This window comes from Bradyrhizobium sp. SZCCHNR1002 (assembly GCF_032381435.1).
Lineage (GTDB): Bacteria > Pseudomonadota > Alphaproteobacteria > Rhizobiales > Xanthobacteraceae > Bradyrhizobium > Bradyrhizobium aeschynomenes.
The window spans coordinates 803,139-1,263,444 of the sequence record NZ_JAUHIS010000001.1 but is presented as its reverse complement, the minus strand read 5'-3'; the positions used below and the strand labels follow the sequence as shown (position 1 = coordinate 1,263,444).

The following is a 460,306-nucleotide window of genomic DNA, read 5'->3' as shown; positions in this document are numbered from 1 at the left end:
CTCGAGGGCGCGAACTATGTCGGAGTCTGGCACGGCACCGCGGAGGACGCCCGCAAGCGGCAGCAGGCGCTGGATGTCGTGCCGTTCGGGCAGTATCAGGCGATGGCGGTCAGCCCGCTGGCGAGCGGCCGGCTCGATCCGCCGGACATCTGCCTCGTCTACGCGACGCCGGGGCAGATGATCATCCTGATCAACGGCCTGCAATATGTCGGCTACAAGAAGTTCGAATGGGGCGTCGTCGGCGAGACCGCCTGCGCCGATTCCTGGGGCCGCGCGCTGAAGACCGGCGAGCCCAGCCTGTCGTTGCCGTGCTTCGCCGAGCGCCGCTACGGCGGCGTGCCCGATGAAGAAATGTTGATGGCGCTCAAGCCGGCCGATCTTGCCAAGGCGATCGCCGGCATGAAACAGCTGGCCAGGAACGGCCTGCGCTATCCGATCGCGCCCTACGGCATCCAGAACGACGTCCGCGCGGGAATGAATGTGTCTTACGGGAAGAAATGACATGCGCCGTCATTGCGACTGCAGCGAAGCAATCCAGGGCTGTGGACGGGACTCTGGATTGCTTCGTCGCGGCGCTCCTCGCAATGACGGGGCATTAAAATCGCAGCTGATCGCTAGGGAACAAGAATGACGTCATCCAAATTCGACCTCGTCGTCTACGGCGCCACCGGCTTCACGGGCAAGCTCGTCGCCGAATATCTCGCCACGCATTATCGCGGCGACAGCTCGCTGCGCTGGGCGATGGCCGGCCGCAGCCTGGACAAGCTCGCGGCCGTCCGCGACGAGATCAGCGCGCCCGGTGACACGCCGCTGATTGCGGCTGATGCGTCCGATCCGGAGTCGCTGAAAGCCATGGTGGCGCAGACCAAGCTGGTGCTGACCACCGTCGGTCCCTATCAGCTCTACGGCAACGAGCTGGTCGCCGCCTGCGCCGAGACCGGCACCGACTATGTCGACCTGTGCGGCGAGCCGGTGTGGATGCGGCAGATGATCGACAAGCATCAGGCCGCCGCGGAGAAGAGCGGCGCGCGCATCGTGTTCTCCTGCGGCTTCGATTCGGTGCCGTTCGAGCTCGGCGTCTACTTCGTGCAGCAGCAGGCCAAGAAGGTGCTCGGCGCAGCGGCGTCGCGCGTGAAGGGCCGCGTCCGCGGCATGAGCGGCACCTTGTCGGGCGGCACCGCCGCCAGCGCCAAGGCGACGTTCGATGCGGTGGCCAAGGATCTCAGCCTGGTTTCGGTCCTCAAGGATTCGTTCGCGCTGACGCCGGGCTTCAAGGGCCCGAAGCAGCCCTCCGGCAACAAGCCCGCCTATGAGGAGGATCTGCAGTCCTGGACGGCGCCGTTCATGATGGCCCTGATCAACACCCGCAACGTCCACCGCTCCAACATGCTGATGGGTTTTCCGTACGGCCAGGACTTCGTCTATGACGAGATGGTGCTGACGGGACCCGGCGAGAAGGGCGAGGCCAACGCCAAGAAGGTGATGGCGGCCAACGCCGAGAAGACAGGCCCGAACGCGCCGAAGCCGGGCGAGGGGCCATCGAAGGAGGAGCGCGACAACGGCTACTACAACCTGCTCTTCGTTGCGATTGGCCCCGACGGCCGCCAGGTCCGCGCCACCGTCAAGGGCGACCGCGACCCCGGCTACGGCTCGACCTCGAAGATGATCAGCGAATGCGCCGTCGGCCTGCTGCGCGACGGTGCCAGCGTGAAGGGCGGCTTCTGGACCCCGGGCGCGGCGCTCCGGGACAGCCTGATCAAGCGGCTGGTCGACAATGCCGGGCTGACGTTCACGGCGGAGGACTAAGAGCGGTGGAGCCCATCCGCATCGGTCCAGGGAGCTACGATGACGTCGGCTAAATTCGACATTGTCGTCTACGGGGCGACCGGCTTCACCGGCCAGCTTGTGGCCGAGTACCTCGCCACGCAATATCGCAGCGACACCAAGCTGACCTGGGCGATGGCCGGACGCAGCCTCGATAAGCTCGCGTCCGTGCGCGATGCGATTGGAGCGCCAGCCGACCTGCCGCTGATCGTCGCCGATTCCAGCGATCACGGCTCCATTCGCGCGATGGTCGATCAGGCCAGACTGGTGTTGACCACGGTCGGTCCCTATCAGCTCTACGGGACCGATCTGCTCGCCGCCTGCGTGGCCGCGGGGACCGACTATGTCGATCTCTGCGGCGAGCCGCTGTGGATGCACCAGATGATCGGGAAGTACCAAGCCGAGGCGGAGAACAATGGCGTAAGAGTCCTATTCTCGTGTGGCTTCGACTCGGTGCCATTCGAGCTCGCCGTGCTGTTCGTTCAGGAGCAGGCGAAGATGGTGCTCGGTGCCGTCCAGACACGCGTGAAGGGTCGCATTCGCGGCATGAGCGGTTCGCTGTCGGGCGGCACTGCGGCGAGCGCTAAGGCGACCGCGGCCGCATTGACTGCCGATCTGAGCCTCGTGGCGATCATGAAAGACCCGTTCGCGCTGACGCCGGGATTCAAGGGGCCGAAGCAGCCGCCGGCCAACCGACCGCTGTACGAGGAGGATTTCCAATCTTGGGCTGCGCCGTTTGCGATGGCGCTGGTCAACACGCGCAACATCCATCGTGCCAACATGCTGATGGGTTTTCCGTACGGCCAGGACTTCGTCTACGACGAGATGGTGCTGACGGGCGACGGCGAGCAGGGCGAGGCCAACGCCAAGTTGGTTGTGACGGCCAATGCTGAGAAGACCGGCCCGAATGCGCCCAAGGTCGGAGAGGGGCCATCGAAGGAGATACGCGACAACGGATATTTCGATCTGCTGTACGTCGCAATGTCTCCCGACGGACGGTGCGTTCGCGCGTCAGTGAAGGGGAAGGGTGATCCCGGCTATGGTCTGACGGCGAAGATGATCAGTGAATGCGCCGTCGGTCTGCTGCGCGATGGCGCTGGGGTGAATGGCGGGTTCTGGACCCCGGGCGCGGCACTCGGCGACAGCCTGATCAAGCGGCTGGTCGATCACGCCGGCCTGACGTTCACCGTGGAGGACTAAGAGGCTGCGAGGTGCGGACCCCTCCCTGCGGATCGGTTCGCCGCCACCTGATGGGCGCGGGTGGCGGCGATCATGCCCCACATCGTGCCGAGCATCAGGAAGAAATGCCGCCAATGGTCGGTGTCGATGATGAAGCTCTCGCCGACGGTTCCGAGAAAGGCCGCGAACACGGCGATGTAGGTGCGCTGCCAGGGCACGCGGACGAACAAATAGCGGAAGCCGAGAATGACGGTGGTGAAGACCAGAGCGGGATAGCAGATGCCGGATAGCCAGCCGCCCGACATGAAGGCGTTCAGATAGGAATTGTGGGTGTCCTCGGGGAAGTAGTTGTGGAACTGCAGCGGCCCGATCCCGAACGGCAGATCGAGCGCCATGTCGGCGCCGAGGATGTGGCGTCCGAAGCGTCCGAAGCGGCCCTCGTCATAGCTCTGGTCGAAGCTCGCCCGTTGCTTGAACATGTCGGCGATGGAGTCGATGGAGAGCAGCACGCCGATCAGGACGACGCCGGCGGCGGCCGCGGCGAGCGTCATGACAATGATGCGGGAGCGCTCTCGTGGCGATGTGCTGGTCAGCACCATCAGCACGAGCATGAAGGCGGCAGTCAGCACCAGGCCGCCCCAGGCTGCGCGCGAGAAGGCGAGCAGGATGCCGAGCGCGATGATGCCGAACGCGAAGCTGGCACGCAGCGTTGCGGCGAGGCGTGCCGTGACCACGTTCTGCAATGCGAGCAGCGCAGGCAGGATCAGAAACGCGCCGAGCACGTTGGGGTCCTTGAAGGTGCCGCGCGCGCGGCCGTAGAGAGTGAGCAGGTCGTAGCCGCCGGGCACCAGATGGAAATAGCCGGCGACGCCGGCGAGCGCCGCGATCGCGCCCCCCATGACGAGGCCGCGCCGGAGCATGTCCAGGCGCGCCGCGGTGTCATCAGAGGTCGCCAAGGCGAGGAACAGCGCCGTGAAGGCCATGTACCAGGAGGTCGCGATCCAGGTTGCGATCTTGGAGTCATCGAGCAGCGGAACGGCGCTGATCGTGTATCCCAGATTGACCAGGAACAGCAGCAGGAGAAGAGGCAGGAAGACCAGCCGCAGTCGCATCCCGGTCGCGATGAAGACCGCCGCGGAAGCAAGCGTCACGACCTCATAGGGGCTGGGCTCGATGAACACGATCGCGCCGGACGCGCCGGCCAGCCAGAGAAGCGCGCGCTGCAGAGCGACCACGCCCGGAGGGGCGATGGGTCTCGACGCAAAGTCTCCTTCAGCCGCCGTCATGGCCATCGCGAACTCACACTCATACGCAACGCGCGGCGGGACCGACCTGACACAAGAACGAAGCGGACTGGCCGCCGCTCCGCATCCCGGAATTCAGTAAGCGTTCTCGCTCTTGGTCATCAGCGCCAGCGGCGTCTTGAGCAGGATGTAGAGGTCGAACAGCACGGACCAGTTCTCGATGTAATAAAGGTCGAACTCGACGCGCTTCTGGATCTTCTCCTGGTTGTCGATCTCGCCCCGCCAGCCGTTGATCTGCGCCCAGCCGGTGATGCCCGGTTTGACGCGGTGGCGGGCGAAGTAGCCATCGACGGCCTCGTCGAACATCCGGTTCTGCAGTTTGCCCTGCACCGCATGCGGCCTGGGACCGACGAGCGAGAGGTTGCCCTTGAAGACCACGTTGAACAGCTGCGGAAGCTCGTCGAGGCTGGTCTTGCGGATGAAGCGGCCGACGCGGGTGACACGCGGGTCGTTCTTGGTGACGACCTTGGACGCCGTGGGGTCGGCCTGGTGGTGGTATAGCGAGCGGAACTTGAAGACGTCGATGCGTTCGTTGTTGAAGCCGAACCGCTTCTGCCGGAACAGCACCGGCCCCGGGCTGTCGAGCTTGATCGCAAGCGCGACGAGGGCCATCACCGGCAGCGCCAGCAGCAGGATCAGCCCGCCGACCAACCGGTCGAACAGCTGCTTCATCACCAGATCCCAGTCGGTGATGGGGGCCTCGAACACGTCGAGAGTAGGGACCGCGCCGAGATAGGAATAGGAGCGCGGCCGGAAGCGCAGCTTGTTGGTGTGGGCCGACAGCCGGATGTCGACCGGCAACACCCACAGCTTCTTCAGCATGTCGAGGATGCGGGTCTCCGCCGAGATCGGCAGTGCGAACAGCACGAGGTCCACGCGGGTGCGGCGGGCGAATTCGACGATGTCGTCGACCTTGCCGAGCTTCGGCGCGCCGGCGCAGGTCTCGAGCGACCGCGAGTCGTTGCGATCATCGAACACGCCGAGGATTTCGATCTCGGAATCGTCCTGCGCCTTCAGCGCGCGCACCAGGTCCTCGCCGCTCTGGTCGGCGCCGACGATGATGGTCCGGCGGTCGAGGCGGCCATGCTTGGCCCAACTGCGAATGAGATTGCGCAGCACGACGCGGCTCGCGATCAGCGCGCCGAGGCCGACGAAGAAGAAAGCGGCAAGCCAAAGCCGGGAGACCTCGCTGCCGATCTTGGCGAAGAAGGAGAGGCCGATGAACAGCAGGAAGACGAAGCAGTAGGAGGAGATCATCCGCGTCATCTGCCGCACCTGGGCGCGGAAGACCTGGATCTGGTAGATGTCCGCTGCCTGGAAGCAGACCACGGCGCTCACCGCGAGCCCGATGATGGCCGCGAGGTACTCCCAATGGAAGCCGCTGAGCGGAACGACGTAGCCGAAGTAAACGATGCTGCCGACGACGCTCAGCAGCACGAAATCGGTGATGCGGACGACGCCGGCGAGGACGATCGGAGAATACGCGCGGTGAACTTTCTCGTTGGCGACGGCCAGCGCAGCAGGCGACAGGCGTCGGCGCCGTTCAACGGCCGGCTGTCCGGCCCCTGCGGTCGATGCGGCCGTGGCCGCAGCAGCATCCAGCATCGAGCGAGCGTTGATCGGTTCCACAGTCGTACAAGCCCGGATTATGTTTGTTAGTATTTGTGGTCATGTAAGCGCTGATAGCGCCGGGGGAAATTCCCCACCGGCGGGATTAAAGGGCAAATCGGAAGAAACGGTTAGCGATGGTAAATGGGGTCAGGTCTTGGTAAATGCTTCGCGGTAGCTGTCGAGCACGCCCTCGACCATCGCCTTCTGCGAAAAGTGCTGGAATACGCGTTCGCGCAGAGCTTTTGCACGGAGCTGCGCGGTAGCGGGATCATCGAGCGCGGCCGCGATCGCGTCCGCAAGGGCGTGAACGTTGCTCGGCGTGAACAGCGCCTCGCTGTGCGGGCCGAAGATCTCCGGAATGCCGCCGATCCTGGCCGCGATCATCGGAACCCCGGCGGCGCCAGCTTCAATGACGACGTAAGGCATGGAATCGCCGCGCGAGGGGACGACGAGCAGACGTCCCTTGGAGAAGCCATCGCGGGCCCGGACATGTCCGATGAAGCGGACCGAGGACGTCAGACCAAGACGTTCCACCTGCGCCTTGAGGCGGGGCATCTCCTCGCCGTCGCCGCCCAGCGTGAGCGTCAGCGCCCGCCCGCCTGCGCGCAATTGGGCCACGGCGTCGACCAGGAGATCGGCCCCCTTGATGTGCCGGAACTCGCCGACATAAGCGAGGTCGGTTTGATCGGCGGCCGGCGTTACGGGATCGAATTCGCCGGCCGTCACGCCGTTGAAGACGCAATGAACGAGACCCTGGGGATGGCCGATCATGCGCTCATAGGTATCGCGAGCGAACACGCTCTCGAACAGGAACAGGTCGGTCCGGTTCATCAGCGCCCGTTCCAGGCGTCCGTACAGTGCGCCCTTGAGCGTGTTGCGCGGGTAATGCAGGGAGCCGCCATGCGGGGTGTAGATGCGGATCGTGCCGGGCCGATGCGGAAGCATGCGGACGAACGCACCCGCTTTCGCACCATGGCCGTGCAGGACGTCCGGGCCCAAGGTGCGCGCCAGCCGATAGAACCGGCTCAGTGCGATGACGTCGGTCGGCCAGGGCTCGCGATGAATCGGCACGCGATGGACGCCGAGCGTCAATCGGGGCGCAATCTGCGCCAGTGCCGCATCCGCGCGCTCTCCGCCCGTCAGGCTGTCCGCGACGATGCCGACATCGTGGCCGCGATCGACCTGGCCGTTGGCGAGGTCGAGGATGTGTCGAAAGATGCCGCCGACCGGAGCTCTCACCGCATGAAGGATCTTCAGGGGCCTGTCCAATGACGGCGCCGTGCCGCGCTGGTCCGTGCCGTCGGCCGGCACGTGCCTTGGCCAGGCGCCGCTGCGCGAGCTGATCGGACGGCTGGCGGATAGAGGAAGCACGGGCGCCTCTCGTCGCAATTTCCTGGGACGTGTCTCTAGTCTGAATAGATCGTTGATGGTTAACAAAGCCTCACTCGACATCAATCGAAGTTGGTCCGTTGCCATCGTTGTGACGATCTGGCGCAACGCTCTCTCAAGGATGATGTGACGTACGATGATGATTATCCTGCAATGGCCGGCCTACGCCGGTCCGATTAACCCGTCAGCAACCTTAATGGAGTGTAATCGTACCACGTAGGGTAGCAGCGTGGCGTAGGTCGCGGGAGTGGATGATGCGGTTGGCGTTCTGGCGTGCCGACAAGAAGGTTCGGGCTGACGAGGCGTCCGTTCCACCGCGGACGAACGAGCCTGCATCGGCGGAGCCCGTTTCATCCGGCGATCTCGACATCCGTCTGGTGGGCCGGGCGCTGGCGCGAAAGCGTGGCTTCATACTGGTGCCGACGCTGCTGGCATTGGCCTTGGCGGTCACCGCGGTCAACATGATCACGCCCCGCTACAAGTCGGAGGCGCGCATCCTGATCGACGGCCGCGAGAACGAGTTCCTGCGAACCCGAAGCGAGCGGCTCGAGGAGCGGACTGCTCTCGATGCCGAGGCGGTGACGAGCCAGGTGCAACTGGTGCTGTCGCGCGATCTGGCTCGTGACATCATCAAGCAGAACAAGCTCGGCGAGCTGCCGGAGTTCGATCCCGTGCTGCGCGGTGTCTCGCCGCTGAAGTCGATCGCCGCGATGATCGGGCTGGTCAAGGATCCGCTGGCGATGACGCCGGATGAGCGGGTCATGGATGCCTACTATGAACGCTTGACCGTCTATGCCGTGGACAAGTCGCGTGTGCTCGTCGTCGAGTTCCAGTCGCAGGATCCGGCGCTCGCGGCTCAGGTTGCCAACTCCATCGCCGACGGCTATCTGGTCGTTCAGCAGAACGCACGTCAGGCGCAGGCGAAGTCCGCGAGCCAATGGCTGGCCGGTGAGATCCAGGGCCTGCGCAAGAAGGTCGAGGACGCGGAAGCAAGGGTCGAGACGTTCCGCGCCAAGGGCAATTCGTTCACGGGCACCAACAACACATCGCTGTCCAACCAGCAGATGGGTGAGACCAACACCCAGCTCAACAACGCGCGCACGCGCAAGTCCGACGCCGAAGCCAAGGCGCGGCTGATCCGGGAGATGCTGCAGGGCGGCCAGCCGATCGAGGCCTCCGAGGTGCTCAACTCCGAAACGATGCGGGTGCTGCAGGACCGGCGCGTCGCCCTGCGGGCGCAGCTTGCCGAACAGTCCTCGACCTTGCTCGATGCCCATCCGCGCATCAAGGAGCTGAAGGCTCAGATTGCCGAGGTCGATCGTAACATCCGCGACGAGGCCGGCAAGATTTCCCGCTCGCTCGACAATGATGCGCGGCTCGCCGGCGCGCAGGTTGATTCGTTGAACGCGAGCCTGGAGCAGGCAAAGAAGCAGGCATCCTCGACCAATGACCAGGACGTCAAGCTGCGGGCGCTGGAGCGCGAGGCGAAGTCGCAACGCGATCTGCTGGAGGCCTACCTTGCCAAATACCGCGAGGCCGATACGCGCGTTTCGCTCGACACCCCGGCCGCCGAGGGGCGGATCATCTCGCGGGCGGTGGTCTCGAACACGCCGGCCTATCCGAAGAAGCTGCCGATCGTGCTGATCGCGACGCTGGCGACCTTGATGCTGACCTCGGGAGTCGTCATCACCGGTGAGCTGCTGCGTCTCACGGCGCCGCGCGCGTCGAGCCCCGCGCCGGCAATGGGCAACATGGCCGACGTCATGGTGCTTGCCGCGCGCGTCGAGCCGATGATCGCCACGCGGACGGTCGCCGCCCCTCTGGCCGTTTCGCCGCCTCCGACGCCGGCCGCGGTCGAGCTTGCGCGGCCGGCTCCGATCCCGTCTCCGGCACCGGCCGAGATGCCGGCGCCCGAACCGGCCGATGCGACGCCAAGGCCATCGAGCGAGCTCGAGCTGCTGGCATCGGATCTGCTCACGGCAGGCGAGAGCGCGCGCAAGATCACCGTGCTCGGCACCGCCGGCAGCCAGGCCGTGACCGCCACCGCGCTGTCGATCGCGCGCATGCTGGCGGTGCAGGCCCGCGTGGTGCTCGTCGACCTCGCAGGCAGTCCCCAGATGCTCGCCGGCCTTTCGGTCGACCCGGCCGCGCCCGGCCTGATCGAGCTGATGCTGGGCGAGGCGTCGTTCGCCTCGATCATCACCAAGGACCAGGCCTCGCGGTTGCACATCGTCAATGCCGGTCGGCCGGGCGCCGACCGTAACCAACTGCAGTCGCCTCGACTGGCGCTCGCCATCGACGCGCTGCTGCGAGTCTATGACCACGTGCTGCTCGACGCCGGCAACGCCTCCGACCTGCCGGCCGAGCTGCTGACCGCAGGCGCGCGCGCCGTCGTCGTGCCCGATCCCAACATGTCCGCCGAGGCGCGTAGCCAGATGACCGAGCAGCTGCGCGAGGTCGGCTTCGGCGCTGTCACCATGCTCAAGGCCCCGGCCTTGGACGCCAACCAGAGGCAGCCGGGACGGCGCGGCGTCGCCGCCTAGTCCTCGGCCTTGCCATCGCTCGCCGCCGCGGCCGTGCGCGGCTGCAGCGCACCACGCAGCCGCTGCGCCAGACGGAACAGAGCGGGGCTGTGCTTGACGGCGTGCTTGGCCCGCCCGACTGCGCCCATCGCCGCCGCAGCCGCGCGGCCGCGCGCCGTGAGCGGCACGAAGCTGTCGAAGATCGGCTCGTCGTCCTTGCAGAACATCCGCTTGTAGCTGTCCGAGCCGATGCCGAGGTCGAGCGCGCGAAAATCCGCTCGCGCGTAGTGATCGATGATCGAGCGCATCAGGATCAGCCCCGGACTCCAGCGCGCGTTCTCCGACAGCGTGTAGGTGTTGAACATCATCGAGAAGCGCGCTCCGTCGGCGACGCCGGCAAACAGCGCGATGATCTCGTCCGCGCAGCGCAGCGCGTGGATCTCGATGACCCGATGGCCGCAGCCGAGCTTCGCCATGCAGGCGTGCCGCACGAAGGCCTCGATCCCCGGTTCGGCAAACACGTTCGGCAGCTTCTGCTCGGCCATCCGGACCGGCTTTGTCAGGAAGAACCAGTCGAGCAATTCGGTGATCTCGTCGTCGCGGCTCGCGACCATGTAGCGATAGCCGGGCAGCGCCTGCAGCTTCTTTTCCTTGCTCTTCAGCCGCTTGCGGAACGAGTTCGACAGCAGCGCCGCCGGCGCGGCGCCCTGCGGCATCAGCAGCACCGGGCAGTCGTTCACTGAAGGCTGATGCGGCCATCGTGCGAAGGGATTGTCGAGGTCGCGCCAGCGTTTCGGCTGCTGGAACAGGGCGAGGACGTCGGCGCCGCCGTGGTCGCGCAATCCGGCGAGCAGGGCGTCGAGATCGCCGGCGCTGGCGCGCGTGGCGAAGTCACGGTCCATCAGCGGCATGTTGAAGGTGGTATGCTTGCCGCCCATGAACGTCGCGACGCGGACGCCGAAGGCCCGCCGCAAGGCCAGCGGCAGCAGCAGCAGCGGCCGCTGCTCGGCATCACGGGCGATCACGATGAACGGCGCCGCCTGATCGCGCGTGCCGACGTGGCGCTGCCAGGCGCCGAGCAGATCGAAGCGCTGATAGGGCGTCGAGACATGGTCGGGAGCTTCGAGCGCACGCCAGACCGGCTCGGCGGCGGCGAGGTCGGAGACGATGTCGATGCGTGCGATTCCGGACGGCAGCTGCCGCGCGGGCGCCTGCGCCGTCCGGCTCTCGATCACGGCGGCCATGGTCATCGCGCAACTCGCGTTGTGGGGTGTGGCGTCTTGGAATTTGGTTGCTGTGGGCCGGATGACCCTCGCAAAGAAGTCTCAACAAAAGGTAATGGCAATGACATCGTCCCAAAACGGGATCAACACGCAGAAAGACCTGTCGAAATCACCTCCGGCCACGCGATCTTAAGGCGGATTGATCTTAAACATCGCAAGGGCGGCCACGATGACGCGATCGCGCCATGGTCGGCTCCCATCAGGTGGGCGCGGGCAGCTTCGTTTCAAGTGGGATGTTTCGGAAAGGGCGCGGGAATTGTCGTCGGACAACATGTGGCTGCGGAGCGCCCGGCTCGAGCTGGCCTATTTCAGCGGGCGCACGCTGCTTGCCTCCCGCGTCACCGGTGGGGCCGGCGCGATCCTGCGCTTCGAGCGGGTGCAGCCGCGGCGCAAGGGGGCCTTCCAGCCGCTCAAGCGGTCCGAGATCACGCCCATCTTCCTCGACAAGGTGATCCGCGCGCTGAAGCGCTGGGGCTATGACATCGTCTCGCTCGACGAGGCCTGCGCCCGCGCCGTGCGGCTCGCCGGCCACGGCCGCTTCGCCTGCCTGACCTTCGACGGCGCCTCGAAAGACCTGATTGCGCACGCCTATCCGGTGCTCGCCCGTCATGGCGTGCCGTTCACGGTCTACGTCCCCAGCGCATTTCCCGATGGGCTGGGCGAAGCGTGGTGGCTTGGCCTGGAAGCCGTGATCGCGCGCGAGGCTCGCATCAGTCTGGTGATCGACCATCGAGAGCAGCGCTTCAGCGTGTTCACGCCGGCTGAAAAATACGAGCTGTTCGCGTATCTCTGGGGCTGGCTGCGCAAGCTGCCGCCGGCCGAGCTGTCGGTCGCGATCCGCGACCTCTGCTCGCGGCATTCCGTCGACCTTGCGGCCTTGAGCCGGCGAGCCGCGATGGACTGGACCGATATTGCGCGCCTTGCCGCGGATCCGAACGTCACCATCGGCAGCGCCACCGTTCATCATCATGTGCTCGCCAATCTCAGGGATGCCGACGCGCAGCGCGAGATCGCGATGGGCAAGGCGGTGCTGGAGACGGCGCTGCGCCGCCCAGTGCGGCACATGGCGTATCCGTTCGGCGACCGCGACAGCTTCCGCCGCAGCGATGTCGTGCTCGCGGAGCAGGCGGGCTTCGTCAGCGCGGCCTCGGCGATGTCAGGCGTCGTGCGGAGCGAGGGCCGCACCGATCTGCACATGCTGCCGCGCATCGCCTGGGACGGCCGCTCGCGCTCGCTGCGTGCCTTGAAGGTGCTGATGGCCGGGGTGACCCTGCCGCGTGAGAAAGCCGCGCAGCCGCCCACGCTCGACCTCGGCTGATCAGCCCTGCTGCCGCTCCCGGTCGGGACGCAGCATCCAGCTGACGATCGGCATCGCCGGCAGCACCCAGCCCATGCCGACGACGACGTAATACACCGCCTGCAGCCAGCCGGAATTGGCGATGAGGGGGAATTGCGCCACCACCATGCCCATCATCGACCAGGCGAAGGCGAGCAGCAGCAGGGCTATGGCCCCGATCAGTTTGCGGGTGCGGATGGTCATGACGGGAATGTCAGCCTGGGTTGGGGGCGGCGCGGCTTGCGCGCGATTTCCCCAGGATTATAAGGGCCTGTCAGCCCCGGTTCAATCGAGCGTTCAACGTCCATGACCACGGTTCCCCCGACCCGCGATCTCGCCGCGATCCGCATCTGGCTCCTCGTCGTGGCCGGCCTGATCGCGCTGATGGTGCTGGTCGGCGGCGCGACGCGGCTGACCGAATCCGGGCTGTCGATCGTCGAGTGGAAGCCGGTCACCGGGACATTGCCGCCGCTGTCGGAGCAGGCCTGGACCGAGGCGTTCGAGGCCTACAAGACGATCCCGCAGTACCGGCAGATGAACGCCGGCATGACTCTGCACGACTTCAAGACCATCTTCTGGTGGGAATGGAGCCACCGGCTGCTCGGCCGCGTCATCGGCATGGTCTATCTGCTGCCGTTCCTGTGGTTTCTGTGGCGCGGCGCCGTCTCCGGGCCGCTCGGCCGCAGGCTGTGGCTGATCTTCGGCCTCGGCGCGCTGCAGGGCGCGGTCGGCTGGTGGATGGTGGCCTCCGGCCTCACCGAGCGCACCGAGGTGGCGCCGGTCCGGCTGGCAACGCATCTGTCGCTGGCGCTTTTGATCTACGCGTCGATCGTCTGGACCTTGCGCCGGCTCGCGCCGCGCGAGGAGGTCGAGGCGCCGGCACGGCTCCGGCTGACGGCCTGGGTGCTCGTCGGCGTCACCTTCGTGCAGCTCTATCTCGGCGCGCTGGTCGCGGGCCTGCGTGCGGGGCTCGTCTACAACACCTGGCCTGAGATCGATGGCGGCCTGATTCCGAAAGCGGCCAATCTGTGGATCCAGTCGCCGTGGTGGATCAATCTGTTCGAGAACGACCTGACGGTGCAGTTCATGCATCGCATGACCGCCTACACGCTGCTGGCGCTGGCGGCGTGGCACGCCTTCGACGTGATGCGCGCGGGCGCCGGCCGCAACGTCGTGCGTGGCGCGCACCGGCTGTTGGCGGCGATCCTGGTGCAGGCGGTGCTTGGCATTCTCACCTTGCTCGCGCTGGTGCCGATCTCGCTGGCGCTGCTGCATCAGGGCACGGCCATCATCGTGCTGACCTTTGCCGTGCTGCAGGCGGAACGGATGTCGCCGCGGCGGGTGGCCGCCGTCGCCGTGCCGCAGGCGGCGGTGACCGCGGGGCAGGCGGGGTAGGGGCGCGGTCTCTCCTCCGCCATTGCGAGCGAAGCGACGTGTCCGCCGAAGCCCGTATGGCGAAGGTGGAAGCAATCCAGAGTCCTGCCCACGATTCTGGATTGCTTCGTCGCTGGGCTCCTCGCAATGACGCGGAGATTCCAGTGCACTTCACCTTCGCCCTCGTTCGCGCTCGTGCCACCATCTCCGCCGTCATCGCCCGGCTTGACCGGGCGATCCAGTATCCCAGAGACGGTCGTGAGTCCTCGATGGGCCGCGGCGTACTGGATCCCCGCTTTCGCGGGGATGACGACTGAGGATGGCGCGCGGTCATTCGCCCTCAACGAACATTTCTAAAAACAAACGCTCTCAATCTCGCGCGCCGATCACGCCGAGCTATGCCGATCGTCTCGCCCTCGAAAACGCGAGGGCGCAGGGAAGGCCGGATGCCTGGCCGGCACCCATGGCCCGCGTGCAACAAAAAAAGCACGCGGCGGTCACCACAGGTACGGCCTGGAAACACCCGGCCTTCCCCGCGCGATGGTTTTAACGCTTATACGCGATCTCCCCGGGGACCGGGCTGTCTTGCCCCCGTCATCTCGCGCGATGTGTGAGCACCGCTGCGAGACTTAGCGCCAGCGTCGGGGCGCCAGGACCACGCGATTTCGCCGTCCATGACCAGCCGCTCGTCCGCGCAGACTTTCGTCCACGCACGGCCCGCCACGTCCACCGCATTCCCAATCCTACGCAACTGGACGATCCGGAAGCGCCCCTCGGCTGGACAGGAACGAACGCAGAATATGCTGATTTGCCGAAATATGCAAGAGCAAAGCTGCGACCGCATGGGGGCGGCGAGCGACTAACGTGCAGTGAAGACTTTAAGGAGTCCAATTGACCACGAGCAGTCCCGGCACCCGCTCGAACGCGCGCGTGTTCTGCGTCACCAGCGCCGCATTTCGGCGGCGAGCCTGTGCCGCGATGAGATAGTCGAACGGTCCTATCTGGGCGCCGGCTTTTTCCAGACCTGCACGGATCTCGGCGGCATGGTCGGCATCCTCGGGCTCGAACGGCAGCACCTCGATTCCGAGCTCGAGAAAGCGGTCAAGCAGGCGCTCGCTCTCTGCGCGCCGGATGCTCTTGGCGATTCCGTAGCGCAGTTCAAACAGTGCCACGACCGATAGCCCGATGCGCGTGCCCGAACGGATCTGCTCGCCGAGTCGGTGCCGCAAGGCCGAGCTGCGGCCACTGACGATGCCGATCACGATGTTGGTGTCGAGGCAAATCATTCGTCGAAGAAGGTGCGCGGGTCCGGTTGGAGCGGCGGATCATCAGGGATGCCTTCGGGCAGAAAGTCGCGCGCGCCCAGCGCATCGAGTTCGGCCCAGAACTTGTCGAGGTCGAGGGGCGCTCTTGTCATCGGCTCCAGGATCACCTTTTCGCCAACCTTGCTAACCAGCACCTCTGTGCCCTCGAAGCGGAATTCTTTCGGCAGCCGCACGGCCTGGCTGCGGCCATGCATGAAGAGTTTGGCGGTCGAGGACATCGGATAACTCCTCTTGATGGTATATACCGATGATATATATCTGCCGTCTGGTCGGTCAATATCCCAGCGAGGCGATGTCAGGCGATCCTTCCAACCCCAATTCGATCCGCTGGAGGACGATCGCCGTGTTGGCCGTGACGTCGCTCGGCCTCGCCTATTGTGCGATGCCTGATCTTGATGGCCAAGAAGATCGCAGCGGATGGCGAGCGTCCGTTGGGATGTCTCTGGGTCGGTCGAGCCTGCAGACCGTCATTTGAAGTCGGCAAGAGGTCGGATGATCCGCTTCGATAGATCAGCTACTATCAGTTGAGCGTGGCCCACACGAGCCTTCGACATGCGAGCTTCTTTTCGGTCGTGACCCGGACGTCACTTCGCTCGTTCGAGCTAAAGTCATGCGAGCGACTTCGTGTGCTTCCCCTCAGCAATACCCCGTCACGCCGCACGCGTAAGGCAATCGGAACATGTAGTTCGTGTAGCCCTCGCCGCCGTAATACGGGCCCTGGTAGTCGTAGGAGAAGGCGCGGCCGTAATAGCCGGGGAGCTCCTGGCGGCCGAGCAGCAGCGGAGTCGAGGGCAGCATCGGGGAGATCAGCGAGTCCTGGTCCTTGACCACGACCACCGGCGGCGGGGCCTTGACGGCGCGGCGGGCCTTGTAGCGGATGACCTTGTCATGGATGCCAGGCAGGTCGGCAGCGAGCACGACGCCGTTCGCGGCGGTGGCTGCCAGCAGCATCATGATCACTAGGGCTCGCATTCTGCTCTCCTGCCGTCTGTCACATCGATCGCGCCGGATTCGGTCGCCGGCGCCAGCACGGCAACGTCGGGGCGCCGCGCGATTCCATGGACGGCAGGATGGGCCGCTTATGGTTAATGAAAACTTTCTCGCGGGCGAAGCCGGCCGCAATCGCCCGTAGAAGGACGGGCTTTTTCAGCTTTCGTTAAGCTCTGCTGGTGCACGCTTACGGCTGCCGGCGATTTTTAAGGCTGGCGGAACGACGGGCCGGAGGTCCGCGTTCGGGACAGAATCTCTGCTGCATTTCATCAGAGTCTCAGACCAGAAGGTTTCGAGCATGTCGGTGATCCCGTTTTGCGCGTCGGCGCGCCAGCATCTGCAATCACGGACAGGCGCATTCCACACTGATCTTGCTGCCGTCGACGAGGATGGTGCCTGCCTGCGCGCGCTGGCGGTGAGCCGGCTGATCGCAGCGACGGCGCTGCCGCTGGCGGGGCAGATGCATGCGCGGATGCTGCACCTGATGACATGACACGATGAGTTAACGAGGGCGCGGTTCGAGAAGCCGGCAACGGCCCGACCGTGGGACGAAGGAGAGCGCGGAAGCCCAGGGGGGCCGCCCGCGCTCTCTTTGTTTTTGGACCATGGTGCAGATGAGGCCGTAGAGCAAAGCTGCAGGTAACGACTAATCTCGCTTGATCTCTGTCTCTCGCAAAGTGCGGCAGGTCGATCCGATTTGCGGATCGTCGTGTTGTGCTCGTCTCTCTCCACGTCGTCATGGCCGGGCTCGTCCCGGCCATCCACGTCGTCCGGCCTGCGGAGAACGACGTGGATGCCCGGGACAAGCCCGGGCATGACGGAGCAGCTAATAGGCGGAATCGTCCGCCGCCACAGCCTTTCTTACGCGCTCAGCGCCTGCTCGAGATCAGCGATCAGATCTTCCTTGTCCTCGATGCCGACGGAGATGCGGACGATGTCGGGGCCGGCGCCGGCCTTGATCTTGGCGGCGTCGTCGAGCTGGCTGTGGGTGGTCGAGGCCGGGTGGATCACCAGCGAGCGGGTGTCGCCGACATTGGCGAGATGCGAGAACAGCTTCAAATTCGACACCAGCTTGACGCCGGCATCATAGCCGCCCTTCAGCGAGAAGGTGAACACGGCGCCGGCGCCCTTCGGGCAGTATTTGCGCGCGAGCGCGTGATACTTGTCCTCGGGCAGGCCGGCATAGTTCACCGAGGCCACGCCGGGATGCTTGCTGAGATAGTCCGCGACGGCCTTGGCATTGTCGCAGTGCTTCTGCATGCGCAGCGGCAAGGTTTCGATGCCGGTGAGGATCATGAAGGCGTTGAACGGCGACAAAGCGGGTCCGAGGTCGCGCAGGCCGAGCACGCGGCAGGCGATGGCGAAGGCGAAATTGCCGAACGTTTCGTGGATCCGGATGCCGTGATATTCGGGGCGGGGCTGCGTCAGCATCGGGTATTTGTCGCCGCTGCCGGCCCAGTCGAACGTGCCGGCATCGACGATGATGCCGCCGATCGAGTTGCCGTGGCCGCCGAGGAACTTGGTCAGCGAGTGCAGCACGATGTCGGCGCCGTGATCGATCGGGCGGATCAGATAGGGCGAGGCCAGGGTGTTGTCGACGATCAGCGGCACGCCGGCCTTGCGCGCCACCTGCGCGATCGCCTCGATGTCGGTGATGGTGCCGCCGGGATTGGCGATGGATTCGATGAAGATCGCCTTGGTGCGCGGGCTCACCGCGGCTTCGAAGCTCGCGACGTCATCGGTATCGGCCCACACCACGTTCCAGCCAAAGCTCTTGAACGAATGCGTGAACTGGTTGATCGAGCCGCCATAGAGTTTTCGCGCGGCGATGAACTCGTCGCCGGGCGACAGCAGCTGCTGCAAGGCCACGACCTGCGCGGCATGGCCGGAGGCGACGGCAAGCGCGGCGGTGCCGCCCTCGAGCGCGGCGACGCGCTCCTCGAGCACCGCATTGGTCGGGTTGCCGATACGGGTGTAGATGTTGCCGAACGCCTGCAGCCCGAACAGCGAGGCGGCGTGGTCGGCGTCGTTGAAGACGAACGACGTGGTCTGATAGATCGGCGTCGCCCGCGCGCCGGTGGTCGGGTCGGGCTGGGCGCCGGCGTGAATGGCGAGGGTGGCAAATCCGGGGGCACGTTCGGTCATGGTGTTTCCTCGTGGGCTTGGATCCCTCGCGCGGCGGCGCCGGCCGGCACGGGGATCGATGATGGGAGACGGTGTCGATAGCGCGCATTTGTGCGCCTCCGCGTCATCCCGGCGGAGGACATTTGCCACGGGGTCAGATGCCGTCAAGGCGGCAGGCGACAATCGATCGGATTTGAAATGCGTTGCTGTGTCGCGCCATGGTCGCGACACGTTCCTTTCGCAGATGCGTCAGGTCGGATCGCTTCTGTCCTTCGCCGCGCGATCCGCCGCCGCCGTGGCGCCGCCGCCGACGCTGGTGCGGTTGAGCGACAATCGCATGCCCTGGGTGGGGATCGGCGCGCGCTTGGCGCTGATGGTGCGGGAATTGACGCCCATCCAGGAGATTTCCGACGACAGCCGGCCATACTCGATCTTGGGGCAGCGGTTCATGACCACCTTCATGCCGGCGGCCTCGGCCTTGTCGGCCGCGGCATCGTCGCGTGCGCCGAGCTGCATCCAGATTACCTTCGGCAGCGGCGAGAGCTTCAGCGCCTCCTCAACGACGGGCATGATGTGCTGCGAGCTCCGGAAGATATCGACCATGTCGAGCGGGCGGCCGATGTCGGCGAGCGAGGCGACGAAGGGACGGCCCATCAGGCTCTTGCCGACATGGCCGGGGTTCACCGGGATCATGTCGTAGCCGCGCTGCACCAGATATTTGAAGGCGAAGAAGCTCGGCCGGATCTCGGACGGCGAGGCGCCGACCATCGCGATCACCTTCACGCCGTTGAGGATGCCGCGGATGTAGTCGTCGGGATAGGTGTCGTGATTCATGATGGACGCAATCTGTTAGTTGCTGTCATTCCGGGGCGCCCGTCGGGGCGAGCCCGGAATCCATAACCACGACCGGGAGTATGGATTCCGGGCTGGCGCTCCGCGCGCCCCGGAATGATGGAGGAGAGAATAGCGGCCGACGTCACTCATCCCGCCAATTCGGCATCCGCTTCTCGATGAAGGCGCCGATGCCTTCCTCCGCGTCGCGGGCGAGCATGTTCTCGGTCATCACCTCTGCCGCATAACGGTAGGCGTCCGCAAGGTTCATTTCGGCCTGGCGGTAGAACGCCTCCTTGCCGAGCTTGATCGTATGCGCCGATTTGCGCGCGACTTGTTGGGCCAGCGCGATCGCCGTGTCGCGTTCCGTGCCGGGCGTCACCACGCGATTGATCAGGCCCATCTCGCGGGCGCGCAGCGCTGGAACCGGCTCGCCGGTCAGCAGCATCTCCATCGCCTGCTTGCGCGTGACGTTGCGTGACAGCGCCACCATCGGCGTCGAGCAGAACAGGCCGATGTCGACGCCGGGCGTCGCGAACGAGGCGCGCTCGGAAGCCACCGCGAGATCGCAGGTCGCGACCAACTGGCAGCCGGCCGCGGTAGCGATGCCCTGCACGGACGCGACGACGGGTTTCGGCAGATGCACGATCGCCTGCATCATCGCGCTGCAGGCGTTCATCAGTTTGGCGAAGAAGGCGCGGCCGCGGTCGGCGTCGCCGCGATGCGCGGTGAGTTCCTTCAGGTCATGACCGGCGCAGAAGGCCGGGCCATTCGCCGCGATCACCACGGCGCGCACGGTCTTGTCGGCGCCGATCTCGGCCACCGCCCGATGCAGCTCCGCGATCAGCGGCTCCGACAGGCTGTTGCGCTGCGCCGGGCGGTTGAGCGTCAGCACGGCAACGGAGCCGGCCATCTCGCGCAACAGGATCGGCGTGTCGGCAGCATGGGCAAGGGCAGGGGCGGACATTGCGGTTTCCGTTCGGCGATTTCCGTGTGGGCGCATCGTTGCGGCTAATGTAACAGAAGGCAACGAGACAGAGCAGGGGGAGACATGGCGGCGAAGATGACGATCGCGGAGCTGGAAGCGTTCCTGCACGCGGAATTTCCGCAGGCGTTCCGCACCGGCGGCGACATTTCGATCGAGAGCGCCGATGGCAGGAGCTGCCGGATGCGGCAGCGCTTCAACGAGCGCATGCTGCGCCCCGGCGGCACGGTCTCAGGGCCGACCTTGATGGCGCTGGCCGATTTCGCGATGTATGTGGTGCTGCTGTCGGCGATCGGCCCGGTCGGGCTCGCGGTGACCACGAATCTCAACATCAACTTCCTGCGCAAGGGCGCGGCCGGGGCCGACGTGCTGGCTGAGGCGCGACTCCTGAAGCTCGGCAAGCGGCTGGCGGTTGGCGAAGTCACGCTGTTGTCAGGGGAATCGCCCGATCCGATCGCCCACGTCACGGCGACCTATTCCATTCCGAATGCGTGATGTTTTCGAGGGTATTATTACACCATATTTGCAACCAACTGTTTTTATTGAGATAATTTAACATCGACGGCGTTGACGAACGCGGGCGGCTTCTCTAGAAGCTGCGACCAGTTCGGCGCGTCGTCCGCGCCGCATTCTCCCTGTCACGGATATCTCTCATGAAAACCTTTTCGGCAAAGCCGGCCGAGGTCCAGAAAAAGTGGGTCGTGATCGACGCCAAGGGTCTGGTCGTCGGTCGTCTCGCCACGCTGGTCGCCATGCGGCTGCGCGGCAAGCACCTCCCGATCTACACGCCGCACGTCGATTGCGGCGACAACGTCATCATCGTCAATGCCGCGCACGCCGTCCTGACCGGCCGCAAGCGCGAGCAGAAGGTGTACTACAAGCACACCGGCTATGTCGGTCACGTCAAGGAGCGCACCGCGCGCCAGATCCTCGAGGGCCGCTTCCCCGAGCGCGTGATCGAGAAGGCCGTCGAGCGTATGATCCCGCGTGGCCCGCTCGGCCGCGTGCAGATGGGCAATCTGCGTGTCTATGGCGGACCCGATCATCCGCACGAGGCGCAGAGCCCCGAGAAGCTCGACATCGCGAAGTTGAACCGCAAGAACACGAGGGCCGCATAAGATGGCCGAAAGCATCCAGTCTCTCGATCAGCTGTCGCAGCTCAAGGGCGCCGTCACCGCGCCGGACGCTCCGAAGTATGAGAAGAAGGTCGACAAGTTCGGCCGCGCCTATGCCACCGGCAAGCGCAAGGACGCGGTCGCCCGCGTCTGGATCAAGCCGGGCTCCGGCAAGGTCACCGTCAATACCCGCGACATCGAAGTGTACTTCGCCCGTCCGGTGCTGCGCATGATGATCGAGCAGCCGATGGTCGTCGCCGCCCGCAAGGGCCAGTACGACGTGATCTGCACGGTCGCTGGCGGCGGTCTGTCCGGCCAGGCCGGCGCGGTGCGTCACGGCCTGTCCAAGGCGCTGACGAACTTCGAGCCGGAGCTGCGCGGCGTCCTCAAGAAGGGCGGCTTCCTGACCCGCGACTCGCGCGTCGTCGAGCGTAAGAAGTACGGCAAGGCCAAGGCCCGCCGCTCCTTCCAGTTCTCGAAGCGCTGATGTCCAGGCGATCCGGCTCTGGCCGGATCGCTCAGCCTCCCATACGAACGGGCGCCCTCGCGGGCGCCCGTTTTGCTTTCTGCGTTCGTTGATCAGGTGCTGGCGCGGCGCGCGGTCAGCCATTGGTCCGGCGCCAGCGGCTTCGACACCACGCGAACCTCGCCGATGCTGCCGATGAAGCCGTCCGCCGGCGCGCGGTCCCACCAGCCGCAGCCGAGCGCCCAGGGCTGGGACGCCGCGACGCTGGCGATGCCGTTGCCGCCGATCACGCTGCGCACGACCGGCGCGCCCTCGATGTAGAGCACGGTGGAATTGTCCGCAGGGCTGTTGACGATCGCGAGGTGGTACCAGGTGTCGAGCATGATCTCGCCGGACCAGTCCGTCTGGGCCTGCGCGGTCGCGCTCGACGGCACGATCTCCCACTGCACCTCGCGCAGGTTCGAGATCGCGAACAGGATCGGCGGCGACTCCGGATCACCGCCGGCAAAGCCCGGCAGCCAGCCGCGATTGCCGAAGCGGGTGAGGATGTTGCACCAGGCGTGATCGGCCGCCTTCCAGTTCGGGTCGATCTTGATGAAGGCCTCGACCGTGTAGCCCTTGGCGAAGGTCGCCGCGTTGATCGGCGCATTGGCCGCTGTCGTGAACCAGCTGAAGCGGCCGCCGCCCTGCTTGGTGGTGTTGAGGAACTGCACGCTGCCAGGCGCCGACGACAGGCGATGCTTGTCGGCGGTGAAGACGACGTCGGCGACCTGGGCGGCACCTGCGAGCGAGGCGCGCTGCATCGGATTGCCCGAGGTGAGGTCCGGCAGGGCGGTGCCGGCGGCGACGGCCTTGCCGATCGCAGACGACGCGATCCGCCAATGCGCCACCGTCTCGGCGATGAGAGGATAGTCCTGCTCGTTGGCCGGCGGCACCACCACCGGCTCCGGCTGTTCGGTGTAGTTGGTGTAGAGGTCCTGCTTGACCCGCGGCAGGATCGGCGTGCCGGCGAACGCCGGGAGATGGCAGAAGCGGGTGAAGCGCGAGAAGCGGCGCTGGAAGTCGATGTCGATGGTGAATTCGTGGTTGTCCTCGGACAGCCAGGCGCGATCGAACTGCCTGAGGCTGTCCTTCGGCTTCGCCACGACCCAGGGCGAGAACGAGGCAACGTCGATCCGGTTCTTCGTGAAGTCGAACTCGTACAGCCGCATCAGGCCGTTGCCGCCCTGATAGGCCATCTGATAGTCGACGACCATCTGGTGCACGGGATTGTGGAAGTCGTTGAACTTCGTCAGATGCGCGCCGCCGTGATAGTGGCCGTTGAGCGTCATGAAGATCTGGTCGTTGCTGCGGATCAGCTTCTCCCAAAGATACTGGCCGTAGGCGACCTCGAGCGGGCTCACGCCGTCATTGGCGATGTTGAGCAGCTGATGGTTGACCAGGATCACCGGCAGCATCGGGTGGCGCGCGATCATGCTGCGGGCCCAGCCGATCGCATCGTCCGAGGCGCGCCAGGACAGCGACAGCACCATGAAGCTGACGCCGCAGGCGTGGAACACATGCGCCTCGTGCCAGCCGCTCGGATGGCGCTCCAGGAAGGTGCGCTGCTTGGCGGCGCGGCTGGCCGGGAACCAGGACAAATACGGCTCGGACGGGGCGCGCTGCGCGTCGGTGCCCGAGCCCTGGCTCGCCGCGCTCTCGAACTCCAGCGCCTGCAGCACGTCGTGATTGCCGGCGAGCACGGAGTAGGGGCGGCCGGCGTTCTCCAGCAGCTTCATCGCGGCGTCGGCGACCGCCCATTGCTGCGGATGCTTGACTTGGTCAACGACGTCGCCGAGATGGATCGTGAACGGGATGTGATACTTCGCGGCGTTGTCGACGATGAACTGGGTCTGCGCCGGATAGGGCGTGCTGCCATACTGGCGCTGATAGGCCTGGCCTTCCTCGCTCGTCGCATAGCGCGAATAGAACTGCGTGTCCGGCAGCACCGCGAGCGCGAAGCTGGTGGTGACGTGGTGATGGTGGTGGTGCATGCGCCAGTGCCAGCGCGCTTGCGCCTGGCCCGGCAGCAGGCTGGCGCCGAGGCCGAGCGCCGAGACGCCCATGGCGTTGCGCAGCAGCGTGCGGCGATCGACGCCACCCGTCGGATGATCTGCTGTTGATTTCTTGTCGTTTGAATCGTCGTCGAAAGACATTCTCGTCCCCACCTCGTGCGGCCGCTCTGCCGCCGTCGAGCGTGTTAGGGAGAGATGATCTCAAATTTGAGAAGGTTTCTTATCGTTTCGATGAGTGTCGGCCCGGGGATGTGAAATGCTTCATATTTCTCGCGTCCGTTCGCAACTATCAATGAGAGACCATAGGCGACGCGCAATTACAGCGAGCGTCGGCCTCGGCGGCTGCCATCGTTTTTGAATCCTGTTTGCTGCATTTTTGCGCAGCAATTTACGGGCGAGTTGCGCCGAGCTTTTCGAGAAAACTTGGCATCCCAGGCAAACGTCTTTCGAACAGACCACCGGTTAGGTTGATCGCGATAAGGCGGCGCTAACCCTGAGTTCCCGCGCCGCCGCAGCAACCGAGGTGACGCATGGCGCTTGATAGCCTGACGCTCGACATCGTAGCGACGATGGTCGCGGCGCTGCTTGGCGCCATGTTGCTTCATTTTGGACGGCAGGAGAGCACGCCGGCGCTGCGCTGGTGGGGCGCCGCGTACGTTCTCGGTGCGGTCGCGATCGCGCTATGGACGCTGATCGGCGACCTCTATGGTGAGGTGGTCTCGCTGTTCCTCAGCTCGATCGGCCTGATTGCGACCGCGATGGTGTGGAACGCCGCCCGCGTCTTCCACGGCAAACGGCCGAGCGTGCCGGGCCTCGTTCTCGGCGCCATCGTCTGGATCGCGAGCGGCATGCTGCTCCATCCCTCGGCGCAATCGCTGCGGCTGACGATCGGAGCCGCCCTCGTCGTGCTCTATGCGACGCTCACCGCGGCCGAGCTGTGGCAGGAGCGGCGCCGCACCCTGCACAAGCGCTGGCCGGCGCTGCTGGTGCCCGCGATGCACGGCTTCGTCCTGATGCTGCCGATCCTGCTCGGCAACATGCTGCGCGACGCCGACGGCGCCTTCGCCGCCGCCTGGGTGACGATCTTCTCGATCGAGCTCGTGCTCTACGCGGTCGGCACGGTCTTCGTGATCTTCATGCTGGTGTCCGAGCGCATCGTCAGCGCCCACAAGCGCGCGGCGACCACCGACCCGCTGACCGGGCTGCTCAACCGGCGCGGCTTCGCCGAGTCCTGCGCGCAACTGATCGAGCGCGAGGCGCGCGAGCGACGGCCGGTCAGCGTGCTGATCTTCGACATCGATCATTTCAAGTCGATCAACGACCGCTTCGGCCATGCCGAGGGCGACGAGGTGCTGAAGCTGTTCGCGAACGTCGTCGTCAACAATCTGCGGCTGACCGATCTTTCGGGGCGGATCGGCGGCGAGGAGTTCGCAGCGCTTCTGCCCTGTTCCATCGAAGAGGCGATGGTCGCCGCCGAGCGCGTCCGCGAAGCCTTTGCCGCCTCCGGCGTCGTGTGCGACGACAAGCCGGTCGACACCACCGTCAGCATCGGCGTCGCCGGCGGTGCTGCCGGCACCGATCTCGACGTGCTGCTCGCGGCCGCCGATACCGCGCTCTACAAGGCCAAGCGCACCGGCCGCAACCGTGTCGAGGCGTCGGCGGAGCTGCCGTTGTCGCTCGATCGCTACCGCCGCCAGCGTGCCGCAGCCGCGACGGCGGCGACGCCGCCGGCCGGTCAGGCGGTCATCTCGGGCTGACGCGTCGCTTTCTCTCTTCCCTGGTCTGGGCTAGACAAACGGTCCAACAACCAGGGGAGGCCGCGAGACCATGATCACCGAAATCGCCCAGATCGACGTCAAGCCCGGCACGGAGAAGGATTTCGAGGCGGCAGTGGCCAAGGCGCGCGCCGCCTTCGGCCGCTCCAAGGGCTTTCACGGCTTCGAGCTGCACAAGTCGATCGAGAAGCCGCAGCGCTACCGGCTGATGGTGACGTGGGAGACGCTCGAGAACCACACGGTGGATTTCCGCGGCTCGGAGAACTTCACCGAATGGCGCGGCCTGGTCGGGCAGTATTTCGCGGCGCCGCCTGAGGTCGAGCACACCGAGACGGTGCTGACCTCGGCCGGCTGAGCGTCTTAGCCGCAGCTGCTACGGAGCGGAGCCGCGATGACCCGTGACGATCTGATCGCTGCGTATTCCGCGCCGGGACGGCACTACCATGATCTGCGCCATGTCGAGGACTGCCTCGCATGGCTCGATCGCGTCGCGGGCCTCGACGCCCGCGATCGCGAGATCCTGACGCTGGCGATCTGGTGGCACGACGTCGTTTATGATCCCAGGCGATCCGACAACGAGGAGCAGAGCGCCGTCCTTGCGGAGCGTCATGTCGCGCCTGACATGCGAGACGAGGTGGCGCGCCTGATCCGGCTGACCCGGACGCACGACGTCGCCGCCGGCGACCGGCGCGGCGCGCTGCTCGTCTCCATCGATCTCGCCATTCTCGGCGCCGATCAGGCCAGCTACGATGCCTATGCGGATGCCATCCGGCGCGAATATGCACACGTGCCGGACGACGCCTACCGCACCGGGCGCGCGGCCGTCCTGGAGCAGTTCGCAAACCGGCCGGTGATCTATCCCGATGCGGACTTTGCTGCCGCGCTCGACCAGAAGGCACGTGCCAATCTCTTGCGCGAGCTGCGCGCTCACGCCCTCCTGCGATAGACGGCCATGCCGAGCAGGCCGACCGTGGCAGCAAACATGATGTAGTAGACCGGCGCGGTCTTGTCGCCGGTGGCCTGCACCAGCCAGGTGTTGATGAAGGGCGCAAGGCCGCCGAACAGCATCACGCCGAAATTGTACATCAGCGATGCCCCCGTTGCGCGGACGCCGACGGGATAGATCTCCGTCATGAACGCCGGCACGGCACCGCCGAGCACGCCAAGCAGCAGCCCCACGGCCTGTAACTGCCACAAATGCGCGGTGGTCGGCTCCGCCACCAGCTGCCTGAACAGCACGACGTAGAGGATCGGATAGAGCAGCAGCGCGGGCACGATCACGCCCCGCCGGCCGATCCGGTCCGACAGCAGCCCCGACGCGAGACCGAGCGGCACATTGGCGAGGCTGACCGCAAGCAGCCCGAGTTGCGCATCGGCCAGCGGCAGCTTGAGCTCGCTGGCGGCAAAGGCCGGCAGGAACACGCCCCCGACATAGTAGATCGCGGTCCCCGCTGCGATCAGGCCGAATGACGCCAGCAGCTCGCGCGGATGCTCTGCGAGCAGCCGGCCGAGGGTGGTCCTTTTCCGGGCGGTCGCTCTGGCCGCTCGTTCGGCAAGATAGGCCTGGAATTCCGGCGATTCGTCGCATCGTCGGCGCAGATACCAGCCGACCGGTCCGATCAGGATTCCGAGGATGAACGGCACCCGCCAGCCCCAGCCGGCGAAGTCCGCAGGCGACAAAGTCTTGCCGAGCAGGACCGCGAGCATCGCGCCGAGCGCGAAGGCGAGCGCCTGCGACACCGTCTGAAAGGCGCCGTAGAGGCCCTTGCGGCCGGGAGGCGCGAACTCGATCAGCATGGCGCTCGCCGAGCCGAATTCACCGCCGGCGGAGAAGCCCTGGATCAGGCGCGCGAGCAGCAGGAGAGCCGGAGCGGCAATGCCGATCGACGCATAGGTCGGAAGAACGCCGATCAGGCCAGTGCCGAAAGCCATCATCGTGATCATCACCACGAGCGCCTTCTTGCGGCCGTATCTGTCGGCGTAGAGGCCGAACACCAGCCCGCCGAGCGGCCGCGCCGCAAAGGCGATGCCGAAGACCGCGAAGGTGGAGAGCAGCGACGCTCTCGGATCGTCGGCCGGAAAGAACAGCTTGCTGATGACGCCGGCAAACAGCCCGAACACCGTGAAGTCGAACCATTCGAGCGCATTGCCGATGGTCGAGGAGATCACGACACGACGGCGCATCGCGTCGCCGGAGACGTGTTGCATGACTGACCTGTCCGTCTGTTCGAGGACCTCGTTGACCAAGCGGCTGGGCTACGGCGCAGCGAGCGAGTCACGACGTCAGTCTACGATACCGAGAACCTCTGTCCAGCGCGGATGTCGGACCGCTGATGGCCCAACGCCGCCAGAGCCTGCCGGCGAGCTCCGCACGGGCGCAATCGCTGCGTCGTCGGCCTTTCGTTTCGTTGCCGGAATGCAGCGCGCGCAACCTCGCATGAGCAGATGTGGCTTGCCTTTTACCGGCGCGCAACGTGCAATGAGAGGCATTGCCGTTGCCCCACGACGGGATTGCGACGATTCCGCTGCCGGCGGCTCAACCAAATCTCCGAAGCGCAACACGCTTCCTCACCTGGAACATCTCATGCCGATCATCAATCGCGCCGCCGAGCTTGCCGAGGACGCCAAGGTCTGGCGCCGTGACTTCCACCAGCATCCCGAGCTGCAATATGAGGTGCACCGGACGGCTGCTCGCGTCGCCGAGTTGCTGACCTCGTTCGGCGTCGACGAGGTGGTCAGCGGAATCGGCCGGACCGGCGTCGTCGGCGTCATCCGCGGCCGCGCGCCGTCACAGCGCGTGATCGGCCTGCGCGCCGACATGGATGCCCTGCCTTTGCAGGAGATCACCGACGTCCCGCACAAATCGACCGTTCCCGGCAAGATGCACGCCTGCGGCCATGACGGTCACACCGCGATGCTGCTGGGTGCGGCACGCTATCTCGCCGAGACGCGCAATTTCGCCGGCAACGCGGTCGTGATCTTCCAGCCGGCAGAGGAGGGCGGAGCCGGCGGCCGCGCCATGGTCGATGACGGCATGATGGAGCGCTTCGGCATCGAGGAGGTCTACGGTTTGCACAATGCGCCGGGCCTGCCGCTCGGCACGGTGGCTACCCGCGCCGGGGCGGTGATGGCGGCCGCGGACACCTTCGAGGTGCGCCTGACAGGCCATGGCGGACACGCGGCGCGACCGAACAAATGCGTCGATCCGATCGTTGCCGGTGCTCAGATCGTGAGCGCGCTGCAGTCGATCGTGGCGCGCAACGTCGACCCAGTCGAGAGCGCGGTGCTGTCGATCACGCGCTTTCATTCCGGAACAACGGCCGACAACATCATTCCGCAGACGGCCGTCATCGGCGGTACGGTGCGCACGCTGAACGAGGAGATCCGCCGGCTGATGGACGAGCGGTTCAAGGCCGTCGTGAACGGGCTTGCCAGCGGCATGGGCGTCGACGTCGAGATCGACTACGAGTGGGGCTATCCTGTCGTCGTCAACCACGTTGAGCAGACCGCATTCGCCGCCGATGTCGCGCGCAGCGTGGTCGGGCCGGATCAGGTCACGACCGACATGCCGCCGAAGCTCGGCGGCGAGGATTTCGCCTACATGTTGCAGGCGCGGCCAGGCGCCTTCGTGTTCATGGGCATCGGCGAGACCGCGGGTGGACTGCATCACCCGGCCTACGACTTCAATGACGAAGTGATCCCGCATGGGATCAGCTATTGGGCCAAGCTGGTCGAGACGGCGATGCCGGTTGAATAGAGTCCAGAGTGAGCAAGTGTTCTGGATGAATGCTCCACCGTGAGGTGCCGTTCCCGGTGTGGCTTCGAAGGAGCGATCGTTCACCTGTTCGGTTCGCGCACGAACGGTCGATCTACGACTCTCCGAAAGCCGTTCGAGAGAGCTTGGTGCGCCGGAGTGCGGCGACGCGGTCACACCGCTCCGCGCGCGGCTCCGGCGATTGTTTCCAAATGTTGAGATTCGTTTCCCGACGTGTCACGGGTAACCCGGTAGGCCAGACTGGCCTCGTCGGTACGGGTTGTCAGAGTGAGCGTTGCAGTGCGTTTGGAGTATCGCCCGGACATCGATTGTCTGCGCGCGTTCGCCGTCATTTCGGTGATCGGGTTTCATTATGAGCTGCCGGGCTTCGGCGGCGGCTTCGTCGGCGTCGACGTTTTCTTTGTCATCTCCGGATACGTGATCTCGCGGCTGATCTGGGTGGGGCTTGCCACCGATTCGTTTTCCTTCCTGACATTCTATGAGCGCAGGGCAAGGCGCCTGCTGCCCGCGCTCTACCTGCTGATCCTCGTTACGGGAATCGCAGGGTATGTCCTGGTGCCGCCGAGCGACTACCGGATGTTCTTCGGCAGCGCGATCTCGACGCTCCTGTTCTCGTCGAACATCTTCTTCTGGATGGAGACCGGCTATTTCGACCTGCCCACGATGGGCAAGGTCCTGATTCATACCTGGTCACTGTCGGTCGAAGAGCAGTTTTACTTCTTGTTTCCGGTCATCACCTGGCTCTGGAGCAAGCTCTTTCGCGATCCCGCGTCGAGATCCTCACTCGCTCTGGTCATCGCCGGCACGATGGCGCTGTGCATTGTTGACGAGCTCCTGATCAAGAATTCAGCCTCCGCTGCGTTCTACCTTGCTCCCCTGCGGGCTTGGGAATTCCTGATCGGAAGCATCGCCTTCTTTCTTCATCGATGGTCGCCGGTCGGGTTCTCGGCGCGCTGTGCCCACGGGCTGATGGGGCTGGCGCTCATGTTGATTCCGGTAGTCATGTTCCGGCCGGAGACCCGCTTTCCAGGGCTGCATGCGCTGATCCCTTGTCTCGGCGCGGCCCTCTTCATCATCGCGTTCAATCAGGACGACGGCAGGCCCCGGCTGCCGTTCGAGAATGCGGGGGCGTTTGTCGGGCGCCTGTCCTACGCGCTCTATCTCTGGCATTGGCCGGTGTTCGTTCTCGGCAGAGCGGCGCTCCCGCTCGACGTCGCAAGCTCGAACGCCGGGACGATGGCGCTGCTGGTGTGCTCGGTGTTGCTGGCGTACCTGTCGCATATCGCCGTGGAACGTCCCATTCGTGCACGCATCGCCTGGAACGGCTTGCGCACCTCGGGACTGATCGCGGGCACGGCCGCTGTTCTGATGGCGGTCGGGGTCCACGGCTTTTCGCACGAGGGCTATGCAGGACGCTTTCCGGCGTCGCAGGAGCGGATGTTGCGCTACAATGCCCAGGCGGTGGCGCCGTTCTATCGAACACATAGCTGCTTTCTGCAGCCGGACGAGCCGTTGTCGCACTACGATTCCGGCGCGTGTCTCACGCCGGCGGCAGACAGGCGCAACATTCTGCTCGCCGGTGACAGCATCGCCGCCCACTATGGCTGGGGCCTGCGCGACTACCTGCCTGCGGCCTATCATTTGATGCAGCTGACATCGGCGGCCTGCGCCCCCTTCGTCGAGTTGCGGCAGGAGTTTTCGCAAAGCTGCAATGACGCCAATCGTCTCCTCCGCGAAGAGATCAGGGCGCGACGACCCGCGGCGGTGATCGTTTCAGGCAATTGGCGCGTGTACGTCGATGTCTATGGCCAATCGGCCGCTCCGGGTTTCGACGGCTATCTCGGTGCGTTGCTGAAGGAGGCGGAAGACGCGGGCATTCCGGTTCTGTTGCTTGGGCCTTCGCTGGAATTTCCGGCTCCACTGGCTCAGACCTTGTTCAACTACGAGCGGATGCATCTGCCGGTCGCCAATTCGCTCACGCCGGTGGAGGCATCGTTCAAGGCCGACGAGCGTCTCCAGGAGATCGCGCGTTCTCACCCCGGCGTTCAGTACGTTTCGGTCCTCGATGCGATCTGCAGCCTGCGTGCTTGTCCAACCAGGGCTGATCCGGAAACGCCGATCACCTGGGACATCATCCACCTCACGCCGGAAGGCTCCAAATTCGTCGTCTCCAAATTGAAGCCGCAACTGGATGCATTCCTGAGCAGACTCGCCCCGCCGTCGGAAGCCAAGCTGAAGGAGCTCGTGGCCGGGCGCTCGACGAGGCCTCGGGACGCTTCGTCTCAAGTGCAATAGCCGGGGCAGGGATCGCCGCTCAGATCGCGGCCGCGGCGTCCTCGGTGGTGCGGTCGCTCTTGAAATAGTCGATCATGACCTTGGCGATCGCCATCAGCGGCAGCGCCAGGGTCAGGCCCCAGACGCCGAACACGATGCCCAGCAGGATCTGGAACGCGAACAGCGTGGCCGGCGGAATGTCCAGCGCCTGCCGCTGGATCAACGGCGTCAGCACGTAGCTTTCCATCGCGTGCACGCCGAGGAACAGCACGAAGGCGGAGGCGGCCGCGACCCAGCCCGAGGCGAGGCTCGCCAGCACCACGATGACGCCGGCGATGATGGCACCGACGGTCGGGATGAAGGCCAGCAGGCCGGCCTGGATGCCCAGGATGAACGAGCTCTGCACGCCGATGATGGCGAGCCCGATCCAGGTGACGAGGAAGACCGCGAACATCGTGGTGATCTGGGCGATCAGCCAGCGCTCCAGCGTGTAGCTGATGCGGTCGACGATCACGGTGGCCTGGTCGCGGTACTTGGCCGGCGCCAGGAACAGCAAGCCGCTGCGATAGACCGCCGGCTGCGCCGCGAAGGCAAGCCCCAGGAACAGCACGATGAAGAAGTTGCCGACGGCGCTGACGGTGCCCAGCAGCAGCTTGAAGGTCTGGCTGACGATGGCGCCGCCGGAGGAGGCCAGCGCGCTCGGCGAGGGCAGTCCGCTCGGCAGACCGTGGGACGGCGTCTGAGTCGGCGTGGTCGACCCGCCATCGGGGGCGGACGTGGCCGGCGGCGCGGCGTTGAAGTCGAAGAAGCTGGTGTCGATGCCGTTACGGTCGAGGAAGCCCTTGATGTTGCCGAGCTGCGACTTGATGGTGTCGCTCAGCACCTTGGCCTGGTCGGCGATGGTGGTGCCGCCGAGGAAGACGATGCCGACGAGAACGGCTGCGAGCGCCACGCAGACGATGACGAGCCGCGCCGGGTGGGGCCAGGGCAGCACCCGGCCGAGCAGGCTGGTCATTGCGTTGAGCGCCACGCCGAGCAGCATGCCGGAGAACAGCAGGAACAGCGCCGCAGCGTAATACCAGCTGAAGGCGAGAGCGGCCATGAACAGGATCACCCCGATTCCGCCCACGGCAATGGCCCAGGCCAGGTCGCTGCGGGCCTGGAGGCGGGGGTCTGCGGGGGCGGTCATGAGGCGTCCTTTGTGCTGATCGGCGTCCCACATTGGCGAAAACCGCTGCCGGATCAAGCGGGGCATTGGAGATCGTTGACGGGCGGACGCTGCGGGGTTGTCCGGAATTGGCATTGGGGACCCGCGCGCGCATATGTTGATCCGTGGATGCGACGCAGGCATGATTTGTGCCTGCTGGCTGATCCGAAGATCGAGCCGGCACATCAGGGAGACAACGAGGGCAATGAAGCGTCCGGTCGTCGGCGTGATCGGCAACAGCCATCGCGTCGAGAACAGGTTCACCGTGCAGATGGTGGGCGAGCGCAATCTGAGCGCCGTGGCTGAGGTTGCGGGCGCGCTGCCGCTGATGTTTGCGGGCGTCCCGGAGATCACCGACATCGGCGCGCTGCTCGACGTGGTCGATGGCGTGGTGCTGACCGGCGCCCGCGCCAACGTGCATCCGACGCGCTTCAACACCGAGCCCAGCCTCAAGCACGAGCCCTACGACGTCCATCGGGACGAGGTCGCCCTGCAACTGACGGAAGCCTGCGTCGCCCGGGGCATTCCGCTGTTCGGCATCTGCCGCGGCCTGCAGGAGATGAACGTCGCCTTCGGCGGCTCGCTGCACCCCGAGATCCGCGAAATTCCCGGCCGCATGAACCACCGCATGCCCCGGCTGGAGAACGGCGAGATCCATCCCGATCCGACCGTCATCTTCGCCGACCGCCACGAGGTGCGGCTGACCCCGGGCGGCGCCTTCGCCGGGATCCTCGGCTGCGACAGCATCAAGGTCAATTCGCTGCACGGCCAGGGCATCCTCGAGCCTGGCGACCGCGTCGTCATCGAAGGCATCGCCGAGGACGGCACCATCGAGGCCATCCGCATCGCCGATGCGCCGAGCTTTGCATTGGGTGTGCAATGGCACGCCGAATATGACCCGCAGAAGAACCCGATCAACCGCAAGCTGTTCGAGGCGTTCGGTGAGGCGGTGAGGAAGCGGCAGATCGCGGCCTGAGGTCGGGCTGAACCCGATGTCCGGCGCAGCAGACCAATGATGCCGGCCGCGTTGTTTCGCAGTCTCACAAGGGGTCACTGATGCGCCATGTCTTGATCGCTGCCATTGCGCTGGCTGTTGCCAGTCCCGCTCTTGCTCAGACCGCGCCGCCGACGGAGGGCCCGATCACCTGCACGCTGCCCGTGGCCGCGACCGATACGGCGAAGAGCCTCAAGCAGCGCTATGGCAGTGAAGCCGTGATCGAGGATCTGCCGGGTGCGGAGGGGGAGACCTACAAAGGGCTCGTGCTGTTTCCGCGCGCCGCTGACCGCCGCATCGAGGTCGCCTTCATCGAAGACAAGACCGCCACGGTGTCTGGGCTGACCCTTCGCGACACCGCCAAGACCAGCCGCTGGAGCGTGGCCGGCATTTCGATCGGAGCGAGCCTCTCCGCCGTCCAGAAGGCCAACGGCAAGCCGTTCGCCGTGGCGGGCTTCGGCTGGGACTATGGCGGCTACGTCACCGATTTCAAGAACGGCGCGTTGGGGCGCATGCTGCCTGGCGGCTGCTCGGTGACGGTGCGCTTCGGCACCGACAAGGATACGCCGCGGGCACTCTCGGGGGACGGCGTGAAAGTGTCGTCGGACAATCTGGCGCTGCTGAAGCTGGCACCGGTCGTGACGGAAATCGGAGTCAATTTCGCCGCGAAGTAGTGGAGGTCGGCCGATAATATTTTGATCCTGGTCGGCCATAGCTCCGGAGCCCATACCTGTCTCGCTTATCGACGACACGATGTTTCCAAACAGCCCACAGCAGTCCCGCGGCGCATCCGCGCCCAGGTCATGCTGCCGACATCGCCCTCGATCATGAGAGGGCGCGGGGAAGACCGGACCTCGACTGAGGCCCGTGGCCCGCCTGCGTAAAAAAATGCAGGCGGCAGGTACCACGAGTCCAGCCGGACGACCCGGCCTTCCCCGCGCGCTGGTTTTAACGGCTGCTTCGCGATCTCCCTGGGGACCGGGCTGTCTTGCCCCCATCACCGGCGAGACGCCCTTGGGCACTATCGACCGGCTTGACCTCAGCGTCGGGAGGCCAGGACCACGCGACTTGACCGTACGTCCCAGGCTCATTCGCCGGACCGCTTGCGCAGATCCCCGAGCCCGACACGTCCACCGCTCCCCGCTGCTACGCTCCGTGACGATCGGCCGAAACGTCCCTCTTCATCGCGAACGGGATGCCCGAGAAGATCGTCTTGATTTGCCCGACGACACAAGCCGGACAGCATGCGACAAACTGGCTCGACGGGCAGTTTGCGCATGCAAGGGATGCGGGAATTGCCCGTCGGGTGTGACGGGCGGTGTCGAGGATATGTCCGCGGTTGCGCCGTTCAGACGTCCGTCATATATTTTCCGAGTTCGGTGCTCGCGAAGGACATTCTCATGTCGTGCACGATCTTGACTGTGCAGGTCGATGCGAGCGTGAACGAGCGCCTGGAACGACTGGCCAAGAGCACGGGGCGGACCCGGGACACTGTCGCGGCCGAGCTGATCAACGGATCTCTCGACGTTTACGAGTGGCAAGTTGAGGGCATTCAACAGGCCATCTCGTCCTTCGATCGCGGCGAGAGTATCTCCCACAACGAAGTCAGCGATTGGGTCGCCTCCCGGGGCAGTCCAACGGACAAACCCGTGCCGGGAAGCACACCCAGGACGGTTGCCGAAGGGGGCATGACCCCGATCTGGTCTCCCGAGGCGATTGCCGATCTCGTCGCCTTGATGGCCTGCAGTGATGTACACTGTTACAAAATTTGTCCGTGGGTCGAAATAGGACCTCGACGCAAGTCGATAGACTCAACCGCAAGAGTCTCAATAGAGGACTGAGGCCTGCGCCGAACTAAAGTCAGCTAGTTGCAACCGAACTACAAAGTACTTCAAGCTGTCGGATCGTAAGCTATGACTGCCTCCAGCTCGGTCTTCACCTCTTGAGGGCGCCCCTTCATTATATAAGTGACACCGATTTTCTCTGCGATTTGCGAAACCCCGGGGTCTCTGTGAACAGAGTAAAGAACCACCTGCCGATCTCGATATCCGAGGTTGCGGGCCCTTTCGGCAAAATATAGTCCAGGGTAAGCCTTATAGTGCCGACCAAGCTTCGCAACCACCTCCTCCAGCGGCTCCAATACAGGAATATTTAGGTCGACTATAAGAGCGCGATATATCTTTCCTTCAATTAGCTTAAGTGCCTCGTTCACGTTATCAGCGGTATGAACCTTAAAGCCTTTAGCCTCAAAATAATCGACGATCCACAAAACGTTGTGCATCTCATCGTCAACGAGAACAATTTCTTGGGGGTTTGTTGTCCTAGCCAAGGTGCTCTAGTCCTCAAAGAGATCCGCCCGGTATTTTTATGAGAAATTCCAAGTTGTTCGGTAGTCGCGCTTGCATAGTAAACGTTCCGCCATGCACATCTTCGATGATGCGCGAGCATATGGCAAGTCCGAGACCTGTGCCAGAAGCCACAGCCTTTTTCGCATTGGATCCGCGGAAGCCTAGCTTCGCAAAATAGGGAACCTCAGAAACATCGATTGGGTACCGTGATTGGCTGTTTATGGATATCATAGCATTATTCGTTCCCTTCTGAAGCCATTGGTTGACAACGACCTCAGTTCCTGGGGCCCCATATTTAATGCAATTGTCAAAGATATTCATCAGCACTTGGCGAATTAGCTCTGGATGTCCTACTACTCGATTTTGTGTATTTCGATCCTTCAAAGAGATCCTGATGTTTTTAAGTGCTCCATCTTCTTGGAAAAACATTGCTGATTCAATTATCGCCTGAGGTAGAACTGTAATTCTATTCTCTGAGGGATCTAGTCGCTTGAATCCAGTAGACAGAAAAGCCAAGTTTCTCATCAGTGTTATGCACTGCTCAACCTGAGCCCGCGCTGCGCGCAATCGTTGGAGTCTTCGGTGCTCCTCTATTGTATTATTCTGCAGGTTATCGAGTGTGCCAGCGACACCATTGAGCGGATTTACGACTTGATGAACGAAATTTGCGAGCAGCGCCAAGTCGACGAAGGGCGGCTGCTCAGTATGATCGTCGGATGAATCGCTCATCGTCTCTTACCTGTGCGGCGATTTGTTTCTACCTAGACCTAACCTTAAGGCACTGGTCGTCTCGGAGGTCAATCTCGATGTCAGCCCAAACCGCGACTAGCGTAAGCAACCTGTGGCTTGCCTCGGTCAGTCGAATTAATCGCGCCCCTTCGGCTTTGACGAGGTAGAAATCGCCGTCGATTTCAACTCGTAGCGAACGGGCGGCAGCGACAAACCGAAAGACAGCAACGCAAGCTCGGAGCGCCGTGTTGTTGATGTTGATGGCATGGCTTGTGTGAAGCCAAGGATAGAGTTCATTCACGTGGTCTTGCAACAGCGGCATGAACCGTCCATGCTGAGCAAGGTGTTCAGCCCTAGTCGAAAAAAGCTCGGATAGAGCGGATGCGGCTTCTACAGCGGGGAGAGAGTCGGTGCCGACGACCGCCGACGCGTATGCAGCCTGCGTAATCTTGCTAATCTCAAGACCTATATCGACAAACTCGCCGGCAGTTGGCTGCGGCGCTTGTCGTAACCCGTATTTCGCGGCGATCGCTGGAAATTGACTTGCAATAACATCCAGCTCGTAGCCTCTCCAAACGCGAATTAGTGGCGACTTACGTTCGTTATTCCATTTGCTAATTTGAGTTTCGCAAGCGGGGGAGGGGCTAGACGTAGTAACAATCAAGAGAAAGTCCGCGCCATTTGCGTCGGCATAAGCAACTTTTCCATAAACGAGAGGCCAATCAAGCGAGGTAGCGTATCGCTTGCACTCATAGTACCAGCGCTGCTTAGCAAAGTAGCCGCTAAGATCGCGAACATACACATCGCCCTCTATGTCCCTTCCGCCGTCGGCTCCAGGGGTGCGCCACGTGAGGTTTCTAGCTCCAGACGAGCTCAGTATGTCGTATAAGAAATTCTCAAATTCGGTTGGTGAAAGATCCAAGAATGACCGAAGCAAGCCCATTGTTGACATTGTCGAGTTCCGTAGAACGGAGAACTAGCCAAATAATATCATCGCTGACAAAGTTGCAATTGATAAATGCGGTTGACGCATAAAGTGGGGCAAACTCCCGGGCGAGTCTTGCCAAGGTGGCTCCTTGCGATCGCGATACGTAGTACGTCTTCGATTAGGATGAATGATCACCTCACTCCGCTGCAAACCCATACAGCCGCTGTGCGTTGTCGGCGAGGACACGGTTGCGTGCGGCGGTCTCGGGCACCCAATCGGCCAGCAGGTCGAGCAGGTCGCCGACGTTCATCATGTGGCCGCGATGCGCCACGTGCGGCCAGTCGGAGCCCCAGACGCAGCGGTCGGGCGCCGCCTCGTGCAGGCGGCGGACGAAGGCGACCGTATCGGCATAGGGCGGTCCTTCGACCGTGTTGCGGTAGGCGCCGGACAGCTTCACCCAGGCGCCGTCGCGAACCAAGGAGACCAGCGTCTTGAAGCCGGGGTCCGCGAGCCCGCGCGAGACCGGGAAGTGGCCCCAGTGATCGATGACGATCGGCACGGAGAGACCCTCCAGCCGCGGCGCCAGCGCCGGTAGATCGGCGGCGTCGATCAGGAATTGCAGATGCCAGCCGAGCTCACGGGCAAGCGCCGCGTAGGCGTGCAACTGATCGAAGCCGATGCCGCCGCCGTAGAGGACGTTGAGGCGCAGCCCGACCACGCCGGCCTGCTGCAGCGCCGCCAGCTCGCGATCCGGCAGGCCGAGCGGGATCACCGCGATGCCACGCAGCCGTTTGGGATTGGCGCGCAGCGTCTCGACCATGAGGCTGTTGTCGGTGCCGTGGACGCTGACCTGGACCAGCACGCCATAGGTCATGCCGGTGGCATCGAGCATCGCCAGATAGGATGCGGCAGTGGCTTCCGGCGGCGTGTAGCTGCGCTCGGCCACGAAGGGGTAGCGCGGCGGCACGCCGATGACGTGGGCGTGGGTGTCGACCGCGCCCGGCGGCACGACGAACCGGGTGGCCGTGTGCGGATTCGGGTCAGGTCCCGCGCAGGCGGGAGCCGAATTGGCTTCGGCCGCGATCTCACGCATCGGCATGCAGCACCTTGCCGCGCGTCTCCGGCAGCGCGTAGGCGGCGACGAAGAACAGCGCGTAGGCGAACAAAGCGAACAGGCAGATGGCGGTGGCGAGCGAGGTCATCTGCGAGAGATAGCCGACGAGGAACGGAAACAGCGCGCCGATGCCGCGGCCGAAATTGTAGCAGAAGCCCTGGCCGGAGCCGCGCAAGCGGGTGGGATAGAGCTCGGTCAGGAAGGCGCCCATGCCGGAGAAATAGCCCGAGGCGAAGAAGCCGAGCGGAAAGCCGAGCACCCACAGCAGCTCGTTCGACAGCGGCAACTGGGTGTAGGCCGCGACGACGACCATGGCGCCGAGCGAGAACACCAGGAACAGATTGCGGCGGCCGAAGCGGTCCGCATACCAGGCGCCGACGAGATAGCCGATGAACGAGCCGACGATGAGGGCGGCGAGATAGCCGGTCGAGCTCACGATCGAGAGCTTGCGCTCGGTGGTGAGAAAGCGCGGCACCCAGAAGGTGATGGCGTAGTAGCCGCCCTGGCAGCCGGTCGCCACCAGCGAGGCGAGAATGGTGGTCTTCAGGATCGGCCCCTGGAAGATCTCCAGGATCGATGGGCTGTCGCCCGCGGCCGCGACCTTGGCGCGTGCGGCGGCCGCGACCTCCGGCTCCTTCACAAAGGCGCGCAAATACAGCACCAGCAGCGCCGGCAGGGCGCCGATCGCGAACATCCACCGCCACGCCTGATCGGCCGGCAGCAGCGAGAACAAGGCGGCTTGCGCCAGCACTGCGAGGCCCCAGCCGACGGCCCAGCCGGACTGCACGCTGCCGACGGCGCGGCCACGATATTCCGCGCGAATGGTCTCGCCCATCAACACCGCGCCGGCCGCCCATTCGCCGCCGAAGCCGAGCCCGAGCAGGGCGCGGAGCACCAGCAATTGCTCGAAATTCTGCGCGAACGCGCACAGCAGTGAGAACAGCGAAAACCAGATGATCGTGAGCTGCAGCGTACGAACGCGGCCGATGCGGTCGGCGAGATAGCCCGCTGCCCAGCCGCCGATGGCCGAGGCGAGCAGCGTGACGGTTCCGGCGAGGCCTGCGGTGCCGGCGTCGACCTTCCACAGCGCGATGATCGTGCCGATCACCAGGGGGTAGATCATGAAGTCCATGCCGTCGAGCGCCCAGCCGGTGGCGCAGGCCCAGAAGGTGCGCCGCTCGGCGACGGTCATGCCATTGTAGAAGCCGGTGAGGCTCGTATCCTCGATCGGCACCACCGTGTCTGTAGCTGTCGACATCCTCGCCTCCCATGCGCCGCTCTTGTTGAACGGTCGAGCGGCGTCAGAGTTCGCTGAAAGATCCGACGGCGTCTGTCAGAAAATCGTCAGGATCGGCGCTGCTGCGTGCAGCCTTGTCAGGAAATCACCGGCCGCCGCGCTGCATGCGGCGATAGCGGGCCGGACTCTCGCCCGTCACCGCCCGAAAGACGGCGCCGAAATGCGATTGCGAGGAGAAGCCGAGCGACAGCGCGATCTCGACGATCGGCAGATCGGAGGTCGAAAGCAGCCGGCGTGCGGCCAGCACGCGCTGCTCGACGACGAACCGATGCGGTGTCGTTCCGGTCGCCTGCTTGAAGCTGCGGAGGAAGGAGGACGGGCTCATCCCCGCCACCTCCGCCATCGCTGCCAGGGTGAGCGGGGCGCCGGGATCGGCGCGCACGAACTCCGCGATGCGCGCCCGCACCCGGTCGTCCAGCGGCGGCGCCTGCTCCGGTCCGGTCGGGCGCTGCGTCGCGTAGCGGTCCGAGACGTGCAGCGCCAGCGTGTAGGCGAACTGCTCGGCGAGCAGACGGCTCGGCCTTCCGCCATCGCCGCAGCTCTCGACCAGCCGCTTCGCCGCGGCTTCCAGCATCGGATCCTCGGTGTCCCAGGCCTGGTGCGTCAGCGTGACCGGCGCTGCGCAGCCGCGGGAGGCCGCGACCTCCTTCAGCAGGGCATCGCCGAGATACAGAATGAGCAGCGGGCCCGAGCGGACCTCCGGCACGGCATCGACCACCACGCTGCAGCCGGGCTGTCCGATCCGGAAACGCCCCGCGCTGACCGGCGCATCGCGCCGGACCGTGCCATCCTCGATCAGGACGTGGCGGCGGACGTCGTAGAGCGTGATCGCCACCGTCGGGACCGGCAGCTCGCCATACTCGTAGAGATGCGGCCCGGTGACCTCGCTGACCGCAGCGGCAAAGCCGGCTGTCGACCACAGATCGATCAGCGCCGATTGCCGTCGTCCCGTGACGCGCTCAGCATGGCGGAGGGGATTGAGCTGCATGGGGAGGGACGTCTGGCTGAATGGCTGATGTAGATTTTAGCATTGTCTTGCCGGGCTGGCGACCTCCGGGCAGGCAGGGCGCGGCGTTCTCCAGCGTCGCGGGTCGACGTCGCCTCAAGGCCGCCTGATTATCGGCAAATATTATCCGGGTGATATTTGCTGTGCAGCGGTGGTAGCGTCGCACAGGAGTGAGGAGACGCCGTGCGCAATTCCATCGTTCTCTTGATGCTGCTTGCCGCGCCGGTATCGGCGCAGACGGCGCCTCCGGCCGACGGGCCGATCACCTGCACCTCCCCGGTGTCGGTCGGCGATTCCGCCAAGAGTCTGATGCAGCGCTATGGCGGGGAGGCGGTGGTCGCGGAGGATCTCTACACTGGCGTGGAGGACATCACGTATCGAGGCGTGGCCCTGTTGCCGCAATCTCCGGACTGGCGCATCGACGTGTTCTTCGCGGATGATGCGATGACCCGCGTTGCACGATTGACGGTGCGAGATGCCAAGACCAGTCACTGGAACGTGGCTGGGGTGACGATCGGTTCGACATTGGCACAGGTTCAGAAGATCAACGGCAAGCCCTTTCTCGTCACCGGGATCGACTCGGATTTCAGCGGTTTCGTCATCAACTGGAAGGGCGGCGTGCTAGGTCGTCCGCTGGCGGGCGGATGCGAAATCGTGGTGCGCTTCGGGCAGGGCAAGGACGTCAGAGGCGCGCCCGATGGCGATCCGGTTGCATCCGACAACGCCACGATGCGTAAATGGGGACCGGTGGTCGAGCAGATCGAGGTTCGCTTCCCCGAGAAATAGCAGCTGCTGCGTTAACGAGCGGGCCTCATGGTTCGAGACGGCGCGCATCTGCCAACAGCGCTTTCACCGGATGACCTGCGCGCGCCTCCTCACCATGAGGAGATGCATCTGACACCACGCGAGATCTCCCACCTTGCGTCTTCTGCGCGAGCTCCATCTCCTCATCCTGAGGAGCTTGGCGAAGCCAAGCGTCTCGAAGGACGAGGCCCCGCCGGTCTCGGAACGAGGAGGCCTGAGACGAGGCAAAACAAAAAGGCGCCCCGCGAGGGGGCGCCTTCGTGATCCGCCGATCTTATCGGGCGATCAGCCCGAGTAGTACATGTCGAACTCGACCGGGTGCGGGGTCATTTCGAAGCGCTCGACCTCGGTCATCTTCAGCGCGATGTAGCTGTCGATGAAGTCGTCGTCGAACACGCCGCCGGCCTTCAGGAAGGCGCGGTCCTTGTCGAGGTTCTCGAGCGCCTCGCGGAGCGAGCCGCAGACGGTCGGGATCTGCTTCAGCTCTTCCTTCGGCAGGTCGTAGAGGTCCTTGTCCATCGCCGGGCCCGGGTCCAGCTTGTTCTTCACGCCGTCGAGGCCGGCCATCAGCATCGCGGCGAAGCCGAGATACGGATTGGCGAGCGGATCGGGGAAGCGGACCTCGACGCGCTTGGCCTTCGGCGAGGAGGTGTAGGGGATGCGGCACGAGGCCGAGCGGTTGCGCGCGGAGTAGGCGAGCAGCACCGGCGCCTCATAGCCCGGGACCAGACGCTTGTAGGAGTTGGTCGACGGGTTGGTGAAGGCGTTGATCGCCTTGGCGTGCTTGATGATGCCGGCGATGTAGGACAGGCAGGTCTCCGACAGGTCGGAATACTTGTTGCCCGCGAACACCGGCTTGCCGTCCTTCCAGATCGACTGGTGGACGTGCATGCCCGAGCCGTTATCGCCGTAGACCGGCTTCGGCATGAAGGTGGCGGTCTTGCCGTAGATGTGCGCGACCTGATGGATGCAGTACTTGTAGATCTGCATCTGGTCGGCCATCAGGGTCAGCGTGTCGAACTTCATGCCGAGCTCGTGCTGGGCGGAGGCGACCTCGTGATGGTGCTTCTCGACCTTGACGCCCATGCGGGCCATCGCGCCGAGCATCTCCGAGCGCATGTCCTGCACCGAATCCTGCGGCGGCACCGGGAAGTAGCCGGCCTTGGTGCGGATGCGGTGGCCGAGATTGCCGCCCTCATACTCGGTGTCGGAGTTGGTCGGCAGCTCCGAGGAGTCGAGACGGAAGCCGGTGTTGTACGGCGAGGAGCTGTAGCGCACGTCGTCGAACACGAAGAACTCGGCCTCGGGGCCGACGAACACGGTGTCGCCCACGCCCATCGACTTCACCATGGCCTCGGCCTTCTTGGCGATGCCGCGGGGGTCGCGGTTGTACGGCTCGCCGGTGGTCGGCTCGAGCACGTCGCAGGTGATGATCATGGTGGTTTCGGCGAAGAACGGATCGATCGTCGCGGTCACCGGGTCGGGCATCAGGCACATGTCGGACTCGTTGATCGCCTTCCAGCCGGCGATCGAGGAGCCGTCGAACATGGTGCCTTCGGCGAAAATGTCTTCGTCGATCATGCTGACGTCGAAGGTGACGTGCTGCCACTTGCCCCGCGGATCGGTGAAGCGGAGGTCGACGTATTTGACGTCGTTGTCTTTGATTGCTTTCAAGACGTCCTTGGCGGTCTTCATGAATACCCCTCTTGGCTTATAACGTCACGGCCCGGCGCGGGACGGCGTCCGCGGGTCATGCTCCTTAGCCTCGCACGGGGGCCAAGACAATATCGGAAACGGCAAAATGGCCGCGGTCAGGCGTCCCGTGGAGAACGCCTGCGCTGCCGTCGTGGCTGCTTTCGCAGCAAATTTTCTCTATCCGAGGCCTGGGACGGGCGACCGTTCCCAAGCCTCGGGTCTGGCGCTAGATCGCGTCCAGCCCCGATTCACCGGTTCTGATGCGAATGGCTTCCTCGATGTTGGAGACGAAAATCTTGCCGTCGCCGATGCGGCCGGTCTGGGCGGCGCGGCGGATCGCCTCGATCGCGCGCTCGACCAGGTCGTCGCCGATCACGATCTCGATCTTCACCTTGGGCAGGAAGTCGACGATGTATTCGGCGCCGCGATAGAGTTCGGCATGACCCTTCTGTCGGCCGAAGCCCTTGGCCTCGGTCACGGTGATGCCCTGAAGTCCCACTTCCTGAAGCGCCTCCTTCACCTCGTCGAGCTTGAACGGCTTGATGATGGCTTCGATCTTCTTCACTGAGCGCCTCCCGGGCATTCCGCTATAAAAAAACAGTTGGGTCATCGTCAGGCTGCGCCGATGCGCAGGTCATTCGATCATTCGTTACCGGGCCCGACATTCTCCGGCGGAGGCCCGGTGATTGACAGCCCGTCTTGCCCCGTGCCGAAGTGGCTCCACAAAAGCAGGGTCTATGCCAAGTCGTTAACGAGGCTAAATCGAACAGATATCCGGGCCTTTGGCGCTGAGCCGACGATTCCCTCAGGGAGCGTCCAGAATACCGAAGCTCGCGAATTAGGCAAACAGGTCATAAGTTGTGCAGAAGTCGGAGTGGCGTCCGCAGCCCGGCCGAAATGCCCAGGGAAAAGGCGACGACCGATCACGAGATCGGCGGTGCGAGAGGAGGCAAGCGCTCTTGGAACTTGCCTGCGGCTCTTGGAACTTGCCTGCGGGCGCGGCAATAGGAGGTGACAGGATGCGGCTGACGCGCGGGGCACGGCGCGCATAGCGACCATCGAGCAGCGGGAATGATACCGCTGCGGGGGGACATGAGCAGCAATGGAAGTCTTGACCACGAGCGAAATGGAGCGTGCCGACCGGCTGACGATCGCGGCCGGCACGCCCGGATTCTCGTTGATGCTGAGCGCCGGCCAGGCTGTCGCTGCGGCCGCCATGGATCTGGTCGAGGAGGGGCCGATCCTGGTCGTTTGCGGGCCCGGCAACAATGGCGGCGACGGCTTCGTGGCGGCGGCGGAGCTGGCCGCACGGGGCCGCGACGTCTCGGTCATCCTGATGTGCGAGCGCGACGCGCTGCAGGGGGATGCGGCCTCGGCGGCCAAAGGCTGGAAGTTTCCGGTGCTGCCGTTCACACCGCAGGCGATCGGCAAGCCGGCGTTGATCGTCGATGCGCTGTTCGGCGCCGGCCTCAGCCGTCCCGTCGGCGGCGAGCCGCAGGACGTCATCGCGGCGATCAACGCCAACGGCGCGCCGGTGCTCGCGGTCGATCTGCCGAGCGGCATCAACGGTACGACCGGCGCGGTCATGGGCATCGCCGTCAGGGCGACCGAGACCGTGACCTTCTTCCGCAAGAAGCCGGCGCATTTGTTGCTGCCGGGACGCCAGCATTGCGGCCGCGTCCGGCTCGCCGACATCGGCATCGATCCGCAGGTGCTCGACGAAATCAAGCCGCAGGCGTTCGAGAACGATCCGGAGTTGTGGCACGGCCGCTTTCCCGTGCCTGTTATCGACGGCCACAAATACGCGCGCGGTCATGTGCTCGCGGTGTCCGGCGATCTCACCGCCACCGGCGCCTCGCGCATGGCTGCGCGGGCTGCGTTGCGGGCCGGCGCCGGCCTCGTGACCTTGGCCTCGCCGCGTGATGCGCTCGCCGTCAATGCGTCGGCGCTGACGGCTGTGATGGTGCGCGCCGCCGACAGCGCGATCGAGTTCGGCGAGCTGCTCGGCGACAAGCGCTACAACACCTGCATCATCGGTCCGGGGACGGGCGTCAGCGAGCGCACGCGCGATCTCGTTTTCACCGGGCTCACCGCGCAGCGTCATCTGGTGCTGGATGCAGATGCGCTGACGAGCTTCGCCGACGCGCCGGAGCGGCTGTTCGAGCAGATCAGGATGATGGCGGACGCGCAGATCGTGCTGACCCCGCATGAGGGCGAATTCCCACGGCTGTTCTCGGACCTCAGCAACAAGAATCCCGGCCGCTCCAAGCTCGAGCGGGTGCGCGCCGCGGCCGCCCGCTGCGGCGCCGTCGTGCTCCTGAAAGGCGCCGACACCACCGTCGCCGCGCCCGACGGCCGCGCTGCCATCGCCGCCAATGCGCCACCCTGGCTCGCCACAGCGGGCGCCGGCGACGTGCTCGCCGGCATCATCGCAGGGCTCCTGGCGCAAGGCGTGCCGGCGTTCGAGGCCGCCTGCATCGGCGTCTGGATGCACGGCGAGGCAGGCGCGGAGGCGGGGCCGGGACTGATCGCGGAGGACCTGACGGAGACGCTGCCGGCGGTGTTCCGGCGGCTCTATGACCGGTTCGGGGTCGAGTATTGAGGCGGCTGTTGCCCAGCAAAGACTGTCATGCCCGCGAAGGCGGGCATCCAGTACGCCGCGGCCCATCGGTTCAATCACGGACGTCTCGGCGTACTGGATCGCCCGGTCAAGCCGGGCGATGACAGTTGTGGGTGTGGTGACGCCTGCACGTCTCGCAGGCAGTCCGAGACGAGCTCACGTCACCTGATACTTCGCCACTGCGCTCTCGTTCCAGACGAGACCTAGGCCCGGGCCTCTTGCGGTCACCTTGCCGTCGATGACCTGCAGCGGCTGTTCGAGGATGGCGCCGGCGAAATCCAGCACCTCCAGGAAATGCGCCGTCGGCGTCACCGCCAGCACATGAGCGCTCGCCTCGGGCAGGATGTGGCTCGACATCGGGATCGAGGCGGCATCGGCCTGGCCTGCGACGTTGAGCCAGCCGGTGATGCCGCCGACCTTCATCAGGTCGGGCATGATGAAGTCGGAGGCGCCGGCGGCAATGGCCTCGGCGAAGCCGCGCGGAAACCACCAGTTCTCGCCGGCCTGGATCGGGATCTCCGAACGCTCGCGTACCCGGGCGTGACCGGAGAGATTCTCCTGCGGCACCGGCTCCTCGATCCAGGTCAGATCGTAATCGGCGAGACGCGTAATTCTGCGCGTGGCCTCAGCGGGATCGAGCGACTGGTTGAAGTCGAGCATCAGCGCGATGTCGGGACCGAGCAGAGCGCGCAGCCCCTTGATCATGGCCTCGTCGGTGGCGAGGTCGCCGTGGCCGCCCTTGGTCTTGATGGCGCGAAAGCCGTGCTCGTCGCAGGCGATGCGCAAGGTGCGCGCGTCGTCCTTGGCGTCGAGCACGCCGTAGCTGTCATAGGCGGGAATGGGGCGTGCGCAGCCGCCGAGCAGCTCGACGACCGGCTTGCCGGCGATCTGACCCAGCGCATCCCAGAACGCCATGTCGAGGCCGGAGACGGCCATGCCGACCAGCCCCTGCCAGCCGAGCAGGCGGAATTTGGCGTCCATGGCCTTCATCAGTTCGAACGGCACCAGCGCCTTGCCGGTGAGCTCGCGGCCGATCTCCTCGACCAATTGCACCAGCGGCTTCAAGGCGAGCCGGGTGTAAGCGAACAGATAGGAATGGCCGGTAACCCCCTGATCGGTCGTGACGTCGATCAGCACCAGTGGACCGGCATCGATGATGCCGAAGGCGTTGCGCAACGGGCGCTTCATCGGCGTGACGACGGCGCGCGCGGTGACGCCGGTGATCGCGGCAATGGTCATGGGAGTTCTCCCTGGTTCGTTTCCTCAATCGATTTCATACCACCGGACGAGGCGCGGCGCCGCCCAGTTCGCGGCCATGCTCTCGATCAGGGAACGGCCCTGTTGCTCGGCCAGGAACGCAATGCGCTGGGTCTGGCCGGCGTCCAGGGCGAGCGTGTCCAGCCAATAGGGCTTCCAGCCATCGTCGAGCCGGTCGAGCAGCCGGAACGGCTGGCCATGCAGGTGGACCACCATCGCTCCGGCGGTCTTGTTGGCCAGAGCCAGCACGACGACGCGTCCGGGCTTGGCCCGGAAGGCGGGCGCGCTGCCGGCATTGAACTGGGTCGGTGGGCGCCAGTCAGGTCCGTCGAGTGCCAGCTCGGCGCGAACCGCCGAGCGGAGGTCGAGCTTGTCGGGCAAGCCGTTCGCGGGCAGGGGCGCCGGAGGGGGCAGGGGCGCGGCGCGCAGCGGCGGCTCGTTTGCCTGCCTCAGGCGCGCCACCGCGCGCGCCGAGGTGCCGTCGTGCAGCAGCACTTGCAGCGGCGCCTTGGCGGCGGGCATGTCGATGAAGACGTCGGTGCGGCCGCCGGGCGGCAACACCACGGCGCCGTTGCGGGCGAGGAACGGCTCGGCGGGCTGGCTGTCGATGGCCATCACCCTGACGTCCCCGAGCTCGGCGATTTTGATCGCGATCACAGCACGGTGGCAGCCATTGATGAACCGAAGCCTGACCCGCGCCTGGGCGCGCAGCGCGATCTCCGGCTGCAGCTGTCCATTGACGGTGTAGAGCAGCTCGGACTCGTTCGGGTCGGTGCCCGGTGCGATCGCCGTGCCGTCGGGCTTGAGCCGGAAGTCCTCGACCAGGAAAACCTCATCGTGGTCAATGGTTACCGCTGTGGCCTCGTCAACGATGAGAGGCAGCGGCCGGATCGGCGCGGCGGCGGCATCAGCGAGCAGCCGCAGGTCGAGGAGACCGGTCCCGGCGCGCGGGCCCGCGGCCGCGATCGTGGCGCGTCCGCCCGGTCCGACCGGCGGCTGCTTCAGCAGCGGCGTCGGCATTGCAAGGCCGCGGACGGACATCGCCGCCGGTATCGTAAGCCCGTTGGCGAAAGCGAGATCGAGCGCGCTCCCGCGCGCCAGCCGGACCACCGGGCCGCCTCCCGCAAGCTGCCAGACCCGAGCGGGGCTCCGGCCGGGGGCCAGCGGCAGGGATTCGGCCCGCGCCTCCAAGGCGACGGCCATCCGTTCGGCAGCCGGCGAAAGCTGTGGGAACGAGGTCGCCCAGGCTGCGGCAAAGCCGCCGAGCACGGCGCGGCGGCTGACCCCCTCGACGGGCTGCGTCATGCGACAAAACATTGTGCGTTGAGGGGGATGCGGATCATGTCGTTTTCCCTTATGTGTGCCGCGAGCTTGGCCGATCGGCCGGCCGCGGGTGCTTGTTGGGCCCATTTTTTTGCTGCGGACGGTTTCGCGCGTGGTATAAGCCGCGCCGCCCGCGGCATCGCGGCCGGGCTATCGATGCAGTTCACGCGGGCGTGGCGGAACTGGTAGACGCGCTGGATTTAGGTTCCAGTGACGAAAGTTGTGGGGGTTCGAGTCCCTCCGCCCGCACCAAGCGCTTCTCCGGCGTTTGCCCCAAGTTTCACGGCGCATCCGTGCTCCTGCGACAGGAGAGCGGGGGCACCGATCCCACCGGCGCAAGGCTCGTTGCCGCGCGTCGTCCACAATTGAATCAGGTGTGTTCGGATCGCAAGGGTCCGGGCCGAAGCGGAAGAAGATTGACGCCATGCAGGTCACAGAAACCTTGTCGGAAGGCTTGAAGCACGAGTTCCAGATCAGCGTTCCCGCGGCCGATCTCGACGCCAAGGCGGATGCGCGGCTGGTGGACATGAAGGACAAGGTCCGCATCAACGGCTTCCGGCCCGGCAAGGTGCCGGTGGCGCATCTGAAGAAGATCTACGGCAAGTCGGTCATGGCCGAGACCATCGACCAGACCATCCGCGACACCAACACGCAGATCTTCACCGAGCGCGGCTTCCGTCTCGCCACCGAGCCGAAGGTGACGATGCCGACCGAGGAAGCCGAGATCGAGAAGATTCTCGCCGGCCAGACCGACCTGACCTACACCGTGGCGATCGAGGTCGTTCCCGCAATCGCGCTCGCCGACTTCAAGACCTTCGCCGTCGAGAAGCCGGTCGCCGACATCACCGATGCCGACGTCGACGAGGCGATCAAGCGCCTGGCCGATGCCAACCGCAGCTATGCCGCCAAGGCGGACGGCGCGAAGGCCGCGAGCGGTGACCGCGTGAAGATCAACTTCAAGGGCACGATCGACGGCGTCGCCTTCGACGGTGGGACGGGCGAGGGCATCGACGTCGTGATCGGCTCGAACACCTTCATTCCTGGCTTCGAGGATCAGCTGATCGGCATCGGCGCAGGCGAGACGCGCACGCTGAAGGTCTCGTTCCCGACCAACTATCTGAACAACGAGCTGGCCGGCAAAGCCGCGGAGTTCGAGACCACCGCGACCGCCATCGAGGCTCCGGAGGACAAGGTCGTCGACGACGAGTTCGCCAAGACGCTGGGCCTCGAATCGCTCGACAAGCTGAAGCAGCTGATGCGCGATCGTCTCGCCGGCGAGTTCAACCAGGCGACCCGTCAGCGCGTGAAGCGCGCGCTGCTCGATCGTCTCGACGAGACCCACAAGTTCGATGCGCCGCCGTCGCTGATCGACGAGGAGTTCAACCTGATGTGGAACTCGGTCAAGGCCGAGATGGACTCCAGCGGCAAGACCTTTGCCGACGAGAACACCACCGAGGACAAGGCGAAGGAGGAGTACCGCACCATCGCCGACCGCCGCGTGCGTCTCGGCCTGGTGCTGTCGGAGATCGGCGAGAAGAACAAGATCACCGTGACCGACGACGAGGTCAGCCGCGCCGTGATCGAGCGCGCGCGCTCGATGCCGGGCCGCGAGAAGGAGGTCTGGGACTTCTATCGCAGCAACCCGCAGGCGCTCGCGCAGCTGCGCGCGCCGATCTACGAGGACAAGGTCGTCGACTTCATCCTCGAACTCGCCAACGTGACCGAGAAGAAGGTCTCCAAGGACGAGCTGTTCAAGGACGACGACAGCGACAAGGCGGCCTGATCGGGCCACCGTCGGTCGGGTTTGCGACATCAGCGCATGATTAAGGTTGACCGGCGAAAGCGCCGGTCAGCTTTGTTCCGGCGCTGGCCGCCGCGGCGGGAATCAGCTTGAACAGGACAACGACCTCGCTTGCGGTTGGCCAGGATATCCGGTCTTGTCACCGGGAAATTGGTCCATATCTGTGGGCTCGGTCTTGAAGTTCTGCATCACGGGGCCACTGTCCGTCGCTGCTCGCTGAACGAGCCTCACCTGCGGCGGCCAGTCGTCTTCAACTGCTGGTCCAACCCTTGGGTGATTCATGCGCGATCCCGTCGAAACCTATATGAACCTTGTGCCCATGGTGGTCGAGCAGACCAACCGCGGTGAGCGCGCCTACGACATCTTCTCGCGCCTCCTGAAGGAGCGCATCATCTTCGTGACCGGTCCGGTCGAGGACGGCATGGCGACGTTGATCGTCGCGCAGCTGCTCTTCCTCGAGGCCGAGAACCCGAAGAAGGAGATCGCGATGTACATCAACTCGCCGGGCGGCGTGGTGACGTCGGGCCTCGCGATCTACGACACGATGCAGTTCATCCGCCCGGCCGTATCGACGTTGTGCACCGGCCAGGCGGCCTCGATGGGCTCGCTGCTGCTGTGCGCCGGCCACAAGGACATGCGCTTCTCGCTGCCGAACTCGCGCATCATGGTGCATCAGCCGTCCGGCGGCTTCCAGGGCCAGGCGACCGACATCATGCTGCATGCCCAGGAGATCCTGAGCCTGAAGAAGCGGCTCAACGAGATCTACGTCAAGCACACCGGCCAGCCCTACAAGGCGATCGAGGATGCGCTGGAACGCGACAAATTCCTCACGGCGGAAGCCGCCCAGGAGTTCGGCCTGATCGACAAGGTGCTCGACAAGCGGCCGGAAGATCCGGCGGCGATGGGCAAGTGAGCCAACAATAAGCGAGGCGGGGCCCGATGCGCGGGCCTCGGGATGCAACGGCGGCTCCTTTGCCGGCTTCGGCTGGGAAAGGTGCTGAGGTAGGGTCTCAAAAGGGCCGCAACCCTGCCGTGCAACCGGCAAACAGGCGTGGCAAACCCGCAACGTTCAGCCGATTTCGCGTGTTCTTACCGTGTCAAGCCCCAAAATCACGGTAATGTCACGGTCTAGGGTCTGTCCTCCGATTAGCGAATTCTTGATAGTCGGATGACAGCATGATTGGCTAGAGTGTCCAGTTATGGATCGTGGGGGATTCGCGTAGGCCGTGGGTGCACGGCGGGTGAAGAACAAGGTCTTAATTTTGGTACGAAATTTGCTCTTTCACCAATCTGGACCGGCCTTTGCCGGATCGGAGCGAACGAGCGGACAAGAGCGAACCGCGGACGGAGACAGGAATGAGTAAGGTCGGCCAGGGCGATGCCAAGAACACGCTATATTGCTCGTTCTGCGGTAAGAGCCAGCACGAAGTCCGCAAACTGATCGCAGGTCCAACCGTCTTCATTTGCGACGAGTGCGTCGAGCTCTGCATGGACATCATCCGCGAGGAGAACAAGTCCTCGCTGGTCAAGTCGCGCGACGGCATTCCGACCCCGAAGGAGATCTGCAAGGTTCTCGACGATTACGTGATCGGACAGAACCATGCCAAGAAGGTGCTGTCGGTCGCCGTGCACAACCACTACAAGCGGCTCAACCACCAGACCAAGCACTCCGACGTCGAGCTCGCGAAGTCGAACATCCTGCTGATCGGTCCGACCGGCTCGGGCAAGACGCTGCTCGCGCAGACGCTCGCCCGCATCCTGGACGTGCCGTTCACGATGGCGGATGCGACGACCCTGACCGAGGCCGGCTATGTCGGTGAGGACGTCGAGAACATCATCCTGAAGCTGCTGCAGGCCGCCGACTACAATGTCGAGCGTGCGCAGCGTGGCATTGTCTACATCGACGAGATCGACAAGATCAGTCGCAAGTCGGACAATCCTTCGATCACCCGCGACGTGTCGGGCGAGGGTGTCCAGCAGGCGCTGCTCAAGATCATGGAAGGCACGGTTGCGTCGGTTCCGCCGCAGGGTGGCCGCAAGCATCCGCAGCAGGAATTCCTGCAGGTCGACACCACCAACATCCTGTTCATCTGCGGTGGTGCGTTCTCCGGCCTCGAGAAGATCATCTCGGCGCGCGGCCGGTCGACCTCGATCGGCTTCGCCGCCCAGGTGCTGGCGCCGGAAGACCGCCGCACCGGCGAGATCTTCCGTCACGTCGAGCCCGAGGATCTGCTGAAGTACGGCCTGATCCCGGAGTTCGTCGGCCGTCTGCCGGTCGTGGCGACGCTCGAGGACCTCGACGAGAACTCGCTGAAGAAGATCCTGACCGAGCCGAAGAACGCGCTGGTGAAGCAGTATCAGCGGCTGTTCGAGATGGAGAACATCGAGCTGACCTTCGCCGACGAGGCGCTGGGCGCAGTGGCCCGCAAGGCCATCGAGCGCAAGACCGGTGCGCGCGGCCTGCGGTCGATCCTCGAGAGCATTCTGCTCGAGACGATGTTCGACCTGCCGGGTCTCGAAGGCGTCGAGGAAGTGGTCATCTCGCGCGAGGTGGTCGAGGGCACCGCCCGTCCGCTCTACATCTACGCCGATCGTTCCGATCGCGCGGTGGAAAGCAGCGCCAGCGCGTGACGCGCGCTGGTACGATAGACAGACGACCACGATTTGTTAGATCGGCGACAGCTGCGGACATCATGTCCGCGGCGTCGCAGCGTTTCAGTACCCCGCCGCGTAAAGCCATTTTTGGCGGGCGTTTACCGATACTTGACACCCCCCGGGTCGATAGCCACCTAATGTCGCGTGGCGATACAAATCTCAATCCCGGGATTCGCCTCATCAAACGATCCGAAACAAGCGGGCGATATCGACGCGTCGGTGAAGTCCGGATCAGATCGCACCTTGTGGCGGTTGCGCACGATGGCGGACTGCGTGCAAGGGGGCTAAACAAAAGGAACAGGCCATGACGACCCCCAAACCCCGGCCGACCATCGTTTACGGCGAGAGCCACGCCTATCCGGTGCTGCCGCTCCGCGACATCGTCGTCTTCCCGCACAACATCGTTCCGCTGTTCGTCGGCCGCGAGAAATCCATCCGCGCCCTCGAAGAGGTGATGAAGAACGACGCGTTGGTGATGCTGGCGACGCAGAAGAACGCGTCCGATGATGATCCAGCTCCGGATGCGATCTACGAGACCGGGACGCTCGCCAGCGTGCTGCAACTCCTGAAGCTGCCCGACGGCACCGTGAAGGTGCTGGTCGAGGGCCTGGAGCGCGCGCGCGTCGAGAAGTACACCGATCGTGCCGACTATTACGAGGCGACCGCCGTCGCACTGGCCGACACCGACGCCAAGTCGGTCGAGGCGGAAGCGCTGGGCCGCTCCGTCGTGTCGGACTTCGAGAGCTATGTGAAGCTGAACAAGAAGATCTCGGCCGAGGTGGTCGGCGTCGTTCAGTCGATCACCGATTTCGGCAAGCTCGCCGACACCGTCGCTTCGCATCTCGCCGTCAAGATCGCCGATCGCCAGGGCATCCTGGAGACGCTGTCCGTCACCACGCGCCTGGAGAAGGTGCTGGGCCTGATGGAGAGCGAGATCTCGGTGCTGCAGGTCGAGAAGCGCATCCGCTCGCGTGTCAAGCGCCAGATGGAGAAGACCCAGCGCGAGTACTACCTGAATGAGCAGATGAAGGCCATTCAGAAGGAGCTGGGTGACGAGGACGGCCGCGACGAGCTCGCCGATCTGGAAGAGCGCATCAACAAGACCAAGCTGTCCAAGGAAGCGCGCGAGAAGGCCCAGCACGAGTTGAAGAAGCTGCGCCAGATGTCGCCGATGTCCGCGGAAGCGACCGTCGTGCGCAATTACCTGGATTGGCTGCTGTCGATTCCGTGGAACAAGAAGTCCAAGGTGAAGAAGGATCTGGAGGCCGCGCAGGCGGTTCTGGATGCGGATCACTATGGTCTGGAGAAGGTCAAGGACCGCATCGTCGAGTACCTGGCGGTGCAGTCGCGCGCCAACAAGCTGACCGGCCCGATCCTGTGCCTGGTCGGACCTCCCGGCGTCGGCAAGACCTCGCTCGGCAAGTCGATCGCGAAGGCCACCGGCCGCGAATTCGTTCGCGTCTCGCTGGGCGGCGTGCGTGACGAGGCGGAGATCCGCGGTCATCGCCGGACCTATATCGGTTCGATGCCCGGCAAGATCATCCAGTCGATGCGCAAGGCCAAGACCTCGAATCCGCTGTTCCTGCTGGACGAGATCGACAAGATGGGCTCGGACTTCCGGGGTGACCCGTCGTCGGCGCTGCTGGAGGTCCTGGACCCCGAGCAGAACACGACGTTCAACGATCACTATCTGGAGGTCGATTACGACCTGTCGAACGTCATGTTCATCACGACCGCGAATACACTCAATATTCCCGGTCCGCTGATGGACCGCATGGAGATCATCCGCATCGCGGGCTACACTGAGACCGAGAAGGTCGAGATCGCCCGCAAGCACCTGATCCCCAGCGCGATCTCCAAGCACGGCCTGGACTCGAAGGAGTGGTCGATCGACGACGACGCGCTGCTGCTCGTGATCCGGCGCTACACCCGCGAGGCGGGCGTGCGTAATTTGGAGCGTGAGATTTCCACACTGGCCCGCAAGGCCGTGAAGGAGCTCATGATGTCCAAGAAGAAGTCGGTGAAGATCACCGAGAAGACCGTCGAGGAATTCTTGGGTGTTCCGAAGTACCGTTTCGGCGAGATCGAGAGCGACGATCAGGTCGGCATCGTGACGGGTCTGGCGTGGACGGATGTCGGCGGCGAGCTGCTGACGATCGAAGGCGTCATGATGCCCGGCAAGGGCAAGATGACGGTGACGGGCAATCTGCGCGACGTCATGAAGGAGTCGATCTCGGCAGCGGCCTCGTTCGTCCGCTCCAGGGCGATCAACTACGGCATCGAGCCGCCGTTGTTCGACCGTCGCGACATCCACGTCCACGTGCCGGAGGGGGCAACCCCGAAGGACGGCCCCTCGGCCGGCGTGGCCATGGCGACGACGATCATCTCGGTGATGACCGGCATTCCGGTCCGTCACGACGTCGCGATGACCGGCGAGATCACGCTGCGTGGTCGGGTGCTGCCGATCGGCGGTCTGAAGGAGAAGCTGCTGGCTGCCGCGCGCGGCGGCATCAAGACGGTGCTGATCCCCGAGGACAACGCCAAGGATCTCACGGAGATTTCCGATGCGATCAAGGGCGGCATGGAGATCATCCCGGTGGCTCGTCTCGACGACGTCGTGGCTCGGGCCCTGGTCCGCAAGCCGGTGCCGATCGTCTGGGAAGAGGACACCAAGGTGCCGGTGAAGGCCGACGGCGACGAAGCCGCCGGCGGCCTGACCGCCCACTGAGGTCAGAACTGATCCAAGGGAACGGCGCCCGCAAGGGCGCCGTTTTCGTTTGGGGGATCGAGCCATGCACCTTCGAGCGTGGGTGGTCCTTCCCCACCGTTCCAGCCGCGGCGGTTTCTCGCTGCCGCCGCGTGGTTCCGGCGTTGATTGCACGTCGGGCAGGGGGTAAAGAAGCGCGACGTGAGGGCGGCTAGCTCAGCTGGTTAGAGCATCTCGTTTACACCGAGAGGGTCGGGAGTTCGAATCTCTCGCCGCCTACCATTCGCAATAGTCGGATCGCGCGCCGAGCTGCTATCGCGGCGAACGCAGATTCTCCAGGCCCAAGGCAATCCTCTCCAGGAGCACGTTCGTGCGCTTGGTTTCATCGAGCTGCTGCTCGTGCAACCGAGCGACCATCGTCAATGAGCCGCCGCGGCCAAGCCAGAACCAAACCCCGATCAGAATGATGAAGGGGAGCCAGGAGACGATCAGCTCCATCAGCCATTGTTGCATCACACCCCATTCCACTATTCAGACAACCATTTCAGGTGGCGGCATAGCTATACCGCAGCCTCCTGGCGAGGCATAGTTGCGGGGCGATGTCCGCGTCAGACAGGGTTTAGATTCCTTTTCGGCAACTGGTGCGAACCAGGATGATTTTGCGTGGCGACCGGCTGTTGTTCGGTTAGCCTCGCGTGGTGAAACTTCGCGGACGAACCGATGACCGACTTCCTGCGCCACTGCACCGGCGGACACGAGCGCGCCATTGTCGCGGGCACCGAGCTGCTCCAGGAGGGCCACAGCACCGGGTATCTCTACATCCTGCTCGAAGGACGTCTGGAAGTGATCAAGGCCGGCGCCACGGTGGCGGTGGTCTCCGAGCCCGGCGCGCTGTTCGGCGAGATGTCGCTGCTGCTGGAGCAGCCGCACACGGCGACGGTGCGGGCGCTGGCCGAGTGCCGGATCTACGAGATCCCGGATGCGCCGCGCTTCCTCACTGAAAATCCCGAGGCGACGCTCGCCATCGCGCGCATGCTGGCGCAGCGGCTCAATGTCGCCAACACCTATCTCGCCGACCTCAAGCGGCAATATGCCGGCCACGGCACGCATCTCGCGATGGTCGGCGACGTTCTGCAGAGCATGATCAACCTGCCGCCGCAGCAGGTCGCGCCAGGAACGGATCTGGAATCCGATCCACGGCTCTGAGCCAGTCTGGCGCTGACGTCACCGGCTGCGCCGGGCGCTGCAGGGGCGCGGCGAGGTCGATCCATTCGGCTTGCCCCGCCGCGAGCCAGAAGGCGCGCTGCTCGTCGGTGTCGAGCACCATGTAGGTTGGCGGCCGTCCGGGCTGCCGCCCGGTGTTGAACACCCAGGTCTCCCCTAAGCGATCGAACCACGAGCCGTCCTTGATGAAGGGCGACTGATGGACGTGGCCGGAGATCACCATGGCCGGCCGATGCCGTGCGATGAAGCCTTCGAGCTCAGTGTCGCCGAAGAAGCGCTTGCCGCCCCAACTGACGGGAGAGTTGGCGGGCGGCGCGTGATGCACCCAGATCCAGCGATCGGGCCTGCGGGCGGCGGCGGCTTCGAGCTGGCGCGCGATCGCGGCCTTCACGCGCGGGCCGTCCCACCACGGGCAGACCGAGAACATGATGCCGCCGACCAGGAGATCGTCGCCATCGGAGGCGATGCCGAGCGCGCGAACGGTGCCGATCCAGGCCGCGATCTTCTCGCCGTCCGCGCTGCGCTCCTCCAGGTCGTGATTGCCGGAGCAGATCATCACGCGGGTCCTGGCGGCGAGCAGCCCGAGATACTTCTTCACGACGACGATCTGCGCGCGGATGTCGACGATCGAGGCGAGGTCGAGCGCATCGCCGGCGAACACCACCATGTCGAAATGCTCGGCCGCCGCGACCAGCCAGTCGAACTGCGGCAACGTGTAGTGAAGATCGGCAACGATGAGACAGCGCATGAGGCTCCTGACGCGCAGGATCGAAGCAAGAGCGGGACCATATTATGCCCCCGCTATTGCATCTCGATGCCGTGGACGCCAGCAAGACCAGGAGGTTTCCTGGTCTGTCGACGCCGGTGGTATGATGTTGGCGCGACATCGCGCGCGCGGGCCTTGACAGGCAAGACGCGCGCGTGCGGCGATGCCAGCTCTCACGATGACCTCAACCAGACAAGGCGCATCATGCAATTGCCTTCAGGAGACGACCGCAACGCCGACCAGATCGCCTACTGGAACGGGCCCGGCGGCCAGCGCTGGTCGGATCGTCAGGAGGCGCAGGACATCCTGCTCGCCCCGGTGTCGCAGATCCTGATCGAGCGCATTGCCGCAAAGCCGGGTGATCGCATCCTCGACATCGGCTGCGGCTGCGGTGGTCTTTCGATCACGCTCGCCCGGCAGGTGAACCCTGGCGGACATGTGCTCGGGGTCGACATCTCCGCGCCGATGCTGGAGCGGGCGCGCGCGGTGGTGCCGGCCGGGCTTGCCACCGAGTTCGTGCTGGCCGACGCCACCGTGCATCCGTTCCCGGCTGCGAGCTTCGATTTGCTCGTCTCGCGTTTCGGCGTGATGTTCTTCGCCGACCCCGTGGCATCCTTCGCTCACATGCGCCGGGCGCTGAAGCCGGGCGGGCGCGTCGTGTTCGCCTGCTGGCGCGAGCCGAAGGCCAATCCCTGGATGATCGCGCCGCTGCAGGCGGTGTATCGCCATGTCCCGAAGCTGCCGGAGATGGCGCCGGAGGATCCCGGCCCGTTCGCGTTCGCATCCGAGGCGCGGGTGACGCGGATCCTCGGCGAAGCCGGCTTCACCGATGTCGCGCTGCAGCCGCACGCTCTGTCGCTCGACATCGCGCGCGGGCAGGGGCTGGACGCCGCGGTGCAATCGGCGTTCGAGATCGGCCCCGCCAGCCGCGCGCTGGAGGGGCACCCGGCGGAGACGCGCGAGGCGGCGCGGCTCTCGGTGAGCGAACTGCTTGCGCAGCATCAGGATGGCGGCAGCGTCACGCTGCCGGGCTCGATCTGGCTGGTGACGGCGCGCGCCTGAGGCCGTACCGGGCGGTCCTCAGGAGCGCTCCTCCCAGATCATCGCCAGATGGACGATGGTCTGCACCGCCTTCTCCATGTCGCGGACGCTGACCCACTCCTGCCGGGAGTGGAAGGCGTGCTCGCCTGCGAAGATGTTGGGGCAGGGCAGCCCCATGAAGGACAGCCGCGAGCCGTCGGTGCCGCCACGGATCGAGGTGCGCACCGGCGTGAGCCCGGCACGCCGGATCGCGTCCTCGGCATAGGTCACGATCTCGGGATGTAGATCGATGACCTCCTTCATGTTGCGGTATTGCTGCCGGACCTCCATCCGGTAGCTGGAATGCGGATAGTTCGTCATGACGTCCTTGACGACATCCTCCAGCAGCGCCTCCTTCTGCCGCAATCCCTGCTCGCTGAAATCACGCACGATGAAATCGAGCCGTGCCTGCTCCAGCGTGCCGGAGATCCCGACCGGATGCAGAAAGCCTTCCTTGCCCTCGGTCGTTTCCGGCGAGCAGGTATCCTTCGGCAGGCGATCGACGATGGCCGATGCAATCTTGATGGCGTGCTCGATCTTGCCCTTGGCAAAGCCGGGATGCGCGCTGACGCCGTTGATGGTGATGGTTGCGCCGTCGGCGGAGAAGGTCTCATCCTCGATGTTCCCGGCGGTCTCGCCGTCCATCGTGTAGCCGAAATCGGCGCCGAGCTTCTTCAGGTCGACCCGGTCGACGCCGCGCCCGATCTCCTCATCGGGCGTGAACAGGATCTTGATCGTGCCGTGCTTGATCTGGGGATTGCTCAGCAGGAACTGCGCCGCGTCCATGATCTCGGCGATGCCGGCCTTGTTGTCGGCGCCGAGCAAGGTCGTGCCGTCCGAGGTGACGATGTCGTTGCCGATCTGGTCCTTCAGTGCCGGGTGCTCGCCCGGACGGATCACCTGGCTGGAGTCGCCCGGCAGGACGATCTCGCCGCCCTGATAGTTGCGGACGATCTGCGGCTTCACGTTGGCGCCCGAGCAGTCGGGCGAGGTGTCCATATGCGAGCAGAAGCAGATCACGGGCACCCGCTTGTCAGTCGTCGCCGGGATCGTCGCATAGACGTAGCCGTGCTCGTCGAGATGAGCATCGGACAGCCCCATCGCCTGCAACTCGGCCGCGAGCAGCCGGCCGAGATTCTTCTGCTTGATGGTGGAAGGGCATGTCGGCGAAGTCGGATCGGACTGGGTGTCGATCACGACATAGCGGAGGAATCGGTCGAGGACGGAGTGGGTGAAGCGGAGCGACGTGTCGGACATGAGCACCACGAAAGTCGAGAGGATTATGTTACCGTCATAGCAAACATACTAATATATCAACTTTGCGTATACCACATACCAGATCTGCGAAGCAGCCACTAATGTGTCACGCCGCGGGTAGAAAGTCTCGACGCACCAATGGCGATAATGGGGTCAGAACGGGACGAGACTTGGCGAGCTTCCTCGCGCTTCGGAGCGCCAGCGAGCGCCTTATCGAACATGGTCCGATTCGGAGATCCTTCCACCTGTCGCTCTGTCCCTCCGATGCCTGCGGACACATGCCTCGGCGGCGGCAGCCAAAGGTGACGATCGGAGCGTTCGGCCACGGCGCCAGGCCCGCGAACCCTGAGCTCGAGGGACACCGGCATGGCTGCCAGGGGCATGACTGGTTGGTCTGTTGGGGGCTCATCAACGACTTCTCACAAATCGGTTTCATTGTCCTTGACTTCGAAACATCGCCCCTTTAAGTCGCACTCCTCCGCGGATTTCGCGATCACGCGGGAGTAGCTCAGTTGGTTAGAGCGCCGGCCTGTCACGCCGGAGGTCGCGGGTTCGAGCCCCGTCTCTCGCGCCATTTCAGATGGCTCATCTCCCTCAGCCCGATCCTGCTTCCAGTGCGCACCGGCTCGTGCATCCGCGCCCGTCTGTCTTGGACAAGGCGGCCGCTGCGCAGCGGGGGCGGCGCGTGCGATGCGACCTCTGGCGGACTGCGCCCACGAAAAAGGCCGCCACGAGGGCGGCCCGACGGGCATCCGAAGCTGATCGGCGCGGCGCCTTCGATGCTCAACGCACCATCGAGCCGTTGGAACTGGTCACGACGACCGGCTTGCCGGCCTTGACCGGCGCATGCGAGGCCGTCTGGCTGTAGTCGGCATTGGTCCGGGCCGCGATCCCGAACGCGGTCACGGCGATGCCGGCGATGAGGGCCACGACCACGATCTTCAGATGGGTCGAGCGGTCTGCGGAATGGATCGAGTGGTTCATGTCAGCCTCCCGGCGTCTCAGAGCGCCACTTTGTTGCCGGGATGTGTACCTTCGCTTTGTTTCGATCCGGTTTCTTGGTTTCCTCAAAATGGTTTCATCGGTTGCAGCGCTCGCTGCGGCAATCGGGAGTAAGCGGCGCGGTGGGGCGGATCGACCGGCATTCGGTCTTTGCCCTTGGCCAGATCGAGCCGGGCCCATGGCTTGTCACGGCTCCGTGCTGTGGATGACCTTGATTCGGCGGCCGACGGCGGCCATCTAGCCGATGGCGGTTGCGTATCGGACGATCGCCCAATCGCGATCAGTCGCTCCCGCTCGGTCGCCGCGTCGCAGCCTGTTTCCGCCTATCTCTGGCCTGCGCACAACGCCGTGCGTGCTTGCGACCGCTGCCCGTCCGCGTTGGTCACGTGACATGCGACACCGTAATGCTGCGGGTCTGCGATGCCGGCCGCGCACGCGTCCTGGCCTTGCCACGGGCTGCTGTGTGTCCGGCACTCCGCAATGTGGGGAGGGATGACGGCGGCGAGACGGCTCGTCTTGCGCGGCTTGGTGCGCTGCGCTAAGGCTTCGACCAATTCCAATGCAGCGAGTCTGCGGTTTGCACCGAAACCGCAGAGGAAAGTGGCGCCGATGACCGGCATCCTTCAGAACTATCTCCCCCTCGTCGTTTTCATAGGTGTCGCGGCCATCATCGGGGTGGTGCTGCTGATCGCGCCCTTCGTGGTCGCCTACCAGCAGCCCGATCCCGAGAAGCTCTCGGCTTACGAGTGCGGCTTCAATGCGTTCGACGACGCCCGCATGAAGTTCGATGTCCGCTTCTATCTGGTTGCCATCCTTTTCATCATCTTCGACCTCGAAGTCGCCTTCCTGTTCCCCTGGGCAGTCGCATTCGGCAAGCTCGGCGCGGCCGGCTTCTGGTCGATGCTGGTGTTCCTGGCTGTGCTGACGGTCGGGTTTGCCTACGAATGGAAGAAAGGCGCGCTTGAATGGGATTGAGCCCGACCCCGTCCTCCGGTCCGGTGATCGCACCGGCCCCGAAGGGCATCCTCGATCCCGCGACCGGCAGGCCCGTTGGTGCCAACGACCCGTATTTCCTCGAGGTCAAGCACGAGCTGTCGGACAAGGGATTCTTCGTCGCCACAGCTGACGATCTCATCACCTGGGCCCGTACGGGCTCGCTGATGTGGATGACGTTCGGTCTGGCCTGCTGCGCCGTCGAGATGATGCAGGTCTCGATGCCGCGCTACGACGTCGAGCGCTTCGGCTTCGCGCCGCGCGCCTCGCCGCGCCAGTCGGACGTGATGATCGTCGCGGGCACCCTGACCAACAAGATGGCGCCGGCGCTGCGCAAAGTCTACGACCAGATGCCGGAGCCGCGCTACGTCATCTCGATGGGCTCCTGCGCCAATGGCGGCGGCTACTACCACTATTCCTATTCGGTGGTCCGCGGCTGCGACCGTATCGTTCCCATTGACATCTACGTGCCCGGCTGTCCGCCGACCGCGGAAGCGCTGCTGTACGGTGTTCTGTTGCTGCAGAAGAAGATCCGGCGCACCGGCACCATCGAACGCTGAAGGTTTTTCGTTATGGACGACGGCAGGCTCGACGCCCTTGGGCAGACGATCGTGAGCGCGCTTCCGGGCGCGGCGATCGGGCATTCGGTTGCTTTCAACCAACTCACGGTGACCGTGGAGCCCGCCCGGATCGTCGAGGTCGTGAAGTATCTGCGCGATGACCCCGGTTGCCGGTTCATCAACTTCACCGACATCACGGCGGTCGATTATCCCGAGCGCGCCAAGCGCTTCGAGGTCGTCTATCACTTCCTGTCGCCGACGATGAATACCCGCATCCGGCTCAAGGCCGAGGCCGACGAGACGACCCAGGTGCCCTCGATCATCGACGTCTTCCCGGGCGCCGACTGGTTCGAGCGCGAGGCCTACGACCTCTATGGCGTGATCTTCGTCGGCCATCCCGATATGCGCCGGCTGCTGACCGATTACGGCTTCGACGGCCACCCGCTGCGCAAGGACTTCCCGACAACCGGTTTCGTCGAGGTGCGCTACGACGACCAGGAGAAGCGGGTGATCTACGAGCCGGTCCGGCTCAACCAGGAATTCCGCAAGTTCGATTTTCTCTCGCCCTGGGAAGGCGCGGACTATCCGCTGCCGGGCGATGAGAAAGCGACGAAGTGAGTGGGAGCGCAGGCATGAACGAGCAGAGCCCGGCACTTCGCAATTTTACGATCAACTTCGGGCCGCAGCATCCGGCCGCGCACGGCGTGCTGCGTCTCGTGCTTGAACTGGACGGCGAGGTCGTGGAGCGCGTCGATCCGCATATCGGCCTGCTTCACCGCGGCACCGAGAAGCTGATCGAGACCAAGACCTATCTGCAGGCGATGCCGTACTTCGATCGGCTCGACTACGTCGCGCCGATGAACCAGGAGCATGCGTTCTGCCTTGCCGCCGAGCGTCTGCTCGGCATCGAGGTGCCGCGCCGCGGCCAGCTGATCCGCGTGCTCTATTCCGAGATCGGCCGGCTGCTGTCGCATCTGCTCAACGTCACCACGCAGGCCATGGACGTCGGTGCGCTGACCCCGCCGCTGTGGGGCTTCGAGGAGCGCGAGAAGCTCATGGTGTTCTATGAGCGCGCCTCCGGCTCGCGCATGCACGCCAACTACTTCCGCATCGGCGGCGTCCACCAGGACTTGCCGCCGAAGTTGATCGACGACATCGACGCGTTCTGCGATCCGTTCCTGAAGGTGGTCGACGATCTCGACCAGCTGCTCACCGGCAACCGCATCTTCAAGCAGCGCAATGTCGACATCGGCGTCGTCACCCTGAAGCAGGCCTGGGAGTGGGGCTTCTCCGGTGTGATGGTGCGCGGCTCCGGCGCCGCCTGGGACCTGCGCAAGTCGCAGCCCTACGACGTCTACGCCGAGATGGATTTCGACGTTCCGATCGGCAAGAATGGCGACTGCTACGACCGCTATCTGATCCGCATGGAAGAGATGCGCCAGTCCGTGCGCATCATGAAGCAGTGCATTGCCAAGCTGCGCGCGCCTGATGGACAGGGGCCGGTGCTGATCACCGACAACAAGATCTCGCCGCCGCGCCGTGGCGAGATGAAGCGTTCGATGGAAGCGCTGATCCATCACTTCAAGCTCTACACCGAGGGCTTTCACGTTCCGCCCGGCGAGATCTACGCCGCCGTCGAGGCGCCGAAGGGCGAGTTCGGCGTTTATCTGGTCTCCGACGGCACCAATAAGCCCTACAAGTGCAAGATCCGCGCGCCGGGCTTCGCCCATCTACAGGCGATGGACTTCCTGTGCCGCGGCCATCTGCTCGCCGACGTCTCGGCCATTCTCGGCTCGCTCGACATCGTGTTCGGGGAGGTGGATCGCTGATGGGCCATGCGCCGATCCAGTTCGATCGTGCTTCCGGGGCGCTCGAAGGAGCGAACCTCTGGGAGCGCACGGCTGCCTTGGCGCTGTCCACCGGCTCGAAGATCTCGTCGCACTTCTCGCATCGCGGCTACAATCGCTGCGCCAATCTGCTGCGCCTCGCGCTGCCGGAACGCAACCTCGCAGTGAAGCTCAACCCGGATGCGGTGTTCGAGTTTCCCTATGGGGACGGTTATTGGAGCAAGCTGCTCAACCGCGCCTATCATTATGAGGACGAGCTCGAGTTGCTGTTTCTCGGCAGCGTCGATGTCGACTACACCTTCATCGATGGCGGCGCCAATTACGGCTACTGGTCTGTGCTGGTGTCGAGCGTGCCGTATGGATCGCACAAGGCGATCGCGATCGAGCCGTCGTCGGCGAACTTCGCCAAGCTCGCCAACAATTCCGAGATCAATGGCGGCCGCTTCGAGGTCATGAAGTGCGCGATCGGCGAACGCCGCGGCGTTGCGCACCTGAGCGGGACCAAGCATGAGGCCTTCAGTATCGCCGGCGATGGCGCTGACGGTGAGCAGGTGCCGGTGATGGCGCTCGACGACCTCATCGACGACGGCAAGGTCGCTGCGTCCGGAAAGTACCTGATCAAGCTCGACGTCGAGGGCGTGGAGATCGAGGCGATCAAGGGCGGGGCCCGGCTGCTCGCGACCGACAGCATGATCCTGTGCGAGGAGCACGGGCAGGACCGCAATCACACGGTGTCGCGCTACATCCTCGACCAGACGCCGATGCAGCTGATGGTCTACGACCCCGCGAGCGGCCGATTCGAGACCGTGACCGAGCTGTCGATCCTCGACCGTATCAAGGTATCCACGCACGTCGGCTACAACGTGTTCGGAACTGCAAGTGCCTTCTGGCAGAATCGCGTCGCAGCGCTCAATGCAAGTGCCGCGCGCCGCATGCAATGAAAGACTAGAGAGCCATGTCCGTCCGCCGTCTTGCCCCGAAGGACCTCCAGCCCGCGAGCTTTGCGTTCACGGATGAAAACCTCGCCTTCGCCAAGGCCCAGATCGCCAAATACCCGGAAGGCCGCCAGGCCTCGGCCGTGATCGCGATCCTGTGGCGCGCGCAGGAGCAGAACGAGGGCTGGGTTTCGGAAGCGGCCATCCGCGTGGTCGCCGACATGCTGGGCATGCCCTATATCCGCGTGCTCGAGGTCGCGACCTTCTACACGATGTTCCAGCTGCAGCCGGTCGGCAAGAAGGCGCATGTCCAGGTCTGCGGCACCACGCCGTGCCGGCTGCGCGGCGCCGAGGAGCTGATCGAGGTCTGCAAGCACCGGATCCATCACGATCCCTTCCACCTCTCCAAGGACGGCGACTTCAGCTGGGAAGAAGTCGAGTGCCTGGGCGCCTGTGTGAATGCGCCGATGGTGCAGGTCTGGAAGGATACCTACGAGGACCTGACGCCGGAGAGCTTCGGCAAGGTGCTCGACGGCTTCGCGACCGGCAATCTGCCGACGCCGGGTCCGCAGAACGGGCGCCAGTTCTCGGCGCCGGCGGGCGGGCCGACCACGCTGAAGGAGAAGACATGAGCCGCAATCGCATCCGCGTTGCGGCCCTGACCCAAGAGGGCGCCGCGATGAAGAACTGGCGCTACGTGGCGCTGCATACGCTTGCTGCCGCCGCTTTCATTTTCGTACTGCAGCGGTTCGCGCTGAACGCGACGCTGGAGTCCAGTCTGCTGTGGGCCCTGGTGTTTGGCGGCTGCGCCGCCTTCATCGCCACCATGCAGTCGAACCGCTGATCTCAGAGGAAGCCGTCTGATGCTCGACGACAAGGACCGCATCTTCACCAACCTCTACGGCCTGCACGATTGGGGCCTTGAAGGCGCACGCCGTCGCGGCAGCTGGGACGGCACCAAGGGGCTGATCGACAAGGGCCGCGACTGGATCATCAACGAGATGAAGGCGTCCGGCCTGCGCGGCCGCGGCGGCGCCGGCTTTCCGACCGGCCTGAAATGGTCGTTCATGCCGAAGGAATCGACCGACGGCCGGCCGAGCTATCTCGTGGTCAACGCCGACGAGTCCGAGCCCGGCACCTGCAAGGATCGCGAGATCATGCGGCACGATCCGCATCATCTCGTCGAGGGCTGCCTGCTCGCCAGCTTCGCGATGAACGCGCATGCCTGCTACATCTATGTGCGCGGCGAGTTCATCCGCGAGCGCGAGCGACTGCAGGCGGCGATCGACCAGGCCTATGACGCGAAGCTGGTCGGCAAGGACAACATCCATGGCTGGCCGTTCGACATCTATGTCGCGCATGGCGCCGGCGCCTATATCTGCGGCGAGGAGACCGCGCTGCTCGAGAGCCTCGAGGGCAAGAAGGGCCAGCCGCGGCTGAAGCCGCCATTCCCGGCCAATGTCGGCCTCTATGGCTGCCCGACGACCGTCAACAACGTCGAGTCGATCGCGGTCGCGCCGACCATCCTGCGCCGCGGTGCGTCCTGGTTCGCCGGCATCGGACGTCCCAACAACGTCGGCACCAAGCTGTTCTGCATCTCCGGTCACGTCGAGCGGCCCTGCAACGTCGAAGAGGCGATGGGCATCCCGTTCCGCGAGCTGATCGAGAAGCATTGCGGCGGCATCCGCGGCGGCTGGGACAATCTGAAGGCCGTCATTCCCGGCGGCTCGTCGGTGCGCATGGTGCCGGCCGAGCAGATCATCGACACGCCGATGGATTTCGACAGCCTTTCGAAGCTGCGCTCGGGCTTGGGGACCGCGGCCGTCATCGTGATGGACAAGTCGACCGACCTGATCCGGGCGATCGCGCGCATCTCCTATTTCTACAAGCATGAGAGCTGCGGCCAGTGCACGCCGTGCCGCGAGGGCACCGGCTGGATGTGGCGCGTGCTGACCCGCATGGCCGAGGGCCGCGCCCACAAGCGCGAGATCGACATGCTGCTGGAGGTCACCAAGCAGATCGAGGGGCACACGATCTGCGCGCTGGGCGACGCCGCGGCCTGGCCGATCCAGGGCCTGATCACGCATTTCCGTCACGAGATCGAAGCGCGGATCGATCAGTATTCGCACAAGGCTGACGTCGATGACGTCGGCGTGCGCGATCCCGCGCACATGGTAGCGGCGGAGTAGGTGATGGCGGCCCGATCCGCCAGCAAGGTTTTCCCCCGCGCTTGCGCCCTCGCGGTGCGCAGTGCGGTGGTCCGTGATTTGAGAGAGATGTGAGGCAATGACCAAGATCATCATCGATGGCAAAGAGATCGATGTGCCGCCGGAGTACACGCTGCTGCAGGCGTGCGAGGCGGCGGGCGCCGAGATTCCGCGCTTCTGCTATCATGAGCGGCTGTCGATCGCCGGCAACTGCCGGATGTGCCTCGTCGAGGTGAAGGGCGGACCGAAGCCGGTCGCGAGCTGCGCCTGGGGCGTGCGCGACTGCCGGCCGGGCCCGAAGGGCGAGCCGCCGGAGATCTCCACCCGCTCGCCGATGGTCAAGAAGGCACGCGAAGGCGTGATGGAATTCCTTCTGATCAACCATCCCTTGGATTGCCCGATCTGCGACCAGGGCGGCGAGTGTGACCTGCAGGACCAGGCGATGGGCTATGGTGTCGACACCAGCCGCTACGCCGAGAACAAGCGCGCCGTCGAGGACAAATATCTCGGCGCGCTGGTCAAGACCTCGATGACCCGCTGCATCCAGTGCACGCGCTGCGTCCGCTTTTCGGCGGAGGTCTGCGGCGTGCCGGAAATGGGCGCGACCGGCCGCGGCGAGGACATGGAGATCACGACCTATCTCGAGCAGGCGCTGAGCTCGGAGCTGCAGGGCAATCTGGTCGACATCTGCCCGGTCGGCGCGCTGACCTCGAAGCCTTACGCGTTTGCCGCGCGTCCCTGGGAGCTCGGCAAGACGCAGTCGATCGACGTCATGGACGGCTTGGGTTCGGCAATCCGCGTCGATACCCGCGGCCGCGAGGTGATGCGGATCCTGCCGCGCATCAATGACGCCGTGAACGAGGAGTGGATCTCCGACAAGACCCGTCACGTCGTTGACGGCCTGCGGACGCAGCGGCTGGATCGTCCCTATGTCCGTGAGGACGGCAAGCTGCGCCCGGCCACTTGGCCCGAGGCGTTCAAGGCGATCGCTGCAAAACTGTCGCGCATCGACGGCAAGCGGATCGGCGCGATCGCCGGCGACCTCGCGGCCGTCGAGGAGATGTTTGCGCTCAAGGATCTGCTCGCCAAGCTCGGCTCGACCAACGTGGCGGTGCAGGGTGGTGACAGCTTCAATGCCAAGCTGGGCCGTGCGTCCTATCTGTTCAACCCGACCATCGCCGGCATCGAGCAGGCCGACGCGATCCTGATCATCGGCGCCAATCCGCGCAAGGAAGCGGCCGTGCTCAACGCCCGCATTCGCAAGCGTTGGCGCTCGGGCCAGCTCAAGGTCGGTCTGGTCGGCCCCAAGGCCGATCTGACCTATGCCTATGAGCACATCGGCGCGGGCACGGACTCGCTGAGCGACGTCGCCGCCGGCAAGCACTCCTTCGCAACCACCTTCCGCAACGCCAAGAACCCGATCGTGCTGGTCGGCGCCGGCGCGGCCGCGCGTCACGACGGCGGCGCGATCCTGGCGCTCGCCGCCAAGATCGCGATGGACGTCAACGCCGTGCGCGACGACTGGAACGGCTTTGCCGTGCTGCACGACACCGCGTCGCGCGTCGGCGCCCTGGACATCGGCTTCAACGGCACCGGCCTGACCGGCGCACAGATGACCACCTTCGGCACCATGGACGTGATGTTCCTGCTCGGCGCCGACGAGGTCGAGGTGCCCGAGGGCGTGTTCACGGTCTACATCGGTACCCATGGCGACCGCGGCGCGCATCGCGCCGACGTCATCCTTCCGGGCGCCGCCTACACCGAGAAGTCCGGCCTCTACGTCAACACCGAGGGCCGGGTGCAGATCGCGGCGCGCGCATCGTTCCCACCGGGCGAGGCCCGCGAGGACTGGGCGATCATCCGCGCGCTGTCAGACGTGCTCGGGCGCAAGCTCGGCTACGACTCGCTGGCCGCGCTGCGCGCCGAGATCATCAAGGCGGTACCGCATCTCGGCCGCATCGACCAGATCGAAGCCGGCAAGATCGCCGACATCAAGACCCTTGCAGGCAAGGGCGGTAGCCTCGAAAAGGCGCCGTTCAAGCCTGTCATCGACGACTTCTATCTCACCAATCCGATCGCGCGCGCATCGGCGGTCATGGCGGAATGCTCCCGCCTGGCCTCCGGGCAGATGCTGACGGCAGCGGAGTGAGCGTGACCTGATGGCTGATTTCTTCGCAAGCTCGTTCTGGACAGGCTTCCTCTGGCCGCTGATCATCATGATCGCGCAGAGCGTGCTGCTCCTCGTCGTCCTCCTGGTCGCGATCGCCTACATCCTGCTCGCCGACCGCAAGATCTGGGCGGCGGTGCAGATCCGCAGGGGTCCTAACGTGGTCGGGCCCTGGGGCCTATTCCAGTCGTTCGCGGACCTGCTGAAGTTCGTGCTCAAGGAGCCGATCATTCCGGCCGGCGCCAACAAGGGCGTGTTCCTGCTGGCGCCGCTGGTGTCCTGCGTGCTCGCGCTAGCGGCCTGGGCGGTGATCCCGACCAATCTCGGCTGGGCGATCGCCGACATCAATGTCGGCATCCTCTTCATCTTCGCGATCTCGTCGCTGTCGATCTACGGCATCATCATGGCCGGCTGGTCGTCGAACTCGAAATATCCATTCCTGGCGGCGCTGCGCTCCGCGGCGCAGATGGTGTCCTACGAGGTCTCGATCGGCTTCGTCATCATCACCGTGCTGCTGTGCGCCGGCACCCTGAACCTCTCGGCGGTGGTCGAGGCGCAGCATGCGCGCGGCCTCGCCAGCCTGATCGGCCTGCCGCAGCTGACGATCCTGAACTGGTACGTCTGGCCGCTGTTCCCGATGTTCGTGGTGTTCTACGTCTCGGCGCTGGCCGAGACCAACCGCCCGCCCTTCGACCTGGTCGAGGCGGAATCGGAGCTCGTCGCCGGCTTCATGGTCGAGTACGGCTCGACGCCGTATCTCCTGTTCATGCTCGGCGAGTACGTCGCGATCACCACGATGTGCGCGCTAGCGACCATCCTGTTCCTCGGCGGCTGGCTGCCGCCGATCGACCTGCCGCCGTTCAACTGGGTGCCGGGCGTCATCTGGTTCTCGCTGAAACTGTTCTTCATGTTCTTCCTGATCGCGATGGCGAAAGCGATCGTGCCGCGCTACCGCTACGACCAGTTGATGCGACTGGGTTGGAAGGTGTTCCTGCCGCTGTCGCTGGCCATGGTGGTCGTTGTCGCGGGCGTGCTGCACTTCGCCGGTATCGCGCCGAAATGAGGCTGTCATGAACATCTCCGCCACTGCACGGTCGCTGCTGCTGCAGGAGTTCGTCTCCGCGTTCTTCCTCGCGATGCGCTACTTCTTCCAGCCCAAGCCGACCTTGAACTATCCGTTCGAGAAGGGCCCGATCTCGCCGCGCTTCCGCGGCGAGCATGCGTTGCGCCGCTATCCCAACGGCGAAGAGCGCTGCATCGCCTGCAAGCTCTGTGAGGCCGTCTGCCCGGCGCAGGCGATCACCATCGAGGCCGGCCCGCGCCGCAATGACGGCACTCGCCGTACGGTGCGCTATGACATCGACATGGTGAAGTGCATCTATTGCGGCCTGTGCCAGGAAGCCTGTCCGGTGGATGCCATCGTCGAGGGCCCGAACTTCGAGTTCGCGACCGAGACCCGCGAGGAGCTGTACTATGACAAGGCCAAGCTACTCGCGAACGGCGACCGCTGGGAGCGCGAAATCTCCAAAGCCATCGCGCTCGACGCGCCGTACCGCTGAGGCCGTCCGATGATCCTTCCTGCGCTCTTCTTCTACCTGTTCGCGGCGGTCTGCGTGGCCTCCGCGGTGATGGTGATCGTCTCGAAGAACCCCGTTCACTCGGTGCTCTACCTGATCCTCGCCTTCGTCAACGCCTCCGGCCTGTTCGTGCTGATGGGCGCCGAGTTCCTGGCGATGATCCTGGTCGTCGTCTATGTCGGCGCGGTCGCGGTGCTGTTCTTGTTCGTGATCATGATGCTCGACGTCGACTTCACCGAGCTGCGCGAGGGCTTCCTGCAGTACATGCCGATCGGCCTCGTGATCGGCGGCATCTTCCTGTTCGAGCTGCTGCTGACCGTGTCCTACTGGGTCATCAACCCGTCGACGCCGAAGGCGATCACGGCGGCGATCCCGACCAACGTCACCAACACCGAGGCGCTCGGCCTCGTGCTCTATACGAAGTACGTCCATTACTTCCAGCTGTCGGGCATGATCCTGCTGGTGGCGATGATCGGTGCGATCGTGCTGACCTTGCGCCACAAGGCCAGCGTCAAGCGCCAGGACATCAACGTCCAGAACGCCCGCACGCCTGAGATGGCGATGGCCGTTCGCAAGGTCGCGGTCGGGCAGGGGCTGCAGGACACGGATGCCGCGGAGTGGGTGAAATGACCATCGGACTGGGGCACTACCTCGCGGTCGCCGCGATGCTGTTCACGCTGGGCATCCTCGGCATCTTCCTGAACCGCAAGAACATCATCGTCATCCTGATGTCGGTCGAGCTGATCCTGCTCGCGGTCAACATCAACCTGGTGGCGTTCTCCACCTTCCTCGGCGACATCGTCGGCCAGGTGTTCGCGCTGCTGGTGCTGACGGTCGCCGCGGCCGAGGCGGCGATCGGTCTGGCCGTGCTGGTGGTCTATTTCCGCAACCGCGGCTCGATCGCGGTTGAAGACGTCAATCTGATGAAGGGCTAAGGCGCATGATCCGCAACAGTGGGGGCCGGCTCGCCGGCAAGGTCATGCGTAAGGGAACGGGCGAATGATCCAGGCCATTGTCTTTCTGCCGCTGCTGGGCGCGATCCTGGCCGGCCTGATCGCGCTGCTCGGGGCGCATGGGCGCCATCCGAGCGGCGACGAGGTCGAGCATCACGACGACGGCCATGCTCATGGCGCCGCCGACGCGCATGCCCATGCGCATGACGACCACGGCCACGATGATCACGGTCATGGCCACGACGATCACCACGTCGCCGAGCCGCCGGCCTCCGGCACCTGGGCCGCGCAGGCGATCACCACCGCGCTGCTGTTCGTCTCGGCCGCGCTGTCCTGGGCGACCCTGGTCAGCGTCGGCTTCATGCACCACGAAGCGGGCGTGAAGGAGCTGCTGCCCTGGATCAATTCCGGCGAGCTGCAAGTGTCCTGGGCGCTGCGCGTCGACACGCTGACTGCGGTCATGCTTGTCGTGGTCACCAGCGTGTCCTCGCTCGTGCATCTCTACTCGATCGGCTACATGGACGAAGACCCGAACCGTCCGCGCTTCTTCGCCTATCTCTCGCTGTTCACCTTCGCGATGCTGATGCTGGTGACCGCCAACAACCTCGTGCAGCTGTTCTTCGGCTGGGAGGGCGTCGGTCTCGCCAGCTATCTGCTGATCGGGTTCTGGTTCCAGAAGCCGTCGGCCAACGCCGCCGCGATCAAGGCCTTCGTCGTCAACCGCGTCGGCGATTTCGGCTTCGCGCTCGGCATCTTCGCGATCTTCCTGCTGACGAAGTCGACCGACTTCGAGACCATCTTCGCCGCTGCGCCGAGCATCGCCGGCAAGACGACGATCAACTTCCTGGGCTGGCATGCGGATGCGCTCACGCTCACCTGTCTGCTGCTGTTCATGGGCGCGATGGGCAAGTCGGCGCAGTTCCTGCTGCACACCTGGCTGCCGGACGCGATGGAAGGTCCGACTCCGGTCTCGGCGCTGATCCACGCCGCGACCATGGTCACGGCCGGTGTCTTCATGGTGGCGCGCCTGTCGCCGCTGTTCGAGCTCGCGCCGAACGCGCAGGCCGTCGTGATGTTCTTCGGCGCCACCACCGCGTTCTTCGCGGCGACCGTCGGCCTCGTGCAGAACGACATCAAGCGCATCGTCGCCTATTCGACCTGCTCGCAGCTCGGCTACATGTTCGTGGCGATGGGGGCAGGGGCCTACTCGGTCGGCATGTTCCATCTGTTCACGCACGCCTTCTTCAAGGCCTTGCTGTTCCTGGGCGCCGGCTCGGTGATCTACGCGATGCACCACGAGCAGGACATCCGCAACATGGGCGGCCTGTGGCGCAAGATTCCGTACACCTTCGCAGTGATGACCGTCGGTACGCTCGCGCTGACCGGCTTCCCGGGCTTCGCCGGCTTCTTCTCCAAGGACGCGATCATCGAGGCCGCCTATGCCGCGCACAATCCGTTCGCGACCTATGCGTACTTCCTCACGATCGTCGCCGCCGGCCTGACTTCGTTCTACTCCTGGCGTCTGGTGTTCAAGACCTTCTTCGGCACGCCGCACGACCAGCATCACTACGACGCCGCCCATGAGAGCCCGATCTGGATGCTGATCCCGATCGGCGTGCTCGCGGCCGGCTCGATCCTGGCGGGCTTCCCGTTCAAGGGCCTGTTCGTCGATCCCCACGGTGTCGAGCACTTCTTCGGCGAGTCGCTGAAGATGAACCCGCACATCCTGGAGGACATGGAGCACATGCCGTTCTGGCTGGGTCAGCTGCCCTTCATCATGATGGTCGGCGGCTTCGCGGTGTCCTACTTCTTCTACGTCAAGCGTCCGGACATCCCGGAGGAGCTCGCCGCGCAGCAGCCGCTGCTTTACAACTTCCTGCTCAACAAGTGGTACTTCGACGAGCTCTATGACTTCATCTTCGTCCGTCCGGCGAAGTGGCTCGGCCGCTTCCTCTGGAAGAAGGGCGACGGGTTCGTCATCGACGGGTTCGGTCCGGATGGCGTGTCGGCGCGGGTGCTCGACGTCACGCGCAACGTCGTCAAGATCCAGACCGGTTATCTCTATCACTATGCCTTTGCCATGCTGATCGGCGTCGCCGGCCTGATCACCTGGTTCATGTTCATGGGGGGCCAGCAATGACCACCTGGCCAATTCTCTCCGTCGTTACCTTCCTGCCGCTCGTCGGCGCGCTGCTGATCTATCTGGTCCGCGGCGATGACGAAGCCGCCCAGCGCAATGCGCGCTGGATCGCATTGTGGACCACGCTGATCACCTTCGCGGTGTCGGTGATCCTGGTGCTGCGCTTCGACCCCGGCCAGACCGACTTCCAGTTCGTCGAGAAGTCGAACTGGCTGGCGGCCGGGATCAGCTATCACATGGGCGTCGACGGCATCTCGCTGCCGTTCGTGATCCTGACCACCGCTTTGATGCCGTTCTGCATCGTGGCGAGCTGGAAGTCGGTCAAGAACCGCCTGCGCGAATACATGATGGCGTTCCTGATCCTGGAAACGCTGATGGTCGGCACCTTCTCGGCGCTCGACCTCGTGCTGTTCTACCTGTTCTTCGAGGGCGGCCTGATCCCGATGTTCCTGATCATCGGCGTCTGGGGCGGGCCGCGCCGGGTCTACGCGTCGTTCAAGTTCTTCCTCTATACGCTGCTCGGCTCGGTGCTGATGCTGCTCGCCATCATGGCGCTGTACTGGAACGCCGGCACCACCGACATCCCGACCCTGATGCACACTGCGGTGCCGCGGTCGTTGCAGACCTGGGCCTGGCTCGCCTTCTTCGCCTCCTTTGCGGTGAAGATGCCGATGTGGCCGGTCCACACCTGGCTGCCGGACGCGCATGTCGAGGCGCCCACCGCCGGCTCGGTGATCCTGGCCGCGATCCTGCTGAAGATGGGCGGCTACGGCTTCCTGCGCTTCTCGCTGCCGATGTTCCCGCTGGCCTCGCACGACTTCGCGCCGCTGGTGTGGACGCTGTCGGCGATCGCGATCGTCTACACCTCGCTGGTCGCGCTGATGCAGGAGGACATCAAGAAGCTCATCGCCTACTCGTCGGTGGCGCATATGGGCTTCGTGACGATGGGCATCTTCGCCGGCACCATGCAGGGCGTCGCCGGCGGCGTGTTCCAGATGATCTCGCACGGCATCGTCTCGGGCGCGCTGTTCCTCTGCGTCGGCGTCGTCTACGACCGCATGCACACCCGCGAGATCGCGGCCTATGGCGGCCTCGTCAACCGTATGCCGATCTACGCGTTGGTGTTCATGGTGTTCACCATGGCCAATGTCGGCCTGCCCGGCACCTCCGGCTTCGTCGGCGAGTTCATGACCCTGCTCGGCACCTTCAAGGTGTCGATTCCGACCGCGTTCTTCGCGACCTTCGGCGTCATCCTGTCGGCCGGCTACGCGCTGTGGCTGTACCGCAAGGTGGTGTTCGGCGCGCTGACCAAGCCGGCGCTGGCGAGCATCAAGGATCTCACTCTGCGTGAAGGCGTGATCCTGTTTCCGCTGGTGGCGCTGACCATCCTGTTCGGCGTCTATCCGAAGCCGATCCTGGACATGTCGGCGGCCTCGGTGCAGCAGCTCGTCACCAACTACAATACCGCCGTGACGGCCGTGAAGGCCGCCGCGCTGCTTCAATGATGAGACCCTTGAGGTCGGGACAGAGACGATGATCGAGAATCTTGGGCCTCAGCTTTGGGTGGTGCTGCCGGAGCTGCTGCTGGCCTTGGGGGCCATGGCGCTGTTGATGCTGGGCGCGTTTCGCGGGCAGGGGACGACGGGGATCGTCACCGGCCTCGCGGTTGCGCTCCTGATCGTGGTGGGCATCGTGGTGCTCAGGCAGCAGGGCGGTCAGGCCTTCGGCGGCAGCTTCATCGCCGACAGCTATGCGCGCTTCCTGAAGATCCTGGCGATCATCGGCTCGGCCGCGACGCTGATCATGTCGGCGGAGTTCCTGTCGAAGCCGGACCGCCGCATCTTCGAATATGCGATCCTGGTGCTGCTCTCGACGCTCGGCATGCTCGTGCTGATCTCGGCCGGTGACCTGATTACGCTCTATCTCGGCCTCGAGCTGATGTCGCTGGCCCTCTATGTCGTTGCCGCCAGCCATCGCGACAACGTCAAGTCGACGGAAGCCGGCCTGAAGTACTTCGTGCTGGGCGCACTGTCGTCGGGCATGCTGCTCTACGGCGCCTCGCTGATCTACGGCTTCACCGGCACGGTGAGTTTTGCCGGCATCGCGGCGGCGACCAAGACCGGCGGCGTCGGCATCATCTTCGGCCTCGTCTTCCTGTTCGCCGGCATGTGTTTCAAGGTCTCGGCGGTGCCGTTCCACATGTGGACACCGGACGTCTATGAAGGCGCGCCGACCCCGGTCACGGCGTTCTTCGCCTCCGCGCCGAAGGTGGCGGCGATCGCCGTGTTCGTCCGCGTCGCGCTGACGGCATTCCCCGGCATCACCTTCCAGTGGCAGCAGATCATCGTGTTCGTCTCGATCGCCTCGATGGCGCTCGGTTCGTTCGCCGCGATCGGCCAGACCAACATCAAGCGCCTGATGGCCTATTCGTCGATCGGCCATATGGGCTTCGCTCTGGTCGGCCTCGCCGCCGGCACGGTGGAAGGCGCGCAGGGCGTGCTGACCTATATCGCGATCTATGTCGCGATGACGCTCGGCTCCTTCGCGGTGATCATGGCGATCAAGCGCAACGGCCAGTCATTCGAGAAGATCAGCGATTTCGCGGGTCTGTCGCGCACCAATCCGCTGCTCGCGTTCTTCTTTGCGATGCTGCTGTTCTCGCTGGCCGGCGTGCCGCCGCTGGCTGGCTTCTTCGCCAAGTGGTACGTGTTCGTCGCGGCGATCAAGGGCGGGCTGTTCACGCTGTCGGTGATCGGCGTGCTGACCAGCGTCGTGGGCGCCTACTATTACCTGCTGATCGTCAAGACGATGTATTTCGACGAGCCGTTGCCGAGCGTCGATCCGGTCCGGATCGAGCTGCGCACGGTGCTCGCGATCTCCGGCGTCTTCAACATCCTGTTCTTCGCCTATCCCGGCCCGCTGGTCAGCGCGGCCGCGGCCGCGGCGAAGTCGCTGTTCTAGATGACCTTTGCTCTTGGGGCCCGGGCCGCTGCCAGCGGTTACGGGCTCGTCGTCTTCGATCGGGCCGGCTCGACCAATATCGAGGCCCTCTCCGCTGCGCGGCAGGGCGCCAAGGCAAGCTGGTTCGTCACGACGGAGCAGACCGCCGGACGTGGCCGCCGCCAGCGGCCATGGATTGCGCCACGGGGCAATCTGGCCTCCTCCGTCCTCGAAGTGCTGAACGTCGCGCCCGCTGTTGCCGCCACGCTCGGCTTCGCCGCCTGCCTCTCCATATCGAGCGCCCTGCGGCAGGTCAGCCGCGAGGCCGTGCTGCGGTCCGGCGGCAGCTCCTCACTCGATTTCTCGGTGAAGTGGCCGAACGACGTGCTCGCCGGCGGCCGCAAGATCGTCGGCATGCTGCTCGAGGCCGAACGGGTGGCCGGCGGGCTGGCGGTGGTGGCCGGCATCGGGACCAACGTGGTGGCGGCGCCGACCGATACCCCGACACCGGCGGTCTCGCTCAGAGACCTTGGAGTCGAGGTGAGCGCCGAGGATCTGTTCACCGCTCTCTCCGATCGCTGGGTCGAATATTTCGGCATCTGGAACGGGGGCCGCGGCTTCGGCGACATCCGAAAGCTGTGGCTGGAGCGGGCCGCGGGCCTCGGCCAGCCCGTCGCCATCAGGTCCGGACATGCTATCATCGAGGGGATTTTCGACACGATCGATGAACAGGGTTGTATGCTGGTGCGGACCGCGGAGGGACGATTGGAGCCGATCACGGCCGGTGATGTTCATTTCGGCTCGGTCGCATCCAAGGGAGCGGTCTAGATGGCACGTCCGGACGAATTGACCTTTGCGCCGCTCGGCGGCGTCGGCGAGATCGGCATGAACCTGTCGATCTACGGTCTCGGCAATCGCCACCAGCGCTCCTGGCTCGCGATCGATCTCGGCGTCTCCTTCGGCGACGAGGAGCATCTGCCCGGCATTGACCTGATCATGCCGGACGTCAGCTTCCTGGAGAAGGAGGGCCGGAATCTCGTCGGCCTGGTGCTGACGCACGCGCATGAGGATCATTTCGGCGCCATCATCGATCTCTGGCCGCGGCTGAAATGTCCGATCTACGCGACCAAGTTCAGCGCCGCCTTGTTCGAGGCGAAATGCGAGGCTGAGCGCCTGCCGGCGAAGATCCCGGTCAAGGTCATTCCGTCAGGCGGCCGTGTCGACATCGGTCCGTTCAATGTCGAGTTCATTCCGGTCGCGCATTCGATTCCGGAATCGCACGCGCTCGCCATCCATACCGAGGTCGGCACGGTCCTGCACACCGGCGACTGGAAGATCGATCCGACGCCGGTGCTGGGCGCGCCGACCGACGAGAAGCGGCTGCGCGAGCTCGGCGATGCCGGGCTGCTCGCGCTGATCGGTGACTCCACCAACGCCGTACGCGAGGGGCGCTCGCCATCCGAGGCCGAGGTCGCCAAGACGATTACGGCGCTTGTCAAGGAAGCCAAGGGCCGCGTCGCCGTCACCACCTTTGCCTCCAACGTCGCGCGCATCCGCGCCGTGGCGGAAGCGGCGCGCGAGGCCGAGCGCGAGGTGGTCATCGTCGGCCGCGCCATGGAGCGCGTCGTCCAGGTCGCGCGCGAAACCGGCTATCTCGACGGCGTGCAGAACTTCCGCGGCATGGATCTCTACGGCCACTTCCCCGCCGACAAGGTGCTGGCGCTGTGCACCGGCAGCCAGGGTGAGCCGCGTGCGGCGCTGGCGCGCATCGCCAATGACGATCATCCGCTGGTCACCCTGAACAAGGGCGACACCGTCATCTTCTCTTCGCGCACCATTCCCGGCAACGAGAAGGCGGTCGGCGCGGTCATCAATGGTCTCGTGCAGCAGGGCATCGAGATCATCACCGACCGCAATCATCTGGTGCACGTCTCCGGCCATCCGCGCCGCGACGAGCTGCGCGACATGATCGCCTGGACCCGGCCGCAGCTCCTGATTCCTGTCCACGGCGAGGCGCTGCATCTGCACGAGCATGCGCGGCTGGCGCGTGCCTGCGGCGTGCCGAAGGTGATCACCTGCCGCAACGGCGATCTGGTCAAGCTCGGCCCCGGCGATCCCGGGATCATCGATCAGCTGCCGGCGGGCCGTCTCTACAAGGACGGCACCATCGTCGAAGATTCGAAGTCGCGAGCCGTGGTCGAGCGGCGCAAGATGTCCTTCGCCGGCTGCATCTTCGTGGCCATGGCCATTACGGAGAAGGGCGAACTGGCTGACGATCCCGAGGTCGACATGGTCGGCATCCCCGAGAAGACTGTGGCCGGCGAGCCGATGGACGACATCGTATTCGATGCCGTCGTCTCGACCTTCGAGGGCCTGCCGCGGGCGCGGCGGCGCGATCCCGACGCCGCGGCGGAATCGGTGCGGCGAGCGGTTCGCTCGGCTGTGAACGAGCAATGGGGCAAGAAGCCGATTTGCCTGGTGCACGTCCTGGAAGTCTGACGCGGGCGGATTGAACGACAACCAAACAGTGGAGGAACCGATGCTGGGCCGGCTCAATCACGTGGCGATCGCGGTCAAGGATGCCGAGAAGGCGGCGAAGATCTATGGCGCCGCTTTCGGTGCCGAGATCTCGGCGCCGCTGCCGTTGCCGGATCACGGCGTGATCACCGTATTCGTGACGTTGCCGAATACCAAGATCGAGTTCATCCAGCCGCTCGGCGAGTCCTCGCCGATCGCGAAGTTTCTCGAGCGCAATGCCGATGGCGGCATCCATCATGTCTGCTACGAGGTGCCCGACATCATCGCCTCGCGCGACACGCTGATCAAGGAAGGCGCCCGCGTGCTCGGCGACGGGCTGCCGCGCATCGGCGCCCACGGCAAGCCGGTGCTGTTCCTGCACCCGAAGGATTTTTCCGGCGCGCTCGTCGAGATCGAGCAGGCCTGAGGCAGCGGGGCGACCATGGCCTATACGATCTCCACCTGGCTCGCGATCTACTTCGTGCTGTGGTGGGTCATGCTGTTCGTGACCCTTCCGTTCGGGGTGCGCAGCCAGCACGAGACCGGCGGCGCCTCGCCGGGCACGGATCCAGGCGCGCCGACGATCAGCCTGATGGGACGACGCCTGCTCTGGACGACGTTTCTGTCGGCCGTCATCTTTGGGCTGGCCTTGCTGGCGTATCAGGCCGGCTATCTCAGCATCGAGAGGCTCTCGAAGCTGATGGGCCTGCCGTTCTAGCTCGCTCGCATCGCACAACATTCTGTCGGAGCCGATGCACGGACGTGCATCGGCTTTTTTGCTATAGGAGGTCAAAACAAGAGCGACAGGGAGGTTGCGCGTGACGACATCGGCCGAAGCCGGGCAGGGGACGCCATCGGGCTATCGCATTCTGAACGAGGCGGATCTTCGCAACCATCTCGCGAGGACGCCAGCGGTCGCGGCTCAACTTGGAGGACCGGCGGAGCACTGGTCGATCTCCGAGGTCGGCGATGGCAATCTCAACCTCGTTTTCATCGTCAAGGGATCGTCAGGCGGACTGGCGGTCAAGCAGGCGCTGCCTTACGTGCGGCTGGTCGGCGAGAGCTGGCCACTGCCGCTGTCGCGCGCGCACTTCGAGCATCTCGCGCTCACCCAACAGGGGCGGCTGGCGCCAGGCCTGGTCCCGGCGGTGATCCATCATGATCATGCGCTGGCGCTGACGGCGATGGAGCTGCTGGAGCCGCACATCATCATGCGCAAGGGCCTGGTCGCCGGCACGATCTATCCCGCCTTCGTCGATCACATCACGACCTTCATGGCGCGGACATTGTTCTTCTCGTCCGACCTCGCGCTGTCGGCCGCGGAGAAGAAGGAGGCGATTGCGAGCTTCGCCGGCAACCATGCGCTGTGCAAGATCACCGAGGACCTGATCTTCACTGATCCCTATCGGATCGCCGAGCAGAACCGCTGGACCACGCCATGGCTGGATGCGACGGCGGCGGACATCCGCGCCGATCTCGATCTGCATGTCGCGATCTCCCGACTGAAGCTGAAGTTTCTGTCGAGCGCCGAAGCCTTGATCCATGGCGATCTGCACACCGGTTCGATCATGGTCACGGACACGCAGACCAAGGTGATCGATCCCGAATTCGCGTTCTATGGACCGATGGGGTTCGACGTCGGCGCCGTTCTGGCCAACCTGCTGATGGCCTATTTCGCATCCGCAGGACATGAGCGGGAGCCGGGAGATCGGGAAGCCTTCGAGAGCTGGGTGCTCGCGACCGTCGATCGCGTGTGGACGGGATTTGCGGACAAATTCCAGGCGCTATGGCGCAGCGAGGCGCACGGCGATGCCTATTCGCCGTCACTGTTTCCGGGAGAGGCAGGAGCCGCGCGGCTGGAGACGGAGCGCCAGGCCTATATCGCCAGATTGCTCCAGGACGCCGTCGGCTTCACGGCCGCGAAGATCATCCGCCGCATCCTGGGTCTGGCGCACAACATCGATTTCGAACTGATCGAAGATGCGAAACAGCGCGCGGTGTGCGAGGCGAGGGCGCTGCGACTGGCGCGAAAGCTGATGACCGAGACAGCATCGTTCACGTCGATCGACGCGCTTACGAAGGCCGCCCACGAGCTGCGTCATTGGCAGCCAGCGTTTTGAATGACCTCTCGCGTCATTGCGAGGAGCGAAGCGACAAAGCAATCCAGTGTCCCCGCGCGGCCCTGGATTGTTAGTCCGCCGCTTTCGCTCGCAGCCGTTGTGCGTAGACGTTGATCACCAGGGCCGCCAGCAGGATCAGGCCGCGGATCAGGATCTTCAGGAAGCTGTCGATGTTGACGTGGTCGAGGCCGTTGTTCAGCACGCCGAGCACGAACAGACCGACGATGGTGTTGCCGATGCCGCCGCGGCCGCCGAACAGGCTGGTGCCGCCGACCACGACGGCGGCGATCGAGTCGAGCAGATAGGTGTCGAACTCGTTCTGCTGCGCGCTGCCGAAATGTGCGACGCCGAGCATGCCGCCGATCCCCGAGCAGACCGCGGAGATCACCATCACGCTGCCCAGGATCAGCTTGACGTTCAGGCCCGAGTACTCGGCAGCCTCGCGATTGCCGCCGACCATGTAGACGTAGCGGCCGAACCGCGTGTAGGTCAGAACGAGATGACCGAGCAGCAGCATCAGCGCGGCGACGATCACGATCCAGGGCACGCCTGCGATCGAGCCTGAACCCAGCGTGGTGATCAGGGGAGGCACCTTGTAGGCGATCTGGCCGCGCACCAGCATCGCCGAGATGCCGGCCGCGATCTGCATCATCGCCAGCGTCATGATGAAGGAGGGAATGCCGATCACCGTCAAGCCGAACGCATTGACGGCGCCGAGCAGCGCGCACAGGGCCAGCGCGAGCAGGATCGCGACAAAGCCCGGCATCGGCACGTTGGCGATGTTGACGTAGGAGTCCTGCAGCGTGAAATAGGCCACGGCAATGCCGGTCACGTTGGCGATGGCCGCGATCGACAGGTCGATCTCGGCGCAGAGAATGACGAATGTCAGACCGACCGCGATGATGCCGGTCACGGACACTTGCGTCAGGATGTTGCCGACATTGTCGAGCGTCGCGAAGGACGGACTTGCGATCGCAAAGAACGCCGTGAGGAAGATCAAAGTCAGGAACGGCGCGATGTTGCGCATCTGCGAGCGCAACACGGACGCGACGCCGCCGGTGCGTCGCGGCGGCGCCTCCGGCATCGGAACGGTCTTGCCATGCGCCATGGAAGTCTCCCTACGCCGCCTCGAGCAGACGGTCTTTGCTGATGGTCTCGCCGGCGAATTCGCGCACGACCTCGCCGCGCTTGAGAACGATGACGCGGTCGGCCAGCGACAGCACGGTTTCCGGCTCGGTCGAGAGCACGATCACGGCAATGCCCTGGTCGCGCAGTTGCCGCACGATTCCGATCACGTCGCTCTTGGCGCCGACATCCATGCCGCGGGTCGGCTCGCACAGCACGAGAAGTCGCGGCGGATGGCTGAGCCATTTCGCCAGTGCGACCTTCTGCTGGTTACCGCCGGAGAGCAGGCCGAGGTCGATCTCGACATCGGCCGGCCGGATCTGCAGCTGCTCGACCTGGCGCTTCGCCAGCGCGCGCTCGCGCGACGGCTTCAGCAGCACCGCGTTGATGCGGTCGAGGATGCTGATCGAGACGTTCTTGTAGACAGGCTCCTGCAGAAACAGCATGTCGCGTCGGCTCTCCGGCACGAAGGCGATGCCGGCGCGGCGGGCATCCGCCGTGCTCTTGAACCGGTTGCGCTCGCCCGAGATTCGCAGTTCGCCGGCATCGGGCGCGAGCTTGCCGAACAGGATCCGCGCCAGCTCGAGCTGGCCGCAGCCCATGAAGCCGTAGACGCCGAGCACCTCTCCGGCGCGCACCGCGAACGACACGCGCTTCAGATTGCGGGCCAGCGACAGGCCATCGGCTTCGACCACCACGGGCTTGTCGAGCGGCGGCGCGGGCAGGGTGATGTCGTGGGTGTAGCTGTCCTCGAGCGCGTCGCGCCCCTTGCCGATCATCGCCTCGATCAGCGCCGCCTTGCTGGTGTCGGCGGCCCGCGTCTCCATGATCTTGCGGCCGTTGCGGAACACCGTGACCTCATCGGAGATCAGCAGGATGTCCTCGATGAAATGCGAGATGAAGATGATCCCGGTGCCCTGCTCGCGCAGCTTGCGCAAGGCGGCGAACAGCCGCTCGACTTCGGGCGGCGACAGCGCCGAGGTCGGCTCGTCCAGGATGATGATGCGGGCGCCGGAGAACAGCACGCGCGCGATCTCGATCAACTGCTGCACGCCGATCGGCAGATCGCCGAGCCGGCTCATCGGATCGGCGTCGATGCCGAGCTTCTTGAGTTGTTCGGCAGCCTCGCGCGCCATGCGGCGCCACTGCACGATGCCCAGTGCATTGGTCGGCTGGTTGCCGAGAAACACGTTCTCGGCCACCGTGAGATCCGGCGCGACGCTCAGTTCCTGATGCACCATGGCGATGCCGGCGGCGCGAGCGTCGCGGGTGGAGTTGAAATGCACCTCGCGGCCGTCGAGCAGGAAACGGCCGGAGAATCCGGTGTGCACGCCGGCGATGATCTTCATCAGCGTGCTCTTGCCGGCGCCGTTCTCCCCGACGAGACCATGAATCTCGCCGGGACGAAGGGTGAAATCGACGCCGCGCAAGGCGGTGACGCCGCCGAACGACTTGGTGATGTCCTGCAATTCCAGCAGTGGTGGGCGGCTGTCCAGCATGGGAAGGGACTTCAGATCAGGAAGTGATCCTCCATCCATTGCATGCCCGGAGCATTGGCCTTGGTCACGACCGGACCGTCGGTGATCACATGCTTTGGAATGCCCTGGCCGCTCTTCTCGCCGGCCGTGACCGCGGCAACACCCGCGACGATCGCGCCGCCATGGATGCGGCAGGACGGATTGCGCACGGTCGCGAACATGCGGCCGTCGCTGACCGCCTGGATCGCCGGCGGCATGGCGTCGACGCCGCCGATCAGGATGTTGGTGCGGTTGCGGGCCTTCATGATGTTGTAGGCGGCCAGCGCCATGTCGTCATTGTGGAAGAACGCCGCATCGATCTGCGGATATTTCGTCAGATAGGTCTCCCACAGCCGCGCCGCCTTGGAGACGTCCCAGTCGGCCGGTTGCGTGTCGAGCACCTCGATGTTCGGGAATTGCTTGATCACCGAGTTGAAGCCCTTGGCGCGGCCCTGCGCGCCGGTGTGGCCGAGCGCACCCTGCGTCATGATGATCTTGCCCTTGCCGCCCATCGCTGTCGCCAGCGCCTGGGTGACGGAGGCGCCCATGAACTCGTTGTCGGGGGCCAGGAACGAATGGACGTTGATCTGATCGAGCGGGGCGATCAGCGTGTCCATGTCGATGACGGGGATGCCGGCGTCGATCATCTTCTGCACCGGCTGCGTCAGCGTACCGATGCCGAACGCCTGGATCGCGACGAAGTCCCACTTCTGCGAGGCCATGTTGTCGATCGCCGCGCGCTGCTTCACCGCATCGAGCTGGCCGTCGAACCAGGTCACCTCGACATTGAGCAGCTTGCCCCACCATTCCGCCGCCTGCTTGCCCTGGGCGCACCAGGTCGCCTGCAGGCCGGCATTGGAGAACGCCGCCTTGAGCGGCTTTTCGGAGCGGCCCATCTCGGCGGCGAGCGCCGGATTGATGCCGAAGCCGGCGAGCAGGGCCGCCGCCGAGCCCGCGGCCGTGGCCGCCTGGATAAGATCGCGCCTGGTCTTGACCGTTTTCTTGGACGTTTTGTCAGTGCCGGACATCCCGTGCTCCCTGTCCCATCGTTGTCTGGCGGCGTCATTGATTGCGCTACCAAGACCTGCACTGTTTCACAACCGAACTAATCACGCTACAGCCGGATGTTGTGCGCTGCATCGAGGGACTTCCGCGCTGCACGCGATGTCAGAAAACCGTGATGCGTTCGTGGTACGCGGCGCTGCGACGCCATCTTCGCGCAAGGCATTCTGGGAGATCAGCTTTGGCAACGACGCGCATTGCCGTCATCGGCGATATTCATCACGGCCAGGACACGCCGACGAAGCGCGGATCGATGGCGCTGCCGCTGCTCGAGCAATTTGTCGCAGAGGTCAACAGTGGGCGCTTCGATGCAGTCATCGATCTCGGCGACAGGATCTCGGACGAGGATCCGGAGCGGGATCGCCTGCTGCAGAGCGACGTCGCGATGTGCTTCGGAAAGCTCGTGCCGGTGCATCATCACGTCAGCGGCAATCACGATGTCGCCTTGCTCAGTCTCGCCGACAATGAAGCGATCCTGGATCGTCCGAGCGGATCGCGCGCTCTGACGGTTGGCGATATCAGGTGCGTGTTCTGGCAGCCCGACGTGGGGCTCACACGGGAGCGTGGATTTCGCCTGTCTGCGGGCGACCTCGAGGAGCTGGTTCGATTGCTTTGGCAGGATGATCGGCCGACCCTGCTCGTCAGTCACGTGCCGCTGTCTGGACATGCTCAGATCGGCAACTACTACTTCGAAGCCAATCCGGGACACGCCGCCTATGCCGAGACCGATGCAATCCGCGCGGCCATCGCGGAGGCGCCGTGCCCGATCGTTGCGCTCGCCGGACATGTTCACTGGAATACGCTGACGACGGTCGATGGCACGTCGCACCTGACCCTGCAGTCCCTGACTGAGACGTTCATCTCGGGCGCTCCGGCCGAGGCCGCCGGCATTCTGGACATCGAGGAGGGGCGGCTGCGCTGGACGGTGACCGGCCGCGAACCGCTGTCGGTGACACTGCCATGGCCGAAGACCAGGACACGGTGGCGTGCTCCGTTGGCGCGCTTCGCGGCGTCAGCGGTGGCCTGAGTTGGTCAGGATGTTCAGGCAGCGTTCATGCGGCCCGCGATACCGTCGGATGAGAAGGGAAGTTCGCGGCAGCTGCAAAAAAATAGAGCAGGGCAGCGGGCCCTGCTCGGAAATTGTGTCGACCCTTTAAATATCCCGCAAGTTCAGATTTGATCTTGTTAAGCGGGGTGACGCTGCTTGTTGCGCGCCAGGGCTCCTCCCGAGACTTGGACCACCAGACTTCCGCAAGCGTTAGCCTGAGGCCCAAATTCGTAGACGATCTTTTTGCGTTTGTCATCCTTTTCGGCAACGATTGTTCAAATTTCGCGCAGACCACGAAATGATCGATAAGTCATTGCAATTCGCGGGATTTGTTTTCGGCTTTTCCCGTCATTGGTTCTAAAATACCGCTCGGTCCGGCGGTTCGCGAACGCCCGCGGCGTTGTTCTTAATCAACGACCGCCGGCCGAATGTCCCCGACTGTGCTCAGAGCGTCCTCGACTCATGGCGTCGGCTGGGGCACAAGATTCGGGTTCATTTGGCGGGCATTCATGCGGCAGCGGCTGCAAGCGTTTCTTCCGATCGTGCTGATCGCACTGGTGGTGCAGATCCTGGCGCCGATCGGTGGCGCCTGGGCATCCGTATCGGCCGCCTCCGATCCGCTGCGTGGCGTCGAGATCTGCCATAGCCAGCCGGATTCCGCACCTGCCGATGACGATTCGTCCAAGCGGGGATGCTCTTCTTGTGCCCTCTGCTGCTTGGTGCAGCCGGTCGCCCTCGATGATCCGGACCTGTCCGTCGTCGATGTTCCCGAGCAGGCCTCGCATGTCGTGGTCTGGCGGGCAATGGCGCCGCTTCTCCGCGCGGCCCGGGCCTGGTCGCTCGCGCAGGCAAGAGCGCCACCCGCAGCCTAGTGCGTCGGCCGCTCTGCGGCTTGTCCCCTCTCATTCGCAAAACCGCCTTGCTTGGTCTGCCCGGTCAGCCGTTGCCGGGTCGACCCGCGACAAGGCTTCAATCGCGCACCGCGACGACCCTCACAAAGGAATCCCCCATGACGTTCATCGGACGCTCCCTGCTTGCACTCGCTCTCCTGCTGGCCGCCTCGCCCGCCACCTCCGCCGCAGACATCAAGGCCGGTGACCTCGTGATCTCCCAGCCGTGGAGCCGCGCCACGCCGGGCGGCGCCAAGACGGGCGCCGGATATCTCACGATCCAGAACAAGGGCAGCGCGCCGGACCGCCTGGTCGCCGTGTCCGGCGAGATCGCCGGTCACATCGAGATTCACGAGATGGCGGTCACCAACGGCGTGATGACGATGCGCCCGCTGGAGAAGGGGCTGGAGATCGAGCCCGGCAAGACCGTGGCACTGGCGCCCGGCGGCTATCACCTGATGCTGATGGAGCTGAAGAGCCCGCTGAAGCAGGGCGACAAGCTGCCGGTGACGCTGGAGTTCGAGAAAGCCGGCAAGGTGGCCGTCACGCTCGAGGTGCAGCCCGTCGGCGCCAAGGGGCCGGGCGGCGAGGGCGGCAGCATGATGAAGCACGAGCACAAGATGTGATGTAACGCGTCTGCCTGGCGACAGGGGACATTCGATGGATCGGTGCGTCTTCAACGGCTCTGTCCCGGCGGGCTCGCTTGCGGGCCTGCCACTGCCTGACGCGCAGGCCGGGCAGGCGTTGCGTGCCGCTGATGGAACGCTCGGCCTGTCATGACATCCGGCAGTACGATCACGCCCTGCCGATGCAACGGCCGCGCCCGCCGCATGACGCGGCGCCGTTGGATGGCGCGCCTTCTGCCGGTGGCTCTGCTGGCGCTGATCATCCAGGTGCTGGCGCCGGTGGCGGCGTCCGCCATGACCGCGGCGGCGATCGCGTCCTTTGATCCACTGAATGGCGCCGTCATCTGCCATGCCGAGGCGGACGCCGCACCCTCCGATCGCGATGCCGACCGCACAGTCTGCGGCCTCGATTGCGTGATGTGCTGCGTGCTCCACGCCGCCGCGGCGCTCGATGCGCCGCCGGCGCCGGCTCACGCGGCGCCGCTTCGGAGCATGGCACGCGTCGACTGGACCGCGCGGGAGCTCCGGCTTGTCCGTCTCACGGCCGGGTCCCAGGCGCAACCCAGAGGACCTCCCTTTCTGACCTGAGCACCGACGTCGTCACCGGCACCGCCCAGCGCGGGCCGGCCCGTTCAGTTCAGGAAGACCGGCCGCATAGCCGGCATTGGGGAAGTCAAACATGTTTCGTCGTCATGCCCTCGCAGGCGCGAGCGTGATCGCCATGGCGCTGGTGCTGTTGCAGCCGGCCACGATCGCGCACGCCCAGGCCGAGCGGGAATTGCCATCCGTCACTGTCGACGCGCCGCGCGCGGCGGCACAGCGGACGGCGCGCAAGCCGGCCGGACAGGCCGCAGCCGTCCGCACCCGCGCGCCGAAGCCGGCGGCGGCATCCGTCGCCAACACGTCCGGGCAGGGCGTCGCCGCCTCCGACCGGGCCGCCGGCGCCAGCGCCGCACGCGACCAGCTTGGCCAGTCGCCCTCCGGCCAGACCGCGACCACCATCGACCGCAGTCGCTATGACGACCGGCCGGCGTTCACCGTAGGCGACATCCTGCGCGAAAGTCCGGGCGTCTCGCTGAAGCAGGGCAATGGGCCGCGCGATCTCGGCATCTCGATCCGCGGCTCCAACGCCCGCAATGGATTCGGCATCCGCAACATCGCGCTGTTCGAGGACGGCTTTCCGGTCACCCAGCCAGACGGTCTGTCACGCAGCGACCTCATCGACCCCCACGCCTATGGCGCCGTCGACGTGATCCGCGGGCCGTCCTCGGCGCTCTACGGCAATTATGCGACCGGTGGCGCGATCAATTTCCGTACCCGTCCGGGCGGCAGCATCGACGGCGCGGAGATCGGCAGCGAGGGCGGCAGCTTCGGCTATCTCAGCAACTACATGACGTTCGGCAAGAAGGTCGGCAATTTCGAGGGCTCGCTGTTCACCAGCGACGTCCGCGGCAACGGCTATCTCGGCAACAGCTGGTTCAACACCCAGACCGTCAATTTCCTCGGCACCTACAGGGCGACGCCCGACGACCGGTTCACCGTCAAGATCATCAACAACGAGCTTTCAACCCGGTTGCCGCTCCGCTACACGCTGAGCAATTTTTATCAGAACCCCTATCAGCAGGGCTGCACCACTTGGTCGTCCAGGGCAGCCGGCTGTGCGTTGGTTGGGCTCAACAAGAACGGGTTGAATACGCTCGGCGGGGTTGATCAGGAGACCGCGTTGCAGGCGGGGCTCGGCCGCAACGATCGACGCACGATCGTCGGCGGCCGCTGGGAGCATGACTTCGACAACAACACGACCTGGCGCAATCAGTTTGTGTTCGACGACCGCAACATCAGCCAGCCGACCGGATCAACCAGTGCGATCGGCGACTATCCGTCCTACAACTACATGAGCGACATCACCAAGCGCAGTGAAATCTTCGGCCTGGAATCGATCGCTTTCTTCGGCGCGTTCTACAATACGCTCACCGCGTCCGGAGATACGCGCTTCGTCGTGCCCGGCGGCAACGCAGCGCTCGGAGGCCTCTCGGCCAACACCTGGAGCCAGACCACCAACTACGGCTTGCGGGCCCGCGAGGAGCTCAAGTTGACGTCGGCACTGACGGCGGTGGCCGGTCTCGGCTGGGAGCGCACACATCTGCGCGGGGTAAACACCGCCTATACCTACGCTGCGGCAACGACGACCACGATCACGACGGCGGACAGACAGTTCGACAATCTCGCTCCCGAGCTGGCGCTGCTCTACAGAGTCAACAGCGACTGGCTGCTGCGGGCCCGTGTCGCGACCGGCTATGGGACGCCGCAGGCGTCGAACCTGTTCGTGCTGCCGACCGGCGATTTCGGCAACAACACCCAGCTGAAGTCCCAGACCAATCTCGGCTACGACGTCGGTTTCGACTGGACTCCGAACCGGGCGCTGACCTTGAGCGCAACCGGGTTCTACGAATTCTTCCGCAACGAGATCGTCACCCAAGCGGTCACGGGTTCGCTCAACTCGTCCTACACTTTCAATGCACCGCGTTCTGAGCACAAGGGTGTCGAGCTGGCCGCGGACTGGAGGTTCCTGCCGGGCTGGAGATTCACCGCCGCCTACACCTACCTGGACCAAGTCTACACAGAATATACCGAAAATCTGGTGGGAAGCTCGAAGCTGTTCAGCTTCAACCGCGCCGGCAACAAGATCCCGGGCATCTCGCCCAACGAGCTGACGGCGCGGATCGGATACGATCACGATAGCGGGCGGTTGGCCGGGCTAGGGGCGTTCGTCGAGGTCCAATGGAAGGATTCTTTCTATATGGACAATGCGAACCTGCAGAAGGCCCCAGGCTATGAGCTGGTCAATCTGAACGTTCACTACAAGACGGATCTCGCTTCGGAGACGTTCAAGTCGATGAACGTGTTCTTCGAAGTCCGAAATGTGTTCGACCGCACTTATATCGCTTCGGCGAACAATCTGCAGAACACGGTGACGGGAGCGGGCGTGCAGGGGCTGGCGGGGACCGGAACGATCTACGCCGGTTCACCGCGCGCATTTCTGGCCGGCATGAAGGTAGCATTCCAATGAGGACCGACATGACAAGGACGTCGCGGCTTCGCAGCGCTCTCGCTGGACTTGCAATCGGCTTGCTCTGTCCACTCGCCGCCCAGGCCCAGATGGCGCATCAGCACGGCTCGGACGCGGCCTGCGAGGGCACCGAGCTCCGATGCGCCACCAAGGTAACGCCGTTCTTTGCTGCTAACGGCAAGCTCTGGCTTGCCTGGATGGCCGGAGGGCGGGTGTCGGTTGCCAGTTCGACTGACGCTGGGCAGACCTACTCCGCGGCGGTGCCGGTCAACGAGCAGGCTCTCAATCTCGACTGGGGTCCCGATGCCCGGCCGAAGCTGGTGGTCGATGGCAAGGGCATCATTGCGGTGGCCTTCTCGATCTTCCGCGACCAAGCGTTCAACGGGCAGGTGCTGTACACCCGCTCGGAGGATGGCGGCAAAAGCTTCGCCGAGATGCGCCCGATCACCTCGAGCAATGAAAGCCAGCGTTTCGAGGCGCTGGCGCTCGATCAGGACGGCATGATCTTCGTGGCGTGGATCGATAAGCGCAACCGGGCGCCGGCGAAGGCTGCCGGGCGCAGCTATGACGGAGCGGCGCTGTTCTTCTCGTCATCGCGCGACGGCGGCGCCACCTACGTCGAGGCGACGCTCGCTCAGGACAATACCTGCGAATGTTGCCGGCTGGGACTTGCCTTCGCGGGGCCGGGACGCCCGGTCGTGATGTTCCGCAACATCTTCGACGGCGGCGTGCGCGACCATGCCGTGGTCACGTTCAGCGATCTCGGCCCCCCCGGCGAGGTTGCGCGCGTCAGCACCGACGATTGGCAGATCAAGGCCTGTCCGCATCAGGGGCCGAGCCTCGCCGTTTCGCCGACTGGGGCCTATCACGTCGCCTGGTTCACCAACGGCAAGATCCGCAAGGGCCTGTTCTATGCGCATTCGCGCGACGGTGGCCGCACGTTCTCCGAGCCGATGGCCATCGGTCAGGCCGACCGCAATCCGACGCGCCCTTACGTGCTCGCGACGCCGGATGCCACGACGCTGGTCTGGAAGGAGTTCGACGGCGAGCGCACGACGGTGCTGATGATGCAGTCGCGCGACGATGGCGAGACCTGGTCGAAGCCGCGCGCCGTTGCCAGCACGAACGATGCGTCGGATCATCCGCTGCTGGTCGCCCGCGGCAAGCAGATCTTGCTGTCCTGGATGACCAAGGCGGACGGCTATCGGTTGCAGGCGATCGGAGACGAGTCATGAAGCGCGTATTGGCTGCCCTTGCGATCTCAAGCCTCGTCGCCTTGACCGCGTCGAGCACCGCGGCTCCCCAGTCCTTGAAACCGTTCGAGCGTGGCAGCTGGCGCGAGGTTCTCAGGGCCCATGCGGGCCGCCCGACGCTGATCCATTTCTGGGGCGTGACCTGCGGCCCCTGCAAGATCGAGCTGCCGCAACTCGGCAAGTTCATGGCGGATCATCCCGAGATCGACGTCGTCACCGTCAGCGCCGACCTGGTGCCTAACCTCCATGCTGCGACCGAGGCCATGCTGGACAAGGCCGGCCTTGCCGCCGCCGAGAACTTCATCTTCAGCGACGGCTTCGTCGAGCGGCTGCGGTACGAGATCGACCCCTCCTGGCAGGGCGACATTCCGCGCACGATGCTCGTGACCCGTGACGGCGTCGTGGAAACGATCGAGGGCAGCGCCGAGATCGGCGATCTCGACAAATGGTCTGCGGAACAGGCGCGGCGGCAATAGGGCGCTTGAGGTCGAGGACCCTGCCGGCCGCGGTCATCGCGGTCGGCAGGCGAGATGGCGCGGCGCGTGTTCATCCACCGCATCAGCGCAACCAGTAAAATGATTGGGAATCCGGTCGCTTAGCCGCTTTTTCTCAAACCCAGTCTTGTGTTTTGCCGTCCGATCCGCTTTGACTGCGCCAGCCCGAACCGAATCCCGAAGGCTTGGCCCATGCGTCTGTCGCGGTTTTTCCTGCCCATTCTGAAAGAAAATCCGAAGGAAGCCGAGATCGTCTCGCACCGTCTGATGCTGCGCGCCGGCATGCTGCGGCAGGAGGCGGCCGGCATCTATGCCTGGCTGCCGCTGGGCTTCAAGGTTCTGAAGAAGATCGAGCAGATCGTCCGTGAGGAGCAGAACCGGGCCGGCGCACTGGAGCTGCTGATGCCGACGCTGCAGCTCGCTGACCTCTGGCGCGAGAGCGGCCGCTACGATGCCTACGGCCCGGAGATGCTGCGCATCGCCGATCGCCACAAGCGTGAGTTGCTGTATGGGCCGACCAACGAGGAAATGATCACGGAGATCTTCCGGGCCTACGTGAAGTCCTACCGCAATCTGCCGCTCAATCTCTATCATATCCAATGGAAATTCCGCGACGAGCAGCGTCCGCGCTTCGGCGTGATGCGGGGGCGCGAATTCCTGATGAAGGATGCCTATTCGTTCGATCTGGACGAAGCCGGCGCGCGCCGCGCGTACAACAAGATGTTCGTCGCCTACCTGCGCACCTTCGCGCGGATGGGCCTGAAGGGCATCCCGATGCGCGCCGAGACCGGCCCGATCGGCGGTGATCTCAGCCACGAGTTCATCGTGCTCGCCGAGACCGGCGAATCCGGCGTCTATTGCGACCGCAACGTGCTCGATCTGCCGATCCCGCCCGCATCGGTCGACTACGACGGGGACCTGACGCCGATCATCAAGGAGTGGACCTCGCTCTATGCCGCGACCGAGGACGTCCACGACGGTGCTCGTTTCGAGGCAGAGGTGCCGGCGGACCGCCGCGTCCACACCCGCGGCATCGAGGTCGGGCAGATCTTCTATTTCGGCACCAAATATTCCGAGCCGATGAAGGCCCTGGTCGCCGGCCCCGATGGAGCCGAGGTCACCATCCATGGCGGCTCCTATGGCGTGGGCGTGTCGCGCCTCGCCGGAGCCATCATCGAGGCGTGTCACGACGATGCAGGCATCAAGTGGCCGGAGGAGGTGGCGCCGTTCCGGGCCGTCATCCTCAACCTGAAGCAGGGCGGCTCCGACACCGATGCCGCCTGCGAGCAGCTCTACCGCGATCTCCTCGCCAAGGGCGTCGACGTGCTCTATGACGACACCGAGCAGCGCGCCGGCGGCAAATTCGCGACCGCCGATCTGATCGGCATCCCCTGGCAGATCATGGTCGGCCCCAAGAGCCTCGCCGAGGGCAAGGTCGAGGTGAAGACCCGCAGCGACGGCGCGCGGCAGATGATGACGCCGGCCGACGTCGTCGCCCGGCTCGGCGCCGCGCCAAGCGTGGGCTGAGTGGCTCGTTCGATCAGCGGATTATCCACCGGAGCAGGCGGCCCGCTGACGGCCAATCCGGCCACAATCGGCCCGAATCATGGGATGATCGCGCAATGGATGAAGCCATGACCGAACCCGTGCAGACTGCGCCTTTCGCGCCCTTCGAGTGGATGCTGTCGGGACGCTATCTGCGTGCCCGGCGCCGGGAAGGTTTCATCTCCGTGATCGCCGGGTTCTCGTTCCTCGGCATCATGCTCGGCGTCGCGACCCTGATCATCGTGATGGCGGTCATGAACGGCTTCCGCAAGGAGCTGCTCGACAAGATCCTCGGTTTGAACGGCCACCTCCTGGTGCAGCCCCTGGAATCGCCGCTGACCGACTGGAAGGACGTCTCCGAGCGGATCTCGCAGGTGCAGGGCATTCGGCTCGCCGCTCCCGTGGTCGATGGCCAGGGTCTCGGCTCGTCCCCATTCAATGCGTCCGGCGTGTTCATCCGCGGCATCCGCTCACAGGACCTGACGAACCTGACGTCGATCGCCAAGAACATCAAGCAGGGCACGCTCGAAGGCTTCGACGAGGGACAGGGCGTGGCGATCGGTCGCCGGCTCGCGGACCTGTTGTCGCTGCATGCCGGCGACAGCATCACCCTGGTCGCGCCCAAGGGTGCCGTGACGCCGATGGGCACCACGCCGCGTATCAAGCCCTACAAGGTGGCGGCAGTATTCGAGATCGGCATGTCGGAGTACGATTCCAGCTTCGTGTTCATGCCGCTGGCGGAGGCGCAGGCCTATTTCAACCGCAACAACGACGTCACCGCGATCGAGATCTTCACCAGCAATCCCGACAAGGTGGAGCAGTTCCGCAAGACGGTGACCGAGGCGGCCGGCCGGCCGGTGTTCCTGGTCGACTGGCGCCAGCGCAACTCCACCTTCTTCAACGCGCTCCAGGTCGAGCGCAACGTGATGTTCCTGATCCTGACCCTCATCGTGCTGGTCGCCGCGCTCAACATCGTCTCCGGCCTGATCATGCTGGTGAAGGACAAGGGCCAGGACATCGCCGTGCTCAGGACGATGGGCGCCTCGCAAGGCGCGATCATGCGCATCTTCCTGATCACCGGCGCCTCGATCGGCGTGGTCGGCACGCTCACCGGCTTCATCGTCGGATTGCTGATCTGCATGAACATCGAGACCATCCGGCTGTTTCTGTCGTGGCTGACCAACACCGATCTGTTCGATCCGACGCTGTACTTCCTGTCCAAGCTGCCGGCCGAGATCGACGCCGGCGAGACCAGCGCGGTGGTCATCATGGCCCTGACCCTGTCGTTTCTGGCCACGCTCTATCCTTCCTGGCGCGCCGCCCGATTAGACCCGGTCGAAGCGCTTCGCTACGAGTGAGGCGCTGATGGAAGAGCAGGGGGCCGAGGACGTCCCGGTCGTTTATCTCCACGAGATCAAACGCCGGTATATGCAGGGCGAGAAGCAGCTGACCATTCTGGACGGCGCCAAGCTGGCGCTGTGGGCTGGGCAGTCGGTGGCGCTGGTGGCGCCGTCGGGCTCCGGCAAGTCGACATTGCTGCACATCGCCGGCCTTCTGGAGAGCCCGGACGAGGGCGAAGTCTATGTCGCGGGGACGCCGACCTCGCAACTGACCGACATCGAGCGCACCCAGATGCGTCGCACCGACATCGGTTTCGTCTACCAGTCGCATCGCCTGCTGCCGGAGTTCACGGCGCTGGAGAACGTGATGCTGCCGCAGATGATCCGCGGCCTCAAGCGTTCGGAGACGGTGAAGCGGGCGAGCGAGATCCTGGCCTATCTCGGGCTCGGCGAGCGCATCAAGCATCGTCCCTCCGAGCTGTCCGGTGGCGAGCAGCAGCGCGTCGCGATCGCGCGCGCGGTCGCCAACGCCCCGCGCGCGCTGCTGGCCGACGAGCCGACCGGCAACCTCGATCCTGCCACGGCCGATCACGTCTTCCACGCCCTGATGCAACTGGTGAAGGCGACACGGGTCGCGATGCTGATCGCGACCCACAACATGGAGCTGGCCGGCCGCATGGATCGACGCGTCTCCATCGTCGGCGGCAAGGTGGTCGAGCTCGATTGAGCCCGGCCGCAGTCACGGCCTGATCACCGTCATCTGGAATGGCTTGCGGTGTGCGGCGGCATGCGCGACGGCCTCGTTGGCGTGATCGAGGGCGAATGACGTCGGCTCGAACTGCGCGAGGTCGAGCAGCCCAGCCCTGATCAGACCGACCATTTTGCCCGTCGCGCTCGGCGGGTACATCCAGACGCCGTGGATCGTGATGCAGTCGCGCATGATCCAGGGGTAGGACAAGTCGAGCCCGGGACCGCCCAGCATCCCGACGCCTCCCATCAGCGCCACGCGTCCGTAGGGACGCACGGTCATCACGGCGGACCGCACGACGTCGGTCGTGACCGACGGCGGCATGATGTCGAGCACGCAGTCGATCGGGCCGGGTGCCGCGCGCTTCATGCTGATGGTGTCCTCGCTCTCGTGGCCCGACAGCTTGACCGGATGAACGCGGGATCCGAACCTGCGCCGGAGCTCGGCCAGCATCGCCTCGTTGCGGCCGGGCGCGACCACCGCAGCTGCGCCCATGGCGAGCGCCACCGCGACCGCGGCGCTGCCGAACCTGCCGGTCGCGCCGCTGATCAGCACGGTCTCGCCAGCCTGCAGATTGGCGGCGAGAAAGCCGCCATAGGGCACGAGCAGGGTGCCGAGCGCGCACCATTGCGCGGCGTCGCGTGCGTCGATGGCGCCGATCGGCTTGGCGTTCTCCGTCGGCACCCGCATGCGCTCGGCAAACGAGCCGTGCCGGAAATGCTGTTGCAGCTTCAAGCCGCCCGGTCCCCGCGCGCTCAGGCCCTGCAAGGTGATGTCGGGCGCGACGACGTCGTCACGCGAGCGCACGGTCGGATCGCAGTACACCCAGTCGCCGATCGCAAGATGCGTCGCGTCGGGGCCGATGGCGCTGACCCGTCCGATGCCTCCCGTCCCCGGGATGACCGGCAATTCCAGCAGGTACTTCCGCTCGCCGCTGAACACCTCGTTCGCGTAGGACAGCACGCCGGCTGCAACGATATCGACGATGACCTCGCCGGTGCCCAGCACGGGGTCATCGACCTGTTCGATCTCCAGCGGCGATCCAAAGCGTTTCAGCACGGCTGCCTTCATGATCATTCTCCATTCAAGAGTGGCGACAACCGAGCCTGCCTGTCTATGCTGCGCCCGGGAAGGCCTGGTATTATCCTAGGATTGTAGGACCTAGCCTGCGGCATCGCTTTCGGCGGGAACGAGACCATGAGTGATCCAAGACATGCGGAGCTCGGAAACTTTCTGCGCTCCCGGCGTGAGAAGCTGACACCGCAGGCGGTCGGGCTCGCGTCCGGGCGGCGGCGTCGCACCACAGGGCTGCGACGCGAGGAGGTGGCGGAGCTCGCCGGCATCGGCGTCGATTGGTACATCCGTATTGAGCAGGGCCGCGCGGTGAAGCCCTCATCGTCGACCATCGACGCGCTGGCGCGCGCGCTGCGCCTGTCACGCGCGGAGCATGCGCATCTCAGGGCGCTGGCGCGGGAGTCCGCGCGCAAGCCTTTCGTCCGCGAGGAGGTGCCGGTCCGCCTTCGCGAACTCGTGCACAGTCTGAACCAGCCGGCCTATATCTCGGGACGACGATGGGACGTGCTGGCCTGGAACGCTGCGGCGGACGAGATATTCGGCTTCTCACAGCTCGCTGACGAGGAGCGCAATACGCTGCTGCTGATGCTGTGCACGCCGGGCGTACGCCGCCTGTTCGGCGCGCAATGGAAGGACCTGGCAAGACGCATGGTCGCGCAGTTTCGCGCGACATATGATTTGTGGGCAGGCGATCCTGCCTTCCTGGATCTGATCGCGCGCCTGCGGCGCGGTAGCCGCGAGTTCGATGAGCTCTGGGCGGCTCACGACATCAATGCGCTTGCTGCGGGCGAGAAGCTGCTCGAGCATCCGAAGAAGGGGCGCGTGAGGCTGCGCTATGCGACGTTCCAGGCCAATGACGATCCCGCGCTGAAGCTTGCGATCTACTACACGTTTGCGTCACCGCCGCTGCGATGAACGTCGCGACCGGCGGTGCTTGCAACCCGTTGCAGGCGGATGACGATCATACAATCGTCCGTTTTGCGCATGATGATGCTAGGCATTCGCAAGATACGTCGTGACGCCCGAAAGAATTCACGACTGAGACGCGACAGGGTTCATTCCGTGACCGGGAGTTTCTCCGTCACGATTTTGACGCCGCTCTCATTGTGGCGGACCATGGACGTAGGTCACGACTCCTCCACATAGCTTATTAGTTGTTTGTTCATGAAGCGACCAAGCCATTGGAATGGCGGTGCTTGCGCCAAATCCCATAAAAGCCGGAAAGAAACATTCCAATCTGCCCAACAGATGATGTCGGCGGAGCGGATGCAGGGGCATGGGCGCTACGCCGCGCCGCATGTTTTGCGACGGAATAGAGGGCTTGGGGACCTTGGGACAGAAGCTACGGAGTTCGATGATGAAAACGCTTTTCGGCGCAATGGTGGGGCTCGGCGCAATCGCCGTGGCGACGTCTGCTTTCGCGGCTGATCTTCCAGTGAAGAAGGGTCCCTACACCAAGGCTCCACAGGCCGTCATGGCCACGGTGTATGATTGGAGCGGCTTCTACATCGGCTTCAACGCCGGCGGCGGCTCCAGCCGCGACTGCTGGAACCTCGTTTCGAACGCAGGTGTTGCGGTCAACCCGGCGGCGAATCGCGAAGGCTGCTCCGGCGGCGGCGGCGCGGCGGTCGGCGGCCAGGTCGGATATCGCTACCAGATGGCGAACTGGGTGTTCGGCGTCGAGGCGCAGGGCGATTGGGCGAACTTCAAGGGCACCAACCGCAACCTGATTCTTCCCAATGTCAGCGACCGTTCACGCACCAACGGCTTCGGCCTGTTCACCGGCCAGGTCGGCTACGCCTTCGACAACATTCTCGGCTACGTCAAAGGCGGCGCCGCGGTCGTCGGCGATCGCTACGACACCTTCACCACCGGCACCAACGTGATGCTCGATCGCGCCAATACGACGCGTTGGGGCGGCACGATCGGTGCGGGTATCGAATACGGCTTCGCGCCGAACTGGTCGGTCGGCGTCGAGTACGACCACATCTTTCTCGGCAACAAGAACCTGAACTTCGTTGCCGCCGCGGGCCAGCCCGCGATGACCCACCGCATCAAGCAGGACGTCGACATCGGCCTCGTGAAGCTGAACTACAAGTTCGGCCCGGGCTTCGGAATGATGCGCTGACGCAGGCGTCGGTCGCTGCCGAAAGCGGATCGCCGAGGCCACGGCCCCGGCGATCAAATCAACAGGAGAAGTCGGCCTGGTCGGCGCCGCGCGCCGACGATGCGCCGCTCAATCCTCTTCGAACACGAAGGGATTGGGGAAGGGGGCGTAGGGATTCGGCGCCGGCGGCCGCGGCTTGATGCGCTGCCGGTGCGGATAGGGATAGGGCGTCGCGCGCGGATCATTGCTGACGCCGGCGAAATAAGGATTGGCGATGCAGGTCAGCAGGCGGCCCGAGGCCGTCGCCTGACACTGCGCGTAAGTGTCGAAGGTGCAGTTGCTGAGTCCCGGGTGCTGGTCGCCCTGCAGGCAGAACGCATGCCTGACGCCGACGGCGTGCGCCGGCGCATGGGTCGCGACCACGAGGCCGGCTGCAGCCAGGGCTGCAAAGAACACGTCACGCATCAACGATCTCCCTTCATCTCGTGATGACAGCATTTGCGCAGCGTGGCGAGGCGGCGCGGATGTCGCTTCGTGTGTAGTCGGTCGGTCTCCGATTGCAAGTTGGAATGTTCCATCAACACACTGTGATTGCAGATTAATTTCCGGACATGTCCAGGGCTCGTTCAGAAGCGCGCTGTGACCACGACGCTACAGCAATTGTGGCCCGGATGGTTAAGACGTGCGGCTGGCCTGGGGGCCAAATGAGACGAGACTGGACCTGTGATGAAGAAACTTGTGTTGATGACGACGGCGATCGTGGTGCTGGCCTCGCCGGCGCTGGCCGCGGATCTCGCTGCGCGTCCCTACACGAAGGCACCGCCGCCGGTGATGGCCGCGATCTATGACTGGAGCGGCTTCTACATCGGTGTGAACGGCGGCGGCGGCTGGACCCACAACACCTGGGATCTGGTGGGTGGCGGCCGCGAAGGCTCGCACGATTCGTCCGGCGGCACCGTCGGTGGCCAGGTCGGCTATCGCTGGCAGATGGGCCAGCTGGTGTTCGGCGTGGAAGCGCAGGGCAACTGGGCCGATTTCTCCGGCGACAATGTGAGCGCGCTGTTCGGTACCCGCAACCGCACCAAGACCGATGCGTTCGGTCTGTTCACCGGCCAGGTCGGCTACGCCTGGAACAACGTGCTGCTCTACGCCAAGGGCGGTGCGGCTGTGACCAGCAACACCTACACGATCACGAATGCTGCCACGGGCGGGTTCCTCGCCTCCAACGACAACACGCGCTGGGGCGGCGTGGTCGGCGCCGGCCTGGAATACGGCTTTGCTCCGAACTGGTCGCTGGGTGTCGAGTACGACCATCTGTTCATGGATCGTCAGACCGTGAGCTTCGGTGCGCTCGGCTCCGACAGCATCAAGCAGGACGCCGACATCTTCACCGCCCGCCTGAACTATCGCTTCGGCGGCCCGGTGGCGACGCGGTACTGATTCGCTCCTGCAGCGATGGATCGAAGGCCCCGGCGTTATTCGCGCCGGGGCCTTTTTCGTAGCGTCAGCCGACAGATTAACCACGTGCCGCGGCGGCGGGGCGCGCACCTCGTCAGCGTGCTTGACCTGAGAACGAAAAAGGAACATTGTTCTTCATATGTTCTAGCTCAGGGAGGTCCCCATGCTGAAGGTTTTCGTTGAAGAAGCCGCCGCACTGGCGTCCATCACGCTGTTCGTCGGGATGATCGCGCTGTGGGCGCAAATCATTCCGCAGCTTTGATTTTTTGCGGGCGCGACTGGGGAAAAGCCGGACAGCGGTCCAGGTGGCCGGACTCCGCGGCGGCTGATCCGATATCATGAGCGGGCGAGTCGGTCGGGCTCTCGGGCGATGGCGATAGTCGTGTCTCTCTGCTGGCCGGTGACTCTGCTTTCGGAAGCCCCTAGGAAGTTGCAAGGCGAGCATGTCCAGCGCCGGATTCGTCCATCTTCACGTCCATTCCGCCTATTCGCTGCTGAAGGGCTCGATCAAGATCGCCAAGCTCGGCGAGCTCGCCAAGGCCGACCGCCAGCCCGCGCTGGCGCTGACCGACACTGACAACATGTTCGGTGGCCTCGAATTCTCCGACAAGATGGCGGGCTATGGCATCCAGCCGATCGTCGGCTGCGAGCTCGCGATCGACTTCGGCGACATGGACCCGAATGCGCGCAATGCGGCTGCGGTCGCACAGCCCGCGCGGATCGTCCTGCTGGCCGCGAAGGAGGAGGGCTATCGCCATCTGATGCGGCTGAACTCGCGCGCCTTCCTGGAGACGCCGACGCATCAGGCGCCGCACATCAAGTTCGACTGGCTGACCGAAGGCGTCGATGGGGTGATCGCGCTGACGGGTGGTCCCGATGGACCGATCTCGCTCGCGATCCAGCACGACATGGCCGCGCTGGCGGCGCAGCGCTGCGAGCGCCTGGCGACCATGTTCGGCGACCGTCTCTACATCGAGCTGCAGCGCCACGGTGTCGAGCGCGAGCGCCGCGTCGAGGGCGGGCTGATCGACATCGCCTATGAAAAAGGGCTGCCGCTGGTTGCGACCAACGAGCCGTATTTCGCGACCGCCGACGACTACGAGGCGCACGACGCGCTGCTGTGCATCGCCGGCGGCCATCTCATCGCCGACACCGAGCGCGTGCAGCTGACGCCCGACCACCGATTCAAGACCCGCGCCGAGATGGCGGTGCTGTTCGCCGACATTCCCGAGGCGCTCGCCTCGACGGTGGAGATCGCCGAGCGCTGCTCGTACCGGCCGCGCACGCGCAAGCCGATCCTGCCGTTTTTCACCGTCGGCGCCGGCTCGGGCGCCGATGCCGTGGACGCGGCCAGCGCCGAGGCCGCCGAGCTGAAGCGGCAGGCGGAGGAGGGCCTGGAGCGGCGTCTCAAGGTGCACGGCATGGCGCCGGGCATGACCGAGGAGGACTATCAGAAGCGGCTCGCCTTCGAGCTCGACGTCATCATGCGCATGAAGTACGCGGGCTACTTCCTGATCGTGTCGGACTTCATCAAATGGGCCAAGGCGCACGGCATCCCCGTCGGCCCGGGCCGCGGCTCCGGCGCCGGCTCGCTGGTCGCCTGGGTGCTGACCATCACCGACCTCGATCCGATGCGCTTCGCGCTGCTGTTCGAGCGCTTCCTCAATCCCGAGCGCGTGTCGATGCCGGACTTCGACATCGACTTCTGCCAGGACCGCCGCGGCGAGGTGATCTCCTACGTCCAGCAGCGCTACGGCCGCGACCAGGTGGCGCAGATCATCACCTTCGGTACGTTGCAGGCGCGCGGCGTGCTGCGCGACGTCGGCCGCGTGCTGCAGATGCCCTATGGCCAGGTCGACAAGCTGACCAAGCTGGTGCCGCAGAACCCGGCCGCGCCGGTCACGCTCGCCGCCGCCATCGAGGGCGAGCCGAAGCTGCAGGCGTTCCGCGACGAGGATCCCGTCGTGGCGCGCGCCTTCGACATCGCGATGCGCCTCGAAGGTTTGACGCGTCACGCCTCGACCCACGCGGCGGGCATCGTCATCGGCGACCGGCCGCTCAGCGAGCTGGTGCCGATGTATCGCGATCCGAAATCGGACATGCCGGTCACCCAGTTCAACATGAAATGGGTCGAGCCGGCCGGTCTCGTGAAGTTCGACTTCCTCGGCCTGAAGACGCTGACGGTGCTCGACGTCGCGGTGAAGCTGTTGAAGCAGCGCGACATTCATGTCGATCTCGCAACCCTGCCGATCGACGACGCGCCGAGCTACCAGATGCTGGCGCGCGGCGATGTGGTCGGCGTGTTCCAGGTTGAAAGCCAGGGCATGCGACGGGCGCTGATCGACATGCGCCCCGACCGGTTCGAGGACATCATCGCGCTGGTGGCGCTGTATCGCCCCGGTCCGATGGCCAACATCCCGACCTATTGCGCCCGCAAGCACGGCGAGGAGGAGCCGGAATATCTGCACCCGATCCTGGAGCCGATCCTGAAGGAGACCTTCGGCGTCATCATCTACCAGGAGCAGGTGATGCAGGTCGCGCAGCAGATGTCCGGCTATTCGCTCGGCGAAGCCGACCTGCTGCGCCGCGCCATGGGCAAGAAGATCCGCGCCGAGATGGACAAGCAGCGCGTCCGCTTCGTCGAGGGCGCCGTCAAGAACGGCGTGCCGAAGGACCAGGCCGACACCATCTTCGACCTGCTCGCCAAGTTCGCCGACTACGGCTTCAACAAGTCGCATGCCGCCGCCTACGCGCTGGTGTCCTACCACACCGCCTACATGAAGGCGCATTATCCGGTGGAGTTCATCGCGGCGTCGATGACGCTCGATCTGAACAACACCGACAAGCTGTCGGAATTCCGCGCCGAGGCGCAGCGCCTGGGGATCAAGGTCGAGCCGCCGTCGATCAACCGCTCGGGTCCCACCTTCGAGGTCAGCGGCAACACCATCTTCTACGCGCTCGCCGCCTTGAAGGGCGTCGGCCCGCAGGCGATCGAGATGATCGTCGAAGCCCGCAACAAGAGCGGCCCGTTCACGTCGCTCGCGGACTTCGCAAGCCGCGTCAGTCCGCGCGCGATCAACAAGCGCATCATCGAGACGCTGGCCGCCGCAGGTGCGTTCGACGGGCTCGACAAGAACCGCGCGCGCGTGTTCGCCGGCGCCGATGCGATCGTCGCCGCCTGTCAGCGTGCCAACGAGGCCGCGACATCGGGCCAGAACGACATGTTCGGCAATGCGGCCGATGCGCCCGCGATCATCCTGCCGAACATCGAGAACTGGCTGCCCGCCGAGCGCCTGCGGCGCGAGTACGACGCGATTGGTTTCTTCCTGTCGGGCCATCCGCTCGACGACTACGCGGCAGCATTGAAGCGGTTGCGGGTGCAGAGCTGGGCCGAGTTCTCCCGCGCGGTGAAGACCGGCGCGACCGCCGGCAAGGTCGCCGCCACCGTGGTGTCGCGCATGGAGCGGCGCACCAAGACCGGCAACAAGATGGGCATCATGGGCCTGTCGGACCCAACCGGTCATTTCGAGGCGGTGCTGTTCTCGGAAGGCCTTGCACAATATCGCGACGTGCTCGAGCCCGGCGCGGCGGTGCTGCTGCAGCTCGGCGCCGAGCTGCAGGGCGAGGATGTCCGCGCGCGCGTGCTGCATGCCGAGCCGCTCGACGATGCCGCCGCCAAGACGCAGCGCGGCCTGCGCATCTTCCTGCGCGACACCAAGCCGCTCGATTCCATCGTCAAGCGTCTGCAGGGGCCGGAAGGTGCCGCGGCGAATGGCAATGGAGGGCTTGCCAAGGGCGCTGCTGCGCCGCCGTTGGCGCCTCGGGCAGCCGCGGGCGAGGGCGAGGTCTCGCTGGTGATGATGCTCGACCTGGAGACCGAGGTGGAGATGAAGCTGCCCGGCCGCTTCAAGGTTTCGCCACAAATTGCTGGCGCCATCAAGGCGGTGACCGGCGTGGTGGACGTGCAGCAGCTGTGATCGTCAGCGGATGTTTCCGATGATGCGGCCCTGGCTCGGCTGCTGATCGGGCCGGAGCGACGGCGGGGGGAACAAAAAGCTGCGCGTCGGACTGTACGGACTCGCCTCCGTTCAACCGCGGTTCAGCCATCCTCGCGCTGAATCCAAAGCTGGTGCCTCGAAGGGGCTCGAACCGTCATGCGCTTGGCCAACATCGTTTTCAGTGTCACGTTCTGCCTGCTGGTGACTGCTGCCTTGCATCGCCCGGCGGAGGCGCAGCAGCCCGCGCCGGAGAAGCGCATCGCCCTGGTCGTCGGCAACGGCGCCTATGCCAAGGGCGCGCTGGCCACCGCGGCCAACGATGCCGGCCTGATCGCGCAGACCTTGCAGGCCGCGGGCTTCGACGTGGTCGGCGCCCGGGATCTCGATGCCGACACCCTGCGCAAGAGCTTTCGCGATTTCATTCACAAGGCGCAGTCGTCAGACGGCAACACCGTGGCGATGGTCTATCTCGCGGGTTACGGCATGCAGCTCGCCGGCGAGAACTATTTCCTTCCCGTCGATGCCAACGTCGCCAGCGATGTCGACATCCCGACCGAAGGTCTGCGCCTGAGCGACTATGTGCGTCAGCTCGCGGCGGTTCCCTTGAAGGCCGGCGTGGTCGTGCTCGACGCCGCGCGCCAGCAGCCGTTCATCACGGGCGGTTCGACCATTGCAGGCGGTCTGGCGCTGGTCGAGCCCGACAACAACATGCTGATCGCCTTCAACGCAGCTCCGGGCACGATCGCTCCGAACGAGACCGGCTCCTACGGCGTCTATGCGCGATCGCTGGCGGAGATGATCCGCGCCGGCGGACTGTCGTTGCCGGAGGTGTTCGACCGGTTGCGGCTGCGCGTCAACGAGGAGACCAAGGGCGCCCAGGTGCCGTGGGATGCACAGAAGGTCCAGGCCGCCTTCACCTTCTTCGAGCGCGCGCCGGATGCGCCGGCCACGCAGGCAAGCCCCGAGCAGACGGCGGCGCTGCGCGCCCGGCCGATCCGCGAGTTGCCGGTGCAGGAGGCCTACGCCGCGGCGCTGGAGCGTGACAGCTTGCAGGGCTATGAGGATTTCATCGCCGCCTATCCGAGCGACCCGCTCGCCCGGCGGGTGCGCGCCATCGTCGCCGCCCGCCGCGAGGCGCTGACCTGGCGGCGGACCTATCGCACCGACAGTCCTGAAGCCTATTGGTCGTATCTGAAACGTTATCCCTATGGCGCGCATGCTGCGGATGCCCGACGGCGCCTGGCGATGTTGTCGGCGCAAGCCGAGCCGCCGCCGAGCTTCGCGATGATCGAATACGACGTGCCGCCGCCGCCGCTCGACGAGGTCGTCTATATCGAAAGGCCGGTGCTGCTGTTCTCGGATCCAGAGTTCGGCTTCGTGCCGCCGCCTCCGCCGCCGGTCTACGTGCTGCCGCCGCCACCGCCCGAGTTCGTCGATCTGCCGCCGCCTTACGCGCCGGTCGGCCTGTTCATCCTGCCGCGGCCGGTGTTCGTGCCGATTCCGGTCTATGTCCGGCCGCCGGCCTTCGTCGCGCCACCGCCGAGCAACATCATCTACCAGAACATCCACAACACGACCGTCATCAACACCGTGATCAACCGTCCGGCACCGCCAGCCGCGCCGATGACCGCAGGTCCCGCGGCGGCGACATCGCCCGCCATGGCGGTGGCTCCGGCCCTGCCGCCGGCGGTGGTGCAGCGCGCGACGTTGATTCAGCAGGGCAAGGTCCCGCCGCCCGGACCGCTTGCCAATCCCGCCGGCAGGCCTGGCGCGCCCCCGGCGGTTCAGGCCAACGCGCCTTCAGGCGGAGCTTCGCCCGCTCCGGGGGGACCGGGGCAGGGGCCATCCCCCGTGAATGCGCTGCCAGTCCCGGGACGTGGCGGTCCGCCGGTTCCTCCCTCGGTTCAGGCTCCGAATCCGCATGTGCAGGCACCGGCGTCCCCTGGTCCGGGCCAGCCGCCGTCGGTACGGCCGGATCTTCGCGCGAACCGCGCGCCCGCCGGGGCCGTCGCGCCGCCGCCGGCGGGGCCGTCCGCGACGCCGGTCCGCCCAGCCATCCCATCAGTTTCTCCCCGCGGCCGCGTGCCCGAGGTGAGCCCGCGCATCCAGCAGGCGGCGCCGCCGATCCAGCGCCCCGTACCCCCACCGGCAACCGCACGGTTGGGCCCGCCGCCGGCGCCGCCACGACCGCCGGTTGCGCCGATGGTCCGGGCGGCACCGCCCCGGCCGGCGCCGCCGCCGCAAGTCATGCGCCCGGCCGCTCCGCCGCAGATGGCACGCCCAGCACCCCCACCGCCGATGGTGCGTTCCGCACCCCCGCCGCAGATGGCGCGTCCTGCGCCTCCACCACAGATGGCTCGTCCGAGCCCGCCGCCGATGGCCGCGGTGGCTCGGCCGGCGCCTCCGCCTCCGCCGCAGATGGCCCGCCCCGCGCCTCCGCCGCCGCGCCCGGCGCCGCCGCCGCAGGCGGCCGGCAAGAGGTGTCCGCCGAACGTTCCGCAATGCTGAGCCCCGCGCCGCCGCGGCGGCGCGGCGGTTGCAACGCGATCGTGTTTTCGATATTGGCCGAACCGCCGGACTGATCGATCGTGGGCGCAGGACGTCGGCGGCCGACGACGTGTTGCGGGGGCCACAGTGATCACAGCGTTTGTTCGGACCTTGCGGGCGTTGCTGTGGCGAAGCGCGTTCGTGGCCGTGCTTTGCAGTCTCGGCATGTCGAGCATCTCGTCACCGGTCGTGGCCCAGGGGCTGCCCGGCGCCGACACCGTCTACGCGTCAGCGCCGCCGCGCCTCCTGCAGATCCGGACCCTCGTGGCGGATGCGGGGCGGCAGACGTCGACCGGCTCGGGCTTCCTGGTGTCGGCCGACGGACTGGCGATCACGAACTATCACGTCGTCTCCGACGCGGCGCTCGAGCCGAAGACCTATCGGCTGGAATATACGGGCGCCGACGGCACGCAAGGCGCGGTGACGCTGCTCGCCGTCGATCTTCCCAATGATCTCGCGCTGGTTCGCGTCGACAAGCGGGACGCGCCGTTCTTTGCGTTTGACAAGGCCGCGCTCGACGGCAGCGTGCCCAAGGGCGAACGGCTGTACTCGCTCGGCAATCCGCTCGACCTCGGCTTCACCATCATCGAAGGCACTTATAACGGCCTGGTCGAGCACAGCTACAACGACCACATCCACTTCACCGGCGCGCTCAATCCGGGCATGAGCGGTGGCCCGGCGGTCAATGCGCAGGGGCAGGTGGTTGGCGTCAATGTCGCGACCCGCCGCGGCGGCCAGCTGATCAGCTTTCTGGTGCCGGCCCGGTTCGCCGCCGCGCTGCTCGCACGCGGCCGGGATGCCAAGCCCGCAGCGGGCGATCTGCGCAAGGACGTGAGCGCGCAGCTCGCGAACTGGCGCGGCGCGCTCTACAAATCGCTCGGCGACGAAGGCTTTCGCGATCGCGTGTTCGGCTCCTACCAGGCGCCGGAAACGCGGGCTGTGTGGTTCGAATGCTGGGCCAGCACCAACGCCAGCGCATCGCCGAAGCCGCGCGCCAGCATCAATGCGACCAGCTGCAAGGCGGAGGCGAGCGTTTATGTCGCCTCCGATCTCAACACCGGCGTGGTCGAAGTCAGTCATTCCTACGCGAAGTCGATCGACCTCAATCAATTCCAGTTCGCCACCGTGCTGACGCAGCTGGCGCAGCCGCGGCTGACGATGGGCGGCTCGTTCCGCAAGTGGTATACGCCGCAGCGTTGCCATGAGGATTTCGTCGGCCTCGCACCGGCGGCCGAGCATCCGCCCCTGCGCGTGATGTGGTGCGCGCAAGGCTATCGCGAGTTCGACGACCTCTATGACGTCGTGCTGGTCGCGGTGACGCAGGACCGCGCCGACGAGGCGCTCGTCTCGCGGCTCAATCTGCAGGCGGTCGCCTATGACGACGCGTTGCGGCTCGGCAAGAGCTTCCTCGAACGGCTGCAGGTCGCCCGATGATCTGGATCGAGATCCTGTCCAAGCATCGCGACGTCGCCGGCCGCTTCCGCGTCGACGCGGCCGAGATCAGCATCGGCCGCGGCTACGACAATCACGTCATTCTCGACGATCCCTATGTCGCCGCGCGCCACGTCCGCATCTTCCGTGACGAGGAGGGGCGCCTCGTCGCCGAAGATCTCGGCAGCGCCAACGGCCTCTATCTCGGCCGCAGCAAGAGCCGCAAGCCGCAGCTGGTGCTCGACGGCAGCGAGCCGATCCGGATCGGCCAGACCCTGTTGCGGGTGCGCGACGCCGGTCATGCCGTGGAGCCGGAGCGCCTTGCGGGATCCGAGCGTGGCGCGCTCCCGATCGTCGCCGCGATCGTGCTCGGTGCCGCTCTGGTTGCCCTCAATGCGATCCTGGTCTGGTTTGCGCAAACCTCGGAGCCGCATCTGTCCGACTATCTCGTGCCGACCCTGACCTTGATCGGCGTCGTCGTGGCGTGGGTCGGCGTCTGGGCGCTGCTGGCGCGGCTGTTTTCCGGGCGCTCGCATTTCCTCCGGCATCTGCTGATCGCACAGGCCGGCCTGGCAGCGTTCTTCCTCTACAGCGAGCTCGCGCAGATCGCCTCGTTCGCGCTGACCTGGACGACCGTCTTTACCTACGGCTACGTCGTGTCCTGGGTCGTCTTCGCGGCCATCTGCTTCCTTCATCTGCGTGAGGTCGGGCGCACCCACATGATCGCCAAGGGCATCGTCGTGGGCGTGCTGCTCGTGGTCGCAATCGCGGTGCAGAGCCTGCAGCGATCGGAGGCGTTCACGAACTCGGGCAGGCCCAATATCAGCCACGTGCTGATGCCGCCGTCGCTGCGCCTGGTCCCGCTCCGAACCGAGCAGACGTTCATGGATGACGTCGCCGGGCTGAAGTCCAGGCTCGATGCCGACCGCGCCGAGCTGAAACCGACCAGCGCGGAGCGCTGAGAACAGTTCCACCGTCTTCGCTGCCGGAGACTGGCAGTTCCCCAGCTCCCGTCATCGCCTCGTCTCCGATATTTACGGGGATTGGCTCTGGCGTAACTGGTATCAGGGTGTGTCATGAGCAGGGAAGGCACCGGAATGCGCGGTGGTCTCGCGCAAGATCGGGCCGCCCGCGGCGGGGACGCGCGCGCGTGGCCTTTCCTAGCGAGAAAGGCTCTGACCGGATCAGGGGCCTGCGAGCTGGCCATAGACGGGGCCGGTCGGCATCTATCCGCTGGACGAGTCCTGCGCCCGGGATTGCGGTCGCGGAGCTGCTCCAGACGGAATAGGGGCCCATTTTCCTTGCGTTGCGCCAGAATCCGGCTATATAGCGCGCCATCTCACACGGAAACTTGGCTCTCCTAGAGGGCGTCCGGTGGCAAGCCGGGCCATGACGGCCCGTTTTTGCTCACGCGTTTCCGGAGGAATCAACCGGAGAATATCCAATGGCGTTGCCTGAATTCACGATGCGCCAGCTGCTCGAAGCTGGCGTTCACTTTGGTCACCAGTCTCACCGCTGGAATCCGAAAATGGCCGATTTCATTTTCGGAGCCCGCAACAACATCCACATCATCGACCTCGCCCAGACCGTGCCGCTGCTGCACACGGCGCTGCAGGCGGTGAGCGACACGGTTGCCAAGGGCGGCCGCATCCTGTTCGTCGGCACCAAGCGCCAGGCGCAGGATAACGTCGCCGATGCGGCCAAGCGCTGCGCGCAGTACTTCGTCAATTCGCGCTGGCTCGGCGGCACGCTGACCAACTGGAAGACGATCTCGGCCTCGATCAAGCGCCTGCGTCACCTCGATGAGGTGCTGTCCTCGGGCGAGGCGAACTCCTACACCAAGAAGGAGCGCCTGACCCTGCAGCGCGAGCGCGACAAGCTCGACCGCTCGCTCGGCGGCATCAAGGACATGGGCGGCCTGCCCGACATGATCTTCGTGATCGACACCAACAAGGAAGACATCGCGATCCAGGAGGCCCAGCGCCTCAACATCCCGGTCGCCGCGATCGTCGACACCAATTGCGATCCGAAGGGCATCACCTATGTGGTCCCGGGCAATGACGACGCCGGCCGCGCCATCTCGCTGTATTGCGACCTGATCGCCCGCGCCGCCATCGACGGCATCTCGCGCGCCCAGGGCGAGCTCGGCATCGACGTCGGCGCATCCGCGGCTCCGCTGGAGGAAGACCTTCCGGCGGCGTCCACCTCGACGTTCCAGGGTCTGCCAGGTCCGCGTGGCACCGCCGACGATCTCAAGAAGCTCACCGGCGTGTCGGGTGCCATCGAGAAGAAGCTGAACGACCTCGGCATCTTCCACTACTGGCAGCTCGCCGAGCTCAACCACGACACGGCGCACCAGATCGGTGAAGAAGTCGGTCTGCCGAGCCGGGCCGACGCCTGGGTCGCCCAGGCCAAGTCGCTCGCCGACGCCTAAGACGACACGATCAAGAATCTGGCCGGCGTCGCACGCCGGCCATCGCGACTGAGATAGGTATATTTCCTGGCAGCGGACGGCGATGAGCCATCCGCTGCGTCGCGCTTTGGACAGGCAAAAGGACGTTCAACGATGGCTAATATCACCGCAGCGATGGTGAAGGACCTGCGCGAGTCGACCGGCGCGGGCATGATGGATTGCAAGGCCGCGCTCACCGAGAACGGCGGCGACATGCAGGCCGCGCAGGACTGGCTGCGCAAGAAGGGTCTGTCGAAGGCCGCCAAGAAGGCCGGCCGCGTCGCGGCCGAGGGTCTGATCGGCGCGCTGACCTCGGGCAAGAAGGGCGTGGTCGTCGAGGTCAACTCGGAGACCGACTTCGTCGCGCGCAACGAGCACTTCCAGGGCCTGGTCAAGATGATCGCCCAGGTCGCGCTCGACGTCGGCGCCGACGTCGAGAAGATCAAGGCCGCCAAGGTCGGCAGCATCACGGTCGAGGCCGCGATTGCCGATTCGATCGCGACCATCGGTGAGAACCAGACGCTGCGTCGTGCGGCTTCGCTCGAAGTGAGCCAAGGCGTCGTGTCGAGCTACGTGCATGGCGCCGTCATCGAGGGCGCCGGCAAGCTCGGCGTGATCGTGGCGCTGGAATCGCCCGGCAAGGCCGACGAGCTCGCCGTGCTCGGCCGTCAGCTCGCGATGCATGTCGCCGCGGCCAACCCGCAGGCGATCGATGCCGCCGGTCTCGATCCTGAGCTCGTCAAGCGCGAGAAGGACGTGCTCGCCGACAAGTATCGTCAGCAGGGCAAGCCGGAAAACGTGATCGAGAAGATCGTCGAGTCCGGTCTGAAGACCTACTACAAGGAAGTCACCCTGCTCGAGCAGGCCTTCATCCATGACAGCGGCAAGTCGGTCGCGCAGGCGCTGAAGGAGGCCGAAGGCAAGGTCGGCGGTCCGATCAAGGTGGCCGGTTTCGTCCGCTATGCTCTCGGTGAGGGCATCGAGAAGGAAGAGACCGACTTCGCCGCCGAAGTCGCCGCCGCCAGCGGTCAGAACAAGCCTCCGGCTGCGGGTGAGACCGTCGCCTGAACGAAAGGGCGATGGGTCCATGGCTGAGCCGCTCTATCGTCGCGTCGTCGTCAAGCTGTCCGGCGAGTATCTCGCCGGCAGCCATTCCTTCGGCATCGACCAGCCGACCGTCGACCGCATCGCGGACGACCTGATCGCAGCGCAAAAGCTCGGCGTCGAGATCGCCGTCGTTGTCGGCGGCGGCAACATGGTGCGCGGTGTCGAAGTGTCGGCGCAGGGCGTGTCGCGGTCGACCGGCGACACGATGGGCATGCTCGCGACCGTCATGAACAGCCTGGCCCTGGAAGCGGCCTTGCAGCGCAAGGGCGCGCCTTCGCTGGCGTTGTCGGCCTTCGTGATGCCTCAGGTCTGCGAGCTGTTCACGCGCGCCGCAGCGCACAATGCGCTGGCCGAGGGCCGCATCCTGGTGCTGGGCGGCGGCACCGGCAATCCCTACTTCACGACCGACACCACCGCCGTGCTGCGGGCCGCCGAGATCGGCGCCCAGGCCGTGCTGAAGGCCACCAATGTCGACGGCGTCTACAGTGCCGATCCGAAGAAGGATCCGACCGCCAAGCGCTTCGACCGGCTGACCCATTCCCAGGCCATCGAAGGCGGCTACAAGGTCATGGATGCGACGGCATTCGCGCTTGCCCGGGAAACGTCGCTGCCTATCATTGTGTTCTCCATTGCCGAACCCGGCGCGATCGGCGCGATGCTGCAGGGCAAAGGGCGCGGCACCATCGTCGCGGGGTGATCCGCTGCACCGTCGGCGGCCGGTGTTGGACCGGCTCCCTGCCTGCGGTAGAAGCGTAAGCGACACAGGAATTCGTCCGGGAGCAGTCGAGTCCAGCCGATGGCCTTTCAAGGCGCGGCCGAACCGGCTGAAGGGCCCGGGGTTGCAGGAAAGGAAAGCGTGATGACCACGGGCAATTTCGATCTCAACGACCTGAAGCGCCGCATGCAGGGCGCAACTCAGGCGCTGAAGCACGAGCTCGGCGGCCTGCGCACCGGCCGTGCCTCGGCCTCGATGGTCGAGCCGGTCCAGGTCGAGGCCTATGGCTCGCACATGCCGCTCAATCAGCTCGCGACCGTCTCGGTGCCCGAGCCGCGCCTGCTGTCGGTGCAGGTCTGGGACCGCTCCATGGTCAAGGCGGTCGAGAAGGCGATCGTCGATTCCAATCTCGGCCTGTCGCCGGCCACCGAGGGCCAGGTGATCCGGCTGCGCATTCCCGAGCTCAACCAGGAACGCCGCAAGGAGCTGGTCAAGGTCGCGCACAAATATGCGGAAGCTGCCCGCGTCGCCGTCCGCCACGTCCGCCGCGACGGTCTCGACACCCTCAAGAAGCTCGAGAAGAATCACGAAATGTCCGAGGACGACCAGGAGCGGCTCGCCGGCGACGTGCAGAAGGCGACCGACAGCGTGATCTCGGAGATCGATCAGCTGCTGGCGGCGAAGGAAAAGGAAATCCTCACCGTCTGAAGGATGCGCCTGATGTCCAAAGCCGCGGCCCCGGTGACGGAGGCGCCGGACCGGTCCGACGGACCGGCCCATGTTGCCATCATCATGGATGGCAACGGCCGCTGGGCTGCGGCGCGCGGCCTGCCGCGCGCGGAAGGGCATCGCCGCGGTGTCGAGGCGCTGCGCCGCGTGGTGCGGGCCTCGCATGAGCTCGGCATCCGCTATCTCACCATCTTCTCGTTCTCGTCGGAGAACTGGTCGCGGCCCGCCAGCGAGATCGGCGACCTGTTCGGCCTGTTGCGCCGCTTCATCCGCAACGATCTCGCCACCCTGCATCGCGACGGCGTTCGTGTCAGGGTGATCGGCGAGCGCGACGGGCTCGAGCCCGACATCTGCGCGCTCCTCAGCGAGGCCGAGGAGCTGACCCGGGGCAACACCAAACTGACGCTGGTGGTGGCCTTCAACTACGGCTCGCGCCAGGAGATCGCGCGCGCGGCGCAGCGTCTGGCGCGCGAGGTCGCCGAGGGCCGGCGCGATCCGGCCTCGATCGATGCCGACGCCATCGGCGCTCATCTCGATGCGCCCGACATTCCCGATCCCGATCTCATCATCCGCACCAGCGGCGAGCAGCGGCTGTCGAACTTCCTGATGTGGCAGGCGGCCTATAGCGAGCTGGTGTTCGTCGCCGTCCATTGGCCCGACTTCGACAAGGCCGCGCTGGAGGGCGCGATCGCCGAGTTCGGCCGGCGTGAACGCCGCTTCGGCGGCCTCGTGGCGAAAACCGCCTCGTGAGCAAACCGGACACCGCAGCCGTGGGAGATGCCGCCAGCGCCGCGCAACGCGACGCGGCCGCGCAGCCGAAAAAGTCTGCGCCCAGCAATCTCGTGATGCGGGTCGCGGCGGCGCTGGTGCTGGTGCCGCTGGCGCTCGGCGCGGCCTATGCCGGCGGCATGTTCTGGACCGCATTGGTCACGGTCGTCGCGGTCGGCCTGTATCTCGAATGGCTCATGGTGATCGGCGAGGTCCGCACGGTCTCCGTCGGCACGGCCGGCGCGCTCGCCATCGCGGCTGCCGGCATCTGCTGCGCGTTCGGCCTGATCGACGTCGCCGTGGTCGTGCTCGCGCTCGGGCTGGTTGCCGTCACGGTTCTGGCTGCGGGCCGTCGCGCCTGGGTCGCGGCCGGGTTCGTCTATGCCTGCGCTGCCGAGCTCGCTTCGGTGCTCGTGCGGTTCGATACCACCGAAGGCTGGCGTGCTCTGGTGTTGGTGTTTCTCGTCGTGTGGGCGAGCGACATCGGCGGCTATGTCGCCGGACGCAGCATCGGCGGCCCCAAGCTCGCGCCCCGCGTGAGCCCGAACAAGACCTGGGCCGGCGCGATCGGCGGCTTCGCGGCCAGCCTTGCTGCGGCCGCCGGCTGGTCGCTGGCCGGCGCCGGCGGACTGGTGGCGTTGCTGGCGATGGCCGCGGTGCTGTCGGTGGTGTCGCAGCTCGGCGATCTCGGCGAGTCCGCCGTGAAGCGCCGGTTCGGCGTCAAGGACTCCAGTCACATCATTCCCGGCCATGGCGGCCTACTGGACCGCCTGGACGGCTATGTCGCCGCGATCGTGTTCGCGGCATTCGTGGGTTTGCTGCGCGGCGGCCTCGACGGCGTCGGCCGCGGTCTTCTGGTTTGGTGACCGGCGCGACTCGCCGGTCGAGATTTTTGGTGGAAACATGAGCGCAGTGCCATTGCGGAACAACAAGGCCGGTGTGGCGGAGGTGCGCAGCATCACCGTGCTCGGCGCTACCGGCTCGATCGGCGATTCGACCATGGATCTCCTGCGCGGCGCACCGGAGCGCTACCGGGTCGAGGCGCTGACCGGCAACAGCAATGTCGAGGGTCTGGCCAAGCTCGCCCGCGAGTTCAATCCGCGCTTCGTGGCCGTCGCCGATCCCGCCCGGCTCGGCGAGCTGCGCGAGGCGCTGGCCGGCACCGGCATCGAATGCGGGGCAGGTGAGAGCGCCATCATCGAGGCCGGCGCGCGTCCCGCCGACTGGGTCATGGCCGCGGTGTCGGGTGCCGCCGGCCTCAAGCCGGCGCTCGCCGCGGTCGACCGCGGCGCGACGGTCGCCCTCGCCAACAAGGAATGCCTGGTCTGCGCCGGCGATTTCTTCATGCAGCGCGCCGCGCAGGCGAATGCCTGCATCCTGCCGGCCGATTCGGAGCACAATGCGCTGTTCCAGGCGCTGTCCTCGGGCAATCGCGAGGAGCTGGTGCGGGTCATCATCACCGCCTCGGGCGGACCGTTCCGCACCTGGGCGGCCACTGACATCGAGCAGGCGACCTTGGCGCAGGCGCTCAAGCATCCGAACTGGAGCATGGGCCAGAAAATCACGATCGATTCGGCGTCGATGATGAACAAGGGCCTCGAGGTGATCGAGGCGTCCTACCTGTTCGCGCTGGCGCCGGACGAGATCGACGTGCTGGTGCACCCGCAATCTATCGTTCACGGCATGGTCGAATTTTCCGACCGCTCGGTCGTGGCCCAGCTCGGTGCGCCCGACATGCGGATCCCGATCGCGCATTGCCTCGGCTGGCCGGAGCGCATCAAGGGGCCGTCGGCCCGGCTCGACCTCGCCAAGATCGGCACCTTGACGTTCGAAGCGCCGGACTTCGCCCGGTTCCCGGGGCTGCGGCTGGCCTACGATTCGCTGCGGACCGGCCGCGGCGCCACGACGGTGTTCAATGCCGCGAACGAGGTCGCGGTCGCGGCCTTCATCGCCGGGCAGATCCGATTCGGTGCGATTGCCCGGCTGGTGGAGGCGACGCTCGAGGATTGGACCCGGTCAGGTAATCAGGCACCTCTTGGTTCGGCGGACGATGCCATCGCCATTGACCATGATGCGCGAAAAAGGGCCGCGAGCCTCTTGCCTCAAATCGCCGCAAAAGCATCTTAAAGGGTTGGATGGGCCTTCGGGCCTGCGGGAAGGGAATCGGATGACCGAGTTTTTCCACCATATTTTCAATACGTTGAGCGGCGGCCTTCTCGCCTACATCATCCCGTTTTTGTTCGTGCTGACGATCGTGGTGTTCTTCCACGAGCTCGGCCATTTCCTGGTCGCGCGCTGGGCCGGCGTGAAGGTCCTAACGTTTTCGCTCGGATTTGGTCCTGAGTTGATCGGTTTCAACGACCGCCACAACACCCGCTGGAAGATCTCGGCGATCCCGCTCGGCGGCTATGTGAAGTTCTTCGGCGACGAATCGGAGGCCTCGACGCCTTCATCCGAGGCGATCGCGAAGATGAGCGCCGAGGAGCGCGCCGGCAGCTTCCACCACAAGACCGTCGGTCAGCGCGCCGCGATCGTCGCGGCCGGCCCGATCGCCAATTTCATCCTCGCCGTGATCATCTTTGCCTGCATGGCGCTCTATTACGGCAAGCCCAACACGACCCCGCGGGTCGATGCGGTGCAGCCGGATAGCGTCGCGGCGGCCGCCGGCTTCAAGACCGGTGACGTCATCGCCGCCATCGACGGCCGGGCGATCGAGACGTTCGGCGACATGCAGCGGATCGTGTCGGTGAATGCCGGAACCGAGCTGACCTTCCTGATCAAGCGCGATGGCTCCGAGATCACCCTAAAGGCCACGCCCGCCCTCCAGGAGCGCAAGGATTCGTTCGGGAACAGTCACCGAATCGGCGTGCTGGGCATCCAGTACAACGCCAAGCCGGATGAATCGCGGTCGGTCCCGGTCGGCTTCTTCGAATCGATCAAGTTCGGCGTCGAGCAGGTCTGGTTCATCATCGGCACAACCTTCAAGTTCATCGCATCGCTGCTCTCGGGAACCGGCAATGCCGGCGAGCTCGGCGGGACGATTCGGATCGCCCAGCTGTCCGGACAGGCGGCGAGCCTCGGATTCCAGGTTCTGGTGAACTGGTGCGCCATGATCTCCGTCTCCATCGGGCTCCTGAACCTGTTCCCGGTTCCGCTGCTCGATGGTGGACACCTGCTGTTTTACGGGGTGGAGGCGGTTCGCGGCCGCCCCTTGTCCGAGCGGGCGCAGGAGATGGGGTTCCGAATCGGCCTGGGCCTCATCCTCATGCTCCTGGTCTTCACGACCTATAACGATATCCTTCACATCGCGGGGTCCTGACGGCGTCTCTTTTCCGACGTGGCCGATAGGCAACGTTTTGAAACGAATTTGAAAATTCGGAGATATCCGGCGTTTGCCGTCGGGGCCAAATTGGCTACAAGCGAACGACAAATGGGAATCTGTCGGTTTGGTAGGGGTACCGAACCGGCCTCGGAATAAGGGCGCGTAGCGCATGAAGTTCGGATTGCGGGTGCGGGGGGGCTTGGCGGCCGCCTTTATCATGATCGCCGGATCGGCAGCTTTGCCGCTGGCGGGCGTGGTGGTTTCGTCGCCAGCTGCGGCTCAGACGGTCAACTCGATCGAAGTGGTGGGCAATCGCCGCGTTGAGCTGGAGACGATCCGCTCGTACTTCAAGCCGGGTCCTGGCGGCACGCTGGATGCGGGCCGGGTCGACGATGGCCTGAAGGCCCTGATCGAGACCGGCCTGTTCTCGGACGTGAGGATCAACCGCCAGGGTGGCCGGCTGATCGTGACCGTCGTCGAGAACCCGGTGATCGGACGCGTTGCCTTCGAGGGCAACAAGAAGGTCAAGGACGAGCAGCTCCAGGCCGAGGTCCAGTCGAAGCCGCGTGGTACCCTGTCGCGGCCGATGGTGCAGTCCGACGCTCAGCGCATCTCCGAAATCTACCGCCGCTCGGGCCGATATGACGTGCGCGTCACGCCGGAAATGATCGAGCAGCCGAACAACCGCGTCGACCTGATCTTCACGATCGAGGAGGGCGCGAAGACCGGCGTGAAGTCGATCGAGTTCGTCGGCAATAGCGCGTTCTCGTCCTATCGTCTCAAGGACGTCATCAAGACCCGCGAGACCAACCTGCTGAGCTTCCTCGGCTCGGGCGACGTCTACGATCCGGATCGCGTCGAGGCCGACCGCGACCTCATCCGCCGCTTCTACCTGAAGAACGGCTATGCCGACGTGCAGGTGGTGGCCGCGCTGAGCGAGTACGACCCTGAGCGCAAGGGCTTCATGGTGACCTTCAAGATCGAGGAAGGTCAGCAATATCGGGTCGGTTCGGTCGACTTCCAGTCGACGATCGCGACGCTCGACCCCAACTCGCTGCGCGGCTATTCGCGCGTCAGCGTTGGCTCGCTCTACAACGTCGAGAACATCGAGAAGTCGGTCGAGGAGATGCAGATCGAGGCCTCGCGGCGCGGCTACGCGTTCGCGGTGGTCCGTCCGCGCGGCGACCGCAACTTCGAGGCTCACACGGTGTCGGTGGTGTTCGCCGTCGACGAGGGCCCGCGCACCTATATCGAGCGCATCAACATCCGCGGCAACACCCGCACCCGCGACTACGTCATTCGCCGCGAGTTCGACATCTCCGAGGGCGACGCCTATAATCGCGCCCTGGTCGACCGTGCCGAGCGGCGCCTGAAGAATCTCGACTTCTTCAAGGACGTGAAGATCTCGACCGAGCCGGGCTCGTCGAGCGACCGCGTCATCCTGGTCGTGAACCTCGAAGAGAAGTCCACCGGCGACTTCTCGATCTCGGGCGGCTACTCGACCACCGACGGTGCGCTGGCCGAGGTCTCGATCTCCGAGCGCAACTTCCTCGGCCGCGGCCTGTTCGCCAAGGCCTCGGTGACCTACGGCCAGTTTGCCCGCGGCTACTCGCTGTCCTTCGTCGAGCCGTACCTGCTCGACTACCGGGTCGCGCTGGGTCTCGACCTCTATCAGCGCCAGCAGCTCGCCAACAACTTCATCTCCTACGGCACCAAGACGCTCGGCTTCAGCCCGCGCCTCGGCTTCCAGCTGCGTGAAGATCTGTCGCTGCAGCTGCGCTACTCGATCTACCGTCAGGAGATCACGCTGCCGACGACGCTGTCGGACTGTAACAACCTTGCCGCCGGCAGCATGATCGGCAACCGGTTCGTGCCGTTCAACCCGACCCCGGCCTTCATCAACGCCAATGGCGGCGTGGATCCGACCGGCAACAATGGTCTGGGCTGCTTTGCCAATGGCGAGGCCTCGCTGCCGGTCCGCCAGGAGCTGGCGAATGGCGCGACGCTGACCTCGGCGCTCGGCTACACGCTCAACTACAACACGCTCGACAACAACAAGAACCCGACTGAAGGCCTGCTGGTCGACTTCAAGCAGGACTTCGCAGGTGTCGGCGGCGACGTGTCCTATCTGAAGACCGCGTTCGATGCGAAGTACTTCACCCCGCTGGTGTCGGACATCGTCAGCATCGTCCATCTGCAGGGCGGTATCCTGAACAAGATCGGCAACACGCAGCTGCGCATGCTCGATCACTTCCAGATGGGTCCGAACCTGGTTCGCGGTTTTGCCCCGAACGGCATTGGTCCGCGTGACATCAATCCGTTCGGCACGCAGGACGCGCTGGGCGGCACCAAATACTGGGGCGCTTCGCTCGAACTGCAGATGCCGTTCTGGTTCCTGCCCAAGGAGACTGGTCTGAAGGGCGCCGTCTATGCTGACGCGGGTGGGCTTTGGGGTTACCAGGGACCGACGTCGTGGGCTCTGACGGGCGAAGTCAATACCCCCGGCTGCATCAGGCCGACCCGCAATCCGACCAATGCGGGCACCTGCCTCGGCCTGCAGTTCGACGACCAGAACACGGTCCGGACCTCGGTCGGTGTGGGTCTGGTGTGGGCGTCGCCGTTCGGCCCGCTGCGCTTCGACTACGCGATCCCGCTCACCAAGGGCCAGTTCGACCGGACGCAGGAGTTCCGGTTCGGTGGTGGCACCAGCTTCTAAGGCTGCCGCCAGGGCCAAATCCGGGTTGGCCTGAGCCCACCCGGACGGTGTAAGAGATAGGAGCTCGGTTCCGGGAGATCGGAGCCGGGCTCTGACTTTTTGCGAAGACGCTTTCCCCGAGAGTACAACGGAATGGCTCAGCCGACCTTCTTTCAATCCCCCCCGCGGACGACGCTGGCGGCGATCGCTACGGCCGCCAAGGCCACGCTGGTCGATCCGTCGCGCGGAGAGCAGGTGATCAAGGGATTGGCGTCGCTCGACGAAGCCGGTCCGATGCACTTGGCGTTCTTCGACAATCTCAAATACGCGGACCAGCTCGCCGCGACGAAGGCCGGGGCCTGCCTGGTCAGCCCGCGTTTCGAAGCGCGCGTGCCGCCGCATGTGGCTGTGCTCCGCGCCAATCAGCCATTCCGCGCCTTCGTGCAGCTCGCCCGCGAGATGCATGCCGACGCGCTGCGGCCACAGTCCTGGTTCGGCTGTGACGGCATCTCGCCCCAGGCGATCATCGATCCGACCGCGCGGCTGGAGGACGACGTCATCGTTGAGCCGCTGGCCGTGATTGGCGCTCATGCCGAGATCGGCTCGGGCACCATTGTCGGTGCGGGCGCCGTCATCGGCCCGCACGTCAAGATCGGCCGCGACTGCAACGTCGGCGCCCGGACCGTGATCCAGTGCGCGCTGATCGGCAACGACGTGCTGATTCACCCCGGCTGCAGCATCGGCCAGGACGGCTACGGCTTCATCTTCTTCGGAGCAGACGGGCACACCAAGGTGCCGCAGACCGGCCGGGTACTGATCCAGAATCACGTCGAGGTCGGCGCCGGCACTACCATCGATCGCGGCAGCCTGCGCGACACGGTGATCGGCGAGGGCACCAAAATCGACAACCAGGTTCAAATCGGCCACAATGTCACGATCGGCCGGCATTGCCTCCTGGCGGCCCAGATCGGGCTGGCAGGAAGCCTCACGATCGGCGACAACGTCGCGCTCGGGGCGAAGGTGGGCATCAACAATCACCTGACGATCGGCGATGGCGCACAGGTGACCGCGATGAGCGGCGTCAAGGACGACATCCCGCCGAACGGCCGGTGGGGGGGCTTCTTCGCCAAGCCGACCAAGCAGTGGTTCCGCGAGATCGTCGCCGTGGAACGGCTGGTGCGTGATCAGACCGCGACGAAAAAGGACGAAGGACAGGAGTGATGGAGGAGTCACCCATCAGGTTTGCGGACATCGATATCAACGAGATTCTGAAGACGCTGCCGCACCGTAACCCGTTTCTCCTGATCGACCGCGTGAAGAACATCCGCGCCGACTACAGCGGCATCGGCGTCAAGAACGTCTCTTTCAACGAGCCGTGCTTCCAGGGGCATTTCCCGGAGCGGCCGGTCTATCCGGGCGTGCTGATGATCGAGGGCATGGCGCAAACTGCGGGCGTGATCGGCATCAAATCGGTCGAAGGCACGGAAAAGCCGCGCGCGGTGTATTTCCTCACCATCGACAAGTGCAAATTCCGCAAGCCGGTGCTGCCGGGCCAGACCATCGAGTACCACATGCGCTCGATCGGCCGGCGCAAGACGATGTGGTGGTTCCACGGCGATGCCAAGGTCGATGGCACGGTCGTTGCCGAGGCCGATGTCGGCGCGATGCTGACTGACTGACCTGCGCCGAAAAGAGTTGGTTGCGTTGAAATGAGCAAGATTGATCCCACCGCGCGTGTCGAGGACGGCGCTGTCATCGGCGATGGCACCGTTATCGGGCCGTACTGCATCATCGGCCCCAACGTCGTGATCGGCGCCAATTGCAGGCTGATCAGCCACGTCCAGATCATGGGCCACACCACGCTCGGCGACGACAACGTGATCTCGCCGTTCGTCGTGCTCGGCGGCGCGCCGCAGGACCTCAGCTATCGCGGCGAGCCGCACCGGCTCGAGATCGGCTCCGGCAACACCTTCCGCGAAGGCGTGACGATGAACATCGGCACCACCAAGGGCGGTGGCCTGACCAGGATCGGCAATGCCGGGTTCTTCATGAACAATGCGCATGTCGCCCACGACTGCGTGGTCGGCAACAACGTGATCTTCGCGACCTCGGCGACGCTCGGCGGCCATGTCGAGGTCGGTGATGCCGTCTACATCGGCGGGCTCTCCGCCGTGCATCAGTTCACCCGCATCGGCCATGGCGTGATGGTCGGCGGCGTCTGCGGCGTGCGCGGCGATATCATCCCGTATGGTCTCGTCAACGGCCAGTACGCCGCGCTCGAAGGCCTCAACGTCATCGGCATGAAGCGCCGCAAGTTCACCCGCGAGCGCCTCGCTACCGTCCGCGCCTTCTATCAGAAGCTGTTCCATGGCCCCGGCGTGTTCGCCGATCGTCTGGCTGAAGTGCGGTCGATGGCCGGCGACGATCCGGCGATCGCCGAGATCCTCGCCTTCATCGAGGGCGGCCGCCACCGCGCGCTGTGTCTGCCGGAGATCGGCAGATCCGCGCCCGCGGAGATCTGACGGTCGTGGGCGGGCCGGCCAGCGAGACCACGGCGCCCGTCGGCCTGATTGCCGCCGGCGGCGTGCTGCCCTTCGCGGTCGCCGACGCCATCGTCGCGCGCGGCCAGACGCCGGTGCTGTTCGCCCTCAAGGGCATCTGCGATCCCAAGCCGCTGGCGCGCTTCCGCCACCACTGGATCGGCCTCGGCCAGCTCGGCAACGCCTTGAAGCTGCTGAAAGCGGAAGGCGTCCGCGAGCTGATGTTCATCGGCAATCTCGTGCGCCCCGCAGTGTCCGAGATCCGCTTCGACTGGGGCACCTTGCGCGAGCTGCCCTACATCTGGTCGGCGTTCCGTGGCGGTGACGATCATCTGCTGTCGGGCGTCGGCCGCATCTTCGAGCGCCATGGCTTCCACATGATCGGCGTCAAGGATGTCGCGCCGAACCTGCTGGTGCCCGAAGGGCCTCTGACGCGGAACCGGCCGAACGACCTGGTCACTGGCGACATCGCCAAGGGCCTCGCCGTGCTCAGGGCGATGGCACCGTTCGATGTCGGGCAGGCGGTGGTCGTCATCGACGGCCATGTCGTCGCGCTCGAAGACATCGAGGGGACCGACGGGCTGCTGGCCCGCGTGGCGCGGCTGCGTGCCGACCGTCGCATCCGCTCGGCGGTCGGGCGGGGCGTGCTGGTGAAGGCGCCGAAGGCCGGGCAGGATCTCCGCTACGACCTGCCGACCATCGGCCCGCGCACCGTCGAAGGTCTGTCGAACGCAGGCCTTGCCGGCGTCGCGGTCGCCAGCGCCCATACGCTGCTGGCCGATCCGCAGGAGACGGTCACGGCCGCCGATCGCGCCGGCGTGTTCATCACGGGTGTGATTGCGTGACGGCGCGGCCGCCGGCCGGGCCGGCCATCCGCAGGATCTGTCTCGTCGCCACCGAAGAGTCCGGCGATCGCCTCGGCGCCAGGCTGATGAAGGTGCTACGCCAGCGCCTCGGCGATGGCGTCGAATTCAGCGGCGTCGGCGGCCGCGACATGACGCGAGAGGGACTCGTCTCGCTGTTCCCGATCGAGGAGCTGTCGATCGTCGGCTTCACCGCCGTGCTGAAGCAGTTGCCGAAGATCCTGCGCCTGATCCGTGGCACGGTCGATGCGATCGTTGCAGCACAGCCGGACGTGCTCGTCATCATCGACAGCCCCGATTTCACCCAGCGCGTCGCCAAGCGGGTGCACGCCCGCGATGGCGCGATTCCGATCGTGAACTACGTCGCGCCCACGGTCTGGGCCTGGCGTCCCGGCCGTGCCAGGGCGATGCGCGGTTATGTCGATCATGTGCTGGGCCTGTTGCCGTTCGAGCCCGACGCGTTTCGCAGGCTCGGTGGGCCGCCCTGCACCTATGTCGGCCACCCTCTGATCGAGCAGTTGTCCACGCTGCGCCCGAGCACGGCAGAGCAGGCACGGCGCGATGCCAAGCCGCCGGTGCTGCTGGTGCTGCCCGGCAGCCGGCGCAGTGAAGTTGCGCGCCACATCGCCGTGTTCGGCGAGACGCTGGCACGGCTGCAGGCGCAGAACATTCCGTTCGAGGCGGTGGTGCCGACGACGCCGCATCTCGAAGCCGCCGTCAGGGCCGGGGTGGCGCACTGGCCGGTCGCGCCGGTCATCGTGACCGGCGAGGCGGAGAAGCGCAGCGCCTTCAGGCGCGCCCATGCAGCACTCGCGAAATCGGGAACGGTCACGCTGGAGCTCGCGCTCTCCGGCGTGCCCATGGTGACCGCCTATCGCGTTGGCGAGGTCGAAGCCTTCATCCTCAGACGTATCGTCAACGTGCAGTCCGTGATCCTTGCCAACCTCGTGATCGGCGAGAACGTGATTCCGGAATTCCTGCAGGAAGCCTGCACGGCGGATAATCTCGCGCCCGTGCTCATCGACCTTCTCGGCAATGGCCCGATCCGCGCGCGCCAGGTCGAAGCGTTCAATCGGCTCGACGGCATCATGTCGACCGGCGCTGCCTCGCCGAGCGTGCGCGCCGCCGACATCGTGCTGGCGACGATGCGTGGTGGACGGCAGGCGCCGTTCTGACAACAATCTCGGCTTCGCAGGGGGTGCAAAGTCGGCCGTTCATCGGCGCTACACCAACGGCTTCAGCAGCGCACGATCGAAGCCAGCCGGCATTCATCGCAAAGAATAAAGGCCCGTCCAGCGTACTGGACGGGCCTTCGAGAGATGAGTTCACGTGTCGCGATCAGCCGCGCTTGTCCATGTCGACGTAGTTCCGCGTCGCGACGCCGGTGTAGAGCTGGCGCGGACGGCCGATCTTCTGCTGCGGGTCCTCGATCATCTCGCTCCACTGGCTGATCCAGCCGACGGTGCGGGCGACCGCGAACAGCACGGTGAACATCGACACCGGGAAGCCCATCGCCTTCAGGGTGATGCCCGAATAGAAGTCGACGTTCGGGTACAGCTTGCGATCGATGAAGTACTGATCGCTGAGCGCGATCTTCTCGAGCTCGAGCGCGACCTTGAGCATCTGATCGTCGGCGTGGCCCGTCTCCTTGAGCACCGCGTGACACATCTTCTGCATGATCTTGGCGCGCGGGTCGTAGTTCTTGTAGACGCGATGGCCGAAGCCCATCAGGCGCACGTCGCTGTTCTTGTCCTTCACCTTGGCGATGAAGTCCGGAATCTTGTCGACGGTGCCGATCTCGGCCAGCATGTTCAGTGCCGCCTCGTTGGCGCCGCCATGCGCCGGGCCCCACAGGCAGGCGATGCCGGCGGCGATGCAGGCGAACGGGTTGGCGCCCGAGGAGCCGGCAATGCGCACCGTCGAGGTCGAGGCATTCTGCTCGTGGTCGGCGTGCAGGATGAAGATCTTGTCGAGCGCGTCGGCGAGCACCGGGTTCGGCTTGTAGTCCTCGCACGGCACGGCGAAGCACATGTGCAGGAAGTTCTCGGCGAAGGACAGCGAGTTCTTCGGATAAACGAAAGGCTGGCCGATGGTGTATTTGTAGGCCATCGCCGCGAGCGTCGGGATCTTCGCGATCATCCGCATCGACGCGATCATGCGCTGCTTCGGATCGTTGATGTCGGTGGAGTCGTGATAGAACGCGGCGAGCGCGCCGACCGAGGCCACCATGACGGCCATCGGATGCGCGTCACGGCGGAAGCCGTGGAAGAAGCGCGACATCTGCTCGTGCACCATCGTGTGATGGGTCACGCGATAGTCGAAATCCTTCTTCTGGGCGGCGGTCGGGAGCTCCCCGTACAGCAGCAGATAGCAGGTCTCCAGGAAGTCGCCCTTCTCGGCGAGCTGCTCGATCGGGTAGCCGCGGTATTCCAGGACGCCGGCGTCGCCGTCGATATAGGTGATCTTGGACTGGCAGCTGCCGGTCGAGGTGAAGCCGGGGTCATAGGTGAACATCCCGGTCTGGGCGTAGAGCTTGCCGATGTCGATGACGTCGGGACCCACGGTGCCGCTCAGGATCGGAAGATCGAAATTCTTGTTGCCGACGGTGAGCGTCGCGGTCTTGCTTGCGGATTTTGCGTCCATCGTTTGTCCCCGATGAGATCGTTAGGCTTGGCCCTTGTTCTTTGTGAGAGATGGCAGGGCGGGTGGACTTTATCTAGTGCGGGCTCTGACTTGCCGTCAGCGTCGTCCGCGGCACTGTTGCCGTGAACATGTTAAGCGATGGTCAAGTCCGAAACCGCACTGGAATCTTATACTTACTAGTGTCCTTCGGCTTTCACATTCGCAAACGCGCCGGTCGCAACGTGTTACAATCGTCAAAGCCCCGGATACCAATTTGTGCCGCACAACTGCGTATCGTATTGCCCTGTGCGCTGCAAGATGGGGGGAAATGAGACCTTATGCGGTGGCCTGGTCCTTGAGGCGGCCTAAGGATTCATCACGCCCGAGGATGGCCAGAACATCGAAGATGCCGGGCGAGGTGGTCCGTCCGGTGAGCGCCGCGCGGAGCGGCTGGGCCACGGCGCCCAGCTTGAGATTGTTTGTTTCGGCAAACGCACGCAGCGCGGCTTCCGTGGCCGGTCCGCTCCAGCTCTCGACGCCAGCCAGCGCCTCGTGCAGCCGGCCGATCAGCGCGCGGCTGTCCGGCGTCAGCAGGGCCGCGGCCTTGGCGTCGATCGGCAGCGGGCGGTCGGCGAAGATGAAGGCGGCGCCGTCGATCAGCTCCAGCAGCGTCTTGGCGCGCTCCTTCAAGCTCGGCATCGCCTGCGTCAGCTGCGCCCGCGTGGCGTCGTTGAGCTTGGCCTTCAGCGCCGCGCCGTTCGGCACGTAGTTCAGCACGTCCTCGAACTGGCGCACCAGTGCGGCGTCGTTAGAATGGCGGATGTAGTGGCCGTTGAGGTTTTCGAGCTTGGCGAAGTCGAAGCGCGCGGCGGAGCGGCCGATCGCCGGCAGGTCGAACGCCCCAATCATCTCCTCGGTCGAGAAGATCTCCTGGTCGCCATGGCTCCAGCCGAGCCGCACCAAATAATTGCGCAGCGCGGATGGCAGATATCCCATCGCGCGGTAGGCATCGACGCCGAGCGCGCCGTGGCGCTTTGAAAGCTTGGAGCCGTCGGGCCCGTGAATCAACGGGATGTGCGACATCGACGGCACCGTCCAGCCCAGCGCATCGTAGATCTGCTTCTGGCGCGCGGCGTTGATCAGATGGTCGTCGCCGCGGATCACGTGGGTGACGCCCATGTCGTGGTCGTCCACCACAACGGCCAGCATGTAGGTCGGATTGCCATCGCCTCGCAGCAGCACGAGATCGTCGAGGTTCTCGTTCTGCCAGACCACGCGGCCCTGCACCTGATCCTCGATCACCGTCTCGCCGGTCAGCGGCGCGCGCAGCCGGATGGTCGGCTTGACGCCTTCGGGGGCCTCCTTCGGATCGCGATCGCGCCACATCCCGTCGTAGAGCCTGGTGCGGCCTTCGGCGCGCGCCTTCTCGCGCATCGCGGTCAGCTCCTCGGCGGTGGCATAGCAGCGATACGCCATGCCGCTGGCGAGCAGCTGCTCGGCGACCTCGCGGTGCCTGGCGGCGCGGCTATATTGGTAGATGACCTCGCCGTCCCAATCGAGCTCGAGCCATTTCAGCCCGTCGAGGATCGCCGCGATCGCCGCATCGGTCGAGCGCTCGCGGTCGGTGTCCTCGATTCTGAGCAGCATCTTGCCGCCGCGGCCGCGCGCATACAGCCAGTTGAACAGGGCCGTCCGGGCGCCTCCGATGTGGAGAAAGCCGGTCGGGGAGGGGGCAAAGCGCGTGACGATCGGGGTGGTCATGGGTGGCAGCACGAAATCCAGGCAGGGGCTCAAGAGGGCGGGGGGTGTATAGCAGGCCTATCGCATAACTAAAGCCTTCCTTGGGGGAGGCGGATTTGGCACATAGGCTGCCAAATTCCGGAGCAGGACATTTCTTGATGACCACGACGACAGACACGGCAGCGACGGCAGAGGCAGGGCGCGACTTCATCCGCGACATCGTCCAGGCCGATCTCGACAGCGGCAAGCACAAGACCGTCGTCACCCGGTTCCCGCCGGAGCCGAACGGCTACCTGCATATCGGCCATGCCAAGTCGATCGGTCTCAACTTCGGCATCGCCCGGGAGTTCGGCGGCCGCTGCAATCTGCGCTTCGACGACACCAACCCGACCAAGGAAGAGCAGGAATATATCGATTCCATCCAGGCCGACGTGCGCTGGCTCGGCTACGACTGGGGCGACAACCTGTTCTATGCCTCGGACTATTTCGAGCGGCTGTATGAGTGGGCGGAAGGCCTGATCAAGGCCGGCCTCGCCTATGTCGACGACCAGACCCAGGAGGAGATCCGGCTGGCGCGCGGCACCTTGACCGAGCCCGGCAAGAACAGCCCGTTCCGCGACCGCACGGTCGAGGAGAATCTCGACCTGTTCCGGCGCATGAAGGCCGGCGAATTCCCGAACGGCGCGCGCGTGCTGCGCGCCAAGATCGACATGGCCGCCGGCAACATCAATCTGCGCGATCCCGTGCTGTACCGGATCCTGCACGCCCATCACCCGCGCACCGGCGACACCTGGAAGATCTATCCGAGCTACGACTACGCCCACGGCCAGTCTGACGCGATCGAGGGCGTGACGCATTCGATCTGCACGCTCGAATTCGAGGATCACCGGCCGCTGTACGAGTGGCTGCTCGACAAGCTGCCGGTGCCGTCGCATCCGCGGCAGTACGAGTTCGCGCGTCTCAACCTCACCTACACGCTGCTGTCGAAGCGCGTGCTCACGCGACTGGTGCAGGACGGCCATGTCTCCGGCTGGAACGACCCGCGCATGCCGACCATTGCCGGCTTGAAGCGCCGCGGCGTGCCGCCGGCAGCGGTGCGCGAGTTCACCAAGCGTATCGGCATTGCGAAAGCAAACAGCATCGTCGATGTCGGCATGCTCGAATTCTGCATCCGCGAGGAGCTGAACCGCACGGCGCAGCGCCGCATGGCAGTGCTGCGTCCCCTGAAGGTGGTGATCGAGAACTATCCGGAAGGCCAGGTCGAGGAGCTCGAGGCGATCAACCATCCCGACGATCCCTCCGCCGGCACCCGCAAGATCGCCTTCGGCCGCGAGCTCTATATCGAGCAGGACGACTTCATGGAGAACCCGCCGAAGAAGTTCTTCCGCCTGTCGCCGGGCAACGAGGTGCGGCTGCGCTACGCCTATTTCATCAAGTGCCGCGAGGTCATCAAGAACGACGCGGGCGAAATCGTCGAGCTGCGCTGCACCTATGATCCCCAGACCAAGGGCGGCAACGCGCCCGACGGACGCAAGGTCAAGGCGACCATGCACTGGCTGCCGGCCGCGCAGTCGCTGAAAGCCGAGATTCGCATCTACAACCAGCTGTTCGCCAATCCGAGCCCGAACGCGGCCGACTTCACCGCCGATCTCAATCCGAACTCGCTGGAGGTGCTGACCGACGCGCGGATCGAGCCGGCGATCGCCGAGAGCAATTCGGACGAACCGATGCAGTTCGAGCGCCAGGGCTATTTCGTCCGCGACCCGGACTCCACGCCCGACAAGCTCGTGTTCAATCGCACGATCGGCCTGCGCGACACCTTCGCGAAGGAAGTCGCGAAGGGGTGAGGCGGCCCGTGCCAACGGATGGGGTCAGTTGATCGCGTCCTGCCCGGCCTCGGTCAGCGTCGGCACGCCGTCGCTGACCTCGACGAGGCCGCGCTCGGTCAGCAGCGACAGGTCGTCGTCGGCGATGGGTGAGAGTGTGAGCCGGTGCGCCTTGATGTCCCGGAGGGTCCAGCGCAGATGGATGGCCTTCTCCAGATCCAGGTCGGAGAAGGGGTCGTCGATATCGTGGGCGTCCATACCCCGATAAGCGCGGGCGGTGCAAAAAGTTCCAGTGTACCGCGCATGTAGAAATCCAGGATTCTCGTTCCGTTCTGCTAGGCGCGCTCGCGCAGCTTCCAGTAGCCTTCCGGCCCGGTGTCGTAGCGGGTGGTGTGGCGATGGCGGGGCCGGTCAGGCCGCCGGGATGGCGTCGCGGGATCGCGGGCGTGATGGCCGACGTCTGGCCGCCGCGCGGCGCGCTGGCTGGCGGTTGGCCCGCGATCGGCTCGGTCGCATGGCCGTCCTTTGCCGCGCGCCTCAGGGGCTGGGCGCGCGAGGAGGCCGGCGCAGGGCGGCTGCTGCCATGGGTGCCCGTGGCCTTCGGCGCCGGCATCGCGCTGTATTTCTCCGCAGATCACGAGCCGGTGTTGTGGGTCAGCGCCATCGCCGCGGCACTGTTCTGTCTGGTCGCCATGCTGATGCGGCGCCATCCGCTGTTTCCGGCGGCGGTGATGATCGCGGCTGCCGCCTGCGGCTTCGCGGTGGCGACGGTGAAGACCGCGCGCGTGGCGCATCCGGTGCTGGCGCGACCGCTCTATTCGGTGTCGCTCGCGGGCTTCGTCGAGGCGCGCGACATTCGCGAGCGCAGCGACCGCATCGTGCTGCGCGTGACTGCGATGGAGAGCCCGCGCAATGCGATCACGCTGGCGCGGGTGCGGCTCGCGGTGCGCAAGGGCACCGCCCCGGACGTCGGCAGCTTCGTGCAACTCAAGGCACGGCTGTTGCCGCCGCTCGCGCCGGTGCGGCCGGGCGCCTACGATTTCGCGCGCGACATGTTCTTCCAGGGCATCGGCGCCTCCGGCTTCGTCATGGGAACGATCACGACCGTGACGCCGCCGCAGGCGGCAGGCTTCGGCCTGCGCTATGCGGCTGTGATGCAGGGTCTGCGCGATGCGATCGATGCCCGTATCCGCGCCCGGCTCGACGGCGATGAGCGCGCCATCGCCACGGCGCTGTTGACCGGGCGGCGCGACGCCATCACGCCCGATGTCAACGACGCGATGTTCGTCTCCGGCCTCGGCCACGTGCTGTCGATCTCCGGCTATCACATGGCAGTCGTCGCCGGCGTCGTGTTCTTCGCGGTGCGCGCGCTGCTGGCGCTGATACCGGGCCTCACCGTCAGCCATCCGATCAAGAAGTGGGCGGCGGTCGCGGCGCTGGTCGCGGCCGCGTTCTACCTCCTGCTCTCGGGCGCGGAGGTCGCGACCCAGAGATCCTTCTTCATGACGGCGGTCGTGCTGATCGCCGTGATGGTCGACCGTCGCGCCGTCACCTTCCGCACGCTCGCGGTCGCCGCGATGATCGTGCTGGTCGCAGCGCCCGAGGCGCTGGTGCATCCGAGCTTCCAGATGTCTTTCGCGGCGACGCTCGGCCTCGTCGCGCTGGTGCAGTTCGGCCTGCCGAGATTGTTCGCGACGCCGGACAGCTCCGCCTCGCAGCGCATCGCGTTGTGGGGCGGGCGCGAGCTTGCGATGCTGCTGCTGGCCTCGCTGATCGCGGGGCTCGCGACGACGCCCTACGCCGCCTTCCACTTCCATCGCGTCACGCCCTATGGCGTGCTGGCGAATCTCGCGGCGATGCCGGTGGTGTCCGTGCTGGTGATGCCTGCCGGCCTGATGGGACTGCTGGCGGTGCCGTTTGGCCTTGACGGCTTCTGGTGGTCGCTGATGGGCTTCGGAATCGACTGGATGATCGCGGTGACGCGCTGGGTGGCGGCGCTACCGGGCGCGGTCGGACGGATTCCGGCGTTCGGCATCGGCCCGCTGATCCTGGCCAGTCTCGGACTCATCCTGATCGGGCTGTTGCGGACGCCGCTGCGCTGGTCGGGCGCCGTCGTGCTCGCGGCGGCCACCCTGTGGGCCGCCACGACGCCGTTGCCCGACATTCTCATTGCCGGAGACGGACGCGCGGTGGCGGTGCGTGGCCGCGACGGGCGCCTGCATGTAATGCGCACCGGCAAGGACGTGTTCGTCACCAAGGAGTGGCTCGCCGCCGATGCCGATGCGCGCCTGCCCGCCGATGCTGCACTCGGTGACGGTGTGTCCTGCGACGAGGCGGGCTGTGTCGTGGCGATGGCCGATGGCCGTTTCGTCGCCATGACCTTGCGCGCCGACGCCATCGCCGATGATTGCGTCCGTGCCGCGCTGATCGTGACCGCGCGCGCCGCGCCGTCGTCGTGTGCGGCCGCCGTGATCGACCGCCCGCGTCTGCAGCAGCAGGGCGCCTTGATGCTGGTGCAGCGGGGCGCCGGCTTCGCGGTCACGCCGGTGCGCGCTGGTGGCACGGATCGCCCGTGGTGGCCGGCTTCGGCCGATGCCGGCGAATTCGACATGACCCTGACACCGCGCGCGCCTGCGTCGCGTGGCCAGGATGCGACTCCGCCGGAGACGGAGCAGGTGATCGAGGATTAGTTCGTCCGGCTTCCGCGCTGATGCTCGCGCCCTCGGCTTCGGCAGGTGCCGGCCGAGGGCTGCGGGCGAGCGATCCGAGACGACGAAATCGACTGACGCGTGTCAGGTGATGCTGATCCGGCGAATCCGCGTCGTCTGCGATGCCGGCGCCTCCTCCGCGCTATCCGGACGGTGCTCGCCCGGCTGCCTGGTGACGGGCAGCTGCAGCACGGTGACGCGCTGGCCTTCGCAGAGCTGCGTGACGAGCACGTGCCGGCCGTCGGCAAACTCGATGGCGTCGTGATGGCGATCGGGGATGTGCTTTTCGATCGTGTTGAACTTGGCGACGCGCTCGCGGATCGTCCGGGTCCAGAGCCAGCGGCTGTCGTAGCGGACGTCCTCGGCGAAGGCGAGCTCGGTGCCAGGCAGCATGCACACCGCAACGTTGGGCTCGGTCTCCACCGCGAAGCCGCGGGTCGCGGTGCCGCGGAAGGTCGTCGATATCAGCGTCTCGCCGACCTTGGCAGGACGGGAGGCAACGGCATGGAGGCTGTAGTCACACATCGGATCGCTCCTCGCTGAGAGATAGCCGACCCACGCTTCCCCCCGGACAGGCGCAGGCCTCTATCAGAGTGGACATCGAGGCGATGTTAGCGCGCGCTTCACGGCAATTCTGCGCTGATCTGCATGGCGTGTGGCCGCTGATGATCACAAGCGTTTGAGCGTGCCGCGCTGCACATCATGAGGTGCATTCGCGTGTGACTCGTTTTTGAGCTGCGGCGACGCTCCAAGCATCGCGCCGCCGCTCAACTGTGCATGTCGTCCGATACCAGCGCGTCGGTGCTCAGTACTTGCGATAGAGCCCGACCAGCTTGCCCTGGATCTTCACCCGGTTGGGCGGCAGGATGCGCACCTCATAGGCGGTATTGGCGGGCTCCAGCGCGATCGAGGCGCCGCGGCGACGGAAACGCTTCAACGTCGCTTCCTCATCGTCGATCAGCGCCACCACGATGTCCCCGGTGTCGGCGGTCTCGTTGCGCTGGATCAGCGCCATGTCGCCGTCGAGAATGCCGGCATCGACCATCGAGTCGCCGCGCACCTCGAGCGCGTAGTGATCGCCATTGCCGAGCATGTCGGCCGGCACGCTGATCGTGTGGCTGCGGGTCTGCAGCGCCTCGATCGGCGTACCCGCGGCGATGCGGCCCATGACAGGCACCGCGACCGGGCGCTCGCCATCATCGAGCGCGGGCGTCGAGGTCCGCACCTTGCCGAGATTGCCTTCGATCACCGACGGCGTGAAACCGCGGCGATTGTTGCCGGCCTGCGACAGCTCGGGCAGCTTGATCACCTCGATGGCGCGGGCACGGTTGGGCAGCCGGCGGATGAAGCCGCGCTCCTCCAGCGCCGTGATCAGGCGGTGGATGCCGGACTTCGAGCGCAGGTCGAGGGCATCCTTCATCTCGTCGAATGACGGCGGCACGCCGGCTTCCTTGAGCCGTTCATTGATGAACCGCAGAAGTTCGTACTGTTTGCGCGTCAGCATCTCGACCTGGTCCCCAGTTTGTGTCGTCCGAGTCCGCGCCCTGCGTCCAAGGGCGAATGGGAGTTGGACGTTCGTATTCGCGTCGCCCGCAACATACTAAAAACAAATCATGAACGGACACTATATGTTCGATGTGTGTTCCGCAATCCTAAAAATATGATGAACGATCCGGGCTTTGCCGGGGAAAACCGCTCAGTTCGGCAGGCGCAGGATCTCGCAGGGGCTGCCGGCCGGCGCCTTCGGCGCATAGGCCGGACGGATCACGAGCGCCTGGGAGAGCGCGAGATGGCCGAGCAGCGACGAATCCTGCTGCGTCACCGGTGTCGCGACCAGCGTGCCGTCGGCGCGTTCCTCCAGCCGGGCGCGCAGATAGTCCTCGCGCGAATCGTTGGCGGCGAGCTCGCGGCCGAGCAGGGCGGTCTCGCGCGGCATCAGCGCTTCGTCGCGGCCGAGCAGGCGTCGAATCAAGGGGACCAGGAACAGGATGGCGCAGACATAGGACGACACCGGATTGCCCGGCAGCCCGATCACCCTCATGCCGCCGAGCCGGCCATGCATCATCGGCTTGCCCGGTCGCATTGCGATCTTCCAGAACGCCATCTCGACGCCCTCGGCCTCGAGCGCCTGCTTGACCAGGTCGTGATCACCGACCGAGGCGCCTCCGGTGGTGACCAGGATGTCGGCCTCGGCCTCGCGCGCCCGGCGGATGCCGGCAACCGTGGCGTCGAGCGTATCGGCGGCAATGCCGAGATCGACCGGCTCGGCGCCTTCGCTGCGCACCAGCGCGCGCAGAGCATAGCCGTTGGAATAGACGATCTGGCCCGGACCCGGCGTCGCGCCGGGCATCACCAGCTCGTCGCCGGTGGCGAGCAGCGCTACCCTCGGGCGCCGCCGCACTGGCAGCGCCGGATGGTTCATGCTGGCGGCGAGCGACAGATCGCGGTCGCTGAGCCGGCGCCCGGCGCTCAGCAGCACCATGCCCTCGTGGAAGTCGACTCCTGCCGGCCGGATGTGGCGGCCCTTGATTGCGGCCTCGCTGAGCACGACGTGATCGCCGTCCGCGATCGTGTCCTCCTGGATCACGACGGCGTCGGCGCCGTCCGGCACCACGCCGCCGGTGAAGATGCGCGCCGCCTCGCCAGGCCCGAGGACGCGATCGAACGGCCGCCCGGCGGCGACCTCGCCGATCACCTTGAGCCGCGCCTGGGGCTTGTCGGCATCGGCCGCGCGCACCGCATAGCCGTCCATCGCCGACATCGCCTCCGGCGGCTGCGTCCGCAGCGCCGCGAGGTCACGTGCCAGCACCCGGTGAAACGCCTCGTCCAGCCCGACCATCTCCTCGGCCAGCGGTTCGGCGCCGGCGAGCACCGCAGACAACGCATCGGACACCGGCATCAAGGCCATGAGAGTTCCTTCGGATGGAGGCGGGACGACTCGCGGGAGTCGCGTTCTAACCGAACGTGCACGGCGCGGCCAAGTCCCCGGGGCAAGTCGCTTCCGTTGGATCGGGACCGGCTGGACCGAGAGAACCCATCAGACCGGATGTCCGATCCGCATATTCGGTTCGACTTAGACAGCAGCGTCGTCGTTCGTCGCTCTCCTCCGCGTGTCTGCCCGACGGGCAATTTCCGCATCTCCGCCATGCGCCAACTGCCCGTCGTGTTAGTCTGCCGCACTGTTTCCGCTTGCGCCGTCGGGCAGATCACCTGCATCTTCTCGCGCATCCCGCCTCGATGAAGAGGGACGGTTCGCGGTCGTCACGAGACGTGAGGTGGGGAGGCGGTGGCTGCAGTCTGTCGCAACGTGCTGATGGCGCGTGGACGAACGGCGAATTGCAGGCGGTCAAGTCGCGTGGTCTCGACACCCCGACGCTGGTGTCAAGCGCAAGGCGCTCGAAGCGCATTGTCGTCATGGTGGCCAACAAGCCCGGTGCACCAGGGAGAGCGCGAAGCAGCCGACAAGCCCACCGCGCAGGGAATGCCGGATGACCGGCTGAACCTGTGGTACCTGCCGCCTGCATTTTTGTTCGCAGGCGGGCCATGGGTTGCGGCCAGCACCCGGCATTCCCTGCGCCCTCTTCGCTAAGCGAGGGCCGAACGAACCGGATCAACTCGGGCATTTCAGCCGCGGGATCGTGGACGTGTGTGCTGACGGCGAGGTGCCAACGGTGCGTCTTGATCAGCGAGCGCGATCCCTCCGCGTGCAACGTTGCCGCCTGATGGCACGCTCTCTCCGCCCGTCATTCCGGGGCGCGCGCAGCGCGAGCCCGGAATCCATAACCACGACCGGTCGAGAGGATCGGGATGTCTGCTCGCTTGACCTCCTTCACCAATCACCGTCCCGGAGTATGGATTCCGGGCTCGCGCTACGCGCGCCCCGGAATGACGCGTGGAGAGAGACGTGGACTCACGTCCTGCTTCGGCGCGCTGCTCCGATCGGCGTCAGTCTCACGGCGCCGTCTGCGCCTCGATCTTGAACTGCGCCAGCGCGCTCGGCGGGTCGATCGCGATCAGCTGGGCGAGCTGCATGGCAGGCACCTTGGCGCGCGGCGAGAGCTTCAGCGTAAACGTCTGGCGCGGCTTCTCGACGAAGCGGCCGAGGGCGTCGACCGCGGCGGCGACATCGGCGTTGTCGGCGGCGAACTGTGCGCCGATCGCCTTGATGCTGTCGACCAGCGCCTTGCGCGCGGCGTCACGCGGGATCGCGTGCGTTCGCGCATAGTTGGCGACGAACACGTCGACGGCGCCGAGATCGCGCAACGCCAGTTCGATCCCGGACGCCTCGATCTGCGCCGCCGCCGCCGTCGCCTGCTGCAGATCGACCGTGAACACGTCGCGCGGCACGCGCGCCAGCGAGACGCTGGCGGAGGCACCGATCAGATTGCTGACCTCGAGCTTGAACGGCGACACCGCGAAGGTGCCGGCGCTCTCGGTCCAGCCAAGGCCGAGATCGGCATCGAGCGCGGCGGTGTCGATGCCGGCGACCAGCAGCGGCAGGAAGGCCGGGTTGGAGGGATCGAGCGGCCCGGCCATCTTGGCGACGAGGCGTGCCTGCGTCGGGATCGGGCCGACATACTGGCCCCAATCGAGGCTGATCGTGTCGATTTGCACCGGCTTGTCGCCGGACTTGTAGGGTGTCGACAGGGCCTTCAGCTCGATGCCGGCGAGCAGCTTGAGCATCTCGGCCGCCTCGGCCGGGGCGGGCTTGGCGCCGGCGGCGGAATATTTGGCGGCGAAATGCATCAGGCCGGCGAGATCGAAGCTCTTCAGCGCGAAGCGGCCGAGCTTGATCGGCCCGTTCGGCCCGCGGCCGTCAAACCCCTCGACGGCGATGTCGCCTTTGCCGTCCTGGAGGTCGAGGCGGAACGAGGCGAGCTTGGCGGGCCCTTGCGGCGTCTCGATCGACAGGCCGCGGAGCTCGGCATTCTTGATCGCCATGCCCTCATAGATGCCGGCGACCCTGTCCATCAGCTCGCGTGCCTGCTCGGGCGTCGGCTGGGCGGCCGGCGTTGCCGGAAGGACGGCGAAAAGAGCGGGCAGCTGCAGCCGGGAGGGCCGCACGCTGAACTCGTCCGCGCTGGCGCTGTCCATGCGCATCTTCAGGCCGGAGTCCGTGGTGATCTCGTAGGCGCCCATCGTGAACTTGCCGTTGATGCGATAGGTCTTGTCGTCCTTGGCGGCGTCGGGATCGAGCACGGCCAGGATCGCGTTGGCGTCCATGTCCTGATGGACGATGCCGGCCATGCGGCCCTGCATCTTGTCGGCCTTGCCGCCCGGCTGCTGCGGGGTCATCGTGAAGGTGACCTCGTCGAGCTTGTAGCTGGCGATGCGGCCGGCCTTGATGGTCTCGAACGTGAGCCCGGAATAGGCGAATTCGGCCGGGCCGGCGGAGGGGCCGCCGTCCATGGTGCCCGTGGTGCGCGGCACGGAGACCGACGATGCGCTGATTGTCACGAACTGCTGGGCGAGCGCCCGGTAGGTGTCGGGCATGCTGGCGCCGGAGGGGATCGCGGCAAACCGCGCCGGACCGGCATAGTCCTTCACCACCAGCTGCGGCAGCTTGTAGCTGAGCCGCATCGGCGCTGCGCCGGCCAGGCTGCCGGCCATCGTGACGTCATTGACCTCGATGCTGGACGCCGTGACATGCTCGCTGTCGGGCTGGTTCAGCCCGGTGGCGACGATGCTGCCGAAGGTCACGCTGGCCGGCGGTTGGCTGGTCGATGCCAGCTTGACGTCGGCGATCGTCAACTTGCGCGACCACAGGTCGAAGGCGACCTTGCCGTGGCTGGCCGTGGCGCCGTTCTGGCGGATCTGGGCGAAATTGGCCTCGACCTCGCGCTCGGCGCGCGCCTGGGCGTACCAGGGGACGCCGATGAAGCCGGCGGCGCCCAGGGCTACCGCTACGAGGACTGCGATGACGACACGTTTCATTTCGATATGCTCCGCCCAACGCTTAGGCAGCAGAGGGGTGATGGTCTCAGGGAAATCGATGGAGTAGGGATGTGCTTCTGCGAATTAGGGAATCGCTGGCCCGGGATGCCGACGAACATGGTTTCGGATGTTGCATGAAAGCCGTCCAACGTGCATCACATGCGCTTCCACCGGCCGGAAAAACCGACGTCTGAACGAAATTCAAGAGACCAAAAATCCGGGTCGGAAACGCTGGAGCACGTATGTCGTCGTCCTTTTCTGAAGATCTTCGTTCCGCAGCCCTGGCCTATCACCGCCTGCCGCGGCCCGGCAAGCTGGAGATCCAGGCCTCCAAGCCGCTCGCCAACCAGCGCGACCTCGCGCTCGCCTATTCTCCGGGCGTGGCCGCTGCGTGCACCGAGATCGCCAACAATCCGGCCGAGGCCGCCACGCTGACCGCGCGCGCCAATCTCGTCGCCGTGGTCTCCAACGGCACCGCGGTGCTCGGGCTCGGCAATATCGGCCCACTGGCCTCCAAGCCGGTCATGGAGGGCAAGGCGGTCCTGTTCAAGAAGTTCGCCGGCATCGACGTGTTCGACATCGAGATCGCCGCCGACACCATCGACCGCGTGGTCGAGACGGTGGCGGCGCTGGAGCCGACCTTCGGCGGCATCAACCTCGAGGACATCAAGGGACCGGAGTGCTTCGAGATCGAGGCGCGGCTCAAGGAGCGCATGAAGATCCCGGTCTTCCATGACGACCAGCACGGCACCGCGATCATCGTCGGCGCGGCGATCAAGAACGCGCTGTCGCTCGCCGGCAAGCAACTGTCCGAGGTCAAGATCGTGACCTCGGGCGCGGGCGCCGCCGCCATCGCCTGCCTCAATCTGCTGGTGTCGATGGGCGCGAAACGCGAGAACATCTGGGTCTGCGACATCGACGGCGTCGTGCATGAGGGCCGCAACACGCTGATGGATCCGTGGAAGGCGGTCTATGCGCAGAAGACCGACAAGCGGACCTTGGCCGACGTGATCGGCGGCGCCGACATCTTTCTCGGCCTCTCCGCCGGCGGCGTGCTGAAGCAGGAGCTCTTGAAGCAGATGGCCGAGAAGCCGCTGATCATGGCGCTCGCCAATCCCAACCCGGAGATCATGCCGGAGGAGGCGCGCGCGGCGCGGCCCGACGCGATGATCTGCACCGGGCGTTCGGACTTCCCGAACCAAGTCAACAACGTCCTCTGCTTCCCCTTCATCTTCCGCGGCGCGCTCGACGTCGGCGCCACCGCGATCAACGAGGCGATGAAGCAGGCGGCGGTCGATGCGATCGCGCAGCTTGCGCAAGACCCGCCGTCGGATGCGGTGAGCCGCGGCTTCGACACCGGCGAGACGCAAGGCTTCGGTCCGGGCTCGCTGATCCCCTCGCCTTTCGACCCGCGCCTGATCCTGCGCATCGCGCCGGCGGTGGCGAAGGCGGCGATGGAGTCCGGCGTCGCGACCCGGCCGATCACCAATTTCGACGAATACACCGCGCTGCTCGAGCGCTTCGCGTTCCGCTCCGGCCTCGTGATGAAGCCGGTGTTTGCGAAGGCCAAGGCGCAGCCGGTGCGCGTGATCTATGCCGAGGGTGAGGACGAGCGCGTGCTGCGCGCCACCCAGGTGGTGCTGGAGGAGAAGCTGGCGCGGCCGATCCTGGTCGGACGTCCGAGCGTCGTCGAGGCGCGCATCAAGCGCTTCGGCCTGTCGATCAAGGCCGGGCGGGACTTCGATCTCGTCAATCCGGAAGACGATCCGCGCTACCGCTCCTATGTGCAGAGCTACATCGAGATCGCCGGCCGCCGCGGCGTGACGCCGGATGCAGCGCGCACGGTGGTGCGTACCAATGCCACCGTCATCGCGGCGCTCGCGGTGGTCCGGGGCGAGGCGGACGCAATGATCTGCGGCGTCGAGGGCCGCTATATGAGCCATCTGCGCCACGTGCGCGAGATCATCGGCTTCATGCCGGGGGTCAGCGACTACGCGGCGCTGGCGCTGACCATCACCAGCAAGGGCGCCTATTTCATCGGCGACACCCAGGTGCGTCCCGACCCGACCGCCGAGGAGCTCGCCGAGATGGCGTCGCTCGCGGCCAATCACGTCACGCGCTTCAACATCAAGCCGAAGATCGCCTTCGTCTCGCACTCCGATTTCGGCGGCTACGACACCGACTCGTCACGCAAGATGCGGCAGGCGACCGCGCTGCTGAAGCAGCATCGTCCGGACCTCGAGGCCGACGGCGAAATGCAGGGCGACACCGCGCTGTCGGCGACCGCGCGCAAGGCGATCCTGCCGCATTCCGATCTCGAAGGCTCGGCCAACGTGCTGATCATGCCGAACCTCGACGCCGCCAATGTCGCCTATCAGATGATCAAGGTGCTGGCGGATGCGGTTCCGGTCGGTCCGATCCTGATCGGACCGGCGCGGCCGGCGCATATTCTGACACCGTCGGTGACGGCGCGCGGCATTCTCAACATGACGGCGGTGGCCGCCGTCGAGGCCCAGGAGCGGGCGGGGAGGGCGCAGCCGACGCTGTTCGCATGACCTTGTTGGCGTGATCGAAGTGTGGCGGAATTCGTCCGGTTTCGGTCGTATTCCGCCCGTCTTTATTGTTGAAAAGCGTTCGCGACGTCACATATCCGGCCTGACGGGCCGGCGACACATGGTTTGAAGTTGATCGTGAGGGCTGGAATGCCGGGTTTCATTACGTTCGGGCGCGTTCTGTTTGCCGTGATCTTCATCTACACGGGCGCGACCAAGCTGTTCGGCATTCAGGCGACCGCCGATCTCATCGCCGCCAAGGTCACGATCCCCACCGTGCTCGCGCCCTACGCGGCGCAGCTCGAGGCCGCCGCGAAGATGCCGATGCCGCAGATCCTTGCGATCGCGGCCGGCGCCTTTGAGGTCTTCGCGGGCGCCATGATCGCGATCAACTTTCTCGGGCGGTTCTTCGCCGCTCTGATGATCGTCTTCGTCGGATTGACGATCTTCTATTTCCACGATTTCTGGAATCAGGCCGCCCCGGACAACGCCAAGACCCTGATCGATGCGCTGAAGAATCTCTCGATCATCGGCGCATTGTTCATGATCTTCGGCTACGGCAAGGGGCCGAAGGCGCCCGAGCAGAGCGCCTATGGCGACATCTAGCAACTCGCCTCAGGCGGCGCGCTTCCAGGCGGTGACGCAGACGTCGTGGTCGGGATCGAGCATCAGCTGATTGGCGGGCGCAAAACCGTGGGCCGTCAGCACCTGCTGCGGCGAACGGCCTGGACCGACCTCCGTGAAGCAGGGGGCGCCGCCAGGCAGCGAGACGTGGGGTGCGAGCGACAGGAAGAAGGTGTCGTAGCGGTCCATGAACATGTCGAACACGACCGGCCCTCCGATGATGGCCGCGGTGCCCGTCGTGACCCCGGCAGCCGCGCAGGCGGCCTCGAACGAGGCGCCGGCCGGGTTCCACAGCGTCGACAGCGGCTTCTCGGTGTCCGGCGCAAGCCCCGCCACCGAGCGGGTCACGACCAGCCGCCGGCGCTTCGGCGAGTTCGGCTGGTCCTCATAGGAATTGCGGCCGTGCACGATCAGATCGGCACTGTCGAGCGCATCGGAGAAGAACATTGCGTCGCCGGGGAATTTGAGCGCTGCCGGCATCACATTGTGGGCGTCGGCCAACATTCCGTCGGCCGACACGATCACGTAACCTTCGAGACGAAGCTTGGTCACTGACGAAACGGATCCTCGATCATTCGGACACTGTCGTCACAACGCTCGAGACCGGCCTTTGGCTCACCGTCGGCAGCTTCGCGACCTTGCCGAGCTGCTCGTCATAGTTGGGAAGCGACTGCACCGGCGCCTTTGCCCGCATCGCGACCACCTTGTAGCCGCCGGCCTTCAGGCGGCGGAGCAGCTCGGGCAGAGCCTCGGCGGTGTGCTTGTGGAAGTCGTGCATCAGGATGATACCCTTGCCGAGCTTGTCGAGCTTCTTGAAGGTGACGTCGATCACCGCCTGCGCATTGCGCGCCTTGAAGTCGAACGAGTCGAGGTCGCAGGAGAAGATGCCGATGTTGCGGCTGCCGAGATAGGTCACCATCTCCGGCGGGTGCTGCAGCGCCGGAAAGCGGAAGAACGGTGCGGGCGAGTTGCCACCGAGCGCCCATTTCACGGCGCTGATGCCGAGCTCGATCTCTTCCTTGCGCTGGTCGTCGGTCAGCTTCTTGTTGGTCAGCGCGGCGTGCGACCAGGTGTGCGTGCCCACGGTATGGCCGGCATTGTAGACCTGCTTGAGGATCTCCGGATAATAGGTCGCGTGCTTGCCGATGATGAAGAAGATGCCGGTGGTGCACTGGTCGGCCAGCGCCTTGAGCACGCCGGGGGTGTTCTCCGGCCACGGGCCGTCGTCGAAGGTCAGGACGACCTCGTGATCCTTGAGGAAGTCGAGGTCCTTGAAGTGCTCGAAGCCGAAGCCCGGGCCGCCGGTGGTGTCGATCTCGACAGTGCGGCCGACGCCGAGCGCCTCCGGATTCATGCAAGGCGCGCGCGGCGGCTGGGTCTGAGCCGCCGCCGGCTGAGCCGCGGCCGGCGCGGGGGCGGCAGCCGCCGCCGTGCGCTGGGCCTGCGACCAGGCTGCGCCAGACGTCAACAGCGACGCTGCCAAAGAGCTTGCGAACACCAATCCAGCCGCAATCCGCATCTCGTGTTTCCTCGGGGTTGTTGCAACGGGAGCGCCAATGCCAGGAGTCGCTCCACCATCCGGGCGAGGATACTAGCCCAGCCGCCGGATCGGCGCCAAAAGGAAACGAGGCAAAAGCACGGGGAAGTTGTCAGCTTCCGCCGCATTCTTGCCAAGTGTTGCTCAGCCGTTGGCGAGCATCCGGGCCACCGCCGTCTTCACCCGGGTGTCGGTGGGCTCGACCGAGGACGCGAAGACGTCGGCGATATAGCCGTCGCGCCCGATCAGATACTTGTGGAAGTTCCAGCGCGGGGTGTCCTTGGGGCGCGCCTCCGCGGCCCAGCGGTAGAACGGGTGAGCATTGGAGCCGGTGACCACCGCTTTGGCGGTCATCGGGAAGGTAACGCCGTATTGCTTGTTGGCGAGATCGGCGATATCGCCAGCGATCCCGGGCTCCTGGTGGAAGTCGTTGGAGGGCACGGCGATGATCGACAGCCCGCGCTCGTGGAACTCGCCCCAGAGCTGCTGCAGGCCGGTGTATTGCGGGGTGTAGCCGCACTGCGAGGCCGTGTTCACGACCATGACCGGCTTGCCCGCGAAATCGGCCAGGCGAATCGGCTCGCCGGACAGCGCCGGGAAGGAGAAGCGGTAGGCTGTGGTCTTGCTCGCCGTGCCGTCGGCGCGGGCGCCGTGCGACGTCAGTGCCAAGCTCGACAATGACGCGCCGAGGCCGAGAACAACCATCCTGCGATCGATCATGTGAATCTCCCTGTGCAGATCCAGCCCCGGAAAGGACGCAAGCCCCCACGTTCGCCAGCCGGTACTGAAACGGCGACGGCTTTGCGTTGGATCAGACTGCGTTCCAGCAAGGGGATACCCTTAGGCTGGGGCGGAAAAAGGGACCTCGTCGGTCGTCAGCGCAGCGAAAGAATGAACTCCGTGCCCTCGCCGGTTTCGCCTTGGTTGATACCTTGATCCGAGACGATCAGCGAACTGCCGGTCGACAGGGCCTCGCCGAGCCAAGCCATGACATCCGCCGGGATCGTGATGCGATCCAGCGCCTCGGCCGGGCTGCTCAACTGAATGGCGGGCTTCGACTCGGCGTGGGTCTCCGCCGACTTCTTGCCGCGCCGGGCTACCTTATTGGTGGCCTCCGATGCTGCTGCGGCGCGTGCCGAAGCAGGAAGCGAGATGACCGACCAATGCAGGGTCGCCGGATCAGCCTTGTCGGCGGTTGCCGTGAACACGTGCGTGCCGAGCGGCTTGTCGCCCGGGGCGATGGTGACCTGGGTGTTGAACACCGGCGCGAAGTTCTGCCGGACGTACAGCTTGGAATCCTTGCGGCTGATGAAGATGGCGACCTGGCTGTTGCGCTTCAGCTCGGGCTTTGGAGCGATCGGCTTGTCCGGCGCGGCGACAACACGGGACGGATCCTTGGAGAGCTCCTGCGCGTCGAGCGGCTTGGCTGGCGCATCGGCGGTTGTCGTCGGCGGCACCGCAGGCTGGTCCGCGATCTCAGGGGCGGATGGCTTGGTGTCAGCAGCTTTGGTGCCAGCGGCCTGGGAGTCTGCAGGGTCGGAGTCTGCGGCTTTGGCATCGGCGGGCTTGAGATCGGTCGAGCCGGTCGCTTCCAGCTTGCCCGGCGCTTCCGTCGTCTTTTCAGGTGCCGCCGCCTCGGCGTTGTCGGCCGGCTGGCTCGCCAGTGCCGGCGCGGCATCGGCGGGCTTGGCCTCGGCGCTCGCTGCGTCGGCGGTGGTCGTTTCGGCGACGCTGGCCTTTACATCGGCCGAGTCAGGTCGCGCCGGATCGGCGCTCGGCGCGGCGTCAGAGGCCACGCTGGGCAGTCCGCTCGCGTTGCTGGCATCGGCGGTGCGCATCTGGCGGGGAACCGGTATCGCTTCAGCGGAGCGGCCGATCTCGCCATGGCCGATCGTGGCGCGAAGGTCGATCGTTGCGACCGTGATCGCCGGCGTCACCGCGGCGCCCTTGTCCGACTTGGTGGCAGCAGGTGCGTTGGCGTCGGGCTGGACCGAGGCGCTTGGCTGCGGCGCCTTCAGCGCGGCAAGCAGCGAATGCGAGAAGCTGGCCGGAGCCACTTCGCCCGGCGTCACCAGGACGCGCGATCCCATCCGCGTCCAGCCATAGATCCGGGGGGCGAAGCTCGCGGGCATGCGGATGCAGCCATGCGAGGCCGGATAGCCCGGAAGCACACCGGCATGGAGCGCGACACCCGACCAGGTGATCCTCTGCATGAACGGCATCGGTGCGCCGCTATAGATGTTCGACCGGTGAAATTTCTGCTTCTGGATCACGCTGAACACGCCCATCGGCGTGGAGTGCCCCTTCATGCCGGTGGAGACCGGCGCTTCCGCGAACAGGCCGTTGGCGTCGTAGACCTTGAGCTGCTGCTTGCTGATCGACACCGCGATCGTGATCGGCCCCTGCGGCTTGGCGGCCTCCTTCTCGATCGTCACCGGCTTCTGACCGTGGCGCACTTTGGGCTTGCGGGGCATGGCCGGGAGCGCGGGCGGAGCGATGGTGACCGGCTGCGAATCGTTCCAGTAGTAATAGGACGCTGCGTCAGCCTGAGATGTCGCTGCTAGAACAAGCGGGACTGAAACGATTGCTGCACAATAAAACCGCCCCCTGGCGGCTGCACGAACGCAGAGCATTCCGGCAAATCCTCAAGAACCATCTGGTCTTTAGTGTCGCAGACGGAGTCTGCGTTCACCAGCTTGGGGCTTCTGCCCGCCGTGAGTTTCGTTCCAATCGTAGCAGAAAAGCCTCACATCGCGTTAAACGCGCATTGGAGAGGCGGAGGCGTGGAGTGCCTTCCTTGCAGGCATTTGTGTTCCTACATGGGCGGTATGCCGAGCCATCGGCGGTATAACGGAGACCGACATGTCGTTCAGAGCCACCAACCGGTTTGACCTGTGGCTGAAAACCCTAGCTTTCCTACTGCTTATCGGACTGTCTTCGCCCGTGGTGTCAGCCTCCGCCGCGGATGAGCCGGATCTGATCTTCCGTCGGTCGACGGTGTTCAAGCTGCTGAGTCCGAATGACAAGCTCGCGACCTATGGTGTTGATGATCCTGAGGTCGAGGGCGTCGCCTGCCATTTTACTGTCCCGCAGAAGGGAGGCTATGCCGGCTGGCTCGGCCTGGCGGAGGAAGTCTCGGACATCTCGCTCGCCTGCCGGCAGATCGGTCCGATCCGCTTCAAGCGCAAGCTCGATCAGGCGGATGACATGTTCCGCCAGCGCCGGTCGCTGTTCTTCAAGAAGATGCAGATCGTGCGTGGCTGCGATGCCAAGCGCAATGTGCTCGTCTACATGGTCTATTCGGACAGGCTGATCGAGGGCTCGCCGAAGAACTCGACGTCGTCAGTCCCGGTCATGCCCTGGGGCAAGGCGGATGACGGCGAAGTCCAGAAGTGCGGTGACTTCATTCAATAAGCGACTTGCCGAGCAATGGTCGGTTGCCCGCGGGCTTGCCAGGCAATTTGCGCTTGGCAGGGTCGTGGCAGCCGATCAGCCGAAGCAGGCCCTGCGGCGTCGAGCCGGCGTTGTTTTCAGCGCGCTGTTGCGCCATCGGCACGGCAGTAGGGCTGCGCTTCGGTGCTGCCGGCGTGGGGGTGTACGTGCTGTTCTTGTCCATGCGGGTCCTGAGGGAGCAACGACGTCCCAACGCACCATGCGCCGCCGGGTTGCCGTGCGGAGCGGGCCTCCCTGGCGGCACGCTACCGGACAGGCCTTAAGAAGCTCTCCATCGGCGGGAATCGACCTCGGCCTCGCACGGCGCAGCCGGTCCGATGGGGAACGCTGAAATCATCCCGCTTTGCTTGATTTTGATATGGTTTCTCGTTTTGATTGTATTTTGTGTCGTCAGTCGGGCCGCATGAAACAATGCGGTGGGACCACGAAACCGTTTTCTGCTTGTGCCGCAGACGCGATGAAACGTGAAACGGTTATGAAATGGAGACGGGCAGAACTTGCCATCCAGGTGGTGTCATCCGGCCCGGTGCAGATGACATGACAACAACACGAGACCAGCGGTCCACCATGCTTCTTCGACTGGCTGCTGCGGCGCTTGCCGCTTTGTCCTGCCTCTCCTGGTCCTCCGCCGACGCGCGGCCCTCGGCACGACTGCCTGATGTGCGCGGCGAGTTCGTCCGCCAGTGTGCGCCTCGCATGCTCGGACGATGGGCGCACCCCGAAGCCGTCTGCTCCTGCCTGCATGACCATGCGGCCGCTGTCGTCGAGGATACCGACCTGCGCGAGGCACTGCTGCGCGGCATCAGTGAGACCGGCGTGCCGACGATCGAGGCCGATTGGGTGCCCGTGCCGAAGCAGTCCGAGATCGGACCGACCTTCACCAGGATCGCCAAGCCTGCCCTGCAGTGCATGTTCGATCCGGCTGGCTGATGCGCGCCGAGCTGTCCCTCGCCGGTATCCCGCAGCGCGCGGTCGTCACTCCAGGCCATATTGCGACATCAGCGCCTGCACCTCGGGCCGTCGCATGATGTGCGAGATCCGGTTGCCGATCGCCGCATCATCGTTGCGGAGCGACGATCTCGGCGACGATTTGTGGACGGTGCGAGAAGGGGCGGCGGCCTTCGACGCACGGCGCGCATCGGCGGGTCTCGCCGCTGATGATGACGAAGGCGCCACCGCCTGCACCTGCTGGGTCGGTGCGGCAATCGTGATTGGCAGGCTGGGCTGTGCCGTCGCTGCGGCGGGGCCAACCGCGGGGGCCGCTGCCGGAGAGGCCGCGGCTGCAACGGGCGGCGTAGTCGGGGCCACGCCGGGTGTGCCGGCCGTGGTCGCGACCGACGTCGTGGCGGGCGCGGCATCGACCGACGGTGCTGCGGCCGTGAGCGAGTTGGTGCGGGTCTGCGGCGACGCTGGCTCGGGCCTTGCGACCGGCACAGTCAGGGCGGAGAGCGTCGTCGGTTGCGGCGAGATCGGCGCCGGCGGTTCAATCACTGGAAGCGGGGGCGCGATGGCGCTGGCCCCCGAGGGCGCCACGACGGCTTCGCCGCTCTTCCTGTCGTTCCTGTTCGGCTCGGGCTTCTTGACTTCATCAGGGATATTCAGAGCCTGGCTCTGCGCGTGAGCCAGCATCTGACGTGCGGTCAGCGGTGATTCCGCGAAGGCTGTGGTCGGCATCAGGACGGCGGCTGCGAGCGTCAGCTGAATGATCCTGGAAGGCGATGTGCACTGGGTCATGGCTAACTCCTTGCGGGTGTGCGATCTGTCTGCGTTTGGTTCAAGCCGCGGCGCTGGCCGTCGCCCGGTCGTGGGCGACGACGACGCGCTGGCCGCGCATCTTGGCGATCACCTCGTCGCGCGGGCCGCATGCCAGCGTCTTGCCGAAGGCCATCACCATGATGCGGTCAACATGCGCCAGAAGCTGCGGACGGTGCGTGACGACGATCACGGTCCGGCCGGCGGCCTTCGCCTGGGCCATGGCATGAGCCAGCGCCCGCTCGCCGTCCTCGTCGAGGTTGGAGTTCGGCTCGTCGAGGATCAGCAGCCGCGGATTGCCATACAGCGCGCGGGCCAGGCCGACGCGCTGGCGCATGCCGCCCGACAGCGCCACGCCGCCTTCTCCGATCGGGGTGTCGTAGCCGTTGGGCAGGCGCAGGATCACCTCATGGGCGCCTGCGGCCTTGGCTGCGGCCACGACCGCGGCCTCGTCCACCCTGGCGAGACGGGCGATGTTGTCCGCCACCGTTCCCGAGAACAGCTCGATGTCCTGCGGCAGGTAACCGATATGCTTGCCGAGCCGGTTCTGGTCCCACTGGCTGTAGGCGGCGCCGTCGATGCGGATCACGCCTTCGCGGAGCGGCCAGACGCCGGCCATCGCGCGGGCCATGCTCGACTTGCCGCTGGCGGAGGCGCCGACGATCGCGAGGCTCTCGCCGGCCTTGAGCGAGAAGCTGACGCCCTTGACGGAGGGACGTCCCGCGGCCGGCGGCCACACCACGGCGTTCTCGACGTCGATGTCGCCGCGCGGCGTCGGCAGGGCCGTGGGCGCCGCGGTGACGGGGAGGGCATGGAACAGTTCCTCGAGGCGCCGATAGGCGGAGCGGAAGGCGATGATGCGCTTCCACTGGCCGACGACCTGCTCGACCGGCGCCAGCGCGCGGCCCATGATGATCGACGTCGCCATCATCGCGCCGGGCGAGATCTGCTGCTCGATGGCGAGCCAGGCACCGATGCACAGCAGCGAGGTCTGCACCGCCATGCGCGCGAATTTGGTCACGGAGTGCATCGCCGCGCCGCGCTCGACCAGCGTGCTGTGGGCATCGACCATCGCCGATTGCCGGCAGCTCCAGCGATCCATCACGATGTCGCCCATGCCGAGGCCGCGCACGACCTCGCCGTTGCGCAAGGCCGCCGCGACGAAGCGCGAGGCCTCGTTGGCCAGCGCATTGGTGCGCTCGACGCTGGCGCGCGTGTAGAATTCGGTGAACAGCGCCAGCGAGAACAGCACGATGGCGCCGAGCAGCGAAAGGATGCCGAGATAGGCGTGCTGCAGGAAGCATAACGCGACGAACACCGGCGTCCACGGCAGGTCGCAGGCGATCGCGGCGGTGCCGCTGGAGATGCAGTCGCGGATCGTCTCGGCGTCACGGATGATCTGCTGGCCGAAACGATGCCGTGGCGACAGCTCGGCCTTCATCATCGTTTCGAACAGCGGGTGGCGCAGCGTGCCTTCGAATTGCACGCCGGCGCGCGCCAAGACGCCGGAGCGGGCGAACTCGAGGATGCCGTACAGCACCAGGAAGACGCCGACGATCAGGGTCAGCATCACCAGCGTGCCGAGGTTGCGGCTGGTGAGCACGCGGTCATAGACCTGCATGGAGTAGAGCGGCGAGGCAAGCATGCTCGCATTGATGAAGAGGCTGAGCACGAAGGTCGCGGTGAGCGCGGGGAAGCAGGCGCGGAGCGCGGCTCCCAGCGGGCTTCGGGCGATGGTGTTCGTCATGGCAGATCCCCTCACGATGGCGCTCGGGGAGGTTCGTCCATTGCGGTATCAGCGACCGTGACTGACCTCACATAGGTCGAAACGGCTCCGCCGGTGCTTGAGTTGACCGGTCTCAGCCGCTACCGCAGTGACACGCCCGCTCGATCTCGAGCTCTGTCTTCTCGCCAGTCATGACATGCGCACTTTGACGACCCAAAACATTCGCCTCCTGTCGGGGCTCATTCTGTTCGCATTTGCCGCCACGCATTTTCTCAATCACGCGGTGGGTCTGTTCAGTCTCGAGGCGATGGACGAGGTGCAGGAGTGGCGGCTTGTGCTGACGCGGTCCTGGCCCGGAATGATCGTGCTGCTGGCAGCGTTGCTTGCGCATGCCGTGCTTGCGGTGGCAAAGACGATCCAGCGCAGCAGCTGGCGGCTGCCGGCGTGGGAGCTGATTGAGCTCGTTACAGGATTGGCGATCCCGCTGCTGCTGTTGCCGCACATCGTCGAGACGCATGTCGCCCATGCCCTGTTCGGTGTTCAGGACAACTACCTCTACGCGCTGGCGCTGATCTGGCCACGTGCGGCGTGGATCCAGACGATGCTGCTGCTGCTCGTGTGGGTCCATGGCTGTCTCGGTCTGCATCATTGGCTGAAATTCCGGCGCTGGTATCGCCTGGCGCAGCCGGCGCTGGTCGTGCTTGCCGTTGCCGTCCCGATGGCGGCGCTGATGGGCTTCGTGGTGTCGGGGCGGGCGGTCGCCGGGCTGTTGAGCGATCCTGCCATGGCAGAGCGGATGCGGCAGGTGACGCATTGGCCGAGCGAGCTCGATAGCAAGTGGATCGATCTGTTGCAGCTGTCGGCGCGGATCGCGGTTGCGGCGCTGCTCGTGGCCGGCGTGACGATCGTCGTCTTCCGCCACATTGCGCTGCTCGCGGCGCCGAAGGTTGCCATCACTTTTCCAAATGGTGCGACGGTGCAGGCCGCCATCGGCCCGACGCTGCTCGAGGTCATTAGGAGCAACCATCTCTCCGATCGATCCGAATGCGGCGGCCGGGCCCGTTGCGGCCTGTGCCGTGTTCGTGTGCTGGAAGGTGCAGAGACGCTGCCGCCGCCGGGTCATCAGGAGCGCGCCGTGCTCACGGGCTCGAGCGCCCCGGAGCATGTACGGCTGGCCTGCCAGATTCGTCCGGCGGCGCCGCTCACCATCGCGCCCCTGGTGGATGGCCCTGGAGCACTGACGCAGGTGAACGAACAGGCTGACGCTCAAGGCGAGCGCCGCGCCGTCTGTCTCGTCCAGATTCGCGTTCGCGCCTTCGCGGCCATCGTGGGCGATCGCCTCGCTTCCGATCTCGTCTTCATGATGAACGAGATCTTCGGCGCCGTGTCCGGAGCCATCGAAGCCAATGCCGGGCGGATCGATCGCTTCCTCGGTGACGGCGTGCTTGCCGTCTTCGGCGAGCAGCGCGGGCCGGATCACGGCTGCCGTGATGCGCTGCAGGCGATTGGCGCGATCGATCTCGCCATGGACCGGGTCAATGAAAAGATTGCGGCCGAGATCGGTCGTCCTGTCGAGCTCGCCATCGGCGTCGATGTCGGCGAGGTGGTCGTCGGACAATTGGCGTTGGGACGAATGACGCGCGTGGCGGTGCTGGGAACCGTGACCGACGTGCCGGCGCGTCTGGCCGCGTTGGCGCAGCGCAAAGGCTGGCAGCTGGCGCTGTCCGGGCACGCGGCAAGAGCTGCAGGCCTGCACGACGTGGCCGGGCTGGCCCACGAGACGCTCGCCGATGCCGAGCAGGGCGGGGACCTCGATGCCGTCGGCGTGCTCCGCGCGCGCGACGTCGCTCTCGTCGCGCGCGCGGCATCGGACGCGTCGGTCTAGGGGCCGCCGCATCATTTCTCGCGGAACGTCTTGGCAAGCGTGTTGAGCAGCGGTCCCACGAGATATTCGAGCACGGTGCGCTCGCCCGTGGAGATGATCACGTCGGCCTGCATGCCCGGCAGGATCTTGTCGGCGATGTCGGGCGGAATGGTCGAATAGTCGATCACGACGCGCGCCGAGTAGTAGCTCTGCTTGGTCGCCTCGTCGTTCATCGCGTCCGCCGAGACGCTCTGCACCTTGCCAAAGATCGCGGGCGTCGTGCGCGCGGAGAAATTGGGGAAGCGCACCTCGGCCTTCTGGCCTATGGCGACGCTCTCGATGTCGCGCGGAGAGACATGCGCCATCACGTCGACGCCTTCGCCGACCGGGACGATCTCGGCGAGCGTGTCGCCGGGTTTCACGACGGCGCCAACGGTGTGGACCTTCATGTTCATGACGATGCCGTCGCGCTCGGCGCGGATGTCGACACGGCGCAGCACGTCCTCGGCGATGACGAGCTTCTCGCGCAGGTCGGACAGCTTGGCGCGGGTGCCGTCGAGCTGCTGGCCGACCTCGGCAAGGTACTTCTGCATCGTCTGGTCGATCTGCAGGCGCGTTTGCGCCGCCGTCTGGGTCAGACGCGCCACGTCCGCCTGCGCCTGGCCGAGGTCGCCTTCGACGCGCGCACGTTCCCGTTCCAGCTCGAGGAACTTGTTGCGCGGATAGTAGCCGCCGGCGACCGCCGGCCGCACGTTGTTCATCTGGGTCTCGAAGCTCGCGCGTTGGGCGACGAGCGCGGCGCGCTGGCGGTCGCGTCCGGCGAGCTCCTGCTGCTGCTGGGCGATCTGCGAGTTCAGGATGTTGATCTGGCTGATCAGGCCGTTGCGCCGCTCGATGAAAAGGCGCTGCTGGTCGGCGATGACGAGCGCCGCTTCCGGCACGTGCTGCCGACGGAGCAGGCTGTCGGGGAAGGAGATCATCCGCGCATTGCCGCGCTCCGCCAGCAGGCGCGCCTCCTCGGCCAAGGCGGCGTCCATCTGCTTGCGCAGCAGGTCCGTGTTGGCCTGCGCCTCGGTCGGCTGCAGCCGGAACAGCAGGTCGCCGCGGTGCACGGCGTGGGTTTCCTTGGCCAGGATCTCCCTGACGATCCCGCCCTCACGGTGCTGGACGACCTTGTGATCGCCGGAGACCGACACCGTGCCCGGCGCGATCGCCGCGCGGTCGAGCGGTGCGTAGGCGGCCCACACGCCGAAGCCGCCGAACACCAGTGCGATCGACAAATAGCCGAGCAGGGCATAGCGGCTGAAATCGGCCCTGACCGGCTGCGGCCGGTCTGCCGGCTCGAAGAAGCCGTGATCCTCAACCAGTGACATCGACATGATCGGTCCCCCGCGATTGTGCACCGGCGGGAGCATGGGCGATGCGACGATGAGGCACTGTGCGTCAGGTCACGCCGGTCGTCTGGCGACGTCCGGCCGGAATGCGCTGCTACTTCTTCTTCGGCCCGAAGCGGGGCACGCATTTCGTGGTGCGGACAATGCCGGCTTCGGCCATCCGGGAGCCGGAGACCTCCTTGACCTGACCGGCGGGGCAGGTGCCGTCATCGACCAGCACGCGCTGGCCGAGCCGGAGGTCGATCACGTCCTGCTCCCGCCCGACATATTGCGCCTGCGCCGGCGCGGCGAGCAGCAGCACGAGGCCGAGGCCGGCAAGAGCCTGCGCGGCACGACGTCGCCGCGACATATGGACAAGACGCATCACTTTCCCTCGATCTTCACACCGTTCGGCCCGACATTGATCTGAAATCCGTCGGGCTGCTTCTTGGCCTGGTAGAAATTATAACCGAGCACGACGATGGCCGCGGTGAGAATGCCGAGCAGGAAATAAAGAATGTTGCGATGATCCGACATGTCAAATTCCAAAAAATGTCTTGTCGTCTTTCGTATGCGCCAGTGTACGGGGAGGCTTGCGATTCTGAAAGCAGTTGCAAATCCGGTGCAACAGCGCGGTGAATTGTGGTTTGCTGGGATCGTCAGCAATCTGGAACCTGAACGGGCATGATCACCAAGGACACTACGCAACGGATCGTCGACGCCGTCGATGCCGGCTTCGATCGGCAGCTCGCCACAACCAGCGACTTCGTCGCGATCCCCTCGACGCGCGGCGCCGAAGGGCCGTGTCAGGACATGTTCGGTGATCTCCTGCGCGCTCGCGGCTACGAGGTCGACGATTGGCACATCGATCTCGATGATCTGAAGGACATGCGGGGCTACGGCCCGATCGAGCATGATTTCTCGAAGGCGCGCAGCGTCGTCGGAACCTATCGGCCGGCGACCACGGCGGGGCGCTCGCTGATCCTACAGGGGCATTGCGACGTCGTGCCCGCCGGTCCGCTCGACATGTGGGAGACACCGCCATTCTCGCCGGTCATCCGCGACGGTCGGATGTATGGTCGCGGCGCCTGCGACATGAAGTCCGGAACGATCGGTGCGCTCTATGCGCTCGATGCCATCAACGCCGCAGGTTTCAGGCCGACTGCGCGCATTCACGTCCAATCCGTGATCGAGGAAGAGAGCACCGGGATCGGTGCGCTCTCGACTTTGCAGCGCGGCTACCGCGCCGACGCCTGCTTCATTCCGGAGCCGACCAGCGGCAAGATGGTGCGCTCGCAGGTCGGCGTGATCTGGTTCCGCCTGAAGGTGCGCGGCTTCCCCGCCCATGTGTTCGAGGCCGGCGTCGGCGCCAATGCGATCCAGGCGACCTATCACCTCATCCATTCGCTTGAGAAGCTCGAAGCGGAGTGGAACGAGCGCGCCAAGAGCGACCGTCACTTCAAGACGCTCACGCATCCGATCAACTTCAACCCGGGCATCATCAGAGGCGGCGACTGGGCCTCGAGCGTACCGGCCTGGTGCGACGTCGATTGCCGGATTGCGATCCTGCCCGGCTGGTCGGTCAAGGATTGCCAGAACGAGATCCTCGCCTGCGTCGCCGCAGCCTCGCGCGATCACCGCTTTCTCTCGAACAATCCGCCGGTGGTCGAATGGTCCGGCTTCCTGTCGGAAGGTTACGAACTGACCCATGCGGCCGAGCCCGAGGCGGCATTCGGCAAGGCATTCGCCGCCGTCTATGGCGGTGAGGTGCAGGATCTCGTCTTCACGGCGCTGACCGACACGCGCTTCTATGGGCTCAACTACAACATCCCGAGCCTCTGCTTCGGCGCCACCGGTGCGGCGATGCACGGCTTCAATGAATATGTCGAGATCGACTCGCTGCGTCAGGTGACCAAGGCCATGGCGCTGTTCATTGCCGAATGGTGCGGTGTCGAGAAGTCCTGACTTTGTGACTCGCGAAGGCAATGACCTCTCAGGTCATTGCCTTCGATTCGAAGCTCGATGCATTCAGATCAGGTGCAGGCACGCGAAAGACGTGTCGTCCGGTCGCGGGGAGGAAACGGCATGACGCCGCTCGAGAAGATCAATTCGCTGAAGATGCCGTTCGCCGAGTTGAAGGGCGTCATCTTCACCGAGGCCAGCGCTGAGCGCGTGGTGGCGCAGATGCAGGTCCGGCCGGATCTCTGCACGCTACATCACACCATCCATGGTGGCGCCATCATGGCTCTCGCCGATTCGGTCGGCGCCGCTGCGACCGTGATCAATCTGCCCGAGGATGCCAAGGGCACCACGACGATCGAGAGCAAGACCAACTTCATCGGCGGCGCCAAGGAGGGGAGCGTGGTGACCGCCATTGCGACGCCGGTGCATCGCGGCCGCCGCACCCAGGTCTGGCAGACCCGTATCGAGACCGACGACGGTAGGCTGGTGGCGATCGTCAGCCAGACTCAGCTGGTGCTGTGACCATTCGTATACGAACGAATCATTAACTCACGCGACCCGTGCATGGCCGCATGTTCTCTCCGTAGAGCACGGGGCTTGCAATGAATGTTGCGATGCACAATATAGCTGCTGTCTAGGGAAAGACGTCTGTACGCGGAGGGCTTCGGAGAGGAGTCTTTGGCAGTGACACAGGTAGATACTTTTCGTCCCCGGCCGGGCTTCGGCTATGTGCGGACGCTCAGCCAGCACGAGGAACTGCCGCTGCTGCGCGATCATCTGCTGCGGCTCGATCCTGAGAGCCGGCATGATCGGTTCAACGGTTTTCTCGATGACAGTTTCATCGAACGCTACGCGGCCCGCTGTGCGGCTGACGGCACGATCGTCGTCGCCTACATGGAAAACGGCATGGTGCGCGGCGCGGCCGAGTTACATCCGCCGGAGCAGTCCGAGGACGGGCTTCCGGAGATCGCGTTCAGCGTCGAATCCTGCGTGCGCCGCCGTGGCGTCGGCAGCCTGCTGTTCCAGCGTGTGATCTCGGAAGCGCGCTGGAAGGGCTATCGCAAGCTGCGGGTGACCACGGGTTCGCAGAACCACGCCATGCGCGCGCTCGCCTTCAAGTTCGGTGCGCATCTGGCGTTCCGGCATGGCGAGTCGACCGGCACGATTGATCTCTCCGAGCAGCCCCAGGATGAATTCGCCAAGCTCGTGATCGACGCGCCGATCGCAGCCGCACGTGCATTCTTCAATTTGAACCGGGCTTGCTGGAAGCTGGTGACCCGGATGTACGGGGACAAGCGCGCCGCTTGAGCAAGAGCGGCTCGTCAATGACAACGCTCGCAAATGACAAAAGCGCGACGGCGATTTCGCTGTCGCGCTTTTGTCATGGAAGTCGTTGCGGGCTCCGGCCGGCGGCTATCCGGTGGCGCGGCGCAACGGTCAGGTGCCGGTGCGCTTGTCGAAGTTGAAGCGGCGCACGGTGCGGCGCTCGACCACGACGGCGCGCTGCTGCGTGCCCTGATCAGCCGTGATGACCCGCGTATTGGTGCGCGCGGCAACCCGGACCGCCTTCTTGACCTCCGGCAGCACCTGCTCGAGCGGCAGCCCCATCAGGGCGGACGCGATCTCGGCCTGAGCCTGGACGTCGTCGGTGATGCCGGACGCTGCGAATATCGCCTCCTCAAGAGTCGGGGGATCACGCCTGACGCGACGCGGACCGTACTTGGTGTTCCAATCTTCGCTCATAAGAGGCCTCGTGAATCTTCGGGGATACCTAGAAGCAGCTTTGTTGCATTGCAATATGAAATCTGCGCGGCAGCCCAGCTATGCGTTCACCATGTCGCGATCGGGCAACGCTGCCGCCGTCATGTGGATATCCTGGGGCCAGCGGCGCAAGGCCGCGTGCCCGGCTTTGGTGAGGGCGTAGACGCCGCGTTCGGCGCGGTCGAACCAGCCATAGACATTGCGCTGAAGGATTTTCGGTGCATCAGGAATGTCCGCTCGCAGCTCGCGGACGCGTTTCGGGCCGTCCGAGAGCGCCGAGGCGCAGGCCAGCGCCTGCTGCCGGTAGGCCGTCATGAGGGGGGTCCGGGTCGAGCCGCCGCTGACAGGGTCGCCCTTGCGACGCTGATGCTCGATCACCAGGCGCGATCGCTTCTTGGGATTCTTGCGCGGCGCAGTGGTCGGCGGCGGGACCAGGACTTCGACCTGGCCGTTGGAGGTCACCGCCAGCATGCCGAAACCGAGCCGTCGGCACAGATTTCGATAGCGTGTGTCGCTCTCGCGGCCCTTGCCGCGCGCCGACAATCGAGCGGCAATCCACACCTCGTCACATGCGCCGGCGCGGTCGACCGCCTGCAGCAGCAGTTCCAGGTTGAAGGCCTGCTTGAGCTCACAGATGACCACGATCGGCGGGTCCTCACCCTTCAGCGCGACCACGTCACAGCCGCTGACTTCCCCCTTGGCCGTGAAGCCGAGGTTTTCGAGGAAGCGTTTGACGGGAAGGTAGAGCGCGGTTTCCAAGGGGCGTCCATCGTTGCGACTCAAGCGCCGCGAGTCTAGCCCGATGCGTCTCGTCGTGTCAGCGCGAACTGCGGCTCGGGCGCGGTCTGCTAAACGCGGCCGACTACCGGTATCAGTGCCCCGGTGACACCGCTTGCCGCATCGCTGGCCAGAAACAGGATCACCTCGGCAAGCTCCTGCGGCGTCACCCATTTGTCGAAATCGGCTTTCGGCATGCTGGCGCGGTTTGCCGGCGTGTCGATCGTCGAAGGCAGCACGGCGTTGACGGTGATCTTGCCCTTCCACTCCGCCGCCAGCGCTTCGGTCAGGCGATGCACGCCGGACTTGGAGGCGGCATAGGGGCCCATGCCGGCACCGGCCTGCAGTGCCCCCATGGCGCCGATATTGACGATCCGGCCGGTGCTGGAGCGCACCAGATGCGGGATCGCGGCGCGAGAGGCATGCAGCGCGGTCATGAGATTGCGGGCATGCATCTTCTCCCAGACGCTGTCGTCGCCGTCGGCGGCATTCTCGAAAGCAAATGCGCCGGCGATGTTGATCAGGGCATCCAGCGTGCCGAAATGGGCGGCGACCGAGTCAATTGCGACCTTGGCCTGGTCTGGATCGGACAGATCGACGCCTCCGAGCTCGATGCGGTCGTCACTGGCAGGGATTTCGGCCTGGGCGTGATCGATTCCAGCCACATGCGCGCCACGCGCCAGCGCGAGATCGGCCACGCTGCGCCCGAGCGCGCCCTGCGCCCCCGTGATGACAATCACTGCTCCGTTCATTCCGTCCCTGATCCCCGTTCACACGCCCCGCAGCGTCCCTTTTTATACTATTGCCCTGCGGACGAGTTGCAATGGCTGAGCGGCCGGTGCATTCAATTGCAATCTGAAGGCGTGGTTTGTCAGAGGTGACCATGACCGCGACAAGCTCTTGCAGATTTCCCGACGTTATCACTGCGTTTCGCTATCCGATCCGGCATTTCCACGAGAGTCTCGTGACCCGGCGCAAGACCCGCGTGGTGGCGCTCGGCTCGTCCTCGACCGCGGGCACCAACGATATCGTGGCGTTTCCGGCGCGGCTCGAGCAGAAGCTGCGTAAGGAGAAAGCCAATTTCGGCTGCGTGATCGACGTCCTCAATCGCGGCATCGGCGGACAGGAGGCTCCGGAAGAGCTCTCCCGCATCGAGAGCGACGTCATCGCGGAGCAGCCCTCGCTGGTGATCTGGCAGGTCGGCACCAACGCCGTCTATCGCTACCAGACCTCCAACCTCGATGAGGTCGAAGCGGCGCTCCGCAACGGCCTCGGCTGGCTGGCCAGGCTACCGATCGATGTCATCGTCATGGACCTGCAGTACACGGCCGCGATGGTCGATCCGCCAGAGCGGTTGAAGCAGGCACGGGACATGCAACGTCGCATCGAGGAGGTGACTTCGGCCGCGAGCGTCAACCTGTTCCGGCGCTGGGATCTCATGAAGGGCTGGTGTGATGCCGGCATTCCGTTGCGGGCCATGGATGACGGCCATGACGATGGCCTGCATATGAGCGAATGTGCAACCGCCACGGTCAGTGCGGTCCTTGCCAAGGCCATCATGGCGAGCCCCGCGCCGCCGGCCTGATCGATAAAATTTGCCGGAGTTTCGTAAGCAGATCGCCAGCGCGGCCGGCTAGCCTGCTTCCATGCCGCTTGAGGGGCGTTGGAGCTTTGTCATGATGAGACATCTGCCGGACCATGGTTTGCCGCTGGTGCAGCTGAAAGAGCAGCGGCGGGATCTCGTGGTCGCATTGCAGAACCGGTCGGGCCCGGTGAGCGGATGGGAGTTGATGCAGATCGCAGCGGTGCAGCAGGCGATCTCCGCGTTTGAGGAGGTCATTGCCGATCTCGACGCGCTCGAGGCGGCCGAGTCGGCCGACATCGAAGCGGCCTGATCTTCGCCAATCGCACGCGGCCGACCGTTCGAGGTCGGAGCGACGTGCGTCGCACGGCTGCTGCGGTTAGCATGGACTGCATGAACCGGGCTTTCATCGTCGTCACACTGAGCTTCCTTGCGCTGTCCTGTCTGGCAGGGTCGTCTGCCGTTGCCCTGGCGGCCTGTGTGCCGGACCAGCACCGAAGCTTCATTTGCGGCAATGGCAAGGATGCCATCCGCGTATTTCCCGAGACGGCCTCACCATCGGGGAGGTTCGCGTTCGGCTGGCGGACCTCAGATGGTTTGCCGACCGGACAGGCCGAGCCGCCCGGTGATGTCGACAACGTGCTGATCAGGTTGCCGGACGGCGCGGTGCTCGGCCGGCTTGGTGGTACCTATTGGGCTACCGGCGAGATGCGTGCCAATCGCTATGATCTGATTGCCGCCTGGTCGCCCGACAGCCGCGCCGTGGTCGAGGTCGCGAACAGCCGCTGGGACACGGATTCATTCCGCTTCTACGCAGTCGGCGATCCCGACGTCGTGACCCTGAACCTCCATGATCTGGTCGAGCAGGCGGTCCGCGCGAAGACTCCGCCGCGGGCTGGGAAGGGGCGGGTGTTTCGCGTACGCGAGGATCTGCCCGTCAAGCTCGATGCCGATGGCCGTCTCCGCTTTGCTGCCATTCTCTTCAAACCCAAGAGCGAGGAGCCGGCGCTCGGCTTTCGGCTCGAACTGATGATCAAAGCCGTCAAGTCATCTGCCGCGGCGCGCGTGATCTCAGTGCAGCCGGCCAAGCTGCCGGACTGAGCGCGGTTCTCAACTGGTGAGGTAGCGCTGTTGCAGAGCAGTGCGGGCGGGGCCATCGAGACCAAGGCCTTCGCGCAGATAGCTGTCGATATCTCCATACGACTCGCGCACGGCACCGAGAGCAGCAGCCAGGAACGAAGCCTGCACCGTGCCAATCGCCTCGAGCACGTCCTGCGGAAGCTCGGGATGGGCAGCCGTGTCGCGGCGAAAATGCTGGTTGGTGAGCAGATAGTCGTCGAGAATGATTTCGTCGGGCACATCGAGGGCAGAAAGCACCAGCGCGCAGGCCACGCCCGTGCGGTCCTTGCCGGCCGTGCAATGAATCACCAGCGGGGCGTGATCGCCGAGCAGATGGTCGAACAGAGCGCGGAAGCGCGGCGTGTGGCGCAGGATGTAGTTGCGATAGGACTCCCGCATCAGCTCCAGGGCGTCCTCCACCGTCAAACGTCCGGCCGACCAGCGGTCACGCAGGACAGGGACGACGCTGGGCTCGATCGGCAGCGTATGAACGGCGATCTCGGCGATCGCACAGAGGCCTGCGATCCGCTCTTCCTTGCCGCGGAAATCGAACGCCGAGCGGATGCCGAGCTGTCGCACGACCGCAGCGTCGGCTTCGGTCAGTCGACCGAGATGGTTGGAGCGAAAGAGATGTCGCCAACGCACATGGCGGCCGTCGCGGCTGGGATATCCGCCAAGATCCCTGAAATTGCTGGCCCCTTGCAGGCCGAGATGACGGGAGAGATGCGAAGGTGACGCAGCTGACATGAGTCGAGTGTACGTCATTCGCGATTCAGTTTGAAACCACCTGCCACCGCTCTTGTGCAGGAGGAGGCGAGGGTCTCGGAAAGCAAAAGGGCCGGAACCTTAGCGGTCCGACCCTTCAGCAAAGGCTCAGAAGATGCGTCACGGGGTTTGTCGACATCAGCGGTCCCATGCCGGCTTGGCTTCCTGAATCGCCTCGTCGTGATACCAGCTGCCGCTGTAAATGGCCGGCTGCAAAGACGGAGCGGCCTGACGCGCAGGCGTTTCTCCGAGTTGCCGAGGCGCGAGACCGGCCCGCCCCCCGCGCGGGAATTGATAGATCCTTGCGGACCCCTCGTTCACGTTTGTGTCCATTGAACAGGCTCCTCTCCATCGGACTGCCCATGATGGTGCGCCCGACTCGTTCTCTTGTGGTTACCTCTTCCGATATCGGCGGCTGCCCCGGGGAATGCAATATGATCAAAACGAAATCACAAATTGCGCGTTTTGAGGGCAAACACGGTTTTGCCCCCTGCGAAGCAACGGGCAGCTGATTAACGCTTGGGCCGGATCAAAGGTTGCGGCGTGGGCGGCGAAGCTTTGCGAAAATGTCCGGGAACTGCTGCTGTCTTGTTCTGCGCAATTTTCGCGTCGCCGCAAATGCCAATGAAACAAGCGGGTTTCTGGCGCGCTGGTCGCGCCGCCATGCGCTCCGTGCAAACCCGGCCGCGCTGGTTTGCCGCACCCCTGGCGAGCGCGGGCGAGGCTTCGCGGTCTCCGGGTGAGCACCGACGCATGCGGCGGGACGTCGCGGGACTTGGCACGTTCCATGCTTAAGAGTGCGCTGGCCGATCGTGGCCGGGTAAGCGCGGGGAGCCTTCGATTGCTGGGCTCCCACCTTTCGATAAGACAGAGAGGCTCAATGACGAAATACAAGCTCGAGTACATCTGGCTCGACGGCTACAAGCCGGTGCCGAATTTGCGCGGCAAGACACAGATCAAGGAATTTTCCTCTTTTCCGACCCTGGAACAGCTGCCTCTTTGGGGCTTCGACGGCTCGTCGACGATGCAGGCCGAAGGCCATAGCTCCGACTGCGTGCTGAAGCCGGTCGCCGTGTATCCCGATGCCGCCCGCACCAACGGCGTGCTGGTGATGTGCGAAGTCATGATGCCGGACGGCAAGACCCCGCATCCGTCGAACGCCCGCGCCACCATCCTGGACGATCCGGACGCGTGGTTCGGCTTCGAGCAGGAGTACTTCTTCTACAAGGACGGCCGTCCGCTCGGCTTCCCCGAGTATGGCTATCCGGCTCCGCAGGGTCCATACTACACCGGCGTCGGCTTCAAGAACGTCGGCGACGTCGCCCGCAAGATCGTCGAGGAGCATCTCGACCTCTGCCTCGCCGCCGGTATCAACCACGAAGGCATCAACGCCGAGGTGGCGAAGGGCCAGTGGGAATTCCAGGTGTTCGGCAAGGGCTCGCGTACGGCCGCCGACCAGATGTGGATGGCCCGCTACCTGATGCTGCGCCTGACCGAGAAGTACGGCATCGACATCGAATTCCACTGCAAGCCGCTCGGCGACACCGACTGGAACGGCTCGGGCATGCACTGCAACTTCTCGACCAAGCACATGCGCGAAGTCGGCGGCAAGGAGTACTTCGAGAAGCTGATGGACGCCTTCAAGGAGGCCCGCGCCGACCACATCGCCGTCTACGGCCCGGACAACCACATGCGCCTGACCGGCAAGCATGAGACCGCCTCGATCGACACCTTCAGCTGGGGTGTGGCCGACCGTGGCGCCTCGATCCGCGTGCCGCACTCGTTCGTGAACAACGCCTATAAGGGCTATCTGGAAGACCGCCGCCCGAACTCGCAGGGCGACCCCTACCAGATCGCGTCTCAGGTCCTGAAGACGATCGCGATGGTTCCGACCGGCGCGAAAGCCGCAGCCTAAGACGCCGAGCACAACACCCCGGGGCAGGGGCTGACATGATGATCCGCCGGAGCAGCCGCTTCGGCGGATCATTCGTTTTGAAGGCCGGCACTCGTCGCGCCCTCTCGATGAGTGGTCGGCCAAGTCCAGGCCGGAATGGCCGCTCTTGATCAATCGCAAGTCCCGCGCATATGGACAGCGGTATGTCCATCTTGGATGGCAGGGGTTCGGATCTGAGAAGCGGGGGATCGAATGACGTATCGCAAGTGGGTTGTCGGCGTTGCGCTGGCCTGTTCGGTCGTGTCGCTCGCGGCGACGCCCTCGCGCTCCAACGCAGACCAGTATCTGCCGCGGCTCGGCGACATCATGAATCTGATCCAGGTCAGGCACGCCAAGCTGTGGTTCGCCGGACAGGCCAAGAACTGGGACCTTGCCGGTTACGAGCTCGCGCAGCTCAAGCAGAGTCTGACCGACGCGGCGATCTTCTATTCGGGTCTGCCGGTGAACAACGTGACCACCCTCAGCCAGCCGATCCAGTCGATTTCCGATGCGATTGCCGCCAAGGATGGCAAGCGCTTCGCCTCCGCGGTGACCGAGCTGACGTCCGGCTGCAATGCCTGCCACGCGACGATGGATCGCGGCTACGTCGCCATTCGCATCCCGACCGACAAGCCGTTCGGCAACCAGGATTTCCGGCCACAGGGGCGGTGAGCGGGCGGGTTTCGGGCGTGAGTTGCGGTGCAAAATTGCGCCTTCCACCGGCGGCGCGCATCGACTAAGAGCGGCGGCAACCCGTCCACCGCCTGAGCCCTCATGATCCGCCTCGACAACATCAGCAAGCAAGTCGGCCACCAGATCCTGTTCATCGAAGCCTCCGCCGCCCTCCAGCGCGGCGAGAAGATCGGGCTCGTCGGCCCCAATGGGGCCGGCAAGTCGACGCTGTTCCGCATGATCTCGGGCCGTGACCAACCGGATGAGGGCCAGGTCTCGACCGATCGCGGCATTTCGATCGGCTATTTCAACCAGGACGTCGGCGAGATGTCGGGCCGCAGCGCCGTGGCAGAGGTCATGGACGGGGCAGGGCCGGTGTCGTCGGTCGCGGCCGAGCTCAAGGAGCTCGAGGCTGCCATGGCCGATCCCGATCGTGCCGACGAGATGGACGACATCATCGCCCGCTATGGCGAGGTGCTGGCGCGGTTCGAGGAGCTCGACGGCTACGCCCTCGACAGCCGCGCCCGCGAGGCGCTGGCCGGCCTCGGCTTCTCCGAGGAGATGATGGACAAGGACGTCGGCCTGCTCTCCGGCGGCTGGAAGATGCGCGTCGCGCTCGCCCGCATCCTGCTGATGCGCCCCGACGTCATGCTGCTCGACGAGCCGTCGAACCATCTCGACCTTGAGAGCCTGATCTGGCTGGAGCACTTCCTCAAGGGCTACGAGGGCGCGCTGTTGATGACGTCGCACGACCGCGAGTTCATCAACCGCATCATCAACAAGGTCATCGAGATCGACGCCGGCCAGCTCACGACCTATTCCGGCGACTACGACTTCTACGAGCAGCAGCGGGCGCTGAACGAGAAGCAGCAGCAGGCGCAATATGAGCGCCAGCAGGCGATGCTCGCCAAGGAGATCAAGTTCATCGAGCGTTTCAAGGCGCGGGCGTCGCATGCGGCGCAGGTGCAGAGCCGGGTCAAGAAGCTCGACAAGATCGAGCGCGTCGAGCCGCCGAAGCGCCGCCAGGCCGTGGCGTTCGACTTCCTGCCGGCGCCGCGCTCGGGTGAGGATGTCGTCGCGTTGAAGAACGTGTCGAAGAGCTATGGCAGCCGCCGCATCTATGAGGGGCTCGACTTCATGATCCGGCGCCGGGAGCGCTGGTGCGTGATGGGCGTCAATGGTGCCGGCAAGTCGACCTTGCTGAAGCTCGTCACCGGCACGGCCGAGCCCGACGACGGCTCGGTGACGATCGGCGGCAGCGTCAAGATGGGCTACTTCGCGCAGCATGCGATGGATCTGCTGGACGGCGACGAGACCGTGTTCGAGTCGCTGGAGCATTCCTTTCCGCAGGCAGGCCAGGGCTCCCTGCGCGCGCTGGCCGGCTGTTTCGGCTTCTCCGGTGACGACGTCGAGAAGCGCTGCCGGGTGCTGTCGGGCGGCGAGAAGGCGCGGCTGGTGATGGCCAAGATGCTCTACGATCCGCCGAACTTCCTGGTGCTGGACGAGCCGACCAACCATCTGGACATGGCGACCAAGGAGATGCTGATCGCGGCGCTGTCGAGCTTCGAGGGCACCATGCTGTTCGTCTCGCACGACCGGCACTTCCTGGCCGCGCTGTCGAACCGCGTGCTCGAGCTGACGCCGGACGGGCTGCACCAGTATGGCGGCGGCTATACCGAATACGTCGCCCGGAGTGGTCATGAGGCCCCGGGCCTGCGCAGCTGATCACGGATGCCGCCGCCGCGATCACGCGCTCAGCCCTCGATCATCTCTGACACGCGGCTGGCCAGCGCCTCGACGTCGAACGGCTTTGTCAGCACCTGCATGCCTGGCGCGAGCTGGCCGTTGCCCAGGATCGCGTTCTCGGCATAGCCGGTGATGAACAGCACCTTGAGATCGGCGCGGGTGGCGCGCGCCGCATCGGCGAGCTGGCGGCCATTCATGCCGCCAGGCAGGCCGACATCGGTCACGAGGAGGTCGATGCGCCCATTGGATTGCAGGGCGGCAAGGCCGGTCGGTCCGTCCTTGGCTTCGATGACGGCATAGCCGCGCTCGTCGAGCACCTCCATCACCAGCATGCGCACCGTCGGCTCGTCGTCGACAACGAGGATGGTCTTGCCCGTCGGAGCCGATGCCGCGATTGCCGCACGGGCAGGATCCGCGGCGGCAGCTTCGCCGACATAGTGGCGCGGGAAATAGAGGCACATCGTGGTGCCCTGGCCGATTTCCGAATAGATCCGCACCTGGCCGCCCGACTGGCGTGCGAAGCCGTAGACCATCGACAGGCCGAGTCCGGTGCCCTGGCCGATCGGCTTGGTGGTGAAGAACGGATCGAAGGCGTGCTCGATCACGTCGGGCGTCATTCCGGTGCCGGTATCGGTCACGCAGAGCGAGATGTATTGGCCCGCCGGCAGGTCGCGCTCGCGCGCGGCGCGGTCGTCGAGCCATTTGTTGGCCGTCTCGATCGTGATCCGGCCGCCCTCGGGCATCGCGTCGCGGGCATTGATGCAGAGATTGAGCAGGGCGCTCTCGAGCTGCGAGGAGTCGATCAGCGCCGGCCATAGCCCGGCGGCCGTCACGACCTCCAGATGGATCTGCGGCCCGACGGTGCGGCGGACCAGCTCCTCCATGCCCATCACCAGCCGGTTGACGTCGGTTGGCTTGGGATCGAGCGTCTGCCGGCGCGAGAAGGCGAGCAGGCGATGGGTCAGCGCTGCCGCGCGCTTCGAGGCGCCCTGGGCTGCGGCGACGTAGCGGTCGACCTCGGTGAAGCGGCCCTGGCGCAGGCGGGTCTGCAGCATCTCCAGCGAGCCCATGATGCCGGTCAGCAGATTGTTGAAGTCGTGGGCGATGCCGCCGGTCAGCTGTCCGACCGCCTCCATCTTCTGCGACTGTCGCAAAGCCTCCTCGGCTTCGCGCAGCCGCGCCTGCTCGCGCAGCCGTTCCGTCACGTCATAGGCGAACTGATAGGCGCCGATCTGCTCACCCCTCGCGTCGCGCAACACCGAAAAGCGCAATTCATAGAAGCGACGGTCACGGCTACCATCGCCGAATTCGCCGACCTCGACGAACTCCTCGCCTGCCAATGCGCGCGACCACACGGCGCGGACGGCGGCCTGGTGCTCGGGAAGATCCTTGAACAGCTCGAGCAGATGGTCGCCCACCTTGGGCTGGACGCCGAAGATGCGCTGGAATTCCTGGACGGCGGCGCCATTGATCGCGATCAGCCGGAACTGCATGTCCACCACCTGCACGAAGGCATTGGTGCCTTCGACGATGTCGGCGAGCAGCTTGCGCTCGGCGAGCGCCGCGACGACCCGCGCTTCCAGCGTATCGTTGATCTCCTGCAGCGCGGCTTCGGCGCGCTTGCGCGCGGTGATGTCCTGGAAGAGCACCGCGACCTGGCGCCTCGTCGCGGGCTCGACGCGAAACGCGGCCAGCTCCAGGTGGCGGCCGGTGGCGACGAGTTCGCGCTCGAAGCGGATCGGCTCGCCGGTGCGCAGCACGCCGCCATAGAGCTCGACCCAGCCGTCGGCTTCGCCCGGCACCATCTCCCGCACCTTCTGCCCGACCACGTTCGGGATGCCCGCATGCAGGGCATAGGCCGGATTGGCCTCGACGTGGACGTAGTCGCTCAGCGGCCCATGCGGGCCGTCGAAGAACTCGATGATGCAGAAGCCTTCATCGATCGAGTTGAACAGCGTCCGATAGCGTTCCTCGCTCTCGGCCAGCGCCGTCTCGGCCCGTGCGCGCTTGCCGGCATCGGCGGCAAACAGCGCCTTGAGCCGGGCATTCTCACTTTCGAGCTCCTGCAGTTGCCGGCGGAGCGCCTCGATCTCCGGGGAACTCACGCTGCAAGGGCCTCGGCACGTTTGAAGATCAGCAGGGGGGCAAGGGGCATGAGCAGCTCGATGTGGAGATCGACTGACAACATACCATGTCAACGCCGCCTGCGGTACGCTCCCCTTTGATGGAACTTGCGGGATGGTTGTCGAGCCCCGCCGGCGTCTTGGCGGGGCGCTCGTGTCGTCGCTCGCCCGTGGGTCAGCCGCCGGCCTCGCACTTCTTCATGAAGCTGGTCTTGGCGGCACCGGAGAGCTTCTTGCCGTCGGAGCCGACCGCCTTGGTCTCACAGCTCTCGGCCATGCACTTCTTCATGAACGAGGTCTTGGCCGCTCCGGCCAGCGCCTTGCCGTCCTTGCCGACGGCCTTGGTCTCGCAGCTGTCCTCGGCGAAGGCGGAACCGGCGGCGAAGGTCGCGAGCGCGGCAATCAGGAAAAACTTCTTCATGAGCGTGTCTCCTCAGGGGGAACAATGCGGCGGATGGGAGCCGTAAATCTTGGCGCGATCAAGTTTCCTGTTCGGCTATCACCCGAAATCCGGCTGCACGGCCTGTGAACTCATCAGCATGCTACCGGTGACGCCGGTGTGACGTGCTCGACGAGGCGCCCGCCTTCATCGCATCCCGCGCTGCAGAAAGGCCAATGTCTCGGGGTCTCGCGCGCCATCGCAAGAGCGGTCGAGCGCGGCCGCGAACTCCGCGTTCGGGGCGATCGAATCAAACAACGTCATGCAGGATCTGAACTTGATGTCGTCCGGCGAGCCGAGGATCGCGCGGAGCGATTTGTTGCTCACGGCCAGCACGAGGCGGGTGCATTCGCGCAGGCGCGGTCCGAGCACGGGATGATCGAGATAGGCCTCGGCCTCCGCGCGAGAGCGGATGGCATAGCGCTGCGCCATCGCGGAGTGGCCCAGCCCTTCGACCTGCGGAAAGATGAACCACATCCAGTGGGTTTGCTTCCGCCCCGCCGCAAGTTCGGCGGTCACGCGCGAATATATCGAATTCTGTGCGTCGACAAATCGGTTGAGGTCGTGACAATCGGCATTCATCATTTCCTCCAACTACCTGAATTATCTAAATAATCGATTGGCCTGCCGGTCCGGAGCGGTCGTGTATCCGCCCGACTCCGGCGGCGGCGCCGGAGCAATCCGGGCTGGTCTTTGTCTAGATTATGCCGCACTCTTGCCATCCTATGTCATGACGGGTCGAATCGTACCCCTTGGGGTCGGACACCTTCCACGGGTGCTCGAAAAGGGGGGTATATCGGGGACGTGATGGCTTCCAGTGAAGCAAGCGTAGACGTTCTGTTGTCGCAAGGCCGCTTCGGGCGCTCCGAAGCGATCGCACTCGTGCTTGCAGCACTGGCGATCGCGGCGGGCGCAGCGGCATGGATCGATGCGACCAGTGAGCAGCCGCCGGTCGCCACGGCCGCCCTTCCTGCGACCGCCGCGCCCGCCATGACCTTCGAGACCCGCTTCGCGCCGGCTTCCGCCTCGGCGACGGCCTATTCGGAAAAAGACGCTATCCGGGCGCTCGACCGTTTCGCCTTGCGCGGCATCGACCGCCAGCTGCTGGACGCCCGGGCGGCGCTGGTGAAAGGCATGGAGTCGCGCGATGCCGGCGCGCGTGACCTCAACGGCAGCGACTGGCGGCCGACCCTGACGGAAGGCAACACGGTCGCAATGCCCGCGCCGGGCGTGCCGCTGCCGCGGCCGCGCCCATCGGTGGCCAACCTGCCGACCAGCCTCGTGTCGGCCAGTGCGCCCGAAGCGGTCGGCCGCGTCGATGACCGCTCGATTCTGCAGAAGCTGTCGGACATGTTGCCGAGCCCGACCAAGTTCGCCTCGCTCGGGCCCGATAGCGGCATCGTGCGCTCCGGCGTCGATCTCGGCGCGCTCGGCTACGAAAAGACGGCCGTCTACGACATCAAGGCCAAGATGGTCTATCTGCCCTCGGGCATCGGCCTCGAGGCTCACTCCGGCATGGGCAACCTGCGCGACGACCCCGAGCACGTCAATCAGCGCATGGTTGGCGCGACCCCGCCGGCCACCTATGACCTGAAGCCGCGCGAGAAGCCGTTCCACGGCGTGCGCGCCCTGCGCATGAACGTCGTCGAGGGCACGACGCTCGGCCGCAGCGGATTGCTGACTCACCCCTATATGCTGGGTCCGGAGGGCGATTCGAACGGCTGCGTGTCGATCAAGAATTACGATCGCTTCCTGAAGGCGTATGATGACGGCGAGTTCAACCGACTCGTCGTCGTCGTCGGGCTCGAGGCTGGCACCCCGACGCGGACCGCGCAGAAGACCGAGTGACGCATCGTCACCGGGCGCGACCGCGGCGGCGCCGCCTGTCGCATCTTCCGGAAGGTCCTCATGATTGATCCCGCAAAGTCGGAAACGCGTCTGCGTACAACGTTCAACATCAAGGTGAACGGCAAGCCGGTCGTGATTTCGACGGTCGGGCAGGCGCATCAATTCCTCACCAGCCTCAACGCCGTCGAATGGATGGAGTTCAAGTCGCTGCACGACACGGCCATGGCGGCGCTGCAGGACGCGGCCGACAACGCCATCATGACGGTGCAGGCGACCAATGCGGTGCGGACCTTGTTCGTGAGTGCCAAGCTGTTGTGAGTGTGGGGGGATGGTGCCAGGGGCTGACATTGCTTGCTTCTGCCTGCGTTGACCCTCCGCTCCCGCTCCAAACTCACCGTCATCGCCCGGCTTGACCGGGCGATCCAGTATTCCAGAGGCGGCTGTGAGTCCTCGATGGGCCGCGGAGTACTGGATGCCCGCCTTCGCGGGCATGACGGCGGTAGGTGGAGTGCCATCTCGCCTCCTCTTGATGCCGGGGCGCGCGCGCAAGCGCGAGCTATGATGCGCAATTGCGCATCTGCGCATCCATAACCACGAGTGGCAGATTGAGGCGGGCGTATCGCTCCGTCGTGCTCCGCAAGTTCTGCTGCGGCGTATGGATTCCGGGCTCGCGCCCCGGAATGACAGGGAGTTTGTGGAAGCGTTGCTCCGCTCATGACCTCACCTCTCGCAGAACTTGCGACATGTGCGCATGCTCCCGCGTTCTCGCAACGCGCGGCGTCCGAGTGATCCGTTCGTTTTGCCCTCGTCATGAACAGAGGGCGCGGGGAATGCCGGGCTGCTGGCCGCAACCCATGGCCCGCCTGCAGAAAAAAAGCAGGCGGCAGTCACCACAGGTTCAGCCGACAACCGGCATTCCCCGCGCGATGGTCTTCACGGCTGCTTCGCGCGCTCCCCGGTGCGCCGGGCGTTCTGGTCACCGTGCACGATGACGCGCTTTGGGCGCGCCACCGCGGGGGCATCAGCGTCGGGATGCCAGGACCACGCGACTTGACCGTACGCGACGCCAGCGTTCGTCGGCGCAAGATGCGCTGCGCTGCCATCGCGTCCACCGCTCCTCCCGCTCCACGTCCGTGACGACCGCGAACCGCCCCTCCTGCGAGCGGGAGATGACGCGACAAGAGCATCGATTTGGAGTTAGGAAAAGCAGAATATTTTCAACGGCGGGACTGGACAGACCAAATCAGCTTGATCCGTATGGAGAAAATTGTGTTTGCGGGAATCCCGGATTCAGGGTCGCTCCCCCCGGGATGCGCGATGGTGGTGGGAGAATTCGCGCTGAGTCGCCCGACGGGCATCGGCCAGGCTGTGGGGCTGCCGCTCGATTCGTCTACGAAGCGCGACATCGCCGGGGGCGCTGCGGCGCGGCCATATTGCTAGTCGGCCATCGCCTCGGCCTCGATCACGATCTCGTCGCGCTCGACCTTCTCGGCGGGGGCGCCATTCGCTGTCTCGGCCGTCTCGAAATCGTCCTCGGCGATCTCCTGCACCTCGGCCTCATCGCCCCCGGCGGCCGCCGCTGTCTCGACCTGCTCGGCGGCAAGCTCGGCCGCCACCACGGCTTCCGGCTCGGCGGCGTCGGCAGCGGGCTCGCCGAACAGGTTCGGCCCCGGGATCGTGGTCGGGACCACCGGCCGCGACTTGGCCTTGTACCAGGACGAAAATTTCTGGGTGAGGGTGGCTTCGAAATCGGCGAGCGGCAGGGTGTTGCCGTCCTCGTCGGTGATGACGACCTGCCAGCCTTCGGCCTCCATCACCTGCGCATTGGCGATCACGATCAGCGCGCTTTCGCGCTGCTTGCGGATCTTCTGCGACTCCCGCTCGGCGATCATCGTGTACGCCATGACTCAACTCCCAACCATCGACTCTGGGGACGATGGCCCGAAGCACCATCGGTTCGTCGTCACTACGCCGCGAGAGTGTGAGCGCCGCTGGGCCGGATTGCGTTCGCCTAATGACAATTTGGCGGCGCCTCACAGGTTCCGGCGACGGCGTGGGAGTCGAAGATGCAACAGCCGGCAAAATAGTGGTGCAGCGAGACGCGCGCTTGTTGAAGGCGCGCAGCGACGTGTCATCATTCGATTCTGCGGCGGCAACTGCTTCGCGGCAATGCGAGAGCAGCGGGTGAACCGGACAAACAGCGGGCGAATTGGGGACACTGATGCGAACTCATCTGTTCAGGATGCGGAACTTGAATGTGGCAATGGCAGGGCTTGCGCTGGCCATGGTCGCCAGCCCGCGCGCGGGCCACGCCTTTACCGAGGACGACCAGCGGCGGCTGTGCACCGGTGACGTTTTTCGGCTGTGCTCGTCCGAGATTCCCGACCGCGACCGCATCATCGCCTGCATGATGAAGCAGCGCGCCAGCCTCAGCGACGGCTGCCGCAGCGTGTTCGGCCGCCCGTCCGAACGCTCGGCCTCGGCCACGGTGACGCGCTAGCGTCCCCGCCAGCTTCGACAACGACGCGCCGCCGGTTGGCTGGGGACCGACCCGCGGCGTCATGCCGATCTTCGATGATACCGATGCTTCGATGACAATGTGGGCGTGGTAGACTGGCACGGATCATCCGGCCAGGAGTTGACCGCCATGAGCACCCGCATCCTTGTCCTCTACGGCTCCTACCGCTCCGACCGGATGGGCATCCGGCTCGCGCAATTCCTCGTCGATGGGCTGCGCGACAAGGGACAGGACGTCGAGCTGATCGACGCCAAGGCGGTCGGCCTGCCGATGCTCGACCGCATGTACAAGGAATACGAGCGGGGCGAGGCGCCGGCGGCCATGACCGAACTCGCGGCCAAGATCCGCGCGGCCGACGGCTTCGTGTTCGTGACCGGCGAATACAATTGGGGCATGCAGCCGGGGCTCAAGAATCTCACCGATCACTTCCTCGAGGAATGGTTCTGGCGCCCGGCGGCGATCGCGAGCTACTCGGCTGGCCGGCTGTCCGGGGCGCGCGCCGCCACCGCCTGGCACGGCACGTTGTCGGAGATGGGCATGGTCGTGGTGTCGAGCACGCTCGCGGTGGGCCCGATCGGACAGGCGCTCTCGACCGACGGCAAGCCTACGGGCGATGCGGGTCAGTCGCTGGCGCGCGCGTTTCCGCGCTTTGCCGACGATCTGTTGTGGTGGGTCGAAGCCGGCCGGGAACAGCGGGCGCGCAAGGCGCCGCCTTATTGAGCGCTGCGATCTCGATGCAAGCCGGAGCGCGGGGCGCGCGCGCCGGCCAACTTGCGTCCAGCTAGCGCGCGGCGTTGCTCGGCGTGTTGGTCACCGACTGCTGGCGCCGCGGCGCGGCCGCCGTCTGCCCCTGGCAGGGCAGCTCCTTCCAGGTTCCATCAGGGTCTTGCTGGTAGGCGCGGCACGGCGTTGTCGAGGCGGATTGTTCGTCCGCCCTGGCCGTCTGGGAATTCTTCGCCAGTGCGGGAGCTGCCGTGGCGACGATGGCAGCCAGCGAACCGACGAAGATCACGGGGGTGATCCGCATGTGGGGTTCTCCTGCTCGAAGCACCGCCGATTCAAAGTTGGATTGTGGAAACATTTAGGCAAAATCTTCTGGTCCCAGTCCGACGGCTAACGATTGTTTGCCGAGGCTTCCTCGACGTTAACCCGCCTGCCTGGTTGGGCTGGTGGACCCCGGACTGTGGCATCATCTAGGCTGGCGCCGCCGCATTGCTGGGGCTAAGAGCGGAGCTGACGCGCGTGAGCGCCCTCATCGCCACGCAGCCCTCCGACCGGGGCGGCTGCGTTCGGTCAACGGACGTCGCCAAGGTGGCCGGCGCTCCGACATCAGCCGCGGCAACGACAGATCGTGGCGGTTCGCTGCAAGAGCGGGCGAGGGCGTGGATCGCGCAGGCTGACAATTGTGCGATCATGACGCGACCCCGACTGCCCTCTCTCATCGCGCTGCGTGCCTTCGAGGCCGTCGGCCGCAAGGGCAGCGTGCGCGCCGCCGGCGACGAGCTCGCCGTCAGCCACACCGTCGTGTCCCGCCATCTGCAGAACCTGCAGCGCAGCCTGGGTGTGGCGCTGGTGCGCGCCGAGGGCCGGGGCCTGGCGCTCACCGAGGCCGGACGCCAGTTCCATGCCGAGGTCACCCAGGCGTTCGACATCATCGCCCGGGCCACCACGCAAGTGCGGCCGGCGGCGCGACCGACCCTGAACATCTGGTGCATTCCCGGCCTCGCCAACCGGCGGCTGCTGGCGCGGCTGCCCGAGCTGAGCGGACCGCCGCGCAACTGGGACATCAACCTGCAGCCGACCTTGTCGCACCCGGACCTGCCGCGCGGCGAGGCCGACGCCGAGATCGTCTATGCCGAGGCGATCGAGCCGAACGGCAGCGTGATGGCCGAGGCGCTGGTGCGGCCGCGCGTGTTTCCCGTCGCAAGCCCGGCCTATCTGGCGCGCTTCCCGGCGATCGCGGCGCTCACGGGCCTCGCCAAGGCCTCGCTGATCCACGAGGAGTCCACCGCGCAATGGGAGCGCTGGTTCGAACTGGCGGGACTGGACCAGCCGATCAGCTTGCGCGGCCAGCGGCTGTGGCATGCGCATCTGGCGATCGAGGCGGCGCGCATCGGGCAGGGCGTCGCCCTCGCCAACGAGGTGCTGGTCGCGGAGGACATCCGCAGCGGCGCGCTGATCGAGGTGTTGCCGTCGACGGTTCACATGGGCGCCTATCAGCTCGTCGCGCTCAGGGAGCGCTGGGACGAGCCTGCCATCGTGGCGCTCCGCGCCTGGCTGAAGAAGGTGCTGGCTCCGTAGCGGCGCATCGGTGGCTGTCTGGTGCCTTGCTGTTTGGTGCCTTGAAGTCACCTGTCGGGCGGAACAAGCTGATTGATCACGCCGCTGCCTGGCCTAGCCTGCTGCTCAAATCCCGCACGAGAGGTGAGCCATGGTAGCGAAATTGGCTGCGAATGAAGAACTGCTGGCGCGACGACACGATGCCGTGGTCAGGGGCGTGAGCTACGCGACGCCGCTGTTTGCCGACCGCGCTCTCAACAGCGAGGTCTGGGACGTCGAAGGCAAGCGCTATGTCGACTTCGCCGGCGGCATCGCCGTGCTCAACACCGGCCATTGCCATCCGCACATCGTGGCCGCGATCCGCGCCCAGCTCGACCGCTTCACGCACACCTGCTTCCAGGTGCTGCAATACGAGCCTTATGTTCGCTTGAGCGAGCGGCTCAATGCGCTGGCGCCGATTTCGGGGCCGGCGAAGTCGATCCTGCTGACGACCGGCGCGGAGGCGACCGAGAACGCCATCAAGATCGCGCGCGCCGCCACGGGACGTAGCGGGATCATCGCCTTCACCGGCGCCTTCCACGGCCGCACCGCGCTCGCCAACGCCATGACCGGCAAGGTGATGCCCTACAAGAAGCCGTTCGGGCCGCCGCTGCCAGGCGTCTGGCACGCGCCGTTCCCGATCGCCGGCAGCAACGTCTCCGTCGAGGACACGCTGTCCTACATCAACTTCATCTTCAAGGCCGACATCGACGCCTCGCAGGTCGCGGCGATCATCATCGAGCCGGTGCAGGGCGAGGGCGGTTTCCACCAGGCGCCGCCGGAGCTGATGCGCGGCCTGCGCCGGATCTGCGACGCCCATGGCATCGTGCTGATCGCCGACGAGGTGCAGACCGGCTTCGGCCGCACCGGCAAGATGTTCGCGATGGAGCATTACGACGTGCAGCCGGACCTGATCTGCGTCGCCAAGAGCCTCGCCGGCGGCATGCCGCTGTCCGGCGTGATCGGCCGCGCCGCGATCATGGATGCCGCGGAGCCGGGCGGCCTCGGCGGCACCTATGGCGGCAATCCGCTGGCCTGCGCCGCGGCGCTCGCCGTGCTCGACGTGTTCGAGCAGGAGAAGCTGCTCGACCGCGCCAATGCGATCGGCGAGCGGCTGAGGGCGGCGATCGAGCGCTTCTCGCGCGCCAACAATCTGGTTCCGGTTTCCGGGCCGCGCGGTCCTGGCGCGATGGTTGCATTCGATATTCTCAAGCAGCGTGGCAGCGACGAGCCGGATGCCGAGATGACCAAGCGCGTGACCCGCGTGGCGCACGAGAACGGACTGATTCTGCTATCCTGCGGCGTGACTGCGAGCACCATCCGCATTCTCGTGCCGTTGACGGCGTCGGACGCGATCGTGGACGAAGGGCTGGCGATCCTGGAGAAATGCCTGGCCGCGTGACGCGGGCAGGGTGAGTTGGGAAGGCTGGAGGCTTTGCGTGACTGAAACTGCGGCGGCTGTGCCGAACGATGTGATGGAGCGGCTCGCCGCCGCTGTGGATGCCAACTTCAAGCAGCAGGTCGCCTTCCTGCAGCAACTGGTGCAGTTTCGCAGCCTGCGCGGCGAGGAAGCGCCGGTGCAGGACTGGCTGGCGAAGGAGTTCGAAGCGCGCGGCTACAAGGTCGACCGCTTCAACCTCGCCGACGTCGACCTGATGCGGCATCCGAAGGCCGCGCCGATGGACAGCATTGCGCTCGACGGCTCCAAGCAAGTGGTGGCGACGCTCGACGGCGAGGGCAAGGGCCGCAGCCTGATCTTGCAGGGCCACATCGACGTCGTGCCGGAGGGACCGACCGACCTCTGGAGCGACGCGCCCTATGAAGCCATCGTGCGCGACGGCTGGATGATCGGCCGCGGCGCGCAGGACATGAAGGCCGGCGTCTCCGCGATGATCTTCGCGCTCGATGCCATCAAGGCCGCCGGCTTCGTGCCGGACGGGCGCATTCACCTGGAGACCGTGACCGAGGAGGAGAGCACCGGCAACGGCGCGCTCTCGACCCTGATGCGCGGCTATACGGCTGATGCTTGCCTGATCCCGGAGCCGACCGGCCACACGCTGACCCGCGCCCAGGTCGGCGCGATCTGGTTTCGCCTGCGCGTGCGCGGCACGCCGGTGCACGTCGCCTATGCTGAGACCGGCACCAACGCCATTCTCTCGGCGATGCATCTGATCCGCGCCTTCCAGGAGCACACCAAGGAAATCAACGCGCGCGCCAAGTCGAACGCGTGGTTCTCAGGCGTGAAGGATCCGATCAAGTTCAACGTCGGCATCATCAAGGGCGGCGACTGGGCGAGCTCGACGCCGGCCTGGTGCGATCTCGATTGCCGCCTCGGCGTGCTGCCCGGCGAAACGCCGGCACAGGCCATGGCCGGCATCGAACAGTGCCTCGCCGAGGCGCAGGCGACGGATAGTTTCCTGTCGGAGAATCCGGTCGAGCTGGTGTGGAGCGGCTTCCAGGCCGATCCCGCCGTCTGCGAGCCCGGCAGCGCTGCCGAGGCCGCGCTCGCCGAGGTTCATGCGCGGGTGTTCGAAAAGCCATTGGACGTGCGGCTGTCCACGGCGGTCAACGACACGCGTTACTACACGGTCGACTACGGCATTCCGGCGCTGTGCTACGGCCCCTACGGCATCGGTCCGCACGCGTTCGACGAGCGCGTCGATCTCGACAGCGTGCGCAAGACGACGCTCTCCATTGCGATGTTCGTCGCGCAATGGTGCGGGCTACGGCCGGCATGATCAGCGTTGCACTTCTCAGCCGCCCGGGGCTGATGGATCCGATGAAGGCGGTGCTCGCGCGCGAGCTGCCGGGCGTGACCGTCGCATCCTGGCCGGAGCCCGCCGCACGCGACGCGGAGCTCGCGGTGTGCTGGAAGCCGGAGCCCGGCGCGCTCGCGGCGATGCCGAAGCTGCGGCTGATCCACTCGATCGCCGCCGGCGTCGACAACATCCTGTCCGACCCGGCCGTTCCCGATGTGCCGTTGTGCCGGATCGTCGATCCCGACATCACCTCGGCGATGACCGAGTTCGTGCTGTGGAGCACGCTGTATTTTCATCGCGATTTCGACCGCGTGATCGGCAATGCGCGTGACGGCCTCTGGCGCCGCTACGAGCAGCGTGCGGCCGGGGATTGCAGGGTCGGCATTCTCGGGCTCGGGGCGCTCGGCTCCGACGCCGCGCTCCGTCTCGTCGCGCTCGGCTACGCTGTCAGCGCGTGGTCGCGCTCGCCCAAGCAGCTCGACGGCGTGAGGACGTTCAGCGGTGCCGATGCGCTCGATGACTTCCTCAGCGAGGCCGATATCCTGGTCTCGCTGCTGCCGCTCACGCCGTCGACGGTCGGGCTGCTCGATGCGGCGCGTCTGAGCCGGTTGCCGAAGGGCGCCGCGCTGATCCTGTGCAGCCGCGGCGAGCACCTCGTGATGGACGACATGGTCGCGCTCATCCGCAGCGGTCATCTGCGCGGTGCCGTGCTCGACGTGTTCGAGCAGGAGCCGCTGCCCGCGGACCACCCGCTGTGGCGCGAGCCGGGCGTGCTGGTGACGCCGCACATGGCGGCGATCGCGTCCTGGGAGACGATTGCGCGGCAGGTCGCCGAGAACGCCCGGCGGCTGCTGCGCGGCGAGCCGCTGCTCAACGTCGTCGATCGCGCTCGCGGCTATTGAGCCGCCGCGCGGGGTCTATTCGAGCGTCTGCACCGGCGGTGCGACGGGGCCGCGCGGGGCCGGCGGCGCGGCGGCGGCTGTCCTCGGTTGCGACGGTGCGCTGCGCGGCGCCGCCTGCGGCGGCTGCGCGGAGTCAACCATTGCCGCCTGGCTGTCGCGGACCGGACGACGGACCTGCTGGGAGCGGGCTGCGCGCGAGCGTCGGAAGCCCCAGGAGCGGGCGATGGAAGGGCCGGCGGTGTAGCCGACCACGGCGCCTGCGACAGCGCCGACCGGACCGAACACGACGGCGCCCGACAAGGCGCCGAGCGCAGCATCACCGCCGCGATGCTCGTCGGCTCGCGCTGACGGCATCAAGGCAGATGTCATGAGTGTGATTGCAAGCGCCGTTGTGGCCAGCATTCTGGTCATGCGATGTCCCCTTCGTCTCACCGCCGCCGAAATGAAGGACAAATGTGGCGAGAAGAATGCGGTTGGGGACGACCCGCTGCGTGGGCGGCCGACGAGTGCGTCAGCTCTGCGTCACACGGCGGGTTCCGTACTTGGCGCGCCATTTCGGGCCGGGGCCGCGCATGTAGTAGCGCTCGGGACGGTAGGGATCGCTGACCAGCGCGAAGAAGCTCTTCCAGCGATCGCGCAACGCAGCCAGGCGGAGATTTCCAGACGCGAACATCACGGGCCTCGATCTCAATGCATACGGCCGAGGATGGATGAGAACGGCACCGCGAAGATCTCCTCGTCGAGGTCATCGGCGACGTGAAGCACCCAGTCGCGCCAGTCCTCCTCGCTCTCTGCCGAAATCAGTGCGTGCATCACGCGCGTCGCGTGGTCGCGCGCTTCGGAGAGATCGAGGACCGCGGTTCCACGCCGGTCGATCAGGATCTCATCGTCGTTGGAGCAATGAAAGAAGACCTGTGTCATGTCTCGCTCCTCAGCCACCATCGCTCGAATCTATCTCACAACTAGCAGCGCAGCGCGCTGCGCGAAATTACGATTGAGCACGTAAGGTAAATTACGGGCGCAGTGTTGCCTTTTGGAACCGCATCTGCCGTGACCGGAATCACACAATTGCGCGATTCTGGAACTCATCGCGCGCGTCGTGGTTAACGGCGAATTCCAGGGCGATAGGAGCACCGCGCATGATGTCCGAAACGAAGATTCATGCCGTCGCGCGCCAGATGCTGGAGATGCACGGGCCTGCCGCGATCGCGCAGGCCGCGCAACAGGCGCTAAGATGCGAGACGGGCGGCGAGGCGGAGGAGGCCAGAGAATGGCGCCACATCGCGGAAGCCATGAAGATGATGCGCGGGCCGCATCAGAGCTGACCTCATCGTTCTGATTTTAGTGAATCGTCGGCGGCGCGCTCGGGCGCATGCGCCGACTCTGCTGCGCGCATTCGTGGCAGGGGCTGCCCGTCAAGAGGGGGCGTCCGCATTCTCATCCTGGTTTCCGACCCAATTTGCCCGCAAGATTCAGGCAATGATTCGGCAGCGGATTCGCCGTTGACCAACGTCGTCGGCACGACCGCCGTCCAGGGATATTGCCATGGTCTTTTTCAAGCGTGAGCTGAGCCCGGTCGAGATCTTCGAGCGCGCGCTGAAGGACAAGCAGGCGGCGCGGCAGCGGCTGACCGAGCGGCTCGTCGTCGCCGAGCGGGCGCTGGAGGAGAAGCGCGTCGCCGCCGAGCGGCTCGCCAAGGCGAGCGCCAGCAACGGCCAGCTCGACCGCGCCGAAGCGAAGATGCAGGCGGTCGAGCACAAGGCCAAGGCGCTGCGCGCGTCCGTGGCCGAATGCGACGAGCAGATCGTCCTGGCCGAACGCGCCTTTGCCGATGCGGTGGCGCAGCGCGACCGCGACCGCGCCGCCAACGAGATCGAGGCGGTGGCGTCCGCGATCGAGCAGGCGGTTCCGCGCTTCGAGATCGGTGCGGCGGCCCTCGTGGACGCGGTCACGCGCGGCCGTGCCGCGTTGACCGAGGCCAGCCGCTTCGCCGCCGATGTCGACGATATCCGCCGCGAGGTGCTGTCGGCCGCCGAGCTGATCTGCTGGGAGCTGCGTACGGCGGCGACGCGCACGCGGGCGGGCAACATCAACGTCGCGCTGCTGGCGCCGCCCGAGGTCAGGCAATTGCCCGCGCCCGAGACCGACCGCCAGATGATCTACACGCTCAATCCGCTGACCTGGCGCGAGGGCGAGGAGGTGAAGCGCGTTCCCGCCTTCACCATGACGGCGCTGCCCAAGGCGCTGTTGCCGCTCGCACTGGCGCACCAGCACGTCGACTATCTCAATGCGCGGCGGGTGCAGACGCTGATGCATGTCCATGGCAGCGGGCCGCAGCAGAGCGAGCCGACGCCGGACGATCCTGCGCTCGTCGATCTCGACGCGCTCGCGGCGCAGCCCGAGGAAACCCCGCGGGCTGACGTCGCCTGAGCCTTGCGGCCGGGCAGCGGCATTCGCGTTGCCTGCGACGCGTGCGATCCGGCTCGCTGCCGGTTCGCTGCCCCGCCGCCAAACGAGATGGGACGGCGCCCGCAATTTCCCGGGCATCGTCATCCGGGTGTGGCCGACATCCGCAACCTGCGCTATGCTCCGCGTGCGAGGCGGACGGTTGCGCCCTGATGTGTTCGACCGCTCGCGTCCGACATCGAGCCGTGTCCTGAGCCGTGCCTTTGCGAGCTGCGTCCTGGCGATTTGCGTTTTGCCGAGTTGTGTCTTTAGCGTTGTGTTTTGAGCTGTCTGAGGCGGGGCGGCAGCGATGATGACCTTACCGGAGCTCGCGGCAGCGGCGTTGGAGCGGTTCCTCAGCTCCTATATGCGCCGGCGGTTCGGATCCTCCCACACTCAGCTGTCGGAGATGCTTCCGGCGGCCGCGCGCATCGCGCTGGAATGCATCGGCAACAGCGATGCGCTGTACCACAACGTCGAGCACACGCTGCTGGTCACGCTGGCTGGCCACGAAATCCTGCGCGGGCGCGCGCTCCACAGCCACATGACGGCGGAAGACTACGTCCATGTGATCATGGCCTGCCTGCTGCACGACATCGGCTATGTCCGGGGCCTGTTCAAGGAGGACGACAGCGACGGGTTCGTCGTCGATCGCGGCGGCCGCAAGATCTGCCTGCCGCGCGGCTCATCGGATGCCAGCCTGATGCCGTATCACGTCGACCGCTCCAAACTGTACGTGATCAATCGCATCGAAGGCATGGCGCCGCTCGACAAGGATCGCATCGCACGCGCCATCGAAGGCACGCGCTTTCCGCCGCTCGCCGGCCAGCTGTTCGACGAGGAGCAGTCGATCGTGCGCGCCGCCGATCTGATCGGCCAGCTCGGCGATCCCAACTACATCCGCAAGGCCAATGCGCTGTATCACGAATTCGAGGAGGTCGGCATCAACCGGCAGCTGGGCTACGGCTCGCCCGCCGATATCGTCAACCGCTATCCGCAGTTCTATTGGAACAGCGTCGCGCCCCATATCCAGACCGAGATCCGCTATCTCAATATGACCTCGACGGGGCGGCAGTGGATCGCCAATCTCTACGCCAACGTGTTCCGCGCCGAGCGCGACATCTCGCTGTCCGGCCCGCAGAGCTGAGGGCGGCTAGAGCATGATCCGGAAAAGTGGAAACCGGTTTTCCGAAAAGATCATGCTCAAACAAAGAGATAAGATCATGATGCGTTTCCGCCGAAACGCATCATGATCTAGCGCCGGCCGCCGACCTCGTCGATATGGCCGAGGAGATCGGCCGGATCCTCGTAGACGCGGATCGCTCCGGACTGGCGCAATTCCTCCGAGCCATAGCCGCCGCTGAGGAGGCCGACGCCGAGCGCACGGCAGCGCGTTGCGGCCAGCATGTCCCAGATGCTGTCACCGACCACCACGGCGCGCTCGATCGGTACGTCCAGGCGGGCGGCCGCCGCGAGGAACAGGTCGGGATCGGGCTTGGCGTAGCGAACCTCGTCGCGCGTGACGACCGGGCTCTGCCTGGGATCGACGCCCAGCGCTGCGAGGTTGACGGCGGCCGTCTCCATCCGGCCTGATGTCGCGATCGCCCAGGGGATGCCGGCATCGGTCAGGAAGGCCAGCAGCTCGCGGGCCCCGGGCAGGGGACGGACCCGACGTCCGAGCTCCTGGTAGGCTGCCGCATGCGCGCGCCTGAGCCGCTCGATCCGGTCCGGCTCCATCGCGAAGCCGGTCTCGCGCAGCAGCTGGTTGGTGAACAGCCCGCCGCTCATGCCGATCTTGCGATGAATGCGCCACACCGACAGCTCGATGTTCTCGGCATCGAGCGCCGTCTTCCACGCCAGCACATGCTGGTAGACGCTGTCGACCAGGGTGCCGTCGAGGTCGAACAGAAAGGCGGTCTCGATGCGCATGGCGTTGCTCCGCGGCGGCGATCAGACAGAGCCAAGCATCGGCGGCCGTTCGGGTTCCTTCGCAGGCGGCGAAGGTCATCCGGCCGTCCGATGCAGGCTGCCGCGGCGGTTCAGCGGACGCGCGAGCATCGGTGTTTGGAGACGCGCCCCATTGCGTGCCCCGCAGCCGGTGCATCGTCCAGCGTGCTCAGGCCATGCTCTCGGCTCGCGGTCTCAGCCCTCGGTCTCAGCCCTGGATCTCAGCTCTCGATCTCAGCTCTTGGGGCGGATGAAGCCGGCGAGGGTCTTCTTGTGCGCCTCGCACCAATTCGTCATGCCCAAGCGACGCTGATCCAGGTCGATGGTTTGCGTGGCGATGGCCACCTCCGCCATCAGATCGTCGTCCTGCTTCTCGCCCATCTTGCCGCCGGTGTGCATGTAGGCGATGGCCTTGCGGACCTTTTCGGTGGTGCCGTCAGGCATCTGCATGTCCTGCGCCTTTTTCACCAGATCCTGATAGGCGACGTCGATGCCGGGGCATTCGACCTTGGTGGCGAACGCCTCCAGCACCAAGGTCGTGTAGACATGGCGCGGCTCGGCGCTGGCCGGAGCCACGGCCGCGCTCATCAGCAGTGCCGCAATGGTCAATTTGGAACGCATACCGAGCAGACCTCCCGTTTATCTTCGGCAAGTATTTTCGGTAAGGCTAGCCTCGGACTGCGGCGCGATCAACAACGAGGGCAGTGCAGCAAGCGCGAATTGATCGCGCCGGCAGCGGCCTATTTGTTGAGGCGGCGCTCCTGCTCCTTGAGCAGGATCTCCAGCTCCTCGCTCTGCTGGGCCAGACGGTCGGCGTTGCGCTCCTCGTCGGCGGCGCCCGACTGCGAGGCGGCCTGCTCGGTGATCTGGCGAATGTTGTCGCGCAGGATCGCGATGCGGTCGGCGAGGTCGGAGGTGGAAAGAACGGTCGGATCGGTCAGGCTCATGAACCCCTCGCAGATAGGCTTTTCAGGCGCAGTTCCTTAGCTCGGAAAGCCTCGTGGCGACAAGTGCATCGGGCCGCTGCATCAACCCTGCTGCGGATGATGGTGGAGATGTCTGCGAGCGCTGCGCCCTGCGGCGTCAGCGCACCGGCATCGGCGGGCGCACGACCGGCTGATCTGGATCGGCCGGTGCTGACGGCAAGGCCATCGGCGCCGGGGGCGGCGGAACCATGTTGGCTGCCGACGACGGTGGCGTCCGCGGGCGGTGCGGCACCGCCGCTGCGGGCTGCCCCGGCGTCACGGCGGCGGTTACGGGCCGCGGGGCCGGGCGCGGCCGTATCGTCTGCTCGATGGCCCGCGCGTCGAACGGCCGCGCTTCCGCCGTCCGCTCGGACGACTTGTCGGACGCCTTGGCCTCCGCCACGCGCGCCATCTCGCGCGCCATCTGCTCCTGGCCGGACCTCAGCTGGGCGAGGCTCGTCTTCAGCTCGCCGATCTGTTGGGTCAGGGCCGCGAGGTCGTGAGCCATGGATTGCAGCAATTGCGCCTGCTCCTGCGACGCGCTCGCGCTGATCGCACCCGTCGCGGGTTCCTGCGTCTGCGATGGGGTGGCTGCGGCGCTCTCCTGCGCCGCTGGCGCTGCCGGCTGCGGAGCTGCATCCTTGTCGACATTCGAGGCCAGCGAGATCCGCGGCATCCAGTGTGCGATCATCTCCTGGGCTTGGTCACCATAGCTCTGCCAGGCGGCTGCTGCGACCGCGCTGCCCACGGCGAACAGCACGGCCAGAACGGTGCGCACGATCCAGGTGCCGACCGTGGTGCGCCGCTCGACCTCCGCAAGGCCGCTGGGCGGCTGAGTTCGGAACTCGGGATCGATCTTGGGCGAGGGAACCTCCGGCGGACGCTGCGCGCTCCGGCGATCGGCCTCGATGCCGGGCCGGTCGGCCCGCGCTGCCAGCACGATGTCGGGATCGATCACGGCATGGGGCTGCTGATCCGCATCTTTGGTGGTGGTCGTTGCAAGCATTGACGCTCCGTCCTCCGTTGTCGTCCGCCTCGGCGGCGGCGCTCGGCTCTGTCCCGACATGTCCTACCCGACATGTCCTACCAGCGTGTCGTCCTACCAACGCGTCGTCGTACTAACGTCGTCGTACCAACGTCTCGTGGCAGCAACGTCTCGTGGTAACAGCGCCGGATGACGAGGTCGTCTGACGATGACGACGTCACGAGACGCTCGGCCCGGAGGCCGCATCAGCACAGAACCTGGATACCGGTTGTCCCGTGTGCGCATGCTTCTGCATGTGCACGGTGTTGGTCGTGGCCTGAGCGGATGCCTCGGAACGCCCCATCATCGTTCCGCCGCGCCGACGCTCGGCCGATTCACTCGTGTCCTCCGCACTCCCTGCCATATCAGGCCAAACCAAGGCAAAGGCATGGCCGTCAGCGCATGGCAGCTAACGCATGACGATCAAGACACTGCAGTCCGGACTTGGCGGCCAGAGCCTTTGCGGCCAGAGCCTTTGCGGCCACAGTCTTTGCGGCCAGAGAGCAGGACGGTTGCGCACGTCGCTCGACACTGATCTGAGGTCGCAGGATGAGCATACCCCTAATGACCGACGAAGGCTACCCGATGGCACAAGGCTGCGCCGCGGCCAACCCCTGCACGCTCGGCGACCCCTGCCAACCGGTCAGCGCTTCAGGATATCGTCGGCCGGCAGCCTGATCTCGCACCGCAGGCCGCTCGGCTCGAAACGGCGCGTCACCTGCGCGCCGACATCATAGGGCAGCATCTGCTCGAGCAGCACCGTACCGAATCCCTGCCTGCCCGCCGTCATCCGGTGCCCGGACATGCCGGTCTCGGTCCAGTCGATCACGAGAGAACGGGCCGCGTCGCGCTCGTCGAGACGCCATTCGATGCTGATGAAGCCCCGCGGAACGGTCAGCGCGCCGTATTTCAGCGCATTGGTGGCGAGCTCGTGCATCGCAAGCCCGATGCTCTCGGCCGCCTTCGCCTTGATCCGGAGCGAGGGACCCGACAGCGAGAACTGCCGGTCCTCGCGCGCGGCGCCTGCGCGCAGCTCGTCGGCGATCAGCTCGGCAAGATCGAAGCCGGCGACCGGATCGCGCGTGATCACGGCCTGGATGCGCGACAGTGCGGAGATGCGGCCCTCGAGATGACCTGCGAAATCCTCGACGCTGTCGCTGCTGTCGCCGGTGCGCCTGATGATCGAGCGGATCACGGCGAGCAGGTTGCGCACCCGGTGCTGCAGCTCGGCCAGCAGGAACTTCTGATGCTCGTTGGCCGACACGACTGCGGTGATGTCCTGGGTGATGCCGCCGATGCGCTGGACGTGACCGGTCGCATCGACCATCGGGAAACTACGGATTCGCAGCCAGCGGATCGCGCCGTCGGTCTGTCGGATGATGCGGAAGTCGAAGCTGTCGCGCTCGCCCCGCCGCGCACGGTCGAGGCTCTCGACGGCGCGCGGTCGATCCTCGGCCAGCATCAGATCGGTCCATGGCGTGATATGATCGCCTTGGAGCACGGCCGCGCGCGGGGCGCCATAGATCGCCTCGAATGCGGGGCTGATATATTCCCAATGCAGGCTGTCTGCGTCCCGGATCCACAACACGTCGGAGGACGCCTCTCCGAACTGGCGGAAGCGTGTCTCGCTGTCGCGCAGCGCGGCTTCGGTCCGCTTGCGGTCGTCGATGTTCATCGCAAGCTCGACCAGGGTGCCGTCGCCAATGTCGCGGCCGGCGAACATCATCCAGGTGCGCTCGCCGTTCTTGCGGAAATATTCCTTCTCGTACGGACCAATCCGGCCGGTCTGCTGCAGCAGGTCGATCTGAGCAGCGGAGCTGACGCGCCATTCCGGCGGTGTCATGCGCTGCCACGTCAGCTGGCGGTTCGCGACCTCCTCGCGCGAATAGCCGGTCATGTTGAGGAAGGCGTCGTTCGCATCGATCAGCGTGCCCTCGACATGATCGAAGAACAACACGCCGACCGAGTCGATCTCGAGGATGCGCTGCAATCGATGCGCGCTGGCCTCGCTGCCGTTTGCAGCGGGCTTGGCAGACGCCGGCATGTCGTGGTGGCGCGGCTCACCGCAGGCCAGGCGAATGGCGAGATCCGGATCGGACCGTGTGACTGCCAGCACGTCGGGATCGAGCGAGAGCTCGGGATGGGCGTCGGCCCAGAAATGCGCCATGCGCAGATAGGCCATGAACGCCGTCAGGACTTCGAAGCGGGGCTCGCCGAACGCCTTGCGAAGCGCCAGCCTCGAGCGAGCGGCCGCCTGGCTCGAAACGAACATGGCCGAAGCCGCGTCGAGCAGGTCGGCCTCGCCGTCGCTGCCTGGCTCAGGAATGTCGATGGGGTCCTCGACCGCCTCCAGACGGGTCAGTGCCGCCGTGATGCGCGCGGGATCCGCGAGCGGAAACGAGAGCAGAGCGCGGGCCTGATCGAGCGTCTCCGGCTGAAATGCCGCATCTGCGGCGGGGGTGCCGAGCCCGATCAGGAAGCCGAAATGCCGGGTGAGGCAATAGGACGACCCGTTGAGGCGTGAGAGATGGACCGCAAGCCGCTCCTTGAACAGCGCCGGCAATGGCGCATCGAGATAGGCGCATTTCGCGAGCTGCCACAACTGCCGCACGGTCTCGGGCGCCGTGGGCGTCGGCCGGAACAGGTTCGGCATCAGCCCGAGGCGCTGCACGATCTCCTGCTCGAAGGGCCCGTCAGCCATGCGCTGTTCAACCATCGCCGTTTCCCAGGCAGAGTGCCCGAGCCGGCCAGCCTCGCGCAAGTCGGATGCGGCAGCGCCCGGAACGCCTCACTCATTCGCATCGAGCTGACGACCTTCTCGATCCAAATGCAAGTAATTCGCATTGAACAGGCCGGCGCTCATCAGGCGCTCGAGATCCGGCAGCACCAGCATCTTGCCCTTGAGCACGATCAGGTTGTTGGCCCGCAGCTCCTGAAGCGTGCGATTGACGTGGACCTTCGACAGCCCGGTTGCCTCGGCCAGATCCGCCTGGGTCAACGGGAAACTGCAGCTGTTGTCCTCGGCGAGGCCGGCGAGACGCAGCCGGAAGAACAGCTCGCACAGCAGATGTGCCATTCGTTCGGACGCGGTGCGCTGTCCGAGATTCATCGTCCACTCGCGCTGAATGGCGGCGTTGACCAGGGTTTCCCACCAGAATGCGGTGGCGATGCGCGGATAGCCGGTGCTGATCTCGTCGAAGAACTCGCGCGACAAATCGGCAATCGAGACTGGAGTGATGGTGCCGATCGAATGGTCCATCTCGCGCAGGATGAAGATGTTGAGGTCGCAGATGTCGCCGGGCAGGAAGAACGAGACGATCTGACGACGGCCATCCTCGAGTTGCTTGTAGCGGCAGGCCCAGCCGTTCAGGATGAGATGGACATCCTTCGGCTTCTCGCCTTCGCGGGCGATGTCGGTCCGTGGCGCAAAGGTCCTGACCCGCTGCACCGCTGCGCGGTTGAGCATCAGGCGGTCGGCCGCAGAGAGGCGGACGAAGTTCTCGAGCTTGCGTACAAGATGACTCAAAGAGCGGTTCCCCCGGGATCGCTTATAGGGGTTCCATGTGCTGCGACTACAATAACTTATGTTAGCATAATACCTCATCAGCTGCGCTTCTTTTTGCATGAGCGTTGGGACCGATGACAGCGTTGTTCCGGATGAGATCGCGTGGCCACACCCGCGAACGCGGAACGACGTTCGATCATCGCTGCAAGATCCCGTTGAACTACGGGGTCCGATGGAGTGCCGCGACAATCTGGCGATCGCCGACGTCCCGCGATTGATCCTGCCTCTAGGCTCCGCTGCCTAGTTTCCACACATCGTCAACTGGAAATGGATCATGCGAGTCGGTCGGCTCTCTGCGGTCAGCGCGATGCTGTTCACCGAGCGCTCGGACAGGCGCTTCCAATGCGTGATGAACTTGGAGGCCTTCCAGGCAAAGACGAGGTCCGGCCCGGACTGATCACGCCAGCTGCGAACGGCAGCTGATGCTGATCAGCAGGCCGGAGGGAAGAAGGCGCCGCGCCAGGAGGCGTAGTGCCATCCCGATGTGCCGACCACGATCCGCGCCATCATCATCCTCGCCGGGACGCCTGTCTTCGCCCAATCCAAGCGTTTGGATGCGGTCGAGCCTCGGCGTGGCACGGTCCAGCAGGCGAGGGGCATTGAGCGGCAACACGGTTCTCTGCCGCAGAGAGAGCGCTATCTGTCAGCAGCCTGCATGATCGGGGCGCTCAACAGCTCGTTGATGTGCGCGGCGGTCTCGGCCTGCAGCGCCTTCTTCAACAGGACGTCGCGTTCCAGTCCCGCAGGGAGCAGCTCAGCTGCATCGCGCGCGGCCGTGGCGGCCTGCTGCAGACGCTCCGCGAACGGGATGATCTGCTTGTGCCGGTTTCTCTTGAGGGTCATGGCCGAACTCCTGTCGTTCTGGACGGAAGAGTGCGGCATCGGCGCGTTCATGTCGCTAACACACGTTAGCGTGCAGTTCACGACGCGCGGAAGTCGGTTCCCGAAAGAACTGCCGCCGATCGAGCTGATTAGTTGTTTGACCTCTCCGGATCATTGCCGGGCACGCTCAGATGAACCTCGTGCCCTTGCTTGAGCGCCAGCGTCGCCGCCGCTGCCGCCGACTCGAATGCGGCTTCCTTGGTCGCATAGTCGCCGTGGACATTGCCGTCGTGCAGCACGCTCCAGTGATCTTCGACCGCGACGATTGCGTATTGAGCCAGTCCCATTCCCGTCCTCCATCCCACTGCGTGAGTGCGAATTCCCGCTGCCTGATGCGTTGCCGGCGTGCGAGCCCATGAGTGCGGCAGCCGCTGGGCGCCATGATCAGAGCGCGGTGCGCGACAGTCTCAACGGCTCTGGTTGAGCGGGCCACTGCCTCGCGCACTGTCGCTGGCCGTATCGTTGCCTGGGGCGGTCGGCGCGGCCGCCGCGGGGGCGCTCTGCTTCGAGGCCGCATTGCCGGTGGTCTGCTGGCTGGTCGCCTGCGCGTCCTGCCGTGGACCCTTGTCGCCGGCGAACGACCAGAACATCAGCGCGATGGCGGCGGCGACCACGACGATCGGGATCAGCAGGGCATAGGGCGTGTTGCTCTGCATTCCGGGGACGCGCGATCCGGCGCCGCTGGCGCGCTCGGCCTGATCGTGCGCCGCGATCGACGCACGCGTGTTCTCGTCGAGCCTGGCACGCTCGCCGGGACGCAACCGTCCGGACCGCGTCGCTGCATAAGCAAGGACGAGGCCGAGGATGACGATGCCGATCCCCCAACCCCAGAATGTTGCTGCTCCGCCGTCCATCGTTCGCCTCCCGCGCTGCTCGGCCCGACCGATCTCGTCGGCCGAGTGCACGACCAACGAGAGGGCGATGCATCCGTTCCAGATCGATGCGCCTCGCCGCCGCTTGACGGGCTGCTCAGGCCGGGCCCTCCGGAGGCGTCGCCGGGGGCCTGCTGGGGCCTACCGGGCAAGGCGATAGCCTGTTAAGCAACACCTGATTGCGGGACGAGGTCCCGAGCGACAGGAGAGAGGCATCGGCAATGATTCAGACGGTCGGCATCATCGGAGCAGGCACCATGGGCAACGGCATCGCGCAGGTGTGCGCGGCGGCCGGCCTGCCAATCGTCATGGTTGACATTTCCGAGCAGGCGGTGGCGCGTGGGCTCGCCACCGTCGGCTCGAGCCTCGATCGCCTGGTCAAGAAGGACAAGATGACGGTCGCCGACAAGGACAAGGCGCTGTCGCTCATCTCCGGCACCACGGACAAGGCCAAGCTGTCGAGCTGCGATCTGGTCATCGAGGCCGCGACCGAGAACGAGGAGCTCAAGCACAAGATCCTCAAGGACCTCTGCGCCGGCCTGAAGCCCGAGGCGCTGATCGCCACCAACACCTCGTCGATCTCGATCACCAAGCTCGCCACCGCGACCGACCGGCCTGACCGCTTCATCGGCATGCACTTCTTCAATCCCGTGCCGATGATGGCGCTGCTCGAGCTGATCCGCGGTCTGCAGACCTCCGACGCCACCCACGCTGCGGCGGCCGACTTCGCCAAGCGCATCGGCAAGGTGGCGATCACCGCCAAGAACAGTCCCGGCTTTGCCGTGAACCGCATCCTGTGCCCGATGATCAACGAGGCCATCTTCGCCTATTCGGAAGGGATTGCCACCGCTGCCGACATCGACGAAGGCATGAAGCTCGGCTGCAATCATCCGATCGGCCCGCTGGCGCTGGCGGACCTGATCGGACTCGATACGATGCTGTCGGTGATGGAGGTGTTCTACAACGGCTTCAACGATCCGAAATATCGCCCGGCGCCACTGCTGAAGGAAATGGTGGCCGCAGGGCAACTCGGACGTAAGACCGGCAAGGGCTTCTACGACTACAACAAGTAGTTGCTAGAACAAGTAGCTGCGGTACGCAGCCGAGAAGGAGTCGACGCGCGGCGGGTGTCGTTGGTCCGCCGTTGCTGCTCTAGCTCTACGCTTGAGGAAGAGCTCTACGCTTGAGGAAGCGTCTGCACGCCAGCTCGGTATGTCGCGTGCAATGTCGGGCATGGTGCAATGCCGGCTGTTGAGAGCGTGAGCGGATTTTGCTCCTTGCTTTGGCCATTGGCGCCATGAACGGCGCTATGTCCATTGGCGCTCTCGGCGGCTTTGCGCAATCACCACTCACGACTCGGTTACCCGGCGCCAGCGAGTCCGGTGGAGACTTCCGCATCGAAGATTCATCGCTCACGGCACAGCGCCGGGCCGGCAAGGGGCCATGCCTCGCTGATGCAGCCCTCTAAGCCGAGTCCCGGCGTGCCGTTCGTGAGTTGCCGCTATGCGATGGTCCGAAGCGATACCGTCGCATTCAGCGGTTCTGGTACGGAGGTGGAGTCATAGAGCCTCCTTGCAATCCGGTTTGCTTGCTGCCGTTGGCTCGCCGCTGCGATGCCGTGGATCGATCGTCGAGCAAACAAACGGCGCCGCGATGCTCCTCCTGCGCGCCGATGCTGTCAAGGCGCATCATGACGCAATGATGAATTCGACGTTACGCGGTTCCTGCGCCGTGATGGACCCATGCGTGTGATGACAAACGATCGAAAGTGACTAAATGAGACGGGCTGCCTGCAGAATGACTGAAGGCCGACCTGAGCATGGACGCGACAGAATGAGGCGCGCAGATGAGTTGCGGCGGCTCGAATGGCCGCGTTCATGTGTGATTGCAGTCGGGGCTGATAGGCTGGCAGCCGGAACCAAAAGAGCGGCGCAGCGTCTTGTCTGCCGCGATCAAGCAGGAGAACAGCGATGAAAGCAGCAACGATCACTCTGGCCGCGGTCGCGGCTCTCGTGTCGAGCCTGCCTGCGCTTGCCGCGGACCAAGGCGTTGCAGGCGTCGTGACGGGCATCAACCGTCTGAATGGAACCGTCGCCATCAAGCGCGTTCAGGCTGGAACAGTGGGGGCAAACGCCGCGGCGGAGGAGTTCAAGGTCAAGGACAATGCGATGATCGAGGAGGTTCATGCCGGTGATCGCGTCACGTTCTCGACCGCCGACGGCACCGGAGCGAAGACGATCATCAAGCTTGACCGACAGAAATAGCTTGGCCCCACCGAGGACGCGCGATGCGGCTGCGGGGACGTTTCGAGCGATGTTGCGCATGGTATCTTGCGCTGTGGCTGATCGTCGGTCTGTGTCCTGTCGCAAGGGCAGGGACCGATGATCTCTACCGGGCGCAAACCGTCGTCACCGGCCAGGGCGAGGACAATCGCCGGGCTGGCTTTGCGCTTTGCCTGGAGGATGTCCTCATCAAGGTGTCCGGCGCCTTTCAGCTCAGGGAGGATGAGAGGCTTGCGCCCCTCAAGTTGCGGGCGGGCGAATACGTCACGGGCTTCGACTATCACGACCAGATGTCGGGCAAGCCGAAGCGCGATGAGCAGGGGACACGCGACCGCCCCTATGACCTGACCGTGTCGTTCGATCGCGGCAAGGTCGACGATCTGCTGCGCTCATTCGACATCAATCCGTGGCTGGCGCCGCGGCCGTTGGTCGCGGCCGTGGTGGCAATGTCGTCGGGCAGCCGGACCTATCTCGTCACCTCCGACGATCGGCAGTCGGATCTGCAGCGCGATGCCTTGCGGGCCGCCGCGAGCAAGCGCGGCCTCACCATCCTCCTCCCTGCATCGCAGGCGGGCTCGATCGTGCTTGGCCGCGCCGAGCTGCCGCCTGCAACCCTCGCTGCGACGGTGCCGGGCGCCGAGGCGACGTTGCTGGGCCGGCTTACCTGGGACGATGCCGAGCTCGGCTGGGTCGTGCGATGGCAGCTTGATGCGGCAGGCGTGCAGCATCACTGGGAGTTTCGTGGTGTCACGTTCGATGAAGCGTTTCGCCGCGGATTGGGCGGTGTCGCGCAGATCCTTTCGCACAACGGCGCGCCGTGAGTCGCTGTCCGCCGAGCGCGGTCCTGACACGCTGACATACCGTTGCCTCCATGGGATTGCCGTGAGGTTGCCGCGATAGACTGCCACCATCCCTGTCATGTTCATGCCGGAGCGGCCGACGTCCCATGCGCGGGCGATGCGCCGCCGGAAGCGGACAGGAGGTGCTCGTGCTGAAGCTCACTACGTGTCTCGTCGCTGCGCTGATGCTCACGACGTCCGTATCGCTGGCTGCGGCTGCTCCGGGGCTGCTGCGCAAATCGGCCACGATGCGAGCAGGACCGGGCGCCGGCTTTCCGGTCGTCGAGCGCATTCCGGCGGGCACTCGTGTCACCATCCACGGCTGCATCCAGGGTGGGGCTTGGTGCGATGTCAGCGTCGATGGCGAACGCGGTTGGGTGGCGGCGAAGGCGCTCTCTTATCTATATCGTGAGCAGTACGTCTCTTTGCCCGAATATGTGGAATACGTGCCGGTGGCGCCGTTCGTATTGACCACGTATTGGAGCAGCTTCTACTTCGGACGGCCGTGGTTTCATCGCCATGCGTTCTGGAACCGCTACTGGCGTCACCATCCACCAGCGATGGCACACAATCCGCCGCAGCCCGGCACCAACATCGGCGGTGCAGGTCGCGGTCCTGCCGGGATGGGGCACCCCGTCGCCGGCACGCCTACCGGAACTGGCGGTCAGCCCATGCCGACGCCGCGCATGGCGACAGGATCGCCTGCACCACACCCGACAGGCCCCTCCGGACCGCGAATGCCGGGCGGCAATGCGCAGAGCGCGATGCCTGTCGGCATCGTGCAGCCTTCCATGGGGCGCATCAGCGGCCCGCCGCAGAGTGCACGTGCGCAAATGGGCGGCATGCGCGCCATCAGCGGGGGAGGAGCGCTCGCCGGCGCAGCCCCCCATTTCGGAAACTCGGGCATCAGTGGGCCGCGCATGGGCGCAAGCGTCGGCCGGGGCGGTGGTCGTTCCGGGCCCGGCGGTGGTTTCCGGCGACATTGACGCAGCCCGGGCTTGGCGGCGAGGCGCGGAAACGCCCGGCTCGTGGATGGCGACAAGCGAAGGCGATGACTACATGCGTGTGGTCGTCCTGCAATTGAACGCCATCCTCGGCTGCCGTGAAAAAGCTCGTGCTCCTGTTCCTGCTGCTCCTCGTCGCCCCGATCTCACTGTCCGCCGCAAACTATCTGCGCAGCGACCGCGGCAGCGGCTGGCAGGCGGCGGACCGGTCGAGCGCGGGATTGCTGCCGCCTCCCGAACAGAACGTCGATGCCGTCGTTCGCGTGTTCGCTGCACGGACGGTGCGCTGGCGCGGCATCTTCGCGGTCCACACCTGGATCGTCGTCAAGGACAAGGGCGCCCGGCGCTACACACGCTACGACTACACGGCGTGGGGCGAGCCGATCCGCATCGACGGTTTCGCGCCGGACGGGCGCTGGTTCGGTGCGCTGCCGGAAACCGTGCTGGCCGTTGATGGTGACGAAGCCGAGCGTGTGATTCCGAGGATTCGCAGCGTCATCGAGGGCTACCGCTTCCGCGCCTATGGCGACTACAATGCGTGGCCCGGACCGAACTCGAACACCTTCGTGCAGGCGGCTCTGAACGCCGTTCCTGAGCTGAACGCGGTGCTGCCTCCGACTGCGATCGGCAAGGACTTCCCCTATGACGGGTGGTGGGGACGTACGGCTTCCGGAACCGGTCTGTTCGTCTCACTGGGAGGCTATCTCGGTCTCACCGTGGGCTGGATCGAAGGGCTGGAGCTGAACGTCTTCGGCGGGGTCCTCGGCCTCGATGTGCGTCGGCCGGCTCTGAAGTTTCCCGGAATTGGCCGGCTCGGCCTGCCCCTGGCCTGAGACGGTCCTCGGCGGCCATCGATATTGCCTGGCACGGCCCTTGCTGCGATCCGTTCTGGCACCCCGCAATGTCGCGGATGCGCCATACGCCGGCGTCCTGGCGCGGACGCGCGTCGAGGTTCGCTTGGCGCGCATCGCGTGTGCCTGATTCGTTGCGCGGCGAGGGGAGACTGCTGATGAACACGCTGTTTGCGATCTGCGCGACCTACGAAGTCGATGACGGCAGCGCGCGCGGCTTCGTGCTGCAGCGGCGTGATCCGGATGGCAGCGCGAAGCCCTGGCCAATCCTGGTCACGCGCAAGGGCAACAACTTCTACGGATTCGAGAATGCCTGCCCGCATCAAGGCGCACGGCTCGACAAGCGTCCGGGGGAGTTCATGGATGAGGAGGGCAACTTCCTCGTCTGCAGCCAGCATGGGGCGCAATTCGATCTCGATACCGGACGGTGCTTCATTGGGCCTTGTCAGGGCAAGGCGCTGCAGCCGGTCCAACTCGTCATCGACGACGGCGACGTTTGTCTGTCTGGTGTGGATCTCGACGAGGAGGATGGGCTCGACATCGACGATCCCGAGGACGATGTCCCCGAGGTGCAGATCACCTCGGACTGACGTACCCCGCCGGCCGCCATCCGGGGATCAGCCCTTCTTGCGTTCGGCTCGACTGAAGTTGCTGAGATGTCCCTCACGGGCAGCCTGCGCGCGCGCTGCCTTGATCATGCCGGGGCTCCGCGCCGGCGGCGCCGGCAGCGAGGGCAGACGGGCGAGCTTGCGGCCGCCGCAGGTGGGGCACACCGGCTTTTCCGAAATCCCGATCAGCAACTCGACGTCCTGCGCGCAGGTGGCGCAATGGAAGCTGTAGAACGGCATGACACGCATCCCTTCGTTGACACGAGGGGGTGTTGCAGGAAGCGGGCCAGCGGTGAGCTGGCCTGAAAAACGCCGCTGCTGGGCTCATTTGCGCACAAGCAGCGCCGTTTTCCTTCCGCGCTTGTCCCGAACGCGACGTCGCGAGCGTCCAACGTTCGACAGTGCTGCACGCGACGGCGGATCCGGCGGCCGGTCCCGTGGATCCGGGCGCCAGCCGGCCGGGGACGCGATCAGGCGTGGGTCTTCGGCACGTACTTGCCGGCGACGCACTTGTAACTCTGCAGATGCCACTCGTGGTAAGGACCCTTCGACATCCAGTCTGCGATGCCAATCTGCGCACTGACTGCGCATGATGCCATCGTGATGCCGGACATCTCGCTGTTGGTAACGACCTTCTCCATGCAGAGCTGGCCGTTGCATAGCATTGCGACGAGAGTGACGAGCACGTTGATTCTGCCTCCAAAGAGTGGGACCCGGTGAGGATCGAGAAAGCAGAGTTCATGCCAAGTTATGAATCCAGGCCGTGCTGCTACGGGAAGGATTGATACGGGTGTCACTTCATGGCGACAGAAACGTGATGGATTCACTGCTTACGTCACGCATCGCTCCGACGGCCGATCTCCTGCGCTGCTGATCAGTTGGCTGTTTGGATGTAGCTGCGTCCACTCCGCTTCAATTTGAGCTACGATCCGTCGTTCGCCCAAGCCAAACTGCAGGCAGCGCCTGCGCAGTCCTGAGGCGTTCCGGGGCGGTTGTCCTGAAGGCCCCGGTTCGCCGCTGCATTCCGAATGCGGGCAGCGTTCGGATACCGTATTTCACACGGACGTGACGGGGGCGATAGGCGGCGGACTTGCGCCCTCGGGCGGCGGTTCCGTAGGAAGACGGACCATTCTGGGGGACGTGATGACAGTCGATTTCACCCGCCGCGCGCTTCTTGAGCTGGCCGGCGTTTCATCGATCACAATGGCCGCCGTCGCCGCCGCGCGCGCTGAGGGCGGCGGCGAGAGCACCGCGCCGGGCCCGACCTTCGCGAGCCGGACGCCGATTCGGATCGGCATGGTGACCTTGCGCGTGAACGATCCCGACAAGGTCGCCGGCTTCTACCGCGACGTCATCGGCCTCTCGGTGCTGCAGCGGACGGAGGCGTCGGTCCGGCTCGGCGCCGGCGGCGTGGCGCTGGTCGAGCTCGAGCCGCGCCCGGATGCGAACCGCGAATCGCCGCGCGCCGCCGGGTTGTTTCACACCGCCTTCCTGATGCCGACCCGCAAGGACCTCGCGCGCTGGCTGGTGCATGTCGCGCGCAACCGCACGCCGCTGACCGGCTTTGCCGACCACAATGTCAGCGAGGCCGTCTATCTCGACGATCCCGAAGGTAACGGCGTCGAGGTCTACGCCGACCGCGCCCCCGAGTTGTGGCAGTGGCGCGACGGCTCGGTTCGCATGGGCACGGAGCAGCTCGACGTCGACGATCTGGTCGCGCTCACCGATGCGCGCACCACGAACTACGCCGGAGCGCCGGAGGACTTGCGGATCGGTCATGTCCATCTGAAGGTCGGCGATATCGGTCAGGCGGCGGCGTTCTACACCGGGCTGATCGGCCTCAGCCCGACGCGCACGATCGACCGCGCCGCCTTCCTGTCGTCAGGCCGCTATCACCATCACATCGGCGCCAACACCTGGCGCAGCGCCGGCGCCGGCCGCCGTGACGATGGCACCACCGGCTTGTCCTGGTTCTCCTTCGAGGTTCGCGGCGAAGAGCTCCTCGCTGGACAGGAGGCGCGGCTGCGTCGGGCCGGTGCCGCGCTGACGACGCTCACGAATGGTTTGGAGACCGCGGATCCCTGGGGCACCAGGGTCCGTTTGATCCGGGCGTGATGGTCCAGGTGTCTGGCGGCCCATCGGCTGTCAAAACGCAAGCCGGCGGTGCGGGATCGTCCGCTCAGGCTTCGTTGAGGCCTGCGCCCCGATCCGTCAGCACCTTCTGGCCTTTCGCCGTCAGCTCGTAGATGTCACCATCCTTGGCGACGTAGCCCTCGCGGATCAGGCCGTCGATCTCGTCCTGACGCGCGGGGGAGAAGGCGATCGCCTGACCGATATCCGCAAGCGTTGCGATCTGGTCGTCCGTCAGCATGGTCATTCTCCCGTTGTTCAACCGAACGCCGCGGCGTCGCGAAATGTTCCGGGAGGAATGAAGGCTAGGCCTTGCGCACGAACTCCGATTTCAAGTTCATCTGGCCGATGCCGTCGATCTTGCAGGCGATGTTGTGGCCGTCGCTGGCTTCCTGCAGGCGGATGTTGCGCACCTTGGTGCCGCCCTTCACCACCGAGGAGGAGCCTTTCACTTTGAGGTCCTTGATGACGATGACGCTGTCGCCATCAGCAAGGACATTGCCGTTGGCGTCGCGGATGCTGGTGTCGTCATCGGCCGCAGCGGCACCGGTGGCGTCACCGCTCCATTCGTGACCGCATTCCGGACAGACCCACAAGGCGCCGTCCTGATAAGCGTGCTCGGAGCGGCATTGCGGGCAGGTCATCGCGTCGGTCATCTCATCCTCGGGCGCTGGCAGAAGCGTGGCGCAGCGTTAGAGGCTCGCATGGAACCGGGCAAGGAAAATCGCCTCGGGCCACAGTCGCAGCGCGCGTTGCAGAGACATCGCGCGCCGTCGTTGTCGAGATGTCGCTGGCCGAGCCAGCCTCGTCTCAGGCCGCCTTCTTCTCGGGGACCTTCGCGGTCTCCGTCTCGGCCGCTTCCATGGCCCGCATATAGGTGTCGAGCAGCGTCTCGTGCTCGTCGCGCTCGTCCTGGTCCTGCTTCCGCAGCTTGATGATCTCCTTCAGGATCTTGACGTCGAAGCCCTCGCCCTTGGCCTCGGCGAACACTTCCTTCTTCTGCTCGTTCAGTTCCGCCAACTCGCCGTCGAGGTGCTCGATCCGCTCGACGAAGGACCGGATGCGCGCGCCGGGAATGCCGATCTCTGACATGGTGACTCCTGTACTAATGGGATGGAGAAAATGCGCGGCAGTTCGTTGCCAATGTCTTAACGCCGGCGCCTTGCCCACAGCGGCACGTCCGACGTGCTTAACGGGGAACCGGCCGGGCTGCCGATGCTGCCGTGTGGAGACGATGCGTCAGCTCCGCTCCGATGCTGCGAGCTTCTGAAACTGCTTCTTCATCGCATTGACCTTGCGGAGATAGCCCGCCACCGAGTGGTCGCCGCAGCGCTCGCCATCGTCGGGCTTGAAGCCGCGGCGTGCGAAGCCGGCGCCAGGACCTGAGCCGCAGAGATGGATCACGGCGGCGAGATCCTGCCTCTGCTGTGCCGTCGGCTTTGCGGCAGGGTGCCGCGCGAGAACCGAAGCGACCTGACGGTCGAGCGAGATCACCGTGAGCGCCACCGCGTGTGCCGGCCAGGCGCGAACGTACAGGCTCGGCGATCCGCAGCCGTCGCTGACGACCTCATGATCGCGGATGCAGAAACGGGATGCGTCGGCAAACGCGCCATCCGTCATCTGGAACAAGCCCACGGCGCTCGAGGCCGGCTGATACAGCGCGAACGGATTCCACGCCAGGCGCCAGCGCCAATAGGTGCGCGCCACCGGATTGCCGGAGCTCTCGGTCTGCGCGAGAGCTGCCAGCAGCTCCGCCGTGATCGCGCGCGTCGCATGCTCGCGGAACAGCGCGCCGTATTGCCGCCACGTCTCGTCCGGCTCCTTGTCGAGCGAATGGCCGGTCACCACGAACAACTCGGTCGGCTTGCGGACGACGTGATAGGCCAGATTGACCAGCGCGAAGGTGCCGAGCGCCAGCACGGCTATGCAGCCCAGCTTGAGCCACCGCGGCGCTGCGTTCGCCGTCCGCCCCAGCCACCGCGCAGCGCGTGGTGCGATTCGCACCACGTCACGCCGCAGCCTGCGCCAACGGCGGCCCCTTTGCGGCTTGCGCGATTTTTGTTGGAGTGGAGCAGGGCTGTTCGGCAACTGATTACCTCGGCTGTCGGTGTGCCGGTCCATGGTTAAGGAAGAATTTGTGCAATTGCGCCATCCTGCCACTTTCTGGTGTGAGGCGGTGCGTGATGAAGAAGTCGGTCAGTACCCTGCTGATGGTGCTCCTGTCGGTCCTGGCGGCGGGCATCCTGGTGTCGACGGCAATCCTGATGAGCGGTGCTGCCGGCCGCTATCGCGAGAGCGTGGCGACCGAGCAGCTGACGGCGGCGGACAAGGCGATCTTCCAGAACGTCCTGGTGATGCGCGCCCATCGCGGCGACATCCAGAGCGTGCTGCTCAGCGAGGACGATCCGCGCGCCAAGCTCACCGACTATCAGGCCATCGAGGCCAAGGGCTATGACGGCATCGTCACGGCGCTCGCTGGCGTCGACATGCCCGAGCGGGATGATCTCACGGCCAGGCTGAAATCGAGCTGGGAGGCGACGGTTCCGCAGTTCAGGCTGCTGTTCGACGAGGCCGCCAAGCCGCGGCCCGAGCGGGTGCTCGCACGCACCCAGGCCTGGTACGACGCGATGACCAAGACGCTCGACGCCGCCAATGCGGCCTCGCTCGCGGTGTCCAACCGGGCCTGGATGACCGACCCGACCATCGCCAAGATGGTGCAGGCGCGGCGGCTGGCCTGGCAGGTCCGCGACCGCTACGGGCTGCAATGCTCGGCGATGCGACCCAACATCAACAGCTCCAAGCCGCTCGACGACGCGCAAAAGGGCACGATCGGCCAGTGGCGCGGCACCGTCGCGGCCGGCTGGGCCGGTCTCGACGACCTCCTGGCCGGCGCCGGCAGCGCCCAGCTCACCTCGGTCGTGAAGTCCTCGCGCGCCGAGGTCGATGCCGCGCATCAGCGCATGGACCAGCTCACCAAGGGCTTCGACGGCAGCGGCAAGCCGGCGATGCCGGCCCCCGAATGGAACGCGTTCTGCCAGGGCCCGTTCGCCGGCATCATCGCCATCGGCATGACCGCGCTCGACGGCGCGATCGCGCGTGCCGAGGCGATCAGGACCGCGGCGCTGAGCAGCCTGATCGTGCAGTCCATCGCCTTCCTCGCCGCGCTCGTGGTGGCCGGCCTGGCGCTGCGCGCGGTCCGCGTCCGCCTGGTGCGCCCGGTCGGCGCGCTGATGCAGGCGATCCAGCGCATCGGCCAGCGCGACTACCAGACTCCCGTGCCGCAATTCGCCCATGCCGACGAGTTCGGCGCGATGGCCGCCGCGCTCGAGGGCCTGCGCGAGAGCGCGGCCACCGCCGACCAGCTGTCGCGCGAGCGCGAGCTCGACCAGGGCCGCCGGCTGGAGCGCTCGCAGGCGATCGACAGCGCCTGCCGGAGCTTCGACGACACCGTGCAGGCGGTCATCGTCAGCATGAGCGGCTCCACTGGCCAGCTCGACACCTCCGCCACCGACGTGCGCCGGCTGGTGGACGATTCCACCGAGCAGACTGCCGCGGTGGCCAGCGCCGCGGAGACCGCGACCAGCAATCTCGAGACCATCGCCGCGGCCACCGAGGAGCTGACGGCCTCGGTCTCCGAGATCGCCGCCCAGGTGCAGGCCTCCGCGGCCGACGCCCGCCAGGCGGTCGAGAGGGCGGCGCAGACCAACGCCACCGTCGAGATGCTCGACCGCGCCGCCAACCGCATCGGCGAGGTGGTCAAGATGATCACCGCGATCGCCAGCCAGACCAACCTGCTGGCGCTCAACGCCACCATCGAGGCGGCGCGCGCCGGCGAGGCCGGCCGCGGCTTCGCGGTGGTCGCCGGCGAGGTCAAGAACTTGGCGGCGCAGACCGCGACCGCCACCGACGACATCACCCGGCAGATCGCCGAGATCCAGGCCGCCACCGGCGAGTCGGTCGAGGCGATCCGCGCCATCAGCCTCAACATCTCCGGCATCGACGAGAAGATGACCGCGATCGCCGCCGCCGTCGAGGAGCAGCGCGCCGCCACCACCGAGATCTCGCGCAACTTCCAGCAGGCCGCGCTGGGCACCCGCGCCGTGACCGACACGATCGGTTCGGTCGCCGCGCTCAACCGCCAGACCGGCAATGCGGGAACTGCGATGGTCGAGTCCGTGCGCCGCATGTCCGATGATGCCGATCGTTTTCGCGTGGCGGTCGAGGGCTTCCTCGGCACCGTGCGCAAGGCGTAGCACCGCCCGCGCGAGTGCGATCCCGCGGCGCAGATGGCGCCCGAGGCTTGCCGGTCGTCGGCCCTCCGAAGCGAGAGGGCGCGGGGAATGCCGGGCGCTGGCCGCACCCATGGCCCGCCTGCAGAAGATAAGCAGGCGGCAGTCACCACAGGTTCAGCCGAGAACACCCGGCATTCCCCGCGCGATGGTTTTCACGCTTATGTCGCGATCTCCCCGGGGACCGGCTTCTTGACCCCGTCGCCGGCGGATCATCACCACCGGCTTGGCCTCAGCACCGGGAGGCCAGGACCACGCGTCTTCACGTCCGCAAGCCTGCCGTTCGTCGGCGAGCCCGTGAGCCCGCTGCAGCACGCCTGCGGCCACCGCATCCCCAGACCCCACGTCTCGTGACGATCGCGAAGCGCCCCTCTCGGCGGGCCGGGATGAAGAGAGATGATCATAAGTTCGGATAAATGGCAATAGATTTATTTTTGTCGGAAGTGTGCGACGGGGGCAAGGCGGAAGCCCGATGGTGCGGACAGCCGTTCCGTCGTCATTGCGAGCCCGCTGGGCGACGGAACCCTTGGCTCATCAGCCGGTTGACGCAGCTCTCACATCAGCCGCAGAGGAGTTCGTCGTGCACGACATCAAGGAACATATGGAAGTCATCGGCGCCGACGGCGTGCATGTCGGCACCGTCGATCGCGTCGATGGCAATCGTATCAAGCTGACCAGGAAGGACAGCGGCGAGGGCAGCCACAAGGGCCATCATCATTTCATCGACAAGAGCCTCGTCGCCGACGTCGAAGGCGACAAGGTGCGGCTGTCGGCGGTCGGCGCGGTCGCGGTGACGATGGAGCAGGAGAAGTAGCACTCCGAACTCTGTCATTGCGAGCGCAGCGGGCCGGCTGAGCTGTCGCTAGGCCGTCGTCCGCACCACAAACTCAGTTGTCATCGCCCGGCTGGACCGGGCGATCCAGCACGTCGAGGCGATGCGGCTTGATCATTGCGGCCGCGGCGTACTGGATGCCCGCCTGCGCGGGCATGACGGCGGCGAATGCGGATGCTCTGCGAAAATCAGAGGCAGAGGCGATCTGCGCAATCGGAGGGTAGGCAAAACGGCGCGAGGGGTGGCGTGTGCCCACGATCGGCGCCGGTGGGTGCGGGCGATGGGCACGGCGCGCGAAAGAGCGAAACTCACACCACGGAAAGTGGCGCGCCTTTGCCCACCCCACGTTCGCGCTATTCGGCGGACGCCAAAATCGTCTTCAACAGCTTTGGGAACCGCGCGTTCAGGTCGGCCTCGCGCACGACGTTGCGATGCTCGACGCCTTTTTTCGTGGTCTGGATCAGGCCGGCCTCGCGGAGGATGCGGAAGTGGTTCGACAGCGTCGATTTGGGAATGTCCGGGCAGGGCGCGGCCGCGGTGCAGGACATGCAGTCGCTCTGTTCCATCAGGCCCTTGACGATGCGCAGCCGCATCGGGTCGGCGAGGGCTGAGAGCACGCCGGCCAGGGTGATGTCGTCCCGCGACGGGTGAAACAATGGCGCCATGAAAAAAGATATAGCGACGCCCTTGCGCCGGTTCAATAGTTCACTAGTTCTGAACTATTGAAGCATGTGCCATTGGCGCAGAGGAGAACAAGATGAGCAGACTCGCAGGCAAGGTGGCGCTGGTGACCGGCGCCTCGAAGGGCATTGGTGCTGCGATCGCGGCGCGGCTGGCGGCGGAAGGCGCCGCGGTGGCGGTCAATTACAGCGCCAGCAAGGACGGCGCCGAGCGCGTCGTCGCCGCCATCACCGCCAAGGGCGGCAAGGCGGTCGCCGTCGGCGGCAATCTCACCGACGCGGCGCAGGTGACATCCGTCGTCGCCGCCACCGTCAAGGCGCTCGGCCCGATCGACATCCTCGTCAACAATGCCGGCGTCTATGGGTTTGCGCCGCTCGACGGCATCACGCCGGAGCATTTCCATCAGCATTTCGACCTCAACGTGCTCGGCCTGCTGCTAGTGTCGCAGGAGGCGGTGCGGCATTTCAATCCCGCGGGCGGCAGCATCGTCAACATTTCCTCCGGAGTCTCGACGCTGACGCCGCCGAACACCGCCGTGTACACCGCGACCAAGGCGGCGGTGGATGCGATCTCCTCGGTGCTGTCGAAGGAGCTCGCGCCACGCAAGATCCGCGTCAACACCATCAATCCCGGCATGATCGTGACCGAAGGTGTCGTCGCCGCCGGCCTGCACGAAGGCGACATGCGCCAATGGATCGAGACCGCCACGCCGCTGGCCCGCGTCGGCAAGGCCGAGGAGATCGCGGCGGCGGTCGTGTTCTTCGCATCGGATGATGCGTCCTATGTCACCGGCGAGACGCTGCATGTGACGGGCGGCTTGCGCTGAGGGAGCGCGCCGATTGCATCGTACGGCGTAACGGCTGCTGAGCCGTCGTCAGAGAGGCCGGCGCCGGTGCTACAAACACCACCGTCATCGCCCGGCTCGACCGGGCGATCCAGTATGCCGGGGCGGTGCGGCTTGATCACTGCGGCCGCGGCGTACTGGATGCCCGCCTGCGCGGGCATGACAGCGGAGGATGTGGATGCCTTGGGAGACCATGGACGGAGATGATCACCAAATGACGCCGGGCGGAGGCTGGCAATCTCACCTCACCCCACCACAATCACCGCATCGCGCAGCTCATAGCCGCTGCTCACCGGGTTGATCGTCCTGGTCGGCTGCCGCTCCAGCCGCAAGCCGGGGACGCGCATCAGCTGATCGAGGAAGATCGTGGCCTCGTGCAGCGCAACGGCGGCGCCGGGGCAGCGGTGGGGGCCGTCGCCGAAGCTCATCAGGCTGGCGCTGCCCTTGGCCGGGCGCGCGCGGTCGGGGTCGAGCCGATGCGGGCAGGCGCCGGCGGCGGCTTCGTCGCGGTTGGCGGCGCCGATGTCGATCTCGACCAGGCTGCGTGCCGGGATCGTCGTCTCGCCGGCAGCGGTGTGCAGCGTCATGGGGCAGGCGGTGCGGCGTTTCAGCGTGGATACCACGGGCTCGAGCCGCAGCACCTCCTCGAGAATGGTCATCCGCTCCGGCTCGTCGGCATCGATGAAGCGCGCACGCAGCGCGTCGTCCTCGAACAGCCGCACGGCGGCCATCACGATGAACTCGCGCGTGGTCGCCATCCCCGCGGCGCCATAGGTGAGGCATTCGGTCAGGATCTCGCGGCTGGAATAGCCCTCCGCGATCAGATGCGAGATGACGTCCTCGCGCGGCTCGGCGCGGCGGGCGCGAATGGCCGGGCGCACGTCGAACCAGTAGAAGGCGAGGGTGCGGAGCTGGCCGAACACGGCGTTGCGCAGCGTCACGAGCGCGCTCTTGCCGACAGGCGCGCTGAAGAACCGGTTCAGCCGGGCCGCCATCGCATCGCGCGGGCTGTTGGTCAGGCCGATGATGTCGGCGGCGACCGCGACGGCGAGCGTCAGACTCAGATCATCCAGCCGGGCGCGCCGCGCCTGCCGAAACTGCGCCACGAGGTCGCGGCTGGTTGCCTCCATCAGCTGACAATAGCGCGTCGCCACCACGCGCGGCGTGAAGAACCGCGCGGTGGCGCTGCGCTGCTTCTGATGCGGCTCGCCGTCCTGGTACAGCACCGGCGCGTGGCGCGGGCCGATGAAGCGATGCACCAGCTCGGCATTGAAGCCGGCCTGCCGCACGTCGTCCGAGCGCAGCACCGCGCGCGCGGCGGCGAAGCTGTCGATGCGGATGACGGCCGCGCTCCCGCCGTCATCGGCGGCGTTGGTCGATGCGTGCGGCGAGGACTGAGCGCTCATGCTGAAACCCATGGGCCGGTTGGAACACATGATCCGCCAAAGGCGCTGGCGGGCGGCCCCTTCAGGTAGGGCGCTCGCGCGCGAGATCAATCACTGCTCGCGCGATGATGATGAACTCGGTCGATGGAACGCATGCGCCGTCGCTTCGCTCATCCGGGCTACACGCCCCGCGCGACGGCGCGCCGCGCTCTCCGCGTCGTTGCGAGCGAAGCGGTGTGAACCCAGCAAGCCGCCACAACCTCGGCTGTCATGCCCGCGCAGGCGGGCATCCAGTACGCCGCGGCTTTCAATGGACCCACAGGCGTCTCGGCGTACTGGATCGCCCAGTGAAGAAGCCGTGACGGCTGTGATGGCTGGCAACGACGGAGAGCAGGAGCGAGCGGGGAGATGCGAAGTCTCTTGACGAGCGATCCTGCCGATCAGTGACTCCGTCATGCCCGGGCTTGTCCCGCCTGCGCGGCCGAAGCCGCTTCGGCGCGGCGAAGGCCCGGGCATCCACGTCGTTCTCAGCTTGCCGGCCGACGTGGATGGCCGGGACAAGCCCGGCCATGACGACCTGGAAAGAGATGAGCACAAGACTGCGACCGTCACATGCGATTGCCCTGGGAGCGAGCGGAGCCGCCAGTAAGACAACTTTAGATTGATTCATCAGTTGATCTAGGATCAAATCCGGTGTGCCGAATCTCTGATGCATCACGGAGCTGCCGCCGGCTGTTGAGCTTTCGCCCTTTTGAACAAGGCGTTTTTCGGATTTCAAATCACCGAGGAGTTTTTCATGCGCACAGGCTTTGCCGTCTCGACCCTCTCCATCGTCATCGGATCAGCGGCGTTCGGCTGGGCGATCACCACGCCGCGCCCCGCGCAGGCGTTCCTGGAGGACATCTGCATCCCGCGCGTCAAGGACGGGCTGAAGAACTGCATCGCGCCGGCCAGCGCGTGCAAGGATCCGGCGGAGGCGCTCAACCGCAGCTGTCTGCTCGAGGCGGTGCAGTTCGCCGCCATCCCGCCCGGCCGCAGCATGATCCACGCGGATTCCACCTATTTCATCGCCCAGGCGCTCGGCTATCGCGCCGACGTGGCGTATTGGATCGCGGCGTACAATGAGAACGCCGACTACGCGCAATACAAGCCGATCGACCAGTGCGGCGGACAGGCGTCGTCGACCAATTCGGGCGCGAGCTACATCACCGCGAGCTTCAACGGCTTCCAGCGCACCAACGCTTCGACCGCCGGGCCGCTGTATCATTACCTGCTAAACTTCTCGCCGAACGGGCAGGGCACCGACGTGCACGGCGCCAGCGGCGTCCAGGCGGTGTATCCGTTCCACTATCCGCCGCCCGGCTATCCGATCACCATCGACAGCGTGTATCAGGGCACGCTGTACGATCTCCGGCAATGGGCGATGAAGGGCGACGAGGCACCGGGCCTGCTGTGCACCGTCGGATACACCGTGCCGAACGGCTCGTCGAACTTCAGCGGCCCGAAATGCCTGGCGGGCGCCACCATCAGCGGCACCGTGCCGCTGCTTGAGAACTACGCCATCGGGCCGGCCATCAACGTCGCCTCCGGCCCCAAGGTGCTCGACAACAGCAACACCAGCGACGTCGTCGACTACACCAAGCTGAAATCCTTTCTCGACGACAAGAGCAAGACCACCGGCGTGCTGTTCGACGACCCCAAAAAGCCGCCGGTGCCGGTGCAGATCGCCCGCATCGGGCTCTATCTGCACTCCCTCCAGGATGCCTCCTCGCACGGCACCTTCTGCGGCGACGACGCGCCGTCGCCCCCGGGCGGCTCGGATGCCGGCAGCTACATGTATCTGGACTCCGGCAACGTGAAGCTGGTGTTCGGCACCTATTGCGCGACGGGGCCGCATCTCGCCAGCCATGTCCAGGAGACCGGCACCGGCGACGTCAGCCTGCCGCTGCGCGACTACGTCGCGCTGAACAACACCGTCGACGAGCTGATCCTGTTCGGCAACAACGTCGCCAAGCCGCGCGGCTGGATCGTCAATCCGAGCCTCTTGCCGCCCAACGTCGTCGGCGGCAAGAGCGCCGCGGGTGACAGCGCCGCCGACCTGAAATCGCGCCTGGTCGGCCGCATCGTGCAGGGCGTGCAATGGTCGCGCGCCGAGGTCTACGCATCAGGCGTCATCACCGCGCCACTCCAGCGCACCGACGCGCAGGACCGGCTGAACACCATGAACGCCGCGCTGGGGGCCTATTCGAAGCGGCTGCTGGCGAGCAATCCCAAGCTGACCCCGCTGCGGCCGATGCCCGGGAATTCGTTCGACCCGAACGACAAGTCGGTGTGTTTCAAGTAGCGCCGCGGCTCGAGTCGGCAGAAGGGTTCGCGCTCTCACCCCACGTCATTCCGGGGCGCGCGCAGCGCGAGCCCGGAATCCATAACCACGATCGGGTATGGGTTGCCAGATGCAGGCCGCGATCATGCGCCTCCACCATAGCAGCCGGTGAATATGGATTCCGGGCTCGCGCTTTCGCGCGCCCCGGAATGACGGAGGAGAGAGCCTGCCCAGCCACGTGCGGGGTGCAGCGATGCGTCGCGTGCACCTCTTTGCCAACCGACGTCACGGCAGACCACCTTCAACGCGTTAACCTTCTGGAATCCAGGGTTGCCGCGCAGCATGGTGGATGTGGAGGATCTCGATTGTGTCGCCGGTGATGCGATAGAAGATTTTGTAGGGATAGCGGCCGAGCGACGCCGCGCGGACATCGGGACGGTCCGCAACGCGCCGCGCGCTTGAGGGCCAACGTGCAATGTGGGCCACGACGCGCTTGATGCGTCGCTCCACAGCCGGTGCTATAATTGGGTAATGATCAGCGAGCCAGACGGCTACATCTTCGAGATCCCTCAGGGCTTCGTCTGTATAGACGACCCTCATTGGGATCGGAATTTGGAAAACGCGGCTTCAACGTCATCCTCGCTGGCAAAACGTCGCTCGTTCGCAGCGCGCAGGCCCCTATCGATGCCCGCCAGTTCCTGATCGCTCGGTCGATACTCACCGCCTGTGACGCCGGCGTCGATCTCACGCGCCATCTCGGCCAGTTCATCCTGCAGGTCGGCCGGCCAAGTCTCGACCCGTTCGAGAATGTCTGCGAGCTTTTTGGTTTTCATGGCACCAGACTAGCGCAAAGCCGATCGAATGTCATCGGCACTCATAGGGTGACACCTCGACCACCAGCGCCGGATCGAAGGCCGGGTTCTCGCGGCCATAGCCGTGCGGGTTGCAGATCACGCGAGTGGCGCCGACGCGATAGTCCGAGGGCGTGTGGATGTGGCCGTGGATCCACAGCGCCGGCTGCTTCGCCAGGATCAGCGCCGAGAGGTCGGAGGCGTAGGCGGCGGTGACGCGGTCGTTCCGGTATTGCTCGGCGACCGAGCCCCAGCCGGGGGCGTGGTGGGTGACGACGACAGTCGGGCCGTCGAACGGCGTCTCCAGCAGGCCCGTGAGCCAGGTGCGCGATGTCAGGTGCAGGTCGAGCGCCTCCTGCGGCCGGAAGCGCAGCCAGGGGTCTTTGCGCCAGGTGATGCGGCGATGGTCGTTCATGCGGTCGCGGCAGACCGCCATGGTGTGGACCGCGGAGCCGGCGCCGAAGATCGCATAGTCGGTCCACAGCGTGCAGCCGGCAAAGCGCACGCCCGCGAGCACGACCGCGTCGTTCTCCAGCAGATGCACGCCGAACCGCGCCGCCTCGGCGCGCGCCAGCTTCAATTCCTCGGGAAAGGTGCGGTGATAATATTCATGGTTGCCCATCACCATGACGATCGGCACGTCCTCCGCCACGATCTCGCGCAGCCGCGCAAACCCGTTCACCGCCCCCTCGCAGACATCGCCGGCGACCACGACCACGTCGACCCCGGGCAGGGCCTCGATCGGCTTGGTGTCGGCCATGTCGGCGTGGAGATCGGAGAAGATGTGGAGGTGCATTTAGGTGTACGTCTGAGGAAGCCCAGGGCTTGCAAGATCGACGCCGAGCGAAGCGCAACACGCCGATCGGATCAGGCGGATGATGACGCTCAGCTCAGCCGTCCTACGCTTGCTAGAATGTGCATAACGCGGAAAAGCGGGAACCGCACTTGCGACTCATCTTAAAGTCGCGCCTCCTGCGCCTTTGCGAGGAGGAAATCAAGTTGGCTTCATATCCTTACACGTTAGTCACGGGAAAACTTAAGGATCTGCTCCATAAGGCGCGTACGACTGGCACGCCTGCCAAGCTGACGGCGGCACATCTCAAGACGTTGGGCTTTACGTCAAGCAACGACGTAGGAATGATCGGCGTCTTCAAATTCATCGGGTTGGTTGATCAATCGGGCATTCCAACTCCGCTTTGGACAGAATTCCGAGGAAAGGACCACAGAAAGGTACTAGCCAAGGCCATCCGCCAGGGATACGCGGAGCTCTTCACCGTCTATCCCGATGCGCATGCTCGATCTGTTTCAGACTTGACCCACGTTTTCAGTACTTCGACAACTGGTGGCGAAGCAGTCGTAAAGCAGACCGTGCAGACATTCAAATCACTGATCGAGGAAGCGGACTTTAACAGTAGCCCAGATGCAAGCACGACGGCGCTGTCGGCCGGTACATTGCACTTGCCCGCCGCACCTTCTGGAGCCCCAAATCTGTCAACTTCGGCTCTCGGGCAAGGCGCGCCCGAAGTGCATATCGATATCCAAATTCACATCTCACCAGAGTCGTCTGCGGAGCAAATCGAGAAGATATTCGAGAGCATGGCGAAGCATCTTTACGGAAAGCGTGCCGACGGAAGGACATAATGTCTCCCCAGAACTTACTCTCTGTAGCGAAGGCGATCCATGAAGACGTCGAGGCGGTCCTTGGCCCTCCGGAGGAGGGGCTGGTTCCTAATTCGCACCTCGTCATCATGAGTAGCCTCACACGCGGGTCGCGGAGTTACATCGTAGCAATCGCGAACCAGATAAACGGGACTTATGAAAAAGGATGGTATGATGCGTGCGCTGTGATGATAAGGCGCTTCATAGAAACATTGCTGATTGAGACGTTTGAGAAGCACGGAGCGGCACAAAACATCAAGCATCCTGCAACAAGTGATTACATGTTCCTTCGAGATATGATCAACGTCACCGTGAACGAGACGGCATGGAATCCGAGCAGGAATTTAAAATCGGCTCTACCGAAATTGAAAGATGTCGGGGACAAGTCAGCTCATAACCGATACTTCATCGCGAAGCGGGGTGATATCCAGCCGCTTATTGGCGATATCAGGACCGTTGTAGAAGAGCTTCTTCTACAAAGTGGCCTCAAGAACTGAAGGTAGTGCAGTATTTGGTGATTTTTATGGGTATTTTCGTGGAAATGGCTGGACTTAATAGGAAGAGCGCAGCGAAATTGCGCTTCGCGCAATCGCGCGGCGCTTGCTAGTCCCGCGGCACCTTTATTCGCCGGCTATTGTGGCGCAAAGGGAGGCCGAGTTGCGATGAGCAGAAGAATTTATTGATAGTGTGCTTACAGCTGAGAACTAACCGTCCTTCCACTTTGAAAGTTGCTTTTTCATTCCCTCATTTGGAAGATCTCCAAGAAAACGGTCGAGTCTAGCTGGGTCGGGCTCGTGACGAACGGCGTCCAAGATTATCTCCCAACTTTCCACCGCCTCGGGGCGTTCGGCCAAAACTATGCCAATTCCGTATTTCTGTGCGAGTTCTACTATTCGGTCGGCTTCAGAAACGACTTCGAATGTGGAGCGGGAAGTCGAGTAAAATACGTATGATCGGTGCGCCGCCTCTCTATGTGCTATTGCTTCGAGTACGGCCAGAATGTTTGTAGCCTCACTAAGCTTTACTTCGAATGTCACGATCTCCAGTCTCTTCGAAAGATATACATACCGCTTAATACCCGCGGCGGTGAGATCGGGTCGTGTAAACGTGCCGCCCGTATCCTTTGATCCTCTGGAATGGGTTTCGTCCACACGAACTTCGTCGAAGCCAAATCTATTTATCCACTTGGATTCGATTGATCCTCGAAGCGGAGCGTATAAATCTCTTTCGCGAGGAGGAGTGACTTGGCCCGGGATTTCCTTAATGAGCTGGGCATCGGTGAGTCTCACGGACCCGCCTCGGCCCCGACCCGGAACGATTTGGCCGCTCTCGATTAGGCGCCCTTGAACTTTCCAATAAAAATCTTCGTCCCATTCCAAAGTTTGTCGCAACGTTCCGTTGCCGGACGATCCGCCTGCCTCTTTGAGGGTGGCTATAAATTCATCGAGACGGTTCTTTGTTACGTTGTTAGCCACGTTCAATCCCCGAAGAACCTCGATCTTTTCAAGCGGACATCTATCTTAGGAATGGCAATTAGCGGTGAAAGTTAGGGGGCGCCGCGGCAATCTGGTCAACTGATTTGGTGATTAAAATCGCGCTCGCGTGGGTTGTAAAGTAAAAAGGCGACCTCGCGGTCGCCTTTTTCAAAGGAATGGGACATCTGTCTGGTAGCTCGGCCAACTCTTAGCTGCACCCCGTCGTGCTTCCGCACGTATCGCACTTCATGCACGTGCCATTCCGGACCAGGGTGAAGTTGCCGCACTCCGAGCACATCTCGCCTTCGTAGCCCTTGGCCTTGGCTTCGGCGCGGCGTTCGGCCTTGGAGGCGACCTGGGTGTTCGCCGTGCCGGCCTTGCTCCACTGCAGCGCCTCGAGCTTCTCGGTGGGCGAGAGGTCGTGCTGCGGCTCCTGCTTCAGGGCGACGGCGCCGTCGATGGCGTCGCCGGTGCGGGAGGAGGAGCGGGCGGTGGCGCCGCTGCCGACCGGCCCGGTCGACGAGGTGCCGCTGCCCTGGGAGCCGCCGCGCATCACGACGAGGTTGTCGGTGCGGGAGCGGGTCAGGCCGCGCGACACGTATTTCGCGGCCTGCTGGCTCGGGCCGTCCTCCGACGGCTTGCCTTCGTCGACGCCGCGGCCGAGCGCATCGAAATTGCTCTCGGACGGGTCGACATGGGCGAGGTCGAAGCGCGACATGTAGCTGACGGCGAGCTCGCGGAACACGTAGTCGAGGATCGACGTCGCATATTTGATCGAGTCGTTGCCCTGGACGGGACCGGCCGGCTCGAAGCGGGTGAAGGTGAAGGCGTCGACATACTCCTCTAGCGGCACGCCGTACTGGAGGCCCAGCGACACCGCGATGGCGAAGTTGTTGATGAAGGAGCGCAGCGCCGCGCCCTCCTTGTGCATGTCGATGAAGATCTCGCCGAGGCGGCCGTCATCATACTCGCCGGTGCGCAAATACACCTTGTGGCCGCCGACGACCGCCTTCTGGGTGTAGCCCTTGCGGCGATCCGGCATCTTCTCGCGCTCGCGCATCACGACGATGCGCTCGACCAGCTTCTCGACGATCTTCTCCGAGACCTGGGTGGCACGCGCCGCCATCGGCTTCTCGTAGAACGACTCGACCGCATCGTCCTCGTCCTCATCGTCGCTGATGAGCTGCGAGTTGAGCGGCTGCGACAGCTTCGAGCCGTCGCGGTAGAGCGCGTTGGCCTTCAGCGCGAGCTTCCAGGACAGCAGATACGCCGCCTTGCAGTCCTCGACCGTGGCGTCGTTCGGCATGTTGATGGTCTTGGAGATCGCGCCCGAGATGAACGGCTGCGCCGCCGCCATCATGCGGATGTGGCTCTCGACCGAGAGATAGCGCTTGCCGATCTTGCCGCAGGGATTGGCGCAGTCGAACACCGCGTAATGCTCGGCCTTGAGGTGCGGGGCACCCTCGACCGTCATCGCGCCGCAGATGTGCACGTTGGCGGCCTCGATCTCGCGCTTGGTGAAGCCGATCGCGGCGAGCAGCTCGAAGGTCGGCGACGCCAGCGCGTCCGCCGAGACGCCGAGCTGCTTGGTGATGAAGTCCTCGCCGAGCGTCCACTTGTTGAACACGAACTTGATGTCGAACGCGGTCGGCAAGGCCTTCTCGACCTTGGCGATGGCTTCATCCGTAAAACCCTTGGCCTTCAGGGTCGAGGCGTTGATGCCCGGCGCGTTGGACAGCGAGCCGTGACCGACGGCATAAGCCTCGATCTCGGCGATCTCGCTCTCGCGATAGCCGAGCGCGCGCAGCGCCTCGGGCACAGCGCGGTTGATGATCTTGAAGTAGCCGCCGCCGGCCAGCTTCTTGAACTTCACCAGCGCGAAGTCAGGCTCGATGCCGGTGGTGTCGCAATCCATGACGAGGCCGATGGTGCCGGTCGGGGCGACCACGGTGACCTGGGCGTTGCGATAGCCGTTGGTCTCGCCGAGCGCGAGCGCGTCGTCCCAGGCCTGGATGGCGTGGCTGACGAGCGAGACCTGCGGGCAGTGGGCGTGGTCGAGCGGCACCGGGTTGACCGAGAGGGCCTCATAGCCGGTGGCCTCGCCCTTCGCCGCGCGGCGATGGTTCTTGATGACGCGCAGCATGTGCGCGGCGTTCTTCTTGTAGCCGGGGAACGGGCCGAGCTCGCCGGCCATCTCGGCCGAGGTCTTGTAGGCGATGCCGGTCATGATCGCACTGAGCGCACCGCACAGCGCGCGGCCTTCCTTGCTGTCGTAGGACAGGCCCATGGTCATCAGCAGGCCGCCGATATTGGCGTAGCCGAGGCCGAGCGTGCGGAACTCGTAGGACAGCTCGGCGATCGCCTTGGACGGGAACTGCGCCATCAGCACGGAGATTTCGAGCACGATGGTCCAGAGCCGGCAGAGATGCTCGTAGGCGCCGACGTCGAAGTGCTTGGTGGACGTGTTGTAGAACGTCAGCAGATTGGCGGAGGCCAGGTTGCAGGCGGTGTCGTCCAGGAACATGTATTCCGAGCACGGATTGGACGCGCGGATGTCGCCGGACGCCTTGCAGGTGTGCCAGTCGTTCATCGTGGTGTTGAAGTGCAGGCCGGGATCGGCCGAGGCCCAGGCGGCGTGGCCGATCTTCTCCCAGAGGTCCCTGGCCTTGAGCGTCTTGACGACCTTCTTGTTGGTGCGGCCGATCAGGCTCCAGTCGCCGTCGGTCTCGACCGCGCGCAAAAAGTCGTCCTTCAGCGACACCGAGTTGTTGGAGTTCTGGCCGGAGACGGTCAGGTACGCTTCGGAATCCCAGTCGGTGTCGTAGATCGGGAAGTCGATGTCCTTGTAACCTTGCCTGGCGAACTGGATCACCCGCTTGATGTAGTTGTCGGGCACCAGCGCGCGGCGCGCGAGCTTGATCTCGCGGCGCAGCGCCGGGTTCTTCTCGGGATCGAAGCAGTCGTCGCCGGAGCCCTCGCAATTGACGCAGGCCTTCATCACGGCCTTCAAGTGCTTCTGGTTGATCTTGGAGCCGGTGACGAGGGCTGCGACCTTCTGCTCCTCCTTCACCTTCCAGTCGATATAGGCCTCGATGTCCGGATGGTCGGCGTCGACCACGACCATCTTGGCGGCGCGGCGGGTGGTGCCGCCCGACTTGATCGCGCCGGCAGCGCGGTCGCCGATCTTGAGGAAGCTCATCAGGCCGGACGAGCGGCCGCCGCCCGACAGGCGCTCGCCCTCGCCGCGCAGCCGCGAGAAGTTGGAGCCGGTGCCGGAGCCGTATTTGAACAGGCGCGCCTCGCGCACCCACAGGTCCATGATGCCGCCGTCATTGACGAGGTCGTCCTCGACGCCCTGGATGAAGCAGGCGTGCGGCTGCGGATGCTCGTAGGACGATTTCGACTTGGTCAGCTTGCCGGTCTTGTAGTCGACGTAATAGTGGCCCTGGCCGGGGCCGTCGATGCCATAGGCCCAGTGCAGTCCGGTGTTGAACCATTGCGGCGAGTTCGGCGCGACCATCTGCTTGGCCAGCATGAAGCGCAGCTCGTCGTAGAACGCGACGGCGTCCTCCTCGGAGGAGAAGTAGTTGCCCTTCCAGCCCCAATAGGTCCAGCAGCCGGCGAGGCGGTCGAACACCTGCTTGGCGGAGCGCTCGCTGCCGTAGCGCTCGTTTTCGGGGAGGGCGGCGAGCGCGTCGGTGTCGGGCACCGAGCGCCACAGCCAGGACGGCACGGTCTCTTCCTCGACCTTCTTCAGGCGCGCGGCGACGCCCGCTTTCCGGAAATACTTCTGCGCCAGCACGTCGGAGGCGACCTGCGACCAGAACTCGGGCACCTCGACATTCTCGAGCCGGAACACCACCGAGCCGTCCGGATTCTTGATCTCGGACGTGGTCAGGCGGAAGTCGATCCCTGCATAGGGAGACTGTCCTTCGGTGGTGTTGCGCCGTTCAATCCGCATCGCGAGCCCCAATTGTTCTTGCCGGACCGCGTTCGCGGCCGGGATCATTGCATCCAAAGGCGAGGGCTTGCGAGTCCCATCCGAAGGGATCTCGTCTGCCGCCGCAGTTCAACCGGTCGCCCGGTCCCGTCTCTCTTTAACGCCTCACGCGTGCCGTCCGGCTCCGTCGCCGCTGCAAGACAGCCCCCACATCTAGTGGGGGCCTTCGCAGCCCCGTCATCGCGACCACCCCGCCGCGGGACAGACGACGAGCCGCACGCCGGGCCTGTTGGCCTTCTGGCGCGGTCGTCCTCAAAAACCCTTCTGGGAGCGGCCGGCGAAACGAGAAACACGATCAAGCGCCGAACCGGGCCGGAAGCTAGGACGACTCCGCTTCCCCCGTCAAGCACTAGTGGGGGTTCCGTAACCAAACACTAAATATGGGGGAAAGTACGGGATAACCAGGGCGATTGCCGGTATCGTGATGGACGTAACTATCGGCGAGTCCACACGGATTCGAAACCAAAAAAATTTGCCCGGCGTCCTGTCCACAGGGCTTCGTCCCGCTGTTCACAGGGGCAAATTTATTCGCGTCACACGGGTGTGTTTTGCTTGCATCGGCGGGACTCACGGCGCCTTACGGGCAGGACGCGGGGCAGGCATGTCCCACAATCCCTGGTGTGCCCGGACAAACGCCGGCAAGCTGATCATCCCACAGACTGCGCCGGTTGATTCCATGACAGACAAGCCAACGGCCAGCGGGCGGATCACGCCCGCCGGGCTGATGTTCCTCGCCATCACCTCGCTCGGCTGGGGCTTCAACTGGCCGGTGACCAAGCACCTGGTCGGCGTGCTGCCGCCGCTGACCCTGCGGGGCACCACCGGCGTGGTCGGCGCGCTGCTGCTGGCGCTGCTCGCGGTCGTCAGAAGCCAGAGCCTCTACGTCCCGCGCGAAATCTGGCCGCGGCTGATCCTGGCGGGGATGCTCAACGTCACCGCCTGGATGGTGCTGATGGGGTTGGCGCTCTTATGGCTGCCGGCCGGCGAGGCGGCGCTGATCGCCTACACCATGCCGGTGTGGGCCTCGCTGCTGGCCTGGCCGATTCTCGGCGAGCGCCCGACGGTGCTGCGCGTGCTGGCGCTGGTGCTGGCCTTCGCGGGGCTGGCCGCGATCATGGGCAGCAACGGGCTCAACGCCAGCCGCGACAAGCTGCCGGGCATCCTGATGGTCCTCGGCGGCGCGTTCGGCTTCGCGCTCGGCACGGTGATGGCCAAGAAGCTGCCGATCAAGCTGCCGCCGCTGTCGGCCGCGGCCTGGCAGATCGGCATCGGCTGCGTGCCGATCGTGATCGTCGGATTCGCTGTGGAGACGTCGGACTGGACGAAGCTCGACCAGCTCGACTGGGCACTGATGTTCTATTCGACCGTGATCCAGTTCTGCGTCGCCTATGTCGCCTGGTTCGCGGCGCTGGCCCGGCTGCCGGCCTCGGTGGCGGCGATCGGCACCATGGCGGTGCCGGTGATCGGCGTCGTCGCCTCCGCGATCGCGCTGCGCGAGCCGCTCGGAGCAGGGCAGATCGCCGCGCTCGCCTTCACGCTCGGGGCGGTGGCGCTGGCGACGCGGGGCTAGCACCGCCGGCCGGCGCGCCGTCGAGGGCGCGGCGGACCATCTGGGCGAGCTCGGCGCGACGATAGGGCTTCGTCAGCAGCAGCGCGTCCGGCAGCAACTGGCGGTTCTCGATGATCGCATTGTCGGTATAGCCGGAGGTGTAGAGCACCCGAAGCCCGGGACGCGTCGTCCTGATCGTGTCCGCGAGCTCGCTGCCGCCGATGCCGCCGGGCATGATGACGTCGGTGAACAGCAGATCGAACGGCTGACCCTGCGCGACGATGGTCAGCGCTTCCGCCGCGTGTGAGGCGACGAGCGTGGTGTAGCCGAGGCCCTCGAGCTGGGTGAGCACGAAGTCGCGCACCAGCGGATCGTCCTCCACGACCAGGATGGTCTCCGTCCCGCGCGGCAGAATCTGCGCGCGCTCCGGCTCGGTCTGTTGCAGCATATGCGCCGCCGGCAGATAGAGCCGGATCGTGGTGCCGCGGTTCTCCTCGCTGTACAGCTTGATGTGGCCGCCCGACTGCTTGACGAAGCCATAGACCATGCTGAGCCCGAGGCCGGAGCCTTTGCCCGCGTCCTTGGTGGTGAAGAACGGCTCGAACGCGCGGTCCTTGACCTCCGCCGGCATGCCGGTGCCGGAGTCGCTGACGGCCACCATGACATAGGGGCCAGGCACAACACCGGGGTTGGCGGCGGCATAGGCCTCATCGAGCACGGTCTTCGTCGTTTCCAGCAGCAGCTTGCCGCCGTCCGGCATCGCATCGCGCGCGTTGATGGCCATGTTCACCAGCGAGTTCGCCAACTGCGCGGAATCGACGTGGGCGATGAGATCGCCTTCGGCGAGAATGGTCCTGACCTCGACCTGCTCGCCGAGCGTCGGGCGCAGCAGCTTGGCGATGTCCTCCACCGTGGCATTGACGTCGATGTCACGCGGCCGCAGCGGCTGCTTGCGCGCAAATGCGAGCAGATGACGGATCAGCTCGGTGCAGCGATCGGTGGCCCTGCTGATGAGGACGGCGAGCTCGGCCGCCGCCGGACGGTCGTGAACGGCGTCGATCAGCATTTCGATCGATCCGGTGATGATCGTCAGCATGTTGTTGAAATCATGCGCGACGCCGCCGGTGAGCTTGCCGATGGCATCCAGCTTCTGCGCCTGCTGCAGCAGGCGCTCGATCTCGTGCACCTCGGTCACGTCGTGATACACCAGCGCCGCGCCGCTGATCGCGTCCGCCGAATTGCGCAGCGGCCGCCCGCTGACCATCAGGCGGAATTGCGGCCGGCCGTCGGTCGGCTTGACGACGACCTCGCGGCGATCGAACGAGAGGCCGCGCAGCGCGCGCGCAATCGGCAGCTCCCGGTCGTCAACGAGCGTCATGCCGTCGCTCTCGTAGAAGCGGTTCGCGGCGAGCATTTCGGCGAAGGTCTTGCCGACATCGGTTCCGAGGAAATGGCCCGCCGCCTCGTTCGCCAGCATGATCGTGCCCTCGGGATCGACCACCAGCACGCCCTCGGCCATGCTGTTGAAGGTGTTCTCGAGAATGGCGGAGGAGCGGCGCAGCTCGTCATAGGCGGCGGCGAGATCGCCTCGCTGTTGCAGCGCCTGGGCCTCGAGCGAGGTTGCGGTGGCCTGCGAGCGGGTGAGGGACGTCCGCAGTGCCCTGTCCGACAGGTAGGCGCGCCGGACCAGATAGGCCGCAATCGCGAGCACGAGGGCGACGCCGGCGAGATCGATCGCCAGCAGCCAAGTGCCCGTCTGCCGCGAGGTCGCGCCACGCTCACCGAGCAGGCGGCGCTCCTGCTCGGTGAAGGCATCGAGTGTCTCGTTGATTTTCGTCATCGCCGCAGAACCTGGGGCGTTCGCCATCAGGGCCTGCAGGCCGTCGCGATCGTTCGCGGCATGAAGACGGATCAGTTCGCCGGCAAGCTCGATGCGCCGCTGCACCACGCCGTCGATCGACCGTAGCCGCTCGCTCTGCGCGGAGTTGTCACGGACGAGCTGTCGCAGATCCGCCCAGGCGCCCGGAACGAGGCCGCTGGTCTCCTGGAACTCCGTGGCGAAACGGTCGGCGCGCGACAAGGCAAAGCCGCGCGAGGCTGCTTCGGCCTGCCGCAGCAACAGGCGCAGCTCGGACGCTTTTTCGAGAACCTCCATCGTGTGCTCGACCAAGGCGGTGTCGCGGCGCGCCTTGAGGTCGAGCGCCGTGGACGCCGCACCGACTGCGAGCAGCGTTCCAAGGCCAAGCCCGATCGCCACACGCCGGCGAATCATTGCTGGTGTCCAGGAGCGCTGGAGGCGCGCGGTCGATCAAGCCGCATCGTGATTATGAGTTGCTCTCTATCGTGAACGGCGAACAATTCGGTCAGGGAATGTCATGAGTTGTAAGCAAGAGCGCGCGTCCTGCCAATCGTCTGTTTGAGTTCCATCTCAATTTGTCAGGCCGCTCGCGGTTCAGGTTCCGGGCGGCGGTCAGGATGAATGCGCGCGCCGTTGCGCCTCGGCGGTCGACGTGTCCTCCGCCGGGCCGACCAATGCGCGCCGCACCATCTGGGCCAGCTCCGACTTGCGATACGGCTTGGTGAGGAGCAACGCCGCCTGGTCGATGCGGCCGTGCTCGACCATGGCATTGTCCGTATAGCCGGACGTGTACAGCACCTTGGTGCCGGGACGTTGCCGCAGCGCCTCCTCGGCGAGCTCCTTGCCATTGACGCCGCCGGGCATGATGACGTCGGTGAACAGCAGATCGAAAGGCTGGCCGGCGTCGATCTTGGCCAGCGCCTCGACACCGGTCGACGCGGTGATGGTCTTGTAGCCGAGGCTCTGGAGTTGCGAGACGACGAAGTCCTGCACCAGCGGATCATCCTCGACGATGAAGATCGTCTCTTCGCCGCGTGGCGGCGGCGGCTCGGGCGGGGCAGGGATGGCCGGCAGGCCCTTGGGCACGGGGATGTAGAGGCGGATCGTGGTGCCCCGACCCTCTTCGCTGTAGATCTTGATGTGGCCACCGGACTGCTTGACGAAGCCGTAGACCATGCTCAGGCCGAGGCCCGAGCCCTTGCCGGCCCCCTTGGTGGTGAAGAACGGCTCGAAGGCGCGGTCGCGAACCTCTGGCGACATGCCGGTTCCGGTATCGCTCACCGCCACCATGACATAGGAGCCCGGGGTGACGCCGGCATTGGCTGCCGCATAGGCTTCGTCGAGCTCGACCCGGCGCGATTCCAGCAGCAGCTTGCCGCCATTGGGCATCGCGTCGCGGGCGTTGATGGCCATGTTGACCAGCGAGTTGGCGAGCTGCGCGGAGTCGATATGCGCGATCAGCGTTTCCTCCTCCAGTATCGAGTTGATCTCGATCTGCTCGCCCAGCGTCGGTCGCAGCAGCTTGGCGATGTCCAGGATCGTGCTGTTGACGTCGCTGTCGCGCGGATGCAGCGGCTGCTTGCGGGCGAAGGCCAGCAGATGCCGGATCAGCTCGGTGCAGCGGTCGGCAGCCTGGCCGATCAGCGCGGCCGTGGCGGCGGCTGCGGGGCGGTCCTTCACCTCGTCGGCCAGCGTTTCGATGGTGCCGGTGATGATCGTCAGCATGTTGTTGAAATCGTGCGCGACACCGCCAGTGAGCTTGCCGATCGCATCCAGCTTCTGCGCCTGCTGGAGCAGGCGCTCGGTCTCGTGCGCCGTCGTAATGTCGTGATAGACCATCGCCGCGCCGGTGATGCCTCCGGCCGAGTCGCGCAGCGGCCGGCCGCTGATCATCAGGCGAAGCGTTTCGTCCCGGTCGGGCTGGTGGACGATGACCTCGTGCCGGTCGAACGACTCGCCCCGCAAGGCGCGCGGCGTCGGCAGATCGTGTGCCGCAATCGGCGTCATGCCGTCGCTCTCGTAGACGCGAAGCCGCGACCTGACCTCGGACAGTTTGCGGCCGTGCCGATAGCCGAGCAGGTGCTCGACGGCAGGATTGGAGAACACGACGGTATCGGCGGCGTCGATCACGAGCACGCCTTCGGCCATGCTGTTGAACGTGCTCTGCAGGATCTCGGCGGAATGGCGCAGCTTCTCGTGGGCCTCGACCAGATCGAGATGCTGCTTCTCGGCCCTCTCGGCCAGCGAGACGGCTTCGGCCTCGGAGCGGACCAGCGAGGCCCGCAGCAGCTGATCGTCGTAATAGGCACGGCGGATCAGGTATCCGGCGATGATCAGCAGCAGCGCCAGGCCGCACAGGTCGATCGCCAGCAGCAGCGCTCCCGTGGCCTTGGACGTCGCCGAGCGCTGCGCCAGCAGCTTGCGCTGATCGGCGACGAAGCGATCGAGATTGGCGGTGATCGCGCTCATGGTCGCCGGCCCCTCGGCTCTGCTGCCCAGCGCCTCCAGCCCAGCGCGGTCCGATGCCGCGCGCAGACGGATCACGTCCGAGGCGATCTCGAGCCTGCGGCTGATGAGGGCTTCGGTCTGGTTCAGAAGCTGCGCCGGCATCGGGCTGTCGGCAACCGCGCGCTGCAGATCGGCGACGGCGGCAGGGATCTTGGCGTTGACCGCGTTGAACTCGGCGCGAAACGGCTCGGTCCCCGTCAGCGCGAACCCCCGCGAGGTGGCTTCGGCTTCGCTGAGCAACAGCCGCAGATCGGAGGTCCGCTGCAGGATGTTCAGCGACGAGGTCACCCAGGCCGCGTCCTGGCGCGACTTGATGTCGAGCGCCGTCGACGCAGCGCCGATCGCCAGCAGAGTTCCAAGCCCGAGCCCCAAAGCGAGGCGCTGATGAATCATCCGCGTGTCTCAGTCATCGACATGGATCGCATGCAGCTCGGGAATGGTCCCGGCCAGCCTGATGCACCCGAGTTCCGGTGCCGCTGCGTCGAAAGCGGTGATGATATGTCGGCAAGGCGCGCCTCCTTGTTCGAAAGTTTTTGGCGCGTTCGAGAGCGACATAACCGCTGGCGCACAGTGATCTGCACTGCGCTCGGGTCTGCGCGATCGAGGTTCCATCAGCAGTCGTCAACCGGGCCTGCGTTCAGCTCATCGAAGCAGAATCACGAGCTCAATCGATATTGGACCGGAACGAGCAATACATCTGCACGCCGCGGGGCACATTGTTGAAATTTCGTCGAATTTCAGTCTGCAACGTGGCGTATTGGACACAGAACAACAAACATTGAGGCGTTCTCGAAGCAAAGGCGGCGAGGTAATTACCTCGCCGCCCCCCGTGTCGTGTGATGCAATTGCGCTGCGTTTACGGGCAGGGATGACGCTGGCCATCATAGCCGAGATAGGTCCCGGAAGCGGGATCGTAGGACTTGAAGCGCCGGACGCAATACGCATCGTCGCGCTCCGGGCCGACCACGGCGACCGGGGCCGAGTCGTCATAGTAGGAGTAGTCGTTGTAGTAGCCGTTCCCGTAGTAGTACGGATCATTGTAGTAGGCATAGGAGCTGCCGAGGCCGATCCCGACGCCAACGCCCACGCCCGGCCAGAAGCCGCCGCCGCGGTGGCGCCAGCCGCCGTGATGACCGCCATGCCAGCCGCCGCCACTCCAATTGCCGCCACTCCAATTGCCGCGGCCGCCGCCATTGTTCACGGCGACATTGGCTCCGGCCGCCGGACCACGGCCCATCAATCCTGCGCCGCCAACGGCTGCACGTCCGGCGAAGCTGCCGCCGCCACCGGGGCCACCCGCGAAGCCGCCGCGCCCGCCGCCGCCGCCGATCGCAGCGCCGCCGCCCATCGCGCCGCCGCCACCACCGCCGATGGCTGCACCGCCACCGCCACCGCCGCCGATTGCCGCACCGCCGCCGCCAGGACCGCGACCGCCGCCGCCGGGACCTTGGGCGAAGCTCGTCGTCGCTGCCGCCAGCGGCAGAATCAGCGCCACGGCCGCGGCGGCGCTCAATGTCTTCAGTTTGGTCATCGATGTCGCTCCATCAGGGGAAAGTGACCTAACCGCAGGCAGCGGATGTCGTTCCCCGGTGCGAACCGTTGCGTCGTCGCGGGCGCCGGCGGGGCGACACTGGACAAGTCGCAAGCGCGGTGGCATCAGAGCCGGGACCTTCACAGAACCGGCCCCAGGCGCATGAAACAGTTCTTTCTCAAGCTCTTCACGTGGTGGAACGGCCAGACCTTCGGCACCCAGCTGTGGACCTGGCGTTTCGGCGAGCTGGTGGGACAGGACGCGCAGGGCAATCGCTATTATCGGACCGCCGGCGGCAAGATCGACCCGGTGCTGCATTTCGAGCGGCGCTGGGTGATCTATAACGGCCTTGCCGAAGCCAGCCGCATTCCGCCGGAATGGCACGCCTGGATGCATCACATGGTCGACGTGCCGCCGACGCAGGACGGCTACAAGTCGCGTGAATGGGAGAAGCCGCACCTGCCGAATCTGACGGGGACGCCGCTCGCCTACCGCCCGGCGGGATCGACCCTGGCCAGCGGCCGCCGCCCGAAGGCGACCGGCGATTATCAGCCCTGGACCCCCGGCAGCTGATTCGATTTTGCTGGGGATCATCTGCTCAACGGGCCGTCCGATGCTTCGGGCGGCCTTTTTGCTGTCCGGCAGCCCAGAGCCCGTGGGCTCGCCGCCGTCACCGTCGCGGCGGGCTGAGACCGGCTGCCGCGCGCTCCGCCGCGGCGATGCGTTGCTTCCGGAACGGTGCGATCCGCTCCAGCATGCCTGACAGCACCTCGGGCGGGGCGGTGTCCGGCGAACCGGCCGTAAAGGGCGGCGCCGGGTTGTATTCGAGCCGGAGTTGAATCGCTTCTGCGGTCCTTCGATCGACCAGCTGCGCCACCAGGGTCAGCGCGAAATCGATTCCGGCGGTCACGCCGCCGCCGGTGATGCGATTGCGATCGATGCAGACGCGCTCGGTGCTGACGGTTGCGCCGAACAGCGGCAGGCATTCGCGCGCGCTCCAATGGGTCGCAGCACGATAGCCGTCGAGCAGGCCCGCAGCGCCGAGCGCGAGCGAGCCGGTGCACACCGAGGTGATGTATTTCGCACCCGCCGCCTGACGTCGGATGAAGTCGATGACCTCGGCGTCGTTGAGGATGGCGTCGACGCCAAAGCCGCCGGGAATGCAGATCACGTCGGCTTGAGGACAGTCGGCGAAGGTCGTGGTCGGCAGCAAGGTCAGCACCGAGTCGGTCGGGACGGGCTCGAGGCTCTTCCACGCCAAATGAAGTGTGGCGCCGGGCACGCTCGAGAATACCTGCACGGGGCCGGTGAGATCGAGCTGGGTGACATGCGGGAACAGGACAAGAGCAATCGAAAGTGGTTCGGCCATGGTGCGCTCGTTCGGAACAGGGATTGACGCCCGCCATCCTGCATGATCCGCTGGCCGTCTCATATGTCGAAGTTCCCTCGATTTCGGACGCGCGCTCGCGGAGCCCATGCATGATCGGCGTGCTGATCTTCCCCGACTTCCAACTGCTCGACGCCGCGGGGCCGATCTCGGTGTTCGAAATCGCCGCGCGCTATGCGCGGGCTGCACCGTCGATCCGGGTGATTGCGGCGCAGCCGGGGCCGGTGCGATCGTCATCGGGGATCGAGATGGTGGCGCGGAAATTCGGTCCCGTCTCGGCGTTTTCGACCTTGCTGATTGCCGGCGGCGACGGGGTGGAGGCGGCCAGCCGCAATGCATGCACCCTCAACTTCGTCCAGAAGCTTGCGGGCCGCGGCACCCGCGTGGCCAGCATCTGCTCCGGCGCCTTCGTGCTGGCCGAAGCGGGCGTGCTGGACGGGCGGCGGGCGACCACGCACTGGCAGCGCACGCGGCAGTTCCTGCGCGCCTATCCGAACGTCAAGCTGGAGCCGGACAGCATCTATGTCCGCGACGGCCAGATCTGGAGCTCGGCCGGCATCACTGCAGGCATCGATCTCGCGCTGGCGATGATCGCCGAGGATCACGGCGAGGAGATCGCGCAGAAGACCGCGCGTCAGCTCGTGCTGTATCATCGCCGCAGCGGCGGGCAGTCGCAGTTCTCCTCGCTGCTGGAGCTGAAGGCGCCGAATGGCCGCTTTGCCGAGCTGCTCACTTGGGCGCGCGAGCATCTGGATGCGCCGCTGGCCGTGGACGATCTCGCCGAGCGCGTCGGCATGAGCACGCGCCATTTCACCCGCGCCTTCGTCGCCGAGACCGGCACCACGCCGTCCAAGGCGATCGAGCGCCTGCGGCTGGAGGTCGCGCGCGATCGCGTGCAGGCCTCGCACCAGCCGATCGAGCTGGTCGCCGCAGCGACCGGCTTTCGTGATCCCGAGCGGATGCGCCGCGCCTTCATCCGCGCCTTCGGCCAGCCGCCGCAGGCGCTGCGGCGGGCCGCGCGCACCGTGGCCGCTGGTTGATCTGAATCAGTGGGCAGGGGGCAGGGCGAGACTAGGCTCGTTCAATTGCGCGGCTCTCGAGGCAGGACAAATTGACGGCTGATGGCGCTGAACGCGCGGCGTGCCCGGGCGAGGGTCGTCCGCTCTCGCTCGCAAGGTTCGATCACTTTCCCGACGTGCTGCTCGACGTGTCGGCGCCGGAGCTGTGGCGGCATCTGCCCGGGCCGTCGCTGTTCGATCTGCCGGGCCGGCAGAGCAGCACGCTGTTTGTCAGCGTGCTGCTGCACGGCAATGAGGACACCGGCTGGCGTGCCATCCAGACCGTCCTGAAGCGCGCGAGGGGGAGGCCGCAGGCCCGTGCCATCAAGCTGCTCGTCGGCAACGTCGCTGCCGCAAGGGCTGGCGTGCGCACGCTGCCCGGCCAGCACGACTACAACCGCGCCTGGCCCGGCACCGCGGATGCCTCGTCGCCGGAAGCCGCAATCATGCGCGAGGTCGTGGCGAGCGCCGCGGGTGCGCAGCTGTTCGCCAGCATCGACATCCACAACAACACCGGCAACAACCCGCATTATGCCTGCGTCAATCGTTGCGACGACGACTCGTTGCAGCTGGCGCGGCTGTTCGGCCGCACCGTCGTGTATTTCGAGGAGCCTGTCGGCGTGCAATCGGCGGCCTTGTCGCGGCTGTGTCCGGCCATCACCGTCGAATGCGGCCAGCCGGGCGTCGAGGCGGGGGTCGCGCATGCCGTCGAGCTGATCGAGGCGGCCCTGACCTTGCAGCACTTTCCCGGCCATCCTGTCGGCGATGCCGACATCGATCTGATGCGGACCTTCGCGATCATCAAGGTTCCGGCGGCTGCGTCGTTCTCATTCGACGGCCGTGATGCGGATTTCCGCTTCCGCCCGGATCTCGATCAACTGAATTTCGCCGAACTCGAGGCCGGTGTGTCGTTCGGAACGCATGCCGGGACCTGCCGGCTCGAGGTCGTCGCCGCCGAAAACGGCGATGATTACTTCGACTATGGCGGCGGCGACATCCGTCTGGCGCAGGACGCCATCCCGGCGATGCTGACGCGCGATCCCGATGCCGTCAGGCTCGACTGCCTTGGCTATCTCATGCACCGCATCGGCCGCGACGGGCGGCGGCTCAACGATCCCCAGAGGTCGCGCAAATGACGTGCGCCGCGCTCCCTCCGCAGGACGGCATCGGCGCCGCCGAGCGCGCCCGGTTCGCCGCGCTGCAGGCGCAGTTCGCCGCCTCCTACACGGCGCTGTTCGACGATCCCGGCCTGCCGCGCACGGTGGTGATCGTGCCGAGCCTGAGCCTCGACCCCGAGGTGCTCGCCAAGGTCTCCGGCGTGCATCATTACGAGGAGCGCATGCTGTGCCTGCTTCTCCTGCTGCGCATGCCGCGCACCCGCGTGATCTATCTCACGAGTACGGCGATCTCCGAGACCATCATCGACTACTATCTGCACCTGCTGCCCGGCGTGCCGGGCGGGCACGCCCGCGCGAGATTGACGCTGCTGTCCTGCGATGATGCGTCCGCCGCCCCGCTGACACAGAAGATCCTCGCGCGTCCGCGTCTTCTTGGCCGCCTTCGCGCGGCGCTGGCGCAGGGCGGCCCTGGGCATCTGAGCTGCTTCACCGTGACCGAGCTGGAGCGCAGGCTGGCGCTCGAACTGGGTTTGCCGATCTATGGCTGCGATCCGGCGCTGTCATCATGGGGATCCAAGAGCGGCTCGCGCCGCATCTTCAAGGAGGTCGGCATCGATCTGCCCGACGGCTTCGAGGATCTCTCCGATGCCGGAGCGCTTACCGATGCGCTGACGGAGCTGAAGCGCCGCAGGCCGGAGCTGCGCAAGGCGGTGGTGAAGCTCAACGAAGGATTTTCCGGCGAGGGCAATGCCATCATCGATCTCAGCGCGGCTCCCGACGATCGCGGCCTGCCGCGATGGCTGCGTGATCGCCTGCCGGACATGGCGTTCGAAGCCCGCGGCATGAGCTGGGAGATCTTCGAAGCCAAGCTGCGCGGGATGGGCGGCATCGTCGAGGAGTTCATTCCGGGTCAGGTCAAGCAGTCGCCGTCTGCGCAGTTGCGCATCGACCCGCTCGGCCGGGTCGATGCGGTCTCGACCCACGATCAGGTGTTGGGCGGACCGAGCGGGCAGATCTTTCTCGGCTGCCGGTTTCCCGCTGATGGCGCCTATCGCCGTGACATCCAGGCCCGCGGCATGGCGGTCGCGGAAGCGCTCGCACGCAAGGGCGTGATCGGCCGGCTCGGGGTCGATTTCATCTCCGTTCGCGACGGGCCGGACTGGCGCCACGTCGCGATCGAGATCAATCTGCGCAAGGGCGGCACAACGCATCCGTTCCTGATGCTGCAGTTCCTCACCGATGGGCGCTATGATCCTGGGAGCGGCGAATTCCTCACGCCCGCAGGCCAACCGCGCTGCTACTACGCGTCGGACAATCTCGAAAGCCGCGCCTATCGCGGCTTGATGCCCGACGACCTCGTCGACATCGCCGTGGTCAACGGCCTCCACTTCCACGCCGCCGCGGGCGAGGGCGTCGCCTTCCACCTGATCGGGGCATTGTCGGAGTTCGGCAAGCTGGGTGTCGTCTGCATCGGCCAGACGCATGACCGCGCGGCCGAGTTCTACAGACGCGCGGTGGCGGTTCTCGACGCCGCCGATTGATTTCAATTGAAACAATTTCAAGTTGTATCACGGGTGAGAAGCGCGCATAGTATGTATATTGCCACTTGAGATGGAGGATATGATGCGTGCATTTCTGCTTCTGGTTTTGTTTGTTGCTGTTTCGGTCGGCGGTCACGACCTCGCCTTTGCCGCGAAGGCCGAGGTCACCGGGATGTGTGTCTGCAAGAAGGGCAGCAACGTTCTGAGCACCTACAGCGAGACGCTATGTGTGAAGAACGACCATGCGGGCTGCACCTCCGCGAAGGTGGCCTGCGTGAACGCCAACGCCGCCGCATGTCGCCTGGCCGGCGGCACGATCTCGCAATCGACCAAGACCTGCAGCGTCGGAGCCAAGTGCTGAGCCTGGGCTGGGTTCTCTGACGGCCGAAGGTGAGATGCAGTCCCGCGCGGCGGACATCGGCGCATGTCCGTCCGCGTGTTGGCATCGGCAGGCGTGAGACCTATAGTTCGCCCCGCGAAACTGAGGGGCGGATCAGGACGCGATGCGTGTCACCATCATCACCGGCAGCGGAGCCGGCATCGGCGCTGCCGTGGCGCGCCGCGTGGCCGCGCCTGGGCAGGGACTGATGCTGCACGGGCAGGGCGCCGACGACGCCGGGCTCGCGCGCCTGCGCGATGTCGCCGCGGCGTGCCGGCAGGCCGGTGCCGAGGTCGGCTTCCATTGCGGCGACCTGGCGAAGCCCGGTGTCGCGACCGAGCTGGCGATGGCGGCGCGGACCACGTTCGGTCGCATCGACGCGCTGGTGCATGCCGCCGGCTTTGCGGATCGCCGCAGCTTTCGCGACCTGCCGCGGGACGGGCTCGATCGGTCATTGGCGGTGATGCCGGCCGCCTTCCATGAACTGGCGAGCGCGGCGCTGCCGGACCTGCTGCAGAGCGGGGCGGCGCGGGTCGTCGCGATCTCCAGCTTCGTTGCGCATCGCTTCGTGCCGGGCGGCACCTTTCCGGCGTCGGCCGCCGCCAAGGCGGCGCTGGAGGCGCTGGTGAAGTGTCTCGCCATCGAGCTCGCCGCAACCGGCGGCTCCGCCAACGTCGTCGTGCCCGGTTATACCCGCAAGGACGAAGGCCGGCTCGGCTCGCTCGATCCGGCGGCCTGGCAGAAGGCCGCCGCGGCCAATCCGCAGGCGCGGCTCGCCGAGCCGGACGACATCGCGGCCGCGGTCGGCTTCCTGCTGTCGAAAGACGCCGGCCACATCACCGGCGCCGTGCTGCCGGTCGATGGCGGCCTGACCCTGATGTAGATGGATTTCAGATCAATGCAGAGTCCTCCGCAGGCCGCCGACGTCATCGTGCTGGGAGCCGGGATCGTCGGCGTCTCCGCGGCCTACGCCGTTCGCGAGCGCGGGCTGTCGGTGGTGCTGGTCGACCGCAAGGCGCCGGGCGAGGAGACCTCGTACGGCAACGCCGGCATTCTCTCCTCCGGCTCGATCCTGCCGCTCAACAAGCCCTCGCTGTTTCGGGCGCTGCCGTCCTATCTCGGCAACAACAGCGCGGCGCTGCGCTGGGATCCGGCATGGACGCTGCGCAACGTCGAATGGGTGCTGCGCTTCCTGGCCAATGCGGTGGAGTCCCGCGTCAGGCCGCGCGCGACCGCGCTGCACGGCCTGATCGGCGCATCGCTGAAGCTGCATCGCGACTGGATCGTCCGATCGGGCGAGCCGCAGCGCATCCGCGAGACCGGCTGGCTCAAGGCTTGGCGCAGCGAGGCGCTCGGCGCGGCCAAGGCCGAGCAGGATTTTCTGGCCGAGTACGGCATCAAGAGCGAGTTGCTGGACCGCCAGGCGATCTCGGCGCTCGAGCCGAACATGCTGCCGGTCTACAAAGTGGGCCTGCTGCACAGCCAGACGGCGTCGGTCGACTCGCCCGGCAACGTCACCAAGGCTTATGCGCGGATGTTCGAGGGCGCGGGCGGCGTGCTCAGGCAGTCCGAGATCCGGGCCTTGTCGTCGGACGGCGACGGCTGGCGCGTGGTGCTCGGCGACGGCGAGATCCGCGCCCGTCACGTCGTGGTCGCGCTCGGGCCGTGGTCGCCGGACATCCTGCGGCCGCTCGGCTATCGCGTGCCGATGGCGTTCGAGCGCGGCTATCACCAGGAGTTTGCGCCAAATGCGAACCGCAAGCTGCTGCGGCCGATCCATGACGCGGAAGGCAGCTTCCTGATGACGCCGATGGAGAACGGCGTGCGCGTGACCTCCGGCGTCGAGCTGACCGATCGCGATGCGCCGTCGAACTTTTCCCAGCTCGAGCAGGTGGTGCCGCTGGCGCGCGGCGTGGTCGAGTTCGGTGACGCGGTGGCGCAGCCCTGGCGCGGGTCGCGACCGAGCCTGCCGGATTCGCTGCCGATCATCGGGGCGGCACCGCGACATTCCGGCCTGTGGCTTGCATTCGGCAATCAGCACATCGGCTTCACCACGGGGCCGGCCACGGGCGCGGCGATCGCCGCGATGATCGCCGGCGAGGCGCCATCGTTCGATGCCTCGGCGTTTGCTCCGGGCCGGTATCTGTGATGGGCCGCGAGCGCGCCACCTCGGAGCTGCGATGAACTACACCTGGGATTTCGCCATCCTCGCCAAGTACAGCCATCTGTTCTGGGTGGGGCTCGGCTGGACCATGGCCTACACGCTCGGCACCATCCTGCTCGGCACGATCATCGGGCTCGTCGTCGGCATCGTCCGCCTCGGACGGCCCGTGGTCATCGACTGGCTGCTGATCGCCTATATCGAGCTGTTCCGCTGCACGCCGCTGCTGGTGCAGATCATCTGGTTCTACTACGCGTTTCCGGTGGTGATCGGCGTCAACATTCCCGCGCATGTCGCGGCCGTCACGGTGCTGTCGCTGTATGGCGGGGCGTTCTACGCCGAGATCATCCGCGGCAGCATCGAGAGCGTGCCGCGCGGCCAATGGGACGCCGCCCGCGCACTCGGCCTGCGGCCGTGGCGGATGATGCGGCTCGTGATCCTGCCGCAGGCGCTGAAGCCGATGCTCGCGCCTTACGTCAACCAGTCGGTCACGCAGCTGAAGAACACCTCGCTGGTGTCGGTGATCGCGGTGCCGGATCTCGTCTACAACGCGACGCTGATCAACGCCGACACCTACCGGCCGCTCGAGGTCTACACCATCATCGCGATCATCTACTTCGCGATCCTGTTTCCGGCGACGCTCGTGGGCCGGCGCTTCGAGCGCGGCATGAGCTACGACAAGGCGTGAGAGGCTCGGCGTAGCAACATCCTCACCGTCATTGCGAGCGCAGCGAAGCAATCCAGGGCGGCACGCGTAGCCCTGGATTGCTTCGTCGCTGCGCTCCTCGCCATGACGGCGGTGCGTGTGGCGATGGCGTCAGATATTCACTTCGACCGGGACGTCCTCGGCCTTGACCCCAGCAAGGCCGAGGCCCTTGACGAACCATTCACGCATCTGGCCGATGCCTCTGTTGTAGTCGATCCACACCGCCAGGAAGTCGCGCCAGCGCTTGTCGGCCTCGCGGCGGACGCCCATGCTGGAGGGGATGGCGACCGACGGCGATTGCAGGATCTTGTAGGTGCCGAGATTGGGGTTCTTGGCGATCGCGGTGAGCCCCAGGATCAGCGCGTTGACGACGACGTCGACGCGGCCCGACGCCATCTCCAGCATCACCTCGTCGCGCGACTTCAGCGACTTGATGGTCGCATTCGGCGCAAAGCGCCGGGCCACGGCCTCGTTGGCGGAGCCGACGTCGACCGCGATCTTGACCTCGGGCTTGTTGATGTCGGCCCAGGTCTTCGCCTCCATGCCCTTCTTCAGCATGGCGCCGAACGGATGCGGGAACACCGTGCCGCAGAAGTCGATCACGAGCGCACGCTGCGGCGTCGGGTTGAGCGCGAAGCCGAGATCGATCTTGCCGGCCTGCAGATCGAGCACCGAATTGCCATAGGTCGACTCGACATATTCCAGCTTCACGTCGAGCAGCTTGGCGATGTCGTTGGCCATCTCGATCGAGAAGCCGGACCAGGTGCCCGACGCGAGGTCCTTGTTGAAATAGGGCAGCTCGCCCGGCAGCACGGCGATGCGCAGCACCTTGTTGGCGCGCACGCGGTCGAGCGTGTTGTCAGTGGCGGCCTGCGCCGAGGCGGGCGTCGTCGTCATGGCCGACGCCAGCGCGGCGCCGGAGCCGATCGCGAGCGCGTAGCGCAACGCCTCGCGGCGGTCCTCTGAAATCTTCTGATCGTCTGATGTGGTCACATCAACCTCCTGCACGAATGCACGGAGCGTAGCGTTGACCGTGCGCGCCAGCAACAAGCATGTCGGACTTGATAGCAGCCTTCCTAATGACCGAGTGGCCGCGGCGCCGCGATGCTGCGCTGCCTCATTCGCGTGCAGGGCTGATCGCAACGTGATCAGTCCCGCCTGATGGAAGTGATGAGGATCGCAGGCGTTCGGCGAATGGGCGCAACAGCTGCGGCGCCAGGTGGATCGGAAACTGGCTCATCGCGAAATACAGCCAGGTGGTGCCCGGGATTGCGCCTTCGGTCGCGGCCAGCATCAGCCCCATGTTGCGCAGCGACACCATCATGCCCAGCGCCATCGCGCGCTCGCGGCCGGCGTTGCGGAAGAGCAGCATCGTGGTCCCCAGCAGCAGGAAGAACACCGCGAAGGCGAGCACCGCGAGTCCCAGCATGCGGAACGGGGCTGCCAGCAGATCTGCCAGAAAGTGCGCCATGATGGCGGAAGCGAACACGAACAGAATGCAGATGTTGAAGCCGTCGATCGGCGCGCGGTGGCGGCGGATCGTCTCAATGCCGAAGACGAGGCGGATCGCGGTGGCCGCAGCCAGCGCGCCGGCGAGAATGCCGGCGAGCTTCAGCCCGAGCGTCGCCGGGGATAGCGACAAGGTCTCGCCCATGAACACATAGGCGAACACCGGCGCCGTCAGCGGTACCAGCGCGGTCGAGGTCACCAGCGTGATCAGCACCAGCGTGGCGTCGAGTCCCATCAAGGCCGCGAGCGCCGGCGAGGCCATCATCGGCGAAGCCGTCGCCTGCAGCATCAGCGCGAGGGTGAGGTCGGGTGCGGCGGCATCGGCGCCGGTGAGGCGCGCGATGCTGCCGACGAGGCCGGGCACGGCGATGGTGGTCCAGGCGGTCGCCGCCACCACCAGCAGCGGGCGGCGCAGATGGGCGCGCAGCATCGCGACGTCGACGCGCATGAACGAGATGCAGAGCAGTAGAAAAATCGCTTCGGTGACGTAGGGCCGCGCCAGCTCGCCGAGCGGCGGCACCGCGATCGCCGCCAGCAGCACCGCGACGATCGCGCGCGTGCCCTGGTTGCCGAGCCAGCTCAGAGCCTGCAGGGGGAGAGCGAGAGGCCCGGAGGGCGGCATCTTCATTCCGAACGATGTGAATCAAAGAACGCGCGAACCATGCGATGGCCGCGCGTTCCTGCAAAGTCACATCTCGTTACGGACGATGTCGGCACCCGGCTTTGCGGGCGCCGACCGCAGCGCGTGCGTCACTGCGCGGTCGAGCCGCCCAGCACGATCTTCTCATTGAGCTTGAAATCGACGGTCTGCACCGTCTGGTCGATCTCGGCGCTGGGCATGCCGATCTGCTGCGCGATCAGCTTCACCAGCAGGTCGACGCGCTCGATGAAGGGGGCACCGGCGGCGACCGCGCGCGCCGCGGAGGACGGCTTGAGCAGGCTCTCGGCGGCCTTGGCGTATTTCTCGAACGGCACCTGGTCGCTCGGATCGGCGCCGAGCTTGCGCGCGATCGCGTCGACATGCTCGTAGATCGACTTCGACAGAGCGAGATTGCCATGCACGGCATCGCGGATCGCCTGCGGCTCGCCGCGCGTGATGCAGCGGTAGTTGCCGGTCAGCAGCATCGACCATTTCGCCAGCGGCACGAACAGCGAGTCGAACACCTTGAGCTTCACCGGCACGTCCTGGCCATCGAGCCTGACGGCATCGATGTCGCGCTCCAGCTCGCGCAGCAGTGCGTTGTGCTTCTCGTCCTCGAAGGCGGCAGCCTTGAAGTTCGTCGGCAGGCCGACATGCAGCACGTTGGCGCCTTCCTCCGGCGGACGGAACGCCTGCGGATCCGGCGAGCACAGTGTCACCAGACCAGGGGTGAAGCGCTCCCAGACCTGGGCGTTGGTGTAAGCCTCTTCGAGATCGCTGTCGGCCAGCGCCGGGATGCGCTTGAGGTAGGGGAGCGGCGGCATGTTCATGATCGAGAGGCACGGCAGCTTGGCCTCGGCGATCTTGACCATCAGCACGCGGATGGTGTGGTTGGTGTATTGCGGCTCCTGCATCGCCAGGCCGACGAGGTCATAGCGCGACAGGTCGACACTGTCGGGCGTGGCGGCGTCGAGCTTGCCGGGCAGATCGCGCGAGAAGATGGAACGGTGAGCCGGCTCGTCGCGCAGCTTGATGCGGACTTCCGTGCCTTCGCGGTTGATCAGCTCGGCGGTCTTCTTGCGGCAGACCAGCGTCACGTTGTGGCCGGCCATCAGCAGCTTGGTGCCGAGGAGGGAGCCATAGGAGGCTCCGAGAATCAGGATATTGCGTGCCATGCCTTGGTCTCCCCAGAGATTGGCTTGAGATTGTGCGTTTGCTTTTCTTATTGGTGATCCAGCCGCACCGAGAAGGCCGTCAGACGCCCCGGAGGGGCGGACGGAGGCGGTAACCCATTGCCTCGATTGCTGGCATACCAGAGCTTTCATCCCATGGAATGAGCCGTCTGGCAAGGTGCGGCGCGGCAGTGCGGCATCCGGCGCGGGTGGCCGTATGGGGCGCCTCAGCTCAGCGCCATGTAGCGCCCGGGCTTGTGGTTGATGGCGATGATGACATTGACGATCACGATGCCCAGGACCGACAGGGCCAGCCGGTCGACCGGAATCACGAAGAACGCGACGATCATGATGAGCGCATCCACCGCGAGCTGGAAGTAGCCGGCACGGATCTTCCAGTGCTCCTGCAGATAGAGCGCGAGGATGTTGATGCCGCCGAGCCCGGTGCGATGGCGGAACAGCATCAAGAGGCCGGTCCCGGTCAGGCCGGCGCCGATCACGGTCGCGTAGAGCGGGTCGATATGGCTGATGTCGACCCAAATCGTCGTCAGCCGCGAGAATACCGCAACCAGGGCGACGGCCACGAAGGTGCGGATCGTGAACGGCCAGCCCATGCGCCGGATCGCCAGCGCATAGAACGGCAGGTTGATCAGGAAGAAGCTGACCCCGAAACCGTAGCCGCTGACGTAGCTCAGCAGCAGCGACAGCCCGGCGGTGCTGCCGACCAGCAGCAATGTCTTGCTATAGATGAGCATGCCGAGCGACACGAACAGCGTGCCCAAGGTCAGCGCCATCGCGTCTTCGTAAAGCTTGTGACGCTCCTGCACCACCGCCTCGGTCACGCCGGTCATCTCGACGCTCGCCGCCTCAGAGCGACTTGAACAGGCCGGCGACCCGCGCGACGTCGGCGAGCTTGAGGCCTGCGATGTTGATGCGGCCGGAGGTCGGCATGTACACGCCGTGCTTCTCGCGCAAGGTCATCACCTCCGCCGGCGTCACCGGCAGCAGCGAGAACATGCCCTCCTGGACGCCGATGGCGACGGTGTTGGACCAGCGGCCGCCGAGCGCCTCGGCGAAGGCGTGGCGCAGCGCCGCCAGTCGCTGGCGCATCGTCTCGAGCTCGCTGCTCCAGTCGGCGTACAGCTCCGGCGTGCCGAGGATCGTCTTCACGATCGCCGAACCATGGTCGGGCGGCATGGAATAGCTGGTCCGGGCGAGCGCGACGAGATTGGACCGTGCCGTCTCGGCCGTGGCCTGCGCGGCGGCGACGGCGTACAGCGCGCCGGTCCGCTCGCGGTAGAGGCCGAAGGACTTCGAGCAGGACACCGCGAGCAGCGCCTCGGGGACGGCCGCGATCATTCCGCGCAGCCCGGCGGCGTCGCCGTCGAGACCGGCACCGAAGCCCTGATAGGCCGAGTCGATCAGCGGCACGAGACCACGGGTCGCGATCACGTCCGTGATGCGGGCCCAGTCCTGCGCGGCCAGCGGGGCGCCGGTGGGGTTGTGGCAGGAGGCGTGGATGAGGACGGCATCGCCGGGCGCCGCGCGCCGCAGCGCCTCCAGCATGCGATCGAGCTGAAGGGTCTGCGAGGCGACATCGAAATAGGGGTAGGTCTCGATCGCAAGGCCTGCGGCTTCGAAGATCCCGGCGTGGTTGGGCCAGCTCGGCAGGCCGAGCCAGATCTTGCCGGTGCCGGCCTGCCGGATCAGGTCGGCGGCGAGCCGCAGCGCGCCGGAGCCGCCGGGGGTCTGCACGCCGGCGGCGTGCACCGGTGAGGCCTTGCCGCCGACCATCGTCCACAGCAGGTCCAGGAAGGCCTGGTCGCCTTCCGGCGCCACATAGGCCTTGCTGCTCTGGCTCTCCCATATCAATCGCTCGGCAGCCTTCACCGCGCCGAAGATCGGCGAGTTGCCGGCCTCGTCGCGATAGACGCCGACGCCGAGATCGACCTTGTCGGCGCGCGGATCGGCCTTGAAGATGCCGATCAAAGCGAGCAGGGGATCATCGGGCTGGCGGGTCAGACGTTCGAACATTGGAGGCAATCCTATTCCGAGTGGGGCGCGCCAGCCGACCATGGGCCGTTGTCGCGACGCCGGGACACTATCTCGGTTGCGTTGCAAAAACAGCGGACATTTCGGCGGTGCTCCGCCTCGTTTCGTGCATGGACGGTCGTGGCGCAAGCCCGTCGCAATGCACAACAACGCGCTGGGCGACCAGCGTCAGCCGTGGTCACCTGCGTCAGACCTGGGCGCGAGGTCTGGTTCTGAAGGCTCGATGTCGGCCTTGCCGGCCCGCTTGGCGGTGAGCTGGGAGCGAACCTTGCCATCGACTTTTCGTCCGGTCGCACGCTGCCACTTCCGAAGCTCGGCCGCGGTCAGGATGACTTTCACGACCCGCTCGTTCGGGTGGCTCCCGATTGTATCGATGACCTCCTGAGCGCTGGCCTGCCATTCCTCTTAGGTGTCGTGCAGATCCGGGCAGATCCGCTTGATCTCGTCCCACTCTTCGGGCCTGAAGCAAGCCAGCGCAATCTCCAGAATTGTCTCCATGTCTGTCATGCTCGCCTGTTCCTGTGGATTGGATACTTCAAGCCCGAAGCTCTGACTTTTCCCGGCGCGTCAGATCCGCGGCTTTGGCGCGGGTTCGCGGTCGGCGTCGCCGGAATTCGGTTCGCCCTTGGGTTCGATCAGGAGCACCTTGACTTCCTTTGCCGCGCGCGGACGGTGAACGACGCCCTTGGGAACGACGAACAACTCGCCAGCCTTCACCGTCCGCGAGGGCTCCCCCTGGATGTCCATCTCCATCTCGCCTTCGAGAACGAGAAAGAAGTCATCCGTCGTGTCATGCTTGTGGAACGGGAATTCGCCGATGAATTTCACGACCATCACGTCATTGTCGTTGTAGTCCGCGACCACGTGCGGGTCCCAATGGCTCGCGAACTGGCTCAGCTTGTCGGCGAGGTTCACGGTCTTCATGCGAGGTCTCCTGCTGCGATCAACGAGATATGTTGGCCACGCTTGCCAGCAAGGCCGGCCAACGCGACGTCGGCTGCAGTGCGGGGGGAGCGCGATCTCAGACGCCGCTCGGACGATCGAGCTGCTTGAGCCAGCCGCCAATGTCGCGCGCCGCGACATTGGCCTGCTCGAGCAGCTTGCCCATGGTGAAGAAGCCGTGGAATTGACCCGGATGCGTCCGGTGCGTCACGGGCACGCCGGCTTCGCGCAGGCGGCGCGCATAGTCGTCGCCTTCGTCGCGAAGTGGATCGGCGCCCGCCGTCAGCACATAGGCGGGCGGCAGGCCGGCCAGCGTCTCCGCCTTGGCCGGCGAGGCGCGCCAGTCGTGAATGTCGGCCGCGCTATTGAGATAGTGATCACGAAACCAGCGGATCACCGAATGCGTCAGCAGCACGCTGGTCTCGGGCTCGCTGTGCGAGGGATGGCTCATCGCAAAGTCGGTGGCCGGATAGATCAGCACCTGGCCGGACAGCTTGGGCCCTTTGCCGTCACGTGCCGACAGCGCGACGACCGCGGCGAGGTTGCCGCCCGCGGAGTCGCCGCCGACGCTGAGCCTCGAGGCGTCGATGCCGAGCGAGGCCGCGTTATCAGCCACCCATCGTGTCGCCGCGAGGCAGTCGTCGACCGCAGCCGGGAACTTGTGCTCCGGTGCGAGGCGGTAGTCGATCGAGATCACGATCAGCTCGCCTTCATGGGCCAGCGCACGGCAGGCCACATCGTGGGAGTCCAGATTGCCGATCACCCAGCCGCCGCCGTGGAAGAACACCAGCCCTGGTGCAAGGCCATTGGTCTGGCGCACCGTCTTGGGCCGATAGAGCCGTGCCGGGATCGCGCCGTGCGGGGCAGGGATGGCGAGCTCCCGGACGTCCGCAAGCTCGGGCGGCTCAGGATTGCTCACGACGCGCGCAGCCAGATAGTAGTCTCGCGCCTCCTGTGGGGTCAGCGACTCATAAGCGGGCCTGCCGGCCTCCTGGAACGCCTTGTAGACGGCAGCGGCATCGGCATCGAGCTGAACGGGCATGGGCAACGGACCTCGAGTTGAGCAAGCGGGTGAGGTGAGGGGGGTGTCAGGCGGCAGTGCGGCCGCCATCGACGGTGTAGGCAGCGCCGGAGACGTAGCTCGCATCGTCGGAGGCGAGGAAGGCGACGATCGCCGCGACCTCCGCGCCCTGGCCGAGCCGTCGTGCCGGGACGCGGTCCACGACCTTCTCGATCGGAACGGCAGCGCCGCTGCGGCCTTCGATGATCGCGCTGAGCATGCGGCTGTCGATCAGGCCGGGGCAGACGCAGTTCACGCGGACATTGGTGCCGGTGCATTCCCACGCCGCGCTCTTGGTCAGTCCGATCACCGCGTGCTTGCTGGCGCTGTAGACCGCGATCTGCGGCGAGCCGATCAGGCCGGCGATCGAGGCGGTGTTGATGATCGAGCCGCGGTTCTGCTTCAGCATCACAGGCAGCACATGCTTGAGACCGAGGAACACGCCGACCACGTTGACGTCGAGCACGCGGCGGAATGTCTCGAGCGGATAGTCGGTGATCGACCTGATCTCGCCTTCGATGCCGGCATTGTTGAAGAACACGTCGATGGTCCCGAAGCGCTCGCAGGCGCTGCGCACATACGCTGCCACCTCGGCCTCGTCGGTGACATCTGCGGCAATGGCCATCGCCTCGGCGCTCGCGGGCAGATCGCCGATGGCGGCCTTCAGATCCTGCTCGCGGCGGTCGACTGCGACGATGCGGGCGCCGCGCGCCGCCAGCCGTTGCAGGGTCGCCGTGCCGATCACGCCGGCCGCGCCGGTGACGACGGCCACCCGGCCGTCGAGACGAATCGAATCAGGCATGTGCTTCCTTCCCTTGGCCCCGGCTTGCAGCGCCTGCGGCCTTGTTGCGTGTTGGTTTCACGCTATCTTCTGATCATGCAACTATCTCATTGGATGAACCAGATGACCACCTCGCGGTGCGCTGGTAAGTCGCCCTTCCCCCGCCGTATTCGGCATGTTAACGGGAGGGCTGATCGAGAGCGGCGGATGGGTCATGACGCGATTTGATTGTCCCGAACCCCGATTCGCCTGATAAAGCCGCGCGAGATGCACCGAACAATCGTCCTGACCGGTATTGCGGCGTTCCTGGCCGCCACATCCCTCGCGCTGGCCGTGCCCGCACGCGCGCAGATCGGTACTATTTTCTCCGATCCCGTGCCTCGCCCGCCGGGCAACATTCCGCGGCGCGGGGAACCGATCCCGCCGCCGGAGGAAGAGGAGGAGATCCCCGAACTGCCGCAGGGCCGCGTGCTGCCGGCGCCGACTCGCCCGCCGCCGGGGCAGGGCGCCGCCCTTCCGGGCCCGGTTCAGTCGCAGCCGCTGGCGCCGCCGCCTGGAATGACCGTCCTGCCGCAGAACAATCCGCCCGTCGCGGCCGCGCCGCCCGGCCAGCCCGGTCAGCGGCCTGCGCCGCCCCGTGGCGCGCCCCAGAACGCGGCGATCCCGCCGAACGGCGCGGTGCCGCAGACGCCGGCGACCATTCAGCCGGGGGACGAGGTCGTGACCGAGCCGCCCGCGCAGAAGATCGTGAACAAGAAGGCGAGCTTCTCCGGATTGGACAAGATCACCGGCCGCATCATCAACTTCGATGAGGAAGTCGGTGAGACCGTGCAGTTTGGCGCGCTCCGGGTGAAGACCGACGCCTGCTACACGCGCCCGGCGACCGAGGCTGCAAACACGGACGCCTTCGTAGAGGTGGATGAGATCACCCTGCAGGGCGAGGTGAAGCGGATCTTCTCGGGCTGGATGTTTGCGGCCAGCCCCGGTCTGCACGGCGTCGAGCACCCGATCTACGACATCTGGCTGGTCGACTGCAAAGAGCCGCAGACCACCGTGGTCAGTGCCGCGCCGGATCAGAAGCCTGCTGCGCCGCAGCCTGCCCAGAAGCGGCCGCCGCAGCAGAAGCAGGCGGCGCCGCGTCCGCCGGGACCGCCGCCGCAGTACCAGACCCAGCAGGTGCCGCCGCCACCTCCGCCGCCCCAGGCGGGTGGACCGTTCGGCGGCGTGTTCCGATAGCGGCCTCAGCCGCGCCCGGCGATGATCGCGAGCGCATCGGTTCCCGTGAGCGGCCGGTCGACGGGGAGCCGGAGGAAGTTGGCGGCTGGCCCCTGCAAGGCCTTTTCGAGCAGGACGGTGTAGCGTCGGCGCGGGATCTCGACCGCGCCGAACGTCTTGAGGTGCTCGGTGACATATTGGGTATCGAGCAGCTCGAAGCCGCCTGCGATCAGGCGTGCCACCAGGTGCACCAGCGCCACCTTCGACGCATCTCGGGCGCGGTGGAACATGCTCTCGCCGAAGAACGCGCGGCCGAGGCTGACGCCGTAGAGGCCGCCCACCAGCTCGCCGTCCTGCCAGCATTCGACGCTATGGCAATGGCCGAGCGCATACAGGCCGCTGTAGAGCTCGCGGATGCGCCGGTTGATCCAGGTGTCCTCGCGCCCTGGCTGCGGCTCGGCGCAGCCATCCATGACGGCCTTGAAGGCCTGGTTCACGGTCACGGTGAAGGCATCCGAGCGGACCGTGCGGGCGAGCCGTGACGCGACGCGGAAGCCGTTGAGCGGGATGACGCCGCGCAACTCCGGCTCGACCCAGAACAAGGTCGGGTCGTCGGCGCTTTCGGCCATCGGGAAGATGCCGCAGGCATAGGCACGCAGCAGGACCTCGGGCGTGATCTCGGACGCTGCGGAGTCGCGCGAATTCATCCCTTCAGTCTAGCAGGATGTCGAAGCCGGCGCGATGGTCCGTTGGCCGCAGCCGGCATTCCTGCCGTGGGGTCAGCCCATCGCGGCGGCGGCCGGCTTCGGCGCATCCTTGGTCAAGCGGAAGCGCACGACGATCTTGGTGCCGTGATGGCTCGGATCGGGCTCCACCGTCGCATCCAGCTTGGTCGCCATGGCGCTGACGATGCGCTGGCCCATGCCGGTCGAACGCGGGTCGCTGGTGGCGTTGAGGCCGACGCCATTGTCGGCGATCGACAGCACGATGTCGTCGCCGGCGAGCTTCAGCTCGACGTGAATCGGGCCAGGCCCGTCGGGATAGGCGTATTTGACGGCGTTCATCACCAGCTCGTTGACGACGATGCCGATCGCGACCGCGCGGTCCGGATCGATCTCGACCGGCTCCGCCTTCAGGGTGAGCCGCGACATCCGGTTGCCCTCGGCCGACCGGCGCAGATCGTCGAGCAGGGAGTCCAGGTACTGGTTCAGCAGCACGCTCTTGAGATCCTGCGACGTGTAGAGCCGGCGGTGCACCTGGGCCACCGCGGCGACGCGGCCCATGGCGTTGGTGAGGGCGGCCTTGACGTCGTCCTGCGTGCTCGAATTGGCCTGCAGATGCAGCAGCGAGGCGATGATCTGCAGCGAGTTGCCGACGCGATGGTTGACCTCGCGCAGCAGAACTTCGCGCTCGGCCGCCAAAGCGGCGTAGCGGTCGCGCGAGGCCCGCACTTCGGCTTCCGCCTCGTCACGCGCCTTCTGCAGCCGGGCCTGGCGCAGCGCGCCTTCGGCCGCGACCTGCAGCAGCGGGATGAACTCGCCCTGGACGTCCTTGACGAGATAGTCGGCTGCGCCGGCCTTCAGGGCCGTCACCGCGATCTTGGAATCCTGGGAGGCGGTGACGAACACCACCGGCGGCGCATCGGGCAGCGCCATGATGCGCTCCAGCGTCTCCAGCCCGTCGAGCCCCGGCATGTACTGGTCGAGCGCGACCACGTCGATGCCGCCTAGCGCGATGCGCTGCAGCCCGGCGCTGCCGTCCGGCGCATGCTCCACGGTGAAGCCGAGCCGCTTGAGCCCGCGCTCGACCAGCCGCGCCAGCGCCGCGTCGTCGTCGATGTAGAGCAGCGTGGGGGCGGCTGAGCTCATGCGGCGGGTGGAACCTGGATGACGGAGAAGAACAGGCCGAGCTGGCGAATGGCGTTGGCGAAGCTCTCGTAGTTGACCGGCTTGGTGATGTAGACGTTGCAGCCAAGCTCGTAGCAGCGCTTGATCTCCTGGCTGTCGTCCGTCGTGGTCAGGATGACGACGGGCGCGCTCTTCAGGAAGCTGTTCTGCTTGACCATCTTGAGGATGTCGATGCCGGTCATGTCCGGCAGGTTCAGGTCGAGCAGGATCAGCAATGCGTGCCCCTTGTGATCGAGGCCGGTGCCGTCAGCACCCAGCAGATACTTCACCGCATCTGTACCGTTGGTGAACGGCTTGATCTCGTTGTTGACGCCGGAGCGGCGGATGTTGCGCTCGATCAGGCGGGCGTGGCCTTCGTCATCCTCGATCATGATGATCGTCACGGGCATGGTCATCGGTCTGAGTTCCGGTTTGAGACGTTCCAGTTGATCGGGAGCGTGATGGTGAACGTGCTGCCCTGGTCGAGCTCCGACGCGACCGACATGGTCCCACCGAGCCGGCGCACGAGCGCGCGCACATGCGCCAATCCGATCCCCTGACCCGGACGGTCCTGGGTCCCGGCGCGGCGGAACAGATCAAAGATACGTTGGTGATCGCGGGGATCAATCCCCCGGCCGTTATCCGTGACCTCGAAGATCGCGAAACCCAGCTTGGTTCGGGCCCGGATGGCGATGTCGCCGGGAACGCCGGGCTTCATGTACTTGATGGCGTTGTCGATGAGATTTGAGAAGATCTGCTCCAGCGCGAGGCGGTCGCTGACGATGGCGGGCAGGGGCTCGACGCGGATGGTGGTCTGCGCCTCGTCGGCCTGATGAGCAAGGGTCGAGACGATCTGCTCGATCAGCTCGCTTGTGTCGATGCGCACGGGGACGAATTCACGGCGGCCTTCGCGGGTCAGGTTGAGGATCGCGGTGATCAGGCGGTCCATCTTGGCGATCGACGATTTGATGAAGCCGAGCGCCTCGGAGAAATCGTCCGACAGTTGCTTGTCGGCGCCCTCGAGCTCCGGCTCGGCGCCTTCAGCCGGCGGAGGCGATGCCGAGACGGCCCGCGCCAGCGTCGCGATGCGCCGGAAGATGTCGTTGCGCAACTCGTCGAGCTCGCTGGTGAAGCCCATGATGTTGACCAGCGGCGAGCGCAGGTCGTGGCTTACGATGTAGGCGAAGCGCTGGATCTCCTCGTTGGCCTCGCGCAGATCGGCGGTGCGCTCGTCGACGGTGGCCTCCAGATTGAGGTTGCTCTCGCGCAGCTGCGCCTCGGCGTCGTCGCGGGCGCGGGTCGAGCGGCGCACCAGCAGCACCGAGATGACGGCGAGCACGACGACCAGCGCCGACCCGGCGATCGTCACGATCGCCGCCAATTGCTGGCTCGCGTCCGCATTGGCGGTCCGCTGTGCCAGCAACCGCTCCTCCTCGCTGCGCATCGCCTCGGCTGTCCTGCGCATTTGGTTGCTGCTGTGGGTCGAGCCCGCGTCGCGCACCAGCGCGACGGCGCCGGCGAGGTCGCCCGAGGCGACGAGGGCCTTCTCACGATCGAACTGCGCCAGCCGGGTCTCGATGACCCGGCGCAGGCGGCCGAGATTCTCCACCTGCGTCTGGTTGTCGGCCACCAGTGTGGTCAGCTTGTCGAGCACGGGCCCGATCGCCGCGACCGCGGCCTCGTGATCCCCGCGGAACTCCTGCCCCTGGGTGAGCACATAGGCGCGCACCGCACTCTCGGCGCGCCGCACTTCCAGCAGCAGCGCATTGATCTGGTTCTCGGCCTCGATGGTATGCACCACCCAGCCGCTGTCGCTCCTGGCCTTGTTGACCAGCAGCACGGAGGCCGTGCTGACCACGACCAGCACCAGAAATCCCGCCGACAACAGCAGGACCTGACCCAGCGTGCGCCTTCGTCTCGCCTCAGGCGCCACCGCATACTCGCATGTCGTTGAAAATCACTGCCCCCTGGCGGAATTGCTCCGACCGAGCAGAACGCAGAGCCGGCCGGAAGGTTCCGGCTCGGCGGCCACTTTTCGAAACGGTGGCTCAGTCGGTCTTCTGACCCGCCAGATACTGCTCGAGCCAGTGGATGTGGTAGTCGCCATCGATGATGGCGGGCTCGCGCACCAGCGCGCGGAACAGCGGCAGCGTGGTCTCGATCCCGTCGACCACCATTTCGTCCAGCGCGCGCCGCAGCCGCATCAGGCACTCGACCCGGCTCTTGCCGTGGACGATCAACTTGCCGACCAGCGAGTCGTAGTATGGCGGGATGACGTAGCCCTGGTACACGGCGGAGTCGATACGGACGCCGAGGCCGCCGGGCGGGTGGTATTGCTGGATCTTGCCGGGCGAGGGGCGGAAGCTGACCGGGTTCTCGGCGTTGACGCGGCACTCGATCGAGTGGCCGTTGATGACGACCTGGTCCTGGGTCATCGGCAGGTCGCCCCCGGCAGCGATCCGGATCTGCTCCAGCACGAGGTCGATCCCGGTGATCATCTCGGTCACGGGATGCTCGACCTGGATGCGGGTGTTCATTTCGATGAAATAGAACTCGCCGTCCTCGTAGAGGAATTCGATGGTGCCGACGCCGATATATTTCAGCTCCTGCATCGCCTTGGCGACGGTGTTGCCGATTTTCGCACGCGCGGCCGCATCGAGCACGGGCGAGGGGCCTTCCTCCCAGACCTTCTGGTGGCGGCGCTGCAACGAGCAGTCGCGCTCGCCGAGATGGATGGCGCCGCCGCGGCCGTCGCCGAGCACCTGGATCTCGATGTGGCGCGGCTTCTGCAGGTACTTTTCGAGATAGACCGAGGCGTCGCCGAACGCCGACTTGGCCTCGTTGGCCGCGGTGGTCAGCGCCAGCTGCAGGTCGGCCTCGGTGTGCGCCACCTTCATGCCGCGGCCGCCACCGCCGGCTGCGGCCTTGACCAGCACCGGGAAGCCGATCCCCTTGGCGATCGCCATCGCGTCCTGGTCCGGGGTGACGGCGCCGTCGGAGCCCGGAACGACGGGAATGCCGAGCCGCTTCGCGGTCTTCTTGGCCTCGATCTTGTCGCCCATCAGGCGGATGTGCTCCGCCTTCGGCCCGATGAAATGCAGATTGTGGTCGGCGAGGATCTCGGCGAAGCGCGCGTTCTCCGACAGGAAGCCGTAGCCCGGATGCACCGCGTCGGCGCCGGTGATCTCGCAGGCGGCGAGCAGCGCGGGAATGTTGAGGTAGCTGTCCTTCGACGGCGGCGGCCCGATGCACACGCTCTCATCCGCAAGGCGGACATGCATGGCATCCGCGTCGGCGGTGGAGTGCACCGCGACGGTGGAGATGCCGAGCTCCTTGCAGGCCCTGAGGATGCGGAGGGCGATTTCGCCGCGGTTGGCGATGAGGATTTTGTCGAACATGGCGTCCTACGAAGCGAATGGCGAATAGCGAATGACGAGTAGGGAGCAGCACCTTTCGCTACTCGCCATTCGCGCCCTTACTCGATGATCACCAACGGCTCGCCGAACTCGACCGGCTGGCCGTCCTCGACCAGGATCTGCGTCACCGTGCCGGCGCGCGGCGACGGAATCTGGTTCATCGTCTTCATGGCTTCGATGATCATCAAGGTCTGGCCGACCGAGACCTTGGAGCCGACTTCGACGAACGGCTTCGCGCCGGGTTCCGGCGCCCAATAGGCGGTGCCGACCATCGGCGACGGCACGACGCCGGGATGCTTCGAGAGGTCGGCGCCGGCGGCGGCCGCCGTGGCCGCGGCGACCACCGGAACGGCCGCAGCTGCCGCCGAGATCGCGGACGGCACGGCGGCGGCGACCGTCACGTTGCGGGCGACGCGGATACGCAGGCCGGCCCGCTCGAGCTCGATCTCGGTCAGGCTGGTTTCATCCAGCAGCGCGGCCAACTCGCGGATGAGCTGGCTGTCTTCGGACTTGGCCGTGGTCTTGTCGTCGGGCTGGGGCGCCATGATCGTGATCCAGAAACGTTGTGTGACGTGGGGCGAAGGACGTCAGGCTTGCGCCATGATGTCGGTCTTCGGGGCGGACTTGGCGCCAATCTTTGCAGCGAGGCCAGTGATCGCGAGTCGGTAGCCGTCGATTCCAAAGCCGGAAATTGACGCAAACGCGGCCTTGGCCGTGAAAGAGTGGTGCCGGGAACGCTCGCGAGCGTGACTGTTGCCGATGTGCACCTCGATCGTGGGGATCTTCACCCCCATGAGCGCGTCGAAAAGCGCAGCCGAGGTGCCAGAGTGTGCGCCGGTATTCAGAACAATGCCTGCCACCCCCTTGGCCCGGGCTTCGTGGAGCGACTCCACCAGCACCGCGGCATGATCGGACTGGCGGCACTCAGCCGTCAGCCCGAACCGGGCAGCCGTTTCGATGGACAGACGCTCCACATGGGCCAGCGTGACGCGGCCGTCAATCTCCGGCTCGCAGGTGCCCAGCACGTCGAGGGTGGGTCCGTTGAGGACGTAGATCATCTTGTTCGCGTCTTCGGCCATTCCCATCCCGGCGGTGTGGCGGCAGTGGGCGGCGTTATAGGTAACAAAGCCGCCAAGGGGAAGCCTTTCGGCGCCGCCTGTGGGGATGGGGCGGCTTGCCCGTCACACGAAAAAAACCTGCCAAGTGCCCGAAATCGCTCGTTAACCACGCCCGGCTGCCCGGTGCACGCCTGGCGTGTGATCAGTCAGCATAAAGGGGTGGGCATTGCTGCCCACCCCTTTTCTCCACCACCTGCCTGGTCGGGGATCAGGTGTCGAGAACGGCCACGATCTCGTAGGAATGAGGATCGATGACGATGATCTGCTCACGAACCAGGATGAAGTCATATCCGCGCCATTGCGGGTAGATCGTCACGACCTCGGTCGGGAGCGGGTGGAAGCGAACGTCGCGCGGCACCCGGGTGCCGATCGAGATGTTGAAGTTGACGTTGGTCACCGGCTCGACGCGCTGGCTGCGGATCACGCTCGTGATCTTGGTGCGCTGCTCGGTCGAGAGCTTGGCGCCGGCGCCGGCCTGTCCGGTGGTGGTCTGCGAGCGATCGCCGCCGGTCTTGGTCTCCGCGTTGGTGCTGGTGCCGGTCTTGCTGTCGCGGCCCTCGGCCTTCATGTTGTTGTCGCGGCCTTCGCGACCTTCGGCCTTCATGTTCTTGGTGCCGCTCTTGTCATTCTCGGAGCTCATGCTCTTCGAATTCGGGCCCTTCATGCCGTCCTCGGCGCGCTGGCCCTTCGTCTCGGCACCCGATTTCTGACCCGACTGGCTCGAGCGCATGTCGGACGAGCCGCCGGCCGACGGCGAGGCGCTGTCGCGATTCATCGCCGCGCCGCCGGGCGCGTTCATGCCACCGCTCGAGGCTCCGCCAGAAGCGCCGCCGGTCGCACCGCCCTGCATCGCAGCGCCGCCGGACTGGCCTCCCGCGCCGCCTGCACCGCCCGCGCCCTGCGCATGAGCAAAGCCTGCACCCGCCAGTAGCGCGATTGCAGCAACTGATACCATCAAGCGATTAGTCATCCTCGATCCTCCTCTGTCGTGGCACTGCCCGCGCCGACAACGGCAGGACGTTGGAGTCGTTCCGCGTGCGCCCGATGGTTCCGAAAAAATGTCACCGGTCGCGACGAAATGAACGAACGCTCAGGCTGATGAACGCCGGATGACCAAACCGGATAGTTAGTGGCGCTCGCGGGCGTAGCGAACGAGCGCCAGAAATCGATAGAGGCCGTGCACGAACTTGCCATAAGGCAGGGTGACGAACAGCGCGAACACCGCACCAAGATGCAGCGCCAGCAGCACGCCCATTGCGCTGCTCTCGCGCAGCAGGAGAAGCGCGAGACCGGTTGCGCCGGTGAGCCCGAGCATGGCGAGGAATGCGACGTCCATGCTGCGGCTGCCCTCATCCATCATCGCAGGCTCCCGCTTGCGTTTCGCGGCATAAAGACCCAGCGGCCCGATCACGATGCCGATCCCGCCGAGCGTACCGAGGACGACCGGCAGATCCCATAGCGGGTAGGGCGCCTCTCGTTGCAGCAGATAGTGATAGAGCGTGGCGACGCTGGTCGATGCGAAGCACAGCAGGAAGCCCCAGAAGGTCAGGTGGTGATAGAAGCGCCTGTCATCCTTCGGCCGCTCGTCCTCATTGTAGCAGCCGACGCCGCCGCCATCGAGGTAGCGCAGGCTCGCGGCATCGCGAATCGCGCATAGCAACGGGCGTGGCTCTGCCAACACCGACGCCGGTTCTCCCATGTCGTGCCAGAACGCCCGCGCGCCCTGGATCAAGGCGACGATCGCCCACAGGAAGGCGGCGCCGAACAGCGCGGCCATCGTGGTGTGCGGCATCAGCGCGTAGAACGAGCCTGGACCATGCCGGCTCGCAAGCAGGGCACTGGGGTCGTTGAACGCGACGAAGCCGATGATGAAAAGGGCGATGCTGACGACGGTGATCAGGGACACCGCGAGGCCGTTGCGCCGGAACAGCGGCGCCAGCGCGCGCGGCCAGGCGTAATCGGCGTAGCTCTCGTGCCGCACACGCGCCAGAACGGAGGGGACGCGAACATCGAATTCGTGTGGCGGCGAGAATTGGCAATCGACATAGCAAGCCCCGCAGGAATGGCACAGATTGGCCAAGTAGTTGAGATCACCGCCGGAGAAGGAGCGCCGCAACTCCATCGCCGGAAACACCGCGCACAGGCCCTCGCAATAGCGGCAGGAGTTGCAGATCGTCATCAGGCGATCCGCCTCGGTCAACGCCTCACTGCGCTGCATGTCTTGCTGCTCCGCGGCCTGCAATACGTCCGAACACACTGCCGATGGTCATGCCGATGCCGGCGGCATAACCGCGGCCGAGCACGTTGCCGGCCATGATCTCGCCAGCGGCATACATGTTCTGAGCCGAGCCTCCGGCTTTCATCATCATCCTGGCGTCGTGGTCGACCCGGACGCCGAGATAGGTGAAGGTGATGCCGGGACGCACGGGATAAGCATAGTACGGACCGGTATCGATGCGCCGTGCCCAATGCGATTTCGGCGGCGTCAGGTTCTCGGTGCGGCAATCGTCGAGGATGTCGGGATTGAAGCTGCCGTCGCGCACCGCTGCGTTGAACGCGGCGACCGTGGCTGACAGTCCGTCGGGATCGAGGCCGAGCTTGCCGGCAAGTTCGGCGATGCTGGCGGCCTCGATCGCGGGATAGAGCGACGGCATGAACAGATTGGCGGATTTGGCGTCGAAGACGATGTAGGCGATCTGGTCCGGTTGAGCCGCGACCAGGCGTCCCCAGATGGCATAGCGCTTCGGCCAGACGTCCTCGCCCTCGTCGTAGAAGCGCATCGCGTGCTTGTTGACGACGATGCCGAACACGACGCAGTCCAGCCGGGTGATGATGCCGCCGTCATATTTCGGCGCCCGCGCGTCGATCGCCACCGCGTGACACTGGGTCGGGTCGCCGATGCTGTCCACGCCGGCGCCGAGCAGCATGTCCAGAACGGTGCCGCGGTTGTTCGGCGTGCCGCGGATCAGAAAGTTGCGCGCGATCTCGCCCCAGCCTTCCACCAGTCTGTCGATGTTGGATTCGAAACCGCCGGCTGCAGCCACCAGCGCCTTGCCGCGGATGCGCCTCCTGCCGTCGCGCTGCCGGATGATGGCGGCGCGGAAACGATCGGAGTCGATGTCGAGCCCCACCACCTCGGCCTCGTACAGCACGTCGACGCCGAGGCGCGCGGCGGTCAGATAGAGCGCATTGAGCATGGCCCGGCCGCCACCGAGGAAGAACGAGTTGGTACGGCCCAGGCTCAGCGTGCCGCCGAGCGAGGGCTGGAAACGCACGCCTTGCTCGACGATCCAGTCGAGCATTTCCTTGGACTCGCGGATCATCATGCGCGCGAGCTGCTCGTTGGTCTGGCCTTCGGTGACGCGCAGGAGATCGTCCCAGAACTCGTCCTCGGTGTAGGGGCCGCTCAACGTTGCCGTCGCCGTGTCGTGGGCACAGCGCATGTTGCGCGTGTGCCGCGTATTGCCGCCGCGATAGAACTTCGAGGCCGCTTCCAGCACGAGCACCGAGGCGCCGGCGTGCCGGGCCGCGATGGCCGCGCACAGCGCCGCATTGCCGCCGCCCGCGACGACGACGTCGTAAGCCACGGGATGCTCGGGAATATCGTTCTCAGCCGTCATGACTCCTCGTTCCCGACGCAGGGCTGATCGGGCGGCCGGCCCCTCCTGCTGTGCACGCTCGCTGTTCGGCTGCGACGCCCGTAGAGACCGCCGGAACGTCGTGCGCCGAGAGAATGACGAGCTCAGGTTCGTATACTATTGTATACAAAAATATGCAACAGCCGCTGTTGTTCAAAGCGAGGGTGTGAGACAGTGCGGTCATGTCCATCGAAACGCGCACGTTCACGATTGATCGCGACAACGTCTCGCTCGGCGAGGCGGTGTTCCGTGCGCTGTGCCAGGCCTTGGAGAATGGCGTCTATCGCGCGGGCGACCGGCTGCGTGAGGACGAGGTCGCCCAGCGGCTGAACGTCAGCCGGACGCCGGTCCGGGAGGCCTTCGGCAGGCTGATGGCGAAGGGCTGGGTGCAGCCGGCCGGCGGCCGCGGCTTGATCGTGCGCAGCCTCGACCAGAACGACATCCTCGAACTCTACGCGATGCGGGAGATCCTCGAAGGCGCGGCGGCACGACTCGCGGCGCAATATGCCGCGCCGGCCGAGATCGCGGCGCTGCGCGACATCCATGCGCGCTTTGCGAGCGGAGAGGACGCGGCCGAGTTGGCGCGGCTGAATCGTCTCATGCACGGGGCGATCCAGCGTGCCGCACGCAATCGCTATCTCGATTCCGCGCTGGCCGACATGCACGTCGCGATCTCGCTGCTCGGCACCACGACTTTCGCGGCAGAGGGACGCCCCGGCGCGGCGGCCACGGAGCATGCCGAGCTGATCGAGGCCATCGCAGCCCGCGATCCCGACCGCGCCGAGAAGATTGCGCGGGACCACATCCGCGAGGCGCTGCGGACGAGGCTGAGCATGAAGCTTTCTCCATAGAAGCGTGCGCGTCGCGCCGTTCAAAAGCGAAAGGCCGGCTGATCCAGCCGGCCTTTCGTCCTCGATCGCACAATCGCTTCGCTCAGCAGCTCGCCTTGCCGCAACGCGCGGTGCTGATCTTTTCGCGCAGGCCCTCGACGCCGACGGCGCCGATCACGACCTGCTTGCCGATCACGTAGCTCGGGGTGCCGTTCATGCCCATCTCCTCGGCGAGCTTGAAGTTCTCCTCGATCGTCGCCTTGGCCTCCGGGCTTGCCATGTCCTTCTCGACGCGGGCCATGTCGAGCCCGATCTCCTTGGCAACGGCGAGCGCGTGAGCCTTGTCGGCCTGACCGCGGCCCCCCAGAAGCTTCTGGTGGAAGTCGAGATATTTCTGCGGCGCCTGCATGCGCACGGCGACGGCGACCTGGGCCGCCTCGACCGAGCCCTGGCTCAGCACCGGAAATTCCTTGAGCACGACCTTCAGCTTCGGGTCGCTCTTCATCAGCTCCATCATGTCGAGCATCGCGCGCTTGCAGTAACCGCAATTGTAATCGAAGAACTCGACAAAGGTGACGTCGCCATCCTTGTTGCCGACGACGACGCCCCGCGGCGAGTTGAAGATCATCTCGGCGTTCTTGGCGATGCCGGCTGCGTGTTTGGCCGCCTCGGCTGCCGTCTGGCGCTTCTGCAGCTCGGCCATCGCCTCCTCGAGCACCTCGGGATGCGAGATGAGATAGTTCCTGACGATGGTCTCGATCTCGCTCCGCTGGCTGTCGGAGATGCTCTCTGCCGTCGCAACCTGCGGCAGGGCGCAGAGCGAGAGCGCAAGCAACGCCGCGGGAATGAGCGTGCGGAATGACGACATGAAGGAGGTCCTTTTGGTCAAAATGATCGGGTCCTTGGCGAGGGCTGGGGTGGTATCTCAGTATTCCGGCGTCGATGTTAGCAGCAATCTCTTCGTTCTACTGGCTCGAAAGTGGCTTTGATGCGACGATGTCGTCGGCCTTGACCCATCCCGGCGATCCCACGGCAAAGCGCGTCTTGGCGCGCGATGCGAGCTCGCGCGCGGTCTTGTTGTCGCCACGCAGGAAAGCCGCCTGGGCCGAGGCCAGATCGGCCTCCGCATAGTCGCCCTTGCGGCCATAGGCCATCGCGAGCTGGGAGTAGCCGAGCGGCGCCTCGGATTCGCGCGCGACCGCCGCGCGCAGGATCGAGATCGCCTCCTCAGTGTAGGCCTTGTTCTCGGACGCCACCAAGGCTTGGCCAAGTAACATGTTGATGAGCGGTGCGTTATTGGAGAGCTGCGCCGCCTTGCGCAGCGGCGCGATCGCCTCCGCCGGGCGGCCGCCTTCGAGCAGGGCCTGACCGCGGACCTCGTAGAAATAAGGATTGCTGGGCTGCACCTGGATCAGGGCGTCGATCTGGCCCAGCGCGCTGCGCAGGTCGCCGTGGAGATAGGTCGAGATCGCCCGTGCATAGCGCGCCGGAAGGCTGTTGTCGGAGGACGGATAGCGCCGGGCGACGGTGTCCGGCCGCTCCATGAAGGCGGAGATCTTGGCCCGGACCATGTCGTGACGCATTTGCAGCGCGGCATCGTCCTTCTTGTCCCAATAGGGCGACTGCCGCGCCAGCCCCTCCAGCGCCTCGACGCGGTCGGCGGGCATCGGATGGGATTGCAGATAGGGATCGGCGCCGCGGGCCGCGAACAGGCTCTCGTTGGTGAAGCGCTTGAAGGTCTCGTACATGCCTTTGGGCGACTGGCCGGTCGCGCTGAGGAATTTCACGCCGGCCCGATCGGCGTTCTCCTCCTGCTGACGCTGATAGGACAGCAGCGAGCGGCGGATGACCTCACCCGGCGCCGACAGCGTCGCTGCGCCGGCATTGGCCAGCCCGCTATTGCCGCCGCCGCGGGCACCGACCGCGAGCGCGCCGGCGCCGAGAATGGTGGCGATGATCATTTGCGTCTGCGCGGTGGCGAGCTGCTGGCGCAGCTTGGCGAGGTGACCGCCGGCGAGATGGCCGGTCTCGTGGGCGAGCACGCCGATCAATTGGTTCGGATTTTCCGACTGCATGATCGCGCCGTAGTTCACGAAGATGCGGCGGCCGTCGGCGACGAATGCGTTGAACGAGCCATCATTGATGATGACCATCTGGATGTTCTGCTTCTCGAGGCCGGCCGCGCGCAGGATCGGCCGCGTGTACTCACGCAGCAGCACTTCGGTCTCGGTGTCGCGCAGGATCGGCGGTCCCTTGCCCTGCTGCGCCGAAGCGGGCGCGAACGGTGCAAGCGCCACCGCTGCTGCGATGATCGCGGCGAGTCCGCCGGACAATTTCTTGCGAAGCACGATAGGGAGCAACATCAGGCGATCTTTGCAATTGGCGTGAGGCTCGATACGGGCTATTGCCCACCAAACGGCGGAATGCGGCTCATCTGCGGCGAACAAAGTCCCGAATGAGACCCATCGAGGGTCCGGCCGGTTCAGGGAGCGGGTCCGAACAGCCGGGGTGCATAGCAGATCTTGATGGTGGATGCGACAGTGATACCGACATTGGAACAGCGGATCGCCAGCCTCACGGCGCCGTCCGCGCGCAGCAATGTTCCGCCGTTCATGGTGATGGACGTGATGGCTGCGGCCGAGCGCATCGAGGCAGAGGGCGGCCACGTGATCCACATGGAGGTCGGCCAGCCCGCCGCGCCGGCCCCGCGGGCCGCGATCGCGGCCGCGCATGCTGCGCTCGATCGGGCGCGCATCGACTATACGTCCGCGCTCGGGCTCTCGTCGCTGCGACAACGAATCGCGCGTCATTATCGCGAGACGCACGCTTGCGAGATCGATCCGTCGCGCATCGTGATCACGACGGGATCTTCGGCCGGCTTCATCCTGGCGTTCCTCGCGATGTTCGAGCCGGGTGATCGCGTCGCCGTCACGGTGCCGGGATATCCGCCATATCGCCACATCCTGACCGCGCTCGGCTGCGAGCCGGTGCTGATCGAGACCACCGCCGAGAACCGCCATGCACTGACCGGCGAGGCGCTGCTCGCGGCCCATCGTAAGACGCCGCTGAAGGGCGTGCTGGTGGCGAGCCCCGCCAATCCGACGGGGACGATGATGTCGCGCGAGGCGCTGGGCGGCGTCATTGCGGCCGCGCGCGAGGCCGGCATTCGCTTCATCTCCGACGAGATTTATCACGGCCTCGACTATGCCTTTCCCGCGGTCACCGCGGCCGAGCTGTCGGCGGACGCCCTGATCATCAACTCGTTCTCGAAATACTTCTGCATGACCGGCTGGCGCATCGGCTGGATGGTGGTGCCGGATGCCCTGGTCCGCCCGATCGAGCGTCTCCAGCAGAATCTGGCGATCTCCGTGCCGACCCTGTCGCAGATCGCCGCGGAAGCAGCCTTCGATGGCCGCGCCGAGATGGAATCGATCAAGCACGGCTATCAGGAGAATCGCCGCATCCTGATCGAGGGTTTTCCGAAGGCGGGCCTGACCAGGTTCCTGCCGGCCGATGGTGCCTTCTACCTTTATGCCGACGTCTCCGACTTCACCTCCGACAGCTTCGAGTTCGCCAAGCGCATGCTGCAGGAAACCCACGTCGCGTCGACGCCCGGCGTCGACTTCGACCCGATCCACGGCCGCAGCTTCGTGCGCTTTTCCTATGCACGCTCGGCCGACGACATGCGCGAGGCGGTGGCCCGGATCGCGCGCTGGCTCGGTTAGATCATGATGCGTTTCGGCGGAAACGCATCATGATCTTATCTCTTTGTTTGAGCATGATCTTTTCGGAAAACCGGTTTCCACTTTTCCGGATCACGCTCTACGGCAGGGATCGCTACGTCAAGGAAGTGCTCCCGATCGTGTTCGGCACGAGCTTGTGCGAGAGCGTGTTGCCACAGCGGATGGAGAAGCTGGAGCGGCTCGGTCCATGCCGGGTGTTGGCCTGGTCGTCCCGACCGGGCTACGACGAGCGCCAGCGGCATCACTGGGCCGGCTTTGTCCCACTGACGGCCACCTTGCCGGTTGTCATCCGGCGCAGATGCCGCGTGCGTGATCGCATTCTCGATCCGTCTGACGTCGAGCCCGCGGTCGCGAGCGGCTGAGCCGACGTCGGCACGCCCGATCCCACACGCCAGCCCGACAAAAACGCCCGGCCATCTGGCCGGGCGTTTTGCGTCGGAAGGGTTCCACCGGTGGGCGGCGCTGGAGCCGTTGGCGATTACTGCCCGCCGAAGCGGCGTGACCACCAGCCCGCTCGGCGCGGAGCCGACGGTGTCGTCGAATCCGCCGGTTCGGTTGCGACCGGCTCAGGTGCCGCGCTGTCAGCCGCCGGCGCGGTCGGACTGCTCTCGGCAACGTTTACGGCCGAAACCGCGTTGTCCGGCTTGGGCTCGGTGGCGAAGCTGACCTTTTCGCGGACCGTGGAGCGGCGCGGGGCCTTTTCGGTCTCAGACTTGGGCGTCTCAGACTTGGGCGCCTCGGTCTCCTGCACCTGAACGTCGGCGGCAGGGGGCTGTGACGCAGCCGTTACGGCGGGGACGGTCGCCTGATCGACCTCGGCAGCGGCTGTGGCCAACTCCGACGTGGCCTGCTCTGCCGGCTCGTCGTGATGGGACACGCCGTTGCCGTCGAAATCGGCAACGGCGGCTTCCGCCTCCGAAGCCTGGGGCGGGGCCAGCTCATCGCCGATCGATGCCGCGAGACCATCATCTGCACCACCACGCCGACGGCGGCCGCCGCGGCGGCCGCGGCGGCGGGGCCGCCGCTCGCCGCCGGCCTGATCGGATGCCTCGCCCTGTGCGAAAGCAGGCTGTTCGTCAGCCTCATCGTCTTCCGCCTCGCCGTCCTCGGCCGGCTGATCGGCGGCGAGGGCGGGCTCGGCAGACGGTGATTCGGAAGCGCCTTCGGGCAGCGTGCCCTCGCGGGCCTCGCTGCCGCGGCCGCGCCGGCGCCGGCGCCGCTTGCGGCGGGTGCCTTCGCGCTCGCCGTCACCCGCAGCGCCATCCTGCCCATCTTCGGACAGGCCTTCGGTCTCCTCGGTCTCGACTTCGGACTCCGTCTCGATGTCGAACGGCTCCTCCTCGTCGTAGACGTCCTCGGCCACGAGGGAGGGGGCGGACGCTTGCGCCACGAGCAGCGCCTTGGCGGCCTCGAGCGTATGAACCTGCTCGCCCCGATCGATGATGAACGATTGCTGGCCGCTGACATTCGGATCGGCAATGACGGCGAGCGAGACCTTGAAGCCGTTCTCGAGGTCGCGCAGATGGCCGCGCTTGTGGTTGAGCACGTAGAGCGCCACCTCCGTGCGGGTGCGGACCACCAGATTGTGGGTCGCGCCCTTCATCAGCGTCTCTTCGAGGCTGCGCAGCAGCTGCAGCGCCACCGATGACACCGACCGCACATGTCCCGTTCCGCCGCAATGCGCGCATGGCTCGGTCGAGCTCTCCAGCACGCTGGCACGGATGCGCTGGCGCGACATCTCCAGCAGGCCGAAATGCGAGATGCGGCCAACCTGGATGCGCGCGCGATCCTGCCGCAGGCAGTCCGACAGCTTGCGTTCGACGGAGCGGTTGTTGCGCTTCTCGTCCATGTCGATGAAGTCGATGACGATCAGTCCGGCGAGATCGCGCAGCCGGAGCTGGCGCGCCACTTCCTCGGCGGCCTCCATGTTGGTCTTGAGGGCGGTGTCCTCGATGTGATGCTCGCGCGTGGCGCGGCCGGAGTTCACGTCGATCGAGACCAGCGCCTCGGTCTGGTTGAGCACGATATAGCCGCCCGAGCGCAGCTGAACGGTCGGCGAGAACATCGCGTCGAGCTGGCTCTCCACGCCCATCCGCGAGAACAGCGGCTGACCGTCACGATACTGCTTCACCGCCCGGACATTGGTCGGCATCAGCATCTTCATGAAGTCGTGCGCCTCGCGATAGCCGGCTTCGCCGGCCACCAGGATCTCGTCGATCTCCTTGTTGTAGAGGTCGCGCAGCGAGCGCTTGATCAGCGAGCCTTCCTCGTAGACCAGGGTCGGCGCCTGCGACTTCAAGGTCATGTCGCGGACGGTTTCCCACAGCCGCAGCAGATATTCGAAGTCGCGCTTGATCTCGGGCTTGGTACGGTTGGCGCCGGCGGTGCGCAGGATCACGCCCATGCCCTCGGGCACGTCGAGGTCCTGCACCACCTCCTTCAGGCGCGAGCGATCCTGCGCCGAGGTGATCTTGCGGCTGATGCCGCCACCGCGGGCGGTGTTGGGCATCAGCACGGCGTAGCGGCCGGCCAGCGACAGGTAGGTCGTCAGCGCTGCGCCCTTGTTGCCGCGCTCCTCCTTCACGACCTGCACCAGCATCACCTGGCGGCGCTTGATGACCTCCTGGATCTTGTACTGGCGGCGCGGACGGAAGGTGCGCTCCGGCACCTCCTCGAGCACGTCGTCACCGCCCACGGATTCGACGACCTCTTCCTCGATGTCGTCGCCGTCCTCGTCGTCATCCTCGTGGTCGCCGGCAACGGCCTCTGCATCATTGTCGTCGCCCGGGACGATCGTGACGCCATTGCCTTCATGCTCGGCGACCGGCGCGATGTCGGCGACGTCATCGTCGTGCTCGTGCCCATCGTGATCATGCTCATGCTCGTCATGATCATGCTCATCGCGGTCGTGGGTCTCGTGGTCATGCTGGTCGTCGTGATGCTCGTCCGCTGCGGCGGCACTGGCCGCCTCGACCGCGGCGGCGTCGCCGGCCGCAGCCTGCTGCTCTGCAGCCGCGCTGTGCTCGGCCTGGTCGCGGGTCGCGACGGCATCATGATGCGCGTCGGCATCGCCGCGCGGCTCCGTCGCCGGGCTCTGCTCAGTCTGGTCCGCGCCCTCGTGGCCGGAGGTCTCGACCGCAGCCTCGGAAAAGCCCGGGGCCTCGGCGTGATCGGCATGCGGCTGATCGGAATGATCGTCGTGCGCGTAGGCGTGCTGCGCGTAGGTGTCGTGTTCGTGAGTGTCCTGTTCGTGCGTGTCGTGTTCGTGCGTGTCGTGCCCGGCCTCATGGTCTTCGGCCGGGGCGGGATGACCCGCCTCGGCAGCCTCGACGATCTCGCTCTGCACGCGCTCGCCGCTGCCGCGGCGCCGGGAGCTGCGGTGACGGTTGCGTCGGCGGTTGGAGCGGTTCTCGCTCTCTTCCTCGGCTTCGCGGTGCGCGCGCTCCTCGGCCTCGATCAGCGCCTGCCGGTCGGCGACGGGGATCTGATAGTAGTCGGGATGGATTTCGCTGAAGGCCAGGAAGCCGTGGCGATTGCCGCCGTACTCGACAAAGGCGGCCTGCAGCGAAGGCTCAACGCGGGTGACCTTGGCCAGGTAGATGTTGCCCCGCAGTTGCTTGCGTTGGGCCGTCTCGAAATCAAATTCCTCGACGCGGTTGCCGCGGACGACAACGACCCGGGTCTCTTCCGGGTGGGTAGCATCGATCAACATCTTGTTGGGCATATTTGAACTCTTGGAGGCGACGGACGCGATTGGCCGCGAGCGCGTGGCGCGCTGTCGGACGACGCGACGGTCCACCTGATTCGGGGGTGAGGGGAAGGCCTAAACGCAGCTGGTCGCGCCGCGCCAACCGTGAGGCCGGCGGGGTGATCTGCCGGGCGGGGGTCGGGCCCCGCATCGGCGCGGATCGTCCGCTGGTCATGGTTGGCAACTCAGTCTGGCGCATCAAGCGTCGGCCCGTCTGGAATATGTGGGCGGCAGCGGGTGCCGCCTTGCTCTTTGCCGAAAGCCAGATCGCGCCGAGACGCTTGCCCTGGATCAACACCCATTCCGTTAGGAATGTGGTATCAGGCTACGCCGTGTCTGACCTTGGCCATATCTGACCTCGTGCCCGGATGGTCTCGGCCAGACGACGCCTGTGACGGCGCTACTCGGCTCGTGACCAGCTCTCCGTCGCAGCCGCGCGGGGGCGCGCAGGCTTCATGGAGCGTCGGAAAGGCGCAGGAATCTCCGCAACGATCGACGAACCAAGAGGAACCCGATCACGAAGCTTCCGGCGTTTCACCGGGAGGTTGAACGCGACACAACCGGCAGTAAGGAATAGCCTTCAGCCGTTCGTACATACGAGGAATGGACAGGCGGTGCAAGGGAAGCGTCGCGGAACCGCAACAATCGGTGGCCTTTAACGAAAATGACAAAATTAGGCGGTTAACCCCTGGGATTGGTTGCGGTAAGACGGTCCCGCGGAGGCACGGAATTGGCAGCTCGCCGGGCAAATTACCTTTCTTTGCTGGGATGTGCGGCGCTCTGCGTCACGCAAATGTTATGCGCGGCCTTCGCGCCCGCCCGCGCCCAGAGCGGACCGGTCGGTCAGGTGCCGCCTGCCGTGGTCGGTCCGGGGTTCCCGATCGCGACGGATGCGCGGCTGGCCGGCGATTCCCGCCAGACCCGGTTTGTGCTCGATCTCGACAAGACGGTGCCGTACCGGGCGTTCCTGCTCAGCGAACCCTATAGGGTGGTGGTCGATCTGCCGCAGGTGAGCTTTCATCTGCCGACGGGGGCGGGAACGGGCGGCCGCGGGCTGGTGAAGGCGTTTCGCTATGGCATGGTCATGCCCGGCGGCTCCCGAATCGTGTTCGACCTCACCGGCCCCGCCCGAATCGCGAACTCCACCGTCCTCGATGCCGCCAACGGCCAGCCGCCGCGGCTGGTGCTGGAACTCGAGGAGGTAGACGAGGCCACTTTCGCGCGTGCGATCGGCGTCGACGGCCGTACGCCGTCCAGGGGCGCCGATTCGGCGTCGCCCGTTACCGCAACGGGCGGCGTCGCGCCTCCCATCGTCAGGCCGCCGCCGACGACTGTCGCCGTCGCAGCCCCGCCCGCCGGCGGCCCGCCGGACAACCGGCCCGTGGTCGTGATCGACCCCGGCCATGGCGGCATCGATTACGGAACTCAGGGTGGCGAGGTGCCGGAGAAGAACCTGGTGCTCGCCTTCGGCCAGGCGCTGCGTGACCGGCTGGAACGATCCGGCAAGTTCCGCGTGGTCATGACCCGTGATGACGACACCTTCATCCCACTCGGAGACCGGGTGCGGATCGCCCAGAAGCAGTCGGCGGCGCTGTTCGTCTCAATCCATGCTGATGCGCTGCCGCGAGGCGAGGGCACCGCGCAGGGCGCCACCATCTATACGTTGGCCGATAAGGCCTCCGACGTCGAGGCCGAGCGGCTGGCGGAGGCGGAGAACCGCGCCGACCAGATCGGTGGCGTCAACCTCACCGAGGAGCCGGCCGACGTCGCCGACATCCTGTTCGATCTGGCAAGGAGGGAAACGCGCACGTTTTCCAATAGGTTTGCCCGACTATTGATGAACGACATGAAGACCGCGGTGCACATGCATAAGCGGCCGCTCAAATCGGCTGGTTTCCGGGTCCTCAAGGCTCCCGACGTTCCGTCGGTCCTGGTTGAGCTCGGCTATGTCTCCAACAAGGGCGACATGGGGAACCTGGTTTCCGAGGCGTGGCGGTCGCGCACAGCGGATGCGATGGCCAAGGCGATCGACGCCTTTCTGGCCAAGCGCGTCGCCAATGCGGGTGCCGAGAAGCCGGACAAGCCCGCTCCGCCACGTGCAAAGCCCTAGTTTGGCCACAGCAACATCCGTATAAACGTGCTGCGAGGCACCCGGAATCACGTGAGGATTCCTTCTCCGCAGAGTTGTGATAGGCTTGACCGCTGATAGGCTTGACCGCGCGTTGCTCTGGCATGGGTCACGTGGCATCGCAGCCGACCTCGTGATTTGGCGGCCGCGTCTTTTCCGGCGCGCCGCGTCCAAGCCAAGAGACGAACAAGAGTTGGAACGGATATTTGCCGATGCGCTTTCTCGTGCGGTTTTTGGGCTTCCTGTTCGCGGCCGGCACCGTTGTCTTCCTGGTCGGTGTGGCGGCGGCGGCAGGCCTGATCTGGCATTTTTCCAAGGACTTGCCTGATTATTCCCAGCTGCAGGATTACGAGCCGCCGGTGATGACGCGCGTGCACGCGGTCGACGGCTCGCTGGTGGGCGAATATGCCAGGGAGCGACGGCTCTATCTGCCGATCCAGGCGGTGCCGAAGCTCGTCATCAACGCGTTCCTCGCGGCCGAGGACAAGAATTTCTACGAGCATGGCGGCATCGACTTCACGGGCATGGCCCGCGCCGCCGTCGTTTATGCCCAGAACTTCGGCTCGAATCGCCGTCCGCAGGGCGCTTCCACGATCACCCAGCAGGTCGCCAAGAACTTCCTGCTGACCAACGAAGTGTCGTTCGCGCGCAAGATCAAGGAAGCGCTGCTGGCGATGCGCATCGAGCGCACCTATTCCAAGGACAAGATTCTCGAGCTCTATCTGAACGAGATCTATCTCGGCTCGGGCGCTTACGGTATCGCTGCGGCGTCGCTGGTCTATTTCGACAAGTCGGTCAACGAGCTCACGGTGGCCGAGGCGGCCTATCTGGCGGCCCTGCCGAAGATGCCGGGCAGCCTGCATCCGATCCGCAACCGCGACCGCGCCATCGAGCGGCGCAACTACGTGGTCGACCGTCTCCTGGAGAACGGCTGGATCAAGCAGGCCGACGCCGACAAGGCGCGCAAGGATCCGCTGACCATCGCGAGCCGCAACACCGGCGCGCACATCTTCGCCGGCGAATATTTCGCCGAGGAAGTCCGCCGCGACATCTTCGAACGCTACGGCGAGAAGAAGCTCTATGAGGGAGGGCTGTCGGTTCGCACCACGCTCGATCCGAAGATCCAGGTGATGGCGCGCAAGGCCATGGTCGCAGGCCTCGTGCGCTATGACCAGGAGCAGGGCTATCGCGGAGCCGTTTCCAAGCTCGACATCTCGGGTGATTGGGGCCTCAAGCTCGCTGAGATCAAGTCGCTGTCGGACATCTCGCCATGGCGGATGGCCGTGGTGCTGGAGACCAGCGATCAGTCGGCGCGTATCGGCTTTCAGCCGCCGCGCGAGCTGGGCGGCGCCGTCAGCAAGGAACGGCAGACCGGCCTGATCACGCTCGACGGCGTGAAGTGGGCGCGCGCGGCGACACCCAACGGCCGCGGCAAGGTGCCGACTTCGGTTGCTCAGGTTCTGCAGCCGGGTGACGTGATCTATGCTGACCCGCTGTTCAAGGAAGGCAATCCGGTCGAAGGCCAGTATCGCCTCGAGCAGCTGCCAGAAGTGTCCGGAGCGATGGTCGCGATGGATCCGAACACCGGGCGCGTGCTCGCGATGGTCGGCGGCTTCTCGTTCGACCAGAGCCAGTTCAACCGCGCGACGCAGGCCTACCGGCAGCCCGGATCGTCGTTCAAGCCGATCGTCTATTCGTCGGCGCTCGACAACGGCTACACGCCCTCGACCCAGGTCGTGGACGCGCCGATCGAGATCGACCAAGGGCAGGGCGGCCAGGTCTGGCGCCCGGACAACTTCTCCAACGGCAAGTATCTCGGACCCACGACCCTGCGCAACGCGTTGCGGCTGTCGCTCAACACGGTGACCGTGCGGCTCGCGCAGGACGTCGGCATGCCGCTGATCTCCGAATATGCGCGCCGCTTCGGCGTCTATGATGAGCTGCCGAACTATCTGTCCTACGCACTCGGCGCGGGCGAGACCACGGCGATGCGCATGGTCACGGCGTATTCGATGATCGCCAATGGCGGCCGCCGCGTGAAGCCCACCTTGATCGACCGAATCCAGGACCGCTACGGCCACACCATCTTCAAGCACGATGCCCGCGAGTGCCGCGGCTGCGACGCGCCGGATGGCTGGAAGAACCAGAGCGAGCCGCAGCTGGTCGATCGCCGCGAGCAGGTGCTGGATACGATGACGGCGTACCAGATCACCTCGATGCTCGAGGGCGTGGTGCAGGCCGGTACGGCGACCGTGCTCAGGGAGGTCGGCAAGCCGATCGCCGGCAAGACGGGCACCACCAACGAGGCCAAGGACGCCTGGTTCGTCGGCTTCTCGCCGGACCTCGCGGTCGCCATCTACATGGGCTACGACAAGCCGCGCCCGCTCGGCAAAGGCAATGCCGCGACCGGCGGCCATCTCGCCGCGCCGATCGCCAAGGACTTCATGAAGCTCGCGCTCGCGGACAAGCCTGCCACACCGTTCAAGATCCCGGCCGGCATCAAGCTGGTGCGCGTCGACTCCAAGACCGGCATGCGCGCGAGCCCCGGTGACGGCGGCCGCACGATCATGGAGGCGTTCAAGCCGGGCACGGCGCCGCCGGACAACTACTCCGTCATCGGCGTGGCCGATGCCGATGGGCGCATGATGCCGTCGCAGAGTGGCGGACAGCCCGACACCGGCGGCTTCATCATCCGTCCGGGAACGGGAAGCCTCTACTAGGGTCAGACGGGTGAAACTGGCGCTGGCGTGGTGCAGGGCGATTGCGCTTTGCGCTGCGCGCCGCTACATCCCCTGTCAGACGTGATTGCCGCGGCGTTGTCCGCTGCGGCCCGAAGAGAGCGACATGCGCGCCGAAATCGAAAAAATCGTAGAAGAGATCAAGCAGTCTGTCGGGCTGCTGAGGAGGCATCTTTGACGTCGAGACATCGACGGCAAGGCTGGCGGAGCTGAACAAGCTCGCCGAGGATCCCAATCTCTGGAACGACCCCCAGAAAGCTCAGAGGTTGATGCAGGAGCGGACCTCGCTCGAGGATTCGCTGACCGGCATCGGCAAGGTCGAGCGTGAACTCAGCGACAACATCGAGATGATCGAGCTCGGCGAGGCCGAGAACGATGCCGGCGTGGTCACGGAAGCCGAGAACGCGCTCAAGGAGCTGAAGAAGGACGTCGCGCGGCGCGAGCTCGAGGCTCTGCTGTCCGGCGAGGCCGACAAGTTCGACACCTATCTCGAGGTCCATGCGGGCGCCGGCGGCACCGAGAGCCAGGACTGGGCCTCGATGCTGCTGCGCATGTACACGCGCTGGGCCGAGACCCACGGCTTCAAGGTCGAGTATCTCGAAGAATCGCTCGGCGAAGAGGCCGGCATCAAGTCGGCGACCATCCAGATCTCCGGCCACAATGCCTATGGCTGGCTGAAGACGGAAGCCGGCGTGCATCGGCTGGTGCGGATCTCGCCGTTCGATTCGAATGCGCGGCGCCACACTTCGTTCTCGTCGGTGCAGATCTTCCCGGTGATCGACGACTCGATCAAGATCGACATCAAGGAGTCCGACGTGCGCGTCGACACGATGCGGTCGGGCGGTGCCGGCGGTCAGCACGTCAACAAGACCGAATCGGCGGTGCGGCTGACGCATATCCCGACCGGCGTTGCGGTGGTCTGCCAGGCCGGCCGCTCCCAGCACAAGAATCGCGCCCAGGCGTGGGACATGCTGCGCGCGCGTCTCTACGAGATCGAGCTGAAGAAGCGCGAGGAGAAGGCGGCAGCCGACCAGGCGGCCAAGACCGAGATCGGCTGGGGTCACCAGATCCGCTCCTACGTGCTGCAGCCCTATCAGATGGTGAAGGATCTGCGCACGGGCGTGCAGACCTCCGACACGTCCGGCGTGCTCGACGGCGATCTCGACGAGTTCATGGCGGCGACCCTGGCGCAGCGGGCGTTCGGCACGACGCCGGGTGCCGCAATCGAGGACGTCGATTGACCGCGGCCCGAATTGCCTTCATCGGGCTCGGACGCATGGGTCATGGCATGGCCGGGCGCTACCTCGATGCCGGCCATTCCGTTGCGGTTTGGAACCGCAGCAGGGCCAAGGCCGACGATCTGATCGCGCGCGGTGCGCGCTGGTCGACGTCGCCGGCCGACGCGGCGATCGATGCCGATGCCGTCGTGACGATGGTGGCCGATGACGACGCCTCGCGCACGGTCTGGCTCGGCCCCGATGGTGCTGCGGCCACCATGCGGGTGGGTACGATCGCCATCGAATGCTCGACCGTATCCCGCGACCACGCGCTGCGCCTCTCGCGCGAGCTGAATGCGCGCGGCGTGATCTATCTCGATTGTCCGGTCACGGGGCTGCCGGATGCGGCAGCCGGGGGCAAGCTAACCTTGCTGGTTGGCGCCGACGCTGCCGACCTCGAGCGCGCGCGGCCATATCTGGCACCGATCGGCTCGACCATCCGGCATTTCGGGCCGGTAGGGGCGGGCACGGTCTACAAGCTGATCAACAACCTGCTGGGCGCGATGCAGATCGCAGGCCTGGCCGAGGGGCTCGCGATCGCCGAGCAGGCCGGGCTCGACATGGACCTCGTGCTGGAGGCGATCCAGAGCGGCGTGGCGGCGAGCCCGCAGGTGCTGCGTCACGCCCCGCGCATGGTCGCCCGCAACTTCGCCGACGCCAGCTTCACCGCCGCGCTCCGCCACAAGGACGCGGCCTATGCCTTGCGGCTCGCCGAGGAGCTGCTCGGCGCGCGCCCCGTGATGGCGCAGGCCGCAGTCGAGGCCTATGCGCAGGCCAAGGCAGCGATGCCCGATGAAGACGAGGGCCGCATGATCGAGCTGGTCTCGCGGCCGAAGGCCTGACCTCGGCGGCGAGCCTCTGCACCGACGGAAAGCGGGTGGACAGTTCTTGGCGGCCGCTGCAACGATCGCCGACATTCGGACAGCGGCGGGCTTCGATGGTATTTCCCAATGACAGGATGGATCCACGGGACTGGTCGCTGCTCGGTCTGCTGTCCCTGCTGTGGAGCGGCTCGTTCATCTTCAATGGCCTGGCCCTGAAGGAGCTGCCGCCGCTGACGCTGGTGCTGTTGCGCATCGCCCTGGCGGCCGCGATCCTGCTGCCCATCCTGCGCCTGCGGGGGCTCGATCTCCCCAGGGGGATCGCCGGGTGGCGGCCCTATTTTGCGGTGGCGCTGTTCAACAATGTCGTGCCGTTCTGCCTGATCGTCATCGGCCAGACTTACATCACGTCCGGTCTTGCTGCGGTTCTCAACGCCACCACGCCGCTCTTCACGATCGCGGTGATGGCCGCGGCCGGAGAGGAAGGGCTCTCGGCGCGCCGGGTCGCCGGTCTCATCGTTGGCCTCGTCGGCGTCGTGGTCCTGAGGGGAGGGGCGTCAGTCGGTGGCGGCTACGGCATTCTGTTCGGTCTCGGTGCATCGTTCAGCTACGGCGTTGCCGCCTTGCTGGTGCGGCGTCACCTGGCCAACTCGCCGCCGCTTGCGACCGCCACCTTCCAGCTGTCGGCATCGAGCGCGATGATGCTCGTCGTCGCGGGGGTGGTCGACCAGCCCTGGCGTCTGCCGATGCCCGGGCTTCAGACCTGGCTCGCGATCATCGCCCTCGCGACGCTGTCGACGGCTTTCGCCTACATCGTGTTCTTTCAGGTCCTGCGCCGCTCCGGTGCAACCAATGTGACCTTGGTGACGCTGCTGATCCCGCTGACGACGATGCTGCTCGGATATCTGGTGCTCGGCGAGTCCGTTTCGTTGCGGGAGATCGTGGGCGCGCTGGTGATCGGAAGCGCGCTGCTGGTGATCGACGGACGCGTCTTCAATGTTCTACGTGCCGCGCCGCGCGCCTCCTGACGTTTCCTACTTCGTGCCGAACATCCGGTCGCCGGCGTCGCCGAGACCGGGGACGATATAGGCGTGGTCGTTCAGCTTCTCGTCGATCGCGGCGGTCCAGATCGGGATGTCCGGGTGCTCCCTTTCGAACTGCGCGATGCCTTCCGGCGCAGCGAGCAGGCAGACGAAGCGGATGTCGCGGGCACCGCGCGCCTTGAGCAGCTCGGCTGCCGCGCAGGCGGAATTGCCCGTTGCCAGCATCGGATCCATCAGGATCACGGTGCGATCGGACAGATCCTGCGGCGCCTTGAAATAATACTCGACGGCCTGCAGCGTGTTGGGATCGCGGTACAGCCCGATATGGGCGATGCGCGCCGACGGCATCAGGGCCAGCATGCCGTCGAGGAAGCCGACCCCGGCGCGCAGGATCGGCGCCAGCGTGAGCTTCTTGCCGGCAATCTTCGGCGCCTTCATCGGTGCGATCGGCGTGTCGATGTCGACCAGCTCGATCGGCAAATCGCGCGTGACCTCGTAGGCCAGCAGCATTCCGATCTCGTTGAGGAGCTCGCGAAACCCCTTGGTGGAGCGGTCGCGCTCGCGCATCAAGGTGAGCTTGTGCTGGACCAGCGGGTGATCGACGACATGGACGTGGCTGTTTGTCATGGCACGGGTCTACCGGGATCGGAGCGGATGTTCCAGATGGGCGCGTGGCTCATGGCAGCACCTCGCGGCGGTCGGCCAGCATGGTCTCCGCCTCGTGTCGGCGCTCGGACAGCAGGCCGGCGCTGGCGTCCTGGATCAGGTTGAGCAGCACTTGGGCATCGCTCAGCCGCGGCACGGTCACGTAGTCCGCGCCGGCATTGTAGAGGTCGTTGACGTCGGCGAGCAGGTCGGCCGTGGCGACGATCTTGGCGGTGGCGTTGATGCTGCGGACGTGCCGCACCAGCTTCTCGTTGTTGGCGCCCTTGAGCAGCGAGTCGGGGATGCTCAGGATGATCAGCTCGGCCTGGCCGACGCCGGCATGGACCAGCGTATCGACATTGCTGATGTCGCCATAGGTTACCTGGATGCCGCGATCGGACAGGGTGCGGAACACAACCGGATTGAAATCGACCACGCCGATCTGCTCCAGCAGGGCCGGCTGGTTGCGCTCGATCTCGCTGAGGAGCGCGCTGGCGGTACGGAAGAAGCCGAGCAGCACGATCGGTCGGCCCGCGCCATGGCCGCCGTCATGACCGGCCTCGCCGTCCTTGCCGGCGTCGAGGTCGCGCAGGCCGATCCGCTTGAGCAGCGGGATGCTCCGGCGCGCGATCGGATCGGAGCGCACGATGACGAAGGTCGAGAGCACTGCGAGCAGCACGAAGGCGAAGGAGGCGGCGGCCGACGTGCCGTTCTTCAGGTGCCCGGCGGCAGCGCCGGTCTGGATCACGACCAGCGAGAATTCGCTGATCTGGGCGAGGTTGAGCGCCGGCAGCAGGCTTGCCCGCAGGCCTTGCCGCATCATGTAGAGCGGCGTGAAAGTCGTGAGCAGCCGGCTCGCCACCGTGAACAGCGCGATCACCAGCGCCAGCCCGACCACGGACATCGTCGGGATCGGGATGGTCATGCCGAGCGCGACGAAGAACAGCGTGATGAAGAAGTCGCGCAAGGTGGTGATCTTGGCGGTCACGTCGAGCGCATAGGGGAATGTGGACAGCGACACGCCGGCGATCAGGGAGCCCATCTCGCGCGACAGGTGCAGCCGCTCGGCGATCTCGCCGATCAGGAAGCACCAGGCCAGCGCGCCCAGCAGGATCAGCTCGGGGGTCCGGGCGATACGGTGGAACAGCGCCGGCAGCACGTAGCGGCTGAGCAGCAGCGCGATCGCGACCAGCGCACCGGCGCGGGCGAAGGACAGCAGGATGACGCTGACATGAAGGTCGTCGAGGCTCGGCTGCACCGCCAGGAACAGGATCGCGAATACGTCCTGGAGCACCAGCACGCCGAGCGTGATCCGGCCGGGCAGGGTGTCGAGCTCGCGCTTCTCGTACAGCACCTTGACGATGATCACGGTCGAGGACAGCGCGCAGGCGACGCAGAGATACAGTGCGTCATAGCTCTCGGCGCCCATCCGCATGCCGATCGCGACGAAGAACAGGATGCCGAGCGCGGCGCCGCCGAGCAGCTGGACGCCGCCGGCGATCAGAATCACCGGGCCCGCGCGGATGATCTTCTTCAGGTCGATCTCCAGCCCGATCATGAACAGCATGAAGATCAGGCCGAGCTCGGAGATCACCGAGATGGATTCCTGGGACTTCACCCAGCCGGTGCCGAAGGGGCCGATGGCGAAGCCTGCGACCAGATAGGCGAGAATCGAGGGCTGGCGCCAGTAATGTGCCGCCAGTCCCAGCACCCACGCAAACAGGATGCAGAGCGTGATGTCGCCGATCAGTTCATGCATGAAGCAACCCCCGGGGCGGCAACTTATGTCGCGACGCCGCGCAAGGAAACCCGCAATCTGTCACATCGGGACCGCTGTTCTCGCGTTGTTGCGCGAAGGCGGCGCCGGCCATGATGCCTTCACCATGCGGGACCGCCCGATCCGGCTGACCGGGCGGTGGTCACGGGCGGACTAGGCCGCCCGCACGTTGCTGAGGAACTTGCCGACCTCCTGGCGCAACCGGTCGCTCTCATGCGACAGCGACTGCGCCGCCGAGAGCACGCCGCCCGAGGCGGAGCCGGTCTGCGAGGCCCCACGCTGGACGTCGACGATGGTGGTGTTGACCTCGGTCGTGCCGCGCGAGGCCTCCTGAATGTTGCGCGAGATTTCCTGCGTGGCCGCGCCCTGCTGCTCGACGGCTGCCGCAATGGTGGAGGAGATCTCCGACAGCCGCTCGATGGTGGTGCTGATCTCCCGGATCGACGTCACCGATTCCTGGGTGGCGGCCTGGATGCCCGAGATCTGCTGGGCGATCTCGCCGGTGGCCTTCGAGGTCTGCTCGGCCAGCGCCTTGACCTCGGACGCCACCACGGCGAAGCCGCGGCCGGCGTCGCCGGCGCGCGCCGCCTCGATGGTCGCGTTCAGCGCCAGCAGATTGGTCTGCCCGGCGATGGTGTTGATGAGCTCGACGACGTCGCCGATCCGTGCGGCCGCCTTCGACAGCTCGTTGACGCGGTCGTTGGTGGTACGCGCCTGGTCGACGGCGCCGGTGGCGATCCGCGCCGATTCCTGCACCTGCCGGCTGATCTCGGTGACCGACGAGGTCAGCTCCTCGGTGGCCGAGGCGACCGACTGCACGTTCGTGGAGGCCTGCTCTGAGGCCGCCGCCACGGTGGTGGCCAGCTCCTGCGAGCGCGTCGCGGTCGAGGACAGCGTGCCCGCCGAGCTCTCCAGCTCGGACGAGGCCGACGACACCGTCTGCACGATGCCGCCGATCGCGCCTTCGAACTCGCGGGCGAGCTTGTCCATCTCGGCCTTGCGCTTGACCTCGGCCGAGCGCTGAACCGCCTTCACCTCCTCGCTGTTGAAGCGGACGATCGACTGCACGGTCTGCAGGTTGCGCAGCGCCTCGCCGATCTCGTCGTCGCGCTCGACCGGGATGCGGTTGTCGAGCTTGCCGGCCGTGATGCTCTGCATCGAATCGTTGAGGACCTTGAGCGGCTTCAGCACCGCACGGATGGTCTGCACGCTGAACATCGCACCGAGACCGACACCGCCAAGGATCATCAGTGCCACCAGCGCGAGCACGACGTGATACTGATTTTCGGCGTCCTCGTAGAGCCCCTTGGCCTCCTTGACCTGGATCGCGACGAGCTTGTCGAGCTCATGCTTGGCGGCCTCGAACAGGTCATGTCCCTTGGTCGCGATATGCTGGCTCGCCTCGTCGAACTTGCGCTGCTGCAGCATGGCCAGCGCGGGCTTGATGCCCTCGTCGACATAGGTCTTGCGCTTGACCGCGTAGGCGTCAGCGACGACCTTCTCCTCCGGCGTCAGATAGCTCGCCATGTAGTCGGCCCAGAGCTTCGAGATCCGGACGCTGTTGTCCTCGATCAGGGGCGCGATGCCGTCGATGGATTTGCCCGCCTTGCCGTTGGCTGCCGCCGACTGTTGCGACGACATGTTCTGCAGGGTCCGGTCGTTGATTTCGAACAGCTGCGCGAGAGGAACCGTGCGGTCCTCGTACATCGATTTCAAGCCGGCGTTGCTCGCGCGGGTCGACAGGAGACCGGCCGCACCGATGATCAGCATAAAGGCGCTCAGCACCGCGGCGAAGGTCGTCAGCCTCGCCCGCAGCGTCCCCGTGAAGAACGACAGCCGGTCGAACACCGAACGGCGGCGGATGATGCCGGCGCTGATCGCATAGTCCTGCGCCTTGTTCTGGTTGAGCAGGCCATAGACCTTCTCGGCCTCGGCGCGCTGGTCGGCCGGCAGCTTGGTGCGGATCGACGTATAGCCGGTGATCTCGCCGTTCTCGCGAATGGCGGAGGCGCTCGCCAGCACCCAGTAGAAGTCGCCGTTCTTGCGGCGGTTCTTGACCGCACCGGCCCACGGCTTGCCCTGCTTCAGCGTGTCCCAGAGATTGGCGAAAGCCGCTTCCGGCATGTCGGGGTGGCGGACGATGTTGTGCGGCTGACCCATCAGTTCGTCGGGCGTAAAGCCGGCGGCATCGACGAACTGGTCGTTGAAATAGGTCAGCTTGCCCTTGAGATCGGTACGCGAGACGATCAGCGTCTCGTCGGTAATGGGGTATTCGGTTTGGGTGACGGGCAGGTTCTTGCGCAAGATACGGACTCCATTGTCCCCTGCATGCGGAAGTTGAATGCAGAGCATCAGATCAGCGCTAGAGGGCCGGGACTCCCTAAATGTTGCGTAAAATCTAAGCACCGTACGATTACGCATTGCACACAAAAGCTGCAATTTTAATAAAATGCACGCTTTCGTGCGTGGGCGAGGCGAGGCATCGAAAGACGTCCCGCCGCGCGCCCAGGCGCTCAGGTTCTTGAACAGAGAGCCCTCGGATACGAGGGCGCAGGGAATGCCGGGTGAAGGCCTCACCCATGGCCCGCCTGCGAAAAAAATGCAGGCGGCAGGAACCACAGGTTCAGCCGAGCACTCCGGCATTCCCTGCGCGATGGCTTTACGGATTATACGCGATCTCCCCGGGGACCGGGCTTTCTTGCCCCCGTCATCAGCGCGATGCATCTTGCACCGACGCCGACTTGGCCTCAGCTTCGGGAGGTCAGGACCACGCGACTTCACCGTACGCGCCAGCGCTGCCCGTCGTGCATCGCCACCGCGTCCACCGCATCCCGCCTCAACGTCCGTGACGACGCGTACGCCCCTCGCAACGAGGCGGGACGGGCGGATCATACATATTTTCTGGAAAAAAGAAATAGAAATCTTTGCCGTCGCTCTTGGCTCTCGGGATGTTTCTGCCGAGCAGGGCTCGTTGGTTGCGTGAATGTTTTAGCTCAGGCCTGGCTTGTCTCGTCCGTCTGGAAGCCCGCCGCGACGATGCCGGCGATCGCGCAAGCCTCATCATTGTCACCGAGGTCGCCCGAGATGCCGACCGCGCCGAGCACCTCACGGTGCCGGCCGCGCACGAGAACGCCGCCGGGCGATGCGACGAGACGGCCGCCGCTGGTCGCTGAGAGCATCGTGAAGAAGGTCGGCAGAGCGCCGGCGCGGTGGCTCAGCTCGCGTGAGCCGAAGCCCATGCCGAGCGAGCCCCAGGCCTTGCCGAAGGCGATGTCGAAGCGGATGATGCCCGCGCCATCCTCCCGCTGGTAGGCGATGAGGTGTCCGCCGGGATCAAGTACCGCCACTGCGAGCGGCGCAAGATTTCGCGCGCGCCCTTCGTGCAGCGCTGCATCGATGATGGTCACGGCGTCGTCGCGTTTCAGCATGAGTTCGGCATCCTTCAGGACAGGCGGGCGTAGCTCTCATACGAACATGGCGAGCATGCCGAGGTCAGTCTCCGGCCGCGGCACCCGAAAGCTGATCGTCTTCCAATCTGCGGCGGCGGGACGCTCCAGGCAGCTTCCGAGCCATTCGTCGAGACGGGGCCACTCCGACAGATCGAGGGAGCCGAGCCGCGCCAATGTCAAGACCGCAGCGACGTTCAGATCGGCAACCGTGAAGCGGTCGCCGAGCAGGTAGGCATGCTCGGACAGATGACGATCGAGAACGCTGAATGGACGGCTGAGCTTGGTCAGCGCCACCTTGAGCTCGCTCGGATTACGCTTGTCCGCATCGAACAGGATGCTGTTCGCCGCAGCGAGCAGAAGCGGCTTCTCGATCTCCGTCACGACCCAGAAACTCCATTGCGTGACGAGGGCCTCCTCCACGAGCGTGGCCGGCGAGAGGTCGCTCGGATGGCGACGCGCCAGATGCAGATTGATTGCAAGCGATTCGAACAGGCAGACCTCATCGGAGACGAAGGCAGGCACCCGCCCGTTGGGATTGATCTTCAGGAAGTCGGGCTTGTGGGTGCTGCCATCGGTGAAGTTGGTCGCCACATGTTCGAATGACAGATTCAATTCCTTGAGCATCCACGCACAGCGATGCGCGCGCGAGTGCAGTGAACCGTACAGGCGGCTCATGGGTGTCCTCCGGTTGTTGGCCTTATACGAGGCGTGATGGCGTCGGATGGGCGCTGGACTAAAGGACGTCCGCATTGACCCAGATGCCGTGGAAGCCCTCGTGGACACGGCACGGGAAGCGGATCGTGGCGACCGGTCCTGCAGACAGATTGCGGGCGTCGAGGATGACGAGATCGGTGCGGTTCTCGGCCCGTCGCCCGACGATGCTCAGCAGCCAGCCGTCGCCCTCGGGTGCATCGGCGGTGCGCGGCACGAAGCAGGGCTCCTCCGGCGAGCTGTCGGGGCCGGCGTAGTAGAAGTCGAGCTTGCCGGTCTCCTCGTCGAAATGTCCAAGGCAGGTGAAGGGCGGCCCCTTGGGTCCGAACGGCAGCATCGGGCCGAGCTTGGGATTGTTGGTGCCAAACCAGAAGTGCCTGACACGGCTCATGGCGAAGCGTTGGTCGATGACCGGCATTTCGCCGATGTGGCCGATGAAGCGCTTGATCTCGATCGCGGCGTCCGGGCTGGACAGATCGATCGTCCAGCGCTCGCCGAAGGGGGGCAGCTCCCGGGCCTCGGGATTGTGAATGTCGGGAAACTGGCTGAGCCAGCCGGATTCTGTGACGAACTGGTCGAGCACGAGGCGGTGGCCGTCCTCCCAGGCGTTGAAGGTGTGGGTCTGCATCGCGAGCTTCGGCGCGGTGAACCAGCGGATGCCCGCGACGCCCTGCCTGCGCGGGATCACAGCCACATGGGTCTGCTTGTGGCTGTCCCAATGCCAATAGGGCTCGCCATTCTTGACGCGGTCCCAATCGCAGACCATCGGGCAGATCACGAAGGCGATGAAGTTGCGCGACACCAGAAAGTCGTGGACCATCGAGCAATAGGGGGCGGTGAAACGCTCGTTGCGGGTGAACTCGCCGTCCGGGGCGATGGTGTAGAGCTCGATGTCGTTGCTGGCAGTGCCCTCGCAATTATAGGCGAAGGCGATGCACTCGCCGGTCAGCGGATCCATCTTCGGATGGGCGGTGAAGGTCCGGCTCGCGAGCTGGCCGCCGAAATCGGTCTCGCCGCGGGTCTCCAGCGTGACCGGATCGAGCTCATAGGGGCGGCCGGATTCCTTCAGCGCGTAGAGCTTGCCGTGATGCCACATCACCGAGGTGTTGGCGGTGTTGGCATCCTCGCCGGCGACCTCAGGAGAGTCGGTGAACGGATTGCGGTAGGCGCCGAACAATGCCTTGCGGGCCTGCCGCTCGACCGTGAACTTGCGGGTGCGGACGTAGCGCATCGAGAGATCGGCGTGGCCGTTCTGGATGCGGACCATGTGCACCATGCCATCGCCGTTGAGGAAGATGTCTTTGCCGAGCAAGGGCGGATAGGCGTGGTCGGCGCTGTTGCGATAGTAGGCGCCTTCGAGCCCGGGCGGGATGCGGCCGATCACCTCGAGATCGTGCACCTCGCCCTCGATCCGCACGGGAGCGGCGTAGCCCGAGAAGACGATGTCCTGCGGAAACTGCAGGCCGCCCGTGCTGGTCACATGTTTGTTCATTGGAAGCACTCTCCTCGACAATGGGACGTTGGCGCCAGGCTCACGCCGAGCGCAGGATTTGAGACGATGCAGCGGTACGCACCCTGAAGGTCAGCATCAGGACAATGGCGAGCCCGGAGATGATCACGGCCGTGTAGCTCAGGCCGCCATAGCCCGAGGTCTCCACGATTGCGCCGGCAACGGCGGGCCCGGCGGCCGAGCCGATCATCATCATCGCCGGAGTCGCCGCGACTGCGCGCCGGCTCGGGTCGATCTGCGACAGCAGGCCGAACAGGAAGGTGTGCGTGAAGATCACGACCGAGACGTAGGGGATCGCGAAGGCTGCGAAGGCCGCAAAGCCCGTGGCGTTGACGATGACCAGCGCCAGAACCGCCTGCACCAGGGGACCGGCGATGCCGACGGCGACGGGCGACAGCCGCCTCTGCGTCAGCGCGGCAAGCGCTCCCGGGACGAGGTTGACGAGACCCACGGCGACCAGGACCGTCGTGACATCGGCATGCGAGAAACCCTTGTGATCGCCGATGCGCTCCAGGAAGGAAAACACCAGCGACTGGTTGAACGCGAGGCAGATCACGGCGGCGATGATCAGCCACGCCGGTCTCGGGACGGCCTGCGACGCGGCGCTGCCGCTCGCGCCGGCGCCGAGGGCGCGCGGGAAGCTGGTCGACGCCGCCAGGGCCGCAAGGCTCATGCTGCCGGCGAACACGGCGAACAGCAGCCTCGGACTGACCGAATGGACCAGGGCCGGCACCACCGCGAAAAAGCCGACGCTGAACACGGCAAGGGCGACGTTGGCGAGGCCGAACAGGCGGTGCGGATTCTCCGTCCGGCCGATCGTGCCGTGCGTCATCGACAGGGCCGCTCCCGCCGCAAGCCCGGCAATGCCGTGAATGACCGGAAGCATCGCGAATGGCACCGCTTCGACGGGCCGGCTCGCGAGATAGCCGAACGCTGCTGCTGCCACGACGAAACCGGCGACGACGACCGTCCGCGGGTCGAGCCGGGTCAGCAGCCGCGCGGTCACGAGGCTCGCGAGCACGATGCCCGCCAGGAAGCTCGTGACGGTCGCACCGGCCTGGGCCGGCGACAGACCATAGAATGCGATGAAGGTTCCGATCCAGACCGGCAGTGCCACCAGGTCCAGCATTCCGGCCACGTGGCAGATGCCGAGCACGGCTCCGCCAGAGCTCCAACGGTCCATGTTTCCTTCCCCGTTTCCGGACCGGTCGCGGGCTCCATGGCCCAGGGCTTCTTGCCCTTGCCGACGCTGATCCGACGCCACGCTACGCCGGAGCGGTGTTTCGCCAAAATCGATTGTAATGTGTCTGGGCATCGATAGGATCGATACATGATGGGGAATGGGAGGATTTGCGCCGATGCGGCTGGACAGGTTCGACCTCAATCTGCTTGTCGCGCTCGATGTGTTGCTCGACGAGCGCAACGTCACGCGCGCCGCAGACCGCCTGCGTCTCGGCCAGTCGGCGACCAGCGCGGCGCTCGCGCGACTGCGCGAATTCTTCGCCGACGAGTTGCTCACGCCGGTGGGGCGCCAGTTCGAACTGACTCCGCTCGCCCAGGCGCTGGTCGAGCCGGTCAAGGACACGCTCATTCGCGCACGGGCCGCGATCAGCACGAAGCCGGATTTCGATCCCGCGAAGGTCAATCGCACCTTCAGGATCTGCGCCTCCGACTATGTGACGTATGTCCTGGTGTCCCGCGTCGCGATCGAGCTGGCGCGACGGGCCGCCGGCTTCCAGCTCGAGATCTCGCATCTGCCCAAGCATGTGGAGCAGGTGTTTCAGCTCGGCGACATCGATCTGATGATTCTGCCGGAGCTCTATGCGTCGCGCATTCCGCATCCGCAGATGCACCTGCTCTCGGACGACCACGTCTGCCTGATGGATCAGGCGCGAAAGCTGAGGCGCGGCAGGCTGACCGAAGACGACTACTTCGCAGCCGGCCACGTCAGCGTCCGTCTCGGCGAGCCTGGGACGCATTCCTTCGAAGAACTCTTCTTCCCGCGCGCGGGCCGGCAGCGCAACGTGGCCTCCACCGTCGACTCGTTCTGCGTGCTCCCCAAGATGCTGTGCGGAACCGACCGGATCGCGACGGTGCATCGGCTGCTCGCGCAGGACCTGGCGCGGCACTATGCGGTCAAGTACGTCGATTTCCCGTTCGAGATTCCGAAACTGAAGGAGTCGATGATCTGGCCCTCGTTTCGCGACCAGGATCCCAGCCACCGCTTCCTGCGCGGCGTGTTCGAAGAATGCGCGAGGCAGATCGCGGCTGATCGCTGATCTCGGCCCGCGGCGGCCCGCGATGGCTTTTTGGCCCGCATGATGGTATGAGGCGGATCGAGATTCCTGCCGACGGAGCCGTGGTCTCCGTGTTCGCCATGAACGGGGACCGATCGATCGATGAGCACCGCAAGCGGCCGGCGACTGATCTGGGCGGGAGGCGCCGTTGCGGCGCTCGCGCTTGCGGCATTTGGCGTCGTCGTTGCGCCGCGCTTCGGTCACGACCTCTCGATCTTTCCGCGTGAGTGGACGTTCGCTGGCGACAATGGCGCTGCGGCCCCGCGCGCGGCGCCGGTGCCGCAGCGTGCCGCGGCGCCGGAGCAGGGCGCAGCGACAGAGAAGGGTGCAGCGCCGGAGAAGGGCGGCGCGAGCCAGGCCGCCACGGCGCTCGCGACCGCGCAGCAGCAGGCGAGCGGGCTGGCTGCGCTGCTGGCGCCGGTCGCGCCGCCGGCGGCCGAGAGCGATGCGCCGTCATTCGACGTGGTCAGCGTGGAGCCTACAGGCGAGACTGTGGTCGCCGGCCGCGCCGCGCCGGGCGCCACCGTCGAGTTGTTGCGCAATGGCGAGCCGCATGCCCAGGCGGTCGCCGACCGCGCGGGGCAGTTCTCGATGGTGCCGCCACCGCTGCGCGCCGGGACATTCGAGCTGACGCTGCGGGCCAGGCTGCCCGATGGCAGGGAGATGTCGTCCAAGCAGAGCGTGGCCGTGGTGGTGGAGGCCGGCAAGCGGCCGCCCACGGTCGCGGTGGTCGCGCCGGACCAGCCGACGCGCGTGCTGTCGAAGCCGGCAGCCTCGGCGCCGCTCGCCGTGGCGGTCGAGGCCGTCGATTTCGAGCCGAACGGCAACCTGCGCGTCAGCGGCCTCGCCCGGCCCGGGGCGACCGTGCGGATCTATCTCAACGACCGCCTCGTCAGCACTGCGACGGCCACGGCCGACGGGCGTGTCGCCGCGGTGATCAAGGATGCCTCCAAGGATGCCTCCAAGGATGCCTCTTGGGCCGGCAAGGACCGGCTGCGGCTCGACGAGGTGGACGCCAAGACGGGCGCCGTTCAGGCGCGCGCGGAGGTGCCGTTGAACGTGCCGGAGACGCTGACCACGGCCGCGCTGCCTGCGGCCGCCGGCCAGGGGCAGGCAAACGGCGGCGCATCGGCCGCGCGCACGCAGCTTGCGGCGGCGTCGCCGGCCGACCTCAAGGACATGGCGTCCTCACCCGGCCGCGGCGGCGGCGCCAGGACGATCACCGTCTCGCGCGGCGACAGCCTGTGGCACATCAGCCGCCGTCTCCTCGGCGAGGGCACGCGCTACGCCGTCATCTACCGCGCCAACCGCGAGCAGATCCGCCGTCCGGATCTGATCTATCCGGGGCAGGTGTTCGTGCTGCCGGCCAAACGCTGACCGGCGAGTTGCCGCGCGCGGAGGCGCAGAGGGCTATGCGAGCATGTCGCCCGCCAGCTCCCCCAGCCGCTCGACGCTGCGCTCGATCCGCGCATCCCAGTCATGGCTGCAGCTCAGCCGCAGGCAGTTGCGATAACCATCGCTGGCGGTGAACAGCCCGCCCGGCACGAAGCAGATGCGCTCGCGGATGGCCAGCACGTAAAGTGCGTCGGCGTCGAAGCCAGCCGGCAGCTCCAGCCACAGCACGAAGCCGCCTTTGGGGTCGGTCATCCGCGTCGAGCGGCACAGGATGATGTCGGCCTTCGCACCGATGGCGGCGAACGGGCGTGGACGGTGCTCGCCAAAACTGATTTCGCCGTAGATGTCGTCCTCGATCAGCAGGGCCGATACCGGTCCGGTCCTGAGACGTTATGAGCGCGCCGCTCGCGCGGTTGCGCTACCATGGCCGCACGCGTTGTCACACGAGGTTTCCATGCACGATCTCACCCGCTGCGTTCAGCATCCCGCCGTGTCCCAGGACGGCTTCAAGTCGCTGGCGGTCCCGACCTATCGCGCCTCGACGATCGTCTATGATGATCCCCGGGATTTCGCGCGGCGCGCCGAGCGTGGACTCGACGGCTACACCTACGGCCTGCACGGCACGCCGACGACGCGCACTCTGGAGGTGCAGCTCACGGCGCTGCATGGCGGCGCGCGCACCATGCTGGTGCCGTCGGGGCAGGCCGCGGTCGCGATCACGATGCTCGCGGTGCTCAAGCCCGGCGACAAGGTGCTGATCCCCGATCACGTCTATCCTCCGGTGCGCAGCCTGTGCGCCGGCTATCTCGCGCAGCGCGGCATCGTGCATCAGGTCTACGATCCGCTCATCGGCGGCGGCATCGCCGATCTGATCGACGCCAGCACCAAGCTCATCTGGCTGGAGTCGCCGGGCTCGGGCACGATGGAGGTGCAGGACGTGCCGGCGATCGCGCGCGCGGCGCAGGCGAGGGGCGTGCTCACGGGGTGCGACAACACCTGGGCGAGCCCGCTGCTGTTCAAGCCGCTGGCGCATGGCGTCGACGTCGCGGTGGAGGCGCTGACGAAGTATGTCGGCGGCCATTCCGACCTCTTGCTCGGCTCGATCACGGTGAAGGACCTCGGCCTGCGCAAGGCGGTCAAGGACGTGCTCGGCGTGCTCGGCATCGGCGTGTCGCCGGACGAGGCGGCGCTGGCGCTGCGCGGCATCGAGACGATGGGCGTGCGCATGGCGCACAGCGGCCGTGTCGCGCGCGACTTCGCCGAGCGGCTGCAGGACGTGCCGGCGGTTGCGCGCGTGCTGCATCCGGCGCTGCCGTCCTGTCCCGGTCACGAGGTGTTTCTGCGCGACTTCAAGGGCGCGAGCGCGGTGTTCAGCCTCGTCATCAAGCCGGAGTTCACCGCGCGGATCTACCCCGCGCTCGGGCAGCTTCGCCTGTTCGCCATCGGCGCCTCCTGGGGCGGCACCCACAGCCTGATCGCGCCGATGGATGTCGCGGCGGATCGCACCATGCGGCCGTGGAATCCGGCGGAGGGCTTGGTGCGGCTGAGCATCGGCCTGGAAGAGCCGGGCGAGCTGTGGGAGGATCTGTCGCGCTTCCTGGATGCGCTGGTGGCGGGCTGATCAGCCCGCGCTCAGCCGGACACCCGCGCGCAAAAATTTCTGCGGGTCGACGGCTTCGCCGTCGATGCGGGTTTCGTAGTGCAGGTGCGGGCCGGTGGAGCGGCCGGTCGAGCCGACCTCGCCGATGATGTCGCCGATCTTCACCTGCTGGCCGATTTTGACGTTGATCTCGGAGAGATGCCCGTAGCGCGTGGACAGGCCGTTGCCGTGGTCGACCTCGACCATGCGGCCATAGCCGCCGGCCCAGCCGGCGTTGACCACCTTGCCGTTGGCGGTGACACGGACGGGATCGCCGGTCGCGGCGCGGAAGTCGAGGCCGGTGTGCATGGCGGGGCGGCCGAGGAACGGATCGGAGCGCACGCCGAAACCCGAGGTGAACTCGACCTCGCCGATGACCGGCTTGCGATACGGCACGAGCGCCAGCGTGCGGTTCATCTTCTCGACCTGCGCGCGGGTGATGCTGATGCGGTAGAGCTGGCGCTCGAACGGGCCGGACTCGGCGCCGAGCTTGACCGGCACGAACGGGCCGCCCATGCCGCCCTTCGGCGCGGCCGCCTCGAGATGGCCCATGTCGAGGCCGAGATCGGTGATCACGCCGCGCATCCGGCGAAGCTTCGATTCCAGCGTCTCCTCGGCGGAGGACAGCATCGCGATCTGGCGCGCTTCGACCTGGTCGAGCGAGCGGGTCAGCCGCGTCAGCACGTTGTCGACGCCGGCGAGCTTGGTGGCCTGGCTCGGCTGCACATTGGCCATCACCGGGCTGCGCGATTCCAGCCGCGCCTCGCGGTCCGGCGGCGCAGTGAAGATCACGGTGTCGCTGATCGGCGACGGTTTGGGCGTCGACGGCGCCGATGGCGGCTCGATCGCGACCGGCGCCCGCGCCGGCGCGCGGATCGAGCCGGTGATGTCGGGCATGCTGCCGAGCGCGGTGGCGCGGCCCTCCAGCGCGGTCTGGCGCTTGAGGATCTGGTCGAGCTTCTGGTCGAACTGCTCCTGGTCGAGCAACTGGCGGCTGGTGGCGCGGTCGACCTTCGCACGCAGCTCGGCAATGCGGTCCTCATAGGCGTATTGCATCTCGGCCTGGCGCGCGATCAGGCGCGTCAGCACGTCGTCGCGAAACGCGAAATAGGTGGCTGTTGCCGCCGACCACGCGCCGAGCAGGCTGACGGTGCCGACCACGATCCAGAATACGACCGGGCCGATGCGCACCTGCTTGCCGGCATGCACCAGCGTGTAGTCGCTCTGCGAGGCGGCCGATGCCGCAGCGGGTGCCGGATGGCTGGCCGCAGCGCGCCGATGGGAATGGGCGTGCCCGCGGTCATGAGGATGGTGCTGGGGATATTCGGCGTGATGGCCGGAACGATGCGACATCGGCACTCCCGCGCCGGCTGGAGCTCGTTACGTCCAGCGGCGTCATTTACGGGAGGGATTTGACCCCTGCATGGTTAATTTTCCCCCAACGCCCCATCGCGTGTTTCTACAGGTCGCGCACGGCTGCCAGCACCGCGTCGGCATGGCCATCGACCTTGACGTTGCGCCACACCTTGGCGACGCGGCCGTCGGCGCCGATCAGCACCGTGCTTCGGATGATGCCGAGAAACTTGCGGCCATACAGCGACTTCTCGCCCCAGGCGCCGTAGGCCTCGAGCATCGCGTGCGTCTCGTCCGAGATCAGCGGCACGGCGAGGTCGTGCTTGTCGCGGAAATTGTCCTGCGCCTTGACCGAATCGGCGGACACGCCGAGCACGGCGGTGCCGGCGGCGGCGAAATCCCTCGACAGTCGCGTGAAGTCGATCGCCTCCTTGGTGCAGCCGGGCGTGTTGGCCTTGGGATAGAAGAACAGCACGAGCTTCTTGCCGGCGTAGTCGGCGAGCGAAGCGGTTCCACCGCCGTCGCGGGGCAGCTTGAAGGCAGGGGCCTTGGCACCTTCGGCAAGCCCGGTTCCAGCCGAAGCGGGTGCGACGGGCTTGGCGGCTTTGGCCTTTACGGGAGCCGATTTGGCGGCCATGGACTTGCCGGCGGCGTTTCCGGCCTTCGCGGTGGTCTTCTTCGCGGCCTTGGTCGTTGCCGGCTTGGAGGTCTTTTTGGCGGCCGTTTTGGCGGCCGTCTTGGCGGCGGCGGCGGCCCGGTTCCCGGGCGTTGCCCCGTAGGACGCCGGGTTAGAGGATTTCTTCCGTGATTCCTTTGACATACGCCTTCCTTTCGTCGCTTTCGGCGGCTCAAGAATGAAACTATCTCGGTTCTTGTCCGGTGTCCCGGGATCGATCTTGCATCCGTGCTTCGGCGAACGGGGGGTGACGCCTCTTGCGACGCGCTGGACATCACGGGTACCAGCATGCGTGAGTACCAAAGCAATGACGACTCTCGTACCGTCCCCGGATCAGGCCTCCCCGCCACAAATTTCGCGTCGCCGTGGCGAGGCGCAGGCGGAGCGGCACGAGCGGGTGGGCAAACCTGACGGCGGCGGGTTATAGTGACGGGGATGTTGCGCTTCGTCCGGCCCGCGTGGCGGACGTGACGACAGCAGGCGACTCGGGAACGCCCGTTGAGCGTGACGGGGATCGACGGGAAGCGGCCATGCCGACGAGCGAGGGGCGCGCCCCGTGAACGGTCGGGGCACCATCGGCGACCAATCTGGCCGAAGCCAGATTGTCACCACCATATCGGACACCAGGGGCCAGCACCGAGAGGCAATGGCAAGACAGACATCACCCCACCGGCCCCATCTGCAAGCGGACACCCAGGGCCAACAGTGGGATGACGCCGACTGGGACGTGACCGACCAGTTCGAAGATGCAGCGGAGCACGACGAGGCCGCCGGGCAGCGGGCGCGCCGCCTGCTGTTGCGTGCCGATTCGGGCCGCTCGGACGAGTCCAGTCCGCGGCGCCGGCCCGGCGGCCGGCTGTTGCGGCGCTGCGTGGTCTCGCTGGTGGTCCTCGTCCTGATTCTGGGCGTCGGCTTCGGCGGGCTGTGGCTGCGGCTCGGTGTCGGGCCGATCAGCCTCGATCTGGCGACGCCATGGCTTGCAGCCGCGATCGAGGACAATATCGGCCACGGCAATACGGTCGAGGTCGGCGGCACGCAGATCGAGCGCGCCGGCCGGATCCGGATTGCAGTCCGGATCCGCGACATCGTCGTGCGCGATCAGGATCGCGCCGTCGTCGCCAGCGCGCCCAAGGCTGAAGTGCGGCTGTCGGGTGCGGCGCTCCTGATGGGCCAGCTGCGCGCCGAGAGCCTCAAGCTGGTCGACGCCGAGCTCGCGATCCGCATCACCCCTGACGGCACCGTGACCGTTTCGACCGGCGAGACCAGCAAGCCGCTGGCCACCGGCGTCGCCTCCAAGCGCGATGCCGGGCTGCCGCCGACCTTCCCGCGGCCGGGACAGTCCGCCGGACCGGCGTCCGGCACACCCCAAGCCTCCCAGCCGCAGGCAGCAAACCCGCCGGCTGCATCCGGGACGGCTGTGGCGCCGCCGCAGAACGGGCTGCTCGCCGGGCTCGACTGGCTCGACAGCCTGAGCCTGACCGGGCTCGACGGTCAGAACCTGAACGAGATTGGCCTGAAGAACGGCGTGCTGGTCGTCGACGACCAGCAGCGCGGCAATAAATGGACGTTCGAGAACATCAGTCTCAGCCTGCGCCGTCCCTCGGGCGGCGGCGTCGCGCTCAGCCTCGGCGAGGAGGGCGCCAAGCCCTGGCTGCTGCGCGTCCTGGTCGGGCCGCCGGCCAACGGCGTGCGCACCATCGACATCAAGGCCGACAAGGTCTCCACCAGCAACATCCTGCTGGCGCTCAGGCTGAAGGATCTGACCTATATGGCGGACCTGCCGCTCACCGGTGAGATCAAGGGCGAACTCGGCCGCGACGGATTGCCGACCTATATGCGCGGCAAGCTCAACATCGGCGCCGGCAACATCATCGACACCGACACGCCCGACTATCCGATGGCGATCGACTCCGCCGAGATCAACATGGAGTGGGACGCCAGCCGTCGCGCACTGGTGGCGCCGTTCAAGGTGATCTCGGGCGCCAACCGTATCACGCTCAACGCCCATCTGGAGCCGCCGAACGACGGCGTCAACGACTGGCGGCTCGGCCTCAGCGGCGGCACGATCCTGCTCGGAGCCATCGCCAACGATCCGCCGCTGATCTTCAACCGCATCTCGATCAACGTCCGCTTCGACACCGAAGGCAAGCGCGTGCTGCTGACGCAGGCCGAGATCTCCAATGGCGAGATCGGCGTCGCCGGCACCGGCAGCGTCGACTATGCCGGCGAGCCGCGGCTGAAGCTCGGCTTCGCGACCACGCCGATGCCGGTGCTCGCCATGAAGCGGATCTGGCCGGCTCTGATCGTGCCGGAGGTGCGCGCCTGGATCATCGAACGCATCGACCGCGGCTCGGTGCAGCGCATGGACATCGCGGTCAACTCGCCGACCCGCAACCTGCCTCGCAAGGGGCCGCCGATCCCCGATGACGGCCTCGACGTCAACATCGTGGCCAACAACGTGACGGTTCATCCCGTCGACGGCCTGCCGTCGGTGCGCGATGCCGACATGAAGGCGCATGTCACCGGGCGCACCGCGACGGTGACGTTGGGACAGGGCGTCGCCGATACGCCGGCAGGCCGCAAGCTCAACTTCTCCGACGTCGTGTTCGAGGTGCCGGACATGGCGCCGAAGCCGTCGCCGTCGCGGGTGCGGATGCGGGTCGACGGCCCGGTCGCCGCCGCCGCCGAGATTCTCGCCTCCGATCGGCTGAGCGACCTCTCCTCGATGCCGATCGACCCCAACCAGACCAAGGGCACGTTCCAGGCCAGCGTCAATCTCGCGATGCCGGTCAAGGGCGAGCTCACCAAGGCCGACACCAGCTACACGGTGACGGCCGATCTCAACGGTTTTGCCGCCGACAAACTGGTGATGAACCAGAAGCTCGAGGCCAATACGCTCAAGATCGTCGCCAACACGGCCGGCTATCAGGTCAAGGGCGACGTCAAGATCAACGGCCAGCCGGCGACCCTCGACTATCGCAAGCCGACCGAAGGCGATGCCGACATCAGGATGCAGGCGATCCTCGACGATGCCAGCCGGGCGCGACTCGGCATGGATCTGGGCACCGCGATCACCGGCAACGTCCCGCTGAAGCTCAACGGCAAGATCGCCGGCGCCAGCGATCGTGACAGCCGGATCGGCGTCGAAGCCGATCTGACGCAGCTGAAACTCGACAATCTGCTGCCGGGCTGGGTGAAGAACCCCGGCAAATCGGGCAAGGCGACCTTCCTCGTGGTGGCGAAGCCGCAATCGACTCGCTTCGAGGACATCAACATCGAAGGCGGCGGCGTCTCGATCAAGGGCTCGCTGGAGGTCGACCAGAACGGCGACCTGATGAATGCGAACTTCCCGACCTATTCGCCGTCGGAAGGCGACAAGACCCAGCTCAAGGCCGAGCGCGGCCAGGACGGCGTGCTGAAGCTGTCGATGCGGGGCGATGTGTTCGACGGCCGCGGCTTCCTGAAGTCGGCGATTTCGGGCACCAACAAGGACGCCGACAAGAACAAGGCGCGCTCCAATCTCGATTTCGACGCCGAGGTCAAGCTCGGCGCTGTCGCCGGCTTCAATGGCGAGGCGCTGCGCAGCGTCGACGTCAAGCTCTCCAGGCGCGGCGGCGCCTTCAAGAGCTTCAATCTGAGCGGCAAGGTCGGCCGCGATACGCCCGTGACCGCCGACATCCGCGTCGGTCGCGAGGCGCCCAGCGCCGATCCGCGCGCCCGCCGTCAGGGCCGCGAGGTGATCTATCTCGTGACCAACGATGCCGGCGCGCTGCTGCGCTTCGCCGATACCTATTCGAAGATGGCGGGCGGCGAATTGGAGCTGGCGATGGAGCCGCCGACCGCCGACACCAGCCCCAAGGAAGGGCTGGCGATCGTTCGCAACTTCACCGTCCGCGGCGAGCAGGCGTTGGATCGCGCCGCGTCCGGCGCCGCTCCGCAAGCCTCGCAAGGCATCGCCTTCACGATGCTGCGCGCCGAGTTCACCCGGCAGAACGGGCTGCTCTCGATCCGCGACGGCGTGGTCAAGGGGCCGACGCTCGGCCTGACCATCGAAGGCAGCATCGACTACAACGTCAACCAGGTCCGCGCATCGGGCACGATCGTGCCGCTCTATGGGCTGAACAACATGTTCAACCAGATCCCGATCGTCGGCCTGTTCCTCGGCGGCAGCAATGAAGGCCTGTTCGGCGTCACCTACGAGGTCGTGGGAACGCCGAGTCAGCCGGTGGTGCGCATCAACCCGATCTCGGCGATGCTGCCGGGCGTGACGCGCAAGATCATGGACTTCAACACCGGCAAGCAGCAGTACCCGCCGGGCGAGCTGCCGCCGAACAATTGAGGCGCGAAGGCCATCGGAGTTCGGCGACGCTCACGCGAGCGGATCGAAGCAATCAGGCCGCTCTGACGCCCGCAAGGAAGGTGTCGACCTCGCGGGAGAGTTGCTCGGCCTGCTTGGAGAGATTGCCGGCGGCGATCAGGACGTGGCCGGCGGCGCTCCCGGTCTCATGGGCCGCGGTCGAGACGCCGCCGATGTTGGCGGTGACGTCGCGGGTGGCCTGCGCCGTCTGGGTGACGTTGCGCGCGATCTCCGCGGTGGCCGTTCCCTGTTCCTCGATCGCCGATCCGATCGTGGCGGCGATCGCCGACACCTCCTCGATGGTCAGGGTGATGCCGTCGAGCGCACCGACCGCTTCCCGCGTCGCGTTCTGGATCTGGGCGATGCGGTCGCCGATCTCCTGCGTGGCCTGCGCCGTCTGGCTGGCCAGGCTCTTCACCTCCGCCGCGACCACGGCAAAGCCGCGTCCGGCTTCGCCGGCGCGGGCGGCCTCGATCGTGGCGTTGAGCGCCAGCAGGTTGGTCTGGCCGGCGATGCTCGAGATCAACTCGGCGACGTGCTCGATCTGCTTGGCGCCGTCGGCCAGGGCGCGGACGATCCCATCGGTATGGCGCGCGCTTTCGACGGCGCGTCCGGTGACCTCGGCGGATTGGGCAACCTGACGACTGATCTCCGTGATCGACGAGGTCAATTCCTCGGCGGCGGTGGCGACCGTCTGAACACGCGAGCTCGCTTCCGTCGCGGCGGAGTTCACGGCGGTGGCGCGCGCATTGGTGCTCTCGGCGGTGCCGGTCATCGACTTCGCCGTCGCCTCGAGCTCTCCGGCACCCGAGGCCATCAGCGCAACGAGCTGACCGACGGAGGCGTCGAAGCGGTCCGCCATCGCAACCAGCGCCGCGCGCTTTTCCGCTTCGCTGTGCTGCTTGGTGGCTGCCTGTTCCTGCTCCAGCGTGCGCGCGGTGATCGCCGTCCTGCGCAGCACCTCCAAGGTCTCGGCCATGCGACCGATCTCGTCGCCGCGCTCCGTCTCGGCCACCGGCTGCTCGAGCCGGCCGCCGGCGATGTCCTGCATCCGGTCCTTCAGCCGGTGCAGCCCGCCGACCACGTTGTGCGAGATCATGAAGGACAGGATGCCGAGCAGCACGAGCAGCGCCGCGCCGATCCCGGCGAGCCGGATCAGCAGGGCATAGACGTCCGCCTCGATGTCTTCGACATAGAGCCCGTAGCTCATGACGATGTTCCATGGCGCGAAGGCGCGGACGAAGACCACCTTCCGAAGCGGCTCGGTCTGGCCAGGCCGCGGATAGAGATAGGATGTCGTGCTGCCTTCAGGTTTCTGCTGCGCAGCCTTGATCTGCGCATCGGCGATCAGCACGCCATTGGCGTCCTTGGTGCCGAGAATCTTGCCCTCGAGCTTTTCATTGGCAGCGTTCAACAGCAGCGCCGAGTCGGCGGCGTTGTAGGCGATCGGATAGCCCTGGCCGTTGTTGAACGTCATTCGCCGCGCGAGGTAGCGGAACTTGTTCTTGGCCTCGTCAACCGATAGTTTTCCTGCCGCGACCTCGGTCTGCAGCGTCTCGGCGAGACCGTAGATGAGGTCCACCGCCGTGTGCATCTGGGTGATGCGGTCTTCCAGCATGCGCTCCCGGCTGAGCCAGCCTGCGACGGCGACGATGGCGATGACCGTCGCGATGGCCAGGATCACCATGCTTGCAAGCTTGGTGCGGAACTTCATGTGGCTGAGCAATGTCACGGCATCCTCATCGTTCTTGTTGTCCGAACAACTACCACCAAGCTGCTTACTAATCATGAATGCGTGATCGTTCGGCGATGTCCACTATGTGGACGGACAAGCTCGTGAGGTTCCTCCGGAACGCTGCCGATTGCAGCTACGTGCGAAGTGCGGGGACGACAAGGAACGGAATCATCCCGATCACGACGCTGATCAGCGCCAAGACAATGACCGCGTCATAACCGTGCGTGAGGTCGTGGATCACGCCGCCGCTCCATGAGCCGAGCGCGGAGCCGAGTCCGCTGCCGATCGTGATGGTGCCATAGATCGTCCCCAGCCGCTTGCCGCGGAAGATCTTCATCGCCGTGGCTGACAACAGCGGCCCGCGCGAGCCGATCATGCTGCCGAAGCAGACGACGAAGCCGGTGAGCAGAAAGATGTTTGGCCAGAATTGCAGCGCCCACAGCATCAGGATGCCCGCGATCGACACCGCGTAGGAGAACAGCACCGACGGCCTGCGTCCGATCAGGCCGTCGAGCGTGGAGACGCCGAGCATGCCGAACAGCAGCACGACGCCTGAGAAGCCCCAGGCGGTCGCGGCCTGCAGCGGCGCAAAGCCGGCATCGATCAGATAGGCAACGACCTGCGGCGCGATCGCATACATGCCGACGGCGGTGAAGAAGAAGGTTGCAAACAGAGCCCAGAAGGCGTGGTGACGCAGCGCGCGTGACAAGGTCCAGACATCATCAGCGAGCTCGTCGGCCACCGACCTCGTGATGTGAGGCGCGCCGGCAGCAAACAGCCGCCATGGTAGCAGCGCCAGCGGCACCAGCAGGATGAACACGACGGCGCCGAACAGTTGATAGGCGCTGCGCCAGCCGATGGCCTCGATCAGGAGCTGTGAGCCCGGCAGCAGGATCAGCACGCCGGCGCCGGTCGCCGAATAGATCACCGCCATCGCTGTCGGCAGCTTCTTGCCGAACCAGCGCCCCAGCAGGATCGAGTTGGGCACGTTGCCGATCAGCGCGATGCCGATGCCGACGCACAGGCCGATGCTGAGCTGGAACTGCCACAGCGCCTGCGCATGCGCGGCCGCCGTGAAGGCTGACCCCAGCAGCAGCAGGCCAAGCGCAAAGACGGCGCGTGGTCCGGAATGATCGAACAGCCGCCCGATCAACGGCGCCGCGAGGCCGCCGGCGAGCGCCGTCAGCGAATAGATCGAGACGATCTCAGAGCGGTCCCAGCCAAAACCGTCGGAGATCGGCTTGAGAAAGACGGTGAAGCTCTCGCCGAGCCCGCGCCCGAGCACGGACAGCGCAAAGCACAGGCCGAGCACGACGAACGCCATGCGCCCAGCCTTGGGCGGGGCAAGCGTTTCCTCGGACTGCGCAGGCTCTGGCGGCGCGCTGATGGTCATGCCCGCCAGGGAGCGCCTTTCGGCATTCCCTGACAAGCGGGCAAAACCGAATGCGGCTATGCAGGCTTGACCAGCACGTGCCGCTTCTTGCCGAGCGACAGCTTGATCACGCCCTCGCTGGTCAGCTCTGTCGCCGTCAGCGCCATCTTCTCGTCGGTGACGGCGACGTCGTTGACGCGCAGGCCGCCGCCCTTGATCTGGCGCCGCGCCTCGCCATTGGAGGCGACGAGGCCGGCCTTGACGAAGGCGTTGAGCACGCCGAGGCCGGCGTCGAGCTCGGCCTTGGTGACCTCGACGGTCGGCAGGTTCTCGGCGATCGCGCCTTCCTCGAAGGTGCGGCGCGCGGTCTCGGCCGCGGTGCGCGCGGCTTCCTCGCCGTGCAGCAGAGTGGTTGCCGCGTCGGCCAGCGCCTTCTTGGCCTCGTTGATCTCCGCGCCCTGCAGCGCGCCGAGCTTCTCGATCTCGGACAGCGGCAGCGTCGTGAACAGCTTGAGGAACTTGACGACGTCGGCGTCCTCGGTGTTGCGCCAGTACTGCCAGAAATCATACGGGCTGCACTGGTCGGCGTTGAGCCAGATCGCGCCCTGCGCGGTCTTGCCCATCTTGGCGCCGGAGGCGGTGGTGAGCAGCGGCGTGGTCAGCGCGAACAGCTGCTCGGTGCCCATGCGGCGGCCGAGTTCGACGCCGTTGACGATGTTGCCCCACTGGTCGGAGCCGCCCATCTGCAGCCGGCAGCCGGTGCGGCGCGACAGCTCGACGAAGTCGTAGGCCTGGCAGACCATGTAGTTGAACTCGATGAAGCTCATCTCCTGCTCGCGCTCGAGCCGGAGCTTCACCGAATCCATCGTCAGCATGCGGTTGACCGAGAAGTGCCGGCCGATGTCGCGCAGCATCTCGATCCACTTGAGCTGGGTCAGCCATTCGGCGTTGTCGAGCATGATGGCATCCGTCGCGCCGTCGCCGTAGCGCAGCACCTTGGCGAACACGCCGCGGATCGAGGCCTTGTTGGCCTCGATCTCCTCGACCGTGCGCATCGCCCGCGTCTCGTCCTTGCCGGAGGGGTCGCCGACCATCGTGGTGCCGCCGCCCATCAGGGTGATCGGCTTGTTCCCGGTCTGCTGCAGCCAGTACAGCATCATCATGGTCAGGAAGTTGCCGATGTGCAGCGAGCGTGCGGTGCAGTCATAGCCGACATAGGCGGTCGCCTGGCCCTTGGCGGCGAGGGCATCCAGGCCCTCGAAATCCGAGCACTGATGAATGAACCCGCGGCTCTGCAGCACGTTCAGGAAATCAGACTTGAAGCCAGTCATTGTCGGCGACTCTGAGCATTTGTTTACGGTATTGGCCGCTTGTCGCGGCCCGGCGCGGGACAGCGGCTGCCGCCGGTCCAGGCGTTGTGGCATTATAGGACGCGCCGGGCTTGTACAAGGTCATGTGCAAGGCGCCGGCGGGACCTCAAATCAGCCGCACTTCCAGGCGAGGCCAGGATTTTCGGGTTCGACTGCAATGATTCTGACCGCACTTGGCCTCATGAGTGGCACCTCGCTCGACGGGGTGGACGTGGCCATGATCGAGACCGACGGGCGGCAGATCAAGGCGCTCGGCCCGTCGGGGTACCGAGCCTACACGGCCGCCGAGCGGAGCCTGCTGCGCGAGGCGCTCGCGGATGCGGTGCAGATCGAGCGGCGCGAGGCGCGGCCCGGCCGGGTGCGTGACGCGGAGCAGGTGGTGACGGCTGCGCATGCCGAGGCGATCGCGGCCTTCCTCGCCCAGAACCGGCTCATGCCGGAGGACATCGACATCATCGGCTTTCATGGCCAGACCGTGCTGCACCGCCCCGAGCGCCGCCTGACCGTGCAGGTCGGCGACGCGGCTGCCCTCGCCAAGGCCGTCCACATCCCGGTGATGCATGATTTCCGCGCCGCGGACGTCGATTTCGGCGGGCAGGGCGCGCCGCTGGTGCCGGTCTATCACCGTGCCCTGGCGCAGTCGCTGTCCCGCCCGGGGCCGATCGCCGTCGTCAATATCGGCGGCGTCTCCAACATCACCTATATCGACGGCGACGACGTGCTGATCGCCTGCGACACCGGTCCGGGCAATGCGCTGCTCGACGACTTCATGCACCGCACGACCGGCCAGGCGTTCGACCAGGATGGCCGCGTGGCCGAGCAGGGCACCCCGGACGAGGCGTGGATTGCCAGCGCGCTGGCGCTGCCGTTCTTCGCGCTGCCGCCGCCGAAATCGCTCGATCGCAACGACTTCGCCGCCCTGCGGCTGGGCGACGCGTCGCCGGCCGATGGGGCGGCGACCTTGACCGCGTTCACAGCCGCGGCCATCGCCCGCATCGCTCCCCTCTTGCCGAAGCCGCCGGCGAGCTGGATCGTCTGTGGCGGCGGCGCCCGCAACCACACCATGATGCGGATGTTGCGCCAGCGCGTGGCGCCGGCGAGCGTCGAATCGGCGGATGCGCTCGGCTGGTCGGCGGACGCGATCGAGGCCCAGGCGTTCGGTTTCCTCGCCGTGCGCGGCATGAAGGGCCTGCCGCTGAGCTATCCCACCACCACGGGCGTGCCATTCCCGATGACCGGAGGGGTGATCGCGCGGCCCTGATCGATGCATCTGCATTCACCTTGACAGCTTCATGCGTCTGCATCTAGTTTAATGCATCTGCATTGAACTGCCGAGGATGTCATGGCGCCCGTCCTGAAGCTGATCAGCCACAAGCTCTGCCCCTATGTGCAACGCGCGGTGATCGCGCTGACCGAGAAGGGCACGGAATTCGAGCGGATCGACATCGATCTCGCCGACAAGCCCGACTGGTTCCTGAAGCTCTCGCCGCTCGGCAAGGTGCCGGTGCTGGTGGTGCCGACGCCGCAAGGCGAGGTGGCGCTGTTCGAGAGCAACGTGATCTGCGAGTACATCGAGGACACCCAGACCGGCGCCAGGCTGCATCCGGAGGACGCGCTCGCCCGCGCGCAGCACCGCGCCTGGATGGAGTTCGGATCGGCGATCCTTGGCGATCTCTGGGGCCTGGAGACGACGCAGGATGCCGCGGTGTTCGCCGCCAAGCGCGAGGCGCTGACGGCGAAGTTCGCCCGCGTCGAAGACGCGTTGGGCGAGGGGCCGTATTTCGCCGGCGCGCGCTTCAGCCTGGTCGACGCCGTGTTCGCACCGATCTTCCGCTACTTCGATGTGTTCGATGCCTATGGCGATCTCGGCATCTTTGCTTCGACGCCCAAGAGTCGTGCGTGGCGCGGTCAGCTCGCGCGGCGCCCCAGTGTGAGGACCGCGGTCAGCGCCGATTATCCGGATCTGCTTCGCGCGTTCCTTGCGCGGCATGATGCACATCTGTTGAAGCAGGCGGCGTAGCCGTTCCGCCGTGCGGCAAGGGCGCGACGCTCACAGCGTCCATCCCTCCGCCGGATAGGCCAGTGCTTCGCTTGCTCCGATCTCCGCACCCAGTCCGTTGCGGAAGCAGCTGGCGTAGAAGGCCAGCGGCAGGCCGTCCTGGTGCCGGCACCAGCGCACTTCGCCGATGAACAGCGTGTGGTCGGCGATCTCGACGGCATTGACCACCTCGCAGCCGAATTGCGCGATGGCCTGCGGCAGCAGGAAGAAACCGCCGCTTTCATCCAAGGCGGGCGCGCCTTGTGGCAGTGGCGCCCCTGCGAAATGCCGGCCTATCGCGACATCACTTGCCGCGAGCACGTTGACCGCGTAGCGGCCGGACGTGCTCACCGCCTGCCAGGTGCGGCCGCGCTTCAGCGACACCAGCACCGTCGGCGGCTGCATCGACACCGTGGTGAAGCTGTTGGCGGTCATGCCGACCGGCGCACCGTCGGGATCGCTGCTCGTCACGACGGTCACTCCGGTGGAGAACCGCGAGGCGGCTGCGCGAAAACTGGCGGGGTCGGCATGATGGCTCATGTCAGCTGCTCCGCTGCGATGTCACGCTGCGAGCGGCGTTCGCTCGTCGATCCAGGCATGAATGCGCCGGTCGCTCGCGAGCCGGTCCCATTGCCGTTCCGGATAGTTGAAATTGTCGGTGAACTCGTCGCAGAGCGCGCGGTTCTGCGCCATCGTGAAGATCAGCCGGCCCATCGCCTCCGACGGCGGCTGCAGCATCAGATTGGTCCAGCGCGCCGCCGCGAGCACCCGGTTCTCGCGGGCGCGATCGACCGTCTCGACGAAGCGGTCGTCGAACGCGACGGCGTCGACGATCGCCTTTCCGAGCTCGAACGCCGCATAGGAGGCCATGTTGGCGCCCTGGCCCATCATCGGATCGACCACCGAATGCACGTCGCCGAGCGCGAGCGCGATCTTGCCGTCGTCGAAGCTGACCGAGGAGCGCCGCACCGTCGGCACCACCGCGCCCTGCAGCAGGTCCAGCGGTTGCAGGTCGAAGCGGTGCGTATCGATCTTGTTGTAGGTGTGCGGATGGTGCTTCTCGAGCTTGTCCAGCATCGTCTGCCGGAACGCTGTGGGATCGGCATCGTAGTTGAGCGACACGAGATCGGCCATGTCGCCGCCGGGAATGTTCTCCATCAGCAGCGCCGTCTTCATGCCGCCGAATGTCAGCGTCGGAATCACGATCATCTCGCCATGCCCGGGCGAGACCGACAGCGTCACGCCGCGCGGATCGTCGCCGTCCGGGCTGCCGTGATCGACGCCATCATAGAGGCCGACGCAGAGCAGGCGCTGCGGCTGGTTGTAGGGCGACAGCTCCGGCCGGTGGCTGAACATCCGCCCGAGCGCACCCTTGCCGGTCGACACCACCAGCAGATCGAACCGTGCCACCAGCGCCGGAATGTCGTCGTCCTGGATGCTGGCATATTCGATGGAGCCGCCGCGATCCTCGAAATCCTTCATCAGCGCCGGCAAATAGATCCGGTAGTCGACCGCGCGGCTCGGCTGCTTGAACGCGCCGCGAAAGAGCAGGGGGCTGCCCGGGAAATTGAAGAAGTGATCGTGGTGGTGATAGACGAATTCGGGATCGTCCCAATGGTTGACGCCGAGCTCGGTCTCGCGCGCCACCGTGATGCCGTGGTGCGCCACGGTGTTCATCAGCCGCGTTGCAGCATACTGCTCCGGCTCGCGGTCGGTCAGGACGGTGGCCTGGATGCCGTGCTTCTGCAGATAGAGCGCGAGATGCAGTCCGCCGATGCCGGCGCCGACGATGCCAATCGACTTCTCCATGGGTCTCCCTCCGTTTGATTTTTTTGAGAGGCTAGACCAGTCCTCCCGATCACGTATACGGAATGGCAAGAATAAAACTCATTCCGGGGAGGAATGGATGGACCGTATCGACGCGTTGCAGACCTTCATCCGGGTCATGGAGGCCGGCAGCTTCACCCAGGCCGCGGCCGATCTCGGCCTGGGGCAGCCCGCGATCACCAAGCGCATCGCGCTCCTGGAGGAGCAGTTCGGCTGCCGGCTGTTCGTCCGCACCACGCGCAAGCTGCGTCCCACGCCCGAGGCCGATCGGGTGCTGAAGCTCGCCAAGGACATCGTCACCTTGTTCGAGAGCGCCGGCGTGCCGTCGCCGAAACGGGTCGGGGCGCCCTCCGGCACGTTGCGGATGACGGTGCCGACCTCGTTCGGCCGCTATTTCTTCGCCGACATCTTCGCCGAATACGGCCGCCGCTATCCCGAGGTGCGGCTCGACATCCGCTTCACCGAGCAGTTCGTCGACCTCGTCGAGACCGGCACCGAGCTCGCCATCCGCATCGGCGTGCTCTCATCCAGCTCGCTGGTGGCGCGCCGCGTCGGCACCGTGAAGCGGCTGCTGGTCGCGGCGCCATCGCTACTCTCACGTCATCGCGCGCCCAGGCTGCCGAACGATCTGCGCCAGCTGCCCTGCGTGACCTATTCGCGGCTGTCGCCGAAGAACGAATGGAGCTTCGAGTCCGAGACCGGCCGCCACGTTGTCGGAATCACGCCCTCGCTCACCTGCGACGACGCCGACATCATGACGCTGGCCGCGCTCGAAGGCCTCGGCGCCGCCGTGCTGCCCGACTGGTGCGCCGTCGGTTACATCGCTTCCGGCAAGCTGATCCATCTGCTGCCCGACTACGACGTCCCCTCGCTGCCGCTGCACGTCGTCTATCCCGACCCGCAATGGATGTCCCACCGGGCGCGATTGTTTCGCGATCTGATCATCGAGCGTGCCGATGTGTTCGCGATCGGCGCAATGCAGTGAGGGATTGACCCATCTATCAAGAAAGCAGCAATGACGAGGATGCTAAAGTTCGCTGCTGACGAACCGTTCAAACTGCGTGACGAAGGAGACGATCGATGCGGCTGGCTGTAATATCCGATGTGCACGGCAATCTGCCGGCGCTGGAGGCGGTGCTCGCGGATATCGGGACGCGCGGCGTCGATGCCACCGTCAATCTCGGCGACTGCGTCACCAGCCCGCTGTGGCCGCGCGAGACGTTCGAGCTGCTGCAGTCGCTGGCCCTTCCCACCGTGCGCGGCAATCACGACCGCTGGATCGAGGAATTTTCCGACCAGAAGCTGTCTCCCGCCGGCCGCTTCGCGCGCGCCGCGCTGACCGCCGAGCAGCGCCGTATGCTGCACGCGCTGCCGCCGCGGCTCGCGCTGGAGCAGGGCATCCTTGCAGTGCACGGCACACCCGACAATGACAGCGCGCTGCTGCTTGAGGAGGTGCTCGATGACGGCCGCTACGTCGCGGCACGCCGCGACGTGCTGGCCGCGCGCCTCGTCGACCTCGGCGGCGCCACGCTCGTGCTGTGCGGCCACAGCCACCGCCAGGCGATGGTGCAGGTGCCGCGCGGGCCTCTTGTCGTCAATCCCGGCAGCGTCGGCTGTCCCGTGTTCGGCGACATCCCGATCGCGGCGCAACTCGAATATCGCTCCCCGCATGCGCGCTACGCCGTGCTGACCGAGCGTCGCGGCCATTGGCAGGCCGAGCTGCTGGCGCTCGCCTATGACTGGGATCACGCCGCCGCGCGCGCTACGCAGAACGGCTTTCCGAACTGGGCCGGCGCCTACGCCTCCGGCGCGGTGATCTGATCGTCAATCGTTCTTCGCCGCGCCGGTCACCACGGCGCGAACGGCGCAGGCGATCAGGTCCGGCAGATGGACGTCCGGCTTGCCGCGGCTGCGGCCGGCCAGCCAGGCCCGGCAGAACAGCTGCGCCGGCCCGATGATCTGGCTGATCAGGACCTCCGGAGCCAGCGCGACCAGCGTGCCGCGCGCCAGGTTCGGCTCGTACCAGCGCGCAAGTCCTGCACGGAACCGCGCGTTGCTGGCGGCCTGGGCGTCACGGATCGCCGCCGCATGGGCGCCTGCCGCATGCACGAACATGAAGCGGGCCTGCGCGCGGTGGTCGATGACGAAGCGCAGATGCGCCGTCACCAGCGCGGCGACGCCGTCCCGGGCCGGGAGCTCGCCGGCCAGCGCCCCGACCAGCGCGTCATGATAGGCGTCGAGCGCCGCCAGGAACACCGCGCCGGCGACCGCCTCCTTCGAGGGAAAGGCGTGAAAGAAGCTGCCATTGGAGACACCGGCGCGCTCGCAGATCGCGGCGATGGTCGCGGCCTCGGTGCCGCTGTGGTCGAACTCCGCCAGCGCGGCGTCGATGATCCGCTCCCGGCTGGTCTTGCGCATCATCGGCTCACCGCTCCTCTTTCCGGGCGTCGATCCCCGGTTTGACAACATAACGCGCCACGCTCTAGAGTATTGCTCTAGAGTATAACTCTAACACTGCTTTGGGGAGGCCCGTCATGTCACGGATCATCGATGCCTGGATGCAGCATCCGACCGCGCGCCATTCGGCCGATCCGATGTTCGCCTCGCTGCGGCGCTGGACGGCGAAGACGCCGCGTCCGGAGGTCATCACGGAGGAGATGACGATCGCGGCGATGGACGAGGGCGGGGTGGCCGTCGGCCTCGCCTCGGCGTGGTGCGCGCCGCATGGCTGGATGATTTCCAACGACGAGGTCGCGTCTGTCACGGCGAGTCATCCCGGCCGCATCGTCGGCATCGCCAGCACCGATCTGGCCCGCCCGATGGAGGCGGTGCGCGAGCTCCGGCGCGCGGTCCGCACGCTCGGCTTCAAGGGCCTGCGCGTGCTGCCCTGGCTGTGGGGCGTGCCGCCGACCGACCGCCGGTTCTATCCGCTGTTCGCCGAATGCATCGAGCTTGGGATTCCGTTCTGCACCCAGGTCGGTCACACCGGGCCGCTGCGGCCGTCGGAGACCGGCCGGCCGATTCCCTATATCGACGAGGTGGCGCTGGATTTTCCCGAGCTCGTCATCGTCGCCGGGCACATCGGCTATCCCTGGACGCAGGAGATGATCGCGGTCGCCACCAAGCACGCGAACGTCTACATCGACACGTCCGCCTACACGGTGAAGCGCTATCCGCCGGAGATCGTGCAGTACATGAAGACGAACGGCCGGCGGAAGGTGCTGTTCGGTACGAACTATCCGATGATCACGCCGGCCAAGGCGCTCGAAGGGCTCGAGGAACTCGGGCTCGATGCCGAGGCGCGCGAGCTGTTTCTCGGCGGCAATGCCGCGCGGGTGTTCAAGCTCTGATCGTTGCCAAACTTGCGCGCCGCTCGCGGCCGTCGGGCAAATCAATGTGCGCGGTGAGGCTTGTTTGTTCGCGTCAAACCGTGGCGCGGGGGCAAAAATCCTCTGCGCGCAAGAACTAATTTTAGCAGTCCCGTCAAGCCGATCGGTCCGACCAGTGGCGCGGCTGAACATTTTGGTGTTTCTTTTTATCAGAAATCGTGCTTCATTCAGGCCGTCCCGCCCCGGCACGAGGGGCGTATCGCGATCGTCACGACACGCGAGGCGGGATGCGATGGGCGCTTGGAGCTGCAGCATGGCTGATGCCGTGCGGACGAACGGCTCCGGCGCACGCCGAAATCGCATGGTCCTGGTCTCCCGACGCTGAGGCCACGCCGGTGGTGACGATGATCCGCCGGTCACGGGGGCAAGACAGCCGGTCCCCGGGGAGAGTGCGTATAAGGCGTAACGCCATCGCGCAGGGAATGCCGGTTGACCGGCTGGACCTGTGGTGACTGCCGCCTGCTTTTTTTCTGCAGGCGGGCCATGGGTTGCGGCCAGCACCCGGCATTCCCTGCGCCCTCGTTTCCGAGAGGGTGAAAACCAGATGCAAGGCTCGGGCAGATCATGCCGCGAGAACGACGCGCCGCGTTCCAGAACTGCCAGCTCCGTCGAAAATGACCGGCGGACGATGCGATTTCACGGCGAATGTCATGGTTCCGTAATTCTACGGGCGGGACAATTAACGTGGCTGAAGCAGCCGATCAGGCATGGCAAGGGGATCACAAGGAAAGTACTGCGCCCTCATGAATTGGCCTGGGGATCTCACGAGCGCGAAGCGATCTGCCGGTGGCAGCCCGCTGGGTGCTTTCTTCCTTTGGATCGGCGGCTTCGGCGCCATCGAAGGTCTCGATGACGAAGCTCTCACGGAGCGCGATCGCCGTCGCATCCGGGCGCGGCAGATCGATGCCGTGGCGCGCCTCGTGCCGGTCACGATCGGCATCAATTTCGCCAATGCCGCGATCATTCTCGGCGTGTTCTGGAATACCGTCTCCAACCTCTTCCTCACCGCTTGGGGCGCGGCGATCGGCGTGGCCGGCGCCCTGGCGCTGCGCGGCTGGTGGCGTGCACGCAAGTCGCGCCCGCAGGAGGCATCGGAGCGCGCCATCAATCGGATGACCCTGCAGGCGTTCTTCCTCTCGGCCGTGTGGGGATCGCTGCCGCTGATCGTGATGCCGCAGGTCGAGCCACATCTGCAGATCATCGTCGGATCGCTGATGACCGGGATGATCTCGGGCGGTGCGTTTGCGATGTCGAGCGTGCCGCGGGCGGGCCTCGCCTACACCTGGACCCTGATGCTGTGCTCGGTCGCCTCGCTGCTCCTGTGCGGCGGTACGACCTTTCTCGTGCTCGTGGTGTTCCTGGGACTCTACACGTCTTTCATGGTGCGCCACCTGGTGTCGCACGGCAATGTGTTCCTGGAGAACCTGAAGGCGCAGATCCGCCACGAGCGGCAGAACGAGACGATCTCGCTGCTGCTGAAGGAATTCCAGGAGAATGCCGCGAGCTGGCTGTGGCAGACCGACGCCGAGGGGCGCCTGATCGATGCGCCGCAACGCTTTGCCGACGTCGCGCAACTGCCGCTCGACCAGCTCAAGGGCGAACGGCTGATCGATACGTTGAAATATCTGTGCCCGACCGATACCGCGACGCTCAAGACCTTCGCCGACCGCATGGCGCAGCGGCTCTCGATCCCGGAGATCCTGATCCATGTCGTGGTCGCTGGCGGCGAGCGCCGGCGCTGGGCGCTGACCGCACGCCCGGCGCGCGACTACGAAGGCAAGTTCGCCGGCTATCGCGGTTTCGGCCGCGACGTCACCGAGCGCTGGCGCGCCGAGCAGGCGGAGGCGGAGAGCAGGGCGAAATCCGACTTCCTGGCGATGATGAGTCACGAGATCCGCACCCCGATGAACGGCGTGCTCGGCCTTGCCTCGACCTTGCTGGAGACCAAGCTCGATGACGAGCAGCGCCATGCCGTGATGACCATCCGCGAATCCGGCGACAATCTGCAGCGCATCCTCAATGACATTCTCGATCTGTCGAAGCTCAACGCCGGCAAGCTGGAGTTCGAGACGGTCGATTTCTCGCCGTCGGTGCTGGTCGAGGCGGTCACCGCCATTATGGGGGTCAACGCGAAATCGAAGAGCCTGCTGGTCAATGCCGACATCGATCCGAAACTGCCGCCGGCGCTGAAGGGCGACGTCGCGCGCATTCGCCAGGTGCTGATCAACCTGGCCTCCAACGCCGTGAAGTTCACGGAGCGCGGCGGCGTCACCATCGCGGTCGCGTGCCGGTCGCGCGACGACCAGAAGGCGACGATCGAGTGGCGCGTCTCCGACACCGGCATCGGCATTCCCGCCGACCGGGTCGGCAAGCTGTTCACCGATTTCGCCCAGGCCGATGCCTCGATCAACCGCCGCTTCGGCGGCACCGGGCTGGGGCTTGCGATCTCCCGCCGCATCATCGAGCAGATGGGAGGGGCGATCGCGGTGTCGTCGGTGCAGGGCGAGGGCTCGACCTTCCGCTTCAGCCTGACCTTGCCGTGGAGCGACAAGCAGGTGTCGGATCAGCGCGGCGACCGGGTCGGCGCCGGCGATCTCAAGACGCGGATCGAGCAGCTCGGCCGGCCGCTGCGCGTGCTGATCGCCGAGGACGATGCCACCAACCGCATGGTGGTGTCGAAGATGCTGCAGGAGTTCGGCGTCGACAAATGCATCGTGCCGGATGGCCTGCAGGCGGTGAAGGCGGCCTCCGAGCAGGAGTTCGACCTGGTGCTGATGGACGTCCGCATGCCCGAGATGGACGGCATCACGGCGACGCGGACCATCCGCGCCAAGGGCGGCCGGCTCGCCGAGCTGCCGATCATCGCGCTCACTGCGAACGCCTTTCCCGACGACATCAAGCAGTGCCGCGAGGCGGGCATGACCGACTTCCTGGCCAAGCCGCTGCGCAAGCCGGCGATGGTGGCGGCGATGCTGAAGGCGATCGGCACGCCCGCGCCCAGCGTGGAGGCGCCGAGTCTTGCGCCGGCCGACGGTCCCGCGGCGACCGCGGAGGCCTGAGCCGCGAGGAGGGGAGTCAGACCGAGAAGCTGGTCCCGCAGCCGCAGGAGGCGGTGGCGTTGGGGTTGTTGATCCGGAACGAGGCGCCCATCAGATCGTCGACGAAGTCGACCTCGGAGCCGGCGAGGAACGGGACCGAGGCGGGATCGACCAGCACCACCGCGCGGTCGCGCGCGATGACCAGATCGTCGTCCGCCTTGGCGCGGTCGATGTCGAACTTGTACTGGAAGCCGGAGCAGCCGCCGCCTTCGACCGAGATGCGCAGCATCGCGCCGGCCGTCTCCTTGCCGAGAATCTCGCCGATGCGGCGGGCGGCGCGTTCGCTGATGGTGACGGGGCCGGTCAGGGCATCAGTCATGGCAAATGGTCTCCGGAATGCTCGTCATGCCCTATTCATTTGGTGCCGGGCACTCCCCATAGTTAAGTGGGCTCCGGCCTGGAATCAAATCGCAAAGGAAACAATCGCTCGTGTCGGTCGGAATGGCTGCCCCCCGCGCCCCTTATTCCTGCGATCCGGATCGCAGCCGGGGCCGGCTGTTCGCCGAGCCGCCCTCGCGCACCCGCAGCCCGTTCCGGCGGGATTGCGACCGGGTGATCCATTCGACCGCCTTCCGGAGGCTGAAGCACAAGACCCAGGTGTTCGTCTTCCACGAAGGCGACCATTACCGCACCCGTTTGACCCATTCCTTGGAAGTCGCCCAGATCGCCCGCGCGCTGGCCCGCCAGCTCGGCCTCGACGAGGATCTGACGGAGACGCTCGCCCTGGCGCACGATCTGGGACATCCGCCATTCGGCCATGCCGGGGAGCGGGCGCTCAACCGCTGCATGGCGGACCATGGCGGCTTCGACCACAATGCCCAGACTCTGCGCATCGTCACCTCGTTCGAGCAGCGCTACCCCGATTTCGATGGCCTCAATCTGAGCTGGGAATCGCTCGAAGGCATCGTCAAGCACAACGGGCCGTTGCAGGGACCGATCCCCGCGGGGATTGCCGAGTTCAACGCCGGCTTCGACCTGGAGCTGTGGAGCTACGCCTCGCTGGAGGCCCAGGTCGCAGCGCTCGCCGACGACATCGCCTATGATGCGCACGATATCGACGATGGCCTGCGTGCGGGCCTGTTCACGGTGAGCGACCTCAAGGAGGTCCCGCTGCTCGCGGCGATGATCGACGAGATCGACCGGCACTATCCTGGTCTCGACGACATCCGGCGCGGGGCCGAGCTGGTCCGCGAGCTGATCTCCTACCTGATTGCGGCCGCCGCGACTGAAGCCGAGCGCCGGATCGAGCAGGCGCAGCCGATGTCGCCGCTCGACGTGCGGAGGCATAGCGGACCGCTGGTGGCGTTTCCGGCCGATGTCGCCGCGCACGAGGCCACCATCAAGGCGTTTCTCTGGCAGCGGATGTACCGGCACGAGCGGGTCATGCGGGTGATGCGCGACGCCGAGCGCATCGTCGCCGACCTGTTCGGTCGCTACCAGGAGGACGGCGCGACGCTGCCCGCGGGATGGCTCGACGGCTGTGCGGGGGAGAGCGATCGCGCCCGCCGCATCAGCCACTTTATCGCCGGAATGACCGACCGTTTTGCCTTAACCGAGCACCACCGGCTTTTTGACTCGACCCCGGATTTGCGTTAGGCGGCGGCATGGTTGAACAAGCATCCACCCCTTACCTTTTTGCCGACATGCTCGCCCGCGTGCACGCCGTCTGCGCCGCGCTGGCCAAGGATGCCGGCTGGCCCGAAGGCATCGATTTCTCGCGCGTCGTCGTCGAGCCGCCGCGCGATCCGAGCCACGGCGACATGGCCACCAACGCCGCGATGGTGCTGGCCAAGGAGGCCAAGGCCAAGCCGCGCGATCTCGCCGAGCAGATTGCCGAGCGGTTGCGCGCCGATGAGCTGGTCGCCAAGGTCGACGTCGCCGGTCCCGGCTTCATCAATCTCACCTTGCAGCCCGTCGTCTGGGCGCAGGCGCTGGCCACCATCCTGCGCGAAGGCGCCGACTACGGCCGCCTGGCGCCTGTTCCGGGCGCGCCGAAGGTCAACGTCGAATACGTCTCGGCCAATCCGACCGGACCCATGCATGTCGGCCATTGCCGCGGCGCCGTGTTCGGCGATGCGCTGTGCAGCCTGCTGCAGTTCGCTGGGCGGGATGTCACGCGCGAGTACTACATCAACGATGCCGGCGCGCAGGTCGACGTGCTCGCGCGCTCCGCCTTCCTCCGCTATCGCGAGGCGCTCGGCGAGGAGATCGGCGCGATTCCAGACGGGCTCTATCCTGGCGACTACCTGAAGCCCGTCGGGCAGGCGCTCGCCGCCGAGCATGGCGACAAGCTGAAGGCGATGTCGGAAGCCGAGTGGCTGCCGATCGTGCGCGACAAGGCGATCGCGATGATGATGGCCGAGATCAAGGATGATCTTGCCGCGCTCAACATCCGTCACGACGTGTTCTTCTCGGAACGCTCGTTGATCACCGGCGGCACCAACAAAGTCGCCGAGACCATCGATTTCCTGCGCGAGCGGGGCGATATCTACGAGGGAAGTCTCCCGCCGCCCAAGGGTAAGCCCGTCGAAGACTACGAAGACAGAGTCCAGACGCTGTTCCGCGCCACAGCCTATGGCGATGATGTCGATCGTCCGCTCATCAAGTCAGACAACAGCTACACCTACTTCGCCTCCGATATTGCTAATCATCGCAACAAGTTCGAACGCGGGTTTGCGGATCTCATCGACGTCTTTGGCGAGGATCACAAAGGCTACATCAAGCGCATGCAAGCAGCCGTGAAGGCAGTAAGTGCCGGACAAGCGGTTCTTGATGTGAAGATCGTGAATCTGGTCAAGCTTTTGCGTGACGGCGAGCCGGTGAAGATGTCGAAGCGCTCCGGCGACTTCGTCACCTTGCGGGAAGTTGTTGATGAAGTGGGGCGCGATGCGGTCCGTTTCATGATGCTTTATCGCAAGAACGACGCCGTGCTCGATTTCGACCTTGCCAAGGTGATCGAGCAGTCGCGCGACAATCCGGTGTTCTATGTCCAGTACGGCCACGCTCGGGGCTACTCGGTGTTCCGCAATGCCCGGGAGATGTTCCCGGACCTGCCGGAAGAGGAGGGAGCTCGAATCGCGTTCCTGAGCAGCGCGAACCTGGAAAAACTGTCCCATCCGACCGAACACGGCCTCTTGAAACAGCTCGCGCTGTACCCACGTACGGTCGAGAGCGCGGCGCTGGCGCATGAGCCGCACCGGGTCGCCTTCTACCTCTATGAACTTGCAAGCGAATTTCACGCCCACTGGACGCGGGGGCGGGATTTGCCCTATTTACGCTTCATTATCGATGATGATGCAGAATTGACCAAGGCACGTTTGGCCATGGTTCAGGGCGTCGTCTCGGTTCTGGCGTCGGGACTTGCCATCTTGGGCGTTAATGCTCCTGATGCAATGCGCTGATTGGGGGAAACACGCGACTTCAGTTGGGGGCCTCAATCTGGCAGGGTCCGCCTTAGGACGCATATGCGGCTCACCCGCAGGGACGCTTCAAAACGATGGCTGATCGTTACCAGGACAGACCCTTTCCCGCTGATGGTTTTGGCCGCGGCGGAAACCAGTCGGCTGATGCTGATCCGCTCGCCGAACTCGCCCGTCTGATCGGGCAGAACGATCCTTTCGCAGCTTCCGGTCGGGCCACACCTCAGTCCCAGCCGCGTCCGATGGCCCGGCCTGCCGCGCCTGCTCCCGAGCAGCCGGCCGCCGGCATGCCTCCGGCCGGCGCTCCAGCCTGGATGCAGCGCGCTCAGCCCGCCGCGGCCAATCCGTTCGCCGACATGGGGCGCGAGCCGCAGCAGCCGGCGCCAGCGCCGCCGGCATTTCCCGCCGGCTATCAGGATCCACGCGGCCAGCCGCCGGGCTTCCCCGAGCAGGATTTTGCGCCCGCAGCCGCCGCTCCCCGGCAGCCGCAGGGTTATCCCAACGCCGAGTTCGCCGACCAGTTGTCCAAGCTGGATTACAGCGTCGGCGAGTCGCGCCACGGCTTTGCTGAGAATGACCGCGACTACGACCGCGGCAACGGCTTTGACGACAACGAGCAGGACTCGTCGCGCTACGACGACGCGCTGTTTGGCCAGATGGGATCCGGTCAACAGGGGTTTCAGGGCGACAACGACTTCCAGGACGGCCAGTACGGCTACCAGGACGGCTATGACGAGGGCGAGGAAGAGGAACGGCCCCGCCGCCGCAGCGGCATGAGCACGGTGCTCGCGGTGCTGACCCTTGCGGTGGTCGGAACCGGCGGCGCCTATGGCTACAAGACCTACATCTCGTCCGGCCGCACCGGCGAGCCGCCGATCATTCGCGCCGACAACAGCCCGACCAAGATCATGGCGCAGCAGGACCTGACGCCGAAGGTGCCGGATCGGCTGCTGGGCAATGACGGCGGCGAGAAGCTGGTGTCCCGCGAGGAGACGCCGATGGATCTGAATACCCGCGGCGGCGGCAACCCCCGGGTCGTTTTCCCGCAGATGAGCCAGAACGGAGCCCCGCCGCCCAGCGCCGGAGCGGCTCCGATGTCGCAAATGGCCAATGCCAACGGCATCCTGCCCAACTCTGATCCGCGTCCGATCAAGACGCTGTCCGTGACCGGCGGCAACCAGGCGGCGGCCGATCCCGGCGGCGCGGCGATGCCGGCGGCGCCTGCGACAAAGCCCCCGGCGACGCCGAAGGGCCGCAAGTCACCGGCCAATGCCAATGCGTCGGCGGCCGAGAGCCCGATGCCGCTGACGCCGCAACCGGCCACGCCGGCGCCCGCGCGCATCGCGGCGGCCGTGCCGGTCACCGAACAGACCCAGCCGGAGCGAACCGGTGGTTATCTCGTCTCGATCTCGTCGCAGGCCAGCGAGGCCGAGGCGATGACATCCTACAAGGCCGTGCAGGACAAGTACGGCGCCGTGCTCGGCAAATATGAGCCGATCATCAAGCGCATGGACCTCGGCGAGAAGGGCGGCGTCAAGTACCGCGCCGCCGTCGGCCCCTTCGCGACGAAGGAAGAGGCCAACAAGATGTGCGGAACGTTGAAAACTGCCGGCGGTCAGTGTTTCCCGTTTAGCAACAATTAAGGCTCGCTTGACCGCCCGGAAGGCGGGGTCTATGCGGCCCGCATGACCATGCGGGCTTTCATTACCGGCGTCGCCGGGCTGGACCTCACCGACGCCGAGCGCGCGTTCATCCGCGATGCGAAGCCTTGGGGCTTCATCCTGTTCAAACGCAACGTCCAGTCACCCGCTCAAGTGACTGCACTCGTTGAGGAATTAAGGAATTGCGCGGATCGCGCCGACGCCCCCGTGCTGATCGACCAGGAAGGCGGCCGGGTGCAGCGGCTTGGCCCGCCACACTGGCCGACCTATCCCGCCGGCGTCGTGTTCGATCGGCTCTACGACCTTGATTCGGCCCTGGGCCTTCGTGCCGCCTGGCTCAGCGCCCGCCTGATCGCCGACGATCTGAATCAGCTGGGGATTACCGTGGACTGCCTGCCGCTGGCCGACGTGCCGGTTGCCGGCGCCGATGCCGTCATTGGCGATCGCGCTTATGGCACGACACCGGCCAAGGTGGCGGCGATCGCCCGGGCGGTGACGGAGGGGCTGGAGCAGGGCGGCGTGCTGCCGGTGCTCAAGCACATCCCCGGCCATGGCCGGGCCACGGCCGATACCCATTTCCGGCTGCCGACGGTCGACACCCCCGAAGCGGAGCTCGACGCCACCGATTTCGCTGCCTTCCGACCGCTGTCGGACCTGCCGATGGCGATGACTGCACATGTTGTGTTTAGCGCAATCGACGCCGCCCATCCGGCCACGACTTCTGCGACAATGATTCAGCGGGTGATTCGCGAGCGGATCGGGTTCCAGGGTTTGTTGATGAGTGATGACGTTTCCATGAACGCACTGGCGGGATCGATCGCCGAGCGCACGCGCGCGATCGTCGCGGCGGGCTGCGACATGGTTCTGCATTGCAACGGCAGACTGGACGAGATGCAGGCCGTCGCCGCCGAAACACCTGAGCTTGCGGGACAGGCTCTGACACGGGCCGATCGCGCGCTCGCGGTGCGCAAGACACCCGCAAGCTTCGATCGCGGCGCGGCGCGCGCCGAGCTCGACGCCCTGATCAACCGGCTGGGACCAGCGAGCGCATGACCGCGGAAATTCTGTCGTTTGAAACCGGCCGGCCCACAACGGAGCTGGCCGAGGCCGAACCGGCGTTGGTCGTCGACGTCGAGGGCTATGAAGGCCCGCTCGACCTTCTGCTCGCGCTGGCGCGCCAGCAGAAGGTGGACCTCGCCAAGATCTCGATCCTGGCGCTGGCCGATCAGTATCTCCAGTTCATCGAGGCCGCGCGCAAGATCCGGCTCGAGCTCGCCGCCGACTATCTCGTGATGGCGGCCTGGCTCGCGTTTCTGAAGTCGCGCCTGCTGTTGCCGGAGCCGCCGGCGCAGGAAGGGCCGAGTGCCGAGGAGATGGCGACGGCGCTCGCCAACCGGCTGCGGCGGCTGGAGGCGATCCGCGAAGCTGCGAATCGTTTGATGAACCGGCCGCAGTTCCAGCGTGACGTGTTCCCGCGCGGCAATCCCGAACAGATCGCCGAAGTCCGGCACCCCAAGTTCACCGCGACCCTGTTCGACCTGCTGTCGGCCTACGCCATTCAACGGCAGTCGCGCGTCGTCACGTCGGTGCATATGGCCAAGCGAACCGTGTGGTCGCTGGCGGAGGCGCGTGCTTCGCTCGAGCGTCTGGTCGGCATGACCGAGGTCTCGGACGATTGGGGATGTCTCGACGACTACCTGCTGGACTACGTCGTCGAGCCCGCACAGAAGGCCACCGTCTTCGCATCGAGCTTTGCGGCCGTGCTCGAGCTGGTCCGCGAAGGCAAGCTCGAGCTGAACCAGAAGCAGGCGTTCGCGCCGCTGTATTTTCGTAAGCGTCCACCGAACCAGCCCGGCGCCATGGCTGCGCCGGACTTGACGGTTGAGTAACGAAGAAGGAGACCCTGCCATGGCAAGCTTGGCGGAACTGCGCATGGAAGAGCCCGACGAGATCGCGACGAGCGAGCCTGAGGTGCGCCCCGAAGAGCTGCGCATCCTCGAGGCACTGCTGTTCGCCGCGGCCGAGCCGCTGGAGCAGGCCACGCTCGCGAAGCGTATGCCCGAAGGTGTCGACATCAAGGCCGCACTGGCGCAACTGCAGGCGGAATACGCCACCCGCGGCGTCAACCTCGTGCGCGTCGCCAACAAATGGACCTTCCGCACCGCCGGCGATCTCGCCTGGCTGATGACGCGCGAGAGCACCGAGACGCGCAAATTGTCGCGTGCCGCGATCGAGGTGCTGGCCATCGTCGCCTATCATCAGCCGGTGACGCGGGCCGAGATCGAAGAGATCCGCGGCGTCGTCACCTCCAAGGGGACGCTGGACGTTCTGCTGGAGACCGGCTGGATCAAGCCGCGTGGCCGCCGCAAGACCCCGGGCCGGCCTCTGACGTTCGGCACCACCGACGCGTTCCTGGCGCAGTTCAGCCTGGAGACGCTCGGCGATCTGCCGGGCCTGGAAGAGTTGAAGGGCACGGGCCTGTTGGATTCGCGCCTGCCCACCGGCTTTACCGTTCCGACGCCATCCGATGATCCCACGCTCCGCGAGGACGAGGAGCCGCTGGACCCGGGCGATCTCGATCTGGCGCTCGCACCGGCGGTCGAGGCCGAGCCTGGCGACGCTGATGGCGCGGAAGCGGAATCGTCCGAGGCGGAAACGGCTGTTGCCGAAGCTGGCCTCGTCGAGACCGCTGTGATCGACACGCTGACCGAAACAGCAGAGGCGGGAGCGGCAGAGGCCGAGACGGCCGTTCTGGACGATGAGGCGACGTCGCAGCTCGCCGTCGGTGATCTGGAGATCTCGACTTCAGACGCCGAGGACAAGGCGGTCGAGACGAGCATCGAGATCCAGGAGTCTCTCGTCGAGGAGCTCGATGCCGAGGAACTCGTCGGCGAGCAGGATGATGAGCCCGTTGCCGAACTGGTCGATCTTTCGGCCGATACAGCGGATGAGACGGAAGCTCGGGGCGAGGAAGCACCCCAAGCCGAAGTCGATGCCGAACGCGATATCGACGCGGCGGATGACGAAGACGACCGCGATACCGACGAGGACGGTTCGTCACACCGGGAGTAGCGGAAAGGAACGGCTCCCTCGGCGCCGTTAACACTCGCGTTATTACGTAGGTCCGCCCCCGATTTGGCGGACCTTAAGCGCTTGTTTTTGGGGGCGCTGACGCCTACCTTCCGGCCAGATCGGGCTCTCCGCGCGCCGCTTTCGGCTGATTGCCGCCTTGGTTCAGGTTGCTGTTTCGCAATCGAATGCTAGAAGCGAAGTGTCGCGGGCAAGTCCATGGATATGGCGCGATTTCGGCGGTAGCGTCGACGGGCAGTCGGATGAAGGCTGCGCCGGTGTTTGGAGGGTTGCAGGATGGGTTCGCTTAGCATTTGGCACTGGATCGTGGTGATCGCGGTCGTCCTGCTCCTGTTCGGGCGCGGCAAGATCTCCGATCTGATGGGCGACGTCGCGCAAGGCATCAAGGCCTTCAAGAAGGGCATGCAGGACGACGACAAGGCGCCGGAGAAGACCGAGCCGGTCAAGTCGATCGACCATGGCACCACGCCTTCGGCCACCCGCACGGATGTCGGCAGCAAGGCCGTTTGATCTGCGCGTGAAAGGCGCGGGCGGCGCGCGCTCCCGCAAGGGGCGGACCTGCTCGAACGGGCAGGGCGGGAACAGAGGCGTCGTCGCGTAGGCGGAATGTTACATGTTCGATATCGGGTGGAGTGAGCTGCTCGTCATTGGGGTCGTCGCGCTGATTGCGATTGGCCCCAAGGAGCTTCCCGGCGTCCTGCGCATGGTCGGGCAGTGGATCGGCAAGGCCCGCCGGATGGCCTCGGAGTTCCAGGGGCAGTTCCAGGAGGCCATGCGCGAGGCCGAGATGGCCGACCTCAAGAAGAGTTTTGACGAGGTCAAGGAAGCCGCGAGCGGTTTCTCCCCCAGCGGCATGATGTCGTCGCTGCAACGCGACGTCGACAAGGCGCTGGACATCGAGGGCATCGACAAGCCGGCAGAGCCGGCGGCACCGGCATCGGACGCGGTTGCCGTTTTGACAGAGACGCCGGTGACCCCCACCACACCTGAGCCTCCAACCCCCGAGACCTTCGTGGAAGCCGAGGCCCATCAGGCCGTAGGCGAACCGTTGGCCATCGTGCGCGAGATCAAGCCCGAGCCGCAGCCGCACCCTGCCGACGTGGCTGCGCCGGCTGAGGCTGAACGTCTGAAGGACGCCAAAGCGTCATGACCGTCGAAGATATCGAGGCCAGCAAGGCCCCGTTGATGGATCACCTGATCGAGTTGCGGTCGCGGCTGATCAAGGCGCTGCTCGGCTTCGGCATTGCCTTCATCTTCTGCTTCTTCTTCGCCAAGCAGATCTACAACATCCTGGTGCTGCCGTTCGTGTGGGTCGCGGGCGCGGAGAACAGCAAGTTCATCTACACGCAGCTGCTCGAATATTTCATCACGCAGCTCAAGCTCGCGATGTTCGGCGCCGGCTTCATCTCGTTTCCGATCGTGGCGACCCAGATCTACAAATTCGTCGCGCCCGGTCTCTATCGGCACGAGCGCAACGCGTTCCTGCCCTATCTGGTGGCGACGCCCGTGTTCTTCGTGCTCGGCGCGGCGCTGGTGTATTTCATCGTGCTGCCGATGCTGGTCCGGTTCTCGCTCGGCATGCAGCAGCTGGGCGGTCCGGATACTGCACAGATCGCGCTGTTGCCGAAGGTCGGCGAATATCTGTCGCTGATGATGTCGCTGATCTTCGCGTTCGGCATCGCCTTCCAGCTGCCGGTCATCCTGACCCTGCTCGGCCGGATCGGCATCGTCACCTCGCAGATGCTGCGGGAGAAGCGGCGCTATTTCATCGTGATCGCCTTCATCATCGCGGCCGTGCTGACCCCGCCGGACGTACTCAGCCAGGCCTCGCTGGCGCTGCCGTTGCTGGCGCTCTACGAGGGCGCGATCATCGCGGTCAGCATCGTCGAGAAGCAGGCGGCTGCGGCCAAGTCCGGCTCGTCGTCAGGATCGGGCAATCTGCCAGCCAATCCGTCCGAATAGGCGGTCTGCCGCCCGGGCCTGCCCCGGGCTTGCCTGTTCCCATCCGCTGCCATTCGCGGTAGTGCAGGCCGGCCTGTGACCCAGGGCGACTCGCCGACATCCTTTCGTTCCAGGGACCGAACGACCATGCACGACATCAGATCGATCCGCGACAATCCGCAAGGTTTCGATGCGGCGCTGACGCGCCGGGGTCTGTCGCCCTTGTCGTCGCAGCTCCTGGCCATCGACGAGCGGCGTCGCGCGGCCATCCAGGCCTCCGAGCAGGCGCAGGCGCGGCGCAACGCGGCCTCCAAGGAGATCGGCGAGGCCAAGAAGGCCAAGGACGACGCGCGCGCATCCGCGCTGATGGAGGAGGTCGCCAAGCTCAAGACGACGATGCCGGAGCTCGAGGCCGCCGCCAAGCAGGCCGACGACGAGCTGGCGCGCGAGCTCTCGGCGATTCCCAACCTGCCGCTCGACGAGGTGCCCGACGGCAAGGACGAGCACGACAATATCGAGCGTCATGTGTTCGGCGCGAAGCGCAACTACGCCTTCGCGCCAAAGCCGCACGACGAGATCGGCGCGGCTCTTGGCATGGACTTCGAATCGGCGGCAAAGCTGTCCGGTGCGCGCTTCGTCGTGCTGAAGAAGGGGCTGGCGCGGCTGGAGCGCGCGATCGGGCAGTTCATGCTCGACCTGCACACCACCGAGCACGGCTACACCGAGATCAATCCGCCGCTGCTGGTGCGCAACGATGTCATGTTCGGCACCGGGCAGCTGCCGAAATTCGAGGACGATCAGTTCTGGGCGGTGCGGGGCGAACTGCTGATCGCGCCGGATGAGCGGCTCAAGACCGATCGCCTCGGCCTCATTCCGACGGCCGAGGTCGCTTTGACCAACCTGGTCCGCGAATCCATCGTGGACGAGAAGGAGCTCCCGATGCGGCTCACGGCGCTCACGCCGTGCTTCCGCGCCGAGGCCGGCGCTGCCGGACGCGACACCCGCGGCATGATCCGCCAGCACCAGTTCACCAAGGTCGAGCTGGTGTCGATCACGACGCCGGAGACGAGCAAGGACGAGCATGAGCGCATGCTCGCCTGTGCCGAGGAGGTGCTGCGCCGGCTCGATCTGCATTATCGCGTCATCACGCTGTGCACTGGCGACATGGGCTTCTCGTCGCAGAAGACCTACGACATCGAGGTCTGGATGCCCGGGCAGGGCGACGGCGGCGCCTTCCGCGAGATCTCCAGCTGCTCGGTGTGCGGCGACTTCCAGGCCCGCCGGATGGATGCGCGCTACCGCGCCGGCGACGGCAAGCCCCGCTTCGTGCACACCTTGAACGGCTCCGGCACCGCGGTCGGCCGCGCGCTGATCGCGGTCATGGAGACCTATCAGCAGGCCGACGGCTCGATCGCGGTCCCCGACGTGCTGCAGCCTTACATGGGCGGCCTCAAGGTGGTGGTGGCGGAGTAGGCGGGACGAGAACCGCGGCCGGGTGGACGGCGCTTGCGCAGCGTCCGCCAAATCGTATGCTCGATGTCGTTCAGCGACTGCTTTTCAGAACGGGCGCCATGGCCCTGCATCGGGACATTTTCTGGATCGGACGGCAATGGGCCGTCACTGGCTCCGGCATACAGGCGGTCGATCAGCGCCTCAAGGGCGCGTTCGACATCGACCGCGCGACGGTGTGGAACGAGGGCCTGATCGAGTCCCTGCGCGACCAGACTTGGTTCAACGCCGCCGATTTCGAGAAGGCGCTGGGTGTCGCGCGCAGCCGTTTTCCCGCCGAGCCGCCACCGGCGGTCGCTGCGCCGGCGCCGACCTCCGCGAAGGCGGTCGATGCCTCCGCCGTACCCATCGTCCCGCTCCGGCTGGACGCGCGAGGGAAGCTCGCCCGGTTCCTGCCGCAGTGGCGGATCCGGCGCTGAGCTACTGAGCGCGGGCACCGCGGCGGGTTTGCCTCGATGCTGCGCAGCAGATAAGACACCCTCGCAATCGGCTTGAACGGGGGAAGGGCGACATGCGGATTCTCTGCACCAATGACGACGGGATCCATGCGCCGGGTCTGAAGGTGGTCGAGGAGATCGCACGCGCTTTGTCCGACGACGTGTGGATCGTCGCGCCCGAACTCGACCAGAGCGGCGTTTCGCATTCGCTTTCGCTCAACGATCCCCTGCGGCTGCGCGAGGTCGGCCCGCGGCACTTCGCGGTGCGCGGTACGCCGACCGACTGCGTCATCATGGGCGCGCGGCACATTCTCGGGGAGAAGCTTCCCGACCTCGTGCTGTCCGGGGTAAACAAGGGCCGCAACGTCGCCGAGGATGTCGTCTATTCCGGCACCATCGCCGGCGCGCTCGAAGGCACCATCCTGGGACTGCCGTCGTTTGCGCTGTCGCAGGAGTTCAGCATCGCCACCCGCGACAAGCCGTCCTGGGACACCGCGCTCGAATTCGGCCCTCAGATCGTGCGCAAGGTGCTCGAGGCCGGCGTGCCGAAGAACACCGTGATCAACGTCAACTTTCCGTCCTGCGCGCCCGACGATGTCCGCGGCATCGTGGTGACCCGCCAGGGCAAGCGCAATCTCGGCTTCCTGAAGGTCGACGAGCGCCGCGATGGCCGCGGCAATCCCTATTTCTGGATCGGCTTCGACCGCGCTGCGGCGCTCGACGTGCCCGACGAGGGGACGGATCTTGCCGCGCTGGCGGCGCGTTACGTGTCGGTGACGCCGTTGCGGCTGGATCGCACCGATGAGGCGTTCTCCGGCAAGCTCAGCGACATTCTCGGCTGAGCCGTTCGCTAACCCTGCGACTCCGCTCCGCGCAGGGCCTGCTCGATCGCCTTGCTGAGCGTCTCGAGCTGAAACGGCTTCTGCAGCGCCGGTCGGTCGCGATACTCTTCCGGAAGGCCGGACGAGCCATAGCCGGTTGCGAAGATGAAGGGGCGATTGCGGGCCTTGATGAGATCGGCCACCGGCGAGATGACCTTGCCGTTGACGTTGACGTCGAGGATGGCAACGTCGAAATAAGTGCTCTCCGCGAGCCGCATCGCCTCGCCGATCTCGCCGGCCTCTGCCGCCACGGTGTAGCCGAGCTCTTCCAGCATGTCGGCGACCATCATTCTGATCATGACCTCGTCTTCAACCAGAAACACAGAGCCGCGTGGCGGCCGCGGTGCAGTCATGATGTCAGTCCTTGCCCATACCCGATGTGACGCTCGCAAATAACGGCTCGTGGCGCAACGTCAACCACGTCGTCAAACCGTGACCTTGCCGAGAGGGCAAGATCGCCCCGAAGGTGAACGAACTCGACCGCCGATGGTTCCCGCCGGGAGCCCACCGATGGGTCTGCGCAAGAATGAGCTTTGCGGGCGTGATGGCAGGGCGGTCGAATTCACTGCGCAACAGGCGGAGGATGCTCTAAATTGGAGCCAGGCGAACAACCCGAAACGGCGCGATGCCCCCGACCCCTCCGCCCGAAAAGATGATGTTTCAGCTGACCCTGCGCCGTCGCGGGATCAGCGACCAGGCTGTCTTGCGTGCGATGGAAGAGGTGCCGCGGGAGGAGTTCGTCCTACCGGCCGACCGTCCCGACGCCTATCGCGACAGCGCGATGGCGATCGCCTGCGGGCAGACGATCAGCCAGCCCTTCGTCGTTGCCTATATGACCGAGCAGTTGAAGCTGCAAAAGTCTCACCGCGTGCTCGAAATCGGCACCGGATCCGGATACCAGGCCGCGATCCTCTCCCGGCTGACCGCGAGCGTCCTGACTGTCGAACGATTCCGAACCCTGGCGGACAAGGCGCGGGAGCGGCTGGAGAAGCTGAACTGCTTCAATGTCGAGGTGATGCTGGGCGATGGCTACGCCCTGCCGTCGGGGGCTGGCCAGTTCGACCGCATCATCGTCACTGCGGCGATGGACGAGATTCCCCAGGCTCTGCTCGACCGGCTGGAGCCGGACGGTATCCTGATCGCGCCTGTCGGGCCCCAGCATGGCGTCCAGACCCTCGTCAGGGTCACGCGAGACGGCGATCGTTTCGATCGCAAAGAGCTCGTCGACGTCCGATTTGTGCCGGCAATTCCGGGGATTGCGCGCGAACTCTAAAGGAGCGGATCAGCAATCTGCACAACGCTTTATTCGCGGCTTAAGCGCTTATTTACCGCGGCTGTGTTTACTCGAATTCGTTGTTTGTTGCGTACGAGTGAGTAACCATGCCCGCTATCGTCGAGTTGCCTCGCTCGCGCCGCCTGCCGCAGGTTGCGGCGTTGGCGCTGATGTCGTTCGGCGTTGCCGGCTGCAGCGCCGATATGTCGACGCGGCTGTCGCAGACGCAAAACCCTTTTTCCAACCCCTTTGCTTCCGACTCCACCGGCTCGGTTCAGGCGCAGCCGGCCCGGCAGCACCAGCAATACACCCCGGCGCCCGCGCCGGTGCCGACCTATTCGTCTTCGGCGCTGCCGCCACCGGCCGTCGGGGCGCCGCAATCCTATCCGTCCGGCGGCAGCCCGGGAGGCGTCGCGTCCGGCGGTCGCGGCGTCGCGTCCTACGCGCCGCCTGCGTCGGTCCCGGCGCCTCAGGCCTATGCGCCGCCGGCCCATGCCTACGCCCCGCCGGCCCGCCCGCAGCTCGAGACCACCGGCACGGTGCCGCCGCGCTCGGTCGCTGCGGCACGTCCCCCGGCCGGCACGAAGATCATCGTCGGTACCAGCGATACGCTCGATATCCTTGCCCGGCGCTATCGCGTCACGCCGGCTGAGATCCTGGCTGCCAACGGCTACAAGGGGCCGCGTGCGTTGTCGCCGGGACAGCAGCTGATCATTCCGCATCCCGGCACGGTCGCGGCTGCGCCCGCGGTGCAGCCGGTCGCAACGCCGGTTGCTGCGGCTCCGATGGCGCCGCGGCAGATGGCGGTCGCGGCGCCCGCCACGCCGTCTACCGTCCACTTCGTCAATCGCGGCGACACGCTGGCCAGCATCGCGCGCCAGAATCACCTCTCGGCCGCGGAGCTCGCGCGCGCCAACAATCTCGATCAGGCTTCGCCCCTGAAGCTCGGTGCCAGGTTGACCGTCCCTGGCAAGGTCGCAGCGGTTGCTGCGCCCGTGGCTCCGGTCGCAACCGTTCCCCAGGCGGTTGCGACCGTGCCCGCCCCGGTCCCGACCACGCGTGTGGCGACGGCAGCGGGTCCAGTGCAGAGCGCCCGGCTGGCCCAGGCCAATCCGGCGCCCGAGAAAGAGGAGGAGCCGGCGCGCCCGGCCGAGACGACGAGCTCGCTGCCGACGTTCCGCTGGCCGGCGCGCGGCAAGGTGATCACGAGCTATGGCGCCAAGACCAATGGCAAATCCAATGACGGCATCAACATCGCCGTGCCCGAGGGCACCCCGGTGAAGGCCGCCGAGGATGGCGTCGTGGCCTATGCCGGCAATGAATTGAAAGGTTACGGCAACCTGGTTCTGGTGCGGCATTCCAACGGCTATGTCACCGCATATGCCCATGCGAGTGAGCTGATGGTGAAGCGCGGTGATCCGATCAAGCGCGGCCAGGTCATTGCCAAGTCGGGTCAATCGGGAGAAGTCGGATCGCCGCAGCTCCACTTCGAGATCCGCAAGGGTTCGTCCCCGGTTGACCCGCTGCAATTCCTCAATGGGGCATAGGCGAGAGCGCCTGCCGCCGTCCGGTGCTAGGGCTCGCCTTTCGGCGAGCCCTTCTAGTTCGGGCTAGTTTGGGGGCGGGGAGATCGCCGCAATCACGGTGGCTGAGGCTGGCTGAGTGCCACGCATCCAGACGTCGTCGCCCGCGAGGGCTGGCGAAGTTCGCCGTTACCTCGCGCTCAGCCGCACGCCGAGCCGGCCCGCGAGGTCCTGTGTGAACTGCCAGGCGACGCGGCCCGAGCGTGAGCCGCGCGTGGTGGCCCATTCCAGCGCCTCGCGCTCCAACTGATCCTCGGCGACCGCGATGTCGAAATGGCTGCAATAGCCCCGGACCATCGCGAGGTACTCGTCCTGGCTGCAGCGGTGGAAACCAAGCCACAGGCCGAAGCGGTCCGATAGCGAGACCTTCTCCTCGACCGCTTCGCCCGGATTGATCGCGGTCGAGCGCTCGTTCTCGATCATGTCGCGGGCAAGCAGGTGGCGGCGATTCGAGGTTGCGTAGAGAATGACGTTCTCGGGCCGGCCCTCGATGCCGCCTTCGAGCACTGCCTTCAGCGACTTGTAGGATGCATCATTGCCGTCGAACGACAGGTCGTCGCAGAACACGATGAAGTGGAACGGAGCCGCCCGCAGGATGTCCATCAGCGCCGGCAGGCTCTCGATGTCCTCGCGGTGGATCTCGATCAGCTTCAGGCGGTCGGCCGGCTTGCGCGCGACGTTGATGCTGGCATGGGCGGCCTTCACCAGCGACGACTTGCCCATGCCGCGCGCGCCCCACAACAGGGCGTTGTTGGCGGGCAGGCCGTTGGCGAAGCGCTCGGTGTTCTCGATCAGGATGTCGCGCATCCGGTCGATACCCTTGAGCAGATCGATCTCGACGCGGCTGACGCGCGGCACGGTCGAGAGCCGGCCGTCCGGATGCCAGACGAAGGCGTCGGCGGCATTCAGGTCGAGCGCAGGTGCGGCACCCGCATGAGTTGCGGCCAGATGCGCCGCGATCGCTTCCAGCGCGCGGGCGATCCGCTCCGGCGTGTCGTCGGCAGCCGCGCCGGCGGGACGTTTTGCCGCGACCTTCGACGGCTCTTTCACCGCGGACCGGGGAGGCTTGGCGACGGGTCTGGCGATCGTTTTGGCGGGGCTGCGGGGCGGGGCTTTGGCTGGTTTTTTCGACATGCTGCAAGTTCCTGATGAGGCAGCCATATCGGGCCTCGGGGGCGGCCGCAAGCGGAGGAAATCAAGGGACCGGGCGCCTTGCTATTGGGACCGCGGCCGTTATATTCCGCGCGAAATTCGCAAGAGGCCGGCCCGCGCCGAGAGCAGCGTGGTTCGCCGGCTATTTCCGTCTCACCGGGCACTGGCCCTCGAGGATCGACCACATGCTGATTACCCCTGCCTATGCCCAGGCCGCCGGCGCTGGCGATACCAACAGCATGCTGATGTCGCTGCTGCCGTTCGCGCTGATCTTCGTGATCATGTACTTCCTGATCCTGCGGCCGCAGCAGAAGAAGGTCAAAGAGCACGCCGATCTCGTCAAGAACGTCCGCCGCGGCGACACGATCGTGACCCAGGGCGGTCTGGTCGGCAAGGTCACCAAGGTCGTCGACGACGACCAGGTCGAGTTCGAGATTGCGGACGGCATCCGCGTGCGCCAGATGCGCCAGATGATCACGGGCGTCCGCACCAAGGGCGAGCCCGCCAAGGCGGATGCGAAGGACGACAAGAAGGACGAGAAGGCCGCGAGCTGATTTCGGCTTGGCCGGCGTCACGCCGGTCCTCCTCTGATGTTCTGATTTCCCGGGCCGCCTTTCGGCCCTTACGGACACCTCTCATGTTGTATTTCACGCGGTGGAAGGCGCTGGGCATCATCCTCACGGCGCTCGTGGTGTGCCTGTGCGCGGTGCCCAACTTTTTCCCCGAAGCGACGGTCAAGACCTGGCCGGCCTGGGCGCAGCGTCACATCGTCCTCGGTCTCGATCTGCAGGGCGGCTCCTATCTGCTGCTCGAAGTCGACTCCAACTACGTCAAGAAGGAGCGGCTCGATTCCGTGCGCGATGACGTGCGCCGGACGCTCCGCGATGCCAAGATCGGCTACACCGGATTGGCAAGCAAGGGTGACGGCGTCGAGGTCCGCATCACCAAGGATGCCGACGTCCCGACCGCGCTGTCCAAGCTGCGCGATCTCTCCCAGCCACTTGGCGGCCTGCTGGGATCGAGCGGCCAGCGCAGCCTCGAAGTCAGCGACGCCGGCGGCAGCGTGATCAGGCTGGTGATCCCGCAGGCTGCCATCACCGAGCGCGTCCGCCAGACGATCGAGCAGTCGATCCAGATCGTCGAGCGCCGCATCAACGAGCTCGGCACCGTCGAGCCGGTGATCCAGCGACAAGGCACCGACCGCATCCTGGTGCAGGTGCCCGGTCTGCAGGATCCGACCCAGCTGAAGAACCTGCTCGGCCGGACTGCGAAGATGGAATTCCGCATGGTCGACACCACGGTGTCGCCCGAGCAGGCGCTGCAAGGGCGGGTGCCGTCGGATTCCGAAGTGCTGCAGAGTGCCTCGCCGCCGAACCAGCCTTATGTCGTGAAGAAGCAGGTGCTGGTTTCCGGCGGCGATCTGTCCGACGCGCAGACCGGTTTCGACCAGCGCACCAACGAGCCGATCGTCTCGTTCCGCTTCAACTCGGCCGGCGCCCGCAAATTCGCGCAGGCGACGACCGAGAATGTCGGCCAGCCATTCGCGATCGTGCTCGACAACAAGGTGATCTCGGCGCCGGTCATTCGCGAGCCGATCACCGGCGGTTCGGGCCAGATCTCCGGCAATTTCACCGTGCAGTCGGCCAACGAGCTGGCGATCCTGCTGCGCGCCGGCGCGCTGCCGGCGCCGCTGACGGTCATCGAGGAGCGCACCGTCGGTCCCGGCCTCGGCGCCGACTCGATCGCCAAGGGAGAGCTCGCGTCTTATGTCGGCTCGATCCTGGTCATCGTGTTCATGCTGGTGACCTACCGGCTGTTCGGCGTGTTCGCCAACATTGCCGTGGTGGTCAACGTCGCGATGATCTTCGGCGTGCTGTCGCTGCTCAATGCCACGCTGACGCTGCCCGGCATCGCCGGCATCGTGCTCACCGTCGGCATCGCCGTCGACTCGAACGTGCTGATCTATGAGCGCATCCGCGAGGAGCTGCGCGGCGGCCGCAACGCGATCTCGGCGATCGACGCCGGCTTCAAGCGGGCGCTGGCGACGATTCTCGACTCCAACATCACCACCTTCATCGCTGCCGCCGTGCTGTTCTACATCGGCACCGGTCCCGTGCGCGGCTTTGCCGTGACTCTCGGCATCGGCATCCTCACCACGGTCTTCACCGCCTTCACGCTGACACGTCTGATCGTCGCGGCGTGGGTGCGGTGGAAGCGGCCGCAAAGCGTGCCAATCTAGGAGCTAAAGTGACACACTGGGTTCTCATCGGGCTTGGCATCCTGATCGCGGTGCTGACGGTGGTCAGCGCGCTCGGCCTGCTGCCGTCGCTGCGCATCGTTCCCGACGACACGCATTTCGATTTCACGCAGTTCCGGCGCATCAGCTTTCCGATCTCCGCGGCGCTCTCGATCCTCGCGATCGTGCTGTTCTTCACCCACGGTCTTAACCTCGGCATCGACTTTCGCGGCGGCAGCTTGCTGGAGGTGCGGTCCAAGTCGGGTCCCGCCGACATCGCGGGCATGCGCGCGACGCTGGCCAAGCTCGAGCTCGGCGAGGTGCAGCTGCAGCAGTTCGGCGGGCCGGAGGGCGTGCTGATCCGCGTGGCCGAGCAGCCCGGCGGCGACGCCGCGCAGCAGGAAGCCGCCAACAAGGTGAAGGCGGCGATCGGCGATTCCGTCGAGTATCGCCGGGTCGAGGTCGTCGGTCCGCGCGTCTCCGGTGAGTTCCTGGCCGTTGGCATGCTCGGCCTGATGCTCGCGATCGTCTCGATCCTGATCTATCTCTGGTTCCGCTTCGAGTGGCAGTTCGCGCTCGGCGCCATGATCGCCAACGTCCACGACATCGTGCTGACGATCGGCTTCATGTCGATCAGCCAGGTCGATTTCGACCTCACCAGCATCGCGGCGCTGCTGACCATCCTCGGCTATTCGCTCAACGACACCGTCGTCATCTACGACCGTATCCGCGAGATGCTCAGGCGCTACAAGAAGATGCCGATGCCGCAGCTGCTCAACGAGTCGATCAATTCGACGCTGTCGCGCTCGATCATCACCCACGTCACCGTCACCCTGGCGCTGCTCGCGCTGCTGCTGTTCGGCGGCCCGGCGATCCACAGCTTCACCGCTGTGATGATGTTCGGCGTCGTGCTGGTCGGCACCTACACCTCGATCTTCATCGCTGCACCGATCCTGATCTATCTCGGCGTTGGGACGATCCGGGGTGACCAGGTCGACGAGCCGAAGAAGAAGCCCTGATCAGCCATTGGACCCGGATCGGGGTTGAGAGGTTGGTCTCGCATGTCAGCTGACACGCCACATTTCCCGCGGTCCGCGCCGATCGACGGCTATGGCAAAGGCGGCTTCGCCTTTGCCGACATGTCGCATCGCGGCTCGCTGCTGTGCCTGCCGGATTCGATCTGGGCCTGGGACGTCACCCAGCCGAGTCAGATCGACCGCTATGCGCTGCAGCGCGTGTTCGATGCAGCGAACAAGATCGACACGCTGATCGTCGGGACCGGGACCGAGGTCTGGATCCCGCCGGCGCCGTTGCGCTCGGCGCTGCGCAACGTGAACGTCGTGCTCGATGCGATGCAGACCGGACCGGCCATCCGCACCTACAACGTCATGATCGGCGAGCGGCGCCGGGTTGCGGCGGCGCTCATTGCCGTCCCATGAGCCAGACCAGCGCTGACAGCGATGCCGCGTTCTGTGCCGGCCTCGTGCGGGAGCATGATTTCGACCGTTACGCCTCGACCTTGTTCGTCGGGCCGGAGATCCGACGGGCATTGCTGTCGCTCTATGCGTTCAACGTCGAGGTCACCCGGATTCGCGATCTGGTCTCGCAGCCGCTGCCGGGCGAGGTTCGCCAGCAATGGTGGCGCGACACCTTGACGGGCCTCGAGCATGGCGGCGTCGAAGGCAATCCCGTTGCCGCCGAACTTCTGTACACCGTACAGCGGTACGCTCTTCCGATCGAGCGGCTGACGCGTCTGGTCGACGAGCATCAGTTCGATCTCTACAACGATCCCATGCCGACCATGGCCGCGCTCGACGGCCATCTCGGTGATACGCGCGGGGCGCTGTTCGCGCTCGCCGCGCAAATCACCGCGCCTCCCTTCGCCGGCGCGGATCATCTGGCGCATCACGCGGGAATCGCACTCGGAATCATGCAGGTGATTGCATCGTTGCCTCGGGATGTCGCTCACCGGCAGCTCTATGTGCCGCTTGATCTCCTTTCCCAGCATGGTGTCGGCCAGGAAGAGATCTTCGCCGGCAAGCCGACGCGAGCGATCCGGGCCCTGCTGGCCGATCTGCGCGGGCAGGCCCGGCAGCATCTGGATCATACGATGGAGCTGGCGCGGGAGGCTCCGCCCGCCGTGCGGCCGGTTCTGTTGCCGCTGGCGTTGGTTCGTCGCGACCTGACGCGGGCTGAGCGCCGCAACGACGATCCGTTCCAGCCGCAGCCCCGCTCACGCCTCGCGACGCTGTGGACGCTGTGGCGCGCAGCGAGGACCGCAAGCTACCGCGGACGTTGACGCCTTTCGCGGGCTCACGCCGTCGGCATCGCATTCCAGAGAGGCGGGCTATGCAGCAGGCGCGGCATGTCGGGCGCCTCGTGGCGGTGGATCGTGCAGCGGGTATCCCAGACGACGAGATCACCAGGCCGACAGGTGTGGGCCCAGCTGAACTCGGGCCGCTCGGCAAGCTGCCAGAGATCATCGAGCAGGGCATCGGACTCGCACCCGGCGAGCCCGACGACGGAGGAATGCCGGCGCTGTCCGAGCGCCAGCATCGAGCGGCCCGTATCGGCATGAATGCCGACCAGCGGATGCACCGGACCTGCGGTGGTGGTGCGGCGCCCATCGTCGGAGGTGTCGGTGGTGAGATGGCGAATCTTCAGATGAGCGACCCGGCTGCGCAACGCGGGCGAGAGCGCGTCATAGGCGGCGTAGAGGCTGCAGAACGACAGCCGGTCGCCGAACGTGGTGCCGGGGGATGTGTAGATCAGATCGGCGTGGCCGAAGCGCCGGCTGAAGGCGGAGATGTCGCGCTCGCCGAGGCGCTGGCCGCGCACCAGCAGCACCTGGTGCTTGAGCAGCGCGCGCATGAACGAAGCGAACGCCCAGTCGTCGAAAGATCTGAGATCGACGTTGCAGACTTCGGCGCCGAGCGCCTTTCCCGTCGGGAGGACCTGGACGAGGCTGCTTTCAGCGCTTCGAGCAACGTTGCTTCTGAGACTCACGTGCGTCATCTCCCAAGTTTCACCAGCGCCTGGGAATCAACCATCGTAATTTGTCGGGGGTGTTTCGGCTCGGAGGCAATTCGCGGAAGGATCGCGGCACGATCTGCCGATTGTCGGCACACTCTGCCGCTCTGAGTCAGAAATTGGACGCTTCAAGGCGGCGCGCGAGGAAATATCAAGCAACCTGCAACTCATTCGCAGGCATCATGACGCTTCAGCGGGCGCGTCGGCCGCGCGAGCGAATCAGCGCGGCCGCTGCGTTCCCTTGATTTGGGTCCGATGCATGATTCGCCGCGCATGATCATCGAACGGATCGCGCCGATGCATCGTCGAGCGATTGTCCCAGATGACGAGATCGCCGACCTTCCACACATGTTCCCAAGCGAAGTCCGGGCGCGCGACGTAGGTCCACAATTCGTCGAGCAGCGTCTCCGACTCGGCAAGCTCGAGGCCGATCAGATACGCGTTGCGACGGCGTCCGAGATACAGCATCTGTCGACCGGACTCGGGATGCGTGCAGACCAGCGGATGAATGGCGCCGGGCGAGGTCCGCGGATCATCCGTCGGCGTGACACCCTGACGGACGAAGCCGCCGCTATTGTAGGTGCCGTCATGCTTGATCTCGAGATCCGCGATACGGCGCTTCAGCTCGGATGGAAGCGCGTCATAGACGGCGTACATGCTGCAGAACGAGGTGTTGCCGCCCACGGGCGGAATCTCCAGCGCATAGAGCGCACTCGCGATCGGTGGCGTGTCGAGATACGACATGTCAGTGTGCCACACCGCTTCGCCCGCGCCCAGGCTGCCGATGGCCTCGCCATTCACCTTCACATTCGAGACGATGTAGATCTCGGGCAGTCCGTCGACGAAGCGGCGTCCATTCTCCTGGACAGGCGCCCAGTCGAGATCGCCGAAGCGGCGGCTGAAGGCGATCAGATCCTGGTCGGACAGATCTTGGCCGCGCACCAGCAGCACGGAATGTTGGTGGAAGGCGCGGAGCAGGGCGCTGAACCCCGCGTCGTCCAGATGTTTGAGGTCGACGTGCCGGACCTCGGCACCGAGCTGCCTGCCCGTCGGAACGATCTCCATGCGGGATGACTGGGAGGCCGTGTCCGCGCGGGTCTCGACGTTCATGGTCCAATCCTCCCCAACGACATCGCAGCTTTGCAGGATACAGCCGGCGGCCTGCGAAGTCTCGTCCGCTCAGGCCGAGGGCAGCTTCAAGTCCGCCTCGAAATTGAACCGGTCGCGCAGGTTCTTTCGCGAGTCGAGGATGTCCTTCAGGAACGCGCGATCGCTGTCGCTGGTGAGCATCGGCTCGATCAGGTCGATCTGGTTCATCGCCACGAGTTGCAGCAGCTCGGTGCGGGGCCGGCCGCTGGCGTCGCGCGGCAGAGCGTGGACGACCTGGATGTGCTCCGGCGGCTTTGGGCCCCTGGCGGCCGCGAGCTCGTCCTGCAACTGAGTTTCAAGCGCAGGCTGCTCGGCCTCGACGAAGGCATAGAGGCCGACGCCGGTGCGGCGATCGGCGAAGGCGACGATCGCTGCGTCGCGCACCCCGGGATTCCTGCGAATCAGATCCATCAGCACCGGCGCGTCGTTCACCAGCCGCCGGCCACCGCCTTCGCGGTCGGTGAAGTTGAAGATGCCGCGAGTGATTGCGCGGTAGACCTTCTTGCCCGTCATCAGCCAGATGCGTGCGAACAGCGATTTCCGCGCCAGGATCTTGCGCTCTTTCGGCGTCAGCGCCTCGGGCGCGTAGGTGCGCTTGTGCTTGAGCAGGTGGCGCAGATCCTCATAGGCCGCGATCCGGAACAGCCGGCTGCGACGCGTGAAGCATGCGGCGAGCTGGAAGTCCGTCACGTAGCAACGGCCGTCATGGCCGACCAGCCAGTTCTGCTCTTTGGCAAGGTCGTTGTGCGTGATCCCGGCGCGATGCAGCCGGCGCATCATCTGCTTGGCCGAGCGGAAATAGGCGACGTTGCCGTGCGGCTTGGCCAGATGCAGCGCCACGCCATTGATGAAGCCGCGCACCAGCGCGCGATCTCCCGCCCACAACAGATCGGGCCCGGCGCTGAGCCCCTTGGCGAGTGCAAGCGCCTTGCGCTCGCGCGCGAACAGATGACGCGCCAGCACGAACGACCACCACGGCACCTCGTCGAGCCGGCGGAGCACCGCATCGACATCGCCGGCCCCGGTCTTGAAGCGGCCACGCTCCACGGTCGAGAACACATCGCGCTTGAGCAGCACGCCTTCGCTCCAGCGCGCCGCCAGCAAGGCAGAGTCGGTCTTCGGCAAGCTCATCGGACTCTCACGCAGCGGCCGCGACGCGCAGATGCTCGGCGATCCAGCGATCGAGATCCGCGAGCGCCCGGGCGCTCATCGCCTGCTTCTTTGCGACCGTCTTCTCGTTGCCCTTGAGCCTTGTTCCATCCGGCTTTCGCGTCGGAGCGGTCGCCAACGGCGGGAACAGGCCGAAATTGATGTTCATCGGCTGGAACGAGCGGGTCGGACCGTCGATCGTCTCGATATGGCCGCCGGTGATGTGCCCGAGCAGCGCGCCGAGCGCAGTGGTCGGGGGCGGCGGCAGGAGAGTCGCGCCGCGCACATCGGCTGCGGCGTATAGCCCTGCGATCAACCCGATGCTCGCCGACTCGACATAGCCTTCGCAGCCGGTCATCTGGCCGGCAAAGCGCAGCCTCGGCTGCACGCGCAGGCGCAACTGCTGGTCGAGCAGCTTCGGCGAGTTCAGAAACGTATTGCGGTGCAGGCCGCCGAGGCGGGCGAACTCCGCGTTTTCGAGGCCGGGAATGGTGCGGAAGATCTGCTGCTGCGGCCCGTATTTCAGTTTCGTCTGGAAGCCGACCATGTTGTAGAGCGTGCCGAGCTTGTTGTCCTGGCGCAACTGCACGATCGCGTACGGCTTGACCGTCGGGTCGTGCGGATTGGTCAACCCGACCGGCTTCATCGGGCCATGCCGCAGCGTCTCGTGGCCGCGCTCCGCCATGACCTCGATCGGCAGGCAGCCGTCGAAATAGGGCGTGTTGGTCTCCCACTCCTTGAAGTCGGTCTTTTCACCTGCGAGCAACGCGGCGACGAAGGCATCGTACTGCTCCCTCGTCATCGGGCAGTTGATGTAATCGGCACCGGTGCCGCCCGGACCAACCTTGTCGTAGCGCGACTGGAACCAGGCCTTCGACATGTCGATCGTGTCCTTGTGGACGATCGGCGCAATGGCATCGAAGAAGGCGAGCGCCGTCTCGTCGGTGAGGTCACGGATCGCTTCGGCCAGCGGTTGCGCGGTGAGGGGACCGGTCGCGATGATGACCCGGCTCCAATCGGCGGGCGGAACGCCGGAGATCTCGCCGCGGCGCAGCGCGATGCGGGGATGCCCTTCCAGAGCCGCAGCGACGGCCGCCGAGAAGCCATCACGGTCGACCGCCAGCGCACCACCGGCCGGGACCTGGTTGGCGTCGGCGGCGCGCATGATCAGCGAGCCGAGCCGGCGCATCTCCGCATGCAGCAGGCCGACGGCGTTGTTGGCGGCATCGTCGGAGCGGAACGAGTTGGAGCAGACGAGCTCCGCCGGCGTGGCGGTCCGATGTGCCTCGGTCATGCGGTCGGGCCGCATCTCGTGCAGCACCACGTCGACCCCGGCCTCAGCAAGCTGCCAGGCGGCTTCGGAGCCGGCGAGGCCGGCGCCGACAACGTGGACGGTATTGGAAGGTGATTTGGTGCCTGTCATGCGCGGGACAGGTAGCGCTTTTCCTCACCGCTGCAAATGCGCCAGTGCGGTTCAGTGCGAGAAACCGGGCGCGTGTGTTGCGTGTGGGAAGCCCTGGAAACGGCAACGCCCGCAGCGAGGCGGGCGATGTCCGGTCGATATCGGAAGAAGGCTTGATCAGCCGTTGTATTGGCCAGCGGCAACGCGCGGGATGTCCGAACGGTCGAGACCGATGTCGGCGAGTTCGCGATCGCTGAGCTGCGACAGCTCGGCAACGTTGCGCTGATACTCACGGAACGCCTGGACCATGCGGATGAGCGAGAGCAACATGAATATTCTCCTTTAGTTCGCGATTCAGTTCTTCGTGTGAACCTCATCGTTGAAATGAACATAGAAGAGATTGTTGCGATGCGGAAGCGCTGATGTTGCGATGCAGCTAAACCGTCGGCGCATAGCTTGGGTAACGCTTGAGTAAGAATCGGGCAGGGGCGCTCAGCGGGTAAGCGTCTATCGAAAACCTCCGTAATCATGCGGTTTTTCAATCGTTCGTCGAGTCGCTCAATCGATCGACCGGCCCTGCGACTGAGGAGCCATCAAGTGTCGATCGTCCCACGGGCCTCGTAGGAGTGCATGGGTCCTGGGTTGTGAATTTATATTCATTATTTGATGCCACGACCCCCGGGCCGATGGGCGCCATCACGTGCCGCTCGCAAGGATTTCATTTCGCTGGAATGTCCGGGAGGTGCGACAAAGTGTCGCGGTGGAGGGCAATGATGCCGACGCCATCGCACCAGCGAGGAAAAACAATGAACAGCAAACTGTTGGGGGCCGCGCTCGCCGTCGCGGCGATGACAATCTTCGGGCCGGCCCAGGCGGCGAGGATGCACGGCACCGGCTGCAGCGGGGCCAACTTGGAAAAAACGGAGACCGCGATCGAGGCGATGGCCGATGGCGATGCCAGATACACCGCGCAGCGGGAGATCGCGGCGGCCCAGGATGCGCTGCTGAGCGGCAAGATGGGCGCTTGCAGCGTTCATCTGACCAAGGCGATGCAGGCCGGGATGATCAAGTAGCGCGTCGTTCGTTCGCATCGTCGAACCCACGGCCGGTTGCCTCACCGCGATCGGCCTTTTCTGTGGCGCAGGCTACGGCGCCCGCGCCAGCTGGGTCGCAAACGTTGCGATCGTCCGCGCATAGACCTCGCTCTTGTTCCACTGCTGAATGATCGCGAAATTCGGGCTGCCGGGCTCCCAATCCTTGCCCTTCTGCCAGCCATAGCCCTTCAAATAGTTCGCGGTGGAGGCGAGCACGTCGGGCACGTTGCGGATCAGGTCACGGCGGCCGTTGCCGTCGAAATCGACCGCGTATTTCATCCAGGATGACGGCATGAATTGCGTCTGCCCGATCTCGCCGGCCCAGGCGCCGCGCATCTCGGCAGGCTGGAGATCGCCGCGGTCGACGATGCGCAGGGCGTCCATCAACTCGCCGCGGAACTGCTCGGCCCGCCGGCAATCATGAGCCAAGGTCGCCAGCGCCCGGATGGTCGGAAACTTGCCGACATTGACGCCGAAATCGGTCTCCAGCCCCCAGATCGCGACCAGCACCTCGCCCGGCACCCCGTAGCTCTGCTCGATCCGCGACAGCACCGAGCCGTATTGCTTGAGCATGTTGGAGCCGCGGGTCAGGCGCGGCGGCACCATGCGCCCGGAGAACTCCTCGAAGGTCTGGCTGAACACTTTCTGACCGCGGTCGCGATTGAGCACGCTCGGGTCGGGGGTGACGCCCGTCAGCGCGGCGTTGATCGCATTCTGCGAGATGCCCTTCGCCGCCGCCTCGGTCTTGAGTTCGGCAAGCCACGCATCGAAATTTCCGGTCCCGCAGGGAACGGCCGCCCTGGCCGGTGAGGTGAGGGCCAATAGGACAGCGAGACAGGCAAAGGCTGGGGCAGTGAGAACGCGAGCAATCATCGAAACACCTGAACGGCAATGGACTCAAAATAGGACGTGGGGACGTGCTCCATGTCGGGCGCAACCGCGGCAGCAACAAGGCCTGCCGATCACATTGATGTCGGTTTTCGCGACTGCGCCGCTATCGTCCATTACCGCCGGCCTGCAAGACGCCGCCGGCCCGTGGGCCGGCGGCAATGACAACTCATCGGTGCGCCCTCACATCGAGTCACGCGAGCGCCATGGGAAGAGGTTCGCGGGAAAATCCGCCGCCGGCTTCGACCCGCGCGGAGCCGGCCGCATGATCGGCGCGGCGTCGGGGTGGATCGCGATCGCCTCGCGATAGAGATGCCAGGTGGCGTGGCCGAGCACCGGGATCACCACCGCGAGGCCCAGGAAGAACGGGATCGTGCCGGCCACCAGCAGCACCGCGACGATCAGGCCCCAGGTGGCGACCGGGATCGGGTTCTGTGCCGCTACGCGCAGCGAGGTCACCACTGCCTCGAGTGCGCCGGCATGACGGTCGAGCATCAGGGGGAACGAGACGATGCTGAGGCACAGCGCCAGCAGTGCAAACAGGAAGCCCGCACCGCAGCCGACCGCGATCAGCCACCATCCTTGCGGCGTGGTGAACACGCGCTGAAGGAACTCGCTCGTACTGGCCGCGCCGCCATAGCCGAACACCGCGACGTAGATCGCCTGCGCCGTCGCCACCCAGGTGACGAACAGTGCGAGCAGCAATGTGCCGAGTCCCAGCATCGCACCGAACGAGGGCGAGCGCAGCACATCGAACGCATCCCATGCGCTGGCTTCCTCGCCGCGATCGCGGCGGCTGCTGAGCTCATAGAGTCCGAGCGCCGCGAACGGGCCGAGCAGGGCGAAACCGGCCGCCAGCGGGAACAGCAACGGCAGCACCGCATAGCCGAATACGGCGCGCGCCAGCACCAGACCGAGCACGGGATAGATCGCGCACAGCATCACGGCATGGCTGGGAACAGCCTTGAAATCATCCCAGCCGAGCCGCAGCGCGCGCGTCAGGCTCGAAAAGTCGATCGTGCGGATCGTGATCTCCGCTGCGACCTCGTCGGCGGGCCGCAGATGTGCCGCGGCATTGCTGTGATAGGTGGCCATCGTCGTTCGCTCCCTCATCTCGTGTGGGGCGCTTCCCAACCACGCAGGCCGGGCTGCGCTCGTCGTTGGACGGTTTCGCGGATGGCCAGACGCGACGAACCTCAGGGCGGCCATTCGCGAACGGAAGCGAAGAGCATAATGGTGATCGCGGCAGCGCCTACTCACGCCTCGGTGAGTGTTGTGAATGTCGCGGTGCATTAGAGCCACGTTCGCCATCCATGAAGCTGAGCATTCCCCGGACAAAGTCATTCCGCCGTCATTCCGCCTTCGGTAAGCTTCACAATCGTCGCCGTGTTCGCTTGGCAGGCGACCGGGGGCGAAGAGGCTGTGACGGGCAGCTCCGCAACGGAACACCGCCGGCCGAGTTCTTCATTCGATCACTATCCATTGGGAGCCATTGATGAGCGTTTTCGGAAAGATCATGGGCGCGATTTTCGGTCATCATGCCGAGGCCGCGCCGGCCGGTGGCAGTGCGCCTGCCACGGGCGGCAGCGCGCCAGCGGGCGGCACCGCAGCGGCTCCGACGGCGGCCCCTGCTGCTGCGCCGCAAAACGTCGACGTGGCTGCAATCGTCGACAAGGCCGCGGCGGCCAAGCATGAGAAGCTGGAGTGGCGCACCTCGATCGTCGACCTGATGAAGGCGCTCGACATCGATTCGAGCCTGGCCGCGCGCAAGGAGCTCGCCAAGGAGCTCGGCTACAGCGGCGACACCAACGACTCCGCCAGCATGAATGTCTGGCTGCACAAGCAGGTCATGAGCAAGCTCGCGGCCAATGGCGGCAAGCTGCCGCCGGAGATCAAGCACTGAGCGTGTGCCGCTCTCGTTCAAAAAGCGAAAGGCCCGCCATCGTGCGGGCCTTCGTCGTCTCTGATCGCGTGTTGGATGGCGGTGCGTGAGCGCCTCAGGCGCGCGCGAGCGCGGCGCGCTCCCATGCCTGCGCATACATCTGGTCGCGGTTGACCCCGATGTCGCGCAGCGTGCGATCGTCGAGCCGTTCGAGGCAGGCGAGCTGGGCGCGGTAGTGAACGTAGCGCTTGAGAACGTCGAAAATGGCGGTGATGAACATGAGCCTCTCCCCATTGGTCTGGTTGTCTGTTCGGCGGGGGATTGCTGATCCATCCGGGTAGCCATTGCGTTAATGTGGGTGCTGAGCTCGCTCCGTTCGGTAGTTCTACGGGTCGTCAGGCCATGATGTCGCGGTTCTCCGGGTGATCCCTGAGGTAATCGGCGACGAAGCTGCAGCCTGCGGCGACCTTGCGTCCCTCGCTGCGGATCAGCTCCAGCGCGCCCTTGACCAGCTCGGACGCGATGCCCCGCCCGCGGAGCGGACGCGGCGTCTCGGTGTGGGTGATGATCACCGCCTGCGGTGTCGCGCGATAATTGGCGAACGCGATGCTGCCTTCGATGTCGAGCTCGAAGCGGCTCTCGGCCTTGTTGTCGCGGACGGTGGTCATGATGCTCTACCTTCGTTTCGGTTTGTCGGTCAGCTTGATGAACTCGGCCAGCATGTCGCGGATCGACCACGGCTTGCCATCAATGGCGCCGCGGATGTCGTCGATCTTCCATTGGCCGGTATCGCGCACGAAGTCATAACGGATGACGTTGTCGGCCTGTTCCTTGCGATCGTCGCGGTGGCCGGCGATGGTGACGGCGATGGTCGCCTTGTCGGCGTCCTGCTTTTCGGGTGTCACCTTGAACGATGCGACGTCGGGATCCTGGGAATTGGTGATCGGATCGAAGTCGACCGCGCCAACCTCGCCCTTGGGCGTGCGGGCATCCATCGTCGCCCATTGGGCCGCCAGCGACTTCGACAGATATTTGGCCCGTGCTGCCTTGGTCTCGATGACGAAATTGCCGCCGTCCTCGCCCTTGCCCTTGGCGACGCGGGTGTAGATCGCGGTCATGATGCCCACCGGATCGTTGGCGGGGGCCTGCGCGTGAACAGGCGAGACGGCCAGCAAGCTGGCGAGGCTGAGCAGCAGGAGACGGCGATCGATCATGGTGTCCTCAAATCAGATTCGGTGCGCCGGGGATGCAGGAATTCGGGATGGACGACAGCGCGGCCGGCAGGGTTTTGTCGCACGGCGCCTGCATTCGTTCGAATGAGGCGGCTGCATGGGTGCGATGGCCCGGGTGATCTTGCGACGGCTTGCGGTACCACGATAAACAGGCACGGAGCAGGGCGGCCGAGATCGCCCCGGGATCGATCGAGGGGACGCCGCCAATGGTTTTGTTCATCAGCTGCAAGCAAGCGAGGGCCCCTCGATGACCACCGGATCCCTGCGCATGTCGCGGCGGGTGATGAACCTCGCGCATATCGTGACCCAGAACGGCCGTCGGCTCGCAGACCGCATCGGCTTCGTGTGGGGGGAACGTTCGTGGACCTGGCGCGAGATCGACGCGATGGTCTCGGCGCTGGCTGCGGGGCTCGCCGCGCAAGGGATCGCCAAGGGCGACCGCATCCTGGTGCATTCCAAGAATTGCGAGGAGATGTTCGTCTCGATGTTCGCCGCGTTCCGGCTCGGCGCGGTCTGGGTGCCCACCAATTTCCGCCTGATGCCAGACGAGGTCGCCTATCTCGCCACCGCCTCGGGCGCAAAGGCCTTCCTCTGCCATGGCGATTTTCCCGAGCATGCCGCGGCGGTGACGACGGCAGCATTCACCTGGCGCGTCGGCGAGAGTGGCGATCTCGGCACCCGCTCCGTTGGTGAGGTGATGAAGGCGCATGCGGGGGCGGATGTCGCGAACGCAGCGGTGGAGCACGACGATCCCTGCTGGTTCTTCTTCACCTCCGGCACGACGGGCCGCTCGAAAGCTGCAGTGCTCACCCATGGCCAGATGGCCTTCGTCATCACCAACCATCTCGCCGACCTGACGCCGGGCACGACCGAGCACGACGCGTCGCTGGTGGTTGCGCCGCTGTCGCATGGCGCGGGCGTGCACCAGCTGATGCAGAGCGCGCGCGGCGCCAAGACCGTGCTGCTGCCGAGCGAGAAGTTCGATATCGCCGAGGCCTTCCGGCTGATCGAGAGGCATCGCGTCAGCAATCTGTTCACCGTGCCGACGATCCTGAAGATGATGGTCGAGCATCCTGCGGTCGAGCAGTTCGATCATTCCTCGCTGCGCCACGTCATCTATGCCGGTGCACCGATGTACCGCGAGGACCAGAAGCGCGCGCTGGCGCGGCTCGGCAAGGTCATCGTGCAGTATTTCGGGCTCGGCGAGGTCACCGGCAACATCACCGTGCTGCCGGCCGCCGCGCATGAGGAGGAGGACGGACCCGACGCGCGGATCGGCAGCTGCGGCTATGAGCGCACGGGCATGCAGGTCTCGATCCAGGACGATCAAGGCCGCGAGCTGAACTCGGGCGAGACCGGCGAGATCTGCGTCATCGGGCCGGCGGTGTTCGCGGGCTACTACGACAATCCCGAAGCCAATGCGAAGGCATTCCGCGACGGCTGGTTCCGCACCGGCGATCTCGGTCACATGGACGCGCAGGGCTTCGTCTACATCACCGGCCGCGCGTCCGACATGTACATCTCCGGCGGCTCCAACATCTATCCGCGCGAGGTCGAGGAAAAGATCCTGACCCATCCGGATATCGGCGAGGTCGCCGTGCTCGGCGTGCCCGATCCGGTGTGGGGCGAGGTCGGCGTCGCCGTCTGCGTGGCGCGCGACGGCGCGGCGGCACCGAGCGAAAGCGCCATCGCCGGCTATCTCGCCACCAAGCTGCCGCGCTACAAGATGCCGAAGCGGTTCTTTTTCTGGGATGCCTTGCCGAAGTCGGGCTATGGCAAGATCCCGAAGCGCTTGGTGCGCGACGAGCTCGAGGCGCGCGGCCTGCTCGACCTCACCAAGCAGGGTTGAAAGTCGATGAGATCGATCACGCAACCCGGCTTGCCGGTCGCCGAGCGAATCCAATGGGTCGAGGCGCGCGGCCGCGCTTTCACGTTCACCATGGAGCAAGGGCAGCCGCTGCTGGAGGCTGCGCGCCGCGGCTTTGCGGCGCACGGATTTGCCGGTGGCGTGCTCGAGATCAAGCGCGGTGCACTCGGACCGTTCGCCTATGTGATGCCGGCGCTGTCGAAGACCGCGGATCACGCTGCGTTCTACAGCGAGACCTATCGTCCCGCCGGCGTGACGCGGCTCTCGACCGCCACGATGACGCTCGGCGTGCGCGACGGCGCGCCATTCTTCCATTGCCACGCGCTGTGGACCGAAGCGGGCGGCCGCGCGGGAGGCGGGCACATCCTGCCGGAGGAAACCGTCGTCGCCGAGCCGTTCGAGGTCACGGCGTTTGGCGTCGATGGGGCGATCTTCGCGGCCGAGCCTGATCCCGAGACCGGCTTCAAGCTGTTCGGACCGGTTCCTGCCGCACCGCGCGGCGCGACGACGGATCGCCGCGCCTTCGCGCTGCGGCTGCGGCCGAACCAGGATTTCGCCGGCTGCCTCGAAGCGTTCTGCAAGACGCAGGGCGTCCGTGAGGCCCGCATCCGCGGCGGCGTCGGTTCGACCATCGGCGCGCGCTTCGACGACGGCGGCGTCGTCGAGCCGTTCGCGACCGAGCTGACCATCACTTCGGGCGCGATCGCGCCCAGCGCCGACGGTCTCCAAGCCACGCTCGACGTCGCGCTGGTCGACTACACCGGAGCGCTGGCGCAGGGCCGTCTGGTGCGCGGTGACAATCCGGTGCTGATGACCATGGAGCTGGTGCTGGAGGTCGTGGCATAGATCGATGGCCGTGGTGGCGGGCGGCGCCTTGATGTGCGAGATTGCCCGTGAGGTCACTGAGGTTGTGTAGACGGCATGGCGAGGAAGCAGCGTGAGATCCGGCTGCGCGCACCCTATCTGAAGCGGCTGTGGCTCGATCCGGCAAAGGTCGATGACCGGACCGCCTATCCGTTCTGCCTGCCGTTTCTCCGCGACGACTTCGAGCTGAGCTTCACCAGCGCGATCACCATCATTGTCGGCGAGAACGGCACCGGGAAGTCGACGTTGCTCGAAGGCATCGCGGCGCTCGCAGGCTATGACGAGGCCGGCGGCGGCAAGGGATACATGCCGGTGAATCACGCCCGCGCGGTGGAGCGCATGGGTGGCGCGCTGGGCAAGGCCTTCCGCGCCGCCTGGCTGCCCAGGATCACGCAAGGCTGGTTCTTCCGCGCCGAAAGCTTCTTCTCGGTGGCGCGCTATCTCGACGAGGCTGCGCTGGACGATCCGCTCGGTGGGCCGCCGCCCGACTTCCTGTCGCATTCGCATGGCGAAGGCTTCCTGCGCTTCTTCGAGGAGCGCTGCCAGCGCCAGGGCATCTACATCTTCGACGAGCCGGAATCGGCGCTGTCGCCTGCGCGCCAGATCGAGTTCCTCAGGCTGATGCGGCGCATGGATGACTCCGGACATTGCCAGCTGCTGATGGCGACGCATTCGCCGGTGCTGATGGCCTATCCCGGCGCGAGCTTGCTGCGCCTGAGCAAGAATGGTCTTGAGCCCGTCCGGGTGCAGGACACCGATCATTTCAAGGCGCTGCGGGAGTTCTGCACCGATCCTGATGGGTTCGTGCAGGGCGTGCTCGCGGAGTGAGGGCACGAGCGCTCTGGTCATCTGCGTGGCTTTGCGCCGCTCGGGACGACAATCACAGCTGTCATCGCCCGGCTTGACCGGGCGATCCATTTCGCCGCGGCCCATCGATCAACAACGACCGCTTCTGGAATACTCGATCGCCCGGTCAAGCCGGGCGATGACAGGGGAGTGTGGGACTGTGGTGTTGCGCAATAAGTTGGCATGAAGCACCGTTCTCGCGATGCCTCTGCATCCGAGCTTTGCCATTCATGTCGCCCTCCGGAAGTGAGAGGGCGCAGGGAAGGCCGGGTGCAGGCCGCACCCATGGCCCGCCTGCGAAAAAAATGCAGGCGGCAGGAACCACAGGATTGGCCGGACAACCGGCCTTCCCTGCGCGACGGTTTACGGCTTATACGCGCTCTCCTCGGTGCACCGGGCTTTTTGGCCACCGTCATCGGCGTGACGCCCTGAAGACATCGACACCCACTTGACCTCAGCGTCGGGAGGTCAGGACCACACGATTTCGCCGTCCGCCCCGAAACCCGTCGTCTGCGCAAAAGCACCGGGTCCGTGACGTCCATCGCATCCCGCCCTCCACGCCCGTGACGACCGCGAAGCGCCCCTCTCGTGAGGGCAGGACGGCGACAGAAAAACCGAAATTCTGCAAAGACGAAAGCGGAATATTTTTCGCGGACCGACTGGACAGGGGTGATGCCGCTGATCCCTTGTCGAAATTTAGATTTTGCGCGCGGCCCTGTTTTGGTGTCAAACGGCAGTGTCGCGGCGTGGGCGTCGGGCAAATCAGGTCGCGACGCGGGCAGGGAAGAGCAGGGTTGCAGATGCCGGAGCGAGCCGATTCTCACGCCGAGCTCGAGCAGGCGCTGCTCGCGCTCGATGACCGGGCCATGGTGCTGGAGGAGCTCGACGGCTTCATCGCCGGTCTGCTGGTTCTGCCCGAGCAGGTCCCACCCGGCGAATGGTTCGCGGCGGCGTTCGGGTTCGGCAGGGGGAAGCGCTCGGTGTTCGCGAGCATCGACCATGCCAACGCGGTGCTCGATCTGGTGATGGCATATTACGACGAGATCGCACGGACGCTGACGCGCGAGCCGGAGCTGTATCAGCCGCGCTTTCCGGTCGATCCCGTGAACGGCGACGTGATGTGGGAGCTGTGGATCGACGGCTTTGCTGCGGCGGTGGACCTCCGTGGCGCGCGGTTCGCCGCCTATCGGCAGGTCGACGGCGACGTCGGCGAGGCGGCGCTGAGACTGATGGTGGCGATCGAGCTGGCGCTTGACGAAGACGGCGATCGTGTCGCCAATCCCGAGCTCGACCGCGCGGCGCCGGCTGACATCCGCGATGCCGTGCTGACCTTGAACCGTCATCGTCGGAGCGGCGCGACCGTGCCCGGCGCACCCGCCTTCACCGAGCAGCCCAATCCGTTCGCGTCATTCGGCAAGATCGGCCGCAACGATCCGTGTCCCTGCGGTTCCGGCCGGAAATACAAGCGCTGCTGCGGCGCGAATTGAGGCGGCCGCGACCGCCACGACACGGTCTTTTTTGTTGCAACAATCCGGTGCGGTGCAAATATGGTGCTGCCCGCGCCGGATGCGCGGGCCAATGAGACTGGTTGAGGAAACGACATGAGGATGGTGTTCGGCAAGGCGCCGGCCGTGACGGCGGCGCTCGCGATCGCAACGGCCCTGACAATCACGGCTCTGACCACGGCGGAAGCGCATGGTCCGACCCGGCGCAAGGTGCAGGAGCATGTCGAGATCAATGCCGCACCCGCCAAGGTGTGGGCCGTGATCGGCAACTTTCAGGACATGAGCTGGCTCGGTCCGGTCGAGAAGACCGCGGGCGACAAGGGCAACGAGATCGGCGCCACGCGCAAGCTGACCCTGAAGGGCGGCGCCACCGTCGATGAGGAGCTCTACAAATACGACGCCGAGAAGATGAGCTATTCGTACCGCATCACGAGTGTCGACGTGAAGGTGCTGCCGGTGACGAACTACTCGTCGACCATCGCGGTGACGCCGACCGCGGACGGCAAGGGCAGCGTGGTCGAATGGACCGGCGCCTTCTACCGCGGCTTCCCGAACAACGACCCGCCGCCGGAGCTGAGCGACGAGGCCGCGGTCGATGCGGTGACCGGGCTCTACAAGGGCGGACTGGAAGGCTTGAAGAAGAAGGTGGAGAGCGGGAGCTAAGGATTGCGGTTGAGGGATCGCTCATGTGGCTCAGCGCGCGCTGCGCTCCCTCTCCCCGTTCTTACGGGGAGAGGGTTGGGGTGAGGGGCAGCCGCACGGGGAGTGTACGTGGGGAGACCCGCATCCTTTCATCCGGATCGGATCTGACGGTGCAATCAGTGCGCGCGCAATTCGTCGCGCCCACGCAGCCGCGCAGAGATAAGGACCAGGGTCACTTCGGCAGCTTTCAAATTCGCGCGGTCTGGTATCGAGTTCTTTTAGTCGGTTCTTTCCTCGCCTGTATCGCCATCACCGCCCACGCCGAGGAAGCCTTCGTCACCAATCAGCTCAGCGATGATCTCACCATCGTCGACCTCGCCACCTCGAAGCCCGTCGCCACCATTCCGATCGGCGGCAAGCCGGCGGGCGTGGCCGTCGCCGCGGACGGGCGCTTCGCCTACGTGGCGAGCCCCGACGACAAATCCGTCAGCGTCCTCGACGCCGTCGCGCGCAAGGTGGTCGGACGTATCGATGTCGGTGGTGGGCCGCTCGGCATCGCCGTGACGCCGGATGGCGCGACGGTCTATGTTGCCGACTGGTACAATGCCGCGATCCGCGTGATCGATGCGAAAGCCCGCGCCGTGACCGGCAGCATCGCTGTCGGCGCATCGCCCTCGGGGCTCGCGGTGACACAAGACGGCAAGCTGCTGCTGTCGGCCGATCGTGACGACGACATGGTCTCGGTGATCGACACCGCGACCCGGCAGCGGCTCAAGACCATCAAGGTGGGCACGCGGCCGTTCGGCATCACCATCGATGCCGAGGGCCGGCGCGCCTACACCGCCAATGTCGGCTCCAACGACGTCTCGGTGATCGATCTCGCCGGCGGCCGTGAGATCGGCCGCATCAAGACCGGCCTGCGGCCCTATGCCGTCGCGCTGGCGCAGGGCAGGGGCTTCGTCACCGACCAGTATGACGGCACGGTGAGCGTGTTCGACATCGCCAGCCTGCAGCCGCTCGAGCGCATCAATGTCGGCGACTATCCCGAAGGCATCGAGGCGACCGCGGACGGCCAGCGGATCATCGTTGCCAATTGGGAGAGCAACATCCTGAGCGTCATCGACGTGGCCGCGTTGAAGGTGACAAGCGAGATCAAGGTCGGCAACGGCCCGCGCGCGTTCGGCGCGTTCCTGCGCCGGTGAGGCGCTTGCGCAGCCCGGATGAGCGCGAGCGACATCCGGGTTCTCCTCCGACATCAGCGATAATCCCCGATGTCGCTGCGCTCATGCGGGCGACGAGGCGGCGGCCTGGGTCACCACCAGCCGCTCCACGATCTCCTCCATCCGCGTGAACACCAGCTCCGGCTGCCGGTCGCGCAGCGCCTTCTCCGCGGCATAGCCCCACGTCACGGCGCCGAACGCGATGCCGGCGGTGCGCGCCGCCTCGATGTCGCGGGTCTCGTCGCCGATCGCGATCACCTCGGCCGGGGTTGCGCCGATGCACTTGACGACACGCTTGAACTTCTTCGCCTTGCCGTACAGCGAGGCGGAGCAGTCATAGACCGAGAACAGCTGCGCCGACGCTCCGAGCTTCTGCCGCGCATTGGCCTCGGTGTCCGACGACACCAGCGCCAGGCGGATGTCCGCCGCTGCCAGCGCCGCCAGCATGGCCTCGACGCCGGCGAACAGCGGAATGCTGGCGGCCTGCTCGGTCTTGAGGCGGCGGATGTGCCGCGCGATCAGCGGCAGCTTCCAGCGCGAGACGCCGAGATGGTTCAGCACCTCGGCGGTCGAGGAATGGCGCAGCAGCTCGACGTCCTCGTCGACGACGGGGCGAAAGCGATAGCGCGCGGCCACCGTATTCACGTTGCGACGAAACCAGGGCAGGCTGTCGGCCAGGGTGCCGTCGAGATCGAAGATGACGAGAGAATAGGGCATCGGACCTGAAGCGGTGGGCGGGACGACGGCAGCATGTTGGTACGACAGCATGCGCCATAGCAACGGCACGCGCACGGCGCAACGTGATCAGGCCGGCGGCCGGTCCGCGCCCGGCGGTCGACGAAGATAATCTGAGGTTGAACATGTTGTGATGTGCACGCCGGATGGGCCGCGGCTATGCTGATGGCAGGCAGGGCGCGCGTTCGCTCGGCCTGCACGATTTGAATCATTTTTTCATTTGCGAGCAGAGAGATTTCACATGGCCCTCAACAAGGTTGCTGCCGCCTATCTGTCCTACTTCGCCTATATCGACGATGCGCTGGACACCGTCCAGCCGAGCGATTTCACCAAGATGCTCAGCGCAGTGCCGTCGGGGGCCGCGAACGGTCCGTGGTCGCTGTGCTGGGGGCCGGCGGTCAACGACGGCGTGCTCGCCTACGTGGCGCAGGGCAATGACGGCAGCTACGCGCTGGCGTTCCGCGGCACCGATGTTGACGGCTCGGTCGCAGGCGCATTCGAGAACGTGCTGGCCGATGCCGATGCGGTCTTTCTGGTGCCCTGGCTGTATCCGCAGCAGACCGGAGCGCCGCAGCAGGTCAGCGCCGGCATCAACGATGCGCTGGCGCTGGCGATGGCGATGACCGACCCCACGACGGACCTGACGCTGCTGGACTATCTGCGCGGTCTTGCCGCCAACCAGAACCTGCAACTGATGGTGACCGGGCACAGCCTGGGCGGCGCGCTTGCCGTCGTCGCAACGGCGTGGCTGCAGGATCAGCTGCCGAAGCTGAATTCGTCGATGACCTTCACGCTGTGGCCGCACAGCTTCGCCGCACCGACGATGTGGAACGACGGCTTCGCGACCACGTTCGCCAAGTCCTACACCTACTACGCTGCCGTCAACAGCAACGACATCGTGCCGATGGGCTGGGCCAATCTGAAGGGCATTCTCGGCACCTATCCGGCGCCGGCCCCGGTGCTGAAGGACACCAACTATTTCTCGATCTACCTGCCGCTGAAGGGGCTCAGCAACACCATCCCGACCTATACGCCGATCACGCCGAGCAATCCGGATGCGTTCACGATTGCGCCGGTCGCGGAGCCGAACGATTCCTGGACTGCGGAGGCGGGGTATATGCATTCGATGCAGTTGCAGTACTTTCCGCACGCGACCGGCACTACGGCGCCGGTGCTGCCGGGAATCACCAAGACGGGCGTGGCGCGTCCGCGCGCGGCTGCCGCCGCGGCGTGAGCGACCGGGGAGCCCGGGCGAGCTCTGGTTCCGATGATTGCTGGACTGCGCCTCGCAAGTCTGCAAGGCGCTGCCCTCTCCGGCAGGATCACGATTGCATCACGGTCGATGTGAGCGTGCGTTGCAGGAACGGTGCTGCACTGCGGTGGTTGACTCCCGACAGGAGCAAGGGAGACCTCCATGCAACGCACGATCAAGATGGCTGCGCTGGCCGCAGCAACCCTGGTGATTGGCACCGCCGCCGCGTCGGCGCAGGGCTATGCCCGCTACGGCGACACGATGGCCTGGGTGCCGCCGGCACAAGGATACGACTCCGAGCCGGTCTATGGCGCGCAGGCCTATGCACCCGGTCCGGCGGCGGGTCCGGTGACCTGGAGCCGCGGCTACAACGGCACCAATCATCCGACCCCCGGCTCGACCCAGGGCGATGTCGGCCCGTCCGGCAACAACAACGGCACGCTGACCGGCGTCTATCGGCAGTGGTAATCGCCGTCACACGACAGTTTGAGTTCGTGTGAGTTCAGCAAGCCCGTCGCTCGACACGAGCGGCGGGTTTGTCGTTTGAGGCCGTCCGTCGGCCGCTGAGGCCAATTGCGGCTTGGATCATGTCATCGCGGGAACGTGAGCGCCGCGTTGTGTCGCACAAATCTTGTGAGCACCGGCGGAACCGCTGCCGCATCGATGGTGTTTGTTCCCCGATGAATTTGGAACAAGGGAGCAAGCTCATGACACGCACGTTTGGATTGGCCGCGCTGACCGCCGTCACGCTGGTGGCCGGCACCGTCGGCGCCTCGGCCGGCGAGTACGGCCCAGGCGGCTACGGCTATGGCGGCCAGATCACCAGCACCTATGCCTATCGCGACTCCTACGCCTGGGCGCCGGGCCCGGTCTATGAGGAAGGCTACGTCGCCGTCGCGCCGGGCCCGTATGCGGGCCCGGGCTGGGGCGCCGGCTACAACGGCACCAACCACCCGACCCCGAGCTCGACCCAAGGCGACGTCGGCCCGTGGGGCAACAACAACGGCACGCGGAGTGGGTATTATCGGTGGTGAGTTGAGTTCGAAGAACCACAATCGGGCCCGTCGCTCTTGGCTGAGCGGCGGGCTTTCGTTTTGAAACGACGCCGTCTCTGCGGGCCTCATTGCGAGGAGCGGAGCGACGAAGCAATTCAGGGTGGCGGGCGGGACTCTGGATTGCTTCGCTTCGCTCGCAATGACGGCGGCGCAGGCAGAGGTGTTGCGCTGTACCCCGGGCTACGGTGCTACTCGGCCGCCTCACTGGCCGCGCCACGCCCGCGCTTCTTCGGCTTGGCTGACTTCTCCAGCACCGGCTTCAGGAACTGCCCGGTATAGCTGCGCGGCGCTTTGACGATGTCCTCGGGCGGGCCCCAGGCGACGATCTCGCCGCCGCCGTCGCCGCCTTCGGGGCCTAAGTCGATCACCCAGTCGGCGGTCTTGATGACCTCGAGATTGTGCTCGATGACGACCACCGTGTTGCCCTGCGCGACAAGCTCGTGCAGCACTTCCAGGAGCTTCTTGACGTCGTGGAAGTGCAGGCCGGTGGTCGGCTCGTCGAGGATGTAGAGCGTGCGGCCGGTGGCGCGCTTCGACAGCTCCTTGGCGAGCTTGACGCGCTGGGCCTCGCCGCCGGACAGGGTGGTGGCCTGCTGCCCGACATGGATGTAGTCGAGGCCGACGCGGCGGAGGGTCTCGAACGTGTCGCGGACGCGCGGCACGGCCTTGAAGAACTCGGCGGCCTCCTCGACGGTCATGTCGAGCACGTCGGCGATCGACTTGCCCTTGAACAGCACGTCGAGCGTCTCGCGGTTGTAGCGCTTGCCCTTGCAGACGTCGCAGGTGACGTAGACGTCGGGCAGGAAGTGCATCTCGATCTTGATGACGCCGTCGCCCTGGCACGCCTCGCAGCGGCCGCCCTTGACGTTGAAGGAGAAGCGGCCGGGCTCGTAGCCGCGCGCCTTGGCCTCGGGCAGGCCGGCGAACCATTCGCGGATCGGCGTGAACGCACCGGTATAGGTCGCGGGGTTGGAGCGCGGGGTGCGGCCGATCGGCGACTGGTCGATGTCGATGATCTTGTCGATGTGCTCCAGGCCCTCGATGCGGTCGTGTGGCGCCGCTGCCTCGTTGGCGCCGTTGAGCTTGCGCGCGATCGCCTTGTAGAGCGTGTCGATGAGAAGCGTCGACTTGCCGCCGCCGGACACGCCGGTGATGGCCGTGAACAGGCCGAGCGGAATCTCGGCCGAGACGTTCTTGAGATTGTTGCCGCGCGCGTTGACGACCTTGATGGTGCGGCGATGGTTCGGCGGCCGCCGCTCGGGCACCTCGACCTCGAGCTCGCCGGTGAGATATTTGCCGGTCAGCGATTTCGGATTGCGCATGATCTCGGCCGGCGTGCCCTCGGCGACGATGTGGCCGCCATGGGTGCCGGCGCCCGGGCCGATGTCGAGCACGTAGTCGGCCAAGCGAATGGCGTCCTCGTCATGCTCGACGACGATCACGGTGTTGCCGAGGTCGCGCAGCCGCTTCAGGGTGTCGAGCAGCCGGGAATTGTCGCGCTGGTGCAGGCCGATCGAGGGTTCGTCGAGCACGTAGAGCACGCCGGTCAGGCCCGAGCCGATCTGAGAGGCCAGGCGGATGCGCTGGCTCTCGCCGCCGGACAGGGTGCCGGAGGAGCGGGCGAGGGTCAGGTAGTTCAGGCCGACGTCGAGCAGGAAGGTGAGGCGGTCGCGGATCTCCTTGAGGATGCGCGTGGCGATCTCGGTCTGCTGCGCGTTGAGCTGCGCCGGCACCTCGGCGAACCATTCGCCGGCCGCCTTGACGCTGAGATCCGAGATCTCGCCGATGTGCTTGCCGCCGACCTTGACGCACAGCGCCTCGGGCTTCAGCCGGAAACCCTTGCAGCCGGCGCAGGGCACGTCGTTGAAGTATTTGCCGAGCTCCTCGCGCGCCCATTCGCTCTCGGTCTCGCGGAAGCGGCGCTCGATATTGGTGATGACGCCCTCGAACGGCTTCTTGGTGTCGTAGGAGCGGACGCCGTCCTCATAGGTGAACTTGATCTCGTCGTCGCCGGAGCCGTGCAGCAGGGCGTTCTGCGTCTTCTTCGGCAGGTCCTTCCACTTGGTGTCGAGCGTGAACTTGTAGAACTTGCCGAGCGCGGTCAGCGTCTGCAAATAATACGGCGACGACGACTTGGCCCACGGCGCGATCGCGCCCTTGCGCAGGGTGACGTCCTTGTCGGGAATGACGAGGTCGGCATCGACATGCTGCTCGACGCCGAGGCCGCCGCATTCCGGGCAGGCGCCATAGGGATTGTTGAACGAGAACAGCCGCGGCTCGATCTCGGGAATCGTGAAGCCGGAGACCGGGCAGGCGAACTTCTCCGAGAACAGGATGCGCTCGGGCCCGCTCTTGTCGTGAATCTTGGCCACCTTCTTCTTCTCGTCATGGCCGGGCTTGACCCGGCCATCCATCTCCTTCGAAGAGGATGGATCACCGGGTCTCGCGCCTTCGGCGCGGCCCGGTGATGACGAGGAGGGGCTGGGATCGGCAAATTCGACCACGGCAAGGCCCTCGGCCAGCTTCAGCGCGGTCTCGAAGCTTTCCGCAAGGCGCTGGCCGATGTCCGGGCGCACGACGATGCGGTCGACGACGACGTCAATGTCGTGCGGGAATTTCTTGTCGAGAACCGGCGCCTCGGCGAGCTCGTGGAAGGTGCCGTCGATCTTGACGCGCTGAAAGCCCTTCTTGAGATATTCGGCGAGCTCCTTCTTGTACTCGCCCTTGCGTCCGCGCACGACCGGCGCCAACAGATACAGGCGGGTGCCCTCGGGTAGCGCCAGCACGCGGTCGACCATCTGCGACACGGTCTGGCTCTCGATCGGCAGGCCGGTCGCCGGCGAGTAGGGCACGCCGACGCGCGCCCACAGCAGGCGCATGTAGTCGTAGATCTCGGTGACGGTGCCGACGGTGGAGCGCGGGTTCTTCGAGGTCGTCTTCTGCTCGATCGAGATCGCCGGCGACAGGCCGTCGATCTGGTCGACGTCCGGCTTCTGCATCATCTCCAGGAACTGGCGCGCATAGGCCGACAGCGATTCGACGTAGCGGCGCTGGCCCTCGGCATAGATCGTGTCGAAGGCGAGCGACGACTTGCCGGAGCCGGAGAGGCCGGTGAACACGACGAGCTTGTCGCGCGGAATCTCGACGTCGATGTTCTTGAGATTGTGCTCGCGGGCGCCACGGATGGTGATCGCCCGCAGGCTCGACTGATTGGCTTGCGCGCGCTGCTTGGCCTTGAGCACTTCATCCATGACGATCGTCCCACGGCGCAAGGCTGCGCCATCGTTGCAGGCGCGTTCGCCGGAAGCCGGCCATCGGACGCCAAGGGAAAAGGTATCGTCGGAACGTAGGAAGAACGAGGCCGGATTTCCAGTGCCGCCAGCGAATCATCAACAATGCGCTCGAGGAATGGCAGCGAATGGCAGGAGCGGAACCGGTTCGGCAATCCAGCGGGCGGACTCGCGGCGAAGAATGCGCAATCAGCGGGACGAGCCGGCAAAGAAAAAGCCTCCGCTCTTGGGAAGCGGAGGCCTTGTGCGTTGGCCCGGAGGCCGAGATCCCGCCCGAAGGCGAAAATCTTAGAAGTGGTAGTTGATGCCGACCTGACCCGAGTGCACGTTGAGCGTGCCGGTGGCCAGAGTGCCCAGACCGGTGAAGGTGTAGCTCTCACCGCCGAAGCTCTTGTAGAGGTATTCGCCCTTGAGCGACCACTGCGGAGCGAACATCCATTCTGCGCCGGCACCGACCGTCCAGCCGGAGTGGATCTTGCTGTCCGACAGGCTGATGCCAGGAGCCGACAGGGTGATGCGGTTGTCGGCCCAGGCGTAACCGCCGGTGACGTACAGCAGGGTCGGGCCGAAGGCGTAGCCGAGACGGCCACGAACGGTGCCCCAATCACGGATCTTCGAGTTGGCGGTCACGCCGAGAGCGGTCGCCGACGCGGAGATGTCAGCCCAAGCAGCGTCAGCCTCGAGGCCGAACACGACAGCGCCCTGCTGCCAGTTGTAGCCGATGGTGCCACCGGCGAAGCCACCCTTCATCGCGGCGAAGTCGGCGTCCTCGTTGGCATAGCCACCCATCGCACCGATGTAGAAACCGGTCCAGGTCATGACCGGCGCGAGAACCGGGGCCTTGGTGTAGGTCGGGCGCGCAGCGAGATCAGCGGCGGCAGCGGGAGCGGCCAGGGCGGCCAGGGCCACGGTCGCGAGCAGGATCTTCTTCATTCTTGTCTCCAGTTTAGTCCGTGAAGTCCGCGTCGCATCGAAAGCCTTACGCACGAAACAGACTCACCCGTTCAAGTTGACGACCATCCTATAGCCGGGTTCCTAGCGGATTGCCGTCACCCAGAAGCCACACTCGGGACGAAACCGGACATTTACGGGACGGTTCCCAAAACATAAGGCCACACAATGGCTTGGTTCCATGTGTGACCGATGCGTCGGGGGTGTCGCACGGGCAACAAAAAAGCCGGCTTGCGCCGGCCTTTCAGAAAACACAACTTGATAACGGTCGATCAATACTTCGCGACGACCGGGCCGCCGAACCGGTAGTTCAACCGCGCCGTGAACAGGTCGACATCCTGCTTGATGTTGTCGGTCTGGGTGAAGACCGCGCCGCGGAACGGGACGTTCGTGTTGCCCATGAACAGGTGATCGTACTCGAAGCCCACCGACCAGCCCGGCGAGAAGGCGTATTCGACACCGGCGCCGACCGACGCTCCCCACTTGGTCACGGTCGTGGTGGCCAGCACGCTGTTGATCACGCCGGAGAAGATCTCGTACTTGGTGTCGGTGACGGCCGCGCCGCCCTTGGCGTAGAGCAGAACGTTGTCGAAGGAATAGCCGATCTGGCCGGTGAACAGGCCGAAGGCGTTGAGCTTGGTGCGGTTGCGGTCGGGCGCAAACACCGGGCTGACGTTGTTGCCGGTGAGGTCAGCCCAGTTGCCCTGTGCCTCGAGGCCGAACACGACAGAGCCCATCTGCCAGCGGTAGCCGAACTGGCCGCCGATCGTGCCGCCGGTGGCGTTGTGGCAGCCCTCGGCGGGGCCATTCACGAGCGTCCAGCAATTGCGGCTCGTGCCGTAGCCGCCGTTGATGCCAAGGTAGAAGCCGCTCCAGTCGTTGATGGCGACCGTCATCGGGGGCGCCTTGGTGTACGGGCGGGCTGCCATGTCGGCCGCCGAAGCGGACGTGGCGGTTGCGATGCCGACGAGGGCCGTCGTGATCACAAGCAACTTCTTCATCAAATTCTCCCCCGGGAGTTGGAATGACAAGCGATGGAAACGTTCATACACGGGGCATCCCGGAGATGCTGTAACGCGTGCGCCACAACGATGAAAAAGCGTTATAAATCAAATATTTAACACAAAACGGCCGTTTCGGTGCCGAGCTCTGGACACGAAAAAGGCCGGCGGGGTCGCCGGCCTTTTCCAAGCCCGTCGGATGAGACGTCTTCAGCGTCAGTAGCGCGTGACCGGAGCGCCGAATCGGTAGTTGACGCGGACCGTGGCCATGTCGATGTCCTGCTTGATGGTATCGACGCGTGAGTTCACGGTTGCCGTGGCCGGGAAGCTGATGTCACGCGAGCCCATGAAGAGGTGGTCGTACTCGACCGCGACCGACCAGTTCGGCGCAAAGCCGAACTCGACGCCGGTGCCGACGGTGCCGCCCCAGCGAGTCTCGCTGGCGGAGTCCAGCAGCGTGCCGACCGGGAAGGGAGCGGCGGCGTTGGCGGTGCCGGTGTATTTGTTGTGCGTGACCGCCGCACCGCCCTTCACGTACCAGAGCACGTTGCCCCAGGCGTAGCCGACCTGGCCGGTGAACAGGCCGATGGCGTCGGTCTTGGTGGTGTTGGTGATTCCGGCTGCCAGTGCGGCCGTGCTGGCGTTCGATGATTTGAGGTCGGTCCAGTTGCCCTGGGCTTCCAAGCCGAACACCCAGCTGGCGGCCTGCCAGCGGTAGCCGACCTGACCGCCGATCAGACCGCTGCTCGCATTGTGGCAGCCCTCAGACTGCGTCGGAGCGACGGGCACGCCGCCGATGTTGTTCAGCGTCCAGCAATTGCGGCTCCAATCGGCGCCGCCGTTGACGCCGAGATAGAACCCGGCCCAGCTCGGCAGCGGCGTGACATAGGCCGGCGGCGGCGCCTTGCCATAGGGGCGCGCAGCAAAGTCGGCGGCCGATGCCGGGGCCAGCCCCAGCAATGCGACGCCCGCAGTCGTGATCAGAGTGGTCTTGTCCATGTGTCTCTCCCCAGTCCCAGAATGGCTGTCGCCGGATCCCTCCGATCCGGCCCGCGTGTGGCCTGTCGCTGGTTGTAGGAGAGACTGATTTCTAAAAACTGAGACCGGCGGGCCGGGCAGGGCGAGATGTGTCGATCGTGCTTAAGCAGATGTAAATCACGCGGCGCCGACCAATCCATGGAGGCAGGAAGTCATGCCTGTTCGCGTGTCGCCGGCCTCCGAGCCTCGCGCCGAAGGCCACACCTGTGCGCCAAAGGAAATGCGCGCTCCCGAGCAACGATTCTGGAAGAGAGGACGAGATCGGCGATCGGAGGTCAGTGCTTGGAGACGACCGGGCCGCCCCAGCGGTAGTTGACGCGGACCGTGGCCATGTCGACGTCCTGGCCGACCGTATCGGTCCGGGTCGCCGCACCGGCGGGAACGCCTGAGAAGTTCAGGGCCTTATTGCCCATGAAGATGTGCTCATACTCGGCGCCGACCGACCAGTTCTTGCCAAAGCCGACTTCGACACCGGTGCCCACCGTGGCGCCCCACCTCGTGGCGCTCGATTGGTCGAATGTCGCTCCCGTCGCGGTCGTGAGACCGTTGTACTTTTCGTTTGCGACCGCGGCGCCGCCCTTCACGTACCAGAGCACGTTGTTCCAGGCATAGCCGATCTGGCCAGTGAGCAGGCCGACGCCATTGACCTTGGTCTGGTTGGTCACGGCCGGAGCCAGCTGGCTGGTGTTGCTGCCCTTGAGGTTGGCCCAGTTGCCCTGGCCTTCGACGCCGAACACCCAGCTGCCGGTCTGCCAGCGATATCCGATCTGGCCGCCGGCCAGTGCACCGGCCGCATCATGGCAGCCTTCGGCATTGGTCGCTGCGACGCCGCCGAACGCCACATTGTTGGTCCAGCAGGTGCGTGCCGAGCCGCCACCGGCGTTCAGGCCGAGATAAAAGCCGCTCCAATCATAGATCGTCGTGATCATCGCGGGCGCCTTGGTGAAGGTGCGCGCGGGCAAATCGGCAGCGATGGCCGGCGCAATCCCCAGCGCCAGCGAAGTTGTCGCCCCCAGCAACAGCCTTCTCATCGCATTCCCCAAACCAAGTCCGACGCCCGCACGCACGCTCTCACCAACGCCCACCCGCGCCGTCTTGATAGACCCTTCCGTGGTAAAAAGCCGTCACCCAAACGACACAGCGGCCCAGCAAGTGCCGGTTTCGGCACGCAAAAAAAGGCCGGCACGAGGCCGGCCTTTCGACATATTCGCGGTTCGCGTGCAATCAGTAGCGGGACACGCTCGGGCCACCGAAGTGGTAGGAGACGCCAGCCTTGACGGTGTGGATGGTGTCGTTCCACTCCGAGCGGTTGGTCGCGACCGGCGAGTACTGGATCGAGCTCTTGCCGAAGTCGAGGTAGTTGTACTCGACCTTAGCCGACCAGTTCTGAGCGAACATGTACTCGGCACCGGCGCCGATCGTCCAACCCCAACGCCAGTCGTTGGTCACGAACGAGTTGCCGGGAACGCCATCGTAGCGATGCTGCAGATCGCCGACGGCGGCACCGCCGCTGACGAAGAACAGCGCAGGACCGGCCGCCCAGCCGAGCCGGCCCTTGATGTCGCCGAAGCCGCGCAGCTTGGTGAAGTAGGTGTCACCGACGCCGGCGTTGATCACGGCCGAGCGGCCGTCGATGTCCGCCCAGTGGTAGTCACCTTCGAGACCGAACACGATGTTATCGACCTGCCAATTGTAGCCGATCACGCCGCCGGCGAAGCCGCCGGTGATGTCGTAACGCTGCGTGCCGGCGAAGATCGCTGTATTCGGCGCGCCGAAGAAGGTCTCATCGCTGCGGCCCCAGCCGCCGCCGCCCTGCAGACCGAGGTAGAAGCCGGCCCAGGTCGGAAGCGGAGCCGGCGCCATCACCGGGGCCTTCGTGTACGGGCGGGCGGCGAGATCGGCGGCTCCCGCCGGCGTCAGCGCCCCCAAAACCATCAAGCTGACAGCTCCAAGAAAAATTCTTTTCATCCCAACATTCATCCCAAGTCTCCCGCGTTGGGCGCCCCGACATTCGTCCCCGGAGGCGCACTTCTGTGAGGTGGCGCGACCGCCTTGGCGGCCTCAATCCATCCGAAAATATACGCGATTCAACCCTGGATACCGTCTCCCAAAAGCCACAGGCGCGGAGGATATGAGGCGAGCTAACTTAATGAAAGTTAATCGCTTTTTCGTGATTAAGGGAACTTTTAGCGGGTTCCATTTCGGGAACTTCCGGTTCCCTTGGGTTCCCTCGAGTTCCATGGAACTCGCTGTCTGGTTGTGTGCACAGTATCGCGAACAAAACTGGAACAATCGCACCCGGAGTGCTATATGTGGATAAGCAGCGAGAAAGCAGGTGGCTGGCGCGGCAACCGTATAGGGTCCGGCGCGAGAGGAAGGGTTAGCCACCTTGTGCCGACAGGCCGGTGGAGACGACCGGTCCGGTGATCTGAAAACCGCGGGAGAGTGTGATGGCGGGTAGCGTGAACAAGGTGATTCTGGTCGGCAATCTCGGGAAGGACCCGGAGATCCGGCGCACGCAGGATGGTCGGCCGATCGCCAATCTGAGCATCGCGACCTCCGAAACGTGGCGCGACAAGGGGACGGGCGAGCGCAAGGAGAAGACCGAGTGGCACCGCGTGGTGATCTTCAATGAAGGTCTGTGCAAGGTCGCCGAGCAGTATCTCAAGAAGGGCGCCAAGGTGTACATCGAGGGTGCATTGCAGACCCGGAAATGGACCGACCAGAGCGGCGTCGAGAAGTATTCGACCGAGGTGGTGCTGCAGGGTTTCAACTCGACGCTGACCATGCTCGATGGCCGTGGCGGCGGGGGCGGCGGCAGCTTCTCCGACGACATGGGAGGCGGCGATTTCGGCAGCAGCGGACCGTCGATGGCGCCGCCGCGCCGCGCGGTCGCCTCGGCCGGTGGTGGCGGACGCAGCAACAGCGACATGGACGACGACATTCCGTTCTGAGGCGCGCGAATTCTCTGCCTATGTGAGACGGCTTCCGTCCTGTCTGGAACGGCAGCCGGAGCGGTTTGAGCCCTGCACGCGATCACGTGAGGCCGATGCCTTGCCGGTCGTCGTGCGGGAGGCGTGAAACGGCAGGTCGCAGCGAAGAGCCGTGCTTGCTGGCGCGATCGACATCGACGTCAGCGAGCCCTTCGCGACGCCCGGCCCGCTGACCACGGGGGGTGATCATGAGCTTCGCACCGTTGCTCGCCGCCGAGCCTGCCGTCGTTCTGCATGCCTTTGCGGCGATGACGGCATTCGGGTTGGGAGTGGTTCAGTTCGCCGCGCCGAAGGGCACCGTGCCGCATCGAACGATGGGCTGGATCTGGGTCGCCCTGATGGCCGCGGTGGCGGTCAGCTCGTTCTGGATTCACACCATCCGGCTGGTCGGTCCATTCAGCCCGATCCACCTGCTGTCGCTCTACACGCTGGCCATGCTGCCGCTCGCGATATGGGCTGCACACCGCCATCGGGTGGCGGCGCATCGCCGGGCCATGATCATGCTGTTTTCCGGCGCCCTGGTGATCGCCGGACTGTTCACGCTGCTGCCGGGACGGATCATGCACAGGGTGGTCTTCGGGGTCTAGCAAGAGCGCTGCCGCCGCGTGCGCCGGGCGGCTGTGCCGTTCGGTTAAGTGACTGGAAAGGCGAGCAGAAAAAGCGCGCTCCTGACCCGCTTGGGGGTGGCCTGCGGGGCCGCCATGCGCTATATGATTCCAAGCGATTTTCGCGTGTCAAAACCGACCGGTATCCCCTTTGTCCGATAAAGAAGATGAGAAGCCCGGCGAGCCGGGCGGACCTTCCGACATTCGTCCCGTTTCCATCCTCGACGAGATGAAGCGCTCCTATCTCGATTACGCGATGAGCGTGATCGTGTCGCGAGCGCTGCCCGATGCGCGTGACGGCCTGAAGCCGGTGCACCGCCGCATCCTGTACTCGATGTACGAGCAGGGGCACACGCCGGACAAGAAGTACGTCAAGTCCGCGCGCGTGGTCGGTGACGTCATCGGTAAATACCATCCGCATGGCGACCAGTCGATCTACGACGCCATGGTGCGCATGGCGCAGGACTTCTCGATGCGCGTGCCGTTGATCGACGGCCAGGGCAATTTCGGCTCGGTCGACGGCGATCCGCCGGCCGCGTATCGATACACCGAGGCGAAGCTCGCCAAGTCCGCGATCCCGCTGCTCGACGACATCGACAAGGACACCGTCGACTTCCAGCCGAACTACGACAATTCGGACAAGGAGCCGTCGGTTCTTCCGGCCAAGTTCCCGAACCTGCTCGTCAACGGCGCCGGCGGCATCGCGGTCGGCATGGCCACCAACATCCCGCCGCACAATCTCGGCGAGGTGATCGATGCCTGCATCGCGCTGATCGACAATCCTGCGCTCACGATCGATGATCTCATCAACATCATCCCGGGGCCGGACTTTCCCACCGGCGGCATCATCCTGGGCCGCGCCGGCATCCGCTCGGCCTATCATCTCGGCCGCGGCTCGATCATGATGCGCGGCAAGGTGACGATCGACACGATCCGCCGGGATCGCGAGGCGATCATCATCTCCGAGATTCCCTACCAGGTGAACAAGGCCACCATGGTCGAGCGCATCGCCGAGCTGGTGCGCGAGAAGAAGATCGAAGGCGTCGCCGACCTGCGCGACGAGAGCGACCGCGAGGGCTACCGCGTCGTCGTCGAGCTGAAGCGCGACGCGGTGCCGGACGTCGTGCTCAACCAGCTCTACAAGTTCACGCCGCTGCAGACGAGCTTCGCGGCCAACATGCTGGCACTGGACGGCGGCCGCCCGCAGACGATGAACTTGAAGGACCTGCTGACGATCTTCGTCGCGTTCCGCGAGCGTGTCGTCACGCGCAGGACCAAGTATCTGCTGAACAAGGCGCGTGACCGCGCCCACATCCTGGTCGGCCTCGCGGTGGCCGTGGCCAATATCGACGAGGTCATCCGGGTGATCAGGACCTCGCCCGATCCCGCGACCGCGCGCGAGGCGCTGATGTCGCGCGACTGGCCGGCACGCGACGTCGAGGCCATCATCACGCTGATCGACGATCCGCGCCATCGTCTTTCCGAGGACGGCACCATCCGGCTGTCGTTCGAGCAGGCCAAGGCGATTCTCGACCTGCGGCTGCAGCGGCTGACCGCGCTCGGCCGCGAGGAGATCTCCGACGAGCTCGACAAGCTCAAGATCGAGATCAACGACTACCTCGACATCCTGCGCTCGCGGGCGCGGGTGCAGGGAATCATCAAGGACGAGCTGACCGCCATCAAGGCCGAGTTCGGCACGCCCCGCCGGACCCTGATCGCCGAGCAGGAAGGCGAGGTCGAGGACGAGGACCTGATCCAGCGCGAGGACATGGTCGTGACCGTGTCTCACGCCGGCTACACCAAGCGCGTGCCGCTGTCGGCCTATCGGGCGCAGCGCCGCGGCGGCAAGGGCCGCTCGGGCATGCAGACCCGCGAAGAGGATTTCGTCAGCCGGCTGTTCGTGGCCTCCACGCACACGCCGGTGCTGTTCTTCTCGTCGCGCGGCCAGGTCTACAAGGAGAAGGTCTGGCGGCTGCCGATGGCAGCTCCCAACGCGCGCGGCAAGGCGCTGATCAACATCCTGCCGCTGGAGCAGGGCGAGCGCATCACCACCATCATGCCGCTGCCGGAGGATGAATCCTCCTGGGCCAATCTCGACGTGATGTTCGCCACCACGGGCGGCAACGTCCGGCGCAACAAGCTGTCGGACTTCGTCGATGTCAGGCGCTCCGGCATCATCGCCATGAAGCTCGACGAGGGCGAGGAGATCGTCAACGTGCAGATCTGCACCGAGCGCGACGACGTGCTGCTCACGGCCTCCGGCGGCCAGTGCATCCGCTTCCCCGTGACCGATGTGCGGGTCTTTACCGGACGCACCTCGATGGGCGTGCGCGGCATCGCGCTGGCGGAGGCCGACAAGGTGATCTCGCTGTCGATCCTGCGCCATGTCGAGACCACTTCGGACGAGCGCACGGCGTATTTGAAGATGCGCCGCGCCATGGCAGGCGAGACGACGGCCGAGGAGCCGGTCGAGAGCGAAAGCGAGGAGGCGGCCGCCGGCTCGATCCAGCTGTCGCAGGAGCGCTACGTCGAGATGTCGGCGCAGGAGCAGGTGGTGCTGACCGTGTCCGTCAACGGCTACGGCAAGCGCACCTCGTCCTACGAGTACCGCACCACCGGCCGCGGCGGCAAAGGCATCGTCGCGATGTCGGTCAACAACCGCAACGGCAAGCTGGTCGCGTCATTCCCGGTCGAGGATGGCGACCAGATCATGCTCGTGACCGACAAGGGCCAGTTGATCCGTTGTCCGGTCGACGGCATCCGCATTGCCGGCCGCTCCACTCAGGGCGTCATCGTGTTCAACACCGCCGATGACGAGCACGTCGTCTCTGTCGAGCACATCGGTGAGGAGACGGAGAATGGCAATGGCGGGAATGGCGCCGAAGGGGCGAATGGCGAATAGGGAGTAGCGAAGTGAGACGAATCGGATCTCACCTACTCGCTACTCGCTACTCGCTACTCGCTACTCGCTACTCGCTACTCGCTACTCGCTACTCGCTATCTTTCATTGCGTCCGATCGACTCCGACGATACGGGCTTCCCGGATCGTGGTCTTCGTTCCGGCGCCGCGCAGGCAGGCGGCTTCGAAATTCGGCCAGGCCTGCTGCGAGCAGTCGCGGCCGATCGGGCGGAAGTCCAGGCGATCACCCTTGGCCAGCGGCTGCGGCACGCTGGCGTTCACTTCCGGGGCGAGGCCGGGCAGGACGGTGAGGGCGGCAGCCACGAAGCCGGCCGCTGCAACGGCAGAAAGCGCTTTGATCATGACGGTCCCCTGTGGTTGGGCCGTTCGGCCCGTCGTTCGTTAAGGATTTGATAACCATTTCCGGTTTCGAGACGCTTTCGCCGGGGCGACCAATTGGTTTCGTCGCGTCGCGGACGTGTTTCGTGGCCGATGTTCCGACGAAACAATCGCGGCAGCGGTTCGGTGGTTCCGGTAGCCTTTCGTCGCGGGAGCGGCCCTGTGGCGCCGGCCCGAGCCCATCACAGCCGCGCCAGGGCAGGCGAGGGCGGCTTGCCGGCCTGTTCCGGCCGGTATAGGACGGACGCATGCAACGCATTGCGCTCTATCCGGGCTCGTTCGATCCCGTCACCAACGGCCATCTCGACGTGGTCCGGCAGGCCGTTCACCTTTGCGACAAGCTCATCGTCGCGGTCGGCGTGCATCACGGCAAGAAGCCGCTGTTCTCGACCGAGGAGCGGCTGGCGATGGCCCATGAGGTGTTCGGCCCGATCGCGGCCGCCGCCGGCTGCGCCTTCGATGCTTCGACCTATGACAATTTGACGGTCACGGCCGCTGCGAAGGCCGGTGCGATCATGATGATCCGCGGCCTGCGCGACGGCACCGATCTCGACTACGAGATGCAATTGGCGGGCATGAACCAGACCATGGCACCGGCGATCCAGACGGTGTTCGTGCCGGCCTCCGTGCCGGTCCGCCCGATTACCGCGAGCCTCGTGCGGCAGATCGCTGCGATGGGGGGCGAGATCTCGCATTTCGTCCCGCCATCGGTGGTGGCTCCCCTGAAAGCCAAGTTTGCCTGACGTCCCGGCGTCCGGCAACTCCCGGCGCCAGACCGCCTTCTCGAGCGTTTCCTCTCATCCTGACTTCGGAGTTGCCATGATCCGCGCTCTCGCCTTCGTCTTTGCTCTCGTGTTCGCGCTGCCCGCGCTGGCGCAATCGCTTCCCGCCGGCCTCGACAAGCAGAATGCGCTGGTCATCGACACCACCAAGGGCCGCATCGTCATCAAGCTGCGCACGGACCTGGCGCCGCAGCACGCCGAACGGCTGAAGACGCTGGCGCGCGAAGGCTTTTACAACAACGTGCCGTTCCACCGCGTCATGGACGGCTTCATGGCGCAGACCGGCGACGGCCAGAACTTCAACGGCACCGGCGGCTCAAAATATCCGAACCTGAAGCAGGAGTTTTCTCAGACGCCGTTCAAGCGCGGCACCGTCGGCATGGCGCGGCGCGGCGACAGCGTCGATTCCGCCAACTCGCAGTTCTTCATCTGCTTCGGCGACGCATCCTTCCTCAACGGCCAGTACACGGTGATCGGCGAGGTCGTGCAGGGCATGGACGTGGTCGACAAGCTCAAGAAGGCGCCTCCGGGCTCGGCGGGCGGCGCCGTGACCGACCCGGACAAGATGGTCAAGGTCCAGGTCGCCTCCGATATCAAGTAAGCTCGGAGGGCAGGGTCACCCGGACTCACGTCCGGGTTCCCAAGGCCTTAAGGAACCTTTTGCCACGCATCGCCCGTTGCATCGACAGGACGGGCGGCTTCAGCTTTAAGCGCGTTGGGTCTAATCTGGACCCGCATCGCCCGGGCCCCGTTGTGCTCGGAGGGCCGTCAGGAGGGGTGGCGGCCGCACATGAGGAGGCGCCGCGACATTTCAGACCCCGAACTGTCCGTTGTCCTGCCCCTCATCAATTCCAACCAGAACCGAGAGACCAGCATGGCTGTGACCGAAAATACCTTGATCCTCGAGACCACCCAGGGCCCCGTCACCATCGAGATGCGTCCCGATCTCGCGCCGGGCCATGTCGCGCGCATCAAGGAGCTCGTCCGCGAGGGCTTCTATGACGGCATCGTCTTCCACCGCGTGATCGACGGCTTCATGGCGCAGACGGGCTGTCCGCAGGGCACCGGCACCGGCGGCTCCGGCAAGAAGCTGAAGGCCGAGTTCAACGCCGAGCCGCACGTCCGCGGCACCGCCTCGATGGCCCGCGCCGCCAACCCGGACTCCGGCGACAGCCAGTTCTTCATCTGCTTCGACGACGCCCGCTTCCTGGACAAGCAGTACACGGTCTGGGGCAAGGTCACCGACGGCATGGAGAACGTCGACAAGATCAAGCGCGGCGAGCCGGTGCAGAATCCCGACAAGATCGTGAAGGCCTACATGGCCGCCGACGCGGCGTAGCATCGCGGCAGGGCCGCGATGAGCGAGTAGGGAGTAGCGAATAGCGAGTAGAACTCTATTCCCTATTCGCCATTCCCTATTCGCCATTCGCTCTCATCATGCGCACCGATCTCTTCGACTTCCTTCTCCCGCCCGAGAACATCGCGCTGCGCCCCGCAAGCCCGCGGGAGTCGGCGCGCATGCTCGTGGTGCAGGGCGATGGGGTGCTGCGCGACCGCACCGTCGGCGATCTGCCGGACTGGCTCGAGCCCGGCGATCAGCTCGTCGTCAACGACACCAAGGTGATCGCGGCCCAGCTTTCCGGCCGCCGCATCAGCCGCGAGACAGAGGCCAAGATCGAGGCCACCTTGATCAAACGGCTCGACGGCTCGCGCTGGCAGGCGCTGGTGCGGCCGGCCAAGAAGCTCGCGCCGGGCGATACGGTCCGCTTCGGCAACGAGGGCAAGGTCTGCCTGCTCGGCCATCTCGACGCCCTCGTCGAGGCCAAGGGCGAGGAGGGCGAGGTGACGCTGGCCTTCGTGTTCCATGGCCCGGCGCTCGATCAGGCGATCGCCGATCTCGGCCGCCCGCCGCTGCCGCCCTACATCGCGGGCAAACGGCCCGCGGACGAGCAGGACGCGGCCGACTATCAGACCATGTTCGCGGCCAGGGAGGGCGCCGTGGCTGCGCCCACGGCCGGGCTGCATTTCACGCCGGCCTTGGAGGAACGGCTACGCGAGCGCGGGGTCGGGCTGCAGCGCGTGACGTTGCATGTCGGGGCCGGCACGTTTCTTCCGGTGAAGGTCGAGGACACCGAAGGCCACCGCATGCATGCGGAGTGGGGGAGCCTCACGCCGGACACCGCCGCTGCGCTGAACGAGGCCCGCGCCCAAGGCGGCCGCATCGTCGCCGTCGGCACCACGTCGCTGCGGCTCCTCGAGAGCGCGGCGCAGCCCGACGGCACCATCGCGCCGTTCGAGCAGGAGACCTCGATTTTCATCACGCCCGGCTATCGCTTCCGCGCGGTCGACATCCTGATGACCAACTTCCATCTGCCGCGCTCGACCCTGTTCATGCTGGTCTCGGCCTTCGCGGGGCTGGAGACGATGCAGGCGGCGTATGCACATGCGATCAGCAGCGGCTACCGGTTCTATTCGTATGGCGATGCGTGCTTGTTGTTCCGGCAGCAGGGCGAGCGGGTCGTCGAGCCCTAGGTCCATCGGCTTGTCATTCCGGGGCATCGCGAAGCGATGAGCCCGGAATCCATACCCACGAGCGTCCAATGTCTTGAAGACTGGCGCCACATCCATCTCGTGTCCCATGACCGCCTGTGGCTATGGATTCCGGGCTCGCGCTGCGCGCGCCCCGGAATGACTCCCTAGAAGGACGTAGGGTTGGTCTTGGTGAGCGCTGAGCCGTCACGGCACACCCCGCCGCCATTCCCCGCGAAGGCGGGGAATCCAGTACGCCGTTGCGGATCGGCTGATCACAGGTGCCGGTGGGTACTGGATCACCCGCTTTCGCGGGTGATGGCAGCTTGCGGTGTCGCGAGCGCGTGCCGCCTTACGCCATCGCGCGCTCCGGCAGCAGCTCGGCGATCTGCACCGCGTTCAGCGCGGCGCCCTTGAGCAGCTGGTCGGCGGCGACGAACATCGCGATCGAATGGCCGGACGGATCCGACAGGTCCTTCCTGATGCGCCCCACCAGAACGTCGTCCTGGCCGGAGGCGTCGACCGGCATCGGGAAGTAGTTCTTGGTGCGATCGTCGACCACGCGCACGCCCGGTGCGGTCGCGAGGATACGACGCACTTCGTCTTCCGTGATCGGCTTCTCGCACTCGAAGGTGATGGCTTCGCAATGCGCGCGCAGCACCGGCACGCGGACACAGGTGACGCCGATGGCGATGCCTTCGTCCTCGAAGATCTTGCGGGTCTCGTTGATGACCTTGGTCTCTTCGTCATTGTAGCCGGTGTCGGGATCGATGGCAGTGTTGTGGCTGAACAGGTTGAAGGCGAAGGGATGCGGCATCACCTTGGGCGCATAGACCTGGCCGTTGAGGCTCGCGCGGGTCGACTGCACCAGCTCGTCCATCGCCGCCGCACCGGCGCCGCTGGCGGCCTGGTAGGTCGAGATGACCACGCGCTTGATGCGGTTCTGCTGGTGGATCGGCCACAGCGGCACCAGGGCGGTGATCGCCGCGCAGTTCGGATTGGCGATGATGCCCTTGTGGTCGCGGATGCGGCGAGCGTTGATCTCGGGGATCACGAGAGGCACGTTCGGGTCCATGCGGAACGCCGAGGAATTGTCGACGACGACGGCGCCAGAGCGCACCGCAATCGGGGCGAACTTCTTGGAGATGCCGCTGCCCGCCGAGAACAGCGCGATGTCGACGCCCTCGAACGAGCGCTCATTGAGCTCCTCGATCACGATCGTCTGGCCGCGGAAGGTCAGGGTCTGGCCGGCCGAGCGGGCGCTCGCCAGCGCCTTCAGTCTGCCGACGCGGACGTTGCGGCGGTCCAGGGTGGCGATGAACTCGGCGCCGACCGCGCCGGTGACGCCGACGATGGCAATGGTGGGATCTTGGCGGGAATCTTGGGGCACGTCTCGAAGTCTCCGGTTGAAATTTGGGCATAAAAAAAGCCCCGGACCTTCATCAGGCGGGGCTTCGGTTCGAAGATGGTCGCGATCGAGGTCGATTACGCGCGCACGCCTCCCGAGTCCCCCTGGGGCTTGGTGGTTTTCGTCGTGCGTTTGGTCGAGGTCGTCATGGCGCGGGACCATAGGGGCGCGCGGAACCGCCGTCAACGGCCGTTAAGCGTCAAATACGGCCGATCGCGGTTGAAACGTCGCCCATCCTGACGCAATAAGCCGGCCATGAGTTCCTCGGCTAGCGACCTTCCCAACCATTTCGAACTGCTCGGCAATGACGGCGTGGCCCGTACCGGCCGGCTGACGACCCCGCATGGCGTGGTGCGCACCCCGGCCTTCATGCCGGTCGGCACTGCCGGCGCCATGAAGGGCATCCACTGGCGCGACGTCCGCGAGGCCGGCGCCGACATCGTGCTCGGCAACACCTACCACCTGATGTTGCGGCCTACCGCGGAGCGCATCGCCGCCCTTGGCGGCCTGCAGCGCTTCACCGGCTGGGGTGGGCCGATGCTGACGGATTCCGGCGGCTTCCAGGTGATGTCGCTGTCGGGCCTGCGCAAGGTGACCGAGCAGGCCGTGACGTTCCGCTCGCATATCGACGGCGCCAAGATCGAGCTGTCGCCGGAGCGCGCCATCGAGGTGCAGCGGCTGCTCAACTCCGACATCGCGATGCAGCTCGACGAATGCGTGCGGCTGCCGGCCGAGCCTGACGACATCGAGCGCGCGATGCGGCTGTCGCTGCGCTGGGCCGAGCGCTGCCGCCGGGCGTTCGAGAGCGCGCCCGCCGGCTACATGCTGTTCGGCATCGTGCAGGGCGGCGACGTGCCCGCGCTGCGCATCGCCAGCGCGCAGGCGCTGGTCGACATCGGCTTTCACGGCTATGCGATCGGCGGCCTGGCTGTCGGCGAGCCGCAGGCGGTCATGCTGGAGATGATCGAGGCGACCGCGCCGGCATTGCCGGCCGACCGTCCGCGCTATCTGATGGGTGTCGGCACGCCGGACGATCTCCTGGAGTCCGTCAGACGCGGCATCGACATGTTCGACTGCGTGCTGCCGACCCGCAACGGCCGCCACGGCGTCGCCTACACACGCTTCGGGCCAGTGAACCTGCGGAATGCGCGTCACGCCGACGATCCGCGTCCGCTGGATGAGGAGAGCCCGTGGCCGGCGGCGCGCAGTTATTCGCGCGCCTATCTGCATCATCTGATCAAGGCCGGCGAGGCGCTCGGCGCCACGCTGCTGTCGGAGATCAACATCGCCTATTTCCAGCAGCTGATGGCCGGGATGCGCGAGGCGATCGCATCACGGCGCTTCACGGAATTCTACGAGCGCACCAAGGCGGATTGGGCGCGCGGCGACATTCCCGCACGCGCCGGCTGACGGCTCCCTCACAGGGGCCGCTCAGTGCGCCTCTTGGCATCAGATGGCTGGATGGACCTGGCAGACCGCCTCGGGGATACATCATGGCGTGACGGCTGCGGCGTCACACCATGGAACGCTTTCGGCCGCGATACCGTTCAATTGCAGACGAAGCGGCTCTTCACGGAATGCTTGGTGACGAAGCCGTAGCCGCAGGTGTCGCAGGTCCAGAGATAGCTGATCGCATTGTCGGCCAGATACGCCGATGCCTCCGCAGCTATCATGGAGTCCGCGCAAACCGGACAGGTCGGTAGATCACAGCCGCGCGGATCCGGACGGGGGGATGCGGTCGACATGAGATCAGCGAGTGCTGACATAGGGACCTCCTGGGCGATCTCTTTGTTGGTGATCTCTGTTTGAACGACGTCAATTTCGAACTGTGCAATTTCGAACGAGTCTATTTCCGACGAGTCCAACTTTCGCGGATATCGAGTCCGTCACACAAAGAGTTTGTCTGGGTGGTCTGTTCTTATGTGGGCTGTTCTTACGTGGTTCATTCTGCGGCGGCGATGCCGATCGCTGGGAACATCCTGCTTGTATCATTCCGAAGATGACATTTTGCTGATGCCCGCTCGGCCGCGATCGACGCCGAACCGTGAATCTCCGTCCGAAGATACACTGGGTTTGTTGACCTTGTCGCAACACAAATGCGTTGGTTTTTCGCAATTTAGCGACGACTTGTTGTGCGCCGCGGTCATCTTGCGATCGCGTAAACGTGCTTGCGCAGCGCAATAGGCTCGCTGAAGATGGCGAGGACCATTGTCAACGTCGCGCCGGAAGCGCGCAAAGGAGTGATTTGATGGAGTCGTCAGCTGCAACACAGCGTCCCGGACGCGGACGCGTATTTGATTCAATTGTCGAGGCGTTCGGCAATACGCCGATTGTGCGACTGCGAAAGCTGCCGGAGCAGCACGGCGTGAAGGCGACCATCCTCGCCAAGCTGGAATATTTCAATCCTGCGGCGAGCGTGAAGGATCGCATCGGCGTGGGCATGATCCTGGCGATGGAGCAGGCCGGGGTGCTGAAGCCGGATACCGTGCTGATCGAGCCGACCTCCGGCAATACCGGCATTGCGCTGGCCTTCGTGGCGGCGGCGCGCGGCTACAAGCTGAAGCTGGTGATGCCGGAGTCGATGTCCGTCGAACGGCGCAAGATGCTCGCCTTCCTCGGCGCGGAGATCGTGCTGACGCCGGCGGCGCAGGGCATGAAGGGCGCGATCGCGACCGCCGAGGAGCTGTTGCGAACCACACCGAACTCCGTGATGCCTCAGCAGTTCAAGAACCTCGCCAATCCCGACATCCATCGCCGCACCACGGCAGAGGAGATCTGGAACGACACCGCCGGCAATATCGACGTGTTCGTCGCCGGCGTCGGCACCGGCGGCACGATCACAGGCGTCGGTCAGGTGCTGAAATCACGCAAGCCTGGTCTCAAGGTGGTTGCGGTGGAGCCGGAGGAGAGCCCGGTGCTGTCGGGCGGGCAGCACTCGCCGCACAAGATCCAGGGCATCGGCGCGGGCTTCGTGCCCGATATTCTCGACCGCTCGGTCATCGACGAGATCGTCAAGATCAACAGCACGACCGCGATCGAGACCTCGCGGGCGCTGGCGCGCAACGAGGGCATCCCCGGCGGCATCTCCTCGGGCGCTGCGATCGCGGCGGCGATCGAGCTCGGCAAGCGGCCGGAGAACGCCGGCAAGACGATCCTGGCCATCGTGCCGTCGTTCTCCGAGCGCTATTTGTCCACGGCGCTGTTCGAGGGAATCTGATCATGGCTGACCAGCCGCGGCGTCCCCGGACCCTGGCCGACGCCCGCACCGAGGCCGAGGCCGCCTTCAAGAAGGTGACCACCAAGCCGGTGGAGGCGCCGCCGAAGAAGGCGGCGGTCCCCGGCGTCCGCGAGCAGGTGACGTTGCGGATCGACCAGGACGTGCTCGAGCACTTTCAGTCCGAAGGGCCGGGTTGGCAGGAGCGAATGAACGCTGCCTTGCGCAAGGCCGCGGGGCTCTGAGCGAGATTGAAGCGAGGAAGCGGCGGACCGTGTCTCTGCCGCTTCGGGGGCCGCGCGGGACATCGCTACGGGCGCGCTGTCTCGGCAGCGCTCTCTCGGCAGCGACTGTCTTGCTGATCGTCGGGGCCGGGCCGCTCAGCGCCGGAACGCGCCGCCGAGCATGCCGCCCATCACGCCGCCGATGAAGGCCGCGCCGGCATCCGGGCCGCCGCTGCGGTGATAGCCGCCGCCACCGCCGCTGCTGCGCTGGGCCCGGCGCGCCGGACGTTCTTCATCAGTCGCGCTGGCCGTTGCAGCGGCCGGGACGATCTCGGCGAGCAGGGCCTTGTGCTGCAGCTTCGTGAGATAGCCGCTCGACGGATAGCCGCGCGCGGCCTGCCAGCGCTTGAGCACGGCGCGCGTCGGCTCGTCGAACTTGCCGGTGGCCTTGGTATCGAAGCCGAGACCCGTGAGGCGGCGCTGCACGTCGCGGCGCAGGCCCTTGTCGAGCCCGATCTGATCCTCGGTGACCTGCGTGCCCTGCTCGGTGAACGTGGCGGGGTCGATGCCGGTGGTCAGGTTGCGCGTTGTGGTCGAGGAGGGAGCATTCTCCAGCGAGGCCACCCGCGCCAGCGCCAGCGACCTGAACTGACCGTTCGGATAGTTGGTCAGATAGGCCTTGAGCTCCTCTGTCTTGTTGGTGTCCTTCACCGAACGCCAGAATTCGAGCTCGACGTCGTTCGCCGGCTGGGTGGCGACGGCCGCCGGGACGGTGCCCGCCGCAGCGACATTGCCGGCCGCGGGATTGAGATAGACGGCGCCGATCAGGTTGGTATGGCCCCAGGGCAGCTGGCCCTTGGCGGTCTCCTCGTTCACCTGGGCGCGGACCTGGGTCATCGCCTGCTGGATCTCGAGGCCCGGCTGGGTGATGTGTGCGATCAGGGCGCGGGTGAACGGGCTGTTGGTGCCGGCCTCGCCGTCGAGCGCGGTCTGGCCCGGACCGGTGGCGAACGCGATCAGGGTGCCTTCGCCGGATTTCATCTCGGCAAGGCCGGTCTGCACCGAGACGCTGCGCGTGGATGCAGCCGATCTGATCTTGGCCGCGAACGGGTTGTCGCGGCAGGCATCGAGGAATACCAGCTTGACCTTGGCATCGCCGAGCGTCTGGTCGAGCGTGACGTCGACATTGATCGCGGCGCCCAGCTTGGCGTCCATCTCGGACTTGATGTCGGCATCGACGGGTAGCAGGTAGTTTGTGCCGGAGATCGCGATGCCATGGCCGGCATAGTAGAACAGGGCGACGTCGGCGCCCTGGCTGCGGCGGCCGAACTCGAGCAGCTTCTCGGTCATCTGCTCGCGATTCAGATTGGTGCCCTCGACGACGTCGAAGCCGACATTGCGCAAGGTGACCGCCATGGCCTTGGCATCGACCGGCGGATTGGGCAGCTGGGCCACGTTTTTGTACGCGCCGTTGCCGACCACGAAGGCGACGCGCCGGTCGGCCCGGGCGGCGTCGACGCCGAGCGCTGACACGACGAGCGACAACACCCCCGCCGCAATGAGGCTGATCCCCCGCATCTGAAATCCCCCAGGCCAAAGCATGATGGACGACTGAAATCCGCCGTCATGTCTACACCAAAAAGCCGTGATTTGCCCAAGCCAAATCGATGGTTGCAGCGCAGGTGGTCGCGCCCACGAGACAGCAAAAAGCCCGTGCCGATCACGGCACGGGCTCGCGCATGTCAGGGATGCTGCAGCTTACCGGCGCAGGGCACTGCCGAGCACGCCGCCCATCATGCCGCCGATGAAGGCGGCGCCGGCAGCGTTGCCCGCGTTATCCTGCGGCGGCGGGTTGCGATAGACCGGCGCACCCTGGGGCGGCGGGCCGCCGGCGGCAACATTGCCGGCCGGCTTGGCGCGGCGGGGCTTGGCCTCGTCACCGACCGCGGCAGTCGCGGGCGCCGGCTGCGGCTCGGCGAGCAAAGCCTTGTGCTGCAGCTTGGTCAGGAAGCCGGTCGAGGGGTAGCCGCGCGCGGCCTGCCAGCGCTTCATCACGCCACGGGTCTCGTCGTCGAACACGCCGGTCATCTTGGTATCGAAGCCGAGACCGGTCAGGCGGCGCTGCACGTCGCGACGCTTGGTCTTGTCGAGGCCGATCTGATCCTCGCTGACCTGGGTGCCTTCCTCGGTGAAGGTCGCGGGGTCCACGCCCTTGGCGACGTTGCGGGTCGCGGTGTTGATGGCGCCGCTCTCGATCGAGGCGATACGCGCCATCGCCAGCGATTTGAACTGTCCGTTCGGATAGGTCGAGAGGTAGGCGTTGAGCTCCTCGGGCTTGTTGGAGTCCTTCACCGAGCGCCAGAACTCGAGCTCGGCCTCGGCAGCGGTCGGGCTCGCTGCGGCAGCAACCGGCGTGGTTCCGGCCGTGGCGGCCGTCGCAGCAGGTGCTGCGGCCGGATTGAGATAGACCGCGCCGATCAGGTTGGTGTGGCCCCAGGGCAGCTGGCCCTTGCTGGTCTCCTCGTTGACCTGCGCGCGTACCGAGGTCATGGCCTGCTGGATCTCGACGCCGGGCTGAGCGATGTGCGAGATCAGCGCGCGCGTGAACGGGCTGTTGCCGCCGGCGTCGCCGTCGAGCGCCGTCTGGCCGGGCCCCGTCGCGAACGCGATCAGCGTGCCTTCGCCCGATTTCATCTCGGCGAGACCCGTCTGCACCGACACGCTGCGCGTCGGTGAGTTCGACTTGATCTTGGCTGCGAACGGATTGTCACGGCAGGCGTCGAGGAACACCAGCTTGACCTTGGCATCGCCCATGGTCTGGTCGAGCGTCACGTCGATGTTGATCGCCGAGCCGAGCTTGACGTCCATCTCCGATTTCAGGTCGGCATCGACCGGCAGCAGATAGTTGGTGCCGGCGATCGCGATACCGTGGCCGGCGTAATAGAACACCGCAATGTCGGCGCCCTGCGCCTTGCGACCGAAGTCGAGCAGCTTCTCGGTCATCCTGTCGCGTGTGAGGTTGGTGCCTTCGACGACGTCGAAGCCGACATTGCGCAGGGTGGCCGCCATGGCCTTGGCGTCGACCGGCGGGTTTGGCAATTGAGCCACGCTCTTGTAGGCGCCGTTGCCGACGACGAAGGCGACGCGACGGTCCGCCTTGGCGGCCCCGGCCGTCAGCGCCATGCAGAGCAGCGACAAGGTGATGGTGAGAAAGCGCATCAGGAGATCCCCTAACGATCCAGCGAAGCGATCACTGCAGCATTTGTCGCCGTTCGAGCCGAAAAGTCTTGTTCCCAAACAAAAAATCTCGCTTTCGCCACAAAGCAGTTCGCGAGTGTTGCGCGCAGCCAACGCCGAACACGTGTATCTCACCGGTTCCGTGAGAGACATCACAGACATTCAGCCGTGCACGACGCTGAAGACCCTGGATCAGCTTTGCGTCGAGGAGTTGACCGGCACGGGTTGAGGCTGCGGTGGCCGGAGGTTCAACAGATTCCCGGCCAGAATCAGCGCGGCGCCCAGCACCGTGAAACCGTCGAGGCGCTCCGAATACACCAACCAGCCGACCGTCGCCGTCAGCGGCACGCGCAGGAAGTCCATCGGTATCACGATCGTGGCGTCGGCGTAGAGCATCGCGCGCGCCATGCAGAAGTGCGAGAAGGTACCGCAGAGCGCGACCAGGACGATCCAGCCCCAGCCGGTCGCCGATGGCCAGCTCCACCATACCACCGTGGGAATGAGGCCGGCGACCGACTGCACCGCCAGCATCCAGAAGATGATCGACACGGTCGGCTCGGTGCGGGTCAGGAACTTGACCAGCGCGATCGAGATGCCGAAGCCGACGGCGGCGGCCAGCGCAATCAGCTGGCCCGGATTGATCGCACCGGTATCGGGGCGCACGATCACCACCACGCCAACCAGTCCAAGCACGATCGCCGCCAGCTTGAACAGGGTGATCCGCTCGCCGAGGAAGGTCGCGGCGAGCAGGGCGGTCCAGATCGGCATCGTGAACTCGATCGCCACGACCTGACCGATCGGAATCAGGGTGAGCGCGAAGAACCAGCCGAGCTGCGCGCCGTAGTGGATCAGATTGCGGGCGGCATGTTGCTTCAGCCGCGTCGTGCGCAGGGTCGCAAAGCCGCCGCTGAGGGCGATGACGGGCGACAGCATCACCAGGCCGATGAGACAGCGCAGCTCCATCAGCTCGAAGACGTTGAGCTCGCGCATGGCTTCGCGCCCGGCCACCGCCATCACCAACATGAGGCTGAGCCATCCGGTCATCCACAGCGCGGCCATCAGTTTCGAAGCGGGGCGATGCATGAGGCCGAATGGGGGGCGGGCAGGAGGCGAGAGCGGCTGTATCACCTCGCGTGCACAGCAATGCAAATGAAATCAACGGTGCAGTGCATCAACGCCGCCACGGAAGGCCGCGGACGATGTGCCGAGAAAAACATGGAGTGTGGCGGCGTTTCGTCCTAAAGCGACCGCCGCGAAACAGCCAAGGGCAGCTTTCACACATGACCGACCGTGCCGCCTCAGCCGACTTCCTGACCGCCTTCGCCACCGGCTGGCCGGAGCGCGAGCCTCACCTCATGGTGCTGTCGCTGACCACCCAAAAGGGCGTGCAGGATTTTGCCATGACCCGCGAGCAGGCGCTGCTGGTTGCCAAGACCATCAAGCGAACCGCGGCCCAACTGGCTCCGGCTCCGAGCGGCGGTCCGGTCCCCGGCGTCAAGCGCGCCTGAACGCCATTACCGCGACAGCGAGATGTTGGCTGCGCGGAACTGGCTGTCGGCACGGATCGACACCGATTGCCGGTTGCCGCGGGTCGCGAGCGCGATGTTGGCGTTGAAGCCGGCCGTGGTCGCGACGAGCTGGAAGCTGCCGTTGCCGCCGCGCCCCTGCAGCACCCCGCTGATGCCGCGGCTGGTCTCGGTCCAGCTGCCTGAAATGGTCCCGCCCTCGGCGATGACGTCGGCCTGCAGACCGAATTTGTAGGCGTCGCTCGCACAGGTCAGGACCAGGTTCATCCTTGGTCCGGACACGCTGTAGCTTGCCCGGCAGCGGATGCGCTCGGTCGACCCGTCCTCGAGGGCTACGGTGCCGCTGCCGCCCCAGGTTCCAGCCATGCCGGTGAAAGGGCCCGGATCGGCCTGCCCGGGCGACGCTGTCAGGAGCGTCGACATCAAAACGGCGGCTACCGAGAGCCGCCGCTTGGACACGTTCAGACCGGGCCGGTCATTACATGCGTGATGCCTGCCAGCGTCCGCTGCAAGGAATACCTGCCGACGCGCCGTTCCATTTTCCCGAGCCGGAATTGCCGTTGAGCTGACCATTCGCGAATGCGCCATTGATGGAGACCTTAACCAGGCCTTCGCGCCCAATCGAACCTGTGACATTGGCGCCGGCCGCAGAAACCTTACCGTCTGCGACGATCAGGGTCGAGCTGGCCGTAGGCTCGCAGCTGCCGCTGCTGGTGACGATGGTGACCTGCCACTGGCCGTCATAGGGCGACTGGGCGAAAGCCGGGGCGGTTGCGGTGCCGGCCAGGATCGACGCGACGAAAGCCATTCCAATGCGGTCGAGACGCATGAATCGTTGTCCCTCAATGTCTTTGATGACGAACCTTATTTGGAGAAATTGTGACGAAAGTTTGCCGCATCGCCGCAACCAGATTTTATTCAGCAATTTCAGCCCGTTAAGGATTAACGCGGAACCCGCTTTTCAGCCAACGGGGCGGCATTGTGGGCAAACTGCGCCCTCGCGCACCGCATGAGCAGATCAGCGCCACAGCCTTGCGTTGACTGCACGATTGTTCGCAGCGGAGCAGGAGCCCTCAGGGGCATGAGGATGGGCTTGCAGCGACCGGGGCGTGGTCTGTCGCTCAATGCGGGATGATGCTGGGAGCCTTGGTGGCGAACTGCTCGTCCTGCGGCTTGGCCGGAATGGTGCCGGTCGCCTTGGCTGATTCGACGACATCACCGAGCAGCTTGAGGCCGAGCGGCGCCAGCGCGCGCTCCCACAATTCGCGGGCCGTCTCCCCCTTGCGGACGAAGCACCAATCCTGGGCGGCGATGGCGCCCGCGTCCATGCGCTCGGCCAGGTGATAGATGGTGCCGCCTGCGACCGGATCGCCTTCCTTGATCGTCCACTCCACGGCGGCGATACCCCGATGCCGCGGCAGCAGCGAGGGATGGTAGCCGATGCCGCCGAGCCTGGCGGCGGCGACCGCCTCCTGCGTGACGCGGGCGTGGCTGTGCGCCGTGACGATCAGATCCGTGCCGGGGGCGATTTCGCTGGCCGGAACCACCTTCGGATCGGCCTGGACCACGACCTCGATCCCGGCCGCGCGTGCCGCCGCCGCAAGCCGGTCCTCGCCGTCGTGCACGACCACGCGCGCGATCTCGATTCCTCTCTCGCGCAACATGTTCAGCGTGGCGACACCGAAATGGCGGGAGCCGACGAGGGTGATACGCATGATCAGGGATCTTCCACGGTTGGGGCGGGCGGACGAAATCGGGTCAAACCAAGCCTTGGCGTCCAGGTCAAGCGCCGGCTGATCGTTCCTCACAACCCGGGGCGGCCCCGAATCGCCGCCAGAATGCGCGCCCGAGCGGGTTTCGCGCTCGCAAGACAGCAGATCTCGCCTTCGATGTCGGCGGGAGTTCGGCGAAAGCATCCCGGCCGGCCGCGGCTGGTCGGCGGAAGTTGCTCGGCCGGTCGCGACGGCGCACCTGTTTCGGTTGCCGGTCGATCGCGTTGATGTCGGGCCGTGACATCTCGCGCCCTCAACTCGCCGGGGCCGCTCGAACTAATGAGCCGAACTACCAGTCTCATCTCTCGCGCGGATCAATCGCAGGCGCCGTAGTGCAATCTGACCGGTCTGCGAACGCAACTCGCGTGAACCTGAGTTGCTGAGAGCAGACGCAACTTTCGATTGTGTAATTAGCTGTTCCACGTGCGTAGTAAAACTGACGCCTTGGCATATGACGAATATAATTTCTTAAAGCCGATCGCGCACAATGTGCATGCCGCTCCGCCGCGCGGCCGGATAGCCGGGTGCCGCGCCTGTCACCGATCCCTGGGCAACAGCACCCGGTTATTTGCCGGCGGTCAGGTCGCTTCCGCCGGCGGCGGAACCTCGATCCCGAGCGCATCGCACAACGGCCCGAGATGCTTCTCGTAGCGCCGCCAGCTTCCGATCGAGCGGCGGTAGATCGGCTCGCGCACCTGCATCAGGCTGGCGGTGCGCACCGTGCGCTCGGTGCGATGGAAGTCGAGGCAGGCATCCTCCCAGTCGAGGCCGCAATGCTCGAGCACCCGGCGTGAGACGCCTTCGAGATCATCGACCAGATCCTCGTACTGGACGTCCATCAGGATGCCGGGCGGCAGCACCTTGTGCCAATGCTCCATCACGCCCTCATAGCCGCGGTAATACTGGCCGAGCTCGGTGAGGTCGTAGGCGAAGGGCTGGGCTCCGGTGAACAGCAACTGATAGCAGGACACGCAATTGTCGAGCGGGTCGCGCCTGGTATTGATGATCCTGGCGCGCGGGAACGCGGCGTGGATCAGTCCGACGAACAGGAAGTTCAGAGGCATCTTGTCGACGATGCGCTCGGCCGCCGGCGCCAGGGGCCGCACGCGGGTGGTGTAGTCCTGTCCGAGCTTCGTCATCTCCTCGGGCGGCAGCAGCGCAACCAGATCGGGATAGGCGGGAACGAGCTTCTGCCGGCTGGCGGATTCTCCGACCAGCTCCTTGAACGTCTCGAGCTCGCCCGCGCCGAAGACCTTGGAATGGCTGGCCAGCACCTGCTCCATCAGCGTAGTTCCCGAGCGCGGCATGCCGACGATGAAGATCGGAGCCCAGGACTCGTCGCCTTGGCCCGCCACCGAGCGGAAGAACTCCGGCGTGAAACGGCTGGCGACGTTGCGCATCATGCCGAGCCGCTGCTCATGGTCGTAGTCCATGCTCTTGCGCTTGAGCGTGTTGGCCTTTTGCAGATGCGAGAAGGATCCGTCGTAGTCCTTCAGATCGGACAGCGCCTTGCCCATCGCGAAATGCGCGGCGATCTGCTTCTCCTGGTCGAGCTGATCGGCGCGTTCGAGCAGCCGCTGCAGGCTCGGCAGCCGGCTGTCGTCCGGCTTGAACTTCGACATGTTCGCGAGATTGAGGTGGATCGACGCGTCGTCGGGAGCCAGCTCCAGCGCCTTCTGGAAGGCTGCGGTCGCCTCCTCGAAACGGCCGAGCGCCTGATAGGCGACGCCGAGATTGTTGTAGGAGCCGAAGCGCTCCGGCTTGATCTTGATGGCCAGGAGGTTCTGCTCGATCGATTCCGCGAGCCTGTTGAGCTCGAGATAGGCATTGCCGAGGTTGCCGTAGGCGTCGGCATAATCGGGCCGGCTCGCGATCGCCCGCTTGTAGTGCTCGATGGCGCGCTCGCGGTGGCCTTGGCGCAGCAGCACGTTGGCGATGTTGTTGTGGGTCTCGGCGTGCTCCGGGCTGAAGTCGAGGACCTTCAAGTAGCAGCGCGCCGCCTCGATGTCCTTGCCGGCTGTATACAGCAGGTTGCCGAGCGCAAAATGCGCGTCGAGATGCTGCGGCTTGTTGTCGATCGCCCGCCTGAGGAGAGCTATCGCCTCGTCGATTAGCCCCTGGTTCTGCCGGACCATGGCGAAGGCGTAGAGGATACCGGGATGGCTCGGCGCCAGCGCGAGCGCGGCCTCGTAATGCTGCACTGCGATCTCATAGCGGCCTGCCGAGGCCTCGACGGCGCCGATGCTGCCACGGGCCTCGGCGGATTTGTCGTTCACCGCCACCGCGCGCTCGAAGTAGTCCTTGGCCTCATCGAGCCGGTTGGCGGTGGTCGAGATCATTCCGAGGCCGACGAGGGCGTCAAAATTGGTCGGCTGGCCGGCCAGGATGAGCTTGAAGATCTGCTCGGCGTCGCCGAGTTCGCCGCGGCTCTGCAGCTTCTTGGCGACGGTGACCACGCCGTCGGCCAGCGTCTGAAGTGAGGCGAGCCGCGTGGCGTCGAAGGGGCGCGAATCCGTCGTCGGCGTGACCACCGGCGGGGCGACGTTGACGGGCTGCGGCTGCTTGATGCCGGCGATGGCCTCGGCGATCGTCGGCCGCAGCGCCTCGGTTCCGAGCGCATCGAGCAGCGGCTTCAGCCGGTCGCCATACATCCGCCAGCGGCCGACCGAGCCGGAGAACAGCGGCTTGCGGACCTGGACGAGGCTTGCGGTGTTCACCGGGCGTCCGTTCTCGTGAAACGACAGGCAGGAGTCATCCCAATCGAGCCTGCAATGCGCGACGATCTTGCGGGCATGTGCATCGAAGTCGCGCACCATGTCCTCATACGCCACCTCCAGCATGACGCCGTCCGGCAGCACCGCGCGCCAATGGCTCATCAGCGCGTCGTAGGCCCGGTAGTAGCGCCCGAGCTCGCCGAGATCGTAGGCGAAGGGCTGCGGCTCGGCGAACAGCTGAGTATAGCAGGACAGGCAGGTGTCGATCGGATTGCGCCGGACGTGAATGATGCGTGCATTCGGCAGCGTCAGATGGATGAGCCCTGCGAACAGGAAGTTCGACGGCATCTTGTCGACCACACGCCGGACGCTGGCCGGCAGGCCCGTGAACCGCTCGCGATAAGCGCGTGCGAGGCTCGCGATATCGGCATCGGACAGTTTGGCGAGCATCTCCGGGTAGTCGCCGCGGGCACGGTCGGTGAACAGCCCGGCAGCCGCCGCGAAGTAGTTGACCTCGCCTGCGCCATGCACGGCCGGATGGCTGGCCAGGAGCTGCTCGACCAGGCTGGTGCCGGAACGCGGCATGCCGATCACGAACACGGGCGCGTCCGACGGATCGCCGTGACCGGCACGCGCCTGCAGCATGGCCTTGGAGAATACGGTGCGAACGCGCTCGATCTGGCGTAGCGCCTGGTTCTCGTCATAGTTGATGCGGCGGCGCTCGAGGCTGTTGCCGGCATTGAGATGCAGCAGCGACCGTTCACCGTCCTTGACGTCGGCATAGGCGCGCCCCAGCGTGAAATGCAGGGCGATGCGAGCGTCCTCGGTGAGCGTCTCCGCGCTTGCGGCCAGCTCCTGCAGCGGCGCCCAGCGGGCATCGTCGACCGCGAACGGCTTGACCACGCTGTAGTTGAGGTGAGTGCCGATGCTGCGCGGGTTGACTGCCAGGGCAGATTCATAGGCGCGTCCCGCTTCATCGAGCCTGCCCACGATCGTCAGGACGCCCGCGAGATGGTTCATGGTCGTGGTGTCGCGGGGATCGTGCGCAAGAGCCGCCTGATACCCGACGATCGCCTCGTCATATCGCTGCACGTTCCGCAGCGAGTCGGCGCGATTGCGGTGGGCGATGGCGTAGTCGGGCCGCAGCCGCAGCGCCTCGTCGTAATGGGAGAGGGCCTCTTCGTGCCGGCCCGACGATTCCAGCGCATTGGCGAGATTGTTATGCGCTTCCGGAAAGTCCGGCCGCTCGGCGAGGGCGCGCTCGTAGTGGAAGATCGCGCCCGGCCAGCTCTTCATGTCGAGATGGATATTGCCGAGATTATAGTGCGCCTCGGCAAGATGAGGACTCAATGCAAGTGCCTGCTGCAGGCTGCGAATGGCAGCGCTCGTTTCGCCCATCGCCTGATGACAGCCGCCGAGATTGAGCAGCACCGTCGGCACGTTGGGCTCGATGGCGAGCGCGCGAGTATAGTGTGCGATCGCTTCGGAATGGCGGCCGAGCTGCCGGCAGGCATCACCGAGGCTGCCGGCTGCTGCGGCAAATTGCGGCCTCGCCGCAAGTGCCGCCTCATGATGAGAGATCGCCCTTTCGAACTGGCCGAGCCGTTGCAGGGCGAGGCCGAGCGCCTGGTGGAGATCCGGGTTCGTGCCGTCGATGGCAAGCGCGGCTTCGAGGTGCCGGACGGCTGCTGCGGGATCTCCGAGGCCGTACAATGCGCCGCCCAGCAGCAGGCGGGGTTCGATCGAGGACTCATCGAGCGCGGCGGCACGCGCGAAATGCGAGGTCGCCTTGGCCAGATCGCCCAGGCCGGCGAACGCCTTTCCGAGCATCACGTGCAGGTCTGCCGAGTCGCCCGCGGCGTCGGCGGCTCGGTCCAGCAGGGTTCGTGCCTCCTGCGCGTCACCGAGTTGCAGGCGGACGGTCGCAAGGCTGCACAGGGTGCGGAAATGCTTGGGCTGAAGAGCAAGCACCTTGCGATAGGCCTCCTCGGCAACCTGCAGAGCGCGACCATCGATCGGGGACGGCAGTGGTGCGCCGGAGTTGGTCGATGCGGAGACGAGTCGGGGACGGAAGGCGAGTGCTGGCTCGTTCATGATCACAACTTACTGATTGTTCGACGGAAGCAGTTGTCGTGGCGGAATGAAGCGAAACGGAGGCTTGGTGGGGCGTCGGTCCCGATCGATCGGAGCTCTTTCGCGATCACGTGACGCCTGGAGTTGCGAGGGTCTTTCGCGCAATCGCCGGCTCCCGCCGGGAAACAACGAAGCCGGCGCAGACCGAAGGGTCTGCACCGGCTTTGATTGCTCGTGGTGTTGGAGCGTCAGCCCCACATATGATGCATCGCGTGGTGATGCGACATGTCGGGAAGCGTGGTGGCCGCGGCCGCCGTGCCCGCCGCTGCAGCAGCAGCCGTGCCTGCCGTCGCCGCGGTCGCCGTGTGGTGGCTGTTGTGGCAGTGGTGGTGATGCGTCGTGTTGGTGTTCGTTCCACCCCCGGTGGTCGGGGCCGGCGTGGTGGGTGCCGGCGTCGTCGGGGCAGGGGTGGTTGGGGCAGGGGTGGTTGGGGCAGGGGTGGTCGGGGCGGGTGTCGTCGGCGCCGGCGTGGTCGGGGCGGCGGCCGCTCCGCCGGTGCCGTTGGCGATGTTCGGATTGGCGCCGGCGGGCATACCGGTGCCCTGGGCGATGCCATTGACCGCAGTCGCCGTCACGAAGCTCGTCGCTGACGTCACGTAGTCCGAGCCGCCGATCGCGATGTTGTTGCCCGCAATGTCTCCGGCATTGCCGATGTAGTTCGCGGCCGCAGCCTTCAACATCGCCTGATCCGTCGCCAGGGCCGCGCCCGTGTCGCCGTTCATGATTCCCATCAGCGCCTTCGTGGCCATGGTGGTGTCGGACTGCAGAGCGCCGGCGACGAGCTCGTCGTCGAACCGTCCCTTGAACACCGCCCCCTGCGCCATGTCGAACGCGGCGCCGAAGTTCTGATAGTTTGTGATCTGGTCGATCAGGGCCTGCGACGCCGTCATCGTTCCGTTGGCGACCGCAACCAGCTTCGCACCAAGCGTGTTGCCCTCGGCGAGGAAGTTGGCCCAGAAATTGGTCTGCGCCTGATTGTCCTGGAACCTCGTAACTGTTCCGGTCAGGCCGCCCGGCATTTCGGAGAACCCGCCAATGTGACCGGGCGCGCCGGTGCCGCCCGCCGCCTTGTTGAGCGCCTCGTCGTTCTGAAACACGTCGATCATGTCGACGATGTTGTCGGCCGAACCGCGCAGCGCCGTCGGATTGGCCATCGTCTCGGCGACGTTGTAGTTGTTCAGCTGCAGGTTGGCCTGGCTGAGGATCGTCATCAGATGGAGCGTCGTCGTCTGCGCAGCGACGGAGGTTTCGCCCGCTTCAATCGCGGCCAGCTTCGCCGGGTCATTCAGGATGTTTTGCAGGCCCTGCGTGATGGCCGTGAAGTCCGCCTGGATCTGATTGATGTTGTTGGCGCTCATGCCGCCCAGCGAAAGGTCGGCGGCGGCATTGAACACCGTTCCGATGGCGGTCAGGTCGCCGGCTGCCGCTGCAGCGAGATTGGTGGCGCTGTCGTTGCCGGCGGGCATGCTCTGGAACGCCACGTCCATGGCGCCGGTGTTGGCCAGGAAGGGAACGTTGTTGAGCGCGGCCGAAAGATGCGCGTCGCCCTGGATCTGCGCCAGGATCTGCATCTGAACGTTGTGGATGGTCTGGTCGGCCTCGGCGAGCGTCGCAGGATTGGTCGTCAGCGGCGCCGCGTTGATCAGCGTCGTGATTTCGTTCGAAACCTGGGTGAGCACCGCGGTGTCGGTTGCGTTGAGCGTGAACGCCTGACCGCCGATCGTGACCTGGCCGGGATTGGCCAGCATCGCGTTGATGTCGTTCTGCACGGCATGCAGGTCGGTGGTGTAGCTGCCGAGGAATGGGTTGGAGTTGCCGCTGTTCTGTGGCGTCGACCACAGGCCGGTCGAGATGCGAACGGCATCGTTGAACACGACGCCGGCCTGCACGAGGTCGGTCGACAGATTGAGCGCCGAGGCGCGAACCAGTAGGTTGGACGTGCCATTCGCCAGCGCCGTCGGGTTGAAGGTATTGGCTGCCATTAGATCATCTCCCCAAGTTTCAACCCGGCGTCTGCTGCTTGGCGGTTCGGCAGCACGCGGGCGTTGATCGGGCTGCGATGTCTCGTTCACCCCTTCGCGGAGCGGGCGAAATGTCGCAGCCTCAGAGCACCTGGGAATTATTTGCTCCAATGGGGCCAAAAGAAGCGCCGCAGAGTCCCCAAATATGATGTTGTTCGGGCACGCGCTCAGTGTCGCAGGCGTGTCACGGCAACGCTTGGAAACATTCTAACTCCTTGATTTCCGTCGTGGCATCTCTGCAACGTTCTCATCGGGCGACGCTTCGACGCACCGTCCAGACAAGAAGTTGCCCCGATCTTGCGACTGTCGTCCGGGCTCTCCTTAGAAAAGTTCCAACGTGACGTGCGCACTTGGCGCGGAATGGAACATGCATCTTCGCGAATCTTGCGGGCTCTCCCTCGGACATTTGCGGTCGTACTTCCTCTGAGCGTTGACGCTCGCTTGTCCACGGAGAGCACCAGCGAGTGACAGGCTCGGTCTGGTGCTTCCAGGGATGTCGTTGCCGCTGCGGGTGCGGTTGATCCATCCGGCTGCGTCAGGCCCACATGTGATGCATCGCGTGGAGATGCGACATGTCGGGACCGACAGCTGCGGCCTGGCTCGTATGCGTGGCCTGGCTGAGGTGGTCGTGATGGTGATGATGATCGCCGTGGTGCGCGTTGTTGCTGCCGTTGTTTGCCGCGGTGGTGCCCGTCGATGTGCCGCCGGTCTGCCCCGCAGTGGCGCCGGCAGACGTACCGCCGTTCGCCGCCGTTCCACCGGCAGCAGCGCCGCCCGCCGCGGTCGTTCCTGCCGCCGCCGTGCCCCCGGTGCCGTTGGCGAGGTTCGGTGTGGCCGTGACCGGGATGGTGCCGTGCGCGGTGCCCTTGATCGAGGTTGCTGCCGAGACGGTCGTTGCGGTCCCCACATAGGTGCCGCCATTGACAGGGATGTTGTTGCCTGACACGTCCATCGCGTCGGCCGCGAAGCCCTGGCCGGCTGCGGCGAGCATCGCCTTGTCGGCGGCGAGCGCAGCGCCGGTATCACCGTTGAGGATGCCCTGCAGGCCCTTCACTGCGGCGGACGTATCGGCCTCCAGCGTGCCGCTGAGCAGCTCGTTGTCGAAGCGGCCCTGGAACACGGCGCCCTGGGCGGCGTCGAAATTGGCGCCGAACTGCTGATAGTTCTGGATCTGCGTGATGAGAGCCGCGCTGGCCTGCGCTCCGCCGGTCGAGATCTTCTGCAGGGTCGCGTTGATCGTGTTGGCCTCGGCCAGGAATGCGGCCCAGAAATTGGTCTGCGCCTGATTGTCCTGGAACCTGGTGACGGTGCCGGTCAGCCCGCCCGGATCCTCGGCGAAGCCGCCGGAGTGACCCGCATTGCCGTTGCCGCCCGCGGCCATGTTGAGGTTGGTGTCGCCCTGAACGATGTCGATGATGTCGAGCAGATTGTCGGCCGTGCCGCGTAGCGCAGCCTGGTTGCCCGTGGTCGCGGCCGCATCATATTTGTTGAGCTGCAGGTTGATCTGGCCGAGCGCGGTCTGCAGGTGGATGGTGGTGAGCGCTGCGGCATTTGCGGTCTCGCCGGCTTCGATCTGCGCGAGCTGCGTCTTGTTGTTGAGGATCGCCGTGAGGCCTTGAGAAACGGCGGTGAGATCGGTGTTGATCTCCTGCAGATGGGCGGCATCGATGCCGCCGGATGCGAGCTCGACGACCTTGTTGAAGACGAGGCCGACGTCCTTCAGGCTGTTGCCTGCGGTGGCTGCCGCGAGGCTTGCCGGATCGTCGGCACCCGCCGGTGACGTCTGGAAGGCGATGTCCTGACCGCCGGTATTGGCGAGGAAGGGCACGTTGTTCAATGCGTTCGCCAGATGCGCATCGTTGTGGATCTCCCCCAGGATCTCCTGCTGCAGCGCATGGATCGTCTGGCTCGCTGCGGCCTGGGTCGTCGCGTTGGCAAACTGCCCGGCTGCCTGCAGCAGCGTGCCGAGTTGAGCCTCGACATTGGTGAGGACCGCGGTGTCGGTCGCATTCAGCGCGAACGTCTGTCCGCCGAGCGTGACCTGGCCCGGATTGGCGAGCATCGCCGCGATGTCGGTCTGCACCGCCGTGATGTCCGCCTGATAGCTGCTGAGGAAGGTCGGCGAGTTGCCGCTGTTGGCGAGGCTGAACAGGCCGAGCGAGGCTCGTACTGCATCGTTGAATACGACGCCAGCCTGCACGAGGTCGGTCGAATGCTGAATGGCCGTGGCGCGGGTCAGGAGGTTCGAGGTGCCGTTGGCCAGCGCCGTCGGGCTGAAATTGACGGGAGTCGTATGCATTCCGCCGGTGCCCGTCCCGCCGCCGGTGGAGGGCGGCGTCGTGCTCGTGCCGCCGGTGCCGTTGGCGAGGTTGGGAGTTGCGGTGACCGGGATCGTGCCCTGGGCGAGGCCGTGAACCGAGGTGGCCGTCGACACCGTGGTCGCCGAGCCGACATAGGTGGCGCCGCCGATCGCGATGTTGTTGCCCGACACGTCCATGGCGTCGGCGGCAAAGCCCTGGCCGGCCGCGGCGAGCATCGCCTTGTCGGCAGCCAGCGCCGCGCCGGTGTCGCCGTTGAGAATGCCCTGCAAGCCCTTCACTGCAGCCGCCGAGTCGGCTTCCAGCGTGCCGCTGAGCAGTTCATTGTCGAAGCGTCCGCGAAAGACGTTGCCCTGGGCCGCATCGAAATTGGCACCGAACTGCTGATAGTTCTGAATCTGCGTGACGAGAGCCGCGCTGGCCTGCGCGCCGCCGGTCGAAATCTTCTGCAGCGTGGCGTTGATCGTGTTGGCCTCGGCCAGGAATGCGGCCCAGAAATTGGTCTGCGCCTGATTGTCCTGAAATTTGGTCACGGTGCCGGTCAATCCGCCCGGATCCTCGGCGAAGCCGCCGGCATGGCCCGGCATGCCGTTGCCCCCGGCGGCCATGTTCAGATTGGCATCGCCCTGGATGATGTCGATGCTGTCGAGCAGATTGTCGGCCGTGCCGCGCAGCGCCGCCTGATTGCCGGTCGTCTCGGCCTTGGCATACTGATTGAGCTCGAGGTTGATCTGTCCGAGCACGGTCTGCAGATGAATCGTGGTCAGCGCAGCCGCGTTGGCCGTCTCGCCATTTTCGATCTGCGCGAGCTGGGTCTTGTTGTTCAGGATGTTGGTCAGGCCCTGCGAGATCGCGGTCAGGTCGGTCGTGACCTCCTGCAGGTTGCCGGTGTGGATGCCGCCGGACGCCAGTTCGACCACCTTGTTGAAGACGAGGCCGACGTCCTTGAGCGTGTTGCCTGCCGTCGCGGCGGCCAGGGTCGCCGCATCGTCGGCGCCGGCCGGCGAATTCTGGAAGGCGACGTCCTGGCCGCCGGTGTTGGCGAGGAAGTTCACCTTGTTCAGCGCGCCGGAGAGATGCGCGTCGCCATTGATCTCCTGCAGGATCTCTTTCTGGACCGCGTGCAGCGTCTGGTCTGCCGCGGAGATCGTCGCGGCGTTCGTGGTCTGCTGGGCGGCCGTGAGCAATGTCGAGATCTGAGCCTGCACGTTGGTGAGAACGGCGGTGTCGGTGGCGTTCAGCGTGAAGGCTTGGCCGCCGAGCGTCACCTGTCCGGCATTGGCGAGCATCGCCGCGATGTCGTTCTGCACCGCGTGCAGATCGGTTGTATAGCTGCCAAGGAATGGATTGGAGTTGCCACTGCCGGCCTGCGTGAACAGGCCGAGTGATGCGCGAACCGCATCGTTGAACACCACACCGGCCTGGACCAGGTCGGTCGACATGTTGAGCGCTGAGGCGCGCACCAGCAGGTTCGACGTTCCGTTGGCCAGCGCCGTCGGATTGAAGGTGTTATTCGCCATGGATCATCTCTCCAAATTCATCCGACGCTCGATGGCCCCGATACGAGACTGGCTCGACGATACGGTCGGCATCGTCGTTGCTGAGGCCGTATGCCGCGCGTCGTCATGGACGCGAGGCGTGCGCCGTTATGTCGCACTGTGCTATTTGGTCGCAGCAATCAGGCCAAAAGAGGCGTGTGGCCGTCCGCAAATCTGGTGATGTTGTGGCAAGGCACGTGTGTTGCCGTGCAGCCCGGACCAGCCGCCAAGTCCTTGAAGCATTGGGTCAAGGGCAAATGCTGGGTGCGTCAATCTGACGCCTTTTGCATCTTCCAGTCAAGATGTCGCCTGTATCTTGCCGGCGATGCCCCGGTTCTGAAGCCGTCAGGAAAGCGAGTGCGGCAGCGGCCGTCGCGTCGCGCTCACGTCCTGTTCGACGCGAAAGCGCGTTGCCTGTGCGACCGCACGAGCAGGTGGGGATGATGTCTATCGGGGATACGATGCCGTCTCACGACGGCGTGGTGGTCTTCCGCTGCGCCAGCAACGCGGTCCGGATCTTCTGCAGCAGAATGTTGTAGAGCTGATTCCAGGCCGGATCCTGCCCGTTCGCGTCGAGCCCGCGCTTGGTCAGGCCCAGGCTGACCCGATAGACGGTCAGCGCGCCATCGATGTTGCCGAGGGGAACGAAGGCATCGCCCAGGCTCTGGTAGGACGTGGCGAGCGATTGCTGCAAAGACGAATCGTCTGGAGCGGTGTTGGCGAGTTGGGTGATCAGCGCCGCGTTGGAGCGGCGATGCTCGAAGGCCTCGGCATGGCGGCCCTGGGCGGCGAGCACGTCTGCGAGCAGCGCGTGGCACCAGGCGAGATCGCGCTGAAAGCCAAGATGGCCGCGATGCGCGGCGGTCAGCTTCTGGATGATTGCAAGGCCCGCAGAATAGGCGGCATAGGCACCCGGAAGATTTCGCTGAACGAACAGCACGGCGCCGATCCGGTTCAACGCGACCGAGAGGTTGCGCTGAAAGCCGCCGTTGTCGGGTTCGGCCTGGGTTAGGTGCCTGACGATCTCGATGCTCTGCCTGTAGTTCTGCATCGCGCTGATCAGATCGCCGGCCGTTGCGCTGCGATCACCTTCTGCGATCTGAGCTGCGGCCTGGTCCAGCAGCCGTCCCGCGGCGACCGTCACGCCAATGGCGAGGCCGCCACGGACAACGTCACCGCGCGGCCGAGCCAACAGCGCCGCGAGCGCGATCGGCTCGTCACCGCCGGCTGAAGCCGCCTGAGAGCCTGCTGCAAAAGCCGGATCGTCCGGCCGGGCCGGTGCGGCCTGCTGCGCGGCCGAGGCTTGCGGGCGCGTTTGCTGGCTCAATCCTTGTCCGAAGCCGGGGATGCTGCGCAAGATCGCCTCGACGTGCTCGGCCTTGATCAGGCGGGTGCATTCGAACTGCCGCGGCGTGCCCTTCCATCGCGGGCACCAGAGCGCGTCTTCATGATCGAAGCGATGACGCGCGTCATTCCAGCAGCTGTTGCAGGCGTGACGGTTGATGATGCGATAGGGCGTCGCGAATTCGTTGGAAGGATCGGTGAAGCCGCTGATCAGCACGACCGGCGTGCCGACGGCCCAGGCGAGCCACGACAGGCCGGAGGAGAGACCGATGAAGCACGCAGCGTGCCTCAGCCAGCGGGCGCGCTCCGTAAGCGGACGGTCACCGGTCTGATCCTCAGCCTCCTCGGGAATTCGGGTCCGGTAGGCGCCACGACTGCTTTCCGCTTTCTGGTCAATGCAGATGACGCGGTAGCCGGCGGTCCTGAGGAAGGCGACGATGCTGTCCCAGCCATCCGGATTGTTCCAGTGCTTGCATTGAGTCGTCGCTTGTACCGCGATGCAGACATAGGGCTCCGCGATCGGACGGCTGTCCTCGCTGAGCGCGACGCGCGGCGGCCGTTCGGTGGGATCGACGCCGAGAATATGGGCTGCGACGCGATGCAGGCCGACGTTGCGGAAGTCGCAGGGATGATAGACCAGGTCGGCATCGTCGAAGAACAGGCCGACGGAGTAGGTGGCGTAGTAGCGTTCCGCCTGGATCATTTCGTGGGTGACGAAGGTGATGTCAGGGGAGGCGTTGCGGAACAGCGGGATCAACGCCTCGCCCATCGCGCAAGTGAGACGGCACTGATGCAGCGCCTTGAACTTCTCTGCGTAGCTCATCCAGCCGATGACGTCGCCGATCGTGCCGACGGGAAGCTGGATCAGGACGTCGCGCCCGCTGGCGTCGTAGTCATGGCGCAGCAGAAGCTCGTCCTCCGACCAGACCTCGAGCCTGAACGGAATGAAATAGCGCTTGCTGCTGTTGACGTGCCCCGAACGCAGATCGATGTCGAACAGGACGTTGGCGGTTTCGAGATCGCTCAGGCGGACGCGCCAGGCCGGCCCGTTGTCGGGCAGCATGACGCGGCAGCCGTCGTTGAAATCGAATCGAAGTCCCTGCGGTCCCTCTTGGGTCGGCACCGTCGATGGCGGCGGCAGCCGAGGCCGGTCCAGACGAGCGGCCGCGTCTGTTCGTACGCCCGGTCGGGCGTCGGCTGACGGCATCGCAATCGTCGGCACCATCGTCGGATCCGAGGTGCGGGAAAAATTTGCAACGTTCATTTTGACTGGCCGACGCGGTTTGCAGGCCTCGAAGGAGGTCGCAGACCGCGCCTGTTCGGCCTTATTACTCCACGAAGGCGCGGCGCCACTGATCGAGAACCGGCTTCATCAGATAGCTGAGCATCGTCCGGCTGCCGGTCTGGACGTAGACTTCGGCCTGCATGCCGGGCATCAGATTGACGCCGCCGAGTCGCTTCCGCTCCTCGTCCGACAGCGTGATCCTGACCGTGTAGAAGGTCGAGCCCGTCCGCGGGTCGTTGGTGATGTCGGGCGACACGAACGAGACCTGGCCGCTCACCTGCGGTGTGGTGCGCTGGTTGAAGGCATTGAAGTGCACCATCGCATCCTGTCCGGTGTGCACGTGATCGATGTCCTTGGGCTGCACATGCCCCTCGACCTGCAGCTCGTCGGAGTCCGGAACCAGCTCCATGATCGTCTCGCCCGGCTTGATCACGCCGCCGATGGTGTGAACGGCGAGCTGATGGATGGTGCCGGAGTTCGGTGCGCGCATCTCGATGCGGTCCAGCTGGTCGCGCGCGGCGACGCCCTTCTCGACCAGATCGCCTTCCTTGGCCTGCGCCTCGCTGAGATCCTTGACCACCTCGCTGCGGAAATCCTGGTCGATCTTGACTGTCTGCAGCTCGGCTTCGCTGATCTTTGACCTGGTCTCCGCGACGCTGGACACGAGCTGGCCGCGCTCGCCATCGATCCGGGCGGCTTCCCGCTGCAGCGTCGTCAGTCGCGTCAGCGGAACGAGGCGCTTGTCATAGAGATCCTGCACGCCGGCGAGCTCGCCCTTGATCAGGTCGATCTGCTTGCTCTTCGAATCGAGCTGGGCTTCCATGCCGCTGATCTCGTTGTTGAGCTGGACGATGCGTCCCTGCAGCAGCTCCTTCTGGCTCCTGCGCGTGACCGCGCGGGCCTTGAACAGCGCGTTCTCCGAGGCGATCACCGCACGAACGTGAGGATCGTCCGGGCGCGACGTCAGCGTGGTCGGGTAGTCCGGCTGATCGAGACCGTCGCGTTCGGCGGAGAGGCGGGCAATCTTGGCGCGCTGCTCGTTCAGCTGCTTGGTGATCGACTGCAACTGCGCCTGGCTCTGAGTCGCGTCGAGCCGCACGAGCAGATCGCCGGCAGCCACGCGCTTGCCATTGTCGACCTTGATCTCCGCGACGATGCCGCCGGTGGGATGCTGGATCGCCTTGACGTTGGATTGCACCACGAGATTGCCGGGCACCACGATCGCGCCGGCCAGCGGCACCAAAGTGAGCCAGCCTCCGCCGAGAACCCCCGCCACGAGCAGCACACGCAGGCCGAGCCGCAATTCGTTCTCGAACATGCGGCCGACGCGCGGGACGAGCGATTCGTCCGAGCCGTCGTCGAGATCCGCCGCCGTTCCCTGCGTGGCGATGAAGGTCATGCCGGTCGTCAAGGCCGTGCCGGCGGTGCCGACGAGGCGGCGGACGCCGGTTTGCGGAACGGCAGGCGCATGCGCGAGACGGGCAGGCAGATTCTGCTGTCCCATCGTGCGCGGAGCAACGCCGAAGTCGTCGTCGCGCCGCGCATTCCTGAGATCGACGAGGGCGGCGGAATTGTTGTTGCCCGGCATCCGCGCGGGCGCATGGCGTGGCGGCGGAGACAGCTCCGGCTCGTAGCCGCGCGTCGGTACCGGCTGCTGCCAGTCCATCTCGCGGATGCCTTCACCCCGGCGTGCTCTCGGCGCTTGGCCGCCGAGACCGAACAGCGACAACGACGCACCGATGGCGCGGCCCATCGTGCTGCCTTTCTTCTTGCGCGGCTTGGGCCTGACTTGCGATGGCGGCGGACGCCGACGCTTCTTCCCGTCGCGCGAGCCGCGGCGCTGCCGCGGGTCTTCGTCCGAGCCGTCGTCGAACGCGCCTTGCAGCCGTTGCAGCTCGAGGATCAGAGCGTCGCCCTGCGGACCGACGGCGCGGGTCTTGGGACGCACATAGTCTTCGTCGTCAAAGGGCCTGAAGTCGTTGATGTGTTTCATGGATCAAGCGCTTTCTGCTGGGGCGGCGCGACGAAGCGTTCGGGCGTTCGGATTTGGCGCTGCGACCGGAGCGGCAACCCTGGGTGCAGCGGTGGCGTGCGTGACCGCTGGTCCAGCAGGAGCCTTGGCGCCGGCGACGCGGGCAAAGATCTCCTGACAGGGACCGAATGCGATCGCCTTGCCCTCGAAGAGCACCAGCGCCATGTTGAGCGCATTCAGAGCGCTCGGGCGATGCGAGATGACGATGACGATGCTCTGGTTCTGCTGTCGCATGATCTGAATGGCGCGGCTGAGCGCATTCTCGCCGTCGGTGTCCAGATTCGCATTCGGCTCGTCGAGGACGATCAGGAACGGATCGCCATACACCGCGCGGGCAAGACCGACGCGCTGGCGCTGGCCAGCCGATAGCGACATGCCGCCCTGGCCGATTCGCGTCGAGTAGCCTTCCGGCAGCCGCAGGATGATGTCGTGCACGCCGGCGATCTGCGCCGCCTTCAGGATGGCATCCGAGCTCGCATTCTCGTCGAAGCGGCAGATGTTGTCGGCAATGCTGCCGTCGAACAGGGCGACGTCCTGCGGCAGATAGCCGATGTGGCGACCGAGATCCTCGTTGCTCCACTGGTCCAGCGCGGCACCATCAAGCCGGACCGTTCCCTGCACGGCGGGCCAGATGCCGACCAGCGCCTTCGACAGCGAGGTTTTCCCGGAGGCGCTCGCGCCGAGCAGCGCGAGGCCCGTGCCCGCCTTGATGGAGAACGACACGTTGTGAACGATCGGGCGGTCCGTGCCCGGTGCTGCAACGGTCAGCTCCTGGACGGCCAGCTCGCGGAACGGGCGTGGCAGCGCCACCGGCGGCGCTTCCGGCCTGGCGGTCGCTCTGCAGATGTCGCGCAGGCGCACGATGCCCTGGCGCGCGGCGACCAGCTGCTTCCAGCTGCCGAGCGCGATCTCCACCGGCGCGAGCGCGCGGCCCATGAGGATCGACGACGCCATCATGACGCCGCCGGACGCCTGCTCGGAGACGACGAGCGCGGCGCCGATCCCGAGCATGCCCGACTGCAACATGAAACGCAGCACCTTCGCGGCCGCGCCGAGATTGGCGTAGACGTCGCTCGCGCGAATATTGTCCTTGAGATAGCGCTCGTTGACGGCGTTCCAGCGCGCCGAAAAGCGATCCAGCATTCCGAGCGCGCGAATCACCTCGGCATTGCGCTGAGTGGCATCGGCGAGAACCTGGCGCGCAGCGCTGGTGTCGCTGGCGGATTTGCTCGCCTGCCGCGACAATCGTTCCGTCACGAGCGTCATCGAGACGATCGCCACCGTGCCGAGAACGGCAGTGATGCCGATCAGTGGATGAAACAGGAACATGCCGATCAGGAAGATCGGAATCCAGGGCATGTCGAGAAAGGCGGTCGGTCCCATGCTCGACATGAAGGCGCGGAGCTGGTCGAGATCGCGCAGCGGCTGCTGCATCAGCATCGGCTTGGTGCCGCGCAGGGGCAGCGTGGCCAGCGCGTGGTGAATGGCGTCCTGCAAGCTTGCGTCGAACACGGTTGCGACACGACACAGCATGCGCGTGCGCAACGCGTCGAAATAGCCCTGGATGACGTAGACGGCCAGAATCATGACCGAGAGGCCGATCAGCGTCGCCAGGTTCTTGCTGGGAACCACGCGGTCGTTGACCTGCATCATATAGACGGAGCCGGAAAGCATCAGGACGTTGATGACGCCGCTGAACACGCCGATGCCGGCCATGCGCTTGACAGCCTGCCGCAATCCGCGCGTCACTGGATCGTCGCTTCCCGAGAGAAGGTCAGTGAGGGCAGCCGCAGCTTTCGTTCGCGGGCGGTCTTGAGCCAGACTCATCCAGGCGCGTCTCCCAAAGGCTAGTGCTTCAATCAGCGCTCTTGACAGTCGATGCCGACGATTTTCCGGCAACAATTAGACATGCAGCCCTTTCTGTCGCAGCCGTGGGGGACGAATTCTCCGGGGCACGGCAAGTCGCCGTGCCGGCCGCAGTCCGACGAAATCGTTCGCGGCGATCACGACGATCCGGAATCCGCTTACGATCTTCGATGGTTGCGGTGTGATGACAACCAACACGCAAGGCGTGCGTCACACATTCGTCGGCCTATCACCTTGCTTCTGCACTCATTGGCCGTGGTCCGGGCCGATTGACGCCACGAAGGCGAATAAATCTTCCTGCGGTGCAACGCACATGCGTTGTCATTCGACGGCGGTGCGGAGAACTGACCATGGCGACGGCGGCAACACATGGACACTTCGGTTTCGCGCATCGGCCTAAAATCCACGACCAACACTGTCGGCCGTCGTAGTTGGTAGTACGTTCTGTCAGCGAACGCGCTATCGCGATGGGTCCGGCAATCGGTCGCATGACGACAGTCAGAACAGATCAGGGGAGGACGAAGCGGGCCAGTTCCCATGCGATCCGAGCAACCCGTCACCGGCTCGGTCCGCAACAACTGACCAACCACAGACGTGATCCACGCGGTCGCGTTGAAACGTAACGTGGCAACGATCGGCATGGAGGGCGGCGCGGTTTCGCCGAAATCAGACGAAGCAGTTGCTCACTGAGAGTATCCGGGGGACGACAAGTTGGACTACATCACCATCATCGGGACGCGTGATGCGGGAATGGATTTGAGCCAAGAACGGGCCATGCCTGCACATCAGGCCATCCCGCGCCAGATCCATCCGCCGAAACGAAATTCGGTCACCGGATCGGCGGTGAGTCGCGCCGATCGCGTGCGCGCAGGTCGGGAGGCGCACGCATGAAGATTCGCAAGACCGATTACGGAACGATCATTCTGCACTGGACCCTCGTCGGGGCCACCGTGATCGCATTCCTGACGGGGCTTCGCATGGCGACCGAAGCGCCGGGACATGCCTGGATCGCAAACAATCTCGACTGGTTGCTGCCACGGCACCGGACCTGGACCTGGCACATGCCGGCCGGAGTCGTGCTGGCGAGCGTCGCCGTCGCCTACATGATCTATATCGCGAAGTCCGGGCTCGGCCGTCGCGTCACCGTCGACAAGATGCGGTTCAAGGGCCTGCTCGGAAAACGGCCGGCGCGGCTCGGTTCGATCAGCGTGCTGCTGCACTGGACGCTCTTCATCTCCATGGCGACGCTGATCGTCACCGGCGGAATGCTGTTCTTCGGCGTGGCGTCCGGTTACGTGACCATGATGATCCACTGGTACGCGACCTGGGTCATTCCGGCGTTCGTGGTGCTGCACGTCCTGGTTCACTTCAGCATCGGCGGAAAGATGCAGCTCTATCGCGTGTTCCGGCCGGCGCCCTTGCCGCCGCCGCCGCCGAAACTCGACCCCGTTGAACTCCTCACAATGCTGGTGGAGCAGTCGGAGAAGCTGGAGGAGGCCGAAGCGCCGCCGAGGAAACCCGCGCCGGCTGCGCGACCCGCCGCGCGTGACCCGATGCCGGCGCCGCGCCGCATGGAGGAGCCGATGCGCGGCCGCGCCGAGCAGCGCATGCCGCCGGGACGGATGCGCCCACCGCCGGCGCCCGCGAAGGGCAACTCGCGTCGCCGCAACCCGAGCTTCCAGGCCAACCCGTTCATGGTCGCAACGGCCGCAGCCATCGTGATCGGCTCGGCGATGTTTGCAGCCGACTACTACGCCGAGGACAGCGTCACGGTGTACCGCATCGCGTCCTCCGATGCGCCGACGCTCGACGGTGATTCATCCGATCGTGTCTGGCGCAATATCCAGCCGCACATGGTGACGACCAACCAGGGTGACAATTTCGACGGCACCGGCGAATCACGCGTGTGGATCAAGGCCGCGCATGACGGCACATGGGTCTACTTCCTCGTCATCTGGGAGGATCCGACCCGTTCGCTGAAGCAACTGCCGATGATCAAGAAGGCCGATGGCTGGCATCTGCTGCACAACGGCTTCGAGAAGGGCGACGAAAACGACTTCAACGAGGACAAGTTCTCGCTGCTGTTCACGACGCTGCCGATCACGCTGGCCGCAGACCGAACGTTCCACATGAGCTCGCAGCCGATGCCCGACAAGCCTGCGACGCTGTCGGGACGCGGCATTCACTACACGCCGGCGCCGAATCTCTATGCCGACGCGTGGCTGTGGAAAGCGACCAGCGGCGGCCCGACCGGCTGGATGGACGACGATCATTTCGGACCCCCGGCCGAGGCGACGCCGGATCAGGTCAAGGGCCTCGCCCCCTATAAAGGCGGCTTCGCCGCCGATCCGGGCACCGCGAACTATTCGGACAATTTCGTGATCGACAGGGAGGCTGCAAGGCTTGGAAATCGGGGCGTGAGACCGAAGCGCCTTCCGAAGGACGTCGCGGCCATGACCGCCGCGATGGGCGAGATCAATCTCGATCCCAACATCGGCGAGAGCGAAGGCGCGCGCTGGTTCATGACGGAGGCCGAATCGGTGCCGTATTCGGCCGAAGCCGACGCGCAGACGCCGATCGGGACGGTCGTGCCCGGCGTTCTCGTCAGCGGCGAGTTCACCGGCGACCGCGCCGACATCCGTTGTGCCGCACGTTGGGCCGCGGGCCACTGGACGCTCGAAATCGCCCGCAAAATAGACACGAAAAGCAAATACGACGTTGCCATCAAGAATGGCGTGTTCATGCGTGTCGCAGCGTTCGACCATACCCAGATCAGACATACGAGGCAGATCCGGCCGATGCGACTTGAGGTGCAGTGATGGGTAAGATTTGCAAAATCCAGTACAACAGGGAAACGTTCTACGCGAATGTGGGCGATATCCTGCTCGACGGCGCCATCAACAGCGGCGTGGATTTGCCCCATGACTGCCGCAGCGGAATCTGCGGTTCGTGCAAGGTGACGGTCGTCGACGGCAAGCTGTTCGGCGGCATGGAAGGCGACATGGCGCATGCGTGCCAGGCGCGCGTCGTATCCGACCTCAAGATCATCACCGAGCCCGTGCCCGATACGGTGACGATGAATTGCGAGGTGGGTGATCTGGTGCGGCTCGCACCCGACGTCGTCGGCGTGACCATCGAGATGCCGAAGCCGCTGCGATTCTTCCCCGGACAATATGCCAAGGTCCAGTACCGCGGTTTTCCGACGCGCTGCTACAGCCCGACCTATCCGATGGTCGGCGCGCCCGACAGCCATCTATTGTATCTGCACATCCGCATCCTGAAGGATGGCTTGGTGTCGTCGGCGCTCGGCCGCGACATCCAGGTCGGCCATCGCGTCAAGCTGACGGCTCCGCTCGGCACCGCGTTCTTCCGTCAGAAGCATCGCGGCCGGATCATCCTGGTGGCGAGCGGCACCGGCTTCGCGCCGATGTGGGCGATTGCGGTGGCGGCCATCACCGAGAATCCGAAGCGCGAGATCGTCTTCATCGTCGTGTCGCGCACGCTGCAATCGTTCTACATGCATCAGGCGCTGTGCCGGCTGGCGCGCTTTCCGAACGTCAAGATCATTCCGATCGTGTCGGAGCCGCAGAACGTCTCGCCGGCGATTCGCAGCGGCCGCCCGACCGAGCACATGCCGGAGCTCACGCCGAATGACGTCGTCTACACCTGCGGCGCGCCGGCGATGACCGATGCGGTCGCCAAGATGTCACGCGCGGCCGGCGCGAAGTGTCACTGTGATCCGTTCGTGTCGTCGGCGCAGCCGTCCGAGTCGAGCGGCGGACTGATGGACCGGCTCGTGGGCTGGCTCGACAGCCAGCGGGGCCGTCCGGCCATGTTCCAGCCGGCGGAGTAAGCTCGCAGCGGCCGCGGAACAGCGGCCGCCGCGTCGTCCCGATCAGCCGGCGATGAAGGCGAGCAGCGTCCCCGTCGCCGATGTCGGGGCCACCACGAGGCTGGCGCCGCTGCGGACAGCCTGCGTCCCCAGCGCCTTCTCGGTGGCGGCCAGATCATGCGAGGCCAGCACCAGGCCGGCGCCGCCGCGCTCGGGCAATCCCGCGAGTGAAACGGCGGGATAGCGCGCCGCCAGCTGGTCCCGGGTCAGGAACACGAAATCGGCACGGTCGCCGCCCGAGGCCACGGTCACGGCGCCATCCGCTTCACTGCGGCCGTCACGGTCGATCAGGCGCGACATGTGCGCGGCATCCTTGGCCGGATCGGGCGTGACGATCAGCGCCTGCTTCAGCTGCCTGGCGCCGTTGGCATGGGTCATCAATTCCGGAATCCACACCGTCTCACGCGTCTTGTGCTGGCAGGCGAAGATGCGCAGGCCGCCCGGCGCCTCGGCAACAGGCCATTGGAAGACACGGAATTTCGCGGCCGAGATGGTGCCGTCGGGCAGCGGCACGGGGCGCTCGAAGTCGATGGGTCCGATCGGCTCGAAGCCATGGCTGCGGATTTCCTCGGCGCCAGCTGCGGAATCGATCGCCGTGAAGGCGATGCGCTCGATGCCTTCGCCGCGTTGCGCGAGGAAATTGCGGGTCGGAACGTTGTGATCGGTCTCGGCGAGAATGCCAAGCAGCTCGATGTAGTCGGGATCGAGCATGATGGTGTAGTTGCCCGACCCCATCTTGGCACTGTGGGTCCCGCGCGGCGACAATGTGAAGCCGAGCTGCTTCCAGGTCTGGGCCGCTGCGTCCAGATCCTTCACCACGACAACCGCGTGATCGATACCGATGACATTCTTGAGGGCCACGCGTTTGTCTCCTTGCAGCGAACTTGGCATATTGGCGGCCGAACTATGCCCAATCGACCCATGCGCCGCAACCGGCGCAGCCGGGCGCTGGGTGCAAGGCAAGATCGATCTCCGGCAGGGCGGTCGACCAGCAAGGATGAGCTGTCCACGATGAGCACCACGACGAATTCCGTTCAATGGCCGCCGTCCCTGTGGGCGGCGCAGACCCCGCCCGGACCTGAGCTGCCCGAGCTCCAGGGCAGTGTGCAGGCCGATGTGGTCATCATCGGCGGCGGTTTCACCGGACTGTCGACGGCGCTGCATCTGCGCGAGGCGGGGACGGACGTCGCCATCGTCGAGGCGATGGAGCCAGGCTGGGGTGCGTCCGGCCGGAACAACGGTCAGGTCATTCCGACGCTGTCACGTCCCGATCCGGACGACCTCGTCGCGCGACATGGCGCCGCTGGCGAGCGCTTCGTGGCAATGTTGCGCGACAGCGCGTCCAATCTGTTCGACACCGTGAGACGGTACAACATCGACGCCGAGCACGAGCAGGCCGGCTGGGTCCAGCCGGTGCATACGCCCGGCCGCATCAAGATCGCCGAGCGCAGGTTCAAGCAGTGGTCGAAGTTCGGCGCGCCTGTCGAGCTGCTGTCGCGCGATGAGGCGCGCGACATGCTCGGCTCGGACGCCTGGCATGGCGGCTTCTGGAACAAGACCGGCGGCCACATCAATCCGCTTGCGCTGGCGCGCGGCCTGGCGCGGACGGTGTTGAGCCTGGGCGGCCGGATCTATGCGCGCTCGCCCGTGATCGATTTTGCCCGGCGGGGGGATCGCTGGATCGTGCGCACGGCGCGGGGGGAGCTGTCGGCCCGCGCGCTGGTGCTCGCGAGCAATGCCTATAGCGGCGAGTTCTCCAAGGCGCTCGCACCCGATATCGCGCACGAGGTGATGCCGGTGCTGTCGTGGCAGATGGCCACGCAGCCGCTGTCGGACAATATCCGCAAGACCATCATCCCGGCGCGGCAGGCCATGTCGGACACCCATGGCGAGCTCTATTTCGTCCGATACGATGCCCGCAACCGTCTGGTCACCGGCGGCGCCGTGATCGGGCCCGGCAACAAGGCCGAGCGGCTGAAGGCGCGGGTCGCCGAACGCCTGCAGCGGCTGTGGCCGCAGATCGGCGAGGTCAGGTTCGACTACGTCTGGAACGGCTATGTCGGCATGACCACGGATTACATGCCGCGCATTCATCGCCTCGGCCCGGATGCCTACGGCTGGACCGGCTGCAACGGTCGCGCGGTCGCGCTCACGATCCCACTCGGTGCGGAGCTTGCCAAGGCGGTGCGCGGCGTGCCCGCAAACCAACTGGCCTTGCCGTTCACGGAGCCGGTCACCATTCCGGCGCACGCGCTGCTGCGTCCGTTCGCGCCGCTGATGCTGCTGCTGTATCGCTATCGCGACGCTCGCGAGATTGCCTAAAGCGCGATGAGATCAGGATGAATAGTCATCGCGCTTTAGGTTGTTGTTTGCGCATGATCTTTTCGGAAAACCGCTGCGCACTTTTCCGGATCATGCTTTAGCGTTCAGCCATGCGCCGTCCGGGCGAAGTCACCGCCCGGAATCGCCTCGAGCAGCGCCTGGGTGTAGGGGTGCTGCGGGCTGCCGAACACATCGCGGGTGAGGCCGTGCTCGACCACCACGCCGTCCTTCATGACGGCGACGAGATCGCAGATCTGGGCGGCGACGCGCAGATCGTGCGTGATGAAGATGATCGACAGACCGAGCCGCTCGCGCAAATCGCTGAGCAGCTTCAGCACCTGCGCCTGTACCGAGACGTCGAGCGCCGACACCGGCTCGTCGGCCACAAGCACGGCAGGCCTCAGCGCGAGTGCCCGCGCAAGTCCGATGCGCTGCCGCTGGCCGCCCGAGAATTCATGCGGAAAGCGATCGGCCGCTGACGGATCGAGCCCTACCAGGTCGAACAGCTCACGTGCTTCGGCGAGCGCCTGGTTCCGCGGCGTGCCGTGCACGATCGGGCCCTGCGCCACCAGCTCGACGGCCTTGCGGCGCGGGTTCAGCGAGGCGAACGGATCCTGAAACACCATCTGCATCTGCTGTGTCCGCTCACGGATGTCGCGGCGTGACAGCCGGGCCCAGTCTTGACCGTTGAGCAGGATCGATCCCGCATCTGGATCGATCAGACGGATGATGCAACGCGCGAGGGTGGATTTGCCGGAGCCGGATTCGCCGACGATGCCGAGCGTCGCCCCCTTGGGCAGTGTGAGCGAGACATCCTTCACCGCATGCGTCACACGCTCGCCGCGACCGAGAAAGCCGCCGGTACGATAGGTCTTGACCACGCCGGAGAGCGTGAGAATGGCGTCGTCCGACAGCGGACGCGGTGGTGGCGCCGCAACCGGCGGCACCGCGGCGATCAGCTGCTTGGTGTAGGCGTGCTGCGGATGACGTAGCACATCCATGGCGGGACCGTGCTCGACCACGACGCCATGCTGCATCACCACCACGCGGTCGGCGATCTCGGCGACGACGCCGAAGTCGTGGGTGATGAAAAGCACGGCGGTCTTGCGGCGCTGTTGCAGCTCACGGATCAGCTTGAGGATCTGGGCCTGTGTCGTCACGTCGAGTGCCGTGGTCGGCTCGTCGGCGATCAGCATCTTCGGATCGAGCGCCAGGGCCATTGCGATCATTGCGCGCTGGCGCTGGCCGCCGGACAGCTCATGGGGATAGGCCTTCGCCGCGCGCGGCGGATCGGGAATGTTGACGTCCGACAGCAGCGACAGCACGCGCGATCGGATCTCGGCTTTCGACAGATCGGTATGGATGTCCAGGACCTCGCCGATCTGGTCGCCGATCGTACGCAATGGATTGAGCGCCGTCATCGGTTCCTGGAACACCATCGCGATGTCGGCGCCGCGGATGCGGCGCATCTCGGCCGCCGTCGCGGTGCAGAGATCGTGGCCGGCGAACAGGATGCGGCCGCCGTCGGTGGTCACGCCGTCCGGCAGCAGCCGCATGATCGTGTTGGCCATCATCGACTTGCCGGAGCCGGACTCGCCGACGATGCAGACGATCTCGTTTTCGGCGATCGAAAGCGAGACCTCCGAGATGGCGTGAGACCGGTCGGCCCCCTTCGGCAAGCGGACGCTGAGGCGGTCGACGGTGAGAATCGTAGCTGTCGCGCTCATCGTTGCTTCAGCCGCGGGTTCAGGGCGTCGTTGAGACCCTGGCCGACCAGCGACACCGCCAGCACGGTGGTCAGGATGGCGACGCCGGGAATGGCCGAGACGTACCATTGCACGCGTAGCACGTCGCGCCCGAGGCCGATCAGATTGCCCCAGGAGGCGACATTAGCGTCGGACAGCCGCAGGAAGGCGAGCGCGCTTTCCAGGAGGATCGCAACCGCCATCACGACGCCCGCGTAGACGATGACGGGCGGCAGTGCATTGGGCAGGATCTCGCGCAGGATCAGTTGCGTGTCGCGCATGCCGAGGGTGCGGCCGGCCTGGACGAATTCGCGGCTGCGCAACGAGAGGAACTCCGCCCGTGTGAGCCGCGCCGGCGCGGGCCAGGACACGATGCCGACTGCGATCGTCACCGTCGTCAATGTCGAACCGAACACGGCCACCAGCACCAGAAGCAGAACGAAATTCGGCAGCGTCTGAAAGGCCTCGGTGATCCGCATCAGGATGTTGTCGATCCAGCCGCCATAGTAGCCGGCGAGCGCGCCGACCATGATTCCGATCGTCACGGCAATCAGCGTCGCAACGCCGCCGATCAACAGCGAGATGCGAGCGCCGTGGAAGATCTGGGCCGCAATATCACGGCCGGAATTATCGGTGCCGAGCAGGAAGCGCGGATTGGCGAACGGCCAGATCAGCGGCCGGCCGGCGAGCGCGAGCGGATCGCGCGGGTACAGATAGCCGGCGCTGATCGCCATGCCCACGACGATCAGCAGCAGAATCAGGCCCAGCACCGCGGCCGGACTGCGAAAGTAGCGCTTCGCTGCGTCCATGTTCAGCTCTCCGCCGTGATGCGCGGATCAAGCCGCGCGTAGAGCAGATCGGTGACGAAGTTGACCAGGATCACGAGCAATGCGGACACGAAGACGATGCCGAGCAGCGTGTTCAGATCGCGCTGGACCACCGACTCGTAGGCAAGGCGCCCGAGACCGGGCAGCGAGAACACGGTTTCGACGACCACCGATCCGCCGAGCATCGTTCCAGCCTGCAGTCCGATCAGTGTCACCATCGGCAGCAGGGCGTTGCGCAGCACGTGGCGGGTGACGATGCGGGTCTCGTCGAGGCCCTTGGCGCGTGCGGTGCGGACGAAGTCGAGGTTCAGGACCTCGAGCATCGAGGCCCGCATGATGCGCAGATAGATCGCCAGGAAGATCAGGCCGAGCGTCAGCGACGGCAGCACGAGATGACTCGCAATGTCGAGCACGCGCCAGACTCCGGTGCTGACGGCGCCGATGTCCTCGAAGCCGCCCGCGGGCAGCCATTGCAGATAGATCGAGAACACCACGATAGCCATCAGGCCGAACCAGAACGAAGGCGTGGCGTAGAAGATCAGGCCGACCGTCGAGATCAGCGTATCCGGCCAGCGGTTGACGCTGCGTGCCGCGATGACGCCGAACACCAAGCCGAAGAAGAACGCAAAGGAGAGAGCGGAGGTCATCAGCAGCAGGGTCGGCGGCAGGCGCTCCAGGATCACGGCGGCGACCGGCTTGCCGTAGATCGCGGAGAAGCCGAGATCGAGCCGCACCAGCCGCCATAGATAGTTGGCGAGCTGCACCGGGACCGAAACGTCAAGGCCATAGAAGCGGCGCAGCTCGCGTGCGGTGGCCGCATCGCCGCCGCCCATCTGCGCCATCATGGCGTCTACCGTGTCGCCTGGCGCGAGCTGCAGCAGCAGAAAGACGCCGATCAGGATCAGGAACAAAGTGGGGATCGAGGCGGCGAGACGCCGCCCCGCAAGGCTCAAGATGCGCATGGCCTATCCTGACGGATTCCGGCTCAGGCGGAAAGCCAGAGATCGTGCCAGCTCGACGATCCCCAGCGCGGCGTGTTGGAATGGTTGCGCGCCTTCGCGGTGATCACGGTGACGAAGATCTGCTCGATCGGCATCCAGACCGGCAGCTCGGTGTTGGCCTCGCGCACGAAATCGGCATAGAGCGCCTTGCGCTTGGCCGGATCGACCTCGGTGGCGGCATCGTCGATGATCTTGTCGATCTTGGCGTCGTCCCAGCCCCACTGGTTGGTCCAGGGTGCGCCCTTCGGCTGGCCGGAGCGGTACCAGACCGTGGTCGAGACGGCCGGGTCGTTGCGATACTGGTGCCAGCCGGTCGCGAGATCGAACGCATGCTCGTCGTAGACCTGCTTCAGGAAGCCGCCGCCGTCGTTGCGTACGATCTCGATCGCGATGCCGACCTCGCCGAGCGACTGCTGGATGAAGGTCGACCACAGCGAGATGTCCTCGCCCCACGGCGCGGGCAGCAGCTTCAGCGCGAAGCGCGTGCCGCCGGCGCCGGGCTTGTAGCCGGCCTCGTCGAGCAGCGCTGCCGCCTTGGCCTTGTCGTAGGGGTATTGCGGCGTGTTCGCGCCGGGATAGAAGTCCGTCGAGGTCGACGGGATCGGACCGGTGCCGAGCTTGGCGAAATCGCCGAGGAAGTTCTCGATGAAGAAAGGCACGTTGATCGCATGCGCGATGGCGCGGCGGACCTTGACGTCCGACAGCTCCTTGCGCCGGACGTTGAACTCGAGCGTATTGGTGCGGGCGTTGCCTTCGTTGCCCTTGGTCGAGACGATGAAGCGCTTGTCCTTGCCGAGCCGCGCCATGTCGGAGATCGTCAGCCCCGAGAACGGGCTGTAATGCAGCTCACCCGCCTCGAGCTGTGCCGCCGCGGCGGCGCGATCGGTGATGACCTTCCAGACGATGCGATCGAGATAGGGGGCGTTGGCGCGCCAGTAGTCGGCATTGCGCTCGGCAATGACGTATTGACCGCGCTCGTATTTGACGAACTTGAACGGGCCGGTGCCGACAGGGGCGAGGTTGGCCGGATTCTGGCGGATGTCACCGGTCTCATAGATGTGCTTGGCGGAGACGTAGCCGAGATCGGGCAGGGCGCGCAGCAGAAGATTGAGCGGCATCGGACGCTCATAGCGGAAGATCGCGGTCTGCGGATCCGGCGTATCCACCGCCGTCAGGAACAGTTGCAGGGTCGATCCGTAGTTGAGGATCTTCTTCCACATGTTCATGGCGGTGAAGGCCACATCCGCGGACGTGAACGGCTTGCCGTCGTGCCAGCTGATACCTTTGCGCAGCTTGAAGGTAATGGTCTTGCCGTCGGGGGCCGCCTCCCAGCTCTCGGCGAGCACTCCGACCGGCTGGCCGTTGGCGTCGAGGTCGACGAGGTTCTCCTGGATCTTTCCACCGATGATGTAGACGCCGGTCGAGGCCTGCAGGCTCGGATTCAGCTGCCGCTGCTCGGCGCCATAATGCACGTTGAACACGCCGCCCTTGCGCGGCGTCTCCTGGGCAAAGGCACGAAACGGATTGACGACGTTGGCGGCAATCGCAGCGGAGGTCAGAAGGGCGGTGCGGCGATTGATTTCGAAACGGCTCGAATTCATCAAGGTCTCCCGAAGGACGCAGCAACAAGGCTGGCCGATGGTGCAATAGCCCTTGAGCTTACGCGGATCGCGCGGCCAAGTCATTCCCAATTGCGCGGCCGAACCGTCGCAGCTGCGATGGCCCGGGATCGCCGACGCAAGATGGATTGCTCGTATACGAACGTTCGGCAGGATGGCCAGGCTTTGGCGGCGAGGGGCAGGGAAATGGTGTGCTGCCGCTGGCGACGGCGCACGGGTCCCCAGCCGCCCGGCGCCCTCCACAGACAGATTTGCACCCGGTCGGCAACCTCCGAGAAGGGGAGAGGTATATTGCTATTTCAGATGGGTTTGTCGTGGTTCTCCCCGGGCCGGCAGACGCAGCTCGAAACGGACGTCGTGCTCAGCCGGCAGAAGATTGATCTCTCCGCCATGGCTCATCATGATAGCGCGCACGATGGCCAGTCCCATTCCGGTGCCGCCGCTGTCGCGCCGGGTGGTGAAGAATGCGTCGAAGATCCGCTCGCGGTTCGCAGGCGAGATCGGAGTGCCGTCGTTGCCGACCGTCAGGACCAGCTGGTCGGCATGGTCCTCCGCCTCCAGGCTGATGGTCCGGGCTTCGTGGCGCGCGGCGTTGTCGGCGAGGTGGGTGAGGACGATCAGAAGCGTCTCGCTCGATAGTCCGACTTGTCGCTCCAGCACGCCGCGCGTCTCGATCTGGAGCGTGGGAAACCGCTCGCGCAGCTGGGGAATGACATCGATCAGGCTGCTTGTCTCGCTCTGCTGAACGGCTTCGGCGCGGGCGAGCTCGCGCAGGCGCTGCGCCATCCGATCGAGCCGCTCCGCATCGCCCAGGATGTTGCTGAGAAACCTTTCCTGCTCCGCGGGGGTGAGACGAGCTGAAGATGTCTGGAGCGAGTCCAGCATCAGCTCGGCGGCGCCCTTGATCGAGGTCAGCGGCGATTTGAGCTCATGCGTCAGATGAGCGGAAAAATTTCTGATGTAGTTCGAGCGCCGCGCGAGCTGTGCGGCCATGGCGAAGAAGTGCTCGGCCAGCTCGGCGAAGTCGCGCGTGCCGTAATGGGCGAGGGGCCGGAAGCCCTGGGGATCGTTGCGGCCGATCCTGCCGGCGCGGTCGACCAGCTCGCGCATCGGCCGGGTGATCGTGCGCGAGACGATGAGGCCGACCAGCAACGTGGTGAGAATGATGGCGGATCCCGCGGCGATGAACTTGCCGCGTTCGACATAGAGATGCTCGAAGATGTTGCGGGGCGTTCGCGACGTGTAGATGACGCCGGCGACGTGATCGTCGACGACCACCGGCATGGCCGAAAACACATGGACGCCGACGCCGCGGCTGATCGAGTAGATCGGCGGCGGCGCCTTGTCGGGAATGCGGATGCGGAGCGCGGCGCTGTATCTTCCCTTCAGCGCTGCGGCGACCTCTTCGATATGGGCGAGCGATCTGCCCATCTCGTCGCGGCCGGCGATGACCACACCCTGCGGATCGAGCACGCGAAACCCGGCCAGCGTCACCTTCTGCGTCTCGCGGATGACCGGCAGGAGACGGGCGCCGATCGCGACATAAGCGGGGTCCGCAGGCCGGACGGCCTCGCGGGCATCGGGACGGCGGACGAAGAGATCGTTGGCCAGCAGATCGAGCAGGGGACGGATCGGCGTCACCTCGTCGGAGGCGTCGGGCCGGGCTTCCGGCGGGATCTCGGCGCCCAGCGCAATGCCGGAGGCGAGGCGCGCCGTGACCTCCTCGGCATAGACCGCCGCCAGCACCCGGCTCTGTGCGATCAGCTCGGCCTGGGTCTGGCGGATCAGCTGGTTATCGTAGATGCGGAAGAAGAACAGCCCGACCAGCGGCAGGGTCGCGACCAGCGCCAGGACGCCGAACACGATCTGTCCAAGCGACGGCCGCCATTTCTTCTTCGGCTTCGGCGCGATCATGCGGCCCCGCAGCGGCCGAGCCTGAAGCCGACGCCGTGCACCGTCTCGATGGCGTCCTCGCAGCGCGCAGCGGCGAGCTTGGCGCGGATGTTGCGGATATGGCTGTCGATCGTGCGGTCGGAGACCTGGATGTTGAGCTGATAGGCGGCGCTCATGATCTGGTCGCGGCTGAACACGACCGTCGGGCGCGTCATCAGCGTGCGCAGGATGCTGAACTCGAGCGCGGTCAGGGTCAGCGGCGTGTCGCCGTAACGGGCGAGATGCTGCTGCGGGTCGAGCCGGAGCCGGCCATGGACGAGCTCCTCCGGCTCGGCCGAGCGATCACCCCCGCCGTTCGTGACTCGCCTGAGGATGACATTGACGCGGGCGACGAGCTCGCGCGGGCTGAACGGCTTGGTCACGTAGTCATCGCCGCCGATTTCCAATCCGAGAATGCGATCGATCTCCTCGTCGCGGGCCGACAGGAACAGGATCGGCACCTGCGAGGTGCGGCGGATGCGCCGGCAGACCTCGAGGCCGTCGAACTCCGGCATGCCGACGTCGAGCACGATCAGATCCGGCCGGTCCTCGGCGGACCTGGCGAGGGCGGCGCGGCCGTCGGCCGCCTCCGTCACCGTCATGCCCGCTTTGCTCAACGCGACGCGCAGCACCTCGCGGATGTGCGGATCGTCGTCGACGATGAGAATTCGAGGGGACAAAATGGAGCCTCCGCGGCGGGACATCAGTTTGGCTTCTGCGCCAGGGGATGTGTATCGAGATAGCGCTGCAAGCGCCAGCCGCGGAAGGTCCAGGAGCGCCAGTTCGCCATGTCGCTTGCCTGCTGCTCCATGAGCCGGTCGTGCACCCGGGACAGTCCGGCCTCTCCAGGCGACAGCAGCAAGCTCCGCCGCACCGCTGGCAGGGCCTGCGGACCGAGGATCGAGAGATGCTGCACGTCGATGGCGGCCCCGCTCCGTCCTGCCTCACGGCTGTGGGCGACGTTGTAGTCGGCGATCAGCCCAGAGAAGTTGACGAGCGTGCAGGCATAGAGGGTCGCGGCGAGCGTCATCAGGTTCATGCGGACGAGCCACGCAGTCGGGCGGTTCAGAACGATCCGGATTACGATCAGGACCAGACCGATGGCAACCAGCCCCATCCAGATCAGTGCCGCGATGCGCCAGTGCGTCAGGAGGTAGGTTTCGATGTAGATGTGGACCCGCTGGATCGAGGAGAGCACCAGCAGAAGGTTCTGGCCGACCCAGAGGTAGACCAGGGGACGGATCAGCCGCGGCTCATCTTCCTGCCCGGAGCGGACCGCGGCGAGGACGAAGACCGCGGCCAGCAGCGCCGTGACGATCAGCGGATAGGCGCCGCGATGGGCATAGGTAGCGTAAGTCACCCCGTCCGGAAGGGCCGCATGTCCCCACAGATACGCACCATCCAACGCAGTCTGAATCGCAAACAACAGGTTGAACAGGAGCAAGGAGCGCACGACGGTCTGCGGGCTGAGCAGGGGCACCACGGCCGGCGGCATCTGGTTGGCCTCGGGTTCGACCGGCTGGCTCGGCGGCGTCGTCCGCTGCCTCCAACGCAAATTGATGAACGGCCATATCAGAGACAGCATCAGCAGCCAGAAGAGGGGACGCCCGAAGCTCAGGCTGGACACGAGGCGCTGGGGGCGGAGTTGATCGAGCCACTGCTCGATCACCGGGTTGGCGGCGGCGAACAACAGGCTGAAGACGAGTCCGAGCGCGAGCGGGATGCTCCAGGTCAAGAGCAGCCGCGTCAGATCATGGCTGCGGAACGTTGTGATCATGTCGGGTATCAGCCGGAACGGCCCGATCAGCAGCAACTGCCTTGCGGCGGTGAGCGGCAGGCGAAGTCCCTTGACGGCCGGATTGGTCGACAGGGCGACGGCCGAGATCGCCGTGACGACGACGATCGACAGCGACGGCAGGGTGAAATCCTCGACCGCCGGCAGTAGGCCAACGACGAGGACGATGGCCGCAAGGATCGCGCGCCGGCGGTCGATGCCGGCATGATTCACCAGCATGCTGGCCGCGACCAGTGCCGCGGCAAAGATCGGAAAAGAGAGCCCAACAGTCTGGTCATAGAACAGCACGTCGGCAAGCCCGAGAAGGCCGAAGGCGACGGCGAATTTGTGCCACATGGGGAAAGAGACGGCCGGAGCGGCCGTCAGCTCTGCGGAGCTGGTCATTGCGGGATCCTCGAACGAGTCGCGATGCGGCCGGCGCTTGCCAGCCGATGAGCCAACATGACGCGGCCGCGTGCAGGGGCTCACGAAGAGGTCTGCAGCATTTCAGGATTTGTTTGCAGATATCGTGCAGATGCGATTCCGCGGCTGGCGCCGGCGGATCGTCATTGTTACGGAAGGGTCGTTGTCTCCTTGCAATGATCGGCCTCGCACATGCTCGGGCGTATCAGGACGCTGGTCCTCTGGACCCTTGCTCTGCTCTTCATCTTCATCACGTTCAACAGCAACGAGCCGTATCTGGTCCGCCTGCGCGGAACCGGCCACGCAGCCTTGCTCGTCATCGGCCTGGCAGCTCCGCTGCTGCTCTTGCTCAGCGGCAGTTGGGGACGAGGTCCCGCGGGGCGGCTGTTGGTGCTGATATGGTGCATCCCGCTGTTCGCGTTGACATCAACGCAGTTCATGTTCGGCTGGCGCAAGTACGAGACGTTTCGCACAGACCCGGACGTGGCCCATCTGCTCGGGCGGCACTTCATGGTCGGCTACACGGTCCCGGAGGATGCCGCGGCGCTGGCACGGCGGGGCTTGATTGCCGGCGTCTATGTGACCCACCGCAACGTGCGCGGACGGACAATGGCTCAGCTGCGCGCCGAGATCGCGCGATTGCAGGCCGAGCGCCTGAATGCCGGGCTGGCACCGCTGCTGGTGTCGGCAGATCAGGAAGGAGGCCGCGTCGCGCACCTGTCCCCGACAGTGCCGAACATGCCCGGGCTTGCGACGTTGGCCGATCTGCCCGCGCCGCGTCGCGCGCATGACGCCTTCGAGATGGGGCGCGCTCAAGGACAGGCGCTGGCCGCAGCTGGTATCACCTTCAACCTGGCGCCGGTCGTCGATCTACGTCCGCGCTGGAAGCGCAACCGCTTGGACTTCCACACGCTGATAGGACAGCGCGCGATTTCCGACGATCCGGCTGCGGTGGGCGATATCGCGCTCGGTTATGTCCGCGGCCTGGAGGCAAGCGGTGTCCGCGCCGCGGTCAAGCACTTTCCCGGCCTTGGCCGCGTCGCGGCCGATACCCATCACTTCTCGGCGCAGCTCGACACGCCAGCCGATGTGTTGGAGCAGTCGGATTGGCGACCGTTCCGTCAGGTGTTGGACAATTCACACGCGGCGATGATGGTGGGTCACGTCGTCGTCGACGCGATCGATGCAGAGCGGCCAGCCTCGCATTCCAAGGCCGTGCTTCAAGGCCTCATCCGCGACCGCTGGAAGTACAACGGCGTGATCGTGACCGATGATCTCGTGATGGGAGCGATCTACGGCCGCGACCTCTGCAGAGCCGTCGTGGAGGCCCTCAATGGCGGCGCCGACCTCTTGCTCGTCGCGTATGACGGCACGCAGTTCCATCGGGTGCTGGGCTGTGCCAAGCGGGCGCTGGCGCAGGGACGGATCGACCTGAATGCGCTTCGAAGAAGCGACGAGCGGCTCGCGCGCTGGCAGCAAGGGGACGATAGATCTCTGGCCGCCAACGTTTCGGAAAGCTCTGCCTCCCGGAGGCACCTCGACTGAGACGAGAGCGAACCGATGAGGATAGCTCGTTCGTCAGCGCGGACCGTTGCCGGTCCAGTTGCGCCAGGCGACGTTGGAGAGGCTGCGCAGATCCGTTCCCAATGGTCGTCGGCTCTGCCTGTCGTGTTGACCGACGACCTGTTCCGACTCGCGGATCTTGAGCAAAAGCTCCGCGACCTGCCGTTTGCTCCGCTCGATCGCCCTGGCATCGGCACTCTCGCCGATGGTGAACCGCGCCGTTTCGATCTGCTTGAGTGTCGCGCGGTTCTTCTTGAGTTGAGCGCGATGCCAGGCGACCTTGCTGTCACTGTCCGCAACCATGGTGCACTCCCGAGGAATACCGCAAAGATTAGACAACCGGCTCTTGATTCGCGACCGCTCCGGCCTTGGTTCCGAAGCACTCAGATACCAATCCGTGTCGGCTCGTCCCTGGATCGCGGCTCACTCCAACTCTGCGGCCCGTCTCAACTCATCGATGAGTTCCGAAGCCTGCGCCTTGGTCCGTACGTGCTGTGTCGGATCAGGCCGACCTGTCTGCTCGCCAAGCGTCTTCAGGTAAGAGGCTTGCGCGTCCGTCATCGGATCGTCTCCCGAAGTCCAGTTCCTCGGATCTTTTTCGATCTTCCCGGTCATGATCGACCTCCGTTGATGCCCTGACTTACAAGCCCGAACATTTCTGGCTTGCAATTCGTTCCTGATTTGTTCTAAAATGATTCACGGCCATGGCATGGTGGATCGATGCGCGACCTCAGTTTCATTCGAGCGGAAATCGACCGGATGCGTGTTCAGGTCGGCCGGCAGCGACGTGAAATCGTGCAATTGCAGCGCGCCGGAGTTGCCACAGAAGCGGCGCAGGCGTTGCTCGAACGCATGCTGACGACGCTCGACGACCTGCGCGAGCAACGTGAGCGGCTCAAGCTGGAAAACTCTGATGGGGTCCCCCGTCGCAGGGCGGCCAGACACGGCTGAGGTGTCCGCATCGCAGGCCGAGAGCGGTGCCGAGATGTGAGGACCTGGCTCGCCTGACACGTAATGGTCAGTCTGCTTGGCTCATGACGACCTCTGCGTCGTATTCGTCCGATGCGACGGTGACAGCTGTGAGCTGGTCTCGCGTGAGGTGTCGGCACCGCGTGCGCGCGGGATCACGATGTCCTGTCCGGAACCTACCAGTTCGTCGGGGGCCGCGTCGCACGGCTTGATCTCGAAACTGTTGTCGAGAACCTTCTCACCATGCGCGTCCAACGTAACCAGGTCAGCCTGTTCGGCGGCCTCCCAGACCTCGCGCTCGGTTCGAAACGGACGCGTCAATCGTTCGTCGTTCTCAAATAATGCGTAAGGCACGAGGGGACTCCAGATCGCATCCGTCGGCAGAGCTGCCAGGCCTCCGCGTCGCGCGGGGACGGCCAAGTTTGCTTCCTCTCTACAAACAGCGTCCGCCGTCGGCTGTTCCACGGAGGAGTCTAGGCCGCTGATCGACCAGTTGTGACGATCGGTCGAGGCTTGCATCGGGAACGATGGTCCCGTGCGCAAGGTTGCCCGCGGTGTCAATTCAAACCGGAGAAGATGATGGACATCAAAGGAAAGAGGATCGCGATCCTTGCGACCAACGGGTTCGAGCAATCCGAGCTCGAAGTACCGCGTGATCGCCTGATACAGGCTGGCGCCACCGTCGAGATCGTCTCGCTGGCGTCAGGCGAGATCAAGGGCTGGGATCAGAAGGATTGGGGGCGGCCCGTGAAGGTCGACAAGACGCTCGACCAAGCCACCGCGTCCGACTATGACGCGATCGTGCTGCCCGGTGGCCAAATCAATCCCGATCTGCTGCGGGTGGAGCCCAAAGCGTTGAAGTTCATCAAGGATGTGTTCGACGCCAAGAAGGTCGTGGCAGCGGTGTGCCACGCGCCCTGGCTCCTGATCGAGACGGGCATTGCAAAAGGGCGCAAGATGACGTCCTACAAATCGATCAAGACCGACGTCGCCAATGCCGGAGCCCAGTGGCAGGACGCCGAGGTCGTCGTCGATCAGGGCGTCATCACCTCGCGCAATCCCGGCGACCTCGAAGCCTTCAGCGCCAAGATCATCGAAGAGGTCAGGGAAGGCCGCCATCTCCAACGCAGTGCCGCCTGAGACGAGCGGGCGAGGGAGCCGGGTCCGCATGCCCGGCTTCCCCGGAGGGACGGGCCCAGCGCCCGAGGGGTCGAACGCTGGGCCGCAGTCCACACGGAGTGCCTCCAGCGAGATGGGGGAACGCCGCCGGAGACCCAGGGAAGACGTTTGGCACGTCGCGTCGTTCCTAACGCCGTCTGACATGCAGCGCACGCCTCGCTCTCTTTCGCATCTCTTGTCGTTGCCGCTGCCGGCGCACCCGGTCGCAAGCTCCCGTGAACGGTGGGAACTTGCACCTCGATCACGGGTTGGCGGGTTTTCGGGCCGCGGAGATGTGCCGTGAGTGAGAAGGCGAAGATTCAAGACTACAAGGCACCTGCGGGCGGGTGGGGCTCGGTTCATGCTGTCGCCAGCATCCTGACGCAGGAGGAGGTCACGCTGCTCGGCAGCGAGATTCTTCTCAAGCAGAACAAGCCGGGCGGCTTCATGTGCGTCAGCTGCTCCTGGGCCAAACCGGCAAAGCCGCATCCCTTCGAATTCTGTGAGAACGGCGCCAAGGCGACCGCGTGGGAAATCACCGGCAAGACGGTCGGACCGGAGTTCTTCTCGCGGCATACGCTCGCCGAATTGCGGACGTGGTCGGACCACCAGCTGGAAGAGCAGGGGCGTTTGACGCATCCGATGCGCTACGACGCGGCAACTGATCGATATGTGGCCGTGAGCTGGCACGACGCGTTTCGCGACATCGGCGCTCAGCTGAACGGTCTCGATCCCCGCGCCGTGGTGATGTACACGTCCGGCCGGGCATCGCTCGAGACGAGCTACATGTACCAGCTGTTCGGCCGGATGTACGGCACGAACAATTTTCCAGACAGCTCCAACATGTGCCATGAGTCGACCTCGGTCGCGCTGCCGGAGGTCATCGGCGTGCCGGTGGGCACGGTACTCCTGGAGGATTTCGACAAGTCCGACTGCATTCTCTTCTTTGGCCAGAACACGACGACGAACTCGCCGCGCATGCTGCATCCGCTGCAGCGTGCCGCGCAGCGCGGTGTCCCCATCATCACGTTCAATCCGTTGCGCGAGCGCGGATTGGAGCGCTTCACGAATCCGCAGGATCCCATCCAGATGGTGCTGACCGGCGGCACGCGGATCAGCACGCAATACCATCAGCTCAGGGTCGGCGGCGACGGCGCCGCGCTACTCGGCATGTGCAAGGCCGTGATCGAGGCGGATGACGCAGCGGTCGCAACGAGAAGCCCGCGGGTTCTGGATGTGGCCTTCATCGAGCAGCATACGTCCGGGTTCGAGCAGTTTGCGAACTATTGCCGTCAAGCGTCGTGGAGCGATATCGAACGCGCATCCGGTCTAGGCAGCGCCGACATTCTCGAGGCAGCCAAGGTCTATGCGTCGGCGCACGCCGTGATCGCCAACTACGGAATGGGAATCACACAGCATCGTCATGGCGTCGAGACCGCCAAAATGATCGTGAACCTGCTCCTGCTGCGCGGCAACATCGGCAAGCCGGGTGCAGGCATTTCCCCCGTTCGCGGACATTCGAACGTGCAGGGGCAGCGTACCGTCGGGATTTCCGAGAAGACCAAGCTGGTGCCGCTCGACAGGCTGGCTGAACTCTACGCGTTCGAGCCGCCGCGCTGGGACGGACTCAGCACGGTCGATGCCTGCGAGGCGATCATCAAGGGCGACGTGAAGGGGTTCGTCAGTCTCGGCGGCAACTTCCTGCGCGCGGTGCCGGAGCGGTCCCTCATGGAGCCCGCCTGGTCAGGATTACGGCTCTCGGTGCAGATCGCGACCAAGCTCAATCGAAGCCATCTCGTTCCCGGTGCGGTCACCTACCTGCTGCCGTGCCTGGGTCGGATCGAGATCGATCGGCAGGCCGGCGGAGAGCAGGCGGTGTCGATGGAGGACTCCACCACCTGCATTCATGGCTCGCGGGGACAGCGCCAGCCCGTCGCGGATGGATTGCTATCGGAGCCGGCCATCGTTGCCAGTCTTGCAAAGGCAACCCTGGCGCCGAATCCGCACGTCGACTGGGACGCATGGGTTGGCAACTACGCGCTGGTCAGGGACGCGATCGAGCGCACCTATCCCGATCAGTTCAAGGAGTTCAACAAGCGACTGTTTCAGCCCGGTGGGTTTCCGCGGCCGCTCGGCGCCCGCGAGCGTAAATGGAAGACGCCGACCGGCAAGGCGAACTTCACGGTCCCGAAGGCGGCCTTGAATCCGCCCGAGGAGGGCAACGGCGTGTTCCAGTTGATGACACTGCGCGCGGACGGCCAATTCAACACGACGATCTACAACGAGGACGACCGCTTCCGTGGCGTCACGGGCGGCCGTCAAGTCATCTTCATGAATGCAAGCGACATGGCCGATCTTGGCATCATGCAGGGCGATCTTGTCCGTCTGTCGACGGTTGCCCATGACGGGATCGAGCGCTCGCTCGGAGGCTTGCAGAGCGTTGCGTTCGACATTCCGAGATGCAGCGTCGCGGCCTACTATCCGGAGTGCAACGGATTGATCCCGCTCTGGCACTATGCCGAGGGCAGCAAGGTACCCGCCGCCAAATCGGTGCCGGTGCGGATCACCAGGGACAGATCCGGCTGAGCCCGCGCCGAAGCCGTCAGCCGGTGGCGCGCTGTCGCGCACCATCGGCCACGGGCACCGCGAAAGCGTTGGTTGCTTCCGGCGGGGTCACTCCCGGGCGAAGCGGAACGAGCAGACGGCAGACCAGCCCTTCGGGACGCCAGTCGAACAACGCGCGTCCGCCCAGTTGGCTCTCGACGCTGGCCATCAGGCTGCGGGTGCCGAAGCCGCGGGAGGTCGGGACGTGGACCAGGGGCCCGCCGGTCTCGATCCAGACCAGATCAAGGCGATCATGCTCGATCGTCCACTTCACCGACAGTTGCCCCGACCGGACCGACAGAGCGCCGTACTTGGCGGAGTTCGTCACCAATTCGTGCAACGCCAACGCCAGCGTCTGCGCCGTCGCGGGCTGCAGCTGCAGTTCGGCGCCGCCGAACTCCACTTGTCCGCCGGTCGCATAGGGCGCGAGCTCCTCGGCCACGAGCCGGCTCATCTCTGCGCCCTGCCAGCTCGACAGAGAGAGGATGGTGTGAACGCGTGCGAGCGCGCTGATGCGGCCCTCGACGGCGCTGACATACGTCCCGACGCTGTCGGCCTTGGTCAATCGAACGATCGACTGGGCCAAGGTCAGCGCGTTCTTGGCACGGTGATCGACCTCGCGGGTCAACAGGTTCTGGCGCTCCTCCGCGCGCTTGCGTTCGGTGATGTCGATGGTGACGCCGCTGACGCGGATCACCCGACCGGTCCTGTCCGTGGTCGCGGCCGCCGTTCCGACGCACCAGCGCTCCTCGCCATCCGGTCGGATTATGCGGAACTCCGTCTCGTAGGATGTCGTGCCGAGCCCAAACTCCGCGATCACCTGGCTAGCGCGGGCCGCATCCTCAGGATGCAGCAGGCCCATGATGTTCACGCTGTTGAGCTCGAAGCCCTGCGGTGTCACTCCGAAGATGCGATATTGCCCCTCGTCCCACATCCAGTCGCCATTCACCCCATCCCAGTCCCAGGAGCCCATCCTGCCGGCGGCGATGGCCATGCTGCGGCGCTGCTCGCTTTCGATCAGCTGAGCCGTGGATCTCTCAAGCTCGGCCGTGCGCGCGCGAACACGGTTTTCCAGCTCGCGATTCAAGTGCTCCAGCTCGCGTGTCTTGCGATAGAGCTCGGCGAACACCTTGATCTTCGCGCGCAGCACCTCCGGGACCACGGGGACCGGCACGTAGTCGACGGCCCCCATCTCGTAGCCGCGCAACCGATCGAAGTCGCTGACCTGAATCGCCGAGATGAAGATGATGGCGATCTTCTGAAACCGCGGATGCTCGCGGATCATCTGCGCCAGCTCGAAGCCGTCGAGCTCGGGCATGCAGACGTCGACGAGGATCACCGCGATCTCGTTCTTCAGCAGGATCTCGAGCGCTTCCCGGCCGGAAGTGGCCACCACCAGATGCTCGCCGAGCTCCTTCAGGATGACTTCGTAGGCGAGCAGCTTCGCCGGCTGATCGTCAACCAGAAGAATATTGACCTTCTCATGTTCCATCATGATCAACCGTTCAGCGGTGCAGCCACATGCGGATCGCAAGAAGCAGCTGCTCGGTGTTGACGGGTTTCGCCAGGTAATCGGACGCGCCTGCTTCGAGGCACTTTTCGCGATCTCCCTTCATGGCTTTCGCGGTCAACGCGATGATCGGCAGCCGGGCGAAGGCTGGAGTCTGCCTGATGACCCCGATGGTCTGGTAACCGTCCATCTGGGGCATCATGATGTCCATCAGAACGATCGCGATCTCGGGACTTCGTTGGACGAGCTCGATCGCCTCCCGGCCGGTGGTTGCGGTGAGCACGCGCATGCCGCGGCGTTCCAGCACGCTCGACAAGGCGAAGATGTTGCGTGCGTCATCGTCGACCAGCAGCACCGTCTTCCCGATCAGATCATCGTCGGAGCTGTTCAGCTTCTCCAGCATGCGTTGCTTCTGGACCGGCAGTTCCGTGATCACACGATGGAGGAACAGCGAGGTCTCGTCGAGCAGCCGCTCGGGGGACTCCACGCCCTTCACGACGATGCTGCGGGCCATCGTGTGCAGCTCGGCGTCCTCCTCGGCCGACAATTCGCGTCCGGTGAACACGACGACGGGAACGCCGGAGAGCGTATCGTCGGAGCGCAACTGGTCGAGCACGTCGAAGCCACTCATGTCGGGGAGACGAAGGTCCAGCACGACGCAGTCGCAAGGCGCGTTGCGGAGCTCATCGAGCGCGGCTGCGCCAGTCTCCGCCGCGACGATCTCAATGTCGTCGTGATCGAGCAGTTGGCGAATGCTCATCTGCTCTGCGGCATTGTCCTCCACGATCAGCAATCGCTTGCGCCGCGGCTTGGCGTATTCCTTGATCTGAGACAGCGCCGCGCTGACGCCTTCCGTCGTGGTGGGCTTGTTCACGAAGGAGAAGGCGCCGCGCGCCAGAGCGTGCTGACGGTCCTCGTCGAGCGTGATGATCTGCACCGGGATGTGCCGCGTCAACGGATTGTGCTTGAGCTGGCTGAGAACGGTCCATCCGAGCATGTCCGGAAGGAACACGTCGAGCGAGATCGCGGCCGGCTGATATTGCTTGGCCAGATCCAGCGCTTCCGCGCCGCGGCCGGCGACCAGAACCTTGAAGCCCTTGTCGCGCGCGAGATCGATCAGGACGCGGGCATAGTGCGGATCGTCTTCGACGACCAGCAGGATTGTGTCTCCCGGCTCGAGGTGCAGCCGATCATCCGCCAACTGCTCGATGGCGCGCTCGGGCACCGGAGCCTGCAGGGCAGGGGTCTGGAGATAGGGAACGGGCGCGGCGGGGCTGACGCGCGGGGCCGTCGCGGGCCCCGAATATTTCAGGGGCAGATACAGCGTGAAGGTGCTGCCCTTGCTCGGCGCGCTCTTGAGATGGATCTCGCCGCCCAGAAGGTTGGCGAGCTCCCGGCTGATCGCAAGTCCAAGTCCGGTGCCGCCATATTTGCGGCTCGTGCCCGCGTCGGCCTGCTGGAACGCCTCGAAGATCAGCTTCTGCTTGTCCTGAGGAATGCCGATGCCGGTGTCCGACACTTCGAAGGCGATCACGGCTGGCGCATTGTTGAGCACCGGGTGTTCGGTGCTCCAGCCCCCCAGCGCTGCGAATACTTTCAAGCGGACGCCGCCTTCGGCGGTGAATTTGAAGGCATTCGAGAGCAGGTTCTTCAGCACCTGCTGCAGGCGCTTGGAGTCCGTGACGATGCTGCGCGCCAGCGTCGGATCGACATCGATGTTGAAGGAGAGGAGGCGGTTTTCGGCCTCGTGCCGGAACGGACGTCCGACTGATTCCAGCAGATTCGCAGTGAGAATCTCCTCGGCATCGACGGTCACGGTTCCGGACTCGATCTTGGAGAGATCGAGAATGTCGCTGATGAGATTCAGCAGGTCCGTGCCGGCACCATGGATGGTGCGGGCAAACTCGACCTGCTTGAGGGTGAGGTTGCCATCGGGATTTTCGGTGAGCTGCTGGCCGAGGATCAGGATGCTGTTGAGCGGCGTGCGCAGCTCGTGCGACATGTTGGCCAGGAACTCGGACTTGTACTTGGAGGTCAAGGCGAGCTCGGTCGCCTTCTCCTCGAGCGCGCGGCGGGCCTGTTCGATTTCCTGGTTCTTGCGCTCCACCTCGACGTTGCGCTCGGCGAGCTGCTGCGCCTTCTGCTCGAGCTGCTCATTGGTCTGCTGCAGCTCGCGCTGCTGTGCCTGCAGCTCGGCGGCGAGCTGTTGCGACTGCTTCAACAGCCCCTCGGTCTGCATCGTGGCCTCGATCGAGTTGAGCACGATGCCGATGGAGTCGGTCAGCTGTTCGAGGAACGTCATCTGCGAGGTCGTGAACGGACTGAGCGAGGCCAGTTCTATCACGGCCTTGACCTGGTTTTCGAACAACACCGGCAGCACGACCAGGTTCTTCGGGACGGCCCGGAGCAGGGCGGAGCCCACGGGAATGACGTCGGACGGAATCTCCGAGACCAGCCGTTGGCGCTTGTCGAAGACGCACTGTCCAATCAGGCCTTCGCCGAACTGGACGTGCTGCCGGTGCGGATAGACGCCGTCGTCGGCATAGGAGGCGAGCAGGCGCAGCTGCGGTGTCGACTCGGTTTCGACCTGATAGATCACGCCACGGTGGGCGTTCACCAGCGGCGTCAGCTCGGTCAGCAGCAGGCGGCCGACGGTGGTCAGGTCGCGCTGGCCCTGCAGCATGTTGGTGAACTTGGCGAGGTTCGTCTTGAGCCAGTCCTGTTCGGTGTTGAGGTCGGTTGTGAGCCTCAGATTTGTAATCATCGTATTGATGTTGTCTTTGAGCTCGGCGACCTCGCCGCGCGCATCGACCTGAATCGAACGGGTCAGGTCGCCCTTGGTCACGGCGGTCGCGACCTCGGCGATGGCGCGAACCTGTGAGGTCAGGTTGGCCGCGAGCAGGTTGACGTTGCCGGTCAGGTCCTTCCAGGTGCCGGCGGCGCCGGGCACGTTCGCCTGGCCGCCCAGGCGGCCCTCGACGCCTACCTCGCGGGCGACGCTGGTGACCTGATCGGCGAAGGTGGCCAGCGTCTCCGTCATGTTGTTGATGGTGTCGGCGAGCGCAGCAACCTCGCCCTTCGATTTCACCGTCAGGTTCTGCTTGAGATCTCCGTTGGCCACCGCGGTGACCACCTTCACGATGCCGCGCACCTGCTCGGTGAGGTTGGCGGCCATGAAGTTCACGGTATCGGTGAGGTCCTTCCAGGTGCCGGCGACGCCCGGCACCTGGGCCTGACCACCCAGCTTGCCTTCGGTACCCACTTCGCGCGCGACGCGCGTGACCTCGCCGGCGAAGGCGTTGAGCTGGTCGACCATGGTGTTGATCGTGTTCTTCAGCTCCAGGATCTCTCCCTTCACGTCCACCGTGATCTTGCGCGAGAGATCGCCGCGCGCCACCGCCGTGGTCACCTCGGCGATGTTGCGTACCTGCGTCGTCAGATTGGCCGCGAGCAGGTTGACGTTATCGGTCAGGTCCTTCCAGGTGCCGCCGACGCCCGGCACCACGGCCTGTCCGCCAAGCCGGCCTTCGGTGCCGACCTCGCGCGCGACGCGCGTCACTTCGGCAGCAAACGAGCGCAGCTGCTCGACCATCGTGTTGAGGGTGTCTTTGAGCAGCAGGATCTCGCCGCGCACGTCGACGGTGATCTTCTTCGACAGGTCGCCGCCGGCAATCGCCGTCGCGACCTCGGCGATGTTGCGCACCTGCGCCGTCAGGTTCGACGCCATGAAGTTGACGCTGTCGGTCAGATCCTTCCAGGTGCCGGCGACTTCGGGCACCTCGGCCTGGCCGCCGAGCTTGCCTTCGGTGCCGACCTCGCGTGCGACGCGCGTGACCTCGGAGGCGAAGGCGTTGAGCTGGTCGACCATCGTGTTGATGGTGTTCTTCAACTCCAGGATCTCGCCCTTCACGTCGACGGTGATCTTGCGCGACAGGTCGCCGCGCGCCACCGCGGTGGTCACCTCGGCGATGTTGCGGACCTGGGCGGTGAGATTACCGGCCATCGAGTTGACGCTGTCGGTGAGGTCCTTCCAGGTTCCGGCGACGCCTGGAACGTTGGCCTGACCGCCCAGCCGGCCTTCGGTGCCGACCTCGCGTGCGACGCGCGTCACCTCGCCCGCGAAGCGGTTGAGCTGATCGACCATCGTGTTCAGCGTTTCCTTCAGGCTGAGGATCTCGCCGCGAACGTCCACCGTGATCTTGCGCGACAGGTCGCCGCCGGCGATGGCCGTAGCCACTTCGGCGATGTTGCGGACCTGGGCGGTGAGATTGCCGGCCATCGAGTTGACGCTGTCGGTGAGGTCCTTCCAGGTTCCGGCCACGCCGGGAACCTCGGCCTGGCCGCCGAGCTTGCCGTCGGTGCCGACCTCGCGCGCGACGCGCGTCACCTCTCCTGCGAAGGCATTGAGCTGATCGACCATCGTGTTCAGCGTTTCCTTCAACTGAAGGATCTCGCCGGAGACGTTGACCGTGATCTTCTTGGAGAGGTCGCCCTTGGCGACGGCGGTCGCGACCTCCGCGATGTTGCGGACTTGTCCCGTCAGGTTGGAGGCCATCGAGTTGACGCTGTCGGTGAGATCCTTCCAAGTGCCGGCGACGCCGCGCACCATGGCCTGGCCGCCGAGCTTGCCTTCGGTGCCGACCTCGCGCGCGACGCGCGTCACCTCGCCGGCAAAGGCGTTGAGCTGGTCGACCATCGTGTTGATGGTGTCCTTCAGCTCGAGGATCTCGCCACGAACATCGACCGTGATCTTCTTCGACAGGTCACCATTCGCCACCGCCGTCGTCACCTCGGCGATGTTACGCACCTGTGCCGTCAGGTTCGACGCCATCGAGTTGACGCTCTCGGTCAGGTCCTTCCAGGTGCCGGCGACGCCGAGCACATTGGCCTGGCCGCCCAGCCGTCCGTCGGTGCCGACCTCGCGCGCGACGCGCGTCACCTCGCCGGCGAAGGCATTGAGCTGGTCGACCATGGTGTTCAGCGTCTCCTTCAGCTGAAGGATCTCGCCGGAGACGTTGACCGTGATCTTCTTCGACAGGTCGCCGCTCGCGATCGCCGTCGCGACGTCGGCGATGTTGCGGACCTGGGCGGTGAGGTTGGAGGCCATGAAGTTGACGTTGTCGGTCAGGTCCTTCCAGGTGCCGGCGACGCCTGGCACCTGCGCCTGACCGCCGAGCTTGCCTTCGGTGCCGACCTCGCGCGCAACGCGCGTCACTTCCGAGGCGAAGGCATTGAGCTGATCGACCATCGTATTGATGGTGTCCTTCAGCTCCAGGATTTCGCCGCGCACGTCGACGGTGATCTTGCGCGAGAGATCGCCGCGCGCCACCGCCGTGGTCACGTTGGCGATGTTGCGGACCTGCGCGGTCAGGTTGCCGCACATGGCGTTGACGGAGTCGGTGAGGTCCTTCCAGGTGCCGGCCACACCCGGCACGATCGCCTGGCCGCCGAGCTTGCCGTCGGTGCCGACCTCACGGGCCACGCGCGTCACTTCGGAGGCGAACGAGCGCAACTGATCGACCATCGTGTTGATGGCCTCCTTCAGCTGCAGAATCTCACCGCGCACGTCGACCGTGATCTTCTTGGACAGGTCGCCATTGGCGACCGCGATGGTCACCTCGGCGATGTTGCGGACCTGGCCGGTCAGATTGTTGGCCATCGAGTTGACGCTCTCGGTCAGATCCTTCCACACGCCGGTGACTTCCGGAACCTGGGCCTGGCCGCCGAGCTTGCCCTCGGTACCGACCTCGCGGGCGACGCGCGTCACCTCCGAAGTAAAGACGCTGAGCTGCTTGATCATCGTGTTGACGATGGTGGCCGATTGCAGGAACTCGCCTCCCAGCGGCCGGCCGTCCACGTCCAGCTTCACGGTCTGGAGCAGATCGCCCTGGGCCACCGCGGCGACGGCGCGCGTGACCTCGCGGGTCGGCCATAGCAGATCGTCGATCAGGGTGTTGATCGAACTCTCCATGTCGGCCCAGGAGCCGCTGGCGATGCCGAACCTCACCCGCTGCCGGGTCTTGCCCTCGCGACCGACGACCTGGCCGACACGTTCGAGCTGCTGCGCCATGCGCTCGTTGGCGGCAATGATGTCGTTGAACGTATCCGCAATCTTGCCGTCGATGCCGAGATAGTCGCCGCTCATGCGGACGGAGAAGTCGCCTGAACGCATCGCCTGGAGCGCGCGAAGCAGATCCTGGCTCGCATCTGGCCCCTCCGCGCCATTTCCCTGACGACTGAAGCCTTGCCGGCCCGGCAACGGACTATCAGCAGGATCGAGATCGCTCATCAAGTTCCCCCGAGGCAGCATGCGTGCCGGCAAGAATCCGAGTCTCATTTGCGGGCGGCATACAAGCCGCGGCAACATCTCAAATCAAGCCGGATGCCGTTTCTCGCAACAATTGGAACCCGTCGGAGATGGCACAAGCGGCTCAACCCACTCCATCGTCAATCGTTCCAAATAAATTTCAGTCCGTGGGACGCTGCGCCAGATCTCTTGGAACGGGGGAACTCAATGGCTTTGGTTGAGGCGAGGAGAAGCTGATGAGAACACGATTTCGTTGAGTCCTGCCGTCGCCCTGGCGCTCGCTCAATTGGGAGGGCCAAGCGGACCTGGTTCCGTGACGGGCGACCCCGCCGCAAGCTCCGAAGATCCGCGGTCTGCGCCAACCTCCGAGGCTGCCAGAGACAATCCCAGCGGAAGCGAGTCGTCGTCCTCGGGCGGCCGCGACGACAATGGAGATCAGGGCCGGGAGAAGATGCCGGAGAGCAATGGCAGCGTCAGGCCGCCCGCCCAGCAGAACCAAAGCCGGCGCTGAGCGCGGGTTGGCTATTTTTCCGCGAGTGCGCTCTTGATGTCGTTCAGCTCGATCTGCAGATCTGTGAGTTCCACAATCGCGAAGCGCCTGACCTCCTGATTGTCAGGCGCGGTGAGATAGCTTTGCAGAACCGCGATCGTGGTCTCGTACTCCGCAATTTCTGCTGCATAGAACTGGCGGACGAAATCCGTCCCATCCGTGGGACTCACGTCGGCCAGCATGGTTTCCCTTCCGAGCGACTGCTTTGACGCCGGGTAAGCGCTCACTCCGGTGCTGATCTCGAGCGCGGCAAGCGCACGGGCACGTCGTGCCGCAGCTTCCGCCCGCACCGAGGCGGCACTTGTGAGATCCGATCGGTCGAGCGACGCAGTACGGTCATACGCGTTCTTCTGAAATGCGTTGAACTCGTTCAATTTTGCAATCAGCTGCGAGGCTGTGGGAGCTGCAGCGGCCGAGGAGCCATGCGAAGCCGTCTCTGGCTGGGCCGCACAAGGCGACAGGCACGCAAGAACTACGGTGGCGGTGAGGACGACAGAGTAACGCATCCTCCGACAATGACCGCGGCGCCTGCAAGTTCCGCTCAACATTAATATCACGTAACGCGGTTGCGTCAGATCGGCGGGGCTCCCAGGTAGTTCAAATGAAACAGTCAGATCTCTTCAGAGAAAACGCGGACAACTGCCTTAACCTCGCCGAGCGAGCCGAGAGTGATCCGGCATTTCGTCGCTATACGCGCATGGCCCAGGGCTGGCACGCATTGGCGAACGAACAGGATTGGCTCGACGGCGAGGTCGCTCCGGTATTGCCGCGGAGGGGCGAGCCGCTCCACGAATAGACTTGGAAGATCGGATCGGGAATGGAGGACTTCACGATGGCCCCCCGTATCGTTCTCATCGCACTGCTCACTGCCTTCAGCGTAGCCTCCGCGGCCGCGGCGCTGACCACAATCCGCCAGGTCCATACGGAAGCCTATTCGCTTCCGCAACCCGTGACCCACATCTGAGGTGAGGGGACAGACTCACGGTTGTCCCGCCCCTCCGGATGATCCGTAGACCTGGCCATTGGCGTAGCTCGCGTCTGCTGCAGCCAGCTGAACATGGATCGATCCCAGCTCCGCGGGCTGTCCTGGCCGACCAAGCGGCGTCTGCCCGCCGAACTCTCCAGCTTCTCCGTCGTCGCCCCGCCCGAGACTTGCAGGGGCGTCCAGATCGGGCCCGGTGCAACGGCATTGACCCGAATGCCTTGGGTCCAAGCTGCTTGGCGAGCGATTTCACGTAGTTCATCGTCGCGGCCTTGGTCTGCGCATAGTCGTAGAGATCTGGAGACGGATCATAGGCCTGTTCGGACGAGGTGCCGATGATCGCCGAGCCGGGCTTGAGGTGGGGCAGGGCGGCCTTGATGATCCAGAACGGGCGTAGATGTTGGTCTTCATCGTCGCGTCAAGATCCTCGGATGACAGGTCGAGGATCGACTGGCGTGTCTGCTGACGCGCCGCGTTGTTGACGATGATGTCGAGACCGCCGAGCGCCTCGAGGGCTTGTGCGACCAGCTGCTGACAGAAGCATTCATCGCGCAGATCGCCGGGAATGGCGACCGCCTGTCGTCCTTCGGCCCTGATGAGCGCAACCACCTCCTGCGCAGCGGGCTCTCCGGTCGGATAGTAGTTGATGGCGACATCGGCGCCCTCACGCGCATAGGCGATCGCTGCCGCGCGGCCCATTCCGGAGTCACCTCCGGTGCTGATGTCAATGAGGCGGCTGCGAGTGTCGCACTGCCTCCGACCATTTGACGGCGCGACATCGAATGTCTGCGTTGGTCTGCCATTCGGGTTCTCCTCATGATGGTGATCACCAACCGGCGACCGCTGTGAACGTTCGTTCACGAGGTCGAAGATGCACGCCGTCGCAATCGATCCTGCGCCCTGATGGTGCTGAGACGTATTGGCTCAGCAGGGAACGAATGCCGCCAGCACGCGTCGTGTCAGGGAAATCTCGATTGCGGATCGTCGCGCGGTTGGAGCGTCGCGATGCAAGGCTCGGATGGGATCATGCCGTTCTATCACTTTGATTTGACGAACAGCGAATCGATCGCTGGTGATCGTTACGTCGAGTTGCCCGGCGACGTCGAGGCAATGGACTCGGCCGACGTGATCGCGCGACAGCTGGTTTCGGATCATCCCGAGCTGCGCAATCAAAACTACGCGGTTCTGGTCACCAATGAGGAGGGCGACGAGATCTGCCGCGTTCCGCTGGATGTGCTGCATTGACAGGAAAATGAAGGAGGTCTGGGATGGATCGGACGAGCCAAGGCATCATCAAAACAGGTCGTGGCGAGGAGCAGCCTGCCGACAAGGATCGGGCGCAACTCGCACATCAGACGACGTCGCCCGACGCGCCGAGCCGTGAGGCGACGGGGCGTCCTGAGGACAAGGACCGCAAGGCGCCAGGATCCCGCTGAACCCGCGCGAATGGGAACATCCGGCGCGGGCTGACGTTTTTCTTTGCAGGAGTGGAGGCCGAAATGACATCCATGGTCGATACATCGATGCTCGAGCAGCGTGAATATGGCAATCTGATCGGAAGCGACAAGGTCGAGGGGACGTCAGTCTATGGCGCCGACGACAACAAGATCGGCACCATCGAGCGCGTGATGATCGACAAGTTGAGCGGTCGCGTGTCCTATGTCGTGCTCGCGTTCGGCGGCTTTCTCGGTCTCGGCAACGACCACTATCCGCTGCCGTGGCAATCGCTGAAATACGACACGCGGCTCGGCGGCTACGTCACGGGAGTCACCGAGGACCAGCTCCGAGGAGCGCCGCGATATTCCGACGAGCGCGAGTGGGACTGGGGTGATCTCGCGACCGGCCGCAAGGTCGACGACTATTACGGGGTCCGGCTCGCCTGACCCCCGCGTCCCGGCTGCGCTCCGCGCTCAGGCCGCCGGCGTCTGCACGCTGCCGTCGGCGGCTGATCCGGCCATCATGCTCCGCCGGCTCGACAGCCAGATCGGAATCTCACGATAGCAGGTGCCCTTCTCGTTCATCTCGGCAATGGTCCACCGGCTCGGGTGGCGTTCCTTGCCGACGAACACCCAATCATCCGCCGAGGCCGGTGGCTCGTTCGGCCGCGTTCTCAGCCAAGCCGAACGGGCTCCCTTCGGCAATCGGTCCTGCTTCATCTGATACAGATCATATACTGGCGAACGCATGACGCTACTCGTCCTCAAGCAACCGCAAGTCTCGACACCCTCAGCGTGTCCCGTGGTCAAGGCGGAATTGTGGGAGCGGCGCGTCCAGCCTGTGCAAAATTGCGATCAGCCTGGGGTGGCGGGCCTCTGCCAACATTCTCGCGTGACACGCGTCGCGCTTCGACAAAACGACGCGCGGGGCTGATTCCAGAACCCCGCGAGCCGGGACGGACGACGATCGCGTCCGGAACGAAAAGCCCGCCAGCCGCGGCCGGAAGGCTGATCCAATCAGAAGAAGGCGTAGCTGAGATCGAGGCCGTAGGTGGCGTGAAGAATGAAGCCGAACGCCGTTGCGCCGCAAAGCATCAGAATCGTCCGCAGCTTCTCGGAGTCGATGCGCGTCTCTTCGAGATGGGTCGGGAGAGCCTTGGTCAGTGTCGTCATGGTTGGACCTCTGTACGCGAAACGAAGACGGAGAGTGAGTGATGAAAGAATATTCGAGGCTTGTTAGAACCCGTTCTGGGGCGGTGTTTTTGTAGGGCTCCAGAAGAGTTCTAATTGTGAAAGAGGAACCCAGCATCGTGCAGTTTTTGGGGCAAAGTTGAGGAAAGTAAATGTTCAGTAAATTAAATCTCAGGTTGATATTAGTTGCGCATAGTATTGTTGCACGTCTCGGCTGCTGAATGAAGTTGCCAGGTTGCCGAGGCGCAGCCGCGCACGTTGGTAAGCTTAATTCTTGTCGGGAAAGCATTCCGAGCGATCCTGGCCTGCCCGGCCGGATCGTTGCGAACGGCCAGTGAGCCCGTCCGTCGCGCGGGTTGCAAAAGCAACTCGAAGTATAGGGCCGGCATGTCGCGCGCTCGGCCAATATGTGGCGAGGCATTAACCCCTGTGGCGTTGTCGCCACGAGGTCGCCAGCATCTGTGGCATGACTGGTATCATGTGAGTGACGTCGACGGAAGGTCGCTTCGGAATTCTCTCTGTGGATGTGCTCATCCAACAACAGCCGCATATTCATCGAGGTCGTATCCCACGCGCGTCTCGCGTTGAGCCCAGGTGAGGCGTCGGCATGGCGGGGAGGTTGCGCCGGCCGAGCGTTGGCGCTCTCGCGGCACCTTATGCCCGAGTCATGGCAGTCGCTTTGCCCTCGTTCGAAGAGGAGGGCGCAGGGAAGGCCGGGCATCCACTGACACCCGCGGCCCCCGTGCGGAAAGATTGCACGGGGCAGGAACCACAGGCGCAGCCGGACATTCCCGGCCTCCCCTGCACAATGGCTTTAACGGCTGCTTCGCGTTCTCCCTGGTGCGCCGGCTTCTGGCCACCATCGGTCGGAGCCCTCGTCGAGCTCACAACCTTGATATCAGCGTCGGGATATCAGGACCGCGCGACTTGACCGTGCGCAATGAACTGTTCGTCCGCATGACCAGCATGCTGCAGTCCGCTGCGCCCATCGTATCCCGCACCCAACGCTCGTGACGATCGCGATGCGCCCCTCTGCTGCGAGGCGGGACGAAGACAGTCAACACGAATTCCGAAAAAAGGAAACAACGATATTTTTCCGCGGACGACTGGACAGCCCAAATCACCTTGAGCGCACTCGTGAAATGACGTTCCGCGCGCAGGCATCAATGGTCCGCGTTGCATTGAAATCGGCGGGGAATGGCGCGCGCGATGGAGGGCGATTTGGCCGACGGGCAGGGCCGGGCGGACACCGCGTTTGGCCGCGCCGAGCGGCGAGTCCGCTGGATGTTCGGGGCGCGCCATGAACCTTGGGCGTTGCCGTGCGTTCGTCCGGCGAGACTGTAGCGGTGCCTTCGCAGGGCCGCGAAGCTGAGCTAACGTCGCGGCTTTCCCAGGCTGTTCGGAACGACAGACATGACATCGATCATCAAGGCTCTTTCCGCGCTCGCATGCGCCGTCTGCTGGAGCGCCGGCGCACAGGCCGAGCCGGTACGCTGGAGCACCTATCGCATCCCGGAGACCGGCACCTCGGTCGACATTCCCGTCTCGGTCTTCAGCGACATGGCCGGTCGACCCGACGGCTACGGCCAACGCTTCCAGACCGCCGACGGCCGCGCCAATCTCACGGTGCAGTCGATGGCGAACGACACCGGGGATTCGCCGGCGCGGTTCCTCGCCAGGAAGAACCCTCCACCGAACATCCAGTACAAGCGCATCACCGCACGCTTCTTCGCCGTGTCGAGCTACAAGGGCGATTACGTCTGGTACAACCGCTGCAACTTCGTCGACCGTTACGTGCACTGCGTTCTCATCAACTATCCCCGGGCCTGGGAGCGCGATTGGGACGGCCTGGTGACCCGGATCAGCCTGTCGCTCAGCCGAGGCTGAGGACGGCGCGGCCACCATCGCCCGCGCGGTTTGATCCAGCTCAATGAGGCCGTCGGGTCCCGTTGCATAAGCTCCGGCTTCCTTTCAGCCGCCGCTGGCAAACGGGCTTCTCCTTCATGGCTGCTGCCTCCTTCACCGTCCGGGCCGAGAGTGTCAGCGCGATCGCCACCATCAGGTGCCGCAGCGCGCAGGATGCGCTGCTCACGGCCAACACCTATCTGCGCCTGGGCGCCGCCTGCGTCAGCATCGAGACGCCCGGCGGCCAGAGCATCAGTCCGGACCGGCTGGACGCGTTGCTCAGCGATTCCGGAGGCCGCGTCGGCCTGTGATGCCAGCCCAGTGCGGGCGCTTGGGCATGACGGTGTCGAGCCTGCTCACAGGTCCGGTCCCCATCATCAGATCACCTGGAGATCACCTGGCTCAGGACGATGCCCCGATGCTGTCGTCAGGTCGAGCCGGAGGCCAGGAGACGTCCTCGATATAAGGTCCATAAAGGACGTCCTGCCGCCGCTGGTAGATCGTGACGAGGGCAACGGCGGCAATCAAACAAAATGCGCTGAAAATGGCCAGTTCGAACATGTCAAAAGCTCCACCAGTGACGACGTGGCGGATGCAGCCGCAGGCGTCAAACGGAAGCCGCCGTTAAGCTGAAGCGGAAAGCTTAACACCATGTCCGGATGGTTCGGCGGGTCCCGCGCAGGCTGGCCGCGCGGCGTTCACCGCGGTCTGCAGGGGGCTTCTCGGACGTTCCGGCGTGGCAGGCAGGGCGATTGGCCCCCCGATGGCCGCGGGAGCCCGATGCCGGACCGGCTACCGTTCACGCTACCTTAGGCAATGAGCCGTAGTCATGGGATTGAACGTTGCGTGGGGTGGATGGCGCGCTGACGCGAGCGAGGACGGCTTGGCCGGGGTCCGGCCCGATGGCCGTCGAGCGCGACCTGATCGCCACGAACCTTGCGCGGACCATCGCCACAGGTGCCGCCAACGAGGGGCACGTCGGTCGTCATCGCCTCGCAGATTGATGGGCTCCGCATGTCAGATCTCGTTTCAGCTTCGAGCCTTGTTCCAAAGGAGCGGCGAAGGTGGAGCGCCGGCCTCGTGGTCGCAGTGCTCGGACTTGCGGCCGCGTTCGCGATCAAGGTGCTCTGGATCAAGACCGGCGTGCTGGATGCCATGTCGACCGACGACGCCATGCGACTGGTCGAGGTTCGCGATCTGATCAATGGCCAGGCCTGGTCCGACCTCCACCAATATCGGCTGGATCCGCCCGGCCTCCTGATGCACTGGTCGCGGCTGATCGATCTGCCGCTGGCCCTCTCGATCCTGCTGCTGAAACCTCTGCTGGGAACGCACCAGGCCGAGCTGGTGACGCTGACCCTATGGCCGCTGTTGCTGTTTGCGGTCGCGCTCGCGCTGGTTGCTGCAATCGCCCGGCAGATGAGCGGCGGTGCGCCGACGGCGATGCTGGGAGCCCTGGTGCTGGCAATGCTGGCAATGCCGGCCCTGGCGCATTTTCGGCCGGGCAGCATCGATCATCACAACGCGCAGATCGTCCTGGTGCTGGCCATGATGTTGTTCGCGCTGCAGATCGAGCGCAGCGCGTTCAAGGCCGCATGTGCCGGCGTTGCGGCGTCGGCATCGCTGGCCGTCGGCGTTGAGATGCTGCCGGCGATCGCGACGGTCAGCGTTGCCGTGGCCGGTCTCTTCATCTGGCGGGGCGCGCCGGTCGCGCGACAGGTCTCGGCGTTCGCCTGCGCACTCGCCGCGTCATCCCTGGGCTTCGCGTTGCTTCTGCTCCCGCTGTCCACGTTGGCGGCGCCGGTCATGGACGCGCTCGGCGGGCCGCTGCTGCTGTTGACGGTCGGCGGCGGGGCCGGCTTGATCCTCATGGTCGGGCTCGATCGTGTTCGCTCGAGCCCGCCGCTGCGCCTCGTCGCTGCAATGGGAGTTGCGGCCGCTCTGCTGGCGGCATCCTATCTGCTGTTCGGAAAGTCCCTGATGTTTCCGTACGCGCAGCTCGATCCGCTGGTCGTCTCGTTATGGCTCGACAACGTGCAGGAGACGATCTCGTTGCCGAAGATGCTCCGGCTCGGTCCGGAAGAGGCGCTCGGCTTCTATGCCTGTCCCGTGATTGCGCTGGGGGTCGCCGTTGGGGCGTTGCTGCGCTCCGATCCGTCGGATCGGTTCCGCTGGGTGATCGTGATCCTGACGCTCGCCTCGCTGCTCGGAGTGAGCCTGTGGGAGATGCGCGGGGCGGCCGGGGCTGCGATGGTCGCTGCGCCGGTGTTCGCGGCAGGGGTCGCGGTGCTCTGGCCATCGCTCGCGATCGGAGGCAATCTGGTGCTGTTGGCCTTCGTCGTCTCGCCGGCGATGTTTGCGACGCTGTCCGGCACGGCCAAGCCGCTGATTGCCGCTGTCTTCAAGTGGGAGCCGTTGGTGTTCGACGACCCGGCGACGATGTGCCGGAGCGTTTCGGATGCCACGCCGATGCGGCGACTTCCCAAGGGACGCGTGATGGCGCCGACCGATATCGGCCCCGCCATTCTCGTCGAGACCGACCACGAGGTCTTTGCCGCCCCGTATCATCGCAACAATGACGGCAATCTTGCATTCTTCCAGCTGATGCTCGCGCCAGGTCTGCTGGCGCATCAGATCCTGTTGGACCGGCAGGTCGACTACGTCGTCACCTGCCGGACCGCGCCGAACCGGCTGGTGATGGGGCGCGCTCCCAACGGCCTGGAGGCAATGCTGTTTCGAGGCGAGACGCCCGGATTTCTCGAGCCGGTGGATGTCGGCCCGTCCGCCAAGATCGCGGTGTGGCGCGTGCGCAGGTGATGTCCCGGCGATCCGAGGCCGCGACTCTCAGTCCGTAACGGCCGGACGATCGGCATCCAGCTCCGGGAACATCGCCCGGCAGCTCAGGCAGTAGGATTCGAAGATGAAATTCAGCACTGCGGACATCGGTCGCCCCACCGGTTGATCACGTGGGAGGAGGATGCCGGCCTTCTGTTTCCGGACGTTGTCGTGGGGCAGGGGAAACGGTTTCGTTCGGCCGCGGGTCGGTTTCGCGCCATCCCGCTATGGCGCCCGCGCCTCCGCGTTCCTGAAGATGAAGTTGTTGCAATAGTCCTTTCGCTTCCAGAACCATTCACCGTCAGCGCGCTGGTGAATCTCCGGATCGAACGCAGACAAGGGCAGCAGCCGGCCCTTGCTGAGAAACTCCCCGGCATAGCCGAGGCCGCGCAGCAGCGAGAAGGTGTCCTTCACCCGGTCCAGCGTGGCGAGACGGCGATCGCACTCGACAACGATCAGCGGCCGACAACGGCGCAAGGTGCGCTCGGCGCCGCGCAGCACGTCGAGCTCGGCGCCCTCGACGTCGATCTTGAGCGCGGAGACGTTGCCGGTTTCTGGAAGGTAATCGTCCAGCGACGTCGTTTGCACCTCGATCGCCGTCGAGGTCTCGGCAGGCTCCAGCAGCGAAGCGCCGGGCTGATGCCCCTCGGGCACGAACAGCGTCTTCCTGCTCGACGACGAATAAACGGCCCGTGGTTCGACGACGACGTTGTCGAGCGAAAACCTGCGGCAGAGCCGGGACAATCCGGCGGCGAGCTCCGGCTGCGGCTCGAAGGCGATGACACGCCCCGGCGCGGACCATTGCGCGAGCCAATAAAGAAAGCTGCCCTTGTTGGCGCCGATGTCGCAGACGATGTCGCCGGGCCTGATGTTTCGCCGCAGCTCGGCCAGCTCGGTCCGGTGGTCGCGATACCTGGATCGCAAGACCCTCACCAGGAACCGAAGTGCTTCATGCGTTGCCAATCAACCCTCCGACCACGAGTCGGTCCCGCCAATGATTCTTGGGCCGCATGCCTAGGCCTTCCCCGCCGTTCCCGCAACATTCAGACATGAAGGCCGGCCGCGGCGGCAGCATGGCGTTACGGTGACGACGGCTGGCGTTGCGGGAGACGGCGATGGAATGTCCCGGTTGGATGTTGGCTGCGCACGGGTTTGTGGGCTCGTCGGCCGGTGGTCTTGGGTCCGGCGATCGCGCGGTACTGTCCTATCTTTGCCCTTTCGGAAGCTACCGCAGGTCGTCGGAGTTGCGGCAGATGCCAGGGAGTGATCCACTCTCCCTTGAGGAGGCGCAACGCGATGAAACTGATTGTGACGATCCTGATGGGCGAGCCGGTGTCCGGTGACGACGCCGTTCTGCTCGGCAAGCTCAGCCACGCAGGGGTCACGGTCGATCGCGTCCTGCCCCGGCTGGCGATCGTGACCGGTTCGATTGATCCGTCCCAGCTGTCGACCTTGCGGTCCGTCCCCGGCGTGAAGCGCGTGGAGGAGGCGGGTGCGTTTCAGCTGGCGCCCGACACCTGAACGAGGGGCGTGCGACGAATCGGCCGGACGATCCCGCCGGGCTTTCGTATCTCGCGGCCCGAGCTGGTGAAGCCGGCGTTCGATCCAAATGATGATGCCGCCGGCGAGGGCTCGCCGCACAGTCCGAGATCAGCGGCCCGGTGTCTAATTGAGGGACTCATCGGCACGATGCCCGCGTGGCGATCCCAGCAGGCCTCGAACCTGCCCGCGAGTAGAATTCGTCCTGCGTGAGCGGCATCCATAAATAATATCAGATCGTTAGCGTGATCTAAGGAGCTCCTTGGCCGATCATTCCGGGGCAACTCTTCTTCAGTCGACGCCTTTGCGCGAAGCAATCTTCACCCACGCGACAACCGATCGCATAAATTGCCAGACGTCACCCTCCGACGGTCGAACGTAGGTTGAGTCGGTTGGGTTCCCCCCTAACCGATCTAACATCTCAACCGTCCAGTTGGACTTCTTAGAGCGAATTCCGAGTTCCGCGAGCCAAGACTCGAGTTCGCCATTGCGAACTACAAAAAGTCCATACTGTTGAAGCTGATCGAACAACTCATGAGCTGCTGCCTGGTCGCGTCTATCAAGCTGATCTACACCCCCTTCCTTCATATCCATCCCATGGCTTTTATAGATGTTGTGAAGCGAAGCTCGAAGGTGGGCTAGGCCGACATGCATCGCGTTTGGGATACGCACGGCCTTTAGCCATTGAATCCAGTCGCTGCCTCCGTCCTTGAGAATATCAATATCAACTACCGCAGCGGCGGGCACGCCAAATTCGCGAAGTGGTCGTACAAGGTCTCGAATTGTCTGCTTATTTTGAGCATTTACGAAGAGCAGAGAAGGGAGTCCTTTTTCCTGTTCTGATAGTCGATAGTAGATCTCAGCGTAAAATGCTCGGTCGTTGTCTGATTCCGTCACGACGACACCATCGTGAAATAGTGCGGAGATTACGTTAGTGCTTCGAAATAGCGGGGTTTTGAACATCTTAGATAAGGTAGCGGAATCGACGATGCGCCCCCTTGATTCTCCGTCGGAATATTCCAGTCTGACTACGCGGACATTTGTTGATGCCTGGAGGCAGCCAACGAGGAAGTCCGAGCTGTGCGTTGCTGCGAGCAGGCTTCCACCTTCCTTCAAATTGCGAGAAAGTTCATAGCCGAGCCGACGTGCAAGAGGGGGGTGTAGGAACGCTTCTGGCTCATCTATCAATATAGCTTTATAGTCTCCCGATAGAGTAGCGCATACGATGCCCACGAAGGCCTGTACCCCATCGCTTGCAGTCTTTATGTATTGAGCGCGTGAATGAAATTCGCGAGCTTCAGCGTTGAGACTTTGTTCAACGTCTGGCGGTGGTGTTGGTGACAATCGGATGCGAAGTTGGTCGGAAGAGAGTGCGTCAATTGTAAAGTGGACACCTAGCGCATCGTGTATGATCTCTCTGACTCTCGCCCGTAACGGATCATCTTTGAAGAGATGGGCGAGCATATTTCGAGCAGGCAAGAGAAGGTCGCCTCGCGGAAGGTCATCTGTGAGTTCGAAGCGAGTGCGGCCATCGAGGCTAACTAGAAAATTGCGAAAGAAAGTCGAGGCGACAAAATGTTTGTTTACCTGGGCGCCGACTTGTTCGCGAAGATGGCGGACGTCAACATTTGTAGTAACAAGTTCTCCGCGTCTTTCGTAGCGAGTAAGCACCGCTGCGCCCTCAGCAACTCGTATCTCTTGAGGGGCTCGGGCTTTGAAGCCTTCGAGCGCAATGTCGAATTCTTCCAAGGTCGGCCATTTCGGTTCGAAATCTTTGACAAGACACGTTGAGCTAGAACGGGAGCCTGATAGTTGCATCTCAATTTCGCGAAGAGCGAGGCTCTTCCCAGAGTTGTTGGCTCCCACAAGGATGGTGACGCCTTGTGTGCAAATTTGCAGTTTTTCAGAATTTCCGGTGAAGTATAGAGTAATTGAATCGATCATCAGTTTAGGCCTATTTGTGTAGCTTATGGCTCGATTTCGGCCGGGTGCTAATTCTCATGAGATTGACAATCAGGTTAACATAGGTCGTGATCTCCTGTAGCCAGACACGGCGCGGGGCCCTATTGGAGCAGCCTTGTATCCCGTTGGCTGTGCGCCTTCCGCTCGAGGGCCATCGTGATCTGTTCGATGTAGATCCTGTTCGCGCGCTGGCGTAATGTCGGCCGGTGATCCGGAGCAGCTTTCGGGCAGTGTGAGGCGGAGCAGCGAAGCTCCCCAAAGTCTCTGTTTTCACAGCGCTTTTGCAAAAGTTAGGTGGCGATCCCAGCAGGACTCGAACCTGCAACCCGCGGAGTAGAAATCCGCTACTCTATCCAGTTGAGCTATGGGACCGTCGTCACGGCGTGAACGGCCGGTTCGTGAACGACCTGCCGGACGGTTCACGGGATCGGTGCCGGCGGGCGATGCCGGCCGGCGCGGAATCCATAGCACGGGTCATATGAAAAATCTTTGGTTTCGCCAAGTCCGGCCGAACCGGAACGGGGCGCGGCGCGACCAAGCGGAGGCGGAGGAGGGCGCTCGCCCTCGTTTCCGTGTCGTGGCGCCGGTTGACGGCCGCCGCGGGCCTTGCCGGTATGCCATGTCCTGTGAATTGCCGTTGATGAACAGATTTTTCCGGCCGGACCGCCCGCCGATGGCCGCCCCCCACGGCGGGGCGCTAGTCTGGCGCTGCAACCGCTGCCATCAGTCCGTCACCATTTCGCGTCCATTCTCGCCACGAATCGGCCAAACACGCACGGCCTTCCGCTCGTGCCGAAGAGCCGCCCAAAGATCCGTCCAAAGATCCTTGCAAGGAGCTGTCCCATGATCGGTCTGGTTCGCGCCGCCGTCCTCTGCGCCGCTATGGCGCTCGGCCTCGTCCTTGCCGCCGGTTCGGCCGACGCGGCCGACAAGGCGTTCAAGCGCGACGATCTGGCGGACGCCGCCATCAAGCTGGAGGCGCAGATCAAGAGCGAGGCGGGGGCGGTCAACAAGCCGCTGGCGACCTTGCGGACCGATGCCGACGCGGCGCTGCGGCGGAACGACCTGCGGACCGGCTTGCAGATCCTCGGCCAGATCGCGACCGCGGCGCCGGATGATTCCGGCAACTGGCTGCGGCTGGCGCGCACCGTGCTCAACCAGATCAAGCCGATCAACACGTCCGAGCAGACCTTCCTGCTGGAGCGCGCCTCGACGGCGGCCTACATCGCCTATCAGCGCGCCGGCAATGCCGGCGAGGAGGCGGATGCGCTCGCGGTGCTCGGCAAGACCATGGCCGAGCGCAAGCTGTGGCGGCCGGCGCTGGATACGCTGCGCATGTCGCTCGAGCTGCGCGAGGTCGCGGATGTCCGTGGACATTATGAGCGGATGCGCGACGAGCACGGCTTCAAGCTGCTCGACTACACCGTGGATTCGGACTCGGCGAGCCCGCGCGCCTGCTTCCAGTTCTCCGAGGATCTCGCCAAGCGCACCGACTTCTCGCCCTTCGTGGCGCAGGCCGGCAATGACAAGCCGGCGCTGACCTCGGAGGAAAAGCAGCTCTGCGTCGAGGGACTCAAGCACGGCGAGCGCTACAACATCAATCTGCGTGCCGGCCTGCCCTCTGGCGTCAAGGAGAGCCTGCCGAAATCGGCCGAGTTCAACATCTATGTCCGCGACCGCAAGCCGTTCGTGCGCTTCACCGGCAAGGCCTATGTGCTGCCGCGCACCGGGCAGAAGGGCATTCCGCTGGTCAGCGTCAACACGCCGGCGGTGAACGTCAGCGTGTTCCGGATCGGCGACCGCAACCTGATCAACACGGTCATCGACAGCGATTTCCAGCGGCCGCTGTCGAGCTACCAGCTCAGCGAGCTCGGCGACCAGCGCGGCATGAAGGTGTGGAGCGGCGAGCTCTCGACCGCGATGACCTTGAACCAGGACGTCACCACCGCGTTCCCGGTCGACCAGGCGATCAGCGACATGCAGCCCGGCGTCTATGTGATGACGGCGGCGCCGAAGGGCCCGGCCAGCGGCAACAGCGACGAGGACAGCGGCCAGCTCGCCACGCAATGGTTCATCGTCTCCGACCTCGGCGTCGCCGCGTTCTCCGGCAATGACGGCATCCACGTGTTCGTGAACTCGCTGGCGTCGACCGATCCGGTGGCGCGTGCCGAGGTGCGGCTGGTGGCGCGCAACAACGAGATCCTGGCGACGCGCAAGACCGACGAGGCCGGCCACGTGCTGTTCGAGACGGGGCTGGCGCGCGGCGAGGGCGGTCTGTCGCCGGCGATGCTGACGGTGTCCGGCGAGAAGGCCGACTACGCCTTCCTGAGCCTGAAGACGACGGCGTTCGACCTGTCGGATCGCGGCGTCGCCGGGCGCGAGGCGCCGGCCGGGCCGGATGCCTTCGTCTATTCCGAGCGCGGCGTCTATCGCTCCAGCGAGACCGTCTACCTGACAGCCCTGCTGCGCGACGGCAAGGGCAACGCCATGACCGGCACGCCGCTGACCCTGGTCGTCGAGCGTCCCGACGGCGTCGAGTTCCGCCGCGCCGTGCTGCCCGACCAGGGCGCCGGCGGGCGCTCGCTCAGCGTGGCGCTGAACTCGGCGGTGCCGACCGGGACCTATCGCGTGCGCGCCTTCACCGATCCCAAGGGAACGGCGGTCGGCGAGACCACCTTCATGGTCGAGGATTACGTTCCCGAACGGCTGGAATTTGATTTGTCGTCCAAGGACAAGCAGATCAAGGCGGATGTTCCGGTGGAGGTGAAGGTCGACGGCCATTTCCTCTATGGCGCGCCGGCATCGAGCCTCCAGCTCGAGGGCGACCTGCTGGTGACGACCGCCGCCGAGCGGCCGGGTTTTCCGGGCTATCAGTTCGGCGTCGCCGACGAGGAGAGCGCTTCCAACGAGCGCACGCCGATCGAGGGCATGCCCGAGACCGACGACAAGGGCGCGGCGACCTTCCCGGTCAGCCTGCCGAAGCCGCCATCCTCCAGCCGGCCGCAGGAGGCGCAGATCTATGTGCGCATGGCCGAGACCGGCGGCCGCGCCGTCGAGCGCAAGCTGACCCTGCCGGTGGCGCCGAAGGCGGCGCAGATCGGCATCAAGCCGTCCTTCTCGGGCAGGAGCGTCGGCGAGGGCGACAAGGCCGAGTTCGACGTCGTGTTCGTCTCGCCCGAGGGCAAGACGCTGGCGCGCAATGGCCTGCGCTATGAGCTGCTCAAGATCGAGTCGCGTTATCAATGGTATCGGCAGAATTCCTATTGGGCCTATGAGCCGGTGAAGTCGACCAAGCGCGTCGGCGATGGCGACGTCACGATCGCGGCGAACAAGCCGGCGCGGTTGAGCTTCCAGCCGGAGGCCGGGCGCTACCGGCTCGACGTCAAGTCGGCCGATGCCGATGGTCCGGTGACCTCGCTGCAGTTCGACGTCGGCTGGTACACCGAGGGTAGCGCCGATACGCCGGATCTCTTGGAGACCTCGCTCGACAAGCCGCAATACCAGTCGGGCGACACGATGGTCGTCACGGTGAATGCGCGCACCGCCGGCAAGCTGACGGTCAACGTGCTCGGCGACCGGCTGCTGACGACGCAGACCACCGAGATCAAGGAAGGCACCAACCAGGTCAAGCTCGCCGTCGGCAAGGACTGGGGCACGGGCGCCTATGTCGTGACGACGCTCCGCCGTCCGCTCGATGCGGCCGCGCAGCGCATGCCGGGGCGGGCGCTGGGGCTGGCGTGGTTCGGTATCGACAAGTCAGTGCGTACGTTGAACGTCGCCTTGAGCCCGCCGGCGCTGGTGCGGCCGGGCTCGGCGCTGAAGATCCCGGTCAAGATCGGCGGGCTCAATCCTGGCGAGGACGCCAAGATCGTGATCGCGGCGGTCGATGTCGGCATCCTCAATCTCACCAACTACAAGCCGCCGGCGCCGGACGACTATTATCTCGGCCAGCGCCAGCTCTCGGCCGAGATCCGCGACCTCTATGGCCAGCTGATCGACGGCATGCAGGGCTCGCGCGGCCAGATCCGCTCCGGCGGTGACAGCGGTGGTGCCGAGCTGCAGGGCTCGCCGCCGACGCAGAAGCCGCTGGCGCTGTATTCGGGCATCGTCACGGTCGGGTCTGATGGGACGGCGGAGGTGAGCTTCGACATTCCGGAGTTCGCCGGCACGGCGCGCGTGATGGCGGTGGCGTGGAGCGCGACCAAGGTCGGCCACGCCAATGTCGACGTCACCGTGCGCGATCCCGTGGTGCTGACCGCGACCCTGCCCCGCTTCCTGCTCTCCGGCGACCGTGGCACGCTGTCGTTCGACGTCGACAATGTCGAGGGCGCGCCCGGCGACTATGTCGTGGCCGTCAAGGCGAGCGGGCCGGTCAAGGTCTCCGGCAATGCCAATGTGACGCTCAAGCTCGCGGCCAAGCAGCGGGGGTCCTCGACCTTGCCGCTCGATGCGAGCGGCACCGGCACGGCGCAGCTCGATGTCGACATCAAGGGGCCGAATGGATTGTCGCTGGCGCGGCACTATCAGCTCGATGTCAAGCCGGCGACGCAGGTGCTGGCGCGGCGCTCGATCCGCACGCTGGCCAAGGGCGAGAGCCTGACGCTGACGTCGGACATGTTCAGTGATCTCGTGGCGGGCACCGGCACGGTGTCGCTGTCGGCGGGGCTGTCGACCGCGCTCGACGCGGCGACGATTCTCAAGGCGCTCGACCGCTATCCGCATGGCTGCTCCGAGCAGATCACCAGCCGCGCGATGCCGCTGCTCTATGTCAACGAGCTCGCCGCCGGTGCCCATCTCGCGATGGACACCGAGGTCGACCAGCGCATCCGCGACTCCATCGATCGCCTGCTGGCGCGGCAGGGCTCGAACGGTTCGTTCGGCCTGTGGTCGGCCGGCGGTGACGATCCCTGGCTCGATGCCTATGTGACGGACTTCCTGACCCGCGCCCGCGAGAAGGGCTTTGCGGTGCCGGACGTGCTGTTCAAGAGCGCGCTCGACCGCGTCAGGAATTCGGTGGTCAATGCCGAAGAGCCGGAGAAGACCGGCGGCCGCGATCTCGCCTATGGCCTCTACGTGCTCGCGCGTAACGGCGCGGCGCCGATCGGCGACCTGCGCTATCTCGCCGACACCAAGCTCGGCAACCTGGCAACTCCAATTGCCAAGGCGCAGCTCGCCGCCGCGCTGGCGCTGGTCGGCGACCGCGCCCGCGCCGAGCGGGTCTATGGCGCCGCCGCCGACAGCCTCGCGCCGAAGCCGGTGCTGGTGTTCGGCCGCACCGACTACGGTTCGGACCTGCGCGATGCCGCGGCGCTGGTGTCGCTGGCGGGCGAGGGCAACGCACCGCGCGCGACGCTCACGCAGGCGGTGGCCCGCGTCGAAGCGGCGCGCGGGCTGACGCCGTACACCTCGACGCAGGAGAATGCGTGGATGGTGCTGGCGGCGCGCGCACTCGCCAAGGAGACGCTGGTGCTCGACGTCAACGGCCAGGCGGTGAAGCAGGCGCTGTACCGCAGCTACAAGGCGGCCGAGCTGTCAGGCCAGCCGCTCAAAATCACCAACACTGGCGAGGCGCCGGTGCAGGCGGTGGTCTCGGTGTCCGGCTCGCCGCTGACGCCGGAGCCGGCCGCCTCCAACGGCTTCAAGATCGAGCGCAGCTACTACACGCTCGACGGCAAGCCGGCCGACATCAAGATCGCGAAGCAGAACGACCGTTTTGCGGTGGTACTGAAGGTCACCGAGGCCAAGCCGGAATATGGGCACATCATGGTGTCAGACTATCTGCCGGCCGGGCTCGAGATCGACAATCCGCGCCTGGTGTCGTCGGGTGACAGCGGCACGCTGGACTGGATCGAGGACGGCCAGGAGCCGGTCAATACCGAGTTCCGCGACGACCGCTTCACCGCCGCGCTCGACCGCGCCGCGGACTCAAAGGCGGTGTTCACGGTCGCCTACATCGTCCGTGCGGTGTCGCCCGGCAAATACGTGCTGCCGCAGGCCTATGTCGAGGACATGTACAATCCCTCGCGCTATGGTCGCACCGGGACGGGCTCGGTGGAGGTCCGCGCGGCGAAATGAGCGAGGGTGGAACCAGCGGTGATGGACGCACGACGGAGCTCCACTCTCCGTCGTCATGGCCGGGCTTGACCCGGCCATCCACGGCCGCGCGCGAGGACGGCGTGGATGCCCGGGTCAAGCCCGGGCATGACAAGAGGAGAGGGCGCGTCGCAAAACGTCTAGTGGCACTTGCGCTCCTGCTGATCTTGGTCATAACGACGGCCCTCACCGTCTACACCATCTCCCTAGGCCCGCTGCCGCTGCGCGAGGCAAAAGCCGTCTCCACCACGGTCGTCGATCGTCACGGCAAGCTGCTGCGCGCCTATGCGATGGCGGATGGGCGGTGGCGGCTGCCGGTCAGCGCCAAGAAGGATGTCGACCCGACCTATCTGAAGCTGCTGTTCGCCTATGAGGACCAGCGCTTCTTCGCCCATCACGGCGTCGACCCGCGCGCGCTGGCGCGTGCCGCGATCCAGCTTGGCTCGCATGGCCATATCGTCTCCGGCGGCTCGACCATCACCATGCAGCTGGCGCGGCTGCTCGAGCCCAGGCGGCAGCGCTCGCTGCATGCCAAGCTCAGGCAGATCGTGCGCGCGCTCGAGCTCGAGCGGAAGCTGAGCAAGGACGAGATCCTCGATCTCTATCTCACGCTCGCGCCTTACGGCGGCAATCTCGAAGGCATCCGCGCAGCCTCGATCGCCTATTTCGGCAAGGAGCCGAAGCGGCTGTCGCTGGCGGAAGCTGCGCTGCTGGTCGCGCTGCCGCAGTCGCCGGAGACGCGCCGGCTCGACCGCCATCCGGAGGCCGCGCGGCGCGGCCGCGACCGCGTGCTCGACCGCATGGTCTCGGAGAACGTGATCTCCGCGGAGGACGCCGCGCAGGCCAAGGCGCAGCCGGTGCCGGCGTTCCGCAAACCCATGCCGATCCTGGCGCCGCACGCCGCGGACCAAGCGTCGGCCGCCATCAAGGACCAGCCGGTCATCCGGCTGACGCTGGATGCCTCGTTGCAGAAGGTGCTGGAGCCGCTGGCGCGCGACCGCGCCATCGCATTGGGACCGAGCGTCTCGGTCGGCATGATCGTCATCGACAATGACAGCGGCGACGTGCTCGCGCATGTCGGCTCGGCGGATTATTTCGACGAGAAGCGGGCAGGGCAGGTCGACATGACCCGCGCGGTGCGCTCGCCGGGCTCGACCTTGAAGCCGTTCATCTACGGCCTCGCCTTCGAGGACGGCTTTGTGCATCCGGAGAGCCTGATCGAGGACCGCCCGGTGCGCTTCGGCTCCTATGCGCCGGAGAATTTCGACATGACGTTCCAGGGCACGGTGCCGGTGCGCAAGGCGCTGCAACTGTCGCTGAACGTACCGGCGATCGTGCTGCTCGACCGCGTCGGCGCCAGCCGGCTGTCGTCGCGGCTGAAACAGGCCGGCGGCAATCTGGTGCTGCCGAAGGACGAGGCCCCGGGTCTGGCCATGGGCCTCGGCGGCGTCGGCGTGACCCTGCAGGACCTCGCCCAGCTGTATGCGGGTTTCCCGCGGCTCGGCACCACCCGGCCGCTGCGCGAGATCATGACCGCCGACGACAAGGACGACGCGCGCGAGCCGATGCGGCTGATGGATCCGGCAGCCGCCTGGCAGGTCGGCAACGTTCTGCTGGGAACGCCGCCGCCGGAGAATGCCGCGCGCAACCGCATCGCGTTCAAGACCGGCACCAGCTACGGCTATCGCGATGCCTGGTCGGTCGGCTTCGACGGCCGCGTCACGATCGGCGTCTGGGTCGGCCGTCCCGATGGCGCGCCGGTGCCCGGCCTGATCGGCCGCGTGGCAGCGGCGCCGATCCTGTTCGACGCTTTCGCACGCTCGGGCAAGCTGACGGCGGCGCTGCCGAAGCCGCCCAAGGGCGCGCTGGTCGCCAGCAATTCAAAGTTGCCGCTGCCGCTGCGTCGGTTCCGGCCGGTCGGTGAACTCGTGCGCACGGGCGCGGAGCAGGCGCCGCACATCCAGTTCCCACTGAACGGCTCGCGCATTGACGTCGACCGTTCCGCAGGGCCCGAAGCGTCGGTGATGCCCGTGAAGGTCTCGGGCGGCGTGCTGCCGCTGACGATGCTGGTGAACGGCCTGCCGGTCGGCGAGATCGACAGCCGGCGCCAGCGCCTGATCGACCCGCCTGGGCCGGGCTTTGCCCGCCTCACCGTCATCGACGCCACGGGCGCGGCGGACACAGTTGTGGTCAGAATCCAGTGACCGTTCGCTAAGCGGTTGTCGGCATGGTGGTTTCAGCGTATTCGGAACCCCATGGTCGAGACCTATGCCCGCCCCCGTTTTGGAGAGCCGCGCGAGCCGAAGAACCTGGTGAACCCAGGCAATCGGCTGCTGCGGATGATCGATGCCGTCACCGTGAGCCACCCCAGGGCGGTCGCGTTCCTGCTCGTCTGCGGCTTGCTGCTGTTTCTGCCCGGCTTCTTCACGATCCCGCCGATCGATCGCGACGAGGCGCGCTTCGCGCAAGCGACCAAGCAGATGGTCGAGAGCGGCGACTACGTCGACATCCGCTTCCAGGACGACGTGCGCTACAAGAAGCCGGTCGGCATCTACTGGTTGCAATCGGCTGCCGTTGAGACCGCGTCCGCGATCGGGCTGCCGCGTGCGCAGCTGCGCATCTGGGTCTATCGCATTCCCTCGCTGATCGGCGCCATCGGCGCGGTGCTGCTGACGTACTGGACCGCGCTCGCCTTCGTCACGCGGCGCGGCGCCGTATTCGCGGCGCTCCTGATGTGCTGCTCGGTGCTGCTCGGCGTCGAGGCGCGGCTTGCCAAGACCGACGCCATGCTGCTGTTCACCGTCGTGGCCGCGATGGGGGCGCTGGCGCGAGTCTATCTGTCCTGGCAGCGCGGCGAGGATCCGGAGCATCCGCCGTGGGGCCCGCCGGCGATCTTCTGGACGGCTCTGGCCGGCGGCATCCTGATCAAGGGTCCGCTGATCCTGATGTTCGCTGGCCTCACGATCGTTGCGCTCGCGATCATGGATCGCGGCGCGGCGTGGCTGTGGCGTCTACGGCCGGTCTGGGGACTGATGTGGATGCTCGTGCTGGTGCTGCCATGGTTCGTGCTGATCTTCCTGCGCGCTGGCGACACCTTCTTTGCGGACTCCGTCGGCGGCGACATGCTGAGCAAGATCGGTGCACAGGAGTCGCATGGCGCGCCGCCCGGGCTTTATCTGCTCCTCTTGTTCATCACCTTCTGGCCCGGCGCGCCGCTGGCCGCGATGGCTGCGCCCGCGGTGTGGCGGGCGCGGCGCGAGCCGGGCGCGCAGTTCCTGCTGGCCTGGCTGCTGCCGTCGTGGATCGTATTCGAGGCCGTGCTCACCAAGCTGCCGCATTACGTGCTGCCGCTGTATCCGGCGATCGCCATCCTCACCGCGGGCGCGCTGGAGCGGCGCGTGCTGTCACGCTCCTGGCTGCGGCGCGGCGCGGCCTGGTGGTTCGCAATTCCGGCCATCACCTCGGTGGTCGCGGTGATCGGCGCCATCATCGTGACGCATCAGCCGGTGTTCCTGGCATGGCCGTTCGTGGCTGCGTCGCTGATCTTCGGCCTGTTCGCGTGGTGGCTCTATGACGACGGCCGCGCCGAGCGCTCCCTGCTGAATGCCGGCGTGGCGGCGATGTTCCTGGCGTTCGTGGTCTACGGCGCGGTGCTGCCGGCACTGACGCCGCTGTTCCCGAGCGCCGAGATTGCGCGCGCGCTGCGCAACGTCGTCTGCGTCGGGCCCAAGGCGGCCGCTGCAGGCTTCCACGAACCGAGCCTCGTCTTCATGACGGGGACGTCGACGCAGCTGACGGATGGCTCCGGCGCCGCCGACTTCCTGAGCCAGGGCACCTGCCGTTTTGCCCTGATCGAGCAGCGCACCGAGCGCGCCTTCGTGCAGCGCGCCGAGGCGATCGGTCTGCGCTACAACGTGGCCAAGCGCATCGACGGCTACAACATCTCGCAGGGCCGCCCGGTGTCGATCGCGATCTACCGTTCGGAAGGCACCGAATAGATGCTCGCCCCCGACAATCCGCCGACCTCGTCAGGCTATTTCGCCCAGCTCGCACTGGTCGGGAAATTCCTGCTCGGCCGGCTGGTGCGGCGTCCGCAGACGGCGCCGGATGCGGCGAGCCGGCAGCGCTTGTGGCGCGAGCTCCTCCTGCTCGGCGCCATCGGCCTTGGCACGATCCTGGTGCTGATGGTTGCCTTCGACGCCTATGAGATCGGCTTGATGCCGCCGCGCGGCACGCCAAGCCTGTGGCCGGTGCGGATCATCACCGAATTCGGCCAGGATGACTACGTGCTGAGTGTGCTGGCGGCCGGCGTGGTCGTGACCATCCTGATCGCGCCATTGTGGCCCGAAGCCACGCGCAGCCGGCTGCTCAACTTCGCGACCCATGTGCAGTATGTCTTCTTCGCACTGCTGACTTCGCTGCTGGCTGCCCAGGCGCTGAAATACATCATCGGACGCGGCCGTCCGTTCGTCGGCGGCAAGGCGAATGCCTTCAATTTCGATCCGTTCAACGGCACTCCGGCCTATTTCAGCATGCCCTCGGCACATGCGGTGACGGCGTTCGCGCTGGCCTTCGCCGTCGCCGCCATCTGGCCGCGGCTGCGGATCGCGATGTTCATCTACGCCGTCATCATCGCGCTCAGCCGGCTCGTTCTGCTCGCCCACCATCCGAGTGACGTCGTGGCCGGCGCCGTGGTGGGCCTCGCCTGTGCCATGCTGGTCCGCTACTGGTTCGCAGCCCGGCGGCTCGGTTTTCGCCTGGCCAAGGACGGCCAAATCGTACCGCGCTAAGGGGGTTGATAGCCGGCTCCAAGCCCCATAATAAGCCTCCGCCGCAGCGCCCGGGGCAGGAACCGGTCCGATCAAGCCATCACGAGTCTCATTTTGTCGACCGAACCCCCCGTTGCCGTCTCCATCGTCGTTCCCGTGCGCAACGAGGCCGGCAACATCACGCCTCTGATCACCGAGATCGCGGCTGCGCTCGACGGCCTGTGGCCGTACGAGATCATCTACGTCAATGACGGCTCCACCGACGACACCGCGCAGCGGCTCTCCGAGGAGATGGCACGCCGGCCGAATCTGCGCGTCTTGCGCCATGAGAAGTCGTCGGGGCAATCGGCCGCCGTCCGCAGCGGCATCCGCGCCGCACATGGCGGCATGGTTGCGACGCTCGATGGCGACGGACAGAACAATCCGGCCTTTCTTCCCGAGCTGATCGCGGCCCTGGAAAAGGGCGGCGCGCGCGTCGGTCTCGTCGCCGGCCAGCGCGTCGGCCGCAAGGACACCGGCTTCAAGAAGCTGCAGTCGCGGATCGCCAACAAGATTCGCAACGCGGTGCTCAAGGACGGCACCCGGGACACCGGCTGCGGCCTCAAGGCGGTTCGCCGCGACGTGTTCCTGATGATGCCGTATTTCGATGGTCTGCACCGCTTTCTGCCGGCTTTGGTGCGGCGCGAGGGCTATGACATCGCCTATATCGACGTGATCGATCGTCCCCGGCATTCGGGCGTATCGAACTACGGATTCTTCGACCGGCTGTGGATCGGGATCATGGATCTCGCCGGCGTGTGGTGGCTGATCCGCCGCAAGAAGCCGACGCCGGTCGCGATCGAGGTGACATGATGCTGATTCAATTCGGGCAGGCTTTCAGCAACTATCTCTACGACATCTTCATCGCCAAGTTTGATTTCTGGCTGGTGTTCGGCCTCGCCGCGCAGCTCGCCTTTGCGGCGCGCTTCCTGGTGCAGTGGATCGCGAGCGAGCGCGCGGGCAAGAGCGTCGTGCCGCTCGCGTTCTGGTTCTTCTCGATCGGTGGCGGGTTGATGACGCTGATCTACGGCCTCGTGAAGCGCGAGCCGGTGATCATCTTCGGCCAGCTGCTGTCGAACATCATCTACGTCCGCAACGTGATGCTGATCTTCAAGAACCGCCAGCGGGAATCGCAGACGCGGAGCAATTGAGCGGGAGCGGGCGCTCAGCGGCACGGCCGTTTGAGCGTTACGGGTAGGCGGACTACAATCGCACCATACCCACCGTCATTCCGGGGCAAGGCCGCAGGCCTTGAACCCGGAATCTCGAGATTGGCTTACGTTCATTTCCAACAACATCGAGATTCCGGGTTCAATCGCCGAAGCGCAGCCGCGATGCGGCTGCACTTTGACGATTGCCCCGGAATGACGGTCAATGTGGCGAGACAGCTTGCATCAATGGGCAGAGCGCGGGGGACTCAGCGCGACAGCGGTTGAACGCCCGATGCAGGCAGGGCAGTGACGGTCCTCACGCTGTCCGCCACCTCACTCCGGCGCGTCGCCACTTCGCCGGCCGCATCCAGCACCGGATAGGCGACCGAGCAGATGTGCGAGTGGATGCGTCGGAGATCGCGCAGCACGTCGAGATGCAGCGACGTGGTCTCCAGCGTTTCCGAGCGGCCCTCGCGCAGGCGCTCGAGATGCCGCTCGGTGGCGGCGAGCTCGGCATTGCGGAGCTCGGCCTTCTGGTCGAGCAATTGATGCGCCTGCTGGGCATCGCCCGACATGAAGATGCCGAACGCGATGCGCAGCGATTCCATGATCTGGCGGTGGAACGCCTGCAACTCATCGGCGCCTTCGATCGAGAACTGGAATCGGCGCTTGATTTTCTTCGTCGCGAGCTCGCTGAGGTTCTTGTCGATGATGTCGCCGATATGCTCGAGGTTGATCGCGAAGGAGATGATCTCCATCGCGCGCTTGCCCTCGCGCTCGTCCAGGCTGCCGCGGGTCAGCTTGGTGATGTAGAGCTTGATCGCCTCGTCGAGCCGATCGACGATGTTGTCCGTGCGAGAGACCTGATCGACGAGGCCGCGATCATTGGTCATCATCGCGGTCATCACGTTGCGCAACATGGTCTCGACCAGGTCGCCCATGCGCAACGCCTCGCGCGCCGCATCGGCGAGCGCCAGCGACGGGGTTTCCAGCGCGGTCTCGTCCAGATAGCGGGGCTTGGCCGGATCGATTTCCGCCGGACGGTCCGGAAACAGTTTGACGAGCAACTTCTCCATGCCGCCGAGCAGGCCGATGAAGACCACCGCCGTCCCGAGGTTGAAGGCCATGTGGAACTGTGCGGTCAGCTTCGACAGATCCGGCTGCCAGAGCTGCAGTTGTGCGGCCAGCGGATGCAGGAAAGGCGCAATCAGCGCCACGCCGATGATGCGGTTGAGGAGATTGCCGACGGGCAGACGATAGCTCGCCGGATTGTCGCGGCGCGCCCCCTCGAACACGGGATTGACCGCGCTGCCGAGATTGGCGCCGAGCACCAGCGCCAGGGCCGCATCGGACGTGATGAAATGCGCATAGGCCAGCGACATGACCAGCAGCACGCTGGCGACGCTCGAATGCACGATCCAGGTCACGACCGCACCGAAGATGATGCATAGCGTCACGTCGGCGGTGATGGCCTGCATGAACACGCGCATGGCCGGCGCTTCCTCGGCCGGCGCCAGCGTGTCGATCAGGATGTGAAGCGAGAGCAGCATCAGGCCGAGGCCGATCGACACCCGGCCGATGTCCTTGATTCGTGACCTGGGTCCGCTGCGGAACGCCACCAGCCCGATTACGAACAGGATCGGTGCGACCGCCGCCACGTTGAAGGACAGCACCTGGACGATCAGCGTGGTGCCGATATTGGCGCCGAGCATGATGGCCAGCGCCGGGACCAGCCCGACCAGACCTTCCGCTGCGAAGGACGTGGTGATCAGCGCGGTCGCCGTGCTGCTCTGCAGCAGCGCGGTGAGGCCAAGCCCGGCGGCGAGTGCGCTGAACCGGTTTCGGAGCGCGCGTGACAGCAGCAGCCGTAGATCCGGGCCAAAGGCGCGCAGAATGCCGCTGTGGACCATATGCAGGCCCCACAGCAGCAGCGCTACGCCGCCCATCAGATCGAGCAGAACCATGATTCGCGTTCATTCCCACGTGTGTTCAGGCGAAGGCTACGCCCAATTGGTGGGGGATCAACGCCAATTTGTCGGCCACGGTTGCTCGAACCGGCGGCGCTCTGTTCCTGCAGGCGGTATGGTCAGGCCGCGTTGAACGCGGCAAAGCCGCGATCGAGATCGGCCTTGAGGTCGTCGGTATTCTCGAGGCCGATGTGCAGACGCAGCGTCGGACCGCCGGGGGACCAGGTCGTCGCGGTGCGGTAACCGGCACAGTCGAACGGGATCGCCAGGCTCTCGAAGCCGCCCCAGGAGTAGCCCATGCCGAACAGGGTCAGCGAATCGAGCATGGCATCAACGGCCGCCTGCGGCTTCGGTTGCAGCACGATGCTGAACAGGCCGGAGGCGCCGGTGAAGTCGCGTTTCCAGATCGCGTGGCCGGGATGGCTCTCGAGCGCCGGGTGCAGCACCGCGATCACTTCGGGGCGCGCGGCAAGCCAGCGCGCCATCTCGAGGCCGGACCGGTGATGCTGGGCCAGGCGCACCCCGAGCGTCCGCACGCCGCGCAACGCGAGGAACACGTCGTCCGGGCCGGCGCAGACACCGAGCAGGCGGATGCCCTCGGAGATCAGAGGCCAGGCCTTCGCATTGGCCGAAATCGTGCCGAACATGATGTCGGAATGGCCGCCGATATATTTGGTGGCCGCCTGCATGCTGATGTCGACGCCCTGGTCGAGCGAGCGGTGGTACAGCGGCGTGGCCCAGGTGTTGTCGTCGATGACGAGCGCGCCATGGGCGTGGGCGACCGCCGCAATGGCCGGGACGTCCGGCATTTCGAACGACTGCGAGCCGGGCGCCTCGACAACCACCGCGCGTGTATTCGGTTTGAGCAGTTGCTCAATTCCTGTGCCGATCAATGGATCGAAATAGGTCGTCTCGACGCCGTACCGCGCCAGCATGCCGTTGCAGAAATTGCGGGTCGGGCGGTAGATGCTGTCGCAGACGAGCACGTGGTCGCCGGCCTTGAGCACCGACAACAGGGTGGTCGAAATGGCTCCCAGGCCCGACGGCGCGATGCCGACGCCGGCGCATTGCGGCCCCTCCAGCGCCATCAGCGCCTGCTGCAGCGCCTTCGTCGTCGGCGTGCCGTGACGGCCATATTGGAATTCGCCGCGGTGCGCGTGCAGGTCCTCTGCGGTCGGATACAGAACGGTCGAGCCATGAACGACCGGGGGATTCACGAATCCGTGCTGCGCCTTCGTGTCCCGTCCCGCCGTCACCAGCCGAGTCTCGACGTTTTGTCGCACCGCCGCAGCGGGGTCGTTCGATGATGCCATTCGCGTGTCTTTTCTCTTTTCGGTCTGCCGGGATAGCTGAAAATAGCTGAATTCGGGCAGGACTGCGGTGGTTAATAACAGAATGCAGAAGAGGGCCGTCAACCCCTTGACCCGGACCGCCAGTCGTTCTGTGATGCCGGCGCAATTCGATCGCTGCACGTTGAGGGGCTTGCCGCGATTTCCGCTCGATCAAGCATGCACGGCTTCGTTGTGCATGGCGAACGCCATATTGTTGGTACGGCGTTTGCAGACGCGGATTCAGGTCGGCCCATCCACGCGCTGAGATTTCATCGCTCCCCAAGGACGACTTGCGAAAGGCTGTATTTATGAAACGCGTCACTCTGGCTCTCACTCTTGCTCTCGCCCCGATGCTGGCGAGCGTCGGCGCTCAGGCCGAAACGCTCAAGACCGTCAAGGATCGCGGCATGCTCGCCTGCGGCGTCAGCCAGGGCCTCCCGGGCTTCTCGTCGCCCGACGACAAGGGCAACTGGACCGGGCTCGACGTCGACGTCTGCCGCGCCATCGCCGCGGCGATTTTCAACGATCCGACCAAGGTCAAGTTCGTTCCGCTCTCCGCCAAGGACCGCTTTACCGCGCTGCAGTCGGGTGAAGTCGACGTGCTGTCGCGCAACACCACCTGGACCCTGTCGCGCGACACCTCGCTGGGCGCCAATTTCGCCGGCGTGACCTACTATGACGGCCAGGGCTTCATGGTGAAGAAGGCCCTCAAGGTCAATTCGGCGCTCGAGCTCAACAGCGCCTCGGTCTGCGTGCAGACCGGCACCACGACCGAGCAGAACCTCGCCGACTACTTCAAGGCCAACAAGATGAAGTACGAGGTGATCGCGTTCGCCGGCGCCGACGAGACCGTGAAGGCCTATGAGTCCGGCCGCTGCGACGTGTTCACCACCGACGTCTCGGGCCTGTACGCCGAGCGCCTGAAGCTCTCCAATCCGGCCGATCACGTCGTGCTGCCCGAGGTGATCTCGAAGGAGCCGCTGGGCCCGATGGTCCGCCACGGCGACGACCAGTGGTTCGATATCGTCAAGTGGACGCTGTTCGGGCTGATCACGGCCGAGGAGCTCGGCGTCACCCAGGCGAATGCCGACGAGATGGCCAAGTCCGACAAGCCCGAGTTCAAGCGCGCCTTCGGCACCGACGGCAATCTCGGCGAGCAGCTCGGCCTCACCAAGGACTGGTTCTCGCGGATCGTCAAGGCGGTCGGCAATTACGGCGAGATGTATGACCGCAACGTCGGCGCCGGCTCCAAGCTGCAGATCGCGCGCGGTCTGAACCAGCTCTGGAACAAGGGCGGCCTGCAATACGCACCGCCGATCCGCTAAGACCTGCACGATATCGGGGCTGCGGCGAATGAGTATCGAAGCGAGGCTACCGCCTCCGCAATATGGGCTTCGTCTGAAGCGCATGCTCGGGGGCAAGGCAGGATGGAACGGCATCATCCTGCAGATCCTGTTCGTCGCAGTCCTGGTGTGGGTTGGCTATGAGATCGTCGCCAACGCACGCAGCAACCTCGCAGCCCAGCGCATCACGTCGGGCTTCGGGTTCCTCAACAACACGGCCGGTTTCGACGTCAACCAGACCCTGATCGGCTATTCCGGATCCGACACCTATAGCCGCGTGCTGATCGTCGGTGTCCTGAACACGCTGCTGGTCTCGGTCATCGGCATCGTGCTGGCGACCATCCTGGGCTTCCTGGTTGCACTCGGCCGCCTGTCGCCGAACGCGCTGCTGTCGCGTGTCTCCGGCGCCTATGTCGAGCTGATCCGCAACCTGCCGCTGCTGTTCCAAATCCTGTTCTGGTACCTTGCGGTGCTGGCGGCGCTGCCCGGACCGCGCCAGAGCATCTCGCTGTTCTCGACCTTCTTCCTCAACAACCGCGGCTTCATCGTTCCGCGCCCTGTCGAGGAGCCCGGCCTGATGCCGTTCCTGATCGCGCTCTGTGTCGCGATCGTCGGCTCCATTGGTCTGCACTACTATGCGCGGCGCGAGCTGTTCGTGCGCGGCCATGCGATGCGAATCTGGCCCTATGTGCTGGGGCTCTTGATCGGATTGCCGGTCGTTGCGATCGTCGTGTTCGGCGCGCCCATCGCGTTCGAAGTGCCGGCGCTCAAGGGCTTCAACTTCGCCGGCGGCTCCCGGATCATTCCCGAGCTCGTCGCGCTGACATTGGCGCTCACCATGTACACGGCCTCGTTCATCGCCGAGGTCGTGCGCGCCGGCATTCTTTCGGTCCACAAGGGACAGATGGAAGCGGGACTTTCGCTGGGGCTGAGCCGCGGCACCGTGCTGCGCCTGATCGTCGTGCCGCAGGCGCTTCGCGTGATCCTGCCGCCGCTGACCAACCAGTATCTGAACCTGACCAAGAACTCGTCGCTCGCGGTCGCCATCGGCTATCCCGACCTCGTCTCGGTATTCGCCGGCACGACCATGAGCCAGACCGGACAGGCCATCGAGATCATCGGCATCACCATGGGCGTCTATCTGGCACTGTCGCTGATCACGAGCGCGATGATGAGCTTCTACAGCTGGCGCCTCGGCAAGAGGCTTGGTGCATGAACGCTCGGCGCATGAAGATTTGTCGCACGAAGATTTGGCGCATGACGAGAATGGGCGCATGACCGATATCACCGCTTCGACCTTCATTCGTCAGGACTTGGCCGGGGAGCGGCCGGCGCCGGTCAAGACGACGGGCTTCGTCGGTTTCGTCCGCACCCGGCTTCTGAACTCGCCGACCAACATCCTGCTCACGCTGGTGAGCGCGCTGCTGATCTGGTTCACCGTCATCCCCGCCTTGAAGTTCATGCTGGTGGATGCGGTCTGGGTCGGCAAGGATCGCGATGCCTGTCTCGCGGAGAACGCCGGCCGTGCGGTCGGCGCCTGCTGGCCTTACGTCACGGCGAAGTTCGGCCAGTTCATGTACGGCTTCTATCCGGACGCCGAGCGCTGGCGGGTCAATCTGACCTACGCGCTCGCGGTGGTGCTGCTGGTGCCGCTGCTGATCCCTCGTCTGCCGGCCAAGGGCCTGAATGCGGGTCTGTTCTTTTTCGCGCTGCCGGTGGTCGCATTCTTCCTGCTGTATGGCGGCGGCCTGTCGGGCTTCGGCGTGAGCTGGACGACCAGCACGCTGCAGCTGTTCGTGGAGAGCATCGATACCGCCGGCAACGCGCTCATCCGCGCCGGCGCCAACGTGCCGGTCATCGGCATGCTGTTGTGGCTGCTCGGCAAGCTCGTCGTGCTGCTCGGAACCCTCGCGTCCCTGGTGATCTGGCCGCTGGTCTGGATCCGCCATGAGCTGCAGCAATCCCACCAGCCGGTGTGGAATGATCTCGCGCTCACGGCCATCGTGGTGACCGCGCTCGTATTCGTGGTCGGCGGCGGGAGCAGGGCACTGCGCAGCGTGATTGCGACGGCCGCGGCCTTCGTGGGCATCGCGATCGTCATTGCCGTCATGGGTCTTGATCGCGGCGGCCTTCCGATCGTCGACACCCGGCTGTGGGGCGGCATGCTGGTGACGCTGGTCGTCTCGGTGATCGGCATCGTCGCCTCGATGCCCATCGGTATCGCGCTGGCGCTCGGCCGGCGCTCGACGATTCCGCTGATCCGGATCTTCTCGATCGCCTTCATCGAGCTGGTGCGCGGCGTGCCGCTGATCACGGTGCTGTTCTTCGCCACCTACATGCTGCCGCTGTTCCTCCCCGGCAACGTGCGCGTCGACGGCCTGGTGCGGGCACTGATCGGCGTCGCGCTGTTCTCCGGCGCCTACATGGCCGAGGTGATCCGCGGCGGCCTGCAGGCCATTCCACGCGGCCAGGCCGAGGCGGCGAGCGCGCTCGGCCTGTCCTGGTGGAAGACCACGAGCTTCATCGTGCTGCCGCAGGCGCTGCGCCATGTCATTCCCGGCATCGTCAACAGCTTCATCTCGCTGTTCAAGGACACCTCGCTGGTGTCGATCGTGGCGCTGTTCGACCTGCTCGGCAGCCTCAAGGCCTCGTTCGCCGATCCGGTGTGGGCGACCCCGACGACGGCCTTCACCGGCTTTGCCTTCACCGGACTGATCTACTTCGCCTTCTGCTTCGGCATGTCACGCTACTCCCTGTCGGTCGAGCGCCGCCTCAACGCGCACCGGCGCAATTGAACAGAGATCATCGAGTAACAGATCAATGGCTGCAAATTCGATCGTCAGCATTTCCGCCCTCAACAAATGGTATGGTGAGTTCCATGTCCTGCGGGACATCAACATGTCCGTCGCCAAGGGGGAGCGCATCGTGATCTGCGGGCCCTCGGGCTCGGGCAAGTCGACCTTGATCCGCTGCATCAATGCGCTGGAGGAATTCCAGGAGGGCGAGATCAATGTCGACGGCATCGATCTCGGTCCCAACCTCAAGCGGGTCGACGAGGTCCGCCGCGAGGTCGGCATGGTGTTCCAGAGCTTCAATTTGTTCCCGCATCTGACCGTGCTAGAGAACTGCACGCTGGCGCCGATCTGGGTGCGCAACATCCCGCAGAAGGAAGCCGAGGCGACCGCGATGAAGTTCCTGGAGCGGGTCAAGATCCCGCACCAGGCGCAGAAATATCCAGGACAGATGTCAGGCGGTCAGCAGCAGCGCGTCGCCATCGCCCGCGCGCTGACGATGAACCCGAAGGTCATGCTGTTCGACGAGCCGACCTCGGCGCTGGATCCCGAGATGGTCAAGGAGGTGCTCGACACCATGGTCGACCTCGCCAAGGAGGGCATGACCATGCTGGTCGTCACCCACGAGATGGGCTTCGCCCGCGAGGTCGCCAACCGCGTCGTGTTCATGGACGCCGGCCAGATCATCGAATCCAACACGCCGCAGGAGTTCTTCGCCAATCCGCAGCATGCGCGCAGCAAGCTGTTCCTGAGCCAGATCCTGCGGCATTGACGAGGGGCGAATAGCGAATGGGAAATAGCGAAGAGGGATTGCGAGCCTCGATTCGAGGAACGATCCGTTCGCTACTCGCTATCACACGAATGGCGGCTTGATCCCGCTGCGCCGCTCGAGCCAGGCCGGCACCGGCAGGTCCTTCGATCGCATGAAGGCCGGATTGTACAGTTTCGACTGATAGCGGTTGCCGGAGTCGCACAGGATGGTCACGATGGTGTGGCCCGGGCCGAGATGCTTGGCCAGCTCCACCGCGCCGGCGACATTGACGCCGCTCGACCCGCCCAGGCACAGGCCCTCGTGCTGCACGAGGTCGTAGATCGTGTTGATGGCGACCTCGTCCGAGATCAGGAAGGCCGTGTCGACCTTCGCGGTCTCGATCACCGGCGTCACCCGGCCAATGCCGATGCCTTCGGTGATGGAGTCGCCCGGCGTGGATTTGACGACGCCGTTCTTGAACCATTCGTACATCGCAAAGCCATGCGGGTCGGCGCAGGCGATCACGATATCCTTGCTCTTTTCCTTCAGATACCGGCTCGTTCCGGCGATGGTGCCGCCGGTCCCGAGCGCGCAGACGAAGCCGTCGACCTTGCCGCCGGTCTGCTCCCAGATCTCCGGACCCGTCGACTCGTAGTGAGCCTTGGCGTTGTCGAGGTTATTCCACTGGTCGGCGAACAGGACGCCATTCGGCTCGGTCTTGCGCAACTCGTCGGCGAGCCTGCGGCCGACATGCTGGTAGTTGTTGGGATTGCTGAACGGCAACGCCGGCACCTCGACCAGCTCCGCGCCGCACAGCCGCAGCGTGTCCTTCTTCTCCTGGCTCTGCGTCTCCGGAATCACGATCAGGGTGCGATAGCCGCGTGCGCTGGCGACCACTGCGAGCCCGATGCCGGTGTTGCCGGCCGTGGCTTCCACCACGAGGCCGCCCGGCTTGAGGTCGCCGCGCTTCTCGGCCTCCAGGATCATCCACTTGCCCGCGCGGTCCTTGACCGACTGGCCGGGATTCATGAATTCGGCCTTGCCGAGAATGGTGCAGCCGGTCGCTTCCGAGGCGCGCTGGAGCTTGATCAGGGGCGTGTTGCCGATCGCCGCGACGACGTCGTTATGAATGGTCATTTTGCAGATACCGTAGGAGTTTCCTCGATCACACTTAAGAGGACCCTAGCCCGATATCCAGAGCAGCGTAAGCCGCCGCGTCAGGACCCCGACTTGGCAAAAACGACCTGCCTGACGTCGATGTTGCCGGAGAGGAAACCTGCTTCGCAATAGGACAGATAGTACTCCCACAGCCGGCGGAAGCGCTCGTCGAATCCCGCAGGCGTCAGGTCCGGCCAGGCCGCGCGGAAATTGCTTCGCCAGATCGCGAGCGTCTTGGCATAATCTTCCCCGAAGATGCGCTCGCGGATAACGGGTATTCCAAAGCGTTCGCCGAGCGACTTCAGGATCTGCGGCGTCGGCAGCATGCCGCCGGGGAACACATAGCGCTGGATGAAGTCGACCTCGCGCCGATAGTGCTGGAACAGGCTGTCCTGGATGGTGATCGCCTGGACACCCGCCAGTCCGCCCGGCAGCAGCCGGTCTCGCAGCTGCGAAAAATATTTCGGCCAGAACTGCTCGCCGACGGCCTCGATCATCTCGATCGACGCGATGCGGTCGTAGCGGTCGCGTTCGTCACGATAGTCCTGCAAACGGATCTCGACCTTTTCGGCCAGCCCGGCCTCCTGGATGCGGCGCTGGGCGAAGTCGCGCTGCTGCTCGCTGATCGTCAGCCCGACGACCTTGGCGCCGTACGTCTTGGCAGCATATTCGGCAAAGCCGCCCCAGCCGCAGCCGATCTCGAGCAGCGTCTGGCCCGGCTTCAGATCGATCGCTTCGGCGAGCCGCTTGTACTTGTTGGTCTGCGCCGCAGTGAGGTCGGTCGTGTGCTCCTCGAACAGGGCCGAGGAATAGGTCATGCTGGGATCGAGCCAGCGCGAATAGAACGCGTTGCCGATGTCGTAATGGGCATAGATGTTGCGCTTCGCCTGGCGCTTGGTGTTGCGGTTGAACCAGTGCCGCACCAACTGGGCAAACCGGATCAGCGGCTTGTCCTCCAGCATCGACTGCAGCAGATGCTGGTTCACGCAGAACAGATAAAGAAACTGCGTCAGATCGGGGGTATCCCAGTCCCCGTTCAAATAGGCCTCGGCAATGCCGATATCGCCGCCGTTGATGATGCCGGAGGCGAAGCCGTAATTGGCCAGGATCATCTCCGCCGCCGGCCCCGGCTCGGCGCCGCCGAGCCGGACGATGCGGCCGTCGGGCAGCGTGACGTCGAGCGTTCCCTTGCGCAACCGCGAGCCGAAGCCGAGCGCCAGCCTGGGCAGGCGGGGCAGGTCGGCGAGCACCTCGTCGATGTTGTCAGGAGTGACGGCAATGACGTCCGGCATGGCAGGTCCATTCACGCAAACAGCTCGGCGTCCCAGTCTCCCGGACGGCGCGCGATGGACACCTGGTCGGGCTCGACTGATCGGACGAGAGCGCGCTGGCCGCTGATGGTCAGCGCCGAGATATATAAGCGTGGCTGCCGTTTCCCGCCAAGCCAGTATTGGTTCCTGGGCTTGCGGCGGGTTCGCCCCGCGGGACGAGGCGGACGCCCTTGGCCCAGAGCCGTAGCGCCTCCCAATGAATGGCACCAAAGATCTTGAGGGTCACGAGGGGGAGGGATGCGAACGCCGCCAGCAGGGATCGCGAGGAGAGCGCACGGCGGCGGCCGAAGAAGGTGGCGGCGAGCAGGGGGCCGTCGCCACCGGTTTCGAGAATCCGCAACTTCACATTGTCGCCGGGCGGCGTGACCCGGAAATGGTAGCGCATCGCCATGTCGATGAAGGGCGAGACGTAGAATGTCTTGTCCTGCTCCTGGCGCAGTCCGGCGTCCGTGAACTCCCCCGGCCTGACCGGCAGCACATAGGGCTTGATCTCGCCGAAAGTGTTGCGGACCTCGTAGATCATCAGCGCCAGGGTGCCGTCGCTGCGATAACAGAAATACACCGAGAGCGGATTGAAGACGTAGCCGAGCAGCCGCGGATAGCACAGCAGCAGGACGCGGCCTCCGGCGAGATCGATGCCGTGCTCGGCGGCACAGTCCTGCGCATAGGCCAGCAGCGAGGAGCCGTCACGTCGGCCATGGTCGCGCTCGTGAAAGCTGTAGAGCGCGCGGCGGTTGACGCCGAACAGCACCGACTGCCTGTCCGCCTCGTCGAGTCGGCCGAGATCGACCAGCAGGCTCATCACGCGATACTGGAAGCGGTGCGTTGTCGGCCGCATGCGGGCATGCATGACCTCGCCGACATAGAGCGCAGCCGCTTCTCGCTGGTGCTGTGCGCTTGGGTCTGTATCCATCTCGCGTCTATTCCGCCGCCTCGGCGAGCCCGGCAGGAAGCCCGCGCCACGGCACACCGGCGCCGAGCGCCTCCGCCACAGCGAGGCCCGAGCGCAGCCCGTCCTCGTGAAAACCATAGCCGGTCCAGGCCCCGCAGAACCAAGTATGGCGCTGCCCCTGAATCGTTGCCAGACGCTTCTGCGCCGCAAAGGCGGCAGCGGTGTATTGTGGGTGCTCACAGACATATTTGCCGAAGGTCAGCTCCGGAGCCGGAGCGAAGGGTGGGTTGAGGCTGACGAACAGCGGCCTGTGATGGTCGATGCCCTGCAGATTGTTCATCCAATAGGTCACGGCAACGTCGTTCATCGGAACGCCCTCGCGCTGCCAGCGCAGAAAATTCCAGGACGCCCAGGCGCGTCGCCGCTTCGGCATCAGCCTGGTGTCACGGTGCAGGTAGATCGTATTGGGCGAGTATTTGATCGCGCCGAGCACGCTGCGCTCATGCTCGTCCGCATCGCCGAGCATCGCGAGCGCCTGATCGCTATGGGCGGCGATCACCACATGATCATAGCAGTCCCGATGGCCGCTGCTGTCCTCGATCACAACCCCTTGGGGCGTGCGCTCGATATTGGTCACCGCACTGCCAAGCCTGACATGGTTGCGGAAGCTGGACGTCAGCTTCTCGACATAGCGGCGGCTGCCGCCTTTCACGGTGCGCCAGATCGGGCGGTCATACTGCAGCAGCCGATGGTTGCTGAAGAACGCCACGAAGTTCTCGGCCGGAAATTCCAGCATCTCGGACGCCGGGGCGGACCAGATCGCGGCGCCCATCGGGGCCAGATAGTCGGTCAGGAGCCTTGGCGCGAAATGGTTGCGCCGGAAATAGTCCCCGAGCGTCAGCCCCCCCAGCCGGCCGGCCTTGAAATCGGCGACGCTCTGCTCGTTGAAGGTGAGGATGTCCCTGAGCATCCAGAGATAGGATGTCGACAGCAGGTTGCTTGGCTGAGCAAACAATCCTCTGGCGGTGTCGAGCCAGTTGTCACCGCCGCCTTTCCACTCGAAGCGGCCGGCATCCGCCGTTACTGCGAAGCTCATGCTGCTCTCGACCGTCTCGACCCCGAGATGATCGAACAATGCAGTCAGATCCGGATAGTTCAGCTCATTGTAGACGATGAAGCCGATATCGACCGAGACTGGGGCGCCGTCATAGTCGATGGTCACGGTGTGGCTGTGGCCGCCCGGACGGATATCGCGCTCATAGACGGTGATCGGATAACGCTTCGCCAGGGACCAGGCTGCGGCATTTCCCGCAATACCCGTTCCGACCACCGCAACTCGCATGCATTCCCCCCTGAAGTTCACGTGCAAGTTACGGCTCCCCCGGCAAAGGGTTTCAGAGCGCGTTCCCCGCGTCACACCACGCCCAAAATGGCCGTCGACAGATGAAATCTTGGTAAGGCTATGGTGGGAGACCTGTGGCCTTTGTGGCTCGAAAACCCGCTGAATTACGGGAGATTCGTTGATTCTCGGTCCCGCGATGGCGGTCTCGCCCACCGGGGACAGCACGGCTGCAGGGCTGTCCGCCGCCTTGGGCTGCGGCTAGAATGATTCCCAAGACGACAGGGAAGCATCACGCCAGTGTCACCAGTGGGAATCGCCGTCGACGAGCCTTGCCGCGCGTCCGCTGACACGCGGACCGTCGCGGGAAACCGCGAGAGCCGCAACCGGGCGGGCCTGCGGCATTTCGCCCGCTGGATCGCTGCGGTCGGACTGGCGGCCAGCTCGGCCGGCTGCCTCCTGACGCAGGACATCCCCGATCCGGCCCTGGACCTCCCAAGGCGCTACAAGTCTGCTTCGGGCGCCGACCTAGCGGCACCGCCGCCCCTAGACTGGTGGCGCGGCTTCGGTTCGCGCGAGCTGACGCAGCTGATGGAGGAGGCGCAGAGCGTGAACCTCGATATCGCCGCTGCCGTGGCAAGGTTCAGGCAGGCCGATGCGCTGGCCCGCCAGGCCGGTGCCGCGCTGCTGCCGAGCCTGTCGACGACGGGGCAGGAGACATACTCGCGCACGTCCGGCTCGAGCTCGAGCGGGCTCACCAATGGCGGCCGCGAGGTCGTCAATTACCAGGCCTCGCTCTCGGCCAGCTATCAGCTCGACTTCTTTGGCCAGAATCGCGATGCGCTGCAGGCGGCCGAGGAGACCGCGGTCGCCAACCGCTTCGACCGCGACGTTACCCAGCTGACGACGCTCGCGACCGTTGCGAACGCCTATTTCCAGGTGCTGGCGGCGCAGGATCGCATTCGCACCGCCGAGCGCAACATCGCAAGCGCCACGCGCGTGCTCGATGCGATCCGCGAGCGGCAGAAGGCGGGCACCGGCAACGATCTCGACGTCGCCCAACAGGAGAGCGTGCTCGCCAACCAGAAGGCCGCGGTGCCGCCGCTTCGCCAGACGCTCGATCAGAACGTCAACGCGCTCGCTGTGCTGGTGGCGCGCTCGCCCGAGGGCATCCGCATTTCAGGCGGATCGCTGGATCAGATCAGGACGCCTCGCGTCACGCCAGGGCTGCCGTCGGAGCTCCTGACGCAGCGGCCGGACATCCGCCGCCAGGAGGCACAGCTCGCATCGGCCACCGCCAACGTCGGCAGCGCGCGCGCGCAGTTCTTCCCGAGCATCCAACTGACGGGCAACGGCGGCTATCAGAGTGCTGCGCTCGTCTCGCTGTTTCAGCCGCATGCGGCGTTCTTCAGCCTGGCCGGCAGCCTCACCCAGCCGATCTTCGACGGCGGCCGGATCCTGGGCAATTTCGAGAATGCGAGGGCGCGTCAGGACGAGCTGTTGCAGACCTATCGCAAGACCGTCATCCAGGCCTTCACCGACGTCAACAATGCGCTGTTCTCGATCAAGCAGACCACGCTGAGGCTGCAATTGCAGCGCCAGGTCGTGGCCGCCTCGCGCCGCGCGTTCGAGCTTTCGGAGCAGCAATTGCGCGCTGGAACTGCCGACATCGTGACGGTCTTGAATACCCAATTGACACTGTTCCAGGCCGAGGACGCGCTATGGCAGGCGCAGCTGGCCCGCCTGCAGGCGTTCGTGAGCCTCTATCAGGCGCTCGGCGGCGGCTGGGAGCCGCGCATGGAGAAGTCGGCCGATGCTCTTTAAACCGGACGAAAGAGGGGCAGGCGCGGTGAAGCGGGCGCGGTCGAGCGTCGCCCGGCGGCTGGTGTCGATCACGATCACGCTGCTGATCGTCGGCGGCCTCGGCTATATCGGCTGGATGGCGATGCAGCAGAAGCAGCAGGCCAACAACCGCTTCGCCCGGCCCGACCTTCCCGTACCCGTCCTGGCGGCGTCGCCGGCGATCAAGGATGTGCCGGTCTATCTGGACGGCGTCGGCTCGGTGCGCGCGCTCAACACGGTGACGGTCCGCTCGCAGGTCGACGGCAAGCTCATCGCGGTCAATTTCGTCGAAGGGCAGGACGTCAAGCAGGGCGACGTGCTCGCCGAGATCGATCCGGCGATTTATCAGGCCCAGTACGACCAGGCCGTCGCCAAGAAGGCGCAGGACGAGGCGCAGCTCGCCAACCAGAAGCTCGACCTCGCCCGCTATGAGCAGCTCGCCGCCAGCAGTGCCGGCTCCAAGCAGCAGGCCGACACGCAGCGCGCCGTCGTGGCGCAGCAGCAGGCGCTGATCAAGGCCGATCAGGCCGCGATCGACAATGCCGCGGCGACACTGAGCTACACCAAGATCGTGGCGCCGATCTCGGGCCGCGCGGGTCTGCGCCAGGTCGACCAGGGCAACATCATCCGCTCGTCGGATGCGACCGGGCTCGTCGTGATCACGCAGTTGCAGCCGATCGCGGTGCAGTTCAGCCTGCCGCAGCAGCAGATCACGCGGGTCAACGCGGCCTCGGCGAAAGGACCGCTCGCCGTCGATGTGTTCGGCAATGACGGCGCGACCGTCATCGACACCGGGACGTTGAAGGGCATCGACAATCAGGTCGATCAGACCACCGGCACGCTGAAGCTGAAGGCGGAATTTCCCAATGCCAAGTTTCAGCTCTGGCCCGGCCAGTTCGTCAATGTCCGCCTGAAGGTGGAGACCTTGTCCCAGGCCATCACGGTGCCGACGTCGGCGGTGCAGCGCGGGCCCGCCGGTACCTTCAGCTACGTGATCGGGGACGGTGACATCGCCTCGGCGCATCCGGTGACCGTGGTGCAGCAGAACGAGAGCGAGGCGGTGATCGCGAGCGGGTTGAGCCCCTCGGATCGGGTTGTCACGACGGGCTTCGCCAATCTCGCCGATGGTGTGAAGGTCGTGGTCGGACGCGCCGAGCAGACGCCGCAGGCCGATCTCGCGCCGCGCAAGCGTGGCCGCAACCCGCAGGGCAAGGATCAGGCGAAGGAGGGCGCTCCGCCCGAAGGCGCGCCGAAGGATGGCGAGCGCCGTCGCAGACCGCAAGCCGACGGCCAGACCGACACCGGCGGTGCGCCATCCCAGGGAGGCGGTGAGCAGGGGCGCGGCACGAGGGCGCAGCCATGACCCGAATGAGAGGTTGACGAGCAGGTCGCGATGAGCGTCTCAGAACCCTTCATCCGCCGTCCGATCGCAACGTCGCTGCTCGGCGTCGCGCTTCTGATCGGCGGCCTGCTCGGCTATCTCGCGCTGCCGGTCTCGGCGCTGCCGCAGGTCGACTTCCCGACGGTGCAGGTGACGACGCAGCTGCCGGGCGCCAGCCCCGACGTGATCGCCTCGCTGATTACGGCGCCGCTGGAGCGTCAGCTCGGTCAGATCCCCTCGCTCTCGGCGATGAACTCG

General features: G+C 65.5%; 405 protein-coding genes, 4 tRNA genes and 2 pseudogenes (2 of these 411 only partly in view). 219 read left to right on the top strand and 192 right to left on the bottom strand.

Features of this window, described 5'->3' with window-relative positions; genetic code table 11:
- From QX108_RS05640 to QX108_RS05630, 3 genes are all read left to right on the top strand, one after another.
- Positions 1-501, top strand: partial view of a DUF169 domain-containing protein gene (locus QX108_RS05640; protein WP_315720481.1) — the 3' portion only. 285 nt of this gene lie to the left of the window's left edge; the window shows 501 of its 786 coding nt (coding positions 286-786); the start codon falls outside the window, past its left edge; its stop codon occupies positions 499-501.
- Positions 502-627: 126 nt separating this feature from the next.
- Positions 628-1,806 (top strand): saccharopine dehydrogenase family protein, encoded by a 1,179-nt coding sequence (locus QX108_RS05635; RefSeq protein WP_315779472.1) that lies wholly within the window; start codon positions 628-630, stop codon positions 1,804-1,806.
- Between the two features lie 39 nt (positions 1,807-1,845).
- Positions 1,846-3,024 (top strand): saccharopine dehydrogenase family protein, encoded by a 1,179-nt coding sequence (locus QX108_RS05630; protein ID WP_315779470.1) that lies wholly within the window; start codon positions 1,846-1,848, stop codon positions 3,022-3,024.
- On the opposite strand, the gene QX108_RS05625 is transcribed toward QX108_RS05630, so the two are convergent.
- The 3 genes from QX108_RS05625 to QX108_RS05615 all read right to left on the bottom strand — a co-directional run bounded on the left by QX108_RS05625 (position 3,021) and on the right by QX108_RS05615 (position 7,229).
- Positions 3,021-4,295: an O-antigen ligase family protein gene (locus QX108_RS05625; protein ID WP_315779468.1), complete on the bottom strand. Its 1,275-nt coding sequence runs from the start codon at positions 4,293-4,295 to the stop codon at positions 3,021-3,023. The two genes, QX108_RS05630 and QX108_RS05625, sit on opposite strands and share 4 nt — an antisense overlap.
- Positions 4,296-4,382: 87 nt before the next feature.
- Positions 4,383-5,912, bottom strand: a complete 1,530-nt coding sequence (locus QX108_RS05620) for an undecaprenyl-phosphate glucose phosphotransferase (protein WP_315720478.1) — start codon at positions 5,910-5,912, stop codon at positions 4,383-4,385.
- Positions 5,913-6,065: 153 nt separating this feature from the next.
- Complete coding sequence (locus QX108_RS05615; protein WP_315779515.1) at positions 6,066-7,229, bottom strand: glycosyltransferase family 4 protein; 1,164 nt, start codon at positions 7,227-7,229, stop codon at positions 6,066-6,068.
- A 332-nt stretch (positions 7,230-7,561) separates the two neighbouring features.
- On the opposite strand from QX108_RS05615, the gene QX108_RS05610 reads away from it, so the two are divergent.
- Positions 7,562-9,850: an exopolysaccharide transport family protein gene (locus QX108_RS05610; RefSeq protein ID WP_315779465.1), complete on the top strand. Its 2,289-nt coding sequence runs from the start codon at positions 7,562-7,564 to the stop codon at positions 9,848-9,850.
- On the opposite strand, the gene QX108_RS05605 is transcribed toward QX108_RS05610, so the two are convergent.
- A complete protein-coding gene (locus tag QX108_RS05605; RefSeq protein ID WP_315779463.1) occupies positions 9,847-11,079 on the bottom strand; it encodes a GNAT family N-acetyltransferase in 1,233 nt (410 codons plus the stop codon). The two genes, QX108_RS05610 and QX108_RS05605, sit on opposite strands and share 4 nt — an antisense overlap.
- 289 nt (positions 11,080-11,368) lie before the next feature.
- On the opposite strand from QX108_RS05605, the gene QX108_RS05600 reads away from it, so the two are divergent.
- Positions 11,369-12,430 carry a polysaccharide deacetylase family protein gene (locus tag QX108_RS05600; RefSeq protein WP_315779460.1) on the top strand — a complete coding sequence of 354 codons (1,062 nt, stop codon included), beginning with the start codon at positions 11,369-11,371 and terminating at the stop codon, positions 12,428-12,430.
- Here the strand turns inward: QX108_RS05600 and QX108_RS05595 are convergent, their stop codons facing one another.
- A complete protein-coding gene (locus QX108_RS05595; RefSeq protein WP_172132682.1) occupies positions 12,431-12,652 on the bottom strand; it encodes a DUF2842 domain-containing protein in 222 nt (73 codons plus the stop codon). It lies immediately after the preceding gene.
- A gap of 102 nt (positions 12,653-12,754) precedes the next feature.
- Between QX108_RS05595 and QX108_RS05590 the strand changes: the two genes are divergently transcribed.
- Positions 12,755-13,843, top strand: coding sequence for a COX15/CtaA family protein (locus QX108_RS05590; protein WP_315779457.1), 1,089 nt, complete (start codon positions 12,755-12,757; stop codon positions 13,841-13,843).
- An 857-nt stretch (positions 13,844-14,700) separates the two neighbouring features.
- Here QX108_RS05590 and QX108_RS05585 read toward each other — a convergent pair.
- From QX108_RS05585 to QX108_RS05575, 3 genes are all read right to left on the bottom strand, one after another.
- A complete protein-coding gene (locus QX108_RS05585) occupies positions 14,701-15,108 on the bottom strand; it encodes a PIN domain-containing protein (protein WP_315720471.1) in 408 nt (135 codons plus the stop codon).
- Complete coding sequence (locus QX108_RS05580; RefSeq protein ID WP_315720470.1) at positions 15,105-15,365, bottom strand: antitoxin; 261 nt, start codon at positions 15,363-15,365, stop codon at positions 15,105-15,107. The genes QX108_RS05585 and QX108_RS05580 overlap by 4 nt, the downstream gene beginning before the upstream one ends.
- 418 nt (positions 15,366-15,783) lie before the next feature.
- Complete coding sequence (locus QX108_RS05575) at positions 15,784-16,119, bottom strand: hypothetical protein (protein ID WP_315720469.1); 336 nt, start codon at positions 16,117-16,119, stop codon at positions 15,784-15,786.
- A gap of 316 nt (positions 16,120-16,435) precedes the next feature.
- Here QX108_RS05575 and QX108_RS05570 point away from each other — a divergent pair, with 316 nt between their 5' ends.
- The gene (locus QX108_RS05570; protein ID WP_315779454.1) at positions 16,436-16,630 is read left to right on the top strand and encodes a hypothetical protein; all 195 of its coding nucleotides are present in this window, start codon (positions 16,436-16,438) and stop codon (positions 16,628-16,630) included.
- A gap of 368 nt (positions 16,631-16,998) precedes the next feature.
- Here the strand turns inward: QX108_RS05570 and QX108_RS05565 are convergent, their stop codons facing one another.
- The 3 genes from QX108_RS05565 to QX108_RS05555 all read right to left on the bottom strand — a co-directional run bounded on the left by QX108_RS05565 (position 16,999) and on the right by QX108_RS05555 (position 20,059).
- A complete protein-coding gene (locus QX108_RS05565; RefSeq protein ID WP_315720467.1) occupies positions 16,999-18,282 on the bottom strand; it encodes an O-acetylhomoserine aminocarboxypropyltransferase in 1,284 nt (427 codons plus the stop codon).
- 228 nt (positions 18,283-18,510) lie between these two features.
- A complete protein-coding gene (locus tag QX108_RS05560; RefSeq protein WP_315779452.1) occupies positions 18,511-19,095 on the bottom strand; it encodes a CoA-binding protein in 585 nt (194 codons plus the stop codon).
- 142 nt (positions 19,096-19,237) lie between these two features.
- Positions 19,238-20,059, bottom strand: a complete 822-nt coding sequence (locus tag QX108_RS05555) for an enoyl-CoA hydratase (protein WP_315779449.1) — start codon at positions 20,057-20,059, stop codon at positions 19,238-19,240.
- Positions 20,060-20,143: 84 nt separating this feature from the next.
- On the opposite strand from QX108_RS05555, the gene QX108_RS05550 reads away from it, so the two are divergent.
- The 3 genes from QX108_RS05550 to rpsI all read left to right on the top strand — a co-directional run bounded on the left by QX108_RS05550 (position 20,144) and on the right by rpsI (position 21,679).
- Entirely contained in the window at positions 20,144-20,572 is a 429-nt protein-coding gene (locus QX108_RS05550) for a PaaI family thioesterase (protein WP_172109673.1), read from the top strand.
- Between the two features lie 158 nt (positions 20,573-20,730).
- The gene (gene rplM / locus QX108_RS05545; protein ID WP_172109672.1) at positions 20,731-21,195 is read left to right on the top strand and encodes a 50S ribosomal protein L13; all 465 of its coding nucleotides are present in this window, start codon (positions 20,731-20,733) and stop codon (positions 21,193-21,195) included.
- Position 21,196: 1 nt separating this feature from the next.
- The gene (gene rpsI, locus QX108_RS05540; RefSeq protein WP_172109671.1) at positions 21,197-21,679 is read left to right on the top strand and encodes a 30S ribosomal protein S9; all 483 of its coding nucleotides are present in this window, start codon (positions 21,197-21,199) and stop codon (positions 21,677-21,679) included.
- A gap of 92 nt (positions 21,680-21,771) precedes the next feature.
- Here rpsI and QX108_RS05535 read toward each other — a convergent pair whose 3' ends face one another.
- Positions 21,772-23,853 (bottom strand): LamG-like jellyroll fold domain-containing protein, encoded by a 2,082-nt coding sequence (locus tag QX108_RS05535; RefSeq protein ID WP_315779446.1) that lies wholly within the window; start codon positions 23,851-23,853, stop codon positions 21,772-21,774.
- A gap of 389 nt (positions 23,854-24,242) precedes the next feature.
- On the opposite strand from QX108_RS05535, the gene QX108_RS05530 reads away from it, so the two are divergent.
- The 3 genes from QX108_RS05530 to QX108_RS05520 all read left to right on the top strand — a co-directional run bounded on the left by QX108_RS05530 (position 24,243) and on the right by QX108_RS05520 (position 26,433).
- Positions 24,243-25,469: a GGDEF domain-containing protein gene (locus QX108_RS05530; RefSeq protein WP_315779444.1), complete on the top strand. Its 1,227-nt coding sequence runs from the start codon at positions 24,243-24,245 to the stop codon at positions 25,467-25,469.
- A 70-nt stretch (positions 25,470-25,539) separates the two neighbouring features.
- The gene (locus QX108_RS05525) at positions 25,540-25,842 is read left to right on the top strand and encodes an antibiotic biosynthesis monooxygenase family protein (protein WP_315720462.1); all 303 of its coding nucleotides are present in this window, start codon (positions 25,540-25,542) and stop codon (positions 25,840-25,842) included.
- A gap of 36 nt (positions 25,843-25,878) precedes the next feature.
- Complete coding sequence (locus QX108_RS05520) at positions 25,879-26,433, top strand: phosphohydrolase (protein ID WP_315779442.1); 555 nt, start codon at positions 25,879-25,881, stop codon at positions 26,431-26,433.
- Here the strand turns inward: QX108_RS05520 and QX108_RS05515 are convergent.
- On the bottom strand, positions 26,415-27,695 hold the full coding sequence (locus QX108_RS05515; RefSeq protein WP_315720460.1) for an MFS transporter: 1,281 nt from the start codon (positions 27,693-27,695) through the stop codon (positions 26,415-26,417). The two genes, QX108_RS05520 and QX108_RS05515, sit on opposite strands and share 19 nt — an antisense overlap.
- Positions 27,696-28,071: 376 nt before the next feature.
- On the opposite strand from QX108_RS05515, the gene QX108_RS05510 reads away from it, so the two are divergent.
- Together QX108_RS05510 and QX108_RS05505 are read left to right on the top strand one after the other, a co-directional pair.
- Positions 28,072-29,244 carry a M20 aminoacylase family protein gene (locus tag QX108_RS05510; protein ID WP_315720459.1) on the top strand — a complete coding sequence of 391 codons (1,173 nt, stop codon included), beginning with the start codon at positions 28,072-28,074 and terminating at the stop codon, positions 29,242-29,244.
- Positions 29,245-29,529: 285 nt separating this feature from the next.
- The gene (locus QX108_RS05505) at positions 29,530-31,557 is read left to right on the top strand and encodes an acyltransferase family protein (RefSeq protein WP_315779439.1); all 2,028 of its coding nucleotides are present in this window, start codon (positions 29,530-29,532) and stop codon (positions 31,555-31,557) included.
- A gap of 19 nt (positions 31,558-31,576) precedes the next feature.
- On the opposite strand, the gene QX108_RS05500 is transcribed toward QX108_RS05505, so the two are convergent.
- Entirely contained in the window at positions 31,577-32,725 is a 1,149-nt protein-coding gene (locus QX108_RS05500; protein WP_315720457.1) for an AI-2E family transporter, read from the bottom strand.
- A gap of 223 nt (positions 32,726-32,948) precedes the next feature.
- On the opposite strand from QX108_RS05500, the gene QX108_RS05495 reads away from it, so the two are divergent.
- The 3 genes from QX108_RS05495 to QX108_RS05485 all read left to right on the top strand — a co-directional run bounded on the left by QX108_RS05495 (position 32,949) and on the right by QX108_RS05485 (position 35,578).
- Positions 32,949-33,719: a gamma-glutamyl-gamma-aminobutyrate hydrolase family protein gene (locus tag QX108_RS05495; protein ID WP_315779436.1), complete on the top strand. Its 771-nt coding sequence runs from the start codon at positions 32,949-32,951 to the stop codon at positions 33,717-33,719.
- An 80-nt stretch (positions 33,720-33,799) separates the two neighbouring features.
- Positions 33,800-34,411 carry a hypothetical protein gene (locus tag QX108_RS05490; protein ID WP_315779434.1) on the top strand — a complete coding sequence of 204 codons (612 nt, stop codon included), beginning with the start codon at positions 33,800-33,802 and terminating at the stop codon, positions 34,409-34,411.
- A 726-nt stretch (positions 34,412-35,137) separates the two neighbouring features.
- The gene (locus QX108_RS05485; protein WP_315779432.1) at positions 35,138-35,578 is read left to right on the top strand and encodes a hypothetical protein; all 441 of its coding nucleotides are present in this window, start codon (positions 35,138-35,140) and stop codon (positions 35,576-35,578) included.
- 50 nt (positions 35,579-35,628) lie between these two features.
- Here the strand turns inward: QX108_RS05485 and QX108_RS05480 are convergent, their stop codons facing one another.
- The 6 genes from QX108_RS05480 to QX108_RS05455 all read right to left on the bottom strand — a co-directional run bounded on the left by QX108_RS05480 (position 35,629) and on the right by QX108_RS05455 (position 41,141).
- Positions 35,629-36,066, bottom strand: coding sequence for a response regulator (locus QX108_RS05480; protein ID WP_315779430.1), 438 nt, complete (start codon positions 36,064-36,066; stop codon positions 35,629-35,631).
- Positions 36,067-36,079: 13 nt separating this feature from the next.
- Positions 36,080-36,814: a HAMP domain-containing sensor histidine kinase gene (locus QX108_RS05475; RefSeq protein WP_315779428.1), complete on the bottom strand. Its 735-nt coding sequence runs from the start codon at positions 36,812-36,814 to the stop codon at positions 36,080-36,082.
- Positions 36,815-36,842: 28 nt separating this feature from the next.
- Entirely contained in the window at positions 36,843-37,766 is a 924-nt protein-coding gene (locus tag QX108_RS05470; protein WP_315779427.1) for a restriction endonuclease, read from the bottom strand.
- 172 nt (positions 37,767-37,938) lie between these two features.
- Entirely contained in the window at positions 37,939-38,835 is an 897-nt protein-coding gene (locus QX108_RS05465; protein ID WP_315779425.1) for an amidohydrolase family protein, read from the bottom strand.
- Positions 38,828-40,114 (bottom strand): MFS transporter, encoded by a 1,287-nt coding sequence (locus QX108_RS05460; protein WP_315779422.1) that lies wholly within the window; start codon positions 40,112-40,114, stop codon positions 38,828-38,830. The genes QX108_RS05465 and QX108_RS05460 overlap by 8 nt, the downstream gene beginning before the upstream one ends.
- 124 nt (positions 40,115-40,238) lie before the next feature.
- Positions 40,239-41,141 (bottom strand): AraC family transcriptional regulator, encoded by a 903-nt coding sequence (locus QX108_RS05455; protein ID WP_315779420.1) that lies wholly within the window; start codon positions 41,139-41,141, stop codon positions 40,239-40,241.
- A gap of 201 nt (positions 41,142-41,342) precedes the next feature.
- Here QX108_RS05455 and QX108_RS05450 point away from each other — a divergent pair, with 201 nt between their 5' ends.
- Complete coding sequence (locus QX108_RS05450) at positions 41,343-41,945, top strand: hypothetical protein (RefSeq protein ID WP_315779418.1); 603 nt, start codon at positions 41,343-41,345, stop codon at positions 41,943-41,945.
- 303 nt (positions 41,946-42,248) lie between these two features.
- On the opposite strand, the gene glnA is transcribed toward QX108_RS05450, so the two are convergent.
- Entirely contained in the window at positions 42,249-43,658 is a 1,410-nt protein-coding gene (gene glnA, locus QX108_RS05445; RefSeq protein WP_006611030.1) for a type I glutamate--ammonia ligase, read from the bottom strand.
- A gap of 226 nt (positions 43,659-43,884) precedes the next feature.
- Complete coding sequence (locus QX108_RS05440; RefSeq protein ID WP_009027873.1) at positions 43,885-44,223, bottom strand: P-II family nitrogen regulator; 339 nt, start codon at positions 44,221-44,223, stop codon at positions 43,885-43,887.
- A 537-nt stretch (positions 44,224-44,760) separates the two neighbouring features.
- Here QX108_RS05440 and QX108_RS05435 point away from each other — a divergent pair.
- The gene (locus QX108_RS05435) at positions 44,761-46,260 is read left to right on the top strand and encodes an NAD(P)H-hydrate dehydratase (RefSeq protein WP_315779416.1); all 1,500 of its coding nucleotides are present in this window, start codon (positions 44,761-44,763) and stop codon (positions 46,258-46,260) included.
- Positions 46,261-46,434: 174 nt separating this feature from the next.
- On the opposite strand, the gene QX108_RS05430 is transcribed toward QX108_RS05435, so the two are convergent.
- Complete coding sequence (locus QX108_RS05430; RefSeq protein ID WP_315779414.1) at positions 46,435-47,517, bottom strand: enolase C-terminal domain-like protein; 1,083 nt, start codon at positions 47,515-47,517, stop codon at positions 46,435-46,437.
- 24 nt (positions 47,518-47,541) lie between these two features.
- The gene (locus QX108_RS05425; protein WP_315799388.1) at positions 47,542-48,852 is read right to left on the bottom strand and encodes a multicopper oxidase domain-containing protein; all 1,311 of its coding nucleotides are present in this window, start codon (positions 48,850-48,852) and stop codon (positions 47,542-47,544) included.
- A gap of 173 nt (positions 48,853-49,025) precedes the next feature.
- On the opposite strand from QX108_RS05425, the gene QX108_RS05420 reads away from it, so the two are divergent.
- The 6 genes from QX108_RS05420 (at position 49,026) to QX108_RS05395 (ending at position 56,303) form a co-directional block, all read left to right on the top strand.
- Positions 49,026-49,110: transfer RNA gene (locus tag QX108_RS05420), tRNA-Leu, on the top strand.
- A gap of 172 nt (positions 49,111-49,282) precedes the next feature.
- Complete coding sequence (gene tig / locus QX108_RS05415) at positions 49,283-50,641, top strand: trigger factor (RefSeq protein ID WP_315720450.1); 1,359 nt, start codon at positions 49,283-49,285, stop codon at positions 50,639-50,641.
- A 298-nt stretch (positions 50,642-50,939) separates the two neighbouring features.
- Positions 50,940-51,572, top strand: coding sequence for an ATP-dependent Clp protease proteolytic subunit (locus QX108_RS05410; RefSeq protein ID WP_006611023.1), 633 nt, complete (start codon positions 50,940-50,942; stop codon positions 51,570-51,572).
- A gap of 443 nt (positions 51,573-52,015) precedes the next feature.
- Entirely contained in the window at positions 52,016-53,290 is a 1,275-nt protein-coding gene (clpX, locus tag QX108_RS05405) for an ATP-dependent Clp protease ATP-binding subunit ClpX (RefSeq protein ID WP_172109611.1), read from the top strand.
- A 328-nt stretch (positions 53,291-53,618) separates the two neighbouring features.
- Positions 53,619-56,042: an endopeptidase La gene (gene lon / locus QX108_RS05400; RefSeq protein WP_315779409.1), complete on the top strand. Its 2,424-nt coding sequence runs from the start codon at positions 53,619-53,621 to the stop codon at positions 56,040-56,042.
- A gap of 184 nt (positions 56,043-56,226) precedes the next feature.
- Positions 56,227-56,303: transfer RNA gene (locus QX108_RS05395), tRNA-Val, on the top strand.
- 30 nt (positions 56,304-56,333) lie between these two features.
- On the opposite strand, the gene QX108_RS05390 is transcribed toward QX108_RS05395, so the two are convergent.
- A complete protein-coding gene (locus tag QX108_RS05390) occupies positions 56,334-56,534 on the bottom strand; it encodes a hypothetical protein (RefSeq protein ID WP_315720449.1) in 201 nt (66 codons plus the stop codon).
- 207 nt (positions 56,535-56,741) lie between these two features.
- Between QX108_RS05390 and QX108_RS05385 the strand changes: the two genes are divergently transcribed.
- Complete coding sequence (locus QX108_RS05385; protein WP_315779408.1) at positions 56,742-57,227, top strand: Crp/Fnr family transcriptional regulator; 486 nt, start codon at positions 56,742-56,744, stop codon at positions 57,225-57,227.
- Here QX108_RS05385 and QX108_RS05380 read toward each other — a convergent pair.
- Positions 57,166-57,993 carry a metallophosphoesterase family protein gene (locus QX108_RS05380; protein WP_315720447.1) on the bottom strand — a complete coding sequence of 276 codons (828 nt, stop codon included), beginning with the start codon at positions 57,991-57,993 and terminating at the stop codon, positions 57,166-57,168. The genes QX108_RS05385 and QX108_RS05380 overlap by 62 nt on opposite strands.
- A 222-nt stretch (positions 57,994-58,215) precedes the next feature.
- Here QX108_RS05380 and QX108_RS05375 point away from each other — a divergent pair, with 222 nt between their 5' ends.
- Entirely contained in the window at positions 58,216-59,073 is an 858-nt protein-coding gene (locus QX108_RS05375) for a class I SAM-dependent methyltransferase (RefSeq protein ID WP_315779407.1), read from the top strand.
- Between the two features lie 18 nt (positions 59,074-59,091).
- On the opposite strand, the gene pepT is transcribed toward QX108_RS05375, so the two are convergent.
- The gene (pepT, locus tag QX108_RS05370; protein WP_315779406.1) at positions 59,092-60,348 is read right to left on the bottom strand and encodes a peptidase T; all 1,257 of its coding nucleotides are present in this window, start codon (positions 60,346-60,348) and stop codon (positions 59,092-59,094) included.
- Between the two features lie 497 nt (positions 60,349-60,845).
- Between pepT and QX108_RS05365 the strand changes: the two genes are divergently transcribed.
- Positions 60,846-60,922: transfer RNA gene (locus QX108_RS05365), tRNA-Asp, on the top strand.
- A 209-nt stretch (positions 60,923-61,131) separates the two neighbouring features.
- Here the strand turns inward: QX108_RS05365 and QX108_RS05360 are convergent.
- Positions 61,132-61,332 carry a hypothetical protein gene (locus QX108_RS05360; RefSeq protein WP_172109606.1) on the bottom strand — a complete coding sequence of 67 codons (201 nt, stop codon included), beginning with the start codon at positions 61,330-61,332 and terminating at the stop codon, positions 61,132-61,134.
- 627 nt (positions 61,333-61,959) lie between these two features.
- Here QX108_RS05360 and QX108_RS05355 point away from each other — a divergent pair.
- From QX108_RS05355 to mtnK, 21 genes are all read left to right on the top strand, one after another.
- Entirely contained in the window at positions 61,960-62,325 is a 366-nt protein-coding gene (locus QX108_RS05355; protein ID WP_006611013.1) for an NADH-quinone oxidoreductase subunit A, read from the top strand.
- Positions 62,322-62,903, top strand: a complete 582-nt coding sequence (locus tag QX108_RS05350; RefSeq protein ID WP_006611012.1) for a NuoB/complex I 20 kDa subunit family protein — start codon at positions 62,322-62,324, stop codon at positions 62,901-62,903. The genes QX108_RS05355 and QX108_RS05350 overlap by 4 nt, the downstream gene beginning before the upstream one ends.
- 12 nt (positions 62,904-62,915) lie before the next feature.
- The gene (locus QX108_RS05345; RefSeq protein WP_315720445.1) at positions 62,916-63,521 is read left to right on the top strand and encodes an NADH-quinone oxidoreductase subunit C; all 606 of its coding nucleotides are present in this window, start codon (positions 62,916-62,918) and stop codon (positions 63,519-63,521) included.
- Positions 63,522-63,535: 14 nt separating this feature from the next.
- Positions 63,536-64,732, top strand: coding sequence for an NADH-quinone oxidoreductase subunit D (locus QX108_RS05340; RefSeq protein WP_315720444.1), 1,197 nt, complete (start codon positions 63,536-63,538; stop codon positions 64,730-64,732).
- Positions 64,732-65,691 (top strand): FkbM family methyltransferase, encoded by a 960-nt coding sequence (locus QX108_RS05335; RefSeq protein ID WP_315779405.1) that lies wholly within the window; start codon positions 64,732-64,734, stop codon positions 65,689-65,691. Before QX108_RS05340 ends, QX108_RS05335 begins: the two co-directional genes overlap by 1 nt.
- 14 nt (positions 65,692-65,705) lie before the next feature.
- Positions 65,706-66,317, top strand: a complete 612-nt coding sequence (nuoE, locus tag QX108_RS05330; protein ID WP_315720442.1) for an NADH-quinone oxidoreductase subunit NuoE — start codon at positions 65,706-65,708, stop codon at positions 66,315-66,317.
- A complete protein-coding gene (locus QX108_RS05325; RefSeq protein WP_315779404.1) occupies positions 66,314-66,529 on the top strand; it encodes a hypothetical protein in 216 nt (71 codons plus the stop codon). The genes nuoE and QX108_RS05325 overlap by 4 nt, the downstream gene beginning before the upstream one ends.
- A gap of 19 nt (positions 66,530-66,548) precedes the next feature.
- The gene (gene nuoF / locus QX108_RS05320) at positions 66,549-67,874 is read left to right on the top strand and encodes an NADH-quinone oxidoreductase subunit NuoF (protein ID WP_315779403.1); all 1,326 of its coding nucleotides are present in this window, start codon (positions 66,549-66,551) and stop codon (positions 67,872-67,874) included.
- 97 nt (positions 67,875-67,971) lie between these two features.
- Entirely contained in the window at positions 67,972-70,041 is a 2,070-nt protein-coding gene (gene nuoG / locus QX108_RS05315) for an NADH-quinone oxidoreductase subunit NuoG (RefSeq protein WP_315779402.1), read from the top strand.
- Between the two features lie 10 nt (positions 70,042-70,051).
- Positions 70,052-71,122, top strand: a complete 1,071-nt coding sequence (gene nuoH / locus QX108_RS05310) for an NADH-quinone oxidoreductase subunit NuoH (protein ID WP_315779401.1) — start codon at positions 70,052-70,054, stop codon at positions 71,120-71,122.
- A 7-nt stretch (positions 71,123-71,129) separates the two neighbouring features.
- Positions 71,130-71,618 carry an NADH-quinone oxidoreductase subunit NuoI gene (gene nuoI / locus QX108_RS05305; protein ID WP_006611003.1) on the top strand — a complete coding sequence of 163 codons (489 nt, stop codon included), beginning with the start codon at positions 71,130-71,132 and terminating at the stop codon, positions 71,616-71,618.
- Between the two features lie 9 nt (positions 71,619-71,627).
- The gene (locus QX108_RS05300; RefSeq protein WP_315779400.1) at positions 71,628-72,266 is read left to right on the top strand and encodes an NADH-quinone oxidoreductase subunit J; all 639 of its coding nucleotides are present in this window, start codon (positions 71,628-71,630) and stop codon (positions 72,264-72,266) included.
- Positions 72,263-72,571 (top strand): NADH-quinone oxidoreductase subunit NuoK, encoded by a 309-nt coding sequence (gene nuoK, locus QX108_RS05295; RefSeq protein WP_006611001.1) that lies wholly within the window; start codon positions 72,263-72,265, stop codon positions 72,569-72,571. Before QX108_RS05300 ends, nuoK begins: the two co-directional genes overlap by 4 nt.
- A gap of 64 nt (positions 72,572-72,635) precedes the next feature.
- Positions 72,636-74,729 carry an NADH-quinone oxidoreductase subunit L gene (nuoL, locus tag QX108_RS05290; RefSeq protein ID WP_315720436.1) on the top strand — a complete coding sequence of 698 codons (2,094 nt, stop codon included), beginning with the start codon at positions 72,636-72,638 and terminating at the stop codon, positions 74,727-74,729.
- The gene (locus tag QX108_RS05285; protein WP_315779398.1) at positions 74,726-76,234 is read left to right on the top strand and encodes an NADH-quinone oxidoreductase subunit M; all 1,509 of its coding nucleotides are present in this window, start codon (positions 74,726-74,728) and stop codon (positions 76,232-76,234) included. Before nuoL ends, QX108_RS05285 begins: the two co-directional genes overlap by 4 nt.
- 28 nt (positions 76,235-76,262) lie before the next feature.
- Positions 76,263-77,690 carry an NADH-quinone oxidoreductase subunit NuoN gene (nuoN, locus tag QX108_RS05280; protein WP_315779396.1) on the top strand — a complete coding sequence of 476 codons (1,428 nt, stop codon included), beginning with the start codon at positions 76,263-76,265 and terminating at the stop codon, positions 77,688-77,690.
- Positions 77,691-78,497, top strand: coding sequence for a biotin--[acetyl-CoA-carboxylase] ligase (locus QX108_RS05275; RefSeq protein WP_315779394.1), 807 nt, complete (start codon positions 77,691-77,693; stop codon positions 78,495-78,497). It begins immediately after the preceding gene.
- Complete coding sequence (locus QX108_RS05270) at positions 78,498-80,168, top strand: ribonuclease J (protein ID WP_315779392.1); 1,671 nt, start codon at positions 78,498-78,500, stop codon at positions 80,166-80,168.
- A gap of 40 nt (positions 80,169-80,208) precedes the next feature.
- Positions 80,209-80,613 (top strand): methylmalonyl-CoA epimerase, encoded by a 405-nt coding sequence (gene mce / locus QX108_RS05265; protein WP_172109591.1) that lies wholly within the window; start codon positions 80,209-80,211, stop codon positions 80,611-80,613.
- A 15-nt stretch (positions 80,614-80,628) separates the two neighbouring features.
- Positions 80,629-80,904: a DUF1467 family protein gene (locus QX108_RS05260; protein ID WP_172109590.1), complete on the top strand. Its 276-nt coding sequence runs from the start codon at positions 80,629-80,631 to the stop codon at positions 80,902-80,904.
- A gap of 100 nt (positions 80,905-81,004) precedes the next feature.
- Positions 81,005-82,306 (top strand): S-methyl-5-thioribose kinase, encoded by a 1,302-nt coding sequence (gene mtnK / locus QX108_RS05255; protein ID WP_315779390.1) that lies wholly within the window; start codon positions 81,005-81,007, stop codon positions 82,304-82,306.
- A gap of 70 nt (positions 82,307-82,376) precedes the next feature.
- Here the strand turns inward: mtnK and QX108_RS05250 are convergent, their stop codons facing one another.
- The 3 genes from QX108_RS05250 to QX108_RS05240 are packed head-to-tail and all read right to left on the bottom strand — an operon-like array spanning position 82,377 to position 85,976.
- Positions 82,377-83,414, bottom strand: coding sequence for an ABC transporter permease (locus tag QX108_RS05250; protein ID WP_315779388.1), 1,038 nt, complete (start codon positions 83,412-83,414; stop codon positions 82,377-82,379).
- A gap of 10 nt (positions 83,415-83,424) precedes the next feature.
- A complete protein-coding gene (locus tag QX108_RS05245) occupies positions 83,425-84,930 on the bottom strand; it encodes a sugar ABC transporter ATP-binding protein (RefSeq protein WP_315720429.1) in 1,506 nt (501 codons plus the stop codon).
- A gap of 11 nt (positions 84,931-84,941) precedes the next feature.
- Positions 84,942-85,976 carry a sugar ABC transporter substrate-binding protein gene (locus QX108_RS05240; RefSeq protein WP_315779386.1) on the bottom strand — a complete coding sequence of 345 codons (1,035 nt, stop codon included), beginning with the start codon at positions 85,974-85,976 and terminating at the stop codon, positions 84,942-84,944.
- A 215-nt stretch (positions 85,977-86,191) separates the two neighbouring features.
- Between QX108_RS05240 and QX108_RS05235 the strand changes: the two genes are divergently transcribed.
- From QX108_RS05235 to QX108_RS05190, 10 genes are all read left to right on the top strand, one after another.
- Positions 86,192-87,037 carry a metallophosphoesterase family protein gene (locus QX108_RS05235; protein WP_315779384.1) on the top strand — a complete coding sequence of 282 codons (846 nt, stop codon included), beginning with the start codon at positions 86,192-86,194 and terminating at the stop codon, positions 87,035-87,037.
- A gap of 530 nt (positions 87,038-87,567) precedes the next feature.
- Positions 87,568-87,930 (top strand): DUF2946 family protein, encoded by a 363-nt coding sequence (locus QX108_RS05230; protein ID WP_315720427.1) that lies wholly within the window; start codon positions 87,568-87,570, stop codon positions 87,928-87,930.
- A 137-nt stretch (positions 87,931-88,067) separates the two neighbouring features.
- Positions 88,068-88,574 carry a copper chaperone PCu(A)C gene (locus tag QX108_RS05225; RefSeq protein ID WP_315779382.1) on the top strand — a complete coding sequence of 169 codons (507 nt, stop codon included), beginning with the start codon at positions 88,068-88,070 and terminating at the stop codon, positions 88,572-88,574.
- Positions 88,575-88,796: 222 nt separating this feature from the next.
- Positions 88,797-89,162 (top strand): DUF2946 family protein, encoded by a 366-nt coding sequence (locus tag QX108_RS05220; protein ID WP_315779381.1) that lies wholly within the window; start codon positions 88,797-88,799, stop codon positions 89,160-89,162.
- A 91-nt stretch (positions 89,163-89,253) separates the two neighbouring features.
- Positions 89,254-91,644 carry a TonB-dependent receptor family protein gene (locus QX108_RS05215; protein ID WP_315779379.1) on the top strand — a complete coding sequence of 797 codons (2,391 nt, stop codon included), beginning with the start codon at positions 89,254-89,256 and terminating at the stop codon, positions 91,642-91,644.
- Positions 91,645-91,652: 8 nt separating this feature from the next.
- On the top strand, positions 91,653-92,879 hold the full coding sequence (locus tag QX108_RS05210) for a sialidase family protein (RefSeq protein ID WP_315779377.1): 1,227 nt from the start codon (positions 91,653-91,655) through the stop codon (positions 92,877-92,879).
- A complete protein-coding gene (locus QX108_RS05205) occupies positions 92,876-93,373 on the top strand; it encodes a TlpA disulfide reductase family protein (RefSeq protein ID WP_315779375.1) in 498 nt (165 codons plus the stop codon). The genes QX108_RS05210 and QX108_RS05205 overlap by 4 nt, the downstream gene beginning before the upstream one ends.
- 210 nt (positions 93,374-93,583) lie before the next feature.
- The gene (gene proS / locus QX108_RS05200) at positions 93,584-94,918 is read left to right on the top strand and encodes a proline--tRNA ligase (protein ID WP_315779373.1); all 1,335 of its coding nucleotides are present in this window, start codon (positions 93,584-93,586) and stop codon (positions 94,916-94,918) included.
- Positions 94,919-95,013: 95 nt separating this feature from the next.
- Positions 95,014-96,294: a lipoprotein-releasing ABC transporter permease subunit gene (locus QX108_RS05195; protein ID WP_172109576.1), complete on the top strand. Its 1,281-nt coding sequence runs from the start codon at positions 95,014-95,016 to the stop codon at positions 96,292-96,294.
- A 7-nt stretch (positions 96,295-96,301) separates the two neighbouring features.
- Positions 96,302-97,003: an ABC transporter ATP-binding protein gene (locus QX108_RS05190; protein ID WP_172109575.1), complete on the top strand. Its 702-nt coding sequence runs from the start codon at positions 96,302-96,304 to the stop codon at positions 97,001-97,003.
- Positions 97,004-97,015: 12 nt separating this feature from the next.
- On the opposite strand, the gene QX108_RS05185 is transcribed toward QX108_RS05190, so the two are convergent.
- Positions 97,016-98,095 carry a zinc-binding alcohol dehydrogenase family protein gene (locus QX108_RS05185; RefSeq protein ID WP_315779371.1) on the bottom strand — a complete coding sequence of 360 codons (1,080 nt, stop codon included), beginning with the start codon at positions 98,093-98,095 and terminating at the stop codon, positions 97,016-97,018.
- Between the two features lie 126 nt (positions 98,096-98,221).
- Between QX108_RS05185 and QX108_RS05180 the strand changes: the two genes are divergently transcribed.
- Positions 98,222-99,013: a helix-turn-helix transcriptional regulator gene (locus QX108_RS05180; protein WP_315779369.1), complete on the top strand. Its 792-nt coding sequence runs from the start codon at positions 98,222-98,224 to the stop codon at positions 99,011-99,013.
- Positions 99,014-99,452: 439 nt separating this feature from the next.
- On the top strand, positions 99,453-100,226 hold the full coding sequence (locus tag QX108_RS05175; RefSeq protein WP_172132651.1) for an outer membrane protein: 774 nt from the start codon (positions 99,453-99,455) through the stop codon (positions 100,224-100,226).
- Positions 100,227-100,334: 108 nt separating this feature from the next.
- Here the strand turns inward: QX108_RS05175 and QX108_RS05170 are convergent, their stop codons facing one another.
- Complete coding sequence (locus QX108_RS05170; protein WP_172109571.1) at positions 100,335-100,670, bottom strand: DUF3551 domain-containing protein; 336 nt, start codon at positions 100,668-100,670, stop codon at positions 100,335-100,337.
- A gap of 261 nt (positions 100,671-100,931) precedes the next feature.
- Here QX108_RS05170 and QX108_RS05165 point away from each other — a divergent pair, with 261 nt between their 5' ends.
- The 19 genes from QX108_RS05165 (at position 100,932) to lpxB (ending at position 126,005) form a co-directional block, all read left to right on the top strand.
- Complete coding sequence (locus QX108_RS05165) at positions 100,932-101,645, top strand: outer membrane protein (protein WP_172185660.1); 714 nt, start codon at positions 100,932-100,934, stop codon at positions 101,643-101,645.
- A gap of 461 nt (positions 101,646-102,106) precedes the next feature.
- Positions 102,107-105,640: a DNA polymerase III subunit alpha gene (dnaE, locus tag QX108_RS05160; protein WP_315779366.1), complete on the top strand. Its 3,534-nt coding sequence runs from the start codon at positions 102,107-102,109 to the stop codon at positions 105,638-105,640.
- Positions 105,641-105,817: 177 nt separating this feature from the next.
- Positions 105,818-108,169, top strand: coding sequence for a caspase domain-containing protein (locus QX108_RS05155; protein ID WP_315779364.1), 2,352 nt, complete (start codon positions 105,818-105,820; stop codon positions 108,167-108,169).
- A 126-nt stretch (positions 108,170-108,295) separates the two neighbouring features.
- Positions 108,296-109,642, top strand: a complete 1,347-nt coding sequence (locus QX108_RS05150; RefSeq protein WP_315720416.1) for a serine protease — start codon at positions 108,296-108,298, stop codon at positions 109,640-109,642.
- The gene (locus QX108_RS05145; RefSeq protein ID WP_315779362.1) at positions 109,639-110,601 is read left to right on the top strand and encodes an FHA domain-containing protein; all 963 of its coding nucleotides are present in this window, start codon (positions 109,639-109,641) and stop codon (positions 110,599-110,601) included. Before QX108_RS05150 ends, QX108_RS05145 begins: the two co-directional genes overlap by 4 nt.
- Positions 110,602-111,083: 482 nt before the next feature.
- Complete coding sequence (locus QX108_RS05140) at positions 111,084-112,073, top strand: 30S ribosomal protein S2 (protein WP_172109565.1); 990 nt, start codon at positions 111,084-111,086, stop codon at positions 112,071-112,073.
- A gap of 132 nt (positions 112,074-112,205) precedes the next feature.
- Positions 112,206-113,159: a translation elongation factor Ts gene (gene tsf, locus QX108_RS05135; RefSeq protein WP_315779359.1), complete on the top strand. Its 954-nt coding sequence runs from the start codon at positions 112,206-112,208 to the stop codon at positions 113,157-113,159.
- A 19-nt stretch (positions 113,160-113,178) separates the two neighbouring features.
- Positions 113,179-113,895 (top strand): UMP kinase, encoded by a 717-nt coding sequence (gene pyrH / locus QX108_RS05130; protein WP_315779357.1) that lies wholly within the window; start codon positions 113,179-113,181, stop codon positions 113,893-113,895.
- Between the two features lie 162 nt (positions 113,896-114,057).
- Positions 114,058-114,621, top strand: coding sequence for a ribosome recycling factor (gene frr, locus QX108_RS05125; protein WP_172109562.1), 564 nt, complete (start codon positions 114,058-114,060; stop codon positions 114,619-114,621).
- 12 nt (positions 114,622-114,633) lie between these two features.
- Positions 114,634-115,392, top strand: coding sequence for an isoprenyl transferase (locus QX108_RS05120; protein WP_172132644.1), 759 nt, complete (start codon positions 114,634-114,636; stop codon positions 115,390-115,392).
- The gene (locus tag QX108_RS05115; protein ID WP_315779355.1) at positions 115,389-116,276 is read left to right on the top strand and encodes a phosphatidate cytidylyltransferase; all 888 of its coding nucleotides are present in this window, start codon (positions 115,389-115,391) and stop codon (positions 116,274-116,276) included. The genes QX108_RS05120 and QX108_RS05115 overlap by 4 nt, the downstream gene beginning before the upstream one ends.
- Positions 116,277-116,313: 37 nt before the next feature.
- On the top strand, positions 116,314-117,537 hold the full coding sequence (gene dxr / locus QX108_RS05110; protein ID WP_315720411.1) for a 1-deoxy-D-xylulose-5-phosphate reductoisomerase: 1,224 nt from the start codon (positions 116,314-116,316) through the stop codon (positions 117,535-117,537).
- A 40-nt stretch (positions 117,538-117,577) separates the two neighbouring features.
- Positions 117,578-118,729, top strand: a complete 1,152-nt coding sequence (rseP, locus tag QX108_RS05105) for an RIP metalloprotease RseP (RefSeq protein WP_315779513.1) — start codon at positions 117,578-117,580, stop codon at positions 118,727-118,729.
- Between the two features lie 172 nt (positions 118,730-118,901).
- Complete coding sequence (gene bamA / locus QX108_RS05100; RefSeq protein WP_315779353.1) at positions 118,902-121,448, top strand: outer membrane protein assembly factor BamA; 2,547 nt, start codon at positions 118,902-118,904, stop codon at positions 121,446-121,448.
- Positions 121,449-121,580: 132 nt separating this feature from the next.
- Positions 121,581-122,648 (top strand): UDP-3-O-(3-hydroxymyristoyl)glucosamine N-acyltransferase, encoded by a 1,068-nt coding sequence (gene lpxD / locus QX108_RS05095; protein ID WP_315720409.1) that lies wholly within the window; start codon positions 121,581-121,583, stop codon positions 122,646-122,648.
- Positions 122,648-123,106 carry a 3-hydroxyacyl-ACP dehydratase FabZ gene (gene fabZ, locus QX108_RS05090; protein WP_172184774.1) on the top strand — a complete coding sequence of 153 codons (459 nt, stop codon included), beginning with the start codon at positions 122,648-122,650 and terminating at the stop codon, positions 123,104-123,106. The genes lpxD and fabZ overlap by 1 nt, the downstream gene beginning before the upstream one ends.
- Before the next feature lie 30 nt (positions 123,107-123,136).
- On the top strand, positions 123,137-123,949 hold the full coding sequence (gene lpxA / locus QX108_RS05085; RefSeq protein WP_315779351.1) for an acyl-ACP--UDP-N-acetylglucosamine O-acyltransferase: 813 nt from the start codon (positions 123,137-123,139) through the stop codon (positions 123,947-123,949).
- A gap of 5 nt (positions 123,950-123,954) precedes the next feature.
- Positions 123,955-124,812, top strand: coding sequence for an LpxI family protein (locus QX108_RS05080; protein WP_315779349.1), 858 nt, complete (start codon positions 123,955-123,957; stop codon positions 124,810-124,812).
- Positions 124,809-126,005, top strand: coding sequence for a lipid-A-disaccharide synthase (gene lpxB / locus QX108_RS05075; RefSeq protein WP_315779347.1), 1,197 nt, complete (start codon positions 124,809-124,811; stop codon positions 126,003-126,005). The genes QX108_RS05080 and lpxB overlap by 4 nt, the downstream gene beginning before the upstream one ends.
- Positions 126,006-126,168: 163 nt before the next feature.
- Here the strand turns inward: lpxB and gltA are convergent, their stop codons facing one another.
- Together gltA and gltX are read right to left on the bottom strand one after the other, a co-directional pair.
- The gene (gene gltA, locus QX108_RS05070) at positions 126,169-127,473 is read right to left on the bottom strand and encodes a citrate synthase (RefSeq protein WP_315720405.1); all 1,305 of its coding nucleotides are present in this window, start codon (positions 127,471-127,473) and stop codon (positions 126,169-126,171) included.
- A 315-nt stretch (positions 127,474-127,788) separates the two neighbouring features.
- The gene (gene gltX, locus QX108_RS05065) at positions 127,789-129,213 is read right to left on the bottom strand and encodes a glutamate--tRNA ligase (protein WP_315779345.1); all 1,425 of its coding nucleotides are present in this window, start codon (positions 129,211-129,213) and stop codon (positions 127,789-127,791) included.
- Between the two features lie 137 nt (positions 129,214-129,350).
- Here gltX and QX108_RS05060 point away from each other — a divergent pair, with 137 nt between their 5' ends.
- Positions 129,351-131,039: a glutamine--tRNA ligase/YqeY domain fusion protein gene (locus tag QX108_RS05060; RefSeq protein WP_315779343.1), complete on the top strand. Its 1,689-nt coding sequence runs from the start codon at positions 129,351-129,353 to the stop codon at positions 131,037-131,039.
- Between the two features lie 24 nt (positions 131,040-131,063).
- On the opposite strand, the gene QX108_RS05055 is transcribed toward QX108_RS05060, so the two are convergent.
- On the bottom strand, positions 131,064-131,276 hold the full coding sequence (locus QX108_RS05055; protein WP_172109548.1) for a hypothetical protein: 213 nt from the start codon (positions 131,274-131,276) through the stop codon (positions 131,064-131,066).
- Between the two features lie 140 nt (positions 131,277-131,416).
- Between QX108_RS05055 and QX108_RS05050 the strand changes: the two genes are divergently transcribed.
- On the top strand, positions 131,417-133,708 hold the full coding sequence (locus QX108_RS05050; RefSeq protein ID WP_315779342.1) for a ComEC/Rec2 family competence protein: 2,292 nt from the start codon (positions 131,417-131,419) through the stop codon (positions 133,706-133,708).
- A gap of 102 nt (positions 133,709-133,810) precedes the next feature.
- On the opposite strand, the gene QX108_RS05045 is transcribed toward QX108_RS05050, so the two are convergent.
- The 4 genes from QX108_RS05045 to QX108_RS05030 form a co-directional block, all read right to left on the bottom strand.
- The gene (locus QX108_RS05045) at positions 133,811-134,251 is read right to left on the bottom strand and encodes a hypothetical protein (protein ID WP_315720401.1); all 441 of its coding nucleotides are present in this window, start codon (positions 134,249-134,251) and stop codon (positions 133,811-133,813) included.
- 280 nt (positions 134,252-134,531) lie between these two features.
- Positions 134,532-135,230, bottom strand: coding sequence for a transcriptional repressor LexA (gene lexA / locus QX108_RS05040; protein WP_315720400.1), 699 nt, complete (start codon positions 135,228-135,230; stop codon positions 134,532-134,534).
- A gap of 192 nt (positions 135,231-135,422) precedes the next feature.
- The gene (glp, locus tag QX108_RS05035; RefSeq protein ID WP_315779339.1) at positions 135,423-136,634 is read right to left on the bottom strand and encodes a gephyrin-like molybdotransferase Glp; all 1,212 of its coding nucleotides are present in this window, start codon (positions 136,632-136,634) and stop codon (positions 135,423-135,425) included.
- A 1,043-nt stretch (positions 136,635-137,677) separates the two neighbouring features.
- Entirely contained in the window at positions 137,678-139,660 is a 1,983-nt protein-coding gene (locus tag QX108_RS05030) for a hypothetical protein (protein ID WP_315779337.1), read from the bottom strand.
- A 242-nt stretch (positions 139,661-139,902) separates the two neighbouring features.
- Between QX108_RS05030 and QX108_RS05025 the strand changes: the two genes are divergently transcribed.
- Positions 139,903-142,215: an NADP-dependent malic enzyme gene (locus tag QX108_RS05025; RefSeq protein ID WP_315720397.1), complete on the top strand. Its 2,313-nt coding sequence runs from the start codon at positions 139,903-139,905 to the stop codon at positions 142,213-142,215.
- Positions 142,216-142,362: 147 nt separating this feature from the next.
- On the top strand, positions 142,363-142,818 hold the full coding sequence (locus QX108_RS05020; RefSeq protein ID WP_315720396.1) for a DoxX family protein: 456 nt from the start codon (positions 142,363-142,365) through the stop codon (positions 142,816-142,818).
- A gap of 9 nt (positions 142,819-142,827) precedes the next feature.
- On the opposite strand, the gene QX108_RS05015 is transcribed toward QX108_RS05020, so the two are convergent.
- The 4 genes from QX108_RS05015 to QX108_RS05000 all read right to left on the bottom strand — a co-directional run bounded on the left by QX108_RS05015 (position 142,828) and on the right by QX108_RS05000 (position 147,006).
- A complete protein-coding gene (locus QX108_RS05015) occupies positions 142,828-143,388 on the bottom strand; it encodes a dihydrofolate reductase (RefSeq protein WP_315779335.1) in 561 nt (186 codons plus the stop codon).
- Positions 143,389-143,407: 19 nt separating this feature from the next.
- Complete coding sequence (locus QX108_RS05010) at positions 143,408-144,355, bottom strand: polysaccharide deacetylase family protein (RefSeq protein ID WP_172132102.1); 948 nt, start codon at positions 144,353-144,355, stop codon at positions 143,408-143,410.
- Positions 144,356-144,517: 162 nt separating this feature from the next.
- Entirely contained in the window at positions 144,518-145,093 is a 576-nt protein-coding gene (locus tag QX108_RS05005; protein WP_315720394.1) for a glutathione peroxidase, read from the bottom strand.
- Between the two features lie 155 nt (positions 145,094-145,248).
- Entirely contained in the window at positions 145,249-147,006 is a 1,758-nt protein-coding gene (locus tag QX108_RS05000) for a L,D-transpeptidase (protein WP_315779332.1), read from the bottom strand.
- Between the two features lie 229 nt (positions 147,007-147,235).
- Between QX108_RS05000 and QX108_RS04995 the strand changes: the two genes are divergently transcribed.
- Positions 147,236-147,787, top strand: coding sequence for a CreA family protein (locus QX108_RS04995; protein WP_315720392.1), 552 nt, complete (start codon positions 147,236-147,238; stop codon positions 147,785-147,787).
- Here the strand turns inward: QX108_RS04995 and QX108_RS04990 are convergent.
- Positions 147,777-147,989: a hypothetical protein gene (locus QX108_RS04990; RefSeq protein ID WP_315720391.1), complete on the bottom strand. Its 213-nt coding sequence runs from the start codon at positions 147,987-147,989 to the stop codon at positions 147,777-147,779. The genes QX108_RS04995 and QX108_RS04990 overlap by 11 nt on opposite strands.
- Positions 147,990-148,393: 404 nt before the next feature.
- On the opposite strand from QX108_RS04990, the gene QX108_RS04985 reads away from it, so the two are divergent.
- Positions 148,394-148,756 (top strand): hypothetical protein, encoded by a 363-nt coding sequence (locus QX108_RS04985; protein WP_315720390.1) that lies wholly within the window; start codon positions 148,394-148,396, stop codon positions 148,754-148,756.
- A gap of 45 nt (positions 148,757-148,801) precedes the next feature.
- On the opposite strand, the gene QX108_RS04980 is transcribed toward QX108_RS04985, so the two are convergent.
- Complete coding sequence (locus tag QX108_RS04980) at positions 148,802-149,560, bottom strand: hypothetical protein (protein ID WP_315779329.1); 759 nt, start codon at positions 149,558-149,560, stop codon at positions 148,802-148,804.
- A gap of 40 nt (positions 149,561-149,600) precedes the next feature.
- The gene (locus tag QX108_RS04975; protein WP_315779327.1) at positions 149,601-151,325 is read right to left on the bottom strand and encodes a type I secretion system permease/ATPase; all 1,725 of its coding nucleotides are present in this window, start codon (positions 151,323-151,325) and stop codon (positions 149,601-149,603) included.
- Between the two features lie 175 nt (positions 151,326-151,500).
- Between QX108_RS04975 and QX108_RS04970 the strand changes: the two genes are divergently transcribed.
- The gene (locus QX108_RS04970) at positions 151,501-153,189 is read left to right on the top strand and encodes a 2Fe-2S iron-sulfur cluster-binding protein (protein WP_315779325.1); all 1,689 of its coding nucleotides are present in this window, start codon (positions 151,501-151,503) and stop codon (positions 153,187-153,189) included.
- An 11-nt stretch (positions 153,190-153,200) separates the two neighbouring features.
- Here QX108_RS04970 and QX108_RS04965 read toward each other — a convergent pair whose 3' ends face one another.
- The 3 genes from QX108_RS04965 to QX108_RS04955 all read right to left on the bottom strand — a co-directional run bounded on the left by QX108_RS04965 (position 153,201) and on the right by QX108_RS04955 (position 155,078).
- Positions 153,201-154,547, bottom strand: coding sequence for an HlyD family type I secretion periplasmic adaptor subunit (locus QX108_RS04965; protein WP_315779323.1), 1,347 nt, complete (start codon positions 154,545-154,547; stop codon positions 153,201-153,203).
- Between the two features lie 109 nt (positions 154,548-154,656).
- Positions 154,657-154,911, bottom strand: a complete 255-nt coding sequence (locus QX108_RS04960) for a DUF6719 family protein (protein ID WP_172132127.1) — start codon at positions 154,909-154,911, stop codon at positions 154,657-154,659.
- 14 nt (positions 154,912-154,925) lie between these two features.
- Positions 154,926-155,078, bottom strand: a complete 153-nt coding sequence (locus QX108_RS04955) for a hypothetical protein (protein ID WP_172109530.1) — start codon at positions 155,076-155,078, stop codon at positions 154,926-154,928.
- 147 nt (positions 155,079-155,225) lie between these two features.
- Between QX108_RS04955 and QX108_RS04950 the strand changes: the two genes are divergently transcribed.
- The 3 genes from QX108_RS04950 to QX108_RS04940 all read left to right on the top strand — a co-directional run bounded on the left by QX108_RS04950 (position 155,226) and on the right by QX108_RS04940 (position 157,811).
- Positions 155,226-156,506, top strand: a complete 1,281-nt coding sequence (locus QX108_RS04950) for an ArgE/DapE family deacylase (RefSeq protein WP_315779321.1) — start codon at positions 155,226-155,228, stop codon at positions 156,504-156,506.
- Positions 156,507-156,626: 120 nt separating this feature from the next.
- On the top strand, positions 156,627-157,025 hold the full coding sequence (locus QX108_RS04945) for a PaaI family thioesterase (RefSeq protein ID WP_315779319.1): 399 nt from the start codon (positions 156,627-156,629) through the stop codon (positions 157,023-157,025).
- 162 nt (positions 157,026-157,187) lie between these two features.
- Entirely contained in the window at positions 157,188-157,811 is a 624-nt protein-coding gene (locus tag QX108_RS04940) for a GNAT family N-acetyltransferase (protein ID WP_315720382.1), read from the top strand.
- A gap of 129 nt (positions 157,812-157,940) precedes the next feature.
- Here QX108_RS04940 and QX108_RS04935 read toward each other — a convergent pair whose 3' ends face one another.
- From QX108_RS04935 to QX108_RS04925, 3 genes are all read right to left on the bottom strand, one after another.
- On the bottom strand, positions 157,941-158,246 hold the full coding sequence (locus QX108_RS04935) for a hypothetical protein (RefSeq protein ID WP_172109527.1): 306 nt from the start codon (positions 158,244-158,246) through the stop codon (positions 157,941-157,943).
- 78 nt (positions 158,247-158,324) lie between these two features.
- Positions 158,325-159,023: a DUF2161 domain-containing phosphodiesterase gene (locus QX108_RS04930; RefSeq protein ID WP_315779317.1), complete on the bottom strand. Its 699-nt coding sequence runs from the start codon at positions 159,021-159,023 to the stop codon at positions 158,325-158,327.
- Positions 159,024-159,112: 89 nt separating this feature from the next.
- Entirely contained in the window at positions 159,113-159,793 is a 681-nt protein-coding gene (locus QX108_RS04925; RefSeq protein WP_172109525.1) for an SDR family oxidoreductase, read from the bottom strand.
- A gap of 212 nt (positions 159,794-160,005) precedes the next feature.
- On the opposite strand from QX108_RS04925, the gene QX108_RS04920 reads away from it, so the two are divergent.
- From QX108_RS04920 to QX108_RS04910, 3 genes are all read left to right on the top strand, one after another.
- A complete protein-coding gene (locus QX108_RS04920; protein WP_315720380.1) occupies positions 160,006-160,626 on the top strand; it encodes an SGNH/GDSL hydrolase family protein in 621 nt (206 codons plus the stop codon).
- A gap of 91 nt (positions 160,627-160,717) precedes the next feature.
- Positions 160,718-160,936: a hypothetical protein gene (locus QX108_RS04915; RefSeq protein WP_009027809.1), complete on the top strand. Its 219-nt coding sequence runs from the start codon at positions 160,718-160,720 to the stop codon at positions 160,934-160,936.
- Between the two features lie 80 nt (positions 160,937-161,016).
- A complete protein-coding gene (locus QX108_RS04910; protein WP_315779314.1) occupies positions 161,017-161,724 on the top strand; it encodes a hypothetical protein in 708 nt (235 codons plus the stop codon).
- Positions 161,725-161,733: 9 nt separating this feature from the next.
- Here the strand turns inward: QX108_RS04910 and QX108_RS04905 are convergent, their stop codons facing one another.
- Both QX108_RS04905 and QX108_RS04900 read right to left on the bottom strand, forming a co-directional pair.
- Positions 161,734-162,507 carry a tyrosine-protein phosphatase gene (locus QX108_RS04905; protein ID WP_315779312.1) on the bottom strand — a complete coding sequence of 258 codons (774 nt, stop codon included), beginning with the start codon at positions 162,505-162,507 and terminating at the stop codon, positions 161,734-161,736.
- 138 nt (positions 162,508-162,645) lie between these two features.
- Positions 162,646-162,840 carry a DUF2735 domain-containing protein gene (locus tag QX108_RS04900; protein ID WP_315720377.1) on the bottom strand — a complete coding sequence of 65 codons (195 nt, stop codon included), beginning with the start codon at positions 162,838-162,840 and terminating at the stop codon, positions 162,646-162,648.
- A 547-nt stretch (positions 162,841-163,387) separates the two neighbouring features.
- Here QX108_RS04900 and QX108_RS04895 point away from each other — a divergent pair.
- From QX108_RS04895 to abc-f, 3 genes are all read left to right on the top strand, one after another.
- Positions 163,388-164,422, top strand: coding sequence for a glutamine synthetase beta-grasp domain-containing protein (locus tag QX108_RS04895; RefSeq protein WP_172109520.1), 1,035 nt, complete (start codon positions 163,388-163,390; stop codon positions 164,420-164,422).
- Positions 164,423-164,653: 231 nt separating this feature from the next.
- The gene (locus tag QX108_RS04890; protein ID WP_172132090.1) at positions 164,654-165,112 is read left to right on the top strand and encodes a hypothetical protein; all 459 of its coding nucleotides are present in this window, start codon (positions 164,654-164,656) and stop codon (positions 165,110-165,112) included.
- Positions 165,113-165,214: 102 nt separating this feature from the next.
- The gene (abc-f, locus tag QX108_RS04885; protein WP_315720376.1) at positions 165,215-166,837 is read left to right on the top strand and encodes a ribosomal protection-like ABC-F family protein; all 1,623 of its coding nucleotides are present in this window, start codon (positions 165,215-165,217) and stop codon (positions 166,835-166,837) included.
- Between the two features lie 29 nt (positions 166,838-166,866).
- Here abc-f and QX108_RS04880 read toward each other — a convergent pair whose 3' ends face one another.
- The 3 genes from QX108_RS04880 to QX108_RS04870 form a co-directional block, all read right to left on the bottom strand.
- Entirely contained in the window at positions 166,867-168,963 is a 2,097-nt protein-coding gene (locus QX108_RS04880; protein WP_315779309.1) for a PAS domain-containing sensor histidine kinase, read from the bottom strand.
- 193 nt (positions 168,964-169,156) lie between these two features.
- Positions 169,157-169,402 (bottom strand): hypothetical protein, encoded by a 246-nt coding sequence (locus QX108_RS04875; protein ID WP_172109516.1) that lies wholly within the window; start codon positions 169,400-169,402, stop codon positions 169,157-169,159.
- 165 nt (positions 169,403-169,567) lie between these two features.
- Positions 169,568-170,002, bottom strand: a complete 435-nt coding sequence (locus QX108_RS04870) for a DUF1810 domain-containing protein (protein WP_315779307.1) — start codon at positions 170,000-170,002, stop codon at positions 169,568-169,570.
- A 225-nt stretch (positions 170,003-170,227) separates the two neighbouring features.
- Between QX108_RS04870 and QX108_RS04865 the strand changes: the two genes are divergently transcribed.
- Together QX108_RS04865 and QX108_RS04860 are read left to right on the top strand one after the other, a co-directional pair.
- Entirely contained in the window at positions 170,228-171,268 is a 1,041-nt protein-coding gene (locus tag QX108_RS04865; RefSeq protein ID WP_315720374.1) for a DUF2778 domain-containing protein, read from the top strand.
- Positions 171,269-171,328: 60 nt separating this feature from the next.
- Entirely contained in the window at positions 171,329-171,586 is a 258-nt protein-coding gene (locus QX108_RS04860) for a hypothetical protein (protein WP_315720373.1), read from the top strand.
- A 1,118-nt stretch (positions 171,587-172,704) separates the two neighbouring features.
- On the opposite strand, the gene QX108_RS04855 is transcribed toward QX108_RS04860, so the two are convergent.
- Positions 172,705-173,172 (bottom strand): hypothetical protein, encoded by a 468-nt coding sequence (locus QX108_RS04855; protein ID WP_315720372.1) that lies wholly within the window; start codon positions 173,170-173,172, stop codon positions 172,705-172,707.
- A gap of 338 nt (positions 173,173-173,510) precedes the next feature.
- On the opposite strand from QX108_RS04855, the gene QX108_RS04850 reads away from it, so the two are divergent.
- Both QX108_RS04850 and QX108_RS04845 read left to right on the top strand, forming a co-directional pair.
- Complete coding sequence (locus QX108_RS04850; protein ID WP_246739045.1) at positions 173,511-173,768, top strand: hypothetical protein; 258 nt, start codon at positions 173,511-173,513, stop codon at positions 173,766-173,768.
- 147 nt (positions 173,769-173,915) lie between these two features.
- Positions 173,916-174,506 carry an NAD(P)H-dependent oxidoreductase gene (locus tag QX108_RS04845; protein ID WP_315779304.1) on the top strand — a complete coding sequence of 197 codons (591 nt, stop codon included), beginning with the start codon at positions 173,916-173,918 and terminating at the stop codon, positions 174,504-174,506.
- A gap of 61 nt (positions 174,507-174,567) precedes the next feature.
- On the opposite strand, the gene QX108_RS04840 is transcribed toward QX108_RS04845, so the two are convergent.
- Positions 174,568-174,813 carry a hypothetical protein gene (locus QX108_RS04840; RefSeq protein ID WP_315720370.1) on the bottom strand — a complete coding sequence of 82 codons (246 nt, stop codon included), beginning with the start codon at positions 174,811-174,813 and terminating at the stop codon, positions 174,568-174,570.
- A 386-nt stretch (positions 174,814-175,199) separates the two neighbouring features.
- Here QX108_RS04840 and QX108_RS04835 point away from each other — a divergent pair, with 386 nt between their 5' ends.
- The 4 genes from QX108_RS04835 to QX108_RS04820 all read left to right on the top strand — a co-directional run bounded on the left by QX108_RS04835 (position 175,200) and on the right by QX108_RS04820 (position 179,766).
- Positions 175,200-176,087 carry a LysR substrate-binding domain-containing protein gene (locus QX108_RS04835; protein WP_315779302.1) on the top strand — a complete coding sequence of 296 codons (888 nt, stop codon included), beginning with the start codon at positions 175,200-175,202 and terminating at the stop codon, positions 176,085-176,087.
- Between the two features lie 130 nt (positions 176,088-176,217).
- Complete coding sequence (gene gabT, locus QX108_RS04830; RefSeq protein WP_315779301.1) at positions 176,218-177,507, top strand: 4-aminobutyrate--2-oxoglutarate transaminase; 1,290 nt, start codon at positions 176,218-176,220, stop codon at positions 177,505-177,507.
- A gap of 37 nt (positions 177,508-177,544) precedes the next feature.
- Positions 177,545-178,843 carry an ArgE/DapE family deacylase gene (locus tag QX108_RS04825; protein WP_315779299.1) on the top strand — a complete coding sequence of 433 codons (1,299 nt, stop codon included), beginning with the start codon at positions 177,545-177,547 and terminating at the stop codon, positions 178,841-178,843.
- On the top strand, positions 178,840-179,766 hold the full coding sequence (locus QX108_RS04820; protein ID WP_315779297.1) for a glyoxylate/hydroxypyruvate reductase A: 927 nt from the start codon (positions 178,840-178,842) through the stop codon (positions 179,764-179,766). The genes QX108_RS04825 and QX108_RS04820 overlap by 4 nt, the downstream gene beginning before the upstream one ends.
- A gap of 15 nt (positions 179,767-179,781) precedes the next feature.
- Here the strand turns inward: QX108_RS04820 and QX108_RS04815 are convergent, their stop codons facing one another.
- The 3 genes from QX108_RS04815 to QX108_RS04805 form a co-directional block, all read right to left on the bottom strand.
- Complete coding sequence (locus tag QX108_RS04815; RefSeq protein WP_315720365.1) at positions 179,782-180,177, bottom strand: hypothetical protein; 396 nt, start codon at positions 180,175-180,177, stop codon at positions 179,782-179,784.
- Positions 180,178-180,277: 100 nt separating this feature from the next.
- A complete protein-coding gene (locus QX108_RS04810) occupies positions 180,278-180,439 on the bottom strand; it encodes a hypothetical protein (RefSeq protein ID WP_172184744.1) in 162 nt (53 codons plus the stop codon).
- Between the two features lie 14 nt (positions 180,440-180,453).
- Positions 180,454-180,687, bottom strand: coding sequence for a DUF6894 family protein (locus tag QX108_RS04805; protein WP_172109503.1), 234 nt, complete (start codon positions 180,685-180,687; stop codon positions 180,454-180,456).
- 221 nt (positions 180,688-180,908) lie between these two features.
- Between QX108_RS04805 and QX108_RS04800 the strand changes: the two genes are divergently transcribed.
- The 3 genes from QX108_RS04800 (at position 180,909) to QX108_RS04790 (ending at position 183,358) form a co-directional block, all read left to right on the top strand.
- Positions 180,909-181,091, top strand: coding sequence for a hypothetical protein (locus tag QX108_RS04800; RefSeq protein WP_315726198.1), 183 nt, complete (start codon positions 180,909-180,911; stop codon positions 181,089-181,091).
- Between the two features lie 220 nt (positions 181,092-181,311).
- On the top strand, positions 181,312-182,196 hold the full coding sequence (locus tag QX108_RS04795; RefSeq protein ID WP_315779294.1) for a hypothetical protein: 885 nt from the start codon (positions 181,312-181,314) through the stop codon (positions 182,194-182,196).
- Between the two features lie 325 nt (positions 182,197-182,521).
- Complete coding sequence (locus QX108_RS04790) at positions 182,522-183,358, top strand: HD domain-containing protein (RefSeq protein WP_172109501.1); 837 nt, start codon at positions 182,522-182,524, stop codon at positions 183,356-183,358.
- A gap of 107 nt (positions 183,359-183,465) precedes the next feature.
- Here the strand turns inward: QX108_RS04790 and QX108_RS04785 are convergent, their stop codons facing one another.
- The 10 genes and pseudogenes from QX108_RS04785 to QX108_RS04740 form a co-directional block, all read right to left on the bottom strand.
- Positions 183,466-184,140: an HAD family hydrolase gene (locus tag QX108_RS04785; RefSeq protein WP_315720363.1), complete on the bottom strand. Its 675-nt coding sequence runs from the start codon at positions 184,138-184,140 to the stop codon at positions 183,466-183,468.
- A gap of 252 nt (positions 184,141-184,392) precedes the next feature.
- Complete coding sequence (locus QX108_RS04780) at positions 184,393-184,779, bottom strand: hypothetical protein (protein ID WP_315720362.1); 387 nt, start codon at positions 184,777-184,779, stop codon at positions 184,393-184,395.
- A gap of 119 nt (positions 184,780-184,898) precedes the next feature.
- The gene (locus QX108_RS04775; RefSeq protein ID WP_172109498.1) at positions 184,899-185,105 is read right to left on the bottom strand and encodes a hypothetical protein; all 207 of its coding nucleotides are present in this window, start codon (positions 185,103-185,105) and stop codon (positions 184,899-184,901) included.
- Positions 185,106-185,241: 136 nt separating this feature from the next.
- The gene (locus QX108_RS04770; RefSeq protein ID WP_315779291.1) at positions 185,242-186,129 is read right to left on the bottom strand and encodes a hypothetical protein; all 888 of its coding nucleotides are present in this window, start codon (positions 186,127-186,129) and stop codon (positions 185,242-185,244) included.
- A gap of 661 nt (positions 186,130-186,790) precedes the next feature.
- The gene (locus tag QX108_RS04765) at positions 186,791-188,863 is read right to left on the bottom strand and encodes a PAS domain S-box protein (protein ID WP_315720360.1); all 2,073 of its coding nucleotides are present in this window, start codon (positions 188,861-188,863) and stop codon (positions 186,791-186,793) included.
- A 72-nt stretch (positions 188,864-188,935) separates the two neighbouring features.
- Positions 188,936-189,673: a Crp/Fnr family transcriptional regulator gene (locus tag QX108_RS04760; protein ID WP_315726196.1), complete on the bottom strand. Its 738-nt coding sequence runs from the start codon at positions 189,671-189,673 to the stop codon at positions 188,936-188,938.
- 324 nt (positions 189,674-189,997) lie between these two features.
- A pseudogene (locus tag QX108_RS33485) lies at positions 189,998-190,132 on the bottom strand (DUF72 domain-containing protein); the annotation flags it as partial.
- A 216-nt stretch (positions 190,133-190,348) separates the two neighbouring features.
- Positions 190,349-190,555: a hypothetical protein gene (locus QX108_RS04750; RefSeq protein WP_315779288.1), complete on the bottom strand. Its 207-nt coding sequence runs from the start codon at positions 190,553-190,555 to the stop codon at positions 190,349-190,351.
- Between the two features lie 128 nt (positions 190,556-190,683).
- Positions 190,684-190,881 carry a hypothetical protein gene (locus tag QX108_RS04745; RefSeq protein WP_042340824.1) on the bottom strand — a complete coding sequence of 66 codons (198 nt, stop codon included), beginning with the start codon at positions 190,879-190,881 and terminating at the stop codon, positions 190,684-190,686.
- Between the two features lie 120 nt (positions 190,882-191,001).
- Positions 191,002-191,448, bottom strand: a complete 447-nt coding sequence (locus QX108_RS04740; RefSeq protein WP_315720358.1) for a hypothetical protein — start codon at positions 191,446-191,448, stop codon at positions 191,002-191,004.
- Between the two features lie 239 nt (positions 191,449-191,687).
- Here QX108_RS04740 and QX108_RS04735 point away from each other — a divergent pair, with 239 nt between their 5' ends.
- The 6 genes from QX108_RS04735 to QX108_RS04710 all read left to right on the top strand — a co-directional run bounded on the left by QX108_RS04735 (position 191,688) and on the right by QX108_RS04710 (position 197,032).
- A complete protein-coding gene (locus QX108_RS04735) occupies positions 191,688-192,539 on the top strand; it encodes a 3-hydroxybutyryl-CoA dehydrogenase (RefSeq protein ID WP_315720357.1) in 852 nt (283 codons plus the stop codon).
- Between the two features lie 897 nt (positions 192,540-193,436).
- A complete protein-coding gene (locus QX108_RS04730; RefSeq protein WP_172109489.1) occupies positions 193,437-193,730 on the top strand; it encodes a copper-binding protein in 294 nt (97 codons plus the stop codon).
- Positions 193,731-193,753: 23 nt separating this feature from the next.
- Positions 193,754-194,569 carry a DUF2066 domain-containing protein gene (locus QX108_RS04725; RefSeq protein ID WP_315779285.1) on the top strand — a complete coding sequence of 272 codons (816 nt, stop codon included), beginning with the start codon at positions 193,754-193,756 and terminating at the stop codon, positions 194,567-194,569.
- Positions 194,570-194,736: 167 nt separating this feature from the next.
- Positions 194,737-195,573: an SH3 domain-containing protein gene (locus QX108_RS04720; RefSeq protein WP_315779283.1), complete on the top strand. Its 837-nt coding sequence runs from the start codon at positions 194,737-194,739 to the stop codon at positions 195,571-195,573.
- A gap of 128 nt (positions 195,574-195,701) precedes the next feature.
- Complete coding sequence (locus QX108_RS04715) at positions 195,702-196,424, top strand: DUF3750 domain-containing protein (RefSeq protein ID WP_315726194.1); 723 nt, start codon at positions 195,702-195,704, stop codon at positions 196,422-196,424.
- Positions 196,425-196,600: 176 nt separating this feature from the next.
- The gene (locus QX108_RS04710) at positions 196,601-197,032 is read left to right on the top strand and encodes a Rieske (2Fe-2S) protein (RefSeq protein WP_172109486.1); all 432 of its coding nucleotides are present in this window, start codon (positions 196,601-196,603) and stop codon (positions 197,030-197,032) included.
- Between the two features lie 27 nt (positions 197,033-197,059).
- Here the strand turns inward: QX108_RS04710 and QX108_RS04705 are convergent, their stop codons facing one another.
- Both QX108_RS04705 and QX108_RS04700 read right to left on the bottom strand, forming a co-directional pair.
- A complete protein-coding gene (locus QX108_RS04705) occupies positions 197,060-197,290 on the bottom strand; it encodes an FmdB family zinc ribbon protein (RefSeq protein WP_172109485.1) in 231 nt (76 codons plus the stop codon).
- 230 nt (positions 197,291-197,520) lie between these two features.
- Positions 197,521-197,736, bottom strand: coding sequence for a hypothetical protein (locus QX108_RS04700; RefSeq protein ID WP_172109484.1), 216 nt, complete (start codon positions 197,734-197,736; stop codon positions 197,521-197,523).
- A 457-nt stretch (positions 197,737-198,193) separates the two neighbouring features.
- On the opposite strand from QX108_RS04700, the gene QX108_RS04695 reads away from it, so the two are divergent.
- A complete protein-coding gene (locus tag QX108_RS04695; RefSeq protein WP_315779280.1) occupies positions 198,194-199,165 on the top strand; it encodes a VOC family protein in 972 nt (323 codons plus the stop codon).
- Between the two features lie 64 nt (positions 199,166-199,229).
- Here QX108_RS04695 and QX108_RS04690 read toward each other — a convergent pair whose 3' ends face one another.
- From QX108_RS04690 to QX108_RS04675, 4 genes are all read right to left on the bottom strand, one after another.
- Positions 199,230-199,421, bottom strand: coding sequence for a hypothetical protein (locus tag QX108_RS04690; protein ID WP_172132070.1), 192 nt, complete (start codon positions 199,419-199,421; stop codon positions 199,230-199,232).
- 64 nt (positions 199,422-199,485) lie between these two features.
- Positions 199,486-199,836 carry a zinc ribbon domain-containing protein YjdM gene (locus QX108_RS04685; protein ID WP_172109481.1) on the bottom strand — a complete coding sequence of 117 codons (351 nt, stop codon included), beginning with the start codon at positions 199,834-199,836 and terminating at the stop codon, positions 199,486-199,488.
- Positions 199,837-199,990: 154 nt separating this feature from the next.
- Complete coding sequence (locus QX108_RS04680) at positions 199,991-200,272, bottom strand: DUF2312 domain-containing protein (protein WP_172109480.1); 282 nt, start codon at positions 200,270-200,272, stop codon at positions 199,991-199,993.
- A 147-nt stretch (positions 200,273-200,419) separates the two neighbouring features.
- On the bottom strand, positions 200,420-201,199 hold the full coding sequence (locus tag QX108_RS04675) for a transglycosylase SLT domain-containing protein (RefSeq protein ID WP_315779510.1): 780 nt from the start codon (positions 201,197-201,199) through the stop codon (positions 200,420-200,422).
- A gap of 164 nt (positions 201,200-201,363) precedes the next feature.
- On the opposite strand from QX108_RS04675, the gene QX108_RS04670 reads away from it, so the two are divergent.
- Together QX108_RS04670 and QX108_RS04665 are read left to right on the top strand one after the other, a co-directional pair.
- Positions 201,364-203,433, top strand: a complete 2,070-nt coding sequence (locus QX108_RS04670; RefSeq protein ID WP_315779277.1) for a methyl-accepting chemotaxis protein — start codon at positions 201,364-201,366, stop codon at positions 203,431-203,433.
- A gap of 616 nt (positions 203,434-204,049) precedes the next feature.
- Positions 204,050-204,283: a DUF2171 domain-containing protein gene (locus tag QX108_RS04665; protein ID WP_315720350.1), complete on the top strand. Its 234-nt coding sequence runs from the start codon at positions 204,050-204,052 to the stop codon at positions 204,281-204,283.
- Positions 204,284-204,356: 73 nt separating this feature from the next.
- On the opposite strand, the gene QX108_RS04660 is transcribed toward QX108_RS04665, so the two are convergent.
- Both QX108_RS04660 and QX108_RS04655 read right to left on the bottom strand, forming a co-directional pair.
- Positions 204,357-204,557, bottom strand: coding sequence for a hypothetical protein (locus QX108_RS04660; RefSeq protein WP_315787716.1), 201 nt, complete (start codon positions 204,555-204,557; stop codon positions 204,357-204,359).
- 97 nt (positions 204,558-204,654) lie between these two features.
- Positions 204,655-204,966 carry an ArsR/SmtB family transcription factor gene (locus QX108_RS04655; RefSeq protein WP_172109477.1) on the bottom strand — a complete coding sequence of 104 codons (312 nt, stop codon included), beginning with the start codon at positions 204,964-204,966 and terminating at the stop codon, positions 204,655-204,657.
- Between the two features lie 92 nt (positions 204,967-205,058).
- On the opposite strand from QX108_RS04655, the gene QX108_RS04650 reads away from it, so the two are divergent.
- A complete protein-coding gene (locus QX108_RS04650) occupies positions 205,059-205,808 on the top strand; it encodes a glucose 1-dehydrogenase (protein WP_315787719.1) in 750 nt (249 codons plus the stop codon).
- Positions 205,809-206,071: 263 nt separating this feature from the next.
- On the opposite strand, the gene QX108_RS04645 is transcribed toward QX108_RS04650, so the two are convergent.
- Positions 206,072-207,232 (bottom strand): cytochrome P450, encoded by a 1,161-nt coding sequence (locus QX108_RS04645; RefSeq protein WP_315787722.1) that lies wholly within the window; start codon positions 207,230-207,232, stop codon positions 206,072-206,074.
- Positions 207,233-208,007: 775 nt separating this feature from the next.
- Here QX108_RS04645 and QX108_RS04640 point away from each other — a divergent pair.
- A complete protein-coding gene (locus QX108_RS04640) occupies positions 208,008-209,555 on the top strand; it encodes a hypothetical protein (protein WP_315778525.1) in 1,548 nt (515 codons plus the stop codon).
- 288 nt (positions 209,556-209,843) lie between these two features.
- Here the strand turns inward: QX108_RS04640 and QX108_RS04635 are convergent, their stop codons facing one another.
- Genes QX108_RS04635 through QX108_RS04625 form a run of 3 tightly spaced genes read right to left on the bottom strand, consistent with a single transcriptional unit; the run spans position 209,844 to position 211,181 of the window.
- Positions 209,844-210,134, bottom strand: a complete 291-nt coding sequence (locus QX108_RS04635; RefSeq protein WP_315778526.1) for a type II toxin-antitoxin system RelE/ParE family toxin — start codon at positions 210,132-210,134, stop codon at positions 209,844-209,846.
- Positions 210,131-210,367, bottom strand: a complete 237-nt coding sequence (locus QX108_RS04630; protein WP_315778527.1) for a hypothetical protein — start codon at positions 210,365-210,367, stop codon at positions 210,131-210,133. The genes QX108_RS04635 and QX108_RS04630 overlap by 4 nt, the downstream gene beginning before the upstream one ends.
- A gap of 31 nt (positions 210,368-210,398) precedes the next feature.
- Positions 210,399-211,181, bottom strand: a complete 783-nt coding sequence (locus QX108_RS04625; protein ID WP_315778528.1) for a metallophosphoesterase — start codon at positions 211,179-211,181, stop codon at positions 210,399-210,401.
- A 149-nt stretch (positions 211,182-211,330) separates the two neighbouring features.
- Between QX108_RS04625 and QX108_RS04620 the strand changes: the two genes are divergently transcribed.
- Both QX108_RS04620 and QX108_RS04615 read left to right on the top strand, forming a co-directional pair.
- Complete coding sequence (locus QX108_RS04620; protein WP_315778529.1) at positions 211,331-212,026, top strand: DUF5343 domain-containing protein; 696 nt, start codon at positions 211,331-211,333, stop codon at positions 212,024-212,026.
- Positions 212,026-212,541, top strand: coding sequence for a hypothetical protein (locus QX108_RS04615; RefSeq protein ID WP_315778530.1), 516 nt, complete (start codon positions 212,026-212,028; stop codon positions 212,539-212,541). The genes QX108_RS04620 and QX108_RS04615 overlap by 1 nt, the downstream gene beginning before the upstream one ends.
- A gap of 207 nt (positions 212,542-212,748) precedes the next feature.
- Here QX108_RS04615 and QX108_RS04610 read toward each other — a convergent pair whose 3' ends face one another.
- The gene (locus QX108_RS04610; RefSeq protein WP_315778531.1) at positions 212,749-213,333 is read right to left on the bottom strand and encodes a hypothetical protein; all 585 of its coding nucleotides are present in this window, start codon (positions 213,331-213,333) and stop codon (positions 212,749-212,751) included.
- Between the two features lie 394 nt (positions 213,334-213,727).
- A complete protein-coding gene (locus QX108_RS04605; protein WP_315778532.1) occupies positions 213,728-217,480 on the bottom strand; it encodes a vitamin B12-dependent ribonucleotide reductase in 3,753 nt (1,250 codons plus the stop codon).
- A gap of 715 nt (positions 217,481-218,195) precedes the next feature.
- On the opposite strand from QX108_RS04605, the gene QX108_RS04600 reads away from it, so the two are divergent.
- A complete protein-coding gene (locus QX108_RS04600; RefSeq protein WP_315778533.1) occupies positions 218,196-219,089 on the top strand; it encodes a DMT family transporter in 894 nt (297 codons plus the stop codon).
- Here the strand turns inward: QX108_RS04600 and QX108_RS04595 are convergent.
- The 3 genes from QX108_RS04595 to QX108_RS04585 all read right to left on the bottom strand — a co-directional run bounded on the left by QX108_RS04595 (position 219,052) and on the right by QX108_RS04585 (position 224,965).
- A complete protein-coding gene (locus tag QX108_RS04595) occupies positions 219,052-221,340 on the bottom strand; it encodes a CHASE3 domain-containing protein (protein WP_315778534.1) in 2,289 nt (762 codons plus the stop codon). The two genes, QX108_RS04600 and QX108_RS04595, sit on opposite strands and share 38 nt — an antisense overlap.
- A 198-nt stretch (positions 221,341-221,538) precedes the next feature.
- Complete coding sequence (locus tag QX108_RS04590) at positions 221,539-223,827, bottom strand: CHASE3 domain-containing protein (protein ID WP_315778535.1); 2,289 nt, start codon at positions 223,825-223,827, stop codon at positions 221,539-221,541.
- 463 nt (positions 223,828-224,290) lie between these two features.
- Positions 224,291-224,965: a BA14K family protein gene (locus tag QX108_RS04585; RefSeq protein ID WP_315778536.1), complete on the bottom strand. Its 675-nt coding sequence runs from the start codon at positions 224,963-224,965 to the stop codon at positions 224,291-224,293.
- 162 nt (positions 224,966-225,127) lie between these two features.
- Between QX108_RS04585 and QX108_RS04580 the strand changes: the two genes are divergently transcribed.
- Complete coding sequence (locus tag QX108_RS04580; protein WP_315720337.1) at positions 225,128-225,538, top strand: NADH:ubiquinone oxidoreductase subunit NDUFA12; 411 nt, start codon at positions 225,128-225,130, stop codon at positions 225,536-225,538.
- A 97-nt stretch (positions 225,539-225,635) separates the two neighbouring features.
- Here the strand turns inward: QX108_RS04580 and QX108_RS04575 are convergent, their stop codons facing one another.
- The gene (locus tag QX108_RS04575; RefSeq protein ID WP_315720336.1) at positions 225,636-226,334 is read right to left on the bottom strand and encodes a DJ-1/PfpI family protein; all 699 of its coding nucleotides are present in this window, start codon (positions 226,332-226,334) and stop codon (positions 225,636-225,638) included.
- A 110-nt stretch (positions 226,335-226,444) separates the two neighbouring features.
- Between QX108_RS04575 and QX108_RS04570 the strand changes: the two genes are divergently transcribed.
- From QX108_RS04570 to QX108_RS04540, 7 genes are all read left to right on the top strand, one after another.
- Positions 226,445-227,392: a GlxA family transcriptional regulator gene (locus tag QX108_RS04570; protein WP_315778537.1), complete on the top strand. Its 948-nt coding sequence runs from the start codon at positions 226,445-226,447 to the stop codon at positions 227,390-227,392.
- 71 nt (positions 227,393-227,463) lie between these two features.
- Entirely contained in the window at positions 227,464-228,546 is a 1,083-nt protein-coding gene (locus QX108_RS04565) for a M14 family metallopeptidase (RefSeq protein ID WP_315778538.1), read from the top strand.
- The gene (locus tag QX108_RS04560) at positions 228,543-230,069 is read left to right on the top strand and encodes a peptide ligase PGM1-related protein (RefSeq protein WP_315778539.1); all 1,527 of its coding nucleotides are present in this window, start codon (positions 228,543-228,545) and stop codon (positions 230,067-230,069) included. The genes QX108_RS04565 and QX108_RS04560 overlap by 4 nt, the downstream gene beginning before the upstream one ends.
- A gap of 82 nt (positions 230,070-230,151) precedes the next feature.
- A complete protein-coding gene (locus QX108_RS04555) occupies positions 230,152-230,430 on the top strand; it encodes a hypothetical protein (RefSeq protein WP_315778540.1) in 279 nt (92 codons plus the stop codon).
- Positions 230,431-230,572: 142 nt separating this feature from the next.
- Positions 230,573-231,331 carry an SDR family NAD(P)-dependent oxidoreductase gene (locus tag QX108_RS04550; RefSeq protein WP_315720331.1) on the top strand — a complete coding sequence of 253 codons (759 nt, stop codon included), beginning with the start codon at positions 230,573-230,575 and terminating at the stop codon, positions 231,329-231,331.
- Positions 231,332-231,346: 15 nt separating this feature from the next.
- Positions 231,347-232,597, top strand: coding sequence for an FAD-dependent oxidoreductase (locus QX108_RS04545; RefSeq protein ID WP_315778541.1), 1,251 nt, complete (start codon positions 231,347-231,349; stop codon positions 232,595-232,597).
- 31 nt (positions 232,598-232,628) lie between these two features.
- Positions 232,629-233,297: an amino acid ABC transporter permease gene (locus QX108_RS04540; protein ID WP_172109456.1), complete on the top strand. Its 669-nt coding sequence runs from the start codon at positions 232,629-232,631 to the stop codon at positions 233,295-233,297.
- A gap of 129 nt (positions 233,298-233,426) precedes the next feature.
- Here QX108_RS04540 and QX108_RS04535 read toward each other — a convergent pair whose 3' ends face one another.
- The 9 genes from QX108_RS04535 to QX108_RS04495 all read right to left on the bottom strand — a co-directional run bounded on the left by QX108_RS04535 (position 233,427) and on the right by QX108_RS04495 (position 241,492).
- Positions 233,427-234,308, bottom strand: a complete 882-nt coding sequence (locus tag QX108_RS04535) for a transporter substrate-binding domain-containing protein (RefSeq protein ID WP_315778542.1) — start codon at positions 234,306-234,308, stop codon at positions 233,427-233,429.
- Between the two features lie 124 nt (positions 234,309-234,432).
- Complete coding sequence (locus QX108_RS04530; protein ID WP_315778543.1) at positions 234,433-235,446, bottom strand: Na+-dependent transporter; 1,014 nt, start codon at positions 235,444-235,446, stop codon at positions 234,433-234,435.
- 128 nt (positions 235,447-235,574) lie between these two features.
- Positions 235,575-236,639 carry a ketopantoate reductase family protein gene (locus QX108_RS04525; RefSeq protein WP_315720327.1) on the bottom strand — a complete coding sequence of 355 codons (1,065 nt, stop codon included), beginning with the start codon at positions 236,637-236,639 and terminating at the stop codon, positions 235,575-235,577.
- A gap of 224 nt (positions 236,640-236,863) precedes the next feature.
- Positions 236,864-237,487 carry a YitT family protein gene (locus QX108_RS04520; protein WP_315720326.1) on the bottom strand — a complete coding sequence of 208 codons (624 nt, stop codon included), beginning with the start codon at positions 237,485-237,487 and terminating at the stop codon, positions 236,864-236,866.
- Between the two features lie 16 nt (positions 237,488-237,503).
- The gene (locus QX108_RS04515) at positions 237,504-238,670 is read right to left on the bottom strand and encodes an amino acid aminotransferase (RefSeq protein ID WP_315778544.1); all 1,167 of its coding nucleotides are present in this window, start codon (positions 238,668-238,670) and stop codon (positions 237,504-237,506) included.
- Between the two features lie 186 nt (positions 238,671-238,856).
- Positions 238,857-239,027, bottom strand: a complete 171-nt coding sequence (locus tag QX108_RS04510; protein ID WP_315720324.1) for a hypothetical protein — start codon at positions 239,025-239,027, stop codon at positions 238,857-238,859.
- A 228-nt stretch (positions 239,028-239,255) separates the two neighbouring features.
- The gene (locus QX108_RS04505) at positions 239,256-239,612 is read right to left on the bottom strand and encodes a cupin domain-containing protein (RefSeq protein WP_172109449.1); all 357 of its coding nucleotides are present in this window, start codon (positions 239,610-239,612) and stop codon (positions 239,256-239,258) included.
- A 97-nt stretch (positions 239,613-239,709) separates the two neighbouring features.
- On the bottom strand, positions 239,710-240,672 hold the full coding sequence (locus QX108_RS04500) for an alpha/beta hydrolase (RefSeq protein WP_315778545.1): 963 nt from the start codon (positions 240,670-240,672) through the stop codon (positions 239,710-239,712).
- 46 nt (positions 240,673-240,718) lie between these two features.
- The gene (locus tag QX108_RS04495; RefSeq protein ID WP_315778546.1) at positions 240,719-241,492 is read right to left on the bottom strand and encodes an SDR family oxidoreductase; all 774 of its coding nucleotides are present in this window, start codon (positions 241,490-241,492) and stop codon (positions 240,719-240,721) included.
- Between the two features lie 246 nt (positions 241,493-241,738).
- Between QX108_RS04495 and QX108_RS04490 the strand changes: the two genes are divergently transcribed.
- Entirely contained in the window at positions 241,739-242,707 is a 969-nt protein-coding gene (locus QX108_RS04490; protein ID WP_315778547.1) for a DUF2155 domain-containing protein, read from the top strand.
- 5 nt (positions 242,708-242,712) lie between these two features.
- Here the strand turns inward: QX108_RS04490 and aat are convergent, their stop codons facing one another.
- The 10 genes from aat to tcuA form a co-directional block, all read right to left on the bottom strand.
- Positions 242,713-243,393 carry a leucyl/phenylalanyl-tRNA--protein transferase gene (gene aat / locus QX108_RS04485; protein ID WP_315778548.1) on the bottom strand — a complete coding sequence of 227 codons (681 nt, stop codon included), beginning with the start codon at positions 243,391-243,393 and terminating at the stop codon, positions 242,713-242,715.
- 72 nt (positions 243,394-243,465) lie between these two features.
- A complete protein-coding gene (locus tag QX108_RS04480) occupies positions 243,466-244,554 on the bottom strand; it encodes a sensor histidine kinase (protein WP_315778549.1) in 1,089 nt (362 codons plus the stop codon).
- Positions 244,551-244,988, bottom strand: coding sequence for a response regulator (locus QX108_RS04475; protein WP_172109443.1), 438 nt, complete (start codon positions 244,986-244,988; stop codon positions 244,551-244,553). The genes QX108_RS04480 and QX108_RS04475 overlap by 4 nt, the downstream gene beginning before the upstream one ends.
- Positions 244,985-246,505, bottom strand: a complete 1,521-nt coding sequence (locus tag QX108_RS04470) for a sensor histidine kinase (protein WP_315720319.1) — start codon at positions 246,503-246,505, stop codon at positions 244,985-244,987. The genes QX108_RS04475 and QX108_RS04470 overlap by 4 nt, the downstream gene beginning before the upstream one ends.
- 115 nt (positions 246,506-246,620) lie before the next feature.
- Positions 246,621-247,970 carry an acetyl-CoA carboxylase biotin carboxylase subunit gene (gene accC / locus QX108_RS04465; RefSeq protein ID WP_315778550.1) on the bottom strand — a complete coding sequence of 450 codons (1,350 nt, stop codon included), beginning with the start codon at positions 247,968-247,970 and terminating at the stop codon, positions 246,621-246,623.
- 77 nt (positions 247,971-248,047) lie between these two features.
- A complete protein-coding gene (gene accB, locus QX108_RS04460) occupies positions 248,048-248,533 on the bottom strand; it encodes an acetyl-CoA carboxylase biotin carboxyl carrier protein (protein WP_315720317.1) in 486 nt (161 codons plus the stop codon).
- A 42-nt stretch (positions 248,534-248,575) separates the two neighbouring features.
- On the bottom strand, positions 248,576-249,067 hold the full coding sequence (locus QX108_RS04455; RefSeq protein WP_315720316.1) for a type II 3-dehydroquinate dehydratase: 492 nt from the start codon (positions 249,065-249,067) through the stop codon (positions 248,576-248,578).
- A 247-nt stretch (positions 249,068-249,314) separates the two neighbouring features.
- The gene (locus tag QX108_RS04450; protein ID WP_315720315.1) at positions 249,315-250,076 is read right to left on the bottom strand and encodes a DUF1236 domain-containing protein; all 762 of its coding nucleotides are present in this window, start codon (positions 250,074-250,076) and stop codon (positions 249,315-249,317) included.
- Between the two features lie 156 nt (positions 250,077-250,232).
- Positions 250,233-251,324, bottom strand: coding sequence for a tricarballylate utilization 4Fe-4S protein TcuB (gene tcuB / locus QX108_RS04445; RefSeq protein WP_315778551.1), 1,092 nt, complete (start codon positions 251,322-251,324; stop codon positions 250,233-250,235).
- Complete coding sequence (gene tcuA, locus QX108_RS04440; protein WP_315778552.1) at positions 251,311-252,726, bottom strand: FAD-dependent tricarballylate dehydrogenase TcuA; 1,416 nt, start codon at positions 252,724-252,726, stop codon at positions 251,311-251,313. The genes tcuB and tcuA overlap by 14 nt, the downstream gene beginning before the upstream one ends.
- A gap of 200 nt (positions 252,727-252,926) precedes the next feature.
- Between tcuA and QX108_RS04435 the strand changes: the two genes are divergently transcribed.
- Complete coding sequence (locus QX108_RS04435; RefSeq protein WP_315778554.1) at positions 252,927-253,595, top strand: GntR family transcriptional regulator; 669 nt, start codon at positions 252,927-252,929, stop codon at positions 253,593-253,595.
- 82 nt (positions 253,596-253,677) lie between these two features.
- Here QX108_RS04435 and QX108_RS04430 read toward each other — a convergent pair whose 3' ends face one another.
- Positions 253,678-254,442 (bottom strand): DsbA family protein, encoded by a 765-nt coding sequence (locus QX108_RS04430; protein ID WP_315778556.1) that lies wholly within the window; start codon positions 254,440-254,442, stop codon positions 253,678-253,680.
- A 97-nt stretch (positions 254,443-254,539) separates the two neighbouring features.
- The gene (locus QX108_RS04425) at positions 254,540-255,937 is read right to left on the bottom strand and encodes a M48 family metalloprotease (protein ID WP_315720310.1); all 1,398 of its coding nucleotides are present in this window, start codon (positions 255,935-255,937) and stop codon (positions 254,540-254,542) included.
- Between the two features lie 162 nt (positions 255,938-256,099).
- Here QX108_RS04425 and QX108_RS04420 point away from each other — a divergent pair, with 162 nt between their 5' ends.
- Together QX108_RS04420 and QX108_RS04415 are read left to right on the top strand one after the other, a co-directional pair.
- The gene (locus QX108_RS04420) at positions 256,100-257,299 is read left to right on the top strand and encodes a pyridoxal phosphate-dependent aminotransferase (RefSeq protein ID WP_315720309.1); all 1,200 of its coding nucleotides are present in this window, start codon (positions 256,100-256,102) and stop codon (positions 257,297-257,299) included.
- A gap of 53 nt (positions 257,300-257,352) precedes the next feature.
- On the top strand, positions 257,353-257,679 hold the full coding sequence (locus tag QX108_RS04415; protein ID WP_315799387.1) for a hypothetical protein: 327 nt from the start codon (positions 257,353-257,355) through the stop codon (positions 257,677-257,679).
- Between the two features lie 116 nt (positions 257,680-257,795).
- Here QX108_RS04415 and QX108_RS04410 read toward each other — a convergent pair whose 3' ends face one another.
- Positions 257,796-261,041: an Rne/Rng family ribonuclease gene (locus QX108_RS04410; RefSeq protein WP_315778560.1), complete on the bottom strand. Its 3,246-nt coding sequence runs from the start codon at positions 261,039-261,041 to the stop codon at positions 257,796-257,798.
- Positions 261,042-261,858: 817 nt separating this feature from the next.
- Here QX108_RS04410 and QX108_RS04405 point away from each other — a divergent pair.
- The 5 genes from QX108_RS04405 (at position 261,859) to QX108_RS04385 (ending at position 269,057) form a co-directional block, all read left to right on the top strand.
- Positions 261,859-263,175 (top strand): N-acetylmuramoyl-L-alanine amidase, encoded by a 1,317-nt coding sequence (locus QX108_RS04405; RefSeq protein ID WP_315779477.1) that lies wholly within the window; start codon positions 261,859-261,861, stop codon positions 263,173-263,175.
- A gap of 230 nt (positions 263,176-263,405) precedes the next feature.
- Positions 263,406-265,913 carry a penicillin-binding protein 1A gene (locus QX108_RS04400; protein ID WP_315720306.1) on the top strand — a complete coding sequence of 836 codons (2,508 nt, stop codon included), beginning with the start codon at positions 263,406-263,408 and terminating at the stop codon, positions 265,911-265,913.
- 124 nt (positions 265,914-266,037) lie between these two features.
- Positions 266,038-267,172 (top strand): peptide chain release factor 2 gene (gene prfB / locus QX108_RS04395; RefSeq protein WP_172133202.1). Its coding sequence is split into 2 segments (ribosomal slippage): positions 266,038-266,106 and positions 266,108-267,172, totalling 1,134 coding nucleotides; the frame shifts between segments, so codons are not numbered across the junction.
- Entirely contained in the window at positions 267,169-268,050 is an 882-nt protein-coding gene (locus QX108_RS04390) for an NAD(P)-dependent oxidoreductase (protein WP_315778563.1), read from the top strand. Before prfB ends, QX108_RS04390 begins: the two co-directional genes overlap by 4 nt.
- A gap of 95 nt (positions 268,051-268,145) precedes the next feature.
- Positions 268,146-269,057 (top strand): DMT family transporter, encoded by a 912-nt coding sequence (locus QX108_RS04385; RefSeq protein WP_315778565.1) that lies wholly within the window; start codon positions 268,146-268,148, stop codon positions 269,055-269,057.
- 6 nt (positions 269,058-269,063) lie between these two features.
- Here the strand turns inward: QX108_RS04385 and upp are convergent, their stop codons facing one another.
- The 7 genes from upp to QX108_RS04350 form a co-directional block, all read right to left on the bottom strand.
- A complete protein-coding gene (gene upp, locus QX108_RS04380) occupies positions 269,064-269,699 on the bottom strand; it encodes a uracil phosphoribosyltransferase (RefSeq protein WP_315720302.1) in 636 nt (211 codons plus the stop codon).
- Between the two features lie 49 nt (positions 269,700-269,748).
- Positions 269,749-271,476, bottom strand: a complete 1,728-nt coding sequence (locus QX108_RS04375) for a cation:proton antiporter (RefSeq protein ID WP_315720301.1) — start codon at positions 271,474-271,476, stop codon at positions 269,749-269,751.
- A 171-nt stretch (positions 271,477-271,647) separates the two neighbouring features.
- Entirely contained in the window at positions 271,648-273,798 is a 2,151-nt protein-coding gene (locus QX108_RS04370; RefSeq protein ID WP_315720300.1) for a methyl-accepting chemotaxis protein, read from the bottom strand.
- Positions 273,799-274,487: 689 nt separating this feature from the next.
- Positions 274,488-274,922 (bottom strand): heme-binding protein, encoded by a 435-nt coding sequence (locus tag QX108_RS04365; RefSeq protein ID WP_315778568.1) that lies wholly within the window; start codon positions 274,920-274,922, stop codon positions 274,488-274,490.
- Between the two features lie 36 nt (positions 274,923-274,958).
- Positions 274,959-275,618, bottom strand: a complete 660-nt coding sequence (locus tag QX108_RS04360) for a glutathione S-transferase family protein (RefSeq protein WP_315720299.1) — start codon at positions 275,616-275,618, stop codon at positions 274,959-274,961.
- Positions 275,619-275,676: 58 nt separating this feature from the next.
- Complete coding sequence (locus QX108_RS04355; RefSeq protein ID WP_315778570.1) at positions 275,677-277,146, bottom strand: carotenoid oxygenase family protein; 1,470 nt, start codon at positions 277,144-277,146, stop codon at positions 275,677-275,679.
- Positions 277,147-277,186: 40 nt separating this feature from the next.
- The gene (locus tag QX108_RS04350) at positions 277,187-278,347 is read right to left on the bottom strand and encodes an MFS transporter (RefSeq protein ID WP_315778572.1); all 1,161 of its coding nucleotides are present in this window, start codon (positions 278,345-278,347) and stop codon (positions 277,187-277,189) included.
- A 175-nt stretch (positions 278,348-278,522) separates the two neighbouring features.
- On the opposite strand from QX108_RS04350, the gene QX108_RS04345 reads away from it, so the two are divergent.
- Both QX108_RS04345 and QX108_RS04340 read left to right on the top strand, forming a co-directional pair.
- Complete coding sequence (locus QX108_RS04345) at positions 278,523-279,443, top strand: LysR family transcriptional regulator (protein ID WP_315778574.1); 921 nt, start codon at positions 278,523-278,525, stop codon at positions 279,441-279,443.
- A 120-nt stretch (positions 279,444-279,563) separates the two neighbouring features.
- The gene (locus tag QX108_RS04340; RefSeq protein WP_315778576.1) at positions 279,564-280,838 is read left to right on the top strand and encodes a LysM peptidoglycan-binding domain-containing protein; all 1,275 of its coding nucleotides are present in this window, start codon (positions 279,564-279,566) and stop codon (positions 280,836-280,838) included.
- Positions 280,839-280,871: 33 nt separating this feature from the next.
- Here QX108_RS04340 and QX108_RS04335 read toward each other — a convergent pair whose 3' ends face one another.
- Positions 280,872-281,108 carry a hypothetical protein gene (locus QX108_RS04335; RefSeq protein ID WP_315778578.1) on the bottom strand — a complete coding sequence of 79 codons (237 nt, stop codon included), beginning with the start codon at positions 281,106-281,108 and terminating at the stop codon, positions 280,872-280,874.
- 202 nt (positions 281,109-281,310) lie between these two features.
- Here QX108_RS04335 and QX108_RS04330 point away from each other — a divergent pair, with 202 nt between their 5' ends.
- Positions 281,311-282,477, top strand: a complete 1,167-nt coding sequence (locus tag QX108_RS04330) for a trans-sulfuration enzyme family protein (RefSeq protein ID WP_315778580.1) — start codon at positions 281,311-281,313, stop codon at positions 282,475-282,477.
- On the opposite strand, the gene QX108_RS04325 is transcribed toward QX108_RS04330, so the two are convergent.
- Together QX108_RS04325 and QX108_RS04320 are read right to left on the bottom strand one after the other, a co-directional pair.
- Positions 282,478-283,848, bottom strand: a complete 1,371-nt coding sequence (locus QX108_RS04325; RefSeq protein ID WP_315720292.1) for a peptidoglycan DD-metalloendopeptidase family protein — start codon at positions 283,846-283,848, stop codon at positions 282,478-282,480.
- A gap of 106 nt (positions 283,849-283,954) precedes the next feature.
- Entirely contained in the window at positions 283,955-284,668 is a 714-nt protein-coding gene (locus tag QX108_RS04320) for a peroxiredoxin (protein WP_315778583.1), read from the bottom strand.
- Between the two features lie 502 nt (positions 284,669-285,170).
- Between QX108_RS04320 and QX108_RS04315 the strand changes: the two genes are divergently transcribed.
- Positions 285,171-288,863 carry a DUF3971 domain-containing protein gene (locus QX108_RS04315; protein WP_315778585.1) on the top strand — a complete coding sequence of 1,231 codons (3,693 nt, stop codon included), beginning with the start codon at positions 285,171-285,173 and terminating at the stop codon, positions 288,861-288,863.
- 52 nt (positions 288,864-288,915) lie between these two features.
- Here QX108_RS04315 and QX108_RS04310 read toward each other — a convergent pair whose 3' ends face one another.
- The 3 genes from QX108_RS04310 to tyrS form a co-directional block, all read right to left on the bottom strand.
- Positions 288,916-290,613 carry a methyl-accepting chemotaxis protein gene (locus QX108_RS04310; protein ID WP_315779479.1) on the bottom strand — a complete coding sequence of 566 codons (1,698 nt, stop codon included), beginning with the start codon at positions 290,611-290,613 and terminating at the stop codon, positions 288,916-288,918.
- A gap of 136 nt (positions 290,614-290,749) precedes the next feature.
- Complete coding sequence (locus tag QX108_RS04305; RefSeq protein WP_315778587.1) at positions 290,750-292,009, bottom strand: MFS transporter; 1,260 nt, start codon at positions 292,007-292,009, stop codon at positions 290,750-290,752.
- A 56-nt stretch (positions 292,010-292,065) separates the two neighbouring features.
- Positions 292,066-293,319 (bottom strand): tyrosine--tRNA ligase, encoded by a 1,254-nt coding sequence (gene tyrS, locus QX108_RS04300; protein ID WP_315778589.1) that lies wholly within the window; start codon positions 293,317-293,319, stop codon positions 292,066-292,068.
- A gap of 196 nt (positions 293,320-293,515) precedes the next feature.
- Here tyrS and QX108_RS04295 point away from each other — a divergent pair, with 196 nt between their 5' ends.
- Entirely contained in the window at positions 293,516-294,619 is a 1,104-nt protein-coding gene (locus QX108_RS04295) for an anhydro-N-acetylmuramic acid kinase (protein WP_315778591.1), read from the top strand.
- Positions 294,620-294,700: 81 nt separating this feature from the next.
- On the top strand, positions 294,701-295,378 hold the full coding sequence (locus QX108_RS04290; RefSeq protein ID WP_315778593.1) for a glutathione S-transferase family protein: 678 nt from the start codon (positions 294,701-294,703) through the stop codon (positions 295,376-295,378).
- 30 nt (positions 295,379-295,408) lie between these two features.
- On the opposite strand, the gene QX108_RS04285 is transcribed toward QX108_RS04290, so the two are convergent.
- Together QX108_RS04285 and styA are read right to left on the bottom strand one after the other, a co-directional pair.
- Positions 295,409-295,936 (bottom strand): flavin reductase family protein, encoded by a 528-nt coding sequence (locus QX108_RS04285; protein ID WP_315778595.1) that lies wholly within the window; start codon positions 295,934-295,936, stop codon positions 295,409-295,411.
- Positions 295,937-295,957: 21 nt separating this feature from the next.
- Entirely contained in the window at positions 295,958-297,205 is a 1,248-nt protein-coding gene (gene styA / locus QX108_RS04280; RefSeq protein ID WP_172183041.1) for a styrene monooxygenase subunit StyA, read from the bottom strand.
- A 97-nt stretch (positions 297,206-297,302) separates the two neighbouring features.
- On the opposite strand from styA, the gene QX108_RS04275 reads away from it, so the two are divergent.
- Both QX108_RS04275 and QX108_RS04270 read left to right on the top strand, forming a co-directional pair.
- Positions 297,303-298,208, top strand: a complete 906-nt coding sequence (locus QX108_RS04275; RefSeq protein WP_315778597.1) for a LysR family transcriptional regulator — start codon at positions 297,303-297,305, stop codon at positions 298,206-298,208.
- A 95-nt stretch (positions 298,209-298,303) separates the two neighbouring features.
- Positions 298,304-299,044 (top strand): metallophosphoesterase family protein, encoded by a 741-nt coding sequence (locus QX108_RS04270; protein WP_315720282.1) that lies wholly within the window; start codon positions 298,304-298,306, stop codon positions 299,042-299,044.
- A 3-nt stretch (positions 299,045-299,047) separates the two neighbouring features.
- On the opposite strand, the gene QX108_RS04265 is transcribed toward QX108_RS04270, so the two are convergent.
- Positions 299,048-299,644 (bottom strand): TetR/AcrR family transcriptional regulator, encoded by a 597-nt coding sequence (locus tag QX108_RS04265; protein ID WP_315778600.1) that lies wholly within the window; start codon positions 299,642-299,644, stop codon positions 299,048-299,050.
- A gap of 113 nt (positions 299,645-299,757) precedes the next feature.
- Between QX108_RS04265 and QX108_RS04260 the strand changes: the two genes are divergently transcribed.
- Entirely contained in the window at positions 299,758-300,573 is an 816-nt protein-coding gene (locus QX108_RS04260; RefSeq protein WP_315778601.1) for an amidohydrolase family protein, read from the top strand.
- Between the two features lie 782 nt (positions 300,574-301,355).
- Positions 301,356-303,671, top strand: a complete 2,316-nt coding sequence (locus QX108_RS04255) for an ATP-binding protein (RefSeq protein WP_315720279.1) — start codon at positions 301,356-301,358, stop codon at positions 303,669-303,671.
- A gap of 16 nt (positions 303,672-303,687) precedes the next feature.
- Here QX108_RS04255 and erpA read toward each other — a convergent pair whose 3' ends face one another.
- Positions 303,688-304,029 (bottom strand): iron-sulfur cluster insertion protein ErpA, encoded by a 342-nt coding sequence (gene erpA / locus QX108_RS04250; RefSeq protein WP_172108553.1) that lies wholly within the window; start codon positions 304,027-304,029, stop codon positions 303,688-303,690.
- Between the two features lie 110 nt (positions 304,030-304,139).
- Here erpA and QX108_RS04245 point away from each other — a divergent pair, with 110 nt between their 5' ends.
- From QX108_RS04245 to surE, 12 genes are all read left to right on the top strand, one after another.
- Positions 304,140-305,306, top strand: coding sequence for a deoxyguanosinetriphosphate triphosphohydrolase (locus QX108_RS04245; RefSeq protein WP_315778604.1), 1,167 nt, complete (start codon positions 304,140-304,142; stop codon positions 305,304-305,306).
- A gap of 8 nt (positions 305,307-305,314) precedes the next feature.
- Entirely contained in the window at positions 305,315-307,111 is a 1,797-nt protein-coding gene (argS, locus tag QX108_RS04240) for an arginine--tRNA ligase (protein WP_315778606.1), read from the top strand.
- 95 nt (positions 307,112-307,206) lie between these two features.
- Positions 307,207-308,772: an SPOR domain-containing protein gene (locus tag QX108_RS04235; protein ID WP_315720276.1), complete on the top strand. Its 1,566-nt coding sequence runs from the start codon at positions 307,207-307,209 to the stop codon at positions 308,770-308,772.
- 42 nt (positions 308,773-308,814) lie between these two features.
- Positions 308,815-309,843, top strand: coding sequence for a beta-N-acetylhexosaminidase (nagZ, locus tag QX108_RS04230; RefSeq protein WP_315778609.1), 1,029 nt, complete (start codon positions 308,815-308,817; stop codon positions 309,841-309,843).
- Positions 309,840-310,679 carry a segregation and condensation protein A gene (locus QX108_RS04225; protein WP_172108563.1) on the top strand — a complete coding sequence of 280 codons (840 nt, stop codon included), beginning with the start codon at positions 309,840-309,842 and terminating at the stop codon, positions 310,677-310,679. Before nagZ ends, QX108_RS04225 begins: the two co-directional genes overlap by 4 nt.
- A gap of 19 nt (positions 310,680-310,698) precedes the next feature.
- Complete coding sequence (gene scpB, locus QX108_RS04220; protein ID WP_315778611.1) at positions 310,699-311,862, top strand: SMC-Scp complex subunit ScpB; 1,164 nt, start codon at positions 310,699-310,701, stop codon at positions 311,860-311,862.
- Positions 311,863-312,156: 294 nt separating this feature from the next.
- Positions 312,157-312,390 (top strand): twin-arginine translocase TatA/TatE family subunit, encoded by a 234-nt coding sequence (locus QX108_RS04215; protein ID WP_172108567.1) that lies wholly within the window; start codon positions 312,157-312,159, stop codon positions 312,388-312,390.
- Between the two features lie 103 nt (positions 312,391-312,493).
- The gene (gene tatB / locus QX108_RS04210; RefSeq protein ID WP_172108569.1) at positions 312,494-313,030 is read left to right on the top strand and encodes a Sec-independent protein translocase protein TatB; all 537 of its coding nucleotides are present in this window, start codon (positions 312,494-312,496) and stop codon (positions 313,028-313,030) included.
- A complete protein-coding gene (gene tatC / locus QX108_RS04205; RefSeq protein WP_315720272.1) occupies positions 313,027-313,842 on the top strand; it encodes a twin-arginine translocase subunit TatC in 816 nt (271 codons plus the stop codon). The genes tatB and tatC overlap by 4 nt, the downstream gene beginning before the upstream one ends.
- Positions 313,843-313,968: 126 nt before the next feature.
- Entirely contained in the window at positions 313,969-315,294 is a 1,326-nt protein-coding gene (serS, locus tag QX108_RS04200; protein ID WP_315778614.1) for a serine--tRNA ligase, read from the top strand.
- Between the two features lie 98 nt (positions 315,295-315,392).
- Complete coding sequence (locus tag QX108_RS04195) at positions 315,393-315,749, top strand: hypothetical protein (protein WP_315726185.1); 357 nt, start codon at positions 315,393-315,395, stop codon at positions 315,747-315,749.
- A 92-nt stretch (positions 315,750-315,841) separates the two neighbouring features.
- On the top strand, positions 315,842-316,609 hold the full coding sequence (gene surE / locus QX108_RS04190; RefSeq protein WP_315778616.1) for a 5'/3'-nucleotidase SurE: 768 nt from the start codon (positions 315,842-315,844) through the stop codon (positions 316,607-316,609).
- 8 nt (positions 316,610-316,617) lie between these two features.
- Here the strand turns inward: surE and QX108_RS04185 are convergent, their stop codons facing one another.
- Complete coding sequence (locus QX108_RS04185) at positions 316,618-317,001, bottom strand: response regulator (RefSeq protein WP_315778618.1); 384 nt, start codon at positions 316,999-317,001, stop codon at positions 316,618-316,620.
- A gap of 272 nt (positions 317,002-317,273) precedes the next feature.
- On the opposite strand from QX108_RS04185, the gene QX108_RS04180 reads away from it, so the two are divergent.
- Together QX108_RS04180 and QX108_RS04175 are read left to right on the top strand one after the other, a co-directional pair.
- Complete coding sequence (locus tag QX108_RS04180) at positions 317,274-317,921, top strand: protein-L-isoaspartate(D-aspartate) O-methyltransferase (RefSeq protein WP_315720269.1); 648 nt, start codon at positions 317,274-317,276, stop codon at positions 317,919-317,921.
- Positions 317,922-318,028: 107 nt separating this feature from the next.
- Entirely contained in the window at positions 318,029-319,468 is a 1,440-nt protein-coding gene (locus QX108_RS04175; RefSeq protein ID WP_315720268.1) for a peptidoglycan DD-metalloendopeptidase family protein, read from the top strand.
- A 165-nt stretch (positions 319,469-319,633) separates the two neighbouring features.
- Here the strand turns inward: QX108_RS04175 and QX108_RS04170 are convergent, their stop codons facing one another.
- Positions 319,634-320,638 (bottom strand): ATP-binding protein, encoded by a 1,005-nt coding sequence (locus QX108_RS04170; RefSeq protein ID WP_315778621.1) that lies wholly within the window; start codon positions 320,636-320,638, stop codon positions 319,634-319,636.
- 203 nt (positions 320,639-320,841) lie between these two features.
- Here QX108_RS04170 and yajC point away from each other — a divergent pair, with 203 nt between their 5' ends.
- From yajC to QX108_RS04145, 5 genes are all read left to right on the top strand, one after another.
- Positions 320,842-321,210, top strand: a complete 369-nt coding sequence (gene yajC, locus QX108_RS04165) for a preprotein translocase subunit YajC (RefSeq protein WP_172108587.1) — start codon at positions 320,842-320,844, stop codon at positions 321,208-321,210.
- A gap of 83 nt (positions 321,211-321,293) precedes the next feature.
- Positions 321,294-322,895 (top strand): protein translocase subunit SecD, encoded by a 1,602-nt coding sequence (gene secD, locus QX108_RS04160; RefSeq protein ID WP_315720266.1) that lies wholly within the window; start codon positions 321,294-321,296, stop codon positions 322,893-322,895.
- Positions 322,896-322,903: 8 nt separating this feature from the next.
- Positions 322,904-323,911 carry a protein translocase subunit SecF gene (secF, locus tag QX108_RS04155; protein WP_172133172.1) on the top strand — a complete coding sequence of 336 codons (1,008 nt, stop codon included), beginning with the start codon at positions 322,904-322,906 and terminating at the stop codon, positions 323,909-323,911.
- A 42-nt stretch (positions 323,912-323,953) separates the two neighbouring features.
- On the top strand, positions 323,954-324,331 hold the full coding sequence (locus tag QX108_RS04150) for an Mth938-like domain-containing protein (protein ID WP_315778624.1): 378 nt from the start codon (positions 323,954-323,956) through the stop codon (positions 324,329-324,331).
- Positions 324,328-325,191: a phytoene/squalene synthase family protein gene (locus QX108_RS04145; RefSeq protein WP_315778626.1), complete on the top strand. Its 864-nt coding sequence runs from the start codon at positions 324,328-324,330 to the stop codon at positions 325,189-325,191. Before QX108_RS04150 ends, QX108_RS04145 begins: the two co-directional genes overlap by 4 nt.
- Before the next feature lie 14 nt (positions 325,192-325,205).
- On the opposite strand, the gene QX108_RS04140 is transcribed toward QX108_RS04145, so the two are convergent.
- The 5 genes from QX108_RS04140 to QX108_RS04120 all read right to left on the bottom strand — a co-directional run bounded on the left by QX108_RS04140 (position 325,206) and on the right by QX108_RS04120 (position 329,952).
- Entirely contained in the window at positions 325,206-325,898 is a 693-nt protein-coding gene (locus tag QX108_RS04140; RefSeq protein WP_315720263.1) for a TauD/TfdA family dioxygenase, read from the bottom strand.
- Positions 325,899-326,141: 243 nt separating this feature from the next.
- On the bottom strand, positions 326,142-327,032 hold the full coding sequence (locus QX108_RS04135) for a TauD/TfdA family dioxygenase (RefSeq protein WP_315778628.1): 891 nt from the start codon (positions 327,030-327,032) through the stop codon (positions 326,142-326,144).
- 69 nt (positions 327,033-327,101) lie between these two features.
- Positions 327,102-328,202, bottom strand: a complete 1,101-nt coding sequence (locus tag QX108_RS04130) for an AMP-binding enzyme (protein WP_315778630.1) — start codon at positions 328,200-328,202, stop codon at positions 327,102-327,104.
- Positions 328,203-328,209: 7 nt separating this feature from the next.
- Positions 328,210-329,643, bottom strand: coding sequence for a methylenetetrahydrofolate--tRNA-(uracil(54)-C(5))-methyltransferase (FADH(2)-oxidizing) TrmFO (gene trmFO / locus QX108_RS04125; protein WP_315778632.1), 1,434 nt, complete (start codon positions 329,641-329,643; stop codon positions 328,210-328,212).
- Positions 329,644-329,799: 156 nt separating this feature from the next.
- Complete coding sequence (locus QX108_RS04120; RefSeq protein WP_172108605.1) at positions 329,800-329,952, bottom strand: DUF1127 domain-containing protein; 153 nt, start codon at positions 329,950-329,952, stop codon at positions 329,800-329,802.
- A 476-nt stretch (positions 329,953-330,428) separates the two neighbouring features.
- Here QX108_RS04120 and QX108_RS04115 point away from each other — a divergent pair, with 476 nt between their 5' ends.
- The gene (locus QX108_RS04115; protein ID WP_315779482.1) at positions 330,429-330,695 is read left to right on the top strand and encodes a hypothetical protein; all 267 of its coding nucleotides are present in this window, start codon (positions 330,429-330,431) and stop codon (positions 330,693-330,695) included.
- A gap of 72 nt (positions 330,696-330,767) precedes the next feature.
- Here QX108_RS04115 and QX108_RS04110 read toward each other — a convergent pair whose 3' ends face one another.
- Positions 330,768-331,589, bottom strand: a complete 822-nt coding sequence (locus QX108_RS04110) for a lytic murein transglycosylase (RefSeq protein ID WP_315720258.1) — start codon at positions 331,587-331,589, stop codon at positions 330,768-330,770.
- A gap of 198 nt (positions 331,590-331,787) precedes the next feature.
- Positions 331,788-332,699, bottom strand: coding sequence for a DUF2189 domain-containing protein (locus QX108_RS04105; RefSeq protein WP_315778635.1), 912 nt, complete (start codon positions 332,697-332,699; stop codon positions 331,788-331,790).
- A gap of 400 nt (positions 332,700-333,099) precedes the next feature.
- Here QX108_RS04105 and QX108_RS04100 point away from each other — a divergent pair, with 400 nt between their 5' ends.
- Complete coding sequence (locus QX108_RS04100; RefSeq protein WP_315720256.1) at positions 333,100-333,507, top strand: DUF3597 domain-containing protein; 408 nt, start codon at positions 333,100-333,102, stop codon at positions 333,505-333,507.
- Positions 333,508-333,601: 94 nt separating this feature from the next.
- Here the strand turns inward: QX108_RS04100 and QX108_RS04095 are convergent, their stop codons facing one another.
- The 4 genes from QX108_RS04095 to QX108_RS04080 form a co-directional block, all read right to left on the bottom strand.
- Positions 333,602-333,766, bottom strand: coding sequence for a DUF1127 domain-containing protein (locus QX108_RS04095; RefSeq protein WP_315778637.1), 165 nt, complete (start codon positions 333,764-333,766; stop codon positions 333,602-333,604).
- A gap of 115 nt (positions 333,767-333,881) precedes the next feature.
- Entirely contained in the window at positions 333,882-334,154 is a 273-nt protein-coding gene (locus QX108_RS04090) for a GNAT family N-acetyltransferase (RefSeq protein ID WP_172108615.1), read from the bottom strand.
- Positions 334,155-334,160: 6 nt separating this feature from the next.
- Positions 334,161-334,700, bottom strand: a complete 540-nt coding sequence (locus QX108_RS04085) for a DUF3828 domain-containing protein (protein WP_315778639.1) — start codon at positions 334,698-334,700, stop codon at positions 334,161-334,163.
- Between the two features lie 7 nt (positions 334,701-334,707).
- Positions 334,708-334,947: a hypothetical protein gene (locus QX108_RS04080; protein WP_210261979.1), complete on the bottom strand. Its 240-nt coding sequence runs from the start codon at positions 334,945-334,947 to the stop codon at positions 334,708-334,710.
- Between the two features lie 18 nt (positions 334,948-334,965).
- Here QX108_RS04080 and QX108_RS04075 point away from each other — a divergent pair, with 18 nt between their 5' ends.
- The 6 genes from QX108_RS04075 (at position 334,966) to QX108_RS04050 (ending at position 341,644) form a co-directional block, all read left to right on the top strand.
- Positions 334,966-336,567, top strand: coding sequence for an acyl-CoA synthetase (locus QX108_RS04075; protein WP_315778642.1), 1,602 nt, complete (start codon positions 334,966-334,968; stop codon positions 336,565-336,567).
- Between the two features lie 6 nt (positions 336,568-336,573).
- Positions 336,574-337,431 carry a PCC domain-containing protein gene (locus QX108_RS04070; RefSeq protein ID WP_315778644.1) on the top strand — a complete coding sequence of 286 codons (858 nt, stop codon included), beginning with the start codon at positions 336,574-336,576 and terminating at the stop codon, positions 337,429-337,431.
- A 75-nt stretch (positions 337,432-337,506) separates the two neighbouring features.
- Positions 337,507-338,277, top strand: coding sequence for an AAA family ATPase (locus QX108_RS04065; RefSeq protein ID WP_315720250.1), 771 nt, complete (start codon positions 337,507-337,509; stop codon positions 338,275-338,277).
- Positions 338,278-339,095: 818 nt separating this feature from the next.
- Positions 339,096-339,782 (top strand): UPF0149 family protein, encoded by a 687-nt coding sequence (locus tag QX108_RS04060; RefSeq protein WP_315720249.1) that lies wholly within the window; start codon positions 339,096-339,098, stop codon positions 339,780-339,782.
- Positions 339,783-339,896: 114 nt separating this feature from the next.
- Positions 339,897-340,463, top strand: coding sequence for an SRPBCC family protein (locus QX108_RS04055; protein WP_315720248.1), 567 nt, complete (start codon positions 339,897-339,899; stop codon positions 340,461-340,463).
- Between the two features lie 281 nt (positions 340,464-340,744).
- Positions 340,745-341,644, top strand: a complete 900-nt coding sequence (locus QX108_RS04050; RefSeq protein WP_315726184.1) for a cytochrome D1 domain-containing protein — start codon at positions 340,745-340,747, stop codon at positions 341,642-341,644.
- A gap of 81 nt (positions 341,645-341,725) precedes the next feature.
- Here the strand turns inward: QX108_RS04050 and QX108_RS04045 are convergent, their stop codons facing one another.
- Positions 341,726-342,379, bottom strand: a complete 654-nt coding sequence (locus tag QX108_RS04045) for an HAD-IA family hydrolase (protein WP_315778647.1) — start codon at positions 342,377-342,379, stop codon at positions 341,726-341,728.
- 259 nt (positions 342,380-342,638) lie between these two features.
- Between QX108_RS04045 and QX108_RS04040 the strand changes: the two genes are divergently transcribed.
- The 3 genes from QX108_RS04040 (at position 342,639) to QX108_RS04030 (ending at position 344,683) form a co-directional block, all read left to right on the top strand.
- Complete coding sequence (locus tag QX108_RS04040; RefSeq protein ID WP_315778649.1) at positions 342,639-343,631, top strand: lipase family protein; 993 nt, start codon at positions 342,639-342,641, stop codon at positions 343,629-343,631.
- A gap of 180 nt (positions 343,632-343,811) precedes the next feature.
- Positions 343,812-344,117 carry a hypothetical protein gene (locus QX108_RS04035; protein WP_315778651.1) on the top strand — a complete coding sequence of 102 codons (306 nt, stop codon included), beginning with the start codon at positions 343,812-343,814 and terminating at the stop codon, positions 344,115-344,117.
- A 239-nt stretch (positions 344,118-344,356) separates the two neighbouring features.
- A complete protein-coding gene (locus QX108_RS04030) occupies positions 344,357-344,683 on the top strand; it encodes a hypothetical protein (protein ID WP_315720244.1) in 327 nt (108 codons plus the stop codon).
- A gap of 209 nt (positions 344,684-344,892) precedes the next feature.
- Here the strand turns inward: QX108_RS04030 and uvrA are convergent, their stop codons facing one another.
- The 6 genes from uvrA to QX108_RS04000 all read right to left on the bottom strand — a co-directional run bounded on the left by uvrA (position 344,893) and on the right by QX108_RS04000 (position 352,952).
- On the bottom strand, positions 344,893-347,955 hold the full coding sequence (gene uvrA / locus QX108_RS04025; protein WP_315778653.1) for an excinuclease ABC subunit UvrA: 3,063 nt from the start codon (positions 347,953-347,955) through the stop codon (positions 344,893-344,895).
- A 327-nt stretch (positions 347,956-348,282) separates the two neighbouring features.
- Complete coding sequence (locus tag QX108_RS04020) at positions 348,283-348,927, bottom strand: outer membrane protein (protein ID WP_172108639.1); 645 nt, start codon at positions 348,925-348,927, stop codon at positions 348,283-348,285.
- 290 nt (positions 348,928-349,217) lie between these two features.
- Complete coding sequence (locus QX108_RS04015; RefSeq protein ID WP_315778656.1) at positions 349,218-349,946, bottom strand: porin family protein; 729 nt, start codon at positions 349,944-349,946, stop codon at positions 349,218-349,220.
- Between the two features lie 216 nt (positions 349,947-350,162).
- Entirely contained in the window at positions 350,163-350,945 is a 783-nt protein-coding gene (locus QX108_RS04010) for an outer membrane protein (RefSeq protein WP_172133156.1), read from the bottom strand.
- 314 nt (positions 350,946-351,259) lie between these two features.
- Positions 351,260-352,015, bottom strand: a complete 756-nt coding sequence (locus QX108_RS04005) for an outer membrane protein (protein WP_172108645.1) — start codon at positions 352,013-352,015, stop codon at positions 351,260-351,262.
- Positions 352,016-352,208: 193 nt separating this feature from the next.
- Positions 352,209-352,952 (bottom strand): outer membrane protein, encoded by a 744-nt coding sequence (locus QX108_RS04000; RefSeq protein ID WP_315720241.1) that lies wholly within the window; start codon positions 352,950-352,952, stop codon positions 352,209-352,211.
- Between the two features lie 482 nt (positions 352,953-353,434).
- On the opposite strand from QX108_RS04000, the gene QX108_RS03995 reads away from it, so the two are divergent.
- The 3 genes from QX108_RS03995 (at position 353,435) to gyrA (ending at position 357,484) form a co-directional block, all read left to right on the top strand.
- Entirely contained in the window at positions 353,435-353,938 is a 504-nt protein-coding gene (locus QX108_RS03995; protein WP_172133154.1) for a single-stranded DNA-binding protein, read from the top strand.
- 227 nt (positions 353,939-354,165) lie between these two features.
- On the top strand, positions 354,166-354,564 hold the full coding sequence (locus tag QX108_RS03990) for a DUF2306 domain-containing protein (protein WP_315778659.1): 399 nt from the start codon (positions 354,166-354,168) through the stop codon (positions 354,562-354,564).
- A 169-nt stretch (positions 354,565-354,733) separates the two neighbouring features.
- Complete coding sequence (gene gyrA, locus QX108_RS03985) at positions 354,734-357,484, top strand: DNA gyrase subunit A (protein ID WP_315720240.1); 2,751 nt, start codon at positions 354,734-354,736, stop codon at positions 357,482-357,484.
- A 102-nt stretch (positions 357,485-357,586) separates the two neighbouring features.
- Here gyrA and QX108_RS03980 read toward each other — a convergent pair whose 3' ends face one another.
- Positions 357,587-357,844 carry a hypothetical protein gene (locus tag QX108_RS03980; RefSeq protein ID WP_315720239.1) on the bottom strand — a complete coding sequence of 86 codons (258 nt, stop codon included), beginning with the start codon at positions 357,842-357,844 and terminating at the stop codon, positions 357,587-357,589.
- Positions 357,845-358,128: 284 nt separating this feature from the next.
- On the opposite strand from QX108_RS03980, the gene coaD reads away from it, so the two are divergent.
- From coaD to queA, 4 genes are all read left to right on the top strand, one after another.
- On the top strand, positions 358,129-358,623 hold the full coding sequence (gene coaD / locus QX108_RS03975; protein ID WP_172133151.1) for a pantetheine-phosphate adenylyltransferase: 495 nt from the start codon (positions 358,129-358,131) through the stop codon (positions 358,621-358,623).
- Between the two features lie 76 nt (positions 358,624-358,699).
- The gene (locus QX108_RS03970; RefSeq protein WP_172182996.1) at positions 358,700-359,263 is read left to right on the top strand and encodes a peptidylprolyl isomerase; all 564 of its coding nucleotides are present in this window, start codon (positions 358,700-358,702) and stop codon (positions 359,261-359,263) included.
- Between the two features lie 273 nt (positions 359,264-359,536).
- Positions 359,537-360,001 carry a peptidylprolyl isomerase gene (locus tag QX108_RS03965; RefSeq protein ID WP_172108659.1) on the top strand — a complete coding sequence of 155 codons (465 nt, stop codon included), beginning with the start codon at positions 359,537-359,539 and terminating at the stop codon, positions 359,999-360,001.
- 98 nt (positions 360,002-360,099) lie between these two features.
- Entirely contained in the window at positions 360,100-361,194 is a 1,095-nt protein-coding gene (gene queA / locus QX108_RS03960; protein ID WP_315778663.1) for a tRNA preQ1(34) S-adenosylmethionine ribosyltransferase-isomerase QueA, read from the top strand.
- 349 nt (positions 361,195-361,543) lie between these two features.
- On the opposite strand, the gene QX108_RS03955 is transcribed toward queA, so the two are convergent.
- Positions 361,544-362,581 carry an aspartate-semialdehyde dehydrogenase gene (locus tag QX108_RS03955; protein ID WP_315778665.1) on the bottom strand — a complete coding sequence of 346 codons (1,038 nt, stop codon included), beginning with the start codon at positions 362,579-362,581 and terminating at the stop codon, positions 361,544-361,546.
- 273 nt (positions 362,582-362,854) lie between these two features.
- On the opposite strand from QX108_RS03955, the gene tgt reads away from it, so the two are divergent.
- Entirely contained in the window at positions 362,855-364,009 is a 1,155-nt protein-coding gene (gene tgt, locus QX108_RS03950) for a tRNA guanosine(34) transglycosylase Tgt (RefSeq protein WP_315778667.1), read from the top strand.
- A 137-nt stretch (positions 364,010-364,146) separates the two neighbouring features.
- Here the strand turns inward: tgt and QX108_RS03945 are convergent, their stop codons facing one another.
- The gene (locus QX108_RS03945; RefSeq protein WP_008962685.1) at positions 364,147-364,365 is read right to left on the bottom strand and encodes a hypothetical protein; all 219 of its coding nucleotides are present in this window, start codon (positions 364,363-364,365) and stop codon (positions 364,147-364,149) included.
- 482 nt (positions 364,366-364,847) lie between these two features.
- On the opposite strand from QX108_RS03945, the gene cysK reads away from it, so the two are divergent.
- Together cysK and QX108_RS03935 are read left to right on the top strand one after the other, a co-directional pair.
- Complete coding sequence (gene cysK, locus QX108_RS03940; RefSeq protein ID WP_315720234.1) at positions 364,848-365,816, top strand: cysteine synthase A; 969 nt, start codon at positions 364,848-364,850, stop codon at positions 365,814-365,816.
- Positions 365,817-365,818: 2 nt separating this feature from the next.
- Positions 365,819-366,058, top strand: a complete 240-nt coding sequence (locus QX108_RS03935) for a BrnA antitoxin family protein (RefSeq protein WP_172108669.1) — start codon at positions 365,819-365,821, stop codon at positions 366,056-366,058.
- 135 nt (positions 366,059-366,193) lie between these two features.
- On the opposite strand, the gene QX108_RS03930 is transcribed toward QX108_RS03935, so the two are convergent.
- From QX108_RS03930 to QX108_RS03920, 3 genes are all read right to left on the bottom strand, one after another.
- Positions 366,194-367,615 carry a caspase family protein gene (locus tag QX108_RS03930; protein WP_315720233.1) on the bottom strand — a complete coding sequence of 474 codons (1,422 nt, stop codon included), beginning with the start codon at positions 367,613-367,615 and terminating at the stop codon, positions 366,194-366,196.
- A 180-nt stretch (positions 367,616-367,795) separates the two neighbouring features.
- Positions 367,796-369,256 (bottom strand): caspase family protein, encoded by a 1,461-nt coding sequence (locus tag QX108_RS03925; RefSeq protein WP_172182977.1) that lies wholly within the window; start codon positions 369,254-369,256, stop codon positions 367,796-367,798.
- 210 nt (positions 369,257-369,466) lie between these two features.
- A complete protein-coding gene (locus QX108_RS03920; RefSeq protein WP_315778671.1) occupies positions 369,467-370,357 on the bottom strand; it encodes a DMT family transporter in 891 nt (296 codons plus the stop codon).
- A 197-nt stretch (positions 370,358-370,554) separates the two neighbouring features.
- Between QX108_RS03920 and QX108_RS03915 the strand changes: the two genes are divergently transcribed.
- Entirely contained in the window at positions 370,555-370,782 is a 228-nt protein-coding gene (locus QX108_RS03915) for a hypothetical protein (RefSeq protein WP_172133146.1), read from the top strand.
- Between the two features lie 6 nt (positions 370,783-370,788).
- Here the strand turns inward: QX108_RS03915 and QX108_RS03910 are convergent, their stop codons facing one another.
- The 9 genes from QX108_RS03910 to QX108_RS03870 all read right to left on the bottom strand — a co-directional run bounded on the left by QX108_RS03910 (position 370,789) and on the right by QX108_RS03870 (position 389,706).
- Positions 370,789-371,223: a hypothetical protein gene (locus QX108_RS03910; RefSeq protein WP_315720230.1), complete on the bottom strand. Its 435-nt coding sequence runs from the start codon at positions 371,221-371,223 to the stop codon at positions 370,789-370,791.
- Between the two features lie 55 nt (positions 371,224-371,278).
- Positions 371,279-371,629, bottom strand: a complete 351-nt coding sequence (locus QX108_RS03905) for a hypothetical protein (protein WP_315726180.1) — start codon at positions 371,627-371,629, stop codon at positions 371,279-371,281.
- Between the two features lie 292 nt (positions 371,630-371,921).
- Entirely contained in the window at positions 371,922-372,515 is a 594-nt protein-coding gene (locus QX108_RS03900) for a formyltransferase family protein (RefSeq protein ID WP_315778673.1), read from the bottom strand.
- Positions 372,516-373,150: 635 nt separating this feature from the next.
- A complete protein-coding gene (locus tag QX108_RS03895) occupies positions 373,151-377,380 on the bottom strand; it encodes a sulfotransferase (RefSeq protein ID WP_315778675.1) in 4,230 nt (1,409 codons plus the stop codon).
- Positions 377,381-377,607: 227 nt separating this feature from the next.
- Entirely contained in the window at positions 377,608-379,401 is a 1,794-nt protein-coding gene (locus tag QX108_RS03890) for a hypothetical protein (RefSeq protein WP_315778677.1), read from the bottom strand.
- Between the two features lie 574 nt (positions 379,402-379,975).
- Positions 379,976-383,278 carry a hypothetical protein gene (locus QX108_RS03885; protein WP_315778679.1) on the bottom strand — a complete coding sequence of 1,101 codons (3,303 nt, stop codon included), beginning with the start codon at positions 383,276-383,278 and terminating at the stop codon, positions 379,976-379,978.
- Positions 383,279-383,765: 487 nt separating this feature from the next.
- Positions 383,766-385,847 carry an autotransporter strand-loop-strand O-heptosyltransferase gene (locus QX108_RS03880; RefSeq protein ID WP_315799407.1) on the bottom strand — a complete coding sequence of 694 codons (2,082 nt, stop codon included), beginning with the start codon at positions 385,845-385,847 and terminating at the stop codon, positions 383,766-383,768.
- 121 nt (positions 385,848-385,968) lie between these two features.
- The gene (locus QX108_RS03875; protein ID WP_315778682.1) at positions 385,969-387,918 is read right to left on the bottom strand and encodes an HlyD family type I secretion periplasmic adaptor subunit; all 1,950 of its coding nucleotides are present in this window, start codon (positions 387,916-387,918) and stop codon (positions 385,969-385,971) included.
- 3 nt (positions 387,919-387,921) lie between these two features.
- Complete coding sequence (locus QX108_RS03870) at positions 387,922-389,706, bottom strand: type I secretion system permease/ATPase (RefSeq protein WP_315720224.1); 1,785 nt, start codon at positions 389,704-389,706, stop codon at positions 387,922-387,924.
- Positions 389,707-390,534: 828 nt separating this feature from the next.
- Here QX108_RS03870 and QX108_RS03865 point away from each other — a divergent pair.
- The 3 genes from QX108_RS03865 to QX108_RS03855 are packed head-to-tail and all read left to right on the top strand — an operon-like array spanning position 390,535 to position 393,676.
- On the top strand, positions 390,535-390,714 hold the full coding sequence (locus QX108_RS03865; protein WP_315720223.1) for a hypothetical protein: 180 nt from the start codon (positions 390,535-390,537) through the stop codon (positions 390,712-390,714).
- Positions 390,711-392,642 carry an ethylbenzene dehydrogenase-related protein gene (locus QX108_RS03860; RefSeq protein WP_315720222.1) on the top strand — a complete coding sequence of 644 codons (1,932 nt, stop codon included), beginning with the start codon at positions 390,711-390,713 and terminating at the stop codon, positions 392,640-392,642. The genes QX108_RS03865 and QX108_RS03860 overlap by 4 nt, the downstream gene beginning before the upstream one ends.
- Complete coding sequence (locus QX108_RS03855; protein WP_172108699.1) at positions 392,642-393,676, top strand: 2Fe-2S iron-sulfur cluster-binding protein; 1,035 nt, start codon at positions 392,642-392,644, stop codon at positions 393,674-393,676. The genes QX108_RS03860 and QX108_RS03855 overlap by 1 nt, the downstream gene beginning before the upstream one ends.
- Positions 393,677-393,718: 42 nt before the next feature.
- On the opposite strand, the gene QX108_RS03850 is transcribed toward QX108_RS03855, so the two are convergent.
- Positions 393,719-394,576 carry a VOC family protein gene (locus tag QX108_RS03850; protein WP_315720221.1) on the bottom strand — a complete coding sequence of 286 codons (858 nt, stop codon included), beginning with the start codon at positions 394,574-394,576 and terminating at the stop codon, positions 393,719-393,721.
- A gap of 150 nt (positions 394,577-394,726) precedes the next feature.
- Between QX108_RS03850 and QX108_RS03845 the strand changes: the two genes are divergently transcribed.
- Positions 394,727-396,037, top strand: coding sequence for an FAD-binding oxidoreductase (locus QX108_RS03845; RefSeq protein WP_315778686.1), 1,311 nt, complete (start codon positions 394,727-394,729; stop codon positions 396,035-396,037).
- 104 nt (positions 396,038-396,141) lie between these two features.
- Here the strand turns inward: QX108_RS03845 and QX108_RS03840 are convergent, their stop codons facing one another.
- The 7 genes from QX108_RS03840 to QX108_RS03810 all read right to left on the bottom strand — a co-directional run bounded on the left by QX108_RS03840 (position 396,142) and on the right by QX108_RS03810 (position 405,340).
- Positions 396,142-397,764, bottom strand: a complete 1,623-nt coding sequence (locus QX108_RS03840) for an ABC transporter ATP-binding protein (RefSeq protein ID WP_315778688.1) — start codon at positions 397,762-397,764, stop codon at positions 396,142-396,144.
- Entirely contained in the window at positions 397,761-398,591 is an 831-nt protein-coding gene (locus tag QX108_RS03835; RefSeq protein ID WP_172108707.1) for an ABC transporter permease, read from the bottom strand. Before QX108_RS03835 ends, QX108_RS03840 begins: the two co-directional genes overlap by 4 nt.
- A gap of 2 nt (positions 398,592-398,593) precedes the next feature.
- Positions 398,594-399,571 (bottom strand): ABC transporter permease, encoded by a 978-nt coding sequence (locus tag QX108_RS03830; RefSeq protein WP_315720218.1) that lies wholly within the window; start codon positions 399,569-399,571, stop codon positions 398,594-398,596.
- Between the two features lie 23 nt (positions 399,572-399,594).
- Entirely contained in the window at positions 399,595-401,211 is a 1,617-nt protein-coding gene (locus QX108_RS03825) for an ABC transporter substrate-binding protein (RefSeq protein ID WP_315720217.1), read from the bottom strand.
- Between the two features lie 312 nt (positions 401,212-401,523).
- Entirely contained in the window at positions 401,524-403,143 is a 1,620-nt protein-coding gene (locus tag QX108_RS03820) for an ATP-binding protein (RefSeq protein WP_315778691.1), read from the bottom strand.
- Complete coding sequence (locus tag QX108_RS03815) at positions 403,140-403,841, bottom strand: response regulator transcription factor (protein ID WP_315778693.1); 702 nt, start codon at positions 403,839-403,841, stop codon at positions 403,140-403,142. The genes QX108_RS03820 and QX108_RS03815 overlap by 4 nt, the downstream gene beginning before the upstream one ends.
- Positions 403,842-403,864: 23 nt before the next feature.
- Entirely contained in the window at positions 403,865-405,340 is a 1,476-nt protein-coding gene (locus tag QX108_RS03810) for a DUF4173 domain-containing protein (protein ID WP_315778694.1), read from the bottom strand.
- Between the two features lie 210 nt (positions 405,341-405,550).
- On the opposite strand from QX108_RS03810, the gene QX108_RS03805 reads away from it, so the two are divergent.
- Entirely contained in the window at positions 405,551-406,903 is a 1,353-nt protein-coding gene (locus QX108_RS03805; protein WP_315778696.1) for a glycoside hydrolase family 3 N-terminal domain-containing protein, read from the top strand.
- A 33-nt stretch (positions 406,904-406,936) separates the two neighbouring features.
- On the opposite strand, the gene QX108_RS03800 is transcribed toward QX108_RS03805, so the two are convergent.
- Together QX108_RS03800 and QX108_RS03795 are read right to left on the bottom strand one after the other, a co-directional pair.
- The gene (locus tag QX108_RS03800) at positions 406,937-407,224 is read right to left on the bottom strand and encodes a hypothetical protein (RefSeq protein ID WP_315778698.1); all 288 of its coding nucleotides are present in this window, start codon (positions 407,222-407,224) and stop codon (positions 406,937-406,939) included.
- A gap of 120 nt (positions 407,225-407,344) precedes the next feature.
- A complete protein-coding gene (locus QX108_RS03795) occupies positions 407,345-407,536 on the bottom strand; it encodes a DUF3072 domain-containing protein (RefSeq protein WP_315778700.1) in 192 nt (63 codons plus the stop codon).
- A 105-nt stretch (positions 407,537-407,641) separates the two neighbouring features.
- Between QX108_RS03795 and QX108_RS03790 the strand changes: the two genes are divergently transcribed.
- The gene (locus QX108_RS03790; RefSeq protein WP_315778702.1) at positions 407,642-407,872 is read left to right on the top strand and encodes a hypothetical protein; all 231 of its coding nucleotides are present in this window, start codon (positions 407,642-407,644) and stop codon (positions 407,870-407,872) included.
- Positions 407,873-407,953: 81 nt separating this feature from the next.
- Here QX108_RS03790 and QX108_RS03785 read toward each other — a convergent pair whose 3' ends face one another.
- Entirely contained in the window at positions 407,954-408,310 is a 357-nt protein-coding gene (locus tag QX108_RS03785) for a hypothetical protein (protein ID WP_315778704.1), read from the bottom strand.
- 159 nt (positions 408,311-408,469) lie between these two features.
- On the opposite strand from QX108_RS03785, the gene QX108_RS03780 reads away from it, so the two are divergent.
- Positions 408,470-409,030: a type 1 glutamine amidotransferase domain-containing protein gene (locus QX108_RS03780; RefSeq protein WP_315720209.1), complete on the top strand. Its 561-nt coding sequence runs from the start codon at positions 408,470-408,472 to the stop codon at positions 409,028-409,030.
- Positions 409,031-409,348: 318 nt separating this feature from the next.
- Complete coding sequence (locus QX108_RS03775) at positions 409,349-411,634, top strand: FdhF/YdeP family oxidoreductase (protein ID WP_315778706.1); 2,286 nt, start codon at positions 409,349-409,351, stop codon at positions 411,632-411,634.
- A 16-nt stretch (positions 411,635-411,650) separates the two neighbouring features.
- Here QX108_RS03775 and QX108_RS03770 read toward each other — a convergent pair whose 3' ends face one another.
- The 3 genes from QX108_RS03770 to QX108_RS03760 form a co-directional block, all read right to left on the bottom strand.
- Positions 411,651-413,144 (bottom strand): HWE histidine kinase domain-containing protein, encoded by a 1,494-nt coding sequence (locus QX108_RS03770; RefSeq protein WP_315778708.1) that lies wholly within the window; start codon positions 413,142-413,144, stop codon positions 411,651-411,653.
- 13 nt (positions 413,145-413,157) lie between these two features.
- Positions 413,158-419,334, bottom strand: coding sequence for a HAMP domain-containing protein (locus QX108_RS03765; protein ID WP_409998503.1), 6,177 nt, complete (start codon positions 419,332-419,334; stop codon positions 413,158-413,160).
- 657 nt (positions 419,335-419,991) lie between these two features.
- Positions 419,992-420,393 (bottom strand): hypothetical protein, encoded by a 402-nt coding sequence (locus tag QX108_RS03760; RefSeq protein ID WP_315778711.1) that lies wholly within the window; start codon positions 420,391-420,393, stop codon positions 419,992-419,994.
- Positions 420,394-420,620: 227 nt separating this feature from the next.
- On the opposite strand from QX108_RS03760, the gene QX108_RS03755 reads away from it, so the two are divergent.
- Complete coding sequence (locus QX108_RS03755; protein WP_315778713.1) at positions 420,621-420,815, top strand: hypothetical protein; 195 nt, start codon at positions 420,621-420,623, stop codon at positions 420,813-420,815.
- A 36-nt stretch (positions 420,816-420,851) separates the two neighbouring features.
- The gene (locus tag QX108_RS03750) at positions 420,852-420,983 is read left to right on the top strand and encodes a hypothetical protein (RefSeq protein WP_315778715.1); all 132 of its coding nucleotides are present in this window, start codon (positions 420,852-420,854) and stop codon (positions 420,981-420,983) included.
- A gap of 15 nt (positions 420,984-420,998) precedes the next feature.
- On the opposite strand, the pseudogene QX108_RS03745 reads toward QX108_RS03750, so the two are convergent.
- Positions 420,999-421,889: pseudogene (locus QX108_RS03745) on the bottom strand (SDR family oxidoreductase).
- 138 nt (positions 421,890-422,027) lie between these two features.
- Here QX108_RS03745 and QX108_RS03740 point away from each other — a divergent pair.
- Positions 422,028-422,246 carry a DUF6894 family protein gene (locus tag QX108_RS03740; protein WP_172108733.1) on the top strand — a complete coding sequence of 73 codons (219 nt, stop codon included), beginning with the start codon at positions 422,028-422,030 and terminating at the stop codon, positions 422,244-422,246.
- 254 nt (positions 422,247-422,500) lie between these two features.
- Positions 422,501-422,884 carry a PRC-barrel domain-containing protein gene (locus tag QX108_RS03735; protein WP_409998479.1) on the top strand — a complete coding sequence of 128 codons (384 nt, stop codon included), beginning with the start codon at positions 422,501-422,503 and terminating at the stop codon, positions 422,882-422,884.
- Positions 422,885-422,911: 27 nt separating this feature from the next.
- On the opposite strand, the gene QX108_RS03730 is transcribed toward QX108_RS03735, so the two are convergent.
- Both QX108_RS03730 and QX108_RS03725 read right to left on the bottom strand, forming a co-directional pair.
- Positions 422,912-423,187 carry a hypothetical protein gene (locus QX108_RS03730; protein WP_315720204.1) on the bottom strand — a complete coding sequence of 92 codons (276 nt, stop codon included), beginning with the start codon at positions 423,185-423,187 and terminating at the stop codon, positions 422,912-422,914.
- Positions 423,188-423,454: 267 nt separating this feature from the next.
- Positions 423,455-423,610, bottom strand: a complete 156-nt coding sequence (locus tag QX108_RS03725) for a hypothetical protein (RefSeq protein ID WP_012043977.1) — start codon at positions 423,608-423,610, stop codon at positions 423,455-423,457.
- 1,431 nt (positions 423,611-425,041) lie between these two features.
- On the opposite strand from QX108_RS03725, the gene QX108_RS03720 reads away from it, so the two are divergent.
- Both QX108_RS03720 and QX108_RS03715 read left to right on the top strand, forming a co-directional pair.
- Positions 425,042-425,515 carry a hypothetical protein gene (locus tag QX108_RS03720; protein WP_315778718.1) on the top strand — a complete coding sequence of 158 codons (474 nt, stop codon included), beginning with the start codon at positions 425,042-425,044 and terminating at the stop codon, positions 425,513-425,515.
- A gap of 116 nt (positions 425,516-425,631) precedes the next feature.
- Entirely contained in the window at positions 425,632-425,844 is a 213-nt protein-coding gene (locus tag QX108_RS03715; protein WP_172108743.1) for a hypothetical protein, read from the top strand.
- Between the two features lie 91 nt (positions 425,845-425,935).
- On the opposite strand, the gene QX108_RS03710 is transcribed toward QX108_RS03715, so the two are convergent.
- Positions 425,936-426,094, bottom strand: coding sequence for a hypothetical protein (locus QX108_RS03710; RefSeq protein WP_172108745.1), 159 nt, complete (start codon positions 426,092-426,094; stop codon positions 425,936-425,938).
- Positions 426,095-426,613: 519 nt separating this feature from the next.
- On the opposite strand from QX108_RS03710, the gene QX108_RS03705 reads away from it, so the two are divergent.
- Positions 426,614-428,350, top strand: a complete 1,737-nt coding sequence (locus tag QX108_RS03705; RefSeq protein ID WP_315778721.1) for a hypothetical protein — start codon at positions 426,614-426,616, stop codon at positions 428,348-428,350.
- Positions 428,351-428,593: 243 nt separating this feature from the next.
- Here the strand turns inward: QX108_RS03705 and QX108_RS03700 are convergent, their stop codons facing one another.
- Complete coding sequence (locus QX108_RS03700; protein ID WP_315720201.1) at positions 428,594-429,331, bottom strand: FkbM family methyltransferase; 738 nt, start codon at positions 429,329-429,331, stop codon at positions 428,594-428,596.
- Between the two features lie 333 nt (positions 429,332-429,664).
- Here QX108_RS03700 and QX108_RS03695 point away from each other — a divergent pair, with 333 nt between their 5' ends.
- The gene (locus QX108_RS03695) at positions 429,665-429,889 is read left to right on the top strand and encodes a hypothetical protein (RefSeq protein WP_315778724.1); all 225 of its coding nucleotides are present in this window, start codon (positions 429,665-429,667) and stop codon (positions 429,887-429,889) included.
- Positions 429,890-430,198: 309 nt separating this feature from the next.
- On the opposite strand, the gene QX108_RS03690 is transcribed toward QX108_RS03695, so the two are convergent.
- Both QX108_RS03690 and QX108_RS03685 read right to left on the bottom strand, forming a co-directional pair.
- Complete coding sequence (locus tag QX108_RS03690) at positions 430,199-431,851, bottom strand: ATP-dependent nuclease (protein ID WP_172133127.1); 1,653 nt, start codon at positions 431,849-431,851, stop codon at positions 430,199-430,201.
- 313 nt (positions 431,852-432,164) lie between these two features.
- Positions 432,165-432,241 (bottom strand) — tRNA-Arg (locus tag QX108_RS03685).
- A 471-nt stretch (positions 432,242-432,712) separates the two neighbouring features.
- Here QX108_RS03685 and QX108_RS03680 point away from each other — a divergent pair.
- The 6 genes from QX108_RS03680 to QX108_RS03655 all read left to right on the top strand — a co-directional run bounded on the left by QX108_RS03680 (position 432,713) and on the right by QX108_RS03655 (position 443,921).
- The gene (locus QX108_RS03680) at positions 432,713-437,944 is read left to right on the top strand and encodes an alpha-2-macroglobulin (protein WP_315778726.1); all 5,232 of its coding nucleotides are present in this window, start codon (positions 432,713-432,715) and stop codon (positions 437,942-437,944) included.
- A complete protein-coding gene (gene pbpC / locus QX108_RS03675) occupies positions 437,941-440,166 on the top strand; it encodes a penicillin-binding protein 1C (protein WP_315778729.1) in 2,226 nt (741 codons plus the stop codon). Before QX108_RS03680 ends, pbpC begins: the two co-directional genes overlap by 4 nt.
- A 51-nt stretch (positions 440,167-440,217) precedes the next feature.
- On the top strand, positions 440,218-441,960 hold the full coding sequence (locus QX108_RS03670; RefSeq protein WP_315778732.1) for a glycosyltransferase family 39 protein: 1,743 nt from the start codon (positions 440,218-440,220) through the stop codon (positions 441,958-441,960).
- Positions 441,961-442,752 (top strand): phosphatase PAP2 family protein, encoded by a 792-nt coding sequence (locus QX108_RS03665; protein WP_315778735.1) that lies wholly within the window; start codon positions 441,961-441,963, stop codon positions 442,750-442,752.
- Positions 442,753-442,845: 93 nt separating this feature from the next.
- A complete protein-coding gene (locus QX108_RS03660) occupies positions 442,846-443,583 on the top strand; it encodes a glycosyltransferase family 2 protein (protein WP_315778737.1) in 738 nt (245 codons plus the stop codon).
- Positions 443,583-443,921 (top strand): lipid-A-disaccharide synthase N-terminal domain-containing protein, encoded by a 339-nt coding sequence (locus QX108_RS03655; RefSeq protein WP_315779486.1) that lies wholly within the window; start codon positions 443,583-443,585, stop codon positions 443,919-443,921. The genes QX108_RS03660 and QX108_RS03655 overlap by 1 nt, the downstream gene beginning before the upstream one ends.
- A gap of 266 nt (positions 443,922-444,187) precedes the next feature.
- On the opposite strand, the gene QX108_RS03650 is transcribed toward QX108_RS03655, so the two are convergent.
- Positions 444,188-445,885, bottom strand: coding sequence for a Na/Pi cotransporter family protein (locus QX108_RS03650; protein WP_315778739.1), 1,698 nt, complete (start codon positions 445,883-445,885; stop codon positions 444,188-444,190).
- Positions 445,886-446,007: 122 nt separating this feature from the next.
- On the bottom strand, positions 446,008-447,201 hold the full coding sequence (metC, locus tag QX108_RS03645) for a cystathionine beta-lyase (protein WP_315778741.1): 1,194 nt from the start codon (positions 447,199-447,201) through the stop codon (positions 446,008-446,010).
- 326 nt (positions 447,202-447,527) lie between these two features.
- On the opposite strand from metC, the gene QX108_RS03640 reads away from it, so the two are divergent.
- From QX108_RS03640 to QX108_RS03625, 4 genes are read left to right on the top strand one after another with little or no spacing between them, the layout of a single operon-like run.
- Entirely contained in the window at positions 447,528-448,544 is a 1,017-nt protein-coding gene (locus QX108_RS03640) for an amino acid ABC transporter substrate-binding protein (RefSeq protein ID WP_315720192.1), read from the top strand.
- A 28-nt stretch (positions 448,545-448,572) separates the two neighbouring features.
- Positions 448,573-449,778, top strand: coding sequence for an amino acid ABC transporter permease (locus tag QX108_RS03635; RefSeq protein WP_315778743.1), 1,206 nt, complete (start codon positions 448,573-448,575; stop codon positions 449,776-449,778).
- A gap of 58 nt (positions 449,779-449,836) precedes the next feature.
- Complete coding sequence (locus QX108_RS03630) at positions 449,837-451,357, top strand: amino acid ABC transporter permease (RefSeq protein ID WP_315778745.1); 1,521 nt, start codon at positions 449,837-449,839, stop codon at positions 451,355-451,357.
- Positions 451,358-451,382: 25 nt separating this feature from the next.
- A complete protein-coding gene (locus QX108_RS03625) occupies positions 451,383-452,126 on the top strand; it encodes an amino acid ABC transporter ATP-binding protein (RefSeq protein ID WP_172108771.1) in 744 nt (247 codons plus the stop codon).
- Positions 452,127-452,207: 81 nt separating this feature from the next.
- Here the strand turns inward: QX108_RS03625 and QX108_RS03620 are convergent, their stop codons facing one another.
- The 4 genes from QX108_RS03620 to QX108_RS03605 all read right to left on the bottom strand — a co-directional run bounded on the left by QX108_RS03620 (position 452,208) and on the right by QX108_RS03605 (position 456,828).
- Positions 452,208-453,242, bottom strand: a complete 1,035-nt coding sequence (locus QX108_RS03620; protein WP_315720189.1) for a cysteine synthase A — start codon at positions 453,240-453,242, stop codon at positions 452,208-452,210.
- 80 nt (positions 453,243-453,322) lie between these two features.
- Positions 453,323-454,555 (bottom strand): cyclopropane-fatty-acyl-phospholipid synthase family protein, encoded by a 1,233-nt coding sequence (locus QX108_RS03615; protein ID WP_315778747.1) that lies wholly within the window; start codon positions 454,553-454,555, stop codon positions 453,323-453,325.
- 109 nt (positions 454,556-454,664) lie between these two features.
- Positions 454,665-455,507, bottom strand: coding sequence for a DUF1365 domain-containing protein (locus QX108_RS03610; protein WP_315778749.1), 843 nt, complete (start codon positions 455,505-455,507; stop codon positions 454,665-454,667).
- Between the two features lie 7 nt (positions 455,508-455,514).
- Positions 455,515-456,828 carry an NAD(P)/FAD-dependent oxidoreductase gene (locus QX108_RS03605; protein WP_315720186.1) on the bottom strand — a complete coding sequence of 438 codons (1,314 nt, stop codon included), beginning with the start codon at positions 456,826-456,828 and terminating at the stop codon, positions 455,515-455,517.
- A gap of 297 nt (positions 456,829-457,125) precedes the next feature.
- Here QX108_RS03605 and QX108_RS03600 point away from each other — a divergent pair, with 297 nt between their 5' ends.
- The 3 genes in view from QX108_RS03600 to QX108_RS03590 are tightly spaced (at most 30 nt apart) and all read left to right on the top strand, a layout consistent with a single transcriptional unit that may run on beyond the window.
- Entirely contained in the window at positions 457,126-458,649 is a 1,524-nt protein-coding gene (locus QX108_RS03600; protein WP_315720185.1) for an efflux transporter outer membrane subunit, read from the top strand.
- Positions 458,639-460,030 carry an efflux RND transporter periplasmic adaptor subunit gene (locus QX108_RS03595; RefSeq protein WP_315778753.1) on the top strand — a complete coding sequence of 464 codons (1,392 nt, stop codon included), beginning with the start codon at positions 458,639-458,641 and terminating at the stop codon, positions 460,028-460,030. Before QX108_RS03600 ends, QX108_RS03595 begins: the two co-directional genes overlap by 11 nt.
- A gap of 30 nt (positions 460,031-460,060) precedes the next feature.
- Positions 460,061-460,306 carry the 5' portion of an efflux RND transporter permease subunit gene (locus tag QX108_RS03590; RefSeq protein WP_315720183.1) on the top strand. It continues 2,883 nt past the right edge of the window, so the window shows 246 of its 3,129 coding nt (coding positions 1-246); it begins with the start codon at positions 460,061-460,063; the stop codon falls past the right edge of the window.

Bases quoted from the DNA above. Each gene is read 5' to 3' on its own strand.
- QX108_RS05635 (WP_315779472.1), top strand. From the start codon at position 628: ATGACGTCATCCAAATTCGACCTCGTCGTCTACGGCGCCACCGGCTTC.
- QX108_RS05630 (WP_315779470.1), top strand. From the start codon at position 1,846: ATGACGTCGGCTAAATTCGACATTGTCGTCTACGGGGCGACCGGCTTC.
- QX108_RS05625 (WP_315779468.1), bottom strand. From the start codon at position 4,295: ATGGCCATGACGGCGGCTGAAGGAGACTTTGCGTCGAGACCCATCGCC.
- QX108_RS05620 (WP_315720478.1), bottom strand. From the start codon at position 5,912: ATGCTGGATGCTGCTGCGGCCACGGCCGCATCGACCGCAGGGGCCGGA.
- QX108_RS05610 (WP_315779465.1), top strand. From the start codon at position 7,562: ATGCGGTTGGCGTTCTGGCGTGCCGACAAGAAGGTTCGGGCTGACGAG.
- QX108_RS05605 (WP_315779463.1), bottom strand. From the start codon at position 11,079: ATGACCATGGCCGCCGTGATCGAGAGCCGGACGGCGCAGGCGCCCGCG.
- QX108_RS05595 (WP_172132682.1), bottom strand. From the start codon at position 12,652: ATGACCATCCGCACCCGCAAACTGATCGGGGCCATAGCCCTGCTGCTG.
- QX108_RS05590 (WP_315779457.1), top strand. From the start codon at position 12,755: ATGACCACGGTTCCCCCGACCCGCGATCTCGCCGCGATCCGCATCTGG.
- QX108_RS05585 (WP_315720471.1), bottom strand. From the start codon at position 15,108: ATGATTTGCCTCGACACCAACATCGTGATCGGCATCGTCAGTGGCCGC.
- QX108_RS05580 (WP_315720470.1), bottom strand. From the start codon at position 15,365: ATGTCCTCGACCGCCAAACTCTTCATGCATGGCCGCAGCCAGGCCGTG.
- QX108_RS05575 (WP_315720469.1), bottom strand. From the start codon at position 16,119: ATGCGAGCCCTAGTGATCATGATGCTGCTGGCAGCCACCGCCGCGAAC.
- QX108_RS05570 (WP_315779454.1), top strand. From the start codon at position 16,436: ATGTCGGTGATCCCGTTTTGCGCGTCGGCGCGCCAGCATCTGCAATCA.
- QX108_RS05565 (WP_315720467.1), bottom strand. From the start codon at position 18,282: ATGACCGAACGTGCCCCCGGATTTGCCACCCTCGCCATTCACGCCGGC.
- QX108_RS05560 (WP_315779452.1), bottom strand. From the start codon at position 19,095: ATGAATCACGACACCTATCCCGACGACTACATCCGCGGCATCCTCAAC.
- QX108_RS05555 (WP_315779449.1), bottom strand. From the start codon at position 20,059: ATGTCCGCCCCTGCCCTTGCCCATGCTGCCGACACGCCGATCCTGTTG.
- QX108_RS05550 (WP_172109673.1), top strand. From the start codon at position 20,144: ATGGCGGCGAAGATGACGATCGCGGAGCTGGAAGCGTTCCTGCACGCG.
- rplM (WP_172109672.1), top strand. From the start codon at position 20,731: ATGAAAACCTTTTCGGCAAAGCCGGCCGAGGTCCAGAAAAAGTGGGTC.
- rpsI (WP_172109671.1), top strand. From the start codon at position 21,197: ATGGCCGAAAGCATCCAGTCTCTCGATCAGCTGTCGCAGCTCAAGGGC.
- QX108_RS05535 (WP_315779446.1), bottom strand. From the start codon at position 23,853: ATGTCTTTCGACGACGATTCAAACGACAAGAAATCAACAGCAGATCAT.
- QX108_RS05530 (WP_315779444.1), top strand. From the start codon at position 24,243: ATGGCGCTTGATAGCCTGACGCTCGACATCGTAGCGACGATGGTCGCG.
- QX108_RS05525 (WP_315720462.1), top strand. From the start codon at position 25,540: ATGATCACCGAAATCGCCCAGATCGACGTCAAGCCCGGCACGGAGAAG.
- QX108_RS05520 (WP_315779442.1), top strand. From the start codon at position 25,879: ATGACCCGTGACGATCTGATCGCTGCGTATTCCGCGCCGGGACGGCAC.
- QX108_RS05515 (WP_315720460.1), bottom strand. From the start codon at position 27,695: ATGCAACACGTCTCCGGCGACGCGATGCGCCGTCGTGTCGTGATCTCC.
- QX108_RS05510 (WP_315720459.1), top strand. From the start codon at position 28,072: ATGCCGATCATCAATCGCGCCGCCGAGCTTGCCGAGGACGCCAAGGTC.
- QX108_RS05500 (WP_315720457.1), bottom strand. From the start codon at position 32,725: ATGACCGCCCCCGCAGACCCCCGCCTCCAGGCCCGCAGCGACCTGGCC.
- QX108_RS05495 (WP_315779436.1), top strand. From the start codon at position 32,949: ATGAAGCGTCCGGTCGTCGGCGTGATCGGCAACAGCCATCGCGTCGAG.
- QX108_RS05490 (WP_315779434.1), top strand. From the start codon at position 33,800: ATGCGCCATGTCTTGATCGCTGCCATTGCGCTGGCTGTTGCCAGTCCC.
- QX108_RS05485 (WP_315779432.1), top strand. From the start codon at position 35,138: ATGTCGTGCACGATCTTGACTGTGCAGGTCGATGCGAGCGTGAACGAG.
- QX108_RS05475 (WP_315779428.1), bottom strand. From the start codon at position 36,814: ATGAGCGATTCATCCGACGATCATACTGAGCAGCCGCCCTTCGTCGAC.
- QX108_RS05470 (WP_315779427.1), bottom strand. From the start codon at position 37,766: ATGTCAACAATGGGCTTGCTTCGGTCATTCTTGGATCTTTCACCAACC.
- QX108_RS05465 (WP_315779425.1), bottom strand. From the start codon at position 38,835: ATGCGTGAGATCGCGGCCGAAGCCAATTCGGCTCCCGCCTGCGCGGGA.
- QX108_RS05460 (WP_315779422.1), bottom strand. From the start codon at position 40,114: ATGTCGACAGCTACAGACACGGTGGTGCCGATCGAGGATACGAGCCTC.
- QX108_RS05455 (WP_315779420.1), bottom strand. From the start codon at position 41,141: ATGCAGCTCAATCCCCTCCGCCATGCTGAGCGCGTCACGGGACGACGG.
- glnA (WP_006611030.1), bottom strand. From the start codon at position 43,658: ATGAAGACCGCCAAGGACGTCTTGAAAGCAATCAAAGACAACGACGTC.
- QX108_RS05435 (WP_315779416.1), top strand. From the start codon at position 44,761: ATGGAAGTCTTGACCACGAGCGAAATGGAGCGTGCCGACCGGCTGACG.
- QX108_RS05430 (WP_315779414.1), bottom strand. From the start codon at position 47,517: ATGACCATTGCCGCGATCACCGGCGTCACCGCGCGCGCCGTCGTCACG.
- QX108_RS05425 (WP_315799388.1), bottom strand. From the start codon at position 48,852: ATGTTTTGTCGCATGACGCAGCCCGTCGAGGGGGTCAGCCGCCGCGCC.
- tig (WP_315720450.1), top strand. From the start codon at position 49,283: ATGCAGGTCACAGAAACCTTGTCGGAAGGCTTGAAGCACGAGTTCCAG.
- QX108_RS05410 (WP_006611023.1), top strand. From the start codon at position 50,940: ATGCGCGATCCCGTCGAAACCTATATGAACCTTGTGCCCATGGTGGTC.
- clpX (WP_172109611.1), top strand. From the start codon at position 52,016: ATGAGTAAGGTCGGCCAGGGCGATGCCAAGAACACGCTATATTGCTCG.
- lon (WP_315779409.1), top strand. From the start codon at position 53,619: ATGACGACCCCCAAACCCCGGCCGACCATCGTTTACGGCGAGAGCCAC.
- QX108_RS05390 (WP_315720449.1), bottom strand. From the start codon at position 56,534: ATGCAACAATGGCTGATGGAGCTGATCGTCTCCTGGCTCCCCTTCATC.
- QX108_RS05385 (WP_315779408.1), top strand. From the start codon at position 56,742: ATGACCGACTTCCTGCGCCACTGCACCGGCGGACACGAGCGCGCCATT.
- QX108_RS05380 (WP_315720447.1), bottom strand. From the start codon at position 57,993: ATGCGCTGTCTCATCGTTGCCGATCTTCACTACACGTTGCCGCAGTTC.
- QX108_RS05375 (WP_315779407.1), top strand. From the start codon at position 58,216: ATGCAATTGCCTTCAGGAGACGACCGCAACGCCGACCAGATCGCCTAC.
- pepT (WP_315779406.1), bottom strand. From the start codon at position 60,348: ATGTCCGACACGTCGCTCCGCTTCACCCACTCCGTCCTCGACCGATTC.
- QX108_RS05360 (WP_172109606.1), bottom strand. From the start codon at position 61,332: ATGAACCACTCGATCCATTCCGCAGACCGCTCGACCCATCTGAAGATC.
- QX108_RS05355 (WP_006611013.1), top strand. From the start codon at position 61,960: ATGACCGGCATCCTTCAGAACTATCTCCCCCTCGTCGTTTTCATAGGT.
- QX108_RS05345 (WP_315720445.1), top strand. From the start codon at position 62,916: ATGGACGACGGCAGGCTCGACGCCCTTGGGCAGACGATCGTGAGCGCG.
- QX108_RS05340 (WP_315720444.1), top strand. From the start codon at position 63,536: ATGAACGAGCAGAGCCCGGCACTTCGCAATTTTACGATCAACTTCGGG.
- QX108_RS05335 (WP_315779405.1), top strand. From the start codon at position 64,732: ATGGGCCATGCGCCGATCCAGTTCGATCGTGCTTCCGGGGCGCTCGAA.
- nuoE (WP_315720442.1), top strand. From the start codon at position 65,706: ATGTCCGTCCGCCGTCTTGCCCCGAAGGACCTCCAGCCCGCGAGCTTT.
- QX108_RS05325 (WP_315779404.1), top strand. From the start codon at position 66,314: ATGAGCCGCAATCGCATCCGCGTTGCGGCCCTGACCCAAGAGGGCGCC.
- nuoF (WP_315779403.1), top strand. From the start codon at position 66,549: ATGCTCGACGACAAGGACCGCATCTTCACCAACCTCTACGGCCTGCAC.
- nuoG (WP_315779402.1), top strand. From the start codon at position 67,972: ATGACCAAGATCATCATCGATGGCAAAGAGATCGATGTGCCGCCGGAG.
- nuoH (WP_315779401.1), top strand. From the start codon at position 70,052: ATGGCTGATTTCTTCGCAAGCTCGTTCTGGACAGGCTTCCTCTGGCCG.
- nuoI (WP_006611003.1), top strand. From the start codon at position 71,130: ATGAACATCTCCGCCACTGCACGGTCGCTGCTGCTGCAGGAGTTCGTC.
- QX108_RS05300 (WP_315779400.1), top strand. From the start codon at position 71,628: ATGATCCTTCCTGCGCTCTTCTTCTACCTGTTCGCGGCGGTCTGCGTG.
- nuoK (WP_006611001.1), top strand. From the start codon at position 72,263: ATGACCATCGGACTGGGGCACTACCTCGCGGTCGCCGCGATGCTGTTC.
- nuoL (WP_315720436.1), top strand. From the start codon at position 72,636: ATGATCCAGGCCATTGTCTTTCTGCCGCTGCTGGGCGCGATCCTGGCC.
- QX108_RS05285 (WP_315779398.1), top strand. From the start codon at position 74,726: ATGACCACCTGGCCAATTCTCTCCGTCGTTACCTTCCTGCCGCTCGTC.
- nuoN (WP_315779396.1), top strand. From the start codon at position 76,263: ATGATCGAGAATCTTGGGCCTCAGCTTTGGGTGGTGCTGCCGGAGCTG.
- QX108_RS05275 (WP_315779394.1), top strand. From the start codon at position 77,691: ATGACCTTTGCTCTTGGGGCCCGGGCCGCTGCCAGCGGTTACGGGCTC.
- QX108_RS05270 (WP_315779392.1), top strand. From the start codon at position 78,498: ATGGCACGTCCGGACGAATTGACCTTTGCGCCGCTCGGCGGCGTCGGC.
- mce (WP_172109591.1), top strand. From the start codon at position 80,209: ATGCTGGGCCGGCTCAATCACGTGGCGATCGCGGTCAAGGATGCCGAG.
- QX108_RS05260 (WP_172109590.1), top strand. From the start codon at position 80,629: ATGGCCTATACGATCTCCACCTGGCTCGCGATCTACTTCGTGCTGTGG.
- QX108_RS05250 (WP_315779388.1), bottom strand. From the start codon at position 83,414: ATGGCGCATGGCAAGACCGTTCCGATGCCGGAGGCGCCGCCGCGACGC.
- QX108_RS05245 (WP_315720429.1), bottom strand. From the start codon at position 84,930: ATGCTGGACAGCCGCCCACCACTGCTGGAATTGCAGGACATCACCAAG.
- QX108_RS05240 (WP_315779386.1), bottom strand. From the start codon at position 85,976: ATGTCCGGCACTGACAAAACGTCCAAGAAAACGGTCAAGACCAGGCGC.
- QX108_RS05230 (WP_315720427.1), top strand. From the start codon at position 87,568: ATGCGGCAGCGGCTGCAAGCGTTTCTTCCGATCGTGCTGATCGCACTG.
- QX108_RS05225 (WP_315779382.1), top strand. From the start codon at position 88,068: ATGACGTTCATCGGACGCTCCCTGCTTGCACTCGCTCTCCTGCTGGCC.
- QX108_RS05220 (WP_315779381.1), top strand. From the start codon at position 88,797: ATGGCGCGCCTTCTGCCGGTGGCTCTGCTGGCGCTGATCATCCAGGTG.
- QX108_RS05215 (WP_315779379.1), top strand. From the start codon at position 89,254: ATGTTTCGTCGTCATGCCCTCGCAGGCGCGAGCGTGATCGCCATGGCG.
- QX108_RS05210 (WP_315779377.1), top strand. From the start codon at position 91,653: ATGACAAGGACGTCGCGGCTTCGCAGCGCTCTCGCTGGACTTGCAATC.
- QX108_RS05205 (WP_315779375.1), top strand. From the start codon at position 92,876: ATGAAGCGCGTATTGGCTGCCCTTGCGATCTCAAGCCTCGTCGCCTTG.
- proS (WP_315779373.1), top strand. From the start codon at position 93,584: ATGCGTCTGTCGCGGTTTTTCCTGCCCATTCTGAAAGAAAATCCGAAG.
- QX108_RS05195 (WP_172109576.1), top strand. From the start codon at position 95,014: ATGGATGAAGCCATGACCGAACCCGTGCAGACTGCGCCTTTCGCGCCC.
- QX108_RS05190 (WP_172109575.1), top strand. From the start codon at position 96,302: ATGGAAGAGCAGGGGGCCGAGGACGTCCCGGTCGTTTATCTCCACGAG.
- QX108_RS05185 (WP_315779371.1), bottom strand. From the start codon at position 98,095: ATGAAGGCAGCCGTGCTGAAACGCTTTGGATCGCCGCTGGAGATCGAA.
- QX108_RS05180 (WP_315779369.1), top strand. From the start codon at position 98,222: ATGAGTGATCCAAGACATGCGGAGCTCGGAAACTTTCTGCGCTCCCGG.
- QX108_RS05175 (WP_172132651.1), top strand. From the start codon at position 99,453: ATGATGAAAACGCTTTTCGGCGCAATGGTGGGGCTCGGCGCAATCGCC.
- QX108_RS05170 (WP_172109571.1), bottom strand. From the start codon at position 100,670: ATGCGTGACGTGTTCTTTGCAGCCCTGGCTGCAGCCGGCCTCGTGGTC.
- QX108_RS05165 (WP_172185660.1), top strand. From the start codon at position 100,932: ATGAAGAAACTTGTGTTGATGACGACGGCGATCGTGGTGCTGGCCTCG.
- dnaE (WP_315779366.1), top strand. From the start codon at position 102,107: ATGTCCAGCGCCGGATTCGTCCATCTTCACGTCCATTCCGCCTATTCG.
- QX108_RS05155 (WP_315779364.1), top strand. From the start codon at position 105,818: ATGCGCTTGGCCAACATCGTTTTCAGTGTCACGTTCTGCCTGCTGGTG.
- QX108_RS05145 (WP_315779362.1), top strand. From the start codon at position 109,639: ATGATCTGGATCGAGATCCTGTCCAAGCATCGCGACGTCGCCGGCCGC.
- QX108_RS05140 (WP_172109565.1), top strand. From the start codon at position 111,084: ATGGCGTTGCCTGAATTCACGATGCGCCAGCTGCTCGAAGCTGGCGTT.
- tsf (WP_315779359.1), top strand. From the start codon at position 112,206: ATGGCTAATATCACCGCAGCGATGGTGAAGGACCTGCGCGAGTCGACC.
- pyrH (WP_315779357.1), top strand. From the start codon at position 113,179: ATGGCTGAGCCGCTCTATCGTCGCGTCGTCGTCAAGCTGTCCGGCGAG.
- frr (WP_172109562.1), top strand. From the start codon at position 114,058: ATGACCACGGGCAATTTCGATCTCAACGACCTGAAGCGCCGCATGCAG.
- QX108_RS05120 (WP_172132644.1), top strand. From the start codon at position 114,634: ATGTCCAAAGCCGCGGCCCCGGTGACGGAGGCGCCGGACCGGTCCGAC.
- dxr (WP_315720411.1), top strand. From the start codon at position 116,314: ATGAGCGCAGTGCCATTGCGGAACAACAAGGCCGGTGTGGCGGAGGTG.
- rseP (WP_315779513.1), top strand. From the start codon at position 117,578: ATGACCGAGTTTTTCCACCATATTTTCAATACGTTGAGCGGCGGCCTT.
- bamA (WP_315779353.1), top strand. From the start codon at position 118,902: ATGAAGTTCGGATTGCGGGTGCGGGGGGGCTTGGCGGCCGCCTTTATC.
- lpxD (WP_315720409.1), top strand. From the start codon at position 121,581: ATGGCTCAGCCGACCTTCTTTCAATCCCCCCCGCGGACGACGCTGGCG.
- fabZ (WP_172184774.1), top strand. From the start codon at position 122,648: ATGGAGGAGTCACCCATCAGGTTTGCGGACATCGATATCAACGAGATT.
- lpxA (WP_315779351.1), top strand. From the start codon at position 123,137: ATGAGCAAGATTGATCCCACCGCGCGTGTCGAGGACGGCGCTGTCATC.
- gltA (WP_315720405.1), bottom strand. From the start codon at position 127,473: ATGGACGCAAAATCCGCAAGCAAGACCGCGACGCTCACCGTCGGCAAC.
- gltX (WP_315779345.1), bottom strand. From the start codon at position 129,213: ATGACCACCCCGATCGTCACGCGCTTTGCCCCCTCCCCGACCGGCTTT.
- QX108_RS05060 (WP_315779343.1), top strand. From the start codon at position 129,351: ATGACCACGACGACAGACACGGCAGCGACGGCAGAGGCAGGGCGCGAC.
- QX108_RS05055 (WP_172109548.1), bottom strand. From the start codon at position 131,276: ATGGACGCCCACGATATCGACGACCCCTTCTCCGACCTGGATCTGGAG.
- QX108_RS05050 (WP_315779342.1), top strand. From the start codon at position 131,417: ATGGCGGGGCCGGTCAGGCCGCCGGGATGGCGTCGCGGGATCGCGGGC.
- QX108_RS05045 (WP_315720401.1), bottom strand. From the start codon at position 134,251: ATGTGTGACTACAGCCTCCATGCCGTTGCCTCCCGTCCTGCCAAGGTC.
- lexA (WP_315720400.1), bottom strand. From the start codon at position 135,230: ATGCTGACGCGCAAACAGTACGAACTTCTGCGGTTCATCAATGAACGG.
- glp (WP_315779339.1), bottom strand. From the start codon at position 136,634: ATGGCCTTGATGCCGGTGTCCGATGCGTTGTCTGCGGTGCTCGCCGGC.
- QX108_RS05030 (WP_315779337.1), bottom strand. From the start codon at position 139,660: ATGAAACGTGTCGTCATCGCAGTCCTCGTAGCGGTAGCCCTGGGCGCC.
- QX108_RS05025 (WP_315720397.1), top strand. From the start codon at position 139,903: ATGTCGTCGTCCTTTTCTGAAGATCTTCGTTCCGCAGCCCTGGCCTAT.
- QX108_RS05020 (WP_315720396.1), top strand. From the start codon at position 142,363: ATGCCGGGTTTCATTACGTTCGGGCGCGTTCTGTTTGCCGTGATCTTC.
- QX108_RS05010 (WP_172132102.1), bottom strand. From the start codon at position 144,355: ATGCGGATTGCGGCTGGATTGGTGTTCGCAAGCTCTTTGGCAGCGTCG.
- QX108_RS05005 (WP_315720394.1), bottom strand. From the start codon at position 145,093: ATGATCGATCGCAGGATGGTTGTTCTCGGCCTCGGCGCGTCATTGTCG.
- QX108_RS05000 (WP_315779332.1), bottom strand. From the start codon at position 147,006: ATGCTCTGCGTTCGTGCAGCCGCCAGGGGGCGGTTTTATTGTGCAGCA.
- QX108_RS04995 (WP_315720392.1), top strand. From the start codon at position 147,236: ATGTCGTTCAGAGCCACCAACCGGTTTGACCTGTGGCTGAAAACCCTA.
- QX108_RS04990 (WP_315720391.1), bottom strand. From the start codon at position 147,989: ATGGACAAGAACAGCACGTACACCCCCACGCCGGCAGCACCGAAGCGC.
- QX108_RS04985 (WP_315720390.1), top strand. From the start codon at position 148,394: ATGCTTCTTCGACTGGCTGCTGCGGCGCTTGCCGCTTTGTCCTGCCTC.
- QX108_RS04980 (WP_315779329.1), bottom strand. From the start codon at position 149,560: ATGACCCAGTGCACATCGCCTTCCAGGATCATTCAGCTGACGCTCGCA.
- QX108_RS04975 (WP_315779327.1), bottom strand. From the start codon at position 151,325: ATGACGAACACCATCGCCCGAAGCCCGCTGGGAGCCGCGCTCCGCGCC.
- QX108_RS04970 (WP_315779325.1), top strand. From the start codon at position 151,501: ATGCGCACTTTGACGACCCAAAACATTCGCCTCCTGTCGGGGCTCATT.
- QX108_RS04965 (WP_315779323.1), bottom strand. From the start codon at position 154,547: ATGTCGATGTCACTGGTTGAGGATCACGGCTTCTTCGAGCCGGCAGAC.
- QX108_RS04960 (WP_172132127.1), bottom strand. From the start codon at position 154,911: ATGTCGCGGCGACGTCGTGCCGCGCAGGCTCTTGCCGGCCTCGGCCTC.
- QX108_RS04955 (WP_172109530.1), bottom strand. From the start codon at position 155,078: ATGTCGGATCATCGCAACATTCTTTATTTCCTGCTCGGCATTCTCACC.
- QX108_RS04950 (WP_315779321.1), top strand. From the start codon at position 155,226: ATGATCACCAAGGACACTACGCAACGGATCGTCGACGCCGTCGATGCC.
- QX108_RS04945 (WP_315779319.1), top strand. From the start codon at position 156,627: ATGACGCCGCTCGAGAAGATCAATTCGCTGAAGATGCCGTTCGCCGAG.
- QX108_RS04935 (WP_172109527.1), bottom strand. From the start codon at position 158,246: ATGAGCGAAGATTGGAACACCAAGTACGGTCCGCGTCGCGTCAGGCGT.
- QX108_RS04925 (WP_172109525.1), bottom strand. From the start codon at position 159,793: ATGAACGGAGCAGTGATTGTCATCACGGGGGCGCAGGGCGCGCTCGGG.
- QX108_RS04915 (WP_009027809.1), top strand. From the start codon at position 160,718: ATGATGAGACATCTGCCGGACCATGGTTTGCCGCTGGTGCAGCTGAAA.
- QX108_RS04910 (WP_315779314.1), top strand. From the start codon at position 161,017: ATGAACCGGGCTTTCATCGTCGTCACACTGAGCTTCCTTGCGCTGTCC.
- QX108_RS04905 (WP_315779312.1), bottom strand. From the start codon at position 162,507: ATGACGTACACTCGACTCATGTCAGCTGCGTCACCTTCGCATCTCTCC.
- QX108_RS04900 (WP_315720377.1), bottom strand. From the start codon at position 162,840: ATGGACACAAACGTGAACGAGGGGTCCGCAAGGATCTATCAATTCCCG.
- QX108_RS04895 (WP_172109520.1), top strand. From the start codon at position 163,388: ATGACGAAATACAAGCTCGAGTACATCTGGCTCGACGGCTACAAGCCG.
- QX108_RS04890 (WP_172132090.1), top strand. From the start codon at position 164,654: ATGACGTATCGCAAGTGGGTTGTCGGCGTTGCGCTGGCCTGTTCGGTC.
- abc-f (WP_315720376.1), top strand. From the start codon at position 165,215: ATGATCCGCCTCGACAACATCAGCAAGCAAGTCGGCCACCAGATCCTG.
- QX108_RS04875 (WP_172109516.1), bottom strand. From the start codon at position 169,402: ATGAAGAAGTTTTTCCTGATTGCCGCGCTCGCGACCTTCGCCGCCGGT.
- QX108_RS04870 (WP_315779307.1), bottom strand. From the start codon at position 170,002: ATGAATGCCGATTGTCACGACCTCAACCGATTTGTCGACGCACAGAAT.
- QX108_RS04865 (WP_315720374.1), top strand. From the start codon at position 170,228: ATGGCTTCCAGTGAAGCAAGCGTAGACGTTCTGTTGTCGCAAGGCCGC.
- QX108_RS04860 (WP_315720373.1), top strand. From the start codon at position 171,329: ATGATTGATCCCGCAAAGTCGGAAACGCGTCTGCGTACAACGTTCAAC.
- QX108_RS04855 (WP_315720372.1), bottom strand. From the start codon at position 173,172: ATGGCGTACACGATGATCGCCGAGCGGGAGTCGCAGAAGATCCGCAAG.
- QX108_RS04850 (WP_246739045.1), top strand. From the start codon at position 173,511: ATGCGGAACTTGAATGTGGCAATGGCAGGGCTTGCGCTGGCCATGGTC.
- QX108_RS04845 (WP_315779304.1), top strand. From the start codon at position 173,916: ATGAGCACCCGCATCCTTGTCCTCTACGGCTCCTACCGCTCCGACCGG.
- QX108_RS04840 (WP_315720370.1), bottom strand. From the start codon at position 174,813: ATGCGGATCACCCCCGTGATCTTCGTCGGTTCGCTGGCTGCCATCGTC.
- QX108_RS04835 (WP_315779302.1), top strand. From the start codon at position 175,200: ATGACGCGACCCCGACTGCCCTCTCTCATCGCGCTGCGTGCCTTCGAG.
- gabT (WP_315779301.1), top strand. From the start codon at position 176,218: ATGGTAGCGAAATTGGCTGCGAATGAAGAACTGCTGGCGCGACGACAC.
- QX108_RS04820 (WP_315779297.1), top strand. From the start codon at position 178,840: ATGATCAGCGTTGCACTTCTCAGCCGCCCGGGGCTGATGGATCCGATG.
- QX108_RS04815 (WP_315720365.1), bottom strand. From the start codon at position 180,177: ATGACCAGAATGCTGGCCACAACGGCGCTTGCAATCACACTCATGACA.
- QX108_RS04810 (WP_172184744.1), bottom strand. From the start codon at position 180,439: ATGTTCGCGTCTGGAAATCTCCGCCTGGCTGCGTTGCGCGATCGCTGG.
- QX108_RS04805 (WP_172109503.1), bottom strand. From the start codon at position 180,687: ATGACACAGGTCTTCTTTCATTGCTCCAACGACGATGAGATCCTGATC.
- QX108_RS04800 (WP_315726198.1), top strand. From the start codon at position 180,909: ATGTCCGAAACGAAGATTCATGCCGTCGCGCGCCAGATGCTGGAGATG.
- QX108_RS04795 (WP_315779294.1), top strand. From the start codon at position 181,312: ATGGTCTTTTTCAAGCGTGAGCTGAGCCCGGTCGAGATCTTCGAGCGC.
- QX108_RS04790 (WP_172109501.1), top strand. From the start codon at position 182,522: ATGATGACCTTACCGGAGCTCGCGGCAGCGGCGTTGGAGCGGTTCCTC.
- QX108_RS04785 (WP_315720363.1), bottom strand. From the start codon at position 184,140: ATGCGCATCGAGACCGCCTTTCTGTTCGACCTCGACGGCACCCTGGTC.
- QX108_RS04780 (WP_315720362.1), bottom strand. From the start codon at position 184,779: ATGCGTTCCAAATTGACCATTGCGGCACTGCTGATGAGCGCGGCCGTG.
- QX108_RS04775 (WP_172109498.1), bottom strand. From the start codon at position 185,105: ATGAGCCTGACCGATCCGACCGTTCTTTCCACCTCCGACCTCGCCGAC.
- QX108_RS04770 (WP_315779291.1), bottom strand. From the start codon at position 186,129: ATGCTTGCAACGACCACCACCAAAGATGCGGATCAGCAGCCCCATGCC.
- QX108_RS04765 (WP_315720360.1), bottom strand. From the start codon at position 188,863: ATGGTTGAACAGCGCATGGCTGACGGGCCCTTCGAGCAGGAGATCGTG.
- QX108_RS04750 (WP_315779288.1), bottom strand. From the start codon at position 190,555: ATGACCCTCAAGAGAAACCGGCACAAGCAGATCATCCCGTTCGCGGAG.
- QX108_RS04745 (WP_042340824.1), bottom strand. From the start codon at position 190,881: ATGGGACTGGCTCAATACGCAATCGTCGCGGTCGAAGATCACTGGAGC.
- QX108_RS04740 (WP_315720358.1), bottom strand. From the start codon at position 191,448: ATGGACGGCGGAGCAGCAACATTCTGGGGTTGGGGGATCGGCATCGTC.
- QX108_RS04735 (WP_315720357.1), top strand. From the start codon at position 191,688: ATGATTCAGACGGTCGGCATCATCGGAGCAGGCACCATGGGCAACGGC.
- QX108_RS04730 (WP_172109489.1), top strand. From the start codon at position 193,437: ATGAAAGCAGCAACGATCACTCTGGCCGCGGTCGCGGCTCTCGTGTCG.
- QX108_RS04725 (WP_315779285.1), top strand. From the start codon at position 193,754: ATGCGGCTGCGGGGACGTTTCGAGCGATGTTGCGCATGGTATCTTGCG.
- QX108_RS04710 (WP_172109486.1), top strand. From the start codon at position 196,601: ATGAACACGCTGTTTGCGATCTGCGCGACCTACGAAGTCGATGACGGC.
- QX108_RS04705 (WP_172109485.1), bottom strand. From the start codon at position 197,290: ATGCCGTTCTACAGCTTCCATTGCGCCACCTGCGCGCAGGACGTCGAG.
- QX108_RS04695 (WP_315779280.1), top strand. From the start codon at position 198,194: ATGACAGTCGATTTCACCCGCCGCGCGCTTCTTGAGCTGGCCGGCGTT.
- QX108_RS04690 (WP_172132070.1), bottom strand. From the start codon at position 199,421: ATGCTGACGGACGACCAGATCGCAACGCTTGCGGATATCGGTCAGGCG.
- QX108_RS04685 (WP_172109481.1), bottom strand. From the start codon at position 199,836: ATGACCGACGCGATGACCTGCCCGCAATGCCGCTCCGAGCACGCTTAT.
- QX108_RS04680 (WP_172109480.1), bottom strand. From the start codon at position 200,272: ATGTCAGAGATCGGCATTCCCGGCGCGCGCATCCGGTCCTTCGTCGAG.
- QX108_RS04670 (WP_315779277.1), top strand. From the start codon at position 201,364: ATGAAGAAGTCGGTCAGTACCCTGCTGATGGTGCTCCTGTCGGTCCTG.
- QX108_RS04655 (WP_172109477.1), bottom strand. From the start codon at position 204,966: ATGGCGCCATTGTTTCACCCGTCGCGGGACGACATCACCCTGGCCGGC.
- QX108_RS04650 (WP_315787719.1), top strand. From the start codon at position 205,059: ATGAGCAGACTCGCAGGCAAGGTGGCGCTGGTGACCGGCGCCTCGAAG.
- QX108_RS04645 (WP_315787722.1), bottom strand. From the start codon at position 207,232: ATGAGCGCTCAGTCCTCGCCGCACGCATCGACCAACGCCGCCGATGAC.
- QX108_RS04640 (WP_315778525.1), top strand. From the start codon at position 208,008: ATGCGCACAGGCTTTGCCGTCTCGACCCTCTCCATCGTCATCGGATCA.
- QX108_RS04635 (WP_315778526.1), bottom strand. From the start codon at position 210,134: ATGAGGGTCGTCTATACAGACGAAGCCCTGAGGGATCTCGAAGATGTA.
- QX108_RS04630 (WP_315778527.1), bottom strand. From the start codon at position 210,367: ATGAAAACCAAAAAGCTCGCAGACATTCTCGAACGGGTCGAGACTTGG.
- QX108_RS04625 (WP_315778528.1), bottom strand. From the start codon at position 211,181: ATGCACCTCCACATCTTCTCCGATCTCCACGCCGACATGGCCGACACC.
- QX108_RS04615 (WP_315778530.1), top strand. From the start codon at position 212,026: ATGTCTCCCCAGAACTTACTCTCTGTAGCGAAGGCGATCCATGAAGAC.
- QX108_RS04605 (WP_315778532.1), bottom strand. From the start codon at position 217,480: ATGCGGATTGAACGGCGCAACACCACCGAAGGACAGTCTCCCTATGCA.
- QX108_RS04600 (WP_315778533.1), top strand. From the start codon at position 218,196: ATGACAGACAAGCCAACGGCCAGCGGGCGGATCACGCCCGCCGGGCTG.
- QX108_RS04595 (WP_315778534.1), bottom strand. From the start codon at position 221,340: ATGATTCGCCGGCGTGTGGCGATCGGGCTTGGCCTTGGAACGCTGCTC.
- QX108_RS04590 (WP_315778535.1), bottom strand. From the start codon at position 223,827: ATGATTCATCAGCGCCTCGCTTTGGGGCTCGGGCTTGGAACTCTGCTG.
- QX108_RS04585 (WP_315778536.1), bottom strand. From the start codon at position 224,965: ATGACCAAACTGAAGACATTGAGCGCCGCCGCGGCCGTGGCGCTGATT.
- QX108_RS04580 (WP_315720337.1), top strand. From the start codon at position 225,128: ATGAAACAGTTCTTTCTCAAGCTCTTCACGTGGTGGAACGGCCAGACC.
- QX108_RS04575 (WP_315720336.1), bottom strand. From the start codon at position 226,334: ATGGCCGAACCACTTTCGATTGCTCTTGTCCTGTTCCCGCATGTCACC.
- QX108_RS04570 (WP_315778537.1), top strand. From the start codon at position 226,445: ATGATCGGCGTGCTGATCTTCCCCGACTTCCAACTGCTCGACGCCGCG.
- QX108_RS04560 (WP_315778539.1), top strand. From the start codon at position 228,543: ATGACGTGCGCCGCGCTCCCTCCGCAGGACGGCATCGGCGCCGCCGAG.
- QX108_RS04555 (WP_315778540.1), top strand. From the start codon at position 230,152: ATGCGTGCATTTCTGCTTCTGGTTTTGTTTGTTGCTGTTTCGGTCGGC.
- QX108_RS04550 (WP_315720331.1), top strand. From the start codon at position 230,573: ATGCGTGTCACCATCATCACCGGCAGCGGAGCCGGCATCGGCGCTGCC.
- QX108_RS04545 (WP_315778541.1), top strand. From the start codon at position 231,347: ATGCAGAGTCCTCCGCAGGCCGCCGACGTCATCGTGCTGGGAGCCGGG.
- QX108_RS04540 (WP_172109456.1), top strand. From the start codon at position 232,629: ATGAACTACACCTGGGATTTCGCCATCCTCGCCAAGTACAGCCATCTG.
- QX108_RS04530 (WP_315778543.1), bottom strand. From the start codon at position 235,446: ATGCCGCCCTCCGGGCCTCTCGCTCTCCCCCTGCAGGCTCTGAGCTGG.
- QX108_RS04525 (WP_315720327.1), bottom strand. From the start codon at position 236,639: ATGGCACGCAATATCCTGATTCTCGGAGCCTCCTATGGCTCCCTCCTC.
- QX108_RS04520 (WP_315720326.1), bottom strand. From the start codon at position 237,487: ATGACCGGCGTGACCGAGGCGGTGGTGCAGGAGCGTCACAAGCTTTAC.
- QX108_RS04515 (WP_315778544.1), bottom strand. From the start codon at position 238,670: ATGTTCGAACGTCTGACCCGCCAGCCCGATGATCCCCTGCTCGCTTTG.
- QX108_RS04505 (WP_172109449.1), bottom strand. From the start codon at position 239,612: ATGAAGACCGTGAACCTCGCCGACAAGCTGAGCCAGTTCGCGAGCCAT.
- QX108_RS04500 (WP_315778545.1), bottom strand. From the start codon at position 240,672: ATGCCCGTTCAGCTCGATGCCGATGCCGCTGCCGTCTACAAGGCGTTC.
- QX108_RS04495 (WP_315778546.1), bottom strand. From the start codon at position 241,492: ATGCCTGATTCGATTCGTCTCGACGGCCGGGTGGCCGTCGTCACCGGC.
- QX108_RS04490 (WP_315778547.1), top strand. From the start codon at position 241,739: ATGCACCGAACAATCGTCCTGACCGGTATTGCGGCGTTCCTGGCCGCC.
- aat (WP_315778548.1), bottom strand. From the start codon at position 243,393: ATGAATTCGCGCGACTCCGCAGCGTCCGAGATCACGCCCGAGGTCCTG.
- QX108_RS04480 (WP_315778549.1), bottom strand. From the start codon at position 244,554: ATGAGCTCAGCCGCCCCCACGCTGCTCTACATCGACGACGACGCGGCG.
- QX108_RS04475 (WP_172109443.1), bottom strand. From the start codon at position 244,988: ATGACCATGCCCGTGACGATCATCATGATCGAGGATGACGAAGGCCAC.
- accC (WP_315778550.1), bottom strand. From the start codon at position 247,970: ATGTTCGACAAAATCCTCATCGCCAACCGCGGCGAAATCGCCCTCCGC.
- accB (WP_315720317.1), bottom strand. From the start codon at position 248,533: ATGGCGCCCCAGCCCGACGACAAGACCACGGCCAAGTCCGAAGACAGC.
- QX108_RS04455 (WP_315720316.1), bottom strand. From the start codon at position 249,067: ATGGCCGAAGACGCGAACAAGATGATCTACGTCCTCAACGGACCCACC.
- QX108_RS04450 (WP_315720315.1), bottom strand. From the start codon at position 250,076: ATGACTAATCGCTTGATGGTATCAGTTGCTGCAATCGCGCTACTGGCG.
- tcuB (WP_315778551.1), bottom strand. From the start codon at position 251,324: ATGCAGCGCAGTGAGGCGTTGACCGAGGCGGATCGCCTGATGACGATC.
- tcuA (WP_315778552.1), bottom strand. From the start codon at position 252,726: ATGACGGCTGAGAACGATATTCCCGAGCATCCCGTGGCTTACGACGTC.
- QX108_RS04435 (WP_315778554.1), top strand. From the start codon at position 252,927: ATGTCCATCGAAACGCGCACGTTCACGATTGATCGCGACAACGTCTCG.
- QX108_RS04430 (WP_315778556.1), bottom strand. From the start codon at position 254,442: ATGTCGTCATTCCGCACGCTCATTCCCGCGGCGTTGCTTGCGCTCTCG.
- QX108_RS04425 (WP_315720310.1), bottom strand. From the start codon at position 255,937: ATGTTGCTCCCTATCGTGCTTCGCAAGAAATTGTCCGGCGGACTCGCC.
- QX108_RS04420 (WP_315720309.1), top strand. From the start codon at position 256,100: ATGGTGGATGCGACAGTGATACCGACATTGGAACAGCGGATCGCCAGC.
- QX108_RS04415 (WP_315799387.1), top strand. From the start codon at position 257,353: ATGATCTTTTCGGAAAACCGGTTTCCACTTTTCCGGATCACGCTCTAC.
- QX108_RS04410 (WP_315778560.1), bottom strand. From the start codon at position 261,041: ATGCCCAACAAGATGTTGATCGATGCTACCCACCCGGAAGAGACCCGG.
- QX108_RS04405 (WP_315779477.1), top strand. From the start codon at position 261,859: ATGTTATGCGCGGCCTTCGCGCCCGCCCGCGCCCAGAGCGGACCGGTC.
- QX108_RS04400 (WP_315720306.1), top strand. From the start codon at position 263,406: ATGCGCTTTCTCGTGCGGTTTTTGGGCTTCCTGTTCGCGGCCGGCACC.
- QX108_RS04385 (WP_315778565.1), top strand. From the start codon at position 268,146: ATGGTATTTCCCAATGACAGGATGGATCCACGGGACTGGTCGCTGCTC.
- upp (WP_315720302.1), bottom strand. From the start codon at position 269,699: ATGACAAACAGCCACGTCCATGTCGTCGATCACCCGCTGGTCCAGCAC.
- QX108_RS04375 (WP_315720301.1), bottom strand. From the start codon at position 271,476: ATGCATGAACTGATCGGCGACATCACGCTCTGCATCCTGTTTGCGTGG.
- QX108_RS04365 (WP_315778568.1), bottom strand. From the start codon at position 274,922: ATGCTGAAACGCGACGACGCCGTGACCATCATCGATGCAGCGCTGCAC.
- QX108_RS04360 (WP_315720299.1), bottom strand. From the start codon at position 275,618: ATGAGCCGCCTGTACGGTTCACTGCACTCGCGCGCGCATCGCTGTGCG.
- QX108_RS04355 (WP_315778570.1), bottom strand. From the start codon at position 277,146: ATGAACAAACATGTGACCAGCACGGGCGGCCTGCAGTTTCCGCAGGAC.
- QX108_RS04350 (WP_315778572.1), bottom strand. From the start codon at position 278,347: ATGGACCGTTGGAGCTCTGGCGGAGCCGTGCTCGGCATCTGCCACGTG.
- QX108_RS04345 (WP_315778574.1), top strand. From the start codon at position 278,523: ATGCGGCTGGACAGGTTCGACCTCAATCTGCTTGTCGCGCTCGATGTG.
- QX108_RS04340 (WP_315778576.1), top strand. From the start codon at position 279,564: ATGAGCACCGCAAGCGGCCGGCGACTGATCTGGGCGGGAGGCGCCGTT.
- QX108_RS04335 (WP_315778578.1), bottom strand. From the start codon at position 281,108: ATGACCGACCCCAAAGGCGGCTTCGTGCTGTGGCTGGAGCTGCCGGCT.
- QX108_RS04330 (WP_315778580.1), top strand. From the start codon at position 281,311: ATGCACGATCTCACCCGCTGCGTTCAGCATCCCGCCGTGTCCCAGGAC.
- QX108_RS04325 (WP_315720292.1), bottom strand. From the start codon at position 283,848: ATGTCGCATCGTTCCGGCCATCACGCCGAATATCCCCAGCACCATCCT.
- QX108_RS04320 (WP_315778583.1), bottom strand. From the start codon at position 284,668: ATGTCAAAGGAATCACGGAAGAAATCCTCTAACCCGGCGTCCTACGGG.
- QX108_RS04315 (WP_315778585.1), top strand. From the start codon at position 285,171: ATGGCAAGACAGACATCACCCCACCGGCCCCATCTGCAAGCGGACACC.
- QX108_RS04305 (WP_315778587.1), bottom strand. From the start codon at position 292,009: ATGACCATCAGCGCGCCGCCAGAGCCTGCGCAGTCCGAGGAAACGCTT.
- tyrS (WP_315778589.1), bottom strand. From the start codon at position 293,319: ATGACTGGCTTCAAGTCTGATTTCCTGAACGTGCTGCAGAGCCGCGGG.
- QX108_RS04295 (WP_315778591.1), top strand. From the start codon at position 293,516: ATGATTCTGACCGCACTTGGCCTCATGAGTGGCACCTCGCTCGACGGG.
- QX108_RS04290 (WP_315778593.1), top strand. From the start codon at position 294,701: ATGGCGCCCGTCCTGAAGCTGATCAGCCACAAGCTCTGCCCCTATGTG.
- QX108_RS04285 (WP_315778595.1), bottom strand. From the start codon at position 295,936: ATGAGCCATCATGCCGACCCCGCCAGTTTTCGCGCAGCCGCCTCGCGG.
- styA (WP_172183041.1), bottom strand. From the start codon at position 297,205: ATGGAGAAGTCGATTGGCATCGTCGGCGCCGGCATCGGCGGACTGCAT.
- QX108_RS04275 (WP_315778597.1), top strand. From the start codon at position 297,303: ATGGACCGTATCGACGCGTTGCAGACCTTCATCCGGGTCATGGAGGCC.
- QX108_RS04270 (WP_315720282.1), top strand. From the start codon at position 298,304: ATGCGGCTGGCTGTAATATCCGATGTGCACGGCAATCTGCCGGCGCTG.
- QX108_RS04265 (WP_315778600.1), bottom strand. From the start codon at position 299,644: ATGATGCGCAAGACCAGCCGGGAGCGGATCATCGACGCCGCGCTGGCG.
- QX108_RS04260 (WP_315778601.1), top strand. From the start codon at position 299,758: ATGTCACGGATCATCGATGCCTGGATGCAGCATCCGACCGCGCGCCAT.
- QX108_RS04255 (WP_315720279.1), top strand. From the start codon at position 301,356: ATGAATTGGCCTGGGGATCTCACGAGCGCGAAGCGATCTGCCGGTGGC.
- erpA (WP_172108553.1), bottom strand. From the start codon at position 304,029: ATGACTGATGCCCTGACCGGCCCCGTCACCATCAGCGAACGCGCCGCC.
- argS (WP_315778606.1), top strand. From the start codon at position 305,315: ATGGTTGAACAAGCATCCACCCCTTACCTTTTTGCCGACATGCTCGCC.
- QX108_RS04235 (WP_315720276.1), top strand. From the start codon at position 307,207: ATGGCTGATCGTTACCAGGACAGACCCTTTCCCGCTGATGGTTTTGGC.
- nagZ (WP_315778609.1), top strand. From the start codon at position 308,815: ATGACCATGCGGGCTTTCATTACCGGCGTCGCCGGGCTGGACCTCACC.
- QX108_RS04225 (WP_172108563.1), top strand. From the start codon at position 309,840: ATGACCGCGGAAATTCTGTCGTTTGAAACCGGCCGGCCCACAACGGAG.
- scpB (WP_315778611.1), top strand. From the start codon at position 310,699: ATGGCAAGCTTGGCGGAACTGCGCATGGAAGAGCCCGACGAGATCGCG.
- QX108_RS04215 (WP_172108567.1), top strand. From the start codon at position 312,157: ATGGGTTCGCTTAGCATTTGGCACTGGATCGTGGTGATCGCGGTCGTC.
- tatB (WP_172108569.1), top strand. From the start codon at position 312,494: ATGTTCGATATCGGGTGGAGTGAGCTGCTCGTCATTGGGGTCGTCGCG.
- tatC (WP_315720272.1), top strand. From the start codon at position 313,027: ATGACCGTCGAAGATATCGAGGCCAGCAAGGCCCCGTTGATGGATCAC.
- serS (WP_315778614.1), top strand. From the start codon at position 313,969: ATGCACGACATCAGATCGATCCGCGACAATCCGCAAGGTTTCGATGCG.
- QX108_RS04195 (WP_315726185.1), top strand. From the start codon at position 315,393: ATGGCCCTGCATCGGGACATTTTCTGGATCGGACGGCAATGGGCCGTC.
- surE (WP_315778616.1), top strand. From the start codon at position 315,842: ATGCGGATTCTCTGCACCAATGACGACGGGATCCATGCGCCGGGTCTG.
- QX108_RS04185 (WP_315778618.1), bottom strand. From the start codon at position 317,001: ATGACTGCACCGCGGCCGCCACGCGGCTCTGTGTTTCTGGTTGAAGAC.
- QX108_RS04180 (WP_315720269.1), top strand. From the start codon at position 317,274: ATGCCCCCGACCCCTCCGCCCGAAAAGATGATGTTTCAGCTGACCCTG.
- QX108_RS04175 (WP_315720268.1), top strand. From the start codon at position 318,029: ATGCCCGCTATCGTCGAGTTGCCTCGCTCGCGCCGCCTGCCGCAGGTT.
- QX108_RS04170 (WP_315778621.1), bottom strand. From the start codon at position 320,638: ATGTCGAAAAAACCAGCCAAAGCCCCGCCCCGCAGCCCCGCCAAAACG.
- yajC (WP_172108587.1), top strand. From the start codon at position 320,842: ATGCTGATTACCCCTGCCTATGCCCAGGCCGCCGGCGCTGGCGATACC.
- secD (WP_315720266.1), top strand. From the start codon at position 321,294: ATGTTGTATTTCACGCGGTGGAAGGCGCTGGGCATCATCCTCACGGCG.
- QX108_RS04150 (WP_315778624.1), top strand. From the start codon at position 323,954: ATGTCAGCTGACACGCCACATTTCCCGCGGTCCGCGCCGATCGACGGC.
- QX108_RS04145 (WP_315778626.1), top strand. From the start codon at position 324,328: ATGAGCCAGACCAGCGCTGACAGCGATGCCGCGTTCTGTGCCGGCCTC.
- QX108_RS04135 (WP_315778628.1), bottom strand. From the start codon at position 327,032: ATGAACGTCGAGACCCGCGCGGACACGGCCTCCCAGTCATCCCGCATG.
- QX108_RS04130 (WP_315778630.1), bottom strand. From the start codon at position 328,202: ATGAGCTTGCCGAAGACCGACTCTGCCTTGCTGGCGGCGCGCTGGAGC.
- trmFO (WP_315778632.1), bottom strand. From the start codon at position 329,643: ATGACAGGCACCAAATCACCTTCCAATACCGTCCACGTTGTCGGCGCC.
- QX108_RS04120 (WP_172108605.1), bottom strand. From the start codon at position 329,952: ATGTTGCTCTCGCTCATCCGCATGGTCCAGGCGTTCCGTGAGTATCAG.
- QX108_RS04115 (WP_315779482.1), top strand. From the start codon at position 330,429: ATGAACAGCAAACTGTTGGGGGCCGCGCTCGCCGTCGCGGCGATGACA.
- QX108_RS04110 (WP_315720258.1), bottom strand. From the start codon at position 331,589: ATGATTGCTCGCGTTCTCACTGCCCCAGCCTTTGCCTGTCTCGCTGTC.
- QX108_RS04105 (WP_315778635.1), bottom strand. From the start codon at position 332,699: ATGGCCACCTATCACAGCAATGCCGCGGCACATCTGCGGCCCGCCGAC.
- QX108_RS04100 (WP_315720256.1), top strand. From the start codon at position 333,100: ATGAGCGTTTTCGGAAAGATCATGGGCGCGATTTTCGGTCATCATGCC.
- QX108_RS04095 (WP_315778637.1), bottom strand. From the start codon at position 333,766: ATGTTCATCACCGCCATTTTCGACGTTCTCAAGCGCTACGTTCACTAC.
- QX108_RS04090 (WP_172108615.1), bottom strand. From the start codon at position 334,154: ATGACCACCGTCCGCGACAACAAGGCCGAGAGCCGCTTCGAGCTCGAC.
- QX108_RS04085 (WP_315778639.1), bottom strand. From the start codon at position 334,700: ATGATCGATCGCCGTCTCCTGCTGCTCAGCCTCGCCAGCTTGCTGGCC.
- QX108_RS04075 (WP_315778642.1), top strand. From the start codon at position 334,966: ATGACCACCGGATCCCTGCGCATGTCGCGGCGGGTGATGAACCTCGCG.
- QX108_RS04070 (WP_315778644.1), top strand. From the start codon at position 336,574: ATGAGATCGATCACGCAACCCGGCTTGCCGGTCGCCGAGCGAATCCAA.
- QX108_RS04065 (WP_315720250.1), top strand. From the start codon at position 337,507: ATGGCGAGGAAGCAGCGTGAGATCCGGCTGCGCGCACCCTATCTGAAG.
- QX108_RS04060 (WP_315720249.1), top strand. From the start codon at position 339,096: ATGCCGGAGCGAGCCGATTCTCACGCCGAGCTCGAGCAGGCGCTGCTC.
- QX108_RS04055 (WP_315720248.1), top strand. From the start codon at position 339,897: ATGAGGATGGTGTTCGGCAAGGCGCCGGCCGTGACGGCGGCGCTCGCG.
- QX108_RS04045 (WP_315778647.1), bottom strand. From the start codon at position 342,379: ATGCCCTATTCTCTCGTCATCTTCGATCTCGACGGCACCCTGGCCGAC.
- QX108_RS04040 (WP_315778649.1), top strand. From the start codon at position 342,639: ATGGCCCTCAACAAGGTTGCTGCCGCCTATCTGTCCTACTTCGCCTAT.
- QX108_RS04035 (WP_315778651.1), top strand. From the start codon at position 343,812: ATGCAACGCACGATCAAGATGGCTGCGCTGGCCGCAGCAACCCTGGTG.
- QX108_RS04030 (WP_315720244.1), top strand. From the start codon at position 344,357: ATGACACGCACGTTTGGATTGGCCGCGCTGACCGCCGTCACGCTGGTG.
- uvrA (WP_315778653.1), bottom strand. From the start codon at position 347,955: ATGGATGAAGTGCTCAAGGCCAAGCAGCGCGCGCAAGCCAATCAGTCG.
- QX108_RS04020 (WP_172108639.1), bottom strand. From the start codon at position 348,927: ATGAAGAAGATCCTGCTCGCGACCGTGGCCCTGGCCGCCCTGGCCGCT.
- QX108_RS04015 (WP_315778656.1), bottom strand. From the start codon at position 349,946: ATGAAGAAGTTGCTTGTGATCACGACGGCCCTCGTCGGCATCGCAACC.
- QX108_RS04010 (WP_172133156.1), bottom strand. From the start codon at position 350,945: ATGGACAAGACCACTCTGATCACGACTGCGGGCGTCGCATTGCTGGGG.
- QX108_RS04005 (WP_172108645.1), bottom strand. From the start codon at position 352,015: ATGAGAAGGCTGTTGCTGGGGGCGACAACTTCGCTGGCGCTGGGGATT.
- QX108_RS04000 (WP_315720241.1), bottom strand. From the start codon at position 352,952: ATGAAAAGAATTTTTCTTGGAGCTGTCAGCTTGATGGTTTTGGGGGCG.
- QX108_RS03995 (WP_172133154.1), top strand. From the start codon at position 353,435: ATGGCGGGTAGCGTGAACAAGGTGATTCTGGTCGGCAATCTCGGGAAG.
- QX108_RS03990 (WP_315778659.1), top strand. From the start codon at position 354,166: ATGAGCTTCGCACCGTTGCTCGCCGCCGAGCCTGCCGTCGTTCTGCAT.
- QX108_RS03980 (WP_315720239.1), bottom strand. From the start codon at position 357,844: ATGATCAAAGCGCTTTCTGCCGTTGCAGCGGCCGGCTTCGTGGCTGCC.
- coaD (WP_172133151.1), top strand. From the start codon at position 358,129: ATGCAACGCATTGCGCTCTATCCGGGCTCGTTCGATCCCGTCACCAAC.
- QX108_RS03970 (WP_172182996.1), top strand. From the start codon at position 358,700: ATGATCCGCGCTCTCGCCTTCGTCTTTGCTCTCGTGTTCGCGCTGCCC.
- QX108_RS03965 (WP_172108659.1), top strand. From the start codon at position 359,537: ATGGCTGTGACCGAAAATACCTTGATCCTCGAGACCACCCAGGGCCCC.
- queA (WP_315778663.1), top strand. From the start codon at position 360,100: ATGCGCACCGATCTCTTCGACTTCCTTCTCCCGCCCGAGAACATCGCG.
- tgt (WP_315778667.1), top strand. From the start codon at position 362,855: ATGAGTTCCTCGGCTAGCGACCTTCCCAACCATTTCGAACTGCTCGGC.
- QX108_RS03945 (WP_008962685.1), bottom strand. From the start codon at position 364,365: ATGTCAGCACTCGCTGATCTCATGTCGACCGCATCCCCCCGTCCGGAT.
- cysK (WP_315720234.1), top strand. From the start codon at position 364,848: ATGGAGTCGTCAGCTGCAACACAGCGTCCCGGACGCGGACGCGTATTT.
- QX108_RS03935 (WP_172108669.1), top strand. From the start codon at position 365,819: ATGGCTGACCAGCCGCGGCGTCCCCGGACCCTGGCCGACGCCCGCACC.
- QX108_RS03930 (WP_315720233.1), bottom strand. From the start codon at position 367,615: ATGCGGGGGATCAGCCTCATTGCGGCGGGGGTGTTGTCGCTCGTCGTG.
- QX108_RS03925 (WP_172182977.1), bottom strand. From the start codon at position 369,256: ATGCGCTTTCTCACCATCACCTTGTCGCTGCTCTGCATGGCGCTGACG.
- QX108_RS03920 (WP_315778671.1), bottom strand. From the start codon at position 370,357: ATGCATCGCCCCGCTTCGAAACTGATGGCCGCGCTGTGGATGACCGGA.
- QX108_RS03915 (WP_172133146.1), top strand. From the start codon at position 370,555: ATGACCGACCGTGCCGCCTCAGCCGACTTCCTGACCGCCTTCGCCACC.
- QX108_RS03910 (WP_315720230.1), bottom strand. From the start codon at position 371,223: ATGTCGACGCTCCTGACAGCGTCGCCCGGGCAGGCCGATCCGGGCCCT.
- QX108_RS03905 (WP_315726180.1), bottom strand. From the start codon at position 371,629: ATGCGTCTCGACCGCATTGGAATGGCTTTCGTCGCGTCGATCCTGGCC.
- QX108_RS03900 (WP_315778673.1), bottom strand. From the start codon at position 372,515: ATGCGTATCACCCTCGTCGGCTCCCGCCATTTCGGTGTCGCCACGCTG.
- QX108_RS03895 (WP_315778675.1), bottom strand. From the start codon at position 377,380: ATGAACGAGCCAGCACTCGCCTTCCGTCCCCGACTCGTCTCCGCATCG.
- QX108_RS03890 (WP_315778677.1), bottom strand. From the start codon at position 379,401: ATGGCAGCCAATACCTTCAACCCGACGGCGCTGGCGAATGGCACGTCC.
- QX108_RS03885 (WP_315778679.1), bottom strand. From the start codon at position 383,278: ATGGCGAATAACACCTTCAATCCGACGGCGCTGGCCAACGGAACGTCG.
- QX108_RS03880 (WP_315799407.1), bottom strand. From the start codon at position 385,847: ATGCCGTCAGCCGACGCCCGACCGGGCGTACGAACAGACGCGGCCGCT.
- QX108_RS03875 (WP_315778682.1), bottom strand. From the start codon at position 387,918: ATGAAACACATCAACGACTTCAGGCCCTTTGACGACGAAGACTATGTG.
- QX108_RS03860 (WP_315720222.1), top strand. From the start codon at position 390,711: ATGAAGATTCGCAAGACCGATTACGGAACGATCATTCTGCACTGGACC.
- QX108_RS03855 (WP_172108699.1), top strand. From the start codon at position 392,642: ATGGGTAAGATTTGCAAAATCCAGTACAACAGGGAAACGTTCTACGCG.
- QX108_RS03845 (WP_315778686.1), top strand. From the start codon at position 394,727: ATGAGCACCACGACGAATTCCGTTCAATGGCCGCCGTCCCTGTGGGCG.
- QX108_RS03840 (WP_315778688.1), bottom strand. From the start codon at position 397,764: ATGAGCGCGACAGCTACGATTCTCACCGTCGACCGCCTCAGCGTCCGC.
- QX108_RS03835 (WP_172108707.1), bottom strand. From the start codon at position 398,591: ATGGACGCAGCGAAGCGCTACTTTCGCAGTCCGGCCGCGGTGCTGGGC.
- QX108_RS03830 (WP_315720218.1), bottom strand. From the start codon at position 399,571: ATGCGCATCTTGAGCCTTGCGGGGCGGCGTCTCGCCGCCTCGATCCCC.
- QX108_RS03825 (WP_315720217.1), bottom strand. From the start codon at position 401,211: ATGAATTCGAGCCGTTTCGAAATCAATCGCCGCACCGCCCTTCTGACC.
- QX108_RS03820 (WP_315778691.1), bottom strand. From the start codon at position 403,143: ATGATCGCGCCGAAGCCGAAGAAGAAATGGCGGCCGTCGCTTGGACAG.
- QX108_RS03810 (WP_315778694.1), bottom strand. From the start codon at position 405,340: ATGACCAGCTCCGCAGAGCTGACGGCCGCTCCGGCCGTCTCTTTCCCC.
- QX108_RS03805 (WP_315778696.1), top strand. From the start codon at position 405,551: ATGCTCGGGCGTATCAGGACGCTGGTCCTCTGGACCCTTGCTCTGCTC.
- QX108_RS03800 (WP_315778698.1), bottom strand. From the start codon at position 407,224: ATGGTTGCGGACAGTGACAGCAAGGTCGCCTGGCATCGCGCTCAACTC.
- QX108_RS03795 (WP_315778700.1), bottom strand. From the start codon at position 407,536: ATGACCGGGAAGATCGAAAAAGATCCGAGGAACTGGACTTCGGGAGAC.
- QX108_RS03790 (WP_315778702.1), top strand. From the start codon at position 407,642: ATGCGCGACCTCAGTTTCATTCGAGCGGAAATCGACCGGATGCGTGTT.
- QX108_RS03780 (WP_315720209.1), top strand. From the start codon at position 408,470: ATGGACATCAAAGGAAAGAGGATCGCGATCCTTGCGACCAACGGGTTC.
- QX108_RS03770 (WP_315778708.1), bottom strand. From the start codon at position 413,144: ATGGAACATGAGAAGGTCAATATTCTTCTGGTTGACGATCAGCCGGCG.
- QX108_RS03765 (WP_409998503.1), bottom strand. From the start codon at position 419,334: ATGCGTTCAGGCGACTTCTCCGTCCGCATGAGCGGCGACTATCTCGGC.
- QX108_RS03755 (WP_315778713.1), top strand. From the start codon at position 420,621: ATGAAACAGTCAGATCTCTTCAGAGAAAACGCGGACAACTGCCTTAAC.
- QX108_RS03750 (WP_315778715.1), top strand. From the start codon at position 420,852: ATGGCCCCCCGTATCGTTCTCATCGCACTGCTCACTGCCTTCAGCGTA.
- QX108_RS03740 (WP_172108733.1), top strand. From the start codon at position 422,028: ATGCCGTTCTATCACTTTGATTTGACGAACAGCGAATCGATCGCTGGT.
- QX108_RS03735 (WP_409998479.1), top strand. From the start codon at position 422,501: ATGACATCCATGGTCGATACATCGATGCTCGAGCAGCGTGAATATGGC.
- QX108_RS03730 (WP_315720204.1), bottom strand. From the start codon at position 423,187: ATGCGTTCGCCAGTATATGATCTGTATCAGATGAAGCAGGACCGATTG.
- QX108_RS03725 (WP_012043977.1), bottom strand. From the start codon at position 423,610: ATGACGACACTGACCAAGGCTCTCCCGACCCATCTCGAAGAGACGCGC.
- QX108_RS03720 (WP_315778718.1), top strand. From the start codon at position 425,042: ATGACATCGATCATCAAGGCTCTTTCCGCGCTCGCATGCGCCGTCTGC.
- QX108_RS03715 (WP_172108743.1), top strand. From the start codon at position 425,632: ATGGCTGCTGCCTCCTTCACCGTCCGGGCCGAGAGTGTCAGCGCGATC.
- QX108_RS03710 (WP_172108745.1), bottom strand. From the start codon at position 426,094: ATGTTCGAACTGGCCATTTTCAGCGCATTTTGTTTGATTGCCGCCGTT.
- QX108_RS03695 (WP_315778724.1), top strand. From the start codon at position 429,665: ATGAAACTGATTGTGACGATCCTGATGGGCGAGCCGGTGTCCGGTGAC.
- QX108_RS03690 (WP_172133127.1), bottom strand. From the start codon at position 431,851: ATGATCGATTCAATTACTCTATACTTCACCGGAAATTCTGAAAAACTG.
- QX108_RS03680 (WP_315778726.1), top strand. From the start codon at position 432,713: ATGATCGGTCTGGTTCGCGCCGCCGTCCTCTGCGCCGCTATGGCGCTC.
- pbpC (WP_315778729.1), top strand. From the start codon at position 437,941: ATGAGCGAGGGTGGAACCAGCGGTGATGGACGCACGACGGAGCTCCAC.
- QX108_RS03670 (WP_315778732.1), top strand. From the start codon at position 440,218: ATGGTCGAGACCTATGCCCGCCCCCGTTTTGGAGAGCCGCGCGAGCCG.
- QX108_RS03665 (WP_315778735.1), top strand. From the start codon at position 441,961: ATGCTCGCCCCCGACAATCCGCCGACCTCGTCAGGCTATTTCGCCCAG.
- QX108_RS03655 (WP_315779486.1), top strand. From the start codon at position 443,583: ATGCTGATTCAATTCGGGCAGGCTTTCAGCAACTATCTCTACGACATC.
- QX108_RS03650 (WP_315778739.1), bottom strand. From the start codon at position 445,885: ATGGTTCTGCTCGATCTGATGGGCGGCGTAGCGCTGCTGCTGTGGGGC.
- metC (WP_315778741.1), bottom strand. From the start codon at position 447,201: ATGGCATCATCGAACGACCCCGCTGCGGCGGTGCGACAAAACGTCGAG.
- QX108_RS03640 (WP_315720192.1), top strand. From the start codon at position 447,528: ATGAAACGCGTCACTCTGGCTCTCACTCTTGCTCTCGCCCCGATGCTG.
- QX108_RS03635 (WP_315778743.1), top strand. From the start codon at position 448,573: ATGAGTATCGAAGCGAGGCTACCGCCTCCGCAATATGGGCTTCGTCTG.
- QX108_RS03630 (WP_315778745.1), top strand. From the start codon at position 449,837: ATGACCGATATCACCGCTTCGACCTTCATTCGTCAGGACTTGGCCGGG.
- QX108_RS03625 (WP_172108771.1), top strand. From the start codon at position 451,383: ATGGCTGCAAATTCGATCGTCAGCATTTCCGCCCTCAACAAATGGTAT.
- QX108_RS03620 (WP_315720189.1), bottom strand. From the start codon at position 453,242: ATGACCATTCATAACGACGTCGTCGCGGCGATCGGCAACACGCCCCTG.
- QX108_RS03615 (WP_315778747.1), bottom strand. From the start codon at position 454,555: ATGCCGGACGTCATTGCCGTCACTCCTGACAACATCGACGAGGTGCTC.
- QX108_RS03610 (WP_315778749.1), bottom strand. From the start codon at position 455,507: ATGGATACAGACCCAAGCGCACAGCACCAGCGAGAAGCGGCTGCGCTC.
- QX108_RS03605 (WP_315720186.1), bottom strand. From the start codon at position 456,828: ATGCGAGTTGCGGTGGTCGGAACGGGTATTGCGGGAAATGCCGCAGCC.
- QX108_RS03595 (WP_315778753.1), top strand. From the start codon at position 458,639: ATGCTCTTTAAACCGGACGAAAGAGGGGCAGGCGCGGTGAAGCGGGCG.